The sequence below is a fragment of the Aeromicrobium sp. CFBP 8757 genome, assembly GCF_014841755.1.
In the GTDB taxonomy this organism is placed as follows: Bacteria; Actinomycetota; Actinomycetes; order Propionibacteriales; family Nocardioidaceae; genus Aeromicrobium.
The window spans coordinates 907523-1357386 of record NZ_JACYUM010000001.1 but is presented as its reverse complement, the minus strand read 5'-3'; the positions used below and the strand labels follow the sequence as shown (position 1 = coordinate 1357386).

Genomic DNA, 449864 nt, shown 5'->3' with positions numbered 1-449864 from the left:
TCGCTGCTGCTCGACGACCTCGCCTTCGGCAACGGCGTCGCCCTCGCGGCCGACGAGTCGTTCGTCGTCGTCGCCGAGACCGGTGCGTACGCGCTCCGGCGCACCTGGCTGACGGGCGACCGCGCCGGGGTCACGGAGCCGTTCGGCACGGTGCTGCCGGGGTTCCCCGACAACATCTCGACCGGCACCGACGGCAACGTGTGGGTCGCGGTGGCGTCGCCGCGCGACGCGGCGCTCGACGTCCTCCTGCCGCGCCTGCCGCTGCTGCGACGGCTCGTGTGGTCGCTGCCCCCACGCCTCCAACCCCAGCCGAAGCGCCTGATCCGGGCCATGGCGTTCTCGCCCGACGGCGCGCTGGTGCACGACGTGGCCGGCGAGCACCCCGGCTTCGGGATGCCCACGGGGGTGCGGCAGTCCGGCGACGCCGTGTGGCTCGGCAGCCTCGAGTCGCCCACGATCGCCGTCTTCGACGTCCCCCGACCCGGCCCATCGGACGGCGCGCTCGGACGACCTCGATAGACTGACCCCTATGCCCGATCCGGGTGAGCCGCAGACGAGGAGGAGCCAGACGTGAGCATTCTCGCCAACCTGTCGGGACCCTCCGACCTCCGCGATCTGGACGACGCCGAGCTGACCGAGCTGGCCGCCGAGATCCGCGAGCTGCTGATCGTCTCGGTGGCCTCCAACGGCGGGCACCTGGGCCCCAACCTGGGCGTCGTCGAGCTCGGCATCGCGATCCACCGCGTCTTCGAGTCGCCGTCCGACCGCATCGTGTGGGACACCGGCCACCAGTCGTACGTCCACAAGATGCTGACGGGGCGCGCGGGCGAGTTCGAGACGCTGCGCCGCGAGGGCGGGCTGTCGGGCTACCCCAGTCGGTCGGAGTCCGAGCACGACTGGGTCGAGAACTCGCACGCCTCGACGAGCCTGTCGTACGCCGACGGCATGGCCAAGGCCAATCTGCTGCTCGGCAAGGACGACTACGTCGTGGCCGTCATCGGCGACGGCGCGCTCACCGGTGGCATGGCCTGGGAGGCGCTCAACAACATCGCCGCCGACAGCGACCGCCGGCTCATCGCGATCGTCAACGACAACGGCCGCTCGTACACCCCGACGGTCGGCGGCCTGGCGAACCGGCTCACCGAGATCCGCACGAACCCGCGCTACGAGCCGACGCTCAGCGCGATCAAGGACCGCCTGACCCGCACCCCCTTCGGCGGCGCACGCGCCTACGAGGCGCTGCACGCGATCAAGAAGGGCGTCAAGGACGCCCTGGCCCCGCAGGGCATGTTCGAGGACCTCGGCCTCAAGTACATCGGCCCCGTCGACGGCCACGACCGCGAGTCCGTCGAGCACGCGCTCGAGCGGGCCAAGACCTTCGGCGGGCCCGTGCTGGTGCACGTGCTGACGACCAAGGGCCACGGCTACGACATCGCCGTCGCCAACGAGAACGACCAGATGCACCAGGCCAACCCGTTCGACCGAGCGACCGGTGACGCGCTGAGCATCGCGCCGGCGGGCTGGACGTCGGTGTTCCGCGACGAGATCGTCCGCATCGCCGACGAGCGTCCCGACGTCGTCGGCATCACCGCCGCGATGCTCTACCCGGTGGGGCTCGACGCGTTCGCCGACAAGTTCCCCGACCGCGTGTTCGACGTCGGCATCGCCGAGCAGCACGCCGTCACGAGCGCCGCGGGCCTCGCGATGGGCGGGCTGCACCCCGTCGTCGCGGTCTACGCGACCTTCATCAACCGTGCCTTCGACCAGGTGCTGCTCGACGTCGCCCTGCACGGCTGCGGCGTCACGTTCGTGCTCGACCGCGCCGGGGTCACGGGCGACGACGGCGCCAGCCACAACGGCATGTGGGACATGTCGCTGCTGCAGATCGTCCCCGGCATCCGCATCGCGGCGCCCCGCGACGGTGCGCGCCTGCGCGAGCTGCTGCGCGAGGCCGTCGACGTCGACGACGCGCCCACGGTCGTCCGGTTCGCCAAGGGCGCGGTCTGCGACGACCTCGACGCCGTCGAGCGCGTGGGCGCCACCGACGTGCTGTCGCGCGACGAGACGTCCGACGTCCTCGTCGTGGCGGTCGGCGCGTTCGGCCACCTCGGCGTCGAGACCGCCGAGCTGCTGCGCGCGCAGGGTCTCGGCGTCACGGTCGTCGATCCGCGCTGGGTCAAGCCCGTCGACCCGGCCCTCGTCGCGATGGCCGCCGACCACCGCCTCGTCGTCACGATCGAGGACAACGGCCGGCACGGCGGCGTCGGCTCGGCGATCGCGCAGGCCGTCCGCGACGCGGGCGTCGACACGCCCGTGCAGGTGCACGGCGTCGAGCAGGAGTTCCTCGACCACGCCAAGCGCGACGTCATCCTCGGACGCCTGGGCCTGACGGCCCGGTCGGTGGCCGACGACACCCTCGCGGTGCTGGCGCGGAATAGCGCGGACGGGTGAGTGGTTGACGATGGCGATGAAGAACTGGCGACCACGACGTCTGCGCGACGAGCCCACACCCGGTGACGGGTCCGGGCCGATCCTGATCCACGCCCTCGACGGCTTCCTCGGGGCCGGATCGGCGTCCCGGCTCGCGGCCCAGCAGCTGCTGACCGGCAACGGCGAGGTCGTGCACGAGTTCGACCTCGACGAGATGTTCGACTACCGCGCACGCCGCCCCACGATCGCGTTCCGCGAGAACCACTACGCCGACTACGACGACCCGACGCTGCAGGTCGTGCTCGAGCACGACGGCAACGGCGAGCCCTACCTGGTGATGGCCGGACCCGAGCCCGACTTCCTCTGGGAGCGGTTCGTGAGCGAGGTGCACGACGTCATCGAGGAGCACGACGTGCCCCTGACGCTGGGCCTCGGTGCCGTCCCGATGGGCGTCCCGCACACGCGCCCCGCGATGATCACGGCCCATGGCACACGTCCCGAGCTCGTCGACCGGCAGAACATGTGGTCGGCGCAGGTCACCGTGCCGTCGTCGGCGCAGTCGCTGCTCGAGTACCGTCTCGGCCAGTGGGGCCTCGACGCGGCCGGCTACGTCGTTCACGTGCCGCACTACCTCGCGCAGATCGACTACCCGCCCGCGGCGCTCGCGCTGATCGACGCCCTCGTCGACCGCACGGGCCTGGTCATCGACGCCGAGCGCCTGCGCGCCCGCCAGGGCGACGCCCTCAAGGAGATCGAGGACCAGATCGAGGAGCAGGGCGGGGCGAGCCTGCTGAGCGGCCTCGAGGAGCAGTACGACGCGTTCACCCGTGGTGCCGCGCAGTCGCTGCTGGCCAGCGACGAGGACCTGCCGAGTGGCGACGAGCTGGCCGACCAGTTCGAGCAGTTCCTGGCGCGCCAGCGCAAGGACGAGCAGAACTGACGCACGGGCCCCGCCGGGCCTCGCTCGCCGCACTCGCCCGGTCGGTGGTTCGGTAGGGTGCTTGCGTGCCTGCCTCAGTCGACGAAGTCATCGGTCTGCTCGATCTCGAACGCCTCGAGGAGGGCCTGTACCGCGGCTCACAGCCCGCCGCGTCGTCCCTCAAGCGGGTCTTCGGCGGACAGGTCGCGGCGCAGGCCCTGATGGCCGCCCAGCTGACGGTGCCCGACGACCGCTTCGTGCACTCCCTGCACCTCTACTTCATCCTGGGCGGTGACCCGAGCATCCCGATCGTCTACGACGTCGAGGACGTCCGCGACGGCCGCTCGTTCACGACGCGGCGGGTCGCGGCCCGCCAGCACGGCGAGATCATCTTCTACATGACCGCGTCGTTCCAGGTCGAGGAGGGCGGCTGGGACCACCAGGACCGCATGCCCCGGGTCCCGACGCCCGACGAGGCCACGCCGATGCTCGACATCGTCCAGATGCGCGGTCCCGAGGCCGTCGAGCACTGGGAGCGCGAGTGGGCGTCGTTCGACATGCGCTACATCGGCGACAACCGCGACCAGGACGATCCCCAGCGCGCGCTGACCCCGGCGGTGCAGCGGCTGTGGTTCCGCGCCAACGGCACGCTGCCGGACTCGCGCATCATCCACAACGCGGCGTTCACGTACATCAGCGACCTGAGCCTGCTGGGGGCGAGCCTCGTCCCGCACGGGCAGTTCATCGGCTCGGACCGCGTGCAGCCGGCCTCGCTCGACCACACGATCTGGTTCCACCGCCCCGTCCGCGCCGACGAGTGGCTGCTCTACGACCAGACGTCGCCGTCGGCGTCGGGTGCGCGCGGGCTCAGCACGGCCCATGTGTTCAGCCAGGACGGCACGCTCGTCGCGACGGTGGCCCAGGAGGGCCTCATCCGCCCCCTGACCAAGCGCTGAGGCACGACCTCGGCGCCCCCGGACGTCTGGGGGCGCCGGGGCCTACGGCAGCGGGGTGACGCGTCCGACGAGGTGCGGGACGGGCTTGCGGGAGCCCTTCACGCCGAACGTCAGCACGTCGTCGTCGGACGACGACCCGAACACGACGGTCGTCGGCAGCAGGATCGGCTTGCGGAACTCGGCGACGTTCGTGAACGCGTCGGGCAGCTTGTTCTGCACCGCCGAGAGGCTGCGCGCGAGCGTCCACATGCCGTGGGCGATGTTGCTCGGGAAGCCGAACGCCTTGGCGGTCAGCGGGTACAGGTGGATGGGGTTGCGGTCGCCCGAGATCGCGGCGTAGCGACGGCCGAGGTCGCCGGCGAGCTTCCAGTGCACGACGCCGTCGGGCACCTCGACGCCGGTCAGGGCGGCGGGGGACTGCTCGGGCGCGCCGCCCTTGTGCCGCGAGAACAGCGTCATCGTCTCGTCCCACACGACGTCGCCGGCGATCGTGACGGTCGTGACGATGTCGATCAGCGAGCCCTTGGGGTGCGGACGCAGGTCGTCTGCGCGCACCGACACGTCGAAGGCCTCGTCGACGCGGATCGGCCGGTATTGCGTGATGGTGTTGCGCAGGTGCACCAGGCCCATCGGGGCGAACGGGAACGACGTGTCGGTCATCAGCGTCATGTGCAGCGCGAACGCGGCCATGTGCGGGTAGGTGGCCGGCAGGGTGTCGCTGCGAGGGAACCCGCAGACCTCGTTGTACGCGTCGAGGTGTCGCGGGTCGGTCACGACGCCGTGCCGTTCGAGGACGACGTCGGGCACCGAGCCCTTGGCGTGCCTGACGCCCGGCAGCCCGCCGATGACGGGGACGGCGGGCAGCGCCGCCTTGAGCATCAGGGGCAGCGTCGGGGGCGCCGACGTGAACACGCGGGTCGTCACGTCAGGCGCCGATCAGGGCCTGGCCGCACACGCGCACGACGTTGCCCGAGATCGCCGACGAACCGGGGTGCGCGTACCACGCGATCGCCTCGGCGACGTCGATCGGCTGGCCGCCCTGCGACAGCGAGCTGAGCCGGCGGCCGGCCTCGCGGATGCCGAGCGGCATGGTCTTGACCATGTCGGTCTCGATGAAGCCCGGTGCGATCGCGTTGACCGTGATGCCGGCCTCGGCGACCCGCTTCGACAGGTCGTCGACGAAGCCGATCACGCCGGCCTTGGCGGTGCCGTAGCTCGTCTGGCCGTTGTTGCCCGCGATGCCGGCGATCGACGAGATGCCGATGACGCGTCCGCCGCGACGCAGCAGCGAGCGCTGCAGGAGCTCGGCGGTGATGCGCTGCGGGGCGCCGACGCTGATGTCGATCACGAGGTTCCAGTTCTCGGTCTTCATGTTCTTGAGGCGCTTGTCGCGGGTGATGCCGGCGTTGTGCACCACGATGTCGACGCCGCCGTGGGCGTCCTCGAGCGCGTCGGCGATGACCCGGGGGGCCTCGGGTGCCGTGATGTCCTCGGCGATCGACGTGCCGTTGAGCTCGGCCATGACGGCGTCGAGCTCGTCCTTGAGGCCGGGGACGTCGAGGCCGACGATCGCGGCGCCGTCGCGGTGCAGGGTGCGGGCCATCGCCGCACCGAGGCCGCGGGAGGCACCCGTGACGAGCGCGACCTTGCCGGCGAGCGGCTTGGCCGGGTCGGCGACGGTGTCGGGGGAGACCAGCTCGGTCAGGCCGAGACGGATGACCTGGCCCGACACGAACGCCGACTTGGGGGAGAGCAGGAACTCGAGCGTCGAGCCGAGCGCCTTCTCGCTGCCCTCGCCGACGTACACCAGGTTCGCCGTGCTGCCGTTGCCGCCGATCTCCTTGCCCGCCGAGCGGACGAAGCCCTCGAGGGCGCGCTGGGCGATCGCGGCGGTCTCGGTGCTCGCCTGGGCGGGCAGGGCGCCGATCACGACGAGACGCCCGGAGCTGGCGAGGCTGCGCAGCGCGGGCGTGAAGAACTGCTGCATGTCGGCCAGGCCGGCGGTGTCGGCGATGCCGGTGGCGTCGAAGACCAGGGCCTCGTACTTCTTGCCGTCGGCGCGGACGCCGACCGCCTCGATGCCGCTCGACTTGAGCGTCGCGTTGAGGGTCGTGCCGATCGTGCTCCTCGGCGCGGCGCCGATCAGGACGGTGCCCTTCACGAGGGGCGACCCCTCGGTCCACCGCTCCAGCACGGGCGGGTTGGGCAGACCCAGATTCGTGACGATGAACTTGCCGATCGGGTTGTGCGCGAGCGACTGGTAGCGATCAGTCATGAGTCGGGTGTGTCCTATCTCTCGGATACCATCGGTATCTGGAATGATGCTGAAACTGTAACGTCATGCTTCGACGTCAGTCCACACCTGTGGCTGCGGCGCGCATCACGTTCACCACCACTGTTCACGACGATCGAGGAGACCGCCATGGCGGACACGTCCCCCGCGAAGAAGTCCCCGGCCAAGAAGGCCCCCGCGCAGCAGAAGGCTTCCGCCGGTTCCGCGACCCCGCAGCAGGTGCGGCGCGTCGCCGTCATCGGCGGGAACCGCATCCCGTTCGCGCGCTCCAACACCGTCTACACCCACGTCTCGAACCAGGAGATGCTGACCGCGGCGCTCGACGGGCTCGTCGACCGCTTCGGCCTCGAGGGCGAGCGGGTCGGCGAGTTCGCGGCCGGCGCCGTCCTCAAGCACAGCCGCGACTTCAACCTCGCCCGCGAGACCGTGCTGGGCTCGAAGCTCTCGCCCGACACCCCGGCCTTCGACGTCCAGCAGGCCTGCGACACCGGCATCCAGGCCGCGATCCTGGTCGCCAACAAGATCGCCCTGGGCAAGATCGACGCCGGCATCGCGGGCGGGTCCGACACGACGTCCGACGCCCCGCTGGCGATCGGCGACAAGCTGCGCAAGATCCTGCTCGAGGCCAACCGCGCCAAGGACAACAAGGGCCGCGTCAAGGCGCTCGCCAAGATCCGTCCGGCGTTCCTGGCGCCCGACCAGCCGCGCAACGCCGAGCCCCGCACCGGCCTGTCGATGGGCGACAGCCAGGCCATCACGACCAAGGAGTGGGGCATCACCCGCGAGGCGCAGGACGAGCTCGCGGTGACATCGCACCAGAACCTCGCGACGTCGTACGACGAGGGCTGGCAGGACGACCTCGTCACGCCGTTCCAGGGCGTCACGAAGGACAACAACCTGCGTCCCGACTCGAGCGTCGAGAAGCTCGCGAAGCTCAAGCCCGTGTTCGGCACGTCGTTCGGCGACGAGGCCACCATGACGGCCGCCAACTCCACGCCGCTGTCCGACGGCGCGTCGGTCGTCCTGCTGGCGTCCGAGGAGGAGGCCGAGAAGCGCGGGTGGACCCCCGAGGCGTACTTCGTCGACTACGAGACCGCCGCGGTCGACTACGTGTCGGGTGCCGAGGGCCTGCTGATGGCCCCGGTCTACGCCGTGCCGCGCATGCTCGCACGTCAGGGCCTGACGCTGCAGGACTTCGACTTCTACGAGATCCACGAGGCGTTCGCCGGTCAGGTGCTGACGACCCTCGCGGCGTGGGAGGACCCGACGTTCTGCAAGGACAAGCTCGGCCTCGACGTGCCGCTGGGCTCGATTGACCGCAGCAGGCTCAACGTCAAGGGCTCGTCGTTGGCCGCGGCGCACCCGTTCGCCGCGACCGGCGGACGCATCGTCGCGAACCTGGCCAAGCTGCTGCACGAGAAGGGCTCGGGCCGTGGCCTGATCTCGATCTGCGCCGCGGGCGGCCAGGGCGTCGTCGCGATCCTGGAGGCCTGACCCGCCACCCCGCCCGCCGGGCCCGACGTCTTCTCAGGGACGTCGGGCCCGGCGTCGTCCAGGGGGTTGCGCTGGAGCGCGCTCCAGCACCTAGCGTCGTGGGCATGACTTCTTCGCAGACGCCCATCGGCTCCGGCTTCGGGGCGCACACGACGGCCGACGAGGTGCTCGACGGCATCGACCTGACCGGCACGACGGCCCTCGTCACGGGCGGCTACTCCGGCATCGGTCTCGAGACGACCCGCGCGCTGGCGAAGGCGGGCGCCCGGGTCGTCGTCCCCGCCCGCCGACCGGACCAGGCCCGCGACCAGCTGGCGGGCATCGACCGCACCGAGGTCGACGAGCTCGACCTGGGCGACCTCGACAGCGTCGCCGCCTTCGCCGACCGGCTCGTCGGGTCCGGTCGCATCCTCGACGTGGTGATCGACAGCGCCGGCATCATGGCGACGCCCGAGACGCGTGTCGGTCCGGGCTGGGAGGCGCAGTTCGCGACCAACCACCTCGGCCACTTCGCGCTGGTCAACCGCCTGTGGCCCGTCATCGAGCCCGGCGGCGCCCGCGTCGTCTCGGTGTCGTCGACGGGCCACCTGCGCTCGGGCATCCGGTGGGACGACGTCGACTTCGAGGGCGGCGACTACGACAAGTGGGAGGCCTACGGCCAGGCCAAGACCGCCAACGCGCTGTTCGCCCTGCACCTCGACGCCCTCGGGCGCGACGTCGGCGTGCGCGCGTTCTCGCTGCACCCCGGCGGCATCCTGACGCCGCTCCAGCGGCACCTGCCGGTCGAGGAGCAGGTCGAGATGGGCTGGGTCAACCCCGACGGGACGCCGGTCGACCCGTCGATGTTCAAGACGCCCGAGCAGGGGGCCGCGACGCAGGTGTGGGCCGCCACGTCGCCTCGGCTCGACGGCATGGGCGGTGTGTACCTCGAGGACTGCGACGTCGCCGAGCCGCACGTCCCGGACGGTCCGCGGCGCGGTGTCTCCGCCCACGCGACCGATCCGGAGCAGGCCGCCCGCCTGTGGACGCTGTCGGCCCGGCGCACCGGGGTCGACGCCTTCGCGTGAGCGCCTAGCGGTCGGTGCCGCGAGCCATCGCGACGGCCGCGACGGCGACGAGCTGCTTGACCTCGTCGAACGGGACGGCGTCGACGGCCGGCAGCCCCGGGTTGTCCTCGCGCACCGACAGCTGGAGCGTCGCGAGGTTGAGCACGCCGAGGGCCTGCGTGTAGAAGATGTTGGCCAGCAGGTTGGGGTCGCGCACCGTGAACTGCCGCGTGGCCACGCCCGCGTCGAGGATCTCGACGACGTGGTTCAGGCAGGCGGCCATCGCGAGGCCCAGGTCGATCATGACCTTCTGGCTGACCTCCTCCATGAGCTCCTCGCCGCGGCGGCGCAGGAGGGCCTGTGCGCAGTCGACGAACGCCGGCAGTCGGGCGCCGAAGTCGAGGAAGCCGATCGTGATGGACCGCAGGCGGTCCTCGGGATCTCGCGACGGGTCGTCGGCGGCACCGAGCGTGCGGTCGAGCTCCTGGAGGTAGCCGACGAGGGTCTCGGCGAAGAGCTCCTCCTTGCCGGAGAAGTGGCGGTAGATGATGGCGCGGTTGATCCCGACGGCCCGTGCGATGTCCTCGATCTGGGCGTCTCTCACGCCTCGCTCGTCGAACAACGTCCGGGTCGCCTCGAGAATCTCCCTCTTGCGCTCTGCGCGGCGTTCCGAGACAGCCATGCGCACGAGTTTAGGGTGCGCTGTCGGTGGCTGGTCGTAGGCTCGGTGCATGAGGTCAGTTTCGGAGCTTAAGCGTCAGGTCGCGCCCATCGAGGTCGTCTCGGAGTACGTCCCCGCGGGTGACCAGCCGGCGGCGATCGCCGAGCTCGAGAAGCGCATCAAGGCCGGCAGCGTCGACAACGTCCTGCTGGGTGCGACCGGTACCGGAAAGACCGCCACGACGGCGTGGCTGGCCGAGCGTCTGCAGCGCCCCATGCTCGTCATGATGCCCAACAAGCTGCTGGCGGCGCAGTTCGCCAACGAGCTGCGCGAGCTGCTGCCGCACAACGCCGTCGAGTACTTCGTCTCGTACTACGACTACTACCAGCCCGAGGCGTACATCGCGCAGAGCGACACCTACATCGAGAAGGACTCCTCGATCAACGAGGAGGTCGAGCGGCTGCGCCACTCCGCCACGTGGTCGCTGCTGACGCGTCGCGACGTCATCGTCGTCGCGACGGTCTCGTGCATCTACGGCCTCGGCTCGGCGCAGGAGTACCTCGAGCGCATGATCGGCTTCAAGGTCGGCGAGGAGATGGCCCGCGACCAGCTGCTGCGCACCCTCGTCGAGGCCCAGTACGTCCGCAACGACGTCGCCTCGACCCGCGGCACGTTCCGCGTCAAGGGCGACACCGTCGAGATCTTCCCCGTCTACCAGGAGCACGCGGTCCGGGTCGAGTTCTTCGGCGACGAGATCGAGCGGCTCATGACGCTGCACCCGCTGACGGGCGAGGTGCTGAGCGACGACCAGGAGCTGTTCGTCGGCTCGGCGACGCACTACGCCGCCGGTCCCGCGACGATGCGCAAGGCGATCGAGACGATCAAGGTCGAGCTCGAGGAGCGCCTCGCCGAGCTCGAGGGCCAGAACAAGCTGCTCGAGGCGCAGCGCCTGCGCATGCGCACGACGTACGACATCGAGATGATGGAGCAGGTCGGCACGTGCGCCGGCATCGAGAACTACTCGCGCCACATGGACCAGCGCGGGCCCGGCACGCCGGGCCACTGCCTGCTCGACTACTTCCCCGACGACTTCGTCCTGGTCGTCGACGAGTCGCACGTCACGATCCCGCAGATCGGCGCGATGTACGAGGGCGACATGTCGCGCAAGCGGTCGCTCGTCGACCACGGCTTCCGCCTGCCCAGCGCGATGGACAACCGCCCGCTGAAGTGGCCCGAGTTCCTCGAGCGCATCGGCCAGACCGTCTACCTGTCCGCCACCCCCGGCAACTACGAGATGGAGAAGGTGCAGGGCGACGTCGTCGAGCAGATCATCCGACCGACCGGCCTGATCGACCCCGAGGTCGTCGTCAAGCCGACCAAGGGCCAGATCGACGACCTGATCACGCAGATCCGCACCCGCACCGACAAGAACGAGCGCGTGCTGGTCACGACCCTGACCAAGAAGATGTCGGAAGACCTCACCGACTACCTGCTCGAGGCCGGCATCCGCACGCGCTACCTGCACTCCGAGGTCGACACCCTGCGCCGCGTCGAGCTGCTGCGCGAGCTGCGCATGGGCGAGTACGACGTCCTGGTGGGCATCAACCTGCTGCGCGAGGGCCTCGACCTGCCGGAGGTGAGCCTCGTCGCGATCCTCGACGCCGACAAGGAGGGCTTCCTGCGGTCGGAGCGCTCGCTGATCCAGACGATCGGCCGCGCGGCGCGCAACGTCTCGGGCCAGGTCATCATGTACGCCGACCGCATCACGGACTCGATGGCCTACGCGATCGACGAGACCAACCGTCGCCGCGAGAAGCAGGTCGCCTACAACACGGCCAACGGCATCGACCCGACGCCGCTGCGACGCAAGATCGGCGACATCACCGACATGCTGGCACGCGAGGACGCCGACACGGCCTCGTTGCTGGCGGCCACGGGCGACAAGCGACGCAAGGGCGCGCCCGTGCCGCTGGGCCAGCACACGGCCGATCTGGCCAACCTCCCGTCGGGCGAGCTGGCGGCACTGATCGAGCAGCTCAGCGAGCAGATGCGAGCCGCCGCGGCCGAGCTGCAGTTCGAGGTCGCGGCGCGCCTGCGCGACGAGATCGGCGACCTGAAGAAGGAGCTGCGCGGCATGCTCGAGGCCGGCGTCTGACGGAGCACGGCGCCGGCGCCGCGACGCGGGCCGACGTCCGAGGGCGAGACGGCGCTCACATCGCCGTCGTGCGGCGGTCTCAGATGAGGCAGATCTGGCCTCTGCCTGCAAGAATGTGCCTCGGAGGGGAGTATTCCCCAACCGCAACGCCGTCATCACGGTGACTCCCTGCAGTCACCCGGTGTTGCGGGCCGCGCCAGCGGCGGAAGAGACCTCCGGCCTGCATGAGACCGGAGGACTCTCTTGAACGTATCCACCACCGAATGGGCGATCACGATCGGCGTGACGCTCGCGGTGCTGCTCTTCGACATCCTGATCGTGGCGCGTCGTCCGCACGAGCCGTCGATGAAGGAGTGCGCGACCTACCTGAGCGTGTACGTCGGACTCGCGATCGCCTTCGGCATCTGGGTCTCGATCTACCACAACGACTCGACGATCAAGGACGGCGACTTCGGTCTGCAGTTCTTCGCCGGCTGGCTGACCGAGTACAGCCTGTCGATCGACAACCTGTTCATCTTCATCATCATCATGGCCAGCTTCAAGGTGCCGCGGAAGTACCAGCAGGAAGCCCTGATGGTGGGCATCGTCATCGCCCTGATCTTCCGCGCGGTGTTCATCGCGCTCGGCGCGGTCGCGATCGAGCAGGTCTCGTGGATCTTCTACATCTTCGGTGCGTTCCTGCTCTACACGGGCTACAACCTGATGAAGGACACCGACCACGACGACGACGGCGAGAACGCGGTCGTCCGCATGGCGCGCAAGCGCTTCACGGTGTCGGAGCAGTGGGACGGCCTGAAGCTGTTCGTCCACGAGAACGGCAAGCGCGCCATCACGCCGATGTTCCTGGTCATCATCGCCCTCGGCACGACCGACCTGCTGTTCGCGCTCGACTCGATCCCCGCGATCTACGGCCTCACGAAGGAGCCGTACCTGGTCTTCACGGCCAACGTGTTCGCGCTGATGGGTCTGCGTCAGCTGTACTTCCTGCTGGGTGGTCTGCTCAAGAAGCTCATCTACCTGTCGCAGGGCCTCGCGATCCTGCTCGCGTTCATCGGCGTCAAGCTGATCCTGCACGCGCTGCACGAGAACGAGCTGCCGTTCATCAACGGTGGCGAGCACGTGCCGGTCTACGAGATCCCGACGCTGCTGAGCCTCGGCGTGATCGTCGGCATCCTCAGCATCACCGCGATCGTCAGCCTGACGGTGTCGAGCCGTCGCGAGAAGGCGGGCCTCAACCCCGACGGCACGCCCAAGGTCACGACGGGCGCTGCGGACGACGAGGTCTGATCTTCGTCGCCCGAGGCGAACGCACGAACGGCCGGTCCCCTCGCGGGGGCCGGCCGTTCGTCGTCGTGTCGGGGTCTACTCGACCTCGACGTCGTCGGTGAGCTCCCCGAGGTCGCCGGTGCCGGTGCCGGTGGCCCTGTTGACCAGCAGCGTGAGGGCCCACAGCGCCACACCGATCAGCATCAGGACGCCTGCGATCTCGTACACCGCGCCGTCGCGGTCGACCCACGGGCCGGCCAGGAAGAGGCACAGGACGGCCGCGACGGCCGGCAGGGGGCCGGGGGAGCGGAACGACGTCTTCGCGTCGGGGTCGCGGCGACGGCGCAGGACGACGCACGCGATGTTGACGACCGCGAACACGCACAGCAGCAGCAGCGACGTGACGTTCGACAGGTTGGCCACGACGTTGCTGTCGGGATCGCGCGTCACGTAGAAGATCAGGCCGAGCGCCATGAGCGTCGAGAACAGGATCGCGGCCCACGGCGTGCGACGCCCGGGCAGCACGGCTCCGAGCTGCTTGGGCAGCACGCGCTGGCGCGACATGCCGTACAGCAGGCGGCTGGCCATCAGCATGTTGATGAGCGCCGTGTTGGCGACCGCGAACACCGCGAGGAACGGGAACACCTTGTCGATCGGGAAGTCGGGTGCACCCTTCGAGACGACCTCGAGCAGCGCGCGCCCCTCGGAGTCGGCGATCGTCTTGAGCTCGGGTGCCGTCAGCACGCTGACGACCGAGACGGCGACGAGCATGTACATGATGACCGCGATGCCGAGGCCCGTCAGCATCGTGCGGGGGAAGATCTTCTCGGGCTCCTCGACCTCCTCGACCATGTTGACGGCGTCCTCGAAGCCCACCATCGCGAAGAACGCGATCGACGTCGCCGCCGTGACGGCCAGGAACATGCCCCGGTCGCCGTAGTCGCTGAACTGCACGAGCTCGGACATGTCGGCGTCACCGCGGCCGATGACGTAGAAGCCGACGCCGATCACGATCGTCAGGGCCGCGACCTCGACGAGCGTCAGGACGACGTTGAACTTGACGCTCTCGCCGACGCCGCGCAGGTTGATCAGCGCCAGCAGGACCATGAAGCCCATCGCGATGGCCGTGATGGCACCGGGCGTCAGCGCGCTGTCGATCCAGCCGTTGATCTCCAGGCCGCCCGAGAAGTTGTCGGCGAGCGTCTTGGCGGACGTCGAGGCGCTCGTGATGCCCGAGCAGACCACGGCGAACGCGACCAGGAACGTGATGAAGTGCACACCGAACGCCTTGTGGGCGTACAGGGCGGCACCCGCGGCCTGCGGGTACTTCGTGACCAGCTCGAGGTACGACAGCGCCGTCATCGTGGCGACGACGAACGCCAGGAGGAACGGCAGCCAGACGATGCCTCCCACCTGCCCCGCCATCTGCCCCGTGACGGCGTAGATCCCGGCTCCCAGGATGTCGCCGACGATGAACAGCAGGAGGAGCTTGGGCCCCATGACCCGTTTCAGCTCGGTCGGTCGCTCGGCATTCGCGGTGTCGGTCGTCATGCAGCCCCCATCGAAAGTGCGTGCCTGTGGGCATCGCTTTCGTGACACCCTCTACCGGCTGGCGCGAACCTGCAAGCGTGACGTGTAGTTTCTTCACGTGATCGACGTCAAGGGAAGAGTGCGCCGTTGGGTCGGTCGGATGCTCGTCAAACGCATCCAGAAGAACGGCATCGACCTCAGCGCGCTGTCGTTCATCCCCGAGCAGACCAAGATCCCTCTGCAGCGCGACGGCATGGACGCCCTGCCCGAGATCGCGCGGTGGCGCGCGACCGAGCCGATGCACAAGCTCGAGCTGCCGTTCACGTTCACGGCCTACCTCGTGACGGGCCACGACGAGGCGCGCACGATCCTGACCGATCGCGACAGCTACAGCAACGACATCCGGCACCTGTTCCACGGTGACGGACCGGCGACGGCCGACGACATCGGCGGGCTCGGCTTCACCGACCCGCCGCTGCACACCCGCCTGCGCAAGATCGTCACGCCGGAGTTCACGATGCGCCGCCTCGCGCGTCTCGAGCCCATGATCAGCGACTTCGTCGACGCGCAGCTCGATGCGCTCGAGGCCGCCGGCCAGGGGGCCGACCTGTGCACCGCGGTCGCATTCCCGATCCCGTTCCAGACCATCTGTGCGCTGCTGGGGCTCGACTACGCCGACAGCCAGGCTTTCGCCAAGCTCGGCAGCGACCGCTTCGACGCCACGAACGGCGGCGCGGCGGCCTTCGGCGCGGTGTCCGACCAGCGCAAGTTCCTGTTCGAGGCCGTCGCCCGTCAGCGCAAGGAGCCCGGCCCGGGCCTGCTCGGCCAGATCATCCGCGACGAGGGCGACACGATCAGCGACTTCGACCTCGCGGGCCTGGCCGACGGCATCTTCACGGGCGGCTTCGAGACCACGGCCGGCATGATCGCGCTCGGCACGATCGTCCTGCTGCGCGACCCGGCCTACGCCGAGCTCGTCCGCAGCGGCTCGCCCGAGGACGTCGACCGGGTCGTCGAGGAGCTGCTGCGCTACCTGTCGGTCGTCCAGGTCGCCTTCCCGCGCTTCGCCAAGCACGACATGGAGCTGTTCGGCCAGAAGATCAAGGCCGGCGACGTCATCCTCGCCTCGCTCAACGGCGCCAACCGCGACCCGGACGTCGCCGGCGACCGTCCCGACGAGTTCGACCCCGCGCGCGTCCCGTCGTCCGGGCACCTCGCGTTCGGGCACGGCATCCACCGCTGCATCGGCGCCGAGCTGGCCCGCATGGAGCTGCGGATCGCGCTGCCGAAGCTGTTCCAGCGCTTCCCGGACCTGGCGCTCGCCCGCCCGCAGGAGGAGCTGACGTTCCGCCAGCTGTCGTTCGTGTTCGGCGTCGACGAGCTCCCCGTCACCTTCTGACCGTGCCCGCCCCCCGGCCCGATGCCCGCACCGTCGAGCACATCGAGGCGTGGTTCGACGACCACGGCCTGCCGTACTTCACGGGCGACCGCGCCGACACCGTCGAGGGGTGGCTGTCGAGCAAGCGCATCGTCGCCGTCATCGTCCTGATCGTGGGCGTCTCGGTCGCGGCGGGTCTCCTGGTCGGCGCGGCCTGGGCCGACCGCGGCTCGCTCGGCACGGCCGTCGGCCTGCTGGTCTTCCTGGCGCTGCTGGGCCTGTTCGCGGGTCGTCTGCTGCGGATGGGCACGATGATGCGGTGGGCCGTGCGGCGCACGTTCAGCTCGCTGGGGCTGATGTTCCCGCTGCTGACCCGCGCGCTGCCGCTGCTGCTGCTCGCCGTGACGTTCCTGTTCATCAACGCCGAGGTCTGGCAGGTCGCGGCGCTGATGCCGCGCCACGTGCTGTGGATCGCGGTCGGCTTCTTCGCGGTCATCGCCGCGGTGTTCCTGCTCGTCCGGCTGCCGGAGGAGGTGCGCGAGGTCGAGCGCGAGGTCGTCGGGCCGCGCGTCGTCGAGTGCTGCGCGGGCACGCCGGCCGAGGAGGCGTCGCGCCTCGTGGCCGCGGTTCCGCCCGACCTGCCCCGGTTCGCGCGGGCCAACCTCGTCCTGGTGCTGCTGTTCAACCAGGCGGTCCAGGTGCTGCTGCTGAGCCTCGGCCTGTTCGCGTTCTTCGTCGTGTTCGGCTCGCTGACGATCCCCGACTCGACGGTCGAGGCCTGGACGGGGGAGCCCGTCACCCGGCTGCCGTCGTCGCTCGGGCGGTTGATCCCCGTCACCAACGACCTGTGGCAGGTCTCGGTGTTCCTCTCGGCGTTCGCGGGCCTCTACTTCACGGTCTACGCCGTGACCGACGAGACCTACCGGTCGCAGTTCTTCGCCGGCGTCTCGACCGAGCTCGAGCAGGCCGTGGCGGTCAACGCGGTGTACGTGTCGCTGACCCGCGAGTCGTCCTAGACGGGGGTGCCGGGCGTCGCGTCGATCGGCTCGTCCGAGGCGCACTGCTCGAGCGTGATGATCTTGTTGCGGGCGAAGCTCTCGGAGCTGCGCGCGGCCTCGGGGTAGTTCTCCGGGGCGAGGTTCGCGTAGTACTCGACGGCATCGAGCAGGGCGTCGGCCTCGGGCTCCTCGTTGACCTTCGCGTAGACCTTCGCCGGCACCTTGGCCTTGGCGAAGTGCTCGACGGTCCCGGCGTAGTCCTCGCGGTTGAACTCGTCGATGCCGGCCCGCACCTCGGTGCAGGTGGCGTCCATCGCCTCGGCGGCCGAGAGCCGGGGCGTGCCGCCGTCGGACGAGTCGGACCCACCGCTGCAGGCCGCCGGCGCGACGGCGAGCACGACGGCGAGCGCGACCGGGCCGATGAGCTTCATGCCACCACGGTAGGCGCTGGGCGTCGATCCGCTACTCGAGACGAGCGCCGGCGCAGTGGGGCAGAATGCGGGCACGAGACGTCTCGTCCTCGCCGCCGCGGCGGTGGCCGCGTGCGTCGGGGCGGGGGTGCAGATCGCCTCGGACGACGACCGGGCCGGTGTCCGGCAGGAGGCCCGGGCGGTGCCGTTCCCGCGCTCCACCACGCCGTTGCCCGTGCCCGAGGTCACGATCGAGCAGGGGCCGTGGCGGGACGAGCCGCCGTTCGCCTCCCCGTCGACCGCGCCCCGGCTGCCCGAGGGGTTCACGGCTCGGTGCACCGGCAGCACCTCGCCGTGCGCCGTGACGAAGAGGTCGGGGGCGGACTAGAACACCTGTTCGAATCAACGTATCCTGCGGGGGTGAACTCCAACGGCTCGATCGACGGACGACCGCTCGCCGCCGCCGACCCGTACGCGATCGAGGTGCCGCAGCCCCCGCCGGTCTACCACGTCTGGGTCAACCTCTCGAACCTCACGACGCAGGTCGCGCAGGAGTACCCGGGGCTCGTCCTGGGTTGGCGGCGCACGTCCGACGGCTACGAGGCGCAGGTCGTCTACGTCGTCCCGAGCCGCACGCAGCGGCACAGCGACGCCTCGCAGATCGCGTGGCTGCCGGCCAGCAAGCTCAAGCCTCGGCAGTGACGCCGGCTCGTGCGGTCAGTCGGCGGTGCGCGTCGATCGCCTCGTGAGGTGCCGGCCCACGACCCCGGCCACGAGCATCGAGGCGCCCCAGACGAGGGCGGCGCCGACCAGCTGGGGCCTGCTCGCGACGATCAGGGTCGGCAGCGGCCCGCCGCTGGCGACGTAGCCGTAGCCGACGTCGAGACTCTCGACACCACACGCGACGATCAGCCACACCCCGATCGCGGCCATGGCGACCGCCATCGAGAGCACGGCCCGGACGGGCCGCAGGCGCTCGGCCTGCACCAACGACCACAGCGACAGGGCGAGCACGGCGAGGACGATGGCGAGCAGCACGGCACCAGTGTGGCGCAGCGGGCGGTCAGGGAGGTGCGTCCGGGGCGAGCCCGGCCAGCGAGCGCAGGGCGCGCAGACCCTCGGGCGAGCCGGGCCAGTGCCGGTCGAGCGCCTGCGGCCCGGCCCGGCGCGTCACCGACCGCAGCACCAGGATCACGACCAGGACGTCGTCGGCGTACCCCACGACGGGGATCACGTCCGGCACGAGGTCAATCGGCATCGCCAGGTACAGCCCCAGCAGGACGACGCGCAGCCGCACACCGCGGGGGAGCGAGCCGTCCGCCGACAGGCGGCGCAGCAGACGCACGAGGTCGGGCATCAGGCGCAGCGCGTCGCGCAGCCGCACGGGGTCGTCGTGGCGTCGTCCGACCACGTAGAGCACCGCGACCAGCGCCGCCCACGTCACGACGGTCGCTGCCGCCAGGGCCAGCAGCACCTGCCCCCACACGCTCACGGGACCGCCGTCACCACCCGCGGGCGCGCCACTCCGCGAGGTGCGGACGCTCGACGCCCAGCGTCGTGTCGTGCCCGTGACCCGGGTAGACGCGGGTGTCGTCGGGGTAGGCGCCGAAGATCTTGGTCTCGACCTCGTCGACCAGCGTCGCGAAGTCCTCGGGCGACCAGGTCTTGCCGACGCCGCCGGGGAACAGCGAGTCGCCCGTGAAGAGGTGCACGATGCCGTCGGGGTCGTCGTACGCCAGGGCGATCGAGCCGGGGGTGTGACCGACGATCTCGACGACCTCGAGCTCGCACGACCCGACCCGCACGCGCGCTCCGGTCTGCACGCGGACGTCGACGGGCACGGGCAGCTCGTCGGCGTCGCGCTCGCCGGCGACGGTCTCGGCGCCGGTGCGCTCGACGACGGTCTCGAGCGCCTGCCAGTGGTCGCCGTGGCGGTGGGTCGTGACGACACGGGCCAGGCCGTCGCCGCCGACCAGCTCGAGCAGACGGTCGGCCTCGTTGGCGGCGTCGACCAGCACCTGCTCGCCGGTCAGCGTGCACCGCAGCAGGTACGCGTTGTTGTTCATCTCGCCGACGGCGACCTTGGTGATCTGCAGGTCGCCCGCGGACTGCACGTCGGCGGGACCGCCGACCTCGACTTCTCCGGTGTAGGTCATGGGTCACAGCCTGCCAGAGCACGCGGCGCCGCGCGGTCACCGCAACCGGGGGACGTGTGAGAAGCCCGACCCGCTCCGCGGAAAGAAACTGTCGGAGGCCGTCGTTACCATGACGGAGGGCAGAACTCTGCCCTGCATCCACAACTTTTCAGGGGAGCCAGTGACCGATCGCCTCGTCATCCGCGGCGCACGCGAGCACAACCTTAAGGACGTCTCGCTCGACCTTCCGCGCGACTCGCTGATCGTCTTCACGGGCCTGTCGGGCTCGGGCAAGTCGTCGCTCGCGTTCGACACGATCTTCGCCGAGGGCCAGCGCCGCTACGTCGAGTCGCTGTCGGCGTACGCGCGACAGTTCCTCGGGCAGATGGACAAGCCCGACGTCGACTTCATCGAGGGGCTGTCGCCGGCGGTCTCGATCGACCAGAAGTCCACGAGCCGCAACCCGCGCTCGACGGTCGGCACGATCACCGAGGTGTACGACTACCTGCGTCTGCTCTACGCCCGCGCCGGGCGCGCGCACTGCCCGACGTGCGGCGAGCCGATCGCCCGCCAGACCCCGCAGCAGATCGTCGACCGCATCATGGCCGGCGACGAGGGCACGCGCTTCCAGGTGCTCGCGCCGGTCATCCGCGGCCGCAAGGGCGAGTACCTCGAGCTGTTCCGCCAGCTGCAGACGCAGGGCTTCAGCCGCACCGTCGTCGACGGCGAGGTGCACATGCTGGCCGACGAGCCGCCCAAGCTCGCCAAGCAGAAGAAGCACACGATCGACGTCGTCGTCGACCGCCTGCAGGTCAAGGCCAGCTCGCAGCAGCGGCTCACCGAGTCGATCGAGACCGCGCTCAACCTCGCCGACGGCCTCGTGATCATCGACTACGTCGACCTCGACGAGGACGACGAGAACCGCACGCGTCGCTTCTCCGAGAAGCTCGCGTGTCCCAACGACCACCCGCTCGAGGTCGACGAGCTCGAGCCGCGCTCGTTCTCGTTCAACGCCCCCTTCGGCGCGTGCCCCGAGTGCCACGGCCTCGGCACGCGCATGGAGGTCGACCCCGAGCTCGTCGTCCCCGACGACGCGAAGTCGCTCAACGACGGCGCGGTCGTCCCGTGGGCGTCCGCGCACGTGGCCGACTACTACTCTCGCCTGGTCGGGGCGCTGGCCGACGAGCTCGGCTTCAGCGCCGACACCCCGTGGGGCGATCTGTCGCGCGAGGTGCAGGACGCGATCCTGCACGGCCACTCGACCAAGGTGCACGTCCGCTACAAGAACCGCTACGGCCGCGTCCGCTCGTACTACACCGAGTTCGAGGGCGCGATCACCTACATCGAGCGCCGTCACGCCGAGACCGAGTCCGAGACGAGCAAGGAGCGGCTCGAGGGCTTCATGCGCGAGGTCCCGTGCCGCGTCTGCAACGGCACCCGGCTGCGGCCCGTCATCCTCGCGGTGACCCTCAACTCCACCGAGCACGGCCCGAAGAACATCGCCGAGGTGTCGGCGATGTCGATCCGCGAGGCGAGCGACTACCTCGCGACCCTCGAGATGAGCGATCGCGAGCGGCAGATCGGCGAGCGGGTGCTCAAGGAGATCAACGAGCGCCTGCGGTTCCTGCTCGACGTCGGCCTGCACTACCTGGCGCTCGACCGCGCCGCCGGCTCCCTGTCCGGCGGCGAGGCACAGCGCATCCGTCTCGCGACGCAGATCGGCGCGGGTCTGGTCGGGGTGCTCTACGTCCTCGACGAGCCGTCGATCGGCCTGCACCAGCGCGACAACCAGCGCCTCATCGAGACTCTCGTGCGCCTGCGCGACCTCGGCAACACGCTGATCGTCGTCGAGCACGACGAGGACACGATCCGCGCCGCCGACTGGGCCGTCGACATCGGCCCCGGTGCCGGCGAGCACGGCGGTCAGGTCATCGTCTCGGGCCCCGTCGACGAGCTCTACGCCAGCGAGCACTCGCTGACCGGCCAGTACCTGTCGGGCCGCAAGTCGATCCCCGTGCCCGAGAAGCGTCGCAAGAAGGTCAAGGGCCGCGAGCTCAAGGTGCTCGGCGCCAAGGAGAACAACCTGCGCGGCATCGACGTGGCCTTCCCGCTCGGCATGTTCGTCGCGGTCACGGGTGTCTCCGGCTCGGGCAAGTCGAGCCTGGTCAACGACATCCTCTACACGCAGCTGGCGCGCTCGATCTACGGTGCGCGCACGATCCCCGGGCGCCACCGCACCATCACGGGTCTCGACGAGGTCGACAAGGTCATCCACGTCGACCAGTCGCCGATCGGCCGCACGCCGCGGTCGAACCCGGCCACCTACACGGGCGTCTTCGACCACGTGCGCAAGCTGTTCGCACAGACGCCCGAGGCCAAGATGCGCGGCTACCTGCAGGGGCGCTTCTCGTTCAACGTCAAGGGCGGACGCTGCGAGGCGTGCTCCGGCGACGGCACGATCAAGATCGAGATGAACTTCCTGCCCGACGTCTACGTGCCGTGCGAGGTCTGCCACGGCGCGCGCTACAACCGCGAGACGCTCGAGGTGCACTACAAGGGCAAGTCGATCGCCGACGTCCTCGACATGCCGATCGAGGAGGCCGTCGAGTTCTTCGAGGCCATCCCCGTGATCGCCCGGCACCTGCGCACCCTCGTCGAGGTCGGTCTGGGCTACGTCCGCCTGGGCCAGCCCGCCACGACGCTGTCGGGCGGCGAGTCGCAGCGCGTCAAGCTCTCGGCCGAGCTGCAGAAGCGGTCGACCGGACGCACCGTCTACGTGCTCGACGAGCCCACCACGGGCCTGCACTTCGAGGACATCCGCAAGCTGCTGCTCGTCCTGCAGCGCATCGTCGACACCGGCAACTCGGTCATCGTCATCGAGCACAACCTCGACGTCATCAAGACCGCCGACTGGGTCATCGACATGGGCCCCGAGGGCGGCAGCGGCGGCGGCATGCTCGTGGCGCAGGGCACGCCCGAGCAGGTCGCCGAGGTCGAGGCGAGCTACACCGGCTCGTTCCTCAAGCCGCTGCTCGCCGAGGCCCGGTCCGCGACGCCCGCGCTCGCAGGCTCGTAGGCCGGATCGGTGGCAGATCCGACGACGTACCGTCCGGCTCCGGGGGAGATCCCCACGGAGCCGGGCGTCTACAAGTTCCGCGACGCCGAACGACGCGTGGTCTACGTCGGCAAGGCCAAGTCGCTGCGTCCCCGGCTCAGCTCGTACTTCCAGGACATCTCCAACCTGCACCCCCGCACGCAGCAGATGGTGCGCACCGCGAGCTCGGTCGAGTGGACGGTCGTCAGCACCGAGGTCGAGGCCCTGGCGCTGGAGTACTCCTGGATCAAGGAGTTCGACCCGCGCTTCAACGTCAAGTACCGCGACGACAAGTCGTACCCGTGGCTGGCCGTGACCGTCGGCGAGGAGTTCCCGCGGGTCACCGTCATGCGAGGGGCGCAGCGCAAGGGCGTCCGCTACTTCGGCCCCTACGGCCACGCGTGGGCCATCCGCGACACCGTCGACACGCTGCTGCGGGTGTTCCCGATGCGCTCGTGCTCGGCGGGTGTGTTCCGGCGGTCGAAGGCGATCGGGCGCCCGTGCCTGCTCGGCGACATCGGCAAGTGCGCCGCCCCGTGCGTCGGGCGGGTCAGCCCCGACCAGCACCGCGCGATCGTCAACGACTTCCTGGCGTTCATGGGCGGCCAGACGTCCGGGTTCACCAAGCGCATCGAGACCAAGATGCTCGAGGCGTCCGGACGCGAGGAGTACGAGCTCGCGGCCAAGCTCCGCGACGACCTCGGCGCCCTGCGACGCGTGCTCGAGAAGCAGACCGTCGTCCTCGGCGACGGCACCGACGCCGACGTCCTGGGCTTCGTCGACGACCCGCTCGAGATCGCGGTGCAGATCTTCTCCGTGCGCGGCGGACGCATCCGCGGCCAGCGCGGCTGGGTCGCCGAGAAGGCCGACGAGGCCGAGTTCCCCGAGCTCGTGCAGCGCGCCCTCATGACGCTCTACCAGGACGCCACCGCGTCCGCCGTGCCGCGCGAGGTGCTGGTGCCGGCGATGCCGGCCGACTCCGCGACCGTCACGGCCCTGCTCAGCGAGCGGCGCGAGGGGCCCGTCACGATCCGCGTCCCGCAGCGCGGCGACAAGCGCGCCCTGATGCAGACCGTCGAGCAGAACGCCAAGCAGTCGCTCATGCGCCACAAGATGAAGCGGTCGTCCGACCTGACGGCCCGCAGCCTCGCGCTCGAGGAGATCCAGGCGGCGCTCGACCTGCAGACCGCCCCGCTGCGCATCGAGTGCTACGACATCTCCAACCTCGGCGCCACCGAGACCGTCGCGTCGATGGTCGTCTTCGAGGACGGGCTGCCCCGCAAGTCCGAGTACCGCCGGTTCACGATCCGCAACGAGGGGCAGAGCGACGTCGCGGCGATGCACGAGGTCATCACGCGCCGCTTCACCGCGCTGCTCAAGGCACGCGAGGAGCTCGGTGTCGACGGTTCTGGCGAGGACGGGCGCGGCATCGATCCCGAGACCGGCAAGCCCAAGCGCTTCGCGTACACCCCGGCCCTGGTCGTCGTCGACGGCGGACCGCCGCAGGTCGCCGCGGCCCATGCCGCGATGCAGGCGCTCGACGTCACCGACGTCGCCCTGGTCGGTCTGGCCAAGCGCCTCGAGGAGGTGTGGCTGCCCGATGACGACGACCCGGTCATCCTGCCCCGCGACAGCGAGGGCCTGTACCTGCTGCAGAACCTGCGCGACGAGGCGCACCGCTTCGCGATCGCCCACCACCGCGGGCGTCGCAGCAAGTCGATGATCGAGAGCGTGCTCGATCCCGTGGCCGGTCTGGGCCCGACGCGGCGCAAGGCGCTGCTGAAGTCGTTCGGATCGGTCAAGAAGCTGCGGGCGGCCACCGCCGAGGAGATCGCCACGGTACCCGGCATCGGCGCGGCTACGGCACAATCCATCGTGGAGGCGCTCGCGACCGGCGACGCCGCACCGGCCGTCAACACCGCGACCGGCGAGATCTTGGAGGACTAGATGTCCCAGCTCAGGCAGTTCGTCATCGTGACGGGCATGACCGGTGCCGGACGCGGGACGGCCGCGAAGGTCCTCGAGAAGCTCGGCTACTACGTCATCGACAACATCCCGCCCGAGCTGCTGTCGGGTGCCGTCCAGACCATCAGCGCCTCCGACGACATCGACAAGCTCGCCGTCGTGGTCGACGCCCGGTCGCGCGAGTTCTTCGGGGGACTGGTCGAGGCGCTCGAGTCGCTGCGCGACGTCGGCGTGATGTCGCGCATCCTCTACCTCGAGGCGTCCGACGAGGTGCTGGTGCGCCGGCAGGAGGCGGCCCGCAGGCCGCACCCGCTCAGCCGCGAAGGACGTCTGATGGACGGCTTCGACCGCGAGCGCGAGCTCCTGCGCCGCATCCGCGGGCGCGCCGACATCGTCGTCGACACCACGACCCTCAACGTCCACCAGCTGGGCCAGCGCGTCAACGCGGCCTTCGAGGACGCCGACTCGGGCCTGCGCGCGTCCGTCATGTCGTTCGGCTTCAAGTACGGCATCCCGATCGACGCCGACATGGTCGCCGACCTGCGGTTCCTGCCCAACCCGTTCTGGGTCGACGACCTGCGGCCCCTCAGCGGGCTCGACCAGCCCGTCAGCGAGTACGTGCTCGGTCAGCCGCGGGCCGAGGAGTTCCTCGAGCAGTACGAGAAGCTCGTCGCGCTGCTCACGGGCGGCTACCTCAACGAGGACAAGCACTTCCTGACGATCGCGATCGGCTGCACGGGCGGACGCCACCGCAGCGTCGCGATGTCCGAGGCGTTCGCCGACCGTCTGCGTGCCCGCGGCGTCCGCACCCTGGTCGTCCACCGCGACCTGGGGCGGGAGTGATCGCGCGCCCCGCCCGCCCCGAGAGGCCCGAACGCTTCGACGGCGACCTGCGGGTCGTCTCGCTCGGGGGAGGGCACGGTCTCGCGGCGAGCCTGTCGGCGCTGCGCCGGTTGACGACCGAGCTGACCGGGGTCGTCACGGTCGCCGACAACGGCGGCTCGTCAGGACGTCTGCGCCAGGAGCTCGGCGGCCTGCCGCCCGGTGACCTGCGCATGGCGCTGGCGGCGCTGTGCGGCGACGACGAGTGGGGACGCACGTGGGCGGGCATCCTGCAGCACCGCTTCTCCAGCGACGGCCCGCTCGACGGTCACGCGGTCGGCAACCTGCTGATCGCCGCGATCTGGGACCAGCTGGGCGACCAGGTCGCCGGGCTCGACCTGGTCGGCGACCTCCTCGGCGCCCAGGGACGCGTGCTGCCGATGGCCGACGTTCCGCTCGACATCGAGGCCGACGTGCACCTGCGGTCGGCGCCCGACCGGTTGACGGTCGTCCGCGGCCAGGTCGAGGTCGCGTCGACCGACGGCCAGGTCATCTCGGTGCGGCTCGACCCCAGCGACCCGCCGGCGTGCCCCGAGGCCGTGCGGGCCGTCGAGTCGGCCGACTGGGTCGTCGTCGGCCCGGGGTCGTGGTTCACGAGCATCATGCCGACGCTGCTGGTGCCGGGGCTGCGCGACGTCCTCATCTCGACGCCGGCCAAGCGGGCGCTCGTGCTCAACCTGACCGAGCAGCACGGCGAGACCGAGGGGCTCAGCCCCACCGACCACCTCGACGTCCTGGCGGCCCACGCACCCGAGCTGCGACTCGACGCCGTCATCGCCGACACGAGCCTGGTCGACGACCGCGGAACCCTCGAGGCGACGGCCCGCGCACTCGGCGCGCGGCTGTTCGTCTCCGACCTGGCGACGGGCCCCGACTCCGACCAGCACGACCCCGCACGTCTCGCGGCCGCATTCGGCCACGTCATGCGACAGGCGTAGGGTGTCCACGATCCGTTCAGGCGGTCTCGGCACGACCGGACGCCTGACGACGACAACTCGGTAGGGGAACTTCTGCATGGCGATGACGGCCCAGGTCAAGGCGGAACTCGCGAGCACCACCATCACGAAGTCGTGCTGTCGCAAGGCCGAGGTGTCCTCGATCCTGCGCTTCTCGGGCGGCCTGCACATCGTGTCGGGACGCATCGTGGTCGAGGCCGAGCTCGACACCGGAGCGGCCGCGCGTCGCCTGCGCAAGGACATCGCCGAGATCTACGGCCACGACAGCGAGATCCTCGTGATGCAGAACGCCGGCATCCGCAAGGACACCCACTACGTCGTCCGCGTCTCGAAGGACGGCGAGGCGCTCGCCCGTCAGACCGGGCTGATCGACGGCAGCGGACGTCCCATCCGCGGGCTCCCGCCCCAGGTCGTCTCGGGCTCCTCGTGCGACGCCGTCGCGGCCTGGCGCGGATCGTTCCTGGCGCACGGCTCGCTGACCGAGCCCGGACGCTCGTCGGCGCTCGAGGTCAGCTGCCCGAGCCCCGAGGCGGCCCTCGCGCTGGTCGGCGCCGCACGGCGGGTCGGCATCAGCGCCAAGGCGCGCGAGGTGCGTGGCATCGACCGCGTCGTCATCCGCGACGGCGAGGCCATCGGTGCGCTCCTGACGCGCCTGGGCGCCCACGAGTCGCTCCTGGCGTGGGAGGAGCGCCGCATGCGCCGCGAGGTGCGCGCGACCGCCAACCGGCTCGCCAACTTCGACGATGCCAACCTGCGCCGCTCGGCCCGTGCGGCCGTCGCCGCCGGCGCCCGCGCCCAGCGCGCCCTGGAGATCCTCGGCGACGAGGTGCCCGACCACCTCAAGATGGCCGGCACGCTGCGCGTCGAGCACCGTCAGGCGAGCCTCGAGGAGCTCGGCCAGCTGCACGAGCCGGCCCTGACGAAGGACGCCATCGCGGGCCGCATCCGCCGTCTGCTGGCGATGGCCGACAAGCGGGCCGAGGACCTCGGCATCCCCGACACCGAGTCGACCCTCGGCGACGACGCCCTCGCCGACGACTGACCCCCTCCCGACGCGGGTCGGTTCCCCTCGCTTCGCTCACGGTCGGCCTCCCGTGGGAACGAGCATCTCGTTCGCCAGGGAGCGCCAGCCTCGCTTCGCTCACGGTCGGCCTCCCGTGGGAACGAGGATCTCGTTCGCCAGGGAGCGGAGCGACCGTGAGGGAGCGCCAGCGACCGAGGCGGACGTCAGGGATCGGGCTTGGGTGGGTTCCCCTCGCTTCGCTCACGGTCGGCCTCCCGTGAGAACGAGGATCTCGTTCGCCAGGGAGCGGAGCGACCGTGAGGGAGCGCCAGCGACCGAGGCGGACGTCAGGGATCGGGTTTGGGTGGGTTCCCCTCGCTTCGCTCACGGTCGGCCGCAGGCGGCCTCCCTGGGGAACGAGGGTTTCCGTTCGTCAGGGATCGGGCTGGGGTGGGTTCCCCTCGCGTCGCTCACGGTCGGCCGCAGGCGGCCTCCCTGGGGAACGGGCATCTCGTTCGCCAGGGATCGGGCTTGGGTGGGTTCCCCTCGCTTCGCTCACGGTCGGCCTCCCTGGGGAACGAGCATCTCGTTCGCCAGGGAGCGGAGCGACCGTGAGGGAGCGCCAGCGACCGAGGCGGACGTCAGGGATCGGGTTTGGGTGGGTTCCCCTCGCTTCGCTCACGGTCGGCCGCAGGCGGCCTCCCTGGGGAACGAGCATCTCGTTCGCCAGGGAGCGGAGCGACCGTGAGGGAGCGCCAGCGACCGAGGCGGACGTCAGGGATCGGGTTTGGGTGGGTTCCCCTCGCTTCGCTCACGGTCGGCCGCAGGCGGCCTCCCTGGGGAACGAGGGGTTCGTTCGCCAGGGAGCGCCAGCGACCGTGAGGGAGCGCCAGCGACCGAGGCGGACGTCAGGGATCGGGTTTGGGTGGGTTCCCCTCGCTTCGCTCACGGTCGGCCGCAGGCGGCCTCCCTGGGGAACGAGCATCTCGTTCGTCAGCGATCAGGCTGGGTGGGTTCCCCTCGCTTGGCTCACGGTCGGCCGCAGGCGGCCTCCCCGGGGTGCGCGACACGCAGGTGACTCGCCGGTAGGGGTGTCACCTCGGTAGGGTGGGGACGTTACCCACCCGATCCAGCAGGAGATCAGTTTCCCGTGACCGTACGCGTAGGCATCAATGGATTTGGCCGCATCGGCCGCAACTTCTTCCGCGCGGCGCGTGCCGCCGGCGCTGACATCGAGATCGTCGCCGTCAACGACCTGACGGACAACAAGACGCTCGCCCACCTGCTCAAGTACGACTCGATCCTCGGCCGTCTCGACGCCGACGTCACGTACGACGACGCCAACATCTTCGTCGGCGAGCAGAAGATCGCGGCCTTCGCCGAGCGCGACCCCGCCAAGCTCGACTGGGCCAGCGTCGGCGTCGACATCGTCATCGAGTCGACCGGCTTCTTCACCGACGCGACCAAGGCCAAGGCCCACGTCGACGGCGGCGCCAAGAAGGTCATCATCTCCGCGCCCGCCAAGAACGAGGACATCACGGTCGTGATGGGTGTCAACCACGAGCTCTACGACCCGGCCGCGCACACCGTGATCTCCAACGCGTCGTGCACGACGAACTGCCTCGCACCGATGGCCAAGGCGCTCAACGACGGCCTCGGCATCGAGAAGGGCCTGATGACGACGATCCACGCGTACACGCAGGACCAGAACCTGCAGGACGCCCCCCACAGCGACCTGCGTCGCGCGCGGGCCGCCAACCTCAGCATCATCCCGACGTCGACCGGCGCCGCCAAGGCCGTCAGCCTCGTGCTGCCCGAGCTCAAGGGCAAGCTCGATGGCTACGCGCTGCGCGTGCCCGTGCCCACCGGCTCGGCGACCGACCTGACGTTCACCGCCTCGCGCGAGACCACGGTCGAGGAGGTCAACGCGATCGTCAAGGCGGCCGCGGAGGGCGCCATGAAGGGCTTCCTGGTCTACACCGAGGACGAGATCGTCTCGGCCGACATCGTGACCGACCCGTCGTCGTGCATCTTCGACTCGGGCCTCACCAAGGTCATCGGCGACCAGGTCAAGGTCGTCGGCTGGTACGACAACGAGTGGGGCTACAGCAACCGCCTCGCCGACCTCGTCGTCCACGTCGGCTCGACGCTCTAAGCGCGTGCTCACGGTCTCGGACCTCGGCGACCTGCGCGGCAAGCGCGTCCTCGTCCGCAGCGATCTCAACGTGCCGCTCGACGGCAAGAAGATCGCGGACGACGGACGCGTGCGCGCCAGCGTGCCGACCATCAAGCGGCTCGCCGACGCGGGCGCCCGCGTGCTCGTGACGGCGCACCTCGGCCGTCCCGACGGCGTCCCCAACCCCGACTACTCGCTCGAGCCGGTCGCCGAGCGGCTGGGTGAGCTGCTCGGCTCGCCCGTGCTGTTCGCGGGCGACACGGTCGGCGCGCAGGCGCACCGCATCAGCGCCGCGCTCCAGGACGGCCAGGTCGCGGTGCTCGAGAACGTCCGGTTCAACGAGGGCGAGACCAGCAAGGACGACGCCGTGCGCGGTGCGTTCGCCGACGAGCTCGCGGCCCTGGCCGACGTGTTCGTCTCGGACGGCTTCGGCGTCGTCCACCGCAAGCAGGCCAGCGTCTACGACGTCGCGACGCGTCTGCCGGCAGCCGTCGGCGGGCTCGTCGAGGCCGAGGTCACGGTGCTCGAGCGCCTGACCGAGAGCCCCGAGCGTCCGTACACCGTCGTGCTCGGCGGGTCGAAGGTCTCCGACAAGCTGGGCGTCATCGACAACCTGCTGTCGAAGGCCGACAACCTGCTGATCGGCGGCGGCATGGTCTTCACGTTCCTCAAGGCCCAGGGCCACGAGGTCGGCAAGTCCCTGCTCGAGGACGATCAGCTCGACGTCGCCCGCGGCTACATCGAGCAGGCCGAGGCGCAGGGCGTCCGGCTGGTGCTGCCGACCGACATCGTGGTGGCACCGGCCTTCGCCGACGCCGATGCGACGACCGTCGCGGCCGACGCGATCCCGTCCGACCAGCTCGGGCTCGACATCGGCCCCGACTCGGCGGCGGCGTTCGCCGACGTGATCCGCGGCTCGAAGACGGTCTTCTGGAACGGCCCGATGGGCGTGTTCGAGATGGCGTCGTTCGCCGAGGGCACCCGCTCGGTCGCGCAGGCCCTCACCGAGGTCGACGGCCTGTCGGTCGTCGGCGGCGGCGACTCCGCCGCGGCCGTCCGCCAGCTGGGCTTCGACGACGAGCAGTTTGGCCACATCTCGACCGGTGGCGGCGCGAGCCTGGAGTACCTCGAGGGCAAGACGCTCCCGGGCCTGGACATCCTCGAAGAATCCACCGACAGGAACGCAGACGCATGAGCTCCGCACGCACGCCCCTGATGGCCGGCAACTGGAAGTCCAACCTCAACCACCAGGAAGCCGTCGTCCTGGTCCAGAAGCTCGCCTGGACCCTGCAGGACAAGAAGCACGACTTCGAGAAGGCCGAGGTCGTGGTCATCCCGCCGTTCACCGACATCCGCAGCGTGCAGACGCTCGTCGACGGTGATCACCTGGCGATCGGCTACGGCGCGCAGGACGTGTCCGAGCACGACGGCGGCGCCTACACGGGCGAGATCTCGGCGGCCATGCTGGCCAAGCTGGGGTGCTCGTACGTCGTCGTCGGTCACTCCGAGCGGCGCGAGCACCACGCCGAGAGCGACGCCGTCGTCAACGCCAAGGCCACCAAGGCGCTCGCGGCGGGCATCAGCCCGATCGTGTGCGTCGGCGAGGGCCTCGAGGTCCGCCAGGCCGGCGACCACGTCGCCCACACCCTCGAGCAGCTCGACGGCTCGCTGACCGGTCTGACCGCCGACCAGCTCGCCGACGTCGTCATCGCCTACGAGCCCGTATGGGCCATCGGCACCGGCGAGGTCGCGACGCCCGAGGACGCGCAGGAGGTGTGCGCCGCGATCCGCGGACGGGTCGAGGAGACCTGGTCGTCGGAGACGGCCGCTGCATTGCGTATCCTTTACGGCGGGTCGGTGAAAGCGGCGAACATCGCCGCCATCATGGCGAAGTCGGACGTCGACGGAGCCCTGGTCGGCGGAGCAAGCCTCCAGCCGGAGGAGTTCGCCGGGATCGCCCGCTTCTACGCCATGCCGGACCTGTCCGGCGCCTGACGAACGAAGGCATGTTGTGATTCTGATTTTCTCGGTCATCCTCGCGATCAGCAGTGTGCTGATGATCGTGCTGGTCCTGATGCACAAGGGACGCGGTGGCGGCCTCTCTGACATGTTCGGTGGCGGCGTGTCCAGCTCCCTCGGCGGCTCCTCCGTCGCCGAGCGCAACCTCGACCGCATCACGGTCGGTATCGCAGTCGTCTGGGTCGTGTGCATCGTGGCACTCGGCCTGCTCCTGAAGGTGAGTAACTAGTGGCAGCAGGTGCTATCCGGGGCAGCCGCATCGGCTCCGGTCCCATGGGTGAGGCCGAGCGTGGCGAGGCGGCTCCGCGCCAGTTCGTGACGTTCTTCTGCATCAACAACCACACGACCGAGCTGCAGTTCGCGATCGAGGCCGAGGTGCCGGAGTCGTGGGACTGCCCCCGGTGCGGCATGCCGGCGAGCGTCGACTCCGACAACCGTCCGACGGCCAAGAAGATCGAGCCGTACAAGACGCACCTCGCCTACGTCAAGGAGCGTCGCTCCGAGACCGAGGCCGACGAGATCCTCAAGGAAGCCGTCGAGGGCCTGCGCGCCAAGCGCAAGTCCGGCGAGATCATCTTCTAGCCCGCCCCTGCGACCCACCGCGTCCGCCCACGGCCATCGTGCCGTGGCCGGACACGTTTCGTGCGGATCCCACGGCCGGCTCTAGGGCAGCTGGGACGCTGCGGCGGCGTCGAGCAGCCAGACGGTCTCGGCCGTGCCGCGGGCGGCGGACGCGGGGGAGTCGTCCAGCGTGCCGTCGCCCAGGGCGCGCGCCACGGCCTCGGCCTTGCCGTCGCCCGACACCAGCAGCCAGACGCTGGCGGCGTGGTTCAGCGTCGCCAGCGTCAGCGAGAGACGCTCGGGCGGCGGCTTGGGCGAGTTCTCGACGCCGACGACGCGACGCTCGGTCTCGTGCAGCTGGGCGAACCCGGGGAACAGCGAGGCGATGTGGCCGTCGGGCCCGACACCGTGCAGCACCAGGTCGAACGGCTCGTCGGGCAGGACGGACGCGTGCGCGTCGGCGGCCGCCCCGATGCTGGGGAAGCCCTCGTCGGACGCCGGCATGGTGTGCAGCCGCTCGGCGGGCACCCCCACGCGCGTGAGGAACGCGTCGCGCGCCTGCTGGTCGTTGCGATCGGCGTGGCCGGCGGGCACGAAGCGCTCGTCGCCCCAGTAGACGTCGACCGAGGCCCAGTCGACGCCGCCGGCCTCGATGCGCTCGTACGCCTTCACCGCGATCGTGCCACCCGTCAGGACGATCGACGGCGTGCGTCCACTGCGGTGCACCTCGGCGAGCCGGTCGACGACCCGACGGGCGATCGCGTCGGCCAGGGCGTCGGCGTCGGGGAAGATCTCGGTGGTGCTCATGAGTCCCTCTCCAGCATGTGGGCGATGGTGTCCTGGTAGATGTCGTCGGCGTCGAGCCGGCGCAGGTCCTCGGCGAGCAGCTCGGCCAGCGTCCGTGCGCCCAAGGGCACCTCGCGCGGCGACGAGCCCGGCACGCTGAAGTGGCACGAGCCCGAGTCGATGCGCTCGATCACGACGTCGCCGGCCGAGGTGTTCAGCACGACCGACGCGATCTGGGCGGTCTCGCTGCGCCGGGTCACGATGTCGATGCCGAGGCGGCTCTCGAGCCACGCGACCAGAAGCGTCGCAGCGGGATTTCCCGACCCGGCGACGACAGTCCCGCCGGTGACGGTGCCGGGTGACTGGTCGAGCGCGGCGGCGAGCAGGGCCCGCCACGGCGTCAGCCGCGTCCACGACAGGTCGGTGTCGCCGGGGGAGTAGGAGCGGGCGACGGCCTTGAGCGAGCGCACGGGCGACGACGTCGCCTCGGCGTCGGTGAGGCGACGTCGCGCCAGCTGACCGATCGCGTCCTTGGACGGATCGGTCGGCGGCTTGCCGGGCCACCAGACGACGACGGGGGAGTCGGGCAGCAGCAGCGGCAGGACGACCGACTCGGCGTGCCGGGTCAGCTCGCCCGAGATGCGCAGCAGGATCGACTCGCCGGACGAGCTCTCACCCACCCTCACCTTGGCATTGAGCTGGGCGGCGCCGCGTCCGTCGCCGAGGATCACGCCGATGACGCGCGAGGGGTGCTCGCGCGACAGTGCCGTCGCGGTGCGCAGGGCCTCGCTGACGTTCTCGTCGTCGGTGACGACCAGCAGCGTCAGCACCATGTCCATCGCGGGGCTTCCCGCGGCGGAACGGGCCTTCACTAGGGCGCGCGCGATGCGCGAGGAGTTGGTCTTCTCGAGTGCGATCTCCATGGCTACGGACGCCTCCAGGTGCGGCCGTCGCGGGCCATCATCTCGTCGGCGGACGCGGGGCCCCACGTGCCGGACGGGTAGGTGTCGATCGTGGGGCTGCGGCTCCAGTGCTCGATGACGGGGTCGAGGATCTTCCAGGCCAGCTCGACCTCCTCGTGCTGCGGGAACAACGGCGGATCGCCGAGCAGGACGTCGAGGATCAGGCGCTCGTACGCCTCAGGGCTGCTCTCGACGAAGGCACCGCCGTAGGCGAAGTCCATGTTGACGTCGCGGATCTCCATCGTCGTGCCGGGCACCTTCGCGCCGAACCGCAGCGTGACGCCCTCGTCGGGCTGGATGCGCATGACGAGCGCGTTCTGGCCGAGCTCCTCGACGTCGTTCTTGCTGAACGGCTGGTGCGGTGCCCGCTTGAAGATCACGGCGACCTCGGTGACGCGGCGACCGAGCCGCTTGCCTGTGCGCAGGTAGAACGGCACCCCGGCCCAGCGACGCGTCGACACGTCGACCCGGATCGCGGCGTAGGTCTCGGCCCGTGAGCCGTCGGGGACGCCGTCCTCCTCGAGGTAGCCGCGCACCTTCTCGCCGCCGGCCCAGCCGGCCAGGTACTGGGCCTGGGCGGTGTGCAGGTCCATGTCGGCGGCGGGACGCGCGTTGGCGAGGATCTTCTGCTTCTCCAGGCGCAGCGACGACGCGTTGAACGAGACGGGCTCCTCCATCGCGATGAGCGCCATGAGCTGCAGCAGGTGGTTCTGGATCACGTCGCGGGCGGCGCCGATGCCGTCGTAGTAGCCGGCCCGCGACCCGATGCCGATGTCCTCGGCCATCGTGATCTGCACGTGGTCGACGTAGTGGCTGTTCCAGATCGGCTCGAACATGCCGTTGGCGAAGCGGAACGCCAGGATGTTCTGCACCGTCTCCTTGCCGAGGTAGTGGTCGATGCGGAACACCGACTCGCTCGTGAACACGTCGGCGACGATGCGGTTGAGCTCCTCGGCCGACGCGAGGTCGTGACCGAAGGGCTTCTCGATGACGACGCGTCGCCAGCCCTTCGACGACTCCGCGAGACCGTGCTTCTTGATCTGCGAGACGACGACGGGGAACAGGCCCGGGGGGATCGACAGGTAGAACGCGTGGTTGCCGCCCGTGCCCTGCTGCTCGTCGAGCTCGGCCATCGTGTCGGCCAGGCGCTCCCACGCCTCGTCGTCGTCGAACTCGCCCGGCACGAAGCGGATGCCGGCCGCGAGCTGCTTCCAGACCGTCTCGCTCCACGGGGTGCGGGCGCCGTCCTTGGCGGCCTGCTTGATGACCTTGGAGAACGACTCGGTGCCGAAGTCCTGCCGGGCGAAGCCGACGAGCGCGAAGCCCGGCGGCAGCAGCCCGCGGTTGGCGAGGTCGTAGACCGCGGGGATCAGCTTCTTCTTGGCCAGGTCGCCCGTGACGCCGAACATGATGAGGCTGCAGGGTCCCGCGATGCGGGGGAGCCGCCGGTCGCGGGGGTCCCTCAGCGGGTTGACGACGTCAGCTGTCATGCGCGACCAGCTCACGGACGCGGGCCAGCCCCGCCTCGACGTCGGTCAGGTGCAGTCGCAGGACCGGGCGACCGTGGTCGCGCAGCACCGCGGCGTCGCCGGCGGCCTGGGAGTCGATGAACGAGCCGAACGTGAAGTCGCGGCCGTCGATCGCCAGGTCGTCGAGCGGGGTGCCGGTGATCTGCAGGAACACGCCGTTCGGCGTCCCGCCCTTGTGGTACTGGCCCGTCGAGTGGAGGAACCGGGGCCCCCACCCGAACGTGACGGGACGGGCCAGGTTCTCGGCCAGCTCCTCGCGGACGTCGGCGAACCCGGCGTGAGCGAGCCGGTCGAGGTAGACCTGCACCGCGAGGTAGCCGTGCTCGACGTCGATCTGGTCGAGCAGCTGGTCGAGCGCCTCGGCCAGGGTCGACCCCGAGCCGTAGACGTCGATGCCGTCCTCGGTGAAGTCGGGCGTCGGCACGGAGCCGGCGCCGTCGAGCAGCTCGCGGGCCGCCTTCTTGGCGCTCTCGACGTCGGGCTGGTCGAACGGGTCGATGCCGATCGCGCGGCCGGCGACCGCGACGGCGATCTCCCACATCAGCATCTGCGCGCCGAGGGGTCCGTCGACGACGCTGGAGTAGCCGGACAGCGCCGTCGGCACGGGGCTGTCGTCGACCTGCGGGTTGTCGCCGAACGCTGCGGACAGCGTCGCGTGCACGACGCTGCCGGCGAGCTCGGCGGCGCGCTCGAGGCCACCCACCTGCTGCTGGCCGATGACCGCGAGGACCGAGTCGGTCGTGGACGGGACGAAGTTGGGGGCGTCCTCGTCGGGCACGACGACGGGCAGGATGCCGCGCCCCTGCTTGCCGGTCGACTCGGCCACGAGCTGCTCGATCCAGTCGCCGATGCCGTTGCCGGAGCGATCGGCGAGCACGAGCTTGTCGACGCCGTGGTCGTTGGCGACGCCCAGCAGGACGCCGAGGCGCAGCGCCGGGTTGTCGACGTCGTCGGCGAACAGGACGGGAGCGGCCTCGCGGGCGGTCTCGAGCAGCTCACCGACGTCGGCGCCGGCCAGGCCGCTCGGCACCAGTCCGAACGCCGTCAGGGCCGAGTAGCGTCCGCCGACGTGGGGGTCGGCCCGGAACACGCGGTAGCCCGCCTCGGTGGCCTGCTGGTCGAGCGGCGACCCGGGATCGGTCACCACGACGATGCGCTCGCGCGGGTCGATGCCGGCCTCGGTGAACGCGTGCTCGTAGGCACGCCGCTGGCTGTCGGTCTCGACGGTGCCACCGGACTTGCTCGACACGACCACGACCGTGCGGTCGAGCCGGTCGGCCAGGGCGGAGCGCACCATGTCGGGCTGTGACGAGTCGAGGACCGTCAGGTCGACGTCGGCGGTGTGGCAGATGACCTCGGGAGCCAGCGACGAGCCGCCCATGCCGCAGAGCACGACGTGGTCGAGCCCCTTCGTGGCGAGCTCGTCGCGCAGTGCCTCGATCTCGGCGACGAGGGGGCGGGACGTCTCGGCGAGGCTGGTCCAGCTGAGCCGGACAGCCGCCTCGGACTCGGCGTCGGGGCCCCACAGGGTGGGGTCCTGCGCGCCGATCCGGGACGCGACGCGGTCGTCGACGGCGCTCTGCAGCGCCGCGTCGAGCTCGTCGATGGACGGGACCTTGAGCGCCACCTCGACGCTGTGCTGTCCGGCCACGGGATCAGGCCTTGTCGAGCTCGGCGGAGACCGTCTCGAGCAGCTCGCTCCACGAGGCGTCGAACTTCTCGAGCCCCTCGTCCTCGAGCTGCTTGACGACCTCGTCGTACGAGATGCCCTCGCGCTCGAGCGCCGCGATGGCGTCGCGCGACTCCTCGTAGGTGCCGTGCACCCGGTCGCCGAGGATCTCGCCGTGGTCGGCGACGGCCTCGAGGGTCTTCTCGGGCATCGTGTTGACGGTGTTGGGTGCGACGAGCTCGGTCACGTAGAGCGTGTCGGGCAGGTTCGGGTCCTTGACGCCGGTCGACGCCCACAGCGGACGCTGCGCGTTGGCGCCCTTGGCCTCGAGCGCCGTGAAGCGGTCGGAGCCGAAGACGTCCTCGTAGGCCTCGTACGCCAGGCGGGCGTTCGCGAGCGCGGCGGTGCCCCGCAGCGCGTGGCCCTCGCCGAGACGCTTGTCGACCTCGGTGTCGACGCGGCTGACGAAGAACGACGCGACCGAGTGGATCTCGGACAGGTCGCGGCCGGCGGCGTCGGCCTGCTCCAGGCCCTCGATGTAGGCGTCCATGACGCCGCGGTAGCGCTCGAGCGAGAAGATCAGCGTCACGTTGACGCTGATGCCCTCGGCGATGACGGCCGTGATGGCCGGCAGGCCCTCGAGGGTGGCGGGGATCTTGATCAGCAGGTTGGGCCGGCTGACGCGCTCCCACAGGCGGTGCGCGAGCTCGATCGTGCCCTCGGTGTCGCGGGCCTTGCCGGGGTCGACCTCGATCGACACACGGCCGTCGGCGCCACCGGACTTCTCGAACACGGGCAGCAGGATGTCGCAGCCGTTCTGGACGTCGGTGGTCGTCAGCTCGAAGACCGTCGTGTCGACGTCGGCGCCGGACGTCTTGAGCTCCTTGACCTGCGGCTCGTACTTCTCGCCCTTCGACAGCGCGGAGGCGAAGATCGAGGGGTTGGTCGTGACGCCGACGACGCCCTTGTCGGCGACGAGCTCGGCGAGGTTGCCGGACTCGATGCGCTCGCGGGACAGGTCGTCGAGCCAGATGGACACCCCGGCGTCAGCCAGGGCCTTGAGGCGATCGTTCATGAGTGCTCCTTGGTATGAGAGGTCATGCGGGACGGACGGGGCGTCAGTGCGACGCGGCGTCCGCGTTGTCACCCGGGCCGACAGGTCCTGACGGCCGGGCGTGGAACGGTGCGGTGGGCTCGCCGGAGGCGGCGGCGATCGAGTCCTTGGCGGCTGCCACGACGGCCTCGGCGGTGATGCCGAACTTGTCGTACAGCGTCTGGTAGTCGGCCGAGGCGCCGTAGTGCTCGATGCTGACGGTGCGGCCGGCGTCGCCGACCACGTCGCGCCAGCCGAGCGAGATGCCGGCCTCGACCGACACACGGGCCCGCAGCGACGGGGGGATGACCTCGTCGCGGTACGCCGCGTCCTGCTGCTCGAACCACTCACGGCTCGGCATCGAGACGACCCGGGCGGCGATGCCCTCGGCGGCCAGCAGCTCACGGGCCTTGACCGCGATCTGCACCTCCGAGCCGGTGCCGAACAAGATGACGTCGGGCGTGCCGTCGGCGTCGAGGAGCGTGTACGCGCCCTTGGCCGTCAGCGACGCCTCGGCGTAGCCGTCGGTGCCGCGCGGGAACGTCGGCAGGTTCTGCCGGCTGAGCGCCAGCGCCGCGGGACGGTCGGTGGTGTTGAGGATCGCGCGCCAGGCTTCGATGGTCTCGTTGGCGTCGGCCGGGCGGACGACGTCCAGGCCCGGGATGGCCCGCAGGGCCGCGAGGTGCTCGATCGGCTGGTGGGTCGGACCGTCCTCGCCGAGGCCGATCGAGTCGTGCGTCCAGACGTACGTGACCGGCAGCTCCTGCAGGGCCGCCAGGCGGACCGACGGGCGCATGTAGTCGCTGAACACGAGGAACGTGCCGCCGTAGGGCCGCGTGAGGCCGTGCTGGACGATGCCGTTCATGATCGCGCCCATGGCGTGCTCACGGATGCCGAAGTGCAGCACCCGCCCGTACCAGTCGCCCTGGAACTTGGCGGACGACCGCTCGGGCGGAAGGAACGACGGCTCGCCCTTGGGCGTCGTGTTGTTGGAGCCCGCGAGGTCGGCGGAGCCGCCCCACAGCTCGGGCAGGCCCGCGACGGCCGCGGACAGGAACTCGCCCGAGGCGACACGGGTCGCGACGCCCTTGGCGTCGGCCTCGTAGACCGGCAGGTCGGCGTCCCAGCCCTCGGGGAGCTCGCGGTTCTTGAGGCGCTCGAGCAGGGCCGCGCCCTCGGGGTTGGCCGACGTCCACGCCTCGAACGTCTTCTCCCACGACGCGCGCGCGGTGGCGGCGCGGTCGCGGACGGCGTGCGTGTGCTCGATGACGTCGTCGTCGACCACGAACGTCTTCTCGGGGTCGAAGCCGAGCAGCTCCTTGGTCGCCTTGATCTCGTCGTCGCCGAGCGCCGATCCGTGCGATCCGCCGGTTCCCTGGGCGTTCGGGGTGGGCCACGCGATGATCGTGCGCAGCTGGATGAAGCTGGGACGGTCGGTGACGGCCTCGGCGGCCTGGTAGGCGTCCCACAGGGCCTGGACGTCCTCGACGTACTCGGTGCCGCCGTTGGTCCAGTCGACGGTCTGGACGTGCCAGCCGTAGGCCGCGTAGCGCGCCGCGACGTCCTCGGTGAAGGCGATGTTGGTGTCGTCCTCGATCGAGATGCGGTTGTCGTCCCACAGCAGCGTCAGGTTGCCGAGCTGCTGCGTGCCGGCGAGCGAGGAGGCCTCGGCCGAGACGCCCTCCTGCAGGTCGCCGTCGGACGCGATGACGTAGACGTGGTGGTCGAAGGGGCTCTCGCCGGCCGCGGCCGACGCGTCGAGCAGGCCCCGCTCGCGGCGGGCGGCCATCGCGAGACCGACGGCGTTGGCCACGCCCTGACCCAGGGGACCGGTCGTCACCTCGACACCGGGGGTGTGGCGGTACTCGGGGTGACCGGGCGTCTGGCTGCCCCACGTGCGCAGGCTCTTGAGGTCGTCGAGCGTCATGGGGTAGCCCGCGAGGTACAGCTGGATGTACTGCGTCAGGCTCGAGTGCCCGCACGACAGCACGAAGCGGTCACGGCCGGCCCAGTGCGGATCGGTGGGGTCGTGGCGCATCAGCTTCTGGTAGTGCAGGTAGGCCACGGGGGCCAGGCTGATCGCGGTGCCGGGGTGGCCGTTGCCGACCTTCTGCACGGCGTCGGCGGCCAGCAGACGAACGGTGTCCACGGCCTTCTTGTCGAGGTCTGTCCACTCCAGGGAGGGGGTTCCGGACGTCACAGCGGTGGCTCCTGATCGTCGTACGAGCGTGGGGGATGACTGGCGTCGAAGGCCGTCACGCCGAGCCTACTCGCGTCGCTTAGACTGATGCACGTGACCGCCATGGATGTGAACACCGCCAGCCAGAGCGACGTACCCACTTCCCCGTCGTTCACCGATGTCGTCAAGTCGTACGTCGCCCTGACCAAGCCCCGCATCATCGAGCTGCTGCTCCTGACGACGGTCCCGGTCATGTTCCTCGCGCAGCAGGGCGTGCCGCCGTTCTGGCTCGTCATCGCGACGTTCGTGGGCGGCGCCCTGTCGGCCGGCAGCGCCAACGCGCTCAACTGCGTCGTCGACGCCGACATCGACCAGCTGATGCGTCGCACCTCGCGCCGTCCGCTGGCCCGCCACCAGATCCCGACGCGCAACGCCCTGGTCTTCGGCCTGGTCCTCGGGGTCGTCTCGACCGCCGTGCTGGGCGTCTGGGTCAACTGGCTCTCGGCGGGCCTGGCCCTGGTCGCCAACGTCTTCTACGTCATCGGCTACACGATGATCCTGAAGCGCCGCACGACGCAGAACATCGTGTGGGGCGGGGCGGCCGGCTGCTTCCCGGCGATGATCGGCTGGACCGCCGTCACCGGCGAGCTCGCGATCGCGCCGTTCATCCTGTTCCTCGTCGTGTTCTTCTGGACGCCGCCGCACTTCTGGTCGCTCGCGATGCGCTACCGCGAGGACTACGCCGCGGCGAGCGTCCCGATGCTCCCGTCGGTCGTGGGCTCGGCCGAGGTCGCGCGCCAGATCGTCGCCTACACGTGGGTCATGGTCGGCACGTCGCTGCTGCTGTGGCCCCTGACGCCGACGGGCTGGTTCTACCCGGCCGTCGCGATCGTGCTGGGCATCGTGTTCCTGAGCGAGGCGTACGACCTGAAGTCGCGCGCGCAGGACACCGAGGAGCTCGCGGTGCTCAAGCCCATGCGCCTGTTCCACTACAGCAACGCCTACCTGGCCCTGCTGTTCGTGGCCGCCGCGGTCGACCCCTTCCTGCGCTGACCGCCGCCGCCACGGCGGCGGATCACGACTCCCGCAGGCGCTCCAGCAGCTCGTCCAGGGCACGGGCGTTGCCGGCGAGGTGCCATCGGTGGCCCCGGTGGTGGACGACCGCGGTGCGTCCGCCGGCCGCCTCGACCAGCGCCTGGCCGGGCAGCCAGTCCCACGGCTCGGTCGAGTGCTGGGCCCACACGCCCACGCGCCCGGTCGCGACGTTCGACAGGTCCATCGATCCCGAGCCGAGCACGCGGGGCGTCGCGACCCCGGAAACGATGGCCTGCCACGACTGCAGCACGTCGGGGTCGCCCAGTGTCGTGGGGTGGATGTAGGTCGCGAGGCTGCACTCGGCGAGCGGGCGGTCGGCCAGCCGCGGCAGGGCGACCCCGTCGAGCGTCGTCGGTCGGTCACGCCCGCCGACCCACGTCTCGCCGCTGCTGGGCTGGTGGACGGCGCCGAGCGCGGCACCGTCGTCGTCCTGCAGGGCCAGGGCGCTGCACCAGTAGGCGAGCCCCGACACGAAGTTGTAGGTGCCGTCGACGGGGTCGATGACCCAGCGACGTCCGCTCGTGCCGTCGTGCGCGGCTCCCTCCTCGCCGAGGATCCCGTCGTCGGGCCGGGCGCGTCGCAGCGTCTGCGTCACGAGTTCCTCGGCCGCGCGGTCGGCGGCCGTGACGACGTCGGAGACCGACGTCTTGTGGTCGGTGCGCAGGCCCTCGGCCCGCATGCGGGCGGCGAGCGAGCCCGCCGCCGTCACGAGCCGGACGGCCAGGTCGGCGTCGGACAGGGTCGGGTCGATGTCCCAGGCGTCAGGCATGCGCGTCAGTCTAGGATCAGCCCCACCCGACCCCTCAGGAGCCACCATGCCCGTCGATCCCACCGGCGCCGACCTGAAGCGCTACCTCGCGGAGGACCCCGGCGGTCCGGTCGTGATGCTCAACCTGCTGCGCTTCGTCGACGGCGGCCGTCCCTCGTACGAGCAGTACGCGCGCGAGATCGAGCCCTTCCTCGCCCGCGTGGGCGCGAGGGTCGTCCACCTCGGCGACACCTCGACCGCGCTGGTCGCGCCCGACGGTTTCGAGTGGGACGCCGTGCTGCTGGTGGAGTACCCGGATCGCCGCGCCTTCAGCGCGATGGTGGCCGATCCCGAGTACCAGGCCATCACGTCGCTGCGCACGTCCGCGCTGTCGGACGCCGTGCTCCAGGCGACGACCCCGTGGCCCGCCTGAGTCAGGCGGTCAGACGCCAGCCCGCGACGTCGATCAGGAAGAACGCCAGCACCAGCGCGCCCAGGTAGAACGTCGACACCGCCAGGGCCGCGCCGACGCGGGTGGGCACGGACGACGTCCGCGTCGCGCGGAACGCGACCGCCGTCGCCCAGCCCAGTGCGGCCTCGGCGGGGACGACGTAGATCGCGACCCCGCCCCAGCGCGTCGTGTCGCCGGTCGGCTCCCACAGACCGAGCGTCGGGGCCGCGATCTCGGCGCCGAGGAAGACGACCGCCGACAGCACCGCGGCGAGAGCGGGCCGTCCTCCGGCCAGCGCGACGGCCACAAACAGCGGCGCGACCCACATGCCGGCCATCGCGAGCGGGATGACGTCGTCGACCCGCACACCGCCGGTGTCGGGGAACCGCAGCGTGCCGACGAGCCCCGACAGCACCCAGTCGGGCAGCACCTGGAAGATCGACACGGGCACCAGGAACGCCGCGAGCGCGGCGAAATCGGGACGGCCCGAGCGTCGGGCAGCGACCTGCAGCGCCGCGACGTAGGCCACGACCGTCGCGAGCACGCCCCACCCTTGGGCGGGGCGGTCGAGCGACAGCGAGACCCCGCCGGCGACCAGCAGCCCGACGTGCACCAGCACGAGGGGGACCAGGTCGGTGCCGTGGTCGGACGACGCGGGGGACTCGGTGACCGAGGTCGAGGACATCCCGTCACCGTAGGGTGACCCGGGTCTCAGGTCAACGGACGGCGGACGTCTCCGACCCGCCCGGGCGCTGCCCCACCAGGACGCGCGCCGCGGCGACCTCGACGACCAGGCGCGTCGCGACGGCCACCAGCACCGCGGCGCCGACCAGGTGCGTCGCGACCAGGACGATCGGCAGGTCGGTGAAGTACTGGACGAAGCCGAGCGTTCCCTGGGCCAGCTCGGCGACGAGCAGGCCGACGGCGAGTCGTGCGACCGGTGTGCCCCGTAGCAGCACGCAGCACCCGATCGTCAGCGCGACGAGCACGTAGACCGCGGCGGCGTGCACGTGGCTCATGACCTGCGGGTCGAGCATGTTGCGCGGCGCCTCGTCGTCGCCGGCGTGGGGTCCGCTGCCGGTCACCACGGTGCCGAGGTAGACCACGCCCCACAGCACGGCGTAGGTCGCGACGACGAGCCCCCGGGCGCGCGGCGACACGGACTCGGGTGCCGTGCCGCGCACCCGCACGACCAGCAGGACGGACGCCGCGACGAGCAGGAGCGACAGCAGCAGGTGCAGCGACACGATCCACGGGTTGAGGTCGGTCAGCACCGTGATGCCGCCGATGACGCCCTGGAACGGCACTCCCAGCGCGATGAGCCCGGCCAGCCGGCGCAGGCGTCGTGACGTGCCCGACCAACGCCACACGGCCACGAACGTGGCCACGACGACCGCGATCAGGACGTACGTCAGCATGCGGTTGCCGAACTCGATGACGCCGTGCACGCCGAGCTCGCGGTGCGGCGTGAACGACTCGTCGGTGCACTTGGGCCACGTGGGGCAGCCGAGCCCCGACCCGGTCAGGCGCACGAGGCCGCCCGTCAGGATGATGACGGTGTTGGCGACGACCGCGGCCCACGCCCATCGCTCGACGGACGTGCTGGTGGGCTCGCGCAGCCCGAGCCACGATCGTCCGGCAGTGGTGGTCATTCCCATTTGAACGTCCTCGACACGAGAAGGCTGGCGCACACCGTCCAGATCAGCAGGACGACGGTGGCGAAGGCAGAGGGGCCGTTGCCGGCGAAGGAGTCGCGCAGGCCCTGCCCGAGCGCGCCGGAGGGCAGCAGCTCCAGGACGTGCCGCGCGGCCTCGGGGTAGCGGCTCAGTGGCACGAGCAGCCCCCCGCCGACGAGCAGCAGGACGTAGACGAGGTTGGCCACCGCGAGCGTCGCCTCGGCGCGCAGGGTGCCGGCGATCAGCAGCCCCAGCGAGCCGAAGGCCGCGGTGCCGAGCACGATCAGCGCGAGCATCTGCAGGACGGCCGTGAACCCGCCGTGCGGCTGCCAGCCGAGCGCGAGCCCGACGCACGACAGCACCGTCAGCTGGACGACCTCGATCGCCACGACGGCGCCGATCTTGCCGAACATCAGCCCCCAGCGGGGCAGCGGGGACGCGCCGAGGCGCTTGATGATGCCGTAGCGGCGCTCGAAGCCCGTCGCGATCGCCAGCGACGTGAACGACGTCGACAGCACGGCGAGCGCGAGGATGCCCGGCGTGATGATGTCGATCGTGCGGCCGGGGCCGAGGTCGACGACCGCGGTCGCCTGCGAGCCGAGGACCAGCAGGACGAGGGGGATCACCATCGTGATCAACACCTGCTCGGCGTTGCGGGTCTGCAGCCGCAGCTCCATGGCGGTCTGCGCGCGCAGCATCGCGGCCCTGGGGGCTGCGCCGGGCCGGGGTGACAGGTCGAGGTGCGTGGGGGCGGGGCTCACCGCAGGGCCTTTCCGGTGAGCTCGAGGAACCGGTCCTCGAGGGTCTGGCGCTCGACGAGCAGCGACTCCGTCAGCACGCCCTGCGAGGCGCACCACGTCGCGAGCGTCGCGAGCAGCTGCGGGTCGACGGCGCCGGCGACGACGTAGGCGCCCGGCGTCACCTCGTCGACCTTGGTGTCGTGGGGGAGCGCCCGCATGAGGTCGACGACGTCGAGCCCGGGACTGGCCGTGAACCGGACCGTGTTCTCCGATCCCGACGCCGCGAGCATCTGGGGCGTCCCCGAGGCGATGACGCGCCCACCGTCGACGATGTGCACCTGGTCGGACAGCGCCTCGGCCTCGTCCATGAAGTGCGTCGTGAGCACGATCGTGACGCCGCTGGAGCGCAGCTCGGCGATCAGCTCCCACGTCGAGCGGCGTGCCGCGGGGTCGAGGCCCGCGGTGGGCTCGTCGAGGAACAGCAGCTCGGGACGTCCGACGATCGCCATCGCGAGGCTCAGCCGCTGCTGCTGCCCGCCCGACAGCCGGCGGTACGGCGTCGTGCCGTACGAGCCCATGTCGAGGCGATCGATCAGCAGGTCGACGTCGAGCGGGTGGGCGTGCAGCGACGCGATGTGCTGCAGCATCTCGCGCGAGCGGGCACCCGACCACGCGCCGCCCGACTGCAGCATGACGCCGACCCGCGGACGCAGCAGGTGCGCGTCGGCGACGGGGTCGAGGCCCAGCACGCGCACGGATCCGGCGTGGGGCGAGCGGAATCCCTCGCACGTCTCGATCGTCGTGGTCTTGCCCGCGCCGTTGGGTCCGAGGATCGAGGTGACGGTGTGCGGGGCGACCGTCAGGGTCAGGCCGTCGACGGCGGTGACGTCGCCGTAGCGCATCGCGAGGGCGCGGACGTCGACCGCGGGCACCTCGCCGACGACGGGCGTTCCGGACGGCTCTGACACCCCCACAGTGTAGGTGTCGCCCGGGGATCGGGGGTCCGGGGCACCGGCCGGTTCAGGGACCTTCGACCCCGGACGCCCGCACCATCGGCGGCTAGCGTGGCGAGATGACCCAGGATCCCGCGGTTCTGCATCCGGAGCACTACACGGTCGTGTTCGAGAACGACCGGGTGCGCGTGCTGGAGTACGTCGACCACCCCGGGGAGGGGACGTCTCCCCACGACCACCCCGACAGCGTCATGTGCACGCTGACGTCGTTCGACCGGCGCCTCGCGGCGGGGGAGCACCAGGTCGACGTCCACCTCGACAGCGGGTCCGTCCGGTGGCTCGACGCCCAGCGGCACGCGGGCCTCAACATCGGCACGACCGACACGCACGCGCTGTTCGTCGAGCTCAAGGAGCCCGCTCCGGCCGGTCGGCCGCGCGTGTCGTCGCTCGGCCCGGTCGATCTCGGAGCAGGCGACGGAACCGGTGCGCCGCACTAGGCTCGATGCATGGACCTGCCCGTCATGCCCCCGGTCAAGCCGATGCTCGCCAAGTCCGTCAAGGGCGTGCCGGCCGCCGACTCGGTCGACGGGGGACTGTCGTACGAGCCCAAGTGGGACGGCTTCCGGTGCATCGTCTTCCGCGACGGCGACGAGATCGTCCTGGCGAGCCGGTCGACCAAGGAGCTGACCCGCTACTTCCCCGACGTCGTCGAGGCGGTGCGGGCCCACACGCCCGAACGGTGCGTGCTCGACGGCGAGATCTTCCTCGCGATCGACGGGCGGCTCGAGTTCGACGCGCTGTCGCAGCGCATCCACCCCGCCGCCTCGCGCGTCACGACGCTGGCCGAGCAGACGCCCGCCTCGTTCGTCGCGTTCGACCTGCTCGCGATCGGCGACGAGTCGCTGATGGACGAGCCGTTCTCGGTGCGCAGGTCGCGTCTCGAGGCGGCCCTGTCGACGTCGTCCCCGCCGATCCACCTGACGCGGACGACGACCGACGCCGACGTCGCGCAGGAGTGGTTCGGCATCTTCGAGGGGGCGGGGCTCGACGGCGTCGTGGCCAAGGCGCTCGGCAAGCCGTACGCGCCCAACGGGCGGCAGATGCTCAAGATCAAGCACGCCCGCACGGCCGACGTCGTGGTCGCGGGCTACCGCCTGCACAAGACGTCGACCGACGAGCGTCCGCTGCTGGGTTCGCTGCTGCTGGGCCTCTACACCCCGGACGGCGCCCTGCAGCACGTCGGCGTGGCGGCGTCGTTCACCGACACCAACCGCGCCAAGCTCGTCGAGCTGCTGCAGCCCCTGGTCGTCGACACCTCCGACCACCCGTGGGGCCAGTGGCAGGACGCGGACGCGCAGGCGTCGTCGCGGCTGCCGGGCGGCCAGAGCCGCTGGAGCGGCACGAAGGACCTCTCGTTCGTGACGCTCGACCCGTCGCTGGTGGCCGAGGTCGGCTACGAGCACATGGAGGGCGACCGCTTCCGGCACATGGCGCAGTTCAAGCGCTGGCGGCCCGACCGCGAGCCGGAGTCGTGCACGTACGAGCAGCTCGAGGAGGTCGTGTCGTACGACCTCGGCGACGTCCTGCTCTGAGCGGGGACGTCGTGCCGATCAGGTGCCGAGGCGCTTGAGCCGCTCGACGAAGGCGTCGTCGGGCAGCGCCGCGGTGCCGCGCGAGAGCTCGTCCTTGAGACCCGCCGACAGCTCGCCGGCGCTCTTGACCTCGGCGTGCAGCCGCTCCATCGTCGCGTCGAGCTCGGTCGCGGTGTCGGCGGCGTCCTTGAGGCCGTCGAGCAGGGCCTGCGGGACGTCCTCGCGGTACTTGTAGTGGATCTTGTGCTCCAGGCTCGCCCAGAAGTCCATCGCGATGGTGCGCATCTGCACCTCGACGAGCACCGGCACCTCGCCGTCGCTGAGGTAGACCGGCACCTCGATCAGGGCGTGCAGGCTGCGGTAGCCGTTGGGCTTGGGGGTCGTGATGTAGTCGCGCACCTCGACGATGACGACGTCCGACTGGCTCGTGAGCATGTCGAAGACGTGGTAGACGTCCGACACGAAGCTGCACGTCACGCGGACGCCGGCGATGTCGGTGATCTTCGACGCGATCGACTCGAACGTCGACTCGCACTCCTTGCGGCCCATCTTCTCGAGGATGCTGTCGGGGTTCTTGAGCCGCGACGACACGTTCTCGATGGGGTTGGTCTCGTGGAGGTGCTCGAACTCCTCGCGCAGGATCGACAGCTTCGTGACGATCTCCTCCATGCCGAACTTGTAGCGCATCATGAAGCGCGTGAAGTCCTGGCGCAGCTGCTGGACGTCGTCGTGCGAGAAGTCGCCGTCGGGTCGGTCGATGAGACGACCGAGATCGATGCTCGCGGGCTTGTGGTCCACGGGCCCACTGTAGACAGTCGGCCTGTGACGGGCTCCCGGACGACCTGTGGACCTCGCGCGACGTGCCGAGCGGACGTCCGCGCCGTACCGTCGCTGCATGCACACCACCGTGACGACCGACGACGCCCAGCTGGCCGAGAAGATGCGGGCGGCCGACGCGTCGTTGCGCAAGAGCTTCGCGGCCCTGCCGGTCGACGACGTGGCCCGCGAGGTCGAGCGGTCGCTGACCGAGCTCGGCGTCGACCTGCCCGAGCCGACGGTGCGCGAGTACGCGCAGCACGTGTCGGACCGCGCCGACTACGAGCTCGTCCTGCCCTGAGGTGTGCGGCGTCCGCCGGACGTCATCACGGACGAGCCGTCCCCCGTACAGGTGTGATGACGTCCTAGCCTGACGTCGCGGACGTCATCACTTCAGTACGTACGCCACCGCATCGGTGATGACGTTCCGGCAACGTCAGCCCTTCTTCGCCTTGCTGGGCTGGACGCGCTTGGGCTCGCCCGGCATCTTCGGGTACTCCGGCGGGTAGGGCATCTCGGTCGGGTCGGCGGCCCACAGCTCGAGCAGCGGCTCGAGCGAGTGGTGGACGTCGTCGATCTCGGCCCAGGCGTCGCCGTCGGCGGCGAGCTTCGCCGGGACGGTGTGCAGCGTGAAGTCGCGGGGATCGGTGACGCCGCGCAGCTCGTCCCACGTGACGGGCATCGACACCGTCGCACCGGGCGCGGGCCGCAGGCTGTAGGCCGACGCGATCGTGCGGTCGCGGCAGTTCTGGTTGAAGTCGACGAAGACGTTGTCGCCGCGCTCCTCCTTCCACCACTTCGTGGTGACCCCCTCCGTGCGCTCCTCGAGCGCGCGGGCGAACGCGATGGCGGCGTGGCGGACGTCCGTGAACGTCCACCGCGGCTCGATGCGCGCGTACACGTGGATGCCCCGCTTGCCGCTGGTCTTGGCGAACGCACGGACGTCGAGCTCGGCGAACAGCTCGCGCGCCACGTCGGCGACGCGGACGGCGTCGGCGAACGTCGCGGACCCGAACGGGTCGAGGTCGATGCGCAGCTCGTCCGGGCGGTCGTTGTCGGCGCGACGGGTCGGCCAGGGGTGGAACGTGATGGCACCCATGTGGGCGGCCCATGCCGCGACGGCGACCTCGGTCACGCACAGCTCGTCGGCGGGACGTCCGGACGGGAACAGCACGCGGGTGCTCTCGACGTACGACGGCGCGCCCCGCATCATGCGCTTCTGGTAGAACGCGTCGCCGTGGCTGTCGGCCCTCGTCGACATCTCCATGCCCTCGCGGACGCCCTTGGGCCACCGCTCGAGCGCGACGGGACGCTCGCGCAGGGCCCGCAGCAGGCCGTCCTCGACCGCGACGTAGTACTGGGCGACCATCAGCTTGGTGACCTCGGGCGAGCGCTCGGTCTCCTCGTAGATGACCCGGGTGGGGCTGGAGACCCGCACGGTCCGGCCGCCCGCCTCGATCTCGACCGCATCGCTCGCCATGGCACGACTCTAGGCCGTGCGTGGCAGTGTGGGAGTGATCCGACATCGGCTGTCGCGCCCGGATGTCGGCCCCCGCATCACACCAAGGAGTTACTGTGAAGGTTCTCATCGTCCTCACCTCGCACGACCAGCTGGGAGACACCGGCGACAAGACCGGCTTCTGGCTGGAAGAGCTGGCCGCCCCCTACTACGAGTTCGTGCGTGCCGGCGCCGACGTCACGCTGGCGTCCCCGAAGGGCGGCCAGCCGCCGCTCGACCCGAAGAGCAACGAGCCCGACGCGCAGACCGACGACACGCGTCGCTTCGAGTCCGACGCCGAGGCCACGGCCGCGCTGTCGTCGACGGTGCGTCTCGACAGCGTCGACCCGACCGCGTTCGACGCCGTCTTCTACGCCGGCGGCCACGGCCCGCTGTGGGACCTCGCGGAGGACCCCACCTCCAAGGCCCTCATCGAGGGTGCGCTCGCCGCCGACAAGCCCGTCGCGCTCGTGTGCCACGCGCCCGGCGTGCTGCGCCACGTCACGACGCCGTCCGGTGCGCCGCTGGTCGAGGGCAAGGACGTCACCGGGTTCACGAACTCCGAGGAGGCCGGTGTCGGCCTCACCGACGTCGTCCCGTTCCTGGTCGAGGACATGCTGAAGGAGAAGGGCGGCCGCTACACGCAGGGCGACGACTGGGGCCCCCACGTCGTCCGCGACGGTCTGCTCGTCACGGGCCAGAACCCCGCCTCGTCGGCACCGGCCGCCGCGGCGCTGATCGAGCTGCTCGCGAGCACGTCGGAGTGATGCGCCGCCGGTGACGTCGAGTCACCGGTCACCGACGACGGGCCCCAGCTGTGGACAGCCGGGGCCCGTCGCACGTCGTCGCTGGGAGGATGGTCGGCATGGGCAGTCGGAGCAGGCAGCAGCGCGACGCGCGACGACGCGCCACGGCGCGGTCCCCGCGGATCACCCCGCGGCACGGGAGCGGCGACGCCGTCACAGGTGGTCTCGCGCCGTCGGACGTCATCGAGCTGATCGACCTGGCGGCGCGCTACGCCGTCGACGCCCCCGGCTCGATCGGCCCGCACGTCCAGCTGCTCAACGAGCTGGCCGCGACGGCGTCGGCACCGGACGTCGACCCCGCGGCGCTGGTCGTCGACGAGGTCCTGGCGCGCGTCGCGACGGCCTTCGAGCACGGCTGGCAGCCGCTCGACCTCGTCCACGCGACGCGTCGGCAGACGTCCAAGCAGGGCGCCGCGTGGCTCGCGCGCGCGGTGCAGGTCGAGGCGGAGCGGTCGCAAGCCCTCACCAGGGCCCCGCAGGCATGGGCCGACCAGCTGCGCACGCTCTCGCACCGTCACCGTCACCGGGGCGGCGTCGACGGGCTGCTGTCACCCGGCGGCGCCGTGGCGGCCGACGAGTGGATCGCGGCGCTCGTGGTGCTCGACCTCCTGCACCGCCTGCCCCGCATCGAGCAGCTGGTCACCCCGCCGTCCCGGTGGGGCACGCAGTCGCCGCGGCGACCGACGAGCACCCGCGCCGGATCGGAGCCGTCCGGGGCCGATCGCGCCAAGACGCTGGTCAAGATCCGTGCCCTGCTGGCCAAGGCCGAGTCGACCGAGTTCGCGGCCGAGGCCGAGGCGTTCACGGCCAAGGCCCAGGACCTCATGACCCGCCACTCGATCGACGAGGCCCTGCTGGCCGACGGCGCGGGGGAGTCGTTCGACGTCCGCGGCCGGCGCGTGCTGATCGACCAGCCCTACGCGCTCGAGAAGGCGACGCTGCTGCACGTCGTCGCCGAGGCCAACCGGGTGCGCGCGATCTGGAACAGCTTCGCGTCCTACGTGACGCTCGTGGGCGTCCCGACCGACGTCGACCAGACCGACATGCTGTTCACGTCCACGCTGGTGCAGGCCACGCGGGCCATGACGCAGGCCCACCTGTCGTCGGCGCCCTTTCGCCGCGCGTTCCTGCACGCCTTCGCGGTGCGCATCGGCGAGCGGCTGACGGCGTCGACCGACGAGGCCGTCGCGAGCTACGGCTCGGCGCTCGTGCCGGTGCTCGAGCGGCAGGAGGCCGCGATCGCCGAGGAGTACGACCGCCTGTTCCCGCACGTCACGACCGGGTCCCGGCGCCAGCGTCAGCTCGACGCGCGCGGCTGGGACGCCGGCACCCGCGCCGCCGACGCCGCCGTCCTGCCCGCGGGGCGGCTCGACGCGTGAGGCCCGGGGCGCGAGTCGCACCTCACTAAGGCAGGCCTTCGTTGAACGGGCGGAATCATTAACGGCACACTGGTGTTGTGAAATACGTGCAGACAGTGGAGAAGGTGTCGTCGGTCGACGACTCGCCCACGCGCACACGCGTCTCGCAGACGATCCTCGAGAACGGTCCCTCCACCGCCGCCGACCTGGCCGACCAGCTGGGCCTGACCTCCGCCGCGGTGCGCCGCCACCTCGACCAGCTCGTCGCCGACGGCGTCGTCGAGGCGCGCGACCAGCGCGTCACCGGCCAGCGCGGCCGCGGGCGTCCCGCCAAGGTCTTCGCGATCACCGATGCGGGCCGCGACGGCTTCGAGCACGCCTACGACGAGCTCGCCGCCGGTGCCCTGCGCTACCTCGCCGCGACGGGCGGGGACGAGGCCGTGAAGGCCTTCGCCCGTCATCGCCTGGTCGACCTCGAGGACCGCTACCGCCCGCTGCTCGCGCTGGCCGAGCCCGCCCAGCGTCCCCGCGTGCTGGCCGACGCGCTGAGCCGCGACGGCTTCGCCGCCTCCGTCAGCACGACGCCCGCCGGCGCGCAGATCTGCCAGCACCACTGCCCGGTCGCCCACGTGGCCGAGGAGTTCCCCCAGATGTGCGAGGCCGAGGCGGAGATGTTCTCCCGCCTGCTCGGCTCGCACGTGCAGCGCCTCGCCACGATCGCGCACGGCGACGGCGTCTGCACGACCCACCTGCCCACCACCCCCACCACCCCCACGACCCCCACCACCGCAGAGAGGTTGCCCTCATGACGACCACGTCAGAGACGAATGCACCCACCGCAGTCCCGAACGCCATCGAGGAGGCCAATCCCGGCCTCAAGGACGTCGGCCGCTACGAGTTCGGCTGGTCCGACGGCAACGACGCCGGCGCCAACGTCCAGCGCGGCCTGAGCGAGGAGGTCGTCCGCAACATCTCGGCGCTCAAGAGCGAGCCCGAGTGGATGCTCGACCTGCGCCTCAAGGGCCTCAAGCTGTTCGGTCGCAAGCCCATGCCCACCTGGGGCTCCGACCTCGGCGGCATCGACTTCGACAACATCAAGTACTTCGTGCGCTCGACCGAGAAGCAGGCGGCCACGTGGGACGACCTGCCCGAGGACATCAAGAACACGTACGACCGGCTCGGCATCCCCGAGGCCGAGAAGCAGCGCCTCGTCTCCGGTGTCGCCGCGCAGTACGAGTCCGAGGTCGTCTACCACTCGATCCGTGAGGACCTCGAGGCCCAGGGCGTCCTGTTCCTCGACACCGACACGGCGCTCAAGGAGCACCCCGAGCTGTTCAAGGAGTACTTCGCGACGATCATCCCGGTCGGCGACAACAAGTTCTCCGCGCTCAACTCGGCCGTCTGGTCGGGCGGCTCGTTCATCTACGTGCCCAAGGGCGTCCACGTCGACATCCCGCTGCAGGCCTACTTCCGCATCAACACCGAGAACATGGGCCAGTTCGAGCGGACGCTGATCATCGCCGACGAGGACTCCTACGTCCACTACGTCGAGGGCTGCACCGCGCCGATCTACTCCAGCGACTCGCTGCACTCGGCCGTCGTCGAGATCGTCGTCAAGAAGGGCGCCCGCGTCCGCTACACGACGATCCAGAACTGGTCGAACAACGTGTACAACCTCGTCACCAAGCGCGCCGTCTGCGAGGAGGGCGCCACGATGGAGTGGGTCGACGGCAACATCGGCTCCAAGGTCACGATGAAGTACCCCGCGGTCTACCTCATGGGCGAGCACGCCCGTGGCGAGACGCTCTCGATCGCCTTCGCGGGCGAGGGACAGCACCAGGACGCCGGCGCCAAGATGGTGCACGCGGCCCCCAACACGTCGAGCTCGATCCTCAGCAAGTCGGTCGCCCGTGGCGGCGGACGCACGTCGTACCGCGGCCTGCTGCAGGTGCTCGAGGGTGCCGAGGGATCGGCCAGCACCGTCAAGTGCGACGCCCTGCTGGTCGACCAGATCAGCCGCTCCGACACGTACCCGTACGTCGACGTCCGCGAGGACGACGTGACCCTGGGCCACGAGGCGACCGTCTCCAAGCTCAGCGACGACCAGCTCTTCTACTTCATGTCCCGCGGCATGGAGGAGGACGAGGCCATGGCGATGATCGTCCGTGGGTTCGTCGAGCCGATCGCGCGCGAGCTGCCGATGGAGTACGCCCTCGAGCTCAACCGCCTGATCGAGCTCCAGATGGAAGGAGCGGTCGGTTGACCCTCGCCGAAGCCCTCGAGCTGTCCCCGGTCGAGTCGCACCTCCACCCGGAGGGTTCGTTCGACCTCGCCGACCACCCCGTCCCCACCGGGCTCGAGGAGATCTGGCGGTTCACGCCGCTCAAGCGTCTCCGCGACCTGCACCAGGACGCGCCGCTCGACGGTGACGACCACACGATCGAGGTCGTCGCCGCTCCCGGCGTGACCGCGGTGTCGGTGCCCGCCGCCGACTCGGCGCGCGGCGCGTCCGGCTACGTGCCGGTCGACCGCGTGTCGGCTCGTGCGTGGGCCGCCGCGACCTCGGTCCTCGAGGTCACGATCCCGGCCGAGGCCGTGATCGACGAGCCGACGACCATCCGCGTCCACGGCGGCGGCATCGACAACGCCGGGGCGGGCCACCTGCTGGTGCGCGCCGGCCAGTTCTCCAAGGCCGTCGTGGTCGTCGACTACGACGGCTCGGCGACGTGGGCCGAGAACATCGAGGTCGTCGTCGAGGACGGTGCCCAGCTGACGTTCGTCACGATCCAGGACTGGAACGACGACAGCGTGCACGTAGTCACCCAGCACGCCACGGTCGGACGTGACGCCGAGCTGCGCCACGTCGCGATCTCGCTGGGCGGCGACGTCGTCCGCGCCAGCACGTCGGCCGACTACCGCGGCACCGGTGGCAGCGTCGAGATGCTCGGCGTCTACTTCGCCGACGCGGGCCAGCACATCGAGCACCGCCTGTTCGCCGACCACACCGCGCCGCGCACCAAGAGCAACGTCGAGTACAAGGGTGCGCTGCAGGGCCAGGACGCCCACACCGTGTGGATCGGCAACGTGCTGATCCGCAAGGAGGCCGAGGGCATCCTGACGTACGAGAGCAACGACAACCTCGTGCTGACCGACGGCGCCAAGGCCGACTCGGTGCCGAACCTCGAGATCGAGACCGGCGACATCGAGGGGGCCGGTCACGCGTCCACGACCGGACGCTTCGACGACCAGCACCTGTTCTACCTGCAGAGCCGCGGCATCCCCGAGGAGGAGGCGCGCCGACTCGTCGTGCACGGCTTCTTCAACGACATCATCCGCCGCATCGGCGTGCCCGCCCTGCAGGAGCGCCTCGTCGCCTCCATCGAGGACGAGCTCGCCGAGCACGTGGGACGCATCGACGCATGAGCTTCGTAGCAGCGGCGCAGCTCGCCGACGTCCCGAACGGGGGAGTGCTGGCCGTCGAGCTCGACGGCCAGGAGATCGCCCTCGTCCGCGACGGCGACGACGTCTACGCCGTCCGCGACGAGTGCTCGCACGCGTCGATCCCGCTGTCCGAGGGAGACGTCGAGGGTTGCGAGATCGAGTGCTGGCTGCACGGATCGCGCTTCGACGTCCGCACCGGCAAGCCGTTGAACCTGCCGGCCACCGACCCCGTACCGACCTATTCCACCCAGATCGAGGGAGACGCCGTCATGGTCGATCTCTCCACCCCCAGGAGCTGAACATGGCAACACTCGAGATCAAGGACCTGCACGTCACGGTCACCACCGAGGAGGGCGAGAAGGAGATCCTCAAGGGCGTCGACCTGACCGTCAAGACCGGTGAGGTCCACGCCATCATGGGGCCCAACGGCTCCGGCAAGTCGACGCTGGCCTACTCCATCGCCGGCCACCCGAAGTACAACATCACCGGCGGCACCGTCACGCTCGACGGCGTCGACATCCTGTCGATGTCGGTCGACGAGCGCGCCCGCGCGGGGCTGTTCCTCGCGATGCAGTACCCCGTCGAGGTGCCGGGCGTCTCGGTCGCGAACTTCCTGCGCACCGCCAAGACCGCGATCGACGGCGAGGCCCCCAAGCTGCGCACGTGGGTCAAGGACGTCAACGCGGCGCTCGAGCGCGTCACGCTCGACAAGGACTTCGCCCAGCGCAGCGTCAACGAGGGCTTCTCCGGCGGTGAGAAGAAGCGCCACGAGATCGCTCAGCTCGAGCTGCTCAACCCCAAGTTCGCGGTGCTCGACGAGACGGACTCCGGCCTCGACATCGACGCGCTGCGGGTCGTCTCCGACGGCGTCAACCGCTACAGCGACCAGGGTGACCGCGGCGTCCTGCTGATCACGCACTACACGCGCATCCTGCGCTACATCAAGCCCGACTACGTGCACGTGTTCGTGGCGGGTCGCGTCGCCGACCAGGGCGGACCGGAGCTCGCCGACGAGCTCGAGGCCAACGGCTACGACAAGTACGTCAAGGCCGCCGCCGAGGCATCGGCGTGACCGTCGTCGAGGGGACCACGACCGACACCGCGTCGTTCGACGTGGCGAGGATCAGGGCGGACTTCCCGATCCTCGGGCGCATCCTGCCCGGTGACCTGCCGCTGGTCTACCTCGACAGCGCCAACACGTCGCAGAAGCCGCAGCAGGTCATCGACGCGATCTCCGACCACTACCGGCTGCACAACGCCAACGTGGCCCGTGCGATGCACCACCTCGGTGCCGAGGCGAGTGCGGCGTTCGAGCTCGGACGCGACAAGGTCGCGGCCTTCATCAACGCGCCCAGCCGTGACGAGGTCGTCTACACCAAGAACGCCTCCGAGGCGCTCAACCTGGTGGCCCGGGTGCTCGGCGACGCCGGTCGCGTCGGCGAGGGCGACGAGGTCGTCATCACCGAGATGGAGCACCACTCCAACATCGTGCCGTGGCAGCAACTGACGCAGCGCACGGGCGCGACGCTGCGCTGGTTCGGCGTCACCGACGAGGGCCGGCTCGACCTCGACGACATCGACTCGCTGATCACCGAGCGCACCAAGGTCGTCTCGCTGACGTGGGTGTCGAACATGCTCGGCACGATCAACCCCGTCGATCTCGTCATCGCCAAGGCGCGCAGCGTCGGGGCGCTCGTCGTGATCGACGCGTCGCAGGCCGTCCCGCAGATGCCCGTCGACGTCGCCGCACTGGGCGCCGACTTCGTCGTCTTCACGGGCCACAAGCTCGTCGGGCCGACCGGCATCGGCGTGCTGTGGGGCCGGTACGACCTGCTCGCCGAGCTGCCGCCGTTCCTCGGCGGTGGCGAGATGATCGAGACCGTCACGATGCAGGGCTCGACGTACGCACCGCCGCCGGCACGGTTCGAGGCCGGCACGCCGCCGATCGCGCAGTCCGTCGGGCTGGGTGCGGCGGTCGACTACCTCAGCGGCATCGGCATGGAGAACGTCGCCGCCCACGAGCAGGCCATCACGGCCTACGCGCTGGCCGCCCTGCAGGAGATCGACGGCCTGACGGTCGTCGGGCCGAAGGAGGCCGTCGACCGCGGGGGAGCGGTGAGCTTCACGCTCGAGGGCGTCCACCCGCACGACGTCTCGCAGCTGCTCGACTCGCGCGGCATCGCCGTGCGCGCCGGTCACCACTGCGCCAAGCCGGCCCACCTGCGCTTCGGCGTGCAGTCGACGACCCGCGCGTCGTTCTACCTGTACACGACCGAGCAGGAGATCGACGCACTCGTCGAGGGCCTGCACCACACCAAGAAGTACTTCGCATGAACGACCTCGGCCCGAGGAGGACGGCATGAACACCTCAGCCATGGACTCGCTGTACCAGGAGATCATCCTCGATCACTACAAGCACCCGCACGGTGCCGGACTGCGTGAGCCGTTCGAGGCCGAGGTGCACCACGTCAACCCGACGTGCGGCGACGAGATCACGCTGCGCGTCCACCTCGACGGCGAGACCGTCGGCGACGTGTCGTACGACGCGCAGGGCTGCTCGATCAGCCAGGCGTCCGTGTCGGTGCTGAACGACCTGGTCGTCGGCAAGTCCGTCACCGAGGGCATGACCGTCCTCGACAGCTTCACCGAGCTGATGCAGGGCAAGGGCCAGGTCGAGCCCGACGAGGACGTCCTCGAGGACGGCATCGCCTTCGCCGGCGTCGCCCAGTTCCCCGCCCGCATCAAGTGCGCGCTGCTGGGCTGGATGGCCTGGAAGGACGCCGTCTCGCAGGCGCTCGTCACCTCTTCAGCACCTGACACCACTGCCACCTCAACCACGGGAGACCCCGCATGACCACCGATCACAGCGACCTGCCCGAGGTCACCACGGCCCCGGCCGGCGCGACCACCAAGGAAGACGTCATCGAGGCGATGAAGGACGTCGTCGACCCCGAGCTCGGCATCAACGTCGTCGACCTCGGGCTCGTCTACGGCGCCGACGTCGACGAGCACAGCAACACCGTCCTGTCGATGACGCTGACGTCGGCGGCGTGCCCGCTGACCGACGTCATCGAGGACCAGACCCGCGCGGCGCTCGACGGCATCGTCAACGACTTCCGCATCGAGTGGGTCTGGATGCCGCCGTGGGGCCCCGACAAGATCACCGACGACGGCCGCGAGATGCTGCGCGCCCTCGGCTTCAACATCGGCTGACCCCCCCACACAACGCTGAGGAGGGGGTTACGGCCCTCCGGCGAGAGACATGTCGCCCCTCGTCTGGGCGGTAACGGCCTCGTGGAGGGGCGGTAACCCCCTCGTCAGCGTCGCGGCTGTGGGATCGTCGTCGCATGCGTGCTGAGGTCGAGGTCCGCAGCACCGGGTCGCGGCGCGCGCTGGACGCGACGAGCGTCGTGCTGTGCGTCCTGGTCGACGCCGCCGTGGCCTTCGCGGTCGTCGAGTCGCCGTTCGGGACGATCTTCATCCTGGACGACGACCCGCCTGACGGGTACGTGCTGGCTCCCCTCCTCGCGGGCATGGTGATCGGTGCGCTGCAGCGGATCGCCGTCGGTACGTCCACGACGGTCGTCGCCGCGGTCATCGCGGCACTGGGGGGAGTTGCGACTCTGTTCTTCGTGTTCCCGGCGGGTGTCGTCGCGGTCGGGTGCGTGCTGGGTGCCGTCGCCGCGACGGGGGTGCGGCGACGCATGCGCCGACGGTCGGTGCTCGCCGCGATCGTGCTGGTGGTCACCGGGACGATCGCCGCCGGCTACGGGCTGACCCGCCCGCAACCGGCCGACATGCCCCTGCTCGACGTCACCGCGGTGCCTGGCGCTCCGTCGCTCGTCGTCGATCCGCAGCGGCGCGCGCACGGACAGCAGCTGAGCGGCGTGCTCATCGACGTCGACGGATGCCTCGGGCTGGCGGTCAACAGCGTGGAGGGACGACGGTTCGTCGTCGCCTGGGAGCGGGGCACGTCCGTCTCCGCGAGGCCCTACGTCCTCGACCTCGCCGGCCGTTCGTACCGCCTGGGTGATCGTGTGACGCTGCCGGGAGCCGCCTACATCACCCTGTCGAAGGACCTCGCCGGCTACGCCCCCGACCTGCCGAGATCCTGCCGGGGGACGGACTTGATCCTCGCGGGCTGACGTGCCTGTGACCAAGGGCACCAGCTCTCTCGTCGCGGGGCGGTAACCCCCTCGTCGGCGGGGACGTATGGTGGAGGGGTGAGCTTCTACCAGCGGGAATGACGTCGAGCCCCTCGCGGCTCCGTCGACCCCTCTCACACCCCCATATCGAAGGTTTTCCATGCTCACCGTCTCCAATGTGGAGCTGCGCTTCGGCGCGCGCGTCCTGATGTCCGATGTCTCGTTCCGTGTCGACAAGGGCGACAAGGTCGGCCTGGTCGGACGCAACGGCGCCGGCAAGACGACCCTGACCCGCATGCTGTCCGGCGACGGCCAGCCCGCGCAGGGCTTGATCACGTCGACCGGCAAGATCGGCTACCTGCCGCAGGACCCGAAGTCCGGGGACCTCGCCACGACGGCCCGCGACCGCATCCTGGGTGCCCGTGGCCTCGACGAGGCGCTCACCGCGATGCGCAAGGCCGAGCTCGACATGGGCTCGCCCGACCCCGAGATCGCCGAGAAGGCCATGAAGGCCTACACGCGGGCCGACACGGCGTTCAACGCCGGCGGCGGGTACGCGGCGGAGTCCGAGGCCGCGACGATCTCGCACGCCCTCGGGCTGCCCGACCGCGTGCTCGAGCAGCCGCTGTCGACCCTGTCGGGCGGACAGCGACGCCGCATCGAGCTCGCTCGCATCCTGTTCTCGGACGCCGACACGCTCCTGCTCGACGAGCCGACCAACCACCTCGACGCCGACTCGGTGACGTGGCTGCGCGGCTTCCTCAAGTCGTTCAGCGGCGGCATCGTCATCATCAGCCACGACGTCGACCTGATCGAGGAGACCGTCAACAAGGTCCTGTACCTCGACGCCAACCGCGGCACGATCGACATCTACAACATGGGTTGGGCGTCGTACGTCAAGCAGCGCGAGGCCGACGAGGCCCGCCGCAAGCGCGAGCGCGCCCTGGCCGTCAAGAAGGCCGACGCGCTGACGTCGCAGGCCAACAAGTTCCGCGCCAAGGCGTCGAAGGCGTCGACCGCCCAGCAGATGCTGCGTCGCGCCGAGCAGCTCGTCTCGGGCCTCGAGGGCGAGCGGGTGCAGGACAAGGTCGCGAACATCAAGTTCCCCAAGCCCGCACCCTGCGGCAAGACGCCGCTGATGGCCGAGGGCCTCTCGAAGTCGTACGGCTCGCTCGAGATCTTCCTCGACGTCGACCTCGCGATCGACAAGGGCAGCCGCGTCGTGATCCTGGGCCTCAACGGTGCCGGCAAGACGACCCTGCTGCGCATGCTGGCCGGGACGCTGCGGCAGGACAGCGGCGAGGTCATCCCCGGCCACGGTCTCAAGATCGGCTACTTCGCCCAGGAGCACGAGACGCTCGACACCTCGCGCACCGTGCTCGAGAACATGCAGGCCCAGGCGCCGCAGCTGACCGACACCGAGGCGCGCAGCGTGCTCGGCTCGTTCCTGTTCAGCGGTGACGACACGTCGAAGCCGGCCGGGGTGCTCTCGGGTGGCGAGAAGACGCGTCTGGCGCTCGCGAGCCTCATCGTGTCGAGTGCCAACGTGCTGCTGCTCGACGAGCCCACCAACAACCTCGACCCGGCCTCACGCGAAGAGGTGCTGCGGGCGATCCGCAACTACGAGGGTGCGATCGTGCTGGTCTCGCACGACGAGGGCGCCGTGCGCGCGCTCGAGCCCGACCGCGTCCTGCTGCTGCCCGACGGCGACGAGGACCTGTGGTCGGAGGACTACCTCGACCTCGTGACGCTGGCCTGAGTCGTCCGGCCGCGCGTCAGGCGTGGGTGGGGAAGTTCGACTGCCGGGTCTTCTTCTCGGGCTCGCCGGCGAAGCCGTCGACGCGCGTGGGGTTGCGACGCTCCTTGGCCTCGGCCCGGGCGAACCAGAAGTACCCGACGACGGCCAGCAGGGCGAAGAACCACCACTGCAGGGCGTAGAAGAAGTGCGGGCCCTGGCCCAGCTCGGGCTTCGGCTCGGCGGCCAGGCCCGCGGCCGGCTCGGGTGACTGCGACTGCAGGTTGACGTAGCCGTCGACCAGGTCGTACGGCATGACCTCGCCGAGCGCATCGCTCGAGATCGCGCGGATCTGGCCCTCCGACGGCTTCACCGCCGCACCGCCGGCGCCGTTGTTCTGTCGCAGCCAGCCCTCGATCGTGACCTCGCCGGTCGACGGGGCGGGCACCTGCGGACGCTTGACGGTGTTGGCGGTCTCGATCCACCCGCGGTCGACCAGCACCGCGTCGCCGGACGCCAGCACCAGGGGAGTGACGACGTCGACGCCGGGGGCTCCGTCGCGGGTCGTGAACTTGACGGTCAGCTGCTGGTCGAGGTCGTAGGTCCCGGTCGCCGTCACGCGCGTCCACTCGGTGGTGCCGTCGACCTCCTGGCCCGACGGCAGCGCCGTGGCGATGTCGACCGGATCGGTCGAGAAGTGCTTCGTGATGACGTCGTTGCGGTCGAGGCGCAGCTCGAGCTTGTGCATCTGCCAGAACCCGAGCCGCGTGCAGAGGGCGGCGAGCACGACGACGAAGACCGCGAAGCCGATCCATCGCGCGCTCAGCATGAAGCGATACACACCTCGACGGTAGTTGTCGGCCCCAAGCCGGGCCGAGCCGGGTTGGGCGCGGACGCCTACGATGGAGGGATGGACCTCATCGATCGACATGGCCGCGTTGCCACGGATCTCCGGGTCTCCCTGACCGACCGGTGCAACCTGCGCTGCCAGTACTGCATGCCCGCCGAGGGGCTCGACTGGCTGCCGACCGACGCGACGCTGACCGACGACGAGCTCAACCGGCTGATCCGCATCGGCGTCGAGATGCTGGGCATCCGCGACGTCCGCTTCACGGGCGGCGAGCCGCTGCTGCGCCGCAGCCTGCCGTCGATCGTGGCGACGACGAAGGCGCTCCCGTCGCGTCCGCGCACGGCCATGACGTCCAACGGGCTGGGTCTCAAGCACACCGCCCGGGCACTGGCCGAGGCCGGCCTCGACCGCGTCAACATCAGCCTCGACACGACCGATCCGGCGACGTTCGAGAAGATCACCCGGCGCAACCGTCTGCACGACGTCCTGGACGGCCTGGAGGCCGCCCACGAGGCCGGTCTGCGGCCGGTGAAGGTCAACGCGGTGCTGCTGCGCGGCATCAACGACCACGAGGCTCCCGACCTGCTGCGCTGGTGCATGGAGCACGGGTACGAGCTGCGGTTCATCGAGCAGATGCCGCTCGACGCGCAGCACGGCTGGAACCGCGAGGCGATGGTCACCGCCGACGAGACCCTCGACCTGCTCGGACGCCACTTCCGGCTCACGGGCCTCGACGGCCGGGGGTCGGCGCCGGCCGAGAAGTTCCTGGTCGACGACGGTCCGCACACGGTCGGCATCATCGGCTCGGTCACGAAGCCGTTCTGCGGCGACTGCAACCGGGTGCGCCTGACGGCCGACGGCCAGATCATGAACTGCCTGTTCGCCCGCGAGGAGTCCGACCTGCGCGCCCCGATGCGCGCGGGGGCGTCGGACGCCGAGATCGCCGACCGGTGGATCGCGGCGATGGCGACGAAGCTGCCTGGCCACGGCATCGACGACCCGACGTTCCTGCAGTCCGACCGCCCGATGTCGGCGATCGGCGGCTAGCGGCCGACGCTCAGAGGGCGACCGTCTCGCGGTAGAAGTCGCGGGCGTCGAGGAACGTCCGCAGCGACGACTCGTGCTCGTCGCACGCCAGCCAGATCTTGCGGCGGTCGGGCGTGTGGATCTTGGGGTTGTTCCAGACGACCTGGTGCACGGCTGCGGCCGTGCAGCCCTTGGCCGAGCAGATCAGCTCGTCAGCCACGGTCGAGCGGTGTCGTGCGGGTCGTGGCGATCTGCTTGCCCGGCTCGGGACCGAACGGCGAGGGCCCGTCGCCCTTCTTGCGCACCCCGGCGTTGGCGAAGATGACCGCGGCGTACGGCAGGAAGACCGCTCCGACGAACATGAGCCAGCCCGCGACGGCGTACGGCATGGGCTGCATGACCAGGACGACGCCGCCCAGGAAGCACAGCGTGCGGATCAGCATCGAGACGGCGTAGCGCTTCTCTCGGCGCATGCGATCGTCCGTCTGCGACTCGGCCGCAGTCGTGATCGAGAAGACCTGCTGCTTGCGTGGTTCGCGGTACTCGGGCACCCTCCCAGCGTACGCCGGACGACCGAGCCTGCATGATGGGCACATGACTGACCGCACATACCGCATCACCGAGATCGTCGGCACCTCCCCGGAGGGTGTCACGCAGGCCGTCGACAACGGCATCAAGCGCGCCTCGCAGACGCTGCGCCACCTCGACTGGTTCGAGGTCACGGGCATCCGTGGTCAGATCACCGACTCCGAGGTCGGCCACTACCAGGTGACGATGAAGATCGGCTTCCGGCTCGAGGACGACGAGTGAGCTAGTCGGTCGACCCGAAGCGGCGCAGCAGCGCCGCCGAGGCGGACAGGACGACCACGGCGCCGCCGTACACGTAGGTGGTCTCGGCGAGCCCGATGTGGGCCGACGCGACACCGGCGGCCACGGCGGGGATGCCGAACGCCAGGTAGCTCACGACGAAGACGGACGCGAACAGCTCGCCGCGCTCGTGCGGGGCCGCCAGCGGCGTGATGGAGCGCATGATGCCGAGGAACGACGCCCCGAAGCCGATGCCCGCGACGACGGCGGCGGCGATGAACGCCCAGTACGAGCCGGCCGCGAGCGCCGCGAGCGTCAGGGCGGTGCCGACGGCCAGGGCCGTGGTGCCCGCGATCGTCAGCTCGCGCGACGTGCGACGGCGCGCGACGTAGCACGCGACGGACCCGGTGCCGGTCAGCACGGCGACGACCAGGCCCTGCTCGACGTGCAGCTCGGCGCCCAGCTCACGGCCCGCGAGCGGCGCCCCGAGCGACAGGTAGAGCCCGCTCGTGGCCCAGCCCGCGAGCAGCGCCGGCGCGCTGCGCAGGAACGGCGCCCGCGCGGCGGCGGGAACGCCCGCGCGCGGCACGAACGACGCCGCCAGGCCCTCGTGGCGCGGGGACGTCTCGGGCAGCAGCCACACTGCGGCAGCGACCACGACGTACGCGACGGTCAGACCGCCGAACACGACCGCGAGCGCCGACGACGTCCGGTCGAGCAGGGCGCCGGCGACCACGGCTCCGAGCGCCAGACCCGCCAAGGGGCCGACGCTGTTGAGCGTCGCGGCCGATCCCGGACGCCGCGCCGGCTCGAGGTCGACGACGGCGGCCGACAGCGACGACATCAGCAGCCCCGCGGCGACGCCCTGCACGATGCGCGCCGCCACGAGCACCGCCACGGTGTCGGCGTGCCAGAACGCGACCATGCTGGCCGCCAGCACGATGAATCCCACCGAGATGACGGGCCGTCGCCCGAGGTGGTCCGACAGCGAGCCGGCCACGAGCAGGGTCATGAGCAGCGCCACGGCGTAGACGGCGAAGATCGTCGTCATGGTCGCGGCCGAGAAGCCGATCTCCTGCTGCAGGACGGGATAGAACGGCGACGGGGCGCTGGCGGCGACCATCATGGCCACGACGGCGGCCACGGCCAGCGCGAAGCCGGGCGTGCGGACGCCCGTGGCGCGCCGGGACGTCGGTGCGGTGGTGACGGTCATAGGGCCTCCGGGTCGTCGCGTCGAACCGACGGTTCGATCGAAGTGGAACAGTTACACGGTACGCCGATCCTTTGACAGTTCAAGTATTCTCGAACCATGACGGGCATCACGCGCCTCCCGCACCCCGAGCCGGCCGACGTCGCGCTGACCGACGTCCTGTTCGCACTGAGCGACCCGGCCCGGCTCGAGATCGTCCGCGAGCTCGCCGCGGGCCCCCTGACCATGGCCGAGTGCGGGGTGACCAACCCGGACCTGCCGAAGTCGACCAAGTCGCACCTCATGAAGGTGCTGCGCGAGGCGGGGATCGTGCGCAACGAGCCCGACGGACGCCGCCGGCTCGTCAGCCTGCGCAAGGACGAGCTCGACGCGGTCTTCCCGGGGCTGCTCGACTCGGTGCTGGCCGCGGACTAGTCGACGACGTCGGCGAGATCGGCCGCGTCGGCCGCCTCGACCTCTTCGCGGGTGATGCCGAGCAGGTAGACGATCGCGTCGAGGTAGGGCACGTTGACGGACGTCTGCGCCTGGTCGCGCACCAACGGCTTGGCGTTGAAGGCGATGCCGAGGCCCGAGGCCGCCAGCATGTCGAGGTCGTTGGCGCCGTCGCCGATCGCGACGGTGTTCTTGACCGGGATGCGTGCCTCGGCGGCGAAGCGGCGCAGCGCCTCGGCCTTGCCGGCCCGGTCGACGATCGCACCGGTGACCCGGCCGGTCAGCCGGCCGTCGACGACCTCGAGCCGGTTGGCCGCGTAGTAGTCGACCCCGAGCTCGGCGGCGATCTTCTCGATGATCTGCGTGAAGCCACCGCTGACCAGCGCGAAGCGGTAGCCCAGGCGCTTGAGCGTGCGGATCATGGTGCGGGCGCCCTTGGCGTAGGCCAGCGAGGCGTAGACCGCGTCGAGTGCCGCCTCGTCGACACCCTCGAGCAGGGCGACGCGGGCCACGAGCGACTCGGCGAAGTCGAGCTCGCCGCGCATCGCGGCCTCGGTGACCCGGGCGACCTCGTCCTCGCAGCCCGCGTGGGCCGCGATCATCTCGATGACCTCGCCCTGGATGAGGGTCGAGTCGACGTCCATCACGACGAGGCGCTGGGCGTGGCGCAGGATGCCGTTCTCCTGCACCGCGACGTCGACGCCCTGCTCGTGGGCGATCGCGGCCAGGTCGGCCTGCAGCTGGTCGGGGTCGGCGCCGGAGACCTCCATGCGGATCGCGGTCACGGGGTAGCGCGCCATGCGGACGATGCGGTCGATGTTGCCGCCGTCGTCCTTGATGCCCTGGGCCAGGGCGGCCATCGCGGCGGGCCGCAGGGGAGCGCCGAGCACGACGACCTGCGCACGGCCGACGCGGCGGGCCCGGTTGTCGCCCGTGCCGTGCTCGACCGCGACCTCGAGGCCGAAGTGCTCGCCGACGGCCCGGACCGTCCGCTCGAGGTCGTCGAGGTCGTCGGGGAGCGTCACGAGGGCGCTGAGGATCAGGCGACCGCGCACGACGAGCTGCTCGACGTCGATGACCTCGACGCCGGTCGGCGCCAGATCGCCGAACAGGCGCGTGGTGACTCCGCTCTGGTCGGGGCCCGTGAGGGTCACCAGGACGGTCGGATCGGTGAAGTGCGACGTGGGCACGGGCTCGGTCATCGCACCCGAGGCTATCGCTGACGGCAGACACCGTCGCGATAGGTTGGCACCACCGACCATCACCACGCCACGACGTCGTGGTCACGACGTTCGCGCGACCACGACCAGGAGGCCGCATGCCCGCCGCTTTCGAGCTCTCGGACGTCAGGGTCGAGCGCCCGGGCAAGGTCCTGCTCGACGACATCAGCTGGACCGTCGACGAGAGCGACCGGTGGGTCGTCCTCGGGCCCAACGGAGCGGGCAAGACGACGCTGCTGCAGATCATCGGGGCGTCGCTGCACCCCACGTCCGGCACCGTCGACATCCTCGACGAGCGCCTCGGCCAGGTCGCCGTCGCCGAGCTGCGCACGCGCATCGGCCACACCAGCACCAAGGTCGCCGACCGCATCCCGCCCACCGAGTCGGTGCGCGACGTCGTCCTGTCGGCCGCCTACGGCGTCACGGGCCGCTGGAACGAGGAGTACGACGAGCACGACCACGTCCGCGCCGACCAGATCATGGGGGAGTGGGGCATCGCCCCGCTCGCCGGACGCACGTTCGGCACGCTGTCGGAGGGCGAGCGCAAGCGGGTGCTGATCGCCAGGGCCCTGATGACCGATCCCGAGCTGCTGCTGCTCGACGAGCCGGGCGCCGGTCTCGACCTGGGGGCTCGCGAGGACCTGCTCTCGAGCCTCGAGACGCTCGCCGGCTCCGAGGGCTCGCCGGCCCTCGTCATGGTGTCGCACCACGTCGAGGAGATCCCGGTCGGCTTCACGCACGTGCTGCTGGTGCGCGACGGACGGGTCGTGGCCCAGGGCCCGATCGCCGAGACGCTGACCGCCGACCACCTCTCGGAGACGTTCGGCCAGCGCATCCACCTCGACCGCGACGGTGGACGCTACGCCGCGCGACGGGCAGGATACGGACGCCGGGCCAACCGCGCCACGACAGGGGAGACCACATGATCGACTGGATCCGTGACCACGCGTGGGCGACCTGGCTGGGGCTGGCCGTCGTCCTGGCCGTCGTCGAGATGCTGAGCCTCGACCTCGTCCTGCTGATGTTCGCCGTCGGCGCCCTCGCTGCGGCCGCGGCGGCGGGCCTCGGCGCCCCCATCTGGATCACGCTGCCGATCTTCGCGATCGTCTCGCTGCTCCTGCTGTTCCTCGTGCGACCGTCCGTCGTCGCCAAGCTGCACGCCGGCCCGACGCTGCAGACGGGCCACGTCAACCTCGTCGGCGCGACGGCCGTCGTGGTCGAGCCGGTCGACGGCCGCTCCGGACGCATCCAGCTGCGCGGCGAGCTGTGGTCGGCCCGCGCCGCCCACGACCTCGTCTTCGACACCGGCGACGACGTGCTCGTCACCCAGATCGACGGCGCGACCGCCGTCGTCACCTCAGCCACCGCAGCGCCGCCCCTCTCGAAGGAGTCCTGATGAACGCAGCACTGATCGTGCTCGTCCTGCTCGCCGTCCTGGCGATCGTGATCGTCTCGATGACGGTCAAGATCGTCCCCCAGGCCCGGTCGGGCATCGTCGAGCGGTTCGGCAAGTACCGCACGACCCTGTCGGCGGGCCTGAACATCGTCATGCCGTTCATCGACAAGGTGCGCTACGTCATCGACCTGCGCGAGCAGGTCGTGTCGTTCCCGCCGCAGCCCGTCATCACCGAGGACAACCTGGTCGTCTCGATCGACACCGTCATCTACTTCCAGGTGACCGACCCGGTCGCCGCGACGTACGAGATCGCCAACTACATCCAGGCGATCGAGCAGCTCACCATGACGACGCTGCGCAACATCACGGGTGGCATGACCCTCGAGCACGCGCTGACGAGCCGCGACCAGATCAACTCCGGCCTGCGCGGCGAGCTCGACTCCGCGACCGGCAAGTGGGGCATCCGCGTCAACCGCGTCGAGCTCAAGGGCATCGACCCGCCGCCGTCGATCATCGACGCGATGGAGCAGCAGATGCGCGCCGAGCGCAACAAGCGCGCCGCGATCCTCACGGCCGAGGGCGAGCGCCAGTCGGCGATCCTGACCGCCGAGGGCCAGAAGCAGTCCGCGATCCTGACCGCCGAGGGTGAGCGCCAGGCGCAGATCCTGACGGCACAGGCCGACCGCCAGGCGCAGATCCTGCGTGCGCAGGGCGAGGCGCAGGCCATCCAGACCGTCTTCCAGGCGATCCACGACGGCAACCCCGACCAGAAGCTGCTGTCGTACCAGTACCTGCAGATGCTGCCGAAGATCGCCGAGGGCGACAACGCCACGACGTGGATCATCCCGGCCGAGCTCACCAAGGCGCTCGGCACGCTCGGCGGCACGCTGGGCTCGATCCCGGTCGACGGCGGCGGCAACAAGACGCGCGTCGACTACGAGGCCGAGATCGACGACGACGCCGTCCAGACCGAGGCGACGAGCGAGGCCGTCCAGGAGGCGCTCGACGCCGCCAAGGCGGCCGAGAACCCCGCGACGAGCGCTGCCGACGTGCCTCCGGCACCCCCGGCCCCCGCGCCGCCCGCAGCGCCGGAGCCGCCCCAGCAGCAGGGGTAGAACCTCCATAGCAACCCGCACGAGGCCCGTCGACGACCTGTCGGCGGGCCTCTCGCGCGTCCTGCGGCGAAGGTACGTCCTGCGTTCATGCGTCGTTCACCGCAGACGGTCCGGGACACGCTCTCGGTGGCCTACGTTCCTCGCGACACCTTCGAACCCCGTCGCGAAATGAGCCCCGTCTGTGAGCACGACCCTGCGCTCCTCCCTGCCCGAGCTGGAGGAGGACGAGCCACGCGACCTGTGGATCGACGAGTCCGGCTCCGACCGGGCCTTCGTCCTCGGCTCGCGCGCGATCGCCGCGACCGTCCTGGCGATCACCGCCGGCATCGGCCTGTTCCTGGCCTTCTCGGCCGTCCCGACCTTCGGCCGCTACGGCTTCGGCTTCCTGACCGAGACGCAGTGGCAGCCCGAGGCCGACATCCTGGGCATCGGCGCGGTGCTGGTCGGCACGTTCACGATCGCCGCGGTCGCGCTGATGTTCGCGTTCCCGCTGTCGCTCCTGACGGCCCTGTACATCGCGGAGTACGCCCCGGCGCGCATCAAGGCGACGCTGGTCTCGCTCGTCGACCTGATGGCCGCCGTGCCGAGCATCATCTACGGGCTCTGGGGCTTCACGCTGATCCAGCCGCACGCCAGCGCCTTCGCGCTGTGGCTGCACCAGCACCTCGGGTTCATCCCGTTCTTCCGGGTCGACGCCGATCCGAACGCCGCGGTGTGGGAGCAGACCCGGTACACCGCATCGGCGTTCGTCGCCGGCATCGCGGTGGCCATGATGGTCATCCCGATGGCCTGCGCCGTCATGCAGCAGGTGTTCTCGCAGGCCCCTCCCGGTGAGCGCGAGGCGGCCTTCGCGCTCGGCGCGACCCACTGGGGCGTCGTGCGCACCGTCGTCCTGCCGTTCGGCAAGGGCGGCATCATCGGCGGCACGATGCTGGGCCTCGGCCGGGCGCTGGGCGAGACCATCGCGGTCGTCCTGATCATCTCGCCGTCGTTCGACCTCAAGATCAAGCCGCTCGAGGTCGGCACCAACTCGATCTCGGCGCTGATCGCCGGGCGCTTCGGCGAGGCGACGTCGCTGCAGCTGCAGGCGCTGCTGACCGCCGGCTTCGTGCTGTTCCTGATCACGCTCGGCATCAACACGCTGGCCGCCATGGTGGTCGCGCGCAGCCGGTCCGGACAGGGGGCCGACGCCTGATGAGCATCGACCTCGACCCCCGCCCAGCCCTGGCGCCGGAGCCCTCGTCGGCCCCCGCAGCCCGCACCTCGGTGCGCACCGAGCCGTCGTCGACGGACTCGGTCCCCGTGCACGCCCGGCGCACCCTCAGCCGCTCGACCGCCGAGCAGCGCTTCGAGCTCGTCGGCTGCTGGGTCGCGGCCCTCGCGCTGTCGTGGCTGATCTGCGGACGGCTCATGCCGTGGGACGGGCCGCTGGTGTTCGTCGCCGTCACGATCGTGCTCGGCATCGTGCTGCTGGCCGTGATCACGGCGATCGACGCCGGCCGGCCCGAGGTCGTCGACCGGATCGTCACGACCGTCATCACGCTGGCCGCGGGGCTGGTCGGCCTGGCGCTCGTGTCGACGGTGCTGTTCATCTTCGCCAAGGGCTACAAGCCGCTGCTGCACCTCAACACGTTCTTCGACGACATGGCCGGCGTCGGCCCGCGCGACCCGCTCGACCGGGGCGGCGTGGCGCACGCGATCGTCGGCTCGCTGATCGAGGTCGGCATCGCGATCGTCGTCGCGATCCCACTGGGCATCGGCACCGCGATCTACATGACCGAGATCGGTGGACGGTTCGCCAGGATCGTCCGCACGATCGTCGAGGCCATGACGGCCCTGCCGTCGATCGTGGCCGGCCTGTTCATCTACACGACGCTGATCGTCGGCCTCGGTGTCCCGCGCTCGGGCCTGGCCGCCGCGATGGCGCTCGGCGTCATGATGCTGCCGATCATCGCCCGGGCGTCCGACGTCGTGCTGCGGGTCGTGCCGGGCAACCTGCGCGAGGCGAGCCTCGCGCTGGGCGCCTCGCGCTGGCGGACCGTGTGGCACATCGTCCTGCCGACGGCCCGTCCGGGCCTGGCGACGGCCGTGATCCTCGGCGTCGCCCGCGGCATCGGCGAGACCTCACCCGTCCTGCTGACGTCGGGCGCCGCGTCGTTCATGGTCACCAACCCGACCGAGGGCGTCATGAACTCCCTGCCCCTGTTCATCTTCTCGACCGTCCGCAGCGGCGAGCCCATCTACATCGAGCGGGCCTACGGGGCCGCCGCGATCCTGCTCGCCATCGTCCTCGTCCTGTTCGTCACCGCTCGTCTGCTGGCCCGTCCCCGAAAGGGATCCCGTTGAACACCCACCTGAACGTCCTCTCGCGCCGTCCGTCGTCACGGCGCGCCAAGGCGGCACTCGCCGGCCTCGTGGCCGTGCTCTCGTCGTCCCTCATGATCGTGACGGCCAATCCGGCCCAGGCCGCCTACTCGCAGATCGAGGGCTCGGGGTCGACGTGGTCGCAGGGCATCGTCGCCCAGTGGATCTCCGACGTCGACGCCAACGGCATGAAGATCACCTACAACGGCGCCGGGTCGTCGCAGGGCCGCAAGGACTTCGCGTCGAACGTCACCGACTTCGGCATCACCGAGATCCCCTACCAGGGCAAGGACGAGTTCGGTGCCGTCGACACCGCCGGCAACCGCGAGTTCGCCTACATGCCGATCGTCGCCGGTGGCACCGCGTTCACGTACCAGGTGCAGGTGGGCGGCAAGCCCGTCAAGGACCTGCGCCTGTCGGGCGACACGATCGCCAAGATCTTCACCAACAAGATCACCAACTGGAACGACCCGGCCATCACGAAGGACAACAACGGCCGCAAGCTGCCCAGCCTCACGATCGTCCCGGTCGTCCGCTCGGACGGATCGGGCACCACCGCCCAGTTCACGGCGTGGCTCGACAAGCAGTTCCCGAGCATCTGGCAGCCCTACTTCGGCAAGACGGGCCTGACGTCGTACTACCCGAAGAAGTCGGGCAGCAAGATGATCGGCGCGGCGGGCTCCGACCAGGTCATGAACACGATCTCGAGCCGCTCCGGCAACGGGACGATCGGCTACGTCGAGTACTCGTACCCGGTCAACAAGAAGTACCCCGTGGTCAAGCTGCTCAACAAGGCCGGCTACTTCGTCGAGCCGACGCAGTACAACGTCGCGGTGGCGTTGACCAAGGCCAAGATCAACAACGACCCCAGCTCGCAGGCGTACCTGACGTCGATCCTCGACGGCGTCTACACCTCGACCGACCCGCGGGCGTACCCGCTGTCGTCGTACTCGTACATGCTGCTGCCGACCGGCGCGAAGGACCAGCGCATGACGACGTCGAAGCGCCAGACGCTGACCGACTTCATGTTCTACTCGCTGTGCCAGGGCCAGAGCAAGGCCGGGCCGTACGGCTACTCGCCGCTGCCGCTGAACCTGGTGCAGGCCGGCTTCGACCAGCTCAAGAAGCTGTCGGCGGCCGACCCGGCGGTCGACGTCAAGGACCGCGACGTCACCAAGTGCAACAACCCCACGTTCGTCGCCGGTGACCTGTCGAAGAACAAGCTCGCGCAGATCGCCCCGCAGCCGCCCGCGTGCGACAAGGTCGGCACCGGGCCCTGCGGCACCGTGACCGGCACGGCCCCGACGACGCCCGAGGCCGCCGCCAAGCCGGGTGCGGCTGCCTCGGCGGGCGGCACGCCGGTCGACGCGGCTCCCGCTGCCGGCGACGCACCCGCTGCGGTCGATCCCGAGACGGGGGTGGCGGCGCCGACGACCGAGACGGCCACGGGTGACACGTCCCAGGCGGCCGTCGCCGTGCCGACCGAGCTGGTCGCGGGCCGTGCCGGCGACACGAAGGTCTTCGGCGCCCTCGCGGCGCTGGAGCTGATCGCGATCATCCTCGCGCCCGGTGTGGGCGCGGTCTACTTCAAGCGTCGCGCGCGACGCAAGCAGGGAGCCTGGTCATGACGACCCTCATCCGCCCCCGCGAGATCGTCTCGCTGGTCCTCGGGCTCGTGCTGGTCGGCCTCATGGTCGCCTCGGGCGACGGGCGCGCGTCGGCCGACGGCGCCGACCAGGTCGCGCCGTTCAGCCAGACCAAGACCGTGACCCGCGAGTTCACCCAGGACGACGGGACCGTCGAGACCATCGACTCCCGTGAGTTCTCGGTGAAGGTCGACCACACGGCGAACCTCCGGGGGCGCGAGCGGGTCGGCATCTCGTGGACGGGCGCGCACCCGAGCGGTGGACGAGCCTCGGACCCCTACGGCGAGAACGGGCTCAAGCAGGAGTACCCCGTCGTCATCATGCAGTGCCGCGGCCAGGACGACCCGTCCCTGCCGAAGGCGCAGCAGCTCGACCCGACGACGTGCTGGACCTCGACGCGGCAGCAGCGGTCGCAGTCGGTGTCGGAGAGCGACGCCGTCTGGCGCCACGACCGGTACGCGGACGATGCGGCCCGGGCCCAGAAGACCGGTGCCGACCCGATCCCGGCCGACTGCAAGGACGTCGAGTCGTTCTCGACCCACCTGACACCGTTCGTGGCGGCGTCCGGCAAGACGTACACCGCGTGCAGCGCCGAGACGATGCCTCCCGAGGCCGCCGTCGGAGCGTCCTTCCCGCCCGCGGAGGTCTCCGCGTTCAGCGACCTGGACGGCAAGGGATCGGTCAACTACGAGATGCGGTCGGCGACCGAGAACGAGTCGCTGGGCTGCACCAGCAGCACCGCCTGCTCGATCGTCGTTATCCCGATCATGGGCCTGAGCTGCGTCGACGCCGACGTCGAGTGCCAGAAGACCGGCCGTTTCCGTCCCGGCGCCAGCAACTTCGCCTCGGAGGGCGTGGACGCCGCGGTCTCGCCGGTGTACTGGTGGTCCGAGTCGAACTGGCGCAACCGCGTCGTGGTGCCCGTGACGTTCGGCCTGCCGCCCGACGCGTGCGACGTCCTCGACAGCCGCGCACCGACGGCGGTCTACGGCTCCGAGCTGATGAGCCAGGCCTCGCTGCAGTGGGCCCCGGCCTACTGCCTCAACACGAAGCGCTTCAAGTTCCAGCACAACCGCCTGGGCGACGAGCCCGCGTTCGCACTGGTCGAGAACGGTGGAGCCCCCGCGGCGTTCGTGTCGGGGACGCGCGAGGCCGACTCCACCGAACGCATCGGCTACGCCCCGACGGCCGTCACCGGCTTCGCGATCGCGTTCATCGTCGACGAGCCCGACAACAAGGGGGAGCGCCGGACGCTCAACCTCACGCCCCGCCTGCTGGCCAAGCTGCTCAGCCAGTCGTACGCGGGCTCCACGCGCGGACAGCAGCACCCGGGGATGGAGAAGAACCCGCTGTCGATGAACCAGGACCCCGAGTTCCAGTCGCTGAACCCAGGGCTCGACTCGATCGCGCGGGAGGCCGCGGCCACGGTGCTGTCGCTGTCGGAGGACTCCGACGTCATCTCGAGCCTGACGTCCTACATCGCGGACGACCCGGACGCCAAGGCGTTCATCGCCGGCAAGCCCGATCCGTGGGGCATGGTCGTCAACCCGACCTACAAGAAGCTGAAGCTGCCGGTCAGCTCGTTCCCGCTGCTCGACACCTTCGTGCCGACCTCGGCGCAGGAGTGCGAGCAGCAGAACACGACCCCGTACCTGACCCAGGTGGCCGCTCCCGTCAACAGCATCTCCAAGATCGCGCAGGCCGTCCTCGACGGCTGGCCGAACGTGCAGACCAAGGCCGAGCGCTCCTCGTCCGGCGATCCCTGCAAGTTCGGGCGCATCGAGCGCCAGGGCGTCGGCACGCGCTTCATGCTCGGCATCGTGAGCCTCGGTGACGCCGAGCGCTACGGGCTGCACACCGCGTCGCTGCGCACCGGATCGGGTGCGGCCCGCACGTTCGTCGCACCGTCGGACGCGAGCATCTCGGCGGCCGTCAAGGTCGCCGAGCCCCAGGGCGTCCGCAAGGCGTTCGCCCTCTCGCAGTCGACGCTGCGCAAGACGCCCGGCGCCTACCCGGGGACCATGATCGTCTACACCGTCGCGAAGCTCCGGGGCATGGACAAGGCCGAGGCCAGGACGATCGCCTCGTTCATCCGCATCGCCACGACGGAGGGCCAGGTGCCCGGCTCGGGCAACGGCAGGCTTCCGGCGGGCTTCGTGCCCATCCGTGCGAAGGGTGTGACGGCTGCGCTCTACTCGCAGGCGCAGAAGGTCGCCTCGCTGATCGAGGCGCAGAAGGAGCCGGCCGCCACGCCGACGAAGGCTGCTCCGAAGACGTCGACGCCGGCCGGGAGCGGCTCGGCTCCCGCCGCCGGCGGCGAGGTGCCCGAGGTGCCCGAGGCCGCAGCGGCGACCCCGGCCGCGGCGGCGACGCCGACGACCGACGTCATCGCGACGGCGTCGAACAGCTCCCGCCCGGCCCAGTCGTTGCTGCCCGTGCTGTTGGCGCTGCTGCTGCTCGCGGGTCTCGGCGGACCCGGGACCCGTCTGGTCGCCGAGTGGAGGAGGCGCCGATGACCGCCGTGCTCGGCGGACGTCGCCGGTTCGCCCGCCCCGCCCAGATGTGGCCGCTCGTCAAGCAGGCGCCCCCGACCGCCGAGCCCGTCTCGGACGTCGTGTCGGTCGTCAGCACGTCGCTGACGGTGCTCGCGGTCGTCGTGGCCTGGTTCCTGGCGCAGCTCATGGTGCTCGGCGGCATCGAGCAGGGACGCGCGCAGGATCGCCTGTACGACGAGTTCCGCGGCCAGCTCGCGGCCGCGACCGCGCCGACGGGCGGCATCATCGCCCCGGGTGCGCCGGTCGCCGTGATGAGCATCCCGTCGCTGGGCTGGGAGCAGGTCGTCGCCGAGGGCACCTCGGCCGGCACGCTGCTCGACGGTCCCGGCCACCGCCGTGACACCGTCCTGCCCGGACAGGTCGGGGTGTCCCTGGTCTACGGCCGGTCGAGCACCTTCGGCCGGCCGTTCGCCCCGATCCTGTCGGACGCCGAGGGCGCGACGATGACGGTCGTGACCGGGCAGGGCACCGCCACCTACACGCTGGGCGCTGTCCGCCGAGCCGGCGACCCGATGCCGCCGGCACCCAGCGGCACGTCGTCGCGCATCACGATGGTCACGTCGGACGGAGCGTCGGCGCTGACGCCCGGCGACGTCGTCTACGTCGACGCCACGTCGACGGGGGAGACCTTCGCGGCGCCGCCGGGTCGGCTGAACGCCATCGCCCCCTCCGAGGTCGCGATGGCAGCCGACCGGAGCGTCATGCCGGCCCTGGCCCTGAGCCTCGGGACGCTGGCCCTCGTGACGGTCGGGGTGCTCGTGGCGCGGCGCCGGTTCGGCCTCGCGAGGACGTGGTTGATCGGCGCTCCGGTGATCCTCGCGCTGGCGTGGACGAGTGCCGACCTGACGACGTATCTGCTGCCGAATCTCCTGTAATCGCAGGGAGTCCAAGTGGCCCGCCAATGGACACCCGGCGTTCATCTCAAACGCCACGGAGCCCGCCGCGGCCCGTCTAGTTTGCTCGTGGGACAGCACCCCGGCTGCCCAGGACGTTCAAGAAAAGGACACACCGGAATGATTCGTCAGCGAGTCTCCCTGGCCGTGGCGGGCGCAGTCGTCGCCACCACAGCCCTGACCGCGGGAATGGCCACCTCGGCCAGCGCGGCACCCACGATCTACGACCCCAGCTTCACGCCGACCACCGGTGATCTCTCCGGTGCCGGGTCCGACACCACGGAGATCGCTCTCGACTACCTGACCAAGGGGCACAACGGCATCGAGGGATTCAACGCCGACAGGACCTCCGGTCGGATCGCCTCGTTCGCCGCCGGCACCGACCCGGCCACGGTGGTCCTGAAGGCCGGCGCGTCGCCCATCACGCGCCCCAACGGCTCCGGTGCCGGCAAGACGCTCCTGCGTCCGGCGACGAACAACGCCGACGTCGACTTCGCCCGCTCGTCGTCGGGCCTCAGCCCGGCCGAGATCACCGACGGCCTCCAGCAGTCGGCGTTCGCGGTCGACGGGCTGAAGCTCGCCGTCTCGTCGTCGGCGACCAACGCCCCGGCCAGCATCTCGGACGCCGACCTGGTCAAGATCTACCAGGGCACCATCACGACGTGGGGACAGACGACCGGCTACGCGGGCTCCGCCCCGTCCGCCACGATCAAGCCCCTGATCCCGCAGTCGGGCTCCGGCACGCGCTCGTTCTTCGAGGCGCAGCTCAAGTCGCGCAACGGCGGCGTCAGCGTGACGCTGGGCGCCAACGTCACGCCCACGCAGGAGCACAGCGACGTCGACATCAAGGACAACCCGAACGCGATCGCCCCGTTCTCGACGGGACGCGCCAAGACGGCCTCGACGATCAAGACGATCGGCGGCTTCTCGGCCCAACGCGCGCTCTACAACGTCGTGCGCACCGCCGACCTGAGCGGCGCGAAGGGCACGCTGATCCAGTCGGTCTTCGGACCGAACGGCTTCGTGTGCAGCCCCGCCGCCAAGCCGCTGATCGAGGCCGCCGGCTTCGACCAGCTCGCCAGCGTCGGCTCCGCCGGCGGTGCCTGCGGCACCTTCGGCCAGACCGACGTCACGAACTTCACGACCAGCAACTCGGTCGCGCAGTCCACCACGACGACGCTCTCGGCCGCCGCCCAGAACGGCAAGTCGGTCAAGCTGACGGCCGCCGTCAGCGCCGCCTCGGGCCTGCCCAACGGCAAGGTCGTGTTCTCCGAGAACGGTGCCAAGATCGGCACGGGCCAGGTCATCGGCGGTTCGGCCACACTGACGCTGACCAACGTCGCGCTGGGTGCCCACACCTACACCGCGACGTACAACCCGACCAACGCGGCGACCTTCACCGCGTCGCAGTCCGGCAGCGCGGCCACGACGGTCCTCAAGACCTCGGCCGTCAGCGTCGGCTCCGCCGGCGCGATCTTCGGTCGCGGCGCCTCGGTCCCGATCAGCGTCACGTCGGACGGTGCGCCCGCCGGAGGCTCGGTCACGGTCAACGCCGGTGGCGTCGTCTCCACGGTCGGCCTGTCGGGCGGCTCCGCCTCCGTCACGATGCCCGCAGCGGCTGCGGCCGGTCTGTACGCGGTCACGGTGACCTACAACGGCGACGGCTCCACGTCGCCGTCCTCGGCCGCGGGCTCGCTGTCGATCTCGAAGGCCTCGTCGGCCGCCTCGCTGAAGCTCAGCAAGAAGAGCATCAAGGCCAGCAAGAAGGTCAAGGCCACCGTCACGGTCAAGATCGCCGGCTCGGCCCTCAAGGCCGGCGGCAAGGTGACCCTGAAGGCCGGCAGCAAGACCGTCGGCAAGGGCACGGTCAAGAACGGCAAGGCCACGATCACGCTGAAGAAGCTCAAGAAGGGCTCCTACAAGATCAAGGCCACCTTCGCCGGTGACGCGAACGTCAACGGTTCGTCGACCAAGGCCGTCAAGCTGAAGGTCACGAAGTAGGCACCGTGCACCACGCTGCGCCGCACCACGTCGCCGGCTCCGCGTCCCCTCGGACGCGGAGCCGGCTCCGCACGTCCCGCACCACCCCTCCACCATCGCGCCGCACCACCCAGAAGGGCCACCACCATGACCGTGATCACTGACGAGGGCCACACCCGCGACGACGCCACGCAGGTCGTCCCCGCCGTCGCGTCGACGGGCGGCCTCGCCGAGATCCGGGCCGACGCCGTGTCCGCCTGGTTCGGCACCCACAAGGTGCTCGACCGCGTCTCGCTGACGATGCCGGCAGGCAGGGTGACGTCGCTGATCGGACCGTCCGGCTGCGGCAAGTCGACGTTCCTGCGCATCCTCAACCGCATGCACGAGCTGATCCCGTCGGCGTCGCTCGCCGGCGAGGTGCTCCTCGACGGGCAGGACATCTACGACCCGTCGCGCAAGCTCACCGACGCCCGCCGCTCGATCGGCATGGTGTTCCAGAAGCCCAACCCGTTCCCGGCGATGTCGATCGAGGAGAACGTGCTGGCCGGCCTCAAGCTCACCGGCACCCGCATCGACAAGGACGCCCGCGAGGAGCTCGTCGAGTCGTGCCTGACCAAGGGCGGCCTCTGGAAGGAGGTCAAGGACCGCCTCGACGCGCCCGGCGGCGGGCTGTCGGGCGGCCAGCAGCAGCGTCTGTGCATCGCCCGCTCGCTCGCGATCAAGCCGCGCGTCCTGCTGATGGACGAGCCGTGCTCGGCCCTCGACCCGACGTCGACCCGCGTCATCGAGGAGACGATGCTCGAGCTCGCGCAGGAGGTCACGATCGTGATCGTGACGCACAACATGCAGCAGGCTGCACGCGTGTCGTCGCAGTGCGCGTTCTTCCTCGCCGCCCAGGGCACACCGGGCGTCATCGTCGAGCACGGCGACACCGAGGCGATGTTCGGCAGCCCGCAGGACCCGCGCACGTCCGACTACGTCAACGGCCGGTTTGGCTGAGCGAGGCACGACGGCCGAGGATGGGGGCGTGGCTGATCAGGTGCGTCGCGGCTTCGGCGTGGGCGAGGCGCTGCTGATCGCCGTCGCCCTGTGCGTCATGGTCGCGATCGGGATGGCGGCGGCGTCGGCCTTCACGGCCGAGCCGCCCGTCGACGCGGCCGGCGTCCCGGCGGCCACCGACACGGCCACCGCGGCGCCCGAGCCGCTCCAGCCCGTCGTGCCCGAGGCCGCCGCGATCACCCCGCCGTCCAGCGGCTCGCAGGTCTCGGGCGACTGGGTGAGCGCGACGTCGCAGCGCACCGGCATCGGTGAGGTCGCGGTGCGGGCGTACGGCTCCGCAGCGCTGCGCCTGGCGTCGGAGCAGCCGGCCTGCCGGCTCGGCTGGACGACGCTGGCCGGCATCGGCGGGGTCGAGTCGCTGCACGGCACCGACGGCGGGGCCTACCTGCTGACCGACGGGCGCACGTCCCAGCCGATCGTCGGCCCGGCGCTCGACGGCACCGACGGTAACGCGGCGATCCGGGCCACCCCCGAGACGACCGAGTGGCACGGCGACCCCACGTGGGACCACGCGGTCGGGCCGATGCAGTTCATCCCGTCGACGTGGGAGCGCTGGGCGTCGGACGGCGACGGTGACGGCGTCACCGATCCGTCCGACATCGCCGACGCGGCGTATGCCGCCGGGCGGTACCTGTGCGCGTCGGGCGGCGACCTGACGACCGCGCAGGGCTGGACGGCAGCGATCTTCTCGTACAACCACTCGGACGACTACGTGCGCACCGTGCTGGCGTACGCCAACGCGTACGCCAGCTGAGCGCCGACCGGGACGTCATCACGAGCGTGGGCGATCCGCCGCAACCGTGATGACGTCCGCGGGACGACGGTCAGTGCGCGTAGGTGCCGTGGACGATTGCGCGGCCGAGGGTCTTGAACGCCAGGTTGAAGCTCACGACGGCGGGGGAGGCCGAGGCGTCGACGCCCAGGGTCTCCTCGCCGACCGCGTGCACGACGAAGTAGTAGCGGTGCACCTGGTCGCCCTGCGGGGGAGCGGCGCCCGTGAAGTCGAGGCTGCCGCCGTCGTTGCGGACGTGGAAGGCCGCGCCGGGCAGCGAGTCGTCCGACGCTCCCGCACCGGTCGCCAGCTCGGTGACGTCGGCCGGGATGTCGACGGCCACCCAGTGCCAGAAGCCCGACGGCGTGGGGGCGTCGGGGTCGAAGCACGTCACGACGAACGACTTGGTGCCCTCGGGCGCACCGCTCCACGACAGCTGCGGCGAGGTGTTGCCCTGGTCGGCGACCTGGTCGTCCTTCAGCGGCTGGCCGTCGGTGACGTCCTCGCTGGTGACGGTGAAGCTCGCCACGGAGGGCAGCAGCTCGTACGGATCGGGTGTGACGGGTCGGTCGAGGCTCATGACATCTACGCTAGCCCGGTGGCCCAGATCGTACGACTCGACGACCTCGACGACCCGCGGCTGCGCGACTACACCGATCTGCGCGACGTGCAGCTGCGCCTGCGCCTCGAGTCCGAGCGCGGGCTGTTCCTCGCCGAGGGCGAGAAGGTCGTGCGCCGCGCGGTCGAGTCGGGTCACCGACCTCGCTCGTTCCTGATGTCACCGCGGTGGCTCGACGGGCTCGCCGACGTCCTCGACGCGTCCGACGCACCGTGCTTCGTCCTCGACGACGCCTCGATCGAGCGCCTCACGGGCTTCCACGTGCATCGCGGCTCGCTGGCGGCCCTCGAACGTCCCGACCTGCCGTCACCCCGCGAGGTGCTCGACGCCGCCCGTCGCGTCGTGGTGGTCGAGGACCTGGCCGACCACACCAACGTCGGGGCGATCTTCCGCAGCGTGGCGGCACTCGGGTTCGACGCGGTGCTGCTCTCCCCGCGGTGCGCCGATCCGCTGTACCGTCGCGCGATCAAGGTGTCGATGGGCTCGGTGTTCTGGCTGCCGTACGCCCGGGTGGACGACTGGTACTCCGCACCCGACCTGCTGCGCGAGGCGGGCTACACGACGTACGCGATGACCCTGGCCGACGACTCGGTCCCGATCGACGAGGTGCCCCGCGACGTCGAGCGGCTCGCGGTGATCGTCGGCTCAGAGGGCCACGGGCTGTCGTCGCACTGGGAGGAGCAGGCCGACCACCGCGTCACGATCCCGATGGCGGCCGACATCGACTCGCTCAACGTCGCGTCGTCGGTCGCCGTGACGTGCTGGGAGCTCAGGCGTCGCTGACGTCGCCGGTCGCGTGATGGGCCAGCGGGTGCTCGGTCAGCTGCGAGGCCTGCGCGAGGACGGCGTTGAGGTAGGCCGCCGTCTGGTCGCGGTCGGGCGCCGGCGGCACGGGGTGGGCGCACTCGTCGCGCTCGGCCAGCAGGCGCTCGAGCACGACGCGGTCGTCGCCGCCGACCCGCTCGGCCACGACCAGCAGCTCGATGAGCTCGGCGCCGTCGACACGGCGCATGAGCTCGTCGGCGCCGAGCCCGGCCCGTCGCCCGGACGTGCGCAGGATCGCGAAGTCGTCGTCGGCGAGGTGGGCGAACGCCAGCGCCGCGAGGCTGTTCCAGGCCGACACGATCGCGGGACGGGTCAGGTCGTGCTGCAGGCACACCCGCGCGGTCTCGAACTCGGCGATCGACGTCTGCAGCAGGCGGCTGATGTGGCTGACGACGGCGCGCCGCTGCCGCGCGGTCGCCGCGACGGGGGAGTCGGTGCTGTCGTCCGACAGCTCGCACAGCGCCGTGAACGTCGAGAGCACCGACGGGACGTCCTCGGGCCGGACGTCGCCGACCTGCGCGATGACCCGGGCGCGCGCGTCGTCGTCGGCTGCGTCGAGCAACGGCCCGTAGGCCGTGCGCAGGGCCTCGGCCAGCACGCTGGAGCGGTCGTCGGACTCGCGGTACCCGACCCACACCGACGTCGGCACGCCGGCCGCGGTGACGAACTCGAGCGACTCGAGCAGCTCGCGGACGCAGTCGGCGTCGTCCTGCGGGATGCCGTTGGCGACGAGGTGCCGGGCCGTGACGGTCGAGGGCATCGTGCCGCGCTCGACGAGCCGCAGGACGCGGCGGACGTCACGGGCGTCGCGGACGTACGGCATGCCGGACATAGACGCTCCTCGATCTGGTCGGTGTGGACTCACGCTAGCGCCCGGACGGCTCATCCGGCGCGCAACGACACGGATCGGGAGGGGTGGGTGGGCGAGGTCTACTCGTCGTCCTCGTCGAGCAGGATCGTGACGGGCCAGTCGTCGGGGTAGCCGTCGGCCAGCTCGGCGTGCTGCTTGTAGAGCTTCTTGCGGGCCCGCTCGGGGACGCGGTCGCCGAACACCGTGCCGTGCAGGTGGTCGGTCTCGTGCTGCAGGCAGCGGGCCAGCAGGCCGGTGCCCTCGAACGCGACCGGCTCGCCGTTCTCGTCGAGGCCCGTCACGCGGGCGACGTCGGGGCGTGCGCAGCCCGTGAAGGCTCCCGGCAGCGACAGGCAGCCCTCGTCGGCGTCCTCGAGGTTGCGGTCGCGGCCCTCGGGCAGCACGAGCACGGGGTTGCACACGACGCCCGTGACCTGCACGTCGTCGTCGTCGGGGCAGTCGAACACGAACACCTTCAGGTCGACGCCGACCTGGTTGGCGGCCAGCCCGACACCGCGCGCGGCGTACATCGTGGCGACCATGTCGGCCACCAGCGTGCGCAGCTCGTCGTCGAACTGCGTGACGTCGGCGAGCTCGCGGTGCATGACGGGGGTGCCCCACCGGGTGATCGGCCGGACCGAGCCGCCGCCGGGCAGGGGGCGTGACTGGCTCGGGCTGGTCGAACGGGATGAATCGGCGCTGCTGGGCACGTTCGGCGCTCCTCGTGATCGGGTCGTCCCAAGGCTATCGACGGCGTCCGCGGCGCGCGCCCCTGGTCCCCGCATGTGAGGTCGGATACGATGCGTGACCGAAGCCGTAACTCTCAGTTACATTTGGTCCGGGGCGACACCACGTCGCACCGTCGTCGCAGCACCGCAGTCATCTAGGAGTCCTTGTGGCCACTCGTCGCGATCCCATGGGCATCGGCCTGGCGGTCCTCAACCGCATCGCCAGCTCGCCGACCATCGACAAGCTCAAACTTCGCAAGACCACCGAACGCGCCGTCTACGAGGGTGCCAAGGGCGGCTTCCGCGTCGCCGGCGCCACGACCCGCGCGTTCAAGCGCGTCAAGGGCGGCGGCAAGCCCGCCCGCCTCGCGCGCACGTCCGACAGCGGCGTGTTCGACCTCGAACCGACCGAGGACCAGCAGATGATCGTCGGCGTCGTCAAGGAGTTCGCCGCCGAGGTGCTGCGTCCCGCCGCGGGCGACGCCGAGTCGTCCGACGACACATCCAAGGAGGTGCTGGCCCAGACCAGCGACTTCGGCCTGACGCTGCTCAACATCCCCGAGAGCCTGGGCGGCCTGTCCGAGGACCGCTCGGCCGTCACGGGCGTCCTGGTCGCCGAGGCGCTCGCCGAGGGCGACATGGGCCAGGCCGTCGCGTGCCTGGCTCCCGCCGCCGTCGCGACCGCGATCTCGCTGTGGGGCTCCGACGCCCAGCAGCAGACGTACCTGCCCGCCTTCTCCGGCGACGACGTCCCGGCGTCCGCGCTGGCCGTCGCCGAGCCGCGCGCGCTGTTCGACCCCTTCGACCTGCGGACCACCGCCGTCCGCGCCGAGGGAGGCGGCCTGACGATCAACGGCGTCAAGTCGGCCGTCGTGCGGGGCCGCGAGGCCGAGCTCTTCGTGGTCGCGGTCGACCTCGAGGGCAGCGGCCCGACCCTGGTGCTCGTGGAGTCGAGCACCCCGGGGGTCACCATCGAAGCCGATCCGAGCATGGGTCTGCGGGCGGCCGGTCTCAGCCGGCTCGTCCTGGACGACGTCCAGGTGCCCGCGGACGCCGTGCTCGGTGAGGGTGCCGCGGACGACTACCGCGAGTGCATCCGCCTGTCGCGTCTGGCCTGGGCCGGTCTGGCCCTGGGCACGGGGCGCGCCGTGCTCGACTACGTGTCGGAGTACGTCAAGACCCGCACGGCCTTCGGCGAGCCGATCGCCCACCGCCAGGCCGTCGCGTTCATGGTCGCCAACATCGCGATCGAGCTCGAGGGCATGCGGCTCGTGACGTTGAAGGCCGCCTCGCGGGCCGAGCAGGGCCTCGACTTCTCCCGTGAGGTCGCGCTCGCGCGGCGCCTGGCGTCGGAGTACGGCATGAAGATCGGCACCGACGGCGTCCAGCTGCTCGGTGGTCACGGCTTCGTCAAGGAGCACCCGGTGGAGCGGTGGTATCGCGACCTGCGAGCCGTCGGCCTGATGGAAGGAGCAGTCCTCGTCTGAGGGCGGACACACCATGATCAATCTCGAGACCCCCCGCAAGTTCCGCCCGTTCATCAAGCAGGCCCACCAGGTCGCCGACGAGTTCCTGCGCGCGAACTCGCGCAAGTACGACCTCGCCGAGCACGCCTACCCCAAGGAGCTCGACCTGCTCGCCTCGCTCGTCGACGGCATGGGCGACTCCGGCCAGGGGCAGGGGGCCGGCGCAGCCGGCGTCCGCCGCGACGAGGACGACGGCGCCAAGGCCGGCAAGGTCAGGAACGGCACCAACATGTCGTCGGTGCTGTCGATCATCGAGATGTGCTGGGCCGACGTGGGCCTGCTGCTCTCGATGCCCCGCCAGGGCCTCGGCAACTCGGCGATCGCCTCGGTCGCCAACGACGAGCAGCTCGAGCGCTTCAAGGGCACGTGGGCCGCGATGGCCATCACCGAGCCCGGCACGGGCTCCGACTCGGCCAACATCGTCACGACGGCGGTCAAGGACGGCGACGCCTACGTCCTGAACGGCGAGAAGATCTACGTGACGTCCGGCGAGCGTGCCGACTCCGTCGTCGTGTGGGCGACGCTCGACAAGAAGCTCGGTCGTGCCGCGATCAAGTCGTTCCTGGTGCCCAAGAGCCTGCCGGGCATCCGGGTCGAGCGGCTCGAGCACAAGCTCGGCATCCGCGCGTCCGACACCGCGGTCATCGTCCTCGACAACTGCCGGGTGCCCGCCGAGAACCTGCTGGGCAACCCCGAGATCGACACCAAGCAGGGCTTCGCCGGCGCGATGGCGACGTTCGACAACACGCGTCCGCTCGTGGCCGGCATGGCCGTCGGCTGCGCCCGCGCGGCGCTCGAGGACACCCGTGAGCTGCTCGAGGAGGCCGGGGTCGAGATCGACTACGACCGTCCCGCGCAGACCCAGTCGTACGCCGCCGCGACGTTCATCGCGATGGAGGCCGACTGGGAGGCGGCGCTGCTGCTGACGCTCGAGGCCGCGTGGCTGGCCGACAACCGCAAGCCCAACTCGATGGAGGCCTCGATGGCCAAGGCCAAGGCGGGGCGCGTCGGCAACGACATCACGCTGCGCTGCGTCGAGCTGGCGGGCACCCTGGGCTACAGCGAGAACGAGCTGATCGAGAAGTGGTCGCGCGACTCCAAGATCCTCGACATCTTCGAGGGCACGCAGCAGATCCAGCAGCTCATCGTGGCCCGTCGCCTGCTGAACCTCAGCTCGTCCGAGCTGCGCTAGGCCCTGCGAGCGAGACACGTTCTCTGCCTGGCATCCCCTCTCGCACGAGGGGGTGCCCGGTCGTTCTATAGGGTTCAGCCATGACGAATGAACTCCCCGCCGGCCTGGACGTCGACGTCGAGCTGACCCGCTTCGTCCGTCGTGTGCGCAAGCGCACGCTGCGACACCTCGTCGACATCCACCCCAAGCTCGACTACGGCAACTTCACGTTCCTGCTCGCGATCGTCGACGCGCCCGACGGCATCCGCGGGTCCGAGCTCGCGGAGGACCTCGGGGTGCACAAGTCGACCGCCAGCCGGTCGGTCGCGACGCTCGAGCGCCTCGGCCTGGTGTCGAGGGTCCCCGATCCCGACGACGGACGCGCCCAGCTGCTGGTCGCCGAGCCCGTCGCGGTCGAGCGGGTCGGCGCCTACCGGCGCATGAGCCACGAGCGGCTCGTGACGCTGATCGACGACTGGACGCCCGACGAGGTCGCCTCGTTCGCGCGCAGCCTGACCCGCCTCAACGACCGCGCCGAGCGCGACTTCTGAGCCGCCGACCGTGCGCATCCACCACCTCGCCCTGCACGACGCCTGGGCCGACGCGCGCGAAACGGGCGAGTACCGCGTGTCGACGCTGGGCCTCGACCTCGACGACGTCGGCTTCATCCACTGCTCGCAGCCCGAGCAGGTCGACGGCGTGCACGAGCGCTTCTACGGCGGGGTCACCGAGCCCGTCGTGCTGCTGACGATCGACACCGACCTGCTGACGTCCCCGTGGCAGCTCGACGACGTCCCGGGCCAGCCCCTGCCGTTCCCGCACGTGTACGGGCCGGTCAACCTCGACGCGGTCGTGTCGGCCGAGCCCTACGTCAGAGGCTCAGCATCGTCTTGACGGCCGTGCGCTCGTCCATCGCGCGGTACCCGTCGGCGACCTGGTCGAGCGGCACCGTCAGGTCGAACACGTCGCCGGGCGTCACGGTGCCGTCGAGCACGTCGGGCAGCAGCTCCTCGATGTAGGCGCGGACGGGTGCCACGCCGCCGGCCAGGCCGATGTTGCGGCCGAACATCTGGGGCACGTTGAGCACGACGTCGTGGGGCACGCCGACGTAGCCGATGCGGCCCCCGGGACGCGCCGAGAGCATGGCCTGCTTCATGCTGTCGGCCGTGCCGACGCACTCGAGCACGAAGTCGGCGCCGATGCCGTCGAGGATCTCGCGGACGGCGCCCGCGCCCTCCTTGCCGCGCTCGGCCACGATCTCGTCGGCCCCGAAGCCGCGGGCCAGCCGCTGGCGGTCCTCGTGGCGGGACATCGCGACGATGCGTCCGGCACCGAGCCGCTTGGCCGCCAGCACCGCGCTCAGGCCGACGGCGCCGTCGCCGACGACCGCGACGGTGCTGCCCGCCGTGACGCCCGCCGAGACCGCGGCGTGGTGGCCCGTCGGGAAGACGTCCGAGAGCGTCAGCAGCTGCGCGACCATGGCCTGGCTGGGCTGCGACGGGGTCGCGACGAGCGTCCCGTCGGCCCACGGCACGCGGACGACCTCGCCCTGGCCGCCGTCGACGGCGTGGCCCTGCTTGTCGGTGGTGCCCCAGAAGCCGCCGTTGGTGCACGACGTGTGGACGCCCCGCTCGCACAGCTGGCACGTGTTGTCGGAGAACGTGAAGGGGGCGATGACGAAGTCGCCGGGTGCGACGGTCGAGACCGACGCGCCGACCTGCTCGACGATGCCCACGAACTCGTGCCCGATGCGGGCGGGCTCGCCGACCGCGTTGATGCCGCGGTACGGCCAGAGGTCGGAGCCGCAGATGCACGCCGCGACGACCCGGACGACGGCATCGGTGTCGAGCTGCAGCTGGGGGGCCGCGACGTCGTCGAGGCGGATGTCGCGGGGGGCGTGGAGGACGGTGGCGCGCATGCGTCCAGTCTGTCAGGCCCGGGCTGCGACGGCGCGGTGGTGTGGAAGGATCGGGACCATGACTGACAAGCCTGAGATCGACTTCATCGAGGGGCCCGCGCCCACCGAGCTCACCATCACCGACCTGATCGTCGGCGACGGCCCCGAGGCCGTGCCCGGCGGACTCGTCGACGTCCACTACGTCGGTGTCGAGTTCGACACCGGCGAGCAGTTCGACGCCTCGTGGGACCGCGGCCAGTCCGCCAAGTTCCCGCTGCCGCAGCTCATCGCCGCCTGGCAGCAGGGCATCCCGGGCATGAAGGTCGGCGGACGTCGTCAGCTCGTGTGCCCGCCCGAGCTCGCGTACGGCCCCGCCGGCGGCGGACACCGCCTGTCGGGCAAGACCCTCGTCTTCGTGATCGACCTGCTCGGCGTCTGACCCCACGCCCTCGCGAGTGGCGCAGGACTGTTGCTTCCCGGTTCGGGAAGCAACCGTCTTGCGCCACTCGTGCGTCTACGACCTTCGGCCAGGCCGCGGTAGTCGCGCGGGGGATGTGCGGACCGCCGGCACCTGATGGGCTGGGCGCATGACGGTCGCACTGCTCGGAACCCTGGTCGTCCTGGCCCTCGTCGACAGCACGAGCTTCGGGACGCTCCTGATCCCGATCTGGCTGATGCTGGCTCCCGGACGTCTCCGTCCCGGACGCATCGTCGTGTTCCTGGCGACGGTCGCGGGCTTCTACCTCGTCCTCGGCCTGCTGCTGGTCGCCGGTGTCGCGAGGTTCTCCGACCAGATCGCCGACGCGCTCGACACCCGACCCGTGCAGGCCCCCAGCTCGTCGCCGGTCTCGCGCTGCTGGCCGCCGGCGTGTGGACGGGGTTCCGCAGGAAGCGCGAGCCGTCGGGACGCCTGGCGCAGTGGCGCGAGCGCGCGGTCGGCGACGAGGGCTCGACCCGCGGCCTGGTGGCGCTCGCCGTGACCGCGGCACTCATCGAGGCGGCGTCGATGGTGCCCTACCTCGCCGCGATCGGCCTCGTCGGGACCGCCGACCTGTCGTGGCCCGTGACCGCGGCGACGCTCGCGGCCTACTGCGTCGTGATGGTGCTGCCGGCGTTGCTGCTGCTGGCCGGACGCATGGCCGCGGCGCGTCGTCGAGCCGGTGCTGCGCAGGGTCGACGACTGGATGAGACGCAACGCGCAGGAGAACACGGCGTGGATCCTCGGCATCATCGGGTTCGTCGTCGCCTCGAACGCCGCCCAGGGGCTGGGGCTGGGCGTCTAGAGGTCGTCGACCAACGCCGTGACGCGCTTGACCGACACCGGGAACGCGGTGCGCAGGTGCTGCGCCAGGAGGCCGATGCGCAGCTCCTCGAGCGCCCACCGCACGTGCTGCACACGGGGGGTCAGGCGGGACCACGGCGAGAGCTCGGCGGTGCGGGCGTGGAACCGCGCCTCGAGGTCCTGCGCGGCGAGCAGGTCGTCGGTCAGGGGTGCCTCGAGGCGTCGTGCGGCGGCCTGCAGGTACAGCGGGAAGCGCCGCAGCTGATCGACCCCGGCATCGCGGATGAACCCACGGTAGACGAGCCACGACAGCTGCACGCGGACGTCCTCGCCGGCCTCGGTCGAGGGCAGGGGAGTGACGTCGCCCAGCGCCCGCAGCGTCGCGAGGACGCTCTGGACCGCCCGCTCGGTCGCGTCGTACGCCTCGGCCCGGACGGCGTCGTGCAGCAGCGACCACGTGGCCTCGTCCCACACGGGCCCGCCGTGGCGGACGACGAGCGACTCGAGAGCGGCGAGCCAGCACTCCTCGATCACCGCGGCGGCGTCCTGGTGCGGGCCGGTCGAGAGCAGCAGCTTGGCGTGCAGGTCGAGCGACCGCCCCATCTGCGGCACCGGGGTGGCGAGGGTGAACGACAGCAGGCGCGCCTGGCCCTTGACCATCGCGACGTGCTGCTCGTCGGCCGAGTCGAGGATGCGCAGGCCCACCGACGTGCCCTCGTCGACCAGCGCGGGGTAGCCCGTGACCTGGCCGGCCGTGATGGACGGCTCGATCGTGCCGACGTCCCACGTCCGGATGCCGGAGCGCTCCTCGCGCCGGGCGACCTTCGTGAGATCGGCCCGCAGGTGGCTCGCGAGCTCGGCGCGCAGCGCGGCGAGGTCCTTGCCGCGGCCCAGCTCGGCGGTGCCGTCGACGACCCGGAACGTGACCCGCAGGTGTGACGGCAGCGCGTCGAAGTCGAAGTCGTCGGCCGACACCACGGTGCCGTTCAGGAGGCGCATCTGGCGGGCGAGCTCGCTGCTGAGGTCGGACGCACCGGGGTCCATCGCCTCGACCAGCCGCGGCGCGAACTGGCCGGCGGGCACGAACTGGCGGCGCAGGCTCTTGGGCATCGACCGGATGAGCTCGGTGACGAGCTCGACGCGGTGGCCCGGGACGTGCCAGTCGAAGGCCCGGTCGTCGACTGTCATGAGCTGGTCGAGCGGCAGGTCGACCGTGACGCCGTCGTCGCTCATGCCGGGCTCGAAGGCGTACGTCAGCGGGTAGGACCGGCCGTCGGAGTGCCACTCGCGGGGGAACTCGTCGTCGGCGTCGTCGGGGCCGTTGGTCAGCATCGCGGGGTCGAACGTCAGGAGGTCGGGCTGCGCGTGCCGCGTCTTCTTCCACCACGTGTCGAAGTGCCGCGTCGAGACGACGTCGGCGGGCACGCGCTGGTTGTAGAAGGCGTAGAGGGTGTCATCGTCGACCCGGAGGTCGCGGCGGCGCAGGCGTTCCTCGAGCTCCTCGACGCCCGCGATCATCCGCTGGTTGGCGGCGAAGAAGGCGTGGTTCGTGCGCCACTCGCCCTGCACCAGCGCGTGGCGGATGAACAGGTCGCGCGACGTGACGGGGTCGATGCGCCCGAACTGCACCAGGCGGTCGGCGACGAGCGGGATGCCGAACAGCAGCAGCTTCTCGCGGGCCATCACCGCTCCGCGGCGCGACGACCAGTGGGGCTCGCTGTAGCTGCGGTTGATGAGGTGCTCGCCGGCCGCCTCGACCCACTCGGGCTGGATCTTGGCGGCGGTGCGGCCCCACAGGCGTCCGGTCTCGACGAGCTCGCCGACCATGACCATGCGCGGCGTCTTCTTGGCCAGGCCCGAGCCCGGGAAGATCATGAACTTGGCCTGCCGGGCACCGAGGTACTCGCGACCGTCGGCGTCCTTGAGGCCGATGTGCGACAGCAGCCCCGAGAGCAGCGCCTGGTGGATGCGGTCGGGGTCGGCGCCGGTCGCGCCGGGCTTGAGGCCGAGCTCCTTGGCGGTGCGGCGCAGCTGCGAGTGGACGTCCTGCCACTCGCGGATGCGCAGCCAGTGCAGGTACTCGTCGCGGCACAGCCGGCGGAACGCCGAGCTCGACAGCTCGTCGCGCATCTCGCGGACGTACGTCCACAGCGTCAGGTACGACAGGAAGTCGGAGTCGGGCTCGCGGAACCGGCGGTGCTTCTCGTCGGCGGCCTGCTGGTGCTCGAGCGGACGCTCGCGCGGGTCCTGGATCGACATCGCCGCGACGATCACGAGGACGTCGCCGAGGCAGCCGAGCCGGTCGGCCGCGAGCAGCATCCGGGCCAGGCGGGGGTCGGTCGGCAGCGTCGACATGCGACGGCCGATCTTCGTCAGGCGGGTGCCGCCACGGCCCTGCGTGTCGAGGGCGCCGAGCTCGTACAGCAGGTTGAGGCCGTCGCTGACGGCGCGCGAGTCGGGCGGGTCGAGGAACGGGAAGTCCTTGATCTCGCCGAGGTCGAGCGACGCCATCTGCAGCAGCACCGAGGCCAGGTTGGTGCGCTGGATCTCGGGGTCGGTGAACTCGGGCCGCCCGTCGTGGTCCTCCTCGGAGTACAGCCGGATGCAGATGCCGTCGGCGACGCGTCCGCACCGGCCGGCCCGCTGCGAGGCGCTGGCCTGCGAGATGGGCTCGATCGGCAGGCGCTGCACCTTCAGGCGCTGGCTGAACCGTGAGATGCGGGCGAAGCCGGGGTCGATGACGTAGCGGATGCCCGGGACGGTCAGCGACGTCTCGGCGACGTTGGTCGCCAGGACGATGCGACGTCCGGGGTGGCTGCTGAAGATCTTCTGCTGGTCGGCAGCCGCGAGGCGTCCGTACAGCGGCAGGATCTCGGTGCGGGGGTACTTGCGGCCGGCGAGGAACTCCGCGGCGTCGCGGATCTCGCGCTCGCCCGACATGAAGACGAGGATGTCGCCCTCGTTCGGCAGCTCGGCGACGGCGTGCGCCAGCGCCTCGAGCTCGTTGTCGGCGCCGGTCTCGGCCAGCGGACGGTAGCGGACCTCGACCGGGAACGTGCGGCCGCTCACCTCGATGATCGGGGCGTCGAACATCTCCGCGAAGCGCTCGACGTCGATCGTGGCCGACGTGATGACGACCTTGAGGTCGGGGCGGCGGGGGAGCAGCTGCTTGAGGTAGCCGAGCAGGAAGTCGATCGACAGCGACCGCTCGTGCGCCTCGTCGATGATGATCGTGTCGTAGCGCGAGAGGCGACGGTCGCGCTGCAGCTCGGCCAGCAGCAGCCCGTCGGTGACGAGGCGGATCGCGGTCGACTCGCTGGTCTGGTCGTCGAAGCGGACGGCGTATCCGACCTCGGCGCCCAGCTCGACCTCGCACTCGTCGGCGATGCGCTTCGCGACCGAGCGCGCCGCGATGCGGCGGGGCTGGGTGTGCGCGATCGAGCGGCGTCCGAGCTCGTACGCGATCTTGGGCAGCTGCGTGGTCTTGCCCGAACCGGTCTCGCCCGCGACGACGACGACCTGGTGGTCGCGCACGGCGGCGGCGATGTCGTCGTGCCGCTCGGTGATGGGCAGCGACGGGGGGTATTCGATCTTCACTTCAGGCCCAGACTATCGCCGAGCAGCAAGTAGCCGACGAAGGCCACGACGTCGAGGATCGTGTGGGCGATGACGAGCGGCATGACACGTCCGGTGCGGTGGAACCAGTACCCGAACACGAGCCCCATCGCGAAGTTGCCGAGGCCCGGCCCGACGCCCTGGTAGAGGTGGTAGCTGCCGCGCAGGGCCGCGGCGGTCACGATCGTCGCCGCGACGCCCCAGCTCTTCTGCCGCAGGCGGGTCATGAGGTAGCCGATCACGACGACCTCCTCGAGGATCGCGTTCTGCAGCGCCGCGAGGATCAGCACCGGGACGGTCCACCAGTACGAGATGTCGGGGGCCGGGATGATCTGCGCCGTGATGCCCAGCAGGCGACCGATGCCGTAGAGGCCCAGCCCCGGCAGGCCGATGACGGCGGCGAGCCCCATGCCCCAGAGCGCGTCGAACCGCGCGTGGTGGCGGTCGAGACCGAGGCGTTCGGTGACCCGTTCCTTCACGGGGTCGAGCGACAGCAGGTAGAGCGCGAGGGCGACCGGCACGAGGGCGAAGCCGATGCCGAGCACCTGGTAGACGAAGTCGAAGACCTCGCGGTCGTCGCGGGACGCGTTGAGCGTCGCGGTCTGGCCGCCCAGCCCCCCGGGGAGCGTCGCCTTGCGGATCAGGCTGACGACGGCGTAGACGCCGGACGCACCCAAGGACAGGCCGAGGACGATCCAGACCTCGACCGTGAGGTTCCGGCCGGCGGGGCGGCCCGTGGCGGGCGAGCTCACAGGTCGTTCGTGGCGAACGTGTCGCAGGCGTTGACCGTGCCGCTCTCGTAGCCGGTCCTGAACCACTTCTGGCGCGAGGCGCTGGAGCCGTGCGTCCACGTGTCCTGGTTGACGCTGCCGCCGCCGAGCTCCTCCTGGATGTGGTCGTCGCCGACCGCGGCGGCCGCCGACAGGGCCGAGTCGATGTCGTCCTGCGTCAGTGGCTGCAGCAGCGTGTTGCCGTCGGCGTCCTCGGTGGTCGACGCGTGGTTGGCCCAGACGCCGGCCATGCAGTCTGCCATCAGCTCGATGCGGACGCCGCCGCTCTGCGGGCCGGTCTTGCCGTCCTGGCCCTTCGCGAGGATGCCGAGGATGTTCTCGACGTGGTGGCCGTACTCGTGCGCGACGACGTACTCCTGCGCCAGCGCGCCACCGTCGGCGCCGTACGTCGACTCGAGCTCGTCGAAGAAGCTCGCGTCGATGTAGACGCGCTCGTCACTGGGACAGTAGAACGGGCCGGTCTGGTTGGACGCGGTGCCGCACGGCGACTGCGTGGCGCCGGAGTAGATGACGGTCTTGGCGGCGCGGTACTGACGGCTGACGTCCGCCGGGAGGGCCTCGCTCCAGTAGTCCTGGACGCTGTTGACGGTGCCGATGATGCGGCACGTGACGTCGCGGTTGGCGTCGGCGCCGGTCTGGCACTGGTCGAACGTCGTGGTCGACTGGTCGCCGCCGGTCTGCACCTGGCTGGTGTCGAAGGGGCTGCCGTTCGTGGCGCCGGTGATGACGGACGGGTCGACGCCGAGGAACACCGCGACCAGCGTGATGACGAGGCCGCCGATGCCGCCGCCGATCGCGAGCCCGCCGCGTGAGCCGCCGCCGGTGACCTGGCTCGTGTCCAGCTTGGCGCCGTCGTTGAAGCTCATGCCGCCACCTTGGTCGAAGTTGCCCGCTCACGCATGGCGGAGAGTCTACGCAGCGCGCACCCGTCCGACCGTGGATAGTTGCCGTGTGACCACGACAGACACCGCCCCCGGACTCTCCCTCCCCGAGGAGATGTCGGCCGGCGACGCCGCCCGTCTCAGGGGCCTGCGCCGCATGCGCGCGCTGGCCCTCTCGCTGCTGGTGCTCGCCGCCGTCGTGTACGTGCTGACGCGCGAGCACGACACGGGCTGGCTCGGCTACGTCAACGCCGGCAGCGAGGCGGCGATGGTCGGCGCGATCGCCGACTGGTTCGCCGTGACGGCGTTGTTCCGGCACCCGCTGGGGCTGCCGATCCCGCACACCGCGATCATCCCGAACCGCAAGGAGTCGTTGGGCGAGAGCCTGCAGGAGTTCGTCGCCGACAACTTCCTGAAGGAGGAGGTCATCCGCGAGCGCATCGGCTCGGCGGGCGTCAGCCGCAGGGCGGGCGAGTGGGTCATCGAGGGCCGGCACGCCGACCGCATCGTCCGCGAGGGCTCGCGCATCCTCGCCGACGCCCTGTCGCACGTGCGCGAGAGCGACGTCGCCGCGGTGATCCAGGAGGCGCTGATCCCGCGGCTCGAGGAGGAGGAGCTCAGCCCCGTCGTGGGTCAGCTGCTCGACGAGATCCTGCGCGACGGTGCGCACCACGGTCTCGTCGACCTGGCCGTGGACGAGCTGGCGCGCTGGCTCGACCACAACCACGACGAGGTCGCGGCGCTGATCGAGAACCGGGCTCCGTCGTGGACGCCGCAGTGGCTCGACAAGCGCGTCTCGACCTGGGTGCACGAGCAGGTCGTCGAGTTCGTGGCCGAGATCGGCCGGACGCCCGACCACAACGCGCGTCAGGCGCTCGACAGCTGGTTGCGTGAGCTCGCGCAGGACCTGCAGCACGACCCCGACACGATGGCGCGCTTCGAGCGGCTGAAGGTCCGGATGCTGACGCAGCCGCGCGTCAGCACGACGTCGATCCAGCTGTGGGACGCCCTGCGTCGCGCCGTGATCGGATCGCTGGGCGACGAGACGGGCCTGCTGCGCACCCGCGCCACGGAGGAGATCGAGCGCCTCGGGCACCGGCTCATCGACGACGAGCAGCTCAGCTCGCGGGTCGACACGACGATCTCGAACGTCGCGGCGTACGCCGTCAACAACTACGGCCACGAGGTCGCGACGATCATCTCGGCCACCGTGAACCGCTGGGACGGCAAGGAGACCGCCGACCGCATCGAGCTGCACGTCGGCCGCGACCTGCAGTTCATCCGCATCAACGGCACCGTCGTGGGCGGACTGGCCGGGCTGGTGATCCACGCGATCTCGACCGTGATCTGACACTCTGATTCACAACTCGAGAGTCGGTCCACAAGTGTGGACAACCTGTGGGTAACTTCCGGTGAACTGTGGGTGACGCGCATCACACTGTGGACATCCTGGACGGATGCCGCACTTCTGGCGTGGTACCCCGGCATGGCAGGGTGAAACCATGACGACGGTTCCGACGCCCCTGTTCTCGATGGTCCGCTGGCGCGAGGGCTACAAGGCCGAGGAGGTCGACGTGTTCCTCGCCGAGGTCCAGCGCGCGCTCGCCGGGCGGCTGCCCGACCACGCTCTCGCCGAGCGCATCCGCAGCGCGGTGTTCACGCCCGTCCGGTTGCGTCCGGGCTACGACATGCAGCAGGTCGACGACCACCTCGACGAGCTGCACCTGCTGGCATCGCAGGGGCATCCGCGCACCTGAGCCCGCGTCTCGCTCGAACAGGGGACCGGGATTCGGTGGTCGGCAACCCCTTTGCTAGAGTTCAGTGCTGCACGGCGCTCACATCGAGCGCATGTCCGGGTGGCGGAATGGTAGACGCGCTAGCTTGAGGTGCTAGTGCCCGGTTACGGGCGTGGGGGTTCAAGTCCCCCCTCGGACACACACGGCACAACATCCCTCCTCTCATCAGAGGAGGGATGTTCTGCGTCCACGGGACGTGTGCCGGGCTGTTGACACAAGCCCGTCCAGGTGGCGGTGCACGGTCACGAGAACTGCTGCAGTGCCGCGCGGTACCGACGGGTGTCGCGGATCCACATCAGTACAGACCCCGCTCCGACTGCCAGCGCGAGCACGGCGATGGCCACGTCCCACGCGCCGTCCTGGCTGACGAGGCCGACCACGCCGACGGAGAAGGTCGTCAGCAGCGTCGCGACGAGGTGGAACACAGGCGGCTTTCGAGGTCGTTCGGACGCTTTCGACACGAGTCGAGGATGGCACGCCCGCGCGGTCTCTCGTGATGAGCCGATCGGCCGACAGGCACCGGTCTCAGTCGTGCAGCGCGGCCTCCGCCTGCTTGTTCTCGATGACGCGGAGCCCGAGCCGCGCCACCACGTATCCGATCGCGGAGCCGACGGCGGCGAGCCCAGCATCCAGGGCCTGGGAGGAGTCGCCGGTGATCGAGAAGCAGACAGTGGCCACGACGCCGGCCACGGCGGCGAACGGTATGACTCGGACGTACGTCCGGAGCCAGTAGTGCAGCATCCGAGAAGAGTAGTCAAGGCTCGGTCGCGCGGGCAGCGGGCCGGGTGCTCGTGCCACCACGTGCGCGGACCATCGCACCATCGCGCCGTCTAGGGTCGATCCATGGTTCTCGTGGGGCGGGGTTCGGTGCGAGCCTCGCTGCCTGCGCTCATCGCCTTCCCGCTGGTCGCGGCGGTCGTCAGCGTCGTCGGGGTGGGTGCTCTGTCGATCACCGACCCGGGCGTCAGGGACGACGTCAGCGGCCTCGTCTTCGTGGTGCTGATCGGAACCTTCTGCGGTCTCGGTGCCAGCGTGTACCTCCTCGTCTGGGTGACCGTGTTCGTCGGCCGCGTTCGGTACTACGTGGACGGGACGGCGGTCGTCGTCCGGCGCGGCGAGCGCACCATCGCGACGAAGGACATGAGCGCGGCTCGCCTGATCAGGATCGACGGGTGGGTCGACACCAGACGCTGCTTCTACGCCGTGGGGCCTCGATGGACGTCGAGCAGTGGGCTGCCGCACGTCTACGTCGAGGAGGCGTCGACCGGCCGCTCCACGACGGAGTACGAGCTGCCGGACGTCTTCGTCTGGGGTCGGGACGGGGCCGCTCGGTTCCATCAGGCCCTCTTCCACGAGCTGACCCGATCGGGGATCCATCCGGAGGTCTTCGTCGCCGGCGGCGGACAGGGGGAGCGGGGCACGTGGCCGGTGCCCGACCTCGACTGGGGCTGAGGACGAGACCTGGGGAACCAGGTCGCGGAGCGTCCGGTCGGCATCGAACAACGACGGCTTGTAGTAGATGGGGGCGAGCTGGGATAGCGTGTCCTTCGTGTCCGATCGACGTCTGCGCCACGGCCTGCCGAGGCTGGCCCGCGCTGGGTTCGTCGCTCTGCTCACGATGACGTTGAGCGTCGCGGCGCACGTCCACGCCGGCGGACAGGCGCCGACCACTGCGGCGATGGCCGCCCTGGTCGCCGTCTTCGCAGGCGTCTGCTGGGCGCTGAGCTCGCAGCGCTGGACGGCCCGGCCGCTGCTGGCGGTGTTCCTGCTGGCGCAGGCGGCCACCCACCTGACCGCGATGGTGCAGCACCCGATGGACTCGATGGGGTCGATGAGCGGCGGCACCATGCTCAGCGCACCCATGGTGTCGTCGCACGTCGCAGCAGCCGCAGTGCTGCTGCTGATGGTCACCCGCGGGGAGACCGCGCTCGTCCGGCTCGTCGAGCACCTGACGCTGCGGTGCCTCGACCTGCGGGTCGTGCCGACCCCGCAGCGTGCCGACGCACCCGTCGCCGACGCCGTGCCGTCACCTGTCGCGCACCTGCTCGTGTCGACGGTCCGCGGGCGCGCACCGCCCTGCAGCCCCGTGCTGCACGTCGCCTGACGGCAGCACTTCCGGTTCCGGCGCTCCGAGCGGGCGTCTCACTCGACCTGGAGGCACCCATGCCATCGACCCTTCGGGGTCGGTCGGCGTCATTCGTGCTGCTCGTCGCCCTGCTGTCGGCCCTGCCGACGGCCGGCGCGTGGGCTCACAGTGCGCTGATCAGCTCCAACCCGTCCACCGGCACGACCATCTCGACGTTGCCGGCTGAGCTCGAACTGAAGTTCAACGACCAGCTCAGCGACATCGCACCGGCACTGATCGTGCGCCGCGCGGACAGGACCGTCGCAGTCCTGCGACCGCGGATCGACGGCACGTCCATGCGCGCCGACGCCCCCGCCGAGCAGCTGCCCGACGGGTCGTACCAGCTGGTGTGGCGCATCGTGTCCGGCGACGGACACCCGGTGAACGGGGTCATCCCGTTCCGGATCGGCGGCGATCAGGAACCAGCCGCAGCCGCGCGGACCACGGCTCAGGCACCGCCTCAGTCATCGACGAGCACCACGACAGCGATCGGCCTGGGCATCGTCCCGGTCGTCCTGCTGGCCGTCCTGTTCCTGTGGCGACTCACCCACCAAGACACGAAGGAAGAACACGAATGAACCAGCACACCACCCGCACCTGGCGACGGACCGCAGCAGCAACCGGGGTCGCAACCTTGCTCGCCCTGACAACAGCCTGCGGCGGCGACGCCGAGAGCGCCGAAGCGACCCAGGCCTCGACGGTCTCGATCAAGGACCCGTGGGTCAAGGCCGCCGACACCGGCATGACTGCCGCGTTCGGCACCCTACGCAACGCATCCGACAAGGACGCGACCGTCGTCTCGGCATCGGCGACATCGGTGACCAAGACCTCGGAGCTGCACGAGATGGCCACGGACGACAACGGCCAGATGGTCATGCGCCCCAAGAAGGGCGGCTTCAACCTGCCGGCGGGCAAGACCCACGAGCTTGACCCCGGCGGCGATCACATCATGCTGATGGACCTGACCAAGCCCGTCCGCGCCGGCGACGAGGTCAAGGTGACCCTCACGTTCGCCGACAAGTCCTCGATGTCGTTCACCGCACCGGCCCGTTCGTTCTCCGGCGCCGAGGAGAACTACCAGCCCGGCCACGACATGTCCGGCATGGACATGTCCAACCACGGTGGCTGACCGTCCCCGCGGCCTGTCCCGACGCGCACTGCTCGCGTCGGGCACGGCCGGGGTCGCCGGCCTCGCAGTCGGAGCAGTCGGCACAACAGCGGTCGGACGCGAAGACACCAGCAGTGAACCTGCGCCTGGGCGCGACACCGTGGCGTTCCACGGCCGCCACCAGGCCGGTGTGACGACAGCACCCCAGACACACGGGGCGTTCGTCTCATTCGACCTGCTCGACGGGGTCGACGCGGACGCTCTGCGACGGATGCTGCGGATCTGGACCGACGACATCGAACGTCTGACGTCCGGGAGGCCAGGTCTGGCCGATACCGAACCCGAGCTCGCGCAACGCCCCGACCGGCTCACCGTGACGGTCGGGTTGGGCGCAGCGGCCGTGAAGGCCGCCGGTGCTGAGGTCCCGTCGTGGTTGGGTCCGCTGCAGGCGTTCACGACTGACCGCCTCGAGGACGCATGGTCCGGGGGAGACGTCCTGCTGCAGGTGTGCTCGGACGACGACCTGACGGTGTCGCATGCCGTGCGGCTGCTGACCAAGGAGGCTCGCACGTTCGTGAAGGTCCGCTGGGTCCAGCGTGGCTTCCGGGGACCGGTCAAGGAAGAGCGCCTGCCGCGCAACATGATGGGCCAGGTCGACGGGACGGCCAACCCGTCCACGGCCGAACGCCAACGTCTGGTGTGGGTCGGAGACGAGTCGCAGAAGCTGTTCGGCTCGCAACCGGCCTGGCTGGTCGGCGGCACCACGATGGTGGTGCGGCGCATCGCGATGAACTTGGACACGTGGGACGAGCTCGACCGTCCCGGACGCGAACGGGCCATCGGACGCCGGCTCGACGACGGTCGACCTCTCACCGGTGGGCGACTCGAGGACGACCCGGATCTGGACGCGGTCGGTGACGACGGCCTGGAGGTCATCGACCCCTTCGCCCACGTGCGGCGCGCCCGGACGGCCGATCGCACGCAGCGGTTCCTGCGCCGTCCGTACAACTACGACGACCCGCCACCGGCCGGCCGGCTCACGAACACCGGGCTGGTCTTCGTCGCCTTCCAGGCCGACGTCGAACGGCAGTTCGTCCCCATCCAGTCACGCCTGGCCGAGCTCGACCTGCTCAACGAGTGGACGAGCGCCATCGGCTCCGCCGTGTTCGCGATCCTGCCCGGAGTCCGTCCCGGCGGGCAGCTCGGCGAGACCCTCTTCACCATTTGACTCCAGGAAGACATCCATGACCACCACCACGCAACCACCCACACCACCCACCCCGCCGGTCTCGACACGACCCGGGGTGTGGGCGCAGCTCAAGCCGCTCGTCCTGCGCCTGCACTTCTACGCCGGTGTCTTCATCGCACCGTTCATCCTCATCGCCGCCGTCACCGGCCTGATCTACACAGCGGCACCGAACCTGGAGAACATCGTCTACGCCGACCAGCTGAAGGTCGAGCCGGGGCAGGCCGCGATGCCGCTGTCGGAGCAGGTCGCCGTGGCCCGCCAGGCACACCCGGACGGTGACCTCGTCGAGGTCCGGCCTCCGGTGTCGACCGACAGCAGCACCCGAGTCGTCTTCACCGACGACACCGTCCCGACCGACTACAACAAGGCCGTCTTCGTCGACCCCTACACCAACGAGGTCCTCGGCCAGGAGAAGACGTTCGGGCAGTGGCTCGGCGTGCGTGCCTGGATCGACGACCTGCACCGCAACCTCCACCTGGGCGCCTTCGGACGCAACTACAGCGAGCTCGCTGCCAGCTGGCTGTGGGTCGTCGTGCTCGGCGGGCTCGCGCTCTGGTTCACCAAGCGCCGATCGGACAGGCGGGCACGACGCCTGCTGCTGCCCGAGACGTCCGCGAAGGGACGACGCCGCACCCTGTCGTGGCACGCGACCATCGGCGTCTGGGTCGCCCTGGGCGCGCTCCTCTTGTCAGCCACCGGGTTGACGTGGTCGCGCCACGCGGGCGCGAACATCGGCGAGATCCGCCAGTCCTTGTCGTGGACCGGCACATCCCTGTCGACGTCGCTGGACGGCTCCGGCGCAACCGATGAGCACGCCGGCCATGCCGGGCACGGGGCAGCTGCTGGTTCGGCCGATGCGGTGGTCACCGACGGCGTCGGCATCGACGGCGTGACTGCCTCAGCGCGTGCCGCCGGCCTGCGCGACCCGCTGGTCGTCACTCCACCAGCCGATGCCACATCGGCGTGGTCGGTCAGCGAGAACAAGCGCAGCGCCCCCACGCGGTCGGACTCGGTCGCCGTCGATCCCGGCACCGGGCAGGTCGTTGACCGGGTCGCGTTCGCCGATCAGCCGTTCATGGCCAAGATGACCGACTGGACCATCGATGCCCACATGGGCATCTTGTTCGGCCTGGCCAACCAGCTCGTCCTGGCCGCCATCGCCATCGGACTGATCCTCGTGGTCGTGCAGGGCTACCGCTCCTGGTGGCAACGCAGACCCACCCGAGGTGACCGTCTTGTCGGACGTGCGCCGGCTCGCGGCACGTGGAGGCGGCTGTCACCTGGCGTCCTCGTCGGTGTCGTCGTGGTCGTCGCGGCCGTCGGTTGGTTCGTCCCACTGCTGGGCGTCACCCTTGTCGCCTTCCTGGTCGTGGACACGGTCGTCGGTAGACGTGCGACCTCTACCGAGACCGGTCCGGGGCGACAGCACCCACGGTCGGACGAGCTGAAGGTCGAGCGTTCAGCCGACGCGCCGTGACGACAGTGGGCTGACCAGTGCGGCGCGGCCGACGGCGGTGATCGCCCGTCGGCGGCCGCGTACTGGCGTCGCCACACGGGCGGCGTCAAGGCTTCGTTCAGATCGCGTCAAGCCCGTTCCCCGTGGCGCCGGACGGTCCTACGGTCGAAAGGTCAGCACGTCGCCTCACGAAGGAGCACCACCCGCATGAGCACCCTGGTCGTCCCGGTCCGTCACTCGCCGTTCGGCACCCTCACCCCCATGACGGCCCGCCTGCGCAACGGGACGCGCGTCGGGATCGCCTACACCTCGATCGCGGCGCTCGAGGCGGTCCAGCCGAACCGGCAGTGGATCCGGCTGAGCGAGGCTGCCCTGAACGCCCTGCTGTCGCCGCTGGGCATCAGGACCGTCCAGGTCGACCCGCAGCTGCTCGTCGCCGACCTGTGCAGCACGGCACCCGACCGGCCGATCTGCGCGTGAGCGTCACAGCCACCGCCGCCGCTTGAAGACGACGTAGAGCAGCACGCTCGTCAGCGCCATCTCGACGATCGCGAGCGGGTAGCCGAAGCGCCAGTGCAGCTCGGGCATGACGTCGAAGTTCATCCCGTGGATCGTCCCCACGATCGACGGCGCGAAGAGGATCGCGGCCCACCCCGAGATCTTCTTGACCTCCTCGCTCTGGGCCAGGCTGGTCTCCGCCAGGTGCCGCATCTCGTCGTTCTGCTGCTGGTTGATGAGGGTGCTGCGCAGCGTGAGCGCGTTCTGCACGATCGCGCGGAAGGAGTCGGCACGCTCCGCGATCCGGGCGCTGTGACCCCGCACCAACCTCAGCCGGTGCTGCAGGTCGTGCGGCACGCCGTACCGGTCGAAGCCGTCCTCCAACGACGTGATCGGGTGCAGCAGCGAGTGGGTCGCGCGCTGGAACTCGATCACCTCGCGGGCGAGCTCGTAGATCCGCCGCGAGACCGTTGCCTCGCCACGGAACAGCTCGTCCTCGATCTCGTCGATGTCGTTCTCGAGCCCGGCGATGACCGGCACGTACTCGTCGACGACCTGGTCGATGATCGCGTAGAGCACCGACTCGGGCCCCGCCGCGAGCACGTCGGGCTCCCGCTCCAGGTGCCGACGGACCCGCGCCAGGTCGGGTGACTCGGCGTGGCGGACGGTGACCACGAAGTCCGGACCGACGAACACGTGGAGCTCTCCGAACTCCACCTTCTCGCTCGCCTCGACGTACCGGGCCGGGCGCAGCACCGCGAACAGGGCGCTGCCGTACCGCTCGAGCTTGGGACGCTGGTGGGCGGCGATCGCGTCGTCGACGGCCGACGGGTGCAGCCCGAACTCGGCGGCGACCGCGCAGATCTCGGCCACGTCGGGGCGGTAGAGCCCGATCCACGCCATGCCGTCCTGCTCGCGCAGCAGCTCGAAGGTGTCGTCGAGCGTCTCGGGGTCGGCGACACGACGGCCGTCGACGTAGATGGCGTTGTCGACGAGGCTCATCCGGGGTTGAACCGGTAGCCGAGACCGGCCTCGGTCACGAAGAGGCGTGGCCCGCCGGAGTCAACCTCCAGCTTGCGCCGGATGCTGGCCAGGTGGACGCGCAGGTAGTTCGTTTCCTGCTCGTAGCCCGGCCCCCACACCTCGTGCAGCAGGTCTGCCTGGCGCACCAGACGCCCGCGGTTGCGCACGAGCACGGAGACGATCTTCCACTCGGTGGGCGTGAGGTGGATGATCACCCCGTCACGGGTGGCCTTGGAGTCGGCCGTGTCGATCAGCAGGCCGCCGACCTGCACGACCGGCTCGGTCGCGCCGCTGACACCTCGCCGCGTCGCGGCGCGCACCCGGGCCAGCAGCTCCTCCATGCTGAACGGCTTGGACACGTAGTCGTCCGCCCCGAGGTCGAGGGCCTCGACCGTGTCGTCCGCCTCGGACCGCGCCGAGACGACGATGACGGGCACCTGGCTGAACGAACGCACCTGGCGCAGGACGGCGATGCCGTCGACGTCGGGCAGGCCGAGGTCGAGCAGGATCACGTCGGGCATCCGCTCGTGGACGATCTGCAGCGCCGACCGCCCGTCGGTGGCGATCTCGACGTCGTACCCGCGGGCCCGCAGGTTGATGCCGAGGGTCCGCAGGATGGCCGGGTCGTCGTCGACCGTGAGGACGAAGGTCATGCGGGCTCCTGGGGTGTCGTGAGCTCGAGGACGAAGGTGAGGCCCCCGCCGGGGGTGTCCTCGGCGGTGAGGGTGCCGCTCATGGCCTCCGCGAGGCCCTGGGCGACCGCCAGCCCGAGCCCGACGCCGTCGCCGGCCGGGACGTCGCCGAGCCGCTGGAACGGTGCGAACAGGCGGGCGTGGCTCTCCTCGGCGATCCCCGGACCGCTGTCGGCGATGCGCAGGACGACACCTCCGGGCGTGGGGGAGCCGTCCACGGTGATCGGCGCGGGCGACGGCGAGTACTTGACCGCGTTCTCGCAGACGTTCGCGACGACCCGCTCGAGCAGGCCCGGGTCCGCCAGTGCGACGAGGGAGTCGTCGAGGGTCACGGTGATGCGGCCGCCGTCGGGGACCGTCTCCAGCGCCTGCCGCACGGCGTCGGCGAGGTCGACCTCGACGAGCGCCGGCGTGACGGCGCCGGTCTGGATCCGGCTCATGTCGAGCAGGTTGCCCACGAGGGCGTTGAGGCGGTCGGCGGACTCCTCGATGGTCTCGAGCAGCTCGGCCTCGTCGGCGGGCGACCACCGGATGTCGGTGTTGCGCAGGCTGCCGGCCGCTGCCTTGACGGCCGCCAGGGGTGAGCGCAGGTCGTGCGACACCGCCGCCAGCAGTGCGGTGCGGGTCCTGTTGCCGACGGCGAGCTGGGCGCGATCGGCCTCGGCGCGCTGGGCGCGCGTCCGCTCGGCCAGGACGGCGGCATGTGCGGCGTACGCCTTGAGCAGCCGCCGGTCGGACGCGTCGAGCTTGCGGCCGCACAGGGCGAGGGTCGTGTCCTCGTCGATCGAGACCGTCACGTCGGCCGCGTCGACCGACGACGGCGGACGTCCCGAGACGGCGATGGCCTCGTGGCGTCCGTCGACGGCGGCGAAGACCGCCGCACCGCGGGCCCCGAACAGCTCGCAGGCGCTGGCCAGCAGGGCCTCGACGTCGTCGCCGGCGTGCAGCAGGCTGTGGGACAGCACCGTGAGGGCGTCGGACTCCGCACGGGCCTTCCGTGCCAGGACGGTGCTCCGCGCCGCACGGTCGACGACCGAGGCGACCGCGATGCCCACGACGAGGAACAGACCGATCGCGAAGGCGTTCTCGGGGTCGGCGATCGTCAGGGACCGCAGGGGTGGCGTGAACACCAGGTTCAGCAGGATGCTGCTGAGGACGGCGGAGATGATCGCCGGGATGATCCCGCCGACCAGGGCCGTGGCGACGACGACGGCCATCAGCACCATCGCCTCGGTCGGCAGCCCGTGCAGGGAGTCGGTCAGCACGAGCAGCTCGCTGGCCAGCAGGGGAGCGAGCACACCGAAGGCGTAGCCCAGGACCAGGCGACGTCGGCTCAGGTTGCTGGCGGCCCGCACGGTGGGGTTCTTGCGGCGGGCGTAGTCGTGGGTCACGACGTGGGCGTCGATGTCGCCCGAGGCCGCGATCACCATCTCGCCGACGCCCGGCCGCAGCAGCGTCGACAGCCGACCTCGCCGGCTGGCGCCGATGATGACCTGGCTGGCGTTCTCGGCACGGGCGAAGTCGAGGATCGCGGTGGCCGTGTCGTCGCCGACGACGGTGTGCAGCGTGCCGCCGAGGTCCTCCGTGGTCCTGCGGAGCTTGAGGAGCTGGTCGGGGGTCACGCCGGAGAGCCCGTCCCGCCGCGCGACGTACAGGGCCATCCACTCGCCCCCGGCGCCCCGCGAGGCGATCCGCGCCGCGCGACGGAGCAGGGCGGCCGACTCGGGCCCGCCGGTCAGGGCGACGACGATGCGCTCACGGGTCGCCCACGTGGAGTCGATGTCGTGCTGGTGGCGGTACTGGTCGAGCCCCTCGTCGACGCGGTCGGCGAGCCACAGCAGCGCGAGCTCGCGCAGCGCCGCGAGGTTGCCCTCGCGGAAGTACTGCGCCAGGGCGGCGTCGACCTTGTCGTGGCTGTAGATGTTGCCGTGCGCCATCCGTCGCCGGAGCGACTGGGGACTCATGTCCACCAGCTCGATCGCATCGGCCTGCCGGACGACGCGATCGGGCACGGTCTCGCGCTGACGCTGGCCCGTGATCGCCTCGACGACGTCGTTCAACGACTCCAGGTGCTGGATGTTGACGGTCGTGATGACGTGGATCCCGGCGGCGAGGAGCGACTCGACGTCCTCCCACCTCTTCTCGTGCGACGAGCCGCCGATGTTGCTGTGGGCGAGCTCGTCGACCAGCACGACCTCCGGTCGACGGCGGAGGACGGCGTCGAGATCCATCTCGAGGTAGGTGGTGCCGCGGTAGTCCATCGACCGCCGGGGCACCACCTCGAGACCCGAGAGCGCTCTCGTGGTGTGCTCGCGACCGTGCGTCTCGACGACGGCCACGACGACGTCGGTGCCACGGGCGACGCGTCGCTGGGCCTCGTCGAGCATCGCGTACGTCTTGCCGACTCCCGGCGCGGCGCCGAGGTAGACCCGGAGCTTGCCTCGGGAGCCCACCGTCAGCCCGCCGCCTGCGCGGCCGCCGCCCGGACCGCCACGTTCAGCCGCAGGACGTTGACGCCGGGCTCACCGAGGAAGCCCAGCGAGCGGCCCTCCGTGAACCGTGAGACCAGGGCCCTGACGTCCGCCTCGGGCAGGCCGTTCGCGTCGGCGACGCGGGCCACCTGGATCCGCGCGTAGTCCACCGAGATCTGCGGGTCGAGGCCCGACCCCGACGCGGTGAGGGCGTCCGGCGGGACGTCGGCCGGGTCGACCGACTCGGCCTCGGCGACGGCGGCGCGACGCTCCTCGATGGCGGCGAGGAGGTCCGGGTTCGACGGCCCCAGGTTGGTCGGTGCCGACGCCAGCGTGTCGTAGTCGTTGGCCGACGGGCGGGAGTGGAACCACTCGTCGCCCTCGAAGTCCTGGCCGATCAGGCCGGATCCGACGACCGTGCCGTCGACCTTCACGAGCTGACCGTCGGCCTGGCCCGGTACGGCCCTGCCGACGCCCCACACGGCGACCGGGTAGGCGATGCCGAGGATGACGGTGAGGACGAGGAGCATGCGGAGGCCTGCGAGTGACTGCCGACCGAGGTCCTTGGTCATGCCGAAGAGATTCATGCTGCTTACCCGATTCCTGGGATGGTGGAGACGATGAGGTCGATGAGCTTGATGCCGATGAACGGTGCGACGACGCCACCGAGACCGAACACGAGGATGTTGCGGCGCAGCACGTCCGATGCCGAGGCGGGACGGAACTTGACGCCGCGCAGCGCCAGCGGGATCAGCGCGACGATGACCAGGGCGTTGAAGATGACCGCCGAGAGGATCGCCGACTGCGGCGTGGCCAGGCCCATGACGTTGAGCGTGTCGAGCGACGGGTAGGCGACCAGGAACATCGCCGGGATGATCGCGAAGTACTTCGCGACGTCGTTGGCGATCGAGAACGTCGTCAGCGCCCCACGCGTGATGAGCAGCTGCTTGCCGATCTCGACGATGTCGATGAGCTTGGTCGGGTCGGAGTCGAGGTCGACCATGTTGCCGGCCTCCTTGGCCGCCGACGTGCCGGTGTTCATCGCGACGCCGACGTCCGCCGCGGCGAGGGCGGGCGCGTCGTTGGTGCCGTCGCCCGTCATGGCGACGAGACGTCCGCCGGCCTGCTCCTTGCGGATCAGGTCCATCTTGTCCTCCGGCGTGGCCTCGGCGAGGAAGTCGTCGACGCCGGCCTCGGCGGCGATCGACCTGGCCGTCAGGGCGTTGTCGCCCGTCACCATGACGGTGCGGATGCCCATGGCACGCAGCTGCGCGAACCGCTCGACCATGCCCTCCTTGACGACGTCCTTGAGGTGGATGACGCCCAGCACCGTGCCGGTGCCGCCGGTCTTCGACGCGACGACCAGCGGGGTGCCGCCGTCGTTCGAGATCGACTCGATCGTGTCGGTCAGCTCGGTCGGCATCGTGCCGCCGACCCACCCGTGGATCGCCGATCCCGCGCCCTTGCGGATCTGGGTGCCGTCGGCGAGGTCGACGCCCGACATGCGGGTCTGGGCGGTGAACTCGACGAACTGGGCGCCACCGGGCAGGTCCCGGTCGTCCGCGCCCTCCGCGAGGGCGAGCGCCACGATCGAACGGCCCTCGGGGGTCTGGTCGGCCAGGCTCGAGAGCCGGACCACGTCGCGGAGCTCGTCCTGGGTGACGTCGCCGACGGGCACGAACCGCGACGCCTGCCGGTTGCCGTACGTGATGGTGCCGGTCTTGTCGAGCAGCAGGGTGCTGACGTCGCCGGCCGCCTCGACCGCACGTCCGGACATCGCGAGCACGTTGACCCGGACGAGCCGGTCCATGCCGGCGATGCCGATCGCGCTGAGCAGCGCGCCGATCGTGGTCGGGATCAGGCAGACCAGCAGGGCGATCAGGACCGTGAGGTCCTGCGGCGCCCCGGCGTAGTCGGCCATCGGCGACAGGGTCGCCACGGCGAGCACGAACACCAGGGTCAGGCTGACCAGCAGGATCGACAGGGCGATCTCGTTGGGCGTCTTGCGCCGCGACGTGCCCTCGACCAGCGCGATCATCTTGTCGAGGAACGTCTCGCCGGGAGCCGACGTGATCTTGACGGTGATCTCGTCCGAGAGCACCTTCGTGCCGCCGGTGACGGCGCTGCGGTCGCCGCCGGCCTCGCGGATGACGGGCGCTGACTCGCCGGTGATCGCGGACTCGTCGACCGACGCGACGCCCACGACGACGTCGCCGTCGCCCGGGATCACCTCGCCCGCGGCCACGAGCACCAGGTCGCCGATCGCGAGCTGCGTGCCGGGCACGGTCGTCACGCTGCCGTCCGCGGCCAGGACGCGGGCGACGGTGTCGGTGCGGGCCGCCCGCAGCGACGCGGCCTGCGCCTTGCCGCGACCCTCGGCGACGGCCTCGGCGAGGTTGCCGAAGACGACCGTGAGCCACAGCCAGACGGCCAGGGCGATCGTGAAGACGCTGGGGTCGGTGAAGACCGCGACGGTCGTCGCGACGGACCCGAGCCAGACGATGAACATCACCGGGCTGCGCCACAGGTGGCGCGGGTCGAGCTTGCGCAGCGCTGCCGGCAGCTGGGCCAGCATCTGCGTGAAGAGGAGTTGGAGCGTCATGACAGGGCCTCCGCGATGGGACCGAGGGCGAGTGCCGGGAAGAACGTCAGGCCCGTGATGAGCAGGATGACGCCGACGAGCAGGCCCCCGAAGAGGGGTGTGTTGGTGGGGAGGGTGCCGGCCGTCTCGGGGACCTTGGCCTGCTTGGCCAGGGAGCCCGCGAGCAGCAGGACGAGCACGATCGGGATGAAGCGACCGAGCAGCATCGCCAGGCCGATCGTGATCTGGAAGAAGGTCGACGTCACGGTGATGCCGCCGAACGCGCTGCCGTTGTTGTTGGCGCCGGAGGTGTAGGCGTAGACGACCTCGGTGAAGCCGTGCCCACCCGGGTTGCCCATGGCACCGGGCGTGCTGTTCAGCGCGATGGCGGTGCCGACGCCGACCAGGACGAGCGTGGGGGTCGCCAGCGTGTAGAGCGCGACGAACGTCATCTCCTTGGCGGCGATCTTCTTGCCCAGCAGCTCGGGGGTGCGGCCCACCATCAGGCCGGCCACGAAGACGGCCAGGACGGCCATGACCAAGATGCCGTAGATGCCGGCTCCGACACCGCCGGGAGCGATCTCGCCGAGCATCATGTTGACGAGGGTGACGCCGCCGCCGGTCGGGGTCAGCGAGTCGTGCGAGGCGTTGACGGCACCGGTCGAGGTGCCGGTCGTCGCGACCGCGAACAGCGACGAGGCCCATTCGCCGAAGCGCGTCTCCTTGCCCTCCATCGCGGCGCCCGCCGCGGCGGCGGACTGCGAGTGGCCGCCCACCTCGGCCCAGGTCGCGACGGCGGTCATGACGGAGAAGATCAGGCCCATCGCGCCGAGGATCACCAGACCCTGGCGGCGGTTGCCGAGCATCGTGCCCAGGGTGCGGGTGAGCGCCACCGGGATCAGCAGGATCAAGAAGATCTGCAGCAGGTTCGTGAAGCCGTTGGGGTTCTCGAACGGGTGCGCGGAGTTGGCGTTGAAGAAGCCACCACCGTTGGTGCCGAGCTCCTTGATGGCCTCCTGGCTCGCCACCGGACCACCGGTGACGACCTGGCTGTGGCCCGCCAGCGTCGTGATCGTGCTGTCGGCGAAGTTCTGGACGACGCCGTTGAGCAGCAGGACCACGGCCCCGACGAACGCGATGGGCAGCAGGATGCGGATCGTGCTGCGGGTCAGGTCGACCCAGAAGTTGCCGAGCTCGCCGCTGCGCACCCGGACGAAGCCGCGGATCAGCGCGACGGCGACGGCGATGCCCACCGCGGCGGACAGGAAGTTCTGCACCGCCAGGCCCGCCATCTGCGCGGCGAAGCCCAGCGTGGACTCGCCGCCGTACGACTGCCAGTTGGTGTTGGCGACGAACGAGATCGACGTGTTGAACGCCATCCACCCGGGCATCCCGGGCAGGTCGCGGTCGAACGGCAGGTGCGACTGACCGACCAGGATCCCGTACAGCACGACGAGGCTGACGACGGAGAACCCGAGGACGCTCAGGATGTAGGCGCGGGGGCTCTGCTCGGCGTCGGCGTTGACGCCGCCGAGCCGGTAGATGCCCTTCTCGACGCGAGAATGACGGGGGGTCGTGAAGACCCGGGCCATGTAGTCACCGAGGGGCACGTACACGAGGGCGAGGACGCCCACGAGCGTGACGATCGTGAGGAGGCCGCTCAAGGTGTCGGACACTAGAAACGCTCCGGGAAGATCAGGGCCGCCAGCAGGTACGCCACGAGCGCGGCGACGAGGGCGATCAGCAAACCGCTTTCAATACTCATGAGCGTCAGTGAACCCGTCGTTCTCGCCCGATCGACCGGTCTTGACAGGTTCTTGGCAGGTCTTGACGCGTTCTTGACGGCAGGCCGCCCGTGGTCGTCGACGTTCTCGTCGGACCGCGCCAAGGTCTCGTCAAGATCGCGTCAAGCCCCTTCTGGTCGGCGGACGCCGTGCCTACCGTGAGGTCATGTCCTCCAACTCGACGTCCTCGACGCCCCATCGCTCGGAAGGCTCCCCGCCGTCCCGGGCGGCCGTGGTGCACACGCTGCCTGCCACGAGCCGCCCGGGCGGGCGCTGCGGTGCTCTCGCCGTCGAGGTGCTCGCACCATGAGGTCGTTGCTCGGCCTCGTGACGGGATCCGAGGACGGTGACGCCACGCCCCGCGGTCCGGCTCTTCCGTCCCGGCAGTCGATGGCCGGAGTCGTCCCCGTGGACGCGGTCGACGAGCGGGCCCGTGAGGCGCTCGGCACGGCCCTGTCGATGGCGCCGAGACGCGTCGTGGCGGTCCACGTCTGCCGGACGCCGGAGTCGGCCCGCGCGTTCACGCGGTCGTGGGAGGAGTGGGAGCCCGGCGTGCCCTTGGTGCTGCTCGACCCCGTCCGGACCGACGGTGACGAGGTCGCGGACTCGGTCGCCGACTACGTCGGCCGCCGCCACACGGCGCACCAGACCCTGGTCGTGCTGACCGAACGTCCGGCGTCGTCGCGATCGTCCCGCCGGCCGACCTCGGGTGCCGAGGCCCTCGAGGCGGCGCTCCTGCCGCTGCCCCACGTCGTCGTGTGTCGCCACCGAACCGCGTCGAGCCCTGCCGCACCGTCCCCGCGCCCGACGGTCGTGCCCGACCTGCCGTGACGGACGTGCGAGGCGTGCGCCACTGAGGCGTCAAGAGGGCGTCAAGATGCCGGCCTGACGAGCCACGGACACCTAGGTTGGGCAGGTGACCTCACCACGCCCGCAGAAGAAGGACGTCCTGCGCCTCGCCGTCGTCGTCGGTGCCCTCGGCGTCGTCTTCGGCGACATCGGCACCAGCCCGATCTACACGATCCAGACCGTCTTCAACCCCGACGACCCGCACCCGGTACCGGTCAGCGACGGCAACGTGCTCGGGGTGGTCTCCCTGATCCTGTGGTCGGTCACCGCGATCGTCACGATCACCTACGTGCTGCTCGCGATGCGCATCGACCACGACGGCGAGGGCGGCATCATGGCGCTCATCTCGCTGCTGCGCCGCTGGGCCGGCCACCGCAGGGCCGGGGCGACCGTGGCGCTCGCCGGCCTCGGCCTGTTCGGCGCCGCGCTCTTCCTCGGCGACAGCATGATCACCCCGGCGATCTCGGTGCTGTCCGCGGTCGAGGGGTTCAAGACGATCGAGCCGGGCTTCGAGCCGTGGATCGTCCCCGTCACGGCGGTCATCATCGTGACCCTGTTCTCGGTGCAGAAGCGGGGGACGGCCGCCGTCGGCCGGTTCTTCGGACCCGTCATGATCACGTGGTTCGTGACGATCGGCGCGTGCGGCGCGTTGGGCGTCACGAAGGACGCCGCGATCCTGAAGGCCGTGTCGCCCACCTACGCGATCGAGTTCCTGGCCGGCAACTTCGAGTACGCGTTCTTCGCGATGGCCGCCATCGTCCTGGCCGTCACCGGTGCCGAGGCGCTCTACGCCGACATGGGCCACTTCGGTCGCAGGCCCATCTCGGTCGGCTGGATCTTCCTGGTCTTCCCGGCCTGCGCCCTGAGCTATCTCGGCCAGGGTGCGCTGATCCTCGAGGACAGCGACAACATCAGCGCGCCGTTCTTCCTCCTGGCACCCGAGTGGGCGCGGATCCCGCTGATCGTGCTGGCGTGCGCCGCGACCGTCATCGCCTCGCAGGCCGTCATCACGGGAGCGTTCTCGGTCGCGTCGCAGGCGGCCCAGCTCGGCTACCTGCCGCGCCTGCGCATCCTGCACACGTCGAGCTCGGCACGTGGCCAGATCTACGTCCCGTGGGTGAACTGGCTGCTGCTGGTGTCGGTGCTGACGCTGGTGTTCGCGTTCCGCACGTCCGCGGCACTGGCCTTCGCCTTCGGCATGGCCGTGACGGGCACGATCACGATCACGACGATCCTGTTCTTCTACGTCGCCCACCGGCGGTGGGCCAAGCCCGTCTGGCTGCTGGCCCTCGCGGCGGTGCCGCTGCTCGCGCTCGACCTGCTGTTCATCGGCGCCAACCTGACCAAGCTCGTGCACGGCGCGTGGCTGCCCCTGGCGATCGCCGTCACCTTCTTCACGATCATGATCACCTGGCAGCGCGGTCGGCAGGTCGTGACCACGACGCGCGAGGACATGGAGGGGCCGCTGCAGTCCTTCGTCGACGACCTGGACGCCGGGGAGGACGCCCCCGCCGTCGTGCCGGGCACCGCGATCTTCCTCAACCGCGGGACGACCACGCCGCTCGCGCTCCGTGCGAACGTCGAGCGCAACCACGTCCGGCACGAGCACGTCGTGATCGTGACCGTCGAGGTCGAGACGGTTCCCCGGGTCGCGGACGACGACCGGGTCACGATCGACGCCCTGGGCCGCCCGGAGGACGGCATCACGCAGGTCGTCGTCCGCTTCGGCTACGCCGAGACCGCCGACGTCCCGGCCGCCCTGGCCCTGCTGACGTCCGAGCAGACCGAGGGCCAGCTCGACCTCGACGGTGCCACGTACTTCCTGTCGCGCATCGAGCTGCACACCGGTCCGGAGCCCACGATGGCGCCGTGGCGCAAGAGGCTGTTCATCGCGACCTCGCACGTCACCGCCGACGCCGCGGACGCCTTCCACCTGCCGCGCGACCGCGTCGTGCTGCTGGGTTCGCACGTCGAGGTGTGAGCGCGTGAGGACCGCGTCAAGATCGTGCCAAGGTCTCGTGAAGGCACTGGTGCAGCCGGCCAACCGGGGCGAGCATCACGGGGTGACCATCGTGCGGACCGACCCCGACCACCACCTCGACACGACGCGCGACGCCCTGCGGCGCACCGCCGACGCGTGGGAGCACGCGTTGACCGCGGCGATCGACCACGACGTCCGCGAGGCGCGACTCGTGATGCGGGGTGCCCCGTCGCGGCGGTCGGTGCTGCGCTGCGCGCACCAGCAGCTCCAGTGGGCGGAGTCGCCGCACCGTCGCGACGCACCACGGCGCGCCACCCCGCTCGACGTCGTGTCGGACCTGGTGCGCATGAACCGACAGCTGAGCCAGCTGTCGCAGTCGATCATCGCCGCCCCCGAGGTCGCCGGCCTCGACGCGCGGGAACGAGCGGCGGTCGACGTCGCGCGACGCATCGGCGCGCAGCGGCTCCACGTCTTCGCGGGGTCGATGCCACGTCCGAGGATCGACCGTGAGTACGTCGCGGCGGGCCACGACCTGCTCGATGCGCTGGCCGACCTGGCCGAGTCGAGACCATCGCGCGGGTCCACGTCGGACGCCTGCCTCGGGTTGGTGGTGACGCTCGTCGAGACCTCACGCCACGCCACGCGCGTCGCGTGACCAGGCCTCCGCAGGGCGTGGGGCGACCGGAGAGGTCGACTAGGGTCTCGGGCATGGGGATGGCAGAGAAGATCGTCCACCGCGCGCAGTCGCTGGTGGAGCCCGGAGAGATCGTCCAGGGGGCGTTCGCCGGCCAACCGTCCATCACGAACCGCATCGGCCAGGGCGGCTACCGCATCGTCGTCGCCACCGACCGGCGCTTCCTGGTGTTCCGGTCCGGCACCTTCTCGCAGACCGTCATCAAGGACCTGGTCGAGGAGTCGCCCCGCGACCAGCGGCTCGGCGAGCCCGGCGGGATCTTCCACGACGTCGCCGTCGGCTCACTGACCATGAAGGTCAACTTCCGCTACTTCGCGCAGGTCAGGGCTATCGACCTGGCGCTGGACCCCTCCGGTTCCTAGACGACCGACCGCCCCGCGTCGGCCGTGACGGCGGACGCGGGGCGATCGACGGAGATGGCGGGCGGTGGCGGTGTGCGCGTCCCCGGCCGCCCGAACCACGGTGACCCGTGGCCGATGTCCTGTCGACCGGTCCGCCCCGTTCATCTCTCGGTCAAGGTTCTCGTGCGGCGGCCGGGCGCATCAGGGTCGGACGTCTGCACGTCGCGGGACCGACGTCACCGTCACGACGGTGCAGGCCTCCTCCCGGCCGCGCCGCCCGCGGAGTGGTCGGCGAGGAACGCCCTCAGGGCTTCGTCCGTCGTCGCGCACGGTCGCAGGAAGCTGCGCTGGAGCACCTCCGCGAGGTCGTCCAACGCGGCCCCGAGCACGGCACCGCCGTGGCGGACCTCGACGACCGGCGAGGTCCGTGCGGCCTCGACGAGGCGTGACGCCACGGGGATCGCCTCCGCGAGGCTGCCCACGTCCTCGGGCTCGCGGAAGTAGTACGTCTCGGGGTAGTCGTGCAGGTCGACCCGCACACGGGTGACCGACGCCGCCAGGTCGGTCAGGAGCGAGTGGACGACCGTGCGGTCGAGCGAGCCGAGCAGGTCGACCGTCCCGGCCTCCTGAAGGTGGACGAGCCGCAGCGCGAGCTCGCGGCGGCGTGCCAGCGTCGGGAACACCTGGAGCACCCACGACACCGCGACGGTCAGGAGCGCGAACCCGAACAGGGCCTCGAGGGGATTGACCAGGCGCAGCCAGGCCGAGGTCGGGAAGACGTCCCCGAGGCCCAGCGTCGAGATGGTCACGAGGGAGACGTAGACCGCGTCGAGGGCGCCGGGGCCGCTGCCGTGCTCGGTGGCGTGGCTGAACCCGTCGTCCATGTGGGGCCAGTAGACGGCGGCCCACCCGAGCACGGCCAGGACGCCCCAGATCATGACGACCACCAGCATCGCGAGGGGACCGGAGAGGCGGTTCCTGGACGACAGCGTCCACGTCAGGCGCAGCATCGTCCGGCTGAGACGTCCCAGGGCCCCGGGATTGGCGAGCGTGTGGAACATGTCCGTCAGCACGAAGAGGACGACCGTCACGCCGGCGACGGTCACGATCCATCCCGTCACGGGCGTGGCACGCCGGGTGACCCGCCGGTCATGGCACCAGGCCGGCCGCGACCGGCGCGGACGGTTCGTCGCCACCCTGGTCGAGCCGGAACGGCGGGTAGACGTCCGTCATGAGAGCCGCGTACGCCGCGACCCGCAGCACCCACCGCTGGAGGCCGATGACGAGGTCGAACACGGCCTGGGGATAGCGCCCGGTCACCAGCAGCACCACGCCGGCGACGAGCACCAGCAGGCCGATCAGGCCGCTGCCGAAGATCCACGGGGCCGGGTCCTGGCTGCCGAGGTACGCGCCGCCTCCGACGAAGAACGCGACGACGAGGTAGTGCGGCAGGGCCAGCAACCAGGTCTTGACCAGCACGAGGCCCTGCGACAGGTGCTCGGGGTACGGCACCTCGAGGTGCGCCGGGTAGTCCGCGACGTCGGCCAGGGTGAAGGGCGGGTACCGGTCCGTGCCGAGGCCCCCGTAGGCGTAGTAGCTCACCCGCCACGACCAGCGGAGCACACCGACGTTGACGTCGAAGATGCCGCGCGGGTAACGACCCGTGAAGAGGATGCCGACGAAGGCGACGACGCTCAGGACGACGAACGATAGCCACAGGACGACCAGGACGAGGTAGTGGGGGATCGCGAGGATCCACTTGACCAGCCACAGCCACCGGCTGACGTCCGGGTCGAGCTGCGCGGTCACACGGACGGGGTACGGCGTCGGAGTCATGGAGCACCTCCCGGATCGATGCTCCCCATGCTTCGCGGGGGAGGTCGGGGGCGGCAGGGACGGACGTCCTCGACACCGCTGACCCAGGACCGTGGTCGGTGGGGCGGCCCGTGCGTGAGGCTCGGGTCGTCCACGGCACACGGCGACCACGGCACACGACAGAGGGGCCAGGCATGGCGATCACGAACGACATCACGGTCCACGGCGGCATCCTCGTGGCGCACGACGGGTCCGGCTCGGCCGACCTCGCCCTGCGCACGGCGGTCCACCTGGCCGCCGCCCTCGACGGACGCATCGAGGTCGTCCGAGCGTGGACCGTGTCGAGTGCGCCGCGTCCGGCCCGGCAGACCGTCGGCTACGTCCCGCCGCTGGAGGACTTCGAGGCCTCGACCATGGCAGGTCTGCTCGCGGACACGGCGAGCATCCGGCACGACCATCCCGCCGTGGCGATCTCGTGCTCGGTCGTGCACGGCAATGCCGCCGAGAAGATCGTCGAGGCCTCGGCGGGCGCCGATCTCCTCGTGGTGGGCAGCAGGGGGCTGGGCGGGTTCCTCGGCCTGCTGGTCGGCTCGGTGACCGACCAGGTCGTGCACCACGCCCGGTGCCGGGTGCTGGTGGACCGCGGACCTGCCCTGGGCGAGCGCGACGCGCCGAGTGCGCACCGCGAGCAGATGGAGGGCGCCCTGATCAGCGAGCTGGGGCTCGGCGACGACGCGTGAGCACGGCGCCGGTCACGGCCGGCACCTCACCGCGGCGGTTCCCACCAGGCGAGCGCTGCTGCCACCAGGCAGTCGACGCCCGTGGTGAGCGTGGGCTGGATCGTCGGCGCGTAGGCCGGCGAGTGGTTCGACGGCAGGGACGCCGCCCGGCGTCGCACGTCGTCGGGGTCGGACGACCCGGCGAAGGTGGCAGGGTCCGCCCCGCCCAACAGCCAGTAGACGCACGAGGCGCCGGCGGCCTCGGCGAGCACACCGACGTCCTCGCTCCCGGTCACGACGCCCGGGTCGATCACGTGACCCGGGCCGACGACCGACTCCAGGGCGGGTAGCGTCCGCTCCACGGCCGCCGGGTCGTTGACGACGGCGGGCGCCGACTCGATCGTCTCGACGACGGCGTGCGCCCCCTCTCCCGACGCGGCTGCCTCGGACGCGACGATGCGGGCGATCGCGCCGAGCACGGTGGCGTGGACCGCGGGGTCGTAGGTCCGCACGTTGAGCAGCAGCTCGGCCCGTTCGGGGATGACGTTCGCCGTCGTCCCGGCGGACACGGCGCCCACGGTCAGGACGGCGGTGTCGGGTGCGGCGATCTCGCGCGACACGACGGTCTGCAGCCGCATCACGGTGGCGGCGGCCATGACGACCGGGTCGATCGTCGCCTCGGGTCGGGAGCCGTGGCCGCCCCGGCCGATCAGCGTCACCCGCAGGCTGTCGGTGGCGGCGAACGCCGGACCGCTGCGGAGGCCCACGATGCCGGCCGGGAGCGGCGCCACGTGCTGTCCGAGGACGACGTCGGGCGTCGGCACCCGCTCGTACAGGCCGGACGCGATCATCGCGGTGGCGCCGCGGGCGACCTCCTCGGCCGGCTGGAACAGCACCACCAGCGTCCCGGTCCACGACGTCGCCGCCAGGACGGCCGCCGCGCCCATCAGGCAGGTGACGTGCATGTCGTGCCCGCAGGCGTGCATCACCGGGACGTCGTCGCCGTCCGGGCCCCGCGCCCGCCGGTCGCTCGCGTACGACAGGCCGGTCGACTCCTCGACCGGCAGCGCGTCCATGTCGGCCCTGAGCAGGACCACGGGGCCAGGGCCGCGGCGGAGCACGCCGACGACTCCCGTGACCGCGACCCCCGTCTCGACCTCGTAGCCGAGGGTGCGCAGCCACACTGCGGCCACACCGGCCGTCCTCTTCTCCGCGAACGACAGCTCCGGGTGGGCGTGGAGGTCCCGGTAGACGTCCTCGAGCCGCTTCGTCAGCGAGGCGTCGGCACCCATGGACGTCACCTCATCACGTAGACGTGGACCGGCGGCCACGATGCCCGGCGAAGGAGGTCGGCACGGGTCTCGGGTCCCGTGCCGGCCACCGACGGTGACGGTGCCGACGATCGGGTGCTGAGACACCGTGGCGCCGGGCGCCGTGGGCACGAACCTACGACCGCCGCGTCCGGGACAGCAGGGCCCAAGGTCCTCGCATCCCGTGGCTTTCGGGCGTGCAGCGGCTGACCGCCTCCGCCGACAGTTGACGCAGGTGCAGGAGGTGATGGCGATGGCTGGTTATCCCGTGGTGCTGGGCGCCAAGCAGGGGCAGCAGCCCGAGGTCGCGGCGTTCGCCGTGGCGGAGGCCGCCCGACGACGGACGGGGCTGCGCGTCGTGCACGCCTGCGACGACGCGGCGGTGTCGCTGTCGGTGTTCGACGACCTCACGCAGGTCGTGGCGGGACACGGCCACGGAGTCGACGTCCACTTCCTCGTCGTCGGCGGCGATCCGGTCGAGGCCCTCCTGCAGGAGGCCCATCGGGCCGCCGCCATCGTCGTCGGGGCCGACCACGGCCCGTGGGTCGCACGCCTGCTGGGCGCGGAGATCTCCCAGACCGTCGCGACGGTCGCCGACGCGCCCGTGATTGTGGTGCCGCCGGTCCTGCCCGATACCCGCTCGCGTCGCGGCATCGTGGCGGCGCTCGACGTCGGCGGCGAGGTCGACGCAGAGCTGGCCTTCGCGTTCCAGTCCGCCGACCGTCAGCACGAACCCCTGCGCGTGGTCCACGTGGCCGGTGCGACCAGCGACTACCCACGGCGCAGGAACCGCTGGTACCGGATCGAGGACACGATCGACCAGTGGCGGGCCCGCTACCCCGGGGTGGACGTGCAGACGGTCGTCGAGCCCGGGCACCCGGTGGACACCTGCGTGCTCGCCAGCGCTCACGCGTCGCTGCTGGTGGTGGGACAACCGGCCAGTGAGCACCCGCGTCTCGCGTCCCGGGCGGTCGTCGCGCGGCTGCTGCGCCGCTCGAACGCTCCCGTGGCCGTGGTGCCGGTCGGCCACGACCGCACGCGGACGTCCGCGTGAGGCCCGACGGCGCGGGCACGCCGCCCGTCGTGGTGGCGGTGGCCGAGCTGCAGGAGCGGGTGCTCGAGGAGGCGATCGCCGAGGCCCGGAGGGTCGACGCCCCCTTGCACGTCGTCACCTGCTGGGACCAGGCCGATCCCGGGTCCGGGACGGACGACGGCGGCCTGCCCCCGGGAGGACCCGACCCGTCGTTCATGGAGCGACTGGCCGGCGGCACCGTCGACCAGGTGCGGGAGTTCACGTCAGCGGCGGCACCGGAGCTCGACGTGACGTACTCCGTGGAACGGGGAGCGACCTTCGACGTCCTGCGCGACGAGGCCGACGACGCGCGCGAGGTGGTCGTCGGGGCCGACGGAGACCTTCCGCGGTACCTGTGGGTCTTCCGCGGCGCCGTCGCCCGCCGGCTCGTGGTCGCGTCCGCCGAGCCGACGATCGTCGTGCCCGACCGACCCGTCGACGAGACCGGCGACATCGTCCTGCTGATGCCGTCGTGGTCGGTCGACGCGCTCACGTTCGCGCTCGAGGCGGCTGAGAGCCGCGGCTGCGGACTGCGCGTCCTGCACGAGTCCGACGGACCGGGGTCGCGGCGGGACGAACGGTGGCGTGAGAGCTGCTACGCGCTCGACCTCATCCGCAGCCTGTACCCCGACGTCGCCGTCGTGGTGACGGCCACGGCGCCCGGGAGGCTCGTCGATGCCGCGGTGGACGCCGCTCCGGGCACGGGCATGGTCGTCGTCGGGTCAGTGCCGCGACCGCACCTGCCGTGGTTCCTGGACAGGTCGCTCGCGGGGCGGCTCGCGACGAGCACCTCCGTGCCGCTCGCGGTCGTCCCCGCCCGGCGCGGCTGGCTGACGGGGATGAGGCACTGAGCTGTCGCGCCACCTTCACCCGGCTCAGCGTGCGCTGACCGTGATGCGGTTCTCGACGTGGTCGACGTGCGGCGAGGACCACGCGGCCTTGGCCGCCGACCGCTTCTCCGACCACGACGCGACGTGACCCGTCAGGGTGATGCGGGAGCCGTGGACCTTCACGTGCACGTGGCTGGCATCGACCGAGGCGTCGCGCACGATCGCTCTCCGGACGGCCGCCTCGGTCTCGACCGCGTCGGCGTGCGGGCGCGGGGTGAGCGAGATGCGGTTGCGGACGTCGCGCACACCGTCGAGGTGCTCGACCGCGCGGTGCGCCGCCTGCCGCTGGTAGTCCCACAGGACCTCGCCGGTCAGCGTCACCACGTGGTCGTCGACCGTGACCTTGACCGACTGGTCGGGCACGTCGTTGTTCCAGGCGATGAGTGCGCTGGCCGCCATCGCGACGTCGGTGTCGGTCCGGGGGGTGTCGAGGTGGTGCACCACCAGGTCGTTGGCCAGCGACGTGACGCCCTTGATCCTCATCGCGGTGCGAGCCGCCAGCCGCTTCTGCCACGGGGACGACACCTGGCCCGACAGGGTGACCGTGCTGCCGATGACCGAGATGCCCACCAGGGCGGAGTCGATCTCGGGCGCCCACTCGAGCGCCTCCTCGACCTGGTGCTGGAGGTCGTGCTCGTGCGTCGTCGTGGTCTTCACTGTCGGTGCCTCTCCAGGGGAGCGATGGGACGGCGGCGGGATCGGGCCGATCGGGTGGATGGCCGTGGACGCGGGCGGACGAAGCTGACCGAGTCCGCCTCGAGCCACGGCAGGAGCGCGGAGAGCGGGCTGGGGTGCCAGTGATCGTCAGGGTCGTCCATGGTCTCGTCCTCACGGTGCGTTCGACCTCAGCCTCGTCGACGCCCGACGTCCGTGCCCCGGTCGAAGGTCCCCCCGTCACGGGACGAGCAGCACTGGGTCCGTCGCCGGGCTCGCGGGGCTCACTGCGCACGCGGGCGCAACACACAGGTGACCCGCCCTCGGACACTGCTGACCGAGGGCGAGTCCTGTGCGGGACGCGCGTCCCTTCAGGGGGGCCGGCAGGTGAGTGCGCGGTGATTCAGGTCCGTCGTCGTCGCGCTTCGATCATGGGCCCGCGCGGTGAGCGGCTCCAGCGACCGATGACCCGGATCTGGGGGACCTTGGCCCCTGACACGCTCCGCCGCGAGGCCCTGACCCGCCCGCGGGCCCATGGTCCTGCTGGTCAGGACTCCCGACTGTGCCGCCGGGCCCGCGTGAGGCGGACCGTGGGAGCACCCGCCACCACTGGGAGGAACCATGAGCACCACCGACAACCCCGTCGTCATCGGCGTCGTCGACAAGCAACCCACGGCACTGCTCGTCGCGGTCGCGGAGGCCCGGCTGCGGGGAGTCCCGCTCCGGGTCGTCCACTCGACGTGGGTGGCCACGCAGGCCGGCGACGTCTACATGGGGCTCGACGCCTCCGAGGCCGTGCGCGCGGCAGGTCGCGAGCTGCTGGACGACGCCAGACGGCTCGTCGAGCACGAGGCGCCCGACCTCGTCGCCGACTACGAGCTGACGAGCACACCCGCCGAGATGGTGCTGCAGGAAGCCGCTTCGGACGCCGCGGTGATCGTCGTCGGCTCGGACGACGTGCCGTGGTACGACCGGATCCTCCGGACGAGGATCGCCGGACACCTCGCGATGCACGCGCCCTGCCCGGTCGTCGTCGTCCCGGAGCTGTCGTACCCGGGTCGGCACGACGGGGACGTCGTCGTGACGATCGACGGCGACACCGCGGCGGAGGGCCCCCTCGGGTTCGCCTTCGACGAGGCGTCGCGCCGTGAGGCCTCGCTGCACGTGCTGCACGTGACCCGAGTCGGGGCCCCGGTCGAACGGGCCGGTCGTGAGCGCGACGACGTCGAGAGGGCCCTCGCGGACTGGCGGGAGCGGTTCCCCGACGCGCTGGTCCTCGCGACCTTCCGTCATGACGAGGTCGAGGACGCGATCCTGCGGGCCACGGAGCAGTCGGCCCTGGTGGTCATGGGCCGCCCGCACCGGAACGCCGTCCCCTTCGCGGCGTCGCGGTCCGCGGCGGCGAGGGTCCTGCGCCACGCCCACTGCCCGGTCGCGGTCGTGCCCCCGCGATGACCATCACGACGACGATCACGGCCCGCGGCGGCATCCTGGTGGCGCACGACGGCTCGCCCGGCTCGGACGGCGCCCTGCGCATGGCGATCAGGTGCGCACCCGCGTTCGGGAACCACGTCGAGGTGGTCCGTGCCTGGACCCTCGCGACGGCGCCGGCCGTCGCGTTCCTCGCCCCGGGTCGCGCCCCGTCGTACGAGGACTTCGAGCAGGCGGTGCTGGCGGCGCTCGAGCACGACGTCGCGTCACTGCGACGGGAGGAGCCCGAGATCGCGATCGGCGTCACGGTCGTCCACGGGAACGCCGCCGAGAAGCTCGTGGACGCCTCGCACCACGTCGACATGATCGTCGTGGCCGACCGGGGGCACGGCGGCTTCGTCGGCCTGCTGCTGGGATCGGTCACCGATCAGGTCGTGCACCACTCGGCGTGCCGGGTGCTCGTCGAGCGCGAGCATGACGACCCTGCGAGCTCGTCGTGAGGTCGTTGGTCGTGGCGGCGGCGAGCAGGCACGGGTCGACCGCCGAGATCGCCGACCGCCTCGCCGCCGACCTCGCGGGAACGCTCGGCGAACCGTGGACCGTGACCCGCGTCGGGCTGACGGACCCGCGGCGGCTGATCGAGGCCGATGCGGTGGTCCTCGGCAGCGCCGTCTACTACGGCCGCTGGATGCGATCGGCCACGCACGCCCTGGACCACCTGCGCGAGGAGCCGCCCGACCACCTCTGGATCTTCAGCACCGGCCCCGTGCCCGACTCCGAGGGCGAGAACGCCCGCACGATCTCCGCCGACGCCATGGCGGACCTCGGCGAGGAGGACGAGGTCGACGAGCACCGGGTCTTCGGCGGCAGGCTCGACGACGCACAGCTCTCGTTCGTCGAGCGCGTGGTGGTCAGGGCCGTCGGTGCGACGCCCGGCGACCACCGCCGCTGGGACGACGTCGACGCCTGGGCCCGTCAGATCGCCGACGAGCTCCAGCGGGCGTGACGCGCCCCTCGACGGGTCACATGGACCCCGTGTCGAGGTAGCGCTGGTGCCAGCTCAGCGCCTCGCCGAGCAGGTGCGGTGTGTGCCGCTGGTCAGGACGGGCCGACCACGCCCGCGCGCAGTAGTCGTGGAGACGATCGCGGAACCGCGGATCGGCGCACCGGTCGATCACGACGGCCGACCGTGCGGTGGGGGAGAGGCCGCGCAGGTCGGCCAGCCCGTGCTCGGTCACGATGACCTGGACGTCGTGCTCGGTGTGGTCGACGTGGCTGACCATCGGGACGATCGTCGAGATGGTCCCGTTCTTGGCGGTCGACGGGCTGAGGAAGAAGTTGAGGAACGAGTTGCGGGTGAAGTCGCCGCTGCCCCCGATGCCGTTCATGACGGCGCTGCCCATGACGTGCGTCGAGTTGACGTTGCCGTAGACGTCGGCCTCGATCATGCCGTTCATCGCGATGACGCCGAGGCGCCGCACCAGCTCGGGGTGGTTGGAGATCTCCTCGCTGCGCAGGACGATCTTGCCCTTGTACGCGTCGATGTTGTCCATGAAGTGCCGGGCGCCCCGGTCTGACAGCCCGAAGGACGTCGCGGAGGCCGCCGCCAGGGTGCCGCTGTCGAGCAGGTCGAGCATCGCGTCCTGGATGACCTCGGTGAACGCGGTGAGCCCGGTGAACTCGCTCCCGTCGAGCCCGGCCAGCACCGCGTTGGCGACGTTGCCGACGCCTGACTGCAGGGGCAGCAGTCCGGGGGGCATCCGGCCGGCCGCGACCTCGTGCCGGACGAAGTCGAGCACGTGGTCGGCGATGGCCTCGGACGTCGTGTCGGGTGCGGAGAAGGCGGAGTTGCGATCGGGGTGATGGGTCTCGACGACCGCCACGACCTTCGCGGGGTCGACCCGCAGGTACGGCTCACCGATCCGCTCCATCGGCTCGGTGAGCTGGATCGGCCGGCGGTGGGGCGGCAGGGCTGTGCCGTAGTAGATGTCGTGGAACCCCTCGAGCTCGCGGGGCTGCCAGCTGTTGACCTCGAGGATCACCCGGTCCGCCTGGTCGAGCCACGTCTTGTTGTTGCCCACCGACGTGCTGGGGATCAGGAGACCGTCGGGCAGGGCCGCCGTGACCTCGACGACGGCGACGTCGAGCTGGCCGTAGAAGCCGAACCACATGCGTTGCGCGGAGTGGCTGAGGTGCTCGTCGAGGTAGGCGACCTCGCCGGCGTTGATGAGTCGGCGCAGCGTGGGGTCGGAGTTGTACGGCAGCCGCGACGAGATGCCGTGGGCGCGCGCGAGCCGGCCGTCGGCGTCCGGGGCGGTCGACGCCCCCGTCCACAGGTTGATCGCGAAGTCGTCGCCGCGCTCGTGGGCGGCCTCCATGCGCAGGGCCAGGGCCTCGGGCACCGCCTTGGGGTAGCCGGCCCCCGTGAACCCGCTGAAGCCGACGTTGTCGCCCGGCCGGATCAGCGCCGAGGCCGAGTCGGCCGTGGTGATCCGTGAGCTCAGCAGCGGGCAGGAGACGCGTGACATCGACAGCTTCCGGTAGGGGGCGAGTCGATGCTGCCACAGCCCGTCGGTCGACCTACGGGTGGACGTTGATCTTGTTGTGCACGGCCGACGTGTGCGGCGACGACCAGGCGGCCCGGGCGGCGTCGTTCTTCTCGGTCCACGCGCTCACGGTGCCCGTGAGGGTCACCTCCGAGCCGACCGCGGTCACCGAGATGGCGTTGGCGTCCAGCAGGGCGTGACGCACGAGGGCGTCCTTGATGAGCCGCGCGGTGTCGGTGGCCGAGGCCCGCGCCGTCAGCGTGATGCGGTTGTCGATCTGGTGCACGCCGGCGAGGGCGCGGACGAGCCGCTCGACCGAGGTGCGCTGGTAGTTCCACTCCACCTCGCCGGTCAGCACGACCACGTGGTCGTGCACCTCGACCTGGACCACGTCGCGTGGCAGGTCGGCCGACCAGTCGATCACGTGCTTGACCGCCGCGGCGATCTCGGCGTCGGTGCGCTCGAGGTGGTCACCGCCGCGGATCGTCAGGTCGTTGACGACGACCGTGACGCCCGTGACGCGAAGGGCCGCGTTCTTGGCCTCGACGCGCTCGGTGTAGCTGTCGACCTCCCCGGAGAGCGTGACGACGCCGTCGTGCACCGAGACGCCGACGTCGGCGTCGTTGACCTGGGGTGCCCAGGCCAGCTCCTCCGAGACGTCTTCCCGGACGAGGTGGTCGTGGTGTGCGGTGGTGGTGGTCATGGTCCGACCATCGCGTGACGGGCCGTCGGCGGGCAGGGCTTCCCGTCCCGAGCCGGAGGGTCCTCCGGCGGTTGGCGCGCCCCCGCGGCCGGTCGACGATGGAGGCACCGCTTCCAGGAGGTCACATGGCGCAGGCAGGGTTCGGCCGTCCGGTCACGGTCGGCGTCGCCGACGGTCAACGCGGCGCGCTGGGGTTCGCGGCGGAGGAGGCCGGTCTCGCCGGGTGCGACCTGAGGATCGTGCACGTGTACGCCGTTCCGCCGAGCCCACCGCGGTCGATGAGCGCGGCCTACGGCTACGACATCGACGCCTCCTTCGAGGGCTCCGCGCGCGACGTGCTGGCCGCAGCGGTCGACATCGCGTCGGCGGGACACGCCGACCTGACGATCCACCCCGTGCTCGAGCGCGGCACCCCGTCGACCGTCCTGGAGGCGATGGCGGCGACCTCACGCCTGCTCGTCCTCGGTCAGGACGAGGGCGTGCCGTGGTACGCGCGGCTCTTCCGGAGCCGCGTGGCGCGAGCCATGGCGCACAGGGCGTCGTGCCCGGTCGTCGTGGTGCCCGACGACTGGCGGGCGAGGGGCGCGACGAGAGGTGTCACGCTGCTGCTCGACAGCCGGACGGTGGCCCACGGTCCGCTCCGCTACGCGTTCGAGCAGGCGGCACGCCACAGCGACGTCCTCCACATCATCCACGTGCAGGAGTCGGACGATCCCCACGACGGCGGCATCCCGTGGCACGACATGCACCGGTTGATCCAGTCGTGGCGGGCGACGTACCCACACGTCTGGGTCGAGACGAGGGTCGTGGCCGGAGCGGCGGACCTCGCGACGGTCGAGTCGTTCGAGCGCACCGGCATCCTGGTCCTCGGGAGGCCGCACGACGACCACCTCGCGGCGCAGCTGCACGACTCGCTGGCCCGCGCGGTCATCGTGCGCGCCAGCTGCCCGGTGGCCGTCGTCCCGCCCGACCACGACGCCTGACGGACCCCTGGCGCAGATAACGGGACCTTGTGCCCTGACCGTGGGCCAGCACCCGCTCATACTGGAGCGTTGGCATGAGGTGTCGACGAGGAGATCTGGGTGACGATACGTGTGTTCCTGCTCGACGACCACGAGATGGTCCGCATGGGCCTGCGCAAGCTGCTGGAGAGCGGGGGCGACATCGAGGTCGTCGGGGAGGCGGGCACGGCCGCGGCGGCGACTGCCCGCATACCGGCGTTGCGCCCGGACGTGGCGATCCTCGACGCCCGCCTGCCCGACGGCAGCGGCATCGAGGTGTGCCGGCAGATCCGGTCCGCGGAACCGTCGGTCAAGGCCATCATCCTGACGTCGTTCGACGACGACAAGGCGCTGTTCGCGGCCATCATGGCCGGGGCCGCTGGGTACATCCTCAAGCAGGTGACGAGCCAGGACCTGCTGAGCGGCGTCCGGCACGTGGCCGGCGGCGGGTCCCTGCTCGACCCGAGCGTCACGGCCAAGGTGATGGAGCGACTGCGCGACGGGGGACCGGAGGAGCCGCAGGAGCTCAAGAGCCTCAGTGCCCAGGAGCGGCGGATCCTGGAGCTGGTGGCCGAGGGCCTGACCAACAAGCAGATCGGCGATCGCCTTTTCCTGGCCGAGAAGACGGTCAAGAACTACATGTCGAACGTGCTCGCGAAGCTCGGCCTGGTGAGCCGCACCCAGGCCGCCGTCTTCGCGACGCGCCTGATGAGCCCGTGACCTGAGGGACCAACGGCCTCACGTCCGAGGCGGTTCGGCGGTGCCGTGGCGGTCGCGGTCACGGAAGTGTCCGGCCTGAGAGCCGGGTCGTCCGACCTCGGCCGCCCAGCATCGACGCAAGAGGTGTCATGACGACCGTTCGCGACGCACGACCCGGCACCCGGTCGATCGTGGTCGGGGTCGTCGACGACAGGTGCTCCGGCTCGTTGGCCTACGCGCTGGAGGTGGCCCTCGAGGAGTCGGCGACGGTCCGTGTCGTCCGGGTGTCGACGGACCACCGTGAGGACCGCACCGAGCTGGGGCTGCCGGTGGTCACCGAGGAGCTCGACGGCGACCCCGTCGACGTCCTGGCGCGCGAGGGCCGCGGGGTCGACCTGCTGGTCGTCGAGACGCCGCGTGACCCCGTGGCGGCACTGCTCGACCCGTTCCTGGTCCGCCTGCGCCGGCGCAGCGAGACGCTGCTGGTCGAGGTCGACCGCCACGGCGAGGTCGTCCGCGCCTCCGGCCCCGAGGGGTGGGCCTACTCGGCGGAGGCTGATCCGGCGGTCTCGACGCCGACCGCGGTTCCCTCCGCGGGTGGGGTGATCTGCGTGGGCGTCGACGGCTCGCCGGCGAGCACGGCCGCCGTCGGGTGGGCGGTCGCCATGGCCGCGCAGACAGCCTTCACGCTCCGGCTCGTCGGGGTGTACGGCACGTCCGGGGCAGCCGTCGCCCGGACACGTCAGGACGCGGTGGACGCCGTCGCGACCGTCGCGTCCCGGCTGCCGACCCCGGCCCCCCAGTCGGTCGTGGTGCAGGGTGAGGCGGCCGACCGGCTGCTCGACGCCTCGCGGGACGCCGTGCTGCTGGTCGTCGGCCGGCACGGCACGAGCGGACTGATCCACAGCGCGCTGGGCGGGGTCGGCGAGACCTGCGCGAGGCTCGCCCGCTGCCCCGTCGTCATCGTCCCGGCGCCGGCGCCGGCGCCCTGAGCGTCCCCGCGAGGGCACCGGATCGAGCCCCGATCGACCGCGGCCCCTCGACGTCCTGTGCGCCACGGGTTCCCGGCACGGCGGCCCCGGTCTGGCCGCGAACGGTGCCGTCAGCGGTCGTGCATCATCCAGGTGCCGGTGCGACCCGACAGGTGGTCGTCCATCCAGTCGACCATGTCGGTGCACCACCGCTGGTCGTCGCGGTCCGCGACTCCTCCCGACGACATCCAGTCGCGGCACGCCGATCCCACGTCCGAGAGCCGGACCGAGGCAGGGTCCTGTGACGGCTCGTCGGCGTGACCGATGACGAGGACGGTGGCCAGCGACCCGACCCCGATCCCGACCAGCCCGGAGGCGACCGCCCACCGTCGGACGCGCCGGGGGAGCGCCGCGGTGTCGTCGGAGGTCGAGGTGGTCGTCATGTCGTCGACCGTGCGCGGTGCTGGGGTCGCACGGGGGACAGGGCGGCGGCCAGGGCCGCCACGACGGCGGCCCGCCGGACGTGAGGACGACGTGGGGCCCGGGGTGCCCGGGGTGCCCGACGGGCGGTTCGTGTCATGGCGCCTCCTGTGAGCTCGACCCGACCGGGTCGGGGGTGACGTCCACGATGCGCCGGGTCACCGGTCGTCCCCACGGTCCCAGGACACCACCGCGGGGGCCGGACGTCCCGTCGGCCAGGGGCGCCGGACCGGGACCACGTGCCCTGTCCGGGCAGCCGGGACCGGAACAGGCTGGAGGCGGTGACCGCCCGTGCGACCACCTCCGCCCCGTCGCCCACCAGATCGGACCACCCGTCATGAAGGCAGCAGTCGTCACCGCGTTCGGCCAGCCCCTCCAGGTCATGGAGCTCCCCGTCCCCGAGCCCGCCGCAGGCCAGGTGCTCGTCCGGATGGAGGCCTGCGGCCTGTGCCACACCGACATCCACGCAGCGCACGGCGACTGGCCCGTCAAGCCGACCCTGCCGAGGACACCCGGGCACGAGGGCGTCGGCATCGTGGAGAAGCTGGGTCCCGGAGTCACGGACCACGGCCTGGGTGACCGCGTCTCGATCGCCTGGCTCGGAGGCGCCTGCGGCACCTGCCGCTACTGCCTCGACGGCCGCGAGACGCTCTGCCAGGACCAGGTCAACAGCGGCTACTCCACCGACGGGGCCTTCGCCGAGTACGCCGTCGTGACGGCGGCTTTCGCGGTCGCCGTCCCGCCCGGGGTCGAGCCCGTCGACGCGGCGCCGCTGACCTGCGCGGGTCTCACGGCGTACAAGGCCGTCAAGGTCGCGCACGTGCAGCCGGGCGAGAACGTCGCCGTCTTCGGCATCGGGGGGCTGGGACACCTGGCGGTGCAGTACGCCCACATCGTCGGGGGCACCGTGATCGGCATCGACGTCGAGCCCGAGAAGCTGGCCCTGGCCGTCGAGCTCGGGGCCCACCACACCGTCGACGCCCGCGCGACCGACCCGGTCGAGGCCATCCGGCGGCTGGGGGGCGCCGACGTCGCCCTGGCCTTCGCGGTCTCGCCGCGCTCGTTCGAGCAGGCCTTCGCCTCCCTGCGCCCGGGCGGCCGGCTGGTGTGCGTCGCGATGCCCGCCGACGGCGACCTGAGCATCCCGATCTTCGACACCGTCATCAAGGGCATCAGCGTCATCGGGTCGATCGTCGGCACCCGCGGCGACCTCGCCGAGGTCTTCGAGCTGCACCGGCTGGGCCGCACCAAGGTCGTGGCGGAGGGGCGGAAGCTCGACGACGTCAACGCGGCGATCGCCGACGTGCTCTCGGGCTCGGTCCCGGCGCGTCTCGTGTTCGAGTTCTGACGCCCGCGCGGCCGGTGGGACGATCGTCCCGCGGGACGAGGCCATCGGCCGGTGGGCGCCGGGGTCGGCGGGAGCGAGAGTGGCAGGACCACCTCACCCAGGAGACGCCATGCACACGAATCACTTCCCGGTCCTGGTCGGCGTCGCCGACAAGCAGCCCGCCGCGGTCGCGTACGCCGTCGCCGAGGCCGTGCGGCTCCGCAGACCGCTCAGGGTCGTCCACTGCTGGGCCCTGCCCAGCCCGGCGTCGGCCTTCTACGTGGGGTCCGAGACACTCGGTGCCATGCGGGTCGAGGGCCAGGAGGTGCTCGACGCCGCCGCGGCGGTCGTGGCGGACTCCGGCGTCGACCTGGAGGTCGAGTACGTCATGACCGACGGGTCGCCCGTCGACGTCCTGTCCGAGGCAGCCACCCGGGCGGCGGCGCTGGTGCTCGGATCGGACGACGTGCCGTGGTTCGACCGGTTCCTCGGAGGAGAGATGTCCGGCCACCTCGCACGCACCGCGGCGTGCCCCGTGGTCGTCGTCCCCGAGCGCAACGTCCCGGGAACCGGGACGGGCGGGGTGGTCGTCACGGTCGACGGCGACACGTCGGCGGCGGGCCCGTTGCGCTACGCCTTCGAGCAGGCCGACGCCCGTCAGGAGGCGCTGCACGTGCTGCACGCCGCTCCCGAGGCGACGCTGCGCGAGGACTTCCAGAACCACCACGCCAACGTCGCCGAGATCGTCGCGGGGTGGAAGGAGCAGTACCCCGACGTGACGGTGTTCCGGTCGACGACCGACGGGGCGCCGGTCGACGAGTGCATCCAGGCGACCGCAGAGGCGTCGCTGGTCGTCATCGGACGTCATCACGGCCACTCGACCCCCTTCGCGAAGGCACGACCCATCGCCCTGACGGTGCTGCGCAAGGCCCAGTGCCCCGTCGCGGTCGTCCCGCTGGACTATGCCCGCCCCTGATCGACACGTCGGGCCGGTCGTCGTCGGCGTCGTCGACGACCGGCCCTCCGTCGTCCTGTACGGGCTGGACGAGGCGGCACGGCTCGGCGCACCCGTCCGCCTCGTGCACTGCTACGCCGCACTGGCCGGTGACCTGTACTTCGGCCCCGACCCCGACGAGACGGTGCGCGCCGCGGCCACCGAGGTGCTGGCGCGCGCCCGAGAGGTCGTCGACGAGTCCGGTCACGAGCTGCACGTGGAGTACGTCCTGGTGCGAGGGGAGCCCGGCCCCTGCCTGGTGCAGGAGGCGACGACGGCACGGGTCGTGGTCGTCGGTGCCGCCGACGGGGTGGGTTGGCTGGAGTGGATGGTCGGGGGCGACCTCTCGGGTCACCTGGCCCTGAGGGCCGCGTGCCTCGTCGTGGTGGTCCCGAGCGCGGAGCGCCCCGAGGCGCCGAGTGGCGGGGTCGTGCTGGCGTCGGACGGTGACGCGTCCACGGCGGGGCCCTTGCGGTACGGCCTCGCGCAGGCCGGTCTTCGTGGTGAGAGCCTGCACGTCCTCCACGCCGCGGGGGAGACGACCTCGCAGCGATCGGGCGCGGTCCCGTCGGACGCCCCGGCCGCGGCGGTGGACGTCGAGCCGTCCCACCTGCGCGTCGACGAGGTCGACGCGTGCCTCGAGGCGACCGAGAACGCCTCGTTGCTGGTCGTCCGTCGGCCCCACGGGCACGGGCTCGCCTTCGCGCTCACCCGTCCCGTGGCCGTGCTCGTGCTGCCTGCGGCGCGCTGTCCCGTGGCGATCGTGCCCGACGACTACGGCTCGGCGTCGGCGCACTGACGACCGCGGCCGGTCAGCGGGTCAGCGGGTCAGCGAGGCTGCCGGTCGCGGTCGGCGCCCGGCGCGGTGGCCCGTCGGTGGAGCTCGGTCGTCATGACGTGGATCGCCCGGGTGAGCTCGGTGTTGGTCTGCAGCTCGAGCTCCTGCTGGACGAAGTCGTGGTCGGCCTTGGCCAGCTGGAACGCCGCCTGCCGGTTCTGCCCGATCAGCACGAACGTCGACAGGAAGATGGCCTCGAGCGAGACGATGAGCGTCAGGGTGGGCCACGGCGTCGACTCCACCACCAGCATCCACAGGAGGAACACGGCCGCGTGCAGGTACACGAAGCGCATCGACCCGGCGAACGACGTGATGGCGTCGGCGACCCGTACCTGGAGGTCGTGCCGGCGCAGGTCGTGGAACGCCGTCACGACCGGGTGGGTCGACCGTCCGCCCGCCGGGCCCTGGTGCGAGCCGGCGGTCATCGGTGCGCCCGCAGGTGGACCAGCAGCTTGTGGGCCGCGTCGACGAGGGGGAGGGTGACGACCGCGACGAGGCAGAACAGCCACCCGGTGGCCGACGGCCACGCGCCGCCGAGCAGCTCGGAGAGCCACGGCACGCCGAGGAAGACCACGAGCAGCACGGCCTCGACCGCGACCGCGCCGACGACCCACGGGTTCCGTCGGGGATCGACGGTCCAGGCTGGTCGGGTCTCGCTGCGGCAGACGAAGGCGTTGGCCATCTGGGCGGCGGCGATCACGGCGAAGGCCGAACCGGACGCCACGGCCAGCAGGTGGTCCGAGGCGTCCGCGCCGTAGGTCCACCCGCCCGCCGTCATGACGGCGAGGAAGGCGCTCATCGACAGGGCGGCCTCGGCGGGGCCGAGGACCAGCAGCGCGCGGCGCAGCAGCGCGCCGTCGACGACGTCCGTCGTGCGGGGCGGTCCGCTCATCGTGCGCGCGTTCGACGGCTCGGCCCCGAGGGCCAGCGCCGGGAGCATGTCGGTGCCGATGTCGAGCGCCAGCACCTGCAGCACCCCGATGGCCAAGGGGATCTCGCTGCCCGTCATGGCCCAGGCGACGAAGGGCACGAGCTCGGCCACGTTGTCGGTCAGGTGGAACGTCAGGAAGCGCCGGATGTTGGCGAAGGTCCCGCGGCCCAGCTCGACGGCCCGGGGGATCGTGGCGAAGTTGTCGTCGAGCAGCACCAGGTCGGCCGATTCGCGGGCGACGTCGCTGCCCGACCGACCCATCGCGACCCCCACGTCGGCCTCGCGCAGCGCGGCGGCGTCGTTGACCCCGTCACCGGTCATGGCCACGACGTGCCCCCGGGAGCGGAGCGCACGGGCGATCCGCAGCTTGTCGGCGGGCGTGACGCGGGCGACGACCGCGCCGTCGGCCCGGTCGAGCAGCTCGGCGACGTCCTCGTCGCCGGCGGGCAGGTCCTTGCCCTCCACGACGGTGCCCCTCGGCCCCAGGAGACCGATCTCGGTCGCGATCGCGGCACCGGTCGCCGCGCTGTCGCCGGTCACCATGGCGAGGCGGATGCCGGCCCGGTGGCACGTGGCGATGGCGTCGGCCACGTCGGCGCGCGGCGGGTCGCGGATGCCGATCAGCGCGAGAAGCTCGAGGTCGGCGTCGATCGCGGCGGTCAGGCCGGCCTCGGTCGACTCCTCGACGGGGGTGCGGGCCCGCGCGACGGCCACGACCCGTCGCCCGCGCGCCGACATGTCGGCGAGTGCACCGAGCGCCCGGGGCACGTCGAGCCCGCCGCAGCGCGCGACGATCGTCTCGGGGGCGCCCATGACGACGCCCCGGTCGTCGAGGACGGCAGCACTGAACATCCGCTCGGACGTGAAGGGGAGTCGGACCCGCGGTGTCGGGCGGGTCGCGACAGACTCGCCCATGCGCTGCGAGAAGGCGTCCAGCGAGGCGTCCATCGGGTCTCCCTCCGCCGCCCAGGCACCGTCGCGCAGGACCGCACGTCCGACGACGCAGGCGACGGCGGACCGTCCGGCGGCGGCCGCCAGCACGCGGGCCTGCGCGTCCCCGGTCGACGCGCCGGCCGGGTCGTAGCCCGTGCCGGTGACGGCGACGACCCCCTCTGTCGTCCACACCTCGACGACGGACATCTCGTTGCGGGTGAGGGTGCCGGTCTTGTCGGTGCAGATGAACGTCGTGGCGCCGAGCGTCTCGACCGCCTCGAGGCGGCGCACCAGGGCGTGCTCGGCCGCCATCCGCTCGGCTCCGCGGGCGAGCGAGAGGGTCACGGTCGGCAGCAGGCCCTCCGGCACCAGCGCGACCATCACGCCCACCCCGAACAGCAGCGCCTGGGTCACGGTCGAGCCGAGCACGAACGACGCCGACGACAGCACGACGCCGACCGTCACGGCGATCGCGGCGACGACCAGCACGAGCCGGTGCAGCTGGCGCGCGAGGGGGCTCGGCGGTCGCTCGGCGGTCGCGGTGAGAGCGGCGATGCCGGCCAGCTCCGTCGACGTCCCGACCGCGCACACGGTGCCCTGGGCGTCCCCTTGGACGACGAAGGTGCCGGCGCGCACGGTGTCGCCCGGCGCCCGCTCGACCGGGAGGCTCTCGCCGGTCAGCATCGACTCGTCGACCGAGAGTCCCGACGACTGCACGACGCTGAGGTCGGCGCCGATCCTGTCGCCCGCGGCGAGGACGACGACGTCGTCCAGCACCAGCTCGGAGACGTCGACGTCGGTCGTCCCGCCGTTGCGACGCACCCGCGCGCGGGCCGGCATCATCGACCCCAGCCTCTCGGCGGCCGCATCGGCCCGGTACTCCTGCGCGAAGGCGAAGGCGCCGTTCAGCACCACGATGACCGCGATCGCCACGCTCAGCGGCGCCATCCCGGCCAGCAGCGCGAGGGCGGCCGCGACCCAGAGCATGCCGGCGAAGAAGTGCGTCATCTGCGCGAGGAGGAGGCGCCACGCGGGCGTCCGCCGCGGGGGCGGCAGCAGGTTGCGTCCGTCGCGCTCGCGGCGCACCAGGACCTCGGCGTCGGTCAGGCCGTCCCGGGGCGCGGTGGAGGTGGTCACGCCCCGACTGTGGAGGGTCCAGGGGCAGGTGGACACCGCCGGTGGTCCCACATGTCCCGGACCTCTGGCGCCGGCACGCACTCGGGACGACTCGCGACGCGTGCGGGGACGTTGTGCCCTGCGTCGAGCGCCCGGCAGCCACGACGGTGGGGTCACCATCACCGAGCTCCGGGAGATCGACCATGTCCACGTCCACTCGCGAGACCCCCACCGTCCCGACGAAGCCGAAGAGGCACGGCTTCCGGTTCCCGAGCGCGTTCACCGTCCTGTTCGGGGTGACGGTCGCGGTGTGGCTGCTCGCCTTCATCGTGCCGACCGGTGCCTACGAGCTCGACGGAGACGGGGCCCCGATCCCCGGCAGCTACGCCGGCAGCTACGCCGGCGTCGACGCCGGCCTCAGCTTCGGTGACCGCCTGATGCAGCTGTTCATGGCGCCCATCAACGGTCTGTACGGGGTCAAGGCCGGCGAGGGCGGCTTCATCGGACCCTACGAGTCCGGCGAGCTGTTCGGCGCGGTCGGCGTGTTCATGTTCGTCCTGGCCATCGGCATCTTCATCACGATGTCGATGAGGACCGGCGCGATCGACGCCGGCATCGCGCGCGTCGCCCGACGCTTCCAGTCGCGCGGCGTCATCGTGATCGCGCTCCTGATGGTGCTGTTCTCCCTCGGGGGCACCACCGAGGGGATGGCCGAGGAGACCTTGGGGTTCTACGCCCTGGTCATCCCGCTGGCGCTGTCGCTGGGGTACGACCGCATGGTCGCCGTCGCGACGATCCTGGTCGGAGCCGGCATCGGCGTGCTGGCCTCCACCGTGAACCCGTTCGCCACGGGCGTCGCGTCCGAGGCCGCCGGCGTGTCGATCGGCAACGGCATCGGGTTCCGGCTCCTGATGTACGTGGTCCTCGTGCCCGTCGGCGTCCTGTTCGTGCTGCGGTACGCCAAGAGGGTCAAGGCCGATCCGTCGAGGTCGAGGGTCACCGCCCGCGAGGGCGATGCCGAGCTCATCGCCCTGGGGGTGGGCGAGGCGCCCGCACTGACCGGTCAGCAGAAGAGCGTCCTGGCCGTCGTCGGGACGACCTTCGCGTTCATGATCTTCGCGATCGTCCCGTGGGCCCAGGTTATCGGCGGACCCGACGCCACGAGCTACGGCTGGCAGCTCGACTGGTACTTCCCCGAGCTCGCCGCGCTGTTCGTCGTGATGTCGATCCTCGTCGGACTGATCGGCGGGCTCGGCGAGAAGGGCCTGACCGACACCCTGGTGCGCGGTGCCGGCGACTTCATCGGCGTCGGCCTGATCATCGTGCTGGCCCGCGGGATCACCGTCATCATGAGCAACTCGCAGATCACCGACACGGTCCTGCACTCGATGGAGGACGTCGTCAGCGGGTCGTCGGCCGGGGTGTTCGGGGCGACGATGTTCCTGATCAACATCCCGTTGGCGTTCCTGGTGCCCTCGACCTCGGGTCATGCCGCCCTCGCGATGCCGATCCTCGCGCCGCTGGGCGACTTCGCCGGCGTCCCCCGCTCGATGGTCATCACGGCGTTCCAGTCGGCGTCCGGCGTCGTCAACCTGATCACCCCCACGTCGGCCGTCGTGATGGGCGGTCTGGCGCTCGCCAAGGTGCGCTACGACGAGTACCTCCGCTTCGTGTGGCCGCTGCTGCTGGGCCTCGTGGTGCTGTGCACGGCGTTCGTCGCGATCGGCTCGGCGCTGTGACGAGGTGGACCTCCGGCACGCACCCAGGGCGGAAGGTCCCGCCCGGGCCGGTCTCCCGGCGGTGCCGCCGCGGGCGTCGACCGGCGACGGTGGGGACAGGGCATCCGTCCCGCGCGGACCACCGTGCACCCACGCTCCACCACACAGGAGAACTGCCATGACGTTCCACGTTGATTCAGAGGTCGGCGAGCTGCGCGAGGTCATCGTGCACCGACCGGGCAGCGAGCTGTCCCGGCTGACCCCCGCCAACGTCGACTCCCTGCTGTTCGACGACGTCATGTGGGCCGAGCGGGCGCGCGAGGAGCACGACGCCTTCGTCGCACAGCTGCGCGGACGCGGCACCACGGTGCACCACTTCGCCGAGCTGCTCGCCACCGCGATCGACGAGCCCGGGGCCCGCGAGTTCCTGCAGGACCAGCTCACGACGGCCACGCGGTTCGGACCGGCCCTCGACGCCCCGCTCGACGGGCTCGTCAACCAGACCCCGGCCGACGAGCTGGCCGACCTGATGATCGGCGGTGTCCTCAAGCGCGAGCTCGCCTCCCGACTGAAGGTCTCCAGCCTCCTCATGGAGTACCTGGACGACGAGGACTTCCTGCTGACCCCGCTGCCGAACCACCTCTTCCAGCGCGACAACTCCGCGTGGATGTACGGCGGCGTGTCGGTCAACCCGATGTCGAAGCCCGCCCGCAAGCGGGAGACCATCAACTCCCAGGTCGTGTACAACTTCCACCCGATGTTCACGGGTGCCGAGTTCACGTTCCTCTACGGCAACGACGCACTCGACCACGAGCCCGCCACGATCGAGGGCGGCGACATCACCGTCATCGGCAACGGCGCCGTCATGATCGGCATGGGGGAGCGCACCAGCCCGCAGGGTGTCGAGATGCTCGCCCGCCGGCTGTTCGAGACCGGGACCGCCACCAAGGTCATCGTCGTCGAGCTGCCCAAGTCGAGGGCCTTCATGCACCTCGACACGGCCATGACGATGATCGACCGGGACGCCTTCTGCGTCTACCCCTACCTGCCGGACGACCTGCGGTCGTTCACCCTGACCCCCGAGGGGGCCGACGGCTCGTACCGGGTCGCCGAGAACGCCGAGCTCTTCGAGACGGTCGCCGAGGCGATCGAGGTCGACAAGCTGCGGGTGCTGCGCGTCCCGACCACGCGGATGGGCGCGGCCCGCGAGCAGTGGGACGACGGCAACAACTTCCTCGCGGTCTCGCCCGGCGTGATCATGGGGTACGAACGCAACACCACGACCAACGCGTACCTCGCCGAGAACGGCATCCAGGTCATCCCGGTGGTCGGGTCCGAGCTCGGGCGGGGCCGTGGCGGACCCCGTTGCATGACGTGCCCGATCGTCCGGGACGGGGTCTCGGCATGACATCCCTCGACCGCACGCTCAGCGACCCCGTCGCGACCAACCACCTGGGCCTGCTCGGGCACAGCTTCACCAAGGAGCTCGACGTCACGGTCGAGCAGTGGCACGGCCTCCTCGAGCTGGCCAAGGAGCTCAAGGCCGAGCGCGCCTCGGGCCGGCGGGAGTACCAGCGTCTGCAGGACAAGAACCTCGCGCTGATCTTCGCGAAGTCGTCGACCCGCACCCGGTGCGCCTTCGAGGTCGCCGCGCACGAACAGGGCGCCCACGTGACGTACCTCGACCCGTCCGGGTCGCAGATGGGGCACAAGGAGTCCGTGAAGGACACCGGCCGGGTCCTCGGCCGGATGTTCGACGGGATCGAGTACCGCGGCTTCTCGCAGGCCGGCGTCGAGGAGCTCGCCGCGTCCAGCGGCGTGCCGGTGTGGAACGGCCTCACCGACGAGTGGCACCCGACCCAGTCGCTGTGCGACATGCTCACGATGATCGAGCACAGCGACAAGCCGGCCGGCGAGATCTCGTTCGCGTACTGCGGCGACGCCCACAACAACACCGCGAACTCGTTGCTGGTGGCCGGGGCGATGATGGGCATGGACGTCCGCATGGTGTCGCCGATGGAGCTGCAGAACCACGAGTCCGTCGTCACCACCGCGAAGGACATCGCGACGCGCACCGGAGCACGGATCCTCCAGACGACCGACGTCAGCGACGGGGTCACGGGGGTCGACTTCGTCTACACCGACGTGTGGCTGTCGATGGGCGAGCCCGAGGCTGCCTGGGACGAGCGCATCGCCCTGCTGTCGGCCTACCAGGTCAACGCCGAGATGATCGCGCTGACCGGCAACCCCGACGTGAAGTTCATGCACTGCCTGCCGGCGTTCCACGACCGTCGGACCGAGGTCGGGGACCACATCTACCAGCGCACCGGACTGACGTGCCTCGAGGTCACCGACGACGTCTTCGAGTCGGAGCGGTCGATCGTCTTCGACCAGGCCGAGAACCGGATGCACACGATCAAGGCCGTCCTCGTGGCCACGCTCGAGACCCGCTGACGTGCTCGTCGTCGTCGCCCTCGGGGGCAATGCGATCCTGCGCCGGGGGGAGCCCATGACGGTGGCGAGCCAGCGCGCGTCGATCGCCGAGGCGTGCGTCCCGCTGGCGCACGTCGCCCGTCAGCACGACCTCGTCGTCTCGCACGGCAACGGCCCGCAGGTCGGCCTGCTGGCGCTGCAGGCCGCGTCGTACGACGAGGTCAGCGAGTACCCGTTCGACGTCCTGGGGGCGCAGACCGAGGGGATGCTCGGGTACCTGATCGAGCAGGAGCTCGGCAACCGGCTCGGCGACGAGCGGGTCGTCGCGACCCTGGTCACCCGGACGCTCGTGGACGCCGACGACCCTGCCTTCGGCGACCCGACCAAGCTCGTCGGCCTGGTGTACACGACCGCGCAGGCCCACGAGCTCGCGGCGACCCACGGGTGGCAGGTCAGGGCCGACGGCGACGCGATGCGCCGCGTGGTGCCGTCGCCCACCCCGCTCCGAATCCTGGAGACCGAGGCGGTCCAGTGGATCCTCGACCGTCACGGTGTCGTGATCTGCGCGGGCGGCGGGGGAGTGCCGACGGCCCGCGACCGGGCCACGGGCACCCTCGTGGGGGTCGAGGCGGTCATCGACAAGGACCTCGCCAGCGCCGTCCTCGCGCGCGACCTCGGCGCTCGGTTGCTGGTGATCGCGACGGACGTCGCCGGGGTCTTCACCGACTGGGGCGGACCGGACCAGCGGCTCGTGGCCCGCGCCCACCCCGACGCGCTCGATCCGGCCGACTTCCCGGCCGGGTCGATGGGCCCTAAGGTGCGGGCCGCGGGCCAGTTCGCCCGCGAGACGGGTCTGTCGGCCGTGATCGGGTCGCTGACCGACATCGACAAGATGTTCGCGGGCACGGCCGGGACCGTCGTCACGACCGACGCGACCGGCATCGAGTTCCGTCCGTGACGGCGGTCGACGGCCGGCACCCGACCTGGCACGACCTCGAGGTCGACGAGACCCTCGAGGCGCTGTCGGCGGGGCGCGACGGCCTGAGCAGCGAGGAGGCCGCCCGGCGAGCCCGCGTCTACGGTCCGAACACCCTCGCGCACCAGGACGGGCCGGCGTGGTGGCAGGTCGTCCTGCGGCAGCTCGCGAGCCCGCTGATCTACGCGCTGATCGCCTCGGCCGGCGTCGCCCTCGCATTCGGCGAGGTCGTCAACGGCGCCGTCGTCCTGGCCGTCGTCGTGCTGAACTCGGCGATCGGGTTCGTCCAGCAGTTCCGCGCCGGGCGGGCCATCAGCGCACTCGCGGAGATGGTCGCGGCGCCGGCCAGCACCCTGCGCGACGGTGACTGGACGGCCGTGGCGTCCGAACAGCTGGTACCGGGCGACATCGTCGAGATGTCGTCCGGCGACCAGGTCGTGGCTGACCTGCGGCTCGTCGACGACCACGGTCTGCGGGCCGACGAGTCGGCGCTGACCGGCGAGTCCGTCCCGGTCGACAAGTCGAGCCGCAGCGTCGCACCCGGCGCGGTGCTCGCCGAGCGGTCGTCGGTGCTGCACGCCGGCACCATCGTCAGCAGCGGCACGGGCTGCGGCCTCGTCGTCGAGACCGGCGACAGCACCGAGCTGGGCCGCATCTCCGGGCTGGTGACGAGGACCGAGGCGACCACGACGCCCCTGACCCGGTCGATCGCCCGGATGGGATCGCGCGTCACCCTCACCATCGCCGGCGTCACGGTCGTCCTGCTCGCGGTCGCGCTGCTGAGGGGCTACTCGCCGGCCGACGCCGCGCTCGCGGCGATCACGCTCGCCGTGGCCGCCGTCCCCGAGGGGCTGCCCGCGATCGTCACGATCGCCCTGGCGATCGGCGTCCGGCGCATGGCCGCGCGCCGTGCCATCGTCCGCGAGCTGCCGGCGGTCGAGACGCTCGGGGCGACCAGCGTCGTGTGCACCGACAAGACGGGCACGTTGACGCGCAACGAGATGGTGGTCCGCCGGGCCTGGACGCCCGACACCGAGGTGGCGTTCGAGGGAGAGGGCTACGCAGCCGAGGGGCGGGTCGTGCGGGACGGGGAACCGGTCGCGGACCTGCCGGCCTCGGTGCGCGACCTCCTCGTGGCGGCGGTGCTGGCGAACGAGAGCCGTCTGGTGGGCGAGGGTCCGCACCGCCGCGTCGACGGCGACCCGACCGACGGGGCCCTCCTCGCGGCGGCCGACCGGGCCGGACTGTCGCGCGCCGACCTGGCCCGCCGGCGGAGGGTCGACCTCCTGCCGTTCGACGCCGACCGGCGCTACATGGCGAGCGTGGTCGAGACGCCCGACGACGTCCCCGAGCCGATGACGTACGTCAAGGGTGCACCGGAGGTGATCCTGGGGCACGTCGCCGAGGCCGTGGCCGTCCCGGCTCGGGAGGCGGTCGACCGGCTCGCGGGACAGGGCATGCGGGTGCTGGCGTTCGCGCGGTGCCGCGGCGAGGTCACCGACGTGGCGTCGTGGCCGGCCACCCTCGAGCTCCTCGGGCTCGTCGCGATGATCGACCCGCCCCGTGCCGGCGTGGCCCAGAGCGTCGCGGAGTGCCACGCGGCGGGGATCGACGTCAGGATGATCACGGGTGACCACCCCGCCACCGCGACGGCCATCGGGCGCGAGCTCGGCATCGTCGGCGACCTGCCGGTGCTCACGGGCGCCGAGATCGACGAGCTGGACGACGCCCAGCTGCTCGAGCGCGTCGGACGCACCAGGGTCTTCGCGCGCGTGGCACCGGAGCACAAGCTGCGTCTGGTCACGGCGCTCCAGACGGGCGGCGCGATCGTCGCCATGACGGGGGACGGGGTCAACGACGCTCCCGCGCTGCGGCAGGCGGACGTCGGGGTCGCGATGGGCCTCGCCGGCACCGCTGCGGCCAAGGAGGCCGCCGACATCGTGCTCGGCGACGACGACTTCGGCACGATGCGCACCGCGATCGCCGAGGGCCGGCGGGTCTACGACAACCTCGTCAAGGCCCTCGCCTTCGCCCTCCCGACGAATGTCGGCGAGGGACTGGTGATCGTGGTGGCGGTGCTGGCCTTCCCCGTCGTCGGCGGTCAGCCCGTCCTGCCGGTCGAGCCGGTGCAGATCCTGTGGATCAACCTGATCGCGACGGTCTCGCTCGCCCTGCCGCTGGCGTTCGAGGCCCCGGAGGCCGCGATCATGTCGCACCGGCCGCGCGATCCGCACGAGCCGCTGCTGTCGCGATTCGTGCTGGTGCGCACGGCCTACGTCGGGGTGCTGATGTGCGCGGTCGCGGTCGGGGTCTTCCTGGTGTCGCTCGACGTGACGGGCCAGCCCCTGTCGGGCGACCGGACGCCCGGCGACGGCGCACTCGCCGAGGCGCAGACCCTCGCCGTCACCACGCTCATGTTCTTCCAGGCGTTCTACCTGCTGACGTGCCGCACGCTGAAGGAGCCGGTCCGCACGATCGGTCTGTTCTCCAACCGCTACGTGTTCGTCGGCATCGCCGCCGTCGTGGCCCTGCAGGCGGCGTTCGTCCACGTGCCCTTCATGCAGGACGTGTTCGGGTCGAGCGGCCTGGGCGCCCTCCAGTGGGTCGCTGCCGCGGCGGCCGGCTTCGTGGTCGTCCCGGTCGTCGTGGTCGAGAAGACGTGGCGCCGGGGCCGCGCCCGCCGCGTGGTCGGCGCGTGAGCGCGGCGCGGCCCGCGACCGTCGTGCTGGCCGACGGCAGGCACGCGGTGGTGCGGACGCTGGTGGCGTCCGACCGCGCCGCGCTGGAGCAGCTCTTCGCCCGCACCAGCGAGCAGAACCTCTACACGCGGTTCTTCGGCCTCGGCGCGAGCACCGTGCCGCGGCACCTCGACCACCTGTTCTCGGGATCGCCGTCCGTGACGGCCTACGTGCTGACCCGCGACGACCGGGTGCTCGGCGTCGCGGACGTCGAACGGCTCGACCCGTCGTCGGCCGAGGTCGCCTTCCTGGTGGCGGACGACGCGCACGGCTGCGGCGTCGCGACGCTGCTGCTCGAGCGGGCCGCCGCGGACGCCCGGGCCGCCGGCGTCGCGTGGTTCGTGGCGGACGTCCTGGCCACGAACCACCCCATGCTGCAGGTGTTCGAGGACGCCGGCTTCGCGGTGCACGTCCGGCGCGACGGCACCGAGGTGTCCGTCCGGATGAGCACCGCGCTCGACACGGGGGCGCGCGACGCATCGGTCGAGCACGCAGCCGCGTCGGAGGCCGCACGTCGCGCGCGAGACCTCGAGGGGCTCAGCTGACGGCGGTGCCGAACAGCCGCCCGATCAGGTAGGTCAGCATCAGGCCGGCCGCCCCACCGGCCACGACGCGCGTGACGGCGCGGCGGATGCTGCTGTGACCGAGGCGCGCGCTGAGCGTCCCCGCCACCGCCAGGGCGATCAGGACGATCAGCACGGTCGCGACGATGCGGACGCCGGCCGGAGCCAGCAGGATCGCCGCCAGGGGGAGCAGGGCACCGAGCGTGAACGCGACGGCGGACGCGGCCGAGGCGTGCCACGGGTTGGTGAGCCCGTCGGGGTCGATGTGCAGCTCGGCGTCGGCGTGGGCCGCGAGGGCGTCGTGCTCGGTCAGCTCCTCGGCCACGAGCCTGGCCGTGGCCGTGGACAGGCCCTTGCGCCGGTAGATCGCCGCGAGCTCGTCGAGCTCCTGGTCCGGCAGCTCGACGAGCTCGCGGCGCTCGAGCGCGAGCTGCGACCTCTCGCTGTCGCGCTGGCTGCTGACGGAGATGTACTCGCCGAGCGCCATCGACACGGCGCCGGCGACCAGCCCGGCCAGTCCGGCGGTGAAGATCGCGCCACGCGACGACGTCGCGCCGGCGACGCCGACGACGAGACCCGCCGTCGACACGATGCCGTCGTTGGCGCCGAGGACGCCGGCACGCAGCCAGTTGAGCCGCACGGCCATGCCGCCGTCGTGCGCCTCGTCCTCGTGGGCGGCCGGGACCTCCTGGCCCTCGGGGCCGCTCACGGACGGGCCGAGGAGCTCATGTCGGTGTCGTCCCAGGCAGCCTTGGCCCCGCTGTGCCCGATGCGGGCCACCTGCACGGACGCCCCGACGGCGGCGACGATCGCCAGCACCGAGACAGCGACCGTGACGGCCCGGGTCACGGAGTGGCCCCGGGTGCTGCGCCAGTGGAGCGCGTAGCCGACCGCCGACAGCACGAACAGCGCGATCATCCACGGGAGCAGCCCCTCGGCGATCTGCGTGTGCTTCTCCAGCAGGGCCGACCGCTCGACGTGCTTCTCGAGCGTCTCGCCGGTCGACGTGCTCAGGGGGACGAGGACCAGGCCGACCAGGCTGAGGCCGACCGGGAGCGGCCCGGCCCACGCGCGGAATCGCGGCCACACGGCGCCGAGGATCACGGTCAGGACCGCCAGCGGGATGATCACGACCGTCGCGTGGACGATCAGCGGGTGCAGCGGGAGGCCGTAGAAGTCGTTCGGCATGGGCGTCCTTCGGGAGGTGGGAGCGGGGGAGGTGGTGGCGCAGCGCGTGCGTGACGGCAGCCACCTGGAGAGTCTCGGTCTCGTCGCCTCATGGCCGGGTCATGCCCGCGTCAAATCCTGGTCAAATCGGGACGACGACCCGATCGTGTCGGCGCGGCGCCGCGACCACCAGTGCCAGACGTCCCCGCGACGGCGGCGCCCCCTCGACTCGACGTGTGCGTGAACGTGCACATATCGTGTCGGCATGTCCACCGCCCCGTCCGCGCTGCGCTCCGCGCCCTACCGCCGTCTCCTCGGTGCCCAGGTCGTGGCGCTGCTCGGGACGGGTCTGCTGACGGTCGCCTTGAGCCTGCTGGCGTACGACATCGCCCCGGGGTCGGCCGGAGCCGTGGTCGCGACGGCGCTGACGGTCAAGATGGTGGCGTACGTGGGCGTCGCCCCGGCCATGGCCGCGATCGTGGCCGGGCTCGCGCCACGTGTCGTCCTGGTCGGCTCGGACGTCGTGCGGGTCCTGGTGGCCGCGACGCTGCCCTGGGTCGACCAGGTGTGGCAGGTGTACGTGCTGATCTTCGTGCTGCAGGCCGCCTCGGCGACGTTCACGCCGACCTACCAGGCGTTGCTGCCGACGGTCCTGCCGCGCAAGGACGACTACACGCGGGCGCTGTCGTTCTCGCGGCTCGCCTACGACCTCGAGGCCGTGCTGAGCCCGCTCGTGGCCGCCGTCGCGCTGCTGGTCGTCTCGTACCACGGCCTGTTCGCCGGCACCGCGATCGGCTTCGTGGGCTCGGCGCTGCTGGTGCTGGGCTCGCGGCAGGGCGCGGGAGCGGTACCCGTGGAGGCGTCCGAGCCGTTCCGTCGCCGGCTGACGGCGGGCGTGCGCCTGTTCGCGGGCCGACCCCGGTTGCGTGCGGTCGTCGCCCTCGACCTGGCGGCGGCGGGTGCGACCGCCACGGTGCTCGTGAACACCGTCGTCGTGACGCGCGGGACCCTGGGCGGCGGCGCCGACTCGGTGGCCGTCGCGCTCGGCGTGTTCGGTGCCGGATCGATGGTCGTGGCGCTCGCGCTGCCGCGGGTGCTGCGCCGCCGCTCGGAGCGGCAGGTCATGCTGGGCGGCGCGGTCGCCGTCACCGCCGCCCTGGGCGCGGCGGTGCTCGTGACGTCCTCGCCGACCTGGCCGACGCTGCTGGTCGTCTGGTTCGTCCTGGGCGCGGCAGGCTCGGCGGTGCTGACGCCGACGGGTCAGGTCATCACGTCCGCCGTCTCGGACGCCGAGCGGCCGACGGCGTTCGCGGCTCACTTCTCGCTGTCGCACGCCTGCTACCTGTTCGCCTACCCCGTGGCCGGATGGGTCGGTCGCGCCGCCGGGGTCCCCGCCGCGACGGCGGCGCTCGCCGTGGTGGCCGCGCTGGCCGCTACCGTCGCTGCCATGACCTGGTCATCGCCCGAGCCGTCCGAGGACGCCAGTCTCGACCACCCCGCGCGCCCCGACGCCACGCGACTGGCGCACGGCTCGGAGATCTTCGCGATGCTCGGCGAGCCGACCCGCCTCGAGCTGCTGTGGCTGATGACGGAGGGGCCGCAGACCGTCACGGCCCTCGTCGAGGCCGTCGACGCGTCCCGCACGTCGGTCAGCCAGCACCTGGCCAAGCTGCGCCGGGCCGGCGTCGTCGACGTCCTGCGCGAGGGGCGGACGGCCCTGTACTCGCTGCGTGGCGGGCACGTCGAGCGACTCGTCCGCGAGGGGCTGAACCACGCCGACCACGTCGTCAGCGGCGAGCGTCCCCACGCCTGACCGGCCGCGGCGGCCGGCCGGTGGCGCAGGACGACCGGCCGCACGTGTGCGGTCCGACCGTCCTGCGCCACCCGGTGATCACGGGTGGAGCAGCACCTTGGTCCAGCCGTCCTCGCGCTTGTCGAAGTGGTCGTACCCGTCGGCGGCCTCGCCGAGCGAGAGCTCGTGCGACACGATCCAGCCCGGCGTCGCGCGCCCGGCGACGATCAGGTCGCGCAGCTCACGGTTGTAGCGCTTGACCGGCGCCTGGCCCGTGCCCATGCTCTGGCCCTTCGTGAAGAAGGTGCCGTAGTCGAAGCCGATGCGACCCTCCTTGGCGCCCTCGTCGGCGGCGTCCGGGTCCTCCGGCACGTACACGCCCACGACGCCGATGCCGCCGGTCGTGCGGACGGTCTTGACCAGGTTGTCCAGCACGAGCTCGGGGTGCTCGTCGCCCTGGTGGTCGTGCGCCTGGTAGCCCACGGCCTCGACGCCACGGTCGGTGCCGGCGCCGTGCGTCGCCTCGATGATCTGGTCGGCCGGGTCACCGGCGCTGAAGTCGATCGGCGTCGCGCCGATCTGCTCGGCGAGCCTCAGTCGGTCGGCCTGCTGGTCGACGACGAACACCTGGCTGGCGCCCTTGATCATCGCGGCGTGCGCGGCCATCAGCCCGACGGGCCCACCGCCGAACACCGCGACGGTCTCGCCGGCCTTCATGCCCGACAGCTCGACGCCGTGCCACCCGGTCGGGAACACGTCCGACAGCATCGTGAAGTCGTTCTCGTGCTCGGTGCCCTGCGGCAGCGCGAGCAGGTTGAAGTCGGCGAGCGGGACGCGCAGGTACTCGGCCTGCCCGCCGCGGTAGGGGCCCATGTTGGCGTAGCCGTAGGCCGCACCGTCCATGCCCTCGATCGGGTTCATGCGGGTGCAGAACGAGCTCCAGCCCGTCTGGCAGTTCTTGCAGGTGCCGCAGCCGATGTTGAACGGCACGGACACCCGGTCACCGGCCTTGAAGCGGCCGACCGCGCTGCCGACCTCCTCGATGACACCGGTGTTCTCGTGCCCGAGCACCGTGCCCTCCTCGACCGCCGTGCGGCCCTCGTACATGTGCAGGTCTGACCCGCAGATGTTGGTCGTCGTGATGCGGATGATCGCATCGGTCGGGTCCTCGATCGTCGCGTCGTCGACGTCCTCGACACGGACGTCGTGCGGTCCGCGGTACACCAGCGCCTTCATGGCTGCTCCTTTGATCGTCTCTCGCCCCTGGACCACGGAGGAGTACCCAGCCCCGGCGGACGCACACGACCCCGGACGTCCGGAACCTCGGGAGCACCGTCCGTGCCGGCGGCCCGGGGGACCACGACGACGGGCGCCTCGGCATGCACCAGGCAGCGGCGGACGGTCGGTCCGTCGCGGCGCGACGAGCCCAGCACCACGAGCTCGGCTCCTCGCGAGGCCTTCACCAGGGCCCTGCCCGGCTCGTCGTCGTCGACCTGGCGCAGGACGAGGGCCGGGAGGCGGTGCCGGAGCCGGACCGTCACGATGACGTCCTCCAGCAGCTCGATCGCCTGCCCGCGCGTCGCGCAGAGCGTCGTGAGGGAACCGTCGTGGTGGACGGCCAGGGGCCAGCACGTCACGGCGAGGACGTGGGTCTCCCGCAGGTGCGCCTCGCGCAGGGCCAGCTCGAGGGCGTCGGCCGACGAGTCGCTGCCGTCGACGCCCACCACGACGCGTGCCAGTGCCGTCATCGGTCGCCTCCGTGGTCGTCGGCCCCTGCCCCGAGCGTGGGCGAGGGAGGGGCCGGGGAGGAGGGTCGGTCTCCCCGTCGGCAAGGGACCTTCGACCCTTCTCCACCGGCCGGAGGGACCTCAGGATGAACGCTCTGCCGGCGTCGACCCCCGCGACGCCGTCCAAGGAGGATCGATGACGGTACGCGTGTTCCTTCTCGACGACCACGAGGTCGTGCGGGCCGGGTTGAAGCACCTGCTCGAGAGCAGCGGGGACATCGAGGTGGTCGGCGACGTCGGCACCGCGGCCGCGGCACTGGCGCGGGTCCCCGCGCTGAGACCCGACGTCGCGATCCTCGACGCGCGCCTGCCGGACGGGAGCGGCATCGAGGTGTGCCGGCAGATCCGCTCGACCCACCCCGCCACCAAGGCGATCATCCTGACGTCGTTCGACGACGACGAGGCCCTGTTCGCGTCGATCATGGCCGGAGCGGCCGGGTACGTCCTCAAGCAGGTCACGGGGCAGGACCTCGTCGCCGCCGTCCGCCACGTGGCCGCGGGCGGATCCCTGCTCGATCCGAGCGTGACGGCCAAGGTCATGGAGAGGCTCCGCGAGGGCGAGCCGGGCGAGCCGGACGAGCTGCGGTCGCTGACGGCCCAGGAGCGGAGGATCCTCGAGCTGGTCGCCGAGGGCCTGACCAACCGGCAGATCGGCGACCGTCTGTTCCTGGCGGAGAAGACGGTCAAGAACTACATGTCGAACGTGCTGGCCAAGCTGGGCCTGGAGCGTCGCACCCAAGCGGCCGTGCTCGCCAGTCGTCTGCTGGACAGCCCCTGAGGCCCGTCACACGGGCACGGACCACGAGACCCGCGTGCCGCCGGATGCGGCCGGCAGGGCCTCGAACGTGCCGCCCCGCGCCGCCGCGCGGTCGCGCAGGTTCGCGAGCCCGCTGAGCGCGTCGACGTCGCCGATGCCGATCCCGTCGTCGACGACCTCGATCGTGACCTGCCCGGCCACCGCCGAGACCGTGATGTCGACGCGTGTCGCCCTGGCGTGACGCACCGTGTTGGCGAGCGCTTCGGTCAGCGCTGCCGACACGTCGTCGGTCAGTCCCGCGTCGGCGAGCAGGTCGACGGGGCCGAGGAACGTGACGCGGAGGCGGTGAGGCAGCTGCCCGTCGGAGCGGTCGACGATCTCGAGGATCCGTGCGCGCAGGCTCGACGACGTCGTGTCCGGGTCGCGGCGGATCGCGAAGATGCTCTGCCGGATCTGCGTGATCGCGGCATCGATCTCGCCGATCTGGGCCATGATCTTCGCGGCGGTCTCGGGATCGGCGCCCACGGCCGTGGCCTGCAGGTTGAGGCCCGTGGCGAAGAGTCTCTGGATGACGTGGTCGTGCAGGTCGCGGGCGATGCGCGACCGGTCCTCGAGCAGGGCCATGCGGCGGCGGGTCACCCTCACCTCGGTGCGGTCGAGCGCGAGGCTGACGTGGCCCGCGAACGACACGCCCATGTCGACGTCCCGAGGCGCGAACGGCGGGCGGTCCTGGGCGCGCGCCACGCAGAGGATGCCGATGGTCCGGGCGCCGGTGGTGAACGGGATGATCATGGCGCTGCCCAGCATCGACTGCTCCTCGAAGCCGTGGGACGCGTGGTCGGCCAGGGACGTGATGATCGCTGCCTCGCCGGTCCGCAGCGGCTCGGCGGCGACGGTGTCGCCGACCGGGAACGACATCTTCACGAGCGAGTCGGCCCCCAGGCCGACGGCGCGGTCGACGACGATCGTGCCCTCGTCGTCGGCAGGAACCAGGGCCACGCTCACCAGGTCGGCCTGGGCGAGGTGACGCAGGCGCTCGACCAGCACGTCGAGCTCGTCCCCCTCGTCGGCGGACATCAGGCGGCGTGAGACCTCGACGAGCGCGGTCGACCAGCGCGCGCGGTACTCCGAGTCCTCGAACAGCCGCGCGTTCTCGATCGCGATGCCGGCGGTGCCCGCGAGGGCCTGGGCGAGCTCCTCGTCGTCGGCGGAGAAGCGGCCGTTGCGGCTGTCGGTCAGGTAGAGGTTGCCGAAGACGCGGTCGCGGACGCGGATGGGCACGCCGATGAAGCTCTCCATCGGCGGGTGGTGTGCGGGGAAGCCGCTCGACCGGTCGTCGGCCGCGATGGACGCGAGGCGGACCGGGCGCGGGTCGTCGATCAGCGCCCCGAGGAGTCCGCGCCCCTCGGGCAGGTGGGCGATCTGCGAGACGGTCTCGTCGTCCATCCCGACGTGGATGAACTGCTCGAGCCGCCGCTCGTCGCCGATCACCCCCATGGCGCCGTACCGCGCCTGGATCAGCTCGAGGCCGATCTCGACGATGCGGCGCAGCACGGTGGGCAGGTCGAGGTTGCTCGTCAGGTCGTTGTTGACCCTGATCAGGTCGCGCATGCGGGCCTGCGAGCCCATCAGCGTCTCGGCGCGCTCGACGAAGTGACGCAGGAGCGCCTCGAACTCGAGGGTCGGCCCGCCCATCTCGGACTGGTCATGGCTCATGTCGCTCCCAGGGGTCCGAAGGTGCTGTCGAGCGTCAGACTACGCGCGGCCGAGGGCCAGCCGGCCATCTCGAGGGGGTCGTCTGCGGACCTTCGTCCCTCGAGCCGTGGTCGCGAGTCCGTGGAGGCCGGCGACGGTCCGGACGGATGCTGGACCGTGAGCATCCAGGAGGGCACATGAGCACCAGGCCGAGACCCGTCGTCGTCGCGATCGCCGACAAGCAGCCCAGCGCCGTCGCGTTCGCCGCCGACGAGGCCCGCTCGACCGGGGCGGGGCTGCGGGTCGTGCACGCGGTGGGAACCGGTGCGCAGTCCGCCGAGTTCTACCTCGGCGCCGAGAGGGCGATGCTCGACCGGGAGGTCGCCGCGGGCAGGGAGGTGCTGGCGGACGCGCGTCGCGTGCTCGACCAGACCCACCCCGGGCTCGACACCGAGTTCGTCCTGACCGAGCAGGCGCCCATCGACGCGCTCGACCGCGAGGCGCGCGGGGCGCGCCTCGTGGTGGTCGGCGCCGACGACGTGCCGTGGTACGAGCGGATCCTGCGCACCAGGGTCGCGGGGCGGTTGGCGATGCGTGCGCCGTGCCCCGTCGTGGTCGTGCCGGAGCTCGAGTTCCCGACCGGGCCGGACGGCGAGGTCGTCGTCGCGCTCGACGGTGAGACGTCGGCGGCCGGCCCCCTGCGGCTGGCGTTCGAGGAGGCCGGCGCGCGCGACTGCCTGCTCCACGTGCTGCACGCGACACCGCCCGGGACGCTCGCCAGCGACGCCGAGGCCGCGCGCGCCGATGTCTCCGCGGCGGTCGCGACGTGGCGGACGAGGCGCCCCGACGTGATGGTGCTCGAGGGCGCGGTGCACGATAACCCGGCGGCCGCGGTGGCTCGCGCGACCCGCGCGGCCGAGCTCGTCGTCGTGGGTCGTCCTCACCACACGCTGCGCCTCGGGGTGTCGCGGCCGCTCGCCTCGCGGGTGCTGGCCGTCGCCCAGTGCCCCGTCGCGGTCGTCCCCGCCGACTACGACGGCCGGTGACCGGCCGTGCGTGACGAGCAGGCGTGCCCCGTCGTCGTGCGGCGGGTGCTCGTGGCGGCCGCGAGCCGCCACGGGGGCACCGCCGGCGAGATCGCGGACCGGGTCGCCGATCACCTCCACGTCCTGCTCCCCGGGACCGAGCGCGTCGAGCGGGTCGAGCTCGCCGACCTCCGCGTGCTCGACGGTGCCGATGCCGTCGTCCTCGGCAGCGCCGTGCTCGACGGTCACTGGATGCGCCCGGCCGCGAAGGCGCTGGAGTACGTGCGCGAGGAGCCGTTGGCCAGGCTGTGGCTGTTCAGCACCGGTCCGGTGTCGGAGGTCGAGTGCGAGAACGAGCAGGTCGTCTCGGCCGATGCGATGGCCCGTCTCGGCGAGGCCCGCGGCCACATGGTGTTCGGCGGGGCGCTGGGTCAGTCGCGGCGGTCGGTCGTCGGGCGACTCGTGGCCACGGTGGCGCGAACAGTGTCCGGCGACCGTCGCGACTGGCGGGTCGTCGACGCCTGGACCGAGCACATCGCCCGCGAGCTGGTCGTCAGTGACCTGAGACGCGGCGTCCGGCGATCGAGTCGATCTCGACCCTGACGACCATCGGACGGACCCCGCCGGCCCACGGGCGGAGGCGGCCGTGCCCGAGCACGAGGTTGATCGTGGCGCGGTCCTCGACCTGCGAGGCGGTGCCCTTGACCGTGACGTTCCACCCGTCCCGGTAGGTGTCGTCGTGGTGGTCGACCCCGAAGGCGACCCGGGTGCCTCGCGCCAGCTGGGCCAGGAAGCCGTCGGGCAGCGTGCGGAAGTAGACGACTCCGCCGATCAGGGCGAAGTTCACCGGCACGAGCTCGACGCCGTCCGGTCCGACGAACGCTACGCGGCCGACGGTCGTCGTGGTCAGCAGCTCGAGACACTCCCGGTGCGCGATCTCGCGGATCGTGGTGCGGTGCTCGTGGTCGTGGGTGGTCATGGTGCGCCTCTCGGTGGAGCGGCTGACGGACGCGTGCCCGTGCGGGTCCGCAGCACCATGGTCGTCGCCCACACCGAGCGGCCACACGGCCGTTGAGCCCCCGTCAGCGGGACGAAGGTCCACCGGTGCGGGCGGCGAGCGCGTCGAACGTCCACGGCACGACCACGACGGGCGAGATCGCGAGGTCGAGGCAGTGCATCAGGATCCTGCGGGAGTGGTGCTGCACCGTCGGCGTGCCGGCCGTCGACCCCAGCACGAGCAGGTCGGCGTCGGCGGAGGCCTCCACCAGGGCGGCCGACGCGGGCGCGTGGAGGACCTGGCCGACGACGGGTGCGGTGTCGGGGTGGCGCCTGCGCACGGTCTCCACGACGATGTCGAGGAGGTCGGCGGCCTGGGCGTGCGTGTTGCACAGCAGCACCTCGCCGTCGTCGTGCCGCGCCTCGGGCGGCCAGCACACCAGGGCGCGCACGTGGGTGCCGCGCAGCTCGGCCTCGTGCAGGGCGAGCTCGAGCGCGGCTGTCGACGCGTACCCGCCGTCGATGCTGACGACGATCGAGGACGTCCTCCTCGCCATGCGTGTCTCCGTTCGTGCCCCGATCTGCCCCAGCGTCGGTGGCCGGCGGGCACCCCGGGAGGGAAGGCCCGCCCTCGGGGTCGGGACGTTGGACTCTGGGCAGGCGTCGGCGGGTGCCGAAGGTCCCCGGTGCCCGGGCCCTTGGCTCGTGCCCGCATCGGCGGGCATCGCCGACGCTGGCGAGGACGAAGGAGGTGGGCGCGATGGACGGGCTCCCCGTGGTGCTGGGTGTCAGGTACGGACAACACCTGCAGGTGGCCGCGTTCGCGGCCGGGGAGGCCGCGCGACGACGCAGCGCACTGAGGGTCGTGCACGTGACGGACGATCCCGCGACGTCGCCGCCGCTGTTCGACGACGTCACCGCCGTCGCCGCTCCGCACCGCGGCCTGGTCGTCGAGCACGCGACGGTCAGGGGCGACGCGACGCAGGTGCTGCTGGACGAGTCGCGGCTGGCGTCCGTCGTGGTGGTCGGGGCGGACGACACCGCCTGGATCGCCCGGGCGATCGGCACCGAGATCTCGCGGGCCGTCGTGGTCCGGGCCGACACCCCGGTGATCGTCGTGCCCGAGGCGCCGTCCCGGCGACCTCGACCGAGCCGCGTCGTGGTGGCGCTGGACGCCGGCCACCAGGTCGACGGTCAGCTGGCCTTCGCGATGCACGCCGCCGTCCTGCGCGCAGAGCCCCTGCACGTCGTGCACGCGGCCGGAGTCGGCGGCGACCACGCCACGAGCTCGCAGCGGGGCTACCTGCTCGAGCAGGCCGTCGACCGGTGGCGGTGCCGGTTCCCCCAGGTCACGGTGCACACCGACGTCGAGCCGGACCACCCGGTGCACGCCTGCCTGGCCGCGAGCGTCCACGCGTCGGTGCTGGTCGTGGGACAGCCGCTCGCCGACCATCACCGGCCGGCGTCGCGGGCGGTGGTCTCGCGGCTCCTGCGACGTTCGGCCGCGCCGGTGGCCGTGGTGCCTCGCGCCCACGACCGGGCGGGGCAGCCGGCATGACCGGTCGACGAGCTGCCGGCCGGCCCGTCGTGGTGCGCGCCGAGCGCGACGGTCGGCCCGACCGCGACGACCACGTCGTGGCGGTCGTCGGACCGGAGGGCACGAGGGGCTCGCAGGACGCCGTGGTGCGCCGGGCGATCGAGGAGGCTGCCCGGCGCACGGGCGAGCTGGTCGTCGTCCAGCTGCTGGCGGGCTCCTCGGAGCTGCGTCGCACGGTCGCGTCGTCGGCGCTCTGGCGCGACGTCGTGTGGTGGAGTCGCGACCTGGACGGCATCGTCGCCTCGGTGCGGGTCGTGCCGGACGACGAGGTCGGCGAGATCGCGACGGCCATGGGCCGCGCCGCCTGCGTCGTCATGGCCGCCGAGCTCGTGGAGACGCACCGTCACCTGCTGCCGCTGGCGCGTCGCGCGGTGGGTGCCACGACCCCGCGGCACCCGTGGCCGGTGGTCGCGGTGGTGCCCTCGCAGCACTCGCGCTGAGGCCTCTACCTCCAGCCCTGCAACCCCGGGGATTTTCCACGAACGCGTGACACAGATCACAGTCCCGAGCGGCGATCTTCCGCGGAGGGTGTGACCCACCTCACCGGCACGGAGCGCGCCCCTCCACGCTCAGCCGGCCTCGACGTGTCAGCGGCGCTTTCACGATTCTTTTACGCTCTCACCACACACCACGTGGAGGGAGACCACCGTGAAGTTCCGTCACGCCGTCCGACTGTCGGCCGCAGCGACGCTGATCGTCGGCGCGGGGGTGCTGGCGACGGCACCGGCCGACGCGGCCAGGCCCTCGGCCTACACCCGCGCCCTGCTGGCCGACCGCCCGACGGCACTCGTCGCCGGCGACCGCGACCTGGTCACCGGCAGGCGGTCGGGCACGCTGCACGGCGACGCCCGTCTGACGCGGATGCGCAACGGCGACCGTGCCGTCGTGCTCGACGGTGCGGGGGACCACGTGTCGTTCAGGTCGTCGCGCAGGTTCAGCATCGCCACGAAGGGCGTGCTGACGGTCGACTACCTGATCCGGCCCGACACGCTCCAGTTCGCGGACGACGAGGGCAGCGGCTACGTCTACGTGCTCGGGAAGGGCAGTCCCGGACAGCACGAGTGGTACGCCCGCATGTACTCCCGGCGCAACGACGAGAACCGGCCCAACCGGCTCAGCGGGTACGCGTTCAACGCCCGCGGCGGACTCGGCGCGGGCTCCTACGTCCAGACCAAGGTCGTCCCGCGACGGTGGATCCACATGACGCTGGTGTTCAACGCCCGCGCGACGTCGTCGCGGTACCCGTCCGGCTACGTCAAGATCTACCGCAACGGCGTCCTGCGCGACACCGACTCGCTCGCCGACTACCGCATCAGGCCGACCCGCGGGTCGGCGCCGCTGCGCATCGGCACGGGGTACCTCCAGAGCTACTTCAAGGGTGCCGTCGGCCCGGTAGCGTTCTACGACAGGGAGCTCCCGGCCGCGCGCATCAGGGCCCACGAGCGCGCCCGCTGACCCCGCGCTCCCGGCCCGATCGGAGGGCCGCGCCGCTTTGACGATTGTTTTCTGACGCCGTGCCTTACTGGTGCCCATCACCGTCAGGTCGTCGAAGGGAAGCGGCAATGGATCGCATCAGGGACACCCACGGAGCCGGGACCGAGCGGGGCGTCGTCCGTCGTGGACGTGGATCGGCGGTGCCGTCGTGACGGTCTACTCCGCCCACCAGCCCGACCTGCTCCCGTACTCGGGCTTCTGGCACAAGATGGCCAAGGCCGACCTGTTCGACCTCAAGATCTGGGACCAGTACGTGCACAAGGGCTACCAGCGCCGCGTGACGATGCGGGGCGGCTGGGTCACGGTCCCGCTCGTCAAGGGCCCCGTGACCGACCCGATCAACGTCAAGCGACTGGCGGCCGGCGCGACGGGTCACCTCGCGGACGAGATCGTCAAGCGCTACACGCACGGCGCCCGGAAGCCGGCGTTCTGGGACGTCCACGGCCCGCGCATCTGCGACGAGATCCTGTCGATTCGCACCGACGTCCTGTGGGAGCTCAACTTCCGCCTGATCCTGCTGGTCCGCGACCTGCTCGGCATCGAGACCCCGCTGACCTTCAGCCGTCCGGCCGGCGAGAACGAGCGCGGGTCGGCCGGGATCATCTCGGTGATCAGGGCGTTCGACGGGCCGATGGAGTACCTCTCGGGGACCGGGGCCCGGACGTACATGGGCGACTGCGCCGAGTTCGTCGAGGCGGGCATCCCCGTCGTGTGGTCGAGGCACCGGCCCGTGACGGGTGACTCGATCCTGACGGTCCTGTTCGACCACGAGGACCCGCTGTCGGTCGTCCTGACCGAGGACGAGCCGCACGAGCACCGCGGCGAGCGCGTCGGAGTGCGCGACGCCGTCCTGGCGGGCCGGTCATGAGCCGCGTGATCGTGGTGGGGCTCGGGTACGTGGGCCTCCCGCTGGCGCTGCGGGCGGCCGAGGTCGGCCACGAGGTCGTCGGCATCGACCTCGACCCCCGCAAGATCGAGCTCCTGTGCGCAGGGGTCACGTACATCGAGGACGCGACGGACCACCGCATCCGGTCCGCGACCGCGTCCGGACGCTTCACGGCCCGCCTGGGCTGGGACCCGGACGGGGCCGACGAGCACGTCGAGGTGCCGTTCGACGTCGCGGTCATCGCGGTCCCGACACCGCTGACGCAGCACGTCCCCGACCTGTCGTACGTCGCGTCCGCCGGCCGGATGATCGGCCGGATGCTCCGCCGGGACGCCGCCGTCGTGCTGGAGTCGACGACGTACCCGGGCACCACCGAGGGCCTGCTGGCCGAGGTGCTCATGGAGTCGTCCGGTCTGCGTCCGGGCGTCGACTTCCACCTGGGCTTCTCGCCCGAGAGGATCGACCCCGGCAGCCCGCAGCACACGCTCGAGAACACCCCCAAGCTCGTGTCCGCCACGACGCCCGAGGGCCTGCTGGTCATCGACCGCTTCTACGGCACGATCGTCGAGCGGACCGTCCCGGTCTCGAGCCCGCGCATCGCCGAGATGGCCAAGGTCTTCGAGAACACGCAGGCCTACGTCAACATCGGGCTGGTCAACGAGCTGTCCGAGATCTGCCACGACATGGGCATCGACATCCACGAGATGCTCGACGCGGCGATGACCAAGGGCCACTCGATGGCGTACTGGGTGCCGGGGCCGGGCGTCGGAGGGCACTGCCTGCCGATCGACCCCATGTACCTGGCCTGGCAGACCCGCACGGCGCTCGGCCGACGGTTCCGCTTCGCCGAGCTGGCCGACGACATCAACACGAGCCGCCCCGACTACGTCGTCAGGCGTGCGTCGCAGGTGCTGCGCGACCGACCGGGAGGGCTGCGGGGGGCGAGCGTGCTGGTGCTGGGGCTCGCCTACAAGCCGGGCGTCGGAGACCTGCGGGAGTCTCCCGCCGTCGACGTCGTCGAGGCGCTGCTGCGCGAGCGGGCGGCGGTGACGACGTGCGACCCGCACGTGCAGGGGTGGACGCGGACCTCCGCGCTCGAGCTCGAGGAGCTCCCCGGCGCGGTCGAGTCGTTCGACCTGGTCGTCATCGCGACGCACCACGCCGAGTTCGACTACGAGAAGATCGCGCTCAAGGCCCGGCTCGTCCTCGACTGCCGGCACGCGATGGAGCCGTCTCCGCACGTGGTCGCGTTGTGAGTCTCGGCGCCCTGGTCGTGCTCGCGTTCGTCGTCGCGACGGCCCTGCCGGCGGGCGCCGCCACGACCGTGACGGCGCCGACCGTCGTGTCGATCACGTTCGACGGCACCTTCGCGTCGCAGGAGCAGGCCGCACAGCTCCTCTCGGCTCATCGCGTGACCGGGACGTTCTACGTCAACTCGGGCTACATCGAGTCGCCCGCGCACCTCAGCCTGGCGGCGCTGCGCGGCATCGCGCGCTCGGGCAACGAGATCGGCGGTGCCTCGCTGTACGGCAACGACCTCTCGCGCGTGGGCGAGCGTCAGGCGCGGGCCCAGATCTGCGACGACCGCACCACCCTGGCCCAGCTGGGCTTCCAGGTCACGAGCTTCGCCTACCCGTACGGCGCCGGGACGGCGCGCGTCAAGGCCGCGGCCCAGGACTGCGGCTACAACAGCGCGCGGGAGTACGCCGGCCTGTTCAGGTCCGAGACGGACTGCTCGTCGTGCCCCGCGGCGGAGACGCTCCCGCCGACGGACGACTTCCGCATCCGCACCAGCACCCTCGCCACCGCACCCGAGCTCGAGGAGCAGGTCGCCCGGGTCGAGGCGACGGGGGGCGGGTGGCTCCCGCTGACCTTCACGCGCGTCTGCCACTGCTCCGAGGCCGGGACCACCGCGATCACGCCCGAGGACCTCGACGCCTTCGTGACGTGGCTCGGCACCCGTCCCGCGACGACGACCGTCAGGACCGTCGACGAGGTCATGGGCGGGCCGCTGAAGCCGGTCCACGGCACGCCCCTGGAGCGTCTGGTGCCCGATCCGTCCGCCGCGATCAGCACGCCGCCGCTGTCGAAGGCACCGGCCTGGACGCTGTTCGGCATCGGGGTGGGGCAGGCGCAGATCCTGCTGCTGTGCGTCGTCGTCACGATGACGATCGTCGTGACGTTCCGGCTCGCGTCGAGGGGGAGCCGTCATGCCCACTGAGCGCCTGGTCGACCGGAGCCGTCCGCTGCGCGGGGCACGCCGTGCTCTCGCGCTCGTCCCGGTGCTCCTGTTCACGGCCTACGTCGTGTGGTCGCACGTGCAGTGGGGCTTCTCGTCCGACACGGTGTTCCTGTCGACGTTCTTCGGCCTCATGGCGCTGCTGATCGTCTACTTCATGGTCTCGGGCATCTACTGGAAGAGCTTCACGCACCTGCCACCGGCCGCGGGCCGCGTGCTCGCGATCATCCCGACGTACAACGAGGAGTCGCACCTGCTGCACGACGTCGTGCGGTCGATGCTGCGGCAGAGCATCCTGCCCGATGCGATCCACGTCGTCGACGACGGCTCGGTCGTGCCGCTCGAGACGTTCGACGACCCGCTCGTGACGTGGCACCGCACGCCGAACGCCGGCAAGCGGCACGCCCAGGCCCACGTGCTGCACCTGTTCGCGCCCGAGGAGTTCGACTACATCTTCACGGTCGACTCCGACTCGGTGCTGGACGACGACGCGCTCGAGCACATGCTGCGGTCGATGCGCGACGAGCGGGTGCAGGCCGCCACCGGGATGATCCTGGTGCGCAACTGGCGCACCAACTTCCTGTCCCGGCTCACCGACATCAACGTCGTGACGTCGTGCCTGCTCTACCGCATGGCCCGCTCGTGGATGGGCATCGTGAGCCCGACGTCCGGTGCGCTCGCGATCTACCGGTCGGCGGTGGTCTACGACAACCTCGACGACTACCTGACGTCCGGGACCGCGGGCGACGACCGTCGCCTGTCGTTCTACGCGCTGCTGCGCGGCGACGTCGTCGGTGTCACCGAGGCGATCGCGAGCACGCAGCTGCCCACGACGTGGGCCGGGGCGTTCCACCAGCGGCTCAGGTGGTCGAAGTCGGCGTGGCTCGGGGTCGGCTTCGTGCTGACCAACCTGCGCCCGCTCGTGATCCTGTTCTACGTCATGCCGCTGGCGTTCTGCCTCGCGTGGCCGTTCATCGTGGCGGCGCTGCTCACGCTGGCCGTCCGCTACGACAACCCGGTGTTCTACCACGGCCTCGCCTGGTGGGTCATCTGCTCGGTGACGCAGTCGGCCATCTACGCGATCTACCGACCCGGCTTCACCACCAAGGACCGGTGGGTGCAGTTCGCCCTGTCGCCGGTCTACCCGCTGCTGGGCCTGGTCATCCTGCGCCCGGCGGCCTACTGGGCGCTGACCAAGCTGCGCTCGACCTCGTGGCACACCCGGGAGCCCTCCGCACCCGACGCGCCGCGTCCCGACGAGGCGGTCGCGGATCCTCCCGTCGCCCTCACCCCCGGAAAGTAGGAACGGACCATGAGACGTCTCCGCATCGCCCTCGGCGCCCTCGTGCTGGCCGCGTGCGCGCTCAGCGCCGCCCCGGCCGCCCAGGCGGCCGGCGAGACCGTCACGATCGGCGGGCAGTCGCACGCCCTGAGCGGCACCGACGTGCGCCGGTCGTCCGGCTACCTCGTGCGGTACACGCCGGCCTTCGGGGCGCGCACCGGCACCAACGCGTACGGCTTCGAGGCCGCCGTCGTCAACGGCGTCGTGACGACCGTCGCCGACGGCGTCGGCAACATGGCGATCCCCGCGAACGGCTACGTGCTGTCGGGCCACGGCGAGTCGCGGACGTGGTTGCGCGCCCGGGCGACCGTCGGCACGGCCGTGACGGTCGGCACGGGGACGCCGACGGGCACGACCCTGCTGCCCGACACGGGCGTGCGCACGCTGCGCCAGTTCACGATCACCAACGCCGGGGGCGTCAAGCTGCTCAAGTTCCCGGCCGTCACGGCCAACATCGGCAAGGGACCGCTGGAGATCACGGGCGACCGGTCGTCGTCGACGTCGACCGACTGGGTCGGCCGTCAGGTCGTGCACCGCACCGACGGCAGCACCACGACGCTCCCGCCGACCGGAGCGACGTTCTACTACGCGGGTGACGGGCACAGCCACTGGCACATCCGCGACTTCGACTCGTACGACCTGTTCAACGCGACCGGGACCCGCCTGCGGCAGGGCGAGAAGCACGGGTTCTGCTTCGAGGACAACACGACGTACCGCGACTGGCCGGGCAGCCCCAAGCACCCCGACGTCCCGCTGGCGCCCGTCTACACGCACGAGGGGTCGTGCGGGGAGGGGCTCCCCGCCGCGACGCACATCGTGCACGGGCTCTCGGTGGGGTGGGGCGACACCTACCCGAGCTCGCTGCCCGACCAGGGCATCGACGTCACCGGGATCCCCGACGGGACCTACCTGGTGCGGGTCACGGCCGACTGGCAGAACTTCTGGCAGGAGAGCAACGAGACCAACAACTCGGCCTCGGCGCAGATCCGCATCGCGGGCAACGCGGTCACCCTGCTCTCCGCGACCGACGGTCTCTGAGACGGTGCCGGGTGCCCGAGACGCGCCTGGGACGCGCGGGACGGATCGTGATCGGCCTGTGCGTCGCTGCCACCGCCCTGGTGGTGGTGGGCGACTCCCGACGCCCCGCGTGGACCGAGCCGACCGCCCGCCTGGTCAACCAGGTCACGGCTGAGCAGGCGCGGGCCACCCGCGACGAGTTCGGCATCGACCACCTGAGGCCCACGCGGCCCGACGGGACGTACTGGGTGTCGCGCTGGGACGCGCCCCGGGCGTTCGACGGGGTCGACCCGCGCGACCCGTGGTTCGACGCCGCGCACGGCGAGGGCAGCTACGAGGCCGGGGACGGGCAGCTGCTGGTCAGCGGACAGACGCCGCGCATGTACGTCCACGACCCGCACCTGCGCCGGCAGTGGCGCGACGTCGAGATCACGATGTACGTCAAGCGGATCGACGACCAGGGCATCGCCTACTCGGGGTTCACCGCGGTCGCCCGCGCCAACCACCTGACGACCGAGGACGGCTCGGCCGACCGCTGCGACACCCGCGGGTACGGCGCCCGGCTCCGCTTCGACGGGCACGCGGACTTCGAGAAGGAGACGGCGCACCCGGAGAACCAGGCGATCGCCAACCGTGAGATCTTCGCCGGCGGCATGCCGAGCAACACGTGGCTCGGCGTCAAGTACGTCGTGTTCGACCGCCCCGACGGGGTGCACCTGCAGCTGTGGCTCGATCGTGCCGACGGACGCGGCGGTGGCGACTGGCGGCTGATCGACTCGGTGACCGACGACGGGCACCTGTTCGGCGACGTGCCGTGCGCCACCGGCATCGACCCGTCGATGGAGCTCAGGGGTGGCTCGTCCCGGCCCGGCTCGGAGTCCGGCCGGCCCAACGTGAGCGTCTACTTCCGCGGCGACGGGATCGGGGACGGCGGGCTGGCCTACAAGTGGGGGTCGGTGCGGGAGATCGTGCCGTGAGGACGCTTCCGGTCGGCCAGGCCCTCGTGCGGGCCGGGGTCATCACGCTCGAGCAGGCGGCGGACGCGGCGGCCGCGCAGCGGGCCGTCGGCGGCCAGATCGGCCAGCACCTGATCCTGGCGGGGGCGGTCACGCGGCGCGACATGTACGCGGCGCTCGCGACGCAGTGGCGTGCCCCGATCATCGACCTGCTGGCCGATCCGCCCGACCCGGCCCTCGTGACCGGCGAGCCCCACGAGGTCGTCGCCCGCGGGTGGGTGCCCTGCAGCCTCGAGGACGACGTCGCGGTCGTCGCGACCTCGGTGCCGCCGACGGGCGAGCGTCTGCTGAACATGCGCCAGGCCACCGGCGCCACGACGATCGTGCTGCGCACGGCGACGGACTGGGACGTGTTCCAGTGCGTGGCCGACGTCCGGCGGAGGCAGCTGCTCGACGCGCCCGAGCCGCCCGTCGACCTCGTCGGCGCGCCGCGACCGTCGGGCGCGGACCGCCTCGTCCGACGGCTGGTCGTCCCGGCCCTGCTGGTGGTCGTCGTCGCCACGGGCCTCGTCCGGGCTCCGTGGTGGACCCTCGCCGGCCTGCTGGTCGTGGTCGAGGTGCTGCTGGTCGCGGGCACGCTGCTGCGGCTCGCCCTGGGCTGGAGGACCGCGAGGGCCCGGGCGTCACGCGCCACGGGTGACGACGGCGCCACGAGGCGCCGACGCGACGGCGACCTGCCCGTCTACTCGGTGCTGGTGCCGTGCCGCGCGGCCACCGCGGGTCTGCTGACGCTCGTCGACGACCTCGACGCCCAGGACTACCCCCTGTCCAAGCTCGAGGTCCTGCTGCTGGTCGCCGAGGACGCCCCGGACGTCCTCGCGGCGCTCAAGTCGAGCCGTCCGCCGGCCTACATGACGATCCTGCGGGTGCCGGCAGGTCCTGCCTCGTCCGACGCCTTCGCCTGCAACTACGGGCTGGCGTTCGCGCGGGGCGCGTTCGTGGTGGCCTACCGGTCGGGTGACAGCCCGGACGGCGGGCAGCTCGCCGCAGCCGTCGACGCGTTCATGACGAGCCGTCGTCGCGGAGGACCGGGGGAGTCGCGCGACCGCGTGGCGTGCGTCCAGACGACGACCGTCCACGACGCACCGACCACCCTCGCGGGCCGCGTCAGCGCGCTCGAGCGCGCCGCATGGTTCGGTGACGTGCTCCCGACCGCCGACGCCTGGGGCATCCCGACGCCGCTCGGCCGTTCCTCGGAGCACTTCGACACCCACGAGCTGCGCGCCGTGGGTGCGTGGGACCCCGACGACCGGTCCGCCGGCGCCGATCTCGCGACCCGGCTCCGAGCGGCCCGGCGACGGGTCGCGACGATCCCGTCGACGACCACGACACGGCCACCGGCCGATCTGTCGGAGTGGGCCGACGAGCGCACCCGCTGGATCACGGGCTGCCTGCTGACGACGTGGGCGGGCCTGCGCGGGTCCGGCGACGCGCGCCGCGTCCCGGCCGGGCTGGCCGGGCTGGCCGGATCCGCGATGCTCGTCACGAGCCCCCTGGGCTTCACGGCGCTGCCGCTCGCGCTGACGTCCGTCGCCCTCCTCGCGCTGCTCGACCGGTCGCCGGGGCTCGCGGTGCCGCCGGGCCTGCCGGCGGTGCTGGCGGTCTGGCCCTTCGTCGCCTTCGTCGTGATGGCGCTGGTCTCGGGTCGCGCGGCCGCGCGCACCTACGGCTGGTCGGCTGCCGCCGGGGCGGCCGTGGCCCCCGTGTCGTGGCTGCTGCAGATCTGGCCGACGGCACGGGCCGCCGCCCGTCTCGCGGCGAGGCCGGTGCACGACTGAGGCGGCCTCAGTCGGTCGCCCTCCGTCCCCGGCGCAGCTGGCGCCGGTCGGCGCCCCCGCGGTCACCCGCGCGCCGTCCCAGCACCGGTCCGGCGTGGTCGACCGGGGTGGTCCCGGTCCACAGGCCCCGCAGGCGGGTGCGGTCGGCCGGGCGCAGCCACGACACGACACCGCTGCGCGTCCGGGGATCGCGGAACCGGAAGCGTGACGCGTCGGGCGTCACGTCCAGCACCCCGAGGTCGACGAGCCGGTCGAGCGCGGCGAGCGTCGACCGGGTGGCGGCGTCGACGCGACGGTCGTGGCCCATGGCCCGGACGACCTCCTCGACGCCGACGGGTCCCGCGGCCATCGACAGCAGCTCGCAGACCTGCAGCTCGTGGTCGGAGAGCTGGTCGATGACGAGACCGAACGCGACCGCGCCGGACGCCGACTGCTCACCGACCGCCGAGTCGTCCCACAGGTCGAGCCCCGCCTCGGTGGCCACCACGCGACCGTTCGCGAGCCAGGCGTGCAGGGTCGAGACGACGGTGCCCGCCAGGCACCCGGACTCGCGGGTCAGCTCCCCGAGGAGCGCGGGGGTCGGTGAGCCCCGCAGCACGGGCGTGGCCAGCGCCTCGACGTCGTGACAGCCGAGCGGTGGACACCGGACCGTGCGGACCGTCCGGCCCGTGGCCTCGGCGGCCGCGGTCACCTGGTCGAAGACCGCGGGTGTCGTCAGCACGACGATCGTGCCGGGCAGCACCGCGTCCCGCGACGACAGCCGTTGCTTGACGACCGTGCCGGCATCGGCGCCCCGTCCGTCGAACGGTCCCCACACGTCGAGGTTGCCCGTCGAGGCGCGGGCCGTCTCCAGCGCGGCGTCGACCAGCGCGTGCCGCCCGGAGCCGGTCTCCCCGACGACGCAGACGATCCCGCCGCCGGGCGTCCGGTGGGTCTCCTCGAGCTGCTCGACGACGGCCGCGACGTCGGCGGCCCGTCCGACGAACGGCACGCGCGCCGGGACCGGAGGTGATCCGTTCAGGACCGCGAGGTGCAGCGCCCGCGTCTGCTCCGACGGGTCGGCACCCAGCTCGTCGGCCAGCGACGCGCGGCACCGCTCGAACTGTCGCAGCGCCTGCTCGGTGCGACCGAGGCCCGCGAAGGCACTCATCAGCGTGCGGTGGGCCCGCTCCGACGACGGATCGGTGTCGAGCGCGGTCGTCGCGAGGTCGATCGCGTCGCGCAGCCAGAACAGCGAGAGCGCGCTCTCCGCGGCGTCGCAGAGCAGCTGCTGGCGCCGCACCGCCAGGGCCGTGCGCGCCTCCGACGCCCACGGCTGGTCGTCGAGGTGGGCGTGGAAGTCGCCGACGTAGAGGGCCTCGGCGCGCAGGCAGCCGCGGACGACCCCGGCCGCGTCACCGGTGCGCCACGCGCGGGCCCCGAGGTCGGCGATCGTCAGCAGCTCGAGCGCGTCGACCCAGCAGTCGACCAGCGTCAGGGCACCGAGGTGCGTGCGGACGCAGTTGCTGCCGATCGTCGTGCGGATCGCCGAGGTGGCGGTCCGCAGGCTCGCGCGTCCCGCCGACGCCGACGACTGCGGCCACAGCCGCTCCACGAGCGTCTCGGAGCGCACCGGCTGGTCTGCGGCGAGCGCCAGCATGCGCAGCAGGTCGGTCGTCTTGGCGGCGGTCCACGCCTGCGGCGCGACGACGGAGCCGTCGCTGCGCCGGACGCGCAGACGACCGAGCAGGCGGATCTCGATGCGGGTCACGACGGTGCCTCCCTCGGGCGGGGTGAGCACACGGTAGATCCCGCCACAGCGCCCCCACAGGGACCGAAGCCCTTGTTTTGACGATTGTTTTCCACGCCCGTGGCGTAATGGCGATGGACGCGGCCACAGCGTCGCGACCGCCGTCCCGTACGTCGAGGAGCGCCATGACAGATCACGCACACGACCGACGCGCAGGCAGCCGCCGGGTCGACCGCCTCGTGGTGGCGCCCCACGCCGACGACGAGTCGTTCGGCTGCGGGGGAGTGCTCGCGAAGTATCCCGAGCACTCCGCCGTCGTCGTGGTGGCCGCGGCCGACGAGGACCGCCGGCTCGAGTGCAAGCGCGCCCAGGAGGTGCTCGGGTACCGCGAGACGCACTTCCTCGACCTGGTCGACGGGGCCGTGGGCAACGACATGCACCGTCTGGTCGGGCTGCTCGACGACGTGCTCAACATCAGCCGCCCGCTCGAGCTGTACCTGCCCTACCCGTCGATGCACCAGGACCACGTCGCGACCTACGAGGCGGGCATGCGCGCCGCCCGGCTCTCGATGACGCCGGGACACTGGTTCCCGCCGACCGTCCTGGTCTACGACGTCGCGGCCTACGACGTCGACCTCTACCCCACCAACCTGCAGTGGAACGTCTTCGAGCCGTTGGCCGAGGACGCGATCGACCTCAAGGTCGAGGCCGTGCGGTCGTACATGTCGCAGCAGGTGGCCGGTCCGCACCCCGCCAACGGCATCAAGCAGACGGCCCACGCCATCGGGTCGGCGCGCCAGCTGCACTGGGCCGAGCAGTTCGCCCTCGTGCGCACCGTCCGCGGGCCGGACGTGGCCGTGCGGCAGCACCGGTCCGACGGCAGCGTGCTGCGACGCGGCGCGGTCCGATGATCGTCGCGAGCCGTCCGGCCGACCTGCTGCCGTGCTCCACGTTCTGGCACGAGATGGCGACGTCGGACCTGTTCGAGCTGGAGGTCGACGGCCGCTTCAGGCCCGGCGGCCACCACTGCCGGGTCGCGATGCGCGGCACGTGGGCGGTCGTGCCGGTGCTGGTGTGCGGGCCGGGCGCGACGCTCGACGACGTCATGATCGATCCGGTCGAGGCACCGCGGGCGCTGGCGGAGATCGTGCGCCGTCGGTACCGCAGCGCGCCGCGCTGGAGGACCATGGGTCCGCTCGTGACCGACGTCATCGACTCGATCGCGACCGATCGGCTGTGGGAGCTCAACGTGGGCCTCGTGGCGGGGGTGCGGGAGCTGCTGGGCATCTCGACGCCCGTCCGCGTCGCCCGGCGCGGCGAACGGCGTCCGCACCGCATCGGCGACGCCCTGCCGGTCCCGTCGCGCCATCGCGTGTTCACGGACGACTCCGTCCTGACGCTGCTCATGGACCACGACGACCCGATGGACCTCGTGCTGGCCGAGCACGAGCTGTACGAGGAGATCCGGGCATGACGACGGCGGACACCGGACGCGACCGGCTGCTCGTCGTCGGGCTCGGCCACGTCGGGCTGACCCTGGCCGTCCGGGCCGCCGAGGTCGGCCTGCAGGTGCTGGGGGTCGACTCCGACATGACCAAGATCGAGCTCGTGATGGCGGGGTGCTCCGACGTCGAGGACGTGTCGGACGAGCAGGTCGAGGCCTGCCTGCGCAACGGCTCGCTCGCCGTCCGGCTCGTGGACCGGAGCTCGGGCGTGCTGCCACGGTTCGACGTCGCCGTGATGGCGGCGCCGTCGCCCCTCAACGACGGTGCGCCGGACCTGTCGCACATCGTGGCCGCGGCGCGCGTGGTCGGGGCGAGCCTCGAGCGGGGCGGGCTCGTGATCCTGGAGTCGACGAGCTTCCCCGGGACGACCGAGCGCGTCGTGGCCGGTGTCATCGAGGAGGAGTCGGGCTTCAGACCGGGCACGGACTACGACCTCGGCTGCTCGCCCGAGCGGCTCGACCCGGGCAACCGGGTGCACACCTTCGAGACGACGCCGAAGATCGTGTCCGGCACGGACGCCCGGGCCCTGGCGCGCGTGACGGCGTTCTACGACCGGCTCGTCGATCGCACGGTCGCGGTGTCGAGCCCGTCGGTGGCCGAGTTCACGAAGGTGTTCGAGAACGTCTTCAGCCAGGTCAACATCGCCCTCGTCAACGAGATGGCGATGGTCGCGCACGAGCTGGGCGTCGACATCTGGGAGGTCGTCGCAGCCGCCGAGACCAAGCCGCACGGGTTCCTGAAGCACCTGCCGGGCCCGGGCGTGGGCGGCGACTGCATCCCGGTCGACCCGGTCTACCTCTCGTGGCTCGTGCGGGCCGAGCTCGGCACCCCGTTGCGGCTGAGCGAGCTGGCGCAGGAGATCAACGACGGCATGCCGTCGTACGTCGTCGGACGTGCCGCCGATCTGCTCGGCGGAACCCTGGCGGGAGCCCGCGTGCTCGTCCTCGGTGTCACGTACAAGGCCGGCACCGCCGACCTGCGGAAGTCACCCGCGATCGTGGTCGTCGAGCGGCTGCGGGCTGCCGGAGCCGTCGTGTCGGTCAGCGACCCCCACGCCCACGGCTGGACCATGACGCCCCTGCTGACCCCGGAGCAGGCGTACGAGGTCCTCGGCGACGTCGATCTGGTGATCCTCGTGACCGACCACCCGGAGTTCGACTACGGGCGGATCGCCACCGAGGCACGGTCGGTCCTCGACTGCCGGCACGCCATGGTGCCGTCGGAGACCGTCGCGAGCCTGTGATGAGCACCTGGCCACCGCCGCTGACGTCGGTGCTCGTCGCGCTGGCGACGGTCCTGGTGCCCGTCGCCGCAGGGGCCGCGCCGGAACCGCGCCCCGACCGCGAGCAGACCGTCGTGACGCTGATGTTCGACGACGGGTGGCGGGGGCAGTCGGCGGCCGGCGACCTGCTGGCGGCGCACGGGATGCGCGCGACCTTCTTCGTCAACAGCGGCATGTGGACGTACCCCGACTACCTGACCCGCCGTCAGGTCGTCCGCCTCGTGCACCAGGGGCACGAGATCGGCGGGCACACCCTGACGCACGCGCGACTCGCCACGGCCGGGAGGGAGGTCCGACGCCGTGAGGCGTGCCAGGACCGTGCCGACCTGCTCGCCCTCGGGACGACGGTCACGAGCTTCGCCTACCCCTACGGGTACCGCGACGACGACCTGCAGGGCGTCGTGGCCGGTTGCGGGTACACCAGCGCCCGCGCCGGCGACGGTCTCGCCGACCGTCCGCCGCAGGACCCGCTGTGCGACTGCGTGGCGCGCCTGCCCTTCGACCGGGACCGGTGGGCGGTGCCGGTCAAGCCGACGGGGGAGGCGCCGCTCGACGCCCCGACGCTCGAGCGCTGGGTGCGGCAGGCCGAGAGCGTCGGTGGGTGGGTGCCGATCGTCCTGGGCCGCGTCTGCGACGGCTGCGGGCCGGGATCGATCTCCGAGGAGGCCCTGACGTCGTTCGTCGCCTGGCTGGCACGACGGCCGGCGTCGACGCGCGTCGAGACCTTCGCCGCGGTCGTCGGTGCGGCGTCCGGCTCCTCGACGCGCGACGACGTCTCGCACGACCTGCCCCCGGCCCGGGTGCAGCCCGCGCGGGAGCCGCTCGCCGCCGTGGCGAGCCCGTCGGTCCCCGCGCGCACCGACTACGCCGTGTCCGTGAGCGGTCTGGGCATCGGCCAGGCGCAGATCGTCGGGGCCTTCGTGGTGGCGTCGATGATCGCCAGCATCGGTTTCCGCGTGGTCTCGCGACGCCGCCGGACGCATCTCGTCCGTCACACGGCCTGACACCGCTCACCACGTGACGGACGTCACGCGCTCGCGGGCGGTCGTGCCGCGCGGGCCGTGAGCCGACTCACGTCGCGACCCGTGCCGCGAGTCGGCCGTGCAGTCGTCTCCGGCTGGGACGGGCGGCATCCGGCTCCTAGGCTTCCCTGTTCATGTCACCTCGTGGAAAGGGAGCCACATCGTGAGAACCCATCGCACCATCAGCACCATCGCCGGAGCCGCCGCCGCGGCGGCAGCCGTCACCGGCCTCGTCGCCTCGTCGGGCCAGGCCGCGCAGGCAGCCGACACCTCGGCGTACTCGGCGGCCGTCGCGGCCGACGACCCCACCGCGGTCCTCAGCGGCACGCGCGACCTCGTGTCCGGGAGCACGACGGGGACGCTCAAGGGCGACGCTGCGACGACGACACTGCCCAACGGCGACACCGGGGTCGTCCTGGACGGGAAGGGCGACCATGTCTCGTTCCCGTCCAGCCCGAAGTACAGCATCGCGACGACGGGGGTGCTGACGGTCGAGTACCTGATGCGACCCGACACCCTGCAGTTCGCCGACGAGGAGGGCAGCGGCTACGTGTACGTCCTCGGAAAGGGAGATCCGAACCGTCACGAGTGGTACGGCCGGATGTACTCCAGGAGCAACGACGAGAACCGGCCCAACCGCATCAGTGCCTACGCGTTCAACCCGAAGGGCGGCCTCGGCGCCGGCTCGTACTCGCAGGAGTCCGTCACGACCGGGCGCTGGATCCACGTCACGGTGGTCTTCAACTCCACGGCCAGGTCGTCGGCGTACCCCTCGGGCTACGTCAAGCTGTACCGCGACGGAAAGCTGAAGGACACCGACTCGCTGGCCGACTACGGCATCAAGCCCGTCGCCGGCAGCGCCCCGCTGCGCCTCGGCACGGGCTACCTCGCGAGCTACTTCAAGGGCGCGATCGGACCGGTCGCCTTCTACGACCGCGAGCTCTCCGCGACGCGCGTCGCGGCGCACCAGGCGGCGCGCTGACACGCAGCGGCTGAGCACCGACCCGCAGGTCCGCGCCGACCAGAGGACAAGGTCCCTGGCGGCGCGGACCTGCGGGCGTGTGTCGTGCCACGCCGGTCGCGCACCGTGGGGGCACAGGGGAGGAGCTCCATGGGCACAGCCGCGACCGCGCAGCCGGACACCCTGCCGTGGCGCTTCCGCCACCCCGCCGTCGTGCCCGTGTCGCTCACGCTGATGGGGCTGCTGCTGCTCCTCGTCGTCGGGTACCGCGCCGACAGGCGCTCCACCGACCAGGTCATGACGGCGGCGCAGGAGCGCGTGAGGTCGAACCGTGACGCCGCGGTCCGTGCACTGGTGCGCCAGACCGACGACTACCTGCGCGCCGTGGAGGCGCTCGCCGAGGCCCCGCCCGTCGGCGATTACCTGACGACACGGGGAACGGCGGCTCCGCGACGCGTCGTCGACGACCTGGCGAGCCTGGCCAGGAGCCAGGACTCGCCGGCGGTGTTCCTCACCGACGCCTCGGGATCGACGCGTGCGTCCTACCCGGAGCAGCCCGAGCAGGTCGGGCGGAACTTCGCCTTCCGCGACTGGTACCAAGGGGCGTCGAGCTCGGGACGACCGTACGTGTCGGAGGGGTTCAGGTCGGCAGCGGTGGGACGACCGTACGTCGTCGCCGTGGCGGCCCCGGTGAGCCGCGGGGGCCGTCGTGTCGGCTACGTCGCCTTCCTGTGGGAGCTGGAGTCGGTGCGGCTGATCAGCGAGGGGGCGAAGGCCGACGACGGCATCTCGATCGTCGTGACCGACCAACGGGGGCAGGCCCTGGTCTCCTCCCTGGAGGTCGACCCGCGCGGACAGGGCACGCCCGGCGAGATCTCGCCGGAGACGGCTGCGGCCCTCGCCGGACGGTCGTCCAGCTTGACGACCGACGAGGCGTTGGTCGAGACCGGGCCCGTGCCGCCCATCGGCTGGACCGTGACCGCATCCCTCCCGAAGGACGACGCGGCGCTTCCGGCCGTCGCCTCCCGACGGACGCTGGAGCGGGCGTTCGCCGTGGCTTCGCTGCTGGTGCTCGTCGCGACCGCACTGATGTACTCGACGGCGCGACGTCGGGCGGGGGAGGCCGCCGCCGCCGCCCACGAGCGTCGGCTCCTGCTCGACAGCGAGGAGCGCTTCCGCCGCGTCTTCGACGAGGGCCTGACCGGCAAGTTCATCGTGGCTCCGTCGGGAGAGATCCTGCGCGCCAACGCGACGATGGGGACGATGCTGGGCCGGCCCCCCGAGCGGCTGGTCCACACCTCGATCGTCGACTGGTTCGTCGACGACGAGGACCGGGCGACGGTCGCCGCGGTCCTGGAGGGCCGCGCCGAGGGCGCCCGCACCGAGATGCGGATGCACTCCGGTGACGACACGGCACCGCTGTGGGGCCTCGTCGCGATGGCATGGATCGAGGAGCAGGCCGGCTCACGGGTCGTGCTGGTGCAGGTCGAGGACGTGACGGGGCGTCGCGAGGCCGAGCAGCAGCTCACGATGATGGCCCTGCACGACGAGCTCACCGGGCTGCCGAACCGCCGCCTCCTGCTGGAGCGCTGCGAGCACGCGGTCGAGCTCGCCCGGTCGGGGCGCACGGACGACACCTGGGTCTCGGTGCTGTTCATCGACCTCGACGGCTTCAAGACCGTCAACGACCGCGCGGGTCATGACGCGGGGGACCAGGTGCTCATCGGCGTCGCCCGCGACCTGCGGGAGGTGCTGCGACCGACCGACACGCTCGCGCGGATCGGTGGCGACGAGTTCGTCGTGCTGCTCGAGACCGACGACGGCCAGGAGGACCTCTTCCGCCTGGCGCAGCGGCTCGTCGACGCCGTCCGTCGCACCGTGCCCGACGACGAGCTCGGCATCGTGGTGTCCGCGAGCGTCGGGATCGCCCGGCTCGACGTGCTGGCCGAGCCCGACGTGCGTCCCGACCAGCTCATCGACCGCGCCGACGCCGCGATGTACCGCGCCAAGCAGCGCGGCAAGGATCGTCACGACATCTTCGACGAGCACCTGCACGACATCACCGAGGCGCGTCGGTCGCTGGAGCAGGCCGTGCGCGAGGGCCTCCACGACGACCGGATCGCGCTGGTCTTCCAACCGGTCGTGGACGTCGACACGGGGGTCGTGTGCGGTGCCGAGGCGCTGCTGAGGCTGCTCGACGCGTCGGGGTCGCCGCTGCCGACGCTGCCGGCCGTCGTGGCGGCCGAGTCGGCCGGCCTCGCCGAGGTGCTGAGCGACCGAGTGCTGGACCTGGCCCTCGCCACGGCCCACGGGTGGCCCGAGACGATGTCGGTCGCCGTCAACGTGAGTGCCCGCGAGCTGGCGAGCCGTGGCCTGCGGGGCCGGGTCGTGGCCGCGCTCGCCGAGCACGGGGTCGCGTCCTCACGGCTCGTGATCGAGGTGACCGAGACGTCGATCCTCAACGCGGGCCGGTCGGTGCTCGAGGAGCTCGAGCTCCTGCGCCAGGCGGGCGTCCGCATCGCGATCGACGACTTCGGCACGGCGTACGCGACGCTCAAGAGCCTCACGACCCTGCCGGTCGACATCCTGAAGGTCGACGCATCGTTCACGGCGGGGCTCCCCGACCAGCGCGCGCACTCGGCCGTCGTCCACGGGGTCGCGTCGATGGCCGCCGAGCTCGGCATCCCCTGCATCGTCGAGGGGGTCGAGACCGAGCGGCAGCGCGACGCGATCCGCGGCCTCGGCCTGCAGGCGCAGGGCTGGTGGTGGGGCCTTCCCCGCGGCCCCGAGACCGTTCCCGCCATCGCCGACCGACCGGCCGACGACACCCACGAAGGAGCAGTGCGATGAGAGATCGACCCGTCGTCATCGGCATGAGGAGACCGCACCCGACAGCGATGCACATCGCGATGCGCGAGGCCGTCGCCGGGCGCACGTTCGTGCAGGTGGTGCACTGCTGCGCCGCCTCGGACGCCGATCGGGGCCGGCTCGTGCTCGAGAGCATGCGCCCGCACGCGTCGCTGCCGGAGCGTCGCACCCCGCCGGTCGGATTCCGGTTGACGACGGCCGGCGTCGTCGACGCGCTCGAACGGGCGTCCCGGGCGTCGCGGCTGCTGGTCGTGGGGTGCGCCGACGCGACGTGGTTCACGCAGCTGCGCGGCAGCGACGTGGTCGCCCGGCTGGCCCGCCACGCCGACAGCCCCGTGATGGTCGTCCCGCACGACGAGAGGGAGCCGGGGCGCCCCGGCCGCGTGGTCCTGGGCGGCGGACGCGCCGCCGTCGGCGCGGCAACGGTCCGGTTCGCCCTCGAGCAGGCGCGTGACCGGGCGACGGTGGTCGTGGTCGGCCGGGAGGCGGCCGACGGGGCCACGGCTCCGGTCCTGGCCGAGCTGGCCGGGGAGTTCCCCGACGTCACGATCGACGTGCACGACCGTCCCGGTCCGCGGGTGGTGGCTGGGGACCTGGTCGTGGTGGAGCGCCCCGAGGACCGCTCCGTGCCCTTCGCGTGGTCGCTCGACCCCCTCGTCGCGACGACCGTCACGACGGCGGTCGAGCGGCGCTGCGCGATCGGCATCGTGCCGGGCGACGGACGATGAGGGTCCTGTCGGGCGTGCTCGCGACGACGCTGCTCGCGATCGGCGCACCGGGGTCGGCATCCGCCGGCGCGCTGGGCATCACGCTCGACCAGCTGCGTCCGTCGTCCGTCCGGTTGACGGTGGTGTGTCCGGTCGACCCGCCGACGACCGTCCTGGTCTTCTCGGCGGCGTCGACCCCGCAGCTCATCGGCAGCCGGGCCATCACGTGCCGCGGCGGAGGGAGGTCGCAGCACGTCGTGGTGCGGCTCTCGCCGCGGCTGACGGCGGGATCGCTCGTCGACCTGTCGGTGACGGTGTCGGGCGACAGCGGCGAGATCAACGCCTGGTTCGACGGCGCGCGGGTCGAGCCGTGCGGCCGACGCGTCAGCCCTGCGGCAGCTCGCGGTACTGGCTGACCGTGTGCCCGGCGTCCTGGCGCAGCACGATCTCGCCGCGCTCGCCGCACGCCGTGCACCAGTGCGGCAGCACGATCAGGTGACGTCGGCCGGGCTGGGTGCCGTCGCCGATCGTGGCGGTGACGACCGACAGGCCCTCGCCGCCCTCGGCGTGCAGCGGGATGACGTCACCGGCGGGGTCGATCAGCGAGACCTCGTCGAAGTGCAGCCCGCTGTCCGACTGGCAGCGCGGGCACCGGACGGCCCGCTCGCCGGTGAGCGAGATCGTGAGCTCCTGCTGGTCCGGCATGGGTGCCTCCTGGTGCAGTGGTGCGGGTGTGACATCGAGGAACGTCGATCAACCCTATAGGTCCGTCAGTACCAGTCCGAGACCGGGAAGGGAAGGGACCAACGTCAGCCCTTGCCTCTGTCCTTGCCGCCGCCCTTGCCCTTCGCCGCGCCCTTGCCCTGCCTCGGGGCCTTCGGCTTCGCGGCACCCTTCGACGTTGGGGCACTCCTGCCCGACGTCGAAGGGGTGCCGGTGCTCACGGCAGTGCCGCCGGACGACGACGGAGCCTGGGTGGCCGGCGCCGACGGCGAGGCGGCGGCGGGGGCGGCGGCGGGGGCGACCGCGACGTCGAGCGTGACCGTCGTCCCCAGCGGCACCTGGCCGGTGCGGTCGACGCCGACGACGAGGCCGGCGGTGCCGGCGCTCGGCACGTCGCGTCGCTGCACGACCAGCCCGAGACGTTCCAGCAGTGCGGTGGCCTCGTCGGCGGGCGTACCGATCAGGCGGTCGGCCGACACGTCGACGGTGCTCGTCGCGACGGCCTGCTCGACCGGCGCGACGTCCCTCGCGCGAGGCGACGCGTCGTCGCCGGTGAGCCGGCCGACGCCGAGCAGCAGAGCTGCTGCGACGACGAGAGCGGCGCCCGCGTACAGCGCGACGGGACGTCGCCGCCGCGCGCGGCCCGACGACGGCGTCGGCATCGCCGCCGTCGCCGTCGCCGTCGCCGCCGTCGCCGTCGCCGTCGCCGTCGGCACGTCGACGACGGACGCGGCCCCGATCGCCGCGGCCTCGCGGGAGACCTCGCCGGCGTCGGCCGGGCGGTCGACCGGGTTCTTCTCGGCGAGCCGGCGCACGAGCTCGCGGACCCGCGGCGGGACCGACGCGTCGAGCGGTGGCAGCTCGTCCTGCAGGTGGGCCAGCGCGGTCGCGACGTGGTGGTCGCGGCGGAACGGCGAGACACCCGTCAGGCACTGGTGGGTGACGACGCCCAGGGCGTACAGGTCGGACCGGGGAGTCGCCGACCGACCCGACGCCTGCTCGGGGCTGAGGTAGTCGGCGGTGCCGATGAGTGCCCCGGTGTCGGTCAACGGGTCGCTCGTGGCCGAGCTGGCGATGCCGAAGTCGACCAGGACGGCTCGTCCGGCGGGGGTCAGCATGATGTTGGCCGGCTTGAGGTCGCGGTGCACGACCCCGACCGCGTGGGCGGCGGCGAGCGCGTCGGCGACCTGCTGGACGATCGACATCACCTCGTCGATCGGCAGGCGCCCTCGGTCGCGGAGCACCTGCGAGAGGCTCCGGCCGTCGACGAACTCCATGACGATGAACGCCATGCCACCGTGCGTCGTGCTCCTGTCGTCGTAGTCGTAGACCTGCGCGACGCCGGGGTGGTGGACGGTGCTGGCCAGCCGGGCCTCGCTGCGCATGCGCGCGCGGGCGACCTCGTCGGCGAGGGCTCCGCCACGCAGCGCCTTGACGGCGACGACCCGCCCCAGGCGGGTGTCGGTGGCGCGGTACACGGCGCCCATGCCGCCGGCTCCCACGACGTCGCCGAGCTCGTAGCGTCCGTTCAGCTTCTCGGTCATGCGTCCTTCGTCCGGCGGGTTTCGACGTGCGACACCCCGCCCGCCGCAGGTGCGGCGAGCGGGGTGCCCGGGTGCGGCGTGCGGATCAGGCGCGCGAGCCGCGACGGTTGAAGATCGACCATCCGCCGGGGCCGACGGCCAGGCCGACGACGATCAGGATGATGCCGAACAGGATGCCGCCGTTGATCAGCGTGATGATGCCGTAGATGACGAGTGCGACGGCGATGATCCAGAGCAGAAAGCCCATGGTGGTTCCTTTCGTAGGTGGACGGCGCGGAGTGCGCCGACCGGTGGTGTGCAGAGCTCAGCGCGGCGGCAGGTCGTCTCGACGGACCGCGCGCGAGCGCTGTCCGTTCGCGACGAGGCTCAGGACGATGCCGAGGGCACCGGCCGCCATGCAGATGTAGCCGACGACGACCAGGTCGACGCCGGAGATGCGGTCCTGCACGGCGAACGAGAGGATGGCGCCGAGGGCGATGAGTGCTATCGATCCACCGAAGTACATGGGAGGCCCTTCCGTTCTGCGATGCGGCCGTCTGATGACGACATCGGACGACGTGCCCCGTACCAGCGGGTTCAAACCGATCGATCGACGAACATCTATGCCAAAGGTGACAGCGCGTGTTGCCCGGGTCGGGCAGGATGGACGACATGGTGTCTCCACCGCCGCTCGCCGAGTCGACGACGGACGTCTGCACGCCCGTGCCGAGAGATCCGATGCCCGCGGCCCAGGCCGCGCTGCTGGCCGCGCGCCTGAAGGCGATCGCCGAGCCCACCCGCCTGCGTCTGCTCTCGCTGGTCGCCGCCCACGACGGCCAGGAGGCGTGCGTCTGCGACCTGACCGGGCCCGTCGACCTCTCGCAGCCGACCGTCTCCCACCACCTCAAGATCCTGGTCGCGGCGGGCCTGCTGACCCGCACCAAGCGCGGCTCGTGGGCGTTCTACGCGCTGGTCCCCGGCGCCCTCGAGGGCCTCGCCGACGTCCTGCGGTCGTCGGTGGCCGGCTCGCCGTCCTAGGCGGCCATCACTCAGCGGCGGTACACCTCGTCCTGGGTGTGCAGCAGGTCGTCGGTGTCGTCGAGCACGGTGTCGACCCAGTCGTCCGGGTCGGGTCCGAGCGGGGTGGCCTGCCGCGCGACCGCGACGATGCCGCCGATCGGGTCGATCCCGTCGGCGTCGGCCAGGCTGCTCCAGCCGTCGGCGTGGGCCAGCTGGTACAGCGCGCGGCCGAGGTGGCTCACGTCGGCCGACGCCTCGTCGTCGGTGTCGCCGGGATGAACGCGCAAGTAGGCGGCCCGTCCGGCGGCCATGACGGCGTCGGCGTCCACGACCTCGTAGTCGTGACGCTGCACGACCGAGACGACCGCGACCGGCTCCTCATCCTCATCCTCGTCGTCGTCGTCGTCGTCGTCGTCCTCGTCGTCGTCCTCGTCGTCGTCGACGAACTGCTCGAGCACCAGCAGGGGGAAGCCGTAGCCCGTGTGCTCGGCCTGCGCCGTCCCGTAGGCCACGAGCGCCGCCAGCAGCTCCTCGCTGGCCCTGAAGACGGCCTCGTCGTCCCCGGCGGCCGCGATCGACGCCCGGGCGTGCTCACCGATGGCGTCCTGCAGGGACTCCGCCGCGGTGGTCAGGCGCGCGGCGCCCTCGGGCGTCCAGGTCGTGGTGTCGTCGTCCATGACGTCACCCTACGGACGGGCGTATCGTCGACGCATGACGGACTCCCTGTGGTCGTGGCGCTCGTCGCGGTCGATCCTGTCGATCGGCTCGCGGCACTCGATCCTCAGCATCGGGTCGCAGGGATCGTTCCTGTCGATCGGATCGGTCGGCTCGTTCTGCTCCGTGGGGTCGGCGTTGTCAGCCGTGTCGGTGCTGTCGGCGCTCTCGTTCGGGCCGCTCTCCAGCGTCGGCAGCTACCGGTCGAGGTCGGGGCGCTGGACGGCGAGCTCGTCCAGCGCCATCGCGAACAGCTCGTCGACGCCGACGCCTGACGCGGCCGCCATGACGGCGACGACGCTCGAGGGGGAGTAGGAGCAGTAGAGGCTGGCCTCGAGGAACCACGGCTCGCCGTCGGGATCGATCCTCACGTCGATCAGGCTGTAGTGGCGGCACCCGAGGGCCACGTGGCACCGGCGGGCCATGTCCCACACCTTCTGGGTGACGGGGTCGTCGGTCGGCACGATCCAGGCACGTGTCCGCTCCTTCGCCACGAGGTACAGCTCGCCGTCGCCCGTGCGGTCGAGCTTGTCGGCCGGGGTGCGGACGTCGGCGACGGCGTACTCCTCGAGCGGCAGGCACACGAGCCCGCCGTCGCGCTCGATGACGCCGCACCGCACCTCGCGGCCCAGCGGCACGAACGTCTCGACCAGGGCGGCGTCGGAGTGCTCGAGTGCGCCCTCGACGGCGGCGTCGAGGTCGGACGGGTCGCGCACGAGGCTCACCCCGGCCGAGTTGTCGGCGTCGACGGGCTTGACCACGACGGGGACGTCGACGTCGACCGTCTCGCCCCGGCGCACGACGACACCGTGCGGCACGGCGACGCCCGCTGCCGCGACGACCGCCCGCGCGCGGGCCTTGTCTGCCGTCAGGGCCATCACGTCGGCGCGGTTGCCGACGTACGGGATGCCGATGAGGTCGAACAGGCTGCGGTACGTCGTCATGCCGGGTAGGCAGAACATCTCCGGCACCATCACGTCGACGTCGCCACACGTCAGCACCTCGACGGCCTCGGACAGCGACAGCTGCGGCGCGGCCGCCACGTCCGCGGCGTCGAGGCCCGACGGGAAGCACCACGCCCCGCCGGGCGACACCCACGCGATCATCGGTCGGCAGGCGTCGTCGCCGGCCAGCACGTCGAGGAATCCCTGCGCGTACACGCGCGAGAGGTCCCCGTGGAACTCGTCGACGGGCGACCCCGCCAGGACGAGGACGGACAGGGCCATCAGTCGCCACCCTCCTCGACGAGCTTGCCGATGTTGAAGTCGATGCGCGACCACCCACGCCCGCGCACCAGGTTGTCGATCAGCAACGACGGGATCTGCAGGTGGTGCACGAGCAGGTAGGGCAGCGGGTCCCACCCGGTCAGGATCGCGTCCTTGCCGGCCCCGATCGTCCGCAGCCGTGCCGCGCGCCCCGGTTCCGTCAGCAGGCGCCAGGCCTCGTGGTACGTCCAGTACGTCGGTCGCGACGACCGCCGCGGCTCGATCACGGGGTGCCCGTCGTCGAGGTAGGCCGCGGCGACCGCCGGGTGGTCGTGGAACATCGTGATGGCCGAGTGCGTGCGCGGGTTGCACTCGATCGCGTACACCTCACCGTCGCGGTCTGACTCGATGAAGTCGAACGACAGCTGGCCCGTGACGCCGAGGTCCTCCACGAACGTCGTGACCCACTCGCGGATGGCGGGCTTGTCGACCATCTCGTAGTTGACCTGGAACGCCGACGACTCGCAGCAGCCGTAGACCTGCAGGTGGCCGTCGCGCACCGTCCCGTGGGTGCAGTACTCGCGGCCGCGCACGAACTCCTGCAGGATCCACGGATCGTCCGGCGTGATGCCGAGGCCCCGCGCGAACTCGGCGTTGCGCTGCGGGGTCTCGCGGCTCAGCCGGGTCAGGTCCATGCGTCCGACGGGGTTGTAGGCGATCCGCTTGAGGATGTACTCGCGTCCGGGAGGGAAGTCGAACTCCTCGACCTGCCGGGCGTCGGTGACGCGGCGCCAGTCGGGCACGCGCAGGCCGAGCGACGCGGCGTGCTGCGAGAACGTCGACTTGTCGTCGAGCATCCGCACGGTGTCGCCGTCGCCGTGCAGCACCTCGCAGTGCTCGTCCAGCACGGCTCGTGCGTCGGCGTCGTGGATGCTCGCCGCGGGGCTGGCGACCGGGACGACGACGTCGACGCCCTCGCGTCGCACGACGTCGAGCAGGGCCTGCGCGTACCCGGGCGCGGTGGGCTCCGGCACGACGTGGAAGGCGTCGACGGCGCGCGAGAACCGGTGCCCCGTCCAGCGGTACCGCGCCGACTCCACCAGGACGACGCGGTGCCCGGCCAGGTGGAACGACCGTGCCAGCTGCAGCGACTTGGTCATCTTGCCGCCGGTCAGCAGCACCGTGCGCGGTGACGACGCCTGCGCCGTCATCGGGCGCCGCCCGTTCGTCACCACGGCCGCGGCGGCCACCGCGAGGTCGAGCGGCAGGGTCACGGCGAGCCCGCCGAGGACGGCGGAGGTCCGCAGGATCGCGCGCGCCATCAGACCCTGCGGATCAGGGTCACGCCGTCGCGCAGGGGGACGAGCACCTGCTCGACCCGCGGGTCGTCGGCGACGAGCTGGTTGAACCGCGCCACGGCGGCGCCGTTGGCCGTCGGGTCGTCGGCCCACGGCTGGCCCTGCAGCAGGGTGTTGTCGACCGCGACGACCGCGCCGGGCGCCAACAGGTCGGAGTCGAGCAGTCGCCGGTAGTACTCGGCGTAGCCGGTCTTGTCGGCGTCGACGAACACCAGGTCGAAGGCGCCCTCGAGACGGTCGAGCGTCTCGACCGCCGGGCCGACCTCGATCGTCACGGCCGCGCCGGCGGGGGAGAGGTCGAGCCACTCGCGGGCCAGGCCCGCGACGTAGGGGTCGACCTCGCACGCCACGACCTCGCCGCCCTCAGGCAGCGCCTCGGCGATCGCGAGGGCCGAGTAGCCCGTGAACATGCCGATCTCGAGCACGCGTCGCGCCCGCAGCATCCGCACGAGGAACGCCAGGAAGCGACCCTCGACGTGCCCCGACAGCATCTCCTGCTCGAGCGGGCCCGATCCCGACACGACCTCGCGCGACGCCCACGGGGCCTCACGCGTACGGCGCGCGAGCTCGGCCAGGTCGGCCGACTCCGGCGACGTGCACCGGTCGAGGTACGGGTCGAGGCCGCCCGCGAGGTCGCGGGCGCGTCGCAGCCGCGCGACGACGTCGGCCGGCACCCCGTCCCCGAGCCGGTCCGCGATCTCGTCGAGCTCGCGGGCGAGGATCGTGGTCGGGGTGACGGGACGCGGCGCCGGTGGGACGGCCTCGGTCACTGCTCGGCCGTGAACATGTCGATGCCGGCGCCCTCACGGTCGAAGCCGAGGCAGACCTTCTTGTGCAGCGTCAGCGCGTCGGTGAGCTCGCTGACGTCGAGGTCGTTGAGGAAGTGGCACTGGCCGATCGGGTCGGGCACGGCGGCGCGCAGGAGCCCGTCGCGCGTCTTGAGGATCGACGCCGTGGCCTCCTCGAGCAGCTCCGCGGTCAGGTGGGGGCTGTCGAGCGCGAGACCCAGGGCGCTCATGACGCCGAGCACGCGGTCGCGGTCGGCGGTCGACAGCAGCCCGCGCTGCTCGGCCACCGTCGTCGACAGCGCCATGTCGATGTTGATCGCGTGACCGTGGAAGAACGGCGCCGGTGGCGACAGCTCGAGCGTGGGGCTCCACGTGTGGCCGAACGCGATGACCCGGTCGAGGTCGAGCTCGTGCAGGTTCGGCGTCTCGAGCTCGAGCATCGTCGCGATCGCCGAGTACGTCAGGCGGTGCGCGACCTCGCGGAGCTCCTGCGTGCCGTCCAGGTGGCCGAAGCGCGTCCGCAGCAGCTCGGGACCGTGCTGCTCGAGCATCTCGAAGATCCCGAGGTTGCCGACGACGGCGATCTTGATGAGCTCGGCCATGCCGTTGCGCACCTGGTCCTCGGGCAGCGTCGCCAGGAACGAGAAGTCGAGCAGGACGGTCGACGACGCGTGGTACGCGCCGAGCCGGTTCTTGTTCTTGCCGTGGTTGACCGCGACCTTGATCGACACGCTGGCGTCGATCAGGCCGATCAGCGTCGTCGGGATGCGGATGTACGGCGTGCTGCGGCGGTAGCTCGCGCACGCGAATCCCGCGACGTCGGTCGTCAGCCCGCCGCCGACGACGAGGACGGGCTCGGTGCGCACGAGGCCGAAGCGCTCGAACTCGCCGACGATGTACTCGAACGTCTCGAGCGACTTGGCGGTCTCGCGGATCTGCACCGGCACGAGGGTCAGTGCGATGTCGTGGTGGGCGAAGTACGCCTCGATCCGGTCGCCGTACAGCGACAGCACCGACTCGTCGACGACCATCAGGGTGCGGCCGTACGGGCGGTAGGCGTCGGCGAGCTGGAGGTTCTCGACGTCGAACACGCCGTCGACGTAGACCAGGTCGTACTCGATGCGTTCGTACCCCTCGACGCTGAACGAGCGGTCGTCGGCGGTGACGCGGGCTTGCATGGAGCTCATGGATGTCCTTCGGGAGTCAGGCGGCGATCAGGCCGCGGACGTGGGTCGGGTCGAGCTGGGTGACGGTCTCGGCGGCCGTGCCGAAGTCCCCGTCCGCGGTGTTCTCGTTCGGGAAGGCGACGCACGTGACCGACGCCGCCGCGGCCGCGCGCACGCCGCCCTCGTTGTCCTCGATCGCGACGCACGAGCCCGGCTCCTCGCCGAGGCTCTCGAGCGCGTGGCGGTACGCAGCCGGGTCGGGCTTGCCGGCGTCGACGGACGAGGCGTCGACGATGACGTCGAACGAGTCGGCCGTCAGCGCGGGCGACAGCGCGGCCAGCAGGGCGTCGATGTTCTCGCGCGAGGTGGTCGTGACGAAGCCGACCTTCACGTCGTCGGCCCGGGCGGCCTCGATGGTCTCGACGACCCCCGGACGGGCCGAGACGCCCGACCCGGCCAGCAGGTCCTGGAAGATCTGCGACTTCGTCGCGTGCACGGCGGCGGCGTCGACCTCGACGCCCTGCGAGCGCGCGTACTCCGCGATGCGGTCGGCACCGCCGTTCGAGCCGAGCATCGAGACGTAGTCGTCGCGGCTCCAGCTCCAGTCGAGGTCGTGGGCGCTGAACGCCTCGTTGAACGAGCGGCGCTGCAGCTCGGAGGTGTCGGCGAGCGTGCTGATGGAACCGAACAGGATGGCGGACATGAAGGGCCTTTCGGGCGACGTTCCGGGTCTAGTTGAACTCACCGTACGGTAGCGAACAGAAAGTGCAATAGGAGAACGCAGCGCGATCTAGTACCTTCACTCGGACGAGATCTCCGGGAGGTGGCCAGCGTGGTGCAGAAGTCGCAGCGACGCGGCGACGCCGACGACGTCCGGGTAGCCCGTACCCGCCATGACGTCGCTCACACGGCCCTGAAGGTCCTGACGCGCGAGGGGTGGGAGGCGCTGTCGCACGCGCACGTCGCCGCCTCGGCCGGCTACTCGCGCACGACCCTCTACACGCACTGGCCGCAGAAGATCGACCTCGTGGTGCTGGCGCTCGACGCCGTCCGCGACATGCCGCACGACGAGCGCACCGGCGACGTCGAGACCGACCTCGTCGCGGAGCTGACGACGTTCCGTCGCGGCATCGTCGAGCTCCGGCTCGACAAGGTGCTGATGGCGCTGGCGCAGTGGGGCGCGACGGTCGACGAGGTCGCCGCGATCCGCGACCGGGTCGTGGAGGACGGCGAGAGCGTCGTGCGCGAGGTGCTGGCCGACGTCGCGGAGGGCGCCGAGCTCGAGGCCGCCGTCGCGATGCTGTCAGGAGCCGTCGTGTGCCCCGTGCTGATGCACGACACGCTGCCGTCCGACGACCTGATCCGGCACGCGGTGCGGATCGTCCTGCGAGGCCTGGGTCAGACCGTCAGCACGAGCCCGGCCGCGAACACCAGGTAGAAGCCACCCGCGTAGAGCAGCTTCGTCGCGGTGAACGAGCGGTGGCGCACGGCCCACAGCAGGTAGGCCACCGACGCGAGCGTCGCGAAGCCCGCGAGCATCAGCGGGGTGTCGAACTTCCACGTCGTGAATCCGATGCCGATCGCGGACGGCACGGTGGCCTGGATCATCATCGAGCCGGAGATGTTGGCGAGCGCGAGGTTGGCCTTGCCCTGACGCACCCAGATGATCGCGTTCATGATCTCGGGCAGCTCGGTCGCGATCGGCGAGAGCAGCAGCGCGACGACGACGGCCGGCAGCCCGAGGGCCGGTCCGGCCCACTCGAGCTGCTCGACGAAGACCTGCGAGGCCGCGAAGATCACGACGAGCGAGCCGACGGTCTGCAGCACGACCGGCAGGGTGCCGGGCTTGGCGGCCCTGGGGCGCAGCTTCAGCGGCTCGAGGTCGTCGGCCGACGCGGCATCGCCGTCGTCGGTCATCTCCTTGTAGAAGTAGACGCCGTACGCCACGAGGAACAGCAGGCCGAGCCACGGCTTGATCGCGAAGGCGACCAGACCCAGGGCGACCTTGACCGCGAAGATGCACAGGAACCAGACCTGGTCGCGGGCGAGACGCTCGGTGTCGATGCCCTCGTCGTCGCGCAGATCGGTGCCCGGAGCGCCCTGCCGGCCGGCCAGCGCCATGGCGCGCTTCCTGCGGAAGCGCAGGAACAGCATGCCGCCCGTGACGGCGTACGCGATGGTGCCGACGACCAGCGGTCCGCCCATCGCCGCGCCCACCGCGATGTCGTTGCCGTTCTCCTCGCTGCCGAACAGCACCGCCATCAGCGTCACGACCGACTCGGGCAGCGCCGTTCCGGCCGCTGCCAGGATCGTGCCGACCGCCATGCCGCCGACCTTCAGGCGGACGCCGAGCCACTCGATCGCGTTGACGAACCACTCGCACGACAGGTAGATCGCGACGGCGCAGACGACCAGCAGGAGCACGTGAATCATGTCGACGACGCTAGGGTCGCGCGCGGCGCCCGCAAACGTCGTCGTCCCAACTGCAGAGTTCGGAGTTCCGAACTCTGCCCGCGCGAGCGGCTAGGCGGGCGTCCCGACGTGCTGGCACGCGGCGTAGTGGCAGCCCGTCGACGTCGCGTCGACGCCCGGGGGAGCGTCGGCGACCCACAGCGCCGCGACGGCCTGCACGCCGAGGTCGAGGGGCGTCGCCTTGTCGGTGGACGCGATCGAGACCTCCGTGGCACCCCCGAACGGCTTGAGCCCCGTGACCGTGAGCCCGACGTCGAGCACCACACCGTGATCGGCGAACCAGCGCAGCAGCTCGGGGTCCTCGTCGTCGATGCGCGCGACGACGCCGCTCGCGCCCTCGTCGAGCTCGCCGAGCGGGCGCGCCGCCGGCAGGTGCAGGACGCCCGCGGCGGTCGGGATCGCGTCGCCGTGCGGATCGCGCCACGGGTGACCGAGACGGCGGTCCATGCGGTCGAGCATCAGGTCGGAGATCGCGTGCTCCAGCACCTCGGCCTCGTCGTGCACCTCGTCCCAGCCGTAGTCGAGGGCCGTCACGAGGTACGTCTCGACGAGGCGGTGGCGGCGCACCATCTGCAGGGCCCGCGCGAGGCCGGCGGGCGTCAGGTCGACGTTGCCGTAGCGCTCGTGCTCGACCAGGCCGTCGTCGGTGAGGCGGCGCACCATCTCCGAGACCGACGACGTCGACGCCCGCAGGCGGGCCGCGATGTCGCCGACGGTGCGCGCGGACGCGTCCCACTCGCCCACCGAGAAGATCGCCTTCAGGCAGTCCTCGACCGCAACCACATTGCGTCTGTTGGCCACGCCGAGAGGATACCGGCACGGGGATCGTGCCCCTCGATGGGAGACTCACGCCATGGAAACCGTGCGTGCGTTCGTCTACTACCGCGAGAACTACCTCATGGGTGTCGCCCGCCCCGGGGCACTGTCGTCCGACGGCAGCCACCTCACCCTCCAGTCGAACGACCTGCAGGTCGTCTGGCAGGCGCCGGTGGGCGACGTCCGGGTCAAGAAGGGCATGGGCATCCTGACCGTCAGCATCAAGGGCGAAAAGGCGTCGATCCTCACGGCGGTCGGCGGCAGGACGTCACCCCGGCCGTCCGACGAGCTCACGGCGCTGCTCGAGTCGGGTCATGGGATCGCCGACGCTCCGTCGGTCAGGGACGCGCAGTACGTCTCGTGGCGGGGGATGCCGAGCGTCGGGGCCTACGCCCAGGGGCAGAAGGCGCTGCGCGAGCTCTTCGCGTCGCTCGGCGTCCTGGACTGAACCCGCGGGTGGAGCGTCCTCCAGCGTTGCGTGCCGGAGTAGCGTCGAGACGTGACCTCTCCCACCGAGACCTCCTCCACCGTCAACGTCCCGGCCCCCCGCACGGTCGGCGAGCTGCGCGCGTCCGGACACGTGCAGAAGACCCTGCGGGTCGAGCTGCGCGACAACCTGCTCGCGGCGCTCCGCGAGGGGCGCGACCCGTGGCCCGGGCTGCACGGCTTCGAGTCCACCGTGATCCCGCAGCTCGAGCGGGCCCTCATCGCGGGGCACGACATCGTCCTGCTGGGCGAGCGCGGCCAGGGCAAGACGCGCCTGCTGCGCACCATGGTCGGCCTGCTCGACGAGTGGTCGCCCGTCATCGACGGCTCCGAGCTCGGTGAGCACCCCTACGAGCCCATCACGGTCGGCAGCCGGCGGCGTGCCGCCGAGCTCGGCGACGACCTGCCCGTCGCGTGGCGCACGCGCGACGAGCGCTACGCCGAGAAGCTCGCGACGCCCGACACGTCCGTCGCCGACCTGATCGGCGACGTCGACCCCATGAAGGTCGCCGAGGGTCGCAGCCTGGGCGACCCCGAGACGATCCACTTCGGGCTCATCCCGCGCAGCCACCGCGGCATCGTCGCGATCAACGAGCTGCCCGACCTGGCCGAGCGCATCCAGGTCGCGATGCTCAACGTCATGGAGGAGCGCGACATCCAGATCCGCGGCTACGTGCTGCGGCTCCCGCTCGACGTCCTGGTCGTCGCGAGCGCGAACCCCGAGGACTACACCAACCGCGGTCGCATCATCACTCCGCTGAAGGACCGCTTCGGCGCCGAGATCCGCACGCACTACCCGACCGAGCTGGTCGACGAGGTCGCCGTCATCCGGCAGGAGGCCGACCTGGTCGCCGAGGTGCCGGATCACCTCATCGAGATCCTGGCCCGCTTCACCCGTGCGCTGCGCGAGTCGTCCGCGGTCGACCAGCGCAGCGGCGTGAGCGCCCGGTTCGCGATCGCGGGCGCCGAGACGATCGCCGCCGCGGCGATCCACCGCGCGACGCGCCAGGGCGAGGACGAGGCCGTCGCCCGTCCGGTCGACCTCGAGACCGCGGTCGACGTGCTGGGCGGCAAGATCGAGTTCGAGTCGGGCGAGGAGGGACGCGAGGACGAGATCCTCGACCACCTGCTGCGCACCGCGACGGCCCAGACCGTCCGCGAGCACTTCCGCGGCGTCGACCTCTCGCTGCTGGTCGAGGCGATCGAGACCGGCGCGATGGTGACGACGGGCGAGCAGGTCACGGCCCGCGACTTCCTCACCGGGCTGCCGGTCCTGGGGGAGTCCGAGCTGTACGACGAGGTGTGCGACCGTCTCGGCGCGACCAACGACGGCCAGCGCGCCGGCGCGATCGAGCTGGCGCTCGAGGGCCTGTACCTGTCGCGCCGGATCAGCAAGGACAGCGGCGGCGGCGAGACGATCTATGGCTAGGGCCAACCGGCGCCTCACCCGGGCGTCCCGCTACGGCCGGTACGTCGACGGTCCCGATCCGCTGGCACCGCCGGTCGACCTGTCCGAGGCCCTCGACCAGATCGGCGAGGACGTCATGGCGGGCTACTCGCCCGAGCGGGCGATGCGCGAGTTCCTGCGACGCGGCGGACGCGACCAGGCCGGTCTGGACGACCTCGCGCGCCGGGTGCAGGACAAGCGCCGCGAGCTCGCCCAGAAGCACAACCTCGACGGCACGCTGCAGGAGATCAAGGAGCTGCTCGACCGCGCGGTGCTCACCGAGCGCAAGCAGCTGGCCCGCGACGTCGACCTGGACGACGCCGACCGCACGCTGGCCGAGATGCAGCTCGACCACCTGCCGGCGTCCCCGGCGGGTGCCGTCAGCGAGCTCAACGGCTACCGGTGGCAGAGCAGCGAGGCGCGCGAGGACTTCGAGAAGATCAAGGACCTGCTGGGTCGCGAGATGCTCGACCAGCGCTTCGCCGGCATGAAGAACGCCCTCGAGAACGCGACCGACGAGGACCGCGCCGCGATCAACGAGATGCTCGACGACCTCAACCGGCTGCTCGAGTCGCACCGGTCGGGGGAGGGCACCCAGGAGCAGTTCGACGAGTTCATGGCCCAGCACGGCGAGTTCTTCCCGGAGGACCCCCAGACGATCGACGAGCTGCTCGACGCCCTCGCCCAGCGGTCGGCCGCGGCGCAGCGCATGCGCAACTCGATGACCGCCGAGCAGCGGGCCGAGCTCGACGGCCTCGCGCAGCAGGCCTTCGGGTCGCCCGAGCTGATGCAGTCGCTGGCGCAGCTCGACGGCAACCTGCAGGCGATGCGTCCCGGCGAGGACTGGGGCGGCTCCGAGCGCATGGACGGCCAGGAGGGGCTGGGCCTCGGCGACGGCACCGGTGTCTTCCAGGACATCGCCGACCTCGACGAGCTCGCCGAGCAGCTCGCGCAGTCGTACGACGGCTCGCGCATGGACGACCTCGACCTCGACAAGCTCTCGCGCCAGCTCGGCGACGAGGCCGCCGTCGACGCCCGCACCCTGCAGCAGCTCGAGAAGGCGCTGCGCGACTCCGGCACGCTCAAGCGCGGCTCCGACGGTCAGCTCAAGCTGACGCCCAAGGCCATGCGCCAGCTCGGCAAGGCACTGCTGCGCGACGTCGCCGACAAGATGTCGGGACGCCAGGGGGCCCGCGACGTCCGCCAGTCGGGAGCCGCCGGCGAGCGCTCGGGGGCCACGCGTGAGTGGGCGTTCGGCGACACCGAGCCGTGGGACGTCACGCGCACCGTCACGAACGCCCTGACCCGCACCGCCGGCGAGGGCGGGGCGACCGGCGGCGGCGTGCGCATCGAGATCGGCGACGTCGAGGTGCAGGAGACCGAGGCGCGCACCCAGGCGTGCGTCGCGCTGCTGGTCGACACGTCGTTCTCGATGGCGATGGACGGCCGCTGGGTGCCGATGAAGCGCACCGCGCTGGCGCTGCACACCCTGATCAAGAGCCGCTTCCGCGGCGACGACCTGCAGCTCATCGCGTTCGGCCGGCACGCCGAGGTCATGGACATCGAGCAGCTCACGGGGCTCGACGCGATGTACGCCAAGGGCACCAACCTGCACCACGCCCTGCTCCTGGCGAACCGGCACTTCCGCAAGCACCCGAACGCCCAGCCGGTGCTGCTGATCGTGACGGACGGCGAGCCGACGTCGCACCTCGAGAGCAGCGGCGAGGTCTACTTCGAGTACCCGCCGCACCCGCTGACGGTCGCGTACGCCGTCCGCGAGCTCGACAACGCGACCCGCTTGGGCGCCCAGACGACGTTCTTCCGCCTCGGGGAGGACCCGGGCCTGGCCCGGTTCGTCCAGCAGATGGCGACGCGGGCCGGCGGCACGGTCGTGGCACCCGAGCTCGACGACCTGGGCGCCGCCGTCGTCGGCTCGTACCTGGGCTCGCGAGGACCGCGCGGCGGGTCGGGCGGCTTCGGCGACGTGCTCGGCGGCGGCCGGGGCTTCTGGGCCGGCTGAGCCGGACCGCCGTCAGGCCTCGCCGTCGATCAGGAAGGTGTCGCCCGACCTGACGAGCTGCAGGGTGACCGAGTCGGTGCGGCTCTCGCCCTCGCGCTCGTACGAGTACGTGTACGAGACGCGCAGGTCGGCCGCGTCGGCGTCGACCTGCTGGACGTCGAGGTCGGAGACGCCGTCCCAGAAGCCCTTGTAACCGTCGAGCCCGTCGCTCTCGGCCTGGAACTTCGGCGTGAGCATCGTGAAGCCCGTGTCGGGGTCGCTGCTGGCGGTCTGCAGGTAGTCGGTGACGAAGCCCTCGAGCGCCGCGTCGTCCGCCTCGGCGGGATCGACCGAGGGTGACGGCGACGGCGACGGCGACGCGGTGGCGGCGGGCTCGCTCGTCGAGGTGGGCGGACCGGCCACGGGACCACCGTCGTCGTCTCCGCCGAGGTTCAGCACGAACACGAGGGCGGCGACGGCGGCCAGCCCTGCCAGGACGATCAGGGCCGTCCGGGAGCGGTCGGCACGGCTGGCGGGCTCTCCGGCGGTGGCGGCGGGCGCGGCCGGCGCAGGGACGTCCGACGCGGCGTGGGCCGGTTCGGTCGCCTCGGCCACGGGCGGAGCGAGGGGACGGAAGGCCGTGGTGGCGGTCGGCTCGGCGGGCTCGGTCGTGTCCGCGAAGGCGGCGAAGCCCTGCGTCGCCTCGAGGTTGCGGGGCACGTCGTGCACCGAGCGGGTCGCGGCCCGCTCCTCGATCCACGCCATGGTCGGCCGGGCGTCCGGATCGCGCTGCATCATCGAGGTGACGAGCGTCGCGAGCTCGTCGTCGGAGTCGAGGCGCGGCGGCTCCTCGTTGACGATGCGGTACATCGCTCCGAGCACGTTGTCGCCGACGGCGTACGGCGGCTGCCCGTTCAGTGCGTGGAACAGGGTCGCGCCGAGCGACCAGACGTCGCTGGCGCCGGTCGCGGGGCGTCCGCTGGCGACCTCGGGCGAGAGGTAGGCGGGCGATCCCGTGACCATGCCGGTCTGGGTGAGGGAGGCGTCGGCCTGCGCGCGGGCGACCCCGAAGTCGGAGAGCTTCGCGACGCCGGCCTGCGTCAGCAGGATGTTGGACGGCTTGACGTCGCGGTGCACGATGCCGTGGGCGTGCGCGGCGGCCAGCGCCAGCGCCACCTGCTCGGCGATCGGCGTCAGCTCGTCGGGCGACAGGTGGCCCCGTTCGGTGATCAGGTCGGCCAGCGTCGGACCGTCGACGTGCTCCATGACGAGCCACTGGTAGCCGTCCTCGTCGACGAGGTCGAACACCGCCACGACGTTCTGGTGGTTGATGCGGGCGGCGAGGTGCGCCTCGCGCTCGGCACGCTCGAGGTCGGGCGTCGCTCCGCCGGCGGACATGCCGATCTGCTTGACGGCGACGTCGCGACCGAGCACGGTGTCGTGGGCGACCCACACGGCCCCCATGCCACCCCGGCCGATCTCGTGGCCGAGCTCGTACCTGCCGCCGATCATGCTGCTCCCGTCCACCCGAAGAATCGCCCCGGTTGTCCAAGATAGGGGGTCGCCCGGCGCGGCGCCTCATCGTGCGGCGTCCGTCACCAGGTGTCGACGGCCGCCCCGCTGCCGACCAGGCGTCCGTCGCGGGCGGCGGCCGAGACCAGACGGGCGAGGAGCCCGCGTGTCTCGGCGGGGTCGACGACGTCGTCGATCTCGAAGTGCCGGGCGACGTTGAGCGCGCCCGCCTGCGCCTGGGCGTGTGCCGTCAGCTCGCGCACCTGCTGCTCGCGCTCGTCGGGATCCTCGATCGCCGCGAGCTCGTCGCGCATCGCGAGGCGAACGGCTCCCTCGAGCCCCATCGCCCCGAGGTGGGCACCGGGCCAGCCGACCGTCATGAGGGGCTCGTGGGTGCTGCCTCCGAGCATCGCCTGCGCGCCGAGGCCGTAGGCGCGGCGCAGGACGACGCCGATCAGCGGCACGCCGAGCCGCGCTCCGGCCACGAGCAGCCGCGAGGTGTGACGGACGAGACCGGTCTGCTCGGCGTCGGGCCCGACCATCATGCCGGGGGTGTCGACCAGCGAGACGACGGGGAAGCCGTGCGCGTCGCACAGCTGCAGGAAGCGGGCGGCCTTGTCGCCGGCGTCGGCGGTGATGGCACCGGCGGTGTGGCGCGTGTCGTTGGCGACGAGACCGATCGTGCGGCCCTCGAGGCGTCCGAGGGCCGTGACGAGCTCGGGCGCGAACGTCGGACGCAGCACCGTGACCGAGTCGTCGTCGCAGATCGTCTCGATGACGGGGGTGACGTCGTACGACGTGCGCTCGCCCTCGGGCACGGCCTCGCGCAGCCACGACTGGTCGGACGCGGTCCAGTCGTCGACCGGGCCGAGGAAGTAGCCGAGCAGGTGACGGGCCTCGGAGACCAGCTCGTCCGCGTCGACGAGGACGTCGATGACGCCGTTGGCGGTCATGACGTCGACGGGCCCGACGTCGGCGGCGGCGACGTCGCCGAGCCCGCCGCCTGCGATCATGGCCGGGCCGCCCATACCGAGGGACGCCCGGGGTGTGGCGACGATCAGGTCGGCGCAGCCCGCGATGACCGCGTTGCCGGCGAAGCAGCTGCCGTCGACGACCGCGATGCGCGGCACCCGGCCGGACAGGCGCGCCCACGCCGCGAACGTCGTGACGTCGAGGGCCGAGACCAAGGGGATGTCGGTGTCGCCCGGGCGTCCGCCGCCGCCCGATGCGAAGAACACCGTGGGCAGCGCGAGCTGGTCGACGACGTCGATCAGCCGGTCGGTCTTGCGGTGGCCCCGCATGCCCTGCGTGCCGGCCAGGACGAGGTAGTCGTACGACATGACGGCGCACGCGTGGCCGTCGATCGTCGCGATGCCACCGACGATGCCGTCGGCGACGGTGCGGTCGAGCAGGTCGTCGACGCTGCGCCGCCCGGCCTGGGCGGCGGTGACGTAGCGGCCGTACTCGACGAAGCTGCCGGGATCGACGAGGTCGGCGACGTTCTCGCGGGCGGTGCGTCCGCCCCGGGCGTGGAGGCGCTCGACGGCGTCGGGCCGTGCGGAGTCCTCGGTGAGGGCACGGCGGGCCAGCAGGTCGAGCAGCTCGGGTCGGATCGTCACGGTCGCACGCTAACAGCCACGGGGGAGTGACGATCGGGAGAACGGAGCGTGTCGTTCCTTGACTCATTCAAGTTTGGCCGTAGGCTGGGGTCATGCCCACCGCACCGGAGATCGAGCAGCTCATCCGAGCGTCCGACCTCCGCGTCACCCGCCCCCGCGTGGCGGTGCTGTCGGCCATCCACCAGCACCCGCACGCCGACACCGACACCCTGATCGGCGCCGTGCGCGCCGACGTGGGCGACGTGTCGCACCAGGCCGTCTACGACGTCCTGCGGGCCCTGACGGGTGCCGGGCTCGTGCGGCGCATCCAGCCGTCCGGCTCGGTCTCGCGCTACGAGGCGCGGGTCGGCGACAACCACCACCACGTGGTGTGCCGCTCGTGCGGGTCGATCGCCGACGTCGACTGCGCGCACGGCGCCGCGCCGTGCCTGGTGGCGTCCGACGACCACGGCTACGCGATCGACGAGGCCGAGGTCATCTACTGGGGCACGTGCCCCGCGTGCGCCGCCTCGCGCACCCCCTGAACTTTCACAGATCCCACCCTCCGTCCGGAAGGAACGACATGACCGAGAACAACCCGCACCACAACGCCGTCGTCGGCGACATGGACGACGAGAGCAACGAGGGCGTCGCGAAGTGCCCCGTGATGGGCGGCGAGCGCTCGCACCCGACCGCCGGCTCGGCCAACCAGGAGTGGTGGCCCAACCAGCTCAACCTGAAGATCCTGCGCAAGCACCCCGCCGTGGCCAACCCGCTGGGCGAGGAGTTCGACTACACCGAGGCGTTCAACAACCTCGACCTGGCCGCCGTGAAGGCCGACCTCGCCGAGCTCATGACCGACTCGCAGGACTGGTGGCCCGCCGACTTCGGCCACTACGGCGGCTTCTTCATCCGCATGGCGTGGCACAGCGCCGGCACGTACCGCACGTTCGACGGGCGGGGCGGCGCGGGAGCCGGCATGCAGCGCTTCGCGCCGCTGAACAGCTGGCCCGACAACGGCAACCTCGACAAGGCCCGCCGCCTCCTGTGGCCCATCAAGAAGAAGTACGGCGCCGCGATCTCGTGGGCCGACCTCATCATCCTGACCGGCAACGTGGCCCTCGAGACGATGGGCTTCAAGACCTTCGGCTTCGCCGGCGGACGTCCCGACGTGTGGGAGCCCGACGAGGACGTCTACTGGGGCCCCGAGAGCGAGTGGCTCGGTGGTGAGCGCGGCGGCGAGCTGCGCTACACCGGCGACCGCGAGCTCGAGAACCCGCTGGCAGCCGTCCAGATGGGCCTGATCTACGTCAACCCCGAGGGCCCGGAGGGTCAGCCCGACCCGCTCGGCTCGGCGCGCGACATCCGCGAGACCTTCGGCCGCATGGCCATGAACGACGAGGAGACCGTCGCGCTGATCGCCGGCGGCCACACGTTCGGCAAGACGCACGGCGCGGGCGACCCCGACCAATTCGTCGGCCCCGAGCCCGAGGGTGCCCCGATCGAGGAGCAGGGCCTCGGCTGGAAGCAGTCGCTCGGCGACGGCAAGGGCGACAACGTCATCACCAGCGGCCTCGAGGTCACGTGGACGTACCACCCGGCTCGCTGGGACAACGAGTACTTCCACATCCTGTTCGGCTACGAGTGGGAGCTGTTCCAGAGCCCGGCCGGCGCCAACCAGTGGCGTCCGAAGGACAACGCCGGTGCCGACATGGTGCCGCTGGCGCACGACGACACGCAGCGCCGTGAGCCGCGCATGCTGACGTCCGACCTGGCCCTGCGGTTCGACCCCATCTACGAGCCGATCGCGCGCCGCTTCAAGGACGACCAGGACGCCTTCGCGGACGCGTTCGCGCGCGCCTGGTTCAAGCTGACGCACCGCGACATGGGCCCGATCCAGCGCTACCTCGGCCCCGAGGTGCCGCAGGAGGAGCTGATCTGGCAGGACCCCCTGCCCGTCGCGCCGGCCGAGGTCGTCGACGCGAACGACGTCGCGACGCTGAAGCAGCAGATCCTCGACACGGGCCTGACCGTCTCGCAGCTCGTCTCGACCGCGTGGGCGTCGGCGTCGACGTTCCGCAGCAGCGACAAGCGCGGCGGCGCCAACGGTGCCCGCATCCGTCTCGAGCCGCAGAGCGGCTGGGAGGTCAACAACCCCGACCAGCTCGCGACCGTCCTGCGGACCCTCGAGGGCGTCCAGTCGGCGTTCAACGCCGAGGGCACGAAGGTCTCGCTGGCCGACGTCATCGTCCTCGGTGGTGTCGCGGGTGTCGAGCAGGCGGCCAGGGCTGCCGGCCACGACGTCACGGTGCCGTTCACGCCGGGCCGCACCGACGCCTCGCAGGAGCAGACGGACGTCGAGTCGTTCGCGGCTCTCGAGCCGGTGGCCGACGGGTTCCGCAACTACCTCGGCAAGGGCAACCGTCTGCCGGCGGAGTTCTCGCTGATCGACCGCGCGAACCTGATCGGTCTGAGCGCGCCCGAGCTGACCGTCCTGATCGGCGGCCTGCGCGTCCTCGGCACGAATTACGACGGTTCGTCGCACGGCGTCCTCACCGACGCGCCCGGCACGCTGACGAACGACTTCTTCGCCAACCTGCTCGACCTGGGCACGCAGTGGGCGGCGACGTCGGACGCCTCGGACGTCTTCGAGGCGCGTGACGGCAGCGGCACCGTCCGCTGGACCGGGACGCGCAACGACCTGGTGTTCGGCTCGAACTCCGAGCTGCGCGCCATCGCCGAGGTCTACGCCAGCGACGACGCGAAGGACAAGTTCGTGAAGGACTTCGTCGCGGCGTTCGACAAGGTCATGAACCTGGATCGCTACGACCTGGTCTGACCCACCCCCTGACCAGGGCCCCCGTCGGTGTTGCTGCCGGCGGGGGCCCTGCCGTTCCCACGGGACCCGGGCGGGCGGTGCGTGGGCGACCTGTCACGCGGCGTGATGCGTCGCTGCGTCACCGCACGCCGGTGGACGACCGGCCCGAGGGCTTGTCCGGACCGGTTAGCGTCGGTACGGATGCCTCGAACAGACATGGACCCGCGCGTGCCGTCGGGGGCCGGCAAGCGACGGGCGCAGAAGCCCACCAGATCGTCGGTCCGCCTCGTCCGACGCGACCGCGGACGCGGAGTGCTCGCGCGGTTCAGGATCTCCCCGGCGATGATCGGCGTGGTCGCCATGACGGCGGCCGGCGTCGGGACGTTCGCGACGGCCGGTGCCAGTGCCGCCGACGCGGAACTGACCAGCATGGTCGGTTCGGCGCCCGGGTCGTTCCTGGCGACGGCGGCGCAGGTCCAGTCCGCGGACGGACGCGTCGACGTGAGCCGCGGCTTCGATCGTCCGCAGCTGACGCAGCAGGCCGCCCAGCAGGCGTCGCAACGGGCTCAGGCACTCGAGGAGCTCGATCGCGACATCACCGCGACGGCCGAGGAGGCCGAGCGCGCTGAGGCCGATCGCGTCGAGCAGGAGGAGAAGTTGCGCAAGCAGTGGGTGCTCCCGGTCGTCGGGTACACCCTCACCGCCCGTTTCGGGCAGCAGAGCAACCTGTGGTCGAGCGGAGCGCACACCGGGCTCGACTTCGCCGGACCGTCGGGCAGCGAGATCGTGTCGGTGGCCGCCGGCACCGTCACGTCGGCCGGGTACGACGGCTCCTACGGCAACCGCACCGTCGTCACGCTCGACGACGGCACGATGATCTCGTACTCGCACCAGAGCCGCTTCGTCGTGGCAGCCGGCGACCAGGTCACGCCCGGCCAGGTGATCGGCTACTCCGGCTCGACCGGCAACGTCACGGGCCCGCACCTGCACCTCGAGGTCGAGCTGCCCGGTTCGGGGTTGACCGACCCCGAACCGGTGCTGCGCGAGCACGGCATCACGCCCTGACACCGGGCAGTGGCCGGCGCTCAGCCAGCGTCGGTGCTGCCCAGCTGCTGCTCGATCGGCACGGTCCCGGCCACGGTCACGTCACCCGTGTGCGCGGTCGTGACGGTCTCGATCAGCACGATCTCGACCTCCTCGTCGGCGACGGGGTTGTGCCGCACGCCGCGCGGCACGACGTGGAACTGGCCCGGCTCGAGCACCACCTCGACGTCGCCCTCGAGCTGGATGCGGAGCCGGCCCGAGACCACGAGGAACATCTCGTCCTCGTCGTCGTGCGCGTGCCACACGAGCTCGCCCAGCAGCTTCGCGACCTTGACGTACTGGTCGTTGACCCGCCCGACGACGCGCGGCGTCCAGTGCTTCTCGACCGTGCGGAGCTCGGCCGCGACGTCGATGCCGGACAGGGCGTTCATGGTGTGTCTCGCGGTGTGGGGGTCACCGTGTCATGGTGTCACCCGCGACCGTGCCTCGGGCACGGGTGCTGCGAACGCCGCGCGGTGAGCCCCACGAGGCTCTACGCTGGGCCGACTTCTCACCTCGACCCATCGGAGCTGCGATGCCTGCCGTGCACCGGCCGTCCGTCTGGATGATCGCCTGTCTGGCCGCTGTGCTGTGCAGCGTCGTGCTCGCCCCGTCGTCGGCGCAGGCCGGGGTCAGGACCGAGGGATTCCCCTGCACGATCGTCGGCACCAACGGCAGCGACGTGCTGAGGGGGACGGCCAAGCGCGACGTCATCTGCGGCCGGGGAGGGAACGACGTCATCCGGGGCGGGGGCGGCCACGACCGGATCGACGGCGGGACCGGCAAGGATCGCATCGACGGGGGAGCGGGACGCGACTTCATCGTCGGCGGACCCGGGAACGACGTGCTCCGCGGCAATGCCGACGCCGACATCTTCAAGGGCGGTGACGGCAACGACCGCATCGAGGGCGGCGCCGGCAACGACCAGATGCTGGCCGGGCGGGGCAACGACCGGTTGAAGGGTGGCTCGGGGACCGACTCGCTGGTCGGCAACGCCGGAACGGACCGACTCGACGGTGGCACCGGAGCGGACAAGATCTCCGGCGACGGCGGTGACGACGTCATCGACGGCCAGAACGGCGACGACACGCTCGCCGGCGGTGACGGCGACGACCTCGTGATCGGGCTCAGCGGCGACGACTACCTCAGCGGCGGTCAGGGCACCGACCGCGTGGACGGCGGCTCCGGCTTCAACCTGTGCGACGTCCCGGACGCCGGCGACCAGCAGCTGCGGTGCGCCACCGACACCGCGGCGCCGATGGTCGGCGCGGTGATTCCGTCACCCGCCGTCGTCGACGTCAGCGCCGGTGCCCAGCGCGTGAACGTCTCGGTCCGGGTCACGGACGACACGGGCGTGACGTCGGTGCAGATCGGTTCGAGGGGCTCGTTCAAGCAGTCGGGCACCCCGAGGGACGGCGTGTGGACGGGAGTCGTCGACGTGCCCCGGTTCAGCCAGCCCGGCCCGCGGTCGCTGTCCGTCTACGTGCGCGATCGCGTCGGGCGATCGACCTACGTCGAGCGCGAGAACGTCTTCTCGGTCGTCAACAACCGGGTCGACCAGTCGATGCCCGTCGTCACGGGGCTGAGCCTGAGCGCCACCACGATCGACGTTCGCTCGTCGTCGCAGCCGGTCACCGGCTCCGTCACCATCTCGGACGACCTCGCCGGGGCGAAAGACGTGCGCATGTGCCTGATGCGGGCCGATACGGACAGCGAGGGGTACTACCTCGCCACCGCGTGCGCGTACATGGCACAGGTCTCGGGTGGGCCGCAGAGCTCGACCTGGCGAGGGACCGCGACGGTGCCGCAGGGATCGGTCAGCGGCACCTGGAACGTCCAGATCCTCGTCGACGACGCAGCCGAGATCCGGCCGACCGACGTGTGGAACGGCCCCGATGCTCATCGGCAGCGCGATGCCGACGACCTCTCGCAGCATCTCATCCCCGGCGGCGCAGGTGCCTTCTCGGTGCTCGGTGTCGCGCAGGTCTCGGACCCGCCGCGCCTGACGTCCGTGACGCTCAGCCCCGCGACGGTCGACACCTCGCGCGGTGCGGTTCGCGTCACGGCCACGATGACGGGCACGGACGACGAGGGCATCACCAGCACCCGGCTGAACATCGGCGGGCAGGTCAGCCCGACCGGAATCAGCGGGTACATCGACATCGCCAACGTCACCGACTTCCGGCTGATCAGCGGCACGCCCCGAGACGGCACCTGGCAGACCACGTTCGTGGTCCCCGGGGGCACCCCGGACGGCACGTACTCGATCCAGGCCGGGTTCTCCGACGCCCGGCGCTCGACGAGCTGGTCTTCTCCCGGTTCGAGCGGGGGCTCCGACGGGAGTCTCGACCGCACCCCGCTGCCGTCGACGACACACTTCGTCGTCGCGAACTCTCCCTGAGGGGCTCTCCACAGGTCGGATCTCGCTACGGTTGAGTGTCGGTGGTGGCGTCTAGGTTGGATGTATGGCCACCTTCACTACTGCTTCGATCGACGTCCTGGGTGACGTCGCGCGGGAGCAGGCGCGGGCTGAGGCGCGGTCGGTGGTGGCGATGCTGGAGTACAGGGACGCCGAGATGGCGCGGATCGATGTGCTGGAGTCGCCGATGCGTCGGCTTGTCGAGCGCGGCGCCATTGCTCTGGCCATCGGTGAGGCGATGGGATTGTCGGAGGGTCAGGTGGTGCACCGGTTGGCGTTCGCCGACCGGGTCCGCGACCACTCGCCCACGACGTGGGACGCGTTCCTGGACGGTCGCATCGACCTGGTGCGGGTGCGCGAGGTCGGGCACACGATCGGCCAGCTCAAGCGCACCGAGTCCGTGCACCTGCTGGACCGGCGGGTGGTGCAGTACGCGCAGACCCACACGGTCGCCGAGCTGCGGGCCTGGCTCAAGCGATTCGTTCGCCGGGTCGAGGCCGATCTGGCGATCGAGCGGGCCGAGGACGAACGCACCAAGCGGCACGTCAGCATTCAGCACGGTGACGACTCGATGGGTTTCCTGGGCGCGTACCTGCCATCGCACGAGCTTGCCGCGATCGCGGACCGGCTCCGTAAGGACGCCCGTCGTGGCGTCGACCCCGACGACGACCGCACGGTCGCGCAGCGTGAGGCCGATCTGCTGGTCGCGTGGTGCACCGATTCCAACGCCACCGAGGCCGCGATCAATGCGAACATCGGCGTCACGATCGGCGCGGACGTCCTGGCCGGCACGAACCCCGGCTTTGCCGAGTCCACCGACGGCACCTGGGGCGTCCCCGCCCAGTGGATTGCTGACGTGGCCGAATCTGGCAGCGTGTTCTGGCACCGCATCATCACCGACCCGGTCGGCAACGACGTCCTGGCCCACGAATACCTCGGCCGATTCGCCCCGGACGTCCTCAACGTGGCGTCGAGGTTCTTGTACGGAACCTGCCAAGGGCCGGGCTGCATGGTTCCAGCCGAACGGTGCGACATCGACCACCGCATCCCATACCCCGAAGGCCCCACCCGAGGTGACAACCTCGGACCCCTCTGCAGAAGACACCACACCTACAAGGGCCACGGCATCCTGCACTGGACCACCAGACCCGAACCGGTGAACCCGGCCGCCTGACCACGCCTCAGCGGGGCTCGTCGGGCAGGAAGAGCACGCGCCGAAGGGCCCGCGGCATGGTCCAGTTGGCACGACCGAGGACGCCGACCAATGCCGGCGCCAGCAGGCCGCGGACGATGAGTGCGTCGATCGCGATGCCGAGCGCCAGCGCCGTGGCCAGCACCTTGACCTCGACGGTCGGGACGGTCGAGAGGGCGATGAACGCGAAGAACAGGATGAGCGCGGCGGAGGTGACGAGGCGTCCGGTGTTGGCGATGCCCTCGACGACGGCGCGGTCGGTCGCGGTGCGTGCGTCGATCACCTCCTCGGCATCCGGTGCCATGAGGCGGTCGTACTCCTCACGCATCCGCGACAGGAGGAACACCTCGTAGTCCATCGACAGGCCGAACAGGAACGCGAAGGCCGCGATGGGCACCCAGATCGTGATGACGCCGGACGCCGACTGGTTGAACAACAGCTCCGACCCGTAGCCGTCCTGCCAGATCAGCACCGTCACGCCGTAGGCCGCGGCGAGCGACAGCACGTTGAGCGCGAGCGCCTTGATCGGCAACCACAGCGATCGCAGGGCGCGTGCCAGCAGCAGGAACGTCACGATCGCGACACCCAGCACGACCCAGACGACGTCGCCGTAGACGGCGGTGACGAAGTCGGCGTCCTCCGCGGGCGTGCCGCCCACGCGGGCGCCCGCGTCGTCGGCGACGTCGCGGACGCGGTCCAGCGTCGCGCGCCCGGCGTCGCTGGACGGATCGGCGGTCGTCCAGACCTGCAGAAGCGCCTGCCCGTCGACGGTCCAGCCGTCCGACGTCGGAGCGGTCGCAGCCGCGACGCCGTCCACGCGCTGGAGCCGGTCGAGGACGGCGGGGGCGTCGGCGTCCTCGACGAGCACCTCGGTCGGACGCACCACACCTTCCGGCATTCCGGCCGACACCGCTGACGTCAGCGCTGACGAAGCGGGGGTCGAGGACGACACGCCGCTGACCTGCGGCGTCCCGAGCGTCAGGTTCAGCGCCGGGGCGGCCAGGGCCAGCAGGACGACGACCGAGCCGACGACCGTGAGCCAACGGTGGCGCAGCACGCCGGTCGTGATGCGTGCCCACAGCCTGCTGCGCGTGACGGCGGGCTTGCGCCGCGGCCAGTTGAGCTTCGGACCGATCGCGCTCAGCAGCGCCGGGACGAGCGTCAGCGAGATCGCGACGCTGAACAGCGGGATCAGCAGCCCGCCCAGCCCGATGCTGCGCAGGAACGGGATCGGGACGAGCACGAGAGCAGCCAGCGACACCGCGACCGTCACGCCGCTGAACAGCACCGAGTGACCCGCGGTCGCCATCGCCGTGCGCACGGCGTCGTCGTTGCTGAGGCCCTTGGCGCGCTCCTCCCGCCAGCGGGTGACCATCAGCAACGAGTAGTCGATCGCCACACCGAGACCGATCAGCGCAATGAGGTACTCGACCACGGCCGACACGTCGGTCACGTAGGTCAGCCCGAACAGCGCCAGGAACGTGCCGAGGATCGAGAACGCCGCCACGAGCAGCGGCAGCCCGGCGAGCAGCGACCCGAACACGAGGGCCAGGACGACCAAGGCACCGATGCCGCCCAGCAGGATCTCGAAGAGGATGCTGCGGTCTCCGCCGCCGCCCTCCTCGAGCACGCTGAACCCCGTCAGGGTGACCTCGACGCCGTCGGACGAGGCACCCTGGGCGATCTTCTCGAGGGCCGGTGCCGCCTTCAGGTACGGATCGGCACCGGGGACGACCGGGGGATAGGCCACCACCACCGCCTCGTCCCCGCTCACGGCCAGCACGTCGGCGCCGTCGTCGCCTGGCGCGACGGTGCGGGTGCCGGGCACGGCGTCACGGGCGGCGTCCGCCACCGCGCCGGCCCGCTCGGCGGCACCGTCGCCCTTCACAACGAGCAGCAGCGGATCGTTCAGCCCGCCGCTGCCGAACTGCTCGATGATCTGCTCGTTGGTCTCGTACGCCGCCTGGCCCGGCAGGGCGAAGTCGAACGAGAGCCGGTCGACCGTCGTGGGGGCGGTGACGGCACCTGCCACCGCGACGAGCAACCACGTCAGTGCGACGACGATCCGGTGCTTCAGGACCAGGGTGGTGAGAGCGCGCATGCGACGATGTCCGTCCGTGGGTATAAGGAACCTGATGGCTATCAGGGACCTTACACTCGACTCATGAACGAGGCACGTCATGGCTGGAGCGGCGGAGACCCCGATGCCTTCACGGCTCTCACCCTGGTGCGGGTCTCCCACGCGATGAGTCGCGTCTTCGCCGCCACGCTGGCCCCGCACGACCTCGCGCCGTCGCACTTCAGCGTCCTGCTCCACCTCGTGGAGCAGCCTGGTCTCAGCCAGGCCGCGCTGGCCCGCGAGGTGCTGGCCACGCCCCAGTCGGTGGGGGAGATGCTCCGGACGATGGAGGAGCGCGGGCTCATCGAGCGGACCCCGCCCCCGGGCCCGGGCCTGCCGATCGCGGTGCACGCATCGCCCGCGGGACGCGCTCTGCTCGACCGGGTCACGCCCGACGTCCGCGCTGCCTTCACCCCAGCGGCGATGGGCATCGACGATGCGACGTCCGAGCAGATGAACATCGACCTGCACGCCATCCTCGCCGTCTTCACGAGCTGACGAGGGGCCCGATGACACGCGGACGGTCACTGCGTCGGTGGCTTGCTGCCGACAGGGCGCGAGCCCGACGTCTTCGGCAGGAGCGGACGTTCAGGAACAGCGCGATCTGGGGCATCGTCGCGATCTCGATCGGCGTGGGGTGGACGACGAGTTGCCTCGCACTGGACGCGGTCGACCCGTTCCAGCTCGGTCTGGCCGCCCTCATGGTCTGCCGAGGTGTGCCTCTCGTGCTGGCCGGCGCGAGGCGCTGGCGCGCCGGTGGCGAGTTCAACCTCCCTGGCAGGGCCGGCCCTCTGCTCATCTCGCCCCCGCTTGAGCGGCGGGGCGACTGACCTACCGTCGGAACGTCACGTGGGTCGTGCCGCTCTCGGCGACCTCGGTCGTGACCTCGTGCGTGATGTCGAGACCTCCCAGCCCACCCCAGACCCGGACACCTCGCCCGAGGACGATCGGGGCGATCGCGAGGTGCACGTCGTCGACGAGGCCCGCCTGCAGGAAGTCGCGCGCGGTGCTGACGCCGCCGCCGATGCGGACGTCCTGGCCGTCCGCCGCCGCGACGGCCTCGGCCAGCACCTCGTCGACGAGCGCGTCGCGGAAGTGGAAGATCGTCCCGCCCAGGGTCAGCGACGGACGGGGCGCCGTGCGGGTGAGGACGAACACCGGCATGCCGAAGGGGGGCTCGTCACCCCACCAGCCCTGCCACGCCGGGTCGTCGGGATGGGCGTGGAGGCCGAACATGCCCGCGCCGAGGATCTCGGCGCCGACGCCCTCGAAGTACGCGGCGGCGTAGGCGTCGTCGACACCCGTGGTGCCGGCGCCGGTGGTGTCGCCGAACACCCGCTGCTGCATCGTGCGGGTGGCGGTGTACGCGTCCATGAGCCGGCCCCAGTCCTCACCCATCGGGTTCTCGGCACTCTGGCCACCCGAGGCGTACCCGTCCAGCGAGATGTTCAGGTCGACGCGCACGCGGGTCATGTCAGCTTCCTTCGGTGGGGGGAGTGAAGACGAACTCGGCCGGCTGGCGACCGTCCTGCAACCAGTCGAGCAGGTCGAGGAACGCGCGCTCCGCCGCGCACTTGGGCATCGGCTCGAGGCGGAGGACGGGGTCGGCCTCGACGAGCCACCGGCTGCGGTACACGGTGTGGTGGAGCACCCAGCCGACGATGCTGACGACGCCCGGGAGGGCGCTGAACCAGTGGACGACCTCGACACCCTTCGTCAGGTCACGGAGCTCGCTGCCGCGGGGGCGGAGGGTGACCCACACCGCTGCGTCGTCGACGACGACCCGGCGGTTGAAGTAGTCCTGTTCCTGGCGCACGGACCAAGACTGCCAGAGTCAGACGTCGTCCTCGTGGTGCGTGATGGCACGGTTCAGCAGGTCCGCGCTGCCTTGGGCGAACGATCGGCGAGCGCTCGGGGCGACCGCGTCGATCGTCCGGGTCACCCGGTCGAAGCCCGACGGGTCGTCCAGGTCGATGTCGACCGACACGACGGCCGGATCACGCGAGAGCGACATCCGCACCACCTCGGGCAGCAGGATCACCGCCGCCGCGACGGCCTCGGCGCTCGCCCGGGTCTCGAACTCGTAGATCACGGTGGCGCTCACTGCTGCATCGCGGACTCTCTTCGCTTCTCGTGGGGTGACGAGTCGCGGGGGCCGGGCGACGTTCAGGGCTCCAGCATGTCACCCCGCGCCACATCGCCTCGGGCCGCGTGGCGTCTCCTCGACGCGAGGTGCGCGATGACCGCCGCGACGACCCCCGCGCCGATCGGGATCGCGAGGGCGACCCGCAGGTCGGTGGCGTCGGACAGCGCCCCGACGCTCGGGGACGTCACGAGGAATCCGAGCCGCATGAGCCAGCCGAGCATCGCGACACCCGTGCCGGGTGACAGACCCGGCACCCGGTCCGCCGCAGCGAAGGCCGCCGGAACGAGCGTCGCGCTGCCGAAGCCGGCGAGCGCGAACCCGGCAAGGGCGACCGCCGCCGTGGGGCTGGTGGCCGCGACGACCATGCCGACAGCGATCAGCACGCCGCCCGCTCGCGCGACGCTCTCGCGCCCCCACCGGTCGGTCATGCGGTCACCCAGCAGGCGGCCGACGAACTGGGCGCCGATCATCACGGAGACGGCCAGACCGGCGACGGCCACCGGAGCGCTCGTCTCGTCCCGCATGAACAGCACGGCCCAGTTGTTGGCGATGTCCTCGATCAGCGTGCCGCAGATCGCGAGCAGCACCAGCGGCGCGAGCAGGCGCCACGCGCGCGGCGAGGCCGCCTCGGCCGCTGCCGACGGCGCGAGCGCGTCGACGACGACGGGCTGGGCGGCGGCCCCGGACGTCACGAGGCGACTCGCGACCAGCGCGACGATGCTCCACACCGTCCCGTTGACGACCATCTGCACCCCGATGCCGATGTCGAGAGCCGCCGACACCGCACCGATCACGCCACCGGTCGCCGCCCCGAGGCTCCACACCGCGTGCAGCGAGTTGATGATCGACCGCCCGTACGACTTCTCGACCGCGATGCCGGCGACGTTCTGCGCCGCGTCGACGATCGCGTCGGTCAGCCCGGCGGCGAAGAGCGCCACGGCGAACACCCACACGCTGGGGCTACCGCCCGCGACCGCCATCGTCGTCGCCAGGACGATCGAGCCCGCCCACGTCACCCGGGTGGCGCCCCACCGCCGGATCAGGGGAGCGGCGGTGGCCGCGGCGCAGATCGCACCGGCCGCGAACGCCACGACCGTCAGCCCGAACTGCGCGTCGCTCAGACCGAAGTGCGCCTTGAGCTCGGGGTACCGCGGCAGCAGCGCGCTGAACAGGACGCCGTTGGTGAAGAACATCAGGGAGGCGCCCAGACGGCCGCGTCGATCGGCCGAGGACAGTGCGGAGGTGGATGTCACGGCACGACCGTAGGTGATTGGATGATCACGTGCAGCGATCACTTCGACACAAGGCGATCATCCATGCGATCAGCGGTCGCCGTGAGGTGCTGGTGGCCGATCTCGTCGCGCTGACGGGCGCCTCGGCCGTCACGATCCGCCGCGACCTCGCCGAGCTCGAGTCGCACGGTGCGCTGAGCCGGACGCACGGAGGGGCGCGCCAGGCCTTCAAGCGTGGGAGCCCCCTGCCGTTCTCGTCCCGCCTCGAGAGCGACCTCGACGCCAAGCTCGCGCTGGCCGAGGTCGCCGCCGGCCTCGTCGCCGACCACGAGTCGGTCATCGTCGACAACGGCACGACGTGCCTCGAGGTCGCCCGGTGCCTGGCGGGACGTCCGGTCACCGCGCTCGCCCTGTCGCTACACGCCGCGGCCGCCCTCGCGTCACGACCCGGCGCCTACGTCACGGTGCCGGGCGGCCCGGTCGAGACCGACAGCCTCGCCATGACGGTCGCAGGCCTCGAGGCCGTCCGCGACGTGCGGGCCGACGTCGCGGTGATCGGTGCGTGCTCCGCCTCGTCGACGCACGGGCTGACGTCGACGACGTTCGAGGACGCCGCGCTCAAGCGGGCGGTCATCGCGGCGTCGAGCCGGACGGTCCTGGTCGCGGGTGCCGAGAAGCTGAGTCGCTCGTCGACGTTCCGGTTCGCCGGCCCCGATGACCTGACGCACCTCGTCACCACGAAGGACGCACCGGACGACCTGGTGGCGATGTTCCGCGACCTCGGCGTCGTCGTCCACCTCTGCTGAGCCCCTAGGGTGGGGCCATGGACGACGAGACCCTCCTGCGCCGCGTCATCGACCTGGCCGCCAGCGCCCGCCGCGACGGCGAGGCTCCGTTCGCGTCCCTCCTGGCCGCCCCCGACGGCTCGGTGCTGGCCGAGGACCACAGCACCGCACGGTCGACGGGCGACGAGACGGCGCACCCCGAGCTCAAGCTCGCGATGTGGGCCGCCCGCGAGCTGACCCCGGCCGAGGCGGCCGACGTCACGATGTTCACGAGCTGCCAGCCGTGCGCGATGTGCACGGGCGTGATCGACCGCGTCGGTCTGCGGCGCGTCGTGTTCGCGCTGTCGTCGGAGCAGCTGGGGGCGATCGCGCCGCAGCCGGTCCGTCGTCCGGTCCCGCTCGACGGGCCGTACCTGCACGACGAGATCCGTGCGGCGATCGGCGACCACTACACGGCGTCGTGACCGTCAGCCGATGTGCAGCTCGGTGATCGCGTCGTCGCCGACGGTGAACCGATAGCGCACGTCGGCGACGCCGCCGGGGAAGTCGCCCACCAGGCGGATCGCGACGACCCAGTGATCGTGGTCCGGGCGCTCGGTGCCCGTCTCCTCGGACGTGTAGGTGTACTCGCTGCCGCTGCCGGCGTCGCGCACGAAGCGCAGGATCGCATCGGTGCCGCGGAACGTCTGGCCCTGATCGGTCACCACGGCGTCGGGCGAGAAGCAGTCGATGGCGGCCTGCGCGTCGCCGGCCTCGTGGGCGTCCAGGAAGGTGCGGATCGGGAGGGGCACGGAGATCGGGTGCTCGGAGGAGGTCATGTCCCCAGCGTGGACCCTCTCCCCGGGGGAGGGTGAAGACTGGACGCATGATGGCGATCGGCGAGTTCTCGCGCTTCACGCACCTCAGCGTCCGCACCCTGCGCCGCTACCACGACGCCGAGCTGCTCGTCCCGGCCTCCGTCGACCCCGTGACGGGGTACCGGTCGTACGACGTCGACCAGATCCCGACGGCCCAGGTCATCCACCGCCTGCGCGAGCTCGACGTGCCGCTGGCGGACGTCCGGCACATCGTCGCCTCGCCCGACCCGGAGGCGCGTGCCGCCCGGGTGGCCGACCACCTCGGACGGCTCGAGGCCGAGCTCGACCGGACGCGGGCGGCGGTGTCGTCGCTGCGTCGCCTGCTCGAGCCCGAGACCGCGCCACTGGCCGTCGACCTGCGAGGCGTGCCCGCCACGACGGTCGCGGCGATCGAGGACGACGTCGCGCTCGACGACGTCATCGCCTGGTACGCCGGGGCGATGGACGAGCTGGACGCTGCGGTGACCGATCGGACGGGACCGCCCGGGGGGCTCTACGAGGACGCGTTGTTCGAGCAGGGGAGCGGGCGCGTGCTCGTCCACCGTCCGTCGTCCGACCCGCCGAGGGCGGGGCGCGTGCGCCCGACCGTCCTGCCGACCGTCGAACTGGCGGTCACGACGCACGTCGGGGGCCACGACGACATCGACGTCACGTACGGCGAGCTGGGCGCGTGGGTCGTCGCCAACGCCCTGGCGGTGTCCGGCCCCGTGCGCGAGACGTACGTGGTCGGGCCCCGCGACACGACCGACGCGTCCGCCTGGCGCACCGAGATCGGCTGGCCCGTGTTCAGGCTGGGTGGCTGAACGAGGGCGACCTGGTCGGCCCGTCCGACGCACCCTTGCGCAGCATCGGCAGGATCCGCGGCGGCACGAGCTCCGACAGCACGATGACGCTCGTCGACCGCGCCACCGACCCGGACCGGCTGATGTGGAGCAGGGTGTCCTTCAGGTCCTCGTGCGAGGTCGCCGCGATCTTGCAGACCACGTCGGCGCTGCCGCTCGTGATGTACGCCTCCAGCACGTTCGGCAACGAGTCGAGCTCGACCGTCACGGCGTCCAGCGCGCCCTGCACGATCTCGAGCGTCACGAACGCCAGCACCGGGTTGCCCGCCGCCACCAGGTCGACGTCCGGACCGTAGCCCGTCACGACGCCGGTCGCCTCGAGCTTGGCCAGGCGGGCCTGCACCGTCGCCCGGGCGACCTTCGTGAGCCGTGAGAGCTCCAGGTCGCCGATGCGCGGGTTCGCCTTCATGGTCTCCACGAGAGCGACATCGAGCTGGTCCATCGGGTCTCCAACCATGCAGAATGGATAGTTCAGTCGTCTCATGATGCCCGCGACGGGCACCTTTGACCACCCCGCGAGGGCTCGGTTGTCCAGGTCGGCGGTGTGGGGTGTGCTGGGTCACATGACGATCGATCTGACGGATGCCGAACGCCTTGCCGACCTCGACCTCGCCCAGCTGCAGCAGCTGGTCGGACTCGTGGAGCACGACCCCGCGACCGACCCCTTCCCGGTCACCGGGTGGGACGCCGTCGTCTGGGCCGTCGGCAACGCGACCCAGTCGGCGCACTTCTTCGCCTCCGCCTTCGGGATGGACCTCGTCGCGTACTCCGGGCCCGAGACCGGCAACCGCGACCACCACGCGTACGTCCTCGAGAGCGGTGCGGTCCGCTTCGTGCTGAAGGGTGGTGTCGACCCCGCCAGCCCCGTGCTCGACCACCACCGCACCCACGGCGACGGGATCACCGACATCGCGCTCGAGGTGCCCGACGTCGACACCTGCATCGACCACGCCCGCGCCCAGGGGGCGACGATCCTCGTCGAGCCGCACGACGTCACCGACGAGCACGGCACCGTCCGCACCGCGGCGATCGCGGCGTACGGCGACACCCGGCACACCCTCGTCGACCGCAGCGGGTACACCGGCCCGTACCTGCCGGGATACGTCGCGCGGACGTCGTCGCTGCAGCGTGCCGCCGACGCCCCCAAGCGCATCTTCCAGGCCCTCGACCACGTCGTCGGCAACGTCGAGATGGGCCACATGGACGAGTGGGTCGACTTCTACAACCGCATCATGGGCTTCACCAACATGGCCGAGTTCGTCGGCGACGACATCGCCACCGAGTACTCGGCGCTCATGAGCAAGGTCGTCGCGAGCGGCAACCACCGCGTCAAGTTCCCGCTCAACGAGCCCGCTCTCGGCAAGAAGAAGTCGCAGATCGACGAGTACCTCGAGTTCTACCAGGGCCCCGGCGCGCAGCACCTGGCCCTGGCGACGAGCGACATCCTCGACACCGTCGACCGTCTGCGCGCCGCCGGCATCGAGTTCCTGAACACCCCCGACTCGTACTACACCGACCCGGCGCTGCGCGAGCGCATCGGCGAGGTGCGGGTGCCGATCGAGCAGCTGCAGCAGCGCGGCATCCTGGTCGACCGCGACGAGGACGGCTACCTGCTCCAGATCTTCACCAAGCCGATCGGCGACCGTCCCACGGTGTTCTTCGAGATCATCGAGCGGCACGGCTCGCTGGGCTTCGGCAAGGGCAACTTCCAGGCGTTATTCGAGGCGATCGAGCGCGAGCAGGCGCTGCGCGGGAACTTCTGACGGTGGCGCACTACCGGCATGCCGGCAGCATCCCGCCGAAGCGTCACACCCAGCACCGCAGCCCCGACGGCGCCCTGTACCGCGAGGAGCTGATGGGGGAGGAGGGCTTCTCGTCCGACTCGTCGCTGCTGTACCACCGCGGGGTGCCGTCGGCGATCGTCGACGCCCGCACGTGGGAGCTGCCCGACCAGTCGACGACCCCCAACCAGCCGCTGCTCGCCCGACATCTCAAGCTGCACGACCTGTTCGCCTCGGGCGACGGGGTCGACGTCGTCACCGGCCGGCGTCTGCTGCTGGCCAACGCCGACGTGCGCATCTCGTACGTCGTCGCATCCGAGACCTCGCCGCTGTACCGCAACGCGACGGGTGACGAGTGCGTCTTCGTCGAGGCCGGCACCGGCACGCTCGAGACGGTGTTCGGGCACCTGCCGTTCGGGCCCGGCGACTACCTGGTCGTGCCCCGGGCCACGACCCACCGGTGGGTGCCGGACGGCCCGGTGCGGGCCTACTGCATCGAGGCCAACAGCCACATCGCGCCGCCCAGGCGCTACCTGTCGCGGTACGGCCAGCTGCTCGAGCACGCCCCGTACTGCGAGCGCGACCTGCGCGGTCCGACCGGGCCCGAGGTGCGCGACGAGACGGACGTCGAGGTGTTCATCAAGCACCGCGGCTCCGGCCCGGGCGGGCTCGCGGGCACCGTGCACGTCGTCCCGCAGCACCCCTTCGACGTCGTCGGGTGGGACGGCTGCCTCTACCCGTACGCCTTCAACGTCGCCGACTTCGAGCCCATCACGGGTCGCGTGCACCAGCCGCCGCCGGTGCACCAGGTGTTCGAGGGCAGCAACTTCGTGATCTGCAACTTCGTGCCCCGCAAGGTCGACTACCACCCGCTCGCCGTGCCGGTGCCGTACTACCACTCCAACGTCGACTCCGACGAGGTCATGTTCTACGTCGACGGCGACTACGAGGCGCGCAAGGGCTCGGGCATCGGCAAGGGCTCGGTGTCGCTGCACCCCGGCGGCCACTCGCACGGGCCCCAGCCCTCGTCGATCGAGGCGAGCCTCGGCGCGGAGTCGTTCGACGAGCTGGCCGTCATGGTCGACACGTTCCGGCCGCTGGAGCTCGGCGAGGCCGGCACGTCGTGCGACGACGGCGCCTACGCCTGGTCGTGGAACCGGTGAGCACCGACTTCGGTCGCACGACGCTGCCGTACTGCTCGTTCGTGGGTCCGGGGGAGAAGCGCCCGCGCGTCGGCGTCGGCGTCGGCACGGACGTCCTCGACCTGACGGCCGCGGCGGCCCACGCCGTGCCCGAGCGGGCGTCGCTGTTCGCCGACGGCACGCTCGACCCGCTGCTGGGCGCGGGTTCCGCCGCCTGGGCGGAGGTGCGGTCGGCACTGCTCGACTTCGTCGACGCACCCGCGGCCGGACGGTTCCTCGTGCCGGTCACCGACGTCGAGCTGGTGCTGCCGTTCTCGGTGGCCGACTTCGTCGACTTCTACGCGTCCGAGCACCACGCCACCAACGTCGGGCGCCTCTTCCGTCCCGGCGGGGAGGCGCTGTCGCCGGCGTGGAAGCACCTGCCGATCGGCTACCACGGTCGTTCCGGGACGGTCGTGGTGTCGGGCACGCCCGTGCGGCGTCCGTCGGGCCTGCGCAGGGCCGGCGACGCCGTGACGTTCGGGCCCACCGCCAAGCTCGATCTCGAGGCCGAGATCGGCTTCGTGGTCGGCTCGCCGTCGCGACACGGCGAACCGGTCATGGTCGACGACGTCGAGCGGCACGTGTTCGGCATCTGCGTCGTCAACGACTGGTCGGCCCGCGACGTCCAGGCCTTCGAGTACGTGCCGCTCGGCCCGTTCCTCGGCAAGTCGTTCGCGACGTCGGTGTCGCCGTGGATCGTGCCGCTGGCGGCGCTCGACGACGCCCGCACCGCCCCACCCGAGCAGGTGCCCGTGCCGGCCGACTACCTGCGCGCCGAGGACGCGTGGACGCTCGACCTCGAGCTGTCGGTCAGCATCGACGGCACGGTCGTGTCGCGGCCTCCGTTCGCGTCGACGTACTGGACGCCCGCGCAGATGCTGGCCCACCTGACGGTCAACGGCGCGTCGCTGCGCACGGGCGACCTGTTCGCGTCGGGCACCGTCAGCGGTCCCGACCACGACCAGTGGGGCTCGCTGCTCGAGCTGCACCACGACTCGTCGTACCTCGCGGACGGCGACACCGTCACGATCTCGGCGGTCGCCCGTCTCGCGGACGGTCGCGAGCTGCAGGTCGGCGAGGTCACCGGCACCATCACCCCCTGAGGAGCGAACATGTTCGAAGAAGGCCAGTACTTCGCACCCGTCGTCGACAAGGGCGACGGCAGCCTGACGGTCCAGCTCGGCGAGGGGCACCCGGGGATGGACGACCCCGTGTACCGCCGGCGCCGGGACGTCATCGCGACGACCGCCGACCGGTGGACGCCGGGGGAGCCGGCCCCCGTCGTCGACTACACCGACGACGAGCACGAGGTGTGGCGCGTCGTGTGCGACGACCTGCGCGGCAAGCACGAGACGTACGCGTGCCGCGAGTTCCTCGACGGCAAGGAGGCGCTGGGCCTGCCGACCGACCGGGTGCCGCAGCTCGAGGAGCTGTCCGACGGCATCGAGCCGCTCACGGGGTTCCGCTACCGGCCGGCGGCGGGGCTCGTGCCGCTGCGCGAGTTCTACGGGGCCCTGGCCGACCACTCGTTCTGGGCGACGCAGTACGTGCGGCACCACTCGGTGCCGCTGTACACGCCGGAGCCCGACGTGCTGCACGAGGTCGTCGGCCACGGCAACACGCTCGCCGACCCGCGCTTCACCGAGCTGTACGAGGCGGCCGGCGCCGCGTCACGACGGGTCGAGAGCGCCGAGGCGCTCGAGTTCGTCAGCCGGGTCTTCTGGTTCACCCTCGAGTTCGGCGTCGTGCACGAGGCGGACGGGCTGAAGGCGTTCGGCGCGGGCATCCTGTCGAGCCCCGGCGAGATCGAGGAGTTCCGCTCCATGACGATCCTGCCGCTCGACGTCGCCGCGATGGGCACCCAGGACTACGACATCACCCACTACCAGGAGGTGCTGTTCGCGGCCCGTTCGTTCGCCGAGGTTCAGGACGTCGTCGGCGGCTTCTGGGACTCCTGCGACGACGACTCGATCGCCCGCCTGAGGTAGGGCGCCGTGACGCTGGCGGGGTCGTCGAGCAGGTCCTTCGGCGTCGCGGTCGCGACGACCGTGCCGCCCTTGTCGCCACCGCCCGGTCCCATCTCGATGACCCAGTCGGCCGCCGCGATGACCTGCATGTCGTGCTCGACGGCGACGACGGTGTCGCCGGCGTCGACCAGACGCCCGAGCACGCGCACGAGGTCGCGGACGTTGACGGGGTGCAGGCCGCCCGTGGGCTCGTCGAGCACCACGACGCTGTTGTCGCGGCTGGGCCGCTGCAGCTCGGTCGCGAGCTTGATGCGCTGGGCCTCGCCGCCCGACAGCTCGGTGGCCGGCTGGCCCAAGGTCAGGTAGCCCAGGCCGACGTCGAGCAACGTCGTCAACGACCGCAGCACGGCGGGCACGTCGGCGAAGAACTCGACGGCCTCGACGGCGGTCATCGCGAGCACCTGGCCGATGTCGCGGCCGCTGTACGTGACCTCGAGGGTCTCGGGGTTGTAGCGCGAGCCGTGGCACGTCGGGCACGACGAGTAGCTCGTCGGCAGGAACACCAGCTCGATCGCGATGAAGCCCTCTCCGTCGCACGTGGGGCAGCGCCCCTCGGCGACGTTGAACGAGAAGCGCCCGGCGGTCCAGCCACGCTCCTTGGCCTCGGGCGTCGCGGCGAACAGTCGCCGGACGGTGTCGAACAGGCCCGTGTAGGTGGCGAGGTTCGACCGGGGCGAGCGGCCGATGGGGCGCTGGTCGATCACCGTGATGCGTCGTTCGCCGTCGTCCAGGCGCTCGGTGACGGCCGTCAGCAGCGACGACTTGCCGGAGCCCGAGACGCCGGTGATCGCGGTCATGACACCCATCGGGAGCCGGATGTCGACGTCGTCGACGTTGTGGCGGCTCAGGTGCTCCATGGTCGTCCAGCTCGCGGGCTCGCGCGCCGCCAGCTCGGGGCGCGGCGTCCGGTCGAACATGAACTCGGCGGTCGCGGAGTCCTCGACGTCGGCCAGGCCCTCGGGCGGTCCGCTGTAGACGACGTGGCCCCCCAGCACGCCGGCGCTCGGGCCGACGTCGACGACCCAGTCGGCCGCCCGGGCGATCGACAGGTCGTGCTCGACGACGAACAGGGAGTTGCCGGCCGCCACGAGCTGCCGCAGCGCGTCGTAGAGGGCCTCGGAGTCGGCGGGGTGCAGGCCGGCCGACGGCTCGTCCAGCACGTACAGGACGCCGAACAGCCCCGACCGCAGCTGGCCCGCGAGGCGCACGCGCTGCAGCTCGCCGGGGGAGAGGGCCGTGCTCGAGCGGTCCATCGACAGATACCCGAGGCCCAGCGCGATGATCGCCTCGACGCGCTCGCCGAAGTCCTTGACGAGCGAGCGCGCCGCCGACGAGGCCGCCGCGCCGTGGCGGTCGGTGCCGAGCGCCTGCTGGGCGAGTCCCTCGTCGAGCAGGGCGCAGACCGACGACAGGGGCATCGCGGCCAGCTCGGCGATGTCGACGCCGGCGAACGTCACGGCGAGGGCCGCGGGCCGCAGCCGCTTGCCGTGGCACGTGGGGCACGGGCCCTCGGCGCGGAACGCCTCGAGCTTCTCGCGCTGGGTGTCCGACTGCGTCTTGGCGAGGTTGCGCATGAGGAACTTCTCGGCCGACGACCAGTGGCCGTGGTACTGGCTCGCCTCGCCCTGCTTGTTGCCCTGCAGCAGCATGCGGGGCTCCTCGTCGGTGAACAGCAGCCAGTCGCGGTCCTTTTGCGGCAGCGTGTGCCACGGGACGTGGATGTCGATGCCGAGCTTGGTCACCATGCGGCGCACGTTGAGGCCGACCCAGGCGCGGTTGGCCCACACGCCGATCGCGCCCTCGTCGATCGACAGGGTCGGGTCGGGGACGAGCAGCGCCTCGGTCGTGCTGCGCGACACGCCCGTGCCTGCGCAGGCCGGGCAGGCGCCGACCGCCGTGTTGGGCGAGAACGCCGACGCCGGCAGGTGCTCGGCCCCGTCGGGGTAGGTGCCGGCGCGGCTGTACAGCAGGCGCAGGACGTCCGACAGCGAGCTCAGGGTGCCGAGCGACGACCGGCTGCTGCTGGCACCGCGAGCCTGCTGCAGCGCGACGGCGGGCGGCATGCCGTCGATCAGGTCGACGTCGGGCGCACCGACCTGTGACAGCAGGCGGCGTGCGTACGGGGCGACCGACTCGAAGTAGCGCTTCTGCGACTCGGCGAACACCGTGCCGAACGCCAGCGACGACTTGCCCGACCCCGAGACGCCGGTGAACACGACGAAGCAGTCGCGGGGCAGGTCGACGTCGACGTCCTGCAGGTTGTGCTCACGGGCGCCGCGGACGCGGATGGATCCTGATGACTGCATTAGGACGACGTTAGTCGCCCGGAGCCGTCCCCGCCTCATCGCTGGCCGCACGCGCCGACGCGTTGATGCGTTCCATGAGCGAGGCCATGGCCGTCAGCTCCTCGTCGCCGTGCTCGTCGAGGACGCCGCGCATGTGCTTGGCGAGCAGGCCGAACATCGACGAGCCCACCGCCAGGGCCTGGTCGGTGATCTCGACCTTGACCGAGCGGCGGTCGCTCTCGACCCGCTCGCGGCGGACGTGGCCCGCGCGCTCGAGACGGTCGATCATGGCGCTGGTGGCCGACGGGCTGAGGTTCAGGCCCTCCGCGATGTCCTTCGGGGTCGCGCCGCCGCGGTCCATGACGAGGCCGATCGCCGACAGGTCGGTGCGGTGCATCGCGTGCACGTGGCTCATCCGCAGGATGTAGCGCTCGATCTCGAGGTTGAACAGTCGCAGCTCGCGGACCAGGTCGGTCGCGCCGCTCGAGCCCATGGGACGGGGGGCGGTGCTCGGCCGATTCGACGTGGTCATGCGTCCATCGTACTATTTCATTCGTGGAATCATTCGATCATGGAACTAAGTCGTTCCGACCCGCCCGCCGCGCCGCGATCCTGACCGTCCTGGCCTTCGTCGTCCTGACGGGCCTCGTCTTCGCCTTCGCCCCCGAGGCGCGCGAGGCCGACGAGGCGTCCGGCGCACTGCCCGACTCCGCCGAGTCGACGACGGTCTCGGCGATCCAGCGCACCCTGCCGTCGAGCGGCGTCTCGCCGGCGATCGTCGTGGTGAGCCGCGACGGCGGGGCGCTGGGGGACGACGGCCGAGCCGCCGTGACCGAGCTGGCGGGCGACATCGGACGGTTCGGCATCGGCGGGGCCGACCTGACGCCGACGTTCTCGGACGACGGCGACGTCGGCCTGGTCGCGGTGCCGCTGAAGGCGTCGACGGGCTCGGCGAGCGTCGAGGACATCCGCGACGCCGTGTCGTCGCTGCCGGACGGGCTGACGGCCCAGGTGACGGGTGGGCCGGCCTTCCAGGCCGACATCGAGAACGCCTTCGCCGGTGCCGACGTGCGCCTGCTGGTCGCCACCGCGCTGATCGTCGCGGTGCTGCTGCTCGTGACGTACCGCAGCCCGTGGCTGTGGCTCGTGCCACTGGTCGTCGTGGCGGTGGGCGACCGCGTGGCCTCGCTAGCAGTCGCCACCGCGACACAGCTGTTCGGCTACGACGTCGACGGCTCGACGACCGGCATCACCTCCGTGCTGGTGTTCGGTGCCGGCACGAACTACGCCCTGCTGCTGATCGCGCGGTACCGCGAGGAGCTGCGACGCCACGAGGACCGGTTCGTCGCGATGCGCGCCGCATGGCGGCAGGCCGCTCCCGCGATCCTGGCGAGCTCGGGCACCGTGACGCTGGCGCTGCTGACGCTGTCGTTCGCCGACACGCCCAGCAACCGTGCGCTCGGGTGGTCCGCCGCGATCGGCATCGTCGTGGCCGTCGTGTTCGGGCTCGTCGCGCTGCCGGCCGCGATGGTGCTGTTCGGCCGCGGACTGTTCTGGCCCTTCGTCCCGCGCCTCGGACAGGACGACCCCGCCCGCACGGGCGTGTGGTCACGCGTGGGCCACGCCGTCGTGCGCCGCCCCCGGGCGTTCGTCGCCGGATCGGTCGCGCTGCTCCTGCTGCTGTCGCTGGGGGCCGTCGGCCTGCAGGTCGGCCTGACGCAGAACGACCGCTTCCGGGTGACGCCCGAGTCGGTCGTGGGGCAGGAGACGCTGGCCGAGGCGTTCCCCGCGGGCTTCGCCGAGCCGACCGTCGTGCTGACCCGGCCCGGCGACGTCGCCGACGTCGCGCAGCGGGTCGACGGCGTCGAGGGCGTCTCGTCCGTCAGGTCCGGCGCGTCGTCGTACGAGTGGGCGTCGCTCGACGTCGTGCTCGACAGCGACCGCGGCTCGGACCGCTCCGCCGACACCGTCGACCGGCTGCGCTCGGCGCTCGGCGAGGACGCGCTGGTCGGCGGCCCCGACGCGCAGGACATCGACGCCGCCGTGGCGGCGTCGCACGACCGGCTGCTGATCATCCCGCTGGTCCTCGCGATCGTCATGGTGATCCTGCTGGTGCTGCTGCGATCGGTCGTCGCGGCGGTGGTGCTGGCCCTGACGGTCGTCGCGACGTACGTCACGGCGGTGGGGGCGGGCTGGTTCGTGTTCACGCACCTGTTCGACTTCCCGGCGCTCGACCTGCCGGTGCCGCTGTTCGCCTTCATCTTCCTCGTCGCCCTGGGCGTCGACTACAACATCTTCTTGACGACGCGGGCGCGCGAGGAGGCGGCACGTCTCCCGGTCGCCGGGGCCATGACCAACGCGCTGGCCGTCACCGGCGGCGTCATCACCAGCGCCGGCGTCGTGCTCGCCGCGGTCTTCGCGGTGCTGGGCGTGCTGCCCGTCGTGGCGCTGACGCAGATCGGCGTCATCGTCGGCATCGGCGTCCTGCTCGACACCCTCGTGGTGCGCAGCCTGCTCGTGCCGGCGCTCGCGACGATGCTCGGCGAGCGGTTCTGGTGGCCGAGCCACCCGAGGCGATTGGACGACCACGCGGAGGGTACGACGCGGTCATGAGTGACTACGAGAGCGAACAGATCGAGGCCATCCAGAACGTCGTCGACCGCGTGGCGGCCTACCAGGACGGGGCGACCGAGGTCGTCGTCGTCGAGGAGCTCCGCAAGGGCTTCGACGAGGTCGCGGTCGAGGTGCAGCCCGACGACGTGACCAAGATCGCCGACGCGATCGAGTCCGAGGACGGCGACGTCTCGGTGCAGGAGCTGCTGGGCTAGCGAGGCCGGTCGACCGCCCTGACCTCCGGGGGAAGACCCCACTCGTTGCTCCCGAGCCGCGAGACCGGCTGGAGCCGGGTGAACTCAGGGTGGTCGCCGTCCATCGCCTCGGCGTCGACCGTCACGGCGACGACGTCGCCCAGCACCAGCACGGAGTCGCCGAGCTCGATGGTCGAGTGCAGACGGCACTCCAACGAGGCCGGCGAGCTGACGACGCGCAGCGGCGCGACGTGGTCGCTCGGCTCCATCTCGATGCCGAGCTCGGACGCCTCGTCGACCTGCGGGTCGAAGCTCGCACTCGTGGCGTTGACGCGGTCGAGGTCGGGCAAGGACGCGAGGTTGACCACGAACTCGCCGGTCGCCAGGACGTTGGCCAGCGTGTCCTTGTGACCCACCGACGTCCACGACACGATCGGGGGATTGGCGCACGCGACGCTGAAGAACGAGTGCGGCGCGAGGTTGCCCACCCCGTCGGCCGACACCGTCGAGATCCACGCGATCGGTCGCGGCACGACCAAGGAGTTCAGCAGGGGGTAGGCCCCGGCATCGGGGGCGTCGGTCCGGATCACGCGTCTCATGCGTCCATCCTCGCCCGTCCCGGCCGGTGCCGCCACGCGTCGGTCGACCACAGCGCCCACGCGATCAGCAGCGGCTGGAACGGCAGGCGCAGCCAGCGCGACAGGTCGGAGTCGAGCCCGAATGCGTCGGTGTGCGTCACGAGCTGGTTGACGTTGCCGGGAAAGACCGCGACGAGGAACGCTGCCACGACCCAGCCGATCACGACCCGCTGCCGTGGCAGCAGCACGAGCGCCGCGCCCAGGGCGATCTCGACGACGCCGGAGGCCACGACCACGAGGTCGACGTCGAGGGGGAGCCACTCGGGCACCTGCGCCCGGAAGGTCTCGCGGGCCCAGAAGAGGTGGCTCAGGCCGGCGAGCACGAGGAACGTGCCGAGCAGCAGGCGGGCGAGCGGGCGGACGGTCATGTGACGAGTGTCGCAGCCACCACGCAACCCATTGTGTCGGTGCGGAATAGCAGGATGGGTCCCGACGCTGATGACCTCGGCGGCGCCTGCCTCTCACCCCACCCACACCCCGTGAGGACCCCATGTCCACAGCACCGTCCACCGCACCCGATCCGAAGCGCTGGCTCGCGCTCGGCGTGATCGCCGTCGCCCAGCTGATGATCGTCCTCGACGCCTCCATCGTGAACATCGCCCTGCCGTCGGCGCAGAAGGACCTCGGCATCAGCGACGCCGACCGCCAGTGGGTCGTCACGGCCTACACGCTGGCCTTCGGCGGCCTGCTCCTGCTCGGCGGCCGCATCGCCGACTTCGTCGGCCGCAAGCGCGTGTTCGTCATCGGCCTGATCGGCTTCGCGGCCGCGTCGGCCCTCGGCGGCCTGGCCTCGACGGCCGTCCTGCTCTACGCGGCCCGCGGCCTGCAGGGCGTCTTCGCGGCCCTGCTGGCCCCGGCGGCGCTGTCGCTGATCTCCGTGACGTTCACCGAGGGCAAGGAGCGTGCCACGGCCTTCGGCGTGTTCGGCGCGATCTCGGGCGGCGGCGCGGCGATCGGCCTGCTGCTGGGCGGTGTGCTGACCGAGTACGCGTCGTGGCGCTGGTGCCTGGGCGTCAACGTGCCCATCGCGCTCGTCGCGGCCTGGGCCGCCACCCGCGTGGTGCGCGAGAGCAAGGCCGAGGGCAACACCAAGTACGACATCCCCGGTGCCGTGCTCGTGACGCTCGGCCTGGTGTCGCTGGTCTACGGCTTCACCGAGGCGGCCAAGGAGAAGGATCCCGGGCAGAGCACCGAGGTGCTCGGCTGGACCGCACCCACGACGCTGTCGTTCCTGGGGGCCGCGGTCGTGCTGCTCGTCGCGTTCGTGCTGTGGGAGCGTCGTTCGGCGCACCCGCTGCTGCCGCTGCGCGTGGCGCTCGACCGCAACCGCGGTGGCTCCTACCTCGTGTTCCTGTTCATCGGCGCGGGCCTGTTCGCGATGTTCCTGTTCCTCACGTTCTACTTCCAGGCGACGCTCGGCTACAGCCCGCTCCGGTCGGGCTTCGCCTTCCTGCCGTTCAGCCTCGGCATCATCGGCGGCGCCGGGGTCATCTCGCAGCTGCTGCCGCGCTTCGGCCCCAAGCCGATCATGGTGCCGGGCCTGGTCAGCGCCTCGATCGGCATGCTGCTGCTGACCCAGATCACGGCCGACACGTCGTACTGGACCCACGTCCTGCCGCCGCTGCTGCTCATGAGCATCGGCATGGCCGCGGTGTTCATCCCGGCGTCGAGCACCGCCCTGGTCGGCGTCGGCTCGCACGACGCGGGCGTGGCCAGCGCGCTGCTCAACACCTCGCAGCAGGTCGGCGGATCGCTCGGCACCGCGCTGCTCAACACGCTGTACGCGGGCGCCGTCACGAGCTACCTCGCCGACAACGTCGGCTCGGGCTCGCAGCGCCAGGTCGCGTCCGACGCGCTGCTCAGCGGCTACCACACGGCGTTCTTCTGGGGCGCCATGATGCTGGTGCTGGCGCTCGTCACCGCCGTCACGCTGATCAACGCCAAGAAGGACGACATCCCGGCCGAGGGAGCCGTCGGCGTCGCCTAGCCGATCCGCACGGTGCACACCAGGCCCAGGTGGTCCGAGCTGTCGGGCTCGGACACCTGGACCCGGCCGTCCAGCGCCGTGACCCGGGGACCCAGGTAGATCGCGTCCAGGTGTCGCCCCCGCCGGGGGACGGGCCGGCCGATCGCGTGGTGCACGTCGTGGTCGACGTTCTCGACCTCGACGGCCGAGCGCCAGTCGGTGTAGCCGGCGGCCTGCAGGATCCCGCGGGGCGTGTCGGGGCGCACCGCGATGTTGTTGATGTCACCGGCCAGGACGTCGACGTCCAGCTCGCGGCACAGCTCGGCCAGCCGGGTGCCCTGGATCCGGCGCGAGGCCTCGGCCTTCTCGGCCGTCGTGTTGACCGACGACGACAGGTGCGTCGTGGCGCCGGTCCACTCGACCCCGCTGGCCAGGTGCTCGTAGCGGACGACCGTGACGTAGCGCTCCTGGCGCGTCGCGGTGCCGAGCGCGAGCTCGTGCGACTCCATGACCCGGTGCAGGCGCGGATCGCTGTAGGCGTCGTTGTGGCCCCGTGACCGCACGACGTCCCAGCCCGGCAGGATCGCGGCGAGGCTGCGCCGCTCGGGCGGGCGGTTGACCTCGACCAGGAAGTAGACGCTCGCGTCCATGCCGCCCGGGCCGTTCATCTCGCGCTCGAGCATCACGGCACGTCCGGCCCACCGGTGCCGGACCGGCGTCCAGTTGGAGCCGAGCACGTTCTTGAGGCCCAGGCGGAAGGTCGCCGTCATCAGGCGAGGCTATCGGAGACCTTGTAGCGTCGAGGCGTGTCCGTCTTGCGCACGCTCATCGACAAGGTCCCTCGCGACCACCTCCAGTCCGACGCCGCCTTCCACCGGCGTCGCCGCGTCGTCGCCGGCGTGAGCCTCGCGGGTGCCGCGCTGCTCGGCAAGTCGTTGTCGACCGAGCCCGACTCCACCGAGTTCTACGGTCTGACGCTCGGCGTCGCGGCGACGTGGACGGTCGGTGCGCTGGCGTCCGGCCCGCTGCACCTCGGGTGGGAGCAGACGCACGACTCGGGGCTGCGGCGTCCCGTCATCACCCCCGTCGTCCTCGGCGTGGGCGCCTTCGGAGCGTTCTACGGGGCGGCGCTGGTCGCCCGGCGCATCCCGTTCCTCGAGCGCGCGCTCAGCGACGTGCTGGCCTTCGCCGACCAGGGGTCCGCACCGCTCGTGACGCTCACGACGTTCGCCAACGGTGCCGCCGAGGAGGTGTTCTTCCGCGGAGCGCTGTACGCCGCGGTCGGCACCGAGAACCCCGTCCTGAAGTCGACCGCGGTGTACGCCCTGGCGACGACGTCGACCCGCAACCCGGCCCTCGTGCTGGCCAGCGGTGTCATGGGGACGCTCTTCGGCCTGCAGCGCCGTGCCTCCGGAGGCATCCAGGCCCCGCTCCTGACGCACCTGACGTGGTCGGGTCTCATGCTGCGCTTCATGCCGCCGCTGTTCCGCAAGCCGGGAGCCGACGAGGTGCAGACCTCGGTCTAGGGGCACAATGTCACGGTGCCGTGGCCGTCGTGGGAGCAAGCTGCCGTCGCCACGGTCCTGAGCCTGGTCGCGTGGCTCGTGCTGGCCCGCGTGCCGCCATCGCGCGTGGGCGACGCCCTGCTGCCCGCGTTCCGCGAGTTCGCGCTCGTCGCGGGTCTGTACGCCGTGTGGCGCCTGGCCCGCATGCTGCCGGTCACGCACGAGGCGGGCGCGCTCGACCGTGCCCGCGACATCGACCGGTTCCAGCGGGCCCTGCACCTGCCGACCGAGATCTCCGTCCAGCACGTCGTCGTCGCGCACGACTGGGTGGCCCGGTTCGTCAACGGCTACTACGCGATCGTCCATGTCCCCGCACTGATCGCCTTCATGGTCTGGGCGTTCGTGCGCCACCGCGACCGGTACCCGCACTGGCGCAACGGGCTGGTCGCCGTCACGGCGGGATGCCTGGTCATCCGGTTCCTGCGCGTGGCGCCGCCGCGCTTCGTCGACGAGCTGGGATTCGTCGACTTGTCGACACGGTACGGTCTGGGCGTCTACGGCGACGTCGGCACCGGAGTGTCCGACCAGTTCGCCGCGATGCCGTCGATCCACGTCGGCTGGGCCGCCGTCGTGGCCCTCGGCACGTTCGCGATGAGTCGCAGCCGCGTGCGCTGGATCGTCCTGATGCACCTGCCGCTCACGGTGTTCGTCGTCGCCGCCACGGGTCACCACTGGTGGCTGGACGGCGTCGTCGCGCTGCTGCTCCTCGTCGCCGGGCTTAGGCTCGACGCATGGACACGACGGTCACGCGCTGGGACAGACGCACCACGATCGCGGTCCTCGCGCCGCCGATCCTCATCGGTCTCGTCGGGCTGACCCACCCCGCCCACCTGACCCAGGACGCGTCGGCGCGGTGGCGTGACCTGCACATCGTGCTCCTGCCGCTGTTCCCGCTGCTGGCCGTCGGCCCGTGGCTCGTGGCCCGCTCCATCGAGCCCGTCTACGGGCGGATCACGCTGGTGCTGGGCTACGTCTTCGCGTGCTTCTACAGCGCCCTCGACATCCTCGCCGGCATCGCGGCGGGCGCCCTCAAGTACGACCGGCAGGGCGGGCTCGGCACGGTCTTCGGCTACGCCAGCGACCTCGGTCAGATCGGGTCGATCGCGTTCATCGGGGCCACCGCGGCGGCGGCGGGATGCCTGCTGCGGGTCGCCGGCCCCTGGGTCCTGCCCGGTGCCGCGGTGGCGCTGCTCGGCGCCTACGGCTTCATGGAGAATCACGTCTACCCGCCCTGGGGCGTCCTGTCGATGCTGGCGATCGCCGTCGGGTGGGCGTGGATGCTCAGGGCATCAGGTCGCGTCCCTGGTGCACGCGCACCCAGTCGATCTTGAAGCTGAACTCCGGCCGGGTGTGCTCGGGATCGGCCCAGCCCCAGTACTTCGAGCCGACCTGCATGTTGAGACGGATGTGGAACGCGTCGGCGAACGTCGGGCCGCGGAAGTAGCCCAGCGTCTTCGGGTCGTCGAACAGCACCGTCGCGACGGTGCGGCCGTCGTAGGTGTAGCGCAGGCACGTCGGTGACCAGTTGACGCCGTACGTGTGCCAGCCCTGCCAGATCTTGTCGGTCCCGACGTCCGCGCGGCCCTGGGTCTTCTGCTTCACGGGGTCGCTGGTCGAGCCCTGCGCGGTGTCGGCCCAGCTGTTCCACTCGTACGAGCTCGAGGGGTCGAACGACCGGATGGTCGGCGCCCCGTACGACTCCATCGGGTCGATCTCGCCGGGCTGGTGGTCGGCGCGCAGCCAGAACGCCGGCCAGATGCCGCGCGACATCGTCGAGGCGCTCGGCACCCACGCGCGCACCTCGAAGCTGCCGTACCGCTGGCTGAAGCGGTCGATCGAGTCGACGTACCCGGTCGAGTAGTCGCGCGTCGCGTTCTCGGCGCCGTAGAGGGCCTTTAGGTTGGTGCGCCACTGGTCCTGCGGCAGGCGGCGGCCCGTGATGTCGAGGTACCCGTCGTGCACCGACACGGCGTCCCGGGTGATCCACGCCTTGTCGTGGTTCAGGAACGTGTTGTCGCGCACCCGCCAGCTCGCCGGGTCGATCGCGGTGCCGTCGAAGTCGTCGGTGAAGGTCCGCACGCCCTGCGCGGGATCGGCGTAGTCGATCGCCTCGCACGATGCCGCCGTCGCGGGCGGAGCGGGGCTCGCGGGGGCGGGAACCGGAGCGCCGGGGACCGTCTTCTCGACGGTGACGTCCGCGATGCGCGCGAGGTGGCGTCCCGAGACGCGCGACGCCCGGGTCGACAGCTGCACGCGGCTGCCGGCGCGCGTCGTGCGCAACGACACCGTGAGGCGTCGCCAGCTGCGCGACGCCGCCGCGACGCTCGTCGAACGGCTCGCCACGACCCGTCCGGCGCTGATCTCCCTGATCGTGAGGGTCATGCGGCGTCCGGGTTGCGACGACCGCACGCGTGCCGTCGCGCGGACCAGCGTGCCGGCCCGGTCGACCACGTCGGTCGACACCGGCGAGCGGGCCGACAGGTTCGTGCGTCCCGACCGGCGGGTCGGCGCGATCTGCAGGGCCCGGATCGAGCCGATCGTCACGGTGCGCAGGCGCGTGTGGGCGGACGGCGTCCACTGGGAGGCCTGCGAGGCGATCGCGACCCGCTCGGTCGTGACCGGCTCGTCGGCGGCGGCCGGTGCGTGCAGCGCGGCCGCCGCCGCGGCGACGGCGACGATGCCCGCGACGGTCGCGCGGCGGCTCCTGCTCCCCATGGGGAGACCGTAAGCCCTGCGAGGGTCACCTGACCGGAGAAGTCGTCGGAAAGTCAAGACCTCGGACGGTCCCGACTTGGCTCACACCGGCAGCAACCGGGTGATGAAGCGCGTCAGCTGGTCGACGTTGCTGCACTGGTGCATCTCGACGACGTCCGCGTACTGCGGTGCCACGGAGTCGCCGAGCCCCCAGCGCATCACGGCCTCGGGGTTCAGCCAGAACGTGCGGCGGGCCCGCTGGCTGATGTCGTGCAGCGCGCCCAGATTGGGGTCCTGGTTGTTGTTGCGCGCGTCGCCGAGGATCAGCACCGCGGTGCGCGGGCCGATCGCGTCGAGGTACTCGGCGTGGAAGTCGCCCAACGCCTCGCCGTAGTCGCTGCTGGTGTGCCACTTCGTGATGCGCGCCTCGGCCTGGATGCGGGCCGACAGGTCGTCGGAGCCCTCCTTGACCAGGTCGGTGACCTCGTCCATCGCGTTGACGAAGGCGAACACCCGCACCTTGCTGAACTGGCCGCTGAGCGCCTGCACGAGGTGCATCGTGAACCCGCTGAAGCCCGCGACCGATCCCGAGACGTCGCAGAGCAGCACGAGCTCGGGCCGGGACGGGTGCGGCTTGGCGTAGGCGGGGTGCATCGGCACGCCACCGGTCGACATCGACCGTCGCAGCGTGCGGCGGATGTCGATGCGGCCACGGTTGTTCTTGCGCCGGCGGGCCGCCAGCCGCGTCGCGAGCTTGCGCGACAACGGCTGCACCGATCGCGCGAGCTCCTCGAGCTGCTGCCGGTTCGCGCTCAGGAAGTCGACGCGGTCGGTGCCGGACCGCACGGCGTGCCGCGTCACGACGTCGCGCCCCCGCACCTCGGCGGTGCGACGCCGGGCCTCGCTGGCGACCATCTCGCGGAAGCGCTCGATGTTCTGGCGCACCTCGTCGCGCTCGAGGCGCTCGGTGAAGTCGGGGGAGCCGCCGCTTCCGCCACCCGTGCCCTGGCCCTGCCCCTGACCCTGCCCGCCACCCTGGCCGCGCATCTCCAGCGCCTGCGTCAGCAGCGTCTGGGGGCGCAGCCGCTCGAGGGTCTGATAGGCCGAGAAGCCCTGGCTCTGCGTGTCGGGCGTGCCGACGCGACCCAGCAGGTCGATCGCGATCTCGGCGACCTGCTCGAGGGTCCGCAGGTCGTTCTCGGCCAGGGCCATCGCCAGCAGGTCGCGCAGGTCGTCGAGGTCGAAGTCGTCGTCGACGTCCATCGCGGCCTGCGGCGCACCCACCCCGGCCGGGAAGTAGATGTCGAACGCCATGTCGAAGACCTCGCGCTGGCCGCCACGACGGATCAGCGCGGCCGCGAGCCCCTCGCGCAGCTGGGCACGGTCGTCGAGCCCCAGCACCTCCACGACGGCGGCGGCGTCGACGGTCTCGCTGGTGCCGGCCGAGATGCCCTTGCTGCGCAGGGCCGCGACGAGCTCGACGAGCCGGCCGGCGAGATCCTGCGACGGGCTCACGGCGAGAGGACCTCGTCGAGGTCGAGGCGGGTGCGGGCCTTCTCGAGGTCGTCCTGGTGCTTCAGGATCACGCCGAGGCTGTCGCGGACGACGTCGTCGTCGAGGATGTCGGCGCCCAGGGCGACCAGCGTGCGGGCCCAGTCGATCGTCTCGGAGACCGACGGCGCCTTGCGCAGCGGCATCGCGCGCAACGCGTTCACGACCCGCACCAGCGACTCGCCCAGCGTCCGGTCGAGCCCCGGCACCGTGAGGCGGACGATCTCCTCCTCGAGGTCGGCGTCGGGGAAGTCGACGTGCAGGAACAGGCAGCGACGCCGCAGCGCCTCCGACAGCTCGCGCGTCGCATTCGACGTCAGCACGACGAACGGCCGGTGCCGGGCCGTGATCGTGCCGAGCTCGGGCACCGTGACCTGGAACTCGCCCAGCACCTCGAGCAGCAGACCCTCGATCTCGACGTCGGCCTTGTCGGTCTCGTCGACCAGGAGGACCGTCGGGTCGTCGCTGCGGATCGCCGCCAGCAGCGGGCGGGCCAGCAGGAACTCCTCGGAGAAGATGTCGTTGCGCGCCTCGTCCCACGTCTCGCCCTGGCCGGCCGTGATGCGCAGCAGCTGCTTGGCGTGGTTCCACTCGTACAGCGCCCGCGCCTCGTCGACGCCCTCGTAGCACTGCAGCCGGATCAGCTCGGCGCCGCAGCTCGCGGCGACGGCGTTGGCCAGCGCGGTCTTGCCGACGCCCGCGGGGCCCTCGACCAGCAGGGGCTTGCCGAGCTCGCTGGCGAGGAACACGGTCGTCGCGATGGCGTCCGACGCGAGGTAGCCGGCGGACGCCAGCCTGGCCTTGACATCGGCGATCGACTCGAACGGCATGGTGGACATGCCTACGATGATGCCGTGGCCCTGATCGAGATCGTCCGCGAGGTACCCCTGACACCCTCCGATGCCTGGAGGCGCGTCACGACGTGGGAGCGGCACGGCGAGTTCGTCCCGCTGACCCGCATCACCACGACGTCCGACGGCTTCGACGCCTTCACGGGCATCGGCCCGGTCGGCTTCCACGACCCGATGGAGGTCGTGGAGTGGCGCGAGCCCTCGTTCTGCCGTCTCGAGAAGCGCGGCCGCATCGTCACCGGCTGGGCCGAGCTGTCGGTCGAGCCCATCGGCGACACGGGGGTCAGCCGGGTCACGTGGCGCGAGGACATCCACGTCATCGGCATGCCCCGGTTCATGGACGGCGTCACGCGGGCGTCGAGCCGTGCCCTGTTCTCGCGCGTGATCGACGGGCTGCTGTCATGACCTACACGCCGGAGACCGAGGCCCTCGAGATCTGCCGCGACCTGATCCGGATCGACACCAGCAACTTCGGTGACGACTCCGGACCGGGGGAGCGCAAGGCCGCCGAGTACGTCGCGGCGTCGCTCGCCGAGGTCGGCATCGAGTCCGAGATCATCGAGTCCGAGAGCGGACGCGCGAGCGTCGTGGCCCGCTGGGGCGACCAGAGCTCGTCGCGCGACGGGCTGCTGATCCACGGCCACCTCGACGTCGTCCCGGCGCAGGCCGCCGACTGGAGCGTCGACCCGTTCGCCGCCGAGATCGTCGACGGCTACCTGTTCGGACGCGGAGCGGTCGACATGAAGGACTTCGACGCGATGCTGCTGTCGGTCGTCCGGGCCCGCCAGCGCGCCGGGGCGATCCCCGACCGTCCGATCCTGCTGGTCTTCACCGCCGACGAGGAGGCCGGCGGCGTCCTCGGCGCCCACTGGCTCGTCGAGCACCGTCCCGAGCTGTTCGAGGGCTGCACCGAGGCGATCGGCGAGGTCGGCGGCTTCTCCACCGAGGTCGGCGGCCAGCGCCTGTACCTGATCGAGTCGGGCGAGAAGGGCATCGCGTGGATGCGCCTGCGGGCCCGCGGCACGGCCGGCCACGGCTCGATGCGCAACGACGACAACGCGCTGATGCACCTGTCGCGCGGTCTGCTGGCCCTGGGCGAGCACGAGTGGCCCGCCGAGCCCGGCCCCTCGATGCAGCAGCTGCTCGTCAAGGTGCGCGAGCTGACCGGCAGCGACGGGACGCCCGACGAGCTGCTCGAGCACTTCGGCCCGGCCGTCCGCATGATCGGGGCCGGCATGCGCAACACGACCAACGCCACGATGCTGCAGGCCGGCTACAAGCACAACGTCGTGCCCGGCGAGGCCGTCGCGTACGTCGACGGTCGCTTCCTGCCGGGCCACGACGACACCTTCACCCCGGCGGTGCAGGACGTCGTCGGCACCGGCATCGCCGTCGAGCAGTACATCGGCCAGCCCGCGCTCGAGTACGCCTTCGAGGGAGATCTCGTCGACGCCATGACGGTCGCGCTGCACTCGCAGGACCCGGGTGCCCACGTCGCCCCGTTCGTCATGTCGGGCGGCACCGACGCCAAGGCGTGGGAGAAGCTCGGCATCACGTCGTTCGGCTTCGTGCCGCTGCGTCTGCCCGCCGACCTCGACTTCACGGCGCTGTTCCACGGCGTCGACGAGCGGGTGCCGGTCGAGTCGCTCGAGTTCGGTGCCCGGGTCTTCGACCACTTCCTCGGGCTGGCGTAGCCCCTACAGGGTGCTGCGCATGCGGATGATCTTGCGGCGCAGCGTGACGGTGCGCTGACCCGACCCGTCCTTGCGGAGTCGGTCGAGCTCCCAGCCCTGGTACTCCGCGGCGTCGGTCAGCATCCGGCACACGGCCGACCGCGACTTCGTCCGGTCGATCGTGAGGTTCCAGAACTCGTACTCGATCATCGATCCGCCCTTCATCGACCCACTCCTCATCGTGCCGCCTGCGACACGTCGTCCAGCGCCAGCAGGATCTCGGGCGGCAGCTCGAGCTGCTCGGCCGCCAGGTTCTCCTGCAGCTGGACCGTCGTGCGCGCTCCGACGATCGCGGCCGACAGCTGCGGCCGCGCCAGCAGCCAGGCCAGCGCGACGTGCGCGATCGACACGTGCAGCCCCTCGGACGCCCGGGCCAGCGCCTCGACGACGCCCGACTTGGCCGGCGTCAGGTACGCGCCCACGAACTCGTCCCACCCCGGCGTCGCACCGCGCGAGTCGGACGGCACGCCGCCGCGGTACTTGCCGGTCAGCACGCCCCGGCCGAGCGGCGACCAGGCCAGCAGCCCCATGCCGAGGTGCGCGGCCGCCGGGACGACCTCGTCCTCGGGATCGCGGTTGACCAGCGAGTACTCGACCTGCGTGCTGACCAGCCCGATGCCCTCGGGACGTCCCGCGAGCCACGTGTGGGCGATGCCGGTCTGCCAGCCCGTGAAGTTGGAGACACCGACGTAGCGGGTGCGGCCCGTGCGCACGGCGTGCTCGAGGGCGCCGAGCGTCTCCTCCAGCGGGACCTCGAGGTCGGGCGTGTGGATCTGCCACAGGTCGAGATGATCGGTCTGCAGCTGGCGCAGCGACGCGTCGAGCTGGTCGAGCAGGGTGCGGCGCGACCCGTCCTTGACGACCTGGCCGCCGCGGCGGGCGAAGCCGGCCTTGCCCGCGAGCACGATGTCGTCGCGGACGCCGGCCTTGGCCACCAGCGAGCCCAGCAGCTCCTCGCACGCGCCGTCGCCGTAGATCGGGGCGGTGTCGACCAGCGTGCCGCCGGCGTCGAGGAAGGTCGTGAGCTGGTCGCCGGCCTCGCACGAGTCGACCGTCGCCCCCCACGTCATGGTGCCCAGACCGATCCGGGACACCTCGAGCCCGGAGTGACCGACGCGACGACGCTGCATGCCGCAAAGATAGTCGGCGGCGTGAAGGCGTGGCGGTAGGCTCGCGCGGTGGACTTCTTCCGTGCCGTCGTGCTGGGCGTGCTGCAGGGCCTGACCGAGTTCCTCCCGATCTCGAGCAGCGCCCACCTGGCGATCTTCCCCAAGTTCTTCGGCTGGGACGATCCCGGCGCCGCCTACACCGCCGTCATCCAGATCGGCACCGAGCTCGCGGTGCTGCTGTACTTCTGGCGCGACATCTGGACGATCGGCAGCGGGTGGGTGCGCGGCGTGTTCTCGCGCGAGGCGCGGCAGGCCCCCGAGTGGCGCATGGGGTGGTTCGTCATCATCGGCTCGGTGCCGATCGTGGTGCTCGGGCTGCTGCTGCAGGACGCGATCGACCGCGAGTTCCGCAACCTGTGGGTCATCGGCACGACGTTGATCGTGCTGGGCATCGTGCTCGGCATCGCCGAGCGGGTCGGCCGCAAGACCAGCCCCATCGACGACCTGACGATGAAGCACGCGATCCTGCTGGGCGTGGCGCAGGCCGGGGCGCTGGTGCCCGGGGTGTCGCGGTCGGGCGCGACGATCAGCATGGGCCTGCTGCTGGGCTACGAGCGGGCCGCCGCGACGCGCTACGCGTTCCTGCTGGCGATCCCCGCGGTCGTCGGGGCCGGCATCTTCAAGCTCAAGGACATCGGCGGCGACAACACGTACGGCACCGGACCCACGATCGTCGGCACCGTCGTGTCGTTCGTCGTGGGCCTGGCCGTCATCCACTGGCTGCTCAAGTACGTCAGCACGCACTCGTACACGCCGTTCGTCGTCTACCGCGTCGGGCTGGGCGCCCTCGTGCTGGTGCTGGTCGGCACGGGCGTCATCGCCGCCGGCACCACGGTGGGCTGAGCGGGGCCCGGCCCCCGTAGGGTGTCGGTCATGTCTTCCTTCGACCGTGTGACCGAGACCTGGGGCGATCTGAAGTACATGAACCTCGCCCGCGCGAAGTACCTGCGCGACCTGATCGTCCGCGAGGACCTCAGCGAGCTGCTGGAGCTGGGCTTCTACAAGGGCAAGAGCAGCGCCTACATGGGCGCGGTGCTCGAGGACCTCGGCCGCGGCCACCTGACGACGATGGACCGCAACAGCGCCCGCGGTCACGAGCCCGAGATCACCGAGGTGCTGCAGACCGTCGACCTGGCCCACCGGGTCACGCCGATCTTCGCCCACCGCTCGTTCACGTGGGAGCTCGGCAAGATGGTCGAGCAGAGCCCCCGGCCGCAGTTCGACTTCTGCTACCTCGACGGCGGCCACACGTGGGACGTCACGGGCTTCGGCTTCCTGCTCGTCGACATGATGATGAAGCCCGGCGGCATCATCCTGCTCGACGACCTCGACTGGTCGATCGCCGGCTCGCCGCAGGCCCGCACCCCCGAGGGGGCCCGGACGTACGAGGCGTACTCCGACGACGAGAAGGCCGCACAGGGCGTGCGCATGACCTTCGAGCACATCGCCGACCACCTCGGCTACGACGTCGAGGAGGTGCCCAGGTTCCAGTGGGGCATCGCCCGCAAGCGCGTCCCCAAGAAGGGCCTGTTCGCCCGCCGCTAGGTGGTGCGGGCTACAGCCAGCCCGATCGCTTGAACCGCAGGTAGATGTAGCCGCACAGCCCGGCGATGACGGCCAGGCACAGCGGGTAGCCGAACGTCCACGACAGCTCGGGCATGTGCTCGAAGTTCATGCCGTAGATGCCGGCGATCGCGGTCGGCACGGCGAAGATCGTGGCGCCGGCGGTCAGCTTGCGCATGTCCTCGTTCTGCTGGACGCTCAGCTGCGCCAGGTGCGCCTGCAACGCGTTGTCGAGCAGGTGGTCGATCGAGTCGATCGCCTCGGCCGCGCGGGTCAGGTGGTCGGCGATGTCGCGGAAGTACGGCCGCGCGTCCTCCGACGCGTCGCCCAGCGCGAACCGGTGCAGCGGCTCGCGCAGGGGCAGGACGGCGCGACGGAACTCGAGCGTCTCGCGCTTGAGGCGGTAGATGCGGGTCGAGTCGTTCGAGCGCTGCGCCGAAAAGACCGACGTCTCGACCTCCTGCACATCGGTCTCGAGCTCGGCGGCGACGTCCTCGTAGTGGTCGACGATGCTGTCGAGGACGGCGTACAGCGCCGCGGTCGGGCCGTGCGACAGCGGCTCGATCATCTTCTCGGCGGCGCGGCGGGCGTTCGTGAGTGTCGGCCCGCCGTGACGCACCGTCAGCAGGTAGTTGGCGCCGAGGAAGATGTTGACCTCGTGCGTCGTGATGTCGTCGTCGCTGTACGAGACCGTGCGGATCGAGATGAACGTGTGGTCGGCGTACCGCTCGACCTTCGGGCGCTGGTGCGCCTCGAGCGCGTCCTCGACGGCCAGGGGGTGCAGCCCCAGCGAGTCGGCGACGCGGTGCATCTCGTCGGCGGTCGGGTTGCCGATGCCGATCCACAGAAAGTCGTCCTCACCGAGACGCCCCAGGGCCGCGTCGAGCGACTCCGAGTCGTGGCCGGTGGTCTCGCGGACCCCATCGGTGTAGACGGCGCAGTCGATGATCACGTCGTCATTGTCCACCGCTAGGCTCGTGGCATGCGCAGCTGGTCGAGTCCTGAGGTCCCGTCGCTCAGTGATCTCGGGCTGGGGGAGGGGCCGGCGCTGTCGGTCCACGACACGTCGTCGGGCGCCGCCCGCGCCGTCGACCCGCTCGACACGGCGCGCCTGTACGTCTGCGGCATCACGCCGTACGACGCGACGCACATGGGCCACGCGGCCACCTACCTCACGTTCGACCTCATGCAGCGCGTCTGGCGTGACCGCGGGCTCGACGTCACGTACACGCAGAACGTCACCGACGTCGACGACCCGCTGCTCGAGCGGGCCACCGCGACGGGCGTCGACTGGGTCGAGCTCGCCGAGCGCGAGACGCAGCTGTTCCGCGAGGACATGACGGCCCTGCGGGTCATCCCGCCGGCCCACTACGTCGGCGCCGTCGAGTCGATCGACCTCGTCGTCGATCTCGTCGGGCGTCTGCGCGAGGCCGGCGCGGTCTACGCCGTCGACGACGACCTCTACTTCGACGTGCATGCCGATCCGGGCTTCGGGCTGGTCTCGGGCTTCGACGAGCAGACGATGCTGCGCATCTTCCCCGAGCGCGGGGGAGACCCCGACCGACCGGGCAAGAAGCACCCGCTCGACTGCCTGCTGTGGCAGGCCGAGCGTCCCGGCGAGCCGGCGTGGGACACCGCGCTGGGTCGCGGTCGTCCCGGCTGGCACATCGAGTGCGCGGCGATCGCGCTGCACCACCTCGGCACGGCGTTCGACGTCCAGGGCGGCGGCTCCGACCTGGTCTTCCCGCACCACGAGATGTCGGCCTCCGAGGCCACGGTCGCGACGAACGAGCCCTTCGCGGGCGCCTACGTGCACGCCGGCATGGTCGGCTACGAGGGCGAGAAGATGTCCAAGTCCAAGGGCAACCTCGTCCTGGTCTCGAGGCTGCGCGCCGCGGGCCACGACCCCATGGCCGTCCGCCTGGCGCTCCTGGCGCACCACTACCGCTCCGACTGGGAGTGGTTCGCCGACGAGATCGACCGTGCCGAGGCACGTCTGGCGCGGTGGCGCTCCGCCGTCGCGCGCACCGTCGCGCCGTCCGGCGACGCACTGGTCGCGCGCATCCGTGCGGCGCTGGCCGACGACCTCGACGCGCCGACCGCCCTGGCCGCGGTCGACGCGTGGGCCTCCGACGACGCCGGCGAGGACCCGCAGGCGGGCCGCACCGCGCGCAGCGCGATCGACGCCCTGCTCGGCGTCCTGCTCTAGAAGCCCGGGCGGTTCCGGTAGTCTGGCTTGGGCTGCGTGCGCTGACGTCCCAGCTCGCCGCCGATCCGGCCGCCGTAGGGGCGTCCGTGGTCGGCGAACTCGTCGCGGACGTACGACAGACGCCATGTTCCGAGCTGGATGCGCGATCCCGTGCGCAGGGTCTGCCGTGGCAGCTGCAGGCCTCCGACGGTGCTGAGCACCCGCGCGCTGCGGGCGACGAGCTCGTACTCGTCGTCGTCGGTGCGCACGATCTCGGCCTGGACGTCGTCGACGCCCTCCAGGCGCAGCCCCGCCCCCTCGGCACTGCCGATCACGACCCCGTCGAGCGGCAGCTCGAAGACACCGACCCGGCGCTCGGCACCCGGCACCGACGTGTCGGCCAGGTAGAGCCGGGGGTGGCCCCGGCCACCGACGGGGTCGTGCGTCGTCGTGACGACCCGCGGCATCGGCCGCAGGGGTACCGGCGGCCACGGCGTGCCGGGCGGCAGACCGCTGCTCGTGAGGTCGACGGCACCCGGAGCGGACGGCCGGCGCGCCACGACGGCGCGCAGCACGCGTGACCAGCTGCCGAGGCGCATGTGGCGCGAACGGGTGACCAGCCGTTGCAGGGCGGGGGCCGAGACGGCTCCCAGCGTCACGATCGACCCGTCGGGCCCGACGACCTCGACCGCGAGGCCGAGTCGGGCGAGCTCGGCGGCCACACCGCGCACGGCGTCTCGCGAGGGCTGCCCGGCGACCGACATGATGTCGTCGCTGCTGATCACGACGTGGTTGCCCGACGCCCTGACGGTGCCGTGCAGGCTCCCGCCGGGTCGGCTGCCCTCGCCCGGGACCTCGATGTCGAACGTCAGGTCGGCCTCGAGGTGCAGCACGGCGGCCATCGTCAGGACCGGTGCTCGTCGGCGCCCGCGAGCTCGTCGTCGCTCGTGGTGATGCGCAGCGTGCCGTTGAGCTTCCACGTGGCGCGCGGTGCCTCGGCACCGGTGTCGCGGGGCACCTCGACGGCCATGTCGATGAACTCGTAGTTGACCGCGGCACCCTTCCCGGTCAGGTAGCTCCACATCTCCTGGCCGAGATCGGCCCAGTTGGTGACGGGCTGGACGGTGGGCGGCGTCTGGTTCTCTGATGAAGTGGTCATGGTTCGAGAGTCCCACCGTTCACCCGTCGCGCAAGTTGTGAACGTGTTCAATCTCCGGAGCGGCTACTCGCCGTCGACGTTGCGGCGGCGCAGGTAGCGCTCGAACTCCTTGGCGATCGCGTCACCGCTCGCCTCGGGCAGCTCGCTGGTGTCGCGCTCGTTCTCGAGCGCCTCGACGTACTCGGCGATCTCGTCGTCCTGCGAGGTCAGCTCCTCGGCGCCCCGCTGCCAGGCCTCGGCCATCTCGGCCAGCACGCCCTGCGGCAGGGGCATGCCGACGGCGTCCTCGAGGGCGCCCAGCAGCGCCAGCGTCGCCTTGGGGCACGGCGGCTCGGCGAGGTAGTGCGGCACGGCGGCCCACAGCGAGGCCGAGGCGATGCCCTCGTCCGACGCGATCTCGTTCAGCACCGACGTGATGCCCACGGGTCCGTTGTAGGTCGACGGCATCAGCGACATGCGCTCCATCAGCGCCGAGTCGGACGTCGATCCGCTGACGGGAACGGGTCGCGTGTGCGGCGAGTCGGCCAGCAGCGCGCCGAGCGTGACGAGCTCGGTGACACCGGCCAGCTTGGCCACGCCGATCACGGTCGAGCAGAACGCCTTCCAGCGGAAGTTCGGCTCGGGTGCGCGCAGCAGCAGCACGTCGCGATCGAGGCGCGGCGGCCGCGCGTGGTAGATCTGCGGCGCAGGCCACGTGATCCGGCGCTCGCCCTCGTCGGTCGTGTGGACCTGTGGCCGGTGCACCTGGAAGTCGTAGAACTCCTCGGGATCGAGCTCGATCAGCAGCTCGGCGTCCCACTCCTCGATCAGGTGGTCGACCGTGCCGGAGGCCGCGTCGGCGGCGTCGTTCCACCCCTCGAACGCGGCCACCATCCACGGGTCGCGCAGGGGACGGATGTCGGGAGCGGAGGTCACGCGTCCAGCCTATCCCCGGTCTCGGGGACGTCCTGACGCTCGACCATGACCTGCGAGATGCGGCGTCCGTCGAGCTCGGCGACCGACAGCGTCGCGTCGCCGACCTCGATCGTGTCGCCCACCTCGGGCATGCGGCCCAGCTGGTCGATGATGAAGCCCGCGACGGTCTCGTAGGAGCCGTCGGTCAGCTCGATCCCGGTCACCTCGGAGAAGTCCTCGATGTTGAGGCCGCCGTCGAACAGACCGTCGCGGCGCACGTCGTGGGCCTCCTCGGTCTCGCCGGGCAGGTCGTACTCGTCGCGGATCTCGCCGACGAGCTCCTCGACGAGGTCCTCGAGCGTCACGATGCCGTCGGTGCCGCCGTACTCGTCGATCACCAGGGCGATGTGGACGCCGTCGTGCCGCATCTGCGCCATCGCGGGCAAGATGCGGTTGGTGCCCGGCAGGACGGGGATGTCGCGGGCCAGCGAGCCGACCGTCGCCGTGGGGTCGACGTCGGCCTGCAGCAGGTCGCGCACGTGCACGAACCCCAGCACGTCGTCGACCGACGTGCCGGTGACGGGGTAGCGCGAGTGCGGCATGTCACGGACGTTCGAGGCGGCCTCGGCGAGCCGGGTCGAGGCCGACAGGAAGTCGACGCTGTGCCGGGGCTGCATGACCTCCTTGACGGTGCGCTGGGTCGCCGAGAACACGTCCTGGACGATGCGGCGCTCGTCGATGTCGAATCCTTCGTGCCCGCCGACCAGGTCGCGCAGCTCGTCCTCGCTCATCTCCTCGTTCGTCGCGTTCGGGTCACCGCCCAGCAGGCGGACGACCGCATTGGTCGACAGCGACAGGAACCAGATCACGGGGCGCATCAGCGTCGCGAAGCGCGACAGCGGGGGAGCGACGGCCGTCGCCAGCCCGGCCGACTTCTGCAGCGCGAAGCGTTTCGGGACGAGCTCGCCCAGCACGAGCGACAGGTACGCGATCACCAGCGTCATGACGACCAGCGCGACGTTGTCGGCGGCGCCCTCGGGCATGCCGAGCCCCGTGAACACGGGGGCCACGTCGGGCGCCAGGGTCGAGGCGCCGTACGCGGCCGACAGGAACCCGGCGACCGTGACGCCGATCTGGACGGCCGCCAGGAACCGGTTGGGGTCGCGGGCGAGCGAGGCCACCTTGGCACCGCGACCGCCCTGCTGCTCGAGCCGGTCGAGCTGGCTCGGACGCAACGAGACCAGGGCCATCTCGGTGGCGGCGAACACGCCGCCCACCAGGACGAACACCAGCACCAGGCCGAAGTTGAGGAGCGTCTGCTGATCCATCAGCGCTCACCGGAACGGGGTCTTCGGGGCCTCTTCACACGACGAGTCTAGTGGCGACAGGCTATTCGTTCTCGGTGCGGTAGCCCAGGTTCGGCGACAGCCACTTCTCGGCCTCGTCGAGGGTCCACCCCTTGCGCTGCGCGTAGTCCTCGACCTGGTCGCGGCCGACCCGCCCCAGCACGAAGTACTGCGAGTCGGGGTGCGAGAAGTACAGGCCGCTGACCGACGCGCCGGGCCACATCGCCATGCTCTCGGTCAGCTCGATGCCGGTGTTGGCCTCGACGTCGAGCAGCTCCCAGATCGTCTGCTTCTCGGTGTGCTCGGGGCACGCCGGGTAGCCGGGGGCCGGACGGATGCCGGCGTACTTCTCGCCGATCAGGTCGGCGTTGCTGAGCGACTCGTTCGGCACGTACGCCCAGAACTCCTTGCGGACCCGCTCGTGCATGCGCTCGGCGAACGCCTCGGCCAGACGGTCGGCCAGCGACTCCAGCAGGATCGCGTTGTAGTCGTCGAGGTCCTTCTTGAACTCGGCGATTTTCTCGCCGATGTGCACCCCCGCGGTGACCGCGAAGGCGCCGACGTAGTCGCGCAGCCCCGTCTCCTTGGGCGCCACGAAGTCGGCGAGCGACTTGCGGGCCGAGCCTTCACGCCCCTCGCCCTGCTGGCGCAGCTGGTGCAGGGTCGTCAGGACCGTCGAGCGCGACTCGTCGGTGTAGAGCTCGATGTCGTCGCCGGGCACCTGGCTCGCGGGGAACAGGCCGAACACGCCGTTGGCGCGGATCCACTTCTCCTCGACCAGCTGGTCGAGCATGGCCTGCGCGTCGTCGTACAGCTTGCGGGCGGTCTCGCCCGTCGCGGGGTTGTTGAGGATGTCGGGGAAGCGCCCCTTCATCTCCCAGGCGTTGAAGAACGGCTGCCAGTCGATGTAGTCGCGCAGCTCCTCGAGCGAGTAGTCCGTGAACGTCTTGACGAACTGCGACGCCGCACCGTGGCGGTGGTCGCACCCCGGGCCCGTGCACACGTCGCGCGCCTGCTGGGCGAGCATCCGCGGACGCGGCGGCTGGTAGTCGCTCCAGTCGATCGGCGTGGCCTTCGCGCGGGCCGCGGCGATCGACAGCAGCGAGCGCGTGTCCTGGCGGGCCGCGTGCCGCTCGCGCAGCGTCTCGTACTCGGCGTTCGTGTCGGCCAGCAGCTTCGGGCGCTGCTCGTCCGACAGCAGGGCCGCCACGACCGGCACCGACCGCGAGGCGTCCTTCACCCAGATGACGGGTCCGTGGTACTTCTGCGCGACCTTGACGGCGGTGTGCGCGCGCGACGTCGTCGCGCCGCCGATCATCAGCGGGATGTCGAAGCCCTGGCGCTCCATCTCGGCGGCGAAGTTGACCATCTCGTCGAGCGAGGGCGTGATGAGGCCCGACAGGCCGATGACGTCCGCGCCCTCCTCCTTGGCGGCGTCGAGGATCTTCTGCGCGGGCACCATGACGCCGAGGTCGACGACGTCGTAGTTGTTGCACTGCAGCACGACGCCGACGATGTTCTTGCCGATGTCGTGCACGTCGCCCTTGACCGTCGCCATGACGACCTTGCCGATGCTGCGCTCGACGTCGCCCGGCTGCTTCTCGGCCTCGATGAACGGGATCAGGTACGCGACGGCCCGCTTCATGACGCGCGCCGACTTCACGACCTGCGGCAGGAACATCTTGCCCTCGCCGAACAGGTCGCCCACGACGTTCATGCCCGCCATGAGAGGCCCCTCGATGACCTCGATCGGACGTCCGCCGCGGGCGCTGATCTCGGCCCGCAGCTCCTCGGTGTCGGACTCGGCGAACTCGTCGATGCCCTTCACGAGCGCGTGGGTGATGCGCTCGCCGACCGGCAGCGAGCGCCACTCCTCGGTCGCGACCTCCTTGACCGAGCCGTCGCCGGCGAAGTCGTTGGCGATCTCGAGCAGGCGCTCGGTGCTGTCGGGACGACGGTTGAGGATGACGTCCTCGATGCGCTCGCGCAGCAGCTCGGGCACCTCGTCGTAGACCTCGAGGGCGCCGGCGTTGACGATTCCCATGTCCATGCCCGCGTTGATCGCGTGGTACAGGAACACGGCGTGGATCGCCTCGCGCACGGGGTTGTTGCCGCGGAACGAGAACGAGACGTTCGAGACACCGCCGGAGACCAGCGCACCGGGCAGGTTCTGCTTGATCCAGCGGGTCGCCTCGATGAAGTCGACGCCGTAGTTGGCGTGCTCCTCGATGCCCGTCGCGACCGCGAAGACGTTGGGGTCGAAGATGATGTCCTCGGCCGGGAAGCCGACTTGGTCGACCAGGATGCGGTACGCCCGCTCGCAGATCTGCTGGCGCCGCTCGAGGTTGTCGGCCTGGCCGTCCTCGTCGAAGGCCATCACGACGACGGCGGCACCGTACTTGCGGCACAGCTCGGCCTCGCGGACGAACTTCTCCTCGCCCTCCTTCATCGAGATCGAGTTGACGATCGCCTTGCCCTGGACGCACTTGAGCCCGGCCTCGATGACCTCCCACTTGGAGGAGTCGATCATGGTCGGCACGCGGCAGATGTCGGGCTCGGTGGCAACGAGCTTCATGAAGCGCTCCATCGCCTCGACGCCGTCGATCATGCCCTCGTCCATGTTGACGTCGATGACCTGGGCGCCGGCCTCGACCTGCTGGCGGGCCACGGCCAGGGCCGTCGTGTAGTCGCCGGCCTTGATGAGGTTGCGGAACCGCGCCGACCCCGTGATGTTGGTGCGCTCGCCGACGTTGACGAACAGCGTGTCGTCGACGACCGTGACGGGCTCGAGGCCCGACAGCCGCAGGGCGGGCGACGCCTCGGGGACGTCGCGCGGGGCCCGGCCCTCGACGTCGCGCGCGATCGAGGCGATGTGCGCCGGTGTCGTGCCGCAGCAGCCACCGACCATGTTGACGAAGCCGGCGTCGGCGAACTCGCTGACGATCGCGGACGTCTGGTCGGGCTCCTCGTCGTACTCGCCGAAGGCGTTGGGCAGGCCCGCGTTGGGGTAGCACGACACGAACGTGTCGGCGACGCGCGCCATCTCGGCGATGTAGGGGCGCATCTCCTTGGCGCCCAGCGCGCAGTTCAGCCCGACCAGCAGCGGCTTGGCGTGCCGCACCGAGTGCCAGAAGGCCTCGGTGACCTGGCCCGACAGGGTGCGGCCCGAGGCGTCCGTGATGGTGCCCGAGATGACGATGGGCCAGCGCTGGCCGAGGTCCTCGAACACCGACTCGACCGCGAAGATCGCGGCCTTGGCGTTCAGCGTGTCGAAGATCGTCTCGATGAAGATGACGTCGGAGCCGCCCTCGAGCAGGCCCCTGGTCGCCTCGCGGTAGGCCTCGACGAGCTCGTCGTACGTCACGTTGCGCGCGCCGGGGTCGTTGACGTCGGGCGAGATCGAGGCCGTGCGGCTGGTGGGGCCGAGCGTGCCGGCGACGTACCGCGGACGACCCGTGGCCTCGGCGGCCGCATCGCACTCACGGCGGGCCAGCCGGGCGGACTCGAAGTTCAGCTCGTAGGCGAGCTCCTCCATGCCGTAGTCGCTCAGCGAGATCGTCGTCGCGTTGAACGTGTTGGTCTCGATCATGTCGGCGCCGGCCTCGAGGTACTCGCGGTGGATGCCGGCGATGATCTCGGGCTGCGTCAGCGTCAGGAGGTCGTTGTTGCCCTGGACGTCCGACGGCCAGTCCTTGAACCGCTCGCCGCGGTAGCCGGCCTCGTCGGGCCGGTCGCGCTGGATCGCGGTTCCCATCGCACCGTCGAGCACCATGATGCGGCTGCGCAGCAGCTCGGTCAGCTCGGCGGTGGCGTCGGGACGGAGGGTGGTGTCAGGCACAAGCATTCCTCGAGGGACGAATCGGTAAGGAGTGCTGGGGAACGCCGGCCGGCGGCGGGCTCGCCTGGGCTTTCGTGGGTTCCCGAACTGGTACGACCATTCTCTCACGGTGCACCAGCCGCCGTGGGACCTCGGCCACGGCATGGACAACGCGGTGACGAGTGGCGCGTTACGGTCGACTACGGTTCTGGGCGTGACGTCGTACGCCGCCGTGCTCTGGGACCTCGACGGGACGATCGTCGACACCGAACCCCTGTGGATGGCCGCCGAGCACCGGCTCGCCGCCGCGCACGGCAAGGTCTGGACCGACGAGGACGCCCTGCAGCTCGTCGGCAACTCCCTGATCGCGTCGGGCCAGTACATCCGCGAGCGCCTCGACATCGCGATGACCGCCGAGCAGATCGTCGACCACCTCGTCGCCTCGCTGGCGGGGTCGTTGCGCGAGCACGTCGAGTGGCGGCCCGGGGCCCGCGAGCTGATCGCTGCCCTCGACGACGTCGGGGTGCCCCAGGCGCTCGTCACGATGTCGTACACCGCGATCGCCGAGCCCATCGCCGCGGTCCTGCCGTTCGGGGCCGTCGTGACCGGCGACGCCGTGTCGCGACCCAAGCCGCACCCCGATCCCTACCTGCTCGCCGCCGAGCGGCTCGGCGTCGACGCGTCGCAGTGCCTGGCCATCGAGGACTCCCGCACCGGCGCGGCCTCGGCCAACGCCGCGGGTTGCCACGTGCTGGTCGTCCCGCACTTCGTCGAGGTGCCGGAGCAGGAGCGGCGCGTGCTCGTCCCGACCCTCGCCGGCCTCCGCCCCGCCGACCTGGCGGGCCTGTTCACCTGACTCCGTCCCCCGCGGAGGCCGCCTGCGGCCTGGGGGTCCCCCCACGAGCTCTGCGAGTAGGGGGCCCGTGAGCGGAGCGAGGGGGACTGACGCAAGTCCGATCGGTTGGTTCGCCTCGGGCTCCGCCCTCACGGTCGCTGCGCTCCCTGGCGAACGGGACTCCTCGTCCCCCAGGGAGGCCGCCTGCGGCCGACCGTGAGCGGAGCGAGGGGGACCCACGCAAGCCTGGTCGGTTGGTTCGCCTCGGGTTCCTCCCTGGCGAACGAAGGCACTCGGCCCCCAGGGAGGCCGCCTGCGGCCTGGGGGTCCCCCCACGAGCTCTGCGAGTAGGGGGCCCGTGAGCGGAGCGAGGGGGACCCACGCAAGCCTGGTCGGTTGGTTCGCCGTCAGCGGCTGAAGAGGCCTCCGAGGAAACCCTTCCTGCGCTCCCGGCCGTGCTGCTCCAGGAACGTGGACAGCGGTTCCTCGATGCGACTGGTCTCGAAGCCGTAGACGAGCGGCCCGACGGTGAGGGGCGTGTCGTCCTTCTTCGTGATGCCGCCGAACGAGACGTTGAACTGCTTGCTCGTGCTCCTGCCCCGGAAGACCTGCTTCTCGCCACCGAGCTTCAGGGTGTCCTCGAGGACGAACGGCTGCTGCGGGTCGTCGAGCGCGGGGACGGCGGCCAGCAGGTCGGGGATCGCGGTGGTCATGACGGCGAGGCGATCTGCAGCAAGGGCAGCTCGGGCGGGGTGCCGCCCCAGGCGGGGCACAGGGCCTGGTGCGCGCAGAACCGGCACAGGCCGCTCTTGCGGGGCGGGAAGTCACGCAGCTCGATCGCCCGCTCGATCGCCGACCACAGCGCCAGCAGCTTGGCCTCGGTGTGCACGAGGTCGGACTCGGTGGGCTCGTACCGCAGGAACTGGCCGTCGCCGAAGTACATGAGCTGCAGCAGCGACGGGACGACCCCGCGGGTGCGCCAGATGACGAGCGCGTAGAAGCGCATCTGGAAGATGGCCTTGCCCTCGAACGCCGGGTTCGGGGACGCCCCCGACTTGTAGTCCACCACCCGGATGCGTCCGTCGGGAGCCACGTCGATGCGGTCGACGATGCCGCCGAACGACAACCCGGGTTCGGGCTCGTACGAGACGCGCTCCTCGCGGGCGGCGGGCTCGAGGTAGCGCGGGTCCTCCATCGTGAAGTAGGTCGTCAGCAGGTCGATCGCCGAGGCGAGCCACGCGGTCTCCTCGGCGGCCTGCTCGGCCGTGAACAGCTCGGCCGTGCGGGGATCGGACTGTCGCAGCTGCTCCCACTCGCTCGGCAGCAGGTCGACGGCCCGCTCGAGGGTGCGGACGGGCGCCGGCTCGGCGAACAGGTCCTCGAGCACGGCGTGGACGAGGGTGCCCCGCACCATGGCGGGGCTCGCGGGCTCGGGCAGGCGGTCGATCGTCCGGAACCGGTAGAGCAGCGGACAGTTCTGGAAGTCGCCCGCGCGACTGGGGGACAGCGACCGGCGGTACGTCGGGGCTTCGGTCGAGTCGGTCATGCGACGACTCTAGTTGCGGCGGCCGACAGCCTCCGTCAGGCGTACGGACCGGTGAACGGCGCCGGCGCGTCCGGGTCGTCCGGCGCGCTGTCGAGGTTCGGATCGGTCGTCTTGTGCCGGGGGTCGTCGTCGGGGTCCTTGGCGACCCGGGGGTCCTCGGACGGCATCTCGCTCATGCCGGTCAGTCTGCCCCGCATCCGCGTCCGGGGCGACCCGATAGGTTGGCGCGGTGAGCAGCTCCCAGCGCCCCGGCACGTGGCGGATCGGTCGGGTCGTCGGGGTCGACGTCCTGATCAAGCCGTCGCTGCTGCTGATGGGCGTCGCGCTGGTGCTGCTGTTCGCCCCCCGGTGGGAGGACCGCTCCGACGCCAGCCCCTACCTGCTGGCGACCGTGTTCGTCGTGTCGCTGTACGTCTCGGTGCTGGTGCACGAGATCGCCCACGTGCTCGCCGCCCGGGCGTACCGGATGCGCGTCGACTCGGTGACCCTGCACCTGCTGGGCGGCGAGACCGTCATCGAGGGCGAGAGCCGCACCCCCGTCCAGGAGCTCGTGACCTCGATCGTCGGCCCGCTGGCGTCGCTCGCGATCGCCCTCGGCGCCTTCGCGGCGGTCGACGCGATGGGCTTCGGCACGACGTCCGACGTCGTGTGGTCGATCGCGTGGGTCAACCTGCTCGTGGCCGGCTTCAACATGCTCCCCGGCCTGCCCCTCGACGGTGGTCGCGTGTTCCGCGCGATCGTCTGGCAGGTCACGGGCCGCGAGGAGACCGGCGTGCGCATCGCGGCGTGGATCGGGCGCGGCACGGCGGTCGTCGTCGTGGCGGTCTCCCTGCTGTTCCGCGGCGACTCCCGCGACACCGTCATCAACCTGCTGATCGCCCTGCTCGTCGCGTGGTTCCTCTGGGAGGGCGCGACCGAGGCCCTGCGCACCGCGGGGCGCGCGGCCCGCATCGACCTGCTGGTGGCCCGTGACATCGGGTTCGCCGGCGCCGTCCCGCCACCGGGAGCGCCGACCCTGTCAGCCGACCTGCGTGGCGCCGACCTCCTCCGGGCCATGGCGGCGCACCCGGCGGAGGCGTACGCCCTCGTGGAGCCCGACGGCTTCACGTTCGGCGTGCTCACGTCCCGCGCCGTCGACGAGACCTACCGAGCGAGCCGCCGATGACCTCCTACACCCGCAGTGGACCCCTCGTCGAGGGCGAGTGGGTCCGCCTGACCGATCCCAAGGGGCGCCGCCACAACGTGCAGCTCGTGCCCGGCAAGGAGTTCTCGACCAAGAAGGGCCAGCTGCGTCACGACGACATGCTGGGCCAGCCCGAGGGGATCGTCATCCACTCGTCGATGGACCACCCGTACCAGGTGTTCCGGCCCCTGCTGTTCGAGTACGTCGTCTCGATGCCGCGCGGCGCCGCGATCATCTACCCCAAGGACGCCGCGCAGATCATCGTGCAGGCCGACATCTACCCCGGGGCCCGGGTCGTCGAGGCCGGCGCCGGGTCGGGCGCGCTGACGTCGTACCTGCTGCGTGCGATCGGCCCGACCGGCACGCTCGGCTCGTACGAGGTGCGCGAGGAGTTCGCCGACAACGTCCTGCGCAACGTCCACGAGGTGTCCGGAACCGACCTGCCGGGCTGGACGCTCACGGTCGGCGACGTCCGCTCGTGTGTCACCGAGACCGAGATCGACCGCCTGATCCTCGACATGGTCGATCCGTGGAGCTGCATCCCGCTGGCCGCCGAGCGGCTGACCCCCGGCGGCATCGTGTGCGCGTACGTCGCGACCACGACCCAGCTGTCGCGCTTCGTCGAGACGGTCCGCGAGCACGGCGGGTTCACGGAGCCGCGCGCGTGGGAGACCCTCGAGCGCGAGTGGCACCTCGAGGGGCTGGCGGTGCGCCCCCAGCACTCGATGAACGGGCACACGGCGTTCCTCGTCACGGCGCGTCGCATGGCGCCCGGCCACCACTCGATGGGCACGTCGCGCCGTCCGGCCCCCGGTGCGTACGGTCCCGACTACACGGGTCCACGTCCGTTCGGGCACGAGGCCTCCTGACGATCGGTCGGGTAGGGTCGTGGCTACGAGCAGGAGGTGGCTGATGAGCGGCAACGAGCCCACGGGCATGAGTGGTCAGACCAGCGGATCGGACCAGGAGATCGCCTACTTGCGCGCGGAGGTGGAGCACCTGCGGCGCCGGCTCGGCACCGAGCGGTCGAGCGATGCACGCCTCGACGAGCTCGAGGCCAAGCTCTCGGCCACGAGCAGCCAGAACGAGCGGCTCACCTCGACGCTGCGCGAGGCGCGCGACCAGATCGTGACGCTCAAGGAGGAGGTCGACCGTCTGGCGCAGCCGCCGACGGGCTTCGGCACGTTCCTGCAGCGCAACGACGACGACACCGTCGACGTCTTCACGGGCGGACGCAAGCTGCGCGTCAACGTCAGCCCCGCGGTCGACAAGGACACCCTGCGTCGTGGCCAGGAGGTCATCCTCAACGAGGCGATGAACGTCGTCCTGGCGCTCGAGTTCGAGCAGACCGGCGAGGTCGTCTCGCTCAAGGAGATCCTGGCCGACGGCGAGCGCGCCCTCGTGATGGGCAACGCCGACGAGGAGCGCGTCGTCCGGCTGGCCGAGCCCCTGATCGGGCTCAAGATCCGCCCCGGCGACTCCCTGCTGCTCGACGGCCGGTCCGGCTACGTCTACGAGCGCGTCCCGAAGTCCGAGGTCGAGGAGCTCGTCCTCGAGGAGGTCCCCGACATCGACTACGAGTCGATCGGTGGCCTGCGCCAGCAGATCGAGTCGATCCGCGACGCCGTCGAGCTGCCCTACCTGCACCCCGAGATCTTCATCGAGCACGAGCTCAAGCCGCCCAAGGGCGTGCTGCTGTACGGCCCTCCCGGCTGCGGCAAGACCATGATCGCCAAGGCCGTCGCGGCGTCGCTGGCCAAGAAGGTCTCCGAGCGCACGGGCGAGGAGGGACGCTCGTTCTTCCTCAACATCAAGGGCCCCGAGCTGCTCAACAAGTACGTCGGCGAGACCGAGCGGCACATCCGCCTGGTGTTCCAGCGAGCCCGTGAGAAGGCCAGCGAGGGCACCCCCGTCATCGTGTTCTTCGACGAGATGGACTCGCTGTTCCGCACCCGCGGATCGGGCGTGTCGTCCGACGTCGAGAACACCATCGTCCCGCAGCTGCTGAGCGAGATCGACGGCGTCGAGGGCCTCGAGAACGTCCTGGTCATCGGTGCCTCGAACCGTGAGGACATGATCGATCCCGCGATCCTGCGGCCCGGCCGTCTCGACGTCAAGATCAAGATCGAGCGCCCCGACGCCGAGTCGGCGCGCGACATCTTCAGCAAGTACCTGACTGCCAACCTGCCGCTGCACCCCGACGACCTGGGGGAGTGGGACGGCGACCGTCAGGCGTGCGTCAGCGGCATGATCCAGCGCACCGTCGAGCGGATGTACACCGAGTCCGAGGACAACCAGTTCCTCGAGGTCACGTACGCCAACGGCGACAAGGAGGTCCTGTACTTCAAGGACTTCAACTCCGGCGCCATGATCCAGAACATCGTCGACCGGGCCAAGAAGATGGCGATCAAGGACCTCCTCGAGCACCAGCAGCGCGGTCTGCGCATCCAGCACATGCTGCAGGCGTGCCTCGACGAGTTCAAGGAGAACGAGGACCTCCCGAACACGACCAACCCCGACGACTGGGCGCGGATCTCGGGCAAGAAGGGTGAGCGCATCGTGTTCATCCGCACCCTCATCTCGGGCAAGAGCGGCAACGAGCCGGGCCGCTCGATCGACACCGTCGCCAACACGGGGCAGTACCTGTGACGAGCGCGGCCCTGTAGATGCACACCGTCGACCTGCGTGTCGTCTCGTACGGATCGGACGACGCCCAGCTGCTGACGGCCGAGGTGCAGGCCGAGTACGGACGCCGGTACGGCGGTGACGGCGACGTCTCACCGATCGACGTCCACCAGTTCGACGCGCCCGACGGCCACTTCGTGATGGCGTACGTCGGCGACGAGCCGGCCGCGATGGGCGGATGGCGGCGCGGCGGCCCCGAGGGCGTGACCGACGGCGAGATCAAGCGGATGTACGTCCGTCCGGCGTTCGCCCGCCGCGGCCTGGCCCGTGCGGTGCTGGCCGAGCTCGAGCGGACGGCCCGGTCCGCCGGCATCACCCGGCTGGTGCTCGAGACCGGCACGGCGCAGCCCGAGGCCATCGCGCTCTACACGTCGTCGGGCTACGGGCCCGTCCCCGCGTTCGGGTTCTACGCGGGGTACGAGGACAGCGTCCACCTGGGCAAGTCGCTCCTGCCGTGAGCTCCGCGGTCAGGACGTACCGCTACCTGCGGCTCGCGATGGTCGTGCTCGTCGTGATGCTCCTGGCGTCGGTGGTGGGGGAGCGGCTCGCGTCCGGCACGGGCTGCTTCGAGGCGTCGGTCAGCGCCTACGTCCACACCCCGGCGCAGGGCGTCTTCGTGGCGAGCCTCGTCGCGCTCGGCGTCTGCATGATCGTGATCAAGGGCTCCAGCGACGCCGAGGACGTCGTGCTCAACGTCGGCGGGTGCCTGGCGGTCGTCGTGGGTCTCGTGCCGACGCCCGACCCGGCGACCTGCACGGCGTCACCGATCCCGATGCAGCTCGTGCCCGAGCAGGTCGCCAACAACGTCGGCGCCGCCCTGGTGGCGGGAGCCGTCGGCCTGGCCGTGACGGTCGCCGTCGCGCTGCGGCAGGGCGACCTGCGCCGGGCCGATTTCATGACCCGGCGCAACCTCGCCGGCATCGCGGTCTCGACGGTGCTGCTGGTCGTCGGCATCGCGTGGTTCGTCGCCCGTCGCGACGGTTTCGTGGCCCACGCGCACGCCGTCGCCGCGATCGGCCTGTTCGCCTGCATCGTCGGCGTGGTCGGGCTCAACGCCCGTGACTGCCACCGGCGTCGCGCCCCGGCCCGGCGCTACCTCGTGATCCTGGTGCTGATGATCGTCCTCGGCGGCGCGCTGGTGGCCTCGCAGTGGTTCGGCGTCGCGCTGTGGCTGCTGCTCGCGGAGGCCACCGTGATCGGCCTGTTCGCGGTGTTCTGGGTGCTGCAGACCGACGAGCTGTGGCACGTCGGGACCAGGGCCGTAGGGTCGGACGCATGACAGTCCGCCGCGTGCAGGGCAGCGAGGTCGAGTACGGCATCGCCGTGCAGGGACAGCCCAACGCCAATCCGATGGTGGCCTCGACCCACGTCGTGAACTCCTACGCCGCCGCCCACGGGCTGACCCGGCGCGCCCGGTGGGACTTCGAGGAGGAGAGCCCCCTGCGCGACGCGAGGGGCTTCGACCTCAGCCGCGAGGTGGCCGACCCGAGCCAGCTGACCGACGAGGACATGGGCCTGGCCAACATCATCCTCACCAACGGCGCGCGCCTCTACGTCGATCACGCGCACCCCGAGTACTCCAGCCCCGAGGTCACGAACCCGCTCGACGTCGTGCTGTGGGAGAAGGCCGGCGAGAACGTCATGCGCCTCGGCGCCGAGCTCGCGGCGCAGATCCCCGGCACGCAGCCGATCGTGCTCTACAAGAACAACGTCGACAACAAGGGTGCGTCGTACGGCGCCCACGAGAACTACCTCATGCGGCGCGACGTGCCGTTCGACCAGATCGTCGAGCACCTGACGCCGTTCTTCGCGACCCGCCAGGTGTTCACGGGCGCCGGCCGGGTCGGCCAGCAGCAGGACGGTAGCGTCCACGCCTTCCAGATCAGCCAGCGGGCCGACTACTTCGAGGTCGGGGTGGGGCTCGAGACGACTCTCAAGCGTCCGATCATCAACACCCGCGACGAGCCGCACGCCGACCCCAAGAAGTACCGGCGCCTGCACGTGATCATCGGCGACGCGAACTGCTCCGAGACCGCGATCTACCTCAAGCACGGCACGACGTCGCTGGTGCTGGCGATGATCGAGGCCGGCTTCCTGACCCGCAGCCTCGCGCTGGTCGCCCCGGTGCGGGCCGTCCACGACATCTCTCACGACCCCTCGTTGACGCACCGCGTCGAGCTGGCCGACGGGCGGCGCCTGACGGCGCTCGAGGTGCAGGGGGAGTACCTCGGGCTCGCGAAGGCCTTCGTCGCGCAGCACGGGTCCGACGAGCAGACCGACGACGTCATCGCCCGGTGGGAGAGCGTGCTCGAGCGCCTGGCGCGCGACCCGATGGAGTGCGTCCGCGAGCTCGACTGGGTCGCCAAGCTCGCGCTGCTGGAGCGGTACCGCGAACGCGACTCGCTCGGCTGGGACCACGCCAAGCTGCACCTCGTCGACCTGCAGTACCACGACGTCCGCCTGCACAAGGGGCTCTACCACCAGCTCGTCCGCACGGGGCGGATGGACCGGCTGTTCACCGACGAGCAGGTCGCGGCCGCCGTGACCGACCCGCCGCGCGACACCCGTGCCTACTTCCGCGGCATGTGCCTGGCCCGGTTCAGCCCCGACATCGCCGCGGCCTCGTGGGACTCGGTGATCTTCGACCTGCCCGGGCGCGACTCGCTGCAGCGCATCCCCACGATGGAGCCCTTGCGCGGCACCGCCGAGCACGTCGGCGCCCTGTTCGAGACCAGCACGACCGCCGAGCAGCTGTTCACCGCGATCACTGGCCGCTAAGGGCTAGGGTTGGGTCATGTCCGAGCAGCAGCACAAGAGCACCCGCAAGCCCGCCGAGGCCGACGAGGCACAGGCCGACACGACCGAGGTCGACGTCGAGGCCAAGGCCAAGCTCGACGACGACGTCGACTCGATCCTCGACGAGATCGACGACGTCCTCGAGGAGAACGCCGAGGAGTTCGTCCGCAGCTTCGTGCAGAAGGGCGGACAGTGATGCTCCCGGAGGGCACCCGCCTGACCGGATCGTCGTCCTTCGCCGACTACCTCGCCACGGCGGCGCCCGAGCTGATGCCCGGTGCCGCCTCGCGCGCCGGGGGAGCGCACGGCGACCTGGCCCCGCACGCGACGACGATCGTCTCGGCGACGTTCGACGGCGGAGTCATCATGGCCGGCGACCGCCGCGCGACGATGGGCAACGTCATCGCCCAGCGCGACATCGAGAAGGTCTTCCCGGCCGACGAGTATTCGTGCATCGGCATCGCCGGCAGCGCGGGCCTCGCGATCGAGATGGTGCGCCTGTTCCAGGTCGAGCTCGAGCACTACGAGAAGATCGAGGGCACGGTCCTGTCGGCCGACGGCAAGGCCAACCGCCTCGCGGCGCTGATCCGCGGCAACCTCGGCCTCGCGATGCAGGGCCTCGCGGTCGTCCCGCTGTTCGCGAGCTTCGACCTCGAGACGCAGCAGGGACGCATCTTCTCGTACGACGTCACGGGCGGCCGCTACGAGGAGCACAGCGGCTTCCACACCGTCGGCTCGGGATCGGTCTTCGCGCGCGGCTCGCTCAAGAAGCTCTACAGCCGGGGCCTCACCGAGGGCGACTGCGTCACCGCGGCGATCCAGGCGCTGTACGACGCCGCCGACGACGACTCGGCGACCGGCGGGCCCGACCTGACCCGCCGCATCTTCCCGGTCGTGTCGGTCGTGACGGCCGACGGCTACCGCCGGCTCGCCGACGACGAGGTCGGCGCGATCGCCGACGACGTCATCGGCGGACGCCTCGAGCGCCCCGACGGCCCGTCGGCCCCCCTGAGCTGAGAGAGAGTCACGCATGAGCCAGCAGTTCTACGTCTCGCCCGAGCAGCTGATGAAGGACCGGGCCGACTTCGCCCGCAAGGGCATCACCCGGGGGCGCAGCGTCGCGGTCGTCCACTACGCCGACGGCATCCTGTTCGTCGCCGAGAACCCGTCGCGGGCGCTGCACAAGATCAGCGAGATCTACGACCGGATCGGCTTCGCGGCGGTCGGCCGGTACAACGAGTTCGAGAACCTGCGCATCGCGGGCGTGCGCCTGGCCGACATGCGCGGCTACGCCTACGACCGGCGCGACGTCACGGCGCGCGGCCTGGCCAACGCCTACGCGCAGACGCTCGGCACGATCTTCTCGTCCGGTGGCGAGAAGCCGTACGAGGTCGAGATCTTCGTCGGCGAGCTCGGTGACGACGCCTCGCACGACCAGGTGTACCGCCTGATGTACGACGGCTCGGTCTCCGACGTGCGGGGCTTCGGCGTGATGGGCGGCCAGAGCGAGCAGGTCGAGGCCTACCTCGGGGAGCACTACGCCCCGGGTCTCGACCTGGCGGCCGCCGTGAGGGTCGCGGTCACGGCCCTGGGCCAGGACGTCGAGCCCGCCCGCACCGTCGAGGCGTCGGCCCTCGAGGTCGCGACGCTGTCGCGCGCCCGTCCGCAGCCCCGCAAGTTCAAGCGGATGAGCGACGTCGACGTGGCTGCCGCGCTCAGCCAGTAGGGCGTGGGCCCGTCCCTGCCACGGCGCGCGACAACCTCATGACGTTCGCGCGCCGCACCGCGGGTTTGCCGGCGCGCGACTAGGCTGACGTGCATGGACCGACGGATCTTCGGCATCGAGAACGAGTACGGCGTCACCTGCTCGTTCAAGGGTCAGCGTCGTCTGTCGCCCGACGAGGTCGCCCGGTACCTGTTCCGCCGCGTCGTCTCGTGGGGCCGCAGCAGCAACGTGTTCCTGCGCAACGGGGCGCGCCTATACCTCGACGTCGGCAGCCACCCGGAGTACGCGACGCCCGAGTGCGACGACCTCGTCGACCTCGTGACGCACGACCGCGCCGGCGAGCGGATCCTCGAGGGCCTCATGATCGACGCCCAGAAGCGGCTGGCCGACGACGGCGTCGAGGGCGACATCTACCTGTTCAAGAACAACACCGACTCGGCCGGCAACTCCTACGGGTGCCACGAGAACTACCTCGTCAGCCGCCAGGGCGAGTTCAGCAAGCTCGCCGACGTCCTGATCCCGTTCCTCGTGACCCGCCAGATCATCTGCGGCGCGGGCAAGATCCAGCAGACGCCACGCGGCCCGGTCTTCAGCGTCAGCCAGCGGGCCGAGCACATCTGGGAGGGCGTCTCGAGTGCCACGACGCGCTCCCGCCCGATCATCAACACCCGCGACGAGCCCCACGCCGACGCCGAGCGGTTCCGCCGCCTGCACGTCATCGTGGGCGACTCCAACATGAGCGAGACCACGACGCTGCTCAAGGTCGCCACGACCGACCTGGTGCTGCGCATGATCGAGGCCGGCGTGCCGATGCGCGACCTGACGCTCGACAACCCCATCCGGGCGATCCGCGAGATCTCGCACGACATGACCGGACGTCGCACGGTGCAGCTGGCCAACGGCCGCGAGCTGTCGGCCCTGGAGATCCAGGCCGAGTACTTCAGCAAGGCCGCCGAGTTCGTCGACAAGAACGGGCTGCACACCCCCACGATCACGCGGGCGCTCGACCTGTGGGAACGCACGCTGAAGGCCGTCGAGTCCGACGACCTGTCGCTCGTCGAGCGCGAGATCGACTGGGTCATCAAGTACAAGCTGCTCGACCGCTACCGCAGCAGGAACGACCTGAGCTGGAGCGATCCGCGCATCGCGCAGCTCGACCTGGCGTACCACGACATCCGGCGCGACCGCGGCATCTTCTACCTGCTCGAGAACAAGGGCGCCGTCGCCCGGGTCACCAACGACCTGGACGTCTTCACGGCCAAGTCGATCCCGCCGCAGACCACCCGGGCCCGTCTGCGCGGCGACTTCATCAAGCGGGCGCAGGAGCGCCGCCGCGACTTCACGGTCGACTGGGTGCACCTCAAGCTCAACGACCAGGCCCAGCGCACCGTGCTGTGCAAGGACCCGTTCAGGTCCCAGGACGAGCGCGTGCAGCGGCTCATCGACGGCATGTGAGCACGACCTCTTGGGCGGTGTCGATACGCTGATCGGCGTTCTGTGCCCTCCACCCCGAAGGTCGTACACGTGCGTCGCATCCTGCTCGTCTCCGCCGCTGCCGTCCTGTTCCTGTCCGGATGTGGCAGCAGCGACACCGGCACCTCGTCCGGCAACCTCGACGAGGTCAAGGTCTCCCGGGGCGCCAGCCCCGACGTCACCGTCGCGAAGGACTTCTCGGTCGACAAGACCGAGTCCAAGGTCCTGACCAAGGGCACGGGCGAGACGGTCGCGGCCGGCGACTCGGTCAAGGTCAACTACGTCGCGGTCAACGGACGCACCGGCAAGCAGTTCGACAGCTCGTTCAAGACCGGCACCCCCTACACCGTCAACCTGACGCAGGACAAGATCCTGCCCGGCTTCATCAAGGGCCTCGAGGACCGCACCGTCGGCAGCCGCGTCCTGGTCGCGATGTCGCCGCAGGACGGCTTCGGCCAGGCGCAGGCCCAGCTCGACGTCAAGAAGGACGACACCCTGGTGTTCCTGTTCGACATCGTGTCGAAGGTGCCGACGTCGGTCGTGGGCGAGGCCCGCTCGACGCCGAAGAACTACCCCAAGCTCGAGGTCGACGACAAGAACATCCCGACCGCGTTCGTCAAGAAGAGCACGACCGACGCCAAGAAGGACGCCGTCGAGAGCTCGTTCACCGTCATCCAGGGGACCGGCGCCGAGGTCACCGCCGACCAGACGATCAGCGTCCAGTACTTCGGCCAGATCTACCCCGGTGGCACGACGTTCGACGAGTCGTACTCCAAGGAGGTCTTCACGCAGCCGCTGACGAGCCTCTACAAGTGCTGGCAGGACGAGCTGGTGGGCAAGAAGCTCGGCAGCCGCGTCATCATCGTGTGCCCGGCGGACGTCGGCCAGGGCGCGGACGCCGAGCCGGAGGGCAGCCCGATCAAGAAGGGCGACACGCTGCTGTTCTCGGTCGACTTGCTCGACGCTTCCTGACATCCTCCTCCTATGGCCGAGCGCAAGACCGAGAGGTTGATGAACCTCATCTTCGCGTTGCTGGTCAGTCGCCAGTACCTGACGAAGGACCAGATCCGCGAGTCGATCGCCGACTACCGCGAGTCGACGCCCCAGGCGTTCGACCGCAAGTTCGAGCGCGACAAGGAGGAGCTGCGCGAGCTCGGCATCACGGTCGAGATGGGGCAGAACGACAAGTACTTCAACGACGAGCCCGGCTACCGCATCCGTCGTGACGAGGCCGAGCTGCCCGATCTCGAGCTGACCCGCGAGGAGGCCGCCGTGATCGGCCTGGCCACGCAGGTGTGGGAGCACGCGGGCCTGGCGAGTGAGTCGACCACCGCCCTGGTCAAGCTCAAGGCGATCGGTGTCGACGTCGACACGAGCGTGCTGCGCATGGCCGAGCCCCGCCTGTCGACCGACGAGCCGTCCTTCGACGCGATGTGGGACGCCGTCACGCGGCGCGTCCCGATCGCGTTCGCCTACGCGCGTCCCGGGCGCGAGCCGATGCTGAGGCACCTGCAGCCCTGGGGCATCATCTCGTGGCACGACCGCTGGTACGTCGGCGGATTCGACCTCGACCGCGGCGAGTCGCGGATCTTCCGCCTGTCGCGCGTCATCGGCGAGGTCACGACCGAGGGCGCCCCCGGCTCCTACGAGATCCCCGAGGGCACCGACATGAAGCACGTCGCCCGCGAGCTGTTCCCGCCCGAGCCCGAGGAGGCCGCGGTGCTGCGCATCCGCCGCGACCGCGGGCAGTCCCTGCGCCGGCTCGCGGAGAAGGTCACCCCGCTGGGGGACGATCTCGACGAGGTCGAGATCCGGTACTCGTCGCACTGGGAGCTGGCGTCCGAGGTCGCGTCGTACGGTCCCGACGTCGTGGTGGTCTCGCCTCCCGACGTCCGCGAGGCCGTCGTGCAGCGCCTGACGGCTGCCGTCACGGGCTCCCTCGAGGTCGGCGCATGAGCCGGTCACGCCAGCAGGTCGTGCGCATGCTGGCGCTCGTCCCGTACCTGCAGGGCAACGACGGGGTGCCGGTCAACGAGGTGGCCGCCGAGTTCGGCGTGACCCCCAAGACGATCCGCGACGACCTCAAGCTGCTGATGTACACCGGCACGGGGGAGTACGCCGGCGAGCTCATCGACTTCGACCTGACGGCGCTCGAGCGCGACGGCGTCGTGCACATCCGCGACGCCGAGTTCATGACCCGGCCGCTGCGCATCAGCACCCGCGAGGGCGCCGCCCTGATCGTCGCGCTGCGGACGCTGCGCGCGTCCGCCAGCGGTCTGGAGCTGACCGTCATCGACAGCGCGCTGGCCAAGCTCGAGAGCGCCGTCGGCGACACCGCGTCGACGTCGGTCGACGTCGTGCTCGACGACGTCGACCCCACGATCCACGGTGCCGTCGTCGAGGCGCTGACGGGCGGCAAGCGGCTCGCCCTGACGTACGCGACGGTCTCGCGTGACGAGCAGACCGATCGCGACGTCGACCCGCGCCGCCTGTTCACCGAGCAGGGCAAGCTGTACCTCGAGGCGTGGTGCCTCAAGGCCGAGGACCTGCGCTTCTTCCGGCTCGACCGCATCGTCGCGGCCGACGTGCTCGCGATCGACGCCGAGCCGCACGACGCGACACCACGTGACCTGTCCGAGGGATTCTTCACGGTCGGCGAGCAGACGCCGTTCGCGGTCGTCGACCTGCACCCGCGGGCGCACTGGCTGACCGAGTACTACCAGGTCGACCTGGTGTCGCAGGGCGAGGACGGCGTGTGGCGCGCCAAGCTCTACGGCGCCGACTGGTCGTGGCTGCGACGCCTCGTGCTGCGCAACGCCGGGTCGGTCACCGTCATCGAGCCCGCCGCCCTGCGCGAGCGGGTGGTTGACGACGCCCGGCTGGCCCTCGAGGCGTACGATGAAGTCGTCGTCCATAAGGAGTCATGATGTTCCGTCAGATCGGTCCCACCGAGATCCTGATCATCCTGGGAGTCGTCCTCCTGCTGTTCGGGGGCAAGAAGCTCCCCGAGCTGGCGCGTGGATCGGGCAAGGCCCTGCGCATCTTCAAGTCCGAGGTCAAGGCCATGAACGACGACGACGACGAGGCCAAGCCCGTCAAGCCGGCGTCGCTGCAGACCGTCGAGGCCGCCGAGCTGGACGAGAAGCGCGAACAGGCCTGACGCTTGGCGCTGACACGCGGCAGGCCGACCCCGTCGCCGGGCGGCTCGATGCCGCTCATGGACCACCTGCGTGAGCTGCGCACGCGACTGACCAGGGCCGTTCTGGCGATCGCGATCGGCACGATCCTCGGCTTCGTGTTCTACGAGCCGATCCTGAACTTCCTCACGCAGCCGTACGAGGACATGCGCCCGCTGCTGACCGCCGAGGGCATCGACACCGAGCTGGTCATCACGGGCATCGGCGGCGCCTTCCAGTTCCAGCTCAAGATCTCGCTGGTGTTCGGCCTGCTGGCGTCCAGCCCCTTCTGGCTGTGGCAGCTGTGGGCGTTCGTCCTGCCCGCGATGCACCGCAACGAGAAGCGCTGGGCGCTGCTGCTCGCCGGCACCGGCGCGCCGCTGTTCGTCGGCGGTGCGGCCCTGGCGTACGTCGTCCTGCCCAAGGCCATGGAGGTGCTGATCGGCTTCGTGCCCGACGGCTTCGGCTCGCTGGTCACGGGCGCCGAGTACTTCGACTTCATCGTCAAGATGCTGCTGGTGTTCGGCGTCGCGGCCGAGATCCCGCTGGTCGTCGTGGTGCTCAACCGCATCGGGGCCGTCAGCGCGAAGCAGCTCGCCAACGCCCGGCCCTGGACGATCATCGGCATCTTCGTCTTCGCGGCGGTCGCGACGCCCACGACCGATCCCCTGACGATGCTGTTCCTGGCAGCGCCGATGGTCGTGCTCTACCTGGTCTCCGAGCTCATCGCGAAGCTGACGGACCGCAGGCGCGCCCGGCTCATCGGCACCGAGGTGGACGACGACGAGGCCGCGCCGATCGGCGGACCGTCCGAGCTCGACGGCCCGTCCGACCTGCGCGACTGACGATGCACCTCGCCCTCGTGGTGAACCCGGCCTCGGGGCGCCACCGCGCCGCGTCGATCGCCGAGCGCGCGGCCGTGCGCCTGCGCGCCGCCGGCCACACGGCGCACCTGGTCGAGGGCGCCGACGGTGCGTCGTCGCATCGCCTCGCCGCCGAGGCCGCGGCGACCGGTGCGGACGCCCTCGTCGTGGTCGGCGGCGACGGCGCGCTGCACGGCGTGCTCGACCTCGTCGCCGACGGCGACGTGCTGTTCGGGCTGCTCCCGGCCGGCACCGGCAACGACACCGCGCGCTCGCTCGGCATCCCCGCCCACGACGTCGACGCCGCGATCGACGTGCTGCTGGCGGGACACGTCCGCACCGTCGACCTGGCCCGCACGGGCGACTCCCACGTCGCGACCGTCATCGCGTCCGGCTTCGACTCCAAGGTCAACGAGCGGGCCAACGCGATGCGGTGGCCGCGGGGGAACATGCGCTACAACCTGGCGATCCTCGCCGAGCTGCGCTCCTTCGAGCCGCTCCCGTTCACCCTGACGCTCGACGGCACGCCGATCGAGCGCGAGGCGATGCTCGTCGCGGTCGGCAACGGGCCGTCGTTCGGCGGGGGACTGCGCATCTGCGAGGGCGCCGTGATCGACGACGGCCTGCTCGACGTCGTGGTCATCAACCCCGTCAGCAAGGCCACGCTGCTGCGGGTCTTCCCGCAGCTGTACCGCGGCACGCACGTCGACCTGCCCGAGTTCGAGCGGCACCTCGTCACCGAGGTGACGCTCTCGTCGCCCGGCATCGTGGCCTACGGCGACGGCGAGCGGCTCGGCGCACTGCCGCTGACCGCCACGGTGCGGCCGGGCGCGTTGCGCGTCCTGGCCCCACCCGCCCCCACGTAGGCTGGAGCCATGAGCAGCCCGGCGGAGAAGTACGCACAGTCCCGCACGAGCAGGCAGTACCCGCGGCTCGCGGAGTTCCGCGGCCTGTACGACTTCGGGCTCGACGGCTTCCAGGTCGAGGCGTGCAAGGTCGTCGAGGACGGTCACGGCGTGTTGGTCGCAGCCCCCACCGGCTCGGGCAAGACGCTCGTCGGCGAGTTCGCGGTCCACCTGGCGCTGCAGACGGGGCGCAAGTGCTTCTACACGACCCCCATCAAGGCCCTGTCGAACCAGAAGTTCTCCGACCTCGTCGAGCGGTACGGCGCCGACAACGTCGGGCTGCTGACGGGCGACAACACGATCAACGGCGAGGCGCCGATCGTCGTCATGACGACCGAGGTGCTGCGCAACATGCTCTACGCGGGCTCGCGCACGCTCGACACGCTCGGTTTCGTCGTGATGGACGAGGTGCACTACCTCGCCGACCGCACCCGCGGTGCCGTGTGGGAGGAGGTCATCATCCACCTCGCCGAGTCGGTCTCGGTCATCGCGCTGTCGGCGACCGTGTCCAACGCCGAGGAGTTCGGTGACTGGCTCACCGCGGTGCGCGGCGACACCGTGACGATCGTCGAGGAGCGGCGGCCGATCCCGCTGCACCAGCACGTCCTGGTGGGCCGCACGATGTTCCCGCTGTTCGAGCCCAGCCCCGACGACCGGGGCGTCGAGGTCAACAAGGCCCTCGAGCGGCTCGCACGCGAGGACTGGCAGCTCACCCGGTCGATGCGCGGCCACCGCCCCAAGGGCGGCAAGCGACCCCGCAGCCGCAATCGGACGCCCAGCCGGGTCGACGTCGTCGAGCGGCTCGACGCCGAGGGCCTGCTGCCGGCGATCACGTTCGTGTTCAGCCGGGCCGGCTGCGCCGCGGCGGTGCAGCAGTGCCTCGACGCCCGCATCACGCTGACGACGCCCGAGGAGCAGGCCGAGATCACGGCGTTCGTCGACGCGGCGTGCGCGCACCTGCCCGAGGCCGATCTGCACGTCCTGGGCTACTACGAGTTCCGCGACGGCCTCGCCCGCGGCATCGCGGCGCACCACGCAGGCATGCTGCCGACGTTCAAGGAGTGCGTCGAGGACCTCTTCAGCGCGGGCTTCGTCAAGGTCATCTTCGCGACCGAGACCCTCGCGCTGGGCATCAACATGCCGGCACGGTCCGTCGTGATCGAGAAGCTGTCGAAGTGGAACGGCGAGACGCACGCCAACATCACGCCGGGGGAGTACACGCAGCTGACGGGACGAGCGGGCCGTCGCGGCATCGACGTCGAGGGGCACGGCGTGGTCCTGTGGCAGCCGGGCCTCGACCCCAAGCAGGTCGCCGGTCTGGCCAGCACGCGCACCTACCCGCTCAACTCGTCGTTCCACCCGTCGTACAACATGGCGGTCAACCTCGTCGGCCAGGTCGGGCGCGGCGTGGCCCGCGAGCTCCTCGAGCAGTCGTTCGCCCAGTTCCAGGCCGATCGCGCCGTCGTCGGGCTCGCACGGCAGATCCGCAAGGCCGACGACGCCCTCGACGGCTACCGCGACAACATCCACTGCGACCGGGGCGACTTCATGGAGTACGCGTCGCTGCGGCGCGAGCTGACCGACATCGAGGCGTCCGGCTCCAAGGCCCGCCGCCAGGCCGAGCGTGCCGAGATCGCCGAGTCGCTGACGCGGCTGCGTCCGGGCGACGTCATCCACGTGCCGGTCGGCAAGTTCGCCGGCATCGCGGTCGTGCTCGACCCGGGCCGGGCCACCGACGGCGACGGTCCGCGACCCATGGTGCTGACGGCCAGCCGGCACGCCCGCCGGCTCGCGATGATCGACTTCACGGCTCCGGTGTCGGCCCTGACCACGATGCGCATCCCCAAGTCGTTCAACGCCCGCAACCCGCAGGCGCGGCGCGACCTCGCGGCCGCGCTGCGCAGCCGTGCCGACGGCGTCGCGTGGGGCCAGGAGAAGCAGCGGCGCGACCACTCCTCGCGCGAGGACCCGCGCATCGGCGCGATCCGTGAGAAGCTGCGCGACCACCCGTGCCACCAGTGCCCCGACCGCGAGAAGCACGCGCGCTGGGCCGAGCGCTACCTCAAGCTCGAGCGCGACACGAAGAACCAGCGCGGACGCATCGAGCAGCGCACCAACACCGTCGCCCGCCAGTTCGACCGCGTGTGCGAGGTGCTCGACGTGCTGGGCTACCTCGACGGCGACGAGGTCACGGCCGACGGCAAGAAGCTCACCCGTCTCTACAGCGACCTCGACCTGCTCGTGAGCGAGTGCCTGCGCCAGCAGGCGTGGGACGGCCTCGACGCGGCCGAGCTCGCGTCCGTCGTGAGCGGCCTGACCTACCAGTCACGCAGCTCTGACGAGCTGCCCGCCCCGCGCTTCCCGTCGCAGGCCGTCCGCGAGACGGCGGCGACCATGTCGCAGCTGTGCGCCGACCTGCAGCAGCTCGAGCGCGAGCACCGCGTCAAGTTCCTGCACCAGCCCGACTTCGGCTTCGCGCAGGCGGTCTGGCAGTGGTGCAACGACGCGAGCCTCGACGACGTCCTCGGCGAGATGGAGCTCGCGGCCGGCGACTTCGTGCGGGCCATGAAGCAGCTCATCGACGTCGTGGCGCAGATCGCCGACGCCGCCGGGCCGGGGCCCCTGCGCACCACGGCCCGCGAGTCGCTCGACCTGCTGCGCCACGGCGTCGTCAGCTACACCAGCATCAGCGCGTGACGGCCTTGAGGGCGCGCTCCGTCACGCCGCCGAGGCCCCAGGTCTGGCCGAACGCCTCGAACTTCTCGTGGTCAGGCGTCGCCGACAGGTCGGGCACGTCGCAGACGTCGGTGCGCACCGCCACGACCTCGCGCGCGGCACGGATGTAGTCGACCGAGTCGAGCAGCGACCGCCGCACCTTGGGCGTGATCGAGGACGAGGGATCGCCCGCGGCCTCGAGGATGCCGTCGAGGTCGCCGAACCGGTCGAGCAGCACCGCGGCGGTCTTGTCGCCGATCCCGGCCACACCGGGCAGGCCGTCGGACGGGTCGCCTCGCATGACCGCGAAGTCGACGTAGTCGGACGCGCCGATCGAGTACTTCGCCCGGAGCCAGGCCTCGTCGACGACGTCGTGCCTCGACACGCCCTTCGCGACGTACAGCACCCGGACGTCGCGGTCGTCGTCGACGACCTGGAAGAGGTCGCGGTCGCCCGTGACGACGTCGACGGGTCCGTCCCACCGTGCCGCGAGCGTGCCGATGACGTCGTCGGCCTCGTGGTCGGCGGCGCCGACGACGGGGATGCCGAGCAGCCCGAACGCCTCGGAGATCAGCGGCACCTGGGGCCCGAGCAGACCGTCGGTCGTGTCGGCCTCGCCGCCGTCGTCGTCCAGGCGCTGCGTCTTGTAGGTGTCGATCAGGTCGACCCGCCACTGCGGACGCCAGTCGTCGTCCCAGCACGCCACGACGGCACCGGGCTCGTACTGCGTCGTGAGGCTCGACGTGAAGTCGAGGATGCCGCGCAGGGCGTTGACCGCGGTGCCGTCGGGCGCCGTCAGCGTCTTCGGGATGCCGAAGAAGGCTCGGAAGTACAGGCTCGCGCTGTCGAGCAGGAGGAGGCGGTCACGGGACGTGGGCATGTCCCGAGCCTAGACGTCGGCGGGCCGGCGCGGGGCCCGCGCCCGAGCCGGGGTCAGGCGGAGTCGTGCCCCTCGTCGAGCTGTCGCTGCTGACGGGCGCGGTACGCCTGGCGCTGCTCCTCCGCACGGGCCCGCAGGGCGCGCTGGTACGCGGCCTCGCGGTCGGGATCGGGATCGACGTGGCGCACGGGACGCTCGCGGTCGTGCACGACCGGGACGGACGACCCGCGGTTGCCCTTGTACGGCAGGTCGGCGGGAGCGTGCGGACGTCCGGCGACCAGCCAGGCCAGCGAGCCGACGGCCGGCAGGAAGACCACGAGCACGAGCCAGAAGGTCTTGGACAGGTTGCGGCACGCACCCTCGTCGGTCGTGATGACGTCGAAGAGGCAGAAGATCCACAGCGCGAGGACCATCAGGCTCAGCAACCCGTTCATGTACAGCACGTCGTGGCTCCCTGTTCGTCGGACGTCACGACATCCTGTCAGCCGCGGGGGTCACGTGCAGCCGAACGACGACGATGATCCCACGGGTATCGTCGTGGCGTGAGCACATGGCGCAAGGCACAGCAACTGGCGGCTTCGCAGGGCATCGACGCCCTGCTCGTGACCCCGGGGGCCGATCTGCGGTACCTGACCGGCTACGTCGCGCTCCCGCTCGAGCGGCTGACGTGCCTCGTCCTGCCCGCCGCCGGCACCCCGACGCTCGTCGTGCCGGCCCTCGAGCGCCAGGCCGCGGTCGCGTCGGGCGTCGACGTCGAGATCGCCACGTGGGACGAGCGCGACGACCCGTTCGCCCTGGTCGCGAGCCTGGTCGGCGACGCGACGACGATCGGCCTCGACGACCACATGTGGGCGTCGCGCGTCTTCGCGCTCGGCGAGGCCATCCCGACCGCCGACCAGGTGCTGGCCGGCTCCCTCGTGCAGCAGCTGCGCATCCGCAAGGACGCCGACGAGGTCGAGGCGCTGCGTCAGGCGGGGCTCGCGATCGACCGCGTGCACGGACGCGTCCACGAGTGGCTGCGCCCCGGGCGCACCGAGCGCGAGGTCGGAGCCGACATCGCGCGCGCGATCATCGACGAGGGCCACGAGACCGTCGACTTCGTGATCGTCGGATCGGGGCCCAACGGCGCCTCGCCGCACCACGAGCTGTCCGACCGGGTCATCGAGGCCGGCGACCCCGTCGTCGTCGACATCGGCGGCACGATGCCGTCGGGCTACTGCTCGGACTCGACCCGCAACTACCTGGCCGGCGGCACCGTCGACCCCCTGTACACCGAGGCGTACGCGGTGCTCGAGGCCGCCCAGCGCGCGCAGATCGACCACGCGCGCCCGGGCGTCACGGCCGAGTCGGTCGACGCGATCGGCCGGCAGATCATCGCCGACGCCGGCTTCGGCGACCTGTTCATCCACCGCACGGGTCACGGGATCGGCCAGGAGACGCACGAGGAGCCCTACATCATCGAGGGCAACGACCTGGTGCTCGAGGAGGGCATGGCCTTCTCGATCGAGCCGGGCATCTACCACGAGGGACGTTTCGGGGCCCGCATCGAGGACATCGTCGTGTGCACGGCCGACGGTCTCGAGGTGCTCAACAACACCCCGCGCGGACTCGTCTCCCTGTGACCTGGAAGGTCGCCTGGCCGGCCGCGGCCGCCCTCGGGGCCCTGTGCTCGCTCGACTTCGACCCGGTCGGGCTGCCGTTCGCGATGATCGCGGGCGTGGCCGGCCTGATCTGGCTCGCGCGCCGTCTGTCGCACGCGCGCAAGCGCACCGTGGCCGTCACGGGCCTGCTGTTCGGGCTGGGCTTCATGGCGCCGCTGATCTGGTGGATGAACGCCGTCAGCGCGGGCGCGTACGTCGCGCTCGTGATCGCCCAGGCGCTGTTCTTCATCCCGATCATGCTGGCGCTTCGCGCCGCGACGCGCCTGCGGGCGTGGCCGCTGTGGGGTGCGGGCGTGTGGGTCCTGGGGGAGTGGGCGCGGGGCCGGTTCCCCTTCACGGGCTTCCCGTGGGGACGGCTCGCCCACACCTCGATCGACACGCCGTTCGCCTCCTACGCGCGCCTCGTGGCGATGCCCGGCACCAGCGCCGTGCTGTTCGTCGCGGCGGCGCTCGTGCTGGTCGTCGTGACGGGGCCGGGCCGCCGGGCCCGCATCGGCGCCGCTGCCGGCGTCGTGGCCATCGTGGGGGTCGGGGCGCTGCTGCCCACCGGCATCGCGGGCGCCGACGGCACCCGGCAGGTCGCGCTCGTGCAGGGCGACGTGCCGGGGGTCTTCCTGACCTGGCCGCGCGGCGAGATCTTCGACCTGCACGTCGCCGAGACGTCCCGGCTGGTCGAGAAGATCCGCGCCGGCGACGTGCCGCAGCCCGACATGGTCCTGTGGCCCGAGAACGCCACCGACATCGACCCGTACCACGACGCCCTCGTGCGGCAGCAGATCGAGGACCTCTCGGCGCTGCTGAAGGCGCCGATCCTGGTCGGCGGCATCTTCGACGGCCCGACGGTCGAGACGGCGCGCAACTCCGGCGTCGTGTGGACCGCCGACGGCCCCGGGGACCGCTACGACAAGCTCAAGCCCGTGCCGTTCGGTGAGTACGTGCCGTTCCGCCAGCAGGCCGGGTTCGTCGTCAACCGGCTCGCCCGCGACATCCCCCGCGACATGCTGGCAGGCGACCAGCCGGGCGCCATGACGATCGGCGACACCCGCATCGGCGACACGATCTGCTACGACATCGCCTACGACGGCGTGACGCGCCGCGCCGTCGACGGGGGAGCCCAGCTCATGGTCGTCCAGACCAGCAATGCCGCGTTCACCGGCACGTCGCAGCCCGAGCAGCAGTGGGACATCTCGCGCCTGCGGGCGATCGAGACGGGCCGCTGGGTCGTCGTCCCGTCGACCAACGGCATCTCGGGCGTCGTCGACCCGACCGGGCGCAGCGTCGAGCGTGCGCCGCTGCACGAGCCCGCCACGATCAGCGCCGAGGTCACCCTCGCATCGGGCCGCACGCCCGCGCTGGTCATCGGCCGCTACCTCGAGTGGTTGCTGGTCGCGACGGGTCTGGGAGCATGGTTGCTCGGCACCCGCCCGCGCCAGCAGAACGGAACCCCATGACAGCGCTCGTCATCATCCCGACGTACGACGAGGCCGCCAATCTCGCCTGGATCGTGGAGCGCGTCCTCGCGGCCCAGCCGCAGCTGCACGTCCTCGTCGCCGACGACGGGTCGCCCGACGGCACGGGCGCCATCGCCGACGCGCTGGCGGCCGCCGACGACCGGGTGCACGTGCTGCACCGGGTGTCCAAGCAGGGTCTCGGCTCGGCCTACCGGGCCGGGTTCGCCTGGGGCCTCGAGCGCGGGTACGACACGCTGCTCGAGATGGACGCCGACGGCTCGCACCGTCCCGAGGACCTCGCCCAGATCCTCGCCGCCAGCGCGACCGGCGCCGATCTCGTGCTCGGGTCGCGGTGGGTCCCCGGCGGCGGCGTCGTCAACTGGCCGTGGCACCGGCGTCTCATCTCCCGCGGGGGCACGCTGTACGCGCGCCTGCTGCTCGGCCTCGACGTCAAGGACGCGACGGGCGGCTTCCGCGCGTTCCGCCGCGAGACGCTCGAGCGCCTGCCGCTCGACCAGGTCGCCTCGCAGGGCTACTGCTTCCAGATCGACATGACCCGCCGGGTCGCGGCCGCCGGCATGGACGTCGTCGAGGTGCCCATCACGTTCGTCGAGCGCGAGCGGGGCGAGTCCAAGATGAGCGGCGCGATCGTCCGCGAGGCCCTGTGGCGCGTCACGGTGTGGGGCGCTGCGCGGCTGGTGCCCCGGCGACTGCGAAAGGGACCCCGGCCGGAGCCGGAGTCCCTTGCGTCGCGCCCTGGTGCGTGACCTAGGCGGTCTTCTTCTTCGCCGCCGACTTCTTCGCCGGGCGGTGCAGGTGCGGCGGACCGATCTCGCCGCCGCGGAGCAGCTCGAGCCGCTCCGTCAGGATCTCTTCCAGCTCGTCGACCGAGCGACGCTCGAGCAGCATGTCCCAGTGGGTGCGGACGGGCTTCTCGGCCTTGCCCTCGGGCTTGACACCGTCGGCGAGCTGACCGATCGCGCCCGTCTTCGGGTCCTCCCACTCGAACGGGATCTCGGCCTCGTCGGCCATGACCACCGTGAAGGTGTGCCCGTCGGCGCAGACGTACTCGACCTGCTGCCGGGGAGCCATCTCGACCCCGCGCTCGTCCTCGAAGCTCTGAGTTCCGAGTCGAGCTCCTCGCAGTGCACGTTCAGCCATGTGCGTCCCCTTTCGTGTGCCTTACCTCTATCAACGTAGGGGACACACATGAGATTCCCCTGAACGGGAATCTCTTCGGAGCCGGGTCAGACGTCCGCCCTGTCGCGGGTCAGCGCGGGGACCTTCAGCAGGGCCAGCAGACCGACGAGCAGCACCAGCATGATGCCGACGATGCCCCAGCGGTCGTCGCCGAAGACGAAGGCGAACAGCCCGAACAGCGTGGGCGCCAGGAACGACGCCGCGCGGCCCGTCATGGCGTAGAGGCCGAAGTGCTGGCCCTCCTTGCCCGGGGGCGTCAGGCGCACGAGGTAGGTGCGCGACGCCGACTGCGCGGGCCCGACGAACAGGCACAGCACCAGCCCGAAGACCCAGAAGCCCGCCATGCCCTGCACGAACAGCAGCACCACGCCGGCCACCAGCATCGCGACCAGCGAGAACACGATGACGCGCCGCGGGCCGAGGCGGTCGTCGAGCCGTCCGGCCACGAGGGCGCCCGTCGCGGCCGCGACGTTGGCGGCGATGCCGAACGGGATCACGGTGTCGTCGGTGAAGCCGTAGACGCTCACGGCGATGACCGCCCCGAACGTGAAGACGCCGGCCAGGCCGTCGCGGAACAGGGCGCTGGCGATCAGGAACTGCAGGGTGTGGCGGTCCTCGCGCCACATCGTGCGGATCTCGGCGAACAGCACGCGGTACGACTCGCGGAACCCGACGTCGGGGACGTGGCTCTCCCCGTGGAGGAGCGCAGTGGCCGGCAGCTCGGGCACCATCAGCAGGACGGGGATCGAGAACGCCAGGAACCACACCGCCGCGACGACAGCGACCCAGCGGATGTTGAGCCCGTTGTCGGTCGAGACGCCGAGCAGGCCGCCGTCGCCGGAGATCAGCCCGACGTAGACGATGACCAGCAGCACGATGCCGCCGAGGTAGCCGAACGCCCAGCCGACGCCCGACACGCGTCCGACCGTCGCGGGCGTCGAGACCTGGCGCAGCATCGCGAAGTACGGCACCTGCGCGAGCTCGAACAGCACCGTGCCGACCGCGATCAGCACGAGCCCGAGCCACAGGAAGTCGGGGCTGTCCTCGACCAGGAACATCAGGGCCGTGACCACCACGACCGACGTCGTGAGCAGCGCGAGCGACCGCTTGCGGTGGCCCGACGCGTCCGAGCGCTGCCCCATGACGGGCGCCAGCACCGCGATCACGAGGCTCGCGGCACCGACCGCCCAGCCCAGCCACGAGCTGGCCGACACCGGCCCCGAGAGGTCCTCGCCGACGGCGTCGGTCAGGTACACCGAGAAGACGAACGTCACGATGACGGCGTTGAACGCGGCCGATCCCCAGTCCCACAGGCTCCACGCGATGACCGGACCACGGCGGGTGGTGTCGGCGACGGCGCGGGCGGGCACGGGGGAGGAGGGGGTCATCGTGGGTCCTTCCAGACGCCTCGGGCGGTGAGGACGTCCTTGAGGACGTCGGTGCGGTCGGTCACGAGCCCGTCGACGCCGAGGTCGAGCAGCTCGTGCATCTCGTCGGGCTCGTCGATCGTCCAGACGTGCACCTGCAGACCGAGGGCGTGGGCCTTGCGCACGAATCCGTCGGTGACGAGGCGCAGACGACCGCGACGCGCGGGCACCTGCAGGCACACCGGCGCGAGGCGCAGGCGCCGCAGGACGACCGTCGGCAGCAGCTTGACCAGGGCCGCCTCGAGGCTCGACGCGGACGTCGCGACGTCCGGCAGCAGGCGACGGACCCGGCGCAGCCGGCGGTGCGAGAACGACGCCAGCAGCGTCCGGTCAACGACCCCCAGCCCGGTCAGCAGGTCGACGGCCGGCCCGACGACGTCGTCGGACTTCAGGTCGATGTTGAGCCGGGCGTCGGGGAACGTGGCGTACAGCGCGTCGAGCCGCGCGAACGGCTCACGACCGTCGAGCCGCAGGAGGTCGAGCGCCTCGGCGGTCAGGCCCGCGACGGTGTCGGCGCTGCCGGTCAGCCGGTCGAGCGCCGCGTCGTGGATCGCGTACACGACCCCGTCCGACGACGACCGCACGTCGGTCTCGAAGTACCGGTAGCCCAGCGCGTGCGCGTGCGAGAACGCCGCGAGCGAGTTCTCGACGCCGACGTTGCCGGGGACGCCCGACCCGCCGCGGTGGGCGAGGGCCAGGGGCGGCGGATCGAGGTAGCCGGACACGCCCCCACGCTAAGCCCTCGCGGGTGCAGCCCGGCTCAGATGTCGCGGAAGGTCTCGATCTGCGCACCGAGGGCGTTGAGGCGCTCGGCGAGATCCTCGTAGCCGCGGTTGATGACGTACACGCTGCGCAGCACCGAGGTGCCCTTCGCGGCCAGCATCGCCAGCAGGATCACGACGGCGGGACGCAGCGCGGGCGGGCACACGAGCTCGGTGCCGCTCCAGTGCGTCGGCCCCTCGATCAGGACGCGGTGCGGGTCGAGCAGCTTGACCTGCGCGCCGAGCTTGTTGAGCTCGGTCAGGTAGATCGCGCGGTTCTCGTAGACCCAGTCGTGCAGCATCGTCTGGCCCTCGGCCGTCGCGGCGATGACCGCGAAGAACGGCAGGTTGTCGATGTTGAGGCCCGGGAACGGCATGGGGTGGATCTTGTCGATCGGGGCGTGCAGCGACGACTCGTGCGTCGTGATGTCGACCAGCCGCGTCTCGCCGTTCTCGGCCGGGTACTCGTCGCTGCGGTCGTACTGGAAGCCCATCTCCTCGAGCAGCGCGAGCTCGATCTCCATGAACTCGATCGGCACGCGGCGCACCGTGATGCTCGACCGCGTGACGATCGCCGCCGCGATCAGGCTCATGGCCTCGATCGGGTCCTCGCTCGGGGCGTACTCGACGTCGCAGTTGATGACGGGCTTGCCCGTGACGCGCAGCGTCGTCGTGCCGATGCCCTCGATGCCCACGCCGAGCTTGACGAGGAAGAAGCACAGGTCCTGCACCATGTAGTTGGGGCTGGCGTTGCGGATGACCGTGACGCCGTCGTACCGGGCGGCCGCGAGCAGCGCGTTCTCGGTGACGGTGTCGCCGCGCTCGGTCAGCACGATCGGCCGCTCCGGGCCGACACCTTCCGCGGCGGTCGCGTGGTAGCTGCCCTCGGTCGCGACGACCTTGAGGCCGAACGGTCGCAGGGCCGTCATGTGCGGCTCGACGGTGCGGGTGCCGAGGTCGCAGCCGCCGGCGTACGGCAGCTCGAAGTCGTCGTAGCGGTGCATCAGCGGGCCAAGGAACATGATGATGCTGCGGGTGCGGCGGGCCGCGTCGGCGTCCATCGCCGCCAGGTCGAGCGTCGCGGGCACGACGAGCTCGAGGTCGTTCTCGTCGTTGAGCCACGTGGCCTTGACGCCGATCGAGGTCAGCACCTCGAGGAGACGGTTGACCTCCTCGATGCGCGCGACCTTGCGCAGCACCGTCGTGCCGGCGTTGAGCAGCGAGGCGCACAGCAGGGCGACCCCCGCGTTCTTGCTCGACTTGACGTCGATCGAGCCCGACAGCTTGGTGCCGCCGGCGACGCGCAGGTGGCTCGGGCCGGACGTGCCGACGCTGACGAGCTCGGAGTCGAGCGCGCTGCCGATGCGGGCGAGCATGTCGAGGGTCAGGTTCTGCTGGCCTTTCTCGATGCGGTTGATCGCGCTCTGGCTGGTGCGCAGCTCGGAGGCCAGCTCGGCCTGCGTCAGGCCGCTGTGCTGGCGGGCGTCCCTGATGAGGGCTCCGATGCGGGAAAGGTAGTCGTCACGAACGCTCATGCCGACCACGTTATCTCAGTTGTGAGATAACTCAAATGTCCCGGTCTGGTCCACGAGGCGGCAGTCGTCGACGCCCGCGTGGCCCGACACCTGGCCCCAGTACGTGCCGTAGGCGAGATCGGAGATCGTGCGGTCGTGCACCGGGAACAGGGTCGCGGGGGCGACGCGCTGGGCGAAGTCGACGGTCTCGCTGGTCTTGGCCCACGGTGCGGCGAGGGGGAGCGCCAGCACGTCGACGCCGTCCGGCGCGTGCTCGTAGCTGTCACCGGGGTGGAACAGGGTCGGCTCGCCCGGGGCGCTGACCAGCACGCCGACGTTCGCGATGCGGGGGAGCGTGGGGAGGATCACGGCGTGCTGCGCGCCGACGCCGCGCACCGACGCCGCACCGATCGCGGTCTCGAGCCCCTCGGCGTTCGGGATCCACTCGCCGACCGAGACCGACGCCGCGGTCTCCGGGTCGCAGACGAGGACGGCGTCGGGGTTGCCGGCGAGCAGGGGCGGCAGGCGCTCCTGGTCGAGGTGGTCGGGGTGCTGGTGCGTCACGACGATCGCGTCGAGGCCCGTCAGCGCGAACGTCTCGTCGACGCTGAACGTGCCCGGGTCGACCAGGATGCGGGCGCCGGCCACCTCGACGAGGACGGCGGCATGTCCGAAGCGGGTGATCTGCATGCGTCCCATCGTGCACCCCTCACCGCACCGGGCCAACCGGTGGCCCGTCGGCTCCGAACTGGTGGCATGGCCCTGAACCACGACGCGTACGCCCTGATGTCCGGACTCCTCGCGCCCCTGACCGTGCGGTACGGACGGTCGTTGCGCTTCGCGGGCCAGGACCTGCCGCGTCCGACGAGACGGTCCGTGCCGACGCGCCACGGCCGGGTCAGGGTCGAGGTCTACCGGCCGCCCGGCGTGACGGCGCCGCCCGTGCACGTCCACTTCCACGGCGGCGCGTTCATGATGCGGTTCCCGCGGATGGACGACTTCTTCTGCCGCTTCCTGGTCGCCGAGGCCGGCGTCGCGGTCGTCAACGTCGACTACCTGGTGGCGCCGCGCGTGCGGTACCCGGTCGCGCACGAGCAGGCCCACGACGTCGTCGCGTGGCTCGCCGGGCACGCAGGGGAGTGGGACCTGGACGAGAGGAGCATCTCGGTCGGCGGGTTCAGCGGGGGCGGAGGCCTCGCGGCGTCCGCGTGCCTGCAGGCCCGTGACCTCGGCACCGCGTCGCCCCGCCTGCAGCTGCTCGCGGTCCCGTCGCTCGAGGTCGCCGGCGACGTGCACGACAAGCACGCGACGATCCCGCACCCCATGATCGGGCCGGGCCTGCTGACGACCGTGCGGGCGACGTACTTCAAGGACGCCTCCCGACGGTCCGAGCCGTACGCGTCCCCGCTGCTCGCCGACACCGTGGCGGGCCTGCCTCCCACCGTCGTCGTCACGGCCGAGCACGACTTGCTGAGGGCGGAGGGCGACGCCTACGCGCAGCGGCTGGCCCAGGAGGGTCTGCTGTTCGAGCACCGCGTCGTCCCGGGGCGCGACCACTACTTCCTCGACGGCGACGACCCCGAGCAGGCGCGACGGGAGCTGGACCACCTCGCGGCCCTGGTACGGGCGGCGCACCTGCCTACCATCGACCCATGACCGATCAGCAGGCCGAGCCGCGCGAGATGTCGGGACCGGCGCGGGCGGGCGCCCTCGCCGTCGGATTCGTGGTGCTGCTCTACGCCGTCGAGCTGGTCGACGTCGTCGTGCCGGGAACCCTCGACGGCAACGGCGTCAGGCCCCGCAGCGTCGACGGGCTGGAGGGCGTCGCCCTCGGGCCGCTGCTGCACGGGGGATGGGCGCACCTGCTCGGCAACACCGTGCCCCTGCTGGTGCTCGGGTTCCTGGTCGGGCTGTCGGGCCTGCGCACGTGGGCGCAGGTCACCGCGATCGTGTGGGTCGTCGGGGGAGCAGCGGTGTGGCTCGTCGGGGCCCCCGGCACGGTGCACCTCGGCGCGTCCGGTCTGGTGTTCGGCTGGCTGTCGTACCTGGTCGTCAGGGGGGTCTTCAGCCGTCACGTCGGTCAGATCGCGCTGGGCGTGGTGGTGTTCCTGGTGTACGGCGGGCTCCTGTGGGGCGTGCTGCCCGGACGGCCCGGCATCTCGTGGGAGGGTCACCTGTTCGGTGCCGCCGCCGGCGCGCTCGCCGCGTGGCTCGTGACCCCGCGTCGCGTCCGGGACTAGTGACGGTCCTCCAGACCGATCGCCCGACGCAGCTTGCGGGCCGAGTCGTCGAGGCCGGGATCGTCCTGCGCGCGCGACAGCATCAGGTCGGAGAGTGCCTCGGCGATGACGTTGAGCTTCTCCTGCGCGGCCTCCTCGGCCCGCCGGCTGGCATTCTCGAGCAGCACCAGCAGCAGCAGCGAGATGACCGACGCGACCGTGTGGATCGCGACCTGCCACGACTTCAGGTCGGGCCACAGCGGCACGCTGACGAACCACGCGACGACGATGCCGGCGCAGACGGCGAAGAACGGCGCCCTGCTGACGCGCTGGTAGGCGGCCTCGACGAACCGGTCGAAGGCGGAACGGTCATCGGCGGTCGTCGGCTCGGCGGCGTGCTGGCTCATGGGCAGACGCTAGCGCCAGTCAGTGTCATCCGCCGGGCAGCGCTGGACGTGCGCCGACCGCCCGGTCGACCTACAGTCGGACCATGACTGAATCGAACATGCATTCGACGCCCGACGACCAGCCGACCGACCAGCCCGAGGGCGACGTCCTGGGGGCCGACGCCGCCAACACGACCGAGAAGGATCCGAACGACTGGGTCACCGGCGACGAGCCGATGACCGGCGCCCAGCGCAGCTACCTCGACACGCTGGCGCGCGACGCCGGCGAGACGCTGACGGCCGATCTGACCAAGGCCGAGGCGTCCGAGCACATCGACCGACTGCAGGAGAAGACGGGCCGCGGAACCGAGTCCTGAGACCCGCTCGTCAGCCTCGCCCTGTTTGTCCGATAATGCACATTATGTCAACTAGCGGGGATTCTGGAGCGGGGGCAGGGCCTCGAAGGCCGGGCGCGCGAACCAGTACCCCTGGAACAGCCGGATGCCCGCTCCCCTGAGCGTCCGGTACTCCGCCACGGTCTCGATGCCCTCGGCCAGCACGGTGATGCCGAGGGCGTCGGCCATGTGGACCACGCCGGCGACGACGGCCTGCCGCGCCGGATCGGTGTCGACGCCGCGGATGACCAGCATGTCGATCTTGATCAGGTCGGGCTGGAAGTCCACCAGCAGGCTCAGGCCCGCGTGACCCGCGCCGAAGTCGTCGATCGCCGTGGTGAACCCCCGCTTGCGGTACTCCGCGATGATGCCGGTCAGGTGCTCGGTGTCGGCGACCTGCTCGTCCTCGGTGAACTCGAACATGATCGACGTCAGCGGGAAGCCGTGGCGGTCGGCGGCCCGCAGCGTCGCCCGCAGGCACGCCGACGGCTCGTACACGGCGTTGGGCATGAAGTTGATCGACAGCTTCAGCTGCTCCGGCTCGGGGAAGAGACGGGACGCCAGCTCGATCGCCGTCACGCGGCAGTCCTGGTCGAACCGGTACCGCTGGTCGGGTCGGACCTGCGCCAGCACCTCGGCGGCCCCTTCGCCTCCGACTCCCCTGACCAGCGCCTCGTAGCCCCACACCCGCTCGTCGACCGCGTCGTAGATGGGCTGGAAGGCCATGCTGACGTCGAGGTCGAGAGCCGACGCCGTGGAGCAGCCGTCACATGACATGGAGTTCCCGTCCTGAGGAGAGGTCCGAGTTTATGCGACGGGTTGTGACGACTTCCCGCTGGTGCCGAAGTCGACGTCTGCCGCGTCGACGACGGCGGCGGTGCGACCGGGTGCACCCTGGTGGCTCCAGTACAGGTTGGTGTGTGCGACGACCTCCGCCGGACCGGGCGCTCCCCAGGCGCTGAAGTCGTCGGTGGTGTGGGCGTCGCCGACCAGCGTGACGTCGTAGCCGCGGGTGAACGCGCCATGGACCGTGGACCGGATGCACGCGTCGGTCTGTGCACCCGCGACCACCAGCGAGCCGACCCGCCGGGCCGCCAGGACCTGCTCGAGGTCGGTGCCCTCGAAGGAGTCGCCGTACTGCTTGTGCACGACGGGCTCGGACTCGCGCTGCGTCAGCTCGGGCACGTACCGCCACGCCTCGCTCCCCTGTACCAGGTCGTCGTCGTGGTGCTGCACCCACACGACCGGCACGTCGTTCGAGCGCGCCCGGTCGACCAGCGACGCGATGCGGCCGACCACCCCGTCGCGGTCGTGGGCCCGCGCGACGACGTCGTTCTGCACGTCGACGACGACCAGGGCGGTGTGCGGACGATCTGACCAGCTGCTCATGGGATCTCCTTCGTCGGGCCCTCATCCGTGACGCTCCGAACGCTAGTGCTCTCCCCTGACACATCACCGGGCGCTTCGTAGACTGGGGCGACGGCCGAGGAGGTGCCGCGATGAGTGCCAGCGATCGCAAGAGGTTCGAGTACCGGCAGCGGCTGGCGGCCGAGGCCGCCGCGGCGCAGCAGGGACACGACGACGACGAAGAGGCCCCCGACGAGGCCGCCGCCCGCGCGCACCGCATGCAGCACCAGGCCCAGTGGGTCGACATGCAGATCCAGCAGGCCATCCGCCGCGGCGACTTCGACGACCTGCCCGGCGCGGGCAAGCCGATCGCGGGCATCGATCGGCCCCACGACCCCGACTGGTGGCTCAAGCGGCTGATCGAGCGCGAGCGCATCACGGGCGTCCTGCCACCTGCCCTGGCCCTGCGCACGGAGCACGCCGAGATCGCCACGACGCTTGACCGCATCACGACCCCCGACGGCGTGCGCACCGCCGTCGCCGACTTCAACGCCCGCGTGGTCGAGGCACGCCGCCAGCTGCAGGGCGGTCCCCCGGTCGTCACCCCGCTGCTCGACGCCGACGACGAGGTCGACGCCTGGCACGAGCGCCGGACCCGCCGGGTCGCCGAGCAGAAGGCGCGCCTGGCCGAGATCCGCGCCGCGGAGGCCGCTGCCGCTCCCCCGCCCCGGTGGCGGCGATGGCGACGCCGGGGTCGTCCGTCCCCGTGAGTGCTCCCGAGTCCGTCCGCGAGGTGTGGTCCGACACGGACGTCAATGTCGCCTTGACGCTTGCGCTGCTGCGCCGCGGTTCGGCCGATCCGACGTTCCGGCGCATCGGCTCGCGCATCTGGCGCACCAGCCGCATGCCCACGGGTCCCGTCACCTACGCGATCGAGCAGCTCGGTCCGCGTCGCGTCAGGGCCACGGCGTGGGGCCCCGGACGGACCGAGCTGCTCGACGGGCTCGAGCGCCTCGTCGGCATGACCGACGACCCCTCGGGCTTCGTGCCGTCGCACCCCGTCCTGGCCGACGGTGCGCGCCGGTTCCCCGGGCTCCGCGTGCCGCGCACGGGACGGGTCATGGAGGCGCTCATCCCGGCCATCATCGAGCAGAAGGTGCTCGGCATCGACGCCTTCGCCGCGCAGCGGCGACTGCTGCACCGGTTCGGCGAGGCTCCTCCGGGGCCCGCCCCCGACGGCCTGCGGGTGCCGCCCACCGCCGAGCAGTGGGCCGCCGTCCCGTCGTGGGAGTGGCACCTCGCCGGCGTCGACCCCAGCCGGGCCCGCGCGGCCCAGGCGGCCGCCCGGCTCGGACCGCAGCTCGAGCGGCTCGCCGAGCGCCACCCCGACGACCACGCCGCCGTGCACCGCGGGCTCCGCAGCATCCCCGGCATCGGCGTGTGGACGGCGGCCGAGGTCGGCAGTCGCGCCCTCGGCGACGCGGACGCCGTGCCGTTCGGCGACTACCACGTCGCGAAGGACGTGGGGGTGGCCCTGCTCGGGCGGCGCATCGACGACGTCGAGCTCGCCGAGGTGCTCGAGCCGTGGCGGGGGCACCGCTTCAGGGTCGTCCGGCTCGTCGGCCTGAGCCCCTTGGTCGGCACCGACCGGCGTGGTCCGCGGATGGCCCGGGTCGACCACCGGCGCATCTGATCGGGAAGAATCCGTGGGCACCCGCGCGTTGACCTCGTCATGACGACGACCGTGCAGACCCATCCGGACCAGCCGATCGACCGCGCGACCCGCGATGCCATGGCCGCGGTCTACCTGGCGGCCTACGGCGACCCGGACCTGCCCGAGAGCCGTCTCGACGCCGACGACTTCGCCGACGTCACCCTCACGCGTCACGCGGGCCGCGCCGGCTTCAAGCTCGTGCTGTCCACGACCGACGGGCAGGTGTCGGGCTACGGGTACGGCTTCACGGGGCGGCGCGGGCAGTTCTGGAGCGACTGGCTCGCCACGACGGTCCCCTCCGACATCGTCGAGACGTGGGTCGGCGACCACTTCGAGCTCGTCGACATGGTCGTCGACCCCGCGTTCCGGGGTCAGGGGGTCGCGGGCCTGCTGCACGACGAGCTCGTGGCGGGGCTGCCCCACGAGCGGGCCCTGCTGGCCACCGTCCCCGGCGACCGCGCCGCGCCGCGGCTCTACGAGGGACGCGGCTGGCAGGTCGTCGCCGCCGACATCGACGGCGACAAGGCGCTGTACGGGCTCGACCTGCGCCGCCCCGCGTGACGCGGGGCCCCTACGCTGTCCCGGTGTCGTCGCGCCTCGCTCCCGCCCCTTGGTTCCGCGTCGCCGCGGCAATGTTCGCGGTGGGCTGGGGCGCCAACCAGTTCGCGGCGATGCTGCTGGTCTACCGCGACGAGGACGGCTTCTCGGGCGAGGCCGTCACGGGCCTGTTCGGCGCCTACGCGATCGGCCTGATCCCGGCGCTGCTGATCGTCGGCCCGATCTCCGACCGCATCGGGCGACGGCGCGTCATGCGTCCCGTGCTCGTCCTGTCGGTCGCCGCGACGATCGTGCTGATCGTCGGCGGTCACAGCCTCGCGGTCCTGCTGCTCGGACGCCTCATGGCCGGCGTCGCGTCGGGGGCCGCCTTCGCCCCGGGGTCGGCCTGGATCAAGGAGCTGTCGGCCGACCGCCCCGGCGGCACGGGTGCCCGGCGGGCCGCGCTGGCGCTGTCGGCCGGGTTCGGGTCGGGCCCCCTGGTCGCGGGTGTCGTCGCGCAGTGGCTGCCCGCGCCGACCCTGCTGCCCTACCTCCCCCACCTGGTGCTGATGGTCGTCGTCGTGGCGATCGCCTGGCACGCTCCCGAGCCCCCGGCACGCCCCGTCGACCACTCCCGCCAGGGACGCGAGGTGGCGTCCGTGCTGCGGAGCCGTCCGTTCCTGCTCGGCATCCTGTTCACGGCCCCCTGGGTCTTCGGAGCGGCCTCCACGAGCTTCGCGACGATCCCGACGTTCGTCGAGATCGGTGTCGCCCCGATCGCCGTGACCGGCGCGCTGTGCGGCCTCACGCTGTGGACCGGCGTGCTGGTGCAGCCCTTCGGCAAGCGGCTCGGCGACCCGCGACGCATCATCGCGACGGGCCTGCTCGCCGCTGCGCTGGGCCTCGCGGTCGGCGTCGTGATCGCCCGCACCGGGCAGGAGCTGCTGCTCCCCGTCGCCGCGCTGCTGCTGGGCACGGCCTATGGGCTCGTGCTGGTGGGCGGCCTCACGACGATCGAGCAGGTCGCCCACCGCGACGACCTGGCGTCGCTCAACGCGGTGTTCTACAGCCTGACGTACCTGGGCTTCGCCGCCCCCCTGCTGAGCACGCTCGCGCTGCGGTCCGTCTCCCCCACCGGCCTGATGGTGATCGGTGCCGCGGTCGCCCTCGTGACGATCCCCGTGGCGCTGGCGGCCCGGGTCACTCGAACGGCGTAGGGTCCCCCGCGCCGACGCGGATCACCTCGGCCGAGCCGTCGGAGAAGTCTATGACGGTCGTCGGCTCGGGAACGACGTCCTCGCCGGACTCGATGACGGCCTCGATGCGCCCGTCGAGCTCCTCGGAGATCTCCCACGCCGTCGTCATGGCCTCGGAGCTGCCGGGCATGATCAGGGTCGTCGACAGGATCGGCTCGCCCAGCGTCTCGAGCAGCGCCGCGACGACCTTGCTGTCGGGGATGCGCACGCCGACGGTCTTCTTCTTCTCGTGCAGCAGACGTCGCGGCACCTCGCGGGTCGCGGGCAGGATGAACGTGTACGGCCCGGGGGTCGCGTTCTTGACGGCGCGGAAGATCGCGTTGTCGACGTGCACGAACTGCCCGAGCTGCGAGAAGTCCTTGCACACGAGCGTGAAGTGGTGCTTGGCGTCGAGCGCACGGATCGCGCGGATGCGGTCGAGGGCGTCCTTGTTGCCGATCTGCGCGCCGAGCGCGTACCCCGAGTCGGTCGGGTAGGCGATGAGACCGCCGTCGGCGATGATCGCGGTCGCCTGGTCGACGGCACGCTGCTGCGGGTTCTCGGGGTGGATGTCGATGAAGCGGACCATGGTCCGAGCATAGGACCGGAGGGCACCCGCGTCTCGGGTGTGACGCCGGTCACGTGTTCGCGTTCCGCCATCCGGACGCCGGACCGGCACGCCGCGGTGTCGCGTGCCGCCGACCTATCCTGAGAGGCGAACGATGCCCATGAGGTTCCACGGGCACGGAGAGGTGTGACGACATGACCGAGGCCGTCCTGACGCTCGCGGAGCGCCGTCAGCAGCAGATCGCCCACGACCAGGAGCGCTCGACGCACCTGGCCGAGCGCGAGGAGCGTCTGGCGCCGCGGCGCCCGAACGCCGAGCTCAAGGCGATCGCCGAGTCCGCGCAGTCCCGGCTCGCCGACGCCGACGGCGACACGGTCCTGGCCTGGGTCGCCGAGGAGTTCGGCTACCGCACCGCCGTCGCCTGCTCGATGGCCGATGCGGTGCTGCCCCACGTCGTCGCGCAGCACCTCCCGTGGGTCGACACGCTGTTCCTCGAGACCGGCTACCACTTCGCCGAGACGATCGGCACCCGTGACGCCGTCGAGGCGTCCATGAGGCTGTCCATCGTCGACGTCACCCCCCTGCGCTCCGTCGCCGAGCAGGACGCCGAGTTCGGCGAGAAGCTCTACCAGCGCGATCCCGCCCTGTGCTGCGACATGCGCAAGGTCGAGCCCCTGCACCGGACGCTGCAGGGCTACGAGGTGTGGATCACGGGAGTCCGCCGCGACGAGGGCCCCACCCGCGCCGACACGCCGTTCGTCACGTGGGACGAGAAGAACGGCCTCGTCAAGGTCAACCCCCTGGCGGCGTGGACGTTCGACGAGCTGCTGGCCTACGCCGACGACAACGGCGTCATCGTCAACCCGCTGGTCAACGACGGCTACCCGTCGATCGGCTGCGCGACGTGCACGCGCCGCGTCGCTCCCGGCGAGGACCCGCGCGCCGGCCGCTGGGCCGGGCTCGACAAGACCGAGTGCGGCCTGCACACCTGATGACCGCCACCGACCTCACGACCCACGACAAGGCTCCGATGACCCTGACCGACGAACGACGTCTCACCCAGCTGCAGTGGCTGGAGTCGGAGGCGATCCACATCATCCGCGAGGTCGCAGCGGAGTTCGAGCGTCCCGTCCTGCTGTTCTCGGGCGGCAAGGACTCCGTCGTGATGCTGCACCTCGCGACGAAGGCCTTCTGGCCGGCCCCCGTGCCGTTCCCGGTGATGCACGTCGACACGGGGCACAACTTCCCCGAGGTGCTGGCGTTCCGCGACGCCACGGTCGAGCGCCTGGGCCTGCGGCTCGTCGTCGCCTCGGTGCAGGACTACATCGACGACGGACGCCTGCGCGAGCGCAGCGACGGCACCCGCAACCAGCTGCAGACGCAGCCGCTGCTCGACGGCATCACCGACCACAAGTTCGACGCCGTGTTCGGCGGTGGGCGCCGCGACGAGGAGAAGGCCCGCGCCAAGGAGCGCGTCTTCAGCCTGCGCGACGAGTTCGGCCAGTGGGACCCGCGCAACCAGCGTCCCGAGCTGTGGAACCTGTACAACGGCCGCCACCGGCCCGGCGAGCACGTCCGCGTCTTCCCGCTCAGCAACTGGACCGAGCTCGACGTCTGGCAGTACATCGCCGCCGAGGACATCGCCCTGCCCGAGCTGTACTACGCCCACCAGCGCGAGGTGTTCGAGCGCGACGGCATGCTGATCAGCGTCAGCGACGTGTCGCAGCCGCGCGACGGCGAGACCGTCGAGAAGCGCCAGGTCCGCTACCGCACGGTCGGCGACGCGTCCTGCACGGGCGCCGTCGAGAGCGACGCGACGACCGTCGAGGCCGTCATCGCCGAGGTCGCCGGCACCCGCCTGACCGAGCGGGGGGCGACACGAGCCGACGACCGCGCCTCCGAGGCCGCCATGGAAGATCGCAAGAAAGAGGGCTACTTCTGATGCGGACGCTGCTTCGTCTCGCCACGGCCGGTTCGGTCGACGACGGCAAGTCGACCCTCGTGGGCCGGCTCCTGTACGACTCCAAGTCGGTGCTGGCCGACCAGTTCGACGCCGTCGAGCGGGTCAGCCGCGACCGCGGCCTGGAGTCGGCCGACCTCGCGCTGCTGACCGACGGTCTGCGCTCGGAGCGTGAGCAGGGCATCACGATCGACGTGGCCTACCGCTACTTCGCGACCGCCGAGCGGTCGTTCATCCTGGCCGACTGCCCCGGCCACGTGCAGTACACCCGCAACACCGTGACCGGCGCGAGCACCGCCGACGTCGTGGTGCTGCTGGTCGACGTCCGCCACGGCATCCAGGAGCAGACCCGCCGGCACCTCGCCGTCGCGTCGCTGCTGCGGGTGCCGCACGTCGTCGTGGTCGTCAACAAGATCGACCTCGTCGACTTCGACGAGGACACCTACACGCGGGTCTCGGACGAGGTCCTCGCGTCGGCGCGCAGCCTGGGGCTGTACGACGTCGCGACGATCCCGGTCTCGGCACTGGCCGGCGACAACGTCGTCGAGCGGTCCGAGCGGACGCCGTGGTACGACGGGCCGAGCCTCCTGACGTTCCTGGAGCAGCTCTCCCCCGTCGGCAGCCCGCAGTCCGAGCCGCTGCGGTTCCCGGTGCAGCTGGTCATCCGTCCGCAGCAGGCGGCCGGCGACGAGTTCCGCGACTACCGGGGCTACGCGGGTCAGATCACGTCGGGTCTCGTGCGGGTCGGCGACGCCGTCACGGTGCAGCCGAGCGGGCGCACCAGCACCGTCACGGGCATCGACTTCGCGGGACGCTCGCTCGACGAGGCGTTCGCCCCGCAGTCGGTGACGATCCGTCTGGCCGACGACATCGACGTCTCGCGGGGCGACCTGATCGCGACGTCCCGCAGCGTCCCACCCGTCACGCAGGACATCGACGGCACGATCGCCTGGCTCGCCGACCACACGCTCGTCCCGGGCACGAAGGTGCTGCTGAAGCACGGCACCCGGACGGTCCAGGCGATGGTGAAGGCGATCGGCGGCAAGCTCGACCTCGACGACGCGCAGCTCCTCCCGGCCGACTCGCTCGGCCTGAACGACATCGGGCACGTGACGCTGCGGCTGGCGTCGGCGATCCCGGCCGAGGAGTACCTGCACTCGCGCGGCACCGGCGCGTTCCTGCTGGTCGACGCGCAGGACGGCGGCACCCTGGCGGCCGGCATGGTCGGCGACGCGCTGCTCGACACCGTGGCCGAGGTCGGCGCCGCGACCGCGTCTGCATGACGGGTGGAGGCAGCCTCCCCCTGACGCTCCGCGTGGGCGGGCGCAAGGTCGTGGTGGTCGGCGGCGGGCACGTCGCGACCCGCCGCACGCTGTCGCTCGTCGATGCCGGCGCCCGGGTCACGGTCGTCTCCCCCGCGGTCTCGGACTCGCTCGCGTCGTCGATCGGCCGCGGCGACGTCGAATGGATCCGACGCACGTACGCCCCGGGCGACCTGCACGGCGCGTGGCTCGTGCAGACCGCGACCGACTCGCACGTCGACGACCTCGTGGCCGCCGACGCCGAGTCGGCGCAGATCTGGTGCCTGAAGGGCGGCGACCCCGAGCACGCGACGGCCTGGGCCCCGGCCGTCGCGCAGGTCGACGACGTCATGGTGGCGGTCAGCGGCGGCGGGGACGCCGGTCGCGCGTCGGCGCTGCGTGACGGGGTCGCGGCGGCCCTGCAGGCCGGCGAGCTGCCGATGCGCCACCGCACGCACCACCCCGACGGCTTCGTCGCGCTGGTCGGCGGCGGCCCCGGCGATCCCGGCCTGCTCACGACGCGCGGGCGACGACTGCTCGCCGAGGCGGACGTCGTGGTGGTCGACCGGCTCGCACCGCACGCGCTGCTGGCCGAGCTCGACAGCGACGTCGAGGTCGTCGACGTCGGCAAGATGCCCGACCACCACCCGATCCCCCAGCACGAGATCAACGCGATCCTGGTCGACCGCGCCCGCCAGGGCAAGATCGTCGTGCGCCTGAAGGGCGGCGACCCGTACGTCTTCGGCCGCGGTGGCGAGGAACTCATCGCCTGCCGCGACGCCGGCATCCCCGTCGAGGTCGTGCCCGGCGTCACGAGCGCCATCTCCGTCGCGGCCGCGGCCGGCATCCCCGTCACGCACCGCGGGGTGTCGCGAGGGTTCACCGTCGTGACGGGCCACGAGGAGGTCGGCGACCTCCCCCACTCCGGGTCGCACACCCTCGTGATGCTGATGGGCGTCAAGCGCCTGGCCGACACGTGCGCCGAGCTGGTGGCCGGTGGCCACGCCCCCGACACCCCCGCCGCGATCGTCGAGCGCGGCTGCACCCCGACGCAGCGGGTCACCGTCGCCACGCTCTCGACCCTCGCCGAGGTCGCGGCGGCGGCCGGTGCCGAGTCCCCCGCCATCACGATCATCGGCGACGTGGTGACCCTCTCGCCGGCCTGGGCGGAACGAGATACGTCCTCGCCATGATCAGGGCCGAGCGCCTGAGCTTTGCAGGACTGCGTGCGGGTGACGTGGACCCTGACGTGCGATGGTTCGATCGGTGCGACTTCGCGGGTGCCGACCTTCGCCACGCCACGTTCGACGGCGTCACTTCCGGCTGTGCTCCTTCGCCAACGCCCTCCTCGTCGCCGCCTCCCTCCGAGGTGCCACCTTCGCGGGGTGCGACTTCACCGACGCCGATCTGAGCTTCGCTGACCTCACGGAGACGACGTTCACCTACGTCAACACCGGTACTGATCATGGGCGAACCGTCCTGGACGGCGTGCGGGTCGACGGAGCGAAGCTGTCGGGAGTCACGACGGAACGGGTCGCTGGGTTGCCCCTTGGGTTCGGGATGCCACGACCGTAATGGTCGCGATGCGCTGGCGCTGAAGGCGCGTGAGGTCTTGCATCGGGGTGCGCCACCCGTCGAAGACGTGGATGTCAGCCGGCGCGGGGGTGTTGTCGGGTGAAGCGGGAGTGGCGTTGTGGGGTCTGGTCGGGGTCGACGTGTGGTGGTGGGATGACTTCGACGATGCCGTCATCGGCCATGCGGGCGGTCCACTGCCCCTCGTGCACCAAGTGGTGATGAAAATGGCACAGCAGGGCTGCGTTGTCGAGATCGGTGGGACCACCTTCGGCCCAGAAGTCCAGGTGATGCGCCTCGCACCAGGCCGGTGGCCGGTCACAGCGCGGGAACACGCACCCGCCGTCGCGGGTCGCCAGGATCAGCCTCTGGTGGCGGTCGTACAACCGGCGGGTGGTGCCGTGGTCGACGACGCGCGAGTCGCCGTCCAGCAGCAGTGCCACCAAGTGGGCGTTGCACGCCATCCGCTGAGCTTTCGTGGCCGACATCGTGGTGCCCGACGTGTTGGTGGCCGTTCCGGTTCCGGTGGCCAGGTTGTCGGCGTCGATCGTCACCGCGACCGTCGCAGCCAGGCCCCCGGCGGTGGGCAGGGCGTCGGTGGGCAGGTGGTTGACGAGCTCGGCGAAGGCGTGGCCCATCTTCTGGTCACGGGGAAGCGTGGCCCAGTCATCGGCGCCCATCCCGAACGACTCGGCAGCCGCACCGTTGCGGCGGGGGGCGATGATCCCCTCGATCGCGGCGCGCAGCACGTCGCCATCGGTGTCACCCAGGACGAAGGTGCCGCGTGAGGTGCCGTCGCCGCGGCGAGCCATGGCGAAGCGGGTGCGGACCCGGGCCCGCTCCTCTTCCTGACGCAGCTGCTCGCCGAGGTGCTCGTCGTAGCCGTCGGGGTCGATGACCTCCAGCACCCGGTGCGCCAGGCGCTGCAGGCCCTCCAGGTCGTGCTCGGCGGCCAGGGCGATCAGGTGGGTCTCGGCGTCGGCGCGGGGCTGGTCGTCGACCCAGTCCGGCAGCGCGCCGATGGCCTTGATGATGACCGCCGCCTGATCGGTCGACAGCTCACCGCGACCCCACGCCGCACGGGTCGCCTCGCACCCGACGCCCTTCGACAGGCCGACCAGCTTGGACGCCGCCCCCTTGGTCATGTTCGCCGCCGCCGACAGCCACGCCGTCGTCGAGGCCGCACCGTCGTCCTTCGCGAGTCCCATCTGATCGGCACACCCCACCAGCCGCGACATCGTCGCGTCCAGGGCGGTGCGGGTGCGCTGCACCGCCACGATCACCTCGCGCACCTCAGTGCCCGTCAACTGCCAGGGCTCGAGCGCGGCGAGGTCATCGGCCAGCGACGACAGCTGATCCACGATCACCACACCACCCCCGACCTGACTCAACCCGACTAGAACACCTGTTCGAATGAGTCCAATCTACTACCCACCACCGACACACGTCCCACGTCATGCACAGGCGAGAGACAGCTACCCGACCGGCTTCGCGCTCTTGGTCGCGAGGCGTCGCGCCTCGTCGATCAGCGCTCTCATCGGGAGCTCGCGCACGTCGTCGTCGCTGATCGTCTCGTGTGCGCCGGTCGGCCGCACCGCGATCTCGAGGACGTCCCACTTCCGGTACGAGTCGCACTGGTGGAGCCGCATGCCGATGCTGAAGTCGTCGGCGAGCCTCATCGTGACGAGCCGTTCACCCTCGCCGGCCACGTGGACCGCGGACGGCTCGATGACGGTGTCCATCAGCTCTGCGAGATCCATGTCGACTCCTCGGTGAGGGGAGATCGACGGTAGCACCGGGAGGACCGTCGTGTACCGGCTTCGAGACACCGGCCGCACGACGGACCCATACTGGGCGCATGGCCTCCTCCCGCGGCGTCGACCGCCTCCTCGCGTTCGGGGACGCGACGGTCGCGATCGCGATGACCCTGCTCGTGCTGCCGCTCGTCGACGTCGCCCAGGACGCCGGCGACGTCCCGGTCGGCGAGCTCCTCGACGACCACTCGTTCGAGCTCGTCTCGTTCGTCCTCAGCTTCGTCGTCATCGCGGCGTTCTGGGTCATCCACCACGAGATGTACGACGACGTCGAGCGCACCGTGCCGCACCTCGTCGCTGCCAATCTGGCGTGGCTCGCGACGATCGTCTTCCTACCGTTCCCGACCGCGCTGCTGGGCTCGGCGACCGACGAGCGTCTCGTGCACGGCATCTACATCGGCACCCTCGTCGCCACGAGCGCGACGCTGACCTGGCAGAGATTCCTGCTGGTCCGGCACGCCGCCTCGTCGGCATCGCACCAGGCGCCGGTCTCGTTGATCCTGGTGACGACGGCCTTCGTCGTGGCCGTCGCGCTGCCCGCGGTGGGCCTGTGGTCGCTGCTGCTCCTGCTGCTCGAGCGGCCCGTCCGTCACGTGCTCGCGTCCCGTCGATGAGGCGCACCCTCCTGACCGCGACGCTGGTGCTGGTGGGCGCGCTCGCCGCCTGCGAGTCGTCCGGCGACTCCCCCGTCGTGGCACCCCTGCCGGACGGCGTCGCGATGCACCTCGACCAGTCGCGGACCGAGCGCATGGGCCGTGAGGTGTTCGTCCGGGTCGAGAACGGCACCCGCCAGCGGCTCGTCGTGGAGGCGCTGAGCCTGACGTCACCACGTCTGCCGACGACCACACGGACCGGCGACGAGACCGTCGAGCCGGGCTACGAGGGTGATCTCGAGCTCGACCTGCCGACGGGTCGCTGCGGCACGGCGATCGACGCGTCCGTGACGCTGCGCTACCGCCTCGGGGACGGTGCGGTGACGACCTCGACCGCGCCCGCCGACGACGTCTACGGGGCCGTCGCGCTGCTCGCCGACCGCGACTGTGCCGCGTCGACGCTCACCGCGGCCGCCGACGTGTCGGTCGGCGCACCGCGGGTCGTGGGACGGGGTCGCGCGTCGGTGCTGCAGCTGCCCGTGACGCTGACGCCCACGGGCCGCACGACGGGCACCCGGTTCGCCGGCTTCGAGTCGACGGTCCTGTTCCGCCAGACCGCCGACTCCCCCGCCGACGTCTCGGTCCCTCTGGACGCCGGGAGCCCCGCGACGACGCAGGTGCTGTCGGTGGTCCCGTCCCGCTGCGACCCGCACGCCCTCGCCGAGGACAAGGTCGGGACGCTGTTCGGCGTCCGCGTGCGGGGCACCGGGCTGGCCGACGACGCCGCGTACTACCTGCCGCTCACCCGCGAGCAGCGGTCGGCGTTCTTCGACTTCTTCGCGACGCACTGCGGGCTCAGTCGCCCTTGACGTTCACGATCTGACGCAGGGTGTGCCGCACCGCGACGAGGTCGGCGGCGTCCTGCATCACGACGTCGATGTCCTTGTACGCCGCCGGGATCTCGTCGACGAACGCCGCGGTGTCGCGGTACTCGATGTCGCCCATCGCGACCCGCAGGTCGTCCTGGGTGAACGCCTTGCGGGCCTTGGCCCGGCTGTACTCGCGTCCGGCCCCGTGCGGGGACGAGTTCAGCGCCACCGGGTTCCCCCGGCCCACCACGACGTACGACCGGGTGCCCATCGAGCCGGGGATGAGTCCCATCGTGCCCTCGGACGCGTCGATCGCCCCCTTGCGCGACAGCCACACGTCCTTGCCGAAGTGCCGCTCCTTCGTCGTGTAGTTGTGGTGGCAGTTGATCTCCTCGAAGCGCTCGACCGTGTCGACGCCGACCCAGTCGGCGAAGCACGCCACGACGCGGTCCATCATCTCCGCCCGGTTGAGCAGGGCGTACTTCTGGGCCCAGCGCAGCTCGCCGACGTACGCGTCGAACTCGGGCGTGCCCTCCACGAGGTAGGCGAGGTCGCGGTCGGGCAGATCGATCCACCACTGGGCGCACAGCCGCTGCGCCACGGCGATGTGCCGCTGCGCGATCTTGTTGCCGACACCCCGTGAGCCCGAGTGCAGGAACAGCCACACCCGGTCGTCCTCGTCGAGGCTGACCTCGATGAAGTGGTTGCCCGAGCCGAGCGTGCCGAGCTGCAGCTCCCACCGCGCCGCCCGCTCGGACGGGTCGAAGCCCGCCTGCTCGGCGTCGGAGCGCAGCTCGTCGACGCGCTGCTGGGTGTGCCGGCGCGTGATGGCACCGTTGGCCACGCCGGCCGACAGCGGGATCGCCCCCTCGATCGCCGTGCGTAGGGCACGCCGGTCGTCGGGCAGGTCCGACAGCTCGAACCCGGTGCGGACCGCGATCATGCCGCAGCCGATGTCGACGCCGACGGCGGCCGGGATGATCGCCCCGAGCGTCGGGATGACCGAACCGACCGTCGCCCCCTTGCCCAGGTGGGCGTCGGGCATCAGCGCCAGGTGCGGGTGGATGAACGGCATTTTGCTCGTCGTGACGGCCTGGGCGCGCGCGTCCTCGTCCAGGATGGACGCCCAGCTGAACAGCCGCTGGGAGATCTTCTCCATGATGTGTCTCTCTCCTCGATGGTGGTGGTGCAACAGAAAAGCCCCGACCGCGGGTGCGGTCGAGGCTCGGTTCCGGAGCGGTGGCTGGTCAGCCAAGGCTGGTCTCCGGGTGTGGCGCATCGACCGTCGGGGGCTCGTTCTCTCCCCGCAGGTACGACGAGGCGGGCAGGACGAACGTCAGGCTGGTCGACAGCGTGTTCATCATCGGAGTCCTCTCGTCGTCGGTGTGGTCGATGCGTCGCGAGACGTTACACGAGGTCGGCGTCGCGCGCCAGGACGTCGACGCCCGCCGCGAGGACGTCCTCGGCCAGGCGGTGCGGCATGACACCGCGCCGGTGCGACGCCCGCTCGAGTGCTGCGAAGGCGCGGGCCGGGGTGACGCCGAACCGCTGCATGATCATGCCCTGCGCCTGCCAGACGGTCGTCTGCCGTTCCATCGCAAGGTCGCGGCGGTCGACGTCCGTCGCGGCGTTGAGAGCGGCCACCGCGTGCTCGACGAACGACAGGGTGCGCGGGGTGTCGTGGATCGGGAACGCCTGCGCGACCTCGGCGTAGAGGGTCAGGTGCCCGAGGGTCACCCGTCCGGTCGACAGCGGCAGCACGAGGACCGCCATCAAGCCGTCGCGCTGCGCCGTGGCCGACCAGTCGGGCCACCGCGGGTCAGCCTCGAGGTCGCCGCAGTAGACCGACTCCCCGCCCCGGACGGCCTCGATCGTGGGGCCGTGCCTGCAGGCGACCTGCCGCAGGTGGGAGGCGGTGGCCCGGCGGTCCGAGGCGACGTGGTCGAGCACGTCGCCGATGGTGTCGCCCAGGACGATGCCGGCCGACACGCAGTCGGCGACGGTCGCGACCGCGGCGGCGACCGTCAGCTGGGCGACGCGCACGACGTCGCGCGACCCGGGGGTCGAGAGCTGGGCGTCCACGGGCACTCCTCATCACGTCGAGGTGATCGTCGGGGTCCGGGACGGTCGTCGTCGCAGCAGGCTATCGGTCGCGCCCTCGCGGCCGCAGCAAAAAGGCGATCAGCTCGGCGTCGTGAGCTCGGGGATGCTGCGCGGGTCGTCGAGCACGGTCTGGGCGACGTCCTCGAGCCGCAGCCGGCGCGAGCGCGCGTGCGTCCGCATCAGCGTGAACGCCCGGTCGGTGTCGACGCCCAGCATCTTGCTGAGCGCACCCTTGGCCTGCTCGATCGCGACCCGGCTGTTGAGTGCCCCGTGGAGTTGCTCGGTCAGCGTCTCGGCCCGGCGGACGCTGCGCTCCTGCAGGATCGCGATCGTCGCGACGTCCGCCAGCGCCTGCACGACGGCCACGTCGGACGCGTCGAGCCGAGCACCCTCGGCACCGAAGATGTTGAGCGTGCCGATGACCTGGTCGCGCAGTCGCATCGGCAACGCGTGCACCGAGCCGAAACCCGCCCGCGACGCCGTCGGCGCGAAGACGGGCCAGCGATCGCCGGCCGCCCGCAGGTCGGTGTTGATGACGGGCGTGCCGGTGCGGTAGCAGTCGAGGCAGGGCCCCTCGGAGTTCTGGATCTGCAACAGCTCGACGATCTGCGACTGGTCGGACGAGGCGGCCATGAAGCGCAGCAGCCCGCGGTGATCGGCGAGCAGGATGCCGGCCGCCATCGCGTCGGCGATCTCGGTCGCGTGCCCCGTGAGGTTGTGCAGGAAGTCGACGAGGTCGAAGTCGTCGACGAGGGTGTCGGCCATCTCGACGAACACCGAGGCGAGCTTTTGTGAGGAGATCATCAGGCACGCGGCCTTTCATTCTCGTTTGTGACGGCAAGTCTAGGAGTTCGCAGCATCATCGGCCTTCCGTCTCGCCCGCGGCGTCCAGCCGGACCTCGCCCGCCATGATGCGGGCGGCCAGCTCGGCCACGGTCTGCTCGTGGGCGAAGGCATGGGCCCGCATCCGCGCCATCGCCTCGCTCAGGCCGATGCCCAGGTCGACCGAGACGACGCCCTGCGCCTGGTAAATCTCGGCGCGGTACTCGAGGACGAACTCGAGGCCGGGGTGGAGCGGACGGCCGGGCTCGCCGCCCTCCTCGCTGAGCAGGATGTCGGTGGCCAGGTCGGCGAAGGTCAGCGCGGTGCGGACGAGCGAGGTCGGGAACGGGTCGGTACCGGCCAGGTAGATCGTGAGGACGCCGAACGTCGTCACGCCGACCTGCAGCGGGAGCGAGAGCACCCCGCACACCCCGGCCTGCGAGGCCGCCGTCGAGAACATCGGCCAGGCCCGCCCCTCGGGAGAGTCGAGGTTGGGCACCAGCACGGGCCTGCGGGCCGCGAACGCCTCGCGCGACGGTCCCTCGCCGAGCGAGAACTGCAGCTCGTCCAGCTGGAAGCTGCGCTGGTCGGCACTGGCCACGACGCCCTGCGACCCCCGCACCGACATCAGCGACACCGCGGTGCCCTCGGCCTCGAGGTGCGCCACGGCGGCCCGGCACAGGCGCTCCAGCATCACGAGGGCCGTGACGTCCTGGTCGCCGGGTCGGGCCTCGGCCGCGACGAGCGTGGCGACGAGTCCGCGGAGGGCGGCGTCGTCACGCCCCACGACGTCATCGTCCAGCATCGTGCCGGCCCCCTGTCGTGCTCGGACGCCGGGTCGGCATCGCGGCCAAGCCTACGCCTCGGCGGGTCGTCGCGGGGCGTCGATGCGGGAGTGCCGCAGCCACCACAGGCCGACGAACGGCAGCACGAGCGGGATGAAGACGTAGCCCATGCCGAAGTCGGACCACACGGTCTGGTCGGGGAAGAGGTCGGGGTCGACCAGCGACAGGAGGCCGACCGACAGGACCCCGACGAGCTCGATGCCGATCGTCACGGCGGCGAGCCGTCGGTGGTTGCGCGCCAGGGCGAATGTCGCGACGACGTAGACGACGCCGGCGAACGCCGACAGCGTGTACGGGACGACGGTGTCGGACTCGACCTCCGTCACGAGCTGGACGATCGACCGCGCCGCCGCCGCGAGGGCGAACACGGCGTAGACGGCCACCAGCGCGCGGCCGAAGCCGTGCGACGTGTCGGGGTGGGACGAGGAACCGCGATCAGGCATATGCACCCTTCCAGATGCCGAGGAGGCGGACGGAGAGCGCGGCCGTCGTCAGCATCGCCACGACGACGACGCCCGTCCCCCACCGGGACTTCTCGGCGATGCCCCACAGCACCGCGGCGGGTGGGATCACGACCATCGTCACGAGGTACGACACGAACAGGATCCCGTCGACGTCGCGCGACGTCGAGCCGAGCGCGATCGAGCCGCCGACCAGCAGGACGACCAGCACGATCTCGAGCACGCACACGGCGTAGAACAGCGGGTTGCCGAACTCACGGTCACGGACGACGTGCCACGCGGCGAAGCCGGCGACGAGCAGCGCGAGGACCGCGATGCCGTAGGCGACGGGATCGGTCACGTGGCGCCTCGCCTTCGTCGGTGGTGGTGGATCGGTGCCCGCCGAGTCTTTCATGTCGGCTGCGGAGGCCAGCACCTAGACTGCAGGGAGGGACTCGCCGGAAATTCTGGCGATGTTCACCCATCCTGACCGGAGGCGCCGACGAATGGCTCGTAGAAGACTTCTCGGAAAGGACAGCCCCATGCCAGCATCAGCCGCGCAGCTCAAGCTCGTCGCCGCGCCCGAGCACGATGCTGCCCCCGACCTGAACGAGCTGCTCGTGCGGGTCGGTCGTGGTGACGAGCAGGCGTTCGCCCAGGTGTACGACGAGCTCGGGGCGTCCGTCTTCGGGCTCGCCCGTCGCGTCATCCGCGATCCCGCCCGTGCCGAAGAGATCGCCCAGGAGGTCTTCATCCAGGTCTGGCAGTCGGCTGCCCGGTACGACCCGGCCCGCGGCAACGCCAAGAGCTGGTGCCTGACGCTGGCCCACCGCCGTGCCGTCGACGCCGTCCGGCACGACCAGGCCGCCACCAACCGCGAGAACCGGTACGACTGGTCGAGCGGACCCGATTACGACGAGGTCGAGGAAACCGTGACCATCACGTTGGAGCACGAGCAGGTCAAACGCTGCCTGGAGGGTCTGACCGACCTGCAGCGCGAGGCCGTCAACCTCGCCTACTACCAGGGCTACACGTACGCGGAGGTCGCCACGGCGCTCGACGCGAACACGGCCACGATCAAGACCCGCATGCGCGACGGCATCGTCCGCCTGCGCGACTGCATGGGGGTGTCCGCATGAGCGTCGACCTGCACTCGCTGATGGCGCCCTACGCGCTCGACGCCCTCGACGCCGACGAGCGGGGACGCTTCGAGGCCCACCTCGACCAGTGCGTCGACTGCCAGGTCGAGATCGCCGGCTTCATGGCGACCGCGGTGCGTCTCGGCGACGCCGTCAGCCACACGCCTCCCCCGGCTCTGCGCGGCCGTCTGCTCGCCGAGATCAGCACGACGCCGCAGCAGCACCCGGTCGTGTCGTCGCTGGCCGAGCGTCGCTCGCTCCGTCGTGCGCTGCCCCGCATGGCCGTCGCGGCCGCCGTTCTCGTCGGCGCCGTCGGTGTCGGTGGTTTCGTCGTCGAGCGTGACCGAGCCCAGGACGAGCACGCGCAGAACGTCGCGATCTCGAACGTGATCGGGGCCGAGGACGTCGCGACGAAGGCCAAGTCGTTCGACGCCGGCGGAAGCGTCAAGCTGTACTCCTCGGCGGCCGCCGACTCGGCCGTCATCATCGCCAAGGGACTCCCGAGCCCCGGCGCCGGCAAGGTGTACCAGGTCTGGATGATCGACCAGGCCGGTCCGACCTCGCAGGGCACGTTCGAGAAGGGCGGCCAGATGATCATGACCGGCGTCTCGGGCGCCGATCGGGTCGCCGTCACGGTCGAGCCCACCGGCGGGTCGAAGCAGCCCACCTCGGCGCCGATCGCGACGATCGCGGTCTGACGCCGGCCCGGGCGACGCTGGCACAGCATCGTGACAGACCTGCTGTCATGATGCTGCCATGCGTCCGCCCCTCGTCCTGGTCGTCGCGGCGATGGCCGTCCCGTCCGGCTTCTACCGTCCGCTGGTGCACGAGATCGAGTCACGCGGGTGGCAGGCGCGCGCTTTGCCGAACCGGGGCTTCGAGCGCGGGGAGCCCGTCGCGTCGCGCCGCGACGACTGGAGCTACGACGACGAGATCCGGGCGATCGCGGACGCCGTGGGCGCGGCGCGAGCCGAGGATCCCGGCCGTCCGGTCATCCTGCTGGGCCACAGCCTGGGTGCCCAGCTCGTCGCCGGGCACCAGATCCACCACGACCCGGCCGACGGCTTCGTGACCGTCGGCGCCTCGGTGCCCCACTTCCGGTCGTACCCGTACGGCGGCCTCCCGGTGCTGCTGATGGGCCTCGCGGTGCCGGTCGCGACGCGTGTCCGTGGCTTCCTGCCCAGGCCGTTCTTCGGAGCGCCCGGGGCCCGGACCCTGATGCGCGAGTGGGCCCGCTTCGTCCGGTCCGGCCGTCCGCCCTACGACGTGCCCCACCGCGTCGCGACGCCCACGCTCGTGGTGCAGCTGCAGGGCGACACGTACGCCGTCTCGCACTCCAACAAGATCTTCACCGACATGATGATCGAGCCCTCGGCCGTGACCCGCTGGGTCTACGCCAAGGACGCGACGCCCGACGGCGGCACGACCCACCACGTCCGGTGGGTGAGGACCCCCGCGCCCGTGGTGGACCGCGTCGTCGACTGGTGGGAGGGCGTCGCCTCCCCCGCGTGACCTACTCGGCGAAGGCCTCGACCGGCGGGCACGAGCACGCCAGGTTGCGGTCGCCGTAGGCCTGGTCGATGCGCCCGACCGGCGGCCAGTACTTGTCGTCGGTCGAGCCGGCCGGGAAGGCACCCGTGCCGATGTCGTACGCGTGCTGCCAGTCGAGCAGCGTGCGCATCGTGTGGGGCGCGTGCACGAGCGGGTTGTCGCCGTCGGGCCACTCCCCCGCGACGACCTGGTCGATCTCCGAGCGGATCGCGAGCATCGCGTCGCAGAACCGGTCGAGCTCGGCGAGGTCCTCGGACTCGGTCGGCTCGACCATCAGGGTGCCGGGCACGGGGAAGCTCATCGTCGGGGCGTGGAAGCCGTAGTCGATCAGCCGCTTCGCGACGTCGTCGATGCTGAGCCCCGCGGCCTTCGTGAGCGGCCGCAGGTCGAGGATGCACTCGTGCGCCACCAGGTCGTGCTCGCCGCTGTAGAGCACGGGGAACGCGCTCTCGAGGCGCTTGGCGATGTAGTTGGCCGACAGCACCGCGACCGACGTCGCGTCGGTGAGTCCCTCGGCGCCCATCATCGCGACGTACGCGAACGGGATCGGCAGGATGCCGGCCGATCCGTAGGGAGCCGCGCTGATCGCGCCGACCCCCTCACGCTTGCTCTCGACGGGGTGCAGCGGGTGCGTCGGCAGGAACGGGACGAGGTGCTCGGCGACCGCGACCGGCCCGACACCCGGGCCTCCGCCGCCGTGCGGGATGCAGAACGTCTTGTGCAGGTTGAGGTGCGACACGTCGCCGCCGAACACGCCCGGCTGGGCGTGACCCAGCAGGGCGTTGAGGTTAGCGCCGTCGACGTAGACCTGTCCGCCGTGGGCGTGGACGATGTCGCACAGCTCGGTGATGCCGTGCTCGTAGACGCCGTGCGTCGACGGGTAGGTCACCATGATCGCGGCGAGGTCGTCGGCGTGCGCCTCGCACTGGGCGCGCAGGTCGTCGAGGTCGACCTCGCCCTGGCCGGTCGACTTCACCAGCACGACGCGCATGCCGGCCATGACGGCCGAAGCGGCGTTCGTGCCGTGCGCCGAGCTCGGGATCAGGCACACCGTGCGGTGCTCGTCGCCCCGGCTGCGGTGGTAGGCGCGGATCGCCAGCAGACCCGCGAACTCGCCCTGCGAGCCGGCGTTGGGCTGGATTGAGACACCCGCGTAACCCGTCACCTCGGCGAGCCATCCCTCGAGCGTCTCGACGAGCTCGATCATGCCCGCGGCGTCCTCGGCCGGCACGAACGGGTGCAGGTCGGCGAAGCCGGGCCAGCTGATGGGCTCCATCTCGGCGGTCGCGTTGAGCTTCATGGTGCACGAGCCGAGCGGGATCATGCCGCGGTCGAGCGCGTAGTCGCGGTCGCTGAGCTTCTTGAGGTAGCGCAGCATCTGCGTCTCGCTGTGGTGCTCGTGGAAGACGGGGTGCGTCAGGATCTCGTCGTCGCGCAGGAGGTCGGCGGGCAGGGCCGACCCGGCCTCCCAGTCGGGGCCGGCGGCGTCGAAGGCGCCGAGCACGCCCTCGACGTGCTCGACCGTCGTGGTCTCGTTGGCCGAGACCGCGACGTGGTCGGCGTCGACGAGCCGCAGGTGGATGCCGATCTCGCGGGCCTTCGAGACGACGTCGACGGCACGACCCGGCACGTGCGCCGTGACGGTGTCGAAGAACTCGTCGCCGACGACGTCGATGCCGGCCCCGCGCAGCCCCCCGGCCAGCGCGACGGCGCTGCGGTGGACGTCGCGTGCGATCGTCCGCAGACCCTCCGGGCCGTGGTAGACCGCGTACATCGAGGCGGCGACGGCCAGCAGCACCTGCGCCGTGCAGATGTTCGACGTCGCCTTCTCGCGGCGGATGTGCTGCTCGCGCGTCTGCAGGGCGAGCCGGTACGCGGGACGGCCGGCGCTGTCGACCGAGACGCCGACGAGGCGTCCCGGCAGGTGCCGCTCGAGACCCGAGCGGACGGCCATGAAGCCGGCGTGGGGCCCGCCGTAGAACATCGGGACGCCGAAGCGCTGGCTCGACCCCACGACGACGTCGGCGCCGAGCGACCCCGGAGAGGCCAGGAGCACGAGCGCCAGCGGATCGGCCACGACGACGGCCAGGCCGCCCGAGGCGTGCGCGGCCTCGATCGCACGACGTGGGTCGCCGATCGCGCCGTCGGCGCGCGGGTAGGCCACGATGACGCCGGCCGCCTCGACGTCGGGGACGTCGTGGCCGAGATCGGCCTCGAGCAGCTCGATGCCGAGGGCCTCGGCGCGGGTGTGCGTCACGGCGAGCGTCTGCGGCAGCAGGCCCGAGTCGATGATGATCGGCAGGGCGTCCTTGCCCTTGGTGGCGCGCCGGATCAACGTCATCGCCTCGGCGACCGCCGTGCCCTCGTCCAGGAGCGACGAGTTGGCGGTCGGCAGTCCCGTGAGGTCGGAGATCAGGGTCTGGAAGTTCAGCAGCGCCTCGAGGCGTCCCTGCGAGATCTCGGGCTGGTACGGCGTGTAGGCCGTGTACCAGGACGGGTCCTCGAGCACGTTGCGGCGGATCACGGCGGGCGTGACGGTCGGGTGGTAGCCGAGACCGATCATCGCGGTGCCGGGGTTGTTGCGGTCGGCGAGGTCGCGCAGCATCGCGAGCGCCTCGGTCTCGGTGCGGGCCGACGGCAGGTCGAGCGGCGTCGTGCTGCGGATGCCCGACGGCACGGCCGCCTGCATCAGTGCGTCGAGCGAGTCGTAGCCGACCCGACGCACCATGGCGTCCTGGTCAGCGGGCGTCGGGCCGATGTGGCGGCTGACGAAGTCATGGGACGCGCGGTCGAGAGACACGGGGAGCTCCGAGGGTAGAGGCGTGGGCGGACATCGCCTCCCCTTCTGTCACGCCCGGCTCGACGATCCGAGGCGGGGCTCCAGAATTGCCTCGAACGCGTGGTCCTTGGTGCCTGAGAGGTTCCGGGGAGGAATTGCCCCTTCGGCGTCGCCTGGGCGAGCTCTCCCACGCGCGATCGACAGCACCGCCACCCTACCAAGGGTGGCGCGCCGAGGTGGGATCAGGACGACAGGCGGGCGCGGCGGCGCGCGGCGAGCTCGTCGTCGGCCGAGGAGATCTCGACGGCGCGCTCGCTCGGCAGCTCGTGGAGCGATCCCTCGATCTCCTTCCACACACCGCCGATCGCGATGCCGAAGACGCCCTGGCCGCCCTGCAGCAGGTCGATGACCTCGTCGGCCGACCGGCACTCGTAGACGCTGGCGCCGTCGCTCATGAGCGTCACCTGCGTCAGGTCGTCGGTGCCGCGCACGCGCAGGTGGTCGATCGCGACGCGGATCTGCTGCAGCGAGACGCCCGCGTCGAGCAGGCGCTTGATGATCTTGAGCAGCAGGATGTCCTTGAACGAGTACAGGCGCTGCGTGCCCGACCCCGTCGCCGAGCGGACGGTCGGCTCGACCAGGCCCGTGCGGGCCCAGTAGTCGAGCTGGCGGTAGGTGATCCCGGCCGCGCTGCACGCCGTGGGTCCGCGGAATCCGGCGTCCTCGGGCAGCGGCGACACGTCGTCGTTGAAGAGCAGACCCTGGTCGCTCGCCTCGGAGGCAGCCTCGATCCGCGTGGCGGTGGCGTCGTTGTCGTGCGACTCGATCATCCGGAATGCCTTCCAAAGCTGGTGTGGGGGAAGACTACCGCCACGGAACTACATCCGTGTACCTTCGGCAGCACTCTCAAGGTAGAGATGAGAGTTGGACCGGTCAACGACCGCGCCGTCGTGTCGAGCACTTGTTTTCAAGTCTCACTCGAGGCTTGAGGGTTACTCGAAGTCCTCGGGCTCGACGTGGTCGAGGAACTCTCGGAACTGCTCGACGACCTCCTCCTCCTGGTCGGTCGAGGCGATGCCCGCCTCGTCGAGGACGTCCTCGGCGCAGACGATGCGCGAGCCGGCCCGCAGCGCGAGCGCGATCGAGTCGGACGGCCGCGCCTCGACCTCGGCGCCGGAGGCGAACACCAGCAGGGCGTGGAACACCCCCTCGTGGACGTCGACGATCCGTACCTCGTCGAGCTCGTCGCCGAGCGCCTCGACGACGTGATGCATCAGCTCGTGCGTCAGCGGGCGCGTCGTCGGGGTGCCCTGCTGCGCGTACGCGATCGCCGACGCCTCGACGGCGCCGATCCAGATCGGCAGGTACCGCGAGCCCTCGGCCTCGCGGAGCAGGACCAACGGCTGGTTGGTCGGCATCTCGACACGGACGCCGACGACCTCGACCTCGCGCACCGGGATCAGCCGCGCAATCGACTTCTGACCAGGACCGACTGGAAGCGCACCGACAGCGCGGCCAGAGCGGCCACGGTGCGCTCGGCGGCGTCCTTGTCGAGCTGGCGCGACCGCGGCGAGACGACCTGGTCGAACAACGCCACCTCGCGGTCGGCGGAGGCGCCGAACAGGCGCAGGTGGCGGGGCTCGAGCCCGAGCTCGGCGAACTCGCCGACGATCGACGCGATCTGCAGGGCCGTCGCGTCGTAGTACGTCTGGGTGGGACGACGCTGGATCAGGCCGAACTCCTCGATCGCGGCCAGCGTGTCGCCGTCGATGCCTGCGGCGGCGAGCAGGTCGTCGCGCGAGAGCCGCATGCTGCCGGACGACTCGAGGAAGGTCGCCTCGGTGGGCAGCCCGTCGGCCGCCAGGCTCAGGTGCGGCACGCGCACCGTCGGGCCCTGGGCCGTGTCGGGCACGACGCCGCGGTCCATCTCGTCGAGGACCTGCCGGATGTGGCTGAGCGGCCAGAACTTGTCGCGCTGCTGGCGCAGGATGAACCGCAGCCGCTCGACGTCGTTGAACGAGAACTTGCGGTAGCCCGACGGCGTGCGCTCGGGCTCGAGCAGACCCTCGGACTCGAGGTACCGGATCTTGGTGATCGTCAGGTCGGGGAACTCCGGCAGGAGCTCGTCGAGCACCTTGCCGATCCCCAGCCGCGACAGCTCGGGGAGCGGCTGGGTCACGCCGTGCCCCGCAGGGCCCCGGCGAAGTAGATCAGCCGGTACTTGCCGATCTGCACCTCGTCGCCGCCCGAGAGGGTGATCTCGCTGTCGATGCGGTCGCGGTTGACGTACGTGCCGTTGAGGCTGCCGAGGTCGGTGACGGTGTATCCCTCGCCGCTGCGCGCGAACGTGCCGTGACGGCGCGAGACGCTGATGTCGTCGAGGAAGATGTCGCTGTCGGGGTGGCGGCCCACCGAGACGGTGTCGCTGTCGAGCAGGAAGCGGGCACCGGAGTCGGGACCGCGCTGCACCAGCAGCATCGCGCTGCCGGCGGGGAGGTTCTCGACCGCCGAGACGTCGGACGCGGTCATCTCCTCGGTGTCGGCGTCGAGGATCGGGATGTGCGTCGTGTGGTCAGAGACGGGCTCGGACGCAACAGCGTCGGGCTCGTGGTCCGGCGTGGACATCGGCGTCACTCCTGTGTGCTGTCGACCTCCGTGGGGAGGTGGTGCGAGATCTCCAACCTAGCACCCGGTCGGTGTCGCCGACCGGGCCCGCGGGACGTCAGTCGGCCGTCGTGAGGGCCGTGTAGGCCTCTGCCTCGAGCAGGGCCGACGTCGGGTCGTCCTCGGACGGCCGGAGCTTGATGAGCCAGCCCTCGCCGTACGGATCGGAGTTGATGACCTCGGGGCCGCCGTCGAGCGCCTCGTTGCGGGCGACGACCTCGCCGCTCAGGGGCGAGAAGATGTCGCTGACCGACTTGGTCGACTCGAGCTCGCCGACGACCGAGCCGGCCTCGACGCGGTCGCCGATCGACGGCAGCTCGACGTAGACGATGTCGCCGAGCGCGTCCTGCGCGAAGTCGGTGATGCCGACCGTCGCGATGTCGTCGTCGAGACGCACCCACTCGTGCTCTTCGCTGTAGTACAGGTCCTCAGGGATCACCGCGTGCTCCTAGCAGTCACAAGTGGGGTCAGGATGTGGGTCGAGCGTACTCGGGGCTCTTGACGTCGGCGAGGGCGGTGATCGTGACCTTGTCCTTCTCGGTCACCGTCGCAGATCCGCCGCGGTTGTCGACCCGGTCGATGAGTCCGCCGCGGAAGCGTACCGCCTCGGCGAGGTCCTGGGAGTCGCCGATCGCCTCGATGCGGTAAGGCCGCTTGATCTCGCGTCCGCCGACGCGGATCTGCCCGTCGTCGTCGAGGAAGTACGTCTGCGCGACGACGCGTGCCACGCCGTTGATCGCGATGGCCTCGGCCCCCGCGTCGCGGAGCTCCTCGATCGCGTCGAGCAGGGCCGGGGCGTCGATCTGCTTGTCGGGGTCGTTGATCACGACCTCGATGCCCGTGCCCGTGGCACCCGCGGTGCCGGCAAGGATCGACAGCTCCTCGGCGCGCTTCCTGGCCTGGTTCTCGGCCCGCTCGGAGCGCTGCGTGCTGCTGAGCAGGCCGTTGCGGGTCGTGGTCAGGTCGTCGATCTGCGTGCCGAGGCGCTCGTTCGCGACGTCGAGCGACTTGAGCAGCTCGACGAGCTCGTCGCCCCGCACGCCCGAGTAGTCGTCGTCGTCCGATTCGCTGACCTGGATCGTGATCGCGAACGCCAGGGCGCCGATCAGCACCGCCACGACGACCTGCGACGCCTTGGGCCGCAGCAGGTCGCGCCAACCGCGCCTCGCGCCGTGCTCAGGCATGGAAGATCCGTCGGCGGATCGCGGCGGCGTTCGAGAAGATGCGGATGCCGAGGACGACCACGACGCCGGTCGACAGCTGCGAGCCGACGCCGAGCTGGTCGCCGAGGTAGACCATGAACGCCGCGATGACGACGTTGGAGATGAACGAGACCACGAACACGCGGTCGTCGAACCTGCGCTCCCCCAGGGCCCGGAGCGCGCCGATGACGGCGTCGAGCGCCGCCACGATCGCGATCGGCAGGTAGGGCTGCAGGCCCGCCGGCACGGCGGGCCGCAGGACCAGGCCCGCGATGATGCCGACGGCCAGGCCGATCACCGGGATCATGCGTCCCCCTTCGTTGCTGTCGCGTGCCGCACCGTCAGTCGCTTCCTCGGGACGGCCTCGACGGACAGGTCGTCCGATCGTGCCACGTCGAAGCCCACCCCGACGTCCTTTCGCCGCTCCCAGTCACGTCCGACCGAGGACTGCTCGAACCGGTCCTCGAGGGCCTCGGGGTCGCCCAGGACGACGAGCTCGTACGGCGGGCCCACCGACTGGTAGTTGACCTTGACGACGCCCCCGGCCTGCCGGATCGACGTCAGGGACCCGATGCGCTGGTCGTCGACCGAGATGGCCTCGGCCCCGGCGTACCAGAACCCGTTGACCAGGACCTGCAGGTCGCGGTCGCTGATGTCGTCGATCGCCCCCGGGGTGACCGTGACCCGCAGGCCCGGCCCCTGGGCGGGGCGGTCGGCGGTCAGCAGCCGCAGCTCCTCGTAGTCGGCGTCGAGACCGACGGCGGAGGCCTGCAGCCCGGCGACCTGGTCGCGCAACGCCTCCGCGGTCGACTCGCGCGTCGCGAGGAGCGCCTTGCGGGACGCGATGTCGTCGATCAGGGTCTCGCGGGCGCGCTCGGCCGCGGGCCGGTCGGTGCGGGTCTGGATCGCCGCGATCGCGACGAGCAGCGCGAACGCCGCCAGCACGACGCCGGTCAGCACCGAGTTGAAGCCCTGCGAGCGCTCGTGGACACCCGGCCGGACGACGTAGTAGTCGTCGTCGAGCGCGGTGTCGGCGATCTTCTCGAGGAGCCCGTCGACCTGTTCGGGCACGTACGGCTCGCGCATCATCAGGCCCGGGCGACCCGGGGCGTCGTGGCCAGCAGACGTCTGACCTGGAAGGCGTAGAGCACCCCGCCCCACCAGTAGAGGGCGACGCCCCAGATCGTGAACGCCCAGCCGAAGACGTTCGCGAGATCGGCGACGGTCCCGGTCGAGTCGCCCAGCAGCAGCAGCGGGAAGGCGTAGAGCAGGCTGGCCGTGGCGGCCTTCCCGAGGAAGTGCACGGGCAGCGAGCTGTAGCCGCGCGTGCGCAGGAACGGCACGAGGCCGAACAGGAACACGTCGCGCAGCGGCAGGACGACCGCGAGCCACCACGGGATGATGTCGCGGAAGCCCAGACCGATGACGACCGCGAGGATGTAGCAGCGGTCGGCGACGGGGTCGAGGATCGCGCCGATCTTGGAGGCCTGGTTGAGGCTGCGGGCCAGCTTGCCGTCGAGGTAGTCGGTGACCCCCGAGATCATGAGGACCAGCAGCGCGAGGCCGTCCTCCTCGGGGCCCAGCACGAGCCACAGGAACACGGGGACGAGCAGGAGGCGGACGAAGCTCAGCGCGTTCGGCACGGTGATGATGCGCTCGTCCACCGATCGTCCTCCTCGCCCGTGCTCGTGCGGCGTGCTCGTCGAGCGGACGCCGCGGATGTCCTGACACAGCGTAGGACATCGCCACACCCCGTTGGCGCGTGGGAACAGGACTGACAGACTGGGCGTTGACCGAAGAGAACCGAACATTCGGGGCACGTCGTGCCCCACTTCCCGAGGAGGAACGTGGCTGTCTACACACTTCCGGATCTGCCGTACGACTACGGCGCCCTGGACCCGCACATCTCCGGCAAGATCATGGAGCTGCACCACTCCAAGCACCACGCCGCCTACGTGGCCGGCATCAACCAGGCGCTCGAGCAGCTCGAGGAGGCGCGCGACAAGAACTCCTTCGGCACGATCAACCTGCTGGAGAAGAACCTCGCCTTCCACCTCGGTGGTCACATCAACCACTCGATCTTCTGGAAGAACCTGTCCCCCGAGGGCGGCGACAAGCCCACGGGCGAGCTCGCGGCGGCCATCGACCAGGACTTCGGCTCGTTCGACGCGTTCCGCGCGCAGTTCGAGGCGACGGCCCTCGGCCTGCAGGGCTCCGGCTGGGCGATCCTGACCTGGGACACCCTGGGCCAGAAGCTCGTCGTGGTGCAGCTGTTCGACCAGCAGAACAACATCCCCGCGACGCTGATCCCGATCACGCAGCTCGACATGTGGGAGCACGCGTTCTACCTCGACTACCTCAACGTCAAGGGCGACTACGTCAAGGCGTGGTGGAACATCGTCAACTGGGCCGACGCCCAGGAGCGCTTCACCGCAGCGACCTCCGGCGGCCAGATCATCTTCTGATCCGAGCCGCACGGCCGACGGCGGGATCCCGACCTACTGGTTGGGGTCCCGCCGTTTTCCGTGCTCGGCGAGGTCGCGCAGGCGGGCGTTGTAGGCCTCGAGGGCGGCGTCCTCGCTGCGATCCTCAGCGCGGTCGAAGCGCTTGGCCTCGCGCGAGTCGGAGCGGAACCACTGGAACAGGATCGCGACCATGACGAGCACCAGCGGGATCTCGCCCATCGCCCAGGCCATGCCGCCGCCGAGGTACTGGTCGGCCAGCAGGTCGGTGCGGTACGGACGGTCGATGTCGCGCCAGTAGTCGAGCGCGAACACCGTGTTGGACGACATCACGGCGATCGCGAAGAACGCGTGGAACGGCACCGTGACGAGCAGGGCCCCGAACCGTGCGACGGGCGCCAGGGCGTGCGGCGACGGGTCGATGCCGATCAGGACGTAGTAGAACAGCAGGCCGACGGCCAGGAAGTGCACCTCCATGACGGCGTGGCCCAGGTGGTTGCTCATGAGCGCCTCGAAGATGCCCGTGAAGTACAGGCCGTAGAGGCTGCCGACGAACAGCACGGGACCCACGACGGGATGCGTCACGACCCGCGAGAAGCGCGACTGCAGGAACGACAGCAGGATCGCGCGCGGCGACACCTCCCCGGGCTGACGGGGGCCGGGCAGGGTGCGCAGGGCCAGGGTCATGGGCGCGCCGAGGGCCAGGAAGATCGGTGCGACCATCGACAGCATCATGTGGGACGCCATGTGGGCGCTGAACAGGACGTGGGAGTACTCCCCCAGCCCGCCGAACGTCGCCCAGGCGATGACGACCATGCCGACCATCCACGAGATCGTGCGGCCGACCGGCCACGCGTCGCCGCGACGCCGCATCGCGACCACGCCGCGCAGGTAGAGCGCGACGCCGAGCGCGACGATCGCGAGCCCGACACCGTTGCCCGACCAGCCCCACAGCAGCCGCAGGAGCGTGGGTGCTGCCGGCAGCGGTCCGCCGAGCAGCTCCTCGGCGGGCGTCTGCAGCACACGGTCGCCGACGGGCGTCGGCGTGCGCGACAGGGCGACCGCCAGGCCGATCGCCGCGGCCATGACGAACAGCTCGGTCGTGGCGAGGCGCACGAACCCGCTGCCCGCGGACACGATGCGCCGGCGCTGACGGACGCCGAACGCGCCCAGCGCGACGAGCGCGACGACCTTGGCGACGACCAGCAGGCCGTAGGACGTGCCGAAGACGTCGGCCAGCGACCGCAACCGCACGGCGGCGTTGACCAGCCCCGAGACCCCCACGACCACGAAGCTCCACAGCGCGAGCGTCGAGTAGCGCGCGACGGCCGGCTCGAGGCGCTTGCTGCCGCGGATCGCGACCCAGCCAAGGGCGGCGAGACCGCCGACCCACAGGGTGACGCCCAGGACGTGCAGGTACAGGCTCGTCGTGGCGAGGTCGTGCGAGCCGGACGACGCGGAGTGCCCCGTCAGCGCGATCGGCGCGAGCGTCGCCAGCGAGACGCCGAGCATGCCGGCGACGGACCGGATGCCGAGGGTGAAGCGGGTCGCGACGGCGATGACGGCGGCGCCGAGCGCCTGCAGCAGGATCGCGCGCCCCTCGGAGAACCCCAGGAAGCCCGTGATGTCGGCCCACGCGACGTCGGTCAGCGGCTTGCCGAAGATGTCGCCCGACAGCAGCAGGAAGAAGTAGACGACGCTGACGACGGCCCAGACCGTTGCCCAGCGCGACGCCAGGCGGACCGCCTGCACCGAGAGCCCCTGCACCTCGTCGTCGGTCGACGGGACCAGGAACGCCGCGGCGGCCAGGAAGCCGATGACCATGACGGCGGCGATGTCGTTGAGCACCTTCGAGAACGGCAGCGCCCAGCCCACCAGCACGCCCGGGTCGGCGATGCCGATGGGGGCCTTGCCGTAGGCGCCGCCGCCCATCACGAGGAAGGCCGTCAGGGTCAGGCCGGCGATGATGAAGCCGACCAGCGTGTCACGCAGCGTCTGCGTCATCGCGCCTCCTCAGGGGTGCGAGCAGCAGGACGATCGCGACGACGGCCGCGAGGATCCCCCACACGAAGTGCGAACGATGGCGGTGGATGAAGTTCTCCTGCTCGGGAGCGTCGACCTGCGTGACGGCCCGGCCGGCCGTGACGTCGTACGCGATCGTGCCAGTGACCGGGTGGCCGTCGGCCGACACGACGCGGTACGAGGCGCTGTACGTGCCGCGCTGACCCGCGTCGGGGAGCCGGGCCGTGACCGTGTTGTCGACGGCCGTGATGGCGCCGACGTCGAGCTGGGTGCCGTCGGGCGCGGCGACGGCCACCTGCGCCCGACGGGAGACGTTCTCGTTGAACGTGAACGTGATCGACGCGGGTGACGTCGACAGCGTGCCCCCGTCCTCGGGGTCGGTGCCGATCAGCGCCGCGTGGGCGCTGGCCGGACCGGCCCCGAGGACGAGACCTCCGAGGAGGAAGGTGGCCAGACCCAGCAGGATCCCGCGCAGGACGACGTTGTTAGGCACGACGTCGATTCTGTCGCAGCGACACAACCAGTGCCGCGAGCGCGACGAGCAGCGCCGCCCCGCCGAGCCACGTGCCGAGGCCGGTGGACGAGTCGTCGTCCGACGCCTCGGTCGTCGCGGCCGCGTCCTTGGTGTCGGCGGTCGTCGGCGCCGCACCGTGGTGGTCACCGGTCGGCTCGCCGAGCGTCAGGGTCGGCGCGGGGTGCTCGGGCTCCGCCTCGCCCTCGGCCTGCGGCTGGTCCCAGTCGACGACCTCGCCGTCGGCGTAGGTCTGCTGGGCCGAGAACGAGATCGAGTCGGCGTCGGGGAACGGTCCGCCCGAGATGGCGAACTCGTCGAACTGACCGACGGGGATGCCGCCGTCGCCCTTCGCGGTCCACGTGACGGTGCTGACGGCCTCGGTGAGGTCGTAGTCGCCGACCGTCGTCGGCTTGTCGAGCGGCGCCTTGGTGACGGTCGCCGTCCAGCCGGGCTTGGACTCGGCCGAGACGAAGGCGAACGGTGTCTCGGCGGGCAGGGTCACGACGATCTTGGTCGTCGCGGCGGTGTCGGACTCGTTGGGGACGCGGAAGACGGCCTTGCCGAATCCTTCCTTGGCCGCGTCGGGCGACGAGACGCCGACGTGGGCCGAGGCGGGCGCGGCGACGGCCACGAGGGCGATCGCCGAGAGCGCAGCGGCGAGCCGCGCGGTGGTGCGTGTCATGAGAGGTCCTTCGGGTGAGAGGTGTGGGTGCAGGTCAGGCGGGGCTGACCGGCGGACCTCTCAGGACGCGCGAGTGCGTGAGCCGCACGTCGTGGCGCGAGCGCGTGCGGGCGACGGTCCGGACGCGACGGACGGGCGGGACGACGTCGGCCGCCGCCAGTACCGGGACGGCACGCAGCACGAGCCGCTCGGCGAGCCGCCAGACCAGCGCCTCGCCGCGGGACAGGGCCAGCACGCTGACCGCCGTGGCGGCCACGTGGGCCGCGACCATCGCCCCGCCCATGACCATGGGCCCGTCGGACGCACCGAGGTGGACGACGACCTGGCACAGCACCAGCAGGCCCAGCAGCTGCGAGGGGGTGACCCGGCGTGCCGACAGGAGCCAGGCCACCGCGGCGGAGCCGGCGAACACCGACAGGACCGCGACGGCGGGCAGGGGGCCGCCGGCGGCGTGGTGGCCGGTGGCCGCGGCCATGACGCAGACCAGGGCGGCGGCGACCGCGCGGACGATCCGCACCGGGCGATCGGCCGGACGCCAGGCGCCGGGTCGATCTGCGGAGGTCACCGGACCACGATATCCGGCCCGTCGCGCAGCAGAACACCCGGCGGCTACCGTGGTGCCATGACCCTCGACACCGCGTCCTACATCAAGCTCGACGAGGAGTGGGGTGCCCACAATTACCACCCGTTGCCCGTCGTCATCGCCGAGGCGGAGGGCGCCTGGGTCACCGACGTCGAGGGCAACCGCTACCTCGACTTCCTGTCGGGGTACTCGGCGCTCAACTTCGGTCACCGCCACCCCGTCCTGCTCGACGCCGCACGCGAGCAGCTCGACCGGCTGACGCTGACGTCGCGCGCCTTCCACAACGACCAGTACGGCGCGTTCTGCCGCGAGCTGGCCGAGCTGACGCAGACCGAGACCGTCCTGACGATGAACACCGGCGCCGAGGCCGTCGAGTCGGCGATCAAGATCGCCCGCAAGTGGGCCTACGAGGTCAAGGGCGTCGGGTTCGACCGCGCCGAGATCATCGTCGCGTCGGGCAACTTCCACGGCCGCACCACGACGATCGTGTCGTTCTCGGACGATCCCGCGGCGCACGACAACTACGGTCCCTTCACGCCGGGCTTCGTCACGGTGCCCTACGGCGACCTCGCCGCGATGGAGGCCGCCATCACGCCGAACACGGCCGCGATCCTGATGGAGCCGATCCAGGGCGAGGCGGGCGTCATCGTCCCGCCGTCCGGCTTCTTCCCCGGCGTGCGGCGGCTGTGCGACGAGCACAACGTCCTGCTGGTCGCCGACGAGATCCAGTCGGGCCTGGCCCGCACGGGCAAGCTGTTCGCCCTCGACCACGACGACGTCCGGGCCGATCTCTACACGCTCGGCAAGGCCCTCGGCGGCGGCATCATCCCCGTCTCGGCCGTCGTGGGTCGCGCCGACGTCCTCGGCGTCCTCAAGCCGGGCCAGCACGGCTCGACGTTCGGCGGCTACCCCGTCGCCTGCGCCGTGGGGCGCGCCGTCGTGGGGCTGCTCGAGACCGGCGAGTTCCAGACCCGCTCGCTCGAGCTCGGGCGCTACCTGCACGGCCGGCTCGACGAGCTGGTCGGCAAGGGTGTCGCGTCGGTGCGCGGTCGCGGCCTGTGGGCCGGGGTCGACATCGACCCCCTCGCCAAGACCGGCCGCGAGGTCTCGATGGCGCTGCGCGACCGTGGCGTGCTGTGCAAGGAGACGCACGAGCGCACGTTGCGCATCGCTCCCCCGCTCGTCATCACCAAGGACGAGATCGACCACGCCGTCACGGCGCTCGCCGAGGCCCTCGACGCCTGATCACGGTCCGGACGGGCTCAGGCGAAGTAGCTGGTGTCGCCGCCGCGCGACGGTGACCGCTCGGCGTCCGCCTCGGTGAACGGCGCCTTGGCCGCGAAGGTCGTCAGCACCTCGCGGTACGGCAGCACGCGGTACGGGAACGGCGAGCTCGCGGCCTTGCGGGCCAGCGTCTCCCAGGGCAGCGGGGCCGCCGAGGCCATGACCAGCACGTTGCCGAAGCGGCGCCCCTTCAGCGTGGCCGGCTCGGCGCACATCACGACGTGCGCGAACGCGTCGCACACGCCCCGCACCGCGCGCCGCAGGTACGGGAACGGTGCGCGGTCGGCCAGGTTGAGCAGCACGAGCCCGTCGGCCGTCGCGACGCGCGCGAGGTCGGCGAAGAACTCGGCCGTCGTGAGGTCGGCGGGGATCCGGTCGCCGTCGAAGGCGTCGAGCACGATGACGTCGGCGAAGTCGTCGCGCATCGCCGCGATGCCGGCCCGCCCGTCGAGCGGCCTGACCTTGATGCCGCTCTGGCGCGGCAGCGGGATGCGCTCGCGCACCAGCGCCGTGATCTCCTCGTCGGGCTCCAGCACGATCTGCGGCGAGCGCGGACGCGTCGCGGCCACGTAGCGCGGCACCGTCATGCCGGCACCGCCCACGTGGACGCAGCGCAGGGGCTCCCCCGCGACGCCGTGGCCGTCGATCGCGTCGGCCATCCGCTGCACGTAGTCGAACTCGAGGCGCGTCGGGTCGTCGAGGTCGACGTACGACTGCTCGGTGCCGTCGATGCGCAGCGTGAAGGCCGACGGACGCTCCCGGTCGGAGACGATCTCGATCCTGCGGAGGCGCTCGGTCACCCCGACACTCTAGGTGCCGGCGAGCAGGTTCTCCGAGCCGTCCGGCTTGACCGCCAGCACGGGGCACTCCGCGTCGAGGATCAGCCGCTGCGCGACGCTGCCGAGCAGCAGCTTGCCGACCGGCGTGCGCGGGCGGATGCCCACCACGATCAGCGAGGCCCCCGTCGACGACGCCGCGTGCAGCACGGCGCCCGCAATGTCGGGCACGACGTCGTGCAGGATCTCGGACTCGACGTCGAGCCGGTCGAGGATCGACCGCAGCGACGACAGCTCGTCGTCGCCGGCGAACTTGGTGTCGACGTACGCGTCGCCCTTCGTGGGGTTGACCACGACCAGCCGCTCCTCGCGGCGGGCCGCCTCCGTGGCGCCGTACGACAGCGCCACCCGCCCGAACTCGTCCGGGCTGTACATCACCACTACCGTCATGCGTTGACCTCTTCCTTCTCCTCGACGGGTGCCTCGGGCTTGGGCTTGCGCAGCCCCGAGGCGACGATGGCGACCAGCGCCAGCGCGATGAACGCGTACACGATGACGGCCACGGGCTCGCTCCACAGCGTGCTGACGTCGCCCGACGAGATCTGCAGCGACGTGGTGAGCTGCTCCTCGAGCTTGGGCCCGAGGATGACGCCGATGATGAGCGGCAGCACCGGCAGGCCGAAGCGACGCATCGCGAGCCCCAGCAGGCCGATGACCAGCAGGAGCGCCAGGTCGAACGGCTGGAAGCTGACGCTGTAGGCGCCGAGCGAGGCGAAGAACAGGATGCCCGCGTAGAGGTACGGCCGCGGGATCTGCAGCAGCTTGGCCCACAGCGGCGCCAGGGGCAGGTTGAGCAGGAGCAGCAGCGTGTTGCCGATGAACAGGCTCGCGAGCAGGGCCCAGACGAGGTCGGGCTCGGTGTCGAACAGCTGCGGGCCGGTCTCGATGCCGTAGCTCTGGATCGCGAGCAGCATGATCGCGGCCGTCGCGGTCGTCGGCAGGCCGATCGCCAGGAGCGGCACGAGCGTGCCGGCGGCCGAGGCGTTGTTGGCCGCCTCGGGGCCCGCGACGCCCTCGATCGCACCCTTGCCGAACTCCTCGGGGTGCTTGGCGAGCTTGCGCTCGGTGACGTACGACAGGAACGTCGGGATCTCGGCGCCGCCGGCCGGCAGGGCGCCGAACGGGAAGCCGAACGCCGTGCCGCGCAGCCACGGCTTCCACGAGCGTCCCCAGTCCTCGCGGCTCATCCAGGGCTGGCCGACCGGGATGATGTCGAGCGGGCGACGACGCAGGTGCGCCGCGACCCAGAGGGCCTCGCCGATCGCGAAGATCGCGACCGCGACGACGACGATGTCGATGCCGTCGGCCAGCAGCGGGTTGCCGAACGTCAGCCGGGCCTGGCCGGTCTGGCCGCCGACCAGGCCGATCGCCAGGCCGAGGAACAGCGCGATGAAGCCGCGCAGCCGCGAGGTGCCGAGCACCGCGGTGACGGCGAACAGCGCCAGCAGGATCAGGGCGAAGTTCGACGGGTTGCCGAGCTTGACGACCTGTCCGGCCACCGAGGGTGCGAACAGCACCAGCAGCAGCGTGCCGATCGTGCCGGCGACGAACGAGCCGATCGCCGCGGTGGCGAGGGCCTGCGCCGCCCGCCCCTTCTTGGCCATCTTGTTGCCCTCGATGGCCGTCACGACCGATGACGACTCCCCCGGCGTGTTCAGCAGGATCGAGGTCGTCGAGCCGCCGTACATGCCGCCGTAGTAGATGCCGGCGAACATGATGAGCGCGCTGTCGGGGCCGACGCTGTACGTGATGGGCAGCAGCAGGGCCAGCGTCATGGCGGGCCCGATGCCCGGCAGCACGCCGACGGCGGTGCCGAGGAACACGCCGACCACGGCGTAGAAGAGGTTCTGGACCGTCAGCGCCTGGGCGAAGCCGTCCATCAACAGGTTGAGTGAGTCCATCAGAGGATCCCGTCCAGGATGCCGGCCGGGATCGCGAGACCCAGGCCCGAGTAGAAGCCGTACCAGGTGCCGACCGACAGGGCCACGCCCACCGCGACGTCGCGGATCAGGGTGCGGCTGCCGAGCACGTAGGCGGTGCCGACGAACAGGATCGCGCCGGTGATCGCCCAGCCGAGCCAGTCGACCAGCAGGATGTTGGCCAGGAACACGACGACGAGCTTCGCGACGGTCGCCCAGTCGCTGGGCTGCGTCAGGTCGACGTCCTCGCCCTCCTCGGCCGCCGGGACGTCACCACGGGCCGTCGCGATCGCGAGCAGGGCCGCGAGGACGATCAGCACCGTGCCGACGACGTAGGGGAAGGCGTACGGCTGGACCGGCTGGTCGGCGAAGCCGTCGCTCAGCGTCGTCGCGTCGTAGACCACGTAGGCGCCGACGACCGCGAGGAACGCGGCGAGCCCGTACTGGGCCTTGTCGACGAGCCGCGTGCGCCCGTGGGTCTCGTGCTTCTCGGCGGTGCTCATGCCAGCCCCAGCTCCTTCAGGGTCGTCTCGACCCGCTTGTCCTGCTCGAGCAGGAAGGTCTCGAACTCCTCGCCGGTCGCGAACGAGTCGATCCAGCCGTTGCGCTTGATCGCGTCCTGCCAGCCCTTCGTCTCGTGCATCGCGGTGAACATCGCCACGAGGCGCTCGCGCGACTCGTCCGAGATGCCGGGCGGGGCGAGGATGCCGCGCCAGTTGACGAACGTCATGTCGATGCCGGACTCCTTGAGGGTCGGCGCGTCGACGGTCTCGAGACGCTCCTCGCCCGAGACCGCGAGGACGCGCAGCGAGCCGTCCTCGAGCTGTCCCTCGAACTCGCTGGGCCCCGAGGCACCGACGTCGATCTTCTTGCCGAGCAGCGCGCTGGTGAGCGGTCCGCCGCCGTCGTACACGATGTACTTGACCTGCTTGGGATCGATCCCGACCGTCTTGGCCAGCTGCATCGGGAACAGGAAGTCGGGTCCGCCGGGCGACGAGCCACCGCCGATCGTGACGCTGCTCGGATCGGCCTTCCACGCGTCGACGAGGTCCTGCACCGTCTGGAACGGCGAGTCCTTGGGGACGATGAGCGCCTCCTGGTCCTCGATCAGGCGGGCGATCGGCGTCGCCTGCGAGACACGGGCCTTCGAGTCGTTGGTGTAGGTCGCTCCGACGACGCCGAGCCCCATCGACATCACGAGGTCGTCGACGCCCTCCTCGTTGAGCAGGCGCTGCATCGCGACGGTGCCGCCAGCGCCGATGACGTTGGTGACCTCGAACCGGCCCGACAGCTCGGCGTCCTCGAGCACGCGGGCGGCGGCGCGTCCTGTCAGGTCGTACCCTCCGCCGGGGCTGTTGGGGATGTACATGCTGAGCCGGCGGTTCGCCTCGCCCTCGCCTCCGCGCGTGACTCCGCATGCGGACAGCAGCAGCGCGGCGGCGACGAGGAATACTGTCGCCGTCAACCGGTGTGATCGCCTGGTCGGCGTCATGGGACCTCCTGTGATCGACCCCGATCATGACCTGCGCCTGTGGTGTGGGTCACCATTGCGGAACCAAAGGAGGTTGTGGACGTTGTGGTCACAGCGCAGACGCCTGACGCTCGCGGGACAGTTCCTCGTCCTGCAGCTCGTCGTCGTCGCCTTCGTCCTCGCGATCGTCGGCGCGATCTCGGTGCAGCAGTCGAACGACTCGTTCGCGTCCGAGCGCGGTGCGCAGATGCGGTCGGTGTCGGAGTACCTCGCGAACCTGTCGGTCGTCCGCGCCCAGATCAGGGGGCCCGCGCCGGCGACGTCGCTCGCCCCCGCGATCGACCGGGCCGTGGGTCTCTCGGGCGCCACCGAGATCACGATCGCCGATCCGGCGGGCCGGGTGCTGTCGTCGTCCGACCCCCGACTCGTCGGCACCCGCGCCGAGCTCGGCGACTCGCGCGTCCGTGAGGGACGCGCCTGGGTCGGCACCGTCGAGACGCGCGGCCACCGCTTCGTGGCGGCGCACGCGCCGATCATCGACGACTCCGGCACGCTCGTGGGGCTGGCCGTGGCGGAGGAGCAGTTCCCGTCGTTCTGGACGCGGCTGACAAACGCCGCCGACGAGCTCGTGCTATACCTCGGCGCGGGCGCCGGCCTGGGCATCGCGGGGTCGTGGCTGCTGGCCCGGCTCGTGCGGCGACGCACCCGCGGCCTCGAGCCGCGCGAGTTCGCGACGCTGGCCGACCACCGCGAGGCACTGCTGCACAGCATCCGCGAGGGCGTCGTCGCCGTCGGCACCGACGAGCGGATCACGATGATCAACGACAGCGCCCGCTCGCTGCTGGGCCTCGGCACGGACGTCGTGGGGCGCCGCCTCGACTCGCTGGGGCTCGACCAGCCCGTCGTCGAGCTGCTGACCCCCGGGGCCGACAGCCAGGACGCCGTGGTGCTGGTGGGTGAGCGCGTCGTGGTGTTCAACCAGCGGTCGGCCTCGAGCCGCGGTCAGGGCATCGGTGCCGTCACCACGATGCGCGACCGCACCGACCTGGTGTCGATGCAGGGCCAGCTCAGCTCGAACCTGTCGATCACCGACACCCTGCGGGCGCAGACCCACGAGTTCGCGAACCAGCTGCACACGATCTCGGGTCTCGTCCAGCTCGGCGAGTACGACGAGGTGACGTCGCTGGTCGGCGTGCTGACGCGCCGCCGGGCCGCGATCTCCGACGCCGTGACGCGGCGCGTGTCCGACCCGGCCGTCGCGGCCCTGCTGATCGCCAAGTCGAGCGTCGCGGCCGAGGCGGGCGTGACGCTGACGCTGACCGACGACTCGGCCCTCGAGGCGCTGTCGCCCCACACGTCGGCCGACCTGACCACGATCATCGGCAACCTCGTCGACAACGCGGTCGACGCCTGCAAGGGCGGGCCCGCGCCCGCCGTGGTCGTCGAGCTGTCGGAGGACGCCGACGACATCGTCCTGTGCGTGCGCGACGACGGACCGGGCGTGCCGGCCGAGCTGCGCGACACGATCTTCGCGCGCGGCTTCTCGACCAAGCCGGACGTCCCCGGCGGGCGGGGCATCGGGCTGCCGCTCGTGCGGCTCATCTGCACGCAGCGGGGAGGTAGCGTGACGGTCGGTGCCGACGACGACGGTGACGGCGTCGGCCGCGGTGCCGTGTTCACCATCCGCCTGCCGAAGGAGCCCGCATGATCCGCGTGCTGGTCGTCGACGACGACTTCATGGTCGCGAGCATCCACGGCCGGTTCGTCGAGCGCACCCCCGGCTTCGAGGTCGTCGGCACGGCCCGCACGGGCGCCGAGGCGCTGCAGCTGCACGCCGACCTGTCCCCCGACCTGCTGCTGCTCGACGTGCACCTGCCCGACATGAGCGGCCTCGACGTGCTGCAGCGGCTGAGGGCGGACGGCAGCACGGTCGGCGTCGTGATGGTGACGGCCGAGCGGGACGCCGAGGCCGTCCGATCGGCCCTGCACGGCGGCGCGCTGCAGTACCTCGTCAAGCCGTTCGAGCACGTCGACTTCGCGTCGCGCATGCAGCGGGTGCGCGAGTCGCTCGAGACCCTCGCGTCGGGCGCGCCCGACCAGGCGGCGATCGACCGCGCGTTCGGCACGCCGCCGGCGGCCGTGACGGCTTTGCCGAAGGGGCTCAGCCCGGAGTCGGCGCAGCTCGTGGCCGAGGCGCTGGCCCGCGGCGACGAGCTGTCGGCGGCCGACTGCGGCGAGCTCGTCGGGCTGTCGCGCGTCAGTGCCCGGCGCTACCTCGAGCACTTCGTCGACCAGGGGACGGCGGTCGTCCGCCTCAACTACGGCAACGCCGGGCGCCCCGAGCGCCGCTACCGCTCGGTCCGCTGAGGTGCCCGGGGGCTGCGGCGGTAGGCCGAGACCGTCGGGTCGCCCGTGACCCAGAGGCGCCACGGGACGTCCGCGGCCTTGGAGACGCCCACGCGCGGACCCGTCGTGACCTCCGGCGTCACGTCGGGTTCGGGCCCCAGCCGCACTCCCCCGCCGGCCAGCAGCTCGGTGCCCAGGTCGTCGAGGGTCAGGCCCAGGGCGCGGGCGAGGTTGCCGGGGCCCCGCGCCAGCGCGACGTCCGCGACCCCGGGTCGGCGCGACCGTGCGACGTCCAGCCCGTCGACGACCTCGCCGGCCCGCACCAGCACGGCCGCCGCGATCTCGGTCGGCCCCGTCACGACGTTGGCGCACACGTGCATGCCGTACGACCGGTAGACGTACAGCCGCCACGGTGGTCCGTACATGATCTCGCTGCGCGGCGTGCGCGTGAACGCGTGCGACGCGGGGTCGTCGACGCCGCCGTAGGCCTCGACCTCCGTGATGCGCACGGACGCGCCGTGGCCGTGCAGGGTGCGACCGAGGAGGCCGCGGGCCCGGGCGACGACGCCGTCCGGGCTCGCGTCGTGCACGGTGTCAGCTGACCGACTCGAGGACGACGTCCTTCGCGGGAGCCGTGCCGTCGGCGCCCACGCCGTCGGCCTCGATCTGCTGGGCGACCTTCAGACCGGCCGCGTCGACCGTGCCGAACACGGTGTAGCTGGGCGGCAGGTCGGCGTCGGCCAGGACGATGAAGAACTGCGAGCCGTTGGTGTCGGGGCCGGCGTTGGCCATCGCGAGGGTGCCGGCCGGGTAGGTCTCCTGGCCGCTCAGCTCGTCGGGGAACGCGTACCCCGGCCCGCCCTGACCGGTCGCGGAGGGATCGCCGCACTGCAGCACGAACCCGGGCACGAGGCGGTGACACTTGGTGCCGTCGAAGTACCCCTGCTGGGCGAGCGACGCGAAGCTGTTGACGGTGCAGGGGGCCGAGTCGGGCGTGAGCGACGCCTTGATCACGCCGCGGTTGGTCGTGATCGTGACCGCGTCGAGGCTCGTGGGGGTCGTCGGCGGGAGCGTGGCCTTCTTGCCCGGCTCGTCGGTCTCGGTGTACGTGCAGGTGCCGTCGGCGGCGGCGCCGGGGCTGTCGGTCGCCGACGGGGCCTCGGACGTCGTCGCGGGATCCGCGGCCGACGCTCCGTCGGAGCCTCCGCCGTCAGAACCTCCGCAGGCGGCCAGCGTGGTGATCAGTACGGTGGTCGCCGTGGCGGCGAGAAGACGAGAACGCATGCGCCGAGCCTAGCCAGCGCTCGGTCGCCGGGCCGACAGCCGGTCCCGCAGCTCGGCGAGCTGCTCGGCGACCCGCACCTGGGCCGTGCCGCCGCGCGCGTCGCGCGACGCGAGCGAGCCCTCGACCGTGAGCACCTCGCGGACACCGGGCGTCAGGGCCGGGGAGATCGCGGCGAAGTCGTCGTCCGACAGGTCCCACAGCTCGATGCCACGTCGCTCGCACGCCTGCACGCAGGCGCCCGACAGCTCGTGGGCGACGCGGAACGGCACGCCCTCGCGCACCAGCCACTCGGCGATGTCGGTCGCGAGCGCGAAGCCCTGCGGCGCGAGCGCCTGCATGCGCTCGGTGTGGAACGTCAGCGTCGCGACCATGCCGGTGAAGGCGGGCAGCAGCACCTCGAGCGTGTCGATCGAGTCGAACACCGGCTCCTTGTCCTCCTGCAGGTCGCGGTTGTACGCCAGCGGCAGCCCCTTCAGCGTGGCGAGCAGTCCCGTGAGGTTGCCGATCAGCCGTCCCGACTTGCCCCGCGCGAGCTCGGCGATGTCGGGGTTCTTCTTCTGCGGCATGATGCTCGACCCCGTGGAGTAGCCGTCGTGCAGCGTGACGAAGTCGAACTCCTTGGTGTTCCAGATGATGATCTCCTCGGCGAGCCGCGAGACGTCGACGCCGATCTGCGCCGTCACGAACGCGAACTCGGCCACGAAGTCGCGGGCCGCCGTCCCGTCGATCGAGTTGGCGGTCGAGCCGCTGAAGCCGAGGTCGGCGGCGACCTTCTCGGGGTCGAGCCCCAGCGACGACCCGGCCAGGGCACCCGAGCCGTACGGCGAGTCGGCCGAGACGCGGGCGTCCCAGTCGGCGAGCCGGTCGAGGTCGCGCACCAGCGGCCACGCGTGCGCCAGCAGGTGGTGCGACAGAAGGACGGGCTGGGCGTGCTGCAGGTGCGTCCGACCCGGCATCGCGACCCCCAGGTGGTCGTCGGCCTGGGCGGCCAGCGCCTCGACGAGGTCGGTCACGAGCGCCGTGATGCGGCGTCCGTGGTCGCGCAGGTACATCTTGAACAGCGTCGCGATCTGGTCGTTGCGCGAGCGCCCGGCCCGCAGGCGTCCGCCGAGGTCGGCACCGAGGCGCTCGAGCAGGCCCCGCTCGAGGGCCGTGTGCACGTCCTCGTCGTCGGGCTGGGCGGTGAACGCCCCCGACGCAACGTCGGCGTCGAGCGAGTCGATGCCCGCGACCAGGGACGTGAGGTCGTCGCGGGACAGCAGCCCGGCGGCGTGCAGGACGACGGCGTGGGCGCGCGACCCCGCGAGGTCGTACGGCGCGAGACGCCAGTCGAAGTGCGTCGAGCGCGACAGCTCGACGAGCTCGGGCGAGGGGCCGGAGGCGAACCGTCCGCCCCACAGGGCGTTCGTCGGCTCGGGTGTCTGGGGGTCGGTCACGGGATCTCCTTGGAGGTCGGACCGGCGAGGTCCATGAAGCGGCGGGCGACCTCGTCGCCGCCGGCGGGGTCACGGCAGATCATCATCACGGTGTCGTCGCCGGCGATCGTGCCGATGACGTCGTCCGGCGAGGAGTGGTCGATCGCGGAGGCGAGGTACTGGGCCGCACCGGGCGGCGTGCGCAGGATGACGAGGTTGGCCGACGCCTCGGCCGTCACGAGCAGCTCGCGCACCAGGCGGGCGAGGCGCGACTGCGCCGCCGAGCTGCCCGTGCCGGGTCGCGGCGTGCGGTCGCCCCCCTCGGCCGGCACGGCGTACACGAGCCCGCTGCCCTCGTGCCGCACGCGGACGGCGTCGAGCTCGACCAGGTCGCGCGACACGGTCGAGGGCGTCGCGTTGACGCCCCGCTGGTCCAGCAGCTCGACCAGCTCGCCCTGCGAGCGGACCGCGTGCCGCGTCAGCAGGTCGATGATGAGCTGCTGGCGGGCGGTCTTGGTGTCGGCGGCGCTCATGCGGGGGCCGCGGACTTCTCGAGCAGCCACACCATCAGCGCCTTCTGGGCGTGCAGGCGGTTCTCGGCCTCGTCCCACACGACGCTCTGCGGCCCGTCGAGCACCTCCGACGAGATCTCGAGCCCGCGGTACGCCGGCAGGCAGTGCAGCACGACGGCGTCGGGGGCGGCGAGCGCGAGGGACGCCTCGGTGATCGCGTAGTCGCCGAACAGCGACAGCCGCGCCTCCTTCTCCGCCTCCTGGCCCATCGAGACCCACGTGTCGGTGATGACGACGTCGGCACCGGCGATCGCGGCGGCGGGGTCGTCGGTGACGAGCACCGATCCGCCCGTCGTGGCGGCGATCGCGGCGGCGTCGTCGACGATCCGCTGCGCCGGCTGGTAGCCCGCCGGGGCACCGATCCGCACGTGCAGGCCGGCGGTCGCTCCCCCGAGGAGGTACGAGTGCCCCATGTTGTTGGCCCCGTCGCCGAGGTAGGCGACCGTCAGCCCGGCCAGGCGTCCCTTGTGCTCGATGACGGTCTGCCAGTCGGCCAGGATCTGGCACGGGTGGAAGTCGTCGCTCAGCGCGTTGATGACCGGGACGCCGGCGTGCGCGGCCATCTCCTCCAGCCCGGCCTGCGCGTAGGTGCGCCACACGATCGCGCTCGTCATCCGTCCCAGCACCGTCGCGGTGTCGGCGGTCGACTCGCCGCGGCCTCCCTGCGTCACGGTGGAGTCGAGCACCAGCGGGTTGCCGCCCAGGTCGGCGATCCCGACGCTGAACGACACGCGCGTGCGCGTCGACGCCTTGTCGAAGATCACCGCGACGGTCTGCGGACCCGCCAGGGGCTTGCGCCCGTACGGATCGGCCTTCATCTCGGCCGCGAGCGCCAGCACCTCGGCCTGCTCGGCCGGGGTCAGGTCGTCGTCGCGCAGCAGGTGCCGGACCGTCCCGGTCATGAGGACACCTCGTCGAGCACGCCCCGCAGCACCGTGACGGCGTTCGCGGCCTCGTTCTCGGTGAGCACCAGCGGCGGGGCGAGGCGCAGGCGGTCGGGCGTCGCGTTGTTGAGGATCAGCCCGGCCGCCATCGCGGCCTTCTGCGCCTCGGCGGCGAGCGGCTGGCGCAGCACGACGCCGACCAGCAGCCCGCGTCCCGTGACCTCGGCGACGAGCGGGTGGTCGACCAGGCCGCGCCGCAGCTGGTCGCCGATCGTCGTGACGTGCGCCAGCAGGTCGTCGGACTCGATCGTCGCGACGACCGCGAGTGCCGCCGCCGTCGCGACCGCGTTGCCGCCGAACGTCGTGCCGTGGTTGCCGGGCTGCAGCAGCGTGCCGGCCGCACCGATCGCGACGCACGCACCGATCGGGATGCCGCCGCCGAGCCCCTTGGCCAGCGTCACGAGGTCGGGCACGATGCCGGACTCCTCGTACGCGAACCAGGCGCCCGTGCGGCCCATGCCGGTCTGCACCTCGTCGAGCCACAGCAGCGCGCCGTGGCGCGTCGTGACGTCGCGCGCCGCCCGCAGGTAGCCGTCGGGAGGCACGACGACGCCTGCCTCGCCCTGGATCGGCTCGACCAGCACCGCCGCGACGGTGTCGTCGACCGCGGCCTCGAGGGCCGCCGCGTCGCCGTACGGCACCCACGTCACGTCGCCGGGCAGCGGCTCGAACGGGGCGCGGTACGCCTCCTTGGACGTCAGCGCCAGAGCACCCATCGTGCGTCCGTGGAACGATCCCTCGGCCACGACGACGCGCGTGCGACCCGTGCGCCGGGTGATCTTGAAGGCCGCCTCGTTGGCCTCGGCGCCGGAGTTGGTGAAGAACACCCGCGCGTCGTGGCCGACGAGCTGCACGAGCTTCTCGGCGAGCCGCACCTGCGGCTCGGTCGCGAAGAAGTTGGACGTGTGGCCCAGCGTGGTCAGCTGGGTCGTCACGGCCTCGACGATCGCGGGGTGGCCGTGGCCCAGCGCGTTGACCGCGATGCCCGCCAGCAGGTCGAGGTACTGCCGGCCGTCGGCGTCCCACACGTGCGAGCCCTCGCCGCGCACCAGCACGGTCTGCGGCGGGCCGAAGGTGTTCATGACGGCGCCCTGGTAGCGCTCGGTCCACTCGGCGGTCGTCATGACGGGGTCTCCTTGTCGACGCTGGTCGAGTACAGGGCCGTGCGGATGCGCGTCGGCGCCCCCGGCACGACCTGGGTGCCGACCCCCTCGTCGGTGAAGATCTCGAGCAGGACGGCGTGGGGCTCGCGACCGTCGATCACGGTGGCGCGCTTGACCCCCTCCTCGACGGCCTTCAGGCAGGCGGCCATCTTGGGGATCATGCCGGTCGACAGCGTCGGGATCAGCTCGGCCAGCGACTCGGGGCTGATCTCGCCGATGACGTCGGAGCTGTTCGGCCAGTCGGCGTACAGGCCCTCGACGTCGGTCAGCACGAGCAACTTCTCGGCGCCCAGCGCGACGGCCAGCGCGGCGGCGGCCGTGTCGGCGTTGACGTTGTGCACCTGGCCCGAGGCGTCGGGCGCGACGGTCGAGACGACCGGGATGCGGCCGGCGTCGATCAGGTCCTGCACGGCCTCGGGACGCACGCCGACGACCTCGCCGACCAGACCGATGTCGGTCTCGACGCCGTCGATGACCGGCATCGTCCGCTGCGCCGTGAACAGGCCGCCGTCCTCGCCGGACATGCCGACCGCGAGGTCGCCGTGCTGGTTGAGCAGCCCGACCAGCTCACGTCCGACCTGGCCCGTCAGCACCATGCGCACGACGTCCATCGTCTCGGGCGTCGTGACGCGCAGCCCGCCGCGGAACTCCGACTCGATGCCGAGCCGGTCGAGCATGCGGCTGATCTGCGGTCCGCCGCCGTGGACGACGACCGGCTTGAAGCCCGCCAGGCGCATGAAGACGATGTCCTCGGCGAAGGCGCGCTTGAGGCTCTCGTCGGTCATGGCGTTGCCGCCGTACTTCACGACGATGACCTTGCCGTGGTACTTCTTCAGCCACGGCAGGGCCTTGGCGAGGGTGGCGGCCTTGTCGGTCGCCTCCTTCCAGTCGTCGGGCGCCCACTCGTGGTCGGCCGGGTCGAAGTCAGGTGTCATGAGCTGTACGCCGAGTTCTCGTGGACGTAGGCCTGCGTGAGGTCGTTGGTCCAGATGGTGCCCGACCGGTCGCCGGACTTGAGGTCGATCGTCACCGTGACCGCGCGGGCCTCGAGGTCGATCGCGTCGGGGGACTCCCCCGGGCCGCTGCTGCGGCAGACCCAGACGTCGTTCAGCGCGACGTCGAGGTCGGCGGGGTCGAAGGCGGCCTGCGTCGTGCCGACCGAGGCCAGGATGCGTCCCCAGTTGGGGTCCTTGCCGAAGATCGCGCACTTGAACAGGTTGCTGCGCGCGACCGAGCGGCCGACCTCGAGCGCGTCGTCGACCGATGCGGCGCCCACGACCTCGATCGCGATCTCGTGGTCGGCGCCCTCGGCGTCGGCGAGCAGCTGCATCGCGAGGTCTCGGCACACCTCGGTCACGGCCGCCGTGAACGCGTCGGCGTCCGGGGTCGTGCCCGAGGCACCGGATGCCATCAGCAGCACCGTGTCGTTGGTCGACTGGCAGCCGTCGGAGTCGAGCCGGTCGAACGTCTGGGCCGTCGCGGCGCGCAGGGCCGCGTCGACCGTCGCGGAGTCGACGTCGGCGTCGGTCGTGACGACGACCAGCATCGTCGCGAGCGCGGGGGCCAGCATGCCGGCGCCCTTGGCCATGCCGCCGACCGTGAAGCCGTCGCCGCGGGCGACCGCCTCCTTCGCGACGGTGTCGGTCGTCATGATCGCCGTCGCGGCGGTGTGGCCGCCGTCGGCGCTCTGCCCCTCGACGGCCGCGCGGACGCCCGACAGCAGCGCCTCGCGGTCGTTCAGCAGGCCGATCAGGCCCGTCGACGCGACCTGCACGTCGACCGCGCCGATGCCGAGCATCTCGGCGACGGTCTCGGCCGTGCGGTGCGTCGTCGTGAAGCCCTCGGCGCCGGTGTAGCAGTTGGCGCCGCCCGAGTTGATCGCGACGGCCACCGCCGAGCCGGTCTTGATGGCCTCCTGGCTCCACAGCACGGGGTTGGCCTTGCAGCGATTGCTCGTGAACACCGCCGCGGCAGCCTTGGACGGGCCGTGGTTGACGACGACCGCGACGTCGGGTGCGCCGGTCGACTTGAGGCCGGCGGGCACGCCCTGCGCGGTGAATCCCTGGGCTGCTGTCACGCTCATGGTGCGAGTCCGATCGTCGAGAGGCCCGTGGTCTCGGCGAGACCCAGGGCGAGGTTCATGGACTGGATGGCGCCGCCGGCCGTCCCCTTGACGAGGTTGTCGATCGCCGAGACGACCACGAGACGTCGTGCGCGGTCGTCGACCGCGACCTGCAGCTGGGCGGTGTTGGCGCCGAGCGTCGCGGCCGTCGTCGGCCACTGCCCCTCGGGCAGCAGGTGGACGAACGGCTCGTCGCGGTAGGCGACCTCGTAGGCCGCGCGGACGACCGCGAGGTCGATGCCGTCGGCGAGCCGCGCCGTCGTGGTGGCCAGGATTCCGCGCGCCATCGGCACGAGCGTCGGCGTGAACGAGATCGTGACCTCGTCGGCGCCGGCCTGCCGCAGGTTCTGCATGATCTCGGGGACGTGACGGTGCACGCCGCCGACGCCGTACGGCGACGCCGCGCCCAGGCCCTCGGCGGCCTGCAGGTGGGCCTTGGGGGCCTTGCCCGCGCCGGAGTAGCCGTTGGCCAGCACCGCGACGATGTCGGTCGGTGCGACGAGCTGCGCCGCGACGGCGGGCTGGATGCCGAGGGTCACGGCCGTGACGTTGCAGCCCGGCACCGCGATGCGGCGGACGCCCGCGAGCGCGTCGCGCTGGCGTCCCTCGCCCACGATCAGCTCGGGCATCCCGTACGGCCAGGTGCCCGCGTGGTCGCCGCCGTAGAACTCGGTCCACTCGTCGGACGACTGCAGCCGGAAGTCGGCGCCGAGGTCGATCACGAGCGCGTCGTCGCCGAGCTGCGCCGCGACCGCGCCCGACTGGCCGTGCGGCAGGCCGAGGAACACGACGTCGTGGCCCGCGAGGACCTCGGGCGTCGTCGGCTGCAGCACGCGGTCGGCGAGCGGGACGATGTGCGGGTGGTGGGCACCCAGCGCCGTCCCCGCGTTCGAGGCGGCCGTGAGGGCGCCGATCTCGACGTCGGGGTGCGACAGCAGCAGGCGCAGCACCTCACCGCCGGCGTAGCCGCTGGCGCCGACGACGGCGACCGTGACCGTGGCCATCAGTCGGTCCCCAGCTCCATCGCGGCGGCGTCGAGCGCGTGCTCGTCCTCGTCGGCGGCCGCCGGGTTGGCCTCGATGCGCACCGCGCCGCCGGCCGGCAGGTCGCCGAACAGCGTGCCGTTCTCGACCAGCACCTGTCCCTGGTCGAGCGGCTGGGCGGCGTACATCTCGAGCTTGGCCCGCGAGTCGGCGATGTCGAGGTTGCGCATCGTCAGCTGGCCGATGCGGTCGGTGGGGCCGAACACCGCGTTGTCGGTGCGCTCCATCGACAGCTTGTCGGGGTGGTACGAGAAGTTCTCGCCCTGCGTGTCGAGGATCGAGTAGTCCTCGCCGCGCCGCAGCCGGATCGTGACGCTGCCGGTGACCAGCGACGCGATCCAGCGCTCGATCGACTCGCGCAGCATCATGGCCTGCGGGTCGAGCCAGCGTCCCTCGTACATCAGCCGGCCCAGGCGGCGGCCGTGCGCGTGGAAGTTCGCGATCGTGTCCTCGTTGTGGATCGCGTTGAGCAGCCGCTCGTAGGCGATGTGCAGCAGCGCCATCGCGGGTGCCTCGTAGATGCCGCGGCTCTTGGCCTCGATGATGCGGTTCTCGATCTGGTCGGACATGCCGAGCCCGTGCCGTCCGCCGATGACGTTGGCCTCGTGCACGAGGGCGACGGGGTCGTCGTACCGGACGCCGTTGATCGCGACCGGACGCCCCTCGGCGAACGAGACCGTCACGTCCTCGGCGTCGATGTCGACCGACGGGTCCCAGAACTTGACGCCCATGATCGGCTCGACGGTCTCGAGCGAGACGTCGAGGTGCTCGAGGGTCTTGGCCTCGTGCGTCGCGCCCCAGATGTTGGCGTCGGTCGAGTAGGCCTTCTCCTGGCTGTCGCGGTACGGCAGGTCGTGCGCGACGAGCCACTGGCTCATCTCGGTGCGACCGCCGAGCTCGCTGACGAACGCGGCGTCGAGCCACGGCTTGTAGATGCGCAGCTCGGGGTTGGCCAGCAGGCCGTAGCGGTAGAACCGCTCGATGTCGTTGCCCTTGAACGTCGAGCCGTCGCCCCAGATGTTCACGCCGTCCTCGTTCATGGCGCGCACGAGCAGCGTGCCCGTGACGGCGCGGCCGAGCGGGGTCGTGTTGAAGTACGTCCTGCCGGCCGAGCGGATGTGGAACGCGCCGCACGCCAGGGCCGCGAGGCCCTCGTCGACCAGCGGTCGCTTGCAGTCGACGAGACGCGCGAGCTCGGCGCCGTACTCCATCGCCCGGCCCGGCACGCCGGCGATGTCGGGCTCGTCGTACTGCCCGATGTCGGCGGTGTAGGTGCAGGGGACGGCGCCCTTGTCGCGCATCCACGCGACGGCGACGGAGGTGTCGAGCCCTCCGGAGAAGGCGATGCCGACGCGTTCGCCGGACGGAAGACTGGTGAGGACCTTGGACATGTCACACATTCTTGCACACCTCTGCAAGACCTTGCATGCAGGGGGTCCGCGCGAACCCACGTCGGGGGCGTCCCCCTCACCCTAGGATGCAGCCATGAAGCGGATCCTGCTGCGCGTCGTCGTGCTCGTGGTGGCCGCCGTCATCCTGCTGCTGCCGCTCGCCGCCACGATCGTGACCGACGAGACGGCCGCGGGGCCCGATCCCGTCCGCATCTCCGACTACGTCGGCGACTACGTCGTGACGGCCGAGGGGACGCTCGTCGCCAAGGAGACCCTGACCACCGAGTTCCCGGCGGGTCGCCACGGCATCTTCCGGTTCTGGGACCTCGCCGACCCCCGCGACCCGCACGTGCGCCTCGAGCCCGAGCAGGTCCGGGTCGAGCTCGACGGGCGCGACGTGCCGTTCGAGCTCTCGTGGGAGAAGGGACGGCGGCTGCGGGTCGCGAAGATCGGCGATCCCGACACGACGGTGTCGGCCGGCACCCACACCTACACGATCAGCTACCTGATCGACGGCGTCCTGTCCCCCACGACGGCCGGCAACGGCACCTCGGGATCGTCCAGCTGGGCCGACGACAGCCCGTCCCGGTCGGTCTTCTACTGGAACGTCGTCGCGCAGGGCTGGCAGATGGCGATCGAGAAGGCGACGATCCGCCTGACGCTGCCGGGCGCCTCGGAGCAGGTGCAGTGCGTGACGGGGTACGGCACGACGGGGCTCGGACCGTGCTCGATCGAGGGAGCCGGCACCGACGGGGTGACGCTCACGACCGGTTCGGTGCCCCCGCGCACGCCCGTCACGGTGCGTGTCGCCCTGCCGGTGCCGACTCCCGACCGCGTCACGGTGCCGTGGAGCGTGCGCGCCGACGGGACGCTCGGACGCTCGCGCACGGCCCTGCTGGTCGTCCTCGCGCTGACGGCCGCCCTCGCGGCGGGCGGCTACGTGCTCGACCGCAGGTCGCGCGAGGACCCGCCGGGCCTGCCCGTCACGTACGAGCCGCCGCCCGGTCTCGGCCCCGTGCAGACCGCGTACCTGACGACCGAGGACGTGCCGGACCGCGGGCTCGTCGCGACGCTCCTGCACCAGGCCGAGCAGGGCCTCACGACCCTGTCGCACGACGACGCCGGCACGTGGACCGTCACCGGCGTCGGCGACGACGAGGCCTGGTCGCGAGCCGACGACGTCTCGCGGTTCGTGGGCGAGTCGATCGGCGTGACGCGGGCGGGCGAGACGTTCCGGGCCGGCCGCACGACCGTCGAGGCCGGGTCCACGCTCCAGCGGACGCGCGACGGACTGCCGGACGTCGTCGACCGCTGGGCCGCGGGCATCGGCGCCCAACGCACCGTCGCGTCCGAGACGGTGGCCCGTGTGGCGGTCGTGGTGTCGTTCGTGCTGATGATCGCCGTCGGGGTCGTGGCGCTGGTCGGCCCGCTGCCTGCGATGCATGCCCTGCCGTTCGCCGGGTTCGCGCTCGGCGGGGCCGGTCTGCTGACGGCCGGCGTCGGCAAGCGCCGCACCCCGCTCGGGCGCGACCTGTGGTCGAGGTCCGGCGGGTTCGAACGGATGCTCTCGACGCCCTCGGCCAAGGACCGCTTCGACTTCAGCGGCGAGAAGGACCTCTACACCGCCTACGTCCCGTACGCCGTCGCCTTCGACTGCGCCGAGCGGTGGGCCCGCAAGTACGAGATGACGACGGGGTCACCCGCCCCGTCGCCGGCCTTCGTCGCCGGCGGGATCGCCGCCGGGTCGGGCGGCTCGCGCGCCGACACCGACTTCTCGGGCTTCGAGAGCTCGCTCGCCGGGGCCATCAGCGCCTACTCGGCCACCCAGTCGTCGTCCTCGTCAGGTGGCGGCGGGGGCGGCTTCAGCGGTGGCGGCGGAGGAGGCGGAGGGGGCGGTGGCTCCTGGTAGACCCGCACGGCCCCGCACCTGCCCGATCCTCCTCTCGTCCCACACCCCGGAGACCCCATGACCGTCCTGCTCACGATCCTCGCCGTCGTCGTCCTGGTGGGGCTGTTCGCCGCCTACGCCTTCAACAAGCTGCGACGGCTCGACATCGCCGCCCAGGAGGCGCTGGGCGGCATCGACGTCCAGCTCACCCGCCGTGCCGACCTGGTGCCCAACCTCGTCAACACCGTCAAGGGCTATGCCCAGCACGAGAAGGGCGTCTTCGAGGAGGTCACGCGGGCCCGCGCCGGCGTCCAGGCAGCTGCCGCCGACGGATCGGTCGCCGAGAAGGCTGCGGCGGACGCGCAGCTCGACCGGGCGATCGTCGACGTCCTCGCGGTCGCCGAGGCGTACCCCGACCTCAAGGCGTCGACCAACTTCCTGGAGCTGCAGACGCAGCTGGCCGAGACCGAGGACAAGATCTCGTTCGCACGCCAGTACTACAACGACGCCGTCGCGAGCCTCAACAACGTCGTGCGCACGATCCCGTGGCTGCTGTTCACCGGCCTCGCCGGCGTGCAGGCCCGCGACTTCTACGAGGCCCCCGACGGCCAGGACACCGCCCCGGCCGTCACCTTCTGACCCGACGCAATGCCGAGGAGGGGGTTACCGCCCCTCCGCGAGAGGGCTGCCGTCCCCGTCGGGGGCGGCAGCTCTCTCGTCGTGGGGCGCCAACCCCCTCGTCACGTGGGTCAGGTGCGCAGGGTCGCGTTGCTCGCGGTGCGAGCGGCGGTCACGGCCGCCTCCCTCGCACCCTTGATGTCGTCGTCGGTCAGGGTGCGGTCGGGGGCCCGCAGGCGCAGCGAGAAGGCCAGCGACTTCTTGCCCTCGGGCACCTGCTCACCGGCGTAGACGTCGAACAGCCGCGCCGACTCGATCAGCGGACTCGCGGCGGCCAGCACGTCGGCCAGCGGGCCGGCCGGCTCCGACGTGTCGACGACGAGCGCGAGGTCCTCCTTCGCGACGGGGTACGACGAGAACGCCGGACGTGGACCGATCGCGGGCGACGCCTCGATCAGCGCGTCGAGGTCGACCTCGGCGGCCACGACGCGCGGGGGGAGCCCGTACGCCTTCAGCACCCGCGGGTGCAGCTCGCCGGCGTGGCCGACGACCTCGCCCCCCAGCACGATCGCGGCGCAGCGACCGGGGTGCCACGGCGCGTGCTCGGCCGCCTCGACCGTGACGTCGACGTGCATCGACGCGGCGAGGTGACGCACGATCGCGACGGCGTCGGCCCACGACACGGCGCGGCCGGGCCCCGCCCAGCCCGAGCGCACCCGCTCACCGCTCATGACCAGGCCGACGTGGTGCGGCTGGTCGGGCAGCGCCGACGTCAGCGCGTCGAGCTCGTCCGCGGTCGGACGACGGTCGACGCCGTAGATCGGTGCCTCGGCGCCGACCTCGCGGGGCAGGAACACGCGCCCCGTCTCGGTCAGGAGGACGTCGGAGTGCCCGCGGCCGATGTTGAGCACGAGGCTGCGCAGCAGACCCGACAGCAGGGTCGTCGTCATGCCCGGGTCCTCCGCCGACAGCGGGTTCTCGAGCAGCACCTGGCGCCGTCGCACGTCGTCGGCCGGCAGGCCCATGCGGTCGAAGTCGGCCGGTCCGGCGAACGGGAACGTCTTGACCTCGACGAGACCCTCGCCCGCCAGCACCGTGCCGGCACGCCGCCGCAGCTTCTGCGCGACCGTCAGCCCACGGCCCGCCGGGGCCACGGGGATGATCGACGGCACCCGGTCGTAGCCGACGACGCGCAGCACGTCCTCGACGACGTCGTAGGGATCGGTCAGGTCGGGACGCCACGGCGGAGGCGTGACGGTCAGCCGGTCGTGGTCGACCTCGACGGCACAGCCGTTGGCCTCGAGGGCCTCGACGACCGCGACGGTGTCGACGTCGACGCCCGTGATGCGGGCCGGCAGTCCGACGTCGAGGGTGATGTCGGCGGGCACGGGCGGCTCGCCCAACAGGGTGAGGCCCTCCTCGAGCGTGGCTCCCCCGTGCTCGACGAGCAGGTCGGCGACGCGCCGGACGGCACGGGCCGGCAGGGTCGGGTCGACACCGCGCTCGTTGCGCTTGGCCGCCTCGGACGTCAGTCGCTGCGTGCGAGCCGTGCGGGCGATCATCGGCGCGGTCCACACGGCGGCCTCGACGACGATGTCGGTCGTCGCGGGGGTCATCTCGACCTGCTCGCCGCCCATGACGCCGCCCAGGCCGACGGGGCCGCGGTCGTCGGCGACGACGGCGTCCTCGGCGGTCAGCGTGCGGGTCGTGCCGTCGAGCGTCGTGAGCTGCTCGCCCTCGGTGGCCCGCCGGACGACCAGCGTTCCCTGCAGCAGCGACCGGTCGTAGCCGTGGATCGGCAGCCCGAGCTCGAGCATGACGTAGTTCGTGACGTCGACGGCCAGCGAGATCGACCGCATGCCGGCGAGCTCGACGCGGCGCGCGAGCCAGGCGGGGGTCGGCGCCGACGCGTCGAGGCCCGAGACCGTGACGGCGGCGAAGACGGGGCACGCCGTCGGGTCCTGGACGTCGACGGGGTACGCGCCGGGGCCGGGCGTCGCGACCGTGACGGCCTCGACGTCGGCGGGGTCGTGGAACGGCACGCCGAGCGCGATGCCGGCGTCGCGGGCGACGCCCCGCAGCGACAGCGCGTAGGCGCGGTCGGGGTTGACCTCGAGGTCGAGCACCTGCTCGCCCAGGCCGAGCAGCGCGATCGCGTCGTCGCCGGGCTCGGCCGCACCGGGCTCGAGGACGATGATGCCGCTGGCGTCACCGGGTACGCTGAGCTCGGCGCCCGAGCAGATCATGCCGTCCGACACGTGCCCGTACGTCTTGCGGGCCGAGATCTCGAACCCGAGCGCGGGCAGCACCGTGCCGGGCAGCGAGACGACGACGAGGTCGCCCTCGACGAAGTTGTGCGCGCCGCAGATGATGCCGCGCGACGGCACGTCGTCGCCCGGGGCGTCGGGCACCGAGTCGTCGTTGTGCGCGCCGACGTCGACGCGGCACCAGTTGATCGTCTTGCCGTTCTTCTGCTCCTCCTTGACGAGGGACAGCACCCGGCCGACGACCAGCGGGCCGCTGATGCCGGACGAGACGATCTCCTCGAGCTTGAGGTCGAAGGCGGTCAGACGTGCCGCGAGGGCCTCGGTCGACAGCCCCTCGGGCAGGTCGACGTACTCGGCCAGCCAGGAAACCGGGACGCGCATTACAGCTCAACTCCGAACGGCTCGGTGAAACGGATGTCGCCGTCGAACAGGTCGCGCAGGTCGGCGATGTCGTAGCGGGACGTGATGGTGCGGTCGATGCCGATGCCGAACGCGAAGCCCGAGTAGCGCTCGGGGTCGACGCCGCAGGCGATCAGGACGCGCGGGTTGACGACGCCGCAGCCGCCCCACTCGACCCAGCCCTCGCCCTTGCACGTGCGGCACGACGCGACGGCGTCGGGCTCGTTGTGGCAGACGTAGCAGAGCAGGTCCATCTCGGCGCTCGGCTCGGTGAACGGGAAGTACGACGGACGGAACCGCGTCGTCATGCCGTCGCCGTAGATCGCCCGGGCGAAGTGGTCGAGCGTGCCCTTCAGGTGAGCCATCGACAGTCCCTCGTCGATCGCGAGGCCCTCGACCTGGTGGAAGACCGGCGAGTGCGTCGCGTCGAGCTCGTCGGTGCGGAAGACGCGGCCCGGGCACGCGACGTAGATCGGCGGCGTGCGCGTCAGCATCGTGCGGGCCTGCACGGGCGACGTGTGGGTGCGCAGCACCGTGGCGGCGCGCTCGGGCGTCACCCAGAAGGTGTCCTGCATCGTGCGGGCCGGGTGGTCGGGACCCAGGTTGAGCGCGTCGAAGTTGAGCCACTCGGCCTCGACCTCGGGGCCCTCGGCGATCTCCCAGCCCATCGCGACGAAGACGTCGGCGATGTGCTCGGACAACGTCGTGACGGGGTGGCGCGCGCCGACCGGCGAGACGTCCCACGGCAGCGTGACGTCGACGGCCTCGGCGACCAGCGCCGTCTCCTCCTCGGCCGCCTCGAGCTCGGCGGTGCGGGCCGCAAGGGCCTTGCTGACGACGCCGCGCGCCTGGCCGACCCGCTGGCCGGCCTCCTTGCGGGCCTGGGGCTGCAGGGCACCGATCTCGCGGTTGGCCAGGGCGATCGGCGAGCGGTCGCCGACGTGGTCGATGCGGACCTGCTTGAGGTCGTCGAGCGACGTCGCGGCGGCGACGGCCGCGAGGGCCTCGTCGCGCATGCGCTCGATCTCGTCGGAGCGCAGGGACGTGACCTCGACCGGGTCGTACGAGGAGTTGGGCGCAGACACTGCGGACCTAGCTTTCGAGAGGGCGTCGTTCGATCTCGCCCAGTCTAGTGACCGTCAGTCCGACATCGATGCGGGCTCGTTGATCGGGAACCACACACGGATCTGCGCGCCGCCGCCCTCGGCGTCGCGGATGTCGATGGCTCCCCCGTGCTCCTCGACGATGCCGCGCACGATGTACATGCCGAGGCCGCTGCCGGCACCCGGCCCGGCGCGCCAGAAGCGGCTGAACACGCGCTGGCGCATCTCCTCGGGGATGCCCGGGCCGTTGTCGTGGATCTGCAGCGACACCCCGCCGACGAACGCGGGGTCGCGCGTGTTCTGCACGACGATCTCGCGCAGGCCGAAGCCGTGCCGCATCGCGTTCTCGACGAGGTTCGTGACGACCTGGTGGATCCGGTCGCTGTCACCCCAGATCAGGTCGACGTCGTCGGTGATCGTGACCTCGAACGGATCGGTGGCCCCGCCCGAGACGTTGGTCAGGACGTGGCGGACGACCTCGTCGAGCCGCACCGGGCCGCGCTTGAGCGTCAGACGGCCGGCGTCGATGCGTGCCGCGTCGAGCAGCTCGGTGATGAGCCGGCTGAGCCGGTCGGCGTCGGAGTCGACGGTCTCGAGCATCAGCTGGCGCTGCTGCTCGGAGAACTTGTCCCACTTGGTCAGCAGCGTCGAGGTGAACCCCTTGATGCCCGTCAGCGGCGAGCGCAGCTCGTGGGCCACCGTCGCGACGAGGTCGGAGCGCTCGCGGTCGGCCTGGTTGCGGATGCGCGCGTTGCGGACGCTGACGACGACGCGCTGCACGGGCCCGCCCCTGCGGTCGCGCACCAGCGACGCGGTGATGAGGTACTCACTCCCCTTGGGCGACCACCACGACGACTCCGACAGGCGGGTGCGGATGTCGAGCCCGTCGTACGGGTGCGTGCTGTCGTACCAGGAGTTGCCGTTGAGGTCGTCGAACGGCACCGCGACCGACAGGTGCATGCCGAGCATCTCGTCGTCGCGCGCCCGGGCCATCGCCACGATCCGCGGGTTGACGTACTCGACGAGCCCGTCCGGTCCGGCGATGATGACGCCGTCGGGGTGGTCGTCGAACACGGAGTGATCGACTGTCTCCACGTGCCGGGTCCCCATGTCCGCAGAATCTAGTACCAATGGACTACTCAGACGAGTCGGGCGGGATCAGGCCGTCCGGGCGCGGGCCGAGGCGTAGAGACAGACCGCCGCGGCGGTCGCGAGGTTGAGGCTCTCGGCACGGCCGAAGATCGGCACCGCGACGACCCGGTCGGCCAGGGCCCGGACGTCGTCGGGCAGCCCCCACGCCTCGTTGCCCATGAGCCACGCGGTCGGCGCGGTGAGGTCGAGATCGTCGTCGTACAGGCCGACGTCGCCCTGCCCGTCGGCGGCCAGCACCGTGAGACCGGCGGCCTGCAGCGCGGCCAGCGACCCCGCGACGTCGCGGTCGATCGCGATCGGCACGTGGAACAGGCTGCCGACCGTCGCGCGAACGGACTTGGGGTTGTACGGGTCGACGCTGTCGCCGACGAACACGACGCCGTCGGCCCCGGCCGCGTCGGCGCACCGGATGACGGCGCCGGCGTTGCCGGGGTCGCGGATGTCGGCGCACACCACGACGAAGCCGGGCGACCGGTCGAGCAGCGCCGCCAGCGGACGGTCGAGCATCGCGCACCGGGCCACGACGCCCTGCGGCTGCACCGTGTCGGTGATCGCCGCGACGACGTCGTCGCCGACGACGTGCCACACGACGTCACTGCGCCGCGCCGCCTCGACGAGGTCGACGTGCTGCTGGGTGGCGTCGGCGGTCGCGAAGACCTCGAGCACCGCGCGCTCGTGCGCCAGCGCCTCGCGGACGGCCTGCGGGCCCTCGGCGAGGAACTCGCGCCGATCGGCCCGGAACGCACGAGTGGCGAGCCTCCTGGCGTGCTTCACGCGTCCGGAACGGACGGTGAGCTCGTCGGGAGGACTCGCCACCACGTGTGTGCTGTCAGCTCGTCGGGAGGAACCGCGGTCAGGCCGCGGCGCCGTCCTTGGGGGCGTTGACGTCGGCCGGAAGGTTGTCCTTCGCGGTCTGCACGAGCGCCGAGAACGCGGCGGGCTCGTGGACGGCCAGCTCGGCCAGGATCTTGCGGTCGACCTCGACACCCGCGGCCTTGAGGCCCTGGATGAAGCGGTTGTAGGTCATGCCCTCGGCGCGGACCGCGGCGTTGATGCGCTGGATCCAGAGACGACGGAAGTCGCCCTTCTTGGCCTTGCGGTCACGGTAGCTGTAGACCAGCGAGTGGGTGACCTGCTCCTTGGCCTTGCGGTACAGCCGCGAGCGCTGGCCGCGGTAGCCCGCTGCGCGCTCGAGTGTCTGACGGCGCTTCTTCTGTGCATTGACTGAGCGCTTGACGCGTGCCATCTCAGTTCTCCTTACAAGTTCAGTGGACTGGACAGTCCGTGGGAGGGGGGTGGGACGCGGTCAGAGACCGAGCATCTTCTTCACGCGGGGGACGTCGTTCTTCGAGACGGCCGTGGAGCCCTCGAGGCGACGCTTGCGCGAGGACGACTTGACCTCGAGCAGGTGACGACGGTTGGTCTGCTCGCGACGCAGCTTGCCGCTGCCGGTGAGCTTGACGCGCTTCTTCATCCCCGAGTGGGGCTTGAACTTCGGCATTTATGCCTCCATGTCTGGGTCGAGGTTCTCTGAACGACGACGGGGCTTCTTGGGTGTCGCGACGGCCTGGGCGGCCTCGCGGTGGGCCTTGACCTCGGCCTCCTCGGCAGCCTTGTCGGCCGCCTTCGCATCCATGCTCTTGACCTTCTCGGCCTTGACCTCGGCCTGGGCCTCGGACTTCTTCTTGTGCGGACCGAGCACCATCGTCATGTTGCGGCCGTCCTGGCGGGCGTTGGACTCGATGAAGCCGAGATCCTCGACGTCGGCGGCCAGACGCTGCAGCAGGCGGTACCCGAGCTCGGGACGGTGCTGCTCGCGGCCACGGAACATGATCGTGATCTTGACCTTGTCACCGGCCTTGAGGAACCGGACGACGTGACCCTTCTTGGTGTCGTAGTCGTGCTGGTCGATCTTCGGCCGCAGCTTCATCTCTTTGATGATGGTGTTGGTCTGGTTGCGGCGGGACTCGCGTGCCTTCTGTGCGGTCTCGTACTTGAACTTGCCGTAGTCCATGAGACGGCAGACCGGCGGACGAGCTGTGGGCGCCACCTCGACGAGATCGAGGTCGGCTTCCGCCGCCAGTCGCAGGGCATCTTCGATACGAACGATGCCGACCTGTTCACCGCCAGGACCGACGAGGCGTACTTCGGGCACTCGGATTCGGTCGTTGACGCGCAGCTCTGTGGTGATGGATCCTCCTGGAGTCGTGTGGAGGGCCACGGGCAGAAACGAAAAAAGTGGCCCCCGTTACGAAACGGACGCCACCAGTGGCGTATTCCCAAGGAACACGCCACAGGCCGGTTCGATCGCATCAGATGCGTGAACCGACTCGTACCCCGTGGTCAGGAACCGCGTAGGTGGGAGGTGGACCTCCACTTCGGCCTCCAAGGTACCAGCCGGTGCGGTCCCTCACGAAATCGACGCGCCCACGGCGAGTTGACCTGGGCGAAACACGCGCGTCGCCGGTGCGAAAACACCGCGGCGCACGATGGTCGCATGCTGTGGCGCGTACGCACGACCTTCGCCGACCGGCCCGGGAGCCTGGCCGACATCGCACTGGCGTGCGGCCGCGCCGGCCTCAACATCCTGGGCCTGCAGGTCTTCCCGACGACACCGCACGTGACCGACGACCTGGTCGTCAGCGCGCCGGAGGGCTGGACCGACGTCATGGTGGCCGAGCTGTTCGCGACCGCGGGAGGATCGGACGTCTCGGCGACCCGGGTCGGCGACGCCTCGCTGGTCGACGCACCCACGCGGTACCTTCTGGGCGTCCACGACGTGCTGGAGTCCGACCGCGACGTCGTCGAGGTGCTGCACGAGCTGCTCGAGACCGAGCCCCCGGACGTCGCCGACTACGCGGGTCACGACGTCATGGTGCTGACGCGCCGCGACGGCTCGGAGCTCACGATCAGCCGGGCGGTGCCCTTCACCGACGTCGAGCGCACGCGTGCGCAGGCACTGCTGTCGCTGGTCGGCGACGCCGGCGCCGACGTCCCGCTCATCACCCCCGCGAGCCGCGCCGGGACACCGGTCGTCCGGCAGGCCGGGCTGCCCGACATCGAGGCGGTCTCGGCGCTGCACGAGCGGTGCAGCGTCGACACGCTCTACCAGCGCTACCAGGTGCCGCTCAAGATGCCGATGACCACGCGGATGGCCCGGCGGCTCGTGGCGCCCGACCACGGGATCGCGCTGCTCGTCGAGGTCGGGACCGACGTCGTGGGGCACGGCGTGCTCGAGGTCGTCGACGAGGCGTGGACGTTCCAGCTGATCGTCGAGGACGCGTGGCAGCAGCACGGCCTCGGCACGCGTCTCATGCGGGCCGCCGCCCAGCGCGCCCGTCAGGACGGCGCCGCCCGGCTGACGTTCGTCACGGCGGGGTCGAACGACCGCCTGCTGCGCGCCGTCGGCCGCGCGGGATTCGTGGCCCGGGTCGAGCGACACGACGGCAACGTCCACATCACGGTGCCGCTGCGCGACCGCGCCTCCGTCGCCCCCTGACGGGCCGGAGCGTGCCGGCGCGGCTAGGGCGCGTCGCTGATCCAGGCGGCGCCGACCTCGCTGAGCACGAGCCGGTGGCCCGCCGCTAGGTGACGCACGTCGTCGTCCTCGACGACCGTGAACGACGGCGTGCCGAGGTCGAGCAGGATCGCCGAGGCCTTCTCGTCGATCGCGGCCAGCGCGGCGTCCTTGCCGAGCACCGGCACGGGACGCGCCGTGGGGTCCCATGCCGCCATGGTGGCGACGCTGCTGAAGGCCAGCAGTGCCTGACGTCCGTCGGCGCCGGTCATCAGCACCGCGGCCATGTCGGCGTTCTTGTCGCCGTCGGCCGGGGTCTCGCCCAGCAGCGGCACGATCGGCACGAACACGCGCGCGTCCGGCAGCGCCTGCAGCACCGCGACGTCGTCGCCCAGCGCCCGTTGCAGGGCGGCGTCGGCGGTGCCGTCGTCACCGGGGAACTGTGGGCTCGCCAGGGACCGCTCGTGGCCGGCCATCACGACACCCGACCGCGGAGGTACGCCAGGGCCTCGCGGGCGTAGCGGCCGCCGTCGCTGCCCTGGATCGCGAACAGCATGATGCGCTCGTCGTCGGTCGTGACCAGGGTCGGCCACGGCGCGCCGTCGTTCATCGCGAAGCCCTCGATCTCGTGCCACGACACGTCGTGACGCCGGTAGCCGTTGACGACCTCGACACCCTCCTCGCCCGCGACGACGACGCTGCGCCCGATGCCGTGCAGCAGGGCCAGCACCGCCACGATGATGATCCACAGCGTCACGGTCTCGGCGGTCGTGAAGTAGATCTCGTCGGGCAGCGCGAACGCGATGACGCCGGTCAGCACCAGCATGATGACGGCCACGGCGTACGCGACAACCCGTGCACCGCCGGGGCGGAACGTCCTCGTGTCCGACATCTCGACGTCAGATCCGGCACGCGAGGATGTCGGTCACCAGGATGCCGCGGGCACCGAGCCCGTACAGGTCGTCCATGATCTTCTGGGCGGCCTCGCGGGGCACCATCGAGCGCACCGCGACCCATCCCTCGCGATGCAGCGGCGACACGGTCGGCGACTCGATCCCGGGCGTCAGCTCGACGGCCCGCTCGACCTGGTCGACGCTGATGTCGTAGTCCATCATGACGTACGTCCGCGCGACGATGACGCTGTCGAGGCGCCGCTTGAACACCTCGAAGCCGTCGGGCTCCGGAGCGTCGCGCCGGGTGATCAGCACGGCCTCGGACGACAGGATCGGCTCGCCGAACACCTCGAGGTCGGCCTGGCGCAGGGTGCTGCCGGTCTCGACGACGTCGGCGATGGCGTCGGCCACGCCGAGGCGGATCGACGACTCGACCGCGCCGTCGAGGCGCACGACGTCGGCCGAGATGCCGCGCTCGGCGAGGTAGGTGCCGACGATGCCCTCGTACGACGTCGCGATGCGCAGGCCCTCGAGGTCGTCGACGCTCGTGAGTGCGCCGACCGGCCCCGCGAAGCGGAACGTCGATGCGCCGAATCCGAGCGTCATGTTCTCGGCGGCGTGCGCGCCGGAGTCGAGCAGCAGGTCACGGCCCGTGACGCCGACGTCGAGGGTGCCCTCCCCCACGTAGATCGCGATGTCGCGCGGGCGCAGGTAGAAGAACTCGACGTCGTTGTCGGGGTCGAGCGTGACGAGGTCCTTGGGGTTGCGACGCTGGCGGTAGCCCGCCTCGGTCAGCATGAGGGCGGCGGCCTCGGCCAGCGCACCCTTGTTGGGGACGGCGATCTTGAGCATCAGATTCTCTTCTCAGGGGGGCTGTGACGGATGGCGCGGGGCTCCGTCACAGATGCGCGTAGACGTCGTCGAGCGTCAGCCCGGAGGCGATCATCATGACCTGCGCGTGGTACAGCAGCTGGCTGATCTCCTCGGCGGTGCGCTCGGGGCCCTCGTGCTCGGCGGCCATCCACGACTCGGCGGCCTCCTCGACGAGCTTCTTGCCGATCGAGTGCACGCCGGCATCGAGCTCGGCGACGGTGCGCGAGCCCTCGGGGCGCCGGGCTGCCTTGTCGGCGAGCTCGGCGAACAGGTCGTCGAAGGTCTTCATCGCGGTCGAGTCTATCGGTGCGTCAGCCGAGGGTGCGCAGCACGTTCCAGGTGGACAGGGCGGCCTCGACGGCCTCGCGCCCCTTGTCCTCCCGGCTGTCGGCCAGGCCCGCCCGGTCGAGGGCCTGCTCCTCGTCGTCGGTCGTCAGCAGGCCGAAGCCGATCGGCACGCCGGTGTCGATCGCGACGCGGCTCAGCCCGTCGGTCGCGGCGGCCGAGACGTACTCGAAGTGCGGGGTGCCGCCGCGGACGATCACGCCGAGGGCGATGACGGCGTCGAAGCCCTGCCGGGCGTACGCCTGGCACAGGATCGGCAGCTCGAACGAGCCCGGGGCGCGCGCGAGCGTCACGTCGGTGACCTTGGCCTCGGCCAGCGCGGCCTGCGCCCCGGCGATCAGGCCGTCCATCACCTCGGTGTGCCAGCGCGACGCGACGATCGCGACGCGCGCGCCCTCGCCGTCGACGAAGATCGTGGGTGCTCCCTGTCCTGACATCAGCTGTTCTCCTCGAGTCCGGGAAGGTCGTGGCCCATGCGCTCGGCCTTGGTCTGCAGGTACCGGAGGCTGTCCTCCGTGGGGGCGATGACGAGCGGCAGCCGCTCGCTGACCTTGACGCCGTACGCCTCGAGCGCCGTCGTCTTGTCGGGGTTGTTCGTCAGCAGCCGCACCGAGGTCACGCCGAGGTCGCGCAGGATCTGCGCGCCGGCGGCGTAGTCGCGCTCGTCCTCACCGAAGCCGAGCTGGATGTTGGCGTCGACCGTGTCGCTGCCGGCGTCCTGCAGCGAGTACGCCTGCAGCTTGTGCAGCAGGCCGATGCCGCGCCCCTCGTGGCCGCGCAGGTACACCACGATGCCGGCGCCGGCGGCCGTGATCTCGGTCATCGACAGCTCGAGCTGAGGACCGCAGTCGCAGCGCCGCGAGCCGAACACGTCGCCCGTCAGGCACTCGGAGTGGATGCGCACCAGGACGTCCTCGGTGCCGGGGTCGCCGTGGACCAGCGCGATGTGCTCCGAGCCCTCGATGCGGTCGCGGTAGCCGTGCGCCGCGAACTCGCCGAACTCGGTGGGCAGGCGGGTCGTCGCGAGCCGGTCGACCTGCGACTCGTGCAGGCGCCGGTGCACCTGCAGCTCCTCGATCGACACCAGCGCGATGCCGTGCTCGTCGGCGAACGCGCGCAGCTCGGGAGCACGCATCAGGGTGCCGTCGTCGTTCAGGACCTCGCCGATGACGCCCGCCGGGGTCAGGCCGGCCAGTCGGGCGAAGTCGACCGCGGCCTCGGTGTGGCCGGCGCGCTCGAGCACTCCCCCGGGCTTGGCGCGCAGCGGGATGATGTGGCCCGGCTGGTTGAGCTCGAACGGCTCGGTGGCCGAGTCGGCGAGCACGCGGCACGTGCGGGCACGGTCGGTCGCCGAGATGCCGGTCGTGATGCCGTCGCGCGCGTCGATCGAGACCGTGTACGCCGTGCGCATCTTCTCGCGGTTGTGCGGCGTCATGAGCGGGATCGCCAGGCGGTCGAGGATCTCGCCGGTGATGGGGGCGCAGACCAGGCCGCTGGAGTAGCGGACCAGGAACGCCATGAGCTCGGGCGTCGCCTTGCTGGCGGCGAAGATGATGTCGCCCTCGTTCTCACGGTCCTCGTCGTCGACGACGACGATCGCCTTGCCGTCGCGGAAGTCCGCGATCGCGCGCTCGATGCTGTCGAGCCGGACGCTCTCGTGCTCGGTCATGATGCTGCTCCTTGGCTGTTCTGCTGCTGGGGCGAGGCACCCAGCAGGCGCTCGACGTACTTGGCGAGGATGTCGACCTCGAGGTTGACGCGGTCGCCCGGCGCCTTCGTGCCGAGCGTCGTGTCGGCCAGCGTGGTGGGGATCAGCGAGACCGAGAACCACGGGCCGTCCGGGCCGTCGTCGACGACCTCGACGACCGTCAGCGACGTGCCGTCGACCGTCACCGAGCCCTTGTCGACCAGGTAGCGGGCCAGCTCGGACGGCAGCGACACGCGCACGACCTCCCAGTGCTCGCTGGGGGTGCGGTCGAGGATGCGGCCCGTCCCGTCGACGTGGCCCTGGACGATGTGCCCCCCGAGCCGTGCACCGGCCTGCGTCGCGCGCTCGAGGTTGACCGGCGAGCCAATCGTGAGGTCGCCCAGCGACGTCTTGTCGAGCGACTCCTGCATGACGTCGGCGCCGAACGTGTCACCGTCCTGCGTCATGACGGTCAGGCAGCAGCCGTTGACCGAAATCGAGTCGCCGTGCCCGGCGTCGGACGTCACGACCGGGCCGCGGATCGTCAGCCGGACCGAGTCGCCCAGCTGCTCGACCGCGGTGACGGTGCCCTTCTCCTCCACGAGTCCGGTGAACATCAGTCGAAGTCCTCTCGTTGCATGCGTCCTGGGGTGCCGATGATGCGGATGTCGGGACCGATCATCGTCAGGTCCTCGATGACGATGGGGCGCAGGTCGGCGAGGGTCGCGGCCTCCCCCTCGAGCGCGGCGCGTCCCGACCCGAGCATCGCGGGGGCCATGTAGCCGATGATGCGGTCGATGACGCCGGCGTTCCAGAACGCGCCCGCCAGGCGCGGCCCGCCCTCGAGCCAGATGTGCCGGACGCCGTTGTCGACGAGCTTGGCGAGCACCGTCGCGGGGTCGCGCGACTGGATCAGCAGCGTCGGGGCGACGCGGTCGAACACGCGGAAGTAGTTCGGGATCGTGGTCTCGCCGACGACGACGCGCAGCGGCTGCCGGTCGAACGGCAGCGGCATGTCGTGCTCGTCGCGCACCGTCAGCCGCGGGTCGTCGGCCAGGACGGCCCCCGTGCCGGCGACGATCGCGTCGGCGCCCGCCCGGAACGTCTGGACGTCGCGGCGGGCCTCCTCGCTCGTGATCCACTTGCTGGTGCCGTCGGGTGCCGCGCTGAGCCCGTCGAGGGTCGCGGCGTACTTCCACGTCACAAACGGACGCCCCGCGGTCACGGCGAACGTCCACTCGACGTTGAGGTCGGTGGCCTCCTCGGCCATGACGCCGGCCTCGACGTCGATGCCCGCCGCGCGCAGCGTCGACGCGCCGCCGGACGCCGTGCGGTCGGGGTCGATCTGGGCGAACACGACGCGTGCGACGCCGGCCTCGATCAGCGCCTGCGCGCACGGGCCGGTCCGGCCCGTGTGGTTGCACGGCTCGAGCGTCACGACGGCCGTGGCACCGCGGGCCGCCTCGCCCGCCGCCGTCAGCGCCTCGACCTCGGCGTGCGGGGTACCGGCGCCGTGGTGGGCGCCGACGGCGATCTCGGTGCCGTCGGGAGCGAGCAGGACGCAGCCGACGCGCGGGTTCGGCAGGGTGCACCGCGTCGCCGCCGCCGCGTCGAGCGCCCGTCGCATCGCTGCGACCTCGACCTCTGATGCCATGTGTCCTCCGGGTGGTCCTGCGTCGTCACACACCGGGGCCGTGCAGGCGACGTCTCGTCGCCCCCGTGGGCGGGGGTCACCCCGTCCACTGCTCCTCCTATCCGGACTTTCACCGTCGGTGCCGGAATTCCACCGGCTCAACCGGACCCCACCGCCGCGCTGGTGGCGCGGACGTGGAGGCCGGGTCGCGGACTGTCACCGCCGGTTCGGAATCTCACCGACCCCGGAGCATGCGAGCCGAAGCTCGTGCGACGAGTCTAGCGAGCCCGTCCCGCTCAGTGGGCGTGACGTCCGGCATGCGAGCCGAGGTCGCGCAGCCGGGCCACCATGTCGTCGGGGTCGTCGGCCCCGAACACCGCGGATCCGGCGACGAACACGTCGGCTCCGGCCTCGGCGCAGCGCTCGATCGTCTCGACCGAGACGCCCCCGTCGACCTGCAGCCAGATGTCGCCGCCGTGCTTCTCGATCAGCGCGCGCGTGCGGCGGATCTTGGGCAGGCACAGGTCGAGGAACTTCTGGCCGCCGAAGCCCGGCTCGACCGTCATGATCAGCACCATGTCGAGCTCGGGGAGCATGTCCTCGTAGGGCTCGATCGGGGTCGCGGGCTTGAGGGCCATCGACGCGCGGGCGCCCAGGGCGCGGATCTCGCGGGCCAGGCGGACGGGTGCGGCCGCGGCCTCGACGTGGAACGTCACGCTGCCGGCGCCGGCCTCGACGTACGACGGCGCCCAGCGGTCGGGGTCCTCGATCATCAGGTGGGCGTCGATCGGCTGGGGGGCCAGCCTCGAGAGCGCCTCGATGACGGGGGCGCCGAGCGTCAGGTTCGGGACGAAGTGGTTGTCCATGACGTCCATGTGGAGCCAGTCGGCGCCGCTGATGCGGGCCGCCTCGGCCTCGAGGTTCGCGAAGTCGCTGGCCAGCATGCTCGGGGTGATCTGGATGCCCATGCCGCGACCCTATCGGTCGTCAGCGGCGACGCAGGAGGGCGCAGAACATCGCGTCCGTGCCGTCGACGTGGGGCCACCACTGGTGGCTCGACTCCACGACGACGTCGTCGCGCCCGGACGTCACGGCGTCGACGACCCCGCGGGTCTCGCGCACGTGGGGCGAGCACGTCGCGTAGGCCACGACTCCCCCGGGCCGGACGAGCTCGAGCGCGCGCGTCAGCAGCGCCTGCTGCAGCGGCACGAGGTCGTCGAGGTCACCGGGCGACCGGCGCCAGCGCGACTCGGGGCGGCGCCGCAGGGCGCCCAGCCCCGTGCACGGCGCGTCGACCAGCACGCGGTCGAACGAGCCGGCGTCCCACGGCCCCTCTCGGCCGTCGAACACCGTGACGTCGACGTTGCGGAGCCTGCGCACGCCGTGGCGCACCAGCTCGGCGCGGTGCTCCTGCACCTCGTTGGCGACCAGCGTCGCGCCGTGCTGGGCGGCGAGGGCGCCGAGCAGGGCGGCCTTGCCGCCGGGACCCGCGCAGAGATCGAGCCAGCGGGAGTCCTGACCGTCCAGCGTCGCATCGGCCAGGGCGATCGCGACGAGCTGCGATCCCTCGTCCTGCACGCCGGCCCGACCGTCGCGCACCTCCGCGATCTCGCCGGGGTCGCCGCCCTCGTCGAGGACGCGGGCGTACGGCGAGAGCTTCCCGGGCGTGCCCGGCAGGCTCTCGGGCGTGCTGAGGCCCGGCCGTGCCACGAGCGTCACGCGCGGCGGGACGTTGTCGGCGGCGAGCAGCTTGTCGATCTGCGCGCCGTGGCCGCCCAGGGCCTCGTGCAGCGCCTCGACGACCCACACCGGGTGCGAGGTGCGCACCGCCCGGGCCGCATGACCCTCGAGTCCCGCGGTCACGATCGCGAGCCAGCCGTCGAGGTCCTTCTGGCCGATCTTGCGCAGCAGGGCGTTCGCGAAGTGCACGGGCTTGTGCCCGATCTCGCGTCGCACGACGTCGACCGTCGTCGACACCGCGGCGTGCGCCGGCACCCGCATGCTCAGCAGCTGGTGCGTGCCGAGCCGCAGCGCGTCGAGCACGGGGGCGTCGACCGAGCCGATGCCCTTGCTCGCGACGTGGTCGATGACGGCGTCGTACGTGCCCCGGCGGCGCAGCGTGCCGTGCACGAGCTCGGTCGCGAAGGCCGCGTCGCGCCCCTCGATGTGGTGCTCGTCGAGCATCGCGGGCAGCACGAGGTTGACGTAGGCGTCGTCCTCGCTGACGGCGCGCAGGGCGTGGAACGCGACGGACCGCACGGGATCGGTCACGAGGTCACCTCCGGCGCGTCGAACGAGACGTCGTCGCCCAGGGAGGCACCGCGGCCCCAGTCGGCGGCCGCCATGCGCTTCTTGCCGACGGCCTGCACGTCGCCCAGCACCAGGTCGGTCGTGGACGTCCCGACGCGCACCTCGCGCTTGCCCACGTGGACGTGTCCGGGCTCGAGCGTGCGCTCGTCGGCGACTGTGGCGGGCCCGATCTTGACCCGGTCGCCCGCCAGCGTCGTCCACGCGCCGGGAGCCGGCGTGCACCCGCGGATGTGGCGGTCGATCGCGAAGGCCGGGCGGCTCCAGTCGATGCGTGCCTCGTCGGTCGACAGCTTGGGCGCGAACGAGATGTTCTCGTCGGGCTGCGGCACCGCGGCGATGTCGCCGTCCTCGATGTGGTCGACGACGTCGACCAGCAGGCGGCTGCCCCAGTCGGCCAGCCGCTCGAGCAGCTCGGCGGTCGTGTCGTCGTCGCGGATCAGCTCGGTGATGGTGCCCAGCACGGGCCCGGCGTCGAGCTCCTCGACGAGGCTGAAGACCGTCGCGCCCGTGACCTCGTCACCGGCCATGATGGCCCGCTGCACCGGGGCGGCGCCGCGCCACGACGGCAGGACCGAGAAGTGCAGGTTGATCCAGCCGAAGCGCGGGACGTCGAGCGCCTCGCGGCGGATCAGCGCACCGTACGCGACGATCGGGACGCAGTCGGGGGCCAGCTCGCGCAGCCGGTCCATGAACGCGGGGTCGGACGGCTTGGCGGGCTTGAGCACCTCGATGCCGTGCGCCTCGGCCGCCACCGCGACCGGCGACGGGGTCAGCGTGCGGCCTCGGCCGGCGGGGGCGTCCGGACGCGTCACGACGGCCACGACGTCGTGGCGGCTCGCCACCAGCGCCTCGAGGGACGGGAGCGCCGTCTCGGGGGTTCCTGCGAAGACGATTCTCACCCGGCCGAGTCTAGGCGCCGCGGCGCGACCCCCTCCCGGGGGCGGTGCGACTAGAACGTCGGCGGGTCGACCTGGACGCGCAGGCCTGGGAGCTTGGCGGCGCTGCGCTCGGCGGCGACGGACGCGAGATCGCCCGCGAGGGCCGCACCCTCGCGGCGCGGGGCCCGCAGGATGAGCCGCTGCCCCGCGTCGGGCGAGCGCTGGTCGACCGGCACCGGGCCCAGCACCTCGGTGTGCGGGGTCCAGGCGCGCAGGGCGAGCTCCGCCAGGACGTCGTCGGGTCCGTCGACCGTCACCAGGCGGGCTGCCGGCGGCAGGTGCGTCTCGGTGCGGCTCGCGAGCTCACGCGCCGCGAACCCGGCGGGGTCGGCGCGCACGAGCGCCTGCAACGTCTGGGGGTCGCCGATCGCGACGGCCCGACCACCCGGCCGGGCCAGGGCCAGGGCGTTGAACCAGCGCCGGTGCGACTCCTCGTCGACGCGGACGTCCTCGCGGCCCAGCATCAGCCACGTGTCGAGCAGGATGACGGCGTCGTAACCCCCCTCGACGTGCGGCTCGGCGCCCGGGGTCGACAGCACGATGCGGCGGCCCGCGGGCAGGTCGTCGAGCACCGTCGTGCCGCCCGACGTGACGACCTCGCGGTCGGGGAACGCGCGCGCGAACTCCTCGGCCGTCCGCAGCGCTCCGACGACCGGCGACCGCAGCGTCGTGCCGCGGCAGTGGGGGCACTGCCAGGGCGAGGCCTCGCGGCCGCACCAGCGGCACGCGACCGGCGCCGACGCCGACGGCTGGCCGAGCGGGCCCTGGCACTCGGCGCAGCGGGCCGGCTCGCGGCACGTCTGGCACACCAGGACGTCACGGTAGCCGCGCCGCGGCACCTGGATCAGCACCGACCCCTCGGACGCCCGGATGGCCCGGAACGCCTGCTGCGGCAGACGCACGGGGGCGGCGCCGTCGACCGATCCGTCGGTGACCTCGAGCTGGGGCCACGCGCGCCGGCGCACCCGCTGCTCGGCGGCCAGCTCGGTGCACCAGCCCGACTCGACCAGCGACTGCCCCTCGGCGGTGCGGGCGTAGCCGCCCACCAGGACGGCGGTGCCTTGGCGTGCGGCCCGCAGCAGCAGCACCTCGCGGGCGTGCGGGTAGGGCGCGCGCGGCTCGGCGAACAGGTCGTCGCCGTCGTCCCACATCGCGACCAGGCCCAGGTCGGCGACGGGGGCCAGCGCCGCGGCACGGGTGCCGAGCACGACGCGGACGTCCCCGCGGGCCGCCGCCAGGAACGAGCGGTAGCGCCGCTCGGCGGGCTGCGCGGCGGTCAGGACGACGTGGCGCCCGGCCCCGAGCACCTCGCCGAAGACGGCGTCCCACCGCGCCACGTCGCGGACGTCGGGCACGCACACGACGGAGCCGCGCCCCGAGGCGAGCGTCGCCAGCACCGCCTCGGCGACCAGACGCGCGGGGTCGTCGCCCGGCACCGCGGTCCACCATGCCCGGGGGCGCTCGCCGGCCTGCAGCGACGTGACGAAGCCGAGGCCGTGGACGTACGTCTGCCACCCGTCGAGGCTCGCGACCGCCACGTGGTCGTCCGCCCCGGGCACCGGCCGCGGCGCCTTCTCGGCCCGGGCGTGCCGCGGCGGGATCGCCAGGCGCAGGACGTCGCCCAGCACCCCGGCGTAGCGGTCCGCGACGGCGCGCGCCAGGTCGAGCACCTCGGGGGTCAGCACGACCTCGGACGAGACGACCTTAGCGATCGGCGCCAGGCGGCCCGCGTGCTCGGAGCGGTCGACCCGGTCGACCACGAAGCCGTCGACGAGGCGTCCGGCGAACCGGACCTTGACCCGGCAGCCCGGAACGGTCTGCAGGTCGAGCTCGGCCGGGACGGCGTAGTCGAACGGGCGGTCGAGGTGGGCGAGCCCGGAGTCGACCACGACGTGGGCGACCGGGCGCACGACGGCGGTCGGCCGCGGGTCGGCGACGGATTCGGCCGCGGGAGCCGGCACGAGCGACAGCTGCTCGGCCGCGCCACCTGCCCCGTCCGTCTCCCCCGTCGTCACGCTGCTGTTCTACCAGCCGCCGCCGACACGACGACGCCCCCACCCGGACGGGCAGGGGCGTCGTGGAGTCGTGCGATCAGGCGCCGGCGGCGGCCTTGAGCGCCTCGGCGCGGTCGGTGGTCTCCCACACGACGCCGGGCAGCTCGCGGCCGAAGTGGCCGTACGCGGCGGTCTGCGCGTAGATCGGCTTCAGCAGGTCGAGGTCGCGGATGATCGCGGCCGGGCGCAGGTCGAACACCTCGAGCACGGCGTCGCGGATCTTGGCGACGGGGACCGTCTCGGTGCCGAAGGCCTCGACGTAGAAGCCCACCGGGTGCGCCTTGCCGATCGCGTACGCGACCTGCACCTCGACCTTGCTGGCCAGGCCTGCGGCGACGATGTTCTTGGCGACCCAGCGCATCGCGTAGGCGGCCGAGCGGTCGACCTTGCTCGGGTCCTTGCCCGAGAAGGCACCGCCGCCGTGACGGGCGTAGCCGCCATAGGTGTCGACGATGATCTTGCGGCCGGTCAGGCCGACGTCGCCCATGGGTCCGCCGATGACGAACTTGCCGGTCGGGTTGACCAGCAGGCGGTAGTCGCTCGTGTCGACGTCGAAGTTGGCCAGGACGACGTCGACGACGTGCTTCTTGATGTCGGACGTCAGCTGGTTCTCGAGGTCGATGCCCTCCTCGTGCTGCGTCGACAGCACGACGGTGTCGACGCGGACGGGCTTGTCGTTCTCGTCGTACTCGACCGTGACCTGGGTCTTGCCGTCGGGACGCAGGTAGGCCAGCGTGCCGTCCTTGCGGACGGCCGTGAGCTGCTCGGCGAGGCGGTGCGCGATCGTGATCGGCAGCGGCATCAGCTCGGGGGTCTCGTCGACCGCGAAGCCGAACATGAGCCCCTGGTCGCCCGCGCCCTGCAGGTCGAGCGGGTCGGCCGAGCCCTCGGAGCGACCCTCGAACGCGGTGTCGACGCCCTGGGCGATGTCGGGCGACTGCGCGTCGAGCGTGATCTGGACACCGCACGAGCCGCCGTCGAAGCCCTTGACCGACGAGTCGTAGCCGATCTCGAGGACGCGGTCGCGCGCGATCTTGGCGATGTCGGCGTACGCCTCGGTGGTGACCTCGCCGCCGACGACGATCAGACCCGTCGTGATGAACGTCTCGCACGCCACCCGGCTCTTGGGATCCTGGGCCAGCAGGGCGTCGAGGACGCTGTCGCTGATCTGGTCGGCGATCTTGTCCGGGTGACCTTCGGTCACGGACTCGGACGTGAAGAAGCGGCTCACATTTTCTCCTGGGTTGAGGTCTGTTCGACAGTATAACGAGCGAGATGCCCGGTGGTTTCGGTCATGCCAAGCGCTGGACGACGGCGTCCCAGATGCTGTGGGCGAGGGCGGTCTTGGGGCCTGGGGGCACCTCGACGACCGAGCCGTCGGCCCCCAGCACGGCGGCCTCGGTGTCGTCGCGCCCGAACACCTTGCCGTCGCTGACGTCGTTGACGACCAGCAGGTCGCAGCCCTTGCGGGCCAGCTTGGCGCGGGCGTGCTCGAGAACCGTCGCACCGGCGTCGCCGGTCTCGGCGGCGAAGCCGACGATGACGGGACGGCGGGAGGCGTCGCCCCGCGCCGCGACGAGCTCGACGAGGATGTCGGGGTTCTCGACGAGGTGGATCTCGGGCGTCGTGCCGTCCGGGGTCTTCTTGATCTTCGCCTCGACGAACTCGGCGGGCCGGAAGTCGGCCGGGGCCGCGGCCATCACGACCGCGTCGGCGTCGGCGCTGGCGCGGTGCACCTCGCGGCGCAGGTCCTCGGTGCTGACGACCGTCACGACGTCGACCCCGGCGGGCGCCGCCAGCTCGACGTTGGCCGCCACGACGGTGACCCGCGCGCCCCGTGCCACGGCGGCCTCGGCGAGGGCGAACCCCTGCCGTCCGGACGACCGGTTGCCGAGGAACCGCACGGGGTCGAGGAACTCGCGGGTGCCGCCGGCCGAGACGACGACGTGCCGCCCGGCCAGGTCGCGCGGGCGGTCGTCGAGCAGGGCGCGCGCCGCGGCGAAGATGTCGGCCGGGTCAGGCAGCCGGCCCTTGCCGGTGTCGGCGCCGGTGAGGCGCCCGACCGCGGGCTCGACGACGACGTGGCCCCGCTCGCGCAGGATCGCGACGTTGGCCTGCGTCGCCGCGTTCTCCCACATCTCGGTGTGCATCGCGGGGACGAACATGACGGGGCACGTCGCCGTCAGCAGCGTCGTGGTCAGCAGGTCGTCGGCCAGGCCGTGCGCCGCCTTGGCGAGCAGGTTGGCGGTCGCGGGCGCCACGACGACGAGGTCGGCCGCACGGCCGATGCGCACGTGCGCGACCTCGTCGACGTGCTCGAACACGCCGACCTGCACGGGCTTGCCGCTGAGCGCCTCCCACGTGGCCGCCCCCACGAAGTGCAGGGACGACGCGGTGGGGACGACGCGGACGCTGTGGCCCGACTCGGTGAACAGCCTCAGCAGCTCGGCGGCCTTGTAGGACGCGATGCCGCCGGAGACCCCGAGGACGACTTCCGTGGTCATCGACGTGACCGCCCGGGGGTGGGTCAGGCCTTCTCGGCGGCTGCGGCGGCCGCGGCCGCCTCGGCCTCGGGGTCGATGTCCTCGACCGTCAGCAGATCGGCGTTGATCTCGCGCAGCGCGATCGACAGCGGCTTCTCCTGCACGCCGGTCTCGAGCAGCGGGCCGACGTACTCGAGCAGGCCCTCACCGAGCTGGGAGTAGTACGCGTTGATCTGGCGGGCGCGCTTGGCGCTGTAGAGGACCAGCTTGTACTTGCTGTCGGCCTTCTCGAGCAGGTCGTCGAGGGGCGGGTTGGTGATGCCGATGGCGGTCGAACGTGTCGTGGACACAGAGCCTCACAGAATGAAGAAGACGGTTGGATGACCCGGTGGTTCGCTCAGGAACGTGACTGGCCGGAGCCGGATCTGAACAAGTCTACCAATTCATCGCACGCCGCACGGACGTCGGTGTTGACGATCGTCACGTCGAACTCCGACTCGGCGGCCAGCTCGGTGCGCGCCGTCACCAGACGGCGCTCGCGCTCCTCGGGCCCCTCGGTGCCGCGGCCGACCAGCCGGCGCTCGAGCTCCTCGAAGCTCGGCGGCTTGAGGAAGCACATCAGCGCGTCGGGCATCGTGCGTCGCACCTGGCGTGCGCCCTGCAGATCGATCTCGAGCAGGGCGGGCACGCCGGCGGCGAGGTGCTCCTCGACCTGCGCGCGCGGCGTGCCGTAGCGGGCCGCGCTGTGCACGACGGCCCACTCGAGCAGGCCGTCCTCGGCGACGAGCCGGTCGAACTCGTCGTCGGAGATGAAGTGGTAGTGCACGCCGTCGGCCTCGCCGGGTCGGGCGGGCCGGGTCGTGACCGAGACCGAGATCCAGATGTCGGGGTGCTGCTCGCGCACGCAGGCGGCCACGGTGCCCTTGCCGACCGCGGTGGGACCGGCCAGCACGACCAGGCGCGACCGGCGGGCGGCGTCGACGGTCTCAGCCACGGCCGACCCCGCCCGCGCGGCCGGGACGGTCGGCGAACTCTGCCAGCAGACCCTCGACCTGCTTGACCCCCAGGCCCCGCAGGCGCCGGCTGTCGGCGATGCCGATGCGCTGCATGATCTCGTGGGCGCGAACGGCACCGACGCCCGGCATCGCCTGCAGCAGGTCGACGACCCGGAGCTTGGCGACGACCTCGTCGGACCGGGACTCGTCGATGACCGCGGCGAGGGTCGTCTCGGAGGCCTTGAGGCGCACCTTGACGTCGGCGCGTGCCTGGCGGGCGGCCGCGGCCTTCTGGAGCGCGGCCCGGCGCTGGTCGGGGGTCAGGATCGGGAGTGCCACGGGGTCACCTCTCGGGCGGTTGCGGTCGGGCGGATCACGCGAGGATCACTTGAGGGTCACGTCGCACGTCGTCTCGACGTCCTCGACGACGGCCTTGCGCTGCTGCGCCGTGTCGTTGAAGACACCGTAGGCCTTGGTGACGGTCTCGAGGTCGTCGCTGTCGGCGTCCGCGCGCTGCTCCGGGTCGTTCAGGTCGGCGAACGTCATGCCGGTCTTCTTCTGGGCCGACAGGACGCGGCGCATGGCCTTGTCGATCGCGGTCCAGTCGTCGCCGACCTTCGCGGGGTCCGTCGCGGCGATCGCGCGGACGGCCCTCGCCTCGCGGGCGAAGGTCTTGTCGCTGACCTTGGTGCCGAAGCTGTCGAGGGCGGACTGGTTCTCCTTGACCGCGGCGCAGTAGGGGCTGTCGCCCCCGCACCCGCCCAGCAGGCCTGCGCCGAGGAGCGTCGCGACGACGGCTGCGGCCGTCCTGGTCGTGGAACGCCTGGTCATGGGTGCCTCCTCGCTCGGGTGGCCATGCGGGCCCCTACGACCCTACAAGTTCGGCGTTGACGCGGGCGGCGGCGTCACGGAGCGCCGACACGTCGGGCCCGGCCGACAGCACGCCGCGCGACGTCGACGGGACGACGTGGTCCATCACGTCGCCGAACAGGCGCCGGATGTCGTCGACCGTCCCGCCCTGCGCGCCGAAGCCCGGCACCAGCAGCGGTCCGTTGATCGCGAGACCGCCGGCCGCGACCAGCCGTGCCGCGGCCTCGTCGATCGTGGCGCCCACGACGGCGCCGAACGACCCCATCGGGGTGGCTCCCGCGTTGAGCTCGGCGAGCTGGGCCAGCACCGACTCGGCGACCGATCGGCCGTCCCGCACGGCGTGCTGGACGTCGGGGCCCTCCGGGTTCGAGGTCAGCGCCAGCACGAAGACGCCGGCGTCGTTCTTCTCGGCGACCTCGAAGAACGGGGCGAGCGAGCCGAAGCCGAGGAACGGGCTGACCGTGATCGCGTCGGCCGCCATCGGGGCGTCGTCGTCGAGGTAGGCGTCGGCGTAGGCCTGGGCCGTCGAGCCGATGTCGCCGCGCTTGACGTCGAGCACGACGAGGGAGCCGGTGTGGCGCAGGTCCTCGATCGTCCGCTCGAGCACCACGACTCCCCTGGCGCCGAACCGTTCGAAGAACGCCGACTGGGGCTTGACGAACGCGACGCGGCCTGCGAACGCCTCGACGCACGTCGAGGCGAACCGGTCGAGCCCCTCGATGTCGTCCTCGAGGCCCCACTGCTCGAGCAGCGAGGGGTGCGGGTCGATGCCGATGCACGCGGGCCCGTACGCCTGCATCGCGACGTGCGCCCGCGAACCGAACGACATGTCAGCCCCTCGCCTCGGTGACGAGGTGGCCCCAGTCCTGCAGGGACGTGACGCCGATGCTGCCCTCGATCAGCGCCTCGATGCCCTGCACCGCGGCCGCGAGGCCCTGCACCGTCGTGATGCACGGGATGCCCTCGGCGACGGCGGCGGTGCGGATCTCGTAGCCGTCGATGCGGGGGCTGCCGCCCGACGTCACGCCGTGCGGCGTGTTGATGATGAGCTGCACGTCCTGGTCGTGGATCTTCTCCACGATCGTGCTGCGGGCCTGGCCGTCGAGCGGCTCCTCGTGGAGCTTGCGGATGACGGTGGCCTTGACGCCGTTGCGCGCCAGCACGACGGCGGTGCCGCTGGTCGCGAGGATCTCGAAGCCGAGGTCGGCGAGCCGCTTGACCGGGAAGATCATGTGCCGCTTGTCGCGGTTGGCGACCGACACGAAGACCTTGCCCGACGTGGGCAGACCGTTCTGCGCACCGGCCTGCGCCTTCGCGAACGCCTGGCCGAAGCCCGCGTCGAAGCCCATGACCTCGCCGGTCGACCGCATCTCGGGCCCCAGCAGGGTGTCGACGTAGGTGCCCTCGTAGGTGCGGAAGCGGTTGAACGGCATGACCGCCTCCTTGACCGCGATCGGCGCGTTGTCGGGCAGCCGGCCGCCGTCGCCGGTCGCGGGCAGCGCCCCGGCCGTCCGCAGCTCGGCGATCGTCTCGCCGAGCATCAGCCGGGCGGCCGCCTTGGCGAGCTGGGTCGCGGTGGCCTTCGACACGAACGGCACGGTCCGCGACGCGCGCGGGTTGGCCTCGATGACGTAGAGGATGTCGGACGAGAGCGCGAACTGGATGTTGACCAGGCCCCGCACGCCGACGCCGCGGGCGATCGCCTCGGTCGCCTCGCGGATGCGCTGGATCTCGAGGTCGCCCAGCGTGATCGGCGGCAGGGCGCACGCCGAGTCGCCGGAGTGCACGCCGGCCTCCTCGATGTGCTCCATGACGCCGCCGAGGAACAGCTCGTGGCCGTCGTAGAGGGCGTCGACGTCGATCTCGATCGCGTCGTCGAGGAAGCGGTCGACCAGCACGGGACGGTCGGGCGAGATCTCCGTGGCCCGGCCGATGTAGTCGGCGAGGGTCTCCTCGTCGTAGACGATCTCCATGCCGCGCCCGCCCAGGACGTACGAGGGGCGCACCAGCACGGGGTAGCCGATCTCGTCGGCGATCTCCTTGGCGTTCGCGAACGTCGTCGCCATGCCGTTCTTGGGCGCCACGAGCCCGGCCTCGGCCAGCACGCGCGCGAAGGCGCCGCGCTCCTCGGCGAGCTCGATCGCGGCGGGCTGGGTGCCGACGATCGGCACGCCGGCGGCCTCCAGGCCGGCGGCGAGGCCCAGCGGCGTCTGCCCGCCGAGCTGCACGATGACGCCCGCGACGGGGCCGGCCTGCTGCTCGGCGTGGACGATCTCGAGCACGTCCTCGAGCGTCAGCGGCTCGAAGTACAGCCGGTCGGCGGTGTCGTAGTCGGTCGAGACCGTCTCGGGGTTGCAGTTGACCATGATGGTCTCGTACCCGCCGAGCCCGTTGGGCGCCTGCGACAGCGCCATCGCGGCGTGGACGCACGAGTAGTCGAACTCGATGCCCTGCCCGATGCGGTTGGGTCCGCTGCCGAGGATCAGGACGGCCGGACGGGTGCGCGCCACGACCTCGGTCTCCTCGTCGTACGACGAGTAGTGGTACGGAGTCCTGGCCGCGAACTCCGCGGCGCACGTGTCGACGGTCTTGTAGACGGGCCGCACGCCGAGGGCGTGGCGCACGCCGCGGACGACGTCCTCGGTCAGCCCGCGGATGCGGCCGAGCTGGACGTCGGAGAATCCGTGGCGCTTGGCCCGGCGCAGCAGCGCCGGCGACATCTCGGGCGCCTCGATCAGGTCGACCGCGATCTCGTTGATCAGCGCGAGCTGGTCGACGAACCACGGGTCGATCTTGGTCGCGTCGAAGATCTCCTCGGGCGTCGCGCCGGCCCGGATGGCGTCCATGACCTTCTTGATGCGGCCGTCGTGCGGCACCGCGATCTGCTCGAGCAGCGTCGCCTTGTCGAGCTCGACCCAGGTCTTGCTCCAGTCGAAGACGGCCTCGGGGCGCTCGAGCGAGCGCAGCGCCTTCTGCAGCGCCTCGGTGAAGTTGCGACCGATCGCCATCGCCTCGCCGACCGACTTCATGTGCGTCGTCAACGTCGGGTCGGCGGCGGGGAACTTCTCGAACGCGAACCGCGGCACCTTGACCACGACGTAGTCGAGCGTCGGCTCGAACGAGGCGGGGGTCTCGGCCGTGATGTCGTTCGGGATCTCGTCGAGCGTGTAGCCGATCGCGACCTTGGCGGCGATCTTGGCGATCGGGAAGCCCGTCGCCTTCGACGCCAGGGCGGACGACCGCGAGACGCGCGGGTTCATCTCGATGACCACGATGCGGCCGTTCTCGGGGTTGACCGCGAACTGGATGTTGCAGCCGCCGGTGTCGACGCCGACCTCGCGGATGATGCCGATCGAGATGTCGCGCATGCGCTGGTACTCGACGTCGGTCAGCGTCATGGCGGGCGCGACCGTGATCGAGTCGCCCGTGTGGACGCCGACCGGGTCGAAGTTCTCGATCGAGCAGACGATCACGACGTTGTCGGCCGTGTCGCGCATGACCTCGAGCTCGTACTCCTTCCACCCGAGGATCGACTCCTCGAGCAGCACCTCGGTCGTGGGGCTGAGCGCCAGGCCCGAGCCGGCGATGCGGTGCAGGTCGGCCTCGTCGTACGCCAGGCCCGAGCCCGATCCGCCCATCGTGAAGCTGGGGCGCACGACGACGGGGTAGCCGCCGAGGCCCTCGACGCCGGCGAGGCACTCGTCCATCGTGTGGCAGATGATCGAGTTGGCCGACTCGGCGCCCCACTCGGGGGGCAGCGTCGCCACGACCTCCTTGAACGTCTCGCGGTTCTCGCCCTTCTCGATCGCCTCGATCGAGGCGCCGATCAGCTCGACGTCGTACTTGGCCAGCACGCCGGCCTCGTGCATCTGGATCGCGGCGTTCAGCGCGGTCTGGCCGCCGAGGGTCGCGAGCAGCGCGTCGGGGCGCTCCTTGGCGATGACCTTCTCGACGAACTCCGGCGTGATCGGCTCGACGTACGTGGCGTCGGCGAACTCCGGGTCGGTCATGATCGTCGCGGGGTTGGAGTTGATCAGGATGACCCGGATCCCCTCCTCGCGCAGGACGCGGCACGCCTGCGTGCCGGAGTAGTCGAACTCGCAGGCCTGCCCGATGACGATCGGGCCGGAGCCGATCACCAGGACGCTCTGGATGTCAGTTCTCTTGGGCATTACGCACCTGCCTGGACGTCGGCGCCGGTCTTGTGAGTTGTCATGAGCTCCACGAATCGGTCGAAGAGGTAGGCCGCGTCGTGCGGTCCGGCCGCGGCCTCCGGGTGGTACTGGACGCTGAAGGCCGGCTGGTCGAGCAGGGCCAGGCCCTCGACGACGTCGTCGTTGAGGCACACGTGCGTGACCCGTCCGGGGCCGAACGGGGTGTCGAACTCGCCCGTCAGCGGCGCGTCGACCGCGAAGCCGTGGTTGTGCGCCGTGATCTCGACCTTGCCGGTCGTGAGGTCCTGCACCGGCTGGTTGATGCCGCGGTGGCCGTAGACCAGCTTGTACGTGCCGCGGTCGAGCGCGCGGCCGAAGACCTGGTTGCCCAGGCAGATGCCGAAGTAGGGCGTCCGGTCGGCGAGCACCTGCTTGAGCAGCGCGACGGCGTGCTCGGCCGAGGCCGGGTCGCCGGGGCCGTTCGACATGAAGACGCCGTCGGGGTCGACCGCGCGGACCTCGTCGTACGTCGACGTCGCGGGCAGCACGTGGACCTCGATGCCGCGCTCGGCGAGGCGGCGGGGCGTCATGCCCTTGATGCCGAGGTCGATCGCGGCGACCGTGAAGCGCTTCTCCCCCACCGCCGGGACGACGTACGCCTGCTCGGTCGTGACGTCGGCCAGGAAGTTCGCCCCCTTCATGGGCGGGGCGGCCGTCACGCGCTCGAGCAGCGAGGCGACGTCGGTCGACGCCGAGCTGATGCCACCGCGCATCGACCCGCGCTCGCGCAGGTGGCGCGTGAGCGCGCGGGTGTCGATGCCCGAGATGCCGACGACGCCCTGCGCGACGAGCTCGTCGTCGAGCGAGCGGTCGGCGCGCCAGCTGCTGCGCACGCGGGCGGGGTCGCGCACGACGTAGCCGTCGACCCAGATGCGACGCGACTCGAAGTCCTCGTCGTTGATGCCGGTGTTGCCGATGTGCGGCGCCGTCATGGCCACGATCTGGCCCTTGTACGACGGATCGGTCAACGTCTCCTGGTAGCCGGTCATGCCGGTCGAGAAGACGATCTCGCCGATCGTCTCGCCGACGGCGCCGTACGCCTCGCCGCGGAACACGCGGCCGTCCTCCAGGACGAGAATGGCTTCGGTCGTCATGCGGTGCGTACCTCTTTCGGGAGCGGGGTCACGAGGGCGCGGTCACGGACGGTCGGCCGGCCGCGCAGGAACGTCGCGACGACCTCGCCGGGCAGCGTCAGCCCCGCGTACGGGTTGTTGCGCGACAGCGAGGCCGTGTCGCGCGGGTCGATCGTGCGCGTCGCCGCGGGGTCGACCAGCACGATGTTGGCGGGCTCGCCGACGGCCAGCGGGCGGCCCTGGTCGCCGACCCGGCCGATCGCGGCGGGGGCGGTCGACATCTTCTCGGCGACCTGCGCCCACGTCAGGCGGCCGGTGTCGACCATGGTCTGCTGGACGACCGACAGGGCGGTCTCGAGCCCCAGCATGCCGAAGGCAGCGGCCGACCACTCGCACTCCTTGTCCTCCATGGGATGCGGTGCGTGGTCCGTCGCGACGATGTCGATCGTCCCGTCGGCGAGGCCCTCGCGCACGGCCTCGACGTCGTCGTTCGAGCGCAGCGGCGGGTTGACCTTGTAGATCGGGTCGTAGCTGCGGACCAGGTCGTCGCTCAGCAGCAGGTGGTGGGGCGTGACCTCGGCCGTGACGTCGATCCCGCGGCTCTTGGCCCAGCGGACGATCTCGACCGAGCCGCGCGTCGACAGGTGGCACACGTGCAGGCGCGAGCCCACGTGCTCGGCCAGCAGGACGTCGCGGGCGATGATCGCCTCCTCGGCGACGGCGGGCCACCCGACCAGCCCGAGCTCGCCCGACAGGGGGCCCTCGTTCATCTGGGCACCCTCGGTGAGGCGCGGCTCCTGGGCGTGCTGGGCGACGACGCCGTCGAAGGCCTTGACGTACTCGAGCGCGCGGCGCATCAGGACGGCGTCCGAGACGCACCTGCCGTCGTCGGAGAAGACCTTGACCCCGGCGGCCGAGTCGGCCATCGCGCCGAGCTCGGCGAGCTGTGTGCCCTGCAGACCCACCGTGACGGCGCCGACGGGCTGCACGTCGCAGTAGCCGCCCTCGCGGCCGAGCCGCCACACCTGCTCGACGACGCCGGCGGTGTCGGCGACGGGCTCGGTGTTGGCCATCGCGTGCACGCACGTGAAGCCTCCCCGGGCCGCGGCCTGCGAGCCGGTCAGCACCGTCTCGGCGTCCTCGCGCCCCGGCTCGCGCACGTGGGTGTGCAGGTCGACCAGTCCCGGCAGGGCCACGAGGCCCGCCGCGTCGACGACGTCGGCCCCGGCGGCGTCGAGGTCGGTGCCGATCGCGGTGATGACGCCGTCCTCGACGGCGATGTCGACGACGTCCTCGCCGAGCAGCCTCGCTCCACGGATCACGGTGCTCATGCGGTGCCTTCCTCGGTGGTGTCGGACTCCCCGGCGGCGCCGCCGAGGAGGAGGTACAGGACCGCCATGCGCACCGCGACGCCGTTGGTGACCTGCTCGACGATGACCGACCTGACGTGGTCGGCGACGTCGGCGGTGATCTCCATGCCGCGGTTCATGGGGCCGGGGTGCATCACGATCGCGTGGTCGGGCAGACGGTTGAGCCGTGCGGTGTCGAGACCGTAGCGCCGTGAGTACTCCCGCGCGCTCGGGAAGTACGACGCGTTCATGCGCTCGGCCTGCACGCGCAGCATCATGACGGCGTCGGCCTTCTCGAGCGACGCGTCGAGGTCGTACGACGTCTCGACGGGCCAGTGGTCGACGCCGACCGGCAGCAGCGTCGGCGGGGCGACGAGCGTGACGTGCGCGCCCAGCGTGTGCAGCAGCAGGGCGTTCGAGCGCGCGACCCGGCTGTGCAGCACGTCGCCGACGATCGTGACGTTCTTGCCCTGCAGGTCGGCGCCGAGGCTGCCCGCGGGCGAGTCGCTCAGGTGCCGCCGCATCGTGAACGCGTCGAGCAGCGCCTGCGTGGGGTGCTCGTGGGTCCCGTCGCCGGCGTTGATGACGGCGCCCTTCGTCCAGCGGGCCTGCGCGAGGCGGTGCGGGGCGCCCGACGAGTGGTGCCGGATGATGACGGCGTCGGCGCCCATCGCCTGCAGCGTCAGCGCGGTGTCCTTGAGGCTCTCGCCCTTGCTGACGCTCGAGCCCTTCGCCGAGAAGTTGATGACGTCGGCGCTGAGGCGCTTGGCGGCGGCCTCGAACGAGATGCGGGTGCGGGTCGAGTCCTCGAAGAACAGGTTGACGACAGTGCGCCCGCGCAGGGTCGGCAGCTTCTTGATGGGTCGGCTCGCGACGCCCAGGAGCTCCTCGGCGGTGTCGAGGATGCGGATCGCGTCGGTGCGGTCGAGGTCGCCGGCGCTCAGCAGGTTGGTGATCACGCCTGCCCCCCGGTGATCGACACGGCGTCCGAGCCGTCGGACTCGGTGAGCCGCACCTTGACCTGCTCGACCAGCGACGTCGGCAGGTTCTTGCCGACGAAGTCGGCGCGGATCGGCAGCTCGCGGTGGCCGCGGTCGATCAGCACCGCGAGCTGGACGGCCTTGGGGCGTCCGAGCTCGGTCAGGGCGTCGAGGGCGGCGCGGATCGTGCGCCCCGAGAACAGGACGTCGTCGATCAGCACGACGACCTTGCCGTCGATGTCGTCGGGGATCTCGGTGTGCTCGAGGGCCCGTGCGGGCTTGAGCCGCAGGTCGTCGCGGTACATCGTGACGTCGAGCGCCCCGGCGGTGATCCTGCGGTCCTCGACCTCCGACATGCGCTGCGCGATCCGGCGCGCCAGGTGCACCCCGCGCGTCGGGATGCCGAGCAGGACAAGCCCCGCGGAGTCGCGGTTGCGCTCGAGGATCTCGTGCGTGATGCGCGTCAGCGCCCGCGAGATGTCCTGGTCGTCGAGGACGGTGCGGGCGTGGTCACCGCTGCCGTCGGGGGCCTTGTCGTGGGCACTGCCAGCACGCTCGGCGTCGTGGGACGCGGACATGTCTGACCTCCTTCTCCGCCTCTCGGGACGGCCGTTAAAGGATGTCGATCGAACGGTCCGAGCCTAGCAGCGACTCACCCCTCGCCCGGACGCGGCTCGGTCGCAGCCGGGCTCCGCCCGGGCGCCAGTCCTCGCTTCGCTCGGACCCATGCGCCGGACAGTCCCGCCCTGTCGCCGACGCGACGAGCCGGATGCGTGAGCAGCGCTCCGGCTACTTCAGGAGGCCCTCGTCGACGAGCCAGTCGCGGGCCACGATCGCGGGGTCCTCGCCGTCGGTGTCGACCTTGGCGTTGAGCTCCAGCATGACCTCGTTGGTGAGCCTGGGGTTGAGCTGGCCGAAGATCTCTTTCAGCTCGGGGTGCTCCGCCAGGACATCCGAGGCGATGACCTCGGTCAGGTTGTAGAGCGGGAAGAACTGCTGGTCGTCCTCGAGGACCGTCAGGTTCAGGCCGGGGATGCGGCCGTCGGTCGTGAAGACCTCGCCGAAGTTGCACGAGCCGTCGGCCGTGGCGGTGTAGACGACGCCGGTGTCGAGCGTCGTGACCTTGCCGATCGCGTCCTTGCTCAGCCCGTACGCCTCGAGCATCGGGACGAAGCCGTCGTTGCGCGCCGCGAACTCGCTCTCGACGCAGAACGTCAGCTCGTCCTTCGGCAGCTTCTTCAGGTCCGACAGCTTCGCGGCGCCGAGCCTCTCCGCCGCCTCGGCGCGGATCGCGAACGCGTACGTGTTGTTCATCGGGGCGGGCTCGAGCCACGTCAGGCCGTTCGAGCGGTCGGCGTCGTCGACGGCCTTCCACTGCTCCTTCTCGCCCTTGACCGGCTTGTCGTTGCCGAGGTAGTTGATCCAGCCCGTGCCGGTGTACTCGGGCGAGACGTTCGCCGTCCCGCCCGTCAGGGCGGCCCGTGCGCCGAAGCTGCCCGGGATGTTCGTCAGGTTCGTGACGTCCGCGCCGGCCGCGTTGAGGATGATCGAGAGCATGTTGCCGAGGATCAGCTGCTCGGTGAAGTCCTTGGCCGCGACCGTCAGGCTCACGCCCTCGAGCGAGTCGTAGTGCTTGATCTCGCCCGGCTCGGCGTCGAGCACGGCCCCGCTCGCGGACCTGAGGCCGCAGCCGGACGTCATGGCCAGGCCGACGACGGCGACGACGGCGAGCACGACCTTGCTGGTGCGACGTGTGGTCACGTCAGACCCCCTTCGGTGCGGCGACGAGCTCGACGAGACGAGCCAGCCAGTCGATGAACAGGGCGAGGGACGCCACGAGGATCGCGCCGACCACGAGCGTCACGTCCTGCTGCAGCTTGATGCCGGTCGTGATGAGCGTGCCGAGACCGCCCGCGCCGGTGAACGACGCGAGCGTCGCGGTGCCGACGATCAGCACCAGCGCCGTGCGGACCCCCGCGACGATGACGCGCAGCGCCAGCGGCAGCTCGACCCGCACGAGCGTCGAGAAGGCCGACATGCCCATCCCCCGGGCCGCCTCGACGAGTCGCGCATCGACGCTGTTGAGCCCCGTGACGGTGTTCGCGACGATCGGCAGCACGCCGTACACGGTCAGGGCGACGGCGGCACCCCAGAAGCCGATCCCGAGGAGCACCGCCCCGAGCGCGATCAGCCCGATCGCGGGGGCCGCCTGGCCGAAGCCCGCGACGGTCGTGACGGGCTTGGCGTAGCGGCGCAGGCGTCCGCGGGTCAGCAGGATGCCGAGCGGGATCGCGACGAGACAGGTCAGCACCGTCGCGGTCAGGCTGAGGGCCATGTGCTGGCGCAGCAGGGTCAGCAGCGCCGAGACGCTGAGCGACCGACGCTCGGTGTCGGACACCGACGCGGTGTTGACGTAGACCAGCGACGCCACGACGGCAGCGACGCACAGGGTCGGCTGCAGGAACCAGCGAGCACGTCCCGGGCGGTCGACGCTGACGGTCGACGACGTGTCGACCGGTCCGTCGACACCGCGCTCGGCGACGCCGGCCGTCACGAGACCGGCTCCGCGTCCTCGGCCTGCTCGTCGCCCCGCAGGTCGCTCATCGCGTCCATGATCGTCTCGACCCGCACGACGCCCTGGTAGGCGTTGCGCCGGCCCGTGACGACCACGACGCCGTGCGAGGCGGTGAGCATCTCGTCGAGCGCGTCGTTCAGCGTCGACGCCAGGCTGACGGACTCGAGGTCGTGGTCGCGGCGGACGTCCCGCAGAGACCCCGGGCGCTCGAGCTCGCGCAGCGACAGCCACCGCTGGGGTCGGTCCTGCGCGTCGAGGACGACGACGTGCTCGCGGCCGATCGCCCGGGCGTCGGCGATCGCCTGCTGCTCGTCGCCCCCCACGTGCGCCACGGCCGCCTCGTGCAGCTCGACGTCGCGGACGCGCGTGAGCGTCAGCTGCTTGAGTGCCGCCCCGTGACCGACGAAGCCGCGCACGAAGTCGTCGGCCGGGTGGCTGAGGATCCGCTCGGGGGTGTCGTACTGGACGATCTGCGAGCCGACCTGCAGGATCGCGATGCGGTCGCCGAGCTTGACCGCCTCGTCGAAGTCGTGCGTCACGAACACGATCGTCTTGTGCAGCTCCTCCTGCAGGCGCAGCAGCTCGTCCTGCAGGCGCTGACGCGTGATGGGGTCGACGGCGCCGAACGGCTCGTCCATCAGCAGGACGGGCGGGTCGGCGGCCAGGGCCCGGGCGACGCCGATGCGCTGCTGCTGGCCGCCCGACAGCTCACGCGGGTAGCGGTCGCGGTACTGGCCGGGCTCGAGGTTCACGAGCTCGAGCAGCTCGTCGACGCGCGCGCTCGTGCGCTTCTTGTCCCACTTCAGCAGCTTCGGGACGAGCGAGATGTTCTCGGCGACCGTCATGTGCGGGAAGAGCCCGGCGCCCTGGATGACGTAGCCGATGTGGCGCCGCAGCTCGTCGGCGTTGCGGTCCGTGACGTCGTCGTCGCCGATGAAGATGCGCCCGCTGGTGGGCTCGATCAGCCGGTTGATCATCTTCATCGTCGTGGTCTTGCCGCACCCGGACGGGCCGACCAGCATGACGATCTCGCCGGCCGGGATCTCCAGCGTCACGTCGTCCACGGCGGCCTTCTCCTGGCCCGGGTACCGCTTCGTGACGCCGTCGAGCAGGATGCGTGCCCCTCCGGCGCGCGCCGGCTCGGTGGCGGAGGTGGTCGAGGTGGGTTCAGACACGGATGCCCCTAGGAGTCGTGAGCCGGGTGAAGACGTTCAGCACGACGTCGAGGATCACCGCGAGGACCAGGATCCCCAGGGTGCCCGCGACGATCGAGTTGGTCGCGTTGGCGCCTCCCGTGCGGGAGATGCCGGAGAAGATGTAGCCGCCGAGGCCGGGACCGAGCGCGTACGCCGCGATCGCGGCGATGCCCATCAGCATCTGGCCGGAGACCCGCACGCCGGTCATGATGACGGGCCAGGCCAGCGGCAGCTCGAGCCGCACGAGCCGGGTCATGCGACCCATGCCCATGCCCTGCGCCGACTCGACGAGCGTCTGGTCGACGCCGTTGAGCCCCACGATGACGTTGCGCAGGATCGGCATGAAGCCGAAGAACACGAGCGTCACGACCGACGGCAGGACGCCGATGCTGACGACGCCGACGAGGACGCCCAGCAGCGCGTACGACGGGATCGTGAGGCCGATCGCGGTGATGGAGTTGCCGAGCGCGACGCCCCAGCCGGACCGGTACAGCGCGACGCCCACGACCAGCGCCAGCAGCGTAGAGAGCACCAGCGTCTGCACGACCAGGCTCATGTGCTGGTAGGCGAGGAACGACAGCACCGACCACCGGTCCTGCACGAAATCGAAGAAGCTACCCACTGATCGGCCCCCTTGGCGTCCTGACGACCGTAGTGAGCCGGGGCGTGACCTGCTACCCGAAATGGCGTCTCCGGACCGCTCCGGCGCGCCGCGCCGACGTCGCGGAACCGCAGGAATCCGCTCAACCGCGCGGCGGGAGGGAGGTCGCAGCCCCTGTGCGACATTCGCGAAAGAATGTCGCTGACGACGGCCGCTCCGGCGCGGTCAGGCCCGCGAGCGACGCCAGTAGTGCGGCAGGACGTACTTCACGAAGACCGGCAGGCACTCAATGATGTAGCGACGGAACAGCCGGCTCGGCTCCTGCACGAGACGGTAGAGCCACTCGATCTTGGCGGCCCTCACCCAGCCCGGCGCCATCGTCGCGTTGCCCGTGACCATGTTGACGGCGCCACCGACGTTGACCACGACGCCGCGGAAGCCGGCCCTGCGGACGTCCTCGCCGATCATGTCGCCGAACGGCGGGGTGACGGCCACGATCAGCAGGTCGACGCCGTACTTCTCGAGCTTCTTGGCCAGGCGCTTGGGCTTCCAGTCACCGCGGTTGCCGTGGTCGCGGAACACGACGTGCAGCCCCGAGCCGTGCAGCTGACCGCGGAAGTCGTAGCCCGCGTCGCGGTCGGCGCCCAGGATCGCGGCCTTGGTGCCCTGGAACTGGCGACCGGCCAGCATGCGCTCGAGGAACTCCGAGCCCGTCACCCGCGCGGGGTCGATGCCACGCGAGCGCATCAGCGAGACGATGGGCCAGCCGTCGGCGGTGATGAAGTCGGCCTTGTCGATCGTCCGCGCGAAGTCGTCGGACCGCGAGGCGAGGGCCAGGTGGTGCAGGTTCACGGTCTGGATGCGCTTCGACCCCTGCTGCAGGACGACGGCGTCGAAGTCGTCGTCGTTCAGGAGGCACTTCTCCGCCATCCGGTCGATCAAGTCCTCGGTGATCACCGCGCACCCGCTCTCTGCCCAGGAGGCCTCGGGGCCTCACGGGTCAAGAGCGGGTCGCGGCGCCTTCATGACGCGGCGTGACCGATCCGTCGAGAGTGCGTCAGGACGTGAGCGACGGCTTGAGCTCGACGATGCGGCTCAGCAGCCCGTTGACGAACGACGGGGACTCGTCGGTCGACAGGTCGGCGGCCAGCCCGACCGCCTCGCTGACGGCGACGGCGTCGGGGACGTCGTCGACGTACAGGATCTCGAACGCGCCGATGCGCAGCAGGTTGCGGTCGACCGCGGGCATGCGCTCGAGCGTCCAGTCGTTCGCGTTCTCGGCGATGATCTCGTCGAGCCGGTCACGGTGCGCCACGACGCCCTCGATCAGCAGCACCGCGTACTCGTTGACGGGGTAGTCGCCCTCGGCCTGCCGGTCGGCGAGCGTGCCGCCGGGCGGCAGGCTCTGCGCCTCGGACTCGAAGAGGATGTCGAGCGCGCGCTTGCGTGACTTGGTGCGGGCTGACATCAGGACGACACGCGACCGAGGTAGCTGCCGTCGCGGGTGTCGACCTTGATCTTCTCGCCGTTGACGATGAAGAGCGGGACCTGGATCTCCTTGCCGGTCTCGAGACGGGCCGGCTTGGTGCCGCCGCTCGAGCGGTCGCCCTGGAGGCCCGGCTCGGTGTACTCGACGAGCAGCTCGACCGAGGCCGGCAGCTCGATGTAGAGCGGGACGCCCTCGTGCAGCGCGAGCATCGCGTCCTGGTTGTCGAGCATGTAGTCCTTGGCGTCGCCGACGACGGACTCCGAGACGTTGAGCTGGTCGTACGTGACCTTGTCCATGAACACGAAGGAGTCGCCGTCGTGGTACAGGTACGTGAAGTCGCGCTTGTCGACGTTGGCGGTCTCGATCTTGAGGCCCGCGTTGAACGTCTTGTCGACGGTCTTGCCGCTCATGACGTTCTTGAGCGTGGTCTTGACCATCGCGCCGCCCTTGCCGGGCTTGTGGTGCTGGAACCAGACGACGGACCAGAGCTGCCCGTCGAGGTCGAGGACCATGCCGTTCTTGATGTCGTTCGTGGTGGCCATCAGCCGATCTCCAGGAGGTCTTTGGTCATCGTGGTGAGCACCTCGGGGGCACCCGCGGTCACGAGGACGGTGTCTTCGATCCGCACTCCCCCACGGCCCGGCACGTAGATGCCCGGCTCCATCGTGAGGACGGTGCGACGAGTCAGTTTACCTGCGTGCGAGCCCGCGATGAACGGGTCCTCGTGGATCTGCAGTCCGACGCCGTGTCCGAGCCCCGTCGTGAAGGCCTCGAGCCACCCCGACACCTCGAGCGAACCGCGTGCCGCGGCGTCGGAGGCGGCGACGTCGACGCCGTCGCGCAGCAGGTCGAGACCGGCCTGCTGCGACGCGCGGACCGCCGCGTGGACCTCGCGCTGCCAGTCGTCGGCGGGACCCAGGACGACGGTGCGGGTGCAGTCGGCGTGGTAGCCGTCGACGCGCGCGCCGAAGTCGATCTTGAGCAGGTCGCCCCGCGCCAGGACACGATCGGTCGGGTGGTGGTGCGGGACGGCGGTGTGGTCGCCCGTGGCCAGGATCGTCTCGAAGGCGATCGCCTCGGCGCCGAGGTCGAGCATGCGGTTCTCGAGGTCGCGGGCGACCTCGCGCTCGGTGCGCCCGACGAGCGGCCCGGCCAGCAGCTGCTCGAGGGCGTCGGTCGAGATCGCGCAGGCGCGGCGCAGCGCGTCGATCTCGTCGGCGTCCTTGACCTCGCGCAGGGTCTCGATTACGCGATCCGCGCCGGCCAGACGGTCGTCGCCGGTCGCGGCCGCGAGCTGCCGGTGCGCGTCGACGCTCAGCGTGTGGCTCTCGATCCCCCAGGTGCCGGACGTCATCTGGGTGGCTGCCGTGCCGAGGAGGTCGCGGCCGATCCGGTGCGCGACGTCGGGCAGCTCCGCGGCGGCCTGGTCGCGGTAGCGACCGTCGGTCAGGAACAGCGGGTCGCCGTGCACCGGCACCACCAGCGCACCGTTCGACCCCGTGAACCCCGTGAGGTATCGGACGTTGACCAGCGTCGTGACGAGCAGGCCGTCGAGCCCCTTCGCGGCGAGCGCCTCGGTGAGGGCGGTGCGACGCGCGGCGGCCGTCACGCCGACACGGCCCTGTAGGCGTCGAGCAGCAGCGACTCGTCCGGGCCGGCGAGGATGACGGGCTGCGCGAGCGACTCGAGCACGACGAACCGCAGCTGGTCGCCGCGGGTCTTCTTGTCGAGCCGCATCGTGGTGGCCAGCGCCTCCCAGATGCCGGGACGGCGGTAGCGCGTCGGCAGACCCACCTGCGCCAGCACCGAGCGGTGACGGTCGAGCAGGTCGCGGTCGATCATGCCGGTGCGGTGCGCGAGCTCCGCGACGTAGACCATGCCGACCGAGATCGCCTCGCCGTGCCGGACGCGGTAGTGCTCGAAGCGCTCGATCGCGTGCCCGAACGTGTGGCCGTAGTTCAGCGCCTCGCGGCCGATCGAGCCGTCCTCGCCCGTCTCGCGCAGGTCGCCGGCGACCGTCCGGGCCTTGACCGAGATGCCCTTCGTGATGAGCTCGGCCACGATCGACGACGTCGGGTCGGCGATCGCGCCGGGGGCCGCCTCCACGAGGTCGAGGATCGACGGATCGGCGATGAAGCCGCACTTGACGACCTCGGCCATGCCGCTGCGCAGCTCGCGTGCCGGGAGGCCCTCGAGGACGTCCAGGTCGCACAGCACCCCGACCGGCTCGTGGAACGCACCGACCAGGTTCTTGCCCTCGGCGGTGTTGATGCCGGTCTTGCCGCCGACCGCGGCGTCGACCATGCCGAGCACCGTCGTGGGCACGTTGACGAAGCGGACGCCGCGCAGCCAGCTCGCCGCGACGAAGCCCGCCAGGTCGGTCGTCGCTCCCCCGCCGAGGCCCACGATGACGTCGGAGCGGGTGAAGCCTGCCTCGCCCAGCACCTTCCAGCAGAACGCCAGCACGTCGGTCGTCTTGGCCTGCTCGCTGTCGGGCACCTCGATCAGGTGCACCTCGAGGTGGTCGGAGACCAGCGGCTCGCGCAGGCGGGCGGCGTGCGCCGCCATGGTCGGCGCGTGGATGATCGCGACGCGCATGACCGCCATGCCGAAGCCGACGAGACCGCGCAGCTGCTCGTGCACGCCGTTGCCGATCACGACGTCGTACGGTCGCGCGGTCGGGACGGTCAGGCGGGTGGTCATGCATCCTCCCGGATGAGCTGGACCGCTCGATCGGCCACCGCGGAGGCGTCGAGCGAGTCGGTCAGGACGGTGAAGCGAGCGACCTCGTCGTACAGGGGGCGCCGGCGGTCCATCAGGGCCTTCATCTGCGAGCGGACGTTGCCGAGCAGCAGCGGACGGTGGCCGTTGAGGCCGACGCGCGAGACGGCGGCGGTCAGCCCGACGTCGAGGAACAGCACGCGGTGCTGCCGCAGGAGGGCGCGGGTGGCGTCGCTCAGGACGGCTCCCCCGCCGAGCGCCAGCACGCCGTCGTGCTCGGCGAGGGCGGTCGCGACGGCCTGCTCCTCGAGGGCACGGAAGTGCTCCTCGCCGTGGTCGACGAAGATGTCCTGCACCGACGTGCCGGCCGCCTCGGCGATGTCGTGGTCGGTGTCGCGGAACCCGACGCCGAGACGCGCGGCGAGGTCCTGCGCCACGGTCGACTTGCCGGCACCCGGGGGCCCGACCAGGACGACGACGGGTCCCGTGCGGGACGTCGTCAACGCAGCCTCAGGTTCGCGAGGTAGCTCTCGACGTTGCGGCTGGTCTCCTCGACCGAGTCGCCACCGAACTTCTCGACCAGGCTGTCGGCGACGACGAGCGCGACCATCGCCTCGGCGACGATGCCCGCGGCGGGGACGGCGCAGACGTCCGAGCGCTGGTGGTGCGCCCGGGCCTCCTCGCCGGTCTGGACGTCGATCGTCCGCAGCGCGCGCGGCACCGTGGCGATGGGCTTCATGGCGGCCCGCACGCGCAGGATCTCGCCGGTCGTCATGCCGCCCTCGGTGCCGCCGGCGCGGCCGGAGGCACGCCGGATGCCGTCGTCGGTCGGCACGATCTCGTCGTGCGCGAGCGAGCCGCGGGTGCGGGCCAGCTCGAAGCCGTCGCCGATCTCGACGCCCTTGATGGCCTGGATGCCCATCAGGGCCTGGGCGAGACGGCCGTCGAGCCGGCGGTCCCAGTGCGTGTAGGAGCCGAGTCCCGGCGGGAGCCCCTCGACGACGACCTCGACGACGCCACCCAGGGTGTCGCCCTCCTTGTGGGCCAGGTCGACCTCCTCGACCATCGCGGCGCTCGTCGCGGCGTCGAAGCAGCGGACGGGATCGGCGTCGAGAGCCTCGACGTCGGCGTGCGACGGGATCGCGCCCGCGGGCGCGCGGACCGTGCCGAGCTCGACGACGTGCGACACGATCGTCGCGCCGGTGACCTGACGGATGAACTGGGCGGCGATCTCGCCCAGGGCGACGCGGGCCGCGGTCTCGCGGGCGCTGGCACGCTCCAGCACGGGGCGGGCCTCCTCGAAGCCGTACTTCTGCATGCCCGCCAGGTCGGCGTGCCCGGGGCGCGGACGCGTGAGGGGCGCGTTGCGCTTGAGCCCGTCGAGCACCTCGGCGTCGACGGGGTCGGCCGACATGACCTGCTCCCACTTGGGCCACTCGCTGTTGCCGATGCGCAGCGCGATGGGACTGCCCATCGTGGAGCCGTGGCGCAGGCCGCCCACGATCTCGAGCTCGTCGGCCTCGAACGCCATGCGCGCACCGCGGCCGTAGCCGAGTCGGCGGCGCGCGAGGGCCGCCTGGATCTCGGTGCTGGTCACCTGCACACCGGCCGGCAACCCTTCGAGGACGGCTACGAGAGCGGGGCCATGGGACTCACCAGCGGTCAACCAACGAAGCATGCGGAGATTCTCCCATGCCTGCTCCCGGGTTCGGCTCAGCGGTAGAACGCCGGACCGAACGCCGCACCGACGACGGCCCCGACGACCATGTACGGCCCGAACGCGAAGCCCTTCGCGTCGACGATCCTCAGCCGCGAGAGCACGACGCCGAACACGGCGCCGAGGACGAATCCGCCGTACATCCCGACGAACACCTCGCTCGCGCCCAGCGCACCGAGCGCCAGCCCGAGCACGCCCGACAGGCGCACGTCGCCGTACCCGAAGGCCCCGCCGAAGAAGCGGTGCCCGAACCAGTGGAAGAGCCGGAAGACGACGTAGACCACGACGTTCGCGACCAGGGCGTGCACCAGGACGTCGACGTCGCCCAGCAGCAGCGCTCCGAGCGCCACGAGCGCGAGCGTCACGACGTACAGGGGCGCGACGATCGCGTACGGCAGGAGGCGGGTGTGCCAGTCGACGAACGCCAGCCACGCACCCACGCCCGTCAGCACGACCCACACCGGCACGAGCTCGGGGGTGTCGATGCGCCAGGCCACGAGCGCCGCCATCGCGGCGGCCACGACCGCCAGGCCGGGCTGCACGAGACGCAGCTCGGCGAGGACGGCGTACGGCAGCTTGTCGTCGTCGGGGACGGGCGGCTCGGGGATGCGCCGCAGCACCTCGGGACCGGCCGCCCCGACGACGGCGGCCCCGACGGCCGCCAGCACGATCACGAGGTCCACGCGCCGACCCTAGCGGGACGCGAGCGCCTCGAGGGCCGCTTCGCGCAGCAGCTGTGCAGACACGTCCGAGCCCGTCATGAGCTCGACCTGCAGCGCCGCCTGGTGGGCCAGCAGGTCCAGACCCGACACGACCGGGACGCCCGCCTCGTCGGCCGCAGCCCCCAGCGCCGTCGGCCACGGGTCGTAGACGACGTCGAACACCGCGTGGGACGACTCGACGAGCTCGTGCGCGCGCGATCCGATCGCCTCGCCCGGCACGGTCGAGACGAGCAGGTCGACCCGCTCGATCATCGGCTCGTCGAGCAGCCGCACCGCGACGCCGATGCCACGGCCGCGCACCACCGCCTCGGCCTCGGCGGCCCGCGATGCGTCGCGCACGACGAACTCGACCGTCTCGACGCCCATGCGCGTCAGGGTCAGGGCCATCGACGCCGCGGTCGCGCCGCCGCCGAGGATGCGGGCGGTCACGGGACGGGAGACGCCGCGCTCCACGAGCGCCGCCTCCGCGCCCGGCACGTCGGTGTTGTGCGCCGACAGCACGCCGTCCTCGACGACGAGCGTGTTGGCCACGCCCAGGGTCTCGACGTCACCGCTGCGCTGGTGGGCGACCGCGGCTGCCTCGCGCTTGAGCGGCGCCGTGACCGACAGCCCCCGCACGTCGTCGCCCAGGGCGCCCACGAACTCCGCCAGCCCGCCCGCCGGCACCTCGACCGGCTCGTACGTCCAGTCGAGGCCCAGGTGGGCGTACGCCGCCCGGTGCATCGCGGGTGACAGCGAGTGGGCGATCGGCGACCCCAGGACCGCGCAGATCATCGAGCGGCCCCGGTCGTCGACGAGGTCATCCGCAGACGCCCTCGGGTGCCGTCTTGCAGTACTCCTGCAGCTGCGCGACGGCCCGGTTGTGCTCGGCGAACGTGTCGGAGAAGACCGTCTTGCCGGTCTCGAGGTTGACGGCCACGAAGAACAGCCAGCTGCCCTGCGCGGGGTTGAGCGCCGCCTCGATGGTCTTCTCGCCGGGCGAGCCGATCGGCCCCGGGGGCAGGCCCGGGTTCTGGTACGTGTTGTACGCCGACTCGGCGTCGCGCTCCTCGGGCGTCGTGAAGACGTCGCCCTTGCGGCCGCTGACGTACGAGACCGTCGAGTCGAGCTGCAGCGGCATGCCGGCGTCGAGGCGGTTGTAGAGCACGCGCGCGACCTTCGCGTAGTCCTCGTCGTTGTTGGCCTCGTACTCGAGGATGCTCGCGACGGTCAGGATCTGCTCGCCGGTGTAGCCGAGCGCCTTGGCACGGGTGCCGATGTCGAGATCGGTCGCGACGGAAACGGTCTTGGCCGCCATCTGCTTGAGCAGCGCGACGGCCGTCGTGCCGGGCGGCACCTCGTACGTCGCCGGGAACAGGTAGCCCTCGGGGTTGCCGTCGGCGACGGCGGGCAGGTCGAGCTCCTTCGGGTCGTCGAGGACGGCCTGCAGGTCGGCCTTCGAGATCTCGGTGTTGGCCGCGATGATGTCGACCACCTGGTCGAGCCGCGCCCCCTCGGGGATCGTGACCTTGCCCTCGACCCGGTTGGCCTTGTCGACCAGCGCGCCCAGCGCGGCGTCGGACGACATCTGCTTGCGCAGCGAGAAGTAGCCCGCCTGCACGGCCATGAAGCGGTTGTCGCTGAGGCTCAGCTGGTAGAACGCCTCGGCGCTCTTGACGACGCCCTCCTCCTTCAGGATGTTGGCGATCTGCTGACCGCCGGCCCCGTCGGGGATCTGCACCGTCACCGAGCCCGTGCCCTGGCCCGTGTAGTCCTCGGCGGACGAGAAGAAGCGGTCCTTGACCTTGCCGCCGACCACGACGACCGCGCCGACCAGCACCACCACGACCAGGAGGGCGACGATGCGACGCCCCCACGGCTTGCGGGGAGGGGTGTCGGCGCGCCGACGTCCGGGTCCGGTGGGTTCGATCGGCTCGTCGGGTCCCCCGGTGACGAGGTCGAGTCCGCTGTCGCTCATGCTCAAGTCCTCAATGCTTCGCCGGGGGCTGACCCGCGGGTTCGTTCGGAATCCAGTGCCGTCTGCAGGATCACGGTAGCGGCTGCCTGGTCGATGATGCTGCGCTTGCCCCGCCCGGAGCGTCCGCTGTGCCGCAGCATGGCGTCGGCCGAGACGGTCGACATCCGTTCGTCGAACAGCCGGATCGGCACCGGGGCGATGGCCGTCGCGAGGTCGGCGCAGAACGCCCGCACCTTGGTCGCGGCCGGTCCCTCGCGCCCCGACAGCCCCATCGGCAGGCCGACGACGCACTCGAGCACGTCGTGCTCGCGGACGATCTCGGCGAGCCGCGGGATCGCCCGCGGACCCGCCGCGACGGTCTCGACGGGCGTCGCGAGGATCCCGTCGGGATCGCTCACGGCGACGCCGATGCGGGCGTCGCCCACGTCGACGCCGAGCCGTCGTCCGCGCCTCACGCGTCCAGCGCGGACTCGACCGCCGCCAGCGCCGCGGGGATGCCGGCGACGTCGGTTCCGCCGCCCTGAGCGACGTCGGCCTTGCCGCCGCCGCGACCGCCGATCTGCTCGCCCACGACCTTGATCAGGTCGTTGGCCGACAGCCCGCGGGCCTGCGCGGCCTCGTTGAGCGCCACGACCGCCGCGGGCTTGTCGCCGGCATCGCCGATCACGACCACGACGGCCGGACGGTCGGCCAGGCGCTTGCGGATGTCGAGCGCGATCGTGCGGACGTCTCCCCCGCCGGCACCCGCCGCGTGGTGGCCGACGTACGCCACCCCGCCGACGTCCTTGGCGCTGCTCGCGACGTCGCCGGCCGCGCCCAGCAGCTGGGCGGCCTTGATCTTCTCGGCGGCCTTCTCGGCGGCCTTGAGCCGCTCCATCAGGTCGCCGACGCGGGCCGGGACGTCCTCGGGCTGCGTCTTCAGCAGGTCGGTCAGCTGCCGGACGACGTCCCGCTCCTTGGCGAGGTACTGGAAGCCCTCGATGCCGACGAGCGCCTCGACGCGGCGGTTGCCCGCGCCGACGGAGCCGTCCGACGTGATGACGACGGTGCCGATCTGCGACGACCGGTCGACGTGCGTGCCACCGCACAGCTCGCGCGACCACGGGCCGCCGATCTCGACGACGCGCACGTCCTCGCCGTAGGTCTCGCCGAACAGCGCCAGCGCGCCCCACTCGCGGGCCTCGGGCAGCGACATCGTCTGCGCCGTGACGGGCAGGTCGGCGCGCAGGGCGCGGTTCGACACCTCCTCGACGCCGTGCAGCTGCTCGGGCGACAGGCCACCGCTCCAGCCGTAGTCGAGCCGCAGGTAGCCGGGACGGTTGTACGAGCCGGCCTGCAGCGCCGTGGGTCCGAGCACCTCGCGCAGCGCGGCGTGGACGACGTGCGTGCCCGAGTGCGCCTGGCGCGCCCCCAGACGCCACTCGGGGTCGACGGCCGCCTCGAGCGTCGCGTCGAGCGTCAGCTCGCCCTCCAGCACGCGCACCTGGTGCACCACGAGCCCGCGCACGGGCCGCTGGACGTCCAGCACCTCGGCGCTGCCGCCGTCCCACCGCAGGTGACCGGCGTCGGCGTTCTGGCCACCGGACTCGGCGTAGAACGGCGTGCGGTCGAGGACGACCTCGCCGATCGAGCCGGCCGAGATCGCGGGGACCGGCGCACCGCCCGCGATCAGCGCCTGCACCCGCGACTCGGTCGTCAGCGTGGAGTACGCCAGCCAGTCGGTCGGGCCGTTGGCGTCGAGCGTCGTGCGGTAGACCGTCGTGTCGGCGTGGTTGCCCTTCTTGGACTTCGCATCGGCCTTGGCGCGCGAGCGCTGCTCGGCCATCAGCGAGCGGAAGCCGTCCTCGTCGACGCTGAGGCCCTGCTCGGCGGCCATCTCGAGCGTGATGTCGATCGGGAAGCCGTACGTGTCGTGCAGCGTGAACGCCTGCTGGCCCGACAGCGACGTGCCACCGGAGTCCTTGACCTTGACGGCGGCGCTCTCGAAGATCTGCGTGCCCTTGCCGAGCGTCTGCCGGAACGCGTCCTCCTCGGCGTAGGCGATCTGCTCGATCCGCGGGAAGTCGGCCTCGAGCTCGGGGTACGAGGTCTTCATGCGCTCGAGGCTGACGGGCAGCAGCAGCGGCAGGGCGGGGTCGTCGAAGCCCAGCAGGCGCATCGAGCGGACCGCGCGGCGCAGCAGGCGGCGCAGGACGTACCCGCGGGCCTCGTTGCCGGGCGTGACGCCGTCTCCCATCAGCATCAGGCCGCTGCGGACGTGGTCGGCGACGACGCGGAAGCGGACGTCGTCGTCGTGGTCCTTGCCGTAGACGCGTCCCGAGACCTCCGAGGCCTTCTCGATGACCGGGAAGACCTCGTCGATCTCGTAGAGGTTGCCCTTGCCCTGCAGCAGGTAGGCGACGCGCTCGAGGCCCATGCCGGTGTCGATGTTCTTGTTGGGCAGCTCGCCGACGACCTCGAACCGGTCCTTGGCCCGCACGTCGGTGATCTCCTCCTGCATGAACACGAGGTTCCAGATCTCGAGGAAGCGGTCCTCGTCGACGACCGGCCCGCCGTCGGGGCCGAACTCGGGGCCGCGGTCGACGTAGATCTCGCTGCACGGTCCACCGGGGCCGGGCACGCCCATGTGCCAGTAGTTGTCGAGCAGGCCACGGTCCTGGATGCGCTCGTCGGGCAGGCCCGCGACACGCTTCCAGATCTCGCGCGACTCCTGGTCGGTGTGCAGCACCGTGACCCAGATCGTGTCGGGGTCGATGCCGAGGCCGCCGTCGTCGACGGACCCCGTGATGAGGCGCCACGCGTGCGTGATGGCGCCCTCCTTGAAGTAGTCGCCGAACGAGAAGTTGCCGTTCATCTGGAAGAACGTGCCGTGCCGGGTCGTCTTGCCGACCTCCTCGATGTCGAGGGTGCGGACGCACTTCTGCACGCTCGTGGCGGTCTGCCACGGCGGGGTCTCCTGGCCGAGGAAGTACGGCTTGAACGGCACCATGCCGGCGTTGACGAACAGCAGGTTGGGATCGTCGAACAGCAGCGGCGCCGAGGGCACGACGGTGTGTCCTGCCTTTTCGAAGTGCTCGAGGAAGCGGCGGCGGATCTCCGCGGTGTGCATCAGGTGGCCCTCAGATCTGGTGGTGTGGAGTCGGGTCAGGCGGACGTGCTGGGTGGGGTGTCGCGGGGTGCCTCGTCGAGGACGGGCGGATCGGCCGCGGTCGGCGGCAGCTCGGAGAGGCTGTGCGCGATCTGCTGCTCGCGGACGCGCATGCCCTCGCGCACCTCGGCGCTGAGCTCGCGCCAACCGGTGCCGAGCGCTGCGGCCTGGTCGACGACGCCGGGGGCCGACAGGCGGTAGGCGGCGCGGCGGGCCTTGACCGAGGTGTAGACCCCCGCGGCCGTGCCGGCCACGAACCAGACGAGACGCGAGCTCACGAGCCCAGCCACGGGTCGGACGGGGCTGCCGGGGGCGCGGGCCGCGCGGCTCGCACCGCACGACGTCCGGCCTGCTGGCGCTCGCGGCGCCTGCGGCGGAACTCGCGGCGCATCAGCGCCGAGATGCGGTCGCGGCTCTCGGGGCGCAGGGCGTGGGCGAGCCCGTGGGCGACGATCGACAGGCGCACGCCGGGGCGTCCGAGGGCTGCCTGGACGACCTGGTGCTGCGTCGGGGGGACGACGAGACGTCCCTGCACGATCCGTGGCTCGAGACCGACCGGCGCGACGTCCTCGTGCACGACGACGGCACGCGGGCGCGTCGAGTCGGGCTGCTGGGCGGGCGCGGGGGTCGCGTCCACGGCGGGGGCGGCGGTCGCGGCCCGGGACACCTGCCGCACGGCACGGACCGCGACGACGGCAGCACCGATCGCGACCACGGCCAGCACCGCGGTCGCCACGAGGATCCACACCTCCGCCGACATGACCTCGACCCTATCGCGGGGACGGCTGCCGGACCTGCGTGGCCGGGGGCGTCAGCGGTCGCGCAGGATCGAGCGGATCATCGCGAGGCGCTCGCCCAGGCGGGCCTCGAAGCCGTGGTCCGTGGGCTCGTAGTACGTCGCGCCGTCGACGTCGTCGGGTGCGTACTGCTGCTCGACGACGCCTCGCGGGTCGTGGTGCGGGTAGCGGTAGTCGTGACCGTGACCGAGCTTCTTGGCGCCCGCGTAGTGCGCGTCGCGCAGGGCAGGCGGCACGGCCCCGACCTTGCCGGCGCGGACGTCGGCGAGCGCCGCGTCGATCGCGGTGATGACGGCATTGGACTTGGGCGCCGCGGCGAGGTGGATGACGGCCTGCGCCAGCGGGATGCGCGCCTCGGGGAAGCCGATCATCGCGACGGCCTGGGCCGTCGCGGTCGCCAGCGGCAGGGCGGTCGGATCGGCCATGCCGATGTCCTCGCTGGCGTGGATCATGAGGCGGCGGGCGATGAAGCGCGGGTCCTCCCCCGCCTCGATCATCCGCGCCAGGTAGTGCAGGGCGGCGTCGACGTCCGAGCCACGGATCGACTTGATGAACGCGCTGATGACGTCGTAGTGCTGGTCGCCCTGGCGGTCGTACCGGACGGCCGCCTTGTCGACCGCGAGCGCCGCGTCCTCGACGTCGATCTCGGCCTTGCCCTGGCTCGTCGCGGCCCCGGCCGCGGCCTCGAGGTACGTCAGGACGCGGCGGCCGTCGCCCCCGGCGAGGCGGACGAGGTGCGAGCGCGCCTCGTCGGTCAGCGTCACGGCGCCCGCGAGGCCCCGCTCGTCGGTGAGGGCGCGGTCGACCAGGACGCCGATGTCGTCGTCGGTCAGGCTCTCGAGGGTCAGCAGGAGGCTGCGGCTCAGCAGCGGGGAGATGACGCTGAAGTGCGGGTTCTCGGTGGTGGCGGCCACGAGCGAGACCCAGCGGTTCTCGACGCCCGGCAGCAGGGCGTCCTGCTGCGACTTGCTGAAGCGGTGCACCTCGTCGACGAACAGGACCGTCTCGGTGCCGCTCTGCGCCAGGGCCCGGCGGGCGCCGGCGATCGTCTCGCGGACCTCCTTGACGCCGGCCGAGACCGCCGAGACCTCGACGAAGCGGCGGTCGGTGTGCGCGCTCAGCAGGCTCGCGATCGTCGTCTTGCCGGTGCCGGGCGGGCCCCACAGCAGGATGGTCAGCGGCTGGTTGCCGTCGATCATCTGTCGCAGGGGCGAGCCGGGCGCGAGCAGGTGCTGCTGGCCCACGAGCTCGTCGAGCGTGCGCGGCCGCATGCGCACGGCGAGCGGCGCCGACGAGTGCGTGTTGCCGCTCAGCGTTCCTGAGCCCGACCCCATCGCGACAGGCGTCTCCGGGATGTCGAACAACCCGTCAGAGCTCATGTCACGACCCTATCGGTCGCCCCGGCGGACGATGCTCAGCCGGCCTGGCTGACTCCCCCGTCGGGCGACTCGCCCTCCGCGGCCTTCTCGGCCTTCGGCTTGGCGTCGACGCCCGCGTCCCGACGCTGCTCGGGAGTGATCGGCGCCGGGGCGGCCGTCAGCGGGTCGTAGCCGCCGCCGGACTTCGGGAACGCGATGACCTCGCGGATCGAGTCGGCACCGGCCAGCATCGCGCAGATGCGGTCCATGCCGACCGCGATGCCGCCATGCGGGGGCGCGCCGAACGTGAAGGCGTCGAGCAGGAAGCCGAACTTCTCCTGCGCCTCCTCCTCGCCGATGCCCATGAGGGCGAACACGCGCTTCTGGACGTCCTCGCGGTGGATACGGATCGACCCGCCGCCGAGCTCGCTGCCGTTGCAGACGATGTCGTACGCCCACGCCAGCGCGTTGCCGGGATCGGCGTCGAAGCCCTCGACGTCCTGCGGGGACGTGAAGGCGTGGTGCACCGCGGTCCAGGCACCCGCGCCGACCGCGACGTCACCGGACGCGACCGCGTCGCCGGACGGCTCGAGCAGCGGCGCGTCGACGACCCACACGAACTCCCACGCGTCGCGGTCGATCAGGTCGCAGCGCTCGCCGATCTCGAGGCGCGCCGCACCCAGCAGGCCGCGCGTCGACTTGGTCGCGCCGGCACCGAAGAAGATGCAGTCGCCCGGCTTCGCGCCGACGTGGGCCGCGAGACCGTCGCGCTCGGCGTCGGTGAGGTTCTTGGCGACCGGTCCCCCGAGCTCGCCGTCCTCGCCGATCGTCACGTACGCCAGGCCGCGGGCACCGCGCTGCTTGGCCCACTCCTGCCACGCGTCGAACTGACGACGGGGCTGCGACGCGCCACCGGGCATCACGACCGCACCGACGTACTCGGCCTGGAACACGCGGAACGCCGTGTCCTTGAAGTAGTCGGTGCACTCGACGAGCTCCTGGCCCATGCGCAGGTCGGGCTTGTCGGAGCCGAAGCGCCGCATGGCCTCGGCGTACGTCATGTGCGGGATCGGCGTCGGGATGTCGTAGCCGATCAGGGCCCACATCCGCTTCAGGATGTCTTCCATCAGCGCGAGGACGTCGGCCTGCTCGACGAAGCTCATCTCGATGTCGAGCTGCGTGAACTCGGGCTGGCGGTCGGCGCGGAAGTCCTCGTCGCGGTAGCAGCGCGCGATCTGGTAGTACCGCTCCATGCCGCCGACCATCAGCAGCTGCTTGAACAGCTGGGGGCTCTGCGGCAGCGCGTACCAGCTGCCGGGACGCAGACGCGCCGGCACCAGGAAGTCGCGCGCGCCCTCGGGCGTCGAGCGGGTCAGCGTGGGGGTCTCGATCTCGACGAAGTCGCGGTCCTCGAGCACCGAGCGGGCGGCGGCGTTGACCTTGCTGCGCAGACGGATCGCCGCGGCAGGGCCCGAGCGGCGCAGGTCGAGGTAGCGGTACTTGAGGCGCGCCTCCTCGCCGACCGAGCCGGCGCCCGACGACGCGGTGTCGTCGATCGGGAACGGCAGCGGCGCCGACGCGCTGAGGATCTCGACGTCCTCGGCGATGACCTCGATGTCGCCGGTGGGGATGCCGGCGTTCTCGTTGCCGGCCGGACGCTGCTGCACCGTGCCGACGATCTTGAGGCAGTACTCGGCCCGCAGCTGGTGCGCGACCTCCTCGCGGACGACGACCTGCACGACGCCCGACGCCTCGCGGACGTCGATGAACGCGACACCGCCGTGATCGCGCCGACGGGCGACCCATCCGGCGAGCGTCACCTGCTGGCCGATGTGTTCGGTGCGCAGGCTTCCGGCGTCATGGGTGCGGATCACGAGAGTTGCTCCTTGGAGAGGATCGTCGGGGTGAGGTCGGTGGTGGGAGGCGTCCACGTGTCGGGGCTGGCCTCGACCTGGTCGCCGGAGCGGATGTCCTTGACCGAGGTGGGCGGGAACCAGACGTACGGTATGCCACGCTTCTCGGCGTACTGGATCTGCTTGCCGAAGCGATCGGCCTTGGCGGCGACCTCGGTCGGGATGCCGCGGGCGCGCAGCTGCTGGGCGATCGCGGTGCTGTCGGCCCGCGTGTCCTCGTCGTCGACCGCGACCAGCACGGCCGACGGGACCGACCGCGACGCCGACAGGGCCAGCGGCACGAGCAGGCGCGAGACGCCCAGCGAGATGCCGACGCCCGGGTAGGTCGTGCGGCGGTCCTGCGCCAGACGGTCGTAGCGTCCGCCCGAGCAGATCGAGCCGAGGTGCTCCCACCCCTGCAGGCGCGTCTCGAAGACCGTGCCCGTGTAGTAGTCGAGACCGCGGGCGATGCGCAGGTCGGCCGTCACGACGACGCCCTCGACGCCGGAGGCACCCTCGACGACCTGGGCCAGCTCCGACAGCCCCTCGGCGAGCATCTCGTGCTCGACGCCGAGCGCCTCGACGCGCTGCACGAACGACGTGTCGGTCGTGACGATCTCGGCCAGGGCGAGCACGCGGTCGGCCTGGGAGCCGTCGAGACCCTGCTCGACGAGCAGCTCGCGGATGCGATCGGCCGGCACCTTGTCGAGCTTGTCGACGACCTGCATGACCGCGGTCGGGTCGTCGACGCCGAGGCCGAGGTAGAAGCCCTCGAGGATCTTGCGGTTGCTGATCTGCAGCGTCGCGGTGGGGATCGGCAGGCCTGCCAGCGCCTCGGCCATGACGCGCGCGACCTCGACGTCGAAGTGGAACGGCAGGACGTCGCGGCCGACGATGTCGATGTCGGCTTGCGTGAACTCGCGGAAGCGCCCCTGCTGGGGCCGCTCGCCCCGCCACACCTTCTGGATCTGCCAGCGACGGAACGGGAACTCGAGCCGGCCCGCGTTCTCGAGCACGTAGCGCGCGAACGGCACCGTCAGGTCGTAGTGCAGCGCCAGCTCGGCGGGCTCGCCCTCGGCGGCGGCCAGCCGCTTGACGGCGTAGACCTCCTTGTCGATCTCGCCCTTGCGCAGCAGGACGTCCATCGGCTCGACGGCGCGCGTCTCGATGTTGGCGAATCCGTGCAGCTCGAACGTGCGACGCAGGTGGTCGAGCACCTGCTGCTCGACGATCCGCTCGCGCGGCAGGAACTCGGGGAAGCCCGACAGCTTCTTGCTCATGCGCCGGCCTCGGCGAGGAAGGGGTTGGTGGCGCGCTCGCGGCCGATCGACGTCTGCCCGCCGTGGCCCGGCAGCACGACGACGTCGTCGGAGAGCGGCAGGACGCGGTCGCGCAGGCTCGCCTGCATCTGGTCGTGCGAGCCACCGGTCAGGTCGGTGCGGCCGATCGATCCGGCGAACAGGAAGTCGCCCGAGAACATGACCTGCGAGACGTCCTCGGGGCCGTCGTAGTCGACGCGGTAGAACACCGTGCCGGGTGTGTGGCCCGGCACGTGGTCGACCGTGAACGTCAGCCCGTCCACCTCGATCTCGGCGCCGTCGACGGCGTCGCGGACGTCGGCGGGCTCGGTGAAGTCGGGCAGGTCGTGCATGCCCAGCTGTGAGCGCAGCATCGCCGCCGACTGGCCCGAGATCGCGGCCATCGGATCGCTCAGCAGGTGGCGGTCGGCGGGGTGGATCCAGACGGGGCAGTCGTACTCGGCCGCGACGTCCTGAGCGTGCCACATGTGGTCGAAGTGACCGTGCGTCACGAGCACCGCGACGGGCCGCAGGTTGTGCTCGGCGACGACCTGTCGGACGCCCTCGATCGCGTCCATCCCGGGGTCGACGATCGCGCAGCCGGCACCCGGTCCGCGCGACACGAAGTAGCAGTTCGCCTGCAGCGGACCGGCCGGGAAAGACGTGAGAAGCACGTGCGACAGGGTACGCGAGACGGGCGGGCGCGCTCCACGCAGTCGTCGCCCTAGACTGTGCCCCATGAGTTCTGCGCCCACGAACCCCTGGGGTCGTGTCGACGACGACGGCAACGTCTACGTCAAGACCACCGACGGCGAACGACTGATCGGCCAGTGGCCCGGGGGCGACCCCGCCGAGGCGATGTCGTTGTACGTCCGACGCTTCGAGGGTCTCGAGACCGAGGTGGGTCTGCTCGAGGCGCGCCTCAAGGGCGGAACGGTCTCGCCCGACGACGCCGCCAAGGCCGTCACCAAGGTGCGCGGCCAGCTCGTCGACGCCCAGGCGATGGGCGATCTCGACTCGCTGGTCACGCGGCTCGACGCCCTCCAGCCCGCGATCGACGCGCAGCGCGAGCAGCGCAAGGCCGAGCGCGCCGCGAAGGTCGCCGAGGCGCAGACCGAGAAGTCGCGCATCGCCGACGACGCCGAGAGGATCGCGGCGGGCAGCGACTGGAAGAACGGCGCCGACAAGCTGCGCGCCCTGCTCGAGGAGTGGAAGGCACTGCCGCGGCTCAGCAAGTCGGCCGACGACGAGCTGTGGCACCGCTTCAGCTCGGCCCGCACGACCTACACGCGACGCCGCAAGACCCACTTCGGCGAGCAGTCGACGCAGCGCGACGCCGCGAAGGTCGTCAAGGAGCGACTCATCGTCGAGGCCGAGGCGCTCTCGTCGTCCACCGAGTGGGGCCCGACGGCCGGCAGGTACCGCGACCTGATGACGGAGTGGAAGAAGGCCGGCTCGGCCCCCCGCAACGTCGAGGACAAGCTCTGGAAGAAGTTCCGGGCGGCCCAGGACGCCTTCTTCGAGGCGCGCGACGCGGCCAACAGCCTGCTCGACGCCGAGTACGAGGTCAACGCCGAGAAGAAGCTCGAGATCCTGGCCGACGCCGAGAAGCTGCTGCCGATCACGAACGTCGACGCCGCCCGCAAGGCGTGGCTCGACATCGCCGACCGGTGGGAGGCCGCCGGCAAGGTGCCACGGGCGCGCATCGGCGAGTTCGAGGGACGCATCCGCGCCGTCGAGCAGGCCGTCAAGGACGCCACCGACAGCGCCTGGAAGAAGACCGATCCCGAGAAGTCGGCCCGTGCCGACGACATGATCGGCAAGCTCCAGCGCGCGATCGACGAGGTGCAGGACAAGCTCACGGCCGCCGATGCCAAGGGCGACGCCAGGAAGGTCAAGGACCTGCAGCAGGACCTCGACTCGAAGAAGGCCTTCCTCGAGATGGCCCAGAAGGCCCAGGCCGACTTCTCCTGACCCCTGACGAGGGGGTTGCCGCCCCCTGACGAGGGGGTTGCCGCCCCGTCGCGGGCCGCCTGTGGACGGCGGCGTGGACCCGGACGTCGAGCATGCGCTTGCATGCCGGCATGCCGGAGCTGATCAACGACGGATCGCCGTTCACCACCGAGCACGCACCCTCCATCGGGCTCACCCCGAAGATGCTGAGGCTGCGCCTCGACCAGGGCCTGCTCCGGCGTGAGTTCAGGAACGTCTACGTCGATGCCGCGGTGCCCGACTCGCGCCGCACCCGTCTGCGCGCGCTGGCACTGGTCACGCCCGACAACGCGATCGTCTGCGACGAGACGGCCGCGTGGGTCCGCGGACTCGACGTCTTCGCGCCCGGACGTCGCCGAGATCTCGCTCCGTCCATGCTCGTGCGGCACGGCACCGCCCGGGTCGAGCGTCCGGGGAGCTCGGGTCGGCAGGCGATCATCGACCCCGACGACGTCGAGTACGTCGACGGCCTGTTCGTCACGACCCCGCTCCGCACGGCGTCCGACCTGCTGCGCCGCATGTACCGTCCCTACGCCTTGGCGGCGGCCGACGCGTTCGCCCACGCCGGCCTGATCGAGGTCGACGAGATGATCGACTACGTCGCCCGGCTGAAGGGATACCGGGGCATCGTGCAGGCACGGAGCCTGGCCGCCGTCGTCGACGCCAGGACGCAGTCACCCGGCGAGTCGTGGCAGCGTCTTCGCATCCTCGACGCCGGGCTCCCTCCCCCGACACCGCAGTTCGAGGTGGTCGACGACTTCGGCCGCTCGTACTTCATCGACCTGCCCTACCCGGACGTCCTCGTGGGCACCGAGTACGACGGGCGCGAGTTCCACACCGACCACGGGCATCGGCAGCATGACCGCGAGCGGCGCACGTACCTCTCGGACCTCTACGGGTGGCGGTGGGTCATCGGCACCCGCGAGCGCATCTTCGGCGACGACGTGTCGTTCGAGCACGAGCTGGGGACGCTGCTGGGCATCACGCCGTCGGCACGCCGGTGGGGCACACGCCGCCTGCCCGGGGCGGCAACCCCCTCGCCGAGGGGCGACAACCCCCTCCTCGGCGTCACTGGGTGAGGCGGTAGACGTCGAAGACGCCCTCGACGGTGCGGACGGCGCTCAGGACGTGGCCCAGGTGCTTGGGATCGGCCATCTCGAAGGTGAACTTCGACTTCGCGACGCGGTCACGACCGGTCGACAACGACGCCGACAGGATGTTGACGTGCTGGTCGGAGATGACCCGCGTGATGTCGCTCAGCAGGCGCGGACGGTCGAGGCCCTCGACCTGCACCGCGACCAGGAACGTGCTCTTGCCCGTCGGCGCCCAGCGGACGTCGACGAGCCGCTCGGGCTGGCTGCGCAGCGACAGCAGGTTGACGCAGTCGGTGCGGTGCACCGAGACGCCCTCGCTGCGGGTCACGAAGCCCTGGATGTCGTCGCCCGGCACGGGGGTGCAGCAGCGCGCGAGCTTGATCAGCACGTCGCCCTCGAGGCCGGCCACGATGACGCCCGCATCGCGGTTCTCGGCCCGCGGGCGACGGGCACCGATGCCCGGCAGGGTCGTCGCCTCCGCGAGGTCCTCCTGCGCGCCCTCGCGACCGCCGGCCAGGTCGATGACCCGCTCGACGACGCTCTGCGGGCCGACGTTGCCCTCGCCGACCGCGGCGTACAGCATCGAGACGTCCGCCAGGTGCAGCTCCTGGGCGACGGTCGACAGGGTCTCGTGCTTGAAGAGGCGGTGCAGCGGCAGCCCCTCCTTGCGCATCTGCTTGGCGATGAGGTCCTTGCCCCGCTCGATCGCCTCCTCGCGCCGCTCCTTGGTGAACCACTGGCGGATCTTGTTGCGTGCGCGGGGGCTCGCCACGAAGTCGAGCCAGTCGCGGCTCGGCCCGGCGTCGACCGACTTGGACGTGAACACCTCGACGACGTCGCCGCTCTCGAGCGTCGACTCCAGCGACACGAGCCGTCCGTTGACACGGGCGCCGATGCAGGCGTGCCCCACCTCGGTGTGCACGGCGTACGCGAAGTCGACGGGCGTCGCGTTGGCGGGCAGCTGGATCAGGTCGCCGCGAGGCGTGTAGGCGTAGACGCCCGCGTTGTTGATCTCGAAGCGCAGCGAGTCGAGGAAGTCGACGGAGTCCTCGGTCTCGGACTGCCAGTCGAGCACCTCGCGCAGCCACAGCATGTCGTTGGCGTCGGCTCCCCCACCGCCACCCTTGGCACCCTTGGCGCCGGCGTCCTCCTTGTACTTCCAGTGCGCCGCGACACCGTACTCGGCGCGCCGGTGCATCGCGTACGTGCGGATCTGCAGCTCGACGGCCTTGCCCTGCGGACCGATCACGGTCGTGTGCAGCGACTGGTACATGTTGAACTTCGGCACCGAGATGTAGTCCTTGAACCGACCCGGGATCGGGTTCCAGCGGGCGTGCAGCACGCCGAGGACGCCGTAGCAGTCGGCCACCGAGTCGACCAGGATGCGCACGCCGACCAGGTCGAAGATCTCGGAGAACTCCCGGCCGCCGACGAGCATCTTCTGGTAGATCGAGTAGTAGTGCTTGGGACGGCTCGAGACCGTCGCCTTGAGCTTGACGTGGCGCAGGTCGGACTCGACCTCGCCCGTGACCCGCTCGAGGAACTGGCCACGTGACGGCGCCCGGTCGGCCACGAGCCGCACGATCTCGTCGTAGACCTTCGGGTGCAGGGTCGCGAACGCGAGGTCCTCGAGCTCCCACTTGATCGTGTTCATGCCGAGGCGGTGGGCCAGCGGCGCGAAGATCTCGATCGTCTCGCGGGCGATGCGCTCCTGCTTGTCCTGGCGCAGGTAGCGCAGCGTGCGCATGTTGTGCAGGCGGTCGGCGAGCTTGATGACCAGCACGCGGATGTCGCGACTCATCGCGACGACCATCTTGCGGATCGTCTCGGACTGCGCGGAGTCGCCGTACTTGACCTTGTCGAGCTTGGTGACGCCGTCGACCAGGTGCCGCACCTCGTCGCCGAAGTCGGCGGTCAGCTGATCGAGCGTGTAGGGCGTGTCCTCGACGGTGTCGTGCAGCAGCGCCGCGCACAACGTCGGCGACGTCATGCCGAGCTCGGCGAGGATCGTCGCGACCGCGAGCGGGTGGGTGATGTAGGGATCGCCGCTCTTGCGCTTCTGGCCGTCGTGCATCCGCTCGGCGATCTCGTACGCCTTCTGGATCGCGGTGATCTCACCCTTGGGGTGGGTCGCGCGGTAGACCTTGAACAGCGGGTCGAGGACGTCGACCGATCCGGCCTTGCTGCCGCCGATGCGGGCGAGGCGGTTGCGGACGCGCGCGGACGTGGGCACCGAGTCGGTGTTCTTCGACTCGACCGACGGGGTCTCGATGCGATCAGCCACGCGCTCTCCTCACTGTCTTGTCAGTCTAGTCGGACGGTGTGCACGCGGCGCGCGTCAGACCAGCTCGCCGATGAGGGTCGCGGCCGCGCCGAGCACGAGGATCGCGACGAGGACGAGGGCGACGATGCGCACCTGGTGGGGGTTCATGCGGTCTCGTTTCGGTAGGGATGAGGTCAGTACGTGCGCAACGTGCCGCAGCCCGTCGCGCCCAGGCGCTCACGGCCGCCGAGGGCCGCGAGCTCGATGAGGACGAGGTTGCCGGCGACCGTCGCGCCGGCCTGGCGCACGAGGTCGTCGGCCGCCAGCAGGGTACCGCCGGTCGCGAGCACGTCGTCGACGACCAGGACCCGCGCGCCCGGGGGGATCGCGTCGACGTGCATCTCCATCGTCGCCGAGCCGTACTCGAGGTCGTACGACGTCGACAGGGACGTGGAGGGCAGCTTGCCGGCCTTGCGGACGGGGACGAAGCCGACGCCGAGGCGCAGGGCGATCGACGGACCGAACAGGAAGCCGCGGGCCTCCATGCCGAGCACCGCGTCGACCGGACCTGTCTCCTCGGCCAGGCGCACGAGCCCGTCGATGACGGCGCCGAACGCCACGGGGTCGGCCAGCAGCGGGGTGATGTCGCGGAACGTCACCCCCGGCTCGGGCCAGTCGGCGATGGGTCGTACGAGGCGGTCGATCACGGCGTCGAGCTCGCTCACGAGGGTCCTTCCGTTCGTCGGGGTGTCAGGGGTGAGCGGTGGTCGGGTCAGCTGGCGCCGAGGTTCACGTCGCAGACGTCCTTGGCCTGCTTCGAGATGTCGGCGCGGGCGTCGGCGAAGGCCGAGTTGTTGAGCTTCTGCAGGTCGGCGGCGAAGGCCGTCAGCTGGTCGACGCTGACGCCCTCGGGGATCTTGCCGGACTGGATGTCGGGGAGGTCGTCGAACGTCAGCCCGGCCTCCTTGATCTTCTCCTCGACGGACGTCGCGGCGTCGTCGAGCGTCTTCCACTGGTCCTCGAGCCCGTCGGGCGCCTCGTCGGCGAGGCGGTGGAACGTCGCGAAGCCCTCCTCGAGCTTCGTCAGGTCGCCCGACGACAGCGACTCGAACGTCGGCCTCGCGGCGGCGATGTCCTGGCAGTACGTGCTCTCCGCGCCGCCGTCCGTCCCGTCGCCGCCGGTGCACGCGGCGACCGAGGTGCCGATCAGGACGATGCCGGCCAGAGCCAGGGAGATCTTCACGCGTGCTCCTCGTGCGACGGGTGCGGAGGCGTCCCGCACCGCTGACTGGGTGTCGTCAGCATGATGTCACGCACGGGTGACGGGTCGGGTCAGGAACCCCCCTTGCCGCGCTGGGAGCGCGGCTTGCGGGAGGGCTGGGCGCGCTTGGCCGAGCCGGTCGTCTGCACGGGACGCGCCGGGGCGGCCGATGCGACGGCCACCGGCTCCGCGGCGGCCTCCTTCGCGCGGCGGGCCATGACGCGGGCGGCCTGGGCCCTGATCGCCGGCTCGTGCTCCTTGAGCTGCGAGGCCAGCGGTGTCGCGATGAAGATCGACGAGTACGTACCGGCCGCCATGCCGACGAACAGGGCCAGCGCGAGGTCCTTCAGCGGTCCGGTGCCGAGCACGCCGGCGCCGACGAGCAGCAGCGCGCCGACGGGCAGCAGGGCCGTGATCGAGGTGTTGATCGAGCGGACGAGCGTCTGGTTCACGGCGAGGTTGGCCTGCTCGGCGTACGTGCGGGTCGTCGACGACAGCACGCCCTTCGTGTTCTCGCGCACCTTGTCGAACACCACCACGGTGTCGTACAGCGAGTAGCCGAGGATCGTCAGCAGGCCCGTGACGGTCGCGGGTGTCACCTCGAAGCCCGACAGCGCGTACACGCCCGCCGTGATGACCAGGTCGTGCGCCAGCGCCACGATGGCCGCGACCGACATCCGCCACTCGCGGAAGTAGGCCCAGATGAAGATCACGATGATGACCAGGAAGACGATCAGCCCGGTCAGCGCCTTGGTGGCGACCTGCTTGCCGTAGGTCGGGCCGATCAGGTTCTGGCTGACCTCGGACGCGCCGGCCTTCTCGAGCGACTGCGCGACCTGCGTGGCCTGGTCCTGCGTCAGGGCCCGCGTCTGCACCCGGATCGTGTCGGCGCCCGACGTCTGGACGGTCGGGTCACCGGCCTCGGCGACGCCGGAGTCCTCGACCGCCGTGACCATGTCGTCGGCGGAGTCGGAGTTGGCGACCTGGACCGTCGCGGTGAACTCGACGCCCCCCTTGAACTCGACGCCGTAGTTGAACCCGCGCACCACGAAGGCCAGCGCCGCGAGCACGACGATCGCCGCCGAGATGGAGTACCAGAGCTTGCGACGTCCGACGAAGTCGAACGCGACGCGCCCCTCGTACAGGTGCTGACCGAATGTGCTGATGCGACCCATCAGGAGACCTTTCCAGCGGTGCCGGCGGAGCGGGACGTCCGGGCGATCTCGCTGACCTTGCGGCCGGAGATGCCCAGGTGCCCGGCGTCGAGGCCCGAGAGCTTGTGCCCCTGGCCGAAGAACTTCGTGCGGGCGAGGATCGAGACGAGCGGCTTGGTGAAGAAGAACACCACGAAGACGTCGATCAGCGTCGTCAGGCCGAGGGCGAACGCGAACCCGCGGACGACGCCGATCGCGAAGATGAACAGCGTCAGCGCGGCGATGATCGAGACGGCGTCAGCCGCCAGGATCGTGCCACGGGCGCGGGCCCAGCCGGCCTCGACCGCCAGGCGCAGCGACTTGCCCTCGCGCACCTCGTCGCGGATGCGCTCGAAGAACACGATGAACGAGTCGGCCGTGATGCCGATCGCGACGATGAGTCCGGCGATGCCGGGCAGGGTCAGGGTGAACCCGACGCCCTTGCCGAGCAGCAGCACCATGACGTAGGTCAGGGCGGACGCGACGAGCAGCGAGCCGATGATCACGAGGCCCAGGCCGCGGTAGTAGAGCAGGCAGTAGACGACGACCAGCAGCAGGCCGATCGCGCCGGCCACGAGGCCGGCCTGCAGCTGGGTGCCGGCCAGCGACGGCCCGATCTCCTCGCTGCCGTTGACGCCGAACGTCAGCGGCAGGGCACCGAACTTGAGCTGGTTCGACAGCTCCTTGGCCGTGGTGGCGGTGAAGCCGCCGGTGATCGACGAGACGCCGTTGGTGATCGCGGCCTGCGAGGCGGGCGCGGTGATGACCTCGCCGTCGAGCACGACGGCGAACGGGCTCTGAGCCGGGGTCAGGGCCGTCGTGACGTCCTTGAACGCCTGCTTGCCGTCACCCTTGAGCTTGAGCTGGACGCTCCACTCGGCGCGCTGCGAGTCGTACATCGGGTCGGCCCCGGAGATGTCGGAGCCGGGGATGACGGTCGGGCTGAGGATCATGACCTGCCCGGTCGACGCGTCGCACGTCACGAGCGGCTTGCCGGCGGTGTCGTCGACGTCGACGCCGTTGGGGTCGCAGACGAAGCCGGCGGCCTCCTGCTGGAGCGCCGTGATGGCGGGCTGGTACTCGGCCGGCAGCGACGCGACGCCCTGCGTCTCGGCGGCGATCATCTGGTCGAGCGTCAGCTTGGACCAGTCGACCTTGTCGATCTCGGCCTGCTGGGCCGTGACGTCGGCGGGGGTCGTCGCGCTCGGCAGGTTGCCGGCCCAGACCAGGCGGAAGCGCAGCTGGGCCGTCTTGCCGACCTGGTCGACGATGTTCGCGCGGCGCTCACCGGGGATCTCGATGATGATCTGGTTGCTGCCCTGCGTCGTGACCTCGGCCTCGGCGACGCCGGTGGCGTTGACGCGCTGGTCGATGATGTTCTTGGCCTGCTCGAGCTTCGCGGCGGTGACGCCGCCGGACTCGGCCTTGGCCTCGAGCGTGATGCGGGTGCCGCCCTCGAGGTCGAGGCCCAGCTTGGGGTGCCACGGGTTGTCCTTCGAGTCGTCCGTGGCGCCGATCAGCGCGACCAGGCCGTAGAGCGCGATGATCACGGCGAGGAACAGGACGAGGGTGCGCCGGGGGCGCGCGCGGTTGGCGCTGCGCGTGGTCTTGGCGGCCATCAGACGTCGGTGCCCGGCTCGGAGGTGGGCTCGGACCCGATGACGCGGGACACGGCGTGCCGGTTGACCGTCACGACCACCTCGGGCGCGATGCGCAGCTCGATCGTCTCGTCGCCGATCGTCACGATCTCGCCGAAGATGCCGCTGGCGAGCATGACGTGCTGGCCGGGGGTGAGCGTGCTCTGCAGCTGCTGGAACTGGCGGCGGTTCGCGCGGGCCGGTCGGATGACCAGCACCAGGAAGGCGACGACCAGGATGACGAGGGGGAGGATGGACGCCCAGTCGTTCACGATGGATGCTCCGTTGTGCGTGTGAGGAGACCCGCAGGAGCGGGCCATGGCCGGTGGGCCGCCGGATAGTTTAGCCCGGCAACCGTCTCATGGTGCTCCCCCACGCCACGGCGTGATCACCCAGGGTCGTCGGGCAGCGCGAGCTGGTCGGTGCCCGCCGGCACCGCGAGCCCCAGGTGGCGCCAGGCGGCCGGTGTCGCGATGCGTCCCCGTGGCGTCCGGGCCAGGAACCCGAGCCGGACCAGGAACGGCTCGGCGAGCTCCTCGACGGTCTCGCGCTCCTCGGCGACCGCGACGGCCAACGTCGAGATGCCGACCGGTCCGCCGCCGAAGCTGCGGCACAGGGCGGTCAGCACGGCCCGGTCGAGCCGGTCGAGCCCCAGCTCGTCGACCTCGTAGAGCGCCAGCGCATTGCGCGCGACGTCGTGGTCGACGACTCCCCCGGCTCGCACCTCGGCGTAGTCGCGCACCCGGCGCAGCAGCCGGTTGGCGATGCGCGGCGTGCCCCGTGACCGCGACGCGATCTCGCGCCCGCCGTCGTCGGTGACCCGCAGGTCGAGCAGCCCGGCCGACCGGTCGACGATGCGGTGCAGCTCGTCGGTGTCGTAGTAGTCGAGCTGGGCCGTGAACCCGAACCGGTCGCGCAGGGGGCTGGGCAGCAGACCCGCCCGGGTCGTCGCGCCGGCGACGGTGAACGGCGGGATCTCGAGCGGGATGGCCGTGGCGCCGGGCCCCTTGCCGACGATCACGTCGACCCGGAAGTCCTCCATCGCCATGTAGAGCAGCTCCTCGGCCGGTCTCGACATGCGGTGGATCTCGTCGATGAACAGGACGTCGCCCTCGTTGATCCCCGACAGGATCGCCGCGAGGTCGCCGGCGTGCTGGATCGCCGGACCGCTCGTGATGCGCAACGGGGCGCCCAGCTGGTTCGCGATGATCATGGCCAGCGTCGTCTTGCCGAGGCCGGGCGGTCCGGACAGCAGGACGTGGTCGGGGGTGCGGCCACGGGCGACGGCCGCCTCGAGCATCAGCGAGAGCTGCTCGCGCACGCGCTCCTGTCCGACGAGCTCGTCGAGCGTGCGGGGTCGCAGGGCGGCCTCGAACGCCCGGTCCTCGGGGTTGGCCTCGGCCACGATCGCCTCGAAGCCGTCGTCCATGAGTCCGTCGTCGTGCATCAGCGGGTCTTCGCCAGAGAACGGAGCGCGTCGCGCAGGATCGTCGAGACGTCCGGCACCTCGCCGGGCGGCAGGTCACCCGCGACGGTGTCGAGCGCGGCCTCGGCGTCTCGGGTCGACCAGCCCAGGCCGAGCAGCGCCTCGTGCACCTGCCCGCGCCACGACGCCGCGCCGGCGGCGACCGTGGTCGTCACGCCCACGCGGTCCTTGAGCTCGACGACGATGCGCTCGGCGCCCTTGCGTCCGATGCCGGGGACGGTCGTCAGGGTCGCGAGGTCGCCCTGGCCGATGGCCTGGCGCAGCCGGTCGGGGTCGAGGACCGCCAGCATCGCCTGGGCGACCTTGGGGCCGACGCCGCTCGCGGTCTGCACGAGCTCGAACATGTCGCGCTCGTCGGGCGTCGCGAAGCCGAAGATCGTCAGGGAGTCCTCGCGCACGACCATCGACGTCGACAGCTGCACCTCGCGCCCGATGCGCAGGGACGCGATCGTGCCGGGCGTGCACATGACCTGCAGGCCGACGCCGCCGACGTCGAGCACCGCCGACGTCAGGGTGACGGCCGCGACAGGGCCCCGGACGTGGGCGATCATCGGACCGCCGCCGTGCGGGATGCCTGCTCGGCCTTGGCGATGGCCTCCTGCAGGCGGTTCTGGGCCCCGCCGCGCCAGATGTGGCAGATCGCGAGGGCCAGCGCGTCGGCGGCGTCGGCGGGCTTCGGAGCCTCGGTCAGCCGCAGGAGCCGCGTGACCATGCCGGTGACCTGAGCCTTGTCGGCCCGGCCGCTGCCGGTGACGGCGGCCTTGACCTCGCTGGGCGTGTGGAGGTGCACCGGGATGCCGTGGCGCGCGGCGACCAGCATCGCGATGCCACTGGCCTGGGCGGTGCCCATCACGGTGCTGACGTTGTGCTGGCTGAAGACCCGCTCGACCGCGACGACGTCGGGCCGGTGGGCGACCACGCTGGCGTCGATGAGCTGCTCGAGCTGGTGCAGGCGGCGGGCGGTGTCGAGCTCGGCCGGGGTGCGGAACACGCCGACGTGCACCATCGACAGCGTCCGGCCGACGCTGCCGTCGACGACGCCGACTCCGCAGCGCGTGAGTCCGGGGTCGATGCCGAGCACCCTCATGCGGGCGCCACGCAGATAGAACGCATGTTCGACAGCCTAGACGTCGAAACCGTCACCCCCGGTCCGACGCGCCGTCCCACCCGGTCGCCAACCCAGATGTGCGGACGAGCGGACCCTCGGAAGGCACGGATTCGGTTCGCTTCTCCGCACATCTGGGCTGGGACTACTGCACCTGGGCCATGACCTCGTCGGAGGCGTCGAAGTTGGCGAAGACGTTCTGGACGTCGTCGCTGTCCTCGAGGGCGTCGATGAGTCGCATGATCTTGGTGGCCGCGTCGACGTCGACGTCGACCGTCATGGTCGGGACGAACAACGCGTCGGCCGAGTCGTAGTCGAGGCCGGCCTCCTGCAGCGCCGTGCGGACGGCCACGAGGTCGGTCGCCTCGCTGATGACCTCGAACGAGCCGTCCAGGTCGTTGACCTCCTCGGCGCCGGCGTCGAGGACGGCCACCAGGACGTCGTCCTCGTTGGTCGGGCCGCCCTCCTGCTCCTGCGGGACGATGATGACGCCCTTGCGGTGGAACATGTAGGACACCGAGCCCGGATCGGCCATCGTGCCGCCGTTGCGGGTCATCGCGGTGCGGACCTCCATCGCGGCACGGTTCTTGTTGTCGGTCAGGCACTCGACCAGCAGCGCGACGCCGCCGGGGGCGTAGCCCTCGTACATGATCGTGGTGTAGTCGACGGCGTCGGCGCCGACACCACCGCCGCGCTTGACGGCCCGATCGATGTGGTCCTTGGGCACCGACGACTTGCGGGCCTTCTGGATCGCGTCGTACAGCGTGGGGTTGCCGTCGGGGTCGGGACCGCCGATGCGGGCGGCGACCTCGATGTTCTTGACCATCTTGGCGAACATCTTGCCGCGCTTGGCGTCGACGATGGCCTTCTTGTGCTTCGTGGTCGCCCACTTGGAATGCCCTGACATGAGGGACCCTCTCTTCGGCTGTGAAACGAGTGCTCGGCGGTTCAGCGAGCCCCGAGTGCTCGACGGTCTACGACTGCTGGACGAGGTCGACGAAGTAGCGATGAACGCGATCGTCGTCGCCCACTTCGGGGTGGAACGAGGTCGCCATGACGCTGCCCTGCCGGACCGCCACGATTCTACCGGCTGCCGGGCCCTCCGGGACCGTGGCGAGCACGTCCACGGCGGGTCCGACCTCCTCGACCCACGGCGCGCGGATGAAGACGGCGTGCACCGGGTCGTCGAGACCGGCGACGTCGATGTCGCCCTCGAACGAGTCGACCTGGCGTCCGAACGCGTTGCGCCGCACCGTGATGTCGAGCCCGCCGAGGGTCTCCTGACCTGCGATGCCGTCCTCGATGCGGTCGGCCAGCATGATCATGCCGGCGCACGTGCCGAACGTCGGCAGGCCGCCGCGGATGCGCTCGACGAGCGGGTCGAACAGCTCGAACGTGCGGGCGAGCTTGGCCATCGTGGTCGACTCGCCGCCCGGCAGCACGAGCCCGTCGCAGCGGTCGAGCTCTGCGGGGCGCCTCACCGTGAACGCGTCGACCCCCAGCCGGGTCAGGACCTTCACGTGCTCGCGCACGTCGCCCTGGACGGCGAGCACGCCGATGGCGGGCGTGGAGGCGGGGACGGGCACCGGCCCACCCTACTGAAGGGGTGCGGCGCGACGACTCAGGCCCGGTGTGACGACGGCGATGGCGTGAGAGGACCGAGGTCCCCCAGGGGATACGCCACCGCCGCCGCACGAGGTCGGTCTCGTCGTCCGGCGCGAACGTCGGACGGGTCTGAACTCCCTCTCACCGGTCCGCGGTGCGAGGCACTCCCATACCTCTCACAGACCGGCACCGACATCCTACTCTCCTGCGCTGTGACCCCGTCACCACGCGTCGTCAGCCCGAGGCCGAGCGAGCGCAGCGAGCGACGGCCAGGTCGTCCTGCGCGGAGCGCAGGCCGCGACGGAGTCGCGGGGACCGGCGGAGCCGGTCCAGACCTACCAGCCGCGCTCGGCCAGGCGGTGGGGCTCGGGGATGTCGTCGACGTTGATGCCGACCATGGCCTCGCCGAGGCCGCGCGAGACCTTCGCGATGACGTCGGGGTCGTCGTAGAACGTCGTGGCCTTGACGACCGCGGCAGCGCGCTCGGCGGGGTTGCCGGACTTGAAGATGCCCGAGCCGACGAACACGCCCTCGGCGCCCAGCTGCATCATCATCGCCGCGTCCGCGGGCGTCGCGATGCCGCCGGCGGTGAACAGCACCACCGGGAGCTTGCCGGCCTCGGCGACCTCCTTGACGAGCTCGTACGGTGCCTGCAGCTCCTTGGCCGCGACGTACAGCTCGTCCTCGCTCAGCGACTGCAGGCGGCGGATCTCGCCACCGATCTTGCGCATGTGACCCGTCGCGTTCGAGACGTCGCCGGTGCCGGCCTCGCCCTTCGAGCGGATCATCGCCGCGCCCTCGGTGATGCGACGCAGCGCCTCGCCCAGGTGCGTCGCGCCGCACACGAACGGGACCGTGAAGTTCCACTTGTCGATGTGGTTGACGTAGTCGGCGGGCGTCAGCACCTCGGACTCGTCGATGTAGTCGACGCCGAGGCTCTGCAGCACCTGCGCCTCGACGAAGTGGCCGATGCGCGCCTTGGCCATGACGGGGATCGAGACCTCGGCGACGATGCCGTCGATCAGGTCGGGATCGGACATGCGTGCGACACCGCCCTGCGACCGGATGTCGGCCGGGACCCGCTCGAGCGCCATGACCGCCACGGCGCCCGCGTCCTCGGCGATCCGGGCCTGCTCGGCGTTGACCACGTCCATGATCACACCGCCCTTGAGCATCTCTGCCATGCCGCGCTTGACGCGTGACGTGCCGGTGCCGACTGACGTTGCTTCGTTGCTCACTGCGGTGTCCTTCGTTCTGCTGGAGGTCGTCATTTCAGTCTACTCCCGAGACGTCGGCGGCGGCCTGCCGGACACATGCCGGACGACCGGCTCAGCGGCGGACGAGCCGGGGCCGACGACGGCGGGACGCAGCGGACGTCGAGGCGGCCTCGAGCATCGCGTCGAGCCGGACGATCTTGCGGCGCGGACGACCCTCGCGGCGACCCGCCGCGCGCTCGGCGGCGTCGATCGCACGCCAGCCCCGCAGGTCGATCGCGGCCGCCACGCGGTCCTCTGCCAGGCGTCGGAAGTCGCTGGCCGAACCGGCCGGCTCGGCCAGCAGCCCCGCGTTGGCGTCGGCCACGAGGGCGTCGACGGTCTCCTGGGCGCACGACCGGTTGGTGCCGATGAAGCCGCTCGGTCCGCGCTTGATCCAGCCCGCGACGTAGGTGCCGGGCATGCCGTCGACCCGGCCGGACGCGTGCGGCACCGTGGCGGACGCGGTGTCGAAGGGCAACCCGGGCAGGGCCACCCCGCGGTAGCCGATCGACCGCAGCACCAGACCGACCGGCACGGTCTCGACGTCTCGGGTCGGGACGGCGCGCACGACTCCCCCGTCGTCCGGCACGAGGTCGTTGCGGACGAGCACGACGCCGGCGACGCGACCGTCGCCGTCCGCGTCGATGGCCTGGGGTGAGCTCGCGAAGCGGAACACGATGGTGCGCGCGCCGGGGCGTCGCGGCCGGGCCGCGGCCCCGCGCAGCAGGTCGAGCTTGCGTGCCGTCATGACGTCGGTGCCGGCCGGCACGACGAGGGTGTCGCCGTGCACCTCGACGTCGATGTCGTCCCGCTCGACCAGCCCGACGAGCTCGGGCAACGTGAACGCCGCGTGCTCGGCGCCGCGACGACCGACCAGCACGATCTCGCGCACGGCGGACGCCCTCAGGGCCGTCAGGGCGTGATCGGCGATGTCGGTGCCCGCGAGTCGCTCGGGATCGGTTGCGAGGACCCGCGCGACGTCGAGGGCCACGTTGCCGTTGCCGATGACGACAGCGCGATGCCCCGCGAGGTCGAACGTCCGGTCGGCGTGGTCGGGGTGGCCGTTGTACCAGGCCACGAAGTCGGTCGCCGTCGTGCTGCCCGGCAGGTCCTCGCCGGCGATCCCGAGCCGGCGGTCGTGCGAGGCACCGGTCGCGTAGACGACCGCGTGGTGGTGCGTGGCCAGCTCGTTGTGCGTCACGTCGACACCGACGTCGACGCCGAGCAGGTACCGGAAGCCCGGCTGCTCCTCGATGTGCCGGAACAGACCCTCGACGGTCTTGGTCGACGGGTGGTCGGGCGCGACCCCGGCCCGCACCAGGCCGTGCGGCGTCGGCAGGCGGTCGATGACGGTGACCCTGACGCCCGGCCGCTTCAGCAGCTCGTCGGCCGCGAACAGTGCTGCCGGGCCCGAGCCGACGATCGCGACCCGCAGCCGATCGGTCGACGTCCGCGGGACGAGCGGCGTGACGGGAGCCTGCGCCGGGTACGAGCGCGAACTCTCGTGGAACAGGGCGTTGATGTCGACGAACGGCAGCTGCTCGGCGGTCAGCCTGTCGTGGGCGCTGATCGCGCCGACGGGGCACGCCGTGACGCAGGCGCCGCAGTCGACGCACGACACCGGGTCGATGTAGAGCATCTCGGCGAGCCCGAAGTCGGGCTCGTCGGGCGTCGGGTGGATCGCGTTGACGGGGCACGCGAACACGCACGAGGCGTCGCCGCAGCACGCCTGGGTGACGACGTGGGGCACGTCAGTCCCGGGACGCCGCGAAGACGACGGGGGGCTCGCTGCGGTAGCGCGACACGCGTCCGTCGATGCGGCACAGGCGCCACATCAGTCGTGACGCCCGGCTGCGACGCAGGCCCGCCTGGTCGGCGAGCATCCGCACGTCGCCGAACAGCTCCTGCAGACGCTCGCGCGACTCGGGGGCACGCCAGTAGAGGTCCTTCATGACCGAGCGCGGGATGCCGAACTCCCGCCGGAACGATTTCGACGGCACCATGATGACGTCGCACAGCACCCGCATGATGAGCGGGAACAGCAGCGAGATGACGACCTTCTCGACGGGCCCGAGCCGCGGCGCGTTGCGCCGGATGTAGTGGTGCGCGAACGAGATGTGGCGGGCCTCCTCGGCGACGTGGATCTCCATGATGCGCGACAGCACGGGCGGCAGCTCCTTGCCGCTGCGCAGGACGCCCTTCTGGGTGTGGTCGATCGGCTCCTCCCCCGCCAGCACGCCGATGAAGAAGGCGTAGGGCGCCGCCGACCCGGCCCACGGCAGCAGGCCGGCGACGCGGCGCATGAGCCACGGCATGCCCTCGACCGGCGCACCGATGCGGTTGACGGTCTCCTGGAACATCTGGGTGTGGTGGCACTCCTCGGTCGCCTCGTGCGTCAGGTAGCGGTACTCGGGCGAGCCGTTGGGCAGGGTGAAGACGTACTGCATGATGCCGCGGATCAGGATGTTCTCGAACTGCAGGCCCACCTTCAGGATGTTGGCCTGGCGCCACTGCCCGATCGCGATCTGACGCTCGAGCGACTGCGCCTGGTACCACGGGTGGGCACCGAGGGGGTCGACGTCCGACGGCAGGACCCAGCGCGGGTCGTCGGGACGCACCTGGAAGTCGGGGTGGTCCCACGGGACGTCCACGAAGGCGTCGAAGTGACGGTCGACGGACGCCTGCGACAGCGAGCGCAGGATGTCGGCGTACTGCTCGGGGCTGACGTCGACCGGGATGTCGGGCAGCTCGGCGTCGTGCTGGGCACTGCGGTGGTCCAGGGTCTGCGACATGGGCACTCCTCGGTGTGGCGGTCCTCACAGCATGTGGGATACCGAGGGTATGTGTCAATGCCGATGTCACATACGATCTGTCACATCGCGACTGTCACCACCGACGCGTCACAGCGCGGGGTCGTCGACCGTCTGGTTGTAGACGATGCGCATGCGCTGGAACACCGTGATCAGCGATGCGATCGCGAGCGCCCACAGCGTGATCTCGCGCAGGAACGGCAGGTCGAGCAGGCCCGCGAAGCCCGTCATGACCAGGATCGCGACCAACCGGTCGGACCGCTCGGCGATGCCGCCCTTGGCCGTCATGCCCAGGCTCTCGGCCCGTGCGCGCGCGTACGACGTCAGGTTGCCGAGCACCAGGCACGCGAGGCTCAGGTAGAGGTACATCCGCGGGTCGCCGAGGTCGGCCTCGGCGTCGGACGTCGTGTAGTACAGCATGATGCCGCCGAACACCGCGGCGTCGCCGACCCGGTCGAGGGTCGAGTCGAGGAACGCCCCCCACTTGGACGCCTTGCCGAGCTTGCGGGCCATGTAGCCGTCGATCAGGTCGCTGAAGACGAACGCCGTCACGACCATGACGCCGACGAAGAACTGACCGCGCGGGAAGAAGAACAGGGCCCCGCCGCTGACCCCCAGCGTGCCGACGACCGTGACCTGGTTGGGCGTGATGCCGAGCCGGAGGAACAGGTCGCCGAGCGGCGCCCAGATGTTCGTCCAGAACTGGCGGAAGCGTTCGAGCACGGTGGTCCCTTTACTGTCGAGGTCAGTGCGTCGGCCAGGCGTCCGCGAGCATCTCGCGAGTCTCGCCGAGCATCTGCGGCATGGTCTTGGTCCGTCCGATGACGGGCAGGAAGTTCGCGTCGCCGCCCCACCGGGGCACGACGTGCTGGTGCAGGTGCGCTGCGATCCCGGCACCGGCGACGTCGCCCTGGTTCATGCCGAGGTTGAAGCCCTGGGGGCTCGTGACCTCGCGCATGACCCGCATCGCCGTCTGGGTCAGCGACGCGACCTCGGCGGTCTCGTCGGCGTCCAGGTCGGTGTAGTCGGCGACGTGGCGGTAGGGGCAGATCAGCAGGTGGCCGGCGTTGTACGGGTACAGGTTGAGCACGGCGTAGGCGTGCTCGCCACGGTGGACGACCAGCCCCTCGGCGTCGTCCATCGCGGGGATGCGGCAGAACGGGCAGTCGACGGCGTCGGACGTCGACGGCTTGCCCTCGCCCTTGATGTAGCGGACGCGGTGGGGCGTCCACAGGCGCTCGAACGCGTCCGGCTCCCCCACGCCGTCCTGCTCGCGGGGGGCGTCGAGCCCGTCACCGTCGGAGGTCATACCTGGACCCGTGAGCGGATCGCCTCGACGATCCGCTCGACGGCGTCGTCGACCGGGACGCCGTTCTCCTGCTCGCCGTTGCGGTAGCGGAACGACACCGCGTCGCCCTCGACGTCGTTGTCGCCGGCGATCAGCATGAACGGCACCTTCTGCAGCTGCGCGTTGCGGATCTTCTTCTGCATCCGCTCGTCGGAGTCGTCGACCTCGACCCGGATGCCCAGCGCCTTGAGCCGCTTGGTCAGGTCGTACAGATAGTCGGCGTGCCGCTCGGCGACGGGGATGCCGACGACCTGCACGGGCGCGAGCCACGGGGGGAACGCACCGGCGTAGTGCTCGACCAGCACGCCCATGAACCGCTCGATCGAGCCGAACTTGGCCGAGTGGATCATGACGGGCTGCTGGCGCGAGCCGTCGGCCGCGACGTACTCGAGGTTGAACCGGGGCGGCGACGGCATGTTGAAGTCGTACTGGATCGTCGACATCTGCCAGGTGCGACCGATCGCGTCGCGCGCCTGCACCGAGACCTTCGGCCCGTAGTAGGCCGCTCCGCCGGGGTCGGGCACGAGCTCGAGACCGCTCTCGAGGCAGACGTCCTCGAGCACCTTGGTCGCGACCTCCCACTCGGCGTCCGAGCCGATGAACTTGTCGGGCTTGGAGTCGTCGCGGGTCGACAGCTCGAGGTAGAAGTCGTCGAGGCCGAAGTCGCGCAGCAGGCTCAGCACGAAGTCGAGCAGGTGGCGGATCTCGTCGGGCGCCTGCTCGGGGGTGACGTACGAGTGCGAGTCGTCCTGCGCGAAGCCGCGCACGCGCGTCAGCCCGTGGATGACGCCCGACTTCTCGTTGCGGTAGACGTGCCCGAACTCGAACAGGCGCAACGGCAGCTCGCGGTACGAGCGCTGGCGCGAGCGGAAGATCAGGTTGTGCATCGGGCAGTTCATGGCCTTGAGGCGGTAGTCCTGGCCGTCCATGTCGAGCGCCGGGAACATGCCCTCGCCGTAGTACGGCAGGTGGCCCGAGGTGTAGAACAGCCCCTCCTTGGCGACGTGGGGGGTGCCGACGTACTCGAACCCCTCCTCGATGTGCCGGCGACGGACGTAGTCCTCCATCTCGCGCTTGATGACACCACCCTTGGGGTGGAAGACCGGCAGGCCCGACCCGATCTCGTCGGGGAAGCTGAACAGGTCGAGCTCGGTGCCGAGACGGCGGTGGTCGCGTCGCTGCGCCTCCTCGATGCGGTGCAGGTGCTCCTCCAGCGCCTCCTTGGTCTCCCAGGCGGTGCCGTAGATGCGCTGCAGCTGCTTGTTGTTCTCGTTGCCGCGCCAATAGGCCGCCGCGCTGCGCATGAGCTTGAACGCGGGGATGCGCTTGGTGGTCGGCAGGTGCGGGCCGCGGCACAGGTCGCCCCAGGCGACGGAGCCGTCACGCTTGAGGTTGTCGTAGATCGTCAGGCCGCCCTCGCCGACCTCGACGCTGGCACCCTCGGCCGCACCCTCGACGTCACCGGTGGCGGTCGACTTCAGGCCGATGAGCTCGAGCTTGTAGGGCTCGTCGGCGAGCTCGACGCGCGCGGCGTCGTCGCTGACCTCGCGCCGGTCGAACTTCTGGCCCTCCTTGACGATCTTGCGCATGCGCGACTCGATCTTGACGAGGTCCTCGGGCACGAACGGCTCGGGCACGTCGAAGTCGTAGTAGAAGCCGTCGACGATCGGCGGGCCGATGCCCAGCTTGGCGTGCGGGAACAGCTCCTGCACCGCCTGCGCCATGACGTGGGCGGTCGAGTGGCGCAGGATGTCGCGGCCGTCGGCCGAGTCGATCGCGACCGGCTCGACCTCGTCGCCCTCGACGAGCGGGTAGGCGAGGTCCTTGAGCTCGCCGCCCACGCGCGCCGCGATGACGTCGGGCGAGTCGGCGAAGAGCTGCCAGGCCTTCGTGCCCTCCTCGACGGATCGACCCTCCGAGCTGACGGTGATCTGGATGTCGGACACGGTGGGGCTCCTCGTTCGGTGTGACGCGCCCTACGGATGGCGCGTGCTGCTTGGCCCCACCCTAGTGCCCTGCCTCGCCGCCGAGTTTCCGACTGGTGCGGGCTACGAGAGCTCGGGCTCGGGCACCCGCGCCCCGGGGACGCGCGGCGGGATCTCCGGCACCGGCATCAGCAGGGCGGCGGGAGCGCCCTCGGGGACGGCCGGACGTACCGGCGCGACGACCGGCACCCGGACGTAGGGCTCCCCCAGCGCGGGACGGGCGTCGGCCTCGCCCTTGTTGGGCCACAGCGCGATCGCCCGCTCGGCCTGGGCGGTGATCGTCAGGGACGGGTTGACGCCGAGGTTCGCGGTGATCGCCGATCCGTCCGTGATGTGCAGGCCCTCGTGGCCGAAGACCCGCTGGTACGGGTCGACGACGCCCGTGGCCGGGGAGTCGCCGATGACGCACCCGCCGATGAAGTGGGCGGTCATCGGGATGCCGGCCAGGTCGGCGGTCGAGCTGCCGGCGTTGCCGCCCACCTCCGTCGCGAGATCGCGGGCGACCTTGTTGGCCATCGGGATCCACCGGGGGTTGGGGTCGCCGACGCCCTGCCGGCTGGTCATGCGGCGCCCGAGCAGCCCCTTCTTGACGTACGTCGTGATCGAGTTGTCGAGCGTCTGCATCACCAGCACGACGATCGACTGCTCGGCCCACCGGCGCGGGTTGTGGATCGCGAGCGCGCGCCGCAGCCCCAGCATCCGGTACGCCTTGACGACCGCGCCGAGCTGCGAGCCGCCGTGCCCACCGTCGACCAGCGGCGCGTTGATGAGGCCCAGCGCGCTCGATCCGACGCCGTACCGGCAGACCTCGACGTGGGTGTGCTCGTCGGGGTGGAACGACGACGTGATCGCGACTCCGGGCGTGTAGTCGGCCTCGCGACGCATCGAGCGAGCCGTCAGGACGGCCTCGGAGTTGGTGCGGCTGAGCTCGCCGATGCGCGGCGAGAGGCGGGGCAGCGACGTCTCCTTGAGCTGGTGGAGCAGGCGCTGGGTGCTGAGGGCGTTGCCGGCGAACACGACCTGCTCGGCGGTGAAGCTGCGCCGACGCAGGGGGTTGCCGGTGCGCCGCGTGCGGACCTCGTACCCGCCGGACCGGCGGGGACGCACGTCCGTGACGGTCGTCAGCGGGTGGACGACGGCGCCGGCGTTCTCGGCCAGGTGCAGGTAGTTCTTGACCAGCGTGTTCTTGGCGTTGTGGCGACACCCGGTCATGCAGGCACCGCAGTCGATGCACGCCGTGCGGTCGGGTCCGGCGCCCCCGAAGAAGGGATCGGCGACGGGCTCGCCGGGTGCGACGCCGTGGTCGGCCCCGAACAGCACGCCGACGTCGGTGGGGTGGAACGTGTCCTCGACGCCGTAGTCGCGTGCCAGCGCCCGCAGGTGCTCGTCGGCGGGGCTGCTGCCGGGGTACGTCGTGACGCCGAGCATCTTCTTGGCCTGCGCGTAGTGGGGCGCCAGCTCGCTCTTCCAGTCGGCCAGGTGAGCCCACTGGCGGTCGCGGTAGAAGGCGTCGAGCGGCTCGTAGAGCGTGTTGGCGTAGACGAGCGACCCGCCGCCGACGCCCGTGCCGCTCGCGATCAGCACGTCGCGCAGCAGCGTGATGCGCATGATGCCGAAGCATCGCGCCCACGGCGCCCACAGGTAGCGGCGGGCGTCCCAGCTGTTCTTGGGCAGCTCGTCGTCCTCGAAGCGGCGACCGGCCTCCATGACGCCGACGCGGTACCCCTTCTCGGTCAGCCGCAGGGCCGCCACGCTCCCGCCGAAGCCGGAACCCACCACCAGGACGTCGTAGTCGTACGAGCTCATGGCCCGAGCATACGACTCTTGTTGACACTGTGCCAATAGGTGGCGAAACTGGTGCCATGGCCGCCCCGCGACTCCGTCTGGCACCCGCCGAGCGACGACAGCAGATCATCGACGCCGCGCGCGAGCTGTACTCCGACCGCCCCTACGACGCGGTGTCGACGAGCGAGCTGGCCGACGCCGCAGGCGTCGCGCGCGGGCTGATCAACCACTACTTCGGCGACAAGCGCGAGCTCTTCCTGGCCGTGATGCGCGAGTCGATCACGATGCCCGAGCGGGCGCTGCCCGACTACGACGGCCGCAGCGTCGAGGAGCGGGCCCGGCTCACGATGGACTGGATCCTCGAGGCGGCCACGACGTACGGGCAGGCCTGGGTCGCGGCCAGCGGGGCGGCCAACCTGCACGGCAGCTCCGACATCCAGGCCGTCGTCGACGAGGCCGACGACCGTGCGGCGCGCCTCGTGCTCGACGCCCTCGGCCTGCCCGACACGCCGCACCTGCGCGCGCGACTGCGTCCGACCGCGGCCCTGACCAAGGCCGTGTGCCGCGAGTGGCTGCAGCGCGGCACGTTCACCCGCGACGAGGCCCTCGACCTGCTGACCGACAGCGTGCTGCTGTTCGTCCGACAGACCCCTCCGACTCCCACACGTCCCACGGAAGGCACCGACTCATGACCTCCATCGGCATCATCGGATCGGGCTTCGGAGCCCTGGCCGTCGCGATCGAGCTGAAGCGCGCGGGCCACACCGACCTGCGGCTGTGGGAGCGCGCCGACGGCATCGGCGGCGTGTGGCGCGACAACACCTACCCGGGCGCCGCCTGCGACGTCCCGTCACCGCTGTACTCGTTCTCGTTCGAGCCGTCGGCGGAGTGGTCGTCGCGCTACGGCGTCCAGCCCGAGATCCTCGACTACATCCGCTCGACCGCCGACAAGTACGGCATCACCCCGCTCGTCCAGCTCGGCCGCGACGTCGTCGCGGCCCATCACGACGAGTCGGCCTCGACGTGGACCGTCCGCTTCGACGACGGCGACGAGCAGACGGTCGACGTGCTCGTGTCGGCCGTCGGCCAGCTGTCGCAGCCCGTGCTGCCGCGCATCCCCGGCGTCGACACGTTCGAGGGACAGTCGTTCCACTCCGCCCGCTGGGACCACGACGTCGACCTGGTTGGCAGGCGCGTCGCGGTCGTCGGCACGGGGGCCAGCGCGATCCAGTTCATCCCGCACGTCGCCGAGCAGGCGTCCGACCTCGTCGTCTTCCAGCGGACGCCGTCGTACATCCTGCCCAAGCCCGACCAGCGGTTCGGTCCGGTCTACCGGCGCATGCTCCGCCACGCGCCCGGGGCGCTGAAGGCCGAGCGGGCCGGCTCCTGGGGCCTGGCCGAGCAGTTCTCGCGCGGGCTCGACGACGACTCGCTCGTCGGCAAGGGCATCAGCACGCTGGCGCGCCAGCACCTCAAGGCGCGCATCAAGGACCCGGAGCTGCGGGCCAAGCTGACGCCCGACTACCCCGTCGGCTGCAAGCGCATCCTGTTCGCCAACAGCTACTACCCGGCGATCGCCCAGCCCCACGTGCACCTCGTCGACCACGGCATCACCGCCGTCACCCCGACCGGGGTGCAGACGGCCGACGGGACGGTCCACGAGGTCGACGTCATCATCTACGCGACGGGCTTCGACGCGCAGGAGTTCCTCGAGTCGATCGACATCACGGGCGTCGGCGGACGCCGGCTCGCCGACCAGTGGAAGGACGGCGCGCGGGCCTACCTCGGCATCTACGTGCCGAACTTCCCGAACCTGCTGGTGACCTACGGGCCCAACACCAACCTCGGCGGCGGGTCGATCGTCTACATGCTCGAGGCGCAGGCACGGCACATGCGTCAGGCCGTCGACCGCCTCGTCGCGGGGTCGTACCGCACGGTCGAGGTGACGCCCGAGGCCGAGGAGGCGTACGACCACGACGTCCAGGGCCGCCTCTCCCACTCCGTCTGGGCGCACTGCGACAGCTGGTACCGGCACGCCTCGGGCCGCATCACGTCCAACTGGCCGGGCTCGACCCACCCCTACGCCCAGCGCACCAAGGTGCTCGAGCCGGAAGCGTTCCACTGGTCATGACGTCCTATCCCCCCGAGCCGTGGGACCTCCACGGCCACGCCTACGTCGGCACCTGGCTCGTGCCGCTCGCCGACCTGCCCGCGCCGCACTCCCCCGCCACCCGGCCCGTCACGCTGTTCGGGCGGGGCGTCGTCGGCGCCGCGTTCTTCGTGTACGAGCAGCCGAGCCCGCTGACGTACAACGAGATCATGTCGACGGTGCTGGTGCGCCAGGGCTGGCGGGTGCGCGTGTCGATCACGCACATCTGGGTCGACAGCGAGGCGTCGCGCGACGGCGGACGCGACCTGTGGGCGATCCCCAAGCAGCTCGCCGACTTCGACGTCGTGACGCACCGGTCGTACATCGCCCGGGGCATCGGATCCGTCGCCCTGCGACGGGTGCGGCGGCTCCCGCGGGCGCTGCCGGCCGGGTTCACGATCGCCCAGGACCAGCACGGCAGCCTGCTCGTGTCACCCGTCACCGGTCGCATGCGGTTCGGCGTGGTGTCCGCCCGGTGGTCGTTCGCCGACGACGGGCCACTGGCGTTCCTGCACGGCCGCAAGCCGCTCCTCACGCTGGCGATCCGCCCGTTCCGGATGCTCTTCGGACGGCGTCGTCCCGGTAGTTGACAGCCTGTCCGGGCATCCCCACACTGGGCTCACCTCTCTCACCCCAGGTGGATCCATGGAGCGCGCCCTCCTCGCCGCGACGGCCGTCGTCGGCACCGTTCTCGTCGCCGCGGCCGGCGTCGTCCTGGTCGAGGGCGACCGCACGTCCCCCGCCCCCTCGATCGTCGTCGCGTCCCCCGTGGCCGCGCCGGTCGACGACACACCTCTGCGCGTGCTCGACCCCCAGCTGGTCGTCAACTCGGACGGTTCCGGGGCGGTGGGTGCCCGGGTGCGCAACCCCCGGGACGTCGAGGTGTCGCTGATGGGCGTGACGGTCTCGGTGGACGGTCGCAGGGTGCCCGTCAACGGGACCCAGATGTGGTTGCCCGTGCCGGCCGACGACGACGCCTGGGTGGGGGCCGCCTCGGACGCCGGTGGTTTCGTCCTGCCCGAGGCACCCGCAGCCGCGACGCCGGCGATCCTCGAGTTCTGGTTCGACGACGGCAGCTGCCTGGCCCAGGACGTCCAGGCCGTGGCGCGCGGCGACGAGCACCGGCTCGTCTACCCGAAGCGCAACCGGACGATCGGGCCCGAGACGACGAGCAAGCCGCCCGAGGGCTCGGCGGCGTGCGTGTCATGAGCGCGACCCTGTGGTCACCTACGCTTCGCCCATGGAAGAGCTGAGCCCGCTGTCGCCTCACCCGGCGGAGATCACCGTCGCGCTGATCGCGGTGCTCGCACCCCTGACGGTGCTCGTGGCGAGCTACCGGCGCAGCCGCTGCCTCTTCGACCGGACGCAGCAGGAGTCCGTCGCGATCGCGGCCGTCAGCGCGATCTTCTGGCCGTTCTGGGTCATCGGGTCGCTCATCACCTGGCGGGCGATCTCGGCGCGCTGGGCGGAGCACCGCCGGGCTCGGCGCTCACCTGTCGCCGTCCCCTGACCGAGCGTGTCGGGACAGAAGAATCGGGCTCTGTCCGCACCCGCGCGGACAAACCCCGATTCGTGCGTCCGCCGCGGCTCGGCCCTGCCCCGGACATGAGAAAGTCCCGGTCTCCCGGGACTTCTCTGAGGTGGGCGATACTGGGTTCGAACCAGTGACCTCTTCGGTGTGAACGAAGCGCGCTACCACTGCGCCAATCGCCCGTGTGGTGCGTCGAAGACTCTAACCTACCCGGGCAGGCCGTCTCCAGCGAGGTCGGCGCACCGTCAGACGTCCGAGCCGAACGGGCCGCACCGCACGGCGCCGACGGACGCCAGGAGCCACTTCAGCGAGTCGACCGGAGCGCCGTCGATCACGTCGACGACCACGTCGAGCGCGTGCTCGTGCACGACCTCGGCGTCGAGCCACCGCCAGGTGCGTTCGGTCGGCGAGACCGACCGCCTCCACGCGGTCTCGGTCCAGCGGGTCGTCCACGCCGCCCGTTCGAGTTCGGCGTCGTCGAGACGGCGGCGCTCGCGGAAGTACGCCTTCCAGCCCTCCCGGTCCCGCTCCGGGGCGAACAGCTCGACGAACCACTCCGGCAGGACGCCGTCGACGTCGTCCAGGGCGGCCAGCAGGCGGTCGATGCGGGTGAACGCCTCGACGGCCGATCCGCTGACGTGCACGCGGGCCCGTCGCTCCGTGAGACCCGGCCCGAGGCGCGGGTCGTCCGCCAGCCACCCGAGACGTCGTCGAGGCTCGACCACGTCGGCGGCCACGTGCCGCCGCAGCCACGTCAGCGGCCCCGGCGAACCGCTGCGGACGGTCGCGCCCGTGACGGTGTCGACCAGGTCCCACTCGCGGGGCGAGCGCGGCGACCACGCCACCAGCGGCCCGAGCTCGAAGTCGACCTCGACCGCTCCTCGGTCGAGCACGCCCGCGAGCTGGGCGACGGGAGCGTCGCCGCGGCCCGCCGCGCCCGCGACGTCGACGCTCGCCGCGTTGCCCCGTGCGGCCTCGGCGTCGAGCACCGCCTGCAGGACGCCGAAGTCGTCGACGGTCACGGGTCGATCCCCTTGGCCGCCTCGCGGGCCCAGATCTGCTGCGCCAGCCTCGTGACCGGCCCGGGCGCCTCGAGCTCGCGGTCGTCCACGCGCGAGATCGCCTGGACGTCGCGGGTCGTGCCGACCAGCAGCACCTCGTCGGCGGTCTGCAGCACGTCGATGGGGGCGTCCTGCTCGACGACGTCGATCTCGCCGGCGCACCACTCGAGCACGAGCGCCCGGGTGATGCCCGCGAGCGGGCCGGCGGCGAGCGTCGGCGTGATGAGCCGGTCGCCGACGACGTACATGATGTTGGACCCCGTGCCCTCGCACAGCTCGCCGCGGGTATTGGGCATGACGGCCTCCGACGCGCCCCGCGCCAGCGCGTGCTCGATCATCAGCGCGTTCTCGGCGTACGACGTCGTCTTGAGCCCGCTGAGCGCCCCGCGCTCGTTGCGGGGCCACGGCACCGTGACGACGCTCGCGACCGGCGGAGGCTGCGTCGAGGGCTCCGAGACGACCACGTGGGTCAGCTCACCGTCGCCTCGCGGGGAGCCCAGCGGGCCACGACCGGACGTGACGGTCACGCGGATGCGGCCGAAGGCGATGTCCTGGCCGTCCATCGTCGCCGCGATGCCCTCGCGGACCGCCCCGACGTCGGGGGTGCCGATGCCGAGCCCGGCCGCGGAACGGACGAGGCGGTCGAGGTGACGGGTAAGCGCGAACGGCCGGTTGCGGAGGATCTGGACCGTCTCGAACACCCCGTCGCCCACGATCATGCCGTGATCGAGGACGCTGATCGACGGTTCGTCCGGGGATTGCAGGAGACGACCGTTGTGCCATGTGCGCATGCCGCCACGCTACGCCGACCCCGGTTTGGGGTGAACGAGGAGCATCCGCTAATGTTTCATCTCGGCCCGCCAAGCGGGCCGGTTGCGGACATAGCTCAGTGGTAGAGCATCACCTTGCCAAGGTGAGGGTCGCGAGTTCGAATCTCGTTGTCCGCTCGGAGAGGGTCTTCATACCCATCCAGCGGTGGGTTGGCCGAGAGGCGAGGCAACGGACTGCAAATCCGTTTACACGGGTTCAAATCCCGTACCCACCTCGACACAACTGAATGACCAGCACGATGAACACCCACGGGCGATTGGCGCAGCGGTAGCGCGCTTCCCTGACACGGAAGAGGTCACTGGTTCAAACCCAGTATCGCCCACACCACGAGAACCCCCGCGAGAGCGGGGGTTCTTCGTTTCTCTGGCGCGGGGTGCTCGTGGACCAGCGTGACCACAGCCTCCGTCCGATCGTCCTGCGCGCGCCGTGTTCCTTGCCCGCACCCTCCGCGTCGAACCGGCACACGCTCAGCGCAGTGTGACCGAGATGTCGCGAACGGTGTACGACAGGCCGGGAGCCCCGTCGTCCTCGCCGCCTATGACGACGCACGTGTAGTCGACCAGGCGGCCCGGGCCGCCGACGTCCTGCACCTCGATCGAGCCGCGGACGCGATAGCGGGGCCACTCCCCCATGACGGACGCGTCGTCCGACATGGCTGCCGTCACGGAAGCCGTGCCCGTCGGCGAGCTGGCACTCATCGCGCCCATCTCGCAGGCCCGGACGGCCGCCTGTTCCCGCTGCGACGTCTTCGCGTTCGACACCAGCAGCACGACCGCCACGGCGGTGCCCACGACGATCAAGGCGATGAGACCGAGCCCCCATCGGCTCGCCGCGTCGCGTCGGACCACCGACTCGGGAGACGGGGACCGGCCGGCAGCGACATCGTTCACGCGTCGACGTATGAATCATGCGGCGCATGAGCCTGGTCACAGCGGACGTCGGAGAGCCCCCCGATGTGTACATTCGGGCCGGTTCTGTCCACATTCGGGACCTACAGACCTCGCGCGGCGGGACTCTTTGCACGTAGCATCGGGGTGCCGCCCCTGCCTGCCTCCCCTGGAGGGCAGGGGTGGCCTCTTGTTGTCACACCTCGTTGTCACACCTCGGTGTTCGGCGATCGTTCGCCCCGCGTTGGTGGAGTCGGACGTGACATCTCCGTACCGTCGAGGACGAGCCGGTTGGTCACGCACAGCCGGTGCCCGTGCGGCCACGACCCTTCCTCCATGAGGTCCCAGCCGCGACCCAGCCCCTCCGCCGCCCACCACCCCGGCCGAGGGGCTTCGTCGTGCGGTCAGCTCGTGACGGCGTCGCGCCCCCAGCGGGAGTCGTCGACGCCCTCCTCGACCGCCGCGTTGATCGCGGCACCGATCAGCACCGAGATCGACAGCACGTACAGCCACAGCAGCACCGCGATCGGCGCCGCCAGGGGCCCGTAGATCGACATGCCGCCCGTCGAGAAGCCGAGCGCCCAGCGGACGAAGTAGCTGCCGAGGATCCACAGCAGGAGCGTGAAGGCGGCACCCGGCAGACCGGCACGCCACTTCTGCCGCACCGGGACCGCGAGGTGGTACAGCGTCGTCAGGAACCCGAGCGACAGCACCAGCACGGCTGGCCAATAGAAGACGCGCATGAACGACCATCGGTCCGACAGGATGTCGGCCGCGAGCTCGGGCCCGGTCAGCACGAGCGGCACCAGGACGATGCCGACCACGAGGGCCGCGATGTAGAGCGCGAACGACAGGGCCCGCGTCTTGACGATGCCGCGCTGGCCGCCCATCCCGTAGATGATCGAGATGGTGTCGAGGAAGACGTTGAGCGCCCGCGAGCCCGACCAGAGCGCCAGCACGAAGCCGATCGAGATGACGTCGATGCGTCCCGACCCCAGCACCTCGTCGAGGGTCGGGGCGATGACCTTGTCGACGGTGCTGTCGGTCAGCGCCTGCGAGGCGAGGTCGATGATGCGGTCCTTCAGGACGTCGACCTGCGCGACGTCGAAGCGCTCGGCGATGAACCCGATCGTGCCGGCGAGGCCGAACACGAGCGGCGGCAGCGACAAGATCGCGAAGAAGGCCGCCTCGGCGGCGAGCCCCGTGACCCGGTAGCGGAAGCAGCTGCTGACCGTCCTGGCGACGAGCCTGCTCAGCAGGTCGGGGAGCGCCGGTCGACCTACCGGTTGCGCCACCATGGCTCTACCGTAGCGACATGAATCCCGCTCCCCGCGCATCACACGACCCGGCGCGCACGGTGTCTCGGCGCGAGACCCGATGAGCCGACACCTGCTCCTGGCGACGGTCGTGTCCGCGTTCACGACGTTCGTCGCGGCGATGGCCCTCCGGGCGGCCGATGCGACCCTCGCCGTCGTGGCCGTGGCCGCGGTCGCCGTCCTGTTCACCTGGTACGCCCAGCTGCACTCGACGGACGAGCAGTCGTCGCTCGGCCTGGCCAACCCCGCGGCCGCGGTCACGCTCGCCGTCGTCGGTCGCCACCCGTGGTCGACCCTCCTGCCGGTCGTCGCGGCCCATGTCGTGGGGGCGGTGCTGGCCGGCCTCGCCGCCCTGGGGCTGGAGGACCGCCTCGGCGACACGCTGGTCTTCGGCACCCCCGGCCTCCTGCTCACGGGCACCGGGGCCGCGGTGGTCGGACTGATCGGCGCCTGGACGACCCTGGCCGTCGACGCCGACGGTCAGCCCCCTGTCGTGGCCGTCCCGGTGCTGGTCGGAGGCGCGGTGCTGCCGCTCGGGCTGCTGACGTCCTTCCAGCCGGCGGCGGTCGTGGGTCTCGCGACGGCAGGGATCCTGCCGTGGGACGTCGCCCTGGTGAGCGTCGCGGCGGTGCTGGTCGCGTCGGCGGTGGGGGCGTTCGCCGTGTCGGCGCTCGTCCCGGCGGAGTGACGCGGACCACAGCAAGGCCCCGTTTCTGCCGTGCCGCCGCTCCGCGTGTCCATGATGTGGACGCCCGTCCCACGGAGTGAGACCATCGCTTGTCGCGCGGGCCTGCGGTCCCCAGACTGAACACATGCTTTCGGCGCAGACCCTCTGGCTCGTGGGACGACTCCACGTCGACCTCGGCCGCGCCCGCAACATGATGTGTCGCTGATCAACGCGCGACCTCTGTCCTGACTCGAAGCTCCACCAGTCGAATCAATCCAGGCGCGCGGCGACCACCGTGACGAGCCTGTCCTGATCGCCGTGTGCCCTTGCCGCCGCAAAGGGAACCCCATGGCTTCAGCACCCGGTACCGACACCCCCGCCCGTCGTCCGCGCCCCAAGCGCGGCGAGGGCCAGTGGGCGTTGGGCTACCGCGAGCCACTGAACGCCAACGAGCAGTCCAAGAAGGACGACAACCCGCTCAACGTCCGGGCCCGCATCGAGAACATCTACGCGCACCGCGGCTTCGAGTCGATCGACGGCGGCGACCTGCGCGGCCGCTTCCGCTGGTGGGGCCTCTACACGCAGCGCAAGGAGGGCATCGACGGTGGCAAGACCGCGACCCTCGAGCCCGACGAGCTCGACGCCGACCGGTTCATGATGCGCGTGCGCATCGACGGCGGACAGCTGAACCTCGCGCAGCTGCGCGCCGTCGCCGACGTGTCGACCGAGTTCGCCCGCGACACCGCCGACCTCACCGACCGCCAGAACGTCCAGTACCACTGGATCGACGTGCGCGACGTCCCGACGATCTGGGAGCGTCTCGAGTCCGTCGGCCTGTCGACGCAGGAGGCCTGCGGCGACTGCCCGCGCATCATCCTCGGCTCCCCCGTCGCCGGCGTCTCGCACGAGGAGATCATCGACGGCACCTCGGCCATCGCGGCGATCGAGAGCCAGTTCATCGGCGACCGCGCCTTCAGCAACCTGCCGCGCAAGTTCAAGTCCGCGATCAGCGGCCACCCCGGCCACGACGTCGTCCCGCAGATCAACGACATCGCGTTCATCGGCGCGGTCCACCCCGAGCACGGCCCTGGCTTCGACCTCTGGGTCGGCGGCGGCCTGTCGACCAACCCGATGCTGGCGCAGCGCCTCGGCACCTGGGTCTCGCTCGAGGACGTCCCCGAGGTCTGGAAGGGCGTCGTCAGCATCTTCCGCGACTACGGCTACCGCCGCCTGCGCACCCGGGCGCGCCTGAAGTTCCTGCTGGCCGACTGGGGCGTCGAGAAGTTCCGCGACGTCCTCGAGACCGAGTACCTCGGACGCCCGCTCGCCGACCTGGACGCCCCGGAGGCTCCCGAGACCCCGCTCGACCATGTCGGCGTGTTCCCGCAGACCGACGGACGCTTCTACGTCGGCGTGGCCGCGACCGTCGGCCGCATCTCGGGAACCCTGCTGAACCAGGTCGCCGACATCGTCGAGGCCCACGGCAGCGACCGCGTGCGCACCACCCCGATGCAGAAGCTCGTGGTGCTCGACGTGGCCGAGGACCGGGTCGAGTCGCTCGTCGCAGCCCTCGACGAGATCGGGCTGCACGCGCGGCCCTCGCAGTGGCGGCGCAACACGATGGCGTGCACCGGCATCGAGTACTGCAAGCTCGCGATCGTCAACACCAAGGACACCGCTCGCACCCTGATCGGCGAGCTCGAGCAGCGGGTGCCCGAGCTCGACACCCCGATCACGGTCAACGTCAACGGCTGCCCCAACTCGTGCGCCCGCATCCAGACCGCCGACATCGGCCTCAAGGGCATGCTCGTGCTCGACGAGAACGGCGACACCGTCGAGGGCTTCCAGGTGCACCTCGGCGGCGCCCTCGGGCTCGAGGCCGGCTTCGGCCGCAAGCTCCGCCAGCACAAGGTCACCGGCGAGCACCTGCCCGACTACGTCGAGAAGCTCTCCAAGACGTACCTGCAGGAGCGGGAGCCCGACGAGTCGTTCGCCCGGTGGGTCGCCCGCGCACCCGAGGAGGCCCTCCGATGAGCGCCACCCGGGCCGTCCCGTTCCACTGCCCGTACTGCGCCGACGAGGACCTGCGTCCCCACGGCGAGACGCACGGGGAGTGGGAGTGTCGCTCGTGCCTGCGGGCGTTCCGGCTCGGCTTCATCGGCCAGCTCTCCCCCAACGACCTGACCACCCTGTGACCACCACCCCCCTCACACCCACCACAGCACCACCCCCTGGAAGGAGGCACGCATCATGACCGCACCAGCACTCATCGCTCTTGCGCACGGCAGCACGGACCCTCGTTCGGCCGCCACCATCACAGCCCTCACGGAGATGGTCGCGTGCATGCGACCCGACCTCCGCGTGGTGCCCGCATTCCTCGACCACGTCGGACCCTCGTTCGACGAGGCCGTCGACCGGCTGGTCGCCGAGGGCCACCAGGAGATCGTCGTCGTCCCCCTGCTGCTGAGCGAGGCGTACCACGCCAACGTCGACGTCCCCCGCGCCGTCGCGGCTGCCGTGGCGCGCCACGACGGCATCAAGGTGCACGCGACGAACGTCCTCGGCATCGAGTCGGCGTTCTTCCACGTGCTCGACAAGCGACTGCGCGAGGCCCTCTCGAAGCACCGCGTGCGCGAGCTCGACGCCCTGGTGCTCGCGGGCGCCGGCTCGTCCGACCCGATCGCCAACGCGGCCATCTCGCGCGCAGCGCGTGCCTGGGGTGCGCACCACAAGCTGCCGACCATCGCGGCGTTCGCCTCGAGCGTCCCGCCGGCTGCCGGCGAGGCCGTGCGGCAGCACCGTGCCGACGGTCGCCGTCACATCGCGGTCGGCCAGCTGTTCCTCGCGCCGGGCGTCCTGCCCGACCGGGTCTCGGAGCTGGCGTACGAAGCCGGGGCCGTGGCGGTCGCCGAGCCGTTGGGCGTCGACGTCGAGGTGGCCCGCGTCATCCTCGCCCGCTACGCGGTCGGCGCCGTCGGTCTCGTGCCGCTCGAGGCCATGTTCGCTTGAGACCCGCCCGTCCCGCCGGGGACGTCATCACCGACGCTGCACCTCGCGTCCAGCCGATGACGTCCCCGGTGGCGTCGGGCCCCCTACCGTGGACGTCGTGACCTCTCCCCCTCGCGGCCGCGGCTGGACGTCCTGGCTGGTCCTGGCGTCCTGCGTCGGAGCGGTGTCGGCGGCGCTGAGCCTGGCGGGGTTCCCGTCGCCGCTGCTGTTCGGTGGACTGCTGGGCGGGCTGGTCTTCGCCCTCGTCTCCGCGCGGAGCGTCGCGGTGCCGGGCTGGTCGTTCACGATCGGTCAGGGCATCATCGGCGTCACGATCGGCGCGATCGTCGACTTCGACGCCCTCGCCGACCTGGGGTCCGACTGGCCGGTCGTGATCGTCATCTCGATCGTGACGCTGGCGCTCAGCGTCGTCGCCGCCCAGCTGCTGCGTCTGCACCGCGGCGTCACCCCCGTCACCGCGTCGTTCGCCCTGGTCGCGGGTGGCGCGTCCGGCATGACCGCGATCTCCCGCGACCTCGGAGCCGACGACCGCGTCGTCACGGTCATCCAGTACCTCCGCGTCCTGATCGTGCTGCTGGCGATGCCGGCCGCGGTCTCGCTGGTCTTCCACGCCGACGACGGGGCGACGACCGGTTCGGCCGCAACGCACACGACCGTCGCCGCGATGGCCTACACGGTCCTCGCCGTGGGGCTGGGGATCGTCGCCGGCCGGGTGCTGCGCCTGCCGTCGCCAGCGCTGCTCGGCGCCCTGGCCGTCGCGGTCGTCCTCTCGACCGTGCCGGCGTTCCAAGACGTCGAGGTGCCGGTGTGGGTGCAGGGCATCGGCTACCTGCTGATCGGCGTGCAGGTGGGCCTGCGATTCACCGTCGCGAGCCTGCGGGCGATCGGCCGGATGCTGCCGACGGCGCTGCTCGTCATCGCGTTCATCATCGCCTCGTGCGCGGCGTTCGGCGTGCTCCTCGCCAATCTGACGGGGGTCTCGCGGCTCGACGCCTACCTCGCCACGACGCCCGGCGGGCTCTACGCCGTTCTCGCGACGTCGGCCGACACCGGCGGCAACGTCACGTTCGTGACGGCCGTGCAGCTCATCCGGCTGCTGCTCGTGCTGATCGCGGCTCCCCTGCTCGCCCGCTGGCTGACGTCACGCCACGGCTGAGCCCCGACTCCGGCGGCGTCACATCGCGGCGAGGCGGGCCTTCTCGGCGTCGACGTCGAAGTCGCCCTCGGGCCACTGCAGGTCGAGCGCGCGCAGCTGCTCGAGCAGCAGGGTCGCGACGGCCCAGTTGCGGTACCACTTGCGGCCGCTCGGCACGACGTGCCAGGCCGCGTTGCCGGTCGAGCAGCGCTCGAGCGCGACACCGTACGCGTCCTGGTAGTCGTCCCACAGCGCGCGCTCGTCGAGGTCGGCCGAGTTGTACTTCCAGTGCTTCGTCGGGTCGTCGAGCCGCGCGACGAGACGCTCCTTCTGGTCGTCGGCCGTGATGTGCAGGAAGCACTTCACGATGACACCGCCGGAGGCCTTGAACGACCGCTCGAAGTCGTTGATCGCGATGTAGCGGCGATCGATCTCCTTCTCGTCGGCGAGGTGCCGCACCTTGCCGATCAGGACGTCCTCGTAGTGCGAGCGGTCGAAGATGCCGATCATGCCAGCCTCGGGCAGCGCGTTCTCGATGCGCCACAGGAAGTCGTGCTCGAGCTCCTCGGGCGTCGGCTTCTTGAACGACGTGATCGACAGGCCCTGGGGGTCGACCAGCCCGGCCACGTGGCGGACGATGCCGCCCTTGCCGGACGTGTCCATGCCCTGCAGCACCACCAGCACCTTGGTGTCGCCCGTCCCCGCGCGTCCTCCCGCGAACAGCTTCTCCTGAAGGTCGCCGAGCTCCTCGCCGATCGCGGCCAGCGCCTCGGCGGCGTCCTTCTTCTTGCCGTCGAAGCCCGTCGTCGCGCGGGAGTCGAACGTCGACAGATCGACGTGTCCCGACACGGAGAGCTGGGACGAGAGGGACGGCGGAGGCGACGACTTCGACATGTCCGAAGTATGCCCGACACGCCCCCGTACGCTGCTGGACATGGACCTGGACGACGCCGAGATCGCGCGGCTCTACGCCTATCCCGCCACCGACCGCCCGTGGGTGCGCACCAACTTCGTCGCGACGGTCGACGGGGCCGCCCACGGCGCCGACGGCGTCTCGGGGACGCTCGGCGGCGAGGCCGACAAGAGAGTGTTCGGGGTGCTGCGGTCGCTGGCCGACGTCGTCCTCGTCGGTGCGGGCACGGCGCGCGACGAGGGGTACGGACCGGCGGACGTGCCGATCGCGCTCGTCACCAGGAGCCTCGACGTCCCCGACGCGCTCCGCGTCCCCGGCACCGTCGTCGTCACGACCGCGGACGCCCCGCGCGACCGGCTCGACGCCTTGGGCGACGACGTCGACGTCGTCGCGCGCGGGACCGGCGCCATCGACTGGACGGCCGTCCTCGACGAGTTCACGACCCGCGGGTGGCTCCACGTGCTGTGCGAGGGAGGACCGTCGCTGCACGGCGAGCTGGTCGGGCTCGACCTCGTCGACGAGGTCTGCCTGACCGTCGCCCCCGTCATGGCCGCGGGGCCGGCGCCCCGCATCGCGCACACCGACCAAGCGGTCGACCGGTCCATGACGCTGGGGCACGCCCTGGCGGTCGACGACGTCCTGCTGACGCGGTGGGTCCGCGACCGCGCGTAGGCTGACCACGACGAAGGGACCACCACATGTTCGACGTGTCACTGCTCATCGAGCGCCAGCTCAACGACCTCGACGCCGACCAGGTCGTCGCCCTGCACGAGGGGCTCGACGACACGGTCCGCTACCACCTGCTCCTGCCGGTCGAGAGCTCGTCGGCGGTGCTGATGTCGTCGATGGGCAGCCTCGGCGGCCAGGTCGTGCCGCTGTCGGAGCCCGGTGCGCTCGAGGACGTCCAGGACTCGCTCGACCGGGCCGGCCAGGCCGAGCTCGACGCCAGTGCCGCGCTGCTGACCCAGCGGGGCCAGCAGGTCACCGCGACGATCACCGAGGACGACCCCATCGAGGCGCTCGTCGCACTCGTCGAGAGCACGGGATCGTCCGAGGTCATCATCCTGACCGAGCCGCACGTCGTGAAGGAGTTCCTGCACATCGACTGGGAGTCCCGCGCGCAGCGCAAGCTCGACGTCCCCAGCATCCGCCTGCTCGAGCACGTGCCGTTCGACGCCCAGCGCTGAGCGCGGCGGGCGCTGGCCCGCCGACGTAGGCTTGACACATGAGCAAGCCGAGTGAGAAGACCTACGCCGTCGACAAGACGGATGCCGAGTGGAAGGCCGAGCTGAGCCCGGCCGAGTACCAGGTGCTGCGCAAGTCGGGCACCGAGCGCCCCTTCAGCTCGTCGTACGAGACCGACCCGACGGTCGGCGTGTACGCGTGTCGCGCGTGCGACGCCGAGCTGTTCCGCAGCGAGACCAAGTTCGACGCCCACTGCGGCTGGCCGGCGTTCTACGCGCCGCTGGCCGAGGACCGCGTCGAGTACATCGAGGACCGGTCGATGTTCGGCGGCGTGCGCACCGAGGTGCGCTGCGCGACGTGCGGCTCGCACCTGGGGCACGTCTTCGAGGGCGAGGGCTTCGGCACCCCGACCGACCAGCGTTACTGCATCAATGGCGTCGCCCTGAAGCTCGAGGCCGACTGACGTCGCCCGTTCCCCAGGGAGGCCGCCGCACGCCCCGTTCCCCAGGGAGGCCGCCGCACGCCCCGTTCCCCAGGGAGGCCGCCTGCGGCCGACCGTGAGCGAAGCGAGGGGAACCCACTCGAGCGTGGTCGCTGGCGTCCGCCTCGGTCGCTGGCGCTCCCTCACGGTCGCTCCGCTCCCTGGCGAACGAGACGCTCCGCTCTTCGGCGAGAGAGACGCTCGTTCGCCAGCCCGAACGCGCCGGAGAAGGCGTCAGGGCCAGATGTCGACGAGCTCGGCGACGGTGTGCACCTGACCGGTGTAGAAGGGGATCTCCTCGCGCACGTGACGGCGGGCCTCGGTGGCCCGCAGCTCGCGCATGAGGTCGACGATGCGGTGCAGCTCCTTGGCCTCGAAGGCCAGGATCCACTCGTAGTCGCCCAGCGCGAACGACGCCACGGTGTTGGCGCGCACGTCCGGGTAGTCGCGCGCGGCCATGCCGTGCTCCTTGAGGATCGCGCGACGCTCGTCCTCGGGCAGCAGGTACCAGTCGTACGAGCGCACGAACGGGTAGACGCAGACGTACGGCTGCACCTCCTCGTCGGCCATGAACGCCGGGATGTGCGAGCGGTTGAACTCGGCCGGACGGTGCAGGGCCATCTGCGACCACACCGGCGCCATGCGCGCCCCCAGGGCGGTGCGACGGAACGCGTTGTACGCGATCTGCAGCGCGTCGCTGGTCGGCGCGTGCCACCAGACCATCAGGTCGGCGTCGGCTCGCAGACCGCTGACGTCGTACGTGCCGCGCACCACGACGTCGTCGGCCGCGAGCTTCTCGATCAGCGCCTCGACCTCGGCGGCCTCGGCCTGCCGGTCGGCGTCGCCGAGCACGCGGTCGAGCCTGAAGACCGACCACATCGTGTAGCGGATGGTGTCGTTGATCTCCTTGGCGAGCTTGCCTTTGTTCGGGATGGGCGAAGTCATGACTCGATCATCCCAGCGTCGAGCAACCGGCGGGCAGCCGCCCGGCCCGACGCGATGACGGCGGGGATGCCGACGCCGCGGTAGGCCGCGCCGCACACCTCGAGCCCGCGCACGCCCTCGACGGAGCGCTCGACGGTCTCGACGCGGTCGAGGTGGCCCACGTCGTACTGCGGGAGTCCCCCGCCCCAGCGCTGCACGACCTGGTCGGCGGGGTCGGGCAGCGTGCCGAGCGCCTCGCGCAGGTCGACCAGGGCGCGTCGGCCGAGCTCACCGTCGTCGTGCTGCAGCAGCGTCGTCTCGCCCGCGCGGCCGACCGACGTGCGGATCACGGTGCGGCCGGTGTCGCCGACCCACCCCCACTTGTTGGACGAGACCGTGGCGGCCTTGATGAACGTACGGTCGACGGGTGGCACCAGGAAGCCCGATCCGTCGGGCACGACCGCGTCGTCGAAGACGAAGGTGATGATCGCCATGCTGGCGTAGTCGATCGCGGCGAGGGCGAACGCGGCGTCGGGCGCCTCCTCGGCCAGCAGCCGGGCCGCCGCCGGGGCGGGCGTCGCGACGACCACCGCGTCGACGTCGAGCGTCTCGACGTCGGTCGTGGGCCCGACCGACAGGCGCCAGCCGTCGCCGGTGCGGGTGATCGACCGCACGGTCGACGAGAGCCGCACCTCGACGTCGTGGGCCGCGACGACGGCCGCCGGCAGCTGACCGACGCCTCCGACCAGCCCAGCGAACACCGGCCCCGTGCTGTCGGACGCCGCGCGGTGCTCGGCGGCCGCAGAGACGAGGTCCTCGCCCAGCGCGGCGATCTGGGGGGTCGTCGCGCGCAGCGACAGCTGGTCGGTGTGGCCGGCGTAGACCCCGCCCAGCAGCGGCTCGACGAGCCGGTCGAGCACGTCGCGCCCGAGCCGCGCCGTGACGAAGTCGGCGACCGACACGTCCTCGTCGGGGACGGGCAGGATGCGCGGCTCGGGCATCAGCGCGATGCCCGACGCGGCGAGGGCGTCGGCGTCGGCCGGGACGCCCATGACGGTCGGCGGCATCGAGCGGAGGGCGCCGTGCGTCCAGATCGACGCCGTGATGGTCTCGGGGTGCACGACCCGGTCGTCGAGACCGACTTCATGGATCAGGTCGAGCCCCTCGGGCCGCCGGGCCAGGACCGACTCGGCGCCGAGGTCGAGCGTGATGCCACCGACCTCTCCGAGCCTCAGCTTGCCGCCGACCCGGTCGGAGCCCTCGAGCAGGACGACCTCGGCGCCGCCTGCGGCGAGCTCGTGGGCCGCGGCGAGCCCGGCCATGCCGCCTCCGACGACGGCGACCCTCACGGCGCGGTGGGCGTGTAGGAGTGGACGAAGTCGACCAGGCGCGTCAGCGAGTCGGGGTCGGTGGCGGGCAGCACCCCGTGGCCCAGGTTGAACACGTGCCCCTCGGCGGCGCGTCCGGCCTCGATGATCTCGGCGGCCCGGGCGTGGACGAACTCGGTCGGCGCGAACAGCGTCGTCGGGTCGAGGTTGCCCTGCACGGCCTTGCCGGGCCCGATGCGCCGGACCGCGTCGTCGAGCGGCACGCGCCAGTCGACGCCCACGACGTCGGCGCCGGCGTCGCCCATGGCGTGCAGCAGCTCGCCGGTGCCGACACCGAAGTGGATGCGCGGCACGCCGAGGTCGGCGACCGACTCGAGCACCGCGGTCGAGTGCGGCTTGACGTACGTCTCGTAGTCGGCCAGCGACAGGTGCCCCGCCCACGAGTCGAACAGCTGGATCGCCGAGGCGCCCGCCTCGACCTGCAGGCGCAGGAACTGGGCCGCGATGGCCGCCATGCGGCCGAGCAGGGCGTGCCACAGCTCGGGGTCGGAGTACATCAGCTGCTTGGTGAGGCGGTGGTCGCGCGACGGACCACCCTCGACGAGATACGACGCCAATGTGAAGGGAGCGCCCGCGAAGCCGATCAGCGGTGTCGAGCCGAGCTCGCCGACCAGCGCCGTCACCGCGTCGGTGATGCTGCGGACGTCGTCCGGCTCGACGTCGCGGAACTGGTCGAGCTGCGCCGCCGACCGGATCGGCTCGGCGACGACGGGGCCGGTGCCCGGCACGATGTCGAGGTCGACGCCGATCGCCTTGAGCGGCACGACGATGTCGGAGAAGAAGATCGCGGCGTCGACGCCGTGGCGGCGGACGGGCTGCATCGTGATCTCGACGACCATGTCGGTGCGGAAGCACGAGTCGAGCATCGCCGTGCCCTCGCGGATGGCCAGGTACTCGGGGAGCGACCGCCCCGCCTGCCGCATGAACCAGACCGGCGTGTGGGCCGGTCGTTCACCCCGGCAGGCCTGCAGGAACGCGCTGTCAGTCAGTGTCGATGTCACCGGGTCAGTCTCTCAGGTCGTGCGGAGTGTCGCTCCCGGGACCTGACGCCGCCGCGCCTACCATCACAGGGTGGCAGTCCGCAGTGAGATCGATCGCACGCCGGCCCGGTTCACCGAAGCGGTCGAGCAGGTGCGCCAAGCCGTCCTGCGACCCGAGGTGGTCGTCGACGAGATGCCCGCGCCCCAGCGCATCGCACCGCACGCCTTCGCGATGAGCGGCGACGTGCTGGTCGACGACGAGGAGCTCGCGACGGGGCGGTTCATCCTGCTGCACGACCCGGCCGGCAACGACGCGTGGGGCGGGACGTTCCGCTGCGTCACGTTCGCCCGCGCCGACATCGAGGCCGACATGGCCGCCGACCCGTCGCTGCCCGCCGTCGGCTGGAGCTGGCTGACCGAGGCGCTCGACGCGTACGGCAGCGAGTACTCGGCCGCGAGCGGCAGCGTCACGGTCGTCCGCTCCGAGGGCTTCGGCGAGATGGCCGAGGACGGCGGCGACGCGCAGATCGAGGTGCGGGCGTCGTGGACGCCGCACATGGAGGCACCGACGACCGGCACGGGTGGCCACGCCGGCGCCTGGTCGAACCTGCTGTGCGCGATCGCCGGACTGCCTCCTCTGGCCCCGGGCGTGATCCCGCTGCAGCGCAGGCGCGGTGCGCGGTGACGGCTCCCGACCAGACGCCCGAGACCACCGGCAGCGACGAGACGAGCGAGCTGGTCGCGCCCGAGGCGCCGCGTCTGCAGCTGCGCGACCCCCTGCCGCCCGTCGTCGACACCCAGGCAGCGCTCGACGACACCTGCGCCCGCATCATGGCCGGCACCGGACCGATCGCGCTCGACGCGGAGCGGGCGTCGGGCTACCGCTACTCGCAGCGCGCCTACCTCATCCAGGTGCGGCGCGAGGGCTCCGGCACGCACCTGATCGACCCGACGGCGTTCGACAGCCTCGTGCCGCTCGACACCGCCTTCGACGGCAACGAGTGGATCCTGCACGCCGCGACGCAGGACCTCATGTGTCTGGCGGAGGTCGGTCTCTACCCCGAGCACCTGTTCGACACCGAGCTCGCCGGACGCCTGCTGAACCTGCCGCGCGTCGGGCTGGCCGCCCTGGTCGAGCACTACCTGGGGCTCAGCCTGGCCAAGGAGTTCTCCGCGGCCGACTGGTCGACGCGTCCGCTGCCCGACCCGTGGCTGGTCTACGCGGCCCTCGACGTCGAGGTGCTGGTCGAGCTGCGCGACCTCATCGACGCCGACCTGCAGAAGGCCGGCAAGCGCGAGTGGGCCGCCGAGGAGTTCGAGTCGCTGCTGCTGTTCCAGGGGCCGCCCGAGCGCAAGGAGCCGTGGCGCCGCACGTCGGGTCTGCACAAGGCCCGCGGACGCCGGGCGCTCGGCATCGTCCGCGAGATCTGGCAGACCCGCGACGAGATCGCCGAGGACCGCGACACGACACCGGGCCGCATCCTGCCCGACGCGTCGATCCTCGAGCTCGCGACGGCTCCCCCGAACGACCTCAACGCGCTCAAGAGCCTGCGCATCATGCGCAACCGCGGGCCACGGCGGTTCATGAGCGAGTGGTTCGACGCGATCGAGCGCGGGCTGGCGCTCGACGAGGCCCTGCTGCCGACGACCAACCAGCGGTCGGACGGCCCCCCGCCGCCGCGTGCCTGGGCCGACAAGAACCCGATCGCCGCCGAGCGTCTCGGCCGGTGCCGCGACGTCGTGCAGGCCGTCGCCGACCAGCACGACCTGCCGACCGAGAACCTCGTCAGCCCGCAGCTCGTCCGCAACCTGGCGTGGGAGCCCCCCGCCGACGTGTCGTCCGAGACGGTCGCCGCGACCCTGCGGCTGCAGGGCGCCCGCGAGTGGCAGATCGGCCTGCTGTCGGACCAGCTGGCCGAGGCACTGACCGCCTGAGAGCTTCTTGCCGAGATCACAGTCTCGGACCGATGTGGTGAGCGTTGCCTTGCCTTATTCTTCGTAGGTGCTCGCCAACTTCCTGATCGGACTGCGTGAGGGCCTCGAGGCCAGCCTCGTCGTCAGCATCCTGATCGCCTACCTCGTCAAGACCGACCGTCGTCATGACGTCCGGTACATCTGGGGTGGCATTGCCGCCGCCGTGCTGCTGGTCGTGGCCGTCTTCACGGCGATCAACATCGCGATCGGCTCGCTGCCGTTCCGCACCCAGGAGCTCGTGGGCGGGACGCTGTCGATCCTGGCCGCGGGCCTCGTGACCTGGATGATCTTCTGGATGCGGCGCACGGCGCGCGGGCTCAAGCGCGAGCTCGAGAGCGAGCTCGCGACCGCCGTGACGCTCGGCCCGTTCGCCGTCGCGATCGTCGCGTTCCTGACCGTCGGCCGCGAGGGCCTCGAGACCGCCGCCATCATGTACGGCACGGTCGCCGACGCCTACACGCCGCGGCCGTTCATCGGCGCCGCCGGCGGACTGCTCGTGGCCGTCGTGCTCGGCTACCTCATCTACCGGGGCGCCGTGACGGTCAACCTCGGCAAGTTCTTCACGATCACCGGATACCTGCTGATCGTCGTCGCGGCCGGCGTGCTGGCGTACGGCATCTACGACCTGCAGGAGGCCGGCTTCCTGCCCCGGCTCACCGGCAACGTCGGCGGCATCGGGCACCTCGGCAACGCGGTCTTCGACGTCTCGTCGACGATCCCGCCCGACAGCTGGTACGGCACGCTGCTCAAGGGGACCGTGAACTTCCAGCCCAATCCGTCGTGGCTGCAGCTGATCGGATGGGCGTGCTACCTGTTCCCGGTGCTGTGGCTCTACTCCCGCAAGCCCCGCCCCGCCGTGCAGCGTCCCGTCGCGTCGTCCGACGACGCGGCACCCGCGGACGTCCGCCACTGATTGGTCGCCCCCACTACCGTGATCGCATGACGACGGCAGCCGGCACGTTCGACGACCGCTTCGCTCCCCTGGCCGACCTGCTGCACCAGCACGTGAGCGACGGCGTCGAGCGCGGCGCCAGTCTGTGCGTCGTCCAGGACGGCGAGGTGCTGGTCGACATCTGGGACGGCTGGTCCGACCTCGAGGCCACCGTGCCGTGGGAGCGCGACACGATCGTCCCCGTCTGGTCGATCTCGAAGGTCATGACCAACCTGGCCGCGCTGGTCGCGGTCGACCGCGGGCTCATCGACCTCGACGAGCCGGTGGCGACCTACTGGCCGGAGTTCGCCGCGGCGGGCAAGCAAGACGTCACGGTCGGCCACCTGCTCGGGCACACGTCCGGCGTGTCGGGCTGGGCCCAGCCCGTCACGGTCGACGACCTCTACGACTGGGACGTCGCGACGTCGAAGCTCGCGGCCCAGCCGCCGTGGTGGACTCCGGGCACCGCATCGGGCTACCACCTGCTCGACCAGGGACACCTCGTCGGCGAGGTCGTCCGACGGGTCACGGGGTCGTCGCTCGGCACGTGGTTCGCCGACGAGGTCGCCGCGCCGCTCGACGCCGACTTCCACATCGGTCTCGGGGCCGCTCACGACCAGCGCGTCTCACCGCTGACGCCGCCGCGTCCGCCCGAGATCGAGCGGTTCGACGATCCCGACGACGTCGCGCTGCGCACCCTGACGGGACCGTTCCTGCGCGCCTCGGAGTGCAACAGCGAGCGGTGGCGACGGGCCGAGGTCCCCGCGGCGAACGGTCACGGCAACGCCCGCTCGATCGCGCGGGTGCAGTCGGTCGTGTCGCACGGAGGCGAGGTCGACGGCGTGCGGCTGCTCGCGGCCGAGACGGTCGAGCGCATCTTCGAGGTGCGGGCGTCCGGCACCGACCGGGTGCTCGGTCTGCCCCTGACGTTCGGCACCGGGTGGGCGCTGCCCGACGCGCACTCCATGCCCTCGGTCCGTCCCGGCCGCCGGTGCTTCTGGGGAGGGCTGGGCGGGTCGGTCGTGGTCAACGACGTGGAGCAGCGACTGACGATCGCCTACGCCATGAACCGCATGGTCATGGAGCACTCCCCCGGCACGCGCACCATCAGGCCGTGCGGCGACTCGCGCTTCGACGCGTACGCCGAGGTCATCGACAAGGCGCTCGCATGAGCGAGCCGAGCGAGCTCGTCATCAACGCCCTCGTGCGGACGCCCTCACACCGTTGCTTCTTCACGAGGGTGACCGCATGAGCGAGTTCAAGAAGCCCTCCCTGCCCGGCAGCGCGCTGTTCGAGGCGCAGGCCGGGGGCGACGACCCGGCCGAGCTGGCCGCCGCGGGTCACCGCATCGCCACGCTGCTGGTGCGCGGGCCGCGCACCGACGACGACCAGGGCATGGTCGACCGCGTCCTGCACCTGGCCGACGAGGAAGGACTCGGCGTCATCGCCGACCTGTGGGCCACGGCGCCGGCCGACACCCTCCCGGGGTCGCTGTGGCGCCTGTACCTGCTGCGCACCTGGGTGCACCGGCAGCCCGACCAGGCCGCCCGCGAGTACGCCTCCGGCAAGGCGTACGCCCCGGTGCACGAGGTGCTCGCGGGCGTTGTCGACCCGCCCGGGCCGGCCGAGGTCATCGCGCTGGTCGACACCGTCGTGCGCGGCATCGTCACGAGCGACCTCGACGTGACGCTCGACCGCGCGGCCTCGTTCGCCCACATCGTCGGGGTCGGGCGGGCGCAGCTCGACAGCGGCGACCCGCACAGCGCCGCCAAGCTCGTCGACACCGCCCTGCACCTGCGGCGCGCCGCCGAGCTGGAACGCCTGGGCGAGCTGACCTGATCTCGTCCGGGATCGCAGGGCGACCGCCGAACCCGCCTTGTGTGGGCGGATCGCTCGACTAGGCTGGTGGTCGCGTCGGGCTGCGGTAGCCCCGGGTCCCACAATTAGCCGCTACGAGCGGCCATGCGCCGTGAGGCGCTTCCCAGCCCGGCGCGACCCCCGACCACGTGCCTCCGGTCCTTTGTGGGTCATTTGTCCAAGATCACGTCGAGAACCACCCGAATCCGGCAGACGTGACGCCCAGGATCATCTACCGTCGATCTCGGTGTCCTCGGACGTCGAGACCCGGCCGGCGAACGTTCCAGGGGCGATCGCAGGCCGGGTCGGCCGCCGTCAGCGCGGCGCGTACGTCGTGTACGACTGCGTCGGCGCCCCGATCTCGGCCAGGTCGGCGAGATCGGCGCCCGACGGGGTCCACCGCGCAGCCTCGACGTTCGCACGCACCTGGTCGGGTCGCGTCGCGCCGGCGATGACGCTCGCGACGGCCGGCTGGGCCGCCAGCCCGCCGATCGCCAGCTCGAGCAGCGAGATGTCGCGCTCGTCGGCGAACCGCTGCAGCGCGTCGATGCGGTGCCAGTCGGCGCCGTCCAGCCGAGCCGACTGCAGGGCCAGACGGGTGCCCTCGGGTGCCGCCTCCCCGCGACGGTACTTGCCGGTCAGCAGGCCGTAGGCGAGCGGGAAGTACGGCAGCACGCCGACACCGAGCTCGAGGCAGGCCGGCACGAGCTCGACCTCGGCGGTCCGGTTGTAGAGGCTGTACTCGTTCTGTGCCGTCGCGAACGACGCCAGGTCGGCGGTCCGCGAGCGCCAGGCGGCGTCGACGAGCTGCCACGCCTGCAGGTTCGACGAGCCGATCGCGCGCACCTTCCCCTCCGCCACGAGCTCGGTCATCGCTCCCAGCGTCTCCTCGATCGGCGTCGTCGGGTCGGGCGTGTGCAGCTGGTACAGGTCGACGTGGTCGGTGCCGAGCCGGCGCAGGCTCGCCTCGACGGCGGTGCGGACGTAGGAGCGGGTGCCTCGACGTCCACCGTCGTCGCCGTTGACGCCCTGCATGTCCATGCCGAACTTGGTCGCCACGACGACCTCGTCGCGCCGACCCTCCAGGGCCGCACCGAGCAGCTCCTCGCTGCGACCCGTGCCGTACGTGTCGGCGGTGTCGAAGAACGTCACCCCGTTCTCGAACGCGGCGTCGACGACGGCACGCGTCTGCTCGCCGTCGATGCGCGAGCCGAAGGCGTTGCAGCCGATGCCGACGACGCTGACCGGGATTCCAGTGGGACCGAGGGTGCGGGAGGAGGACATGCGACCACGATAGGCACGACCTCCGGGGCCGCTCGTCTCGCGTAGACTCGCCGAATGCTCACGAGGTCCGCGACGCGTCGATCGGCCGTCGTGCTGATGATGGCGCTCGTGGCGATGCTCCTCGTCGCCACGGGCGGATCGGCCCGCGCGACGCAGCAGGCGCGCACCAGCGCCGGCACCGGGCACCTCACGGCCGCCCCGCAGCACGGGCGCCAGGCCGCGTCGGTGCCCCCGGCCTCGCACGACCACGGGCACCTGCACCTCGACCTCGCCACCACCGCCCCGGACGACGTCGCGTCGCCGGCCGCCGTGGTCGACGAGCCGGTCGCGACGCACGACGCGTCGCACGTCGCAGCGGCGACGGTCACGGTCGAAGGACGGGCGCCGCCGGCTCCCTGAGCCCGCGTCCCTCCTCCGCTCCGTCCCGTCCCGTCCGACCACGCCCACGGGCGTCTCTCGAAAGTCCTCCCATGTCCTCCCGTGCCCCCATGTGGCGCGCGATAGCCGCGTTCGCGGTGATCGCCGTCGCCCTCCTCCTCGCCCTGACCAGCAAGGCCAATCTCGGCCTCGACCTCAAGGGCGGCACCCAGATCGTCCTCGAGACCAAGGACTCCGAGCGGGTCAAGGCCGACGCCGAGTCGACCGACCGTGCGCTCACCGTCATCCGCGGACGTGTCGACGCGCTCGGCGTGGCCGAGCCGACGCTCGCCCGCTCCGGCTCCAACCGCATCATCGTCGAGCTCCCCGGCGTCCAGGACCCCCGCGAGGCCGCCGAGGTCATCGGCCAGACCGCGCAGCTGTCGTTCCACGAGGTGCGGTCGGTCCCGACCGACGACACCGCCCCGCCGGAGGGCGAGACCCTCAGCACCGACGAGGACGGCAACCCGATCGTCCTCGGCCCCCAGCTGCTCGACGGCAACGGCGTCAGCGACGCCTCGGCCGGCATCCCCGAGGGCGGCGTCGGCCAGTGGGTCGTCAACGTCGAGTTCAACGGCCAGGGCCGTGGTGGCTGGGCCGACCTCGTCAGCGCGGCGTGCGCCAACCCGGCCGCCGCCCAGCGCGTCGCGATCGTGCTCGACACGCAGGTGATCTCGTCGCCGTCCGTGCAGCCGAGCCTCTGCCAGTCCGGCGGCGGCGCCTCCACCCAGATCACGGGCAACTTCACGCAGGCCACGGCCGACGACCTCGCGATCCTGATCAAGGGCGGCGCGCTGCCGGTGCCCGTCGAGACGGTCGAGCAGAGGACCGTCGGTCCGACGCTCGGCAAGGTCGCGATCGACGCCTCGATCGAGGCCGCCATCATCGGCATCGCCCTCACCGGCCTGTTCATCGTGCTCGTCTACCGCCTCGTCGGCTTCCTCGCCACGATCGCGCTCGGCACCTACGCACTCATCTCGTACGGCATGCTCGTCTGGCTGGGCGCGACCCTGACCCTCCCGGGACTGGCCGGCTTCGTGCTGGCGATCGGTCTGGCGATCGACGCCAACGTCCTGGTCTTCGAGAGAGCGCGCGAGGAGTACGCCGAACGGACGTCCGGAGGGCTCGAACCCGCCCTCACGACGGGCTTCAACAAGGCGTGGTCGGCGATCATCGACTCCAACGTCACGACGTTGCTGGCCGCTGCCCTGCTGTTCTTCTTCGCGTCCGGACCCGTCAAGGGCTTCGGCGTGACCCTGTCGATCGGTGTCGTCGCCTCGATGGTGTCGGCGCTCGTGATCGCCCGCGTGCTGTGCGAGTGGGCCGTCAAGCGCTCGGTCGTCAAGGGCCGTCCGGCCATCTCGGGCCTGGCCGGCACAGGACGCATCCGCCAGTGGCTGACCGAGAGCGGCCCCGACCTCATGAAGCGCAGCGGCACGTGGATCGTCATCACGCTCGTCGTCGCCGTGGTGTCGGTCGGAGGCATCGCCGTCAAGGGGCTCAACCTGGGGGTCGAGTTCACCGGTGGTCGCCTGCTCGAGTACTCGACGTCGCAGGCGATCGACGCGGAGGACGCACGCGTGGCCGTCAGCGACGCGGGCTTCAGCCAGGCCGTCGTCCAGTCGTCGTCGGGCGAGGACGGGCGCGAGAACGTCAGCGTTCGCCTCGACGACATCACGAACGAGGAGGCCGTCGAGATCGAGGAGGCCCTCGCGGCCGTCGCCGGCTCGGTCGAGAAGGAGCGCGACGAGCTGATCGGGCCCAGCCTCGGCAAGGAGCTGCGCGACAAGGCCCTGATCGCCTTCGCGATCGCGATCGCCGCGCAGATGCTCTACCTGGCGTGGCGGTTCCGGTGGACGTACGCGGCGGCGGCGGTGCTGTCGATGTCGTCGGTGGTGCTGACGGTCGTCGGCGTGTTCGCGTGGTGGGGCAAGCCGATCGACGGCGTGTTCCTGGCCGCGGTGCTGTCGATCATCGGCCTGGCGGTCAACGACACCATCGTCGTGTTCGACCGCATCCGCGAGTACACCGCGGCGAACCGCAAGAAGCCGTTGCGCGGTGTCGTCAACGAGGCGATCCTGCAGACGATCCCCCGCACGATCAACACGGGGCTCGGCGCGATGTTCATCCTGGCGGCCCTGGCCGTCCTCGGTGGGGACTCGCTGACCGACTTCGCGATCGCGCTGCTGATCGGACTGTCGGTCGGCATCCTGTCGACGATCTTCACGGCGTCGGCGATCGCGATCCTGCTTGAGGAGCGGTGGCCGTACGACCCGACCGACGCGCCGAAGAAGGTCATCGACCCGTACGCCAACGTCGACGACGGGCGCACCACGACGGGCGCGATCCTCTAGCACCACCCGTCGACGAGAGAATCTGGGTTCGTCCGCCCCCGCGCGGACAAACCCAGATTCTTCTCGTCGGCTCGCCGGGCTGTCCACAGTTCGGGAGACGGGGCTGACAGATCTGCCGGGGTTTCGGTAGTTTCTGGCCATGCGATTCGGGGGAATTGTTCTGGTCACGGCGTTGACCCTTGCCGCCTGCTCGTCCGATCCCGCTCCCCGCGAGCCCGACCCCACCCGATCGGCGTCGGCAGCACCGACACCCACCGCGAGCCTGCCGACCATGCCGCCCCAGGCGTCCGAGGACTCCCCCGAAGGAGCCGCCGCCTTCGTCAAGCACTACGTCGACGTCTTCAACTACGCCGCCGCCACCGGCGACGTCGACGAGCTGCGATCGCTGGCGCCAAAGTGCGCGTCTTGCATGCAGTACGCAGACGATTTTGAACGACTCGATGCCAAATCACGTCCGTCACAGGACGCTTGGACTTTGGCCGACGTCACTGTCGCCAGTGCGCATTCGAATCGCAAAGTATCGGCCTCGGTAGCTGTGCTGAACGATCCGAAAAGTCCGTACAAGCTGTCGTTCATTTTGAATCGGAATCCGGCTACGGAAGTTCAAAATGTGGAAATGAGTGAACAGTGAAAACACGGCTCGGCCTCTTCGCCTTGGTTCTTTGGGTTCTTTCGTCGCCGGCGGCGTATGGCGGAATCGACGTGAACCCGGTCCCGTGGTCGCCGGAGATACACATCGATGGCAAGCGCCAGACACCCAGTCAGGTCGATCCAGGCGGGTCGTCGATAAATCCGATTGGGGTCGGCCCCTCCGAACCGGTTTACCGCGACATAACCCCGTGCCGCATCGATCCGGTGATGGGTAACTACGGGTGCCGGGACGTCGAGCCGCCCGAGCCGGAGGCGGACGAGCCCGAGGTGACACCCGGGGACGTCCTGCGGGCCGTGCGCGAGATCGGGCTGCCGAGCCTGCGGCTCGAGGTGCAGCCCGGCGCCGAGACGCTCGTGAACGTCGAGACCATCTTCTACACCGAGCCCCAGCCGTTCGAGCGCAGCATCGAGCTGCTGGGCTTCGACGTCGACCTCGTCGCCGAGCCCGTCGGGTACCGGTGGGTGCACGGTGACGGCACGACCGCGACGACCACCGAACCGGGCCGTCCCTACCCCGCGATGGACGTCGTCCACCGCTACACCGTCCCGGCCGACGACGTCCGCGCCCGCGTCGACGTGACGTATCGCGTGCGGTTCCGGGTCGACGGCGGACCGTGGCAGACGATCGGCCAGATGCTGCTCGCCGCCGGCCCGCCCACGGCCCTCGACGTCGACGAAGCGGCCCCGGTGATGACCAGACCGTGAGTGCAAGAATGGCGACATGCCCATTGCAGAGCACATCGTCGACCTGATCGGCAACACCCCGCTGGTCAGGCTCAACTCCGTGACCACCGCTGGATCAGCCACGGTCGCCGCCAAGATCGAGTACCTCAACCCCGGCGGGAGCGCCAAGGACCGCATCGCCGTCAAGATGGTCGATGCCGCCGAGGCCTCCGGCGCCCTCAAGCCCGGCGGGACGATCGTCGAGCCGACGTCCGGCAACACCGGTGTCGGTCTCGCGCTGGTCGCCCAGCAGCGCGGCTACACGTGCATCTTCGTGTGCCCCGACAAGGTCAGCGCCGACAAGGTCAACACCATGAAGGCCTACGGCGCGCAGGTCGTCGTCTGCCCGACGGCCGTGCCGCCCGAGCACCCCGACAGCTACTACAACGTGTCCGACCGCCTCGTGCGCGAGACCGAGGGGGCCTGGAAGCCCGACCAGTACTCCAACCCCGCCGGCCCCGCGAGCCACTACGAGACGACGGGTCCCGAGATCTGGGAGGCCACCGACGGCAAGGTCACGCACTTCGTGGCCGGCGTCGGCACCGGAGGCACCATCACGGGCGTCGGCCGGTTCCTGAAGGAGAAGAACCCCGACATCAAGGTCATCGGCGCCGACCCTGAGGGGTCGGTCTACTCCGGCGGCACGGGTCGCCCGTACCTCGTCGAGGGAGTCGGCGAGGACTTCTGGCCCAGCGCCTACGACCCGTCGATCCCCGACCAGATCATCGCGGTCTCGGACGCCGACTCGTTCGACATGACCCGCCGCCTGGCCCGCGAGGAGGGCCTGCTGGTCGGTGGCTCGTGCGGCATGGCGACCGTCGCGGCGTTGCAGGTCGCGGCCGAGGCCGGGCCCGACGCCCTCGTCGTCGTGCTGCTGCCCGACGGCGGCCGCGGCTACCTGTCGAAGATCTTCAACGACGACTGGATGTCGTCGTACGGCTTCCTGCGCCAGCCCCTCGACGGCAAGCCGCACGAGATGACGGTCGGCGACCTGCTGCACGGCAAGACCGGCGGCATGCCGGCGCTCGTGCACACCCACCCGTCCGAGACGATCCGCGACGCGATCGAGATCCTGCGCGAGTACAACGTCTCGCAGATGCCCGTCGTCGGTGCCGAGCCGCCCGTCGTGATCGGCGAGGTCGCCGGCAGCGTCAACGAGCGGGCCCTCATCAGCGCCGTCTTCGAGGGCCGCGCGCAGCTGACCGACCCGGTGTCGCAGCACATGGAGCCCGCGCTCCCCCTGCTCGGCTCCGGAGAGACCCTCGACGACGCGCTGAAGGCCCTGAGCGCCAGCGACGCCGTCATGGTCGTCGAGGACGGCAAGCCACTCGGCGTCCTGACCCGCCACGACCTGCTGGGAGTCCACGTATGAGCACCGACGAGCAGGGCTTCGCGACGCGCGCGATCCACGCCGGCTACGAGCCGAACGCCGAGAACGGCGCGGTCAACGTGCCGATCTACGCCAGCTCGACCTTCGCCCAGGACGGCGTCGGCGGCATGCGCGGCGGCTACGAGTACGCCCGCACCGGCAACCCGACCCGCAAGGCCCTCGAGGCCAACCTCGCGTCGCTCGAGAACGGCACGTACGGACGCGGGTTCAGCTCCGGCATGGCCGCGACCGACTGCGCGCTGCGGTCGCTGCTGCGCCCCGGCGACCACCTCGTGATCCCCGACGACGCGTACGGCGGCACGTTCCGGCTGATCGACAAGGTCTTCAGCCAGTGGGGCATCACCTACACCGTGGCCGCCGTCAACGACCTGGACGCGATCCGCGCCGCGGTCACCGACGCGACCAAGGCGATCTGGATCGAGACCCCCACCAACCCGCTGCTCAACGTCGGCGACGTGTCGGCGATCGCCCAGATCGCCCAGGACGCAGGAGCGACGTTCGTCGTCGACAACACCTTCGCCTCGCCGTACCTGCAGCAGCCGCTGACGCTCGGTGCGGACGTCGTGCTGCACTCGACCACCAAGTACATCGGCGGGCACTCCGACGTCGTCGGCGGTGTGCTCGTGACGGACGACGAGGAGCTCGACGCGGCGTTCGCCTTCCTGCAGAACGGGTCGGGCGGCGTGCCCGGACCGTTCGACGCGTACCTGACGATGCGCGGCGCCAAGACCCTCGCGGTGCGCATGGACAAGCACTGTGACAACGCCGAGGCCGTCGTCGACTTCCTGCAGGGCCACCCCGCGATCGAGTCGGTGCTGTACCCGGGCCTGCCCGAGCACCCCAACCACGAGGTCGCGGCCCGCCAGATGAAGCGGTTCGGCGGCATGGTCTCGGTGCGCCTGAAGGACCAGCAGGCGGCCCTCGACTTCTGTGCCCGCACCGAGCTGTTCACGCTCGCCGAGAGCCTGGGCGGCATCGAGTCGCTGATCGAGCACCCGGGGGCGATGACCCACGCCTCGACGGCCGGGTCGCAGCTCGAGGTGCCGGACGACCTGGTGCGCCTGTCGGTGGGCATCGAGGACGTCGCCGACCTCGTCGGCGACCTCGAGCAGGCACTGCGCTGAGATCGCGGCTGGTCGGCGTCGGCCTGCTCGCATGGGCCCTGCAGCCCCTGTACATCGCCGTCGAGGTGGTGGTGGGGCTGCGGGCCTCGGCCGACTACTCGTTCGCGGGCAGCACCGTCAGCGACCTCGGCAACACCGCGTGCCGCCAGGTGCGCGGTGACGTCCTGTGCTCGCCGTGGCACGCGGGCATGAACGTCGCCTTCGTGTGGTTCGGCTGCACCCTGCTCGCCGGCGCCCTGCTCCTCGGGTCCCGGCTGCTCGAGGGGCGTTCGGGGAAGGTCGCGGTGGCGGCGTGGTGCGTGTCGGGCCTCGGCTCGATCGGCGTCGGTCTGTTCCCCGTCAACGAGGACGCCGCGGCGCACGGGCTGGTCGCGCTGCCGATCTTCGTCGCGCAGCCCCTCGCGATCGCGCTGATGGGCGTCAGCCTGCGCGGCACGCGCCCCCGCGCGTCGGCCGCCGCGTTCGTGGTGGCCGCCGTCTCCTTGATCGGGGCGATCGGCTTCGGCGTGACGGTCGGCAGCGACTCGGGTGCCATCGGCGCGCTCGAGCGGATGGCCCTGTGGCCCGGCTACCTGTGGGTCTCGGCCTTCGCGATCGGCTCAGCCCTGGGAGGTCTGGTCGGGTCTCGCCGGCACGCACAGCACGGGACGTGACGACAGGTGCAGCAGCTTGTGCGGCGTCGAGCCCAGCACCGCACCCTTGAGGGGGCTCTCGCCCCACGAGCCCACCACGACGACCCGCGCGTCGTACGCATCGGCGACGCGCAGCAGCGCGTCGGCCGGCTTGGCGTCGACGAGCTCGACGGACGTCGGCACGCCTGCCTCGTCGGCCGCCTCGACGGCCGCGGCCAGCGCCGTGCGTCCGGCCGCCTCGAGGGCGGCCCGGTGGCTGCGGTACTCCTCGCCGAGCCCGCCGGGCGCCCCGACCCCGTGGACGATGACGAGCGGCTCGCCGAAGGCCGCCGCCACCTCGATGGCCGCCTCGAGGGCGCGCGCCGCGCCGGGCGACTCGTCGTAGCCGAGCACCACTGCCATGTCAGGACTCCTTGCCGTGGACGAGGGCGGGGTCGGCCACACCGGGCCGCTCCTGCCAGAAGCGCGGCGCCGCGATGCGCCACCAGAGCATGATGACGACCCCCACCAGGGCGATGCCGATGCCGATGACGAGCGGCGGGCCCAGCCCGAACCACGACGTCTGGCTGTAGGAGTTGGCCGGATCGGACAGGTCGCGCACCGAGGCGACGAGCAGCCACGCGAGCAGCAGGGCGCCGACCACGGGTCCGAGGCCGATCAGCACGAAGTTGCGAACGCTCTCGGTCAGGTGCCGGCGGTAGTAGACGGCGCACGCGATGCCGGTGAGGGCGTAGTAGAACGCGATCAGCAGCGACAGGGCCGACAGCGAGTCGAACAGGGCGTTCTCGCTGAGCTGGTTGACGACCAGGTACCAGGCGATCGCGATGCCGGCGACCCACCACGTGCTGACGTCCGGGGTGCGGAACCGCGGGTGGACGTGCCCGAACGTCCGTGGCAGCGCGGCCCGCCGCGCCATCGACAGGGCGGTGCGGGACGCCGGGATGATCGTCGTCTGGGTCGAAGCGATCGCCGACGTCGCCACGGCGAAGTACACGATCCAGTCCCACTGGCCCAGCACCTCGGTCGCCAGCAGCGGGAAGATGAACTCCTCCTCGTCGGCGTTGTCGACCAGGAACTGCGTGCCCGCGTAGGCGACGACCGCGAAGGCGACGGCGAGGTACGTCGCCAGCAGCACGATGGTCGACCAGATGCCCGCCAGGCCCGGCGCCGACGCGGCACCGCTGGTCTCCTCGGTCAGGTTGACCGCCGACTCCCAGCCCCAGTAGATGAACACGCCGAGCAGCAGGCCGGACGTCAGCGCCGCTCCCCCGATGTCGAACGGGTTGAGCCAGCCGAGGCTCGGCCTGATCGAGTCGAGCGAGCTCGTGTCGGCGTAGACGCGGTAGAACGCGACCGCGGCGAACACCAGCAGGAACACGACCTGCGCGAGGATCAGGACGTTCTGCAACCTCGCCGAGCCCTCGGTGCCGGCGACGCAGATCGCCGTCATGACGACGATCAGCAGCACCGCGAGGCCCTGGCGGATCCACGCCGTGTCGGCGGCGTCGTCGAGCCCGAACCCGCGCAGCATGAAGCTGACGCCGACGTCGGCGAGCGATCCGACGACCAGCACGCCGGTCATCGTGATGGCCCACCCGCCGAGCCAGCCGGCCCACGGGCCCATGGCGCGGGTGACCCACGAGAACGTCGTGCCGCAGTCCTTGTCGACCTTGTTGAGGTAGTAGAACGCCGACGCGATGAACAGCATCGGCACGAACGAGGCGAGCATGACGCCCGGCGCGTGCACCCCGGCGACGACCACGAGCGGGCCGATCACGGCGGCGATCGAGTACGCCGGTGACGTCGCGTTCAGCCCGATGACCAGCGCGTCGACGAAGCCGATCGCATCGGCCCGCAGCTCCTCGCGCGGCTCCTCCTCCACCTCGGCCACCGGGTCTCCCTCCGCTCGTCCCACCGGCACGGTGCCGTGGTGACACCCCATCGCACCGAGCCCGTCCTGTCCACCGGACGGCCCGATCGGTGTGACGGACGGGCTGTCGGTCGTCCCGTCTAGGCTCCAGGCATGCGGATCCTGCACACCTCCGACTGGCACGTCGGGCGCACCTTCCACGGCCACTCGACGCTCGCCGCGCTCGACGAGGTCGTCGAGGCGATGGCCCGGGTCGTGCACGAGCGCGACGTCGACGTCGTCGTGGTCGCAGGCGACGTCTACGACTCCTCGACCCCGTCGGCTGACGCCGTCGACCTGCTCAACTCGGTCCTGCTGCGCCTGCGCGACGCGGGCGCCACGGTCGTCCTGACCAGCGGCAACCACGACTCCCCCGCCCGCCTCGGCACGATGTCGGCGTTCGCCGCCGCGGCCGGCGTGCACGTCGTCACGAACCCCGCGCAGATCACGCAGCCGGTCACGCTGGACGACGAGCACGGGCCGGTGCACGTCTACGGCATCCCGTTCCTCGAGCCGGCGCGGCTGCGTCACGTCTGGTCCGATGCGCCGATGCGCTCGCAGAAGGACGTGCTCACCCGCGCGATGCAGCTCGTGCGCGCCGACCTGGCCGAGCGCGGTGGGCGCTCCGTCGTGCTGGCCCACACCTTCGTGCAGGGCGTCGAGGGCGAGTCGTGCGACTCCGAGCGCGACATCGTCGGCACGACGGTCGGCGGCGTCGACAAGGTGCCGGTGCCGGTCCTCGACGGCGTCGACTACGCCGCGCTGGGGCACATCCACGGTCGCGCCCACCTGTCGCCCCACGTCCGCTACAGCGGTGCGCCCCTGCACTACTCGTTCTCCGAGGCGGGCAAGCCGCGCGGCGGCTGGCTCGTCGACCTCGACGCCGCGGGGCTCGCCGACGTCACGTGGGTCGACCTGCCCGTTCCCCGCCCGCTGACGGTCGTCACGGGCACGATCGACGACCTCCTGTCCGACGGATCGCTCGACGGCGTCACCGACCACTGGGTCAGCGCGGTCCTGACCGACCGCACGCGACCGATGGACGCCATGCGGCGGCTGCAGTCGAGGTTCCCGCACTGCGCGCACCTCGAGTTCAGGCCGAGCCGCGTCCACGACGACGGTGGCCGCAGCTACGCCGAGCTGGTGCGCGGCAAGTCCGACGACGAGCTCGTCGACACCTTCCTGACCAAGGTGCGCAACGGCGAGGGCTCGACCGAGCCCGAGGTCGACCTGGTGCGCGACGTCATCGCCGAGCACGAGGCGAGGTCGTCGGCGTGAAGATCCACCAGGTCACCATGACGGGGTTCGGCCCGTACCGGGGCACCGAGACGGTCGACTTCGACGCCTTCGACGACGACGGCATCTTCCTCATCACGGGCCGCACGGGGGCGGGCAAGACCTCGATCCTCGACGCCGTGACGTATGCCCTGTTCGGCAGCGTCCCCCGCTACGAGGGTGGCGCCGGCGAGAAGGTGCGCAGCGACCACATCGGCCCGACCGATCCGTGCCGCGTGGTCGTCGAGCTCAGCACCGCCGACGGCCGGTTCCGGGTGACCCGCAGCCCCGCGCACCTGCGCCCCAAGCAGCGCGGCTCCGGCACGACCACGGCCCCGCCGACGTTCGAGCTGGCCCGGCAGGACGGCGACGACTGGGAGGTCGTCGAGTCCAAGACCGGCAACGCCGAGGTGCGCATCGAGGAGATCGTGCGCCTGACGGCCAAGCAGTTCCTGCAGGTCATCCTGCTGGCGCAGGGGCAGTTCCAGGAGTTCCTGGTCGCCACCAGCGACAAGCGGCGCGAGCTGCTGCGCATGCTGTTCGACACCCGCCGCTTCTCCGACTACAGCGAGGCGCTCGACGAGAGGGCGCGCACGCTGGGCGAGCGCCTCGCCGTCTCGTCGGCGGCGATCGGGACCCACACCACCTCGCTGGCCGGCGAGACGCAGCACGAGCTGCCCGACACCGTCGACCCCGTCACGGGCGAGGGGGTCGGCGAGTGGGTCGACGACGTCGTCGCCCGGCACGCCGAGACCGTCGACGACGCCGTGGCGCAGCGTCGGGTCACCGAGGCAGCGCTCGAGACCGCCCGCACGACCCACGACGAGGCGCGCACGCTGCGAGGCCGCCAGGACCGCCGTGCGGACGTGCTGCGACGCCAGGCCGACCTCGAGCTCGTCCGCCCCGAGATCGACGAGGCCCGCATCCGGCTGGCCGAGGCACGACGCGCGGCCCACGTGTGGCACCGCATCGAGGCGGCCCGCGACGCCCTACGCGCCGAGCAGGACGCCGAGCAGCGGCACCGCACCGCCGACGAGCGGTTCCGGGCCCTGCTGCCCAATGAGCCGACCGACGCCGACGCCCTCTCGGCGTCGGTGCAGCAGTGGTCCGAGCTGCTGGGGTCCCTGCGCGAGAGCGCCGAGCGCGAGAAGGCGCTCGACGACCTGCAGCAGGCGGTGCTCGACGCCTCGACGGCGCTGGCGTCCTTCGACGAGCAGGTGGCCGAGCAGACCGAGGCCCGCGCGGCGCTGCGCGCCCGCCGCGACGAGGTGCGGACGTCGATGCCGGCCCTCGAGCAGCGCGCCGGCGGCATCGTCGCGGCGGAGCAGACGCTGACCGCCCTGCGCGGACGACTCGAGGCCGCACGGTCCGCCGACCGCACCACCGTCCGGATCGAGCAGGCCGAGCGACGTCGTCTCGACGCCGGGCGCGAGGTCACCCGGGCGTCCGCGCGGCGTGACGAGGTGCGCGCCCAGCAGCGCGCCGGGTTCGCCGGGGTGCTGGCGCAGGGTCTCGAGCCGGACGAGCACTGCCCCGTGTGCGGGTCGACGTCCCACCCGTCCCCGGCCGCGCTCGCCGCCGACCACGTCGACGAGGGCGACGTCGACCGGGCCGAGGCCGACTTCGAGGTGGCGATGCGCGCCTCCTTCGCCGCCGACGGCGACCTCAAGGAGCTCGTCAACCGTCTGACCACCGAGCGCGAGGCCGCCGGCGACGAGACGTCCGAGACGCTCACGGCCCTGGTCGCCGACGCCGAGCTCGCCGCCCACGACGCCACCGAGGCCGTCGCCGAGCTCCACCTGGCGCAGCAGTCGCTCGAGCAGCTGACGGCCGACGTCGACGCGCTGACCGAGCAGATCAGCTCCGCCCAGCAGCGTCGCGCGACGCTCGTCGCCGAAGAGGCGGCGGCGACACGCAGCCGCGACGAGGCCGTCCGCTCGCTGACCGCCGCTCGCGGCGACCACGACTCGGTGGCCGAGCGCCTCGCCGCCGTCACGGCGCACGTGCGCGCCGGTCGCGCCCTGATCGAGTCGACCGCGGCGCTCGCCGAGTCGGCCGAGCACATCGAGGCCGCCCACCAGCTGCTGGCCGCCGCCCTCGTCGAGCACGAGTTCGACGACGCGGCGACCGCCGAGGCCGCCCGCCTCTCGTCGCGCGAGCAGTCCGACCTCGAGACCCGCCTCGCCGACCACGACGGCGAGGCGCGGGCGGTCGCCACGACCCTCGCGTCGGCCGACCTGCACGACCTTCCCGACGAGCCCGTCGATCTCGAGGGCCCGCGTGCCGTCCTCGCCGCCGCCGACGCCGCCGACAAGCAGGCGGTCGCCGCCGAGTCCACCGCCCGCCAGAGACTCGCGACGGTCGACCGTCTGGCGACGCAGATCCGCGAGGCGCTGGCCGCCGCCGGCGGCCTGCGCGACGAGCACGCGGTCGTGCACCGTCTCGCCAGCACCGTGCGCGGCCAGACGCCCAACACCATGAAGATGGCGCTCGAGACGTTCGCCCTGGCCGCCGAGCTCGAGGAGATCGTCCGCGCGGCGAACTCGCGACTCATCGAGATGACCGGCGGCCGCTACGAGTTCCTCCACTCCGACGCCCTCGCCGGGCGAGGTGCCCAGTCGGGTCTGGCGCTCGACGTGCTCGACGCCTACACCGGCGAGACGCGACCACCGCAGTCGCTGTCGGGCGGCGAGAAGTTCCAGGCCTCCCTCGCCCTCGCGCTGGGGCTCGCCGAGGTGCTCACCAACCGGGCCGGCGGCATCCGCCTCGACACCCTGTTCATCGACGAGGGCTTCGGCTCGCTCGACGCCGACACCCTCGAGACGACCATGACCACCCTCGACAACTTGCGCGAGGGAGGCCGCACGATCGGCCTCATCAGCCACGTCGAGGCCATGAAGGAGTCGATCCCGGCGCAGCTGTTCGTCGATCGCACCGAGGGCGGCTGGAGCACCATCCGGACGTCCCGGCAGGGCTGACCGGGTTCACGCGCGGCTGCCCCCGACCACTGGCACTATCGATCCATGAGTCACCTCGTGCTGCTGCTGGCCCACCCGCGGGTCGACAGCTACTGCCACGCCATCGCCGAGCGCATCGGCGAGCGACTGCTCGACCTGGGCCACGAGGTGCGGTCGCACGACCTGTACGCCGAGCTGTTCGACCCCATCATGCCGGCGCTCGAGTCGCACACCAGCGGACCGGCGATCGAGTCGACGCTCGCCCGCGAGGACGACCCCCTGATCGCCCGGCACCGCGAGGAGCTGCGCCAGGCCGAGGGGCTCGTGGTCGTCCACCCCAACTGGTGGGGCATGCCGCCCGCGATCCTGACCGGCTGGATCAACCGGGTCGTCGTGCCGGGCGTCGCCTACCGGCTCGCCGAGGCGACGGGGCACCCCGAGCCGCTGGCGCCGGTGCAGCAGCTGTTCGTCGTCAACACGTCCGACACGACCGACGAGCGCGAGGCCACGCTCTACGGCGACCCGCTCGCCTCGATCTGGGGCCGGTGCGTCGCTCCGTACCTCGGTGGTCCGGAGGTCACCCGGCGCGTCCTGCGCCCCGTCACGGACGCGACACCGCAGCAACGCGCCGACTGGCTCGACGAGGTCGACGCGCTGACGGTCGAGACGTTCGGTCGCACCTCCTAGTCTGGACGCCATGTCCCGTCCCGGCTTCCTGTCAGAGGTCTCCTGGCTCCAGGTGACCGTCAGCGCGCTCGCCGCCGTGACGGCGGCCTGGATCGCGTCGAGCCTCGGCGTCGCCGGCACCCTGATCGGCGCGGCGCTCGGCAGCTCGGTCGTCACGATCAGCTCGGCGTTCTACGGCCGGACGCTCGACAAGGGCAAGACGTTGATCGTGCAGACCGCGAGCGGGACGATCGTCCAGGCGCCCGTCGACGACGGCGACATCGGCGAGGCCTTCGAGAAGGTCGAGGAGGCCGAGGGCTCCCCCGTCACGGGCGCTCAGGTCGTCGACGACGCGGACGGCGACGCACCCCGCCGCCTGCACTGGAAGACCATCGGAGCGACGACCGCGATCGTGCTGGCGATCTCGCTGGGAGCCATGGGCACGTACGAGCTCGTGACGGGCGAGTCGTACGGCGTCCGTGGCGACAACGCGCGCATCGGCAACCCCTTGGGCGGGTCGAACGACTCGAAGGGCGACGACCCCGCACCCGACGACAGCCCCACCCCGGAGCCGACCGCCTCCACCACGACGCCCGCTCCCTCGGCCACCACACCCGCCCCGGCGGCCACGACGCCGGCCCCGAGCGCCACCACGCCGGCGCCCACCCCGACGCCGACCGCCAGCACGCCCACGGCGACGCCGACGCCGACCGCGACCCCCACGAGGCCCGCGGAATGACCGCGCCGGCCCCGCTGTTGAGGTGGGCACCCACCCCGAGAGGAGCGCACCACCCATGACGATCCGCTTCACCCCCAGCATCTCGGACGCCATGATCGAGTCGATGGACGTCTTCGACGCCTTCCGCACCGGCGAGGAGCTCGTCGCCGACCGCCACCCGCGCGACGCCGTCCGCGTCCTGCGCAAGGTCGTCGACGCCGAGCCGTCCAACGCCGCCGGGTGGGAGCTCCTGGGTCGCGCTCACTTCGCGGCCGCGCAGCTGGTGCCCGCCGAGCAGGCGTTCCGCCGCCTGGTCGACCTCGAGCCGACCAGCGCGTGGGCGCAGACCGCGCTCGGGCTGTCGCTCGACCGGCAGAGCCGGCACCGCGAGGGCGCCGTGCACCACCGCCTGGCCGCCGCGATGGGCGCCTCCCCGCACGATGCGACGCGCGTCGAGCTCGTCGACCGTCAGGCCGGCTGATCCCGCCCGCGCTCGAGTCGTTCGACCCCACGTGGGTGGCGGCGACGGCAGCACTGCTGCTCGTCGTCCTGCCGCCCGCGTGGTCCGTCACGCGCCATCTCGTGACGCTCGTCCACGAGGCGGGGCACGCGCTCGTCGCGGTGCTGACGGGACGACGGCTCAACGGCATCCGCCTGCACACCGACACGTCCGGCCTGACGGTCTCGAGCGGCAAGCCGCGCGGCCCCGGCATGATCGCCACGGCTGCGGCCGGCTACCTCGCACCGGCCGTGCTGGGCCTGCTGTCGATCGTGCTCGTCGAGGGCGGGCACACCCCCTGGGCGCTCTACGCCGGCCTGACGACGATGGCGCTGATGCTGGCCTTCATCCGCAACTGGTTCGGGCTGGTCGTCGTCGTGGTCGTGGGCGCCGCCGTCGCGCTGCTGATCTGGCGGGCACCCGCCGACGTCCAGGACCTCGCCGCCCTGACCTTCGCGTGGTTCCTGCTGATCGCGGCACCCCGCACGACGGTCGACCTGTGGTCGCACCGCCGCCGGGCGCGCACCCGGACGACCGACGCCGACGTGCTGGCGCGCCTGACGTTCCTGCCCGCCCCCGTCTGGAACATCGTGTTCGTCGTGCTGACCGGCGCCTCACTGGCCGGGGCGGTCCGGCTCGTCGGCGTGCCCTGATCGCCGCTCTGGTCTAATGGGGGCCAGATGTTCACCCTCGGCCACGAGCTGCCCGGCGCCCTCGGACGCACCGGCACGATCTCGACACCGCACGGACAGATCCGCACCCCGGCCTTCGTCCCGGTCGGCACGCGCGCGACGGTCAAGGCCGTCCTGCCCGAGCAGATGGCCGAGCTCGGCGCCCAGGCCCTGCTCGCCAACGCCTACCACCTGTACCTGCAGCCCGGTCCCGACATCGTCGACGAGGCCGGTGGGCTGGGCACGTTCATGAACTGGCCCGGGCCGACGTTCACCGACTCGGGCGGCTTCCAGGTGCTGTCGCTGGGCGCCGGCTTCCAGAAGACCCTGTCGATGGCGTCGACGGGCGTCGAGGCCGACGACGTCATCGCCGAGGGCAAGAACCGGCTCGCGCACGTCGACGACGACGGCGTCACGTTCACGTCGCACCTCGACGGCTCGAAGCACCGCTTCACCCCCGAGGTGTCGATGCAGATCCAGCACCAGCTCGGCGCCGACATACTGTTCGCCTTCGACGAGCTGACGACCCTGATGAACTCGTACGGCTACCAGGTCGAGTCGCTGGCGCGCACCCAGGCGTGGGCGCAGCGGTGCCTCGTCGAGCACCGCCGCCTGTCGGCCGAGCGCGCCGACAAGCCGGCCCAGGCGCTGTTCGGGGTCGTGCAGGGCGCCCAGCACGAGGACCTGCGGCGCCAGGCCGCCCGCGGGCTCGTCTCGCTCGAGGTCGACGGCGCGGGGTTCGACGGGTACGGCATCGGCGGCGCGATCGAGAAGGACAACCTCGGCACGATCGTGCGGTGGGTCGCCGAGGAGCTCGAGGTCGACAAGCCACGCCACCTGCTCGGCATCAGCGAGCCGGACGACCTGTTCACCGCGGTCGAGAACGGCTGCGACACGTTCGACTGCGTCTCGCCGTCGCGCGTGGCCCGCTCGTCGCGGGTGTACGCCATGACGGGTCGCTACAACCTGCTGGTGGCGGCGTCACGGCGCGACTTCGGCCCGATCGACGCCGACTGCGACTGCTACACGTGCGCGCACTACACCAAGGCGTACCTGCACCACCTGTTCAAGACCAAGGAGTACGTCGCCGCGACGCTCTGCACGATCCACAACGAGCGGTTCACGGTGCGCCTGGTCGACGACATGCGCGCCCACCTCGAGGCCGGCACGTTCGCGGACTTCAAGGCCGACTTCCTCGCGAGGTTCTACGCGAAGTAGGACGACTCGCGCCGCTTGAGCAGGCCGATGACGCCGACCGTGAGCGGGCTGACGACGACCTCGACGCCGACCTTGTAGACGAAGCCGATCACGGCGTAGTTCCAGAACTGGCCCATCGTCGTGATGCCGATGGCCGAGGCCGCGATGGCGCAGAAGATGAGCGTGTCGGCGGCCTCGCCGACACCGGTCGAGCCGATCAGTCGGGCCCACAGACCGCGCTCGGCCATGCGCTGCTTCATCTGCACGAGCACGAACGAGTTGAGCAGCTGTCCGACGACGTAGCCGCACAGGCTCGCCAGCACGATCTGCGGCACGAAGCCCAGCACCGCCTCGTAGGCGGCCTGGTTGGCGTAGAAGCCCGCGGCGGGCGCCTGCTCGACGACGTAGAACGTCACGGCCGCGAGGATCGCCATCGCGAAGCCCGTCAGGATCGCCCGCCGGGCCGCCCGGAACCCGTAGACCTCCGAGATCACGTCGCCGAGGATGTAGGCGAGCGGGAACAGGAACGCGCCGCCATCGGTGATGACCGGCGAGACCTGGATCGACCCGATCGACCAGTCCCACGAGCCGAACTCGATCCCCTTCGTGGCGACGATGTTCGACACGACCAGCACGACGCAGAACACCGCGAGGATCACGTCGAAGTAGGACGAGCCGCGCGACGCGTAGTGGATCTCGGCGTCGGGGCGCGGCGAGGTCGTCCGGGAGCTCATGGCCCACATCCTCTCACCGGCCGATCGGTGGGAGAATGAGGGCATGACGCAGCTCCCCGTCCACACCGACGTCCTGGTCGTCGGTGCCGGACCCGCCGGCTCGGCGGCCGCCGCCTGGACGTCCCGCCTCGGCCTCGACACCGTGCTGGCCGACGCCGCGACCTTCCCGCGCGACAAGACGTGCGGCGACGGGCTCACGCCGCGCGCCATCGCCGAGCTCGACCTGCTCGGCCTCGGCGACTGGGTGCGGAGCCACGGCACCAACCGCGGGCTCCGTGCGGCCGGCTTCGGCCAGGAGCTGCTGCTGCCGTGGCCCGGGGGTTCGCTGCCCGACCACGGTTCGGCCGTCCCCCGCACCGAGCTGGACGACCGCATCTTCCGCGTGGCCACCGAGGCCGGGGCGACCGCCTTCGAGGGTGCGCGCGCCGTCGACGCGGTCCGCGACCCGGCCGGACGCGTGACGGGCGTCGTGTTCCACGTCGGCAAGGACCGCACGCCGCACACCGTCACGTGCGAGCGGCTGATCGTCGCCGACGGCGTCCGGTCGCCCCTCGGCCGCGTGCTGGGCCGCGAGTGGCACCGCGAGACCGCCTACGGAGTGGCCGGACGGTCGTACGTGAAGTCCGGCCGCAGCGACGACCCGTGGATCTCGTCGCACCTCGAGCTGCGCGGCGAGGGCGGCGAGCTGCTGCCCGGCTACGGGTGGATCTTCCCGCTCGGCAACGGCGAGGTGAACCTCGGCGTCGGGGCGCTGGCCACCGCGAAGCGACCGGCCGAGATCCAGATCCGTCCGCTGATGGAGTACTACGCGACGCTGCGCCGCCAGGAGTGGGACCTCACGAGCGAGCTGCGCGCCCCCACGAGCGCGCTGCTGCCGATGGGCGGTGCCGTCTCGGGGGTCGCCGGGCCCAACTGGGTCGTCGTCGGCGACGCCGCCGGGTGCGTCAACCCCCTGAACGGCGAGGGCATCGACTACGGCATGGAGACCGGTCGCGAGGCCGCCGAGCTGATGCGCTCGCGCACCGACCTGGCCGAGGCGTGGCCCCAGCTGCTGACGAGCCGCTACGGCGAGGCGTTCTCGATCGCCCGGCGCCTGGCGGGGCTCATCACCGTCCCGCGCCTGCTGCCGACGGCCGGCCCCGTCGGCATGCGCTCGCACACGCTGATGACGTTCGCCCTGCGGGTCATGGGCAACCTCGTGACCGACGAGGACCGCGACCTGACGGCACGCCTCTGGCGCTGGGCCGGGCGGCAGTCGGTGCGGCTCGACGACCGTCCGCCCTTCTCGTCCTGAGACGACAAGGACGTCATCCCCCACGAGCGCCGAGGCGCTCGTGGGGGATGACGTCCGAGGTGGTGCCGATCAGGCAGCGGGCGGAGCCGCCGGCGGCGTCGTGCCGCCGTTGTTGTTGTTCTTGTTGGCCTGCGGCAGCTTCTCGCCCGACGCGCGGAACGAGAGCACCGTGAAGACCGTCAGCGCGATGCCGGCGAGGAAGAGCAGGTAGCCCGACCAGCCGGGACCCGACGAGACGCCCGGGAAGTTGGGCGCGTTGTCGAAGATCGCCCGCAGGATCACGAGCAGCGTGCCGACGCCGGCCAGCGCAGCCGCGACGAGGTTCCACGGGACGCCGGCGGGCAGGTTCTCGCGTGCGAACGCCTTCACCGCGACGACCGCGGTCGCGGCGATGATGAGCAGGACGCCGAGCGTCGCGTAGCTGGTCCAGGCGTTGGTGCCGTCTGAGACGCTGATCCCGCCCGGTCCGTCGTAGGACGCGGTGTAGTAGCTCGGGATGAAGGACAGGATCAAGGCGAGCCCACCAGAGATCAGGGCGCCCTGGTCGTACTTGCCAATTGACGTGAAGTCGGTGGCCATGGTGTTTTTCTCCCAACGATGAGTGTGAACGACTCGAACCTAGTGGTCGCGAGCGCTCCAGAACAATCGTTTCGCCCCGTGTTGGCGGGGCTTTCGCACCCCGCACGCTGTGGTATGCGACGGCCTGTACCCACGCTAGGCTCCCCGCATGACCGTGATCGCCCTCGTCCTGGCCGCCGCCGCCGGCCTCCTGCACGTCTTCATCTTCACGCTGGAGTCGCTGCGCTGGCGCGAGCCGAGCACGTGGCGGACGTTCGGCGTGGCCTCGCAGGCCGATGCCGACACCACGGCACCGCTGGCCTACAACCAGGGCTTCTACAACCTCTTCCTGGCGGTCGGCACGTTCGTCGGCATCGTCGTGGTCGCCGTCTCCGACACCCACGACTCCATCGGGTGGACGCTCATCGTGTTCGCGTGCGGCAGCATGCTCGCCGCAGCCCTGGTGCTGCTCTCGACGGGCCTGTCGAACCTGCGCGCCGCCTCGATCCAAGGAGTCCCCGCGCTGCTCGCGGTCGTGACCGCGCTGGTGGCCGCCACCGCGTGAGCGTCGGCGCGCCCGGTTAGGGTGAGGCACGTGCTCAGAATCGCCACCGTCAACGTCAACGGCATCCGTGCCGCCCACAACAAGACCCGCGGCCAGTCGTCCGGGCTCAGCGAGTGGCTGGCCGACCGCGGCGCCGACGTCGTCACGCTGCAGGAGGTGCGGGCCCCCGACGCGATCGTCCACGACATCCTCGATGGCTCCGGCTACCACGTCGTGCACGCCGAGGCCGCCGCCAAGGGACGCGCGGGGGTCGCGGTGCTGAGTCGCACCGCACCGACCGCCCACCGCATCGGCAACGGCGACGAGTTCTTCGACGACGCGGGCCGCTGGATCGAGTCCGACATCGCGCTGCCCGACGGCTCGACCCTGACCGCCGTGTCGGCCTACGTCCACTCCGGCGAGGCCGGCACCCCGCGCCAGGAGGAGAAGTACCGCTTCCTCGAGCAGATGGCGATGCGACTGGCCGAGATCCGGGCGAGCGGCCACCACGCGGTGGTCACGGGCGACCTCAACGTCGGCCACACCCACCTCGACATCAAGAACTGGAAGGGCAACCAGAAGAAGGCCGGCTTCCTGCCCGAGGAGCGCGCCTACTTCGACCGCTTCTTCGGCGAGCTCGGCTGGGTCGACGTCCACCGCGCCCTCGCCGGCGACGTGCCGGGCCCCTACACGTGGTGGTCGATGCGCGGCCAGGCCTTCGACACCGACACCGGCTGGCGCATCGACTACCAGATCGCGACGCCCGAGCTGGCCGCGACGGCCACGTCGGCCACGGTCGACCGGGCCGAGAGCTGGGCCGAGCGCTGGTCCGACCACGCGCCCCTCGTGGTCGACTACGACCTCTGACGATGACCGGCTCCCCCGGTCGTCTCGACCGTCGCCTCGGTCCGACCGGGGCGGTCGCGGTCGGCGCGAGCGCCATGATCGGCTCGGGGCTGTTCGTCGTGCTGGGTCCGGCGGTCGCGGCCGCCGGTGACGCGGTCCTGCTCGCCCTGGCGATCGCCGCACTCGTCGCCGGGTGCAACGCGCACTCCACGGCGCGGCTGGCGCGGCTGCACCCCGTGTCGGGCGGCACCTACGTCTACGGGCGCGAGCGGCTCGGGCCGGGCTGGGGGCACCTGGCCGGGTGGGCGTTCGTGACCGGCAAGATCTCGTCGTGCGCCGTCATGGCGCTCGCGGTCGGCACGTACGCCTGGCCCGAGCACCAGCGCCCCGTCGCGCTGGCGGTCGTCGTGCTCGTCACGCTCGTGAACCTGCGCGGCGTCGAGAAGTCCGCGGTGGCCGGCATCGCGATCGTCGGCCTGGTGCTCGCGGTCGTGCTGACGTCGGGCGTGCTGATGCTCGGCGCGCCCGGGGCCGTCGCGCGACCCGCCG

455 protein-coding genes, 5 tRNA genes, 3 pseudogenes and 2 riboswitches (2 of these 465 running past the window's edge) are annotated in these 449864 nt (G+C 71.4%); of the genes and pseudogenes, 230 read left to right on the top strand and 233 right to left on the bottom strand.

What is annotated here, in order from left to right:
* The 4 genes from IFT73_RS06715 to IFT73_RS06700 all read left to right on the top strand — a co-directional run.
* A protein-coding gene (locus IFT73_RS06715) for an SMP-30/gluconolactonase/LRE family protein (protein ID WP_192166886.1) crosses the window boundary here: on the top strand, positions 1–519 show its 3' portion. Its footprint begins 504 nt before the window's first position; 519 of the gene's 1023 nt are visible here — the last part of the coding sequence; its start codon lies off the left edge, out of view; the stop codon is at positions 517–519.
* A gap of 51 nt (positions 520–570) precedes the next feature.
* Positions 571–2451 (top strand): 1-deoxy-D-xylulose-5-phosphate synthase, encoded by a 1881-nt coding sequence (gene dxs / locus IFT73_RS06710; protein ID WP_056609051.1) that lies wholly within the window; start codon positions 571–573, stop codon positions 2449–2451.
* 16 nt (positions 2452–2467) lie between these two features.
* Positions 2468–3370, top strand: a complete 903-nt coding sequence (locus tag IFT73_RS06705) for a PAC2 family protein (RefSeq protein WP_192166885.1) — start codon at positions 2468–2470, stop codon at positions 3368–3370.
* A gap of 65 nt (positions 3371–3435) precedes the next feature.
* Complete coding sequence (locus IFT73_RS06700; protein ID WP_056609045.1) at positions 3436–4305, top strand: acyl-CoA thioesterase II; 870 nt, start codon at positions 3436–3438, stop codon at positions 4303–4305.
* A gap of 42 nt (positions 4306–4347) precedes the next feature.
* On the opposite strand, the gene IFT73_RS19525 is transcribed toward IFT73_RS06700, so the two are convergent.
* Complete coding sequence (locus IFT73_RS19525) at positions 4348–5229, bottom strand: MaoC/PaaZ C-terminal domain-containing protein (protein ID WP_197983518.1); 882 nt, start codon at positions 5227–5229, stop codon at positions 4348–4350.
* 1 nt (position 5230) lies between these two features.
* The gene (locus IFT73_RS06690; protein ID WP_192166884.1) at positions 5231–6580 is read right to left on the bottom strand and encodes a 3-oxoacyl-ACP reductase; all 1350 of its coding nucleotides are present in this window, start codon (positions 6578–6580) and stop codon (positions 5231–5233) included.
* A 147-nt stretch (positions 6581–6727) separates the two neighbouring features.
* On the opposite strand from IFT73_RS06690, the gene IFT73_RS06685 reads away from it, so the two are divergent.
* Both IFT73_RS06685 and IFT73_RS06680 read left to right on the top strand, forming a co-directional pair.
* Complete coding sequence (locus IFT73_RS06685; RefSeq protein WP_192166883.1) at positions 6728–8092, top strand: acetyl-CoA C-acetyltransferase; 1365 nt, start codon at positions 6728–6730, stop codon at positions 8090–8092.
* Positions 8093–8196: 104 nt separating this feature from the next.
* The gene (locus tag IFT73_RS06680) at positions 8197–9159 is read left to right on the top strand and encodes an SDR family NAD(P)-dependent oxidoreductase (RefSeq protein WP_192166882.1); all 963 of its coding nucleotides are present in this window, start codon (positions 8197–8199) and stop codon (positions 9157–9159) included.
* A gap of 4 nt (positions 9160–9163) precedes the next feature.
* Here IFT73_RS06680 and IFT73_RS06675 read toward each other — a convergent pair whose 3' ends face one another.
* Positions 9164–9820: a TetR/AcrR family transcriptional regulator gene (locus tag IFT73_RS06675; protein ID WP_056609037.1), complete on the bottom strand. Its 657-nt coding sequence runs from the start codon at positions 9818–9820 to the stop codon at positions 9164–9166.
* 49 nt (positions 9821–9869) lie between these two features.
* Here IFT73_RS06675 and uvrB point away from each other — a divergent pair, with 49 nt between their 5' ends.
* Positions 9870–11954: an excinuclease ABC subunit UvrB gene (uvrB, locus tag IFT73_RS06670; RefSeq protein WP_056609035.1), complete on the top strand. Its 2085-nt coding sequence runs from the start codon at positions 9870–9872 to the stop codon at positions 11952–11954.
* Positions 11955–12197: 243 nt separating this feature from the next.
* Positions 12198–13241, top strand: a complete 1044-nt coding sequence (locus IFT73_RS06665) for a TerC family protein (protein ID WP_056609033.1) — start codon at positions 12198–12200, stop codon at positions 13239–13241.
* 75 nt (positions 13242–13316) lie between these two features.
* Here IFT73_RS06665 and IFT73_RS06660 read toward each other — a convergent pair whose 3' ends face one another.
* On the bottom strand, positions 13317–14771 hold the full coding sequence (locus IFT73_RS06660) for an APC family permease (protein ID WP_192166881.1): 1455 nt from the start codon (positions 14769–14771) through the stop codon (positions 13317–13319).
* Positions 14772–14910: 139 nt separating this feature from the next.
* On the opposite strand from IFT73_RS06660, the gene IFT73_RS06655 reads away from it, so the two are divergent.
* Together IFT73_RS06655 and IFT73_RS06650 are read left to right on the top strand one after the other, a co-directional pair.
* Positions 14911–16149 (top strand): cytochrome P450, encoded by a 1239-nt coding sequence (locus IFT73_RS06655; protein WP_192166880.1) that lies wholly within the window; start codon positions 14911–14913, stop codon positions 16147–16149.
* A 2-nt stretch (positions 16150–16151) separates the two neighbouring features.
* Positions 16152–17144, top strand: a complete 993-nt coding sequence (locus IFT73_RS06650) for a hypothetical protein (protein WP_056609027.1) — start codon at positions 16152–16154, stop codon at positions 17142–17144.
* Here IFT73_RS06650 and IFT73_RS06645 read toward each other — a convergent pair.
* Positions 17141–17557, bottom strand: a complete 417-nt coding sequence (locus tag IFT73_RS06645) for a hypothetical protein (RefSeq protein WP_192166879.1) — start codon at positions 17555–17557, stop codon at positions 17141–17143. The genes IFT73_RS06650 and IFT73_RS06645 overlap by 4 nt on opposite strands.
* A 55-nt stretch (positions 17558–17612) precedes the next feature.
* Between IFT73_RS06645 and IFT73_RS06640 the strand changes: the two genes are divergently transcribed.
* Positions 17613–17924, top strand: a complete 312-nt coding sequence (locus tag IFT73_RS06640; protein ID WP_192166878.1) for a hypothetical protein — start codon at positions 17613–17615, stop codon at positions 17922–17924.
* Between the two features lie 32 nt (positions 17925–17956).
* Complete coding sequence (locus IFT73_RS06635; protein WP_192166877.1) at positions 17957–18238, top strand: hypothetical protein; 282 nt, start codon at positions 17957–17959, stop codon at positions 18236–18238.
* A gap of 15 nt (positions 18239–18253) precedes the next feature.
* On the opposite strand, the gene IFT73_RS06630 is transcribed toward IFT73_RS06635, so the two are convergent.
* The 3 genes from IFT73_RS06630 to IFT73_RS06620 are packed head-to-tail and all read right to left on the bottom strand — an operon-like array spanning position 18254 to position 19692.
* Entirely contained in the window at positions 18254–18574 is a 321-nt protein-coding gene (locus IFT73_RS06630; protein WP_192166876.1) for a hypothetical protein, read from the bottom strand.
* Between the two features lie 25 nt (positions 18575–18599).
* Positions 18600–19028 (bottom strand): YkvA family protein, encoded by a 429-nt coding sequence (locus tag IFT73_RS06625; protein WP_371811179.1) that lies wholly within the window; start codon positions 19026–19028, stop codon positions 18600–18602.
* A gap of 10 nt (positions 19029–19038) precedes the next feature.
* Positions 19039–19692 carry an MBL fold metallo-hydrolase gene (locus IFT73_RS06620; protein WP_192166875.1) on the bottom strand — a complete coding sequence of 218 codons (654 nt, stop codon included), beginning with the start codon at positions 19690–19692 and terminating at the stop codon, positions 19039–19041.
* Positions 19693–19852: 160 nt separating this feature from the next.
* On the opposite strand from IFT73_RS06620, the gene uvrA reads away from it, so the two are divergent.
* The 10 genes from uvrA to IFT73_RS06570 all read left to right on the top strand — a co-directional run bounded on the left by uvrA (position 19853) and on the right by IFT73_RS06570 (position 32348).
* The gene (gene uvrA, locus IFT73_RS06615; RefSeq protein WP_192166874.1) at positions 19853–22747 is read left to right on the top strand and encodes an excinuclease ABC subunit UvrA; all 2895 of its coding nucleotides are present in this window, start codon (positions 19853–19855) and stop codon (positions 22745–22747) included.
* Between the two features lie 9 nt (positions 22748–22756).
* On the top strand, positions 22757–24712 hold the full coding sequence (gene uvrC / locus IFT73_RS06610) for an excinuclease ABC subunit UvrC (RefSeq protein ID WP_192166873.1): 1956 nt from the start codon (positions 22757–22759) through the stop codon (positions 24710–24712).
* The gene (gene rapZ, locus IFT73_RS06605; protein ID WP_192166872.1) at positions 24713–25573 is read left to right on the top strand and encodes an RNase adapter RapZ; all 861 of its coding nucleotides are present in this window, start codon (positions 24713–24715) and stop codon (positions 25571–25573) included.
* Positions 25570–26550 carry a uridine diphosphate-N-acetylglucosamine-binding protein YvcK gene (yvcK, locus tag IFT73_RS06600; protein ID WP_371811178.1) on the top strand — a complete coding sequence of 327 codons (981 nt, stop codon included), beginning with the start codon at positions 25570–25572 and terminating at the stop codon, positions 26548–26550. Before rapZ ends, yvcK begins: the two co-directional genes overlap by 4 nt.
* Before the next feature lie 76 nt (positions 26551–26626).
* Entirely contained in the window at positions 26627–27610 is a 984-nt protein-coding gene (gene whiA / locus IFT73_RS06595; RefSeq protein WP_056609009.1) for a DNA-binding protein WhiA, read from the top strand.
* 1111 nt (positions 27611–28721) lie between these two features.
* Positions 28722–29726, top strand: a complete 1005-nt coding sequence (gap, locus tag IFT73_RS06590; RefSeq protein ID WP_192166871.1) for a type I glyceraldehyde-3-phosphate dehydrogenase — start codon at positions 28722–28724, stop codon at positions 29724–29726.
* Positions 29727–29730: 4 nt separating this feature from the next.
* Positions 29731–30942, top strand: coding sequence for a phosphoglycerate kinase (pgk, locus tag IFT73_RS06585; protein ID WP_192166870.1), 1212 nt, complete (start codon positions 29731–29733; stop codon positions 30940–30942).
* Complete coding sequence (gene tpiA, locus IFT73_RS06580; protein WP_192166869.1) at positions 30939–31742, top strand: triose-phosphate isomerase; 804 nt, start codon at positions 30939–30941, stop codon at positions 31740–31742. The genes pgk and tpiA overlap by 4 nt, the downstream gene beginning before the upstream one ends.
* A 16-nt stretch (positions 31743–31758) precedes the next feature.
* Positions 31759–31995 carry a preprotein translocase subunit SecG gene (gene secG / locus IFT73_RS06575; RefSeq protein ID WP_056609001.1) on the top strand — a complete coding sequence of 79 codons (237 nt, stop codon included), beginning with the start codon at positions 31759–31761 and terminating at the stop codon, positions 31993–31995.
* Complete coding sequence (locus IFT73_RS06570) at positions 31995–32348, top strand: RNA polymerase-binding protein RbpA (RefSeq protein ID WP_082556189.1); 354 nt, start codon at positions 31995–31997, stop codon at positions 32346–32348. Before secG ends, IFT73_RS06570 begins: the two co-directional genes overlap by 1 nt.
* An 81-nt stretch (positions 32349–32429) precedes the next feature.
* Here IFT73_RS06570 and pgl read toward each other — a convergent pair whose 3' ends face one another.
* Genes pgl through tkt form a run of 6 tightly spaced genes read right to left on the bottom strand, consistent with a single transcriptional unit; the run spans position 32430 to position 40566 of the window.
* Entirely contained in the window at positions 32430–33134 is a 705-nt protein-coding gene (pgl, locus tag IFT73_RS06565) for a 6-phosphogluconolactonase (RefSeq protein ID WP_192166868.1), read from the bottom strand.
* Positions 33131–34036 (bottom strand): glucose-6-phosphate dehydrogenase assembly protein OpcA, encoded by a 906-nt coding sequence (locus tag IFT73_RS06560; protein WP_192166867.1) that lies wholly within the window; start codon positions 34034–34036, stop codon positions 33131–33133. Before IFT73_RS06560 ends, pgl begins: the two co-directional genes overlap by 4 nt.
* A gap of 2 nt (positions 34037–34038) precedes the next feature.
* The gene (zwf, locus tag IFT73_RS06555; protein ID WP_056610525.1) at positions 34039–35565 is read right to left on the bottom strand and encodes a glucose-6-phosphate dehydrogenase; all 1527 of its coding nucleotides are present in this window, start codon (positions 35563–35565) and stop codon (positions 34039–34041) included.
* The gene (locus tag IFT73_RS06550; protein ID WP_371811177.1) at positions 35555–37255 is read right to left on the bottom strand and encodes a glucose-6-phosphate isomerase; all 1701 of its coding nucleotides are present in this window, start codon (positions 37253–37255) and stop codon (positions 35555–35557) included. The genes zwf and IFT73_RS06550 overlap by 11 nt, the downstream gene beginning before the upstream one ends.
* A gap of 4 nt (positions 37256–37259) precedes the next feature.
* A complete protein-coding gene (gene tal, locus IFT73_RS06545; RefSeq protein ID WP_192166866.1) occupies positions 37260–38348 on the bottom strand; it encodes a transaldolase in 1089 nt (362 codons plus the stop codon).
* A 43-nt stretch (positions 38349–38391) separates the two neighbouring features.
* The gene (tkt, locus tag IFT73_RS06540; protein ID WP_192166865.1) at positions 38392–40566 is read right to left on the bottom strand and encodes a transketolase; all 2175 of its coding nucleotides are present in this window, start codon (positions 40564–40566) and stop codon (positions 38392–38394) included.
* 102 nt (positions 40567–40668) lie between these two features.
* Here tkt and IFT73_RS06535 point away from each other — a divergent pair, with 102 nt between their 5' ends.
* The gene (locus IFT73_RS06535; protein ID WP_157432658.1) at positions 40669–41598 is read left to right on the top strand and encodes a heme o synthase; all 930 of its coding nucleotides are present in this window, start codon (positions 40669–40671) and stop codon (positions 41596–41598) included.
* A gap of 22 nt (positions 41599–41620) precedes the next feature.
* Here IFT73_RS06535 and IFT73_RS06530 read toward each other — a convergent pair whose 3' ends face one another.
* Entirely contained in the window at positions 41621–42409 is a 789-nt protein-coding gene (locus IFT73_RS06530; protein WP_192166864.1) for an inositol monophosphatase, read from the bottom strand.
* 46 nt (positions 42410–42455) lie between these two features.
* On the opposite strand from IFT73_RS06530, the gene IFT73_RS06525 reads away from it, so the two are divergent.
* Entirely contained in the window at positions 42456–42821 is a 366-nt protein-coding gene (locus IFT73_RS06525; protein WP_192166863.1) for a DUF1330 domain-containing protein, read from the top strand.
* A gap of 1 nt (position 42822) precedes the next feature.
* On the opposite strand, the gene IFT73_RS06520 is transcribed toward IFT73_RS06525, so the two are convergent.
* The 4 genes from IFT73_RS06520 to IFT73_RS06505 are packed head-to-tail and all read right to left on the bottom strand — an operon-like array spanning position 42823 to position 46223.
* Positions 42823–43524 carry a hypothetical protein gene (locus IFT73_RS06520; RefSeq protein ID WP_192166862.1) on the bottom strand — a complete coding sequence of 234 codons (702 nt, stop codon included), beginning with the start codon at positions 43522–43524 and terminating at the stop codon, positions 42823–42825.
* 31 nt (positions 43525–43555) lie between these two features.
* Positions 43556–44497: a heme A synthase gene (locus IFT73_RS06515; RefSeq protein ID WP_197983513.1), complete on the bottom strand. Its 942-nt coding sequence runs from the start codon at positions 44495–44497 to the stop codon at positions 43556–43558.
* Positions 44488–45276, bottom strand: coding sequence for an ABC transporter permease (locus tag IFT73_RS06510; RefSeq protein WP_371811176.1), 789 nt, complete (start codon positions 45274–45276; stop codon positions 44488–44490). Before IFT73_RS06510 ends, IFT73_RS06515 begins: the two co-directional genes overlap by 10 nt.
* Positions 45273–46223, bottom strand: coding sequence for an ABC transporter ATP-binding protein (locus IFT73_RS06505; protein ID WP_371811174.1), 951 nt, complete (start codon positions 46221–46223; stop codon positions 45273–45275). The genes IFT73_RS06510 and IFT73_RS06505 overlap by 4 nt, the downstream gene beginning before the upstream one ends.
* Positions 46224–46327: 104 nt before the next feature.
* Here IFT73_RS06505 and IFT73_RS06500 point away from each other — a divergent pair, with 104 nt between their 5' ends.
* Positions 46328–46705 (top strand): cytoplasmic protein, encoded by a 378-nt coding sequence (locus IFT73_RS06500; protein ID WP_192166861.1) that lies wholly within the window; start codon positions 46328–46330, stop codon positions 46703–46705.
* A gap of 9 nt (positions 46706–46714) precedes the next feature.
* The gene (locus IFT73_RS06495) at positions 46715–47800 is read left to right on the top strand and encodes an ATP-dependent DNA ligase (RefSeq protein ID WP_192166860.1); all 1086 of its coding nucleotides are present in this window, start codon (positions 46715–46717) and stop codon (positions 47798–47800) included.
* A gap of 18 nt (positions 47801–47818) precedes the next feature.
* Here the strand turns inward: IFT73_RS06495 and IFT73_RS06490 are convergent, their stop codons facing one another.
* The gene (locus tag IFT73_RS06490) at positions 47819–48598 is read right to left on the bottom strand and encodes a GTP pyrophosphokinase family protein (protein ID WP_371811173.1); all 780 of its coding nucleotides are present in this window, start codon (positions 48596–48598) and stop codon (positions 47819–47821) included.
* Between the two features lie 97 nt (positions 48599–48695).
* Between IFT73_RS06490 and IFT73_RS06485 the strand changes: the two genes are divergently transcribed.
* Positions 48696–48917: a hypothetical protein gene (locus IFT73_RS06485; protein WP_192166859.1), complete on the top strand. Its 222-nt coding sequence runs from the start codon at positions 48696–48698 to the stop codon at positions 48915–48917.
* Positions 48918–49052: 135 nt separating this feature from the next.
* On the opposite strand, the gene IFT73_RS06480 is transcribed toward IFT73_RS06485, so the two are convergent.
* Positions 49053–50096 carry a DNA polymerase domain-containing protein gene (locus IFT73_RS06480; protein ID WP_192166858.1) on the bottom strand — a complete coding sequence of 348 codons (1044 nt, stop codon included), beginning with the start codon at positions 50094–50096 and terminating at the stop codon, positions 49053–49055.
* Positions 50097–50191: 95 nt separating this feature from the next.
* Between IFT73_RS06480 and IFT73_RS06475 the strand changes: the two genes are divergently transcribed.
* The 12 genes from IFT73_RS06475 to IFT73_RS06420 all read left to right on the top strand — a co-directional run bounded on the left by IFT73_RS06475 (position 50192) and on the right by IFT73_RS06420 (position 61623).
* Positions 50192–50881, top strand: a complete 690-nt coding sequence (locus IFT73_RS06475; RefSeq protein ID WP_056608968.1) for a type 1 glutamine amidotransferase domain-containing protein — start codon at positions 50192–50194, stop codon at positions 50879–50881.
* Positions 50882–50979: 98 nt separating this feature from the next.
* Positions 50980–52299, top strand: coding sequence for a DUF2786 domain-containing protein (locus tag IFT73_RS06470; RefSeq protein ID WP_192166857.1), 1320 nt, complete (start codon positions 50980–50982; stop codon positions 52297–52299).
* An 86-nt stretch (positions 52300–52385) separates the two neighbouring features.
* Positions 52386–53087 carry a helix-turn-helix domain-containing protein gene (locus tag IFT73_RS06465; RefSeq protein WP_192166856.1) on the top strand — a complete coding sequence of 234 codons (702 nt, stop codon included), beginning with the start codon at positions 52386–52388 and terminating at the stop codon, positions 53085–53087.
* On the top strand, positions 53084–54541 hold the full coding sequence (gene sufB / locus IFT73_RS06460; RefSeq protein ID WP_056608962.1) for a Fe-S cluster assembly protein SufB: 1458 nt from the start codon (positions 53084–53086) through the stop codon (positions 54539–54541). Before IFT73_RS06465 ends, sufB begins: the two co-directional genes overlap by 4 nt.
* The gene (gene sufD, locus IFT73_RS06455; RefSeq protein WP_192166855.1) at positions 54538–55701 is read left to right on the top strand and encodes a Fe-S cluster assembly protein SufD; all 1164 of its coding nucleotides are present in this window, start codon (positions 54538–54540) and stop codon (positions 55699–55701) included. The genes sufB and sufD overlap by 4 nt, the downstream gene beginning before the upstream one ends.
* Positions 55698–56018: a non-heme iron oxygenase ferredoxin subunit gene (locus IFT73_RS06450; protein WP_192166854.1), complete on the top strand. Its 321-nt coding sequence runs from the start codon at positions 55698–55700 to the stop codon at positions 56016–56018. The genes sufD and IFT73_RS06450 overlap by 4 nt, the downstream gene beginning before the upstream one ends.
* A 2-nt stretch (positions 56019–56020) precedes the next feature.
* Positions 56021–56791 carry a Fe-S cluster assembly ATPase SufC gene (gene sufC, locus IFT73_RS06445; RefSeq protein WP_192166853.1) on the top strand — a complete coding sequence of 257 codons (771 nt, stop codon included), beginning with the start codon at positions 56021–56023 and terminating at the stop codon, positions 56789–56791.
* The gene (locus IFT73_RS06440; RefSeq protein ID WP_192166852.1) at positions 56788–58053 is read left to right on the top strand and encodes a SufS family cysteine desulfurase; all 1266 of its coding nucleotides are present in this window, start codon (positions 56788–56790) and stop codon (positions 58051–58053) included. Before sufC ends, IFT73_RS06440 begins: the two co-directional genes overlap by 4 nt.
* 25 nt (positions 58054–58078) lie before the next feature.
* Positions 58079–58573 (top strand): Fe-S cluster assembly sulfur transfer protein SufU, encoded by a 495-nt coding sequence (sufU, locus tag IFT73_RS06435; RefSeq protein WP_192166851.1) that lies wholly within the window; start codon positions 58079–58081, stop codon positions 58571–58573.
* A complete protein-coding gene (locus tag IFT73_RS06430) occupies positions 58570–58932 on the top strand; it encodes a metal-sulfur cluster assembly factor (protein ID WP_192166850.1) in 363 nt (120 codons plus the stop codon). Before sufU ends, IFT73_RS06430 begins: the two co-directional genes overlap by 4 nt.
* 134 nt (positions 58933–59066) lie before the next feature.
* Positions 59067–59864, top strand: coding sequence for a hypothetical protein (locus tag IFT73_RS06425; RefSeq protein WP_192166849.1), 798 nt, complete (start codon positions 59067–59069; stop codon positions 59862–59864).
* A 160-nt stretch (positions 59865–60024) separates the two neighbouring features.
* The gene (locus IFT73_RS06420; protein WP_192166848.1) at positions 60025–61623 is read left to right on the top strand and encodes an ABC-F family ATP-binding cassette domain-containing protein; all 1599 of its coding nucleotides are present in this window, start codon (positions 60025–60027) and stop codon (positions 61621–61623) included.
* A gap of 16 nt (positions 61624–61639) precedes the next feature.
* Here the strand turns inward: IFT73_RS06420 and IFT73_RS06415 are convergent, their stop codons facing one another.
* Positions 61640–62440, bottom strand: a complete 801-nt coding sequence (locus IFT73_RS06415) for an SURF1 family protein (protein WP_192166847.1) — start codon at positions 62438–62440, stop codon at positions 61640–61642.
* A 69-nt stretch (positions 62441–62509) separates the two neighbouring features.
* Between IFT73_RS06415 and moaA the strand changes: the two genes are divergently transcribed.
* On the top strand, positions 62510–63496 hold the full coding sequence (moaA, locus tag IFT73_RS06410) for a GTP 3',8-cyclase MoaA (protein ID WP_192166846.1): 987 nt from the start codon (positions 62510–62512) through the stop codon (positions 63494–63496).
* Positions 63497–63506: 10 nt separating this feature from the next.
* Here moaA and IFT73_RS06405 read toward each other — a convergent pair whose 3' ends face one another.
* Together IFT73_RS06405 and IFT73_RS06400 are read right to left on the bottom strand one after the other, a co-directional pair.
* A complete protein-coding gene (locus tag IFT73_RS06405; protein ID WP_192166845.1) occupies positions 63507–63695 on the bottom strand; it encodes an acetone carboxylase in 189 nt (62 codons plus the stop codon).
* Positions 63688–64026 carry a DUF3099 domain-containing protein gene (locus tag IFT73_RS06400; RefSeq protein WP_371811172.1) on the bottom strand — a complete coding sequence of 113 codons (339 nt, stop codon included), beginning with the start codon at positions 64024–64026 and terminating at the stop codon, positions 63688–63690. Before IFT73_RS06400 ends, IFT73_RS06405 begins: the two co-directional genes overlap by 8 nt.
* Before the next feature lie 43 nt (positions 64027–64069).
* On the opposite strand from IFT73_RS06400, the gene IFT73_RS06395 reads away from it, so the two are divergent.
* Positions 64070–64285 (top strand): dodecin, encoded by a 216-nt coding sequence (locus tag IFT73_RS06395; RefSeq protein WP_056608938.1) that lies wholly within the window; start codon positions 64070–64072, stop codon positions 64283–64285.
* Between the two features lies 1 nt (position 64286).
* On the opposite strand, the gene IFT73_RS06390 is transcribed toward IFT73_RS06395, so the two are convergent.
* A complete protein-coding gene (locus IFT73_RS06390) occupies positions 64287–65495 on the bottom strand; it encodes an MFS transporter (RefSeq protein ID WP_192166843.1) in 1209 nt (402 codons plus the stop codon).
* A 96-nt stretch (positions 65496–65591) separates the two neighbouring features.
* Between IFT73_RS06390 and IFT73_RS06385 the strand changes: the two genes are divergently transcribed.
* Entirely contained in the window at positions 65592–65906 is a 315-nt protein-coding gene (locus tag IFT73_RS06385; RefSeq protein WP_192166842.1) for a helix-turn-helix transcriptional regulator, read from the top strand.
* Here IFT73_RS06385 and serB read toward each other — a convergent pair.
* Positions 65903–67126: a phosphoserine phosphatase SerB gene (serB, locus tag IFT73_RS06380; RefSeq protein WP_192166841.1), complete on the bottom strand. Its 1224-nt coding sequence runs from the start codon at positions 67124–67126 to the stop codon at positions 65903–65905. The genes IFT73_RS06385 and serB overlap by 4 nt on opposite strands.
* A 116-nt stretch (positions 67127–67242) precedes the next feature.
* Between serB and IFT73_RS06375 the strand changes: the two genes are divergently transcribed.
* From IFT73_RS06375 to IFT73_RS06325, 11 genes are all read left to right on the top strand, one after another.
* Positions 67243–68070, top strand: coding sequence for an ABC transporter ATP-binding protein (locus tag IFT73_RS06375; protein ID WP_192166840.1), 828 nt, complete (start codon positions 67243–67245; stop codon positions 68068–68070).
* Positions 68067–68540 (top strand): NfeD family protein, encoded by a 474-nt coding sequence (locus IFT73_RS06370; protein ID WP_056608929.1) that lies wholly within the window; start codon positions 68067–68069, stop codon positions 68538–68540. The genes IFT73_RS06375 and IFT73_RS06370 overlap by 4 nt, the downstream gene beginning before the upstream one ends.
* Positions 68540–69655 (top strand): SPFH domain-containing protein, encoded by a 1116-nt coding sequence (locus IFT73_RS06365; protein ID WP_192166839.1) that lies wholly within the window; start codon positions 68540–68542, stop codon positions 69653–69655. The genes IFT73_RS06370 and IFT73_RS06365 overlap by 1 nt, the downstream gene beginning before the upstream one ends.
* Positions 69656–69836: 181 nt before the next feature.
* Positions 69837–70850, top strand: a complete 1014-nt coding sequence (pstC, locus tag IFT73_RS06360; protein ID WP_371811171.1) for a phosphate ABC transporter permease subunit PstC — start codon at positions 69837–69839, stop codon at positions 70848–70850.
* The gene (pstA, locus tag IFT73_RS06355; RefSeq protein WP_192166838.1) at positions 70850–72001 is read left to right on the top strand and encodes a phosphate ABC transporter permease PstA; all 1152 of its coding nucleotides are present in this window, start codon (positions 70850–70852) and stop codon (positions 71999–72001) included. Before pstC ends, pstA begins: the two co-directional genes overlap by 1 nt.
* The gene (locus IFT73_RS06350) at positions 71998–73647 is read left to right on the top strand and encodes a substrate-binding domain-containing protein (protein WP_244632850.1); all 1650 of its coding nucleotides are present in this window, start codon (positions 71998–72000) and stop codon (positions 73645–73647) included. The genes pstA and IFT73_RS06350 overlap by 4 nt, the downstream gene beginning before the upstream one ends.
* Positions 73644–76181: a hypothetical protein gene (locus IFT73_RS06345; RefSeq protein ID WP_192166837.1), complete on the top strand. Its 2538-nt coding sequence runs from the start codon at positions 73644–73646 to the stop codon at positions 76179–76181. Before IFT73_RS06350 ends, IFT73_RS06345 begins: the two co-directional genes overlap by 4 nt.
* Positions 76178–77095 (top strand): sortase domain-bontaining protein, encoded by a 918-nt coding sequence (locus tag IFT73_RS06340; RefSeq protein ID WP_192166836.1) that lies wholly within the window; start codon positions 76178–76180, stop codon positions 77093–77095. The genes IFT73_RS06345 and IFT73_RS06340 overlap by 4 nt, the downstream gene beginning before the upstream one ends.
* Before the next feature lie 138 nt (positions 77096–77233).
* Positions 77234–79114: an Ig-like domain repeat protein gene (locus tag IFT73_RS06335; protein WP_192166835.1), complete on the top strand. Its 1881-nt coding sequence runs from the start codon at positions 77234–77236 to the stop codon at positions 79112–79114.
* Between the two features lie 126 nt (positions 79115–79240).
* Positions 79241–80092 carry a phosphate ABC transporter ATP-binding protein gene (locus IFT73_RS06330; protein WP_192166834.1) on the top strand — a complete coding sequence of 284 codons (852 nt, stop codon included), beginning with the start codon at positions 79241–79243 and terminating at the stop codon, positions 80090–80092.
* A 28-nt stretch (positions 80093–80120) separates the two neighbouring features.
* Positions 80121–80906 carry a lytic transglycosylase domain-containing protein gene (locus IFT73_RS06325; protein WP_371811170.1) on the top strand — a complete coding sequence of 262 codons (786 nt, stop codon included), beginning with the start codon at positions 80121–80123 and terminating at the stop codon, positions 80904–80906.
* Between the two features lie 70 nt (positions 80907–80976).
* On the opposite strand, the gene IFT73_RS06320 is transcribed toward IFT73_RS06325, so the two are convergent.
* Entirely contained in the window at positions 80977–81504 is a 528-nt protein-coding gene (locus IFT73_RS06320; RefSeq protein WP_192166833.1) for a YbhB/YbcL family Raf kinase inhibitor-like protein, read from the bottom strand.
* An 18-nt stretch (positions 81505–81522) separates the two neighbouring features.
* On the opposite strand from IFT73_RS06320, the gene IFT73_RS06315 reads away from it, so the two are divergent.
* Complete coding sequence (locus IFT73_RS06315; protein WP_192166832.1) at positions 81523–82326, top strand: RNA methyltransferase; 804 nt, start codon at positions 81523–81525, stop codon at positions 82324–82326.
* Here IFT73_RS06315 and IFT73_RS06310 read toward each other — a convergent pair.
* Complete coding sequence (locus tag IFT73_RS06310; RefSeq protein ID WP_192166831.1) at positions 82313–83200, bottom strand: DUF5343 domain-containing protein; 888 nt, start codon at positions 83198–83200, stop codon at positions 82313–82315. The genes IFT73_RS06315 and IFT73_RS06310 overlap by 14 nt on opposite strands.
* A 98-nt stretch (positions 83201–83298) precedes the next feature.
* A complete protein-coding gene (gene def, locus IFT73_RS06305) occupies positions 83299–83928 on the bottom strand; it encodes a peptide deformylase (protein WP_082556181.1) in 630 nt (209 codons plus the stop codon).
* 185 nt (positions 83929–84113) lie between these two features.
* Between def and IFT73_RS06300 the strand changes: the two genes are divergently transcribed.
* The 4 genes from IFT73_RS06300 to IFT73_RS06285 all read left to right on the top strand — a co-directional run bounded on the left by IFT73_RS06300 (position 84114) and on the right by IFT73_RS06285 (position 87537).
* Positions 84114–85433, top strand: coding sequence for an acyl-CoA dehydrogenase family protein (locus IFT73_RS06300; RefSeq protein ID WP_371811169.1), 1320 nt, complete (start codon positions 84114–84116; stop codon positions 85431–85433).
* 13 nt (positions 85434–85446) lie between these two features.
* Positions 85447–86664, top strand: a complete 1218-nt coding sequence (locus tag IFT73_RS06295; protein WP_056608909.1) for an acyl-CoA dehydrogenase family protein — start codon at positions 85447–85449, stop codon at positions 86662–86664.
* An 80-nt stretch (positions 86665–86744) separates the two neighbouring features.
* A complete protein-coding gene (locus IFT73_RS06290) occupies positions 86745–87194 on the top strand; it encodes a MarR family winged helix-turn-helix transcriptional regulator (RefSeq protein ID WP_056608907.1) in 450 nt (149 codons plus the stop codon).
* A 10-nt stretch (positions 87195–87204) separates the two neighbouring features.
* Positions 87205–87537, top strand: coding sequence for a DUF952 domain-containing protein (locus tag IFT73_RS06285; RefSeq protein WP_192166829.1), 333 nt, complete (start codon positions 87205–87207; stop codon positions 87535–87537).
* Here the strand turns inward: IFT73_RS06285 and IFT73_RS06280 are convergent.
* The gene (locus tag IFT73_RS06280) at positions 87515–88561 is read right to left on the bottom strand and encodes a zinc-dependent alcohol dehydrogenase family protein (protein WP_192166828.1); all 1047 of its coding nucleotides are present in this window, start codon (positions 88559–88561) and stop codon (positions 87515–87517) included. The two genes, IFT73_RS06285 and IFT73_RS06280, sit on opposite strands and share 23 nt — an antisense overlap.
* A 58-nt stretch (positions 88562–88619) precedes the next feature.
* Here IFT73_RS06280 and IFT73_RS06275 point away from each other — a divergent pair, with 58 nt between their 5' ends.
* Both IFT73_RS06275 and IFT73_RS06270 read left to right on the top strand, forming a co-directional pair.
* A complete protein-coding gene (locus IFT73_RS06275; protein WP_056608901.1) occupies positions 88620–88979 on the top strand; it encodes an FKBP-type peptidyl-prolyl cis-trans isomerase in 360 nt (119 codons plus the stop codon).
* 135 nt (positions 88980–89114) lie between these two features.
* Positions 89115–89633: pseudogene (locus tag IFT73_RS06270) on the top strand (GAP family protein); the annotation flags it as partial.
* Positions 89634–89819: 186 nt separating this feature from the next.
* On the opposite strand, the gene hrpA reads toward IFT73_RS06270, so the two are convergent.
* From hrpA to IFT73_RS06255, 3 genes are read right to left on the bottom strand one after another with little or no spacing between them, the layout of a single operon-like run.
* Positions 89820–93419 carry an ATP-dependent RNA helicase HrpA gene (gene hrpA / locus IFT73_RS06265; protein ID WP_192166827.1) on the bottom strand — a complete coding sequence of 1200 codons (3600 nt, stop codon included), beginning with the start codon at positions 93417–93419 and terminating at the stop codon, positions 89820–89822.
* Positions 93416–94189 (bottom strand): type II CAAX prenyl endopeptidase Rce1 family protein, encoded by a 774-nt coding sequence (locus tag IFT73_RS06260; protein WP_192166826.1) that lies wholly within the window; start codon positions 94187–94189, stop codon positions 93416–93418. Before IFT73_RS06260 ends, hrpA begins: the two co-directional genes overlap by 4 nt.
* Positions 94186–95094, bottom strand: a complete 909-nt coding sequence (locus tag IFT73_RS06255; protein ID WP_192166825.1) for a neutral zinc metallopeptidase — start codon at positions 95092–95094, stop codon at positions 94186–94188. Before IFT73_RS06255 ends, IFT73_RS06260 begins: the two co-directional genes overlap by 4 nt.
* An 85-nt stretch (positions 95095–95179) precedes the next feature.
* On the opposite strand from IFT73_RS06255, the gene IFT73_RS06250 reads away from it, so the two are divergent.
* The 3 genes from IFT73_RS06250 to IFT73_RS06240 all read left to right on the top strand — a co-directional run bounded on the left by IFT73_RS06250 (position 95180) and on the right by IFT73_RS06240 (position 97044).
* Complete coding sequence (locus IFT73_RS06250; protein WP_235501855.1) at positions 95180–96460, top strand: DUF445 domain-containing protein; 1281 nt, start codon at positions 95180–95182, stop codon at positions 96458–96460.
* A gap of 151 nt (positions 96461–96611) precedes the next feature.
* Positions 96612–96866, top strand: coding sequence for a DivIVA domain-containing protein (locus IFT73_RS06245; protein ID WP_056608891.1), 255 nt, complete (start codon positions 96612–96614; stop codon positions 96864–96866).
* A gap of 93 nt (positions 96867–96959) precedes the next feature.
* A tRNA-Leu gene (locus IFT73_RS06240) sits at positions 96960–97044 on the top strand.
* Between the two features lie 103 nt (positions 97045–97147).
* On the opposite strand, the gene IFT73_RS06235 is transcribed toward IFT73_RS06240, so the two are convergent.
* Both IFT73_RS06235 and IFT73_RS06230 read right to left on the bottom strand, forming a co-directional pair.
* Positions 97148–97330: a hypothetical protein gene (locus IFT73_RS06235; RefSeq protein WP_192166824.1), complete on the bottom strand. Its 183-nt coding sequence runs from the start codon at positions 97328–97330 to the stop codon at positions 97148–97150.
* 100 nt (positions 97331–97430) lie between these two features.
* Positions 97431–97646, bottom strand: coding sequence for a hypothetical protein (locus IFT73_RS06230; RefSeq protein WP_192166823.1), 216 nt, complete (start codon positions 97644–97646; stop codon positions 97431–97433).
* A 102-nt stretch (positions 97647–97748) separates the two neighbouring features.
* Between IFT73_RS06230 and IFT73_RS06225 the strand changes: the two genes are divergently transcribed.
* From IFT73_RS06225 to IFT73_RS06195, 7 genes are all read left to right on the top strand, one after another.
* The gene (locus IFT73_RS06225) at positions 97749–98357 is read left to right on the top strand and encodes a hypothetical protein (protein WP_192166822.1); all 609 of its coding nucleotides are present in this window, start codon (positions 97749–97751) and stop codon (positions 98355–98357) included.
* Between the two features lie 97 nt (positions 98358–98454).
* Entirely contained in the window at positions 98455–99009 is a 555-nt protein-coding gene (locus IFT73_RS06220) for a hypothetical protein (protein ID WP_192166821.1), read from the top strand.
* 95 nt (positions 99010–99104) lie between these two features.
* Complete coding sequence (locus tag IFT73_RS06215; protein ID WP_192166820.1) at positions 99105–99608, top strand: copper resistance protein CopC; 504 nt, start codon at positions 99105–99107, stop codon at positions 99606–99608.
* Positions 99605–100159 (top strand): copper chaperone PCu(A)C, encoded by a 555-nt coding sequence (locus IFT73_RS06210; RefSeq protein WP_192166819.1) that lies wholly within the window; start codon positions 99605–99607, stop codon positions 100157–100159. Before IFT73_RS06215 ends, IFT73_RS06210 begins: the two co-directional genes overlap by 4 nt.
* A gap of 169 nt (positions 100160–100328) precedes the next feature.
* The gene (locus IFT73_RS06205; protein ID WP_371811168.1) at positions 100329–101366 is read left to right on the top strand and encodes a Dyp-type peroxidase; all 1038 of its coding nucleotides are present in this window, start codon (positions 100329–100331) and stop codon (positions 101364–101366) included.
* 16 nt (positions 101367–101382) lie between these two features.
* Complete coding sequence (locus IFT73_RS06200; RefSeq protein ID WP_192166817.1) at positions 101383–102864, top strand: PepSY domain-containing protein; 1482 nt, start codon at positions 101383–101385, stop codon at positions 102862–102864.
* A gap of 186 nt (positions 102865–103050) precedes the next feature.
* Positions 103051–103323: an SAV_915 family protein gene (locus IFT73_RS06195; protein WP_056608837.1), complete on the top strand. Its 273-nt coding sequence runs from the start codon at positions 103051–103053 to the stop codon at positions 103321–103323.
* 3 nt (positions 103324–103326) lie between these two features.
* Here the strand turns inward: IFT73_RS06195 and IFT73_RS06190 are convergent, their stop codons facing one another.
* From IFT73_RS06190 to kdpF, 7 genes are read right to left on the bottom strand one after another with little or no spacing between them, the layout of a single operon-like run.
* A complete protein-coding gene (locus IFT73_RS06190) occupies positions 103327–104343 on the bottom strand; it encodes a magnesium and cobalt transport protein CorA (RefSeq protein WP_192166816.1) in 1017 nt (338 codons plus the stop codon).
* The gene (locus tag IFT73_RS06185; protein ID WP_192166815.1) at positions 104340–105017 is read right to left on the bottom strand and encodes a response regulator transcription factor; all 678 of its coding nucleotides are present in this window, start codon (positions 105015–105017) and stop codon (positions 104340–104342) included. The genes IFT73_RS06190 and IFT73_RS06185 overlap by 4 nt, the downstream gene beginning before the upstream one ends.
* Positions 105014–107509 (bottom strand): ATP-binding protein, encoded by a 2496-nt coding sequence (locus IFT73_RS06180; protein WP_371811167.1) that lies wholly within the window; start codon positions 107507–107509, stop codon positions 105014–105016. The genes IFT73_RS06185 and IFT73_RS06180 overlap by 4 nt, the downstream gene beginning before the upstream one ends.
* Positions 107510–107511: 2 nt before the next feature.
* The gene (gene kdpC, locus IFT73_RS06175) at positions 107512–108114 is read right to left on the bottom strand and encodes a potassium-transporting ATPase subunit KdpC (protein WP_192166814.1); all 603 of its coding nucleotides are present in this window, start codon (positions 108112–108114) and stop codon (positions 107512–107514) included.
* 5 nt (positions 108115–108119) lie between these two features.
* Positions 108120–110129, bottom strand: coding sequence for a potassium-transporting ATPase subunit KdpB (gene kdpB / locus IFT73_RS06170; protein WP_056608831.1), 2010 nt, complete (start codon positions 110127–110129; stop codon positions 108120–108122).
* A complete protein-coding gene (gene kdpA, locus IFT73_RS06165; RefSeq protein WP_056608830.1) occupies positions 110126–111784 on the bottom strand; it encodes a potassium-transporting ATPase subunit KdpA in 1659 nt (552 codons plus the stop codon). The genes kdpB and kdpA overlap by 4 nt, the downstream gene beginning before the upstream one ends.
* Positions 111784–111873 (bottom strand): K(+)-transporting ATPase subunit F, encoded by a 90-nt coding sequence (gene kdpF, locus IFT73_RS06160; protein ID WP_082556178.1) that lies wholly within the window; start codon positions 111871–111873, stop codon positions 111784–111786. Before kdpF ends, kdpA begins: the two co-directional genes overlap by 1 nt.
* Before the next feature lie 325 nt (positions 111874–112198).
* On the opposite strand from kdpF, the gene IFT73_RS06155 reads away from it, so the two are divergent.
* From IFT73_RS06155 to IFT73_RS06140, 4 genes are all read left to right on the top strand, one after another.
* On the top strand, positions 112199–112723 hold the full coding sequence (locus IFT73_RS06155; protein ID WP_192166813.1) for a hypothetical protein: 525 nt from the start codon (positions 112199–112201) through the stop codon (positions 112721–112723).
* 85 nt (positions 112724–112808) lie between these two features.
* A complete protein-coding gene (locus IFT73_RS06150; protein WP_192166812.1) occupies positions 112809–114722 on the top strand; it encodes a KUP/HAK/KT family potassium transporter in 1914 nt (637 codons plus the stop codon).
* An 82-nt stretch (positions 114723–114804) separates the two neighbouring features.
* A complete protein-coding gene (locus IFT73_RS06145) occupies positions 114805–115377 on the top strand; it encodes a hypothetical protein (RefSeq protein WP_192166811.1) in 573 nt (190 codons plus the stop codon).
* 53 nt (positions 115378–115430) lie between these two features.
* Complete coding sequence (locus IFT73_RS06140; RefSeq protein WP_192166810.1) at positions 115431–115778, top strand: hypothetical protein; 348 nt, start codon at positions 115431–115433, stop codon at positions 115776–115778.
* A 221-nt stretch (positions 115779–115999) separates the two neighbouring features.
* On the opposite strand, the gene IFT73_RS06135 is transcribed toward IFT73_RS06140, so the two are convergent.
* Together IFT73_RS06135 and IFT73_RS06130 are read right to left on the bottom strand one after the other, a co-directional pair.
* Positions 116000–116863: a potassium channel family protein gene (locus IFT73_RS06135; protein ID WP_192166809.1), complete on the bottom strand. Its 864-nt coding sequence runs from the start codon at positions 116861–116863 to the stop codon at positions 116000–116002.
* Between the two features lie 43 nt (positions 116864–116906).
* Positions 116907–117593 (bottom strand): DUF4389 domain-containing protein, encoded by a 687-nt coding sequence (locus IFT73_RS06130; RefSeq protein ID WP_192166808.1) that lies wholly within the window; start codon positions 117591–117593, stop codon positions 116907–116909.
* A 173-nt stretch (positions 117594–117766) separates the two neighbouring features.
* Here IFT73_RS06130 and IFT73_RS06125 point away from each other — a divergent pair, with 173 nt between their 5' ends.
* Positions 117767–118312, top strand: coding sequence for a universal stress protein (locus IFT73_RS06125; protein ID WP_082556177.1), 546 nt, complete (start codon positions 117767–117769; stop codon positions 118310–118312).
* A 26-nt stretch (positions 118313–118338) separates the two neighbouring features.
* Here the strand turns inward: IFT73_RS06125 and IFT73_RS06120 are convergent, their stop codons facing one another.
* Positions 118339–119583 carry an amidohydrolase gene (locus IFT73_RS06120; RefSeq protein ID WP_192166807.1) on the bottom strand — a complete coding sequence of 415 codons (1245 nt, stop codon included), beginning with the start codon at positions 119581–119583 and terminating at the stop codon, positions 118339–118341.
* Positions 119584–119854: 271 nt separating this feature from the next.
* Here IFT73_RS06120 and IFT73_RS06115 point away from each other — a divergent pair, with 271 nt between their 5' ends.
* Both IFT73_RS06115 and IFT73_RS06110 read left to right on the top strand, forming a co-directional pair.
* Complete coding sequence (locus IFT73_RS06115; protein WP_192166806.1) at positions 119855–120655, top strand: universal stress protein; 801 nt, start codon at positions 119855–119857, stop codon at positions 120653–120655.
* Positions 120652–121524 (top strand): universal stress protein, encoded by an 873-nt coding sequence (locus IFT73_RS06110; RefSeq protein WP_192166805.1) that lies wholly within the window; start codon positions 120652–120654, stop codon positions 121522–121524. The genes IFT73_RS06115 and IFT73_RS06110 overlap by 4 nt, the downstream gene beginning before the upstream one ends.
* A 24-nt stretch (positions 121525–121548) precedes the next feature.
* Here the strand turns inward: IFT73_RS06110 and IFT73_RS06105 are convergent, their stop codons facing one another.
* Positions 121549–122220, bottom strand: coding sequence for a BON domain-containing protein (locus IFT73_RS06105; RefSeq protein WP_192166804.1), 672 nt, complete (start codon positions 122218–122220; stop codon positions 121549–121551).
* Positions 122221–122838: 618 nt separating this feature from the next.
* Between IFT73_RS06105 and IFT73_RS06100 the strand changes: the two genes are divergently transcribed.
* Genes IFT73_RS06100 through IFT73_RS06090 form a run of 3 tightly spaced genes read left to right on the top strand, consistent with a single transcriptional unit; the run spans position 122839 to position 124654 of the window.
* The gene (locus IFT73_RS06100; RefSeq protein WP_192166803.1) at positions 122839–123672 is read left to right on the top strand and encodes a universal stress protein; all 834 of its coding nucleotides are present in this window, start codon (positions 122839–122841) and stop codon (positions 123670–123672) included.
* On the top strand, positions 123669–124148 hold the full coding sequence (locus IFT73_RS06095; protein WP_192166802.1) for a universal stress protein: 480 nt from the start codon (positions 123669–123671) through the stop codon (positions 124146–124148). The genes IFT73_RS06100 and IFT73_RS06095 overlap by 4 nt, the downstream gene beginning before the upstream one ends.
* A complete protein-coding gene (locus IFT73_RS06090) occupies positions 124145–124654 on the top strand; it encodes a flavodoxin domain-containing protein (protein WP_192166801.1) in 510 nt (169 codons plus the stop codon). Before IFT73_RS06095 ends, IFT73_RS06090 begins: the two co-directional genes overlap by 4 nt.
* A 16-nt stretch (positions 124655–124670) precedes the next feature.
* Here the strand turns inward: IFT73_RS06090 and IFT73_RS06085 are convergent, their stop codons facing one another.
* Together IFT73_RS06085 and IFT73_RS06080 are read right to left on the bottom strand one after the other, a co-directional pair.
* Positions 124671–126176: an acetyl-CoA hydrolase/transferase family protein gene (locus tag IFT73_RS06085; RefSeq protein WP_056608803.1), complete on the bottom strand. Its 1506-nt coding sequence runs from the start codon at positions 126174–126176 to the stop codon at positions 124671–124673.
* A gap of 52 nt (positions 126177–126228) precedes the next feature.
* On the bottom strand, positions 126229–126897 hold the full coding sequence (locus IFT73_RS06080) for a BON domain-containing protein (RefSeq protein ID WP_192166800.1): 669 nt from the start codon (positions 126895–126897) through the stop codon (positions 126229–126231).
* A 125-nt stretch (positions 126898–127022) separates the two neighbouring features.
* On the opposite strand from IFT73_RS06080, the gene IFT73_RS06075 reads away from it, so the two are divergent.
* The 3 genes from IFT73_RS06075 (at position 127023) to IFT73_RS06065 (ending at position 129589) form a co-directional block, all read left to right on the top strand.
* Positions 127023–127880, top strand: coding sequence for a universal stress protein (locus IFT73_RS06075; protein WP_192166799.1), 858 nt, complete (start codon positions 127023–127025; stop codon positions 127878–127880).
* Positions 127881–127979: 99 nt separating this feature from the next.
* On the top strand, positions 127980–128618 hold the full coding sequence (locus IFT73_RS06070; protein WP_371811166.1) for a response regulator: 639 nt from the start codon (positions 127980–127982) through the stop codon (positions 128616–128618).
* A 128-nt stretch (positions 128619–128746) separates the two neighbouring features.
* Entirely contained in the window at positions 128747–129589 is an 843-nt protein-coding gene (locus tag IFT73_RS06065; protein ID WP_192166798.1) for a universal stress protein, read from the top strand.
* Between the two features lie 110 nt (positions 129590–129699).
* On the opposite strand, the gene IFT73_RS06060 is transcribed toward IFT73_RS06065, so the two are convergent.
* Positions 129700–130011, bottom strand: coding sequence for a hypothetical protein (locus tag IFT73_RS06060; RefSeq protein ID WP_192166797.1), 312 nt, complete (start codon positions 130009–130011; stop codon positions 129700–129702).
* 374 nt (positions 130012–130385) lie between these two features.
* Here IFT73_RS06060 and adhP point away from each other — a divergent pair, with 374 nt between their 5' ends.
* The 3 genes from adhP to IFT73_RS06045 all read left to right on the top strand — a co-directional run bounded on the left by adhP (position 130386) and on the right by IFT73_RS06045 (position 133168).
* Positions 130386–131396: an alcohol dehydrogenase AdhP gene (gene adhP / locus IFT73_RS06055; RefSeq protein ID WP_192166796.1), complete on the top strand. Its 1011-nt coding sequence runs from the start codon at positions 130386–130388 to the stop codon at positions 131394–131396.
* Between the two features lie 109 nt (positions 131397–131505).
* Positions 131506–132351 (top strand): universal stress protein, encoded by an 846-nt coding sequence (locus IFT73_RS06050; protein WP_192166795.1) that lies wholly within the window; start codon positions 131506–131508, stop codon positions 132349–132351.
* Positions 132338–133168 carry a universal stress protein gene (locus IFT73_RS06045; RefSeq protein ID WP_192166794.1) on the top strand — a complete coding sequence of 277 codons (831 nt, stop codon included), beginning with the start codon at positions 132338–132340 and terminating at the stop codon, positions 133166–133168. Before IFT73_RS06050 ends, IFT73_RS06045 begins: the two co-directional genes overlap by 14 nt.
* A 29-nt stretch (positions 133169–133197) precedes the next feature.
* On the opposite strand, the gene IFT73_RS06040 is transcribed toward IFT73_RS06045, so the two are convergent.
* Both IFT73_RS06040 and IFT73_RS06035 read right to left on the bottom strand, forming a co-directional pair.
* Positions 133198–133632 carry a DUF1003 domain-containing protein gene (locus IFT73_RS06040; RefSeq protein ID WP_192166793.1) on the bottom strand — a complete coding sequence of 145 codons (435 nt, stop codon included), beginning with the start codon at positions 133630–133632 and terminating at the stop codon, positions 133198–133200.
* A complete protein-coding gene (locus IFT73_RS06035; RefSeq protein WP_197983510.1) occupies positions 133629–136208 on the bottom strand; it encodes a cation-transporting P-type ATPase in 2580 nt (859 codons plus the stop codon). Before IFT73_RS06035 ends, IFT73_RS06040 begins: the two co-directional genes overlap by 4 nt.
* Before the next feature lie 182 nt (positions 136209–136390).
* Here IFT73_RS06035 and IFT73_RS06030 point away from each other — a divergent pair, with 182 nt between their 5' ends.
* The 6 genes from IFT73_RS06030 to IFT73_RS18830 all read left to right on the top strand — a co-directional run bounded on the left by IFT73_RS06030 (position 136391) and on the right by IFT73_RS18830 (position 144597).
* Positions 136391–137926, top strand: coding sequence for a YfcC family protein (locus tag IFT73_RS06030; protein WP_192166791.1), 1536 nt, complete (start codon positions 136391–136393; stop codon positions 137924–137926).
* Positions 137927–138083: 157 nt separating this feature from the next.
* Positions 138084–139313, top strand: a complete 1230-nt coding sequence (locus tag IFT73_RS06025; RefSeq protein ID WP_192166790.1) for an arginine deiminase — start codon at positions 138084–138086, stop codon at positions 139311–139313.
* Positions 139310–140359, top strand: coding sequence for an ornithine carbamoyltransferase (gene argF, locus IFT73_RS06020; RefSeq protein WP_192166789.1), 1050 nt, complete (start codon positions 139310–139312; stop codon positions 140357–140359). The genes IFT73_RS06025 and argF (IFT73_RS06020) overlap by 4 nt, the downstream gene beginning before the upstream one ends.
* Before the next feature lies 1 nt (position 140360).
* The gene (locus tag IFT73_RS06015; RefSeq protein WP_192166788.1) at positions 140361–141296 is read left to right on the top strand and encodes a carbamate kinase; all 936 of its coding nucleotides are present in this window, start codon (positions 140361–140363) and stop codon (positions 141294–141296) included.
* A complete protein-coding gene (locus tag IFT73_RS06010) occupies positions 141293–144013 on the top strand; it encodes an HAD-IC family P-type ATPase (RefSeq protein WP_192166787.1) in 2721 nt (906 codons plus the stop codon). Before IFT73_RS06015 ends, IFT73_RS06010 begins: the two co-directional genes overlap by 4 nt.
* The gene (locus IFT73_RS18830; protein WP_162248853.1) at positions 144010–144597 is read left to right on the top strand and encodes a GNAT family N-acetyltransferase; all 588 of its coding nucleotides are present in this window, start codon (positions 144010–144012) and stop codon (positions 144595–144597) included. Before IFT73_RS06010 ends, IFT73_RS18830 begins: the two co-directional genes overlap by 4 nt.
* Here IFT73_RS18830 and IFT73_RS06000 read toward each other — a convergent pair.
* On the bottom strand, positions 144590–145261 hold the full coding sequence (locus tag IFT73_RS06000; protein ID WP_192166983.1) for a VIT family protein: 672 nt from the start codon (positions 145259–145261) through the stop codon (positions 144590–144592). The two genes, IFT73_RS18830 and IFT73_RS06000, sit on opposite strands and share 8 nt — an antisense overlap.
* Before the next feature lie 59 nt (positions 145262–145320).
* Positions 145321–145803, bottom strand: coding sequence for a DUF2231 domain-containing protein (locus tag IFT73_RS05995; RefSeq protein ID WP_056608759.1), 483 nt, complete (start codon positions 145801–145803; stop codon positions 145321–145323).
* Between the two features lie 244 nt (positions 145804–146047).
* Between IFT73_RS05995 and IFT73_RS05990 the strand changes: the two genes are divergently transcribed.
* Positions 146048–147595 (top strand): MFS transporter, encoded by a 1548-nt coding sequence (locus tag IFT73_RS05990; RefSeq protein WP_192166786.1) that lies wholly within the window; start codon positions 146048–146050, stop codon positions 147593–147595.
* Between the two features lie 78 nt (positions 147596–147673).
* Here IFT73_RS05990 and IFT73_RS05985 read toward each other — a convergent pair whose 3' ends face one another.
* On the bottom strand, positions 147674–148810 hold the full coding sequence (locus IFT73_RS05985) for a glutathione-independent formaldehyde dehydrogenase (protein ID WP_056608753.1): 1137 nt from the start codon (positions 148808–148810) through the stop codon (positions 147674–147676).
* Positions 148807–149322, bottom strand: coding sequence for a universal stress protein (locus IFT73_RS05980; protein WP_192166785.1), 516 nt, complete (start codon positions 149320–149322; stop codon positions 148807–148809). The genes IFT73_RS05985 and IFT73_RS05980 overlap by 4 nt, the downstream gene beginning before the upstream one ends.
* 175 nt (positions 149323–149497) lie before the next feature.
* Here IFT73_RS05980 and IFT73_RS05975 point away from each other — a divergent pair, with 175 nt between their 5' ends.
* Positions 149498–150139, top strand: coding sequence for a response regulator transcription factor (locus tag IFT73_RS05975; RefSeq protein WP_056608747.1), 642 nt, complete (start codon positions 149498–149500; stop codon positions 150137–150139).
* Positions 150140–150145: 6 nt separating this feature from the next.
* Here the strand turns inward: IFT73_RS05975 and IFT73_RS05970 are convergent, their stop codons facing one another.
* Entirely contained in the window at positions 150146–151834 is a 1689-nt protein-coding gene (locus IFT73_RS05970; RefSeq protein ID WP_192166784.1) for a GAF domain-containing sensor histidine kinase, read from the bottom strand.
* A gap of 176 nt (positions 151835–152010) precedes the next feature.
* On the opposite strand from IFT73_RS05970, the gene IFT73_RS05965 reads away from it, so the two are divergent.
* Together IFT73_RS05965 and IFT73_RS05960 are read left to right on the top strand one after the other, a co-directional pair.
* The gene (locus IFT73_RS05965) at positions 152011–152859 is read left to right on the top strand and encodes a universal stress protein (RefSeq protein ID WP_192166783.1); all 849 of its coding nucleotides are present in this window, start codon (positions 152011–152013) and stop codon (positions 152857–152859) included.
* A gap of 6 nt (positions 152860–152865) precedes the next feature.
* Positions 152866–153441, top strand: a complete 576-nt coding sequence (locus tag IFT73_RS05960; RefSeq protein ID WP_192166782.1) for a flavodoxin domain-containing protein — start codon at positions 152866–152868, stop codon at positions 153439–153441.
* Here the strand turns inward: IFT73_RS05960 and IFT73_RS05955 are convergent.
* Together IFT73_RS05955 and IFT73_RS05950 are read right to left on the bottom strand one after the other, a co-directional pair.
* Positions 153392–153817, bottom strand: a complete 426-nt coding sequence (locus IFT73_RS05955) for a pyridoxamine 5'-phosphate oxidase family protein (protein WP_192166781.1) — start codon at positions 153815–153817, stop codon at positions 153392–153394. The genes IFT73_RS05960 and IFT73_RS05955 overlap by 50 nt on opposite strands.
* A 103-nt stretch (positions 153818–153920) precedes the next feature.
* Complete coding sequence (locus tag IFT73_RS05950) at positions 153921–154391, bottom strand: universal stress protein (protein ID WP_192166780.1); 471 nt, start codon at positions 154389–154391, stop codon at positions 153921–153923.
* A gap of 203 nt (positions 154392–154594) precedes the next feature.
* On the opposite strand from IFT73_RS05950, the gene IFT73_RS05945 reads away from it, so the two are divergent.
* The 10 genes from IFT73_RS05945 to IFT73_RS05900 all read left to right on the top strand — a co-directional run bounded on the left by IFT73_RS05945 (position 154595) and on the right by IFT73_RS05900 (position 165203).
* Positions 154595–155392 (top strand): universal stress protein, encoded by a 798-nt coding sequence (locus IFT73_RS05945; protein WP_192166779.1) that lies wholly within the window; start codon positions 154595–154597, stop codon positions 155390–155392.
* Positions 155389–155871, top strand: coding sequence for a hypothetical protein (locus tag IFT73_RS05940; RefSeq protein WP_192166778.1), 483 nt, complete (start codon positions 155389–155391; stop codon positions 155869–155871). The genes IFT73_RS05945 and IFT73_RS05940 overlap by 4 nt, the downstream gene beginning before the upstream one ends.
* Positions 155872–156079: 208 nt before the next feature.
* Positions 156080–156886, top strand: a complete 807-nt coding sequence (locus tag IFT73_RS05935) for a LamG-like jellyroll fold domain-containing protein (protein WP_056608727.1) — start codon at positions 156080–156082, stop codon at positions 156884–156886.
* A gap of 187 nt (positions 156887–157073) precedes the next feature.
* Entirely contained in the window at positions 157074–157793 is a 720-nt protein-coding gene (locus IFT73_RS05930; protein ID WP_056608724.1) for a WbqC family protein, read from the top strand.
* On the top strand, positions 157790–159067 hold the full coding sequence (locus tag IFT73_RS05925) for a nucleotide sugar dehydrogenase (protein ID WP_192166777.1): 1278 nt from the start codon (positions 157790–157792) through the stop codon (positions 159065–159067). Before IFT73_RS05930 ends, IFT73_RS05925 begins: the two co-directional genes overlap by 4 nt.
* A complete protein-coding gene (locus IFT73_RS05920; RefSeq protein WP_192166776.1) occupies positions 159064–160032 on the top strand; it encodes a polysaccharide deacetylase family protein in 969 nt (322 codons plus the stop codon). The genes IFT73_RS05925 and IFT73_RS05920 overlap by 4 nt, the downstream gene beginning before the upstream one ends.
* Positions 160022–161353 carry a glycosyltransferase gene (locus tag IFT73_RS05915; protein ID WP_056608716.1) on the top strand — a complete coding sequence of 444 codons (1332 nt, stop codon included), beginning with the start codon at positions 160022–160024 and terminating at the stop codon, positions 161351–161353. The genes IFT73_RS05920 and IFT73_RS05915 overlap by 11 nt, the downstream gene beginning before the upstream one ends.
* Positions 161354–161362: 9 nt before the next feature.
* Entirely contained in the window at positions 161363–162430 is a 1068-nt protein-coding gene (locus tag IFT73_RS05910) for a lysyl oxidase family protein (protein WP_192166775.1), read from the top strand.
* Positions 162431–162441: 11 nt separating this feature from the next.
* On the top strand, positions 162442–163386 hold the full coding sequence (locus tag IFT73_RS05905) for a hypothetical protein (RefSeq protein WP_197983509.1): 945 nt from the start codon (positions 162442–162444) through the stop codon (positions 163384–163386).
* Positions 163383–165203: a glycosyltransferase gene (locus IFT73_RS05900; RefSeq protein WP_192166774.1), complete on the top strand. Its 1821-nt coding sequence runs from the start codon at positions 163383–163385 to the stop codon at positions 165201–165203. The genes IFT73_RS05905 and IFT73_RS05900 overlap by 4 nt, the downstream gene beginning before the upstream one ends.
* 7 nt (positions 165204–165210) lie before the next feature.
* On the opposite strand, the gene IFT73_RS05895 is transcribed toward IFT73_RS05900, so the two are convergent.
* Positions 165211–166953, bottom strand: coding sequence for a BTAD domain-containing putative transcriptional regulator (locus IFT73_RS05895; RefSeq protein ID WP_192166773.1), 1743 nt, complete (start codon positions 166951–166953; stop codon positions 165211–165213).
* Between the two features lie 164 nt (positions 166954–167117).
* Between IFT73_RS05895 and IFT73_RS05890 the strand changes: the two genes are divergently transcribed.
* From IFT73_RS05890 to IFT73_RS05855, 8 genes are all read left to right on the top strand, one after another.
* Positions 167118–167843 (top strand): PIG-L deacetylase family protein, encoded by a 726-nt coding sequence (locus IFT73_RS05890; RefSeq protein ID WP_192166772.1) that lies wholly within the window; start codon positions 167118–167120, stop codon positions 167841–167843.
* On the top strand, positions 167840–168406 hold the full coding sequence (locus IFT73_RS05885) for a WbqC family protein (RefSeq protein ID WP_192166771.1): 567 nt from the start codon (positions 167840–167842) through the stop codon (positions 168404–168406). The genes IFT73_RS05890 and IFT73_RS05885 overlap by 4 nt, the downstream gene beginning before the upstream one ends.
* The gene (locus tag IFT73_RS05880) at positions 168403–169680 is read left to right on the top strand and encodes a nucleotide sugar dehydrogenase (protein WP_192166770.1); all 1278 of its coding nucleotides are present in this window, start codon (positions 168403–168405) and stop codon (positions 169678–169680) included. The genes IFT73_RS05885 and IFT73_RS05880 overlap by 4 nt, the downstream gene beginning before the upstream one ends.
* The gene (locus IFT73_RS05875; RefSeq protein ID WP_192166769.1) at positions 169680–170723 is read left to right on the top strand and encodes a polysaccharide deacetylase family protein; all 1044 of its coding nucleotides are present in this window, start codon (positions 169680–169682) and stop codon (positions 170721–170723) included. The genes IFT73_RS05880 and IFT73_RS05875 overlap by 1 nt, the downstream gene beginning before the upstream one ends.
* Before the next feature lie 181 nt (positions 170724–170904).
* Positions 170905–171723, top strand: a complete 819-nt coding sequence (locus IFT73_RS05870) for a LamG-like jellyroll fold domain-containing protein (RefSeq protein WP_056608691.1) — start codon at positions 170905–170907, stop codon at positions 171721–171723.
* A 129-nt stretch (positions 171724–171852) separates the two neighbouring features.
* Complete coding sequence (locus IFT73_RS05865; protein WP_192166768.1) at positions 171853–174552, top strand: EAL domain-containing protein; 2700 nt, start codon at positions 171853–171855, stop codon at positions 174550–174552.
* Complete coding sequence (locus IFT73_RS05860) at positions 174549–175298, top strand: hypothetical protein (protein WP_192166767.1); 750 nt, start codon at positions 174549–174551, stop codon at positions 175296–175298. Before IFT73_RS05865 ends, IFT73_RS05860 begins: the two co-directional genes overlap by 4 nt.
* Positions 175295–175693: a hypothetical protein gene (locus IFT73_RS05855; RefSeq protein WP_192166766.1), complete on the top strand. Its 399-nt coding sequence runs from the start codon at positions 175295–175297 to the stop codon at positions 175691–175693. The genes IFT73_RS05860 and IFT73_RS05855 overlap by 4 nt, the downstream gene beginning before the upstream one ends.
* Here IFT73_RS05855 and IFT73_RS05850 read toward each other — a convergent pair.
* The 4 genes from IFT73_RS05850 to IFT73_RS05835 all read right to left on the bottom strand — a co-directional run bounded on the left by IFT73_RS05850 (position 175662) and on the right by IFT73_RS05835 (position 178049).
* Positions 175662–175982 carry a hypothetical protein gene (locus IFT73_RS05850; RefSeq protein WP_056608679.1) on the bottom strand — a complete coding sequence of 107 codons (321 nt, stop codon included), beginning with the start codon at positions 175980–175982 and terminating at the stop codon, positions 175662–175664. The two genes, IFT73_RS05855 and IFT73_RS05850, sit on opposite strands and share 32 nt — an antisense overlap.
* Positions 175983–176086: 104 nt before the next feature.
* The gene (locus IFT73_RS05845) at positions 176087–177544 is read right to left on the bottom strand and encodes a serine/threonine-protein kinase (protein ID WP_192166765.1); all 1458 of its coding nucleotides are present in this window, start codon (positions 177542–177544) and stop codon (positions 176087–176089) included.
* Between the two features lie 85 nt (positions 177545–177629).
* Positions 177630–177791: a GPGG-motif small membrane protein gene (locus tag IFT73_RS05840; protein WP_192166764.1), complete on the bottom strand. Its 162-nt coding sequence runs from the start codon at positions 177789–177791 to the stop codon at positions 177630–177632.
* A gap of 57 nt (positions 177792–177848) precedes the next feature.
* Positions 177849–178049, bottom strand: coding sequence for a DUF6458 family protein (locus tag IFT73_RS05835; protein ID WP_056608675.1), 201 nt, complete (start codon positions 178047–178049; stop codon positions 177849–177851).
* A 146-nt stretch (positions 178050–178195) separates the two neighbouring features.
* Here IFT73_RS05835 and IFT73_RS05830 point away from each other — a divergent pair, with 146 nt between their 5' ends.
* Complete coding sequence (locus IFT73_RS05830; RefSeq protein WP_192166763.1) at positions 178196–178561, top strand: metalloregulator ArsR/SmtB family transcription factor; 366 nt, start codon at positions 178196–178198, stop codon at positions 178559–178561.
* An 11-nt stretch (positions 178562–178572) separates the two neighbouring features.
* Here the strand turns inward: IFT73_RS05830 and IFT73_RS05825 are convergent, their stop codons facing one another.
* Positions 178573–179220 carry a hypothetical protein gene (locus tag IFT73_RS05825; protein ID WP_192166762.1) on the bottom strand — a complete coding sequence of 216 codons (648 nt, stop codon included), beginning with the start codon at positions 179218–179220 and terminating at the stop codon, positions 178573–178575.
* A 34-nt stretch (positions 179221–179254) separates the two neighbouring features.
* On the opposite strand from IFT73_RS05825, the gene IFT73_RS05820 reads away from it, so the two are divergent.
* Complete coding sequence (locus tag IFT73_RS05820; protein WP_192166761.1) at positions 179255–179572, top strand: hypothetical protein; 318 nt, start codon at positions 179255–179257, stop codon at positions 179570–179572.
* On the opposite strand, the gene IFT73_RS05815 is transcribed toward IFT73_RS05820, so the two are convergent.
* The 5 genes from IFT73_RS05815 to IFT73_RS05795 are packed head-to-tail and all read right to left on the bottom strand — an operon-like array spanning position 179455 to position 184477.
* Entirely contained in the window at positions 179455–180483 is a 1029-nt protein-coding gene (locus IFT73_RS05815) for a D-alanine--D-alanine ligase (protein ID WP_192166760.1), read from the bottom strand. The two genes, IFT73_RS05820 and IFT73_RS05815, sit on opposite strands and share 118 nt — an antisense overlap.
* A complete protein-coding gene (locus IFT73_RS05810) occupies positions 180483–181784 on the bottom strand; it encodes a hypothetical protein (protein WP_197983508.1) in 1302 nt (433 codons plus the stop codon). The genes IFT73_RS05815 and IFT73_RS05810 overlap by 1 nt, the downstream gene beginning before the upstream one ends.
* Entirely contained in the window at positions 181784–182590 is an 807-nt protein-coding gene (locus IFT73_RS18825) for a class I SAM-dependent methyltransferase (RefSeq protein ID WP_192166759.1), read from the bottom strand. The genes IFT73_RS05810 and IFT73_RS18825 overlap by 1 nt, the downstream gene beginning before the upstream one ends.
* A complete protein-coding gene (locus IFT73_RS05800; RefSeq protein WP_192166758.1) occupies positions 182587–183795 on the bottom strand; it encodes a sedoheptulose 7-phosphate cyclase in 1209 nt (402 codons plus the stop codon). Before IFT73_RS05800 ends, IFT73_RS18825 begins: the two co-directional genes overlap by 4 nt.
* 16 nt (positions 183796–183811) lie before the next feature.
* A complete protein-coding gene (locus IFT73_RS05795) occupies positions 183812–184477 on the bottom strand; it encodes an HAD family phosphatase (RefSeq protein WP_056608656.1) in 666 nt (221 codons plus the stop codon).
* Positions 184478–184606: 129 nt separating this feature from the next.
* Here IFT73_RS05795 and IFT73_RS05790 point away from each other — a divergent pair, with 129 nt between their 5' ends.
* Complete coding sequence (locus tag IFT73_RS05790) at positions 184607–185212, top strand: TetR/AcrR family transcriptional regulator (protein ID WP_162248851.1); 606 nt, start codon at positions 184607–184609, stop codon at positions 185210–185212.
* On the opposite strand, the gene IFT73_RS05785 is transcribed toward IFT73_RS05790, so the two are convergent.
* Together IFT73_RS05785 and IFT73_RS05780 are read right to left on the bottom strand one after the other, a co-directional pair.
* The gene (locus IFT73_RS05785) at positions 185173–186207 is read right to left on the bottom strand and encodes a sodium:calcium antiporter (protein WP_192166757.1); all 1035 of its coding nucleotides are present in this window, start codon (positions 186205–186207) and stop codon (positions 185173–185175) included. The genes IFT73_RS05790 and IFT73_RS05785 overlap by 40 nt on opposite strands.
* 90 nt (positions 186208–186297) lie before the next feature.
* The gene (locus IFT73_RS05780; RefSeq protein WP_056608647.1) at positions 186298–187047 is read right to left on the bottom strand and encodes a metal-dependent transcriptional regulator; all 750 of its coding nucleotides are present in this window, start codon (positions 187045–187047) and stop codon (positions 186298–186300) included.
* Positions 187048–187099: 52 nt separating this feature from the next.
* Between IFT73_RS05780 and IFT73_RS05775 the strand changes: the two genes are divergently transcribed.
* The 3 genes from IFT73_RS05775 to IFT73_RS05765 are packed head-to-tail and all read left to right on the top strand — an operon-like array spanning position 187100 to position 191015.
* Positions 187100–187510 (top strand): hypothetical protein, encoded by a 411-nt coding sequence (locus IFT73_RS05775; RefSeq protein WP_157432564.1) that lies wholly within the window; start codon positions 187100–187102, stop codon positions 187508–187510.
* A gap of 51 nt (positions 187511–187561) precedes the next feature.
* Complete coding sequence (locus IFT73_RS05770; protein ID WP_192166756.1) at positions 187562–188977, top strand: magnesium chelatase; 1416 nt, start codon at positions 187562–187564, stop codon at positions 188975–188977.
* Positions 188970–191015: a VWA domain-containing protein gene (locus IFT73_RS05765; protein WP_192166755.1), complete on the top strand. Its 2046-nt coding sequence runs from the start codon at positions 188970–188972 to the stop codon at positions 191013–191015. The genes IFT73_RS05770 and IFT73_RS05765 overlap by 8 nt, the downstream gene beginning before the upstream one ends.
* A 12-nt stretch (positions 191016–191027) precedes the next feature.
* Here the strand turns inward: IFT73_RS05765 and IFT73_RS05760 are convergent, their stop codons facing one another.
* The gene (locus IFT73_RS05760; protein WP_192166754.1) at positions 191028–192506 is read right to left on the bottom strand and encodes a serine/threonine-protein kinase; all 1479 of its coding nucleotides are present in this window, start codon (positions 192504–192506) and stop codon (positions 191028–191030) included.
* 83 nt (positions 192507–192589) lie between these two features.
* Positions 192590–194125: an acyl-CoA carboxylase subunit beta gene (locus tag IFT73_RS05755; protein WP_371811164.1), complete on the bottom strand. Its 1536-nt coding sequence runs from the start codon at positions 194123–194125 to the stop codon at positions 192590–192592.
* A gap of 92 nt (positions 194126–194217) precedes the next feature.
* On the opposite strand from IFT73_RS05755, the gene IFT73_RS05750 reads away from it, so the two are divergent.
* The 3 genes from IFT73_RS05750 (at position 194218) to IFT73_RS05740 (ending at position 197987) form a co-directional block, all read left to right on the top strand.
* Positions 194218–194649: a Fur family transcriptional regulator gene (locus IFT73_RS05750; protein ID WP_192166753.1), complete on the top strand. Its 432-nt coding sequence runs from the start codon at positions 194218–194220 to the stop codon at positions 194647–194649.
* 38 nt (positions 194650–194687) lie between these two features.
* Positions 194688–196943, top strand: a complete 2256-nt coding sequence (katG, locus tag IFT73_RS05745; protein WP_192166752.1) for a catalase/peroxidase HPI — start codon at positions 194688–194690, stop codon at positions 196941–196943.
* A 180-nt stretch (positions 196944–197123) separates the two neighbouring features.
* Complete coding sequence (locus tag IFT73_RS05740; RefSeq protein ID WP_197983507.1) at positions 197124–197987, top strand: M23 family metallopeptidase; 864 nt, start codon at positions 197124–197126, stop codon at positions 197985–197987.
* 20 nt (positions 197988–198007) lie between these two features.
* Here the strand turns inward: IFT73_RS05740 and IFT73_RS05735 are convergent, their stop codons facing one another.
* Positions 198008–198397 (bottom strand): cupin domain-containing protein, encoded by a 390-nt coding sequence (locus IFT73_RS05735; RefSeq protein WP_192166751.1) that lies wholly within the window; start codon positions 198395–198397, stop codon positions 198008–198010.
* Positions 198398–198540: 143 nt separating this feature from the next.
* Here IFT73_RS05735 and IFT73_RS05730 point away from each other — a divergent pair, with 143 nt between their 5' ends.
* Positions 198541–200406: a calcium-binding protein gene (locus IFT73_RS05730; RefSeq protein WP_192166750.1), complete on the top strand. Its 1866-nt coding sequence runs from the start codon at positions 198541–198543 to the stop codon at positions 200404–200406.
* Positions 200407–200470: 64 nt separating this feature from the next.
* Entirely contained in the window at positions 200471–201598 is a 1128-nt protein-coding gene (locus IFT73_RS05725) for an HNH endonuclease signature motif containing protein (protein ID WP_192166749.1), read from the top strand.
* A 7-nt stretch (positions 201599–201605) separates the two neighbouring features.
* Here IFT73_RS05725 and IFT73_RS05720 read toward each other — a convergent pair whose 3' ends face one another.
* The gene (locus IFT73_RS05720; protein WP_192166748.1) at positions 201606–203717 is read right to left on the bottom strand and encodes an MMPL family transporter; all 2112 of its coding nucleotides are present in this window, start codon (positions 203715–203717) and stop codon (positions 201606–201608) included.
* A gap of 63 nt (positions 203718–203780) precedes the next feature.
* Here IFT73_RS05720 and IFT73_RS05715 point away from each other — a divergent pair, with 63 nt between their 5' ends.
* Positions 203781–204233: a MarR family winged helix-turn-helix transcriptional regulator gene (locus tag IFT73_RS05715; RefSeq protein WP_197983506.1), complete on the top strand. Its 453-nt coding sequence runs from the start codon at positions 203781–203783 to the stop codon at positions 204231–204233.
* Between the two features lie 333 nt (positions 204234–204566).
* On the opposite strand, the gene IFT73_RS05710 is transcribed toward IFT73_RS05715, so the two are convergent.
* The 4 genes from IFT73_RS05710 to IFT73_RS19520 form a co-directional block, all read right to left on the bottom strand.
* Entirely contained in the window at positions 204567–205208 is a 642-nt protein-coding gene (locus tag IFT73_RS05710) for a dihydrofolate reductase family protein (RefSeq protein WP_192166747.1), read from the bottom strand.
* Between the two features lies 1 nt (position 205209).
* On the bottom strand, positions 205210–205551 hold the full coding sequence (locus IFT73_RS05705) for a hypothetical protein (RefSeq protein WP_192166746.1): 342 nt from the start codon (positions 205549–205551) through the stop codon (positions 205210–205212).
* A gap of 18 nt (positions 205552–205569) precedes the next feature.
* Positions 205570–205839, bottom strand: a complete 270-nt coding sequence (locus tag IFT73_RS05700; RefSeq protein WP_192166745.1) for a hypothetical protein — start codon at positions 205837–205839, stop codon at positions 205570–205572.
* Positions 205840–205901: 62 nt separating this feature from the next.
* The gene (locus IFT73_RS19520) at positions 205902–207134 is read right to left on the bottom strand and encodes an MFS transporter (protein ID WP_197983505.1); all 1233 of its coding nucleotides are present in this window, start codon (positions 207132–207134) and stop codon (positions 205902–205904) included.
* A 29-nt stretch (positions 207135–207163) separates the two neighbouring features.
* Between IFT73_RS19520 and IFT73_RS05690 the strand changes: the two genes are divergently transcribed.
* Together IFT73_RS05690 and IFT73_RS05685 are read left to right on the top strand one after the other, a co-directional pair.
* On the top strand, positions 207164–207919 hold the full coding sequence (locus tag IFT73_RS05690) for a DeoR family transcriptional regulator (protein WP_192166744.1): 756 nt from the start codon (positions 207164–207166) through the stop codon (positions 207917–207919).
* Between the two features lie 17 nt (positions 207920–207936).
* Positions 207937–208362, top strand: coding sequence for a nucleoside deaminase (locus tag IFT73_RS05685; RefSeq protein WP_192166743.1), 426 nt, complete (start codon positions 207937–207939; stop codon positions 208360–208362).
* A gap of 3 nt (positions 208363–208365) precedes the next feature.
* Here the strand turns inward: IFT73_RS05685 and IFT73_RS05680 are convergent, their stop codons facing one another.
* The gene (locus IFT73_RS05680; RefSeq protein WP_192166742.1) at positions 208366–208716 is read right to left on the bottom strand and encodes a nuclear transport factor 2 family protein; all 351 of its coding nucleotides are present in this window, start codon (positions 208714–208716) and stop codon (positions 208366–208368) included.
* A gap of 47 nt (positions 208717–208763) precedes the next feature.
* Between IFT73_RS05680 and IFT73_RS05675 the strand changes: the two genes are divergently transcribed.
* The gene (locus IFT73_RS05675) at positions 208764–209558 is read left to right on the top strand and encodes a MerR family transcriptional regulator (protein WP_192166741.1); all 795 of its coding nucleotides are present in this window, start codon (positions 208764–208766) and stop codon (positions 209556–209558) included.
* Here the strand turns inward: IFT73_RS05675 and IFT73_RS05670 are convergent.
* Complete coding sequence (locus tag IFT73_RS05670) at positions 209542–210039, bottom strand: Lrp/AsnC family transcriptional regulator (protein WP_206759093.1); 498 nt, start codon at positions 210037–210039, stop codon at positions 209542–209544. The genes IFT73_RS05675 and IFT73_RS05670 overlap by 17 nt on opposite strands.
* Before the next feature lie 121 nt (positions 210040–210160).
* Here IFT73_RS05670 and hppD point away from each other — a divergent pair, with 121 nt between their 5' ends.
* The 4 genes from hppD to IFT73_RS05650 are packed head-to-tail and all read left to right on the top strand — an operon-like array spanning position 210161 to position 214550.
* A complete protein-coding gene (hppD, locus tag IFT73_RS05665) occupies positions 210161–211360 on the top strand; it encodes a 4-hydroxyphenylpyruvate dioxygenase (protein WP_192166739.1) in 1200 nt (399 codons plus the stop codon).
* A 2-nt stretch (positions 211361–211362) separates the two neighbouring features.
* On the top strand, positions 211363–212541 hold the full coding sequence (locus tag IFT73_RS05660) for a homogentisate 1,2-dioxygenase domain-containing protein (RefSeq protein ID WP_192166738.1): 1179 nt from the start codon (positions 211363–211365) through the stop codon (positions 212539–212541).
* Positions 212538–213665 (top strand): fumarylacetoacetate hydrolase family protein, encoded by a 1128-nt coding sequence (locus tag IFT73_RS05655; protein ID WP_371811162.1) that lies wholly within the window; start codon positions 212538–212540, stop codon positions 213663–213665. Before IFT73_RS05660 ends, IFT73_RS05655 begins: the two co-directional genes overlap by 4 nt.
* A 9-nt stretch (positions 213666–213674) precedes the next feature.
* Entirely contained in the window at positions 213675–214550 is an 876-nt protein-coding gene (locus IFT73_RS05650) for a phenylalanine 4-monooxygenase (RefSeq protein WP_192166737.1), read from the top strand.
* On the opposite strand, the gene IFT73_RS05645 is transcribed toward IFT73_RS05650, so the two are convergent.
* Positions 214487–216895 (bottom strand): excinuclease ABC subunit UvrA, encoded by a 2409-nt coding sequence (locus IFT73_RS05645; RefSeq protein ID WP_192166736.1) that lies wholly within the window; start codon positions 216893–216895, stop codon positions 214487–214489. The genes IFT73_RS05650 and IFT73_RS05645 overlap by 64 nt on opposite strands.
* Before the next feature lie 10 nt (positions 216896–216905).
* Entirely contained in the window at positions 216906–217406 is a 501-nt protein-coding gene (locus tag IFT73_RS05640) for a MarR family winged helix-turn-helix transcriptional regulator (protein ID WP_192166735.1), read from the bottom strand.
* A gap of 23 nt (positions 217407–217429) precedes the next feature.
* On the opposite strand from IFT73_RS05640, the gene IFT73_RS05635 reads away from it, so the two are divergent.
* Together IFT73_RS05635 and IFT73_RS05630 are read left to right on the top strand one after the other, a co-directional pair.
* A complete protein-coding gene (locus IFT73_RS05635; protein WP_371811161.1) occupies positions 217430–219487 on the top strand; it encodes an MMPL family transporter in 2058 nt (685 codons plus the stop codon).
* Positions 219484–219702 (top strand): hypothetical protein, encoded by a 219-nt coding sequence (locus IFT73_RS05630; protein WP_192166734.1) that lies wholly within the window; start codon positions 219484–219486, stop codon positions 219700–219702. Before IFT73_RS05635 ends, IFT73_RS05630 begins: the two co-directional genes overlap by 4 nt.
* Here IFT73_RS05630 and IFT73_RS05625 read toward each other — a convergent pair.
* Positions 219699–220280: a flavin reductase family protein gene (locus IFT73_RS05625; protein WP_192166733.1), complete on the bottom strand. Its 582-nt coding sequence runs from the start codon at positions 220278–220280 to the stop codon at positions 219699–219701. The genes IFT73_RS05630 and IFT73_RS05625 overlap by 4 nt on opposite strands.
* Complete coding sequence (locus tag IFT73_RS05620) at positions 220277–220687, bottom strand: hypothetical protein (protein ID WP_192166732.1); 411 nt, start codon at positions 220685–220687, stop codon at positions 220277–220279. The genes IFT73_RS05625 and IFT73_RS05620 overlap by 4 nt, the downstream gene beginning before the upstream one ends.
* Before the next feature lie 122 nt (positions 220688–220809).
* Between IFT73_RS05620 and IFT73_RS05615 the strand changes: the two genes are divergently transcribed.
* Positions 220810–222306, top strand: a complete 1497-nt coding sequence (locus IFT73_RS05615; protein WP_192166731.1) for an MFS transporter — start codon at positions 220810–220812, stop codon at positions 222304–222306.
* On the opposite strand, the gene IFT73_RS05610 is transcribed toward IFT73_RS05615, so the two are convergent.
* Positions 222303–223055 carry a hypothetical protein gene (locus IFT73_RS05610; RefSeq protein ID WP_192166730.1) on the bottom strand — a complete coding sequence of 251 codons (753 nt, stop codon included), beginning with the start codon at positions 223053–223055 and terminating at the stop codon, positions 222303–222305. The two genes, IFT73_RS05615 and IFT73_RS05610, sit on opposite strands and share 4 nt — an antisense overlap.
* 36 nt (positions 223056–223091) lie before the next feature.
* Between IFT73_RS05610 and IFT73_RS05605 the strand changes: the two genes are divergently transcribed.
* The 3 genes from IFT73_RS05605 to IFT73_RS05595 are packed head-to-tail and all read left to right on the top strand — an operon-like array spanning position 223092 to position 225181.
* Positions 223092–223811, top strand: a complete 720-nt coding sequence (locus tag IFT73_RS05605) for a type II CAAX prenyl endopeptidase Rce1 family protein (protein ID WP_192166729.1) — start codon at positions 223092–223094, stop codon at positions 223809–223811.
* Positions 223812–223826: 15 nt separating this feature from the next.
* Entirely contained in the window at positions 223827–224666 is an 840-nt protein-coding gene (locus IFT73_RS05600; RefSeq protein ID WP_192166728.1) for a phosphatase PAP2 family protein, read from the top strand.
* Complete coding sequence (locus IFT73_RS05595) at positions 224582–225181, top strand: hypothetical protein (protein ID WP_192166727.1); 600 nt, start codon at positions 224582–224584, stop codon at positions 225179–225181. Before IFT73_RS05600 ends, IFT73_RS05595 begins: the two co-directional genes overlap by 85 nt.
* On the opposite strand, the gene IFT73_RS05590 is transcribed toward IFT73_RS05595, so the two are convergent.
* From IFT73_RS05590 to IFT73_RS05580, 3 genes are all read right to left on the bottom strand, one after another.
* The gene (locus tag IFT73_RS05590; RefSeq protein ID WP_192166726.1) at positions 225132–226565 is read right to left on the bottom strand and encodes a family 16 glycosylhydrolase; all 1434 of its coding nucleotides are present in this window, start codon (positions 226563–226565) and stop codon (positions 225132–225134) included. The genes IFT73_RS05595 and IFT73_RS05590 overlap by 50 nt on opposite strands.
* A gap of 81 nt (positions 226566–226646) precedes the next feature.
* The gene (locus IFT73_RS05585; protein ID WP_056608531.1) at positions 226647–228059 is read right to left on the bottom strand and encodes a VWA domain-containing protein; all 1413 of its coding nucleotides are present in this window, start codon (positions 228057–228059) and stop codon (positions 226647–226649) included.
* On the bottom strand, positions 228056–228934 hold the full coding sequence (locus IFT73_RS05580; protein WP_197983502.1) for a MoxR family ATPase: 879 nt from the start codon (positions 228932–228934) through the stop codon (positions 228056–228058). Before IFT73_RS05580 ends, IFT73_RS05585 begins: the two co-directional genes overlap by 4 nt.
* Before the next feature lie 15 nt (positions 228935–228949).
* On the opposite strand from IFT73_RS05580, the gene IFT73_RS05575 reads away from it, so the two are divergent.
* Together IFT73_RS05575 and IFT73_RS05570 are read left to right on the top strand one after the other, a co-directional pair.
* Positions 228950–229351, top strand: a complete 402-nt coding sequence (locus IFT73_RS05575) for an SRPBCC family protein (protein ID WP_192166725.1) — start codon at positions 228950–228952, stop codon at positions 229349–229351.
* Positions 229348–230640, top strand: a complete 1293-nt coding sequence (locus tag IFT73_RS05570) for a M20/M25/M40 family metallo-hydrolase (protein ID WP_192166724.1) — start codon at positions 229348–229350, stop codon at positions 230638–230640. The genes IFT73_RS05575 and IFT73_RS05570 overlap by 4 nt, the downstream gene beginning before the upstream one ends.
* Before the next feature lie 3 nt (positions 230641–230643).
* Here IFT73_RS05570 and IFT73_RS05565 read toward each other — a convergent pair whose 3' ends face one another.
* Together IFT73_RS05565 and IFT73_RS05560 are read right to left on the bottom strand one after the other, a co-directional pair.
* Positions 230644–230844 (bottom strand): DUF5703 family protein, encoded by a 201-nt coding sequence (locus IFT73_RS05565; protein WP_235501831.1) that lies wholly within the window; start codon positions 230842–230844, stop codon positions 230644–230646.
* Positions 230845–230855: 11 nt separating this feature from the next.
* The gene (locus IFT73_RS05560) at positions 230856–231809 is read right to left on the bottom strand and encodes an aldo/keto reductase (RefSeq protein WP_192166723.1); all 954 of its coding nucleotides are present in this window, start codon (positions 231807–231809) and stop codon (positions 230856–230858) included.
* Positions 231810–231857: 48 nt separating this feature from the next.
* Between IFT73_RS05560 and IFT73_RS05555 the strand changes: the two genes are divergently transcribed.
* Positions 231858–232691, top strand: coding sequence for an undecaprenyl-diphosphate phosphatase (locus tag IFT73_RS05555; RefSeq protein ID WP_192166722.1), 834 nt, complete (start codon positions 231858–231860; stop codon positions 232689–232691).
* A 30-nt stretch (positions 232692–232721) separates the two neighbouring features.
* Positions 232722–233393 (top strand): class I SAM-dependent methyltransferase, encoded by a 672-nt coding sequence (locus IFT73_RS05550; RefSeq protein ID WP_157432559.1) that lies wholly within the window; start codon positions 232722–232724, stop codon positions 233391–233393.
* A 10-nt stretch (positions 233394–233403) separates the two neighbouring features.
* On the opposite strand, the gene corA is transcribed toward IFT73_RS05550, so the two are convergent.
* On the bottom strand, positions 233404–234363 hold the full coding sequence (gene corA, locus IFT73_RS05545; RefSeq protein WP_192166721.1) for a magnesium/cobalt transporter CorA: 960 nt from the start codon (positions 234361–234363) through the stop codon (positions 233404–233406).
* Between the two features lie 30 nt (positions 234364–234393).
* Here corA and mshC point away from each other — a divergent pair, with 30 nt between their 5' ends.
* On the top strand, positions 234394–235620 hold the full coding sequence (gene mshC, locus IFT73_RS05540) for a cysteine--1-D-myo-inosityl 2-amino-2-deoxy-alpha-D-glucopyranoside ligase (protein WP_192166720.1): 1227 nt from the start codon (positions 234394–234396) through the stop codon (positions 235618–235620).
* Here mshC and IFT73_RS05535 read toward each other — a convergent pair.
* The 5 genes from IFT73_RS05535 to metH all read right to left on the bottom strand — a co-directional run bounded on the left by IFT73_RS05535 (position 235617) and on the right by metH (position 242770).
* Complete coding sequence (locus IFT73_RS05535; RefSeq protein WP_192166719.1) at positions 235617–236492, bottom strand: FHA domain-containing protein; 876 nt, start codon at positions 236490–236492, stop codon at positions 235617–235619. The two genes, mshC and IFT73_RS05535, sit on opposite strands and share 4 nt — an antisense overlap.
* A gap of 11 nt (positions 236493–236503) precedes the next feature.
* The gene (locus IFT73_RS05530; RefSeq protein WP_056608509.1) at positions 236504–236758 is read right to left on the bottom strand and encodes a hypothetical protein; all 255 of its coding nucleotides are present in this window, start codon (positions 236756–236758) and stop codon (positions 236504–236506) included.
* Between the two features lie 63 nt (positions 236759–236821).
* On the bottom strand, positions 236822–237673 hold the full coding sequence (locus tag IFT73_RS05525) for a PAC2 family protein (RefSeq protein ID WP_371811160.1): 852 nt from the start codon (positions 237671–237673) through the stop codon (positions 236822–236824).
* Positions 237670–238980 carry a hemolysin family protein gene (locus tag IFT73_RS05520; protein ID WP_192166718.1) on the bottom strand — a complete coding sequence of 437 codons (1311 nt, stop codon included), beginning with the start codon at positions 238978–238980 and terminating at the stop codon, positions 237670–237672. The genes IFT73_RS05525 and IFT73_RS05520 overlap by 4 nt, the downstream gene beginning before the upstream one ends.
* A 61-nt stretch (positions 238981–239041) precedes the next feature.
* Complete coding sequence (gene metH / locus IFT73_RS05515; RefSeq protein WP_244633059.1) at positions 239042–242770, bottom strand: methionine synthase; 3729 nt, start codon at positions 242768–242770, stop codon at positions 239042–239044.
* A gap of 259 nt (positions 242771–243029) precedes the next feature.
* On the opposite strand from metH, the gene IFT73_RS05510 reads away from it, so the two are divergent.
* On the top strand, positions 243030–243671 hold the full coding sequence (locus IFT73_RS05510) for an HAD-IA family hydrolase (protein ID WP_192166716.1): 642 nt from the start codon (positions 243030–243032) through the stop codon (positions 243669–243671).
* A 386-nt stretch (positions 243672–244057) separates the two neighbouring features.
* On the opposite strand, the gene IFT73_RS05505 is transcribed toward IFT73_RS05510, so the two are convergent.
* Genes IFT73_RS05505 through IFT73_RS05495 form a run of 3 tightly spaced genes read right to left on the bottom strand, consistent with a single transcriptional unit; the run spans position 244058 to position 245372 of the window.
* Complete coding sequence (locus IFT73_RS05505; RefSeq protein ID WP_192166715.1) at positions 244058–244363, bottom strand: hypothetical protein; 306 nt, start codon at positions 244361–244363, stop codon at positions 244058–244060.
* Positions 244360–245196 (bottom strand): PD-(D/E)XK nuclease family protein, encoded by an 837-nt coding sequence (locus IFT73_RS05500; protein ID WP_192166714.1) that lies wholly within the window; start codon positions 245194–245196, stop codon positions 244360–244362. The genes IFT73_RS05505 and IFT73_RS05500 overlap by 4 nt, the downstream gene beginning before the upstream one ends.
* 35 nt (positions 245197–245231) lie before the next feature.
* On the bottom strand, positions 245232–245372 hold the full coding sequence (locus IFT73_RS05495) for a hypothetical protein (RefSeq protein ID WP_192166713.1): 141 nt from the start codon (positions 245370–245372) through the stop codon (positions 245232–245234).
* Between the two features lie 53 nt (positions 245373–245425).
* On the opposite strand from IFT73_RS05495, the gene IFT73_RS05490 reads away from it, so the two are divergent.
* From IFT73_RS05490 to IFT73_RS05410, 17 genes are all read left to right on the top strand, one after another.
* On the top strand, positions 245426–246361 hold the full coding sequence (locus IFT73_RS05490; protein WP_192166712.1) for a site-2 protease family protein: 936 nt from the start codon (positions 245426–245428) through the stop codon (positions 246359–246361).
* On the top strand, positions 246358–247248 hold the full coding sequence (locus IFT73_RS05485) for a tRNA (adenine-N1)-methyltransferase (protein ID WP_192166711.1): 891 nt from the start codon (positions 246358–246360) through the stop codon (positions 247246–247248). The genes IFT73_RS05490 and IFT73_RS05485 overlap by 4 nt, the downstream gene beginning before the upstream one ends.
* A gap of 67 nt (positions 247249–247315) precedes the next feature.
* The gene (gene arc / locus IFT73_RS05480; RefSeq protein WP_192166974.1) at positions 247316–249028 is read left to right on the top strand and encodes a proteasome ATPase; all 1713 of its coding nucleotides are present in this window, start codon (positions 247316–247318) and stop codon (positions 249026–249028) included.
* Positions 249029–249045: 17 nt separating this feature from the next.
* Positions 249046–249522 (top strand): GNAT family N-acetyltransferase, encoded by a 477-nt coding sequence (locus tag IFT73_RS05475; protein WP_192166710.1) that lies wholly within the window; start codon positions 249046–249048, stop codon positions 249520–249522.
* On the top strand, positions 249519–250343 hold the full coding sequence (locus tag IFT73_RS05470) for a hypothetical protein (RefSeq protein WP_192166709.1): 825 nt from the start codon (positions 249519–249521) through the stop codon (positions 250341–250343). The genes IFT73_RS05475 and IFT73_RS05470 overlap by 4 nt, the downstream gene beginning before the upstream one ends.
* Positions 250340–251842 (top strand): depupylase/deamidase Dop, encoded by a 1503-nt coding sequence (gene dop, locus IFT73_RS05465; RefSeq protein ID WP_056608477.1) that lies wholly within the window; start codon positions 250340–250342, stop codon positions 251840–251842. Before IFT73_RS05470 ends, dop begins: the two co-directional genes overlap by 4 nt.
* A gap of 16 nt (positions 251843–251858) precedes the next feature.
* Positions 251859–252056 carry a ubiquitin-like protein Pup gene (locus IFT73_RS05460; protein ID WP_192166708.1) on the top strand — a complete coding sequence of 66 codons (198 nt, stop codon included), beginning with the start codon at positions 251859–251861 and terminating at the stop codon, positions 252054–252056.
* Positions 252056–252877 carry a proteasome subunit beta gene (gene prcB, locus IFT73_RS05455; RefSeq protein WP_056610187.1) on the top strand — a complete coding sequence of 274 codons (822 nt, stop codon included), beginning with the start codon at positions 252056–252058 and terminating at the stop codon, positions 252875–252877. The genes IFT73_RS05460 and prcB overlap by 1 nt, the downstream gene beginning before the upstream one ends.
* 13 nt (positions 252878–252890) lie before the next feature.
* A complete protein-coding gene (prcA, locus tag IFT73_RS05450; RefSeq protein WP_192166707.1) occupies positions 252891–253586 on the top strand; it encodes a proteasome subunit alpha in 696 nt (231 codons plus the stop codon).
* A gap of 93 nt (positions 253587–253679) precedes the next feature.
* Positions 253680–255041, top strand: a complete 1362-nt coding sequence (pafA, locus tag IFT73_RS05445; RefSeq protein WP_192166706.1) for a Pup--protein ligase — start codon at positions 253680–253682, stop codon at positions 255039–255041.
* Between the two features lie 69 nt (positions 255042–255110).
* Complete coding sequence (locus tag IFT73_RS05440; protein ID WP_192166705.1) at positions 255111–256031, top strand: FKBP-type peptidyl-prolyl cis-trans isomerase; 921 nt, start codon at positions 255111–255113, stop codon at positions 256029–256031.
* Positions 256032–256043: 12 nt separating this feature from the next.
* Entirely contained in the window at positions 256044–257015 is a 972-nt protein-coding gene (locus tag IFT73_RS05435) for a YafY family protein (protein WP_192166704.1), read from the top strand.
* Positions 257012–257986, top strand: a complete 975-nt coding sequence (locus tag IFT73_RS05430) for a YafY family protein (RefSeq protein WP_192166703.1) — start codon at positions 257012–257014, stop codon at positions 257984–257986. The genes IFT73_RS05435 and IFT73_RS05430 overlap by 4 nt, the downstream gene beginning before the upstream one ends.
* Positions 257986–258219 (top strand): Sec-independent protein translocase subunit TatA, encoded by a 234-nt coding sequence (gene tatA, locus IFT73_RS05425; RefSeq protein ID WP_082556160.1) that lies wholly within the window; start codon positions 257986–257988, stop codon positions 258217–258219. Before IFT73_RS05430 ends, tatA begins: the two co-directional genes overlap by 1 nt.
* 3 nt (positions 258220–258222) lie before the next feature.
* Positions 258223–259080, top strand: coding sequence for a twin-arginine translocase subunit TatC (gene tatC, locus IFT73_RS05420; RefSeq protein WP_244632847.1), 858 nt, complete (start codon positions 258223–258225; stop codon positions 259078–259080).
* A 2-nt stretch (positions 259081–259082) separates the two neighbouring features.
* Entirely contained in the window at positions 259083–259964 is an 882-nt protein-coding gene (locus IFT73_RS05415) for a diacylglycerol kinase family protein (RefSeq protein WP_192166702.1), read from the top strand.
* A 9-nt stretch (positions 259965–259973) separates the two neighbouring features.
* Positions 259974–262700: an RNA helicase gene (locus tag IFT73_RS05410; protein WP_192166701.1), complete on the top strand. Its 2727-nt coding sequence runs from the start codon at positions 259974–259976 to the stop codon at positions 262698–262700.
* Here IFT73_RS05410 and IFT73_RS05405 read toward each other — a convergent pair.
* Positions 262690–263598, bottom strand: a complete 909-nt coding sequence (locus IFT73_RS05405) for a 5'-3' exonuclease H3TH domain-containing protein (RefSeq protein ID WP_192166700.1) — start codon at positions 263596–263598, stop codon at positions 262690–262692. The genes IFT73_RS05410 and IFT73_RS05405 overlap by 11 nt on opposite strands.
* A gap of 53 nt (positions 263599–263651) precedes the next feature.
* Positions 263652–264032, bottom strand: a complete 381-nt coding sequence (locus IFT73_RS05400; protein ID WP_197983501.1) for a PLD nuclease N-terminal domain-containing protein — start codon at positions 264030–264032, stop codon at positions 263652–263654.
* Positions 264033–264140: 108 nt separating this feature from the next.
* On the opposite strand from IFT73_RS05400, the gene IFT73_RS05395 reads away from it, so the two are divergent.
* The 3 genes from IFT73_RS05395 to IFT73_RS05385 are packed head-to-tail and all read left to right on the top strand — an operon-like array spanning position 264141 to position 267477.
* On the top strand, positions 264141–265220 hold the full coding sequence (locus tag IFT73_RS05395) for a M24 family metallopeptidase (protein WP_192166698.1): 1080 nt from the start codon (positions 264141–264143) through the stop codon (positions 265218–265220).
* The gene (gene lnt / locus IFT73_RS05390; protein WP_192166697.1) at positions 265217–266710 is read left to right on the top strand and encodes an apolipoprotein N-acyltransferase; all 1494 of its coding nucleotides are present in this window, start codon (positions 265217–265219) and stop codon (positions 266708–266710) included. The genes IFT73_RS05395 and lnt overlap by 4 nt, the downstream gene beginning before the upstream one ends.
* Positions 266707–267477 (top strand): polyprenol monophosphomannose synthase, encoded by a 771-nt coding sequence (locus IFT73_RS05385; protein WP_197983500.1) that lies wholly within the window; start codon positions 266707–266709, stop codon positions 267475–267477. Before lnt ends, IFT73_RS05385 begins: the two co-directional genes overlap by 4 nt.
* Before the next feature lies 1 nt (position 267478).
* On the opposite strand, the gene IFT73_RS05380 is transcribed toward IFT73_RS05385, so the two are convergent.
* From IFT73_RS05380 to IFT73_RS05360, 5 genes are all read right to left on the bottom strand, one after another.
* Positions 267479–267871 (bottom strand): RNA polymerase-binding protein RbpA, encoded by a 393-nt coding sequence (locus tag IFT73_RS05380; protein WP_056608432.1) that lies wholly within the window; start codon positions 267869–267871, stop codon positions 267479–267481.
* A gap of 86 nt (positions 267872–267957) precedes the next feature.
* Positions 267958–269298 carry an MFS transporter gene (locus IFT73_RS05375; protein WP_192166695.1) on the bottom strand — a complete coding sequence of 447 codons (1341 nt, stop codon included), beginning with the start codon at positions 269296–269298 and terminating at the stop codon, positions 267958–267960.
* Positions 269295–270062, bottom strand: a complete 768-nt coding sequence (locus tag IFT73_RS05370) for a glycerophosphodiester phosphodiesterase family protein (RefSeq protein WP_192166694.1) — start codon at positions 270060–270062, stop codon at positions 269295–269297. The genes IFT73_RS05375 and IFT73_RS05370 overlap by 4 nt, the downstream gene beginning before the upstream one ends.
* Positions 270063–270097: 35 nt before the next feature.
* Positions 270098–271633 carry a UDP-N-acetylglucosamine 1-carboxyvinyltransferase gene (locus IFT73_RS05365; RefSeq protein WP_056608421.1) on the bottom strand — a complete coding sequence of 512 codons (1536 nt, stop codon included), beginning with the start codon at positions 271631–271633 and terminating at the stop codon, positions 270098–270100.
* Between the two features lie 15 nt (positions 271634–271648).
* Positions 271649–272302, bottom strand: a complete 654-nt coding sequence (locus tag IFT73_RS05360) for an MBL fold metallo-hydrolase (RefSeq protein WP_192166693.1) — start codon at positions 272300–272302, stop codon at positions 271649–271651.
* 66 nt (positions 272303–272368) lie between these two features.
* Here IFT73_RS05360 and IFT73_RS05355 point away from each other — a divergent pair, with 66 nt between their 5' ends.
* Both IFT73_RS05355 and IFT73_RS05350 read left to right on the top strand, forming a co-directional pair.
* Positions 272369–273268 (top strand): alpha/beta hydrolase fold domain-containing protein, encoded by a 900-nt coding sequence (locus IFT73_RS05355; protein ID WP_192166692.1) that lies wholly within the window; start codon positions 272369–272371, stop codon positions 273266–273268.
* Positions 273265–273852, top strand: coding sequence for a rhomboid family intramembrane serine protease (locus IFT73_RS05350; RefSeq protein WP_192166691.1), 588 nt, complete (start codon positions 273265–273267; stop codon positions 273850–273852). The genes IFT73_RS05355 and IFT73_RS05350 overlap by 4 nt, the downstream gene beginning before the upstream one ends.
* Here the strand turns inward: IFT73_RS05350 and IFT73_RS05345 are convergent.
* A complete protein-coding gene (locus IFT73_RS05345) occupies positions 273849–274238 on the bottom strand; it encodes a low affinity iron permease family protein (protein WP_192166690.1) in 390 nt (129 codons plus the stop codon). The genes IFT73_RS05350 and IFT73_RS05345 overlap by 4 nt on opposite strands.
* 83 nt (positions 274239–274321) lie before the next feature.
* On the opposite strand from IFT73_RS05345, the gene IFT73_RS05340 reads away from it, so the two are divergent.
* Positions 274322–274594 carry a DUF3072 domain-containing protein gene (locus tag IFT73_RS05340; protein WP_192166689.1) on the top strand — a complete coding sequence of 91 codons (273 nt, stop codon included), beginning with the start codon at positions 274322–274324 and terminating at the stop codon, positions 274592–274594.
* A gap of 51 nt (positions 274595–274645) precedes the next feature.
* Here the strand turns inward: IFT73_RS05340 and IFT73_RS05335 are convergent, their stop codons facing one another.
* The gene (locus tag IFT73_RS05335) at positions 274646–275389 is read right to left on the bottom strand and encodes an EAL domain-containing protein (protein WP_192166688.1); all 744 of its coding nucleotides are present in this window, start codon (positions 275387–275389) and stop codon (positions 274646–274648) included.
* Positions 275390–275419: 30 nt separating this feature from the next.
* The gene (locus IFT73_RS05330; protein WP_192166687.1) at positions 275420–276001 is read right to left on the bottom strand and encodes an isochorismatase family protein; all 582 of its coding nucleotides are present in this window, start codon (positions 275999–276001) and stop codon (positions 275420–275422) included.
* Between the two features lie 110 nt (positions 276002–276111).
* On the opposite strand from IFT73_RS05330, the gene IFT73_RS05325 reads away from it, so the two are divergent.
* From IFT73_RS05325 to IFT73_RS05310, 4 genes are read left to right on the top strand one after another with little or no spacing between them, the layout of a single operon-like run.
* Positions 276112–276729 carry a DUF1992 domain-containing protein gene (locus IFT73_RS05325; RefSeq protein ID WP_192166686.1) on the top strand — a complete coding sequence of 206 codons (618 nt, stop codon included), beginning with the start codon at positions 276112–276114 and terminating at the stop codon, positions 276727–276729.
* A 53-nt stretch (positions 276730–276782) separates the two neighbouring features.
* On the top strand, positions 276783–277652 hold the full coding sequence (locus IFT73_RS05320; protein WP_197983499.1) for a DNA-3-methyladenine glycosylase: 870 nt from the start codon (positions 276783–276785) through the stop codon (positions 277650–277652).
* Positions 277653–277691: 39 nt separating this feature from the next.
* Positions 277692–278234 (top strand): GNAT family N-acetyltransferase, encoded by a 543-nt coding sequence (locus tag IFT73_RS05315; RefSeq protein WP_056608400.1) that lies wholly within the window; start codon positions 277692–277694, stop codon positions 278232–278234.
* Positions 278235–278257: 23 nt separating this feature from the next.
* A complete protein-coding gene (locus tag IFT73_RS05310; protein ID WP_192166684.1) occupies positions 278258–279427 on the top strand; it encodes an MFS transporter in 1170 nt (389 codons plus the stop codon).
* On the opposite strand, the gene IFT73_RS05305 is transcribed toward IFT73_RS05310, so the two are convergent.
* Positions 279411–280034, bottom strand: coding sequence for an L-threonylcarbamoyladenylate synthase (locus tag IFT73_RS05305; protein ID WP_192166683.1), 624 nt, complete (start codon positions 280032–280034; stop codon positions 279411–279413). The genes IFT73_RS05310 and IFT73_RS05305 overlap by 17 nt on opposite strands.
* A gap of 173 nt (positions 280035–280207) precedes the next feature.
* On the opposite strand from IFT73_RS05305, the gene IFT73_RS05300 reads away from it, so the two are divergent.
* From IFT73_RS05300 to IFT73_RS19515, 5 genes are all read left to right on the top strand, one after another.
* A complete protein-coding gene (locus IFT73_RS05300; protein ID WP_082556158.1) occupies positions 280208–281005 on the top strand; it encodes a phosphoadenylyl-sulfate reductase in 798 nt (265 codons plus the stop codon).
* Between the two features lie 38 nt (positions 281006–281043).
* The gene (gene cysD / locus IFT73_RS05295) at positions 281044–281955 is read left to right on the top strand and encodes a sulfate adenylyltransferase subunit CysD (RefSeq protein ID WP_235501820.1); all 912 of its coding nucleotides are present in this window, start codon (positions 281044–281046) and stop codon (positions 281953–281955) included.
* On the top strand, positions 281955–283256 hold the full coding sequence (locus IFT73_RS05290; protein ID WP_192166682.1) for a sulfate adenylyltransferase subunit 1: 1302 nt from the start codon (positions 281955–281957) through the stop codon (positions 283254–283256). The genes cysD and IFT73_RS05290 overlap by 1 nt, the downstream gene beginning before the upstream one ends.
* On the top strand, positions 283253–284467 hold the full coding sequence (gene cobA / locus IFT73_RS05285) for a uroporphyrinogen-III C-methyltransferase (protein WP_192166681.1): 1215 nt from the start codon (positions 283253–283255) through the stop codon (positions 284465–284467). Before IFT73_RS05290 ends, cobA begins: the two co-directional genes overlap by 4 nt.
* A gap of 61 nt (positions 284468–284528) precedes the next feature.
* On the top strand, positions 284529–284849 hold the full coding sequence (locus tag IFT73_RS19515) for a pentapeptide repeat-containing protein (protein ID WP_371811158.1): 321 nt from the start codon (positions 284529–284531) through the stop codon (positions 284847–284849).
* Between the two features lie 74 nt (positions 284850–284923).
* Here IFT73_RS19515 and IFT73_RS05275 read toward each other — a convergent pair whose 3' ends face one another.
* The gene (locus tag IFT73_RS05275; RefSeq protein WP_206759092.1) at positions 284924–286213 is read right to left on the bottom strand and encodes an HNH endonuclease signature motif containing protein; all 1290 of its coding nucleotides are present in this window, start codon (positions 286211–286213) and stop codon (positions 284924–284926) included.
* Between the two features lie 108 nt (positions 286214–286321).
* Positions 286322–286606, bottom strand: a complete 285-nt coding sequence (locus IFT73_RS05270; RefSeq protein WP_192166678.1) for a hypothetical protein — start codon at positions 286604–286606, stop codon at positions 286322–286324.
* Positions 286607–286704: 98 nt separating this feature from the next.
* Here IFT73_RS05270 and IFT73_RS05265 point away from each other — a divergent pair, with 98 nt between their 5' ends.
* Positions 286705–287274, top strand: coding sequence for a TMEM175 family protein (locus IFT73_RS05265; protein ID WP_192166677.1), 570 nt, complete (start codon positions 286705–286707; stop codon positions 287272–287274).
* Entirely contained in the window at positions 287271–288122 is an 852-nt protein-coding gene (locus tag IFT73_RS05260; protein WP_192166676.1) for a hypothetical protein, read from the top strand. The genes IFT73_RS05265 and IFT73_RS05260 overlap by 4 nt, the downstream gene beginning before the upstream one ends.
* Here the strand turns inward: IFT73_RS05260 and IFT73_RS05255 are convergent.
* From IFT73_RS05255 to IFT73_RS05230, 6 genes are all read right to left on the bottom strand, one after another.
* A complete protein-coding gene (locus tag IFT73_RS05255) occupies positions 288109–289281 on the bottom strand; it encodes an RtcB family protein (RefSeq protein WP_192166675.1) in 1173 nt (390 codons plus the stop codon). The genes IFT73_RS05260 and IFT73_RS05255 overlap by 14 nt on opposite strands.
* A 248-nt stretch (positions 289282–289529) precedes the next feature.
* Positions 289530–290204, bottom strand: a complete 675-nt coding sequence (locus IFT73_RS19510; protein WP_192166674.1) for a GAF and ANTAR domain-containing protein — start codon at positions 290202–290204, stop codon at positions 289530–289532.
* 99 nt (positions 290205–290303) lie between these two features.
* Positions 290304–291029: a GAF and ANTAR domain-containing protein gene (locus tag IFT73_RS05245; protein ID WP_197983498.1), complete on the bottom strand. Its 726-nt coding sequence runs from the start codon at positions 291027–291029 to the stop codon at positions 290304–290306.
* Positions 291030–291084: 55 nt separating this feature from the next.
* The gene (locus tag IFT73_RS05240; RefSeq protein WP_192166673.1) at positions 291085–291852 is read right to left on the bottom strand and encodes a GAF and ANTAR domain-containing protein; all 768 of its coding nucleotides are present in this window, start codon (positions 291850–291852) and stop codon (positions 291085–291087) included.
* A gap of 51 nt (positions 291853–291903) precedes the next feature.
* Positions 291904–292335, bottom strand: a complete 432-nt coding sequence (locus IFT73_RS05235; protein ID WP_192166672.1) for a hypothetical protein — start codon at positions 292333–292335, stop codon at positions 291904–291906.
* Positions 292328–292693: a hypothetical protein gene (locus tag IFT73_RS05230; protein ID WP_192166671.1), complete on the bottom strand. Its 366-nt coding sequence runs from the start codon at positions 292691–292693 to the stop codon at positions 292328–292330. The genes IFT73_RS05235 and IFT73_RS05230 overlap by 8 nt, the downstream gene beginning before the upstream one ends.
* A 181-nt stretch (positions 292694–292874) precedes the next feature.
* Here IFT73_RS05230 and sigK point away from each other — a divergent pair, with 181 nt between their 5' ends.
* The 3 genes from sigK to IFT73_RS05215 are packed head-to-tail and all read left to right on the top strand — an operon-like array spanning position 292875 to position 294983.
* Positions 292875–293471, top strand: coding sequence for an ECF RNA polymerase sigma factor SigK (gene sigK / locus IFT73_RS05225; protein WP_056608359.1), 597 nt, complete (start codon positions 292875–292877; stop codon positions 293469–293471).
* Entirely contained in the window at positions 293468–294169 is a 702-nt protein-coding gene (locus tag IFT73_RS05220) for an anti-sigma factor domain-containing protein (protein ID WP_192166670.1), read from the top strand. The genes sigK and IFT73_RS05220 overlap by 4 nt, the downstream gene beginning before the upstream one ends.
* A gap of 58 nt (positions 294170–294227) precedes the next feature.
* On the top strand, positions 294228–294983 hold the full coding sequence (locus IFT73_RS05215; protein ID WP_192166669.1) for an alpha/beta fold hydrolase: 756 nt from the start codon (positions 294228–294230) through the stop codon (positions 294981–294983).
* 1 nt (position 294984) lies between these two features.
* Here IFT73_RS05215 and gcvP read toward each other — a convergent pair whose 3' ends face one another.
* The 10 genes from gcvP to IFT73_RS05165 all read right to left on the bottom strand — a co-directional run bounded on the left by gcvP (position 294985) and on the right by IFT73_RS05165 (position 303331).
* On the bottom strand, positions 294985–297822 hold the full coding sequence (gene gcvP / locus IFT73_RS05210) for an aminomethyl-transferring glycine dehydrogenase (protein ID WP_192166668.1): 2838 nt from the start codon (positions 297820–297822) through the stop codon (positions 294985–294987).
* A 90-nt stretch (positions 297823–297912) separates the two neighbouring features.
* A riboswitch (glycine riboswitch) is annotated at positions 297913–298001 on the bottom strand.
* Positions 298002–298043: 42 nt separating this feature from the next.
* Positions 298044–298631 (bottom strand): MerR family transcriptional regulator, encoded by a 588-nt coding sequence (locus IFT73_RS05205; protein ID WP_082556156.1) that lies wholly within the window; start codon positions 298629–298631, stop codon positions 298044–298046.
* A 162-nt stretch (positions 298632–298793) separates the two neighbouring features.
* Positions 298794–299255, bottom strand: a complete 462-nt coding sequence (locus tag IFT73_RS05200) for a bifunctional nuclease domain-containing protein (RefSeq protein WP_192166667.1) — start codon at positions 299253–299255, stop codon at positions 298794–298796.
* Between the two features lie 5 nt (positions 299256–299260).
* Positions 299261–299980, bottom strand: a complete 720-nt coding sequence (locus tag IFT73_RS05195) for a MerR family transcriptional regulator (RefSeq protein WP_056608346.1) — start codon at positions 299978–299980, stop codon at positions 299261–299263.
* Positions 299977–300426 carry an FHA domain-containing protein gene (locus tag IFT73_RS05190; RefSeq protein WP_192166666.1) on the bottom strand — a complete coding sequence of 150 codons (450 nt, stop codon included), beginning with the start codon at positions 300424–300426 and terminating at the stop codon, positions 299977–299979. The genes IFT73_RS05195 and IFT73_RS05190 overlap by 4 nt, the downstream gene beginning before the upstream one ends.
* Before the next feature lie 97 nt (positions 300427–300523).
* Positions 300524–300904, bottom strand: coding sequence for a glycine cleavage system protein GcvH (gene gcvH, locus IFT73_RS05185; protein ID WP_056608343.1), 381 nt, complete (start codon positions 300902–300904; stop codon positions 300524–300526).
* 28 nt (positions 300905–300932) lie between these two features.
* Positions 300933–301649 carry a DUF881 domain-containing protein gene (locus tag IFT73_RS05180; protein WP_192166665.1) on the bottom strand — a complete coding sequence of 239 codons (717 nt, stop codon included), beginning with the start codon at positions 301647–301649 and terminating at the stop codon, positions 300933–300935.
* Complete coding sequence (locus tag IFT73_RS05175; RefSeq protein WP_056608338.1) at positions 301642–301974, bottom strand: small basic family protein; 333 nt, start codon at positions 301972–301974, stop codon at positions 301642–301644. The genes IFT73_RS05180 and IFT73_RS05175 overlap by 8 nt, the downstream gene beginning before the upstream one ends.
* Positions 301971–302738, bottom strand: a complete 768-nt coding sequence (locus tag IFT73_RS05170) for a DUF881 domain-containing protein (RefSeq protein WP_192166664.1) — start codon at positions 302736–302738, stop codon at positions 301971–301973. Before IFT73_RS05170 ends, IFT73_RS05175 begins: the two co-directional genes overlap by 4 nt.
* A 17-nt stretch (positions 302739–302755) precedes the next feature.
* Positions 302756–303331, bottom strand: coding sequence for a CDP-alcohol phosphatidyltransferase family protein (locus IFT73_RS05165; protein ID WP_371811157.1), 576 nt, complete (start codon positions 303329–303331; stop codon positions 302756–302758).
* Positions 303332–303514: 183 nt separating this feature from the next.
* Between IFT73_RS05165 and IFT73_RS05160 the strand changes: the two genes are divergently transcribed.
* A complete protein-coding gene (locus IFT73_RS05160) occupies positions 303515–304132 on the top strand; it encodes a superoxide dismutase (RefSeq protein ID WP_056608330.1) in 618 nt (205 codons plus the stop codon).
* Positions 304133–304165: 33 nt separating this feature from the next.
* On the opposite strand, the gene IFT73_RS05155 is transcribed toward IFT73_RS05160, so the two are convergent.
* From IFT73_RS05155 to IFT73_RS05140, 4 genes are read right to left on the bottom strand one after another with little or no spacing between them, the layout of a single operon-like run.
* The gene (locus IFT73_RS05155; RefSeq protein ID WP_192166662.1) at positions 304166–306133 is read right to left on the bottom strand and encodes a cytochrome c oxidase assembly protein; all 1968 of its coding nucleotides are present in this window, start codon (positions 306131–306133) and stop codon (positions 304166–304168) included.
* The gene (locus tag IFT73_RS05150) at positions 306114–306644 is read right to left on the bottom strand and encodes a copper resistance CopC family protein (protein ID WP_192166661.1); all 531 of its coding nucleotides are present in this window, start codon (positions 306642–306644) and stop codon (positions 306114–306116) included. Before IFT73_RS05150 ends, IFT73_RS05155 begins: the two co-directional genes overlap by 20 nt.
* Positions 306637–307347 (bottom strand): YcnI family protein, encoded by a 711-nt coding sequence (locus tag IFT73_RS05145; protein WP_192166660.1) that lies wholly within the window; start codon positions 307345–307347, stop codon positions 306637–306639. The genes IFT73_RS05150 and IFT73_RS05145 overlap by 8 nt, the downstream gene beginning before the upstream one ends.
* Positions 307348–307381: 34 nt before the next feature.
* Positions 307382–307912 carry a hypothetical protein gene (locus IFT73_RS05140; protein WP_192166659.1) on the bottom strand — a complete coding sequence of 177 codons (531 nt, stop codon included), beginning with the start codon at positions 307910–307912 and terminating at the stop codon, positions 307382–307384.
* 57 nt (positions 307913–307969) lie between these two features.
* Here IFT73_RS05140 and rocD point away from each other — a divergent pair, with 57 nt between their 5' ends.
* Positions 307970–309175: an ornithine--oxo-acid transaminase gene (gene rocD, locus IFT73_RS05135; RefSeq protein WP_192166658.1), complete on the top strand. Its 1206-nt coding sequence runs from the start codon at positions 307970–307972 to the stop codon at positions 309173–309175.
* A 17-nt stretch (positions 309176–309192) separates the two neighbouring features.
* Here the strand turns inward: rocD and IFT73_RS05130 are convergent, their stop codons facing one another.
* Genes IFT73_RS05130 through IFT73_RS05110 form a run of 5 tightly spaced genes read right to left on the bottom strand, consistent with a single transcriptional unit; the run spans position 309193 to position 313461 of the window.
* Positions 309193–310014, bottom strand: a complete 822-nt coding sequence (locus tag IFT73_RS05130) for a fused MFS/spermidine synthase (protein ID WP_192166657.1) — start codon at positions 310012–310014, stop codon at positions 309193–309195.
* A 9-nt stretch (positions 310015–310023) separates the two neighbouring features.
* The gene (locus IFT73_RS05125; protein ID WP_056608316.1) at positions 310024–310440 is read right to left on the bottom strand and encodes a universal stress protein; all 417 of its coding nucleotides are present in this window, start codon (positions 310438–310440) and stop codon (positions 310024–310026) included.
* The gene (locus IFT73_RS05120) at positions 310437–311951 is read right to left on the bottom strand and encodes a tripartite tricarboxylate transporter permease (protein ID WP_192166656.1); all 1515 of its coding nucleotides are present in this window, start codon (positions 311949–311951) and stop codon (positions 310437–310439) included. The genes IFT73_RS05125 and IFT73_RS05120 overlap by 4 nt, the downstream gene beginning before the upstream one ends.
* Positions 311951–312472, bottom strand: a complete 522-nt coding sequence (locus tag IFT73_RS05115) for a tripartite tricarboxylate transporter TctB family protein (RefSeq protein ID WP_192166655.1) — start codon at positions 312470–312472, stop codon at positions 311951–311953. Before IFT73_RS05115 ends, IFT73_RS05120 begins: the two co-directional genes overlap by 1 nt.
* Positions 312469–313461 carry a tripartite tricarboxylate transporter substrate binding protein gene (locus tag IFT73_RS05110; RefSeq protein ID WP_192166654.1) on the bottom strand — a complete coding sequence of 331 codons (993 nt, stop codon included), beginning with the start codon at positions 313459–313461 and terminating at the stop codon, positions 312469–312471. The genes IFT73_RS05115 and IFT73_RS05110 overlap by 4 nt, the downstream gene beginning before the upstream one ends.
* An 82-nt stretch (positions 313462–313543) precedes the next feature.
* Between IFT73_RS05110 and IFT73_RS05105 the strand changes: the two genes are divergently transcribed.
* Both IFT73_RS05105 and IFT73_RS05100 read left to right on the top strand, forming a co-directional pair.
* The gene (locus IFT73_RS05105) at positions 313544–315148 is read left to right on the top strand and encodes an ATP-binding protein (RefSeq protein WP_197983497.1); all 1605 of its coding nucleotides are present in this window, start codon (positions 313544–313546) and stop codon (positions 315146–315148) included.
* On the top strand, positions 315145–315807 hold the full coding sequence (locus IFT73_RS05100; protein WP_056608301.1) for a response regulator: 663 nt from the start codon (positions 315145–315147) through the stop codon (positions 315805–315807). Before IFT73_RS05105 ends, IFT73_RS05100 begins: the two co-directional genes overlap by 4 nt.
* On the opposite strand, the gene IFT73_RS05095 is transcribed toward IFT73_RS05100, so the two are convergent.
* Genes IFT73_RS05095 through argG form a run of 10 tightly spaced genes read right to left on the bottom strand, consistent with a single transcriptional unit; the run spans position 315789 to position 325721 of the window.
* Complete coding sequence (locus IFT73_RS05095) at positions 315789–316376, bottom strand: DNA-3-methyladenine glycosylase (protein ID WP_192166652.1); 588 nt, start codon at positions 316374–316376, stop codon at positions 315789–315791. The two genes, IFT73_RS05100 and IFT73_RS05095, sit on opposite strands and share 19 nt — an antisense overlap.
* A 4-nt stretch (positions 316377–316380) precedes the next feature.
* Positions 316381–317070, bottom strand: coding sequence for a peptidylprolyl isomerase (locus tag IFT73_RS05090; RefSeq protein WP_192166651.1), 690 nt, complete (start codon positions 317068–317070; stop codon positions 316381–316383).
* A 9-nt stretch (positions 317071–317079) separates the two neighbouring features.
* Positions 317080–318507, bottom strand: a complete 1428-nt coding sequence (argH, locus tag IFT73_RS05085) for an argininosuccinate lyase (protein WP_192166650.1) — start codon at positions 318505–318507, stop codon at positions 317080–317082.
* On the bottom strand, positions 318504–319019 hold the full coding sequence (locus IFT73_RS05080) for an arginine repressor (protein ID WP_056608293.1): 516 nt from the start codon (positions 319017–319019) through the stop codon (positions 318504–318506). The genes argH and IFT73_RS05080 overlap by 4 nt, the downstream gene beginning before the upstream one ends.
* A complete protein-coding gene (argF, locus tag IFT73_RS05075; protein ID WP_192166649.1) occupies positions 319016–319960 on the bottom strand; it encodes an ornithine carbamoyltransferase in 945 nt (314 codons plus the stop codon). Before argF (IFT73_RS05075) ends, IFT73_RS05080 begins: the two co-directional genes overlap by 4 nt.
* A complete protein-coding gene (locus tag IFT73_RS05070) occupies positions 319957–321126 on the bottom strand; it encodes an acetylornithine transaminase (RefSeq protein ID WP_192166648.1) in 1170 nt (389 codons plus the stop codon). Before IFT73_RS05070 ends, argF (IFT73_RS05075) begins: the two co-directional genes overlap by 4 nt.
* Complete coding sequence (gene argB, locus IFT73_RS05065; RefSeq protein WP_056608287.1) at positions 321123–322100, bottom strand: acetylglutamate kinase; 978 nt, start codon at positions 322098–322100, stop codon at positions 321123–321125. Before argB ends, IFT73_RS05070 begins: the two co-directional genes overlap by 4 nt.
* Positions 322097–323248 carry a bifunctional glutamate N-acetyltransferase/amino-acid acetyltransferase ArgJ gene (argJ, locus tag IFT73_RS05060; protein WP_192166647.1) on the bottom strand — a complete coding sequence of 384 codons (1152 nt, stop codon included), beginning with the start codon at positions 323246–323248 and terminating at the stop codon, positions 322097–322099. Before argJ ends, argB begins: the two co-directional genes overlap by 4 nt.
* Positions 323245–324291: an N-acetyl-gamma-glutamyl-phosphate reductase gene (gene argC / locus IFT73_RS05055; protein WP_192166646.1), complete on the bottom strand. Its 1047-nt coding sequence runs from the start codon at positions 324289–324291 to the stop codon at positions 323245–323247. Before argC ends, argJ begins: the two co-directional genes overlap by 4 nt.
* Positions 324291–325721: an argininosuccinate synthase gene (gene argG, locus IFT73_RS05050; RefSeq protein ID WP_192166645.1), complete on the bottom strand. Its 1431-nt coding sequence runs from the start codon at positions 325719–325721 to the stop codon at positions 324291–324293. The genes argC and argG overlap by 1 nt, the downstream gene beginning before the upstream one ends.
* 94 nt (positions 325722–325815) lie before the next feature.
* Between argG and IFT73_RS05045 the strand changes: the two genes are divergently transcribed.
* Positions 325816–327630, top strand: a complete 1815-nt coding sequence (locus tag IFT73_RS05045; protein ID WP_192166644.1) for a DUF2207 domain-containing protein — start codon at positions 325816–325818, stop codon at positions 327628–327630.
* A 57-nt stretch (positions 327631–327687) separates the two neighbouring features.
* Positions 327688–328248, top strand: a complete 561-nt coding sequence (locus tag IFT73_RS05040; protein WP_192166643.1) for a LemA family protein — start codon at positions 327688–327690, stop codon at positions 328246–328248.
* Between the two features lie 110 nt (positions 328249–328358).
* On the opposite strand, the gene pheT is transcribed toward IFT73_RS05040, so the two are convergent.
* From pheT to infC, 7 genes are all read right to left on the bottom strand, one after another.
* Positions 328359–330875 (bottom strand): phenylalanine--tRNA ligase subunit beta, encoded by a 2517-nt coding sequence (pheT, locus tag IFT73_RS05035; protein ID WP_192166642.1) that lies wholly within the window; start codon positions 330873–330875, stop codon positions 328359–328361.
* On the bottom strand, positions 330875–331978 hold the full coding sequence (pheS, locus tag IFT73_RS05030; protein ID WP_192166641.1) for a phenylalanine--tRNA ligase subunit alpha: 1104 nt from the start codon (positions 331976–331978) through the stop codon (positions 330875–330877). The genes pheT and pheS overlap by 1 nt, the downstream gene beginning before the upstream one ends.
* A gap of 54 nt (positions 331979–332032) precedes the next feature.
* Positions 332033–333091: an ATP-binding protein gene (locus IFT73_RS05025; protein ID WP_192166640.1), complete on the bottom strand. Its 1059-nt coding sequence runs from the start codon at positions 333089–333091 to the stop codon at positions 332033–332035.
* Between the two features lie 63 nt (positions 333092–333154).
* Positions 333155–333922, bottom strand: a complete 768-nt coding sequence (locus IFT73_RS05020) for a TrmH family RNA methyltransferase (RefSeq protein ID WP_371811156.1) — start codon at positions 333920–333922, stop codon at positions 333155–333157.
* 79 nt (positions 333923–334001) lie between these two features.
* A complete protein-coding gene (gene rplT / locus IFT73_RS05015; RefSeq protein WP_056214223.1) occupies positions 334002–334394 on the bottom strand; it encodes a 50S ribosomal protein L20 in 393 nt (130 codons plus the stop codon).
* Positions 334395–334454: 60 nt separating this feature from the next.
* Positions 334455–334649, bottom strand: coding sequence for a 50S ribosomal protein L35 (rpmI, locus tag IFT73_RS05010; RefSeq protein WP_056608260.1), 195 nt, complete (start codon positions 334647–334649; stop codon positions 334455–334457).
* The gene (infC, locus tag IFT73_RS05005; RefSeq protein WP_255355133.1) at positions 334650–335369 is read right to left on the bottom strand and encodes a translation initiation factor IF-3; all 720 of its coding nucleotides are present in this window, start codon (positions 335367–335369) and stop codon (positions 334650–334652) included.
* A gap of 276 nt (positions 335370–335645) precedes the next feature.
* Between infC and IFT73_RS05000 the strand changes: the two genes are divergently transcribed.
* Positions 335646–336647: a GNAT family N-acetyltransferase gene (locus IFT73_RS05000; RefSeq protein WP_192166638.1), complete on the top strand. Its 1002-nt coding sequence runs from the start codon at positions 335646–335648 to the stop codon at positions 336645–336647.
* A gap of 23 nt (positions 336648–336670) precedes the next feature.
* On the opposite strand, the gene IFT73_RS04995 is transcribed toward IFT73_RS05000, so the two are convergent.
* The 46 genes from IFT73_RS04995 to IFT73_RS04770 all read right to left on the bottom strand — a co-directional run bounded on the left by IFT73_RS04995 (position 336671) and on the right by IFT73_RS04770 (position 381507).
* On the bottom strand, positions 336671–337141 hold the full coding sequence (locus tag IFT73_RS04995; RefSeq protein WP_192166637.1) for an SseB family protein: 471 nt from the start codon (positions 337139–337141) through the stop codon (positions 336671–336673).
* Entirely contained in the window at positions 337141–337557 is a 417-nt protein-coding gene (locus IFT73_RS04990; RefSeq protein WP_192166636.1) for a PH domain-containing protein, read from the bottom strand. The genes IFT73_RS04995 and IFT73_RS04990 overlap by 1 nt, the downstream gene beginning before the upstream one ends.
* 7 nt (positions 337558–337564) lie before the next feature.
* Complete coding sequence (gene hisG, locus IFT73_RS04985) at positions 337565–338410, bottom strand: ATP phosphoribosyltransferase (RefSeq protein ID WP_056608250.1); 846 nt, start codon at positions 338408–338410, stop codon at positions 337565–337567.
* Between the two features lie 46 nt (positions 338411–338456).
* Complete coding sequence (locus IFT73_RS04980) at positions 338457–338720, bottom strand: phosphoribosyl-ATP diphosphatase (RefSeq protein WP_056608246.1); 264 nt, start codon at positions 338718–338720, stop codon at positions 338457–338459.
* A 22-nt stretch (positions 338721–338742) separates the two neighbouring features.
* On the bottom strand, positions 338743–339213 hold the full coding sequence (gene ribH, locus IFT73_RS04975; protein ID WP_192166635.1) for a 6,7-dimethyl-8-ribityllumazine synthase: 471 nt from the start codon (positions 339211–339213) through the stop codon (positions 338743–338745).
* Positions 339213–340445 (bottom strand): bifunctional 3,4-dihydroxy-2-butanone-4-phosphate synthase/GTP cyclohydrolase II, encoded by a 1233-nt coding sequence (locus IFT73_RS04970; RefSeq protein WP_056608240.1) that lies wholly within the window; start codon positions 340443–340445, stop codon positions 339213–339215. Before IFT73_RS04970 ends, ribH begins: the two co-directional genes overlap by 1 nt.
* On the bottom strand, positions 340442–341080 hold the full coding sequence (locus tag IFT73_RS04965) for a riboflavin synthase (RefSeq protein WP_192166634.1): 639 nt from the start codon (positions 341078–341080) through the stop codon (positions 340442–340444). The genes IFT73_RS04970 and IFT73_RS04965 overlap by 4 nt, the downstream gene beginning before the upstream one ends.
* On the bottom strand, positions 341080–342117 hold the full coding sequence (gene ribD / locus IFT73_RS04960; RefSeq protein ID WP_192166633.1) for a bifunctional diaminohydroxyphosphoribosylaminopyrimidine deaminase/5-amino-6-(5-phosphoribosylamino)uracil reductase RibD: 1038 nt from the start codon (positions 342115–342117) through the stop codon (positions 341080–341082). Before ribD ends, IFT73_RS04965 begins: the two co-directional genes overlap by 1 nt.
* 85 nt (positions 342118–342202) lie before the next feature.
* A riboswitch (FMN riboswitch) is annotated at positions 342203–342352 on the bottom strand.
* A 40-nt stretch (positions 342353–342392) separates the two neighbouring features.
* Positions 342393–343064 (bottom strand): ribulose-phosphate 3-epimerase, encoded by a 672-nt coding sequence (gene rpe / locus IFT73_RS04955; RefSeq protein ID WP_192166632.1) that lies wholly within the window; start codon positions 343062–343064, stop codon positions 342393–342395.
* A 19-nt stretch (positions 343065–343083) separates the two neighbouring features.
* Positions 343084–344367 (bottom strand): transcription antitermination factor NusB, encoded by a 1284-nt coding sequence (locus IFT73_RS04950; protein ID WP_192166631.1) that lies wholly within the window; start codon positions 344365–344367, stop codon positions 343084–343086.
* Positions 344364–345305, bottom strand: a complete 942-nt coding sequence (gene fmt, locus IFT73_RS04945; RefSeq protein WP_192166630.1) for a methionyl-tRNA formyltransferase — start codon at positions 345303–345305, stop codon at positions 344364–344366. The genes IFT73_RS04950 and fmt overlap by 4 nt, the downstream gene beginning before the upstream one ends.
* Before the next feature lie 50 nt (positions 345306–345355).
* Positions 345356–347359, bottom strand: a complete 2004-nt coding sequence (locus tag IFT73_RS18815; RefSeq protein ID WP_371811155.1) for a primosomal protein N' — start codon at positions 347357–347359, stop codon at positions 345356–345358.
* Between the two features lie 76 nt (positions 347360–347435).
* On the bottom strand, positions 347436–348629 hold the full coding sequence (metK, locus tag IFT73_RS04935; RefSeq protein ID WP_192166629.1) for a methionine adenosyltransferase: 1194 nt from the start codon (positions 348627–348629) through the stop codon (positions 347436–347438).
* Positions 348630–348690: 61 nt separating this feature from the next.
* Positions 348691–349902 carry a bifunctional phosphopantothenoylcysteine decarboxylase/phosphopantothenate--cysteine ligase CoaBC gene (coaBC, locus tag IFT73_RS04930; protein ID WP_192166628.1) on the bottom strand — a complete coding sequence of 404 codons (1212 nt, stop codon included), beginning with the start codon at positions 349900–349902 and terminating at the stop codon, positions 348691–348693.
* 23 nt (positions 349903–349925) lie between these two features.
* Positions 349926–350231: a DNA-directed RNA polymerase subunit omega gene (rpoZ, locus tag IFT73_RS04925; RefSeq protein WP_056608212.1), complete on the bottom strand. Its 306-nt coding sequence runs from the start codon at positions 350229–350231 to the stop codon at positions 349926–349928.
* Between the two features lie 47 nt (positions 350232–350278).
* Positions 350279–350875, bottom strand: a complete 597-nt coding sequence (gmk, locus tag IFT73_RS04920) for a guanylate kinase (RefSeq protein ID WP_192166627.1) — start codon at positions 350873–350875, stop codon at positions 350279–350281.
* Positions 350868–351215 (bottom strand): integration host factor, actinobacterial type, encoded by a 348-nt coding sequence (gene mihF, locus IFT73_RS04915; RefSeq protein ID WP_192166626.1) that lies wholly within the window; start codon positions 351213–351215, stop codon positions 350868–350870. The genes gmk and mihF overlap by 8 nt, the downstream gene beginning before the upstream one ends.
* Positions 351216–351260: 45 nt before the next feature.
* A complete protein-coding gene (locus IFT73_RS04910; RefSeq protein WP_192166625.1) occupies positions 351261–351707 on the bottom strand; it encodes a hypothetical protein in 447 nt (148 codons plus the stop codon).
* A gap of 34 nt (positions 351708–351741) precedes the next feature.
* Positions 351742–352575, bottom strand: coding sequence for an orotidine-5'-phosphate decarboxylase (pyrF, locus tag IFT73_RS04905; RefSeq protein ID WP_192166624.1), 834 nt, complete (start codon positions 352573–352575; stop codon positions 351742–351744).
* Position 352576: 1 nt separating this feature from the next.
* Complete coding sequence (carB, locus tag IFT73_RS04900; protein ID WP_056608200.1) at positions 352577–355918, bottom strand: carbamoyl-phosphate synthase large subunit; 3342 nt, start codon at positions 355916–355918, stop codon at positions 352577–352579.
* Positions 355918–357054, bottom strand: a complete 1137-nt coding sequence (gene carA / locus IFT73_RS04895) for a glutamine-hydrolyzing carbamoyl-phosphate synthase small subunit (protein WP_192166623.1) — start codon at positions 357052–357054, stop codon at positions 355918–355920. Before carA ends, carB begins: the two co-directional genes overlap by 1 nt.
* Complete coding sequence (locus tag IFT73_RS04890; protein ID WP_192166622.1) at positions 357051–358364, bottom strand: dihydroorotase; 1314 nt, start codon at positions 358362–358364, stop codon at positions 357051–357053. Before IFT73_RS04890 ends, carA begins: the two co-directional genes overlap by 4 nt.
* The gene (locus IFT73_RS04885; RefSeq protein WP_200938321.1) at positions 358361–359338 is read right to left on the bottom strand and encodes an aspartate carbamoyltransferase catalytic subunit; all 978 of its coding nucleotides are present in this window, start codon (positions 359336–359338) and stop codon (positions 358361–358363) included. The genes IFT73_RS04890 and IFT73_RS04885 overlap by 4 nt, the downstream gene beginning before the upstream one ends.
* Positions 359338–359940, bottom strand: a complete 603-nt coding sequence (gene pyrR / locus IFT73_RS04880) for a bifunctional pyr operon transcriptional regulator/uracil phosphoribosyltransferase PyrR (protein WP_192166621.1) — start codon at positions 359938–359940, stop codon at positions 359338–359340. The genes IFT73_RS04885 and pyrR overlap by 1 nt, the downstream gene beginning before the upstream one ends.
* Before the next feature lie 211 nt (positions 359941–360151).
* Positions 360152–361123 (bottom strand): glycine betaine ABC transporter substrate-binding protein, encoded by a 972-nt coding sequence (locus IFT73_RS04875; RefSeq protein ID WP_206759091.1) that lies wholly within the window; start codon positions 361121–361123, stop codon positions 360152–360154.
* 1 nt (position 361124) lies between these two features.
* Positions 361125–361916: an ABC transporter permease gene (locus IFT73_RS04870; RefSeq protein WP_192166620.1), complete on the bottom strand. Its 792-nt coding sequence runs from the start codon at positions 361914–361916 to the stop codon at positions 361125–361127.
* Complete coding sequence (locus IFT73_RS04865) at positions 361913–363112, bottom strand: betaine/proline/choline family ABC transporter ATP-binding protein (RefSeq protein WP_192166619.1); 1200 nt, start codon at positions 363110–363112, stop codon at positions 361913–361915. Before IFT73_RS04865 ends, IFT73_RS04870 begins: the two co-directional genes overlap by 4 nt.
* A complete protein-coding gene (locus tag IFT73_RS04860) occupies positions 363105–363755 on the bottom strand; it encodes an ABC transporter permease (protein ID WP_371811154.1) in 651 nt (216 codons plus the stop codon). Before IFT73_RS04860 ends, IFT73_RS04865 begins: the two co-directional genes overlap by 8 nt.
* A gap of 204 nt (positions 363756–363959) precedes the next feature.
* Positions 363960–364691 carry a WecB/TagA/CpsF family glycosyltransferase gene (locus tag IFT73_RS04855; protein WP_192166618.1) on the bottom strand — a complete coding sequence of 244 codons (732 nt, stop codon included), beginning with the start codon at positions 364689–364691 and terminating at the stop codon, positions 363960–363962.
* Between the two features lie 100 nt (positions 364692–364791).
* On the bottom strand, positions 364792–365202 hold the full coding sequence (gene nusB, locus IFT73_RS04850; protein ID WP_056608173.1) for a transcription antitermination factor NusB: 411 nt from the start codon (positions 365200–365202) through the stop codon (positions 364792–364794).
* Complete coding sequence (gene efp, locus IFT73_RS04845) at positions 365202–365768, bottom strand: elongation factor P (RefSeq protein ID WP_192166969.1); 567 nt, start codon at positions 365766–365768, stop codon at positions 365202–365204. Before efp ends, nusB begins: the two co-directional genes overlap by 1 nt.
* Positions 365765–366832 (bottom strand): M24 family metallopeptidase, encoded by a 1068-nt coding sequence (locus IFT73_RS19505; protein WP_192166617.1) that lies wholly within the window; start codon positions 366830–366832, stop codon positions 365765–365767. Before IFT73_RS19505 ends, efp begins: the two co-directional genes overlap by 4 nt.
* The gene (aroB, locus tag IFT73_RS04835) at positions 366829–367926 is read right to left on the bottom strand and encodes a 3-dehydroquinate synthase (RefSeq protein ID WP_192166616.1); all 1098 of its coding nucleotides are present in this window, start codon (positions 367924–367926) and stop codon (positions 366829–366831) included. The genes IFT73_RS19505 and aroB overlap by 4 nt, the downstream gene beginning before the upstream one ends.
* Positions 367923–368447 carry a shikimate kinase gene (locus tag IFT73_RS04830; RefSeq protein WP_192166615.1) on the bottom strand — a complete coding sequence of 175 codons (525 nt, stop codon included), beginning with the start codon at positions 368445–368447 and terminating at the stop codon, positions 367923–367925. The genes aroB and IFT73_RS04830 overlap by 4 nt, the downstream gene beginning before the upstream one ends.
* The gene (gene aroC / locus IFT73_RS04825) at positions 368444–369622 is read right to left on the bottom strand and encodes a chorismate synthase (RefSeq protein WP_056608157.1); all 1179 of its coding nucleotides are present in this window, start codon (positions 369620–369622) and stop codon (positions 368444–368446) included. Before aroC ends, IFT73_RS04830 begins: the two co-directional genes overlap by 4 nt.
* A 35-nt stretch (positions 369623–369657) precedes the next feature.
* Positions 369658–370344, bottom strand: a complete 687-nt coding sequence (locus tag IFT73_RS04820; protein ID WP_192166614.1) for a prepilin peptidase — start codon at positions 370342–370344, stop codon at positions 369658–369660.
* 9 nt (positions 370345–370353) lie between these two features.
* Positions 370354–371157 (bottom strand): shikimate dehydrogenase, encoded by an 804-nt coding sequence (locus IFT73_RS04815; RefSeq protein WP_192166613.1) that lies wholly within the window; start codon positions 371155–371157, stop codon positions 370354–370356.
* Positions 371158–371182: 25 nt separating this feature from the next.
* A complete protein-coding gene (gene mltG / locus IFT73_RS04810) occupies positions 371183–372340 on the bottom strand; it encodes an endolytic transglycosylase MltG (RefSeq protein ID WP_192166612.1) in 1158 nt (385 codons plus the stop codon).
* Between the two features lie 2 nt (positions 372341–372342).
* Complete coding sequence (ruvX, locus tag IFT73_RS04805; RefSeq protein ID WP_192166611.1) at positions 372343–372795, bottom strand: Holliday junction resolvase RuvX; 453 nt, start codon at positions 372793–372795, stop codon at positions 372343–372345.
* Entirely contained in the window at positions 372792–375449 is a 2658-nt protein-coding gene (gene alaS, locus IFT73_RS04800) for an alanine--tRNA ligase (RefSeq protein ID WP_192166610.1), read from the bottom strand. Before alaS ends, ruvX begins: the two co-directional genes overlap by 4 nt.
* 35 nt (positions 375450–375484) lie before the next feature.
* Positions 375485–375766 (bottom strand): DUF6167 family protein, encoded by a 282-nt coding sequence (locus IFT73_RS04795; protein WP_192166609.1) that lies wholly within the window; start codon positions 375764–375766, stop codon positions 375485–375487.
* Positions 375763–376248: a hypothetical protein gene (locus IFT73_RS04790; protein WP_192166608.1), complete on the bottom strand. Its 486-nt coding sequence runs from the start codon at positions 376246–376248 to the stop codon at positions 375763–375765. The genes IFT73_RS04795 and IFT73_RS04790 overlap by 4 nt, the downstream gene beginning before the upstream one ends.
* 51 nt (positions 376249–376299) lie before the next feature.
* Positions 376300–377664, bottom strand: a complete 1365-nt coding sequence (locus IFT73_RS04785) for a replication-associated recombination protein A (RefSeq protein WP_192166607.1) — start codon at positions 377662–377664, stop codon at positions 376300–376302.
* Positions 377665–377699: 35 nt separating this feature from the next.
* Positions 377700–379517 carry an aspartate--tRNA ligase gene (gene aspS, locus IFT73_RS04780; RefSeq protein ID WP_192166606.1) on the bottom strand — a complete coding sequence of 606 codons (1818 nt, stop codon included), beginning with the start codon at positions 379515–379517 and terminating at the stop codon, positions 377700–377702.
* Positions 379514–380815, bottom strand: coding sequence for a histidine--tRNA ligase (gene hisS / locus IFT73_RS04775; protein WP_192166605.1), 1302 nt, complete (start codon positions 380813–380815; stop codon positions 379514–379516). Before hisS ends, aspS begins: the two co-directional genes overlap by 4 nt.
* Positions 380812–381507: an MBL fold metallo-hydrolase gene (locus IFT73_RS04770; protein ID WP_192166604.1), complete on the bottom strand. Its 696-nt coding sequence runs from the start codon at positions 381505–381507 to the stop codon at positions 380812–380814. Before IFT73_RS04770 ends, hisS begins: the two co-directional genes overlap by 4 nt.
* Positions 381508–381571: 64 nt before the next feature.
* Between IFT73_RS04770 and IFT73_RS04765 the strand changes: the two genes are divergently transcribed.
* Together IFT73_RS04765 and IFT73_RS04760 are read left to right on the top strand one after the other, a co-directional pair.
* A complete protein-coding gene (locus IFT73_RS04765; RefSeq protein ID WP_192166603.1) occupies positions 381572–382807 on the top strand; it encodes a DUF349 domain-containing protein in 1236 nt (411 codons plus the stop codon).
* Positions 382808–382917: 110 nt separating this feature from the next.
* Positions 382918–383904, top strand: coding sequence for a hypothetical protein (locus IFT73_RS04760; protein ID WP_192166602.1), 987 nt, complete (start codon positions 382918–382920; stop codon positions 383902–383904).
* Here the strand turns inward: IFT73_RS04760 and IFT73_RS04755 are convergent.
* The 18 genes from IFT73_RS04755 to IFT73_RS04670 form a co-directional block, all read right to left on the bottom strand.
* Positions 383894–386203 (bottom strand): bifunctional (p)ppGpp synthetase/guanosine-3',5'-bis(diphosphate) 3'-pyrophosphohydrolase, encoded by a 2310-nt coding sequence (locus IFT73_RS04755; protein ID WP_082556148.1) that lies wholly within the window; start codon positions 386201–386203, stop codon positions 383894–383896. The two genes, IFT73_RS04760 and IFT73_RS04755, sit on opposite strands and share 11 nt — an antisense overlap.
* A 173-nt stretch (positions 386204–386376) precedes the next feature.
* Positions 386377–386907 (bottom strand): adenine phosphoribosyltransferase, encoded by a 531-nt coding sequence (locus IFT73_RS04750; RefSeq protein ID WP_192166601.1) that lies wholly within the window; start codon positions 386905–386907, stop codon positions 386377–386379.
* 47 nt (positions 386908–386954) lie between these two features.
* On the bottom strand, positions 386955–387425 hold the full coding sequence (locus IFT73_RS04745; RefSeq protein WP_192166600.1) for a hypothetical protein: 471 nt from the start codon (positions 387423–387425) through the stop codon (positions 386955–386957).
* Between the two features lie 89 nt (positions 387426–387514).
* Positions 387515–388618 (bottom strand): protein translocase subunit SecF, encoded by a 1104-nt coding sequence (gene secF / locus IFT73_RS04740; protein WP_192166599.1) that lies wholly within the window; start codon positions 388616–388618, stop codon positions 387515–387517.
* Complete coding sequence (gene secD / locus IFT73_RS04735; RefSeq protein ID WP_192166598.1) at positions 388618–390255, bottom strand: protein translocase subunit SecD; 1638 nt, start codon at positions 390253–390255, stop codon at positions 388618–388620. Before secD (IFT73_RS04735) ends, secF begins: the two co-directional genes overlap by 1 nt.
* A complete protein-coding gene (yajC, locus tag IFT73_RS04730; protein ID WP_056608118.1) occupies positions 390255–390545 on the bottom strand; it encodes a preprotein translocase subunit YajC in 291 nt (96 codons plus the stop codon). Before yajC ends, secD (IFT73_RS04735) begins: the two co-directional genes overlap by 1 nt.
* 116 nt (positions 390546–390661) lie before the next feature.
* Positions 390662–391702, bottom strand: coding sequence for a Holliday junction branch migration DNA helicase RuvB (gene ruvB / locus IFT73_RS04725; RefSeq protein WP_371811186.1), 1041 nt, complete (start codon positions 391700–391702; stop codon positions 390662–390664).
* A 17-nt stretch (positions 391703–391719) separates the two neighbouring features.
* On the bottom strand, positions 391720–392310 hold the full coding sequence (gene ruvA, locus IFT73_RS04720) for a Holliday junction branch migration protein RuvA (RefSeq protein WP_192166596.1): 591 nt from the start codon (positions 392308–392310) through the stop codon (positions 391720–391722).
* Complete coding sequence (gene ruvC, locus IFT73_RS04715) at positions 392307–392846, bottom strand: crossover junction endodeoxyribonuclease RuvC (protein WP_192166595.1); 540 nt, start codon at positions 392844–392846, stop codon at positions 392307–392309. The genes ruvA and ruvC overlap by 4 nt, the downstream gene beginning before the upstream one ends.
* A gap of 163 nt (positions 392847–393009) precedes the next feature.
* A complete protein-coding gene (locus IFT73_RS04710) occupies positions 393010–393771 on the bottom strand; it encodes a YebC/PmpR family DNA-binding transcriptional regulator (protein WP_056608108.1) in 762 nt (253 codons plus the stop codon).
* Positions 393772–393838: 67 nt separating this feature from the next.
* Positions 393839–394450: a pyridoxal 5'-phosphate synthase glutaminase subunit PdxT gene (pdxT, locus tag IFT73_RS04705; protein WP_371811153.1), complete on the bottom strand. Its 612-nt coding sequence runs from the start codon at positions 394448–394450 to the stop codon at positions 393839–393841.
* Positions 394451–394804: 354 nt separating this feature from the next.
* Entirely contained in the window at positions 394805–395740 is a 936-nt protein-coding gene (gene pdxS / locus IFT73_RS04700) for a pyridoxal 5'-phosphate synthase lyase subunit PdxS (protein WP_192166594.1), read from the bottom strand.
* Positions 395741–395798: 58 nt separating this feature from the next.
* The gene (locus tag IFT73_RS04695) at positions 395799–397475 is read right to left on the bottom strand and encodes an FAD-dependent oxidoreductase (protein WP_192166593.1); all 1677 of its coding nucleotides are present in this window, start codon (positions 397473–397475) and stop codon (positions 395799–395801) included.
* A 1-nt stretch (position 397476) separates the two neighbouring features.
* Complete coding sequence (locus IFT73_RS04690; protein WP_192166592.1) at positions 397477–398517, bottom strand: diiron oxygenase; 1041 nt, start codon at positions 398515–398517, stop codon at positions 397477–397479.
* Positions 398518–398625: 108 nt separating this feature from the next.
* The gene (gene pgsA / locus IFT73_RS04685) at positions 398626–399258 is read right to left on the bottom strand and encodes a phosphatidylinositol phosphate synthase (RefSeq protein ID WP_192166591.1); all 633 of its coding nucleotides are present in this window, start codon (positions 399256–399258) and stop codon (positions 398626–398628) included.
* 22 nt (positions 399259–399280) lie between these two features.
* Positions 399281–399844 (bottom strand): HIT domain-containing protein, encoded by a 564-nt coding sequence (locus IFT73_RS04680; RefSeq protein WP_192166590.1) that lies wholly within the window; start codon positions 399842–399844, stop codon positions 399281–399283.
* Complete coding sequence (gene thrS, locus IFT73_RS04675; protein ID WP_192166589.1) at positions 399841–401829, bottom strand: threonine--tRNA ligase; 1989 nt, start codon at positions 401827–401829, stop codon at positions 399841–399843. The genes IFT73_RS04680 and thrS overlap by 4 nt, the downstream gene beginning before the upstream one ends.
* A 102-nt stretch (positions 401830–401931) precedes the next feature.
* Positions 401932–403674 carry an FAD-dependent oxidoreductase gene (locus IFT73_RS04670; protein WP_192166588.1) on the bottom strand — a complete coding sequence of 581 codons (1743 nt, stop codon included), beginning with the start codon at positions 403672–403674 and terminating at the stop codon, positions 401932–401934.
* Between the two features lie 56 nt (positions 403675–403730).
* Between IFT73_RS04670 and IFT73_RS04665 the strand changes: the two genes are divergently transcribed.
* The 5 genes from IFT73_RS04665 to IFT73_RS04645 are packed head-to-tail and all read left to right on the top strand — an operon-like array spanning position 403731 to position 407312.
* The gene (locus tag IFT73_RS04665) at positions 403731–404345 is read left to right on the top strand and encodes a TetR/AcrR family transcriptional regulator (protein WP_192166587.1); all 615 of its coding nucleotides are present in this window, start codon (positions 403731–403733) and stop codon (positions 404343–404345) included.
* On the top strand, positions 404342–405784 hold the full coding sequence (locus IFT73_RS04660; protein ID WP_192166586.1) for an NAD(P)/FAD-dependent oxidoreductase: 1443 nt from the start codon (positions 404342–404344) through the stop codon (positions 405782–405784). The genes IFT73_RS04665 and IFT73_RS04660 overlap by 4 nt, the downstream gene beginning before the upstream one ends.
* Positions 405781–406392, top strand: a complete 612-nt coding sequence (locus IFT73_RS04655) for an acetoacetate decarboxylase family protein (protein ID WP_192166585.1) — start codon at positions 405781–405783, stop codon at positions 406390–406392. The genes IFT73_RS04660 and IFT73_RS04655 overlap by 4 nt, the downstream gene beginning before the upstream one ends.
* A 55-nt stretch (positions 406393–406447) precedes the next feature.
* Positions 406448–407011: a hypothetical protein gene (locus tag IFT73_RS04650; RefSeq protein WP_192166584.1), complete on the top strand. Its 564-nt coding sequence runs from the start codon at positions 406448–406450 to the stop codon at positions 407009–407011.
* Positions 407012–407042: 31 nt separating this feature from the next.
* Positions 407043–407312, top strand: coding sequence for a hypothetical protein (locus IFT73_RS04645; RefSeq protein ID WP_192166583.1), 270 nt, complete (start codon positions 407043–407045; stop codon positions 407310–407312).
* Between the two features lie 131 nt (positions 407313–407443).
* On the opposite strand, the gene IFT73_RS04640 is transcribed toward IFT73_RS04645, so the two are convergent.
* The 3 genes from IFT73_RS04640 to IFT73_RS04630 form a co-directional block, all read right to left on the bottom strand.
* Positions 407444–407515 (bottom strand) — tRNA-Val (locus tag IFT73_RS04640).
* 63 nt (positions 407516–407578) lie between these two features.
* Complete coding sequence (locus IFT73_RS04635; protein ID WP_192166582.1) at positions 407579–408355, bottom strand: hypothetical protein; 777 nt, start codon at positions 408353–408355, stop codon at positions 407579–407581.
* Positions 408352–409185: an aminotransferase class IV gene (locus tag IFT73_RS04630; RefSeq protein ID WP_192166581.1), complete on the bottom strand. Its 834-nt coding sequence runs from the start codon at positions 409183–409185 to the stop codon at positions 408352–408354. Before IFT73_RS04630 ends, IFT73_RS04635 begins: the two co-directional genes overlap by 4 nt.
* A gap of 84 nt (positions 409186–409269) precedes the next feature.
* Between IFT73_RS04630 and IFT73_RS04625 the strand changes: the two genes are divergently transcribed.
* The 3 genes from IFT73_RS04625 (at position 409270) to IFT73_RS04615 (ending at position 409547) form a co-directional block, all read left to right on the top strand.
* Positions 409270–409341, top strand: a tRNA-Gly gene (locus IFT73_RS04625).
* A 27-nt stretch (positions 409342–409368) separates the two neighbouring features.
* Positions 409369–409439, top strand: a tRNA-Cys gene (locus IFT73_RS04620).
* 36 nt (positions 409440–409475) lie between these two features.
* A tRNA-Val gene (locus tag IFT73_RS04615) sits at positions 409476–409547 on the top strand.
* A 145-nt stretch (positions 409548–409692) separates the two neighbouring features.
* On the opposite strand, the gene IFT73_RS04610 is transcribed toward IFT73_RS04615, so the two are convergent.
* Together IFT73_RS04610 and IFT73_RS04605 are read right to left on the bottom strand one after the other, a co-directional pair.
* Positions 409693–410016: a hypothetical protein gene (locus IFT73_RS04610; protein ID WP_192166580.1), complete on the bottom strand. Its 324-nt coding sequence runs from the start codon at positions 410014–410016 to the stop codon at positions 409693–409695.
* A gap of 500 nt (positions 410017–410516) precedes the next feature.
* On the bottom strand, positions 410517–411410 hold the full coding sequence (locus tag IFT73_RS04605; protein ID WP_192166579.1) for a YihY/virulence factor BrkB family protein: 894 nt from the start codon (positions 411408–411410) through the stop codon (positions 410517–410519).
* Positions 411411–411489: 79 nt separating this feature from the next.
* Between IFT73_RS04605 and IFT73_RS04600 the strand changes: the two genes are divergently transcribed.
* The 5 genes from IFT73_RS04600 to IFT73_RS04580 all read left to right on the top strand — a co-directional run bounded on the left by IFT73_RS04600 (position 411490) and on the right by IFT73_RS04580 (position 416260).
* The gene (locus tag IFT73_RS04600; protein ID WP_192166578.1) at positions 411490–412116 is read left to right on the top strand and encodes a hypothetical protein; all 627 of its coding nucleotides are present in this window, start codon (positions 411490–411492) and stop codon (positions 412114–412116) included.
* 327 nt (positions 412117–412443) lie between these two features.
* Positions 412444–414129, top strand: a complete 1686-nt coding sequence (locus IFT73_RS04595) for a nitrite/sulfite reductase (RefSeq protein WP_056608072.1) — start codon at positions 412444–412446, stop codon at positions 414127–414129.
* Positions 414126–414290, top strand: coding sequence for a hypothetical protein (locus IFT73_RS04590; RefSeq protein WP_192166577.1), 165 nt, complete (start codon positions 414126–414128; stop codon positions 414288–414290). Before IFT73_RS04595 ends, IFT73_RS04590 begins: the two co-directional genes overlap by 4 nt.
* Positions 414291–414345: 55 nt before the next feature.
* Positions 414346–415104: a sirohydrochlorin chelatase gene (locus tag IFT73_RS04585; protein WP_192166576.1), complete on the top strand. Its 759-nt coding sequence runs from the start codon at positions 414346–414348 to the stop codon at positions 415102–415104.
* Between the two features lie 97 nt (positions 415105–415201).
* A complete protein-coding gene (locus IFT73_RS04580) occupies positions 415202–416260 on the top strand; it encodes an AbrB family transcriptional regulator (RefSeq protein WP_192166575.1) in 1059 nt (352 codons plus the stop codon).
* Positions 416261–416278: 18 nt separating this feature from the next.
* On the opposite strand, the gene IFT73_RS04575 is transcribed toward IFT73_RS04580, so the two are convergent.
* Positions 416279–417133 (bottom strand): PPK2 family polyphosphate kinase, encoded by an 855-nt coding sequence (locus tag IFT73_RS04575; RefSeq protein ID WP_192166574.1) that lies wholly within the window; start codon positions 417131–417133, stop codon positions 416279–416281.
* Positions 417134–417173: 40 nt separating this feature from the next.
* Here IFT73_RS04575 and IFT73_RS04570 point away from each other — a divergent pair, with 40 nt between their 5' ends.
* The 3 genes from IFT73_RS04570 to msrB are packed head-to-tail and all read left to right on the top strand — an operon-like array spanning position 417174 to position 418800.
* Positions 417174–417824: a dihydrofolate reductase family protein gene (locus tag IFT73_RS04570; RefSeq protein ID WP_192166573.1), complete on the top strand. Its 651-nt coding sequence runs from the start codon at positions 417174–417176 to the stop codon at positions 417822–417824.
* A 26-nt stretch (positions 417825–417850) separates the two neighbouring features.
* The gene (locus IFT73_RS04565) at positions 417851–418339 is read left to right on the top strand and encodes a hypothetical protein (RefSeq protein ID WP_056608062.1); all 489 of its coding nucleotides are present in this window, start codon (positions 417851–417853) and stop codon (positions 418337–418339) included.
* 38 nt (positions 418340–418377) lie between these two features.
* On the top strand, positions 418378–418800 hold the full coding sequence (gene msrB / locus IFT73_RS04560) for a peptide-methionine (R)-S-oxide reductase MsrB (RefSeq protein WP_192166572.1): 423 nt from the start codon (positions 418378–418380) through the stop codon (positions 418798–418800).
* A gap of 252 nt (positions 418801–419052) precedes the next feature.
* Here the strand turns inward: msrB and hemQ are convergent, their stop codons facing one another.
* From hemQ to hemE, 3 genes are read right to left on the bottom strand one after another with little or no spacing between them, the layout of a single operon-like run.
* On the bottom strand, positions 419053–419763 hold the full coding sequence (hemQ, locus tag IFT73_RS04555; protein ID WP_192166571.1) for a hydrogen peroxide-dependent heme synthase: 711 nt from the start codon (positions 419761–419763) through the stop codon (positions 419053–419055).
* The gene (gene hemG / locus IFT73_RS04550; RefSeq protein WP_192166570.1) at positions 419760–421091 is read right to left on the bottom strand and encodes a protoporphyrinogen oxidase; all 1332 of its coding nucleotides are present in this window, start codon (positions 421089–421091) and stop codon (positions 419760–419762) included. The genes hemQ and hemG overlap by 4 nt, the downstream gene beginning before the upstream one ends.
* Positions 421088–422131, bottom strand: coding sequence for a uroporphyrinogen decarboxylase (gene hemE, locus IFT73_RS04545; RefSeq protein WP_056608051.1), 1044 nt, complete (start codon positions 422129–422131; stop codon positions 421088–421090). The genes hemG and hemE overlap by 4 nt, the downstream gene beginning before the upstream one ends.
* Before the next feature lie 70 nt (positions 422132–422201).
* Here hemE and IFT73_RS04540 point away from each other — a divergent pair, with 70 nt between their 5' ends.
* From IFT73_RS04540 to IFT73_RS04520, 5 genes are all read left to right on the top strand, one after another.
* A complete protein-coding gene (locus IFT73_RS04540; RefSeq protein WP_192166569.1) occupies positions 422202–422795 on the top strand; it encodes a DUF3000 family protein in 594 nt (197 codons plus the stop codon).
* Positions 422792–424045, top strand: a complete 1254-nt coding sequence (locus IFT73_RS04535) for an HRDC domain-containing protein (protein ID WP_371811152.1) — start codon at positions 422792–422794, stop codon at positions 424043–424045. Before IFT73_RS04540 ends, IFT73_RS04535 begins: the two co-directional genes overlap by 4 nt.
* A 67-nt stretch (positions 424046–424112) precedes the next feature.
* On the top strand, positions 424113–424997 hold the full coding sequence (gene efeU / locus IFT73_RS04530; RefSeq protein ID WP_192166568.1) for an iron uptake transporter permease EfeU: 885 nt from the start codon (positions 424113–424115) through the stop codon (positions 424995–424997).
* 26 nt (positions 424998–425023) lie between these two features.
* Positions 425024–426187: a serine hydrolase gene (locus tag IFT73_RS04525; protein WP_192166567.1), complete on the top strand. Its 1164-nt coding sequence runs from the start codon at positions 425024–425026 to the stop codon at positions 426185–426187.
* Positions 426188–426263: 76 nt separating this feature from the next.
* Positions 426264–426854: a hypothetical protein gene (locus tag IFT73_RS04520; RefSeq protein ID WP_192166566.1), complete on the top strand. Its 591-nt coding sequence runs from the start codon at positions 426264–426266 to the stop codon at positions 426852–426854.
* Between the two features lie 333 nt (positions 426855–427187).
* Here the strand turns inward: IFT73_RS04520 and IFT73_RS04515 are convergent, their stop codons facing one another.
* Entirely contained in the window at positions 427188–428156 is a 969-nt protein-coding gene (locus tag IFT73_RS04515) for an aldo/keto reductase (RefSeq protein ID WP_192166565.1), read from the bottom strand.
* A 54-nt stretch (positions 428157–428210) separates the two neighbouring features.
* On the opposite strand from IFT73_RS04515, the gene IFT73_RS04510 reads away from it, so the two are divergent.
* From IFT73_RS04510 to IFT73_RS04480, 7 genes are all read left to right on the top strand, one after another.
* Positions 428211–428555 (top strand): hypothetical protein, encoded by a 345-nt coding sequence (locus IFT73_RS04510; protein ID WP_192166564.1) that lies wholly within the window; start codon positions 428211–428213, stop codon positions 428553–428555.
* Positions 428556–428626: 71 nt separating this feature from the next.
* Complete coding sequence (secD, locus tag IFT73_RS04505; RefSeq protein ID WP_192166563.1) at positions 428627–430927, top strand: protein translocase subunit SecD; 2301 nt, start codon at positions 428627–428629, stop codon at positions 430925–430927.
* Positions 430928–431066: 139 nt separating this feature from the next.
* A complete protein-coding gene (locus IFT73_RS04500) occupies positions 431067–431558 on the top strand; it encodes a DUF6318 family protein (RefSeq protein ID WP_192166562.1) in 492 nt (163 codons plus the stop codon).
* Positions 431559–431785: 227 nt separating this feature from the next.
* Positions 431786–432283, top strand: a complete 498-nt coding sequence (locus IFT73_RS04495; RefSeq protein ID WP_192166561.1) for a hypothetical protein — start codon at positions 431786–431788, stop codon at positions 432281–432283.
* Positions 432284–432299: 16 nt separating this feature from the next.
* Positions 432300–433673, top strand: coding sequence for a cystathionine beta-synthase (locus IFT73_RS04490; protein ID WP_192166560.1), 1374 nt, complete (start codon positions 432300–432302; stop codon positions 433671–433673).
* Entirely contained in the window at positions 433670–434815 is a 1146-nt protein-coding gene (locus IFT73_RS04485; protein ID WP_192166559.1) for a cystathionine gamma-synthase, read from the top strand. The genes IFT73_RS04490 and IFT73_RS04485 overlap by 4 nt, the downstream gene beginning before the upstream one ends.
* Complete coding sequence (locus IFT73_RS04480; RefSeq protein ID WP_371811185.1) at positions 434812–435468, top strand: DUF998 domain-containing protein; 657 nt, start codon at positions 434812–434814, stop codon at positions 435466–435468. Before IFT73_RS04485 ends, IFT73_RS04480 begins: the two co-directional genes overlap by 4 nt.
* Here the strand turns inward: IFT73_RS04480 and IFT73_RS04475 are convergent.
* Positions 435415–435849, bottom strand: coding sequence for a universal stress protein (locus IFT73_RS04475; protein ID WP_192166557.1), 435 nt, complete (start codon positions 435847–435849; stop codon positions 435415–435417). The genes IFT73_RS04480 and IFT73_RS04475 overlap by 54 nt on opposite strands.
* A gap of 1 nt (position 435850) precedes the next feature.
* A complete protein-coding gene (locus IFT73_RS04470) occupies positions 435851–437338 on the bottom strand; it encodes an APC family permease (RefSeq protein ID WP_197983495.1) in 1488 nt (495 codons plus the stop codon).
* A 132-nt stretch (positions 437339–437470) separates the two neighbouring features.
* Between IFT73_RS04470 and IFT73_RS04465 the strand changes: the two genes are divergently transcribed.
* The 7 genes and pseudogenes from IFT73_RS04465 to tgt form a co-directional block, all read left to right on the top strand.
* Positions 437471–438634, top strand: coding sequence for an exonuclease SbcCD subunit D (locus tag IFT73_RS04465; protein WP_192166555.1), 1164 nt, complete (start codon positions 437471–437473; stop codon positions 438632–438634).
* Complete coding sequence (locus IFT73_RS04460; protein WP_192166554.1) at positions 438631–441609, top strand: AAA family ATPase; 2979 nt, start codon at positions 438631–438633, stop codon at positions 441607–441609. The genes IFT73_RS04465 and IFT73_RS04460 overlap by 4 nt, the downstream gene beginning before the upstream one ends.
* Positions 441610–441654: 45 nt before the next feature.
* Entirely contained in the window at positions 441655–442275 is a 621-nt protein-coding gene (locus IFT73_RS04455; protein WP_192166553.1) for an NAD(P)H-dependent oxidoreductase, read from the top strand.
* A gap of 10 nt (positions 442276–442285) precedes the next feature.
* Positions 442286–442993, top strand: coding sequence for a hypothetical protein (locus tag IFT73_RS04450; protein WP_192166552.1), 708 nt, complete (start codon positions 442286–442288; stop codon positions 442991–442993).
* A 55-nt stretch (positions 442994–443048) separates the two neighbouring features.
* Complete coding sequence (locus IFT73_RS04445; protein WP_056608013.1) at positions 443049–443453, top strand: tetratricopeptide repeat protein; 405 nt, start codon at positions 443049–443051, stop codon at positions 443451–443453.
* A gap of 35 nt (positions 443454–443488) precedes the next feature.
* Positions 443489–444124, top strand: coding sequence for a M50 family metallopeptidase (locus tag IFT73_RS04440; RefSeq protein ID WP_371811151.1), 636 nt, complete (start codon positions 443489–443491; stop codon positions 444122–444124).
* Positions 444125–444151: 27 nt separating this feature from the next.
* Positions 444152–445380 (top strand): annotated as a pseudogene (gene tgt / locus IFT73_RS04435) (tRNA guanosine(34) transglycosylase Tgt); the annotation flags it as partial.
* Between the two features lie 27 nt (positions 445381–445407).
* Here the strand turns inward: tgt and IFT73_RS04430 are convergent.
* A pseudogene (locus IFT73_RS04430) lies at positions 445408–446073 on the bottom strand (queuosine precursor transporter); the annotation flags it as partial.
* Positions 446074–446116: 43 nt separating this feature from the next.
* Between IFT73_RS04430 and IFT73_RS04425 the strand changes: the two are divergent.
* A complete protein-coding gene (locus IFT73_RS04425; protein WP_192166549.1) occupies positions 446117–447367 on the top strand; it encodes a geranylgeranyl reductase family protein in 1251 nt (416 codons plus the stop codon).
* Positions 447368–447436: 69 nt separating this feature from the next.
* On the opposite strand, the gene IFT73_RS04420 is transcribed toward IFT73_RS04425, so the two are convergent.
* Positions 447437–447946 carry a hypothetical protein gene (locus IFT73_RS04420; RefSeq protein ID WP_192166548.1) on the bottom strand — a complete coding sequence of 170 codons (510 nt, stop codon included), beginning with the start codon at positions 447944–447946 and terminating at the stop codon, positions 447437–447439.
* A gap of 148 nt (positions 447947–448094) precedes the next feature.
* Between IFT73_RS04420 and IFT73_RS04415 the strand changes: the two genes are divergently transcribed.
* The 3 genes in view from IFT73_RS04415 to IFT73_RS04405 are tightly spaced (at most 30 nt apart) and all read left to right on the top strand, a layout consistent with a single transcriptional unit that may run on beyond the window.
* Positions 448095–448490, top strand: a complete 396-nt coding sequence (locus tag IFT73_RS04415; protein ID WP_192166547.1) for a DUF1304 domain-containing protein — start codon at positions 448095–448097, stop codon at positions 448488–448490.
* A 30-nt stretch (positions 448491–448520) separates the two neighbouring features.
* Positions 448521–449336 carry an exodeoxyribonuclease III gene (locus IFT73_RS04410; protein ID WP_371811150.1) on the top strand — a complete coding sequence of 272 codons (816 nt, stop codon included), beginning with the start codon at positions 448521–448523 and terminating at the stop codon, positions 449334–449336.
* A gap of 2 nt (positions 449337–449338) precedes the next feature.
* Positions 449339–449864, top strand: partial view of an APC family permease gene (locus IFT73_RS04405; RefSeq protein ID WP_192166545.1) — the start only. The gene runs 710 nt beyond the window's last position; the window shows 526 of its 1236 coding nt (coding positions 1–526); its start codon is at positions 449339–449341; the stop codon falls past the right edge of the window.

What these genes read in the sequence shown, in the direction of transcription:
- IFT73_RS05680 (WP_192166742.1), bottom strand. Translation starts at nt 208,716, where the DNA reads ATGACCTCCTCCGAGCACCCGATCTCCGTGCCCCTCCCGATCCGCACC.
- IFT73_RS06025 (WP_192166790.1), top strand. Translation starts at nt 138,084, where the DNA reads ATGACGTTCCACGTTGATTCAGAGGTCGGCGAGCTGCGCGAGGTCATC.
- tal (WP_192166866.1), bottom strand. Translation starts at nt 38,348, where the DNA reads ATGAACGATCGCCTCAAGGCCCTGGCTGACGCCGGGGTGTCCATCTGG.
- IFT73_RS06245 (WP_056608891.1), top strand. Translation starts at nt 96,612, where the DNA reads ATGACGACGGTTCCGACGCCCCTGTTCTCGATGGTCCGCTGGCGCGAG.
- IFT73_RS06130 (WP_192166808.1), bottom strand. Translation starts at nt 117,593, where the DNA reads ATGACTCCGACGCCGTACCCCGTCCGTGTGACCGCGCAGCTCGACCCG.
- IFT73_RS06255 (WP_192166825.1), bottom strand. Translation starts at nt 95,094, where the DNA reads ATGAGCTTCAACGACGGCGCCAAGCTGGACACGAGCCAGGTCACCGGC.
- IFT73_RS05795 (WP_056608656.1), bottom strand. Translation starts at nt 184,477, where the DNA reads ATGTCCGCCATCCTGTTCGGTTCCATCAGCACGCTCGCCGACACCTCC.
- IFT73_RS05570 (WP_192166724.1), top strand. Translation starts at nt 229,348, where the DNA reads ATGACCTACACGCCGGAGACCGAGGCCCTCGAGATCTGCCGCGACCTG.
- ribH (WP_192166635.1), bottom strand. Translation starts at nt 339,213, where the DNA reads ATGTCAGGACAGGGAGCACCCACGATCTTCGTCGACGGCGAGGGCGCG.
- cysD (WP_235501820.1), top strand. Translation starts at nt 281,044, where the DNA reads ATGACCCTGACCGACGAACGACGTCTCACCCAGCTGCAGTGGCTGGAG.
- argJ (WP_192166647.1), bottom strand. Translation starts at nt 323,248, where the DNA reads ATGAGCGTGACAGCAGCCCAGGGATTCACCGCGCAGGGCGTGCCCGCC.
- IFT73_RS06705 (WP_192166885.1), top strand. Translation starts at nt 2,468, where the DNA reads ATGAAGAACTGGCGACCACGACGTCTGCGCGACGAGCCCACACCCGGT.
- IFT73_RS06560 (WP_192166867.1), bottom strand. Translation starts at nt 34,036, where the DNA reads ATGGAGATCGCACTCGAGAAGACCAACTCCTCGCGCATCGCGCGCGCC.
- IFT73_RS04510 (WP_192166564.1), top strand. Translation starts at nt 428,211, where the DNA reads ATGCTCACGAGGTCCGCGACGCGTCGATCGGCCGTCGTGCTGATGATG.
- aroB (WP_192166616.1), bottom strand. Translation starts at nt 367,926, where the DNA reads ATGACCACCCGCCTGACCGTCCCGACCGCGCGACCGTACGACGTCGTG.
- IFT73_RS06200 (WP_192166817.1), top strand. Translation starts at nt 101,383, where the DNA reads ATGACCACCACCACGCAACCACCCACACCACCCACCCCGCCGGTCTCG.
- IFT73_RS05615 (WP_192166731.1), top strand. Translation starts at nt 220,810, where the DNA reads ATGTCCACAGCACCGTCCACCGCACCCGATCCGAAGCGCTGGCTCGCG.
- pdxS (WP_192166594.1), bottom strand. Translation starts at nt 395,740, where the DNA reads ATGACGACCTCCAGCAGAACGAAGGACACCGCAGTGAGCAACGAAGCA.
- IFT73_RS06085 (WP_056608803.1), bottom strand. Translation starts at nt 126,176, where the DNA reads ATGTCACGCGTCTCCTGCCCGCTGCTGAGCTCACGGATCACCACGGCC.
- IFT73_RS05845 (WP_192166765.1), bottom strand. Translation starts at nt 177,544, where the DNA reads ATGACCGAGAAGCTGAACGGACGCTACGAGCTCGGCGACGTCGTGGGA.
- IFT73_RS05725 (WP_192166749.1), top strand. Translation starts at nt 200,471, where the DNA reads ATGGCCACCTTCACTACTGCTTCGATCGACGTCCTGGGTGACGTCGCG.
- pgl (WP_192166868.1), bottom strand. Translation starts at nt 33,134, where the DNA reads ATGAGCACCACCGAGATCTTCCCCGACGCCGACGCCCTGGCCGACGCG.
- IFT73_RS06395 (WP_056608938.1), top strand. Translation starts at nt 64,070, where the DNA reads ATGACTGACCGCACATACCGCATCACCGAGATCGTCGGCACCTCCCCG.
- IFT73_RS04605 (WP_192166579.1), bottom strand. Translation starts at nt 411,410, where the DNA reads ATGGTGGCGCAACCGGTAGGTCGACCGGCGCTCCCCGACCTGCTGAGC.
- tatA (WP_082556160.1), top strand. Translation starts at nt 257,986, where the DNA reads ATGTTCCGTCAGATCGGTCCCACCGAGATCCTGATCATCCTGGGAGTC.
- IFT73_RS04660 (WP_192166586.1), top strand. Translation starts at nt 404,342, where the DNA reads ATGACCTCCATCGGCATCATCGGATCGGGCTTCGGAGCCCTGGCCGTC.
- IFT73_RS04465 (WP_192166555.1), top strand. Translation starts at nt 437,471, where the DNA reads ATGCGGATCCTGCACACCTCCGACTGGCACGTCGGGCGCACCTTCCAC.
- IFT73_RS05955 (WP_192166781.1), bottom strand. Translation starts at nt 153,817, where the DNA reads ATGACCACCCACGACCACGAGCACCGCACCACGATCCGCGAGATCGCG.
- carB (WP_056608200.1), bottom strand. Translation starts at nt 355,918, where the DNA reads ATGCCCAAGAGAACTGACATCCAGAGCGTCCTGGTGATCGGCTCCGGC.
- IFT73_RS06290 (WP_056608907.1), top strand. Translation starts at nt 86,745, where the DNA reads ATGACGAATGAACTCCCCGCCGGCCTGGACGTCGACGTCGAGCTGACC.
- IFT73_RS06075 (WP_192166799.1), top strand. Translation starts at nt 127,023, where the DNA reads ATGGCGCAGGCAGGGTTCGGCCGTCCGGTCACGGTCGGCGTCGCCGAC.
- IFT73_RS05255 (WP_192166675.1), bottom strand. Translation starts at nt 289,281, where the DNA reads ATGGAGAAGATCTCCCAGCGGCTGTTCAGCTGGGCGTCCATCCTGGAC.
- IFT73_RS05290 (WP_192166682.1), top strand. Translation starts at nt 281,955, where the DNA reads ATGCGGACGCTGCTTCGTCTCGCCACGGCCGGTTCGGTCGACGACGGC.
- IFT73_RS05070 (WP_192166648.1), bottom strand. Translation starts at nt 321,126, where the DNA reads ATGACGACCGCCGAGTGGACCGAGCGCTACCAGGGCGCCGTCATGAAC.
- IFT73_RS05760 (WP_192166754.1), bottom strand. Translation starts at nt 192,506, where the DNA reads ATGATCGGCGGCAGGTACGAGCTCGGCCACGAGATCGGCCGGGGTGGC.
- prcB (WP_056610187.1), top strand. Translation starts at nt 252,056, where the DNA reads ATGCTCCCGGAGGGCACCCGCCTGACCGGATCGTCGTCCTTCGCCGAC.
- uvrB (WP_056609035.1), top strand. Translation starts at nt 9,870, where the DNA reads ATGAGGTCAGTTTCGGAGCTTAAGCGTCAGGTCGCGCCCATCGAGGTC.
- nusB (WP_056608173.1), bottom strand. Translation starts at nt 365,202, where the DNA reads ATGTCAGCCCGCACCAAGTCACGCAAGCGCGCGCTCGACATCCTCTTC.
- IFT73_RS06485 (WP_192166859.1), top strand. Translation starts at nt 48,696, where the DNA reads ATGCACACCACCGTGACGACCGACGACGCCCAGCTGGCCGAGAAGATG.
- ruvA (WP_192166596.1), bottom strand. Translation starts at nt 392,310, where the DNA reads ATGATCGCCCACGTCCGGGGCCCTGTCGCGGCCGTCACCCTGACGTCG.
- IFT73_RS06195 (WP_056608837.1), top strand. Translation starts at nt 103,051, where the DNA reads ATGAGCACCCTGGTCGTCCCGGTCCGTCACTCGCCGTTCGGCACCCTC.
- IFT73_RS06275 (WP_056608901.1), top strand. Translation starts at nt 88,620, where the DNA reads ATGACTGACAAGCCTGAGATCGACTTCATCGAGGGGCCCGCGCCCACC.
- IFT73_RS05910 (WP_192166775.1), top strand. Translation starts at nt 161,363, where the DNA reads ATGAGACGTCTCCGCATCGCCCTCGGCGCCCTCGTGCTGGCCGCGTGC.
- IFT73_RS19515 (WP_371811158.1), top strand. Translation starts at nt 284,529, where the DNA reads ATGGTTCGATCGGTGCGACTTCGCGGGTGCCGACCTTCGCCACGCCAC.
- dop (WP_056608477.1), top strand. Translation starts at nt 250,340, where the DNA reads ATGACAGTCCGCCGCGTGCAGGGCAGCGAGGTCGAGTACGGCATCGCC.
- IFT73_RS06365 (WP_192166839.1), top strand. Translation starts at nt 68,540, where the DNA reads ATGAACGCAGCACTGATCGTGCTCGTCCTGCTCGCCGTCCTGGCGATC.
- IFT73_RS05970 (WP_192166784.1), bottom strand. Translation starts at nt 151,834, where the DNA reads ATGAGCCATGACCAGTCCGAGATGGGCGGGCCGACCCTCGAGTTCGAG.
- IFT73_RS05115 (WP_192166655.1), bottom strand. Translation starts at nt 312,472, where the DNA reads ATGAGCACCGCCGAGAAGCACGAGACCCACGGGCGCACGCGGCTCGTC.
- IFT73_RS05715 (WP_197983506.1), top strand. Translation starts at nt 203,781, where the DNA reads ATGAACGAGGCACGTCATGGCTGGAGCGGCGGAGACCCCGATGCCTTC.
- IFT73_RS06660 (WP_192166881.1), bottom strand. Translation starts at nt 14,771, where the DNA reads ATGACGACCGACACCGCGAATGCCGAGCGACCGACCGAGCTGAAACGG.
- IFT73_RS06120 (WP_192166807.1), bottom strand. Translation starts at nt 119,583, where the DNA reads ATGGGTGCCGACGCCTCGCTGACGAAGCGGCTCGAGGACGTCTACCGG.
- IFT73_RS05125 (WP_056608316.1), bottom strand. Translation starts at nt 310,440, where the DNA reads ATGACGGTAGTGGTGATGTACAGCCCGGACGAGTTCGGGCGGGTGGCG.
- IFT73_RS04570 (WP_192166573.1), top strand. Translation starts at nt 417,174, where the DNA reads ATGGACCTGGACGACGCCGAGATCGCGCGGCTCTACGCCTATCCCGCC.
- IFT73_RS06620 (WP_192166875.1), bottom strand. Translation starts at nt 19,692, where the DNA reads ATGACCTACACCGGAGAAGTCGAGGTCGGCGGTCCCGCCGACGTGCAG.
- pstA (WP_192166838.1), top strand. Translation starts at nt 70,850, where the DNA reads ATGAGCATCGACCTCGACCCCCGCCCAGCCCTGGCGCCGGAGCCCTCG.
- IFT73_RS05000 (WP_192166638.1), top strand. Translation starts at nt 335,646, where the DNA reads ATGCTGTGGCGCGTACGCACGACCTTCGCCGACCGGCCCGGGAGCCTG.
- IFT73_RS06125 (WP_082556177.1), top strand. Translation starts at nt 117,767, where the DNA reads ATGGCGATCACGAACGACATCACGGTCCACGGCGGCATCCTCGTGGCG.
- IFT73_RS05335 (WP_192166688.1), bottom strand. Translation starts at nt 275,389, where the DNA reads ATGTCATGTGACGGCTGCTCCACGGCGTCGGCTCTCGACCTCGACGTC.
- hisG (WP_056608250.1), bottom strand. Translation starts at nt 338,410, where the DNA reads ATGCTCAAGATCGCCGTCCCCAACAAGGGTGCGCTGGCCGAGGCCGCC.
- IFT73_RS05995 (WP_056608759.1), bottom strand. Translation starts at nt 145,803, where the DNA reads ATGCCGAACGACTTCTACGGCCTCCCGCTGCACCCGCTGATCGTCCAC.
- IFT73_RS06095 (WP_192166802.1), top strand. Translation starts at nt 123,669, where the DNA reads ATGACCATCACGACGACGATCACGGCCCGCGGCGGCATCCTGGTGGCG.
- sigK (WP_056608359.1), top strand. Translation starts at nt 292,875, where the DNA reads ATGCCAGCATCAGCCGCGCAGCTCAAGCTCGTCGCCGCGCCCGAGCAC.
- IFT73_RS04980 (WP_056608246.1), bottom strand. Translation starts at nt 338,720, where the DNA reads ATGAAGACCTTCGACGACCTGTTCGCCGAGCTCGCCGACAAGGCAGCC.
- IFT73_RS04670 (WP_192166588.1), bottom strand. Translation starts at nt 403,674, where the DNA reads ATGAGCTCGTACGACTACGACGTCCTGGTGGTGGGTTCCGGCTTCGGC.
- IFT73_RS05675 (WP_192166741.1), top strand. Translation starts at nt 208,764, where the DNA reads ATGATGGCGATCGGCGAGTTCTCGCGCTTCACGCACCTCAGCGTCCGC.
- IFT73_RS04995 (WP_192166637.1), bottom strand. Translation starts at nt 337,141, where the DNA reads ATGGCCGGCCACGAGCGGTCCCTGGCGAGCCCACAGTTCCCCGGTGAC.
- ruvC (WP_192166595.1), bottom strand. Translation starts at nt 392,846, where the DNA reads ATGAGGGTGCTCGGCATCGACCCCGGACTCACGCGCTGCGGAGTCGGC.
- IFT73_RS05375 (WP_192166695.1), bottom strand. Translation starts at nt 269,298, where the DNA reads ATGACCCCCTCCTCCCCCGTGCCCGCCCGCGCCGTCGCCGACACCACC.
- argB (WP_056608287.1), bottom strand. Translation starts at nt 322,100, where the DNA reads ATGACACCTGACTTCGACCCGGCCGACCACGAGTGGGCGCCCGACGAC.
- IFT73_RS05875 (WP_192166769.1), top strand. Translation starts at nt 169,680, where the DNA reads ATGAGCACCTGGCCACCGCCGCTGACGTCGGTGCTCGTCGCGCTGGCG.
- ribD (WP_192166633.1), bottom strand. Translation starts at nt 342,117, where the DNA reads ATGGCATCAGAGGTCGAGGTCGCAGCGATGCGACGGGCGCTCGACGCG.
- IFT73_RS04815 (WP_192166613.1), bottom strand. Translation starts at nt 371,157, where the DNA reads ATGATCTGCGCGGTCCTGGGGTCGCCGATCGCCCACTCGCTGTCACCC.
- IFT73_RS05435 (WP_192166704.1), top strand. Translation starts at nt 256,044, where the DNA reads ATGGCCGAGCGCAAGACCGAGAGGTTGATGAACCTCATCTTCGCGTTG.
- IFT73_RS04760 (WP_192166602.1), top strand. Translation starts at nt 382,918, where the DNA reads ATGCCGGAGCTGATCAACGACGGATCGCCGTTCACCACCGAGCACGCA.
- IFT73_RS05180 (WP_192166665.1), bottom strand. Translation starts at nt 301,649, where the DNA reads ATGCCTGAGCACGGCGCGAGGCGCGGTTGGCGCGACCTGCTGCGGCCC.
- IFT73_RS04680 (WP_192166590.1), bottom strand. Translation starts at nt 399,844, where the DNA reads ATGACCTCCGACGGTGACGGGCTCGACGCCCCCCGCGAGCAGGACGGC.
- IFT73_RS06155 (WP_192166813.1), top strand. Translation starts at nt 112,199, where the DNA reads ATGAGGTCGTTGCTCGGCCTCGTGACGGGATCCGAGGACGGTGACGCC.
- IFT73_RS06680 (WP_192166882.1), top strand. Translation starts at nt 8,197, where the DNA reads ATGACTTCTTCGCAGACGCCCATCGGCTCCGGCTTCGGGGCGCACACG.
- IFT73_RS05240 (WP_192166673.1), bottom strand. Translation starts at nt 291,852, where the DNA reads ATGCTGGACGATGACGTCGTGGGGCGTGACGACGCCGCCCTCCGCGGA.
- IFT73_RS04575 (WP_192166574.1), bottom strand. Translation starts at nt 417,133, where the DNA reads ATGTCGAAGTCGTCGCCTCCGCCGTCCCTCTCGTCCCAGCTCTCCGTG.
- IFT73_RS06140 (WP_192166810.1), top strand. Translation starts at nt 115,431, where the DNA reads ATGGGGATGGCAGAGAAGATCGTCCACCGCGCGCAGTCGCTGGTGGAG.
- kdpF (WP_082556178.1), bottom strand. Translation starts at nt 111,873, where the DNA reads ATGAGTATTGAAAGCGGTTTGCTGATCGCCCTCGTCGCCGCGCTCGTG.
- carA (WP_192166623.1), bottom strand. Translation starts at nt 357,054, where the DNA reads ATGACGACCGAAGCCATTCTCGTCCTGGAGGACGGCCGCGTGTTCCGC.
- IFT73_RS05300 (WP_082556158.1), top strand. Translation starts at nt 280,208, where the DNA reads ATGACCGAGGCCGTCCTGACGCTCGCGGAGCGCCGTCAGCAGCAGATC.
- IFT73_RS06065 (WP_192166798.1), top strand. Translation starts at nt 128,747, where the DNA reads ATGACGACCGTTCGCGACGCACGACCCGGCACCCGGTCGATCGTGGTC.
- hisS (WP_192166605.1), bottom strand. Translation starts at nt 380,815, where the DNA reads ATGAGCAAGAAGCTGTCGGGCTTCCCCGAGTTCCTGCCGCGCGAGCGG.
- IFT73_RS05590 (WP_192166726.1), bottom strand. Translation starts at nt 226,565, where the DNA reads ATGGGGAGCAGGAGCCGCCGCGCGACCGTCGCGGGCATCGTCGCCGTC.
- IFT73_RS04420 (WP_192166548.1), bottom strand. Translation starts at nt 447,946, where the DNA reads ATGGCCACCGACTTCACGTCAATTGGCAAGTACGACCAGGGCGCCCTG.
- argG (WP_192166645.1), bottom strand. Translation starts at nt 325,721, where the DNA reads ATGTCCAAGGTCCTCACCAGTCTTCCGTCCGGCGAACGCGTCGGCATC.
- IFT73_RS06685 (WP_192166883.1), top strand. Translation starts at nt 6,728, where the DNA reads ATGGCGGACACGTCCCCCGCGAAGAAGTCCCCGGCCAAGAAGGCCCCC.
- argF (WP_192166649.1), bottom strand. Translation starts at nt 319,960, where the DNA reads ATGACCGGGACGGTCCGGCACCTGCTGCGCGACGACGACCTGACCCCG.
- IFT73_RS04525 (WP_192166567.1), top strand. Translation starts at nt 425,024, where the DNA reads ATGACGACGGCAGCCGGCACGTTCGACGACCGCTTCGCTCCCCTGGCC.
- IFT73_RS05485 (WP_192166711.1), top strand. Translation starts at nt 246,358, where the DNA reads ATGACCTCCTACACCCGCAGTGGACCCCTCGTCGAGGGCGAGTGGGTC.
- IFT73_RS06480 (WP_192166858.1), bottom strand. Translation starts at nt 50,096, where the DNA reads ATGGCGAGCGATGCGGTCGAGATCGAGGCGGGCGGCCGGACCGTGCGG.
- IFT73_RS06295 (WP_056608909.1), top strand. Translation starts at nt 85,447, where the DNA reads ATGATCAATCTCGAGACCCCCCGCAAGTTCCGCCCGTTCATCAAGCAG.
- IFT73_RS05430 (WP_192166703.1), top strand. Translation starts at nt 257,012, where the DNA reads ATGAGCCGGTCACGCCAGCAGGTCGTGCGCATGCTGGCGCTCGTCCCG.
- IFT73_RS05720 (WP_192166748.1), bottom strand. Translation starts at nt 203,717, where the DNA reads ATGCGCGCTCTCACCACCCTGGTCCTGAAGCACCGGATCGTCGTCGCA.
- rpe (WP_192166632.1), bottom strand. Translation starts at nt 343,064, where the DNA reads ATGGGCATCCAGATCACCCCGAGCATGCTGGCCAGCGACTTCGCGAAC.
- sufU (WP_192166851.1), top strand. Translation starts at nt 58,079, where the DNA reads ATGAACACCTCAGCCATGGACTCGCTGTACCAGGAGATCATCCTCGAT.
- IFT73_RS04500 (WP_192166562.1), top strand. Translation starts at nt 431,067, where the DNA reads ATGCGATTCGGGGGAATTGTTCTGGTCACGGCGTTGACCCTTGCCGCC.
- rocD (WP_192166658.1), top strand. Translation starts at nt 307,970, where the DNA reads ATGACCCTCGACACCGCGTCCTACATCAAGCTCGACGAGGAGTGGGGT.
- IFT73_RS05650 (WP_192166737.1), top strand. Translation starts at nt 213,675, where the DNA reads ATGTTCGAAGAAGGCCAGTACTTCGCACCCGTCGTCGACAAGGGCGAC.
- IFT73_RS05110 (WP_192166654.1), bottom strand. Translation starts at nt 313,461, where the DNA reads ATGACGCCGACCAGGCGATCACACCGGTTGACGGCGACAGTATTCCTC.
- IFT73_RS05775 (WP_157432564.1), top strand. Translation starts at nt 187,100, where the DNA reads ATGGAAACCGTGCGTGCGTTCGTCTACTACCGCGAGAACTACCTCATG.
- IFT73_RS04655 (WP_192166585.1), top strand. Translation starts at nt 405,781, where the DNA reads ATGACGTCCTATCCCCCCGAGCCGTGGGACCTCCACGGCCACGCCTAC.
- IFT73_RS05880 (WP_192166770.1), top strand. Translation starts at nt 168,403, where the DNA reads ATGACGACGGCGGACACCGGACGCGACCGGCTGCTCGTCGTCGGGCTC.
- IFT73_RS05730 (WP_192166750.1), top strand. Translation starts at nt 198,541, where the DNA reads ATGCCTGCCGTGCACCGGCCGTCCGTCTGGATGATCGCCTGTCTGGCC.
- IFT73_RS05740 (WP_197983507.1), top strand. Translation starts at nt 197,124, where the DNA reads ATGCCTCGAACAGACATGGACCCGCGCGTGCCGTCGGGGGCCGGCAAG.
- IFT73_RS05120 (WP_192166656.1), bottom strand. Translation starts at nt 311,951, where the DNA reads ATGGACTCACTCAACCTGTTGATGGACGGCTTCGCCCAGGCGCTGACG.
- IFT73_RS05820 (WP_192166761.1), top strand. Translation starts at nt 179,255, where the DNA reads ATGACGGACTCCCTGTGGTCGTGGCGCTCGTCGCGGTCGATCCTGTCG.
- IFT73_RS05270 (WP_192166678.1), bottom strand. Translation starts at nt 286,606, where the DNA reads ATGGATCTCGCAGAGCTGATGGACACCGTCATCGAGCCGTCCGCGGTC.
- IFT73_RS04455 (WP_192166553.1), top strand. Translation starts at nt 441,655, where the DNA reads ATGAGTCACCTCGTGCTGCTGCTGGCCCACCCGCGGGTCGACAGCTAC.
- IFT73_RS05735 (WP_192166751.1), bottom strand. Translation starts at nt 198,397, where the DNA reads ATGAACGCCCTGTCCGGCATCGACGTCGCGGCCGAGCTCCGCACGGTC.
- moaA (WP_192166846.1), top strand. Translation starts at nt 62,510, where the DNA reads ATGGACCTCATCGATCGACATGGCCGCGTTGCCACGGATCTCCGGGTC.
- IFT73_RS06190 (WP_192166816.1), bottom strand. Translation starts at nt 104,343, where the DNA reads ATGAGCCTCGTCGACAACGCCATCTACGTCGACGGCCGTCGTGTCGCC.
- IFT73_RS06185 (WP_192166815.1), bottom strand. Translation starts at nt 105,017, where the DNA reads ATGACCTTCGTCCTCACGGTCGACGACGACCCGGCCATCCTGCGGACC.
- IFT73_RS06525 (WP_192166863.1), top strand. Translation starts at nt 42,456, where the DNA reads ATGCCCGTCGATCCCACCGGCGCCGACCTGAAGCGCTACCTCGCGGAG.
- pyrF (WP_192166624.1), bottom strand. Translation starts at nt 352,575, where the DNA reads ATGTCGTTCGGTTCGCGGGCGCACGTCGCGATGCAGGCGTACGGGCCC.
- IFT73_RS05965 (WP_192166783.1), top strand. Translation starts at nt 152,011, where the DNA reads ATGAGCACCAGGCCGAGACCCGTCGTCGTCGCGATCGCCGACAAGCAG.
- IFT73_RS05245 (WP_197983498.1), bottom strand. Translation starts at nt 291,029, where the DNA reads ATGATCTCCTCACAAAAGCTCGCCTCGGTGTTCGTCGAGATGGCCGAC.
- coaBC (WP_192166628.1), bottom strand. Translation starts at nt 349,902, where the DNA reads ATGACCACGGAAGTCGTCCTCGGGGTCTCCGGCGGCATCGCGTCCTAC.
- IFT73_RS06345 (WP_192166837.1), top strand. Translation starts at nt 73,644, where the DNA reads ATGACGACCCTCATCCGCCCCCGCGAGATCGTCTCGCTGGTCCTCGGG.
- IFT73_RS06280 (WP_192166828.1), bottom strand. Translation starts at nt 88,561, where the DNA reads ATGCGCGCCACCGTCCTCCACGCCCCCCGCGACATCCGCCTCGACGAC.
- arc (WP_192166974.1), top strand. Translation starts at nt 247,316, where the DNA reads ATGAGTGGTCAGACCAGCGGATCGGACCAGGAGATCGCCTACTTGCGC.
- IFT73_RS05325 (WP_192166686.1), top strand. Translation starts at nt 276,112, where the DNA reads ATGAGTGCCAGCGATCGCAAGAGGTTCGAGTACCGGCAGCGGCTGGCG.
- IFT73_RS04600 (WP_192166578.1), top strand. Translation starts at nt 411,490, where the DNA reads ATGAGCCGACACCTGCTCCTGGCGACGGTCGTGTCCGCGTTCACGACG.
- IFT73_RS05620 (WP_192166732.1), bottom strand. Translation starts at nt 220,687, where the DNA reads ATGACCGTCCGCCCGCTCGCCCGCCTGCTGCTCGGCACGTTCCTCGTG.
- IFT73_RS06040 (WP_192166793.1), bottom strand. Translation starts at nt 133,632, where the DNA reads ATGACCGCCGGCTCGCACCAGGGCCCGGCGGGCGGACGGTCGACCCAC.
- whiA (WP_056609009.1), top strand. Translation starts at nt 26,627, where the DNA reads ATGGCGATGACGGCCCAGGTCAAGGCGGAACTCGCGAGCACCACCATC.
- alaS (WP_192166610.1), bottom strand. Translation starts at nt 375,449, where the DNA reads ATGCACACCGCGGAGATCCGCCGCCGCTTCCTCGAGCACTTCGAAAAG.
- IFT73_RS06450 (WP_192166854.1), top strand. Translation starts at nt 55,698, where the DNA reads ATGAGCTTCGTAGCAGCGGCGCAGCTCGCCGACGTCCCGAACGGGGGA.
- serB (WP_192166841.1), bottom strand. Translation starts at nt 67,126, where the DNA reads ATGACCGAGCCCGTGCCCACGTCGCACTTCACCGATCCGACCGTCCTG.
- IFT73_RS05500 (WP_192166714.1), bottom strand. Translation starts at nt 245,196, where the DNA reads ATGACCGACTCGACCGAAGCCCCGACGTACCGCCGGTCGCTGTCCCCC.
- rpmI (WP_056608260.1), bottom strand. Translation starts at nt 334,649, where the DNA reads ATGCCGAAGTTCAAGCCCCACTCGGGGATGAAGAAGCGCGTCAAGCTC.
- IFT73_RS05350 (WP_192166691.1), top strand. Translation starts at nt 273,265, where the DNA reads ATGACCGATCAGCAGGCCGAGCCGCGCGAGATGTCGGGACCGGCGCGG.
- IFT73_RS05890 (WP_192166772.1), top strand. Translation starts at nt 167,118, where the DNA reads ATGACAGATCACGCACACGACCGACGCGCAGGCAGCCGCCGGGTCGAC.
- IFT73_RS05980 (WP_192166785.1), bottom strand. Translation starts at nt 149,322, where the DNA reads ATGACGGCACTGGCACGCGTCGTGGTGGGCGTCGACGGCAGCGACTCG.
- IFT73_RS05520 (WP_192166718.1), bottom strand. Translation starts at nt 238,980, where the DNA reads ATGGATCAGCAGACGCTCCTCAACTTCGGCCTGGTGCTGGTGTTCGTC.
- rplT (WP_056214223.1), bottom strand. Translation starts at nt 334,394, where the DNA reads ATGGCACGCGTCAAGCGCTCAGTCAATGCACAGAAGAAGCGCCGTCAG.
- IFT73_RS06320 (WP_192166833.1), bottom strand. Translation starts at nt 81,504, where the DNA reads ATGAGCCTCGACCGACCCGTCACACCCGATCCGTACGAGCTGCTGCCC.
- adhP (WP_192166796.1), top strand. Translation starts at nt 130,386, where the DNA reads ATGAAGGCAGCAGTCGTCACCGCGTTCGGCCAGCCCCTCCAGGTCATG.
- IFT73_RS05915 (WP_056608716.1), top strand. Translation starts at nt 160,022, where the DNA reads ATGCCCACTGAGCGCCTGGTCGACCGGAGCCGTCCGCTGCGCGGGGCA.
- IFT73_RS05625 (WP_192166733.1), bottom strand. Translation starts at nt 220,280, where the DNA reads ATGAGACGCGTGATCCGGACCGACGCCCCCGATGCCGGGGCCTACCCC.
- IFT73_RS05155 (WP_192166662.1), bottom strand. Translation starts at nt 306,133, where the DNA reads ATGACGCAGACGCTGCGTGACACGCTGGTCGGCTTCATCATCGCCGGC.
- IFT73_RS04650 (WP_192166584.1), top strand. Translation starts at nt 406,448, where the DNA reads ATGGAGCGCGCCCTCCTCGCCGCGACGGCCGTCGTCGGCACCGTTCTC.
- IFT73_RS05530 (WP_056608509.1), bottom strand. Translation starts at nt 236,758, where the DNA reads ATGACCACTTCATCAGAGAACCAGACGCCGCCCACCGTCCAGCCCGTC.
- pheT (WP_192166642.1), bottom strand. Translation starts at nt 330,875, where the DNA reads ATGCGCGTCCCGGTTTCCTGGCTGGCCGAGTACGTCGACCTGCCCGAG.
- IFT73_RS05040 (WP_192166643.1), top strand. Translation starts at nt 327,688, where the DNA reads ATGACCGTCCTGCTCACGATCCTCGCCGTCGTCGTCCTGGTGGGGCTG.
- IFT73_RS05885 (WP_192166771.1), top strand. Translation starts at nt 167,840, where the DNA reads ATGATCGTCGCGAGCCGTCCGGCCGACCTGCTGCCGTGCTCCACGTTC.
- IFT73_RS05670 (WP_206759093.1), bottom strand. Translation starts at nt 210,039, where the DNA reads ATGGACCAGCTCGATGTCGCTCTCGTGGAGACCATGAAGGCGAACCCG.
- IFT73_RS06100 (WP_192166803.1), top strand. Translation starts at nt 122,839, where the DNA reads ATGAGCACCACCGACAACCCCGTCGTCATCGGCGTCGTCGACAAGCAA.
- sufC (WP_192166853.1), top strand. Translation starts at nt 56,021, where the DNA reads ATGGCAACACTCGAGATCAAGGACCTGCACGTCACGGTCACCACCGAG.
- IFT73_RS04910 (WP_192166625.1), bottom strand. Translation starts at nt 351,707, where the DNA reads ATGACCAGGCGTTCCACGACCAGGACGGCCGCAGCCGTCGTCGCGACG.
- sufB (WP_056608962.1), top strand. Translation starts at nt 53,084, where the DNA reads ATGACGACCACGTCAGAGACGAATGCACCCACCGCAGTCCCGAACGCC.
- IFT73_RS04585 (WP_192166576.1), top strand. Translation starts at nt 414,346, where the DNA reads ATGACCGCACCAGCACTCATCGCTCTTGCGCACGGCAGCACGGACCCT.
- IFT73_RS05400 (WP_197983501.1), bottom strand. Translation starts at nt 264,032, where the DNA reads ATGAACGGGTTGCTGAGCCTGATGGTCCTCGCGCTGTGGATCTTCTGC.
- IFT73_RS05355 (WP_192166692.1), top strand. Translation starts at nt 272,369, where the DNA reads ATGGCCCTGAACCACGACGCGTACGCCCTGATGTCCGGACTCCTCGCG.
- IFT73_RS04890 (WP_192166622.1), bottom strand. Translation starts at nt 358,364, where the DNA reads ATGAGCACCGTGATCCGTGGAGCGAGGCTGCTCGGCGAGGACGTCGTC.
- zwf (WP_056610525.1), bottom strand. Translation starts at nt 35,565, where the DNA reads ATGACAGCTGACGTCGTCAACCCGCTGAGGGACCCCCGCGACCGGCGG.
- kdpB (WP_056608831.1), bottom strand. Translation starts at nt 110,129, where the DNA reads ATGACGCTCCAACTCCTCTTCACGCAGATGCTGGCCCAGCTGCCGGCA.
- IFT73_RS05365 (WP_056608421.1), bottom strand. Translation starts at nt 271,633, where the DNA reads ATGAGCGTTCGTGACGACTACCTTTCCCGCATCGGAGCCCTCATCAGG.
- IFT73_RS05305 (WP_192166683.1), bottom strand. Translation starts at nt 280,034, where the DNA reads ATGGTCCGCTTCATCGACATCCACCCCGAGAACCCGCAGCAGCGTGCC.
- IFT73_RS05645 (WP_192166736.1), bottom strand. Translation starts at nt 216,895, where the DNA reads ATGCAGTCATCAGGATCCATCCGCGTCCGCGGCGCCCGTGAGCACAAC.
- hemQ (WP_192166571.1), bottom strand. Translation starts at nt 419,763, where the DNA reads ATGACTTCGCCCATCCCGAACAAAGGCAAGCTCGCCAAGGAGATCAAC.
- IFT73_RS04690 (WP_192166592.1), bottom strand. Translation starts at nt 398,517, where the DNA reads ATGTCGCAGACCCTGGACCACCGCAGTGCCCAGCACGACGCCGAGCTG.
- IFT73_RS04450 (WP_192166552.1), top strand. Translation starts at nt 442,286, where the DNA reads ATGTCCCGTCCCGGCTTCCTGTCAGAGGTCTCCTGGCTCCAGGTGACC.
- IFT73_RS05410 (WP_192166701.1), top strand. Translation starts at nt 259,974, where the DNA reads ATGAGCAGCCCGGCGGAGAAGTACGCACAGTCCCGCACGAGCAGGCAG.
- IFT73_RS06370 (WP_056608929.1), top strand. Translation starts at nt 68,067, where the DNA reads ATGATCGACTGGATCCGTGACCACGCGTGGGCGACCTGGCTGGGGCTG.
- IFT73_RS05550 (WP_157432559.1), top strand. Translation starts at nt 232,722, where the DNA reads ATGTCTTCCTTCGACCGTGTGACCGAGACCTGGGGCGATCTGAAGTAC.
- IFT73_RS05945 (WP_192166779.1), top strand. Translation starts at nt 154,595, where the DNA reads ATGGACGGGCTCCCCGTGGTGCTGGGTGTCAGGTACGGACAACACCTG.
- IFT73_RS05810 (WP_197983508.1), bottom strand. Translation starts at nt 181,784, where the DNA reads ATGGCGCGCGCGATCCTGCGGACCTCCGCCGTCCTCGGCGGGCTCGCC.
- IFT73_RS06210 (WP_192166819.1), top strand. Translation starts at nt 99,605, where the DNA reads ATGAACCAGCACACCACCCGCACCTGGCGACGGACCGCAGCAGCAACC.
- IFT73_RS04765 (WP_192166603.1), top strand. Translation starts at nt 381,572, where the DNA reads ATGAGTTCTGCGCCCACGAACCCCTGGGGTCGTGTCGACGACGACGGC.
- tpiA (WP_192166869.1), top strand. Translation starts at nt 30,939, where the DNA reads ATGAGCTCCGCACGCACGCCCCTGATGGCCGGCAACTGGAAGTCCAAC.
- IFT73_RS05100 (WP_056608301.1), top strand. Translation starts at nt 315,145, where the DNA reads ATGATCCGCGTGCTGGTCGTCGACGACGACTTCATGGTCGCGAGCATC.
- IFT73_RS05990 (WP_192166786.1), top strand. Translation starts at nt 146,048, where the DNA reads ATGTCCACCGCCCCGTCCGCGCTGCGCTCCGCGCCCTACCGCCGTCTC.
- IFT73_RS05595 (WP_192166727.1), top strand. Translation starts at nt 224,582, where the DNA reads ATGGACACGACGGTCACGCGCTGGGACAGACGCACCACGATCGCGGTC.
- IFT73_RS05145 (WP_192166660.1), bottom strand. Translation starts at nt 307,347, where the DNA reads ATGACACGCACCACCGCGCGGCTCGCCGCTGCGCTCTCGGCGATCGCC.
- IFT73_RS06000 (WP_192166983.1), bottom strand. Translation starts at nt 145,261, where the DNA reads ATGGCCGTGCGGCTCAACTGGCTGCGTGCCGGCGTCCTCGGCGCCAAC.
- IFT73_RS06225 (WP_192166822.1), top strand. Translation starts at nt 97,749, where the DNA reads ATGGTTCTCGTGGGGCGGGGTTCGGTGCGAGCCTCGCTGCCTGCGCTC.
- IFT73_RS05975 (WP_056608747.1), top strand. Translation starts at nt 149,498, where the DNA reads ATGACGGTACGCGTGTTCCTTCTCGACGACCACGAGGTCGTGCGGGCC.
- IFT73_RS06045 (WP_192166794.1), top strand. Translation starts at nt 132,338, where the DNA reads ATGCCCGCCCCTGATCGACACGTCGGGCCGGTCGTCGTCGGCGTCGTC.
- IFT73_RS04490 (WP_192166560.1), top strand. Translation starts at nt 432,300, where the DNA reads ATGCCCATTGCAGAGCACATCGTCGACCTGATCGGCAACACCCCGCTG.
- IFT73_RS04645 (WP_192166583.1), top strand. Translation starts at nt 407,043, where the DNA reads ATGGAAGAGCTGAGCCCGCTGTCGCCTCACCCGGCGGAGATCACCGTC.
- IFT73_RS06520 (WP_192166862.1), bottom strand. Translation starts at nt 43,524, where the DNA reads ATGTCCTCGACCTCGGTCACCGAGTCCCCCGCGTCGTCCGACCACGGC.
- IFT73_RS05495 (WP_192166713.1), bottom strand. Translation starts at nt 245,372, where the DNA reads ATGAGCGAGATGCCGTCCGAGGACCCCCGGGTCGCCAAGGACCCCGAC.
- IFT73_RS06390 (WP_192166843.1), bottom strand. Translation starts at nt 65,495, where the DNA reads ATGACCGTCACCACCGCACCGACGTCCCGGCGCGCCACGGGCGTCCGC.
- IFT73_RS05710 (WP_192166747.1), bottom strand. Translation starts at nt 205,208, where the DNA reads ATGACCCGCGTGCGCGTCGACCTGAACATCTCGCTGGACGGGTACGCC.
- IFT73_RS06115 (WP_192166806.1), top strand. Translation starts at nt 119,855, where the DNA reads ATGGCTGGTTATCCCGTGGTGCTGGGCGCCAAGCAGGGGCAGCAGCCC.
- aroC (WP_056608157.1), bottom strand. Translation starts at nt 369,622, where the DNA reads ATGCTTCGTTGGTTGACCGCTGGTGAGTCCCATGGCCCCGCTCTCGTA.
- msrB (WP_192166572.1), top strand. Translation starts at nt 418,378, where the DNA reads ATGAGCAAGCCGAGTGAGAAGACCTACGCCGTCGACAAGACGGATGCC.
- metH (WP_244633059.1), bottom strand. Translation starts at nt 242,770, where the DNA reads ATGGTGCTCGACGGTGCGATGGGAACCGCGATCCAGCGCGACCGGCCC.
- IFT73_RS05080 (WP_056608293.1), bottom strand. Translation starts at nt 319,019, where the DNA reads ATGAGCGCCGCCGACACCAAGACCGCCCGCCAGCAGCTCATCATCGAC.
- mltG (WP_192166612.1), bottom strand. Translation starts at nt 372,340, where the DNA reads ATGAGCGACAGCGGACTCGACCTCGTCACCGGGGGACCCGACGAGCCG.
- IFT73_RS05505 (WP_192166715.1), bottom strand. Translation starts at nt 244,363, where the DNA reads ATGACCACCGCGATCCCCGACCTGCTGGCCGCCGTCCCCGCGCTCGAC.
- IFT73_RS05950 (WP_192166780.1), bottom strand. Translation starts at nt 154,391, where the DNA reads ATGGCGAGGAGGACGTCCTCGATCGTCGTCAGCATCGACGGCGGGTAC.
- IFT73_RS06690 (WP_192166884.1), bottom strand. Translation starts at nt 6,580, where the DNA reads ATGACTGATCGCTACCAGTCGCTCGCGCACAACCCGATCGGCAAGTTC.
- IFT73_RS04485 (WP_192166559.1), top strand. Translation starts at nt 433,670, where the DNA reads ATGAGCACCGACGAGCAGGGCTTCGCGACGCGCGCGATCCACGCCGGC.
- IFT73_RS04990 (WP_192166636.1), bottom strand. Translation starts at nt 337,557, where the DNA reads ATGTCGGACACGAGGACGTTCCGCCCCGGCGGTGCACGGGTTGTCGCG.
- IFT73_RS06335 (WP_192166835.1), top strand. Translation starts at nt 77,234, where the DNA reads ATGATTCGTCAGCGAGTCTCCCTGGCCGTGGCGGGCGCAGTCGTCGCC.
- IFT73_RS05855 (WP_192166766.1), top strand. Translation starts at nt 175,295, where the DNA reads ATGAGGGTCCTGTCGGGCGTGCTCGCGACGACGCTGCTCGCGATCGGC.
- mshC (WP_192166720.1), top strand. Translation starts at nt 234,394, where the DNA reads ATGCGCAGCTGGTCGAGTCCTGAGGTCCCGTCGCTCAGTGATCTCGGG.
- rapZ (WP_192166872.1), top strand. Translation starts at nt 24,713, where the DNA reads ATGTCCCAGCTCAGGCAGTTCGTCATCGTGACGGGCATGACCGGTGCC.
- IFT73_RS05045 (WP_192166644.1), top strand. Translation starts at nt 325,816, where the DNA reads ATGAAGCGGATCCTGCTGCGCGTCGTCGTGCTCGTGGTGGCCGCCGTC.
- IFT73_RS04515 (WP_192166565.1), bottom strand. Translation starts at nt 428,156, where the DNA reads ATGTCCTCCTCCCGCACCCTCGGTCCCACTGGAATCCCGGTCAGCGTC.
- secD (WP_192166563.1), top strand. Translation starts at nt 428,627, where the DNA reads ATGTCCTCCCGTGCCCCCATGTGGCGCGCGATAGCCGCGTTCGCGGTG.
- IFT73_RS04785 (WP_192166607.1), bottom strand. Translation starts at nt 377,664, where the DNA reads ATGAGCTCTGACGGGTTGTTCGACATCCCGGAGACGCCTGTCGCGATG.
- IFT73_RS04590 (WP_192166577.1), top strand. Translation starts at nt 414,126, where the DNA reads ATGAGCGCCACCCGGGCCGTCCCGTTCCACTGCCCGTACTGCGCCGAC.
- IFT73_RS05750 (WP_192166753.1), top strand. Translation starts at nt 194,218, where the DNA reads ATGCCCACCGCACCGGAGATCGAGCAGCTCATCCGAGCGTCCGACCTC.
- IFT73_RS05560 (WP_192166723.1), bottom strand. Translation starts at nt 231,809, where the DNA reads ATGCAGCGTCGTCGCGTCGGTCACTCCGGGCTCGAGGTGTCCCGGATC.
- IFT73_RS06310 (WP_192166831.1), bottom strand. Translation starts at nt 83,200, where the DNA reads ATGTCCGGCATGCCGTACGTCCGCGACGCCCGTGACGTCCGCCGCGTC.
- IFT73_RS04965 (WP_192166634.1), bottom strand. Translation starts at nt 341,080, where the DNA reads ATGTTCACCGGACTCGTGGAGGAGAAGGGCACCGTCACCGCGGTCGAG.
- cobA (WP_192166681.1), top strand. Translation starts at nt 283,253, where the DNA reads ATGACGGGTGGAGGCAGCCTCCCCCTGACGCTCCGCGTGGGCGGGCGC.
- IFT73_RS06230 (WP_192166823.1), bottom strand. Translation starts at nt 97,646, where the DNA reads ATGCTGCACTACTGGCTCCGGACGTACGTCCGAGTCATACCGTTCGCC.
- IFT73_RS05685 (WP_192166743.1), top strand. Translation starts at nt 207,937, where the DNA reads ATGGACGACGAGACCCTCCTGCGCCGCGTCATCGACCTGGCCGCCAGC.
- IFT73_RS04425 (WP_192166549.1), top strand. Translation starts at nt 446,117, where the DNA reads ATGACGCAGCTCCCCGTCCACACCGACGTCCTGGTCGTCGGTGCCGGA.
- IFT73_RS05985 (WP_056608753.1), bottom strand. Translation starts at nt 148,810, where the DNA reads ATGAAGGCGCTGGTGTACCGCGGACCGCACGACGTCCGTGTCGAGGAC.
- IFT73_RS06060 (WP_192166797.1), bottom strand. Translation starts at nt 130,011, where the DNA reads ATGACGACCACCTCGACCTCCGACGACACCGCGGCGCTCCCCCGGCGC.
- IFT73_RS05385 (WP_197983500.1), top strand. Translation starts at nt 266,707, where the DNA reads ATGACAGCGCTCGTCATCATCCCGACGTACGACGAGGCCGCCAATCTC.
- IFT73_RS06330 (WP_192166834.1), top strand. Translation starts at nt 79,241, where the DNA reads ATGACCGTGATCACTGACGAGGGCCACACCCGCGACGACGCCACGCAG.
- secD (WP_192166598.1), bottom strand. Translation starts at nt 390,255, where the DNA reads ATGGCCGCCAAGACCACGCGCAGCGCCAACCGCGCGCGCCCCCGGCGC.
- IFT73_RS05565 (WP_235501831.1), bottom strand. Translation starts at nt 230,844, where the DNA reads ATGAAGGGCGGATCGATGATCGAGTACGAGTTCTGGAACCTCACGATC.
- IFT73_RS05925 (WP_192166777.1), top strand. Translation starts at nt 157,790, where the DNA reads ATGAGCCGCGTGATCGTGGTGGGGCTCGGGTACGTGGGCCTCCCGCTG.
- IFT73_RS04790 (WP_192166608.1), bottom strand. Translation starts at nt 376,248, where the DNA reads ATGTCGGCGGAGGTGTGGATCCTCGTGGCGACCGCGGTGCTGGCCGTG.
- IFT73_RS06030 (WP_192166791.1), top strand. Translation starts at nt 136,391, where the DNA reads ATGTCCACGTCCACTCGCGAGACCCCCACCGTCCCGACGAAGCCGAAG.
- IFT73_RS05235 (WP_192166672.1), bottom strand. Translation starts at nt 292,335, where the DNA reads ATGCCTGATCGCGGTTCCTCGTCCCACCCCGACACGTCGCACGGCTTC.
- IFT73_RS06080 (WP_192166800.1), bottom strand. Translation starts at nt 126,897, where the DNA reads ATGACCACCACCACCGCACACCACGACCACCTCGTCCGGGAAGACGTC.
- IFT73_RS06425 (WP_192166849.1), top strand. Translation starts at nt 59,067, where the DNA reads ATGCGTGCTGAGGTCGAGGTCCGCAGCACCGGGTCGCGGCGCGCGCTG.
- IFT73_RS06420 (WP_192166848.1), top strand. Translation starts at nt 60,025, where the DNA reads ATGCTCACCGTCTCCAATGTGGAGCTGCGCTTCGGCGCGCGCGTCCTG.
- IFT73_RS04970 (WP_056608240.1), bottom strand. Translation starts at nt 340,445, where the DNA reads ATGACCGAGCACGAGAGCGTCCGGCTCGACAGCATCGAGCGCGCGATC.
- IFT73_RS06500 (WP_192166861.1), top strand. Translation starts at nt 46,328, where the DNA reads ATGACCCAGGATCCCGCGGTTCTGCATCCGGAGCACTACACGGTCGTG.
- IFT73_RS05640 (WP_192166735.1), bottom strand. Translation starts at nt 217,406, where the DNA reads ATGACCACGTCGAATCGGCCGAGCACCGCCCCCCGTCCCATGGGCTCG.
- IFT73_RS05265 (WP_192166677.1), top strand. Translation starts at nt 286,705, where the DNA reads ATGGCCTCCTCCCGCGGCGTCGACCGCCTCCTCGCGTTCGGGGACGCG.
- IFT73_RS05825 (WP_192166762.1), bottom strand. Translation starts at nt 179,220, where the DNA reads ATGGACGACGACACCACGACCTGGACGCCCGAGGGCGCCGCGCGCCTG.
- IFT73_RS05815 (WP_192166760.1), bottom strand. Translation starts at nt 180,483, where the DNA reads ATGGCCCTGTCCGTCCTCGTCCTGGCGGGGTCGCCCGTCGACGAGTTC.
- IFT73_RS05175 (WP_056608338.1), bottom strand. Translation starts at nt 301,974, where the DNA reads ATGATCCCGGTGATCGGCCTGGCCGTCGGCATCATCGCGGGCCTGGTC.
- IFT73_RS06375 (WP_192166840.1), top strand. Translation starts at nt 67,243, where the DNA reads ATGCCCGCCGCTTTCGAGCTCTCGGACGTCAGGGTCGAGCGCCCGGGC.
- argC (WP_192166646.1), bottom strand. Translation starts at nt 324,291, where the DNA reads ATGGCCACGGTCACGGTCGCCGTCGTCGGCGCCAGCGGCTACGCCGGC.
- IFT73_RS05800 (WP_192166758.1), bottom strand. Translation starts at nt 183,795, where the DNA reads ATGAGCTCCATGCAAGCCCGCGTCACCGCCGACGACCGCTCGTTCAGC.
- IFT73_RS05610 (WP_192166730.1), bottom strand. Translation starts at nt 223,055, where the DNA reads ATGACGGCGACCTTCCGCCTGGGCCTCAAGAACGTGCTCGGCTCCAAC.
- IFT73_RS04520 (WP_192166566.1), top strand. Translation starts at nt 426,264, where the DNA reads ATGAGCGAGTTCAAGAAGCCCTCCCTGCCCGGCAGCGCGCTGTTCGAG.
- IFT73_RS06655 (WP_192166880.1), top strand. Translation starts at nt 14,911, where the DNA reads ATGCTCGTCAAACGCATCCAGAAGAACGGCATCGACCTCAGCGCGCTG.
- IFT73_RS06495 (WP_192166860.1), top strand. Translation starts at nt 46,715, where the DNA reads ATGGACCTGCCCGTCATGCCCCCGGTCAAGCCGATGCTCGCCAAGTCC.
- IFT73_RS05215 (WP_192166669.1), top strand. Translation starts at nt 294,228, where the DNA reads ATGCGTCCGCCCCTCGTCCTGGTCGTCGCGGCGATGGCCGTCCCGTCC.
- IFT73_RS04445 (WP_056608013.1), top strand. Translation starts at nt 443,049, where the DNA reads ATGACGATCCGCTTCACCCCCAGCATCTCGGACGCCATGATCGAGTCG.
- IFT73_RS05840 (WP_192166764.1), bottom strand. Translation starts at nt 177,791, where the DNA reads ATGGGCTTTCTGCTCTGGATCATCGCCGTCGCACTCGTCATCTACGGC.
- IFT73_RS05360 (WP_192166693.1), bottom strand. Translation starts at nt 272,302, where the DNA reads ATGCAGATCACCCGCTTCGGACATGCCGCCGTCCTCGTCGAGGTGGCC.
- IFT73_RS05940 (WP_192166778.1), top strand. Translation starts at nt 155,389, where the DNA reads ATGACCGGTCGACGAGCTGCCGGCCGGCCCGTCGTGGTGCGCGCCGAG.
- IFT73_RS06385 (WP_192166842.1), top strand. Translation starts at nt 65,592, where the DNA reads ATGACGGGCATCACGCGCCTCCCGCACCCCGAGCCGGCCGACGTCGCG.
- IFT73_RS06675 (WP_056609037.1), bottom strand. Translation starts at nt 9,820, where the DNA reads ATGGCTGTCTCGGAACGCCGCGCAGAGCGCAAGAGGGAGATTCTCGAG.
- IFT73_RS05475 (WP_192166710.1), top strand. Translation starts at nt 249,046, where the DNA reads ATGCACACCGTCGACCTGCGTGTCGTCTCGTACGGATCGGACGACGCC.
- IFT73_RS05260 (WP_192166676.1), top strand. Translation starts at nt 287,271, where the DNA reads ATGAGGCGCACCCTCCTGACCGCGACGCTGGTGCTGGTGGGCGCGCTC.
- IFT73_RS05830 (WP_192166763.1), top strand. Translation starts at nt 178,196, where the DNA reads ATGGTGTCTCCACCGCCGCTCGCCGAGTCGACGACGGACGTCTGCACG.
- IFT73_RS06515 (WP_197983513.1), bottom strand. Translation starts at nt 44,497, where the DNA reads ATGGGAATGACCACCACTGCCGGACGATCGTGGCTCGGGCTGCGCGAG.
- IFT73_RS05415 (WP_192166702.1), top strand. Translation starts at nt 259,083, where the DNA reads ATGCACCTCGCCCTCGTGGTGAACCCGGCCTCGGGGCGCCACCGCGCC.
- IFT73_RS04565 (WP_056608062.1), top strand. Translation starts at nt 417,851, where the DNA reads ATGTTCGACGTGTCACTGCTCATCGAGCGCCAGCTCAACGACCTCGAC.
- hppD (WP_192166739.1), top strand. Translation starts at nt 210,161, where the DNA reads ATGACGATCGATCTGACGGATGCCGAACGCCTTGCCGACCTCGACCTC.
- katG (WP_192166752.1), top strand. Translation starts at nt 194,688, where the DNA reads ATGACCGAGAACAACCCGCACCACAACGCCGTCGTCGGCGACATGGAC.
- IFT73_RS04415 (WP_192166547.1), top strand. Translation starts at nt 448,095, where the DNA reads ATGACCGTGATCGCCCTCGTCCTGGCCGCCGCCGCCGGCCTCCTGCAC.
- IFT73_RS05315 (WP_056608400.1), top strand. Translation starts at nt 277,692, where the DNA reads ATGACGACGACCGTGCAGACCCATCCGGACCAGCCGATCGACCGCGCG.
- IFT73_RS05850 (WP_056608679.1), bottom strand. Translation starts at nt 175,982, where the DNA reads ATGCCGGACCAGCAGGAGCTCACGATCTCGCTCACCGGCGAGCGGGCC.
- IFT73_RS04710 (WP_056608108.1), bottom strand. Translation starts at nt 393,771, where the DNA reads ATGTCAGGGCATTCCAAGTGGGCGACCACGAAGCACAAGAAGGCCATC.
- IFT73_RS04630 (WP_192166581.1), bottom strand. Translation starts at nt 409,185, where the DNA reads ATGCGCACATGGCACAACGGTCGTCTCCTGCAATCCCCGGACGAACCG.
- argF (WP_192166789.1), top strand. Translation starts at nt 139,310, where the DNA reads ATGACATCCCTCGACCGCACGCTCAGCGACCCCGTCGCGACCAACCAC.
- kdpC (WP_192166814.1), bottom strand. Translation starts at nt 108,114, where the DNA reads ATGAATCTCTTCGGCATGACCAAGGACCTCGGTCGGCAGTCACTCGCA.
- IFT73_RS06340 (WP_192166836.1), top strand. Translation starts at nt 76,178, where the DNA reads ATGACCGCCGTGCTCGGCGGACGTCGCCGGTTCGCCCGCCCCGCCCAG.
- IFT73_RS05865 (WP_192166768.1), top strand. Translation starts at nt 171,853, where the DNA reads ATGGGCACAGCCGCGACCGCGCAGCCGGACACCCTGCCGTGGCGCTTC.
- IFT73_RS05205 (WP_082556156.1), bottom strand. Translation starts at nt 298,631, where the DNA reads ATGATCGAGTCGCACGACAACGACGCCACCGCCACGCGGATCGAGGCT.
- IFT73_RS04475 (WP_192166557.1), bottom strand. Translation starts at nt 435,849, where the DNA reads ATGGCAGTGGTGCTCGGCTACGACGAGTCGCCCGGCGCGGCGCGCGCC.
- IFT73_RS06050 (WP_192166795.1), top strand. Translation starts at nt 131,506, where the DNA reads ATGCACACGAATCACTTCCCGGTCCTGGTCGGCGTCGCCGACAAGCAG.
- IFT73_RS06645 (WP_192166879.1), bottom strand. Translation starts at nt 17,557, where the DNA reads ATGAAGCTCATCGGCCCGGTCGCGCTCGCCGTCGTGCTCGCCGTCGCG.
- IFT73_RS05580 (WP_197983502.1), bottom strand. Translation starts at nt 228,934, where the DNA reads ATGTCCACCATGCCGTTCGAGTCGATCGCCGATGTCAAGGCCAGGCTG.
- prcA (WP_192166707.1), top strand. Translation starts at nt 252,891, where the DNA reads ATGAGCCAGCAGTTCTACGTCTCGCCCGAGCAGCTGATGAAGGACCGG.
- IFT73_RS04495 (WP_192166561.1), top strand. Translation starts at nt 431,786, where the DNA reads ATGGGTAACTACGGGTGCCGGGACGTCGAGCCGCCCGAGCCGGAGGCG.
- secF (WP_192166599.1), bottom strand. Translation starts at nt 388,618, where the DNA reads ATGGGTCGCATCAGCACATTCGGTCAGCACCTGTACGAGGGGCGCGTC.
- pyrR (WP_192166621.1), bottom strand. Translation starts at nt 359,940, where the DNA reads ATGTCCGCGTCCCACGACGCCGAGCGTGCTGGCAGTGCCCACGACAAG.
- IFT73_RS05190 (WP_192166666.1), bottom strand. Translation starts at nt 300,426, where the DNA reads ATGTCCACGCCGGACCACGAGCCCGACGCTGTTGCGTCCGAGCCCGTC.
- IFT73_RS05090 (WP_192166651.1), bottom strand. Translation starts at nt 317,070, where the DNA reads ATGCGTTCTCGTCTTCTCGCCGCCACGGCGACCACCGTACTGATCACC.
- IFT73_RS06470 (WP_192166857.1), top strand. Translation starts at nt 50,980, where the DNA reads ATGGGCAGTCGGAGCAGGCAGCAGCGCGACGCGCGACGACGCGCCACG.
- pafA (WP_192166706.1), top strand. Translation starts at nt 253,680, where the DNA reads ATGGACCGACGGATCTTCGGCATCGAGAACGAGTACGGCGTCACCTGC.
- IFT73_RS05860 (WP_192166767.1), top strand. Translation starts at nt 174,549, where the DNA reads ATGAGAGATCGACCCGTCGTCATCGGCATGAGGAGACCGCACCCGACA.
- IFT73_RS05380 (WP_056608432.1), bottom strand. Translation starts at nt 267,871, where the DNA reads ATGGCTGAACGTGCACTGCGAGGAGCTCGACTCGGAACTCAGAGCTTC.
- IFT73_RS05330 (WP_192166687.1), bottom strand. Translation starts at nt 276,001, where the DNA reads ATGAGCAGCTGGTCAGATCGTCCGCACACCGCCCTGGTCGTCGTCGAC.
- IFT73_RS05345 (WP_192166690.1), bottom strand. Translation starts at nt 274,238, where the DNA reads ATGAGCCAGCACGCCGCCGAGCCGACGACCGCCGATGACCGTTCCGCC.
- IFT73_RS05460 (WP_192166708.1), top strand. Translation starts at nt 251,859, where the DNA reads ATGTCCGAGCAGCAGCACAAGAGCACCCGCAAGCCCGCCGAGGCCGAC.
- IFT73_RS06530 (WP_192166864.1), bottom strand. Translation starts at nt 42,409, where the DNA reads ATGCCTGACGCCTGGGACATCGACCCGACCCTGTCCGACGCCGACCTG.
- IFT73_RS04665 (WP_192166587.1), top strand. Translation starts at nt 403,731, where the DNA reads ATGGCCGCCCCGCGACTCCGTCTGGCACCCGCCGAGCGACGACAGCAG.
- IFT73_RS05835 (WP_056608675.1), bottom strand. Translation starts at nt 178,049, where the DNA reads ATGTACTTCGGTGGATCGATAGCACTCATCGCCCTCGGCGCCATCCTC.
- IFT73_RS06430 (WP_192166850.1), top strand. Translation starts at nt 58,570, where the DNA reads ATGACCACCGATCACAGCGACCTGCCCGAGGTCACCACGGCCCCGGCC.
- IFT73_RS04595 (WP_056608072.1), top strand. Translation starts at nt 412,444, where the DNA reads ATGGCTTCAGCACCCGGTACCGACACCCCCGCCCGTCGTCCGCGCCCC.
- IFT73_RS05220 (WP_192166670.1), top strand. Translation starts at nt 293,468, where the DNA reads ATGAGCGTCGACCTGCACTCGCTGATGGCGCCCTACGCGCTCGACGCC.
- IFT73_RS06535 (WP_157432658.1), top strand. Translation starts at nt 40,669, where the DNA reads ATGGATGTGAACACCGCCAGCCAGAGCGACGTACCCACTTCCCCGTCG.
- ruvB (WP_371811186.1), bottom strand. Translation starts at nt 391,702, where the DNA reads ATGGACGACGGCTTCGAGGCGATCGTGGCCGAGGCCAACCCCGAGGAC.
- IFT73_RS05765 (WP_192166755.1), top strand. Translation starts at nt 188,970, where the DNA reads ATGGCTAGGGCCAACCGGCGCCTCACCCGGGCGTCCCGCTACGGCCGG.
- IFT73_RS05340 (WP_192166689.1), top strand. Translation starts at nt 274,322, where the DNA reads ATGACTGAATCGAACATGCATTCGACGCCCGACGACCAGCCGACCGAC.
- IFT73_RS05405 (WP_192166700.1), bottom strand. Translation starts at nt 263,598, where the DNA reads ATGCCCACGTCCCGTGACCGCCTCCTCCTGCTCGACAGCGCGAGCCTG.
- IFT73_RS05630 (WP_192166734.1), top strand. Translation starts at nt 219,484, where the DNA reads ATGAGTGACTACGAGAGCGAACAGATCGAGGCCATCCAGAACGTCGTC.
- IFT73_RS05785 (WP_192166757.1), bottom strand. Translation starts at nt 186,207, where the DNA reads ATGATTCACGTGCTCCTGCTGGTCGTCTGCGCCGTCGCGATCTACCTG.